The 455360-nt window shown below is 58.4% G+C and carries 430 protein-coding genes, 2 tRNA genes and 24 pseudogenes (2 of these 456 running past the window's edge); 150 read left to right on the top strand and 306 right to left on the bottom strand.

Annotation, left to right across the window (positions count from 1 at the left end):
• Both ACZ1HN_RS09470 and ACZ1HN_RS09465 read right to left on the bottom strand, forming a co-directional pair.
• Positions 1-709, bottom strand: partial view of an alpha/beta fold hydrolase gene (locus ACZ1HN_RS09470; protein ID WP_472727307.1) — the 5' portion only. Its footprint begins 89 nt before the window's first position; the window shows 709 of its 798 coding nt (coding positions 1-709); it begins with the start codon at positions 707-709; the stop codon falls past the left edge of the window.
• Positions 706-1305 carry a 2-hydroxychromene-2-carboxylate isomerase gene (locus ACZ1HN_RS09465; RefSeq protein ID WP_299604338.1) on the bottom strand — a complete coding sequence of 200 codons (600 nt, stop codon included), beginning with the start codon at positions 1303-1305 and terminating at the stop codon, positions 706-708. The genes ACZ1HN_RS09470 and ACZ1HN_RS09465 overlap by 4 nt, the downstream gene beginning before the upstream one ends.
• Positions 1306-1410: 105 nt before the next feature.
• On the opposite strand from ACZ1HN_RS09465, the gene ACZ1HN_RS09460 reads away from it, so the two are divergent.
• From ACZ1HN_RS09460 to ACZ1HN_RS09430, 7 genes are all read left to right on the top strand, one after another.
• Positions 1411-2430, top strand: a complete 1020-nt coding sequence (locus ACZ1HN_RS09460) for a ribose-phosphate pyrophosphokinase (protein WP_299210289.1) — start codon at positions 1411-1413, stop codon at positions 2428-2430.
• Positions 2427-2978, top strand: coding sequence for a hypothetical protein (locus ACZ1HN_RS09455; protein WP_472727306.1), 552 nt, complete (start codon positions 2427-2429; stop codon positions 2976-2978). The genes ACZ1HN_RS09460 and ACZ1HN_RS09455 overlap by 4 nt, the downstream gene beginning before the upstream one ends.
• Positions 2979-3091: 113 nt before the next feature.
• The gene (locus ACZ1HN_RS09450; protein WP_472727305.1) at positions 3092-3907 is read left to right on the top strand and encodes an ABC transporter substrate-binding protein; all 816 of its coding nucleotides are present in this window, start codon (positions 3092-3094) and stop codon (positions 3905-3907) included.
• A complete protein-coding gene (locus ACZ1HN_RS09445) occupies positions 3904-4713 on the top strand; it encodes an amino acid ABC transporter permease (protein ID WP_299210295.1) in 810 nt (269 codons plus the stop codon). Before ACZ1HN_RS09450 ends, ACZ1HN_RS09445 begins: the two co-directional genes overlap by 4 nt.
• Positions 4700-5428, top strand: a complete 729-nt coding sequence (locus ACZ1HN_RS09440; RefSeq protein WP_472727304.1) for an amino acid ABC transporter ATP-binding protein — start codon at positions 4700-4702, stop codon at positions 5426-5428. The genes ACZ1HN_RS09445 and ACZ1HN_RS09440 overlap by 14 nt, the downstream gene beginning before the upstream one ends.
• Before the next feature lie 433 nt (positions 5429-5861).
• Entirely contained in the window at positions 5862-6524 is a 663-nt protein-coding gene (locus tag ACZ1HN_RS09435; protein ID WP_472727303.1) for a DUF4332 domain-containing protein, read from the top strand.
• 121 nt (positions 6525-6645) lie between these two features.
• Positions 6646-7074, top strand: a complete 429-nt coding sequence (locus ACZ1HN_RS09430; RefSeq protein ID WP_472727302.1) for a VOC family protein — start codon at positions 6646-6648, stop codon at positions 7072-7074.
• Between the two features lie 99 nt (positions 7075-7173).
• On the opposite strand, the pseudogene ACZ1HN_RS09425 reads toward ACZ1HN_RS09430, so the two are convergent.
• The 6 genes and pseudogenes from ACZ1HN_RS09425 to ACZ1HN_RS09400 form a co-directional block, all read right to left on the bottom strand.
• Positions 7174-7441, bottom strand: a pseudogene (locus ACZ1HN_RS09425) (hypothetical protein); the annotation flags it as partial.
• 92 nt (positions 7442-7533) lie between these two features.
• The gene (locus ACZ1HN_RS09420) at positions 7534-8175 is read right to left on the bottom strand and encodes an aspartate/glutamate racemase family protein (RefSeq protein ID WP_472727301.1); all 642 of its coding nucleotides are present in this window, start codon (positions 8173-8175) and stop codon (positions 7534-7536) included.
• On the bottom strand, positions 8175-9014 hold the full coding sequence (locus tag ACZ1HN_RS09415) for an ABC transporter permease (protein WP_299705587.1): 840 nt from the start codon (positions 9012-9014) through the stop codon (positions 8175-8177). Before ACZ1HN_RS09415 ends, ACZ1HN_RS09420 begins: the two co-directional genes overlap by 1 nt.
• A 2-nt stretch (positions 9015-9016) precedes the next feature.
• Positions 9017-9784: an ABC transporter permease gene (locus ACZ1HN_RS09410; RefSeq protein WP_472729301.1), complete on the bottom strand. Its 768-nt coding sequence runs from the start codon at positions 9782-9784 to the stop codon at positions 9017-9019.
• A gap of 152 nt (positions 9785-9936) precedes the next feature.
• Positions 9937-11201, bottom strand: a pseudogene (locus ACZ1HN_RS09405) (ABC transporter substrate-binding protein).
• A 34-nt stretch (positions 11202-11235) separates the two neighbouring features.
• Positions 11236-12219, bottom strand: coding sequence for an ABC transporter ATP-binding protein (locus ACZ1HN_RS09400; protein WP_472727300.1), 984 nt, complete (start codon positions 12217-12219; stop codon positions 11236-11238).
• A gap of 223 nt (positions 12220-12442) precedes the next feature.
• On the opposite strand from ACZ1HN_RS09400, the gene ACZ1HN_RS09395 reads away from it, so the two are divergent.
• Both ACZ1HN_RS09395 and ACZ1HN_RS09390 read left to right on the top strand, forming a co-directional pair.
• Entirely contained in the window at positions 12443-13132 is a 690-nt protein-coding gene (locus tag ACZ1HN_RS09395) for a GntR family transcriptional regulator (protein WP_472727299.1), read from the top strand.
• Positions 13129-13959: a GNAT family N-acetyltransferase gene (locus ACZ1HN_RS09390; protein WP_472727298.1), complete on the top strand. Its 831-nt coding sequence runs from the start codon at positions 13129-13131 to the stop codon at positions 13957-13959. The genes ACZ1HN_RS09395 and ACZ1HN_RS09390 overlap by 4 nt, the downstream gene beginning before the upstream one ends.
• A gap of 336 nt (positions 13960-14295) precedes the next feature.
• Here ACZ1HN_RS09390 and ACZ1HN_RS09385 read toward each other — a convergent pair whose 3' ends face one another.
• Positions 14296-14595 carry a helix-turn-helix domain-containing protein gene (locus ACZ1HN_RS09385; RefSeq protein WP_472729300.1) on the bottom strand — a complete coding sequence of 100 codons (300 nt, stop codon included), beginning with the start codon at positions 14593-14595 and terminating at the stop codon, positions 14296-14298.
• Between the two features lie 66 nt (positions 14596-14661).
• A pseudogene (locus ACZ1HN_RS09380) lies at positions 14662-14880 on the bottom strand (Ada metal-binding domain-containing protein); the annotation flags it as partial.
• 128 nt (positions 14881-15008) lie between these two features.
• Here ACZ1HN_RS09380 and ACZ1HN_RS09375 point away from each other — a divergent pair.
• The 7 genes and pseudogenes from ACZ1HN_RS09375 (at position 15009) to ACZ1HN_RS09345 (ending at position 28470) form a co-directional block, all read left to right on the top strand.
• Entirely contained in the window at positions 15009-15923 is a 915-nt protein-coding gene (locus tag ACZ1HN_RS09375; protein WP_472727297.1) for a DMT family transporter, read from the top strand.
• 335 nt (positions 15924-16258) lie between these two features.
• Positions 16259-16445: pseudogene (locus ACZ1HN_RS09370) on the top strand (hypothetical protein); the annotation flags it as partial.
• Between the two features lie 536 nt (positions 16446-16981).
• The gene (locus ACZ1HN_RS09365) at positions 16982-17410 is read left to right on the top strand and encodes a hypothetical protein (RefSeq protein WP_472727296.1); all 429 of its coding nucleotides are present in this window, start codon (positions 16982-16984) and stop codon (positions 17408-17410) included.
• Positions 17411-17483: 73 nt separating this feature from the next.
• Entirely contained in the window at positions 17484-17831 is a 348-nt protein-coding gene (locus tag ACZ1HN_RS09360; RefSeq protein WP_472727295.1) for a hypothetical protein, read from the top strand.
• A 51-nt stretch (positions 17832-17882) separates the two neighbouring features.
• Positions 17883-18248, top strand: a complete 366-nt coding sequence (locus ACZ1HN_RS09355) for a hypothetical protein (protein WP_299772807.1) — start codon at positions 17883-17885, stop codon at positions 18246-18248.
• A gap of 119 nt (positions 18249-18367) precedes the next feature.
• A complete protein-coding gene (locus ACZ1HN_RS09350) occupies positions 18368-26458 on the top strand; it encodes a hypothetical protein (RefSeq protein WP_472727294.1) in 8091 nt (2696 codons plus the stop codon).
• An 11-nt stretch (positions 26459-26469) separates the two neighbouring features.
• Positions 26470-28470 carry a hypothetical protein gene (locus ACZ1HN_RS09345; protein ID WP_472727293.1) on the top strand — a complete coding sequence of 667 codons (2001 nt, stop codon included), beginning with the start codon at positions 26470-26472 and terminating at the stop codon, positions 28468-28470.
• Between the two features lie 255 nt (positions 28471-28725).
• Here the strand turns inward: ACZ1HN_RS09345 and ACZ1HN_RS09340 are convergent.
• The 7 genes and pseudogenes from ACZ1HN_RS09340 to ACZ1HN_RS09310 form a co-directional block, all read right to left on the bottom strand.
• Positions 28726-28872, bottom strand: a pseudogene (locus ACZ1HN_RS09340) (transposase); the annotation flags it as partial.
• Between the two features lie 612 nt (positions 28873-29484).
• Positions 29485-29835 carry an H-type lectin domain-containing protein gene (locus ACZ1HN_RS09335; RefSeq protein ID WP_299205032.1) on the bottom strand — a complete coding sequence of 117 codons (351 nt, stop codon included), beginning with the start codon at positions 29833-29835 and terminating at the stop codon, positions 29485-29487.
• A gap of 117 nt (positions 29836-29952) precedes the next feature.
• Positions 29953-30381 (bottom strand): F0F1 ATP synthase subunit epsilon, encoded by a 429-nt coding sequence (locus ACZ1HN_RS09330; protein ID WP_472727292.1) that lies wholly within the window; start codon positions 30379-30381, stop codon positions 29953-29955.
• 91 nt (positions 30382-30472) lie between these two features.
• Positions 30473-31897: a F0F1 ATP synthase subunit beta gene (gene atpD / locus ACZ1HN_RS09325; protein ID WP_299550135.1), complete on the bottom strand. Its 1425-nt coding sequence runs from the start codon at positions 31895-31897 to the stop codon at positions 30473-30475.
• Positions 31898-31915: 18 nt separating this feature from the next.
• The gene (locus tag ACZ1HN_RS09320; RefSeq protein WP_299205023.1) at positions 31916-32788 is read right to left on the bottom strand and encodes a F0F1 ATP synthase subunit gamma; all 873 of its coding nucleotides are present in this window, start codon (positions 32786-32788) and stop codon (positions 31916-31918) included.
• A 12-nt stretch (positions 32789-32800) separates the two neighbouring features.
• On the bottom strand, positions 32801-34342 hold the full coding sequence (gene atpA / locus ACZ1HN_RS09315; protein WP_299604382.1) for a F0F1 ATP synthase subunit alpha: 1542 nt from the start codon (positions 34340-34342) through the stop codon (positions 32801-32803).
• Positions 34343-34903, bottom strand: coding sequence for a F0F1 ATP synthase subunit delta (locus ACZ1HN_RS09310; RefSeq protein ID WP_472727291.1), 561 nt, complete (start codon positions 34901-34903; stop codon positions 34343-34345).
• Positions 34904-35297: 394 nt separating this feature from the next.
• Between ACZ1HN_RS09310 and ACZ1HN_RS09305 the strand changes: the two genes are divergently transcribed.
• Positions 35298-36821, top strand: coding sequence for a calcium-binding protein (locus tag ACZ1HN_RS09305; RefSeq protein WP_472727290.1), 1524 nt, complete (start codon positions 35298-35300; stop codon positions 36819-36821).
• A gap of 5 nt (positions 36822-36826) precedes the next feature.
• Here the strand turns inward: ACZ1HN_RS09305 and ACZ1HN_RS09300 are convergent, their stop codons facing one another.
• A complete protein-coding gene (locus ACZ1HN_RS09300; protein WP_472727289.1) occupies positions 36827-37570 on the bottom strand; it encodes a class I SAM-dependent methyltransferase in 744 nt (247 codons plus the stop codon).
• Between the two features lie 72 nt (positions 37571-37642).
• Here ACZ1HN_RS09300 and gloB point away from each other — a divergent pair, with 72 nt between their 5' ends.
• From gloB to ACZ1HN_RS09285, 3 genes are all read left to right on the top strand, one after another.
• The gene (gene gloB, locus ACZ1HN_RS09295; RefSeq protein ID WP_472727288.1) at positions 37643-38410 is read left to right on the top strand and encodes a hydroxyacylglutathione hydrolase; all 768 of its coding nucleotides are present in this window, start codon (positions 37643-37645) and stop codon (positions 38408-38410) included.
• Positions 38411-38605: 195 nt separating this feature from the next.
• Entirely contained in the window at positions 38606-40927 is a 2322-nt protein-coding gene (gene clpA, locus ACZ1HN_RS09290) for an ATP-dependent Clp protease ATP-binding subunit ClpA (protein ID WP_299205007.1), read from the top strand.
• 71 nt (positions 40928-40998) lie between these two features.
• Complete coding sequence (locus ACZ1HN_RS09285; RefSeq protein ID WP_472727287.1) at positions 40999-41898, top strand: M23 family metallopeptidase; 900 nt, start codon at positions 40999-41001, stop codon at positions 41896-41898.
• Positions 41899-41975: 77 nt separating this feature from the next.
• Here the strand turns inward: ACZ1HN_RS09285 and ACZ1HN_RS09280 are convergent, their stop codons facing one another.
• The 3 genes and pseudogenes from ACZ1HN_RS09280 to ACZ1HN_RS09270 form a co-directional block, all read right to left on the bottom strand.
• Positions 41976-44132, bottom strand: coding sequence for a peptidoglycan -binding protein (locus ACZ1HN_RS09280; protein WP_472727286.1), 2157 nt, complete (start codon positions 44130-44132; stop codon positions 41976-41978).
• A 2-nt stretch (positions 44133-44134) separates the two neighbouring features.
• Positions 44135-45342: pseudogene (locus ACZ1HN_RS09275) on the bottom strand (biopolymer transporter ExbB).
• Between the two features lie 74 nt (positions 45343-45416).
• Positions 45417-45947, bottom strand: coding sequence for a gamma-glutamylcyclotransferase (locus ACZ1HN_RS09270; protein WP_472727285.1), 531 nt, complete (start codon positions 45945-45947; stop codon positions 45417-45419).
• Positions 45948-46013: 66 nt separating this feature from the next.
• On the opposite strand from ACZ1HN_RS09270, the gene ACZ1HN_RS09265 reads away from it, so the two are divergent.
• Positions 46014-47012, top strand: coding sequence for a DUF2125 domain-containing protein (locus ACZ1HN_RS09265; protein WP_472727284.1), 999 nt, complete (start codon positions 46014-46016; stop codon positions 47010-47012).
• Positions 47013-47024: 12 nt separating this feature from the next.
• On the opposite strand, the gene ACZ1HN_RS09260 is transcribed toward ACZ1HN_RS09265, so the two are convergent.
• The 7 genes from ACZ1HN_RS09260 to ACZ1HN_RS09230 all read right to left on the bottom strand — a co-directional run bounded on the left by ACZ1HN_RS09260 (position 47025) and on the right by ACZ1HN_RS09230 (position 53765).
• On the bottom strand, positions 47025-47807 hold the full coding sequence (locus ACZ1HN_RS09260) for an extensin-like domain-containing protein (RefSeq protein ID WP_472727283.1): 783 nt from the start codon (positions 47805-47807) through the stop codon (positions 47025-47027).
• Positions 47804-48736 (bottom strand): prephenate/arogenate dehydrogenase family protein, encoded by a 933-nt coding sequence (locus ACZ1HN_RS09255; RefSeq protein WP_299705634.1) that lies wholly within the window; start codon positions 48734-48736, stop codon positions 47804-47806. The genes ACZ1HN_RS09260 and ACZ1HN_RS09255 overlap by 4 nt, the downstream gene beginning before the upstream one ends.
• Positions 48718-49800, bottom strand: a complete 1083-nt coding sequence (hisC, locus tag ACZ1HN_RS09250; protein ID WP_472727282.1) for a histidinol-phosphate transaminase — start codon at positions 49798-49800, stop codon at positions 48718-48720. Before hisC ends, ACZ1HN_RS09255 begins: the two co-directional genes overlap by 19 nt.
• Positions 49801-50047: 247 nt before the next feature.
• Positions 50048-51085, bottom strand: a complete 1038-nt coding sequence (locus tag ACZ1HN_RS09245) for an endonuclease/exonuclease/phosphatase family protein (RefSeq protein WP_472727281.1) — start codon at positions 51083-51085, stop codon at positions 50048-50050.
• Between the two features lie 176 nt (positions 51086-51261).
• Entirely contained in the window at positions 51262-52425 is a 1164-nt protein-coding gene (locus tag ACZ1HN_RS09240) for a flotillin family protein (RefSeq protein WP_472727280.1), read from the bottom strand.
• Positions 52409-52984: a flotillin family protein gene (locus tag ACZ1HN_RS09235; RefSeq protein WP_472727279.1), complete on the bottom strand. Its 576-nt coding sequence runs from the start codon at positions 52982-52984 to the stop codon at positions 52409-52411. The genes ACZ1HN_RS09240 and ACZ1HN_RS09235 overlap by 17 nt, the downstream gene beginning before the upstream one ends.
• A 67-nt stretch (positions 52985-53051) precedes the next feature.
• Positions 53052-53765, bottom strand: coding sequence for a YqiJ family protein (locus ACZ1HN_RS09230; protein WP_472727278.1), 714 nt, complete (start codon positions 53763-53765; stop codon positions 53052-53054).
• Positions 53766-53892: 127 nt separating this feature from the next.
• On the opposite strand from ACZ1HN_RS09230, the gene ACZ1HN_RS09225 reads away from it, so the two are divergent.
• Entirely contained in the window at positions 53893-54339 is a 447-nt protein-coding gene (locus tag ACZ1HN_RS09225) for a helix-turn-helix domain-containing protein (protein ID WP_299204981.1), read from the top strand.
• A gap of 9 nt (positions 54340-54348) precedes the next feature.
• Here ACZ1HN_RS09225 and ACZ1HN_RS09220 read toward each other — a convergent pair whose 3' ends face one another.
• Positions 54349-54834, bottom strand: coding sequence for a DUF2867 domain-containing protein (locus ACZ1HN_RS09220; RefSeq protein ID WP_299705652.1), 486 nt, complete (start codon positions 54832-54834; stop codon positions 54349-54351).
• 128 nt (positions 54835-54962) lie between these two features.
• Between ACZ1HN_RS09220 and ACZ1HN_RS09215 the strand changes: the two are divergent.
• Positions 54963-55421 (top strand): annotated as a pseudogene (locus tag ACZ1HN_RS09215) (phage tail protein).
• Between the two features lie 62 nt (positions 55422-55483).
• Here the strand turns inward: ACZ1HN_RS09215 and rpsD are convergent.
• Complete coding sequence (rpsD, locus tag ACZ1HN_RS09210) at positions 55484-56104, bottom strand: 30S ribosomal protein S4 (RefSeq protein ID WP_299204972.1); 621 nt, start codon at positions 56102-56104, stop codon at positions 55484-55486.
• A gap of 139 nt (positions 56105-56243) precedes the next feature.
• Positions 56244-56822, bottom strand: coding sequence for a DNA-3-methyladenine glycosylase I (locus ACZ1HN_RS09205; RefSeq protein ID WP_299204969.1), 579 nt, complete (start codon positions 56820-56822; stop codon positions 56244-56246).
• Positions 56823-56945: 123 nt separating this feature from the next.
• Between ACZ1HN_RS09205 and ACZ1HN_RS09200 the strand changes: the two genes are divergently transcribed.
• From ACZ1HN_RS09200 to yddG, 5 genes and pseudogenes are all read left to right on the top strand, one after another.
• Positions 56946-57794, top strand: a complete 849-nt coding sequence (locus ACZ1HN_RS09200) for an EAL domain-containing protein (RefSeq protein ID WP_299604424.1) — start codon at positions 56946-56948, stop codon at positions 57792-57794.
• Positions 57795-57926: 132 nt separating this feature from the next.
• A complete protein-coding gene (locus ACZ1HN_RS09195) occupies positions 57927-59102 on the top strand; it encodes an acetyl-CoA C-acetyltransferase (protein ID WP_472727277.1) in 1176 nt (391 codons plus the stop codon).
• Positions 59103-59246: 144 nt separating this feature from the next.
• Positions 59247-59970, top strand: a pseudogene (gene phbB, locus ACZ1HN_RS09190) (acetoacetyl-CoA reductase).
• Positions 59971-60284: 314 nt separating this feature from the next.
• A pseudogene (gene gcvA / locus ACZ1HN_RS09185) lies at positions 60285-61231 on the top strand (transcriptional regulator GcvA).
• Complete coding sequence (gene yddG / locus ACZ1HN_RS09180) at positions 61228-62097, top strand: aromatic amino acid exporter YddG (protein WP_472727276.1); 870 nt, start codon at positions 61228-61230, stop codon at positions 62095-62097. The pseudogene gcvA and the gene yddG overlap by 4 nt, the downstream one beginning before the upstream one ends.
• On the opposite strand, the gene ACZ1HN_RS09175 is transcribed toward yddG, so the two are convergent.
• The 3 genes from ACZ1HN_RS09175 to ACZ1HN_RS09165 all read right to left on the bottom strand — a co-directional run bounded on the left by ACZ1HN_RS09175 (position 62094) and on the right by ACZ1HN_RS09165 (position 63308).
• Positions 62094-62258 carry a YdcH family protein gene (locus ACZ1HN_RS09175; RefSeq protein ID WP_299204951.1) on the bottom strand — a complete coding sequence of 55 codons (165 nt, stop codon included), beginning with the start codon at positions 62256-62258 and terminating at the stop codon, positions 62094-62096. The genes yddG and ACZ1HN_RS09175 overlap by 4 nt on opposite strands.
• Before the next feature lie 113 nt (positions 62259-62371).
• Positions 62372-63115, bottom strand: coding sequence for a tRNA1(Val) (adenine(37)-N6)-methyltransferase (locus tag ACZ1HN_RS09170; RefSeq protein WP_472727275.1), 744 nt, complete (start codon positions 63113-63115; stop codon positions 62372-62374).
• Positions 63093-63308: a putative signal transducing protein gene (locus ACZ1HN_RS09165; RefSeq protein WP_299204945.1), complete on the bottom strand. Its 216-nt coding sequence runs from the start codon at positions 63306-63308 to the stop codon at positions 63093-63095. Before ACZ1HN_RS09165 ends, ACZ1HN_RS09170 begins: the two co-directional genes overlap by 23 nt.
• 56 nt (positions 63309-63364) lie before the next feature.
• Between ACZ1HN_RS09165 and ACZ1HN_RS09160 the strand changes: the two genes are divergently transcribed.
• Positions 63365-64363: a polyprenyl synthetase family protein gene (locus ACZ1HN_RS09160; protein WP_472727274.1), complete on the top strand. Its 999-nt coding sequence runs from the start codon at positions 63365-63367 to the stop codon at positions 64361-64363.
• 10 nt (positions 64364-64373) lie between these two features.
• On the opposite strand, the gene ACZ1HN_RS09155 is transcribed toward ACZ1HN_RS09160, so the two are convergent.
• The 3 genes from ACZ1HN_RS09155 to ACZ1HN_RS09145 all read right to left on the bottom strand — a co-directional run bounded on the left by ACZ1HN_RS09155 (position 64374) and on the right by ACZ1HN_RS09145 (position 68689).
• Positions 64374-65174 (bottom strand): 4-(cytidine 5'-diphospho)-2-C-methyl-D-erythritol kinase, encoded by an 801-nt coding sequence (locus ACZ1HN_RS09155; protein ID WP_472727273.1) that lies wholly within the window; start codon positions 65172-65174, stop codon positions 64374-64376.
• Positions 65164-66876 carry a tetratricopeptide repeat protein gene (locus ACZ1HN_RS09150; RefSeq protein WP_472727272.1) on the bottom strand — a complete coding sequence of 571 codons (1713 nt, stop codon included), beginning with the start codon at positions 66874-66876 and terminating at the stop codon, positions 65164-65166. Before ACZ1HN_RS09150 ends, ACZ1HN_RS09155 begins: the two co-directional genes overlap by 11 nt.
• Before the next feature lie 163 nt (positions 66877-67039).
• Positions 67040-68689, bottom strand: coding sequence for an electron transfer flavoprotein-ubiquinone oxidoreductase (locus ACZ1HN_RS09145; protein WP_472727271.1), 1650 nt, complete (start codon positions 68687-68689; stop codon positions 67040-67042).
• Positions 68690-68976: 287 nt separating this feature from the next.
• Here ACZ1HN_RS09145 and ACZ1HN_RS09140 point away from each other — a divergent pair, with 287 nt between their 5' ends.
• Positions 68977-69285, top strand: a complete 309-nt coding sequence (locus tag ACZ1HN_RS09140) for an EthD family reductase (protein ID WP_472727270.1) — start codon at positions 68977-68979, stop codon at positions 69283-69285.
• Here the strand turns inward: ACZ1HN_RS09140 and soxR are convergent.
• Positions 69282-69734, bottom strand: a complete 453-nt coding sequence (gene soxR, locus ACZ1HN_RS09135; RefSeq protein WP_299204927.1) for a redox-sensitive transcriptional activator SoxR — start codon at positions 69732-69734, stop codon at positions 69282-69284. The two genes, ACZ1HN_RS09140 and soxR, sit on opposite strands and share 4 nt — an antisense overlap.
• A 91-nt stretch (positions 69735-69825) precedes the next feature.
• Between soxR and ACZ1HN_RS09130 the strand changes: the two genes are divergently transcribed.
• The 3 genes from ACZ1HN_RS09130 to ACZ1HN_RS09120 all read left to right on the top strand — a co-directional run bounded on the left by ACZ1HN_RS09130 (position 69826) and on the right by ACZ1HN_RS09120 (position 71905).
• Entirely contained in the window at positions 69826-70206 is a 381-nt protein-coding gene (locus tag ACZ1HN_RS09130; protein WP_472727269.1) for a VOC family protein, read from the top strand.
• A 213-nt stretch (positions 70207-70419) separates the two neighbouring features.
• Entirely contained in the window at positions 70420-70890 is a 471-nt protein-coding gene (gene greA, locus ACZ1HN_RS09125) for a transcription elongation factor GreA (RefSeq protein ID WP_299747228.1), read from the top strand.
• A 4-nt stretch (positions 70891-70894) separates the two neighbouring features.
• Positions 70895-71905 carry a hypothetical protein gene (locus ACZ1HN_RS09120; RefSeq protein ID WP_299604450.1) on the top strand — a complete coding sequence of 337 codons (1011 nt, stop codon included), beginning with the start codon at positions 70895-70897 and terminating at the stop codon, positions 71903-71905.
• Here the strand turns inward: ACZ1HN_RS09120 and ACZ1HN_RS09115 are convergent.
• The 6 genes from ACZ1HN_RS09115 to ACZ1HN_RS09090 are packed head-to-tail and all read right to left on the bottom strand — an operon-like array spanning position 71902 to position 76527.
• Complete coding sequence (locus tag ACZ1HN_RS09115; protein ID WP_472727268.1) at positions 71902-73146, bottom strand: molybdopterin-binding protein; 1245 nt, start codon at positions 73144-73146, stop codon at positions 71902-71904. The two genes, ACZ1HN_RS09120 and ACZ1HN_RS09115, sit on opposite strands and share 4 nt — an antisense overlap.
• Positions 73133-74026, bottom strand: a complete 894-nt coding sequence (locus tag ACZ1HN_RS09110) for a hypothetical protein (protein WP_472727267.1) — start codon at positions 74024-74026, stop codon at positions 73133-73135. The genes ACZ1HN_RS09115 and ACZ1HN_RS09110 overlap by 14 nt, the downstream gene beginning before the upstream one ends.
• Complete coding sequence (gene mobB / locus ACZ1HN_RS09105; protein WP_472727266.1) at positions 74023-74514, bottom strand: molybdopterin-guanine dinucleotide biosynthesis protein B; 492 nt, start codon at positions 74512-74514, stop codon at positions 74023-74025. Before mobB ends, ACZ1HN_RS09110 begins: the two co-directional genes overlap by 4 nt.
• Entirely contained in the window at positions 74511-75113 is a 603-nt protein-coding gene (gene mobA, locus ACZ1HN_RS09100; protein ID WP_472727265.1) for a molybdenum cofactor guanylyltransferase MobA, read from the bottom strand. Before mobA ends, mobB begins: the two co-directional genes overlap by 4 nt.
• Positions 75110-75643, bottom strand: a complete 534-nt coding sequence (locus tag ACZ1HN_RS09095; RefSeq protein WP_472727264.1) for a hypothetical protein — start codon at positions 75641-75643, stop codon at positions 75110-75112. Before ACZ1HN_RS09095 ends, mobA begins: the two co-directional genes overlap by 4 nt.
• Positions 75640-76527 (bottom strand): formate dehydrogenase accessory sulfurtransferase FdhD, encoded by an 888-nt coding sequence (locus tag ACZ1HN_RS09090; RefSeq protein ID WP_472727263.1) that lies wholly within the window; start codon positions 76525-76527, stop codon positions 75640-75642. The genes ACZ1HN_RS09095 and ACZ1HN_RS09090 overlap by 4 nt, the downstream gene beginning before the upstream one ends.
• Positions 76528-76575: 48 nt before the next feature.
• On the opposite strand from ACZ1HN_RS09090, the gene ACZ1HN_RS09085 reads away from it, so the two are divergent.
• Together ACZ1HN_RS09085 and ACZ1HN_RS09080 are read left to right on the top strand one after the other, a co-directional pair.
• A complete protein-coding gene (locus ACZ1HN_RS09085) occupies positions 76576-77286 on the top strand; it encodes an AzlC family ABC transporter permease (protein ID WP_472727262.1) in 711 nt (236 codons plus the stop codon).
• Positions 77283-77603, top strand: a complete 321-nt coding sequence (locus ACZ1HN_RS09080) for an AzlD domain-containing protein (RefSeq protein WP_299204900.1) — start codon at positions 77283-77285, stop codon at positions 77601-77603. Before ACZ1HN_RS09085 ends, ACZ1HN_RS09080 begins: the two co-directional genes overlap by 4 nt.
• A 51-nt stretch (positions 77604-77654) precedes the next feature.
• Here the strand turns inward: ACZ1HN_RS09080 and ACZ1HN_RS09075 are convergent, their stop codons facing one another.
• From ACZ1HN_RS09075 to ACZ1HN_RS09055, 5 genes are all read right to left on the bottom strand, one after another.
• A complete protein-coding gene (locus ACZ1HN_RS09075; RefSeq protein ID WP_299747215.1) occupies positions 77655-78260 on the bottom strand; it encodes a hypothetical protein in 606 nt (201 codons plus the stop codon).
• A gap of 39 nt (positions 78261-78299) precedes the next feature.
• Positions 78300-78434, bottom strand: a complete 135-nt coding sequence (locus ACZ1HN_RS09070; protein WP_299604468.1) for an aa3-type cytochrome c oxidase subunit IV — start codon at positions 78432-78434, stop codon at positions 78300-78302.
• An 81-nt stretch (positions 78435-78515) separates the two neighbouring features.
• On the bottom strand, positions 78516-78974 hold the full coding sequence (locus tag ACZ1HN_RS09065) for a DUF6173 family protein (RefSeq protein WP_472727261.1): 459 nt from the start codon (positions 78972-78974) through the stop codon (positions 78516-78518).
• 12 nt (positions 78975-78986) lie between these two features.
• On the bottom strand, positions 78987-80033 hold the full coding sequence (locus ACZ1HN_RS09060; protein WP_472727260.1) for an MBL fold metallo-hydrolase: 1047 nt from the start codon (positions 80031-80033) through the stop codon (positions 78987-78989).
• Positions 80033-81739 carry an acyl-CoA dehydrogenase gene (locus tag ACZ1HN_RS09055; protein WP_472727259.1) on the bottom strand — a complete coding sequence of 569 codons (1707 nt, stop codon included), beginning with the start codon at positions 81737-81739 and terminating at the stop codon, positions 80033-80035. Before ACZ1HN_RS09055 ends, ACZ1HN_RS09060 begins: the two co-directional genes overlap by 1 nt.
• A gap of 134 nt (positions 81740-81873) precedes the next feature.
• On the opposite strand from ACZ1HN_RS09055, the gene ACZ1HN_RS09050 reads away from it, so the two are divergent.
• Positions 81874-82809 carry an L-threonylcarbamoyladenylate synthase gene (locus ACZ1HN_RS09050; protein WP_472727258.1) on the top strand — a complete coding sequence of 312 codons (936 nt, stop codon included), beginning with the start codon at positions 81874-81876 and terminating at the stop codon, positions 82807-82809.
• Here ACZ1HN_RS09050 and ACZ1HN_RS09045 read toward each other — a convergent pair.
• Positions 82806-83378, bottom strand: coding sequence for a YqgE/AlgH family protein (locus ACZ1HN_RS09045; protein WP_299604477.1), 573 nt, complete (start codon positions 83376-83378; stop codon positions 82806-82808). The genes ACZ1HN_RS09050 and ACZ1HN_RS09045 overlap by 4 nt on opposite strands.
• Before the next feature lie 156 nt (positions 83379-83534).
• On the opposite strand from ACZ1HN_RS09045, the gene ACZ1HN_RS09040 reads away from it, so the two are divergent.
• Complete coding sequence (locus ACZ1HN_RS09040; protein WP_472727257.1) at positions 83535-84347, top strand: protein-disulfide reductase DsbD domain-containing protein; 813 nt, start codon at positions 83535-83537, stop codon at positions 84345-84347.
• On the opposite strand, the gene ACZ1HN_RS09035 is transcribed toward ACZ1HN_RS09040, so the two are convergent.
• The 5 genes from ACZ1HN_RS09035 to ACZ1HN_RS09015 form a co-directional block, all read right to left on the bottom strand.
• A complete protein-coding gene (locus ACZ1HN_RS09035; protein ID WP_472729299.1) occupies positions 84344-87871 on the bottom strand; it encodes an efflux RND transporter permease subunit in 3528 nt (1175 codons plus the stop codon). The two genes, ACZ1HN_RS09040 and ACZ1HN_RS09035, sit on opposite strands and share 4 nt — an antisense overlap.
• 86 nt (positions 87872-87957) lie before the next feature.
• A complete protein-coding gene (locus ACZ1HN_RS09030; protein WP_299705716.1) occupies positions 87958-89415 on the bottom strand; it encodes an efflux RND transporter periplasmic adaptor subunit in 1458 nt (485 codons plus the stop codon).
• Between the two features lie 94 nt (positions 89416-89509).
• Positions 89510-90052 (bottom strand): molybdenum cofactor biosynthesis protein B, encoded by a 543-nt coding sequence (moaB, locus tag ACZ1HN_RS09025; RefSeq protein ID WP_472727256.1) that lies wholly within the window; start codon positions 90050-90052, stop codon positions 89510-89512.
• On the bottom strand, positions 90049-90669 hold the full coding sequence (locus ACZ1HN_RS09020) for a LysE family translocator (protein ID WP_299204864.1): 621 nt from the start codon (positions 90667-90669) through the stop codon (positions 90049-90051). The genes moaB and ACZ1HN_RS09020 overlap by 4 nt, the downstream gene beginning before the upstream one ends.
• Positions 90666-91439, bottom strand: a complete 774-nt coding sequence (locus ACZ1HN_RS09015; RefSeq protein ID WP_472727255.1) for a uracil-DNA glycosylase — start codon at positions 91437-91439, stop codon at positions 90666-90668. Before ACZ1HN_RS09015 ends, ACZ1HN_RS09020 begins: the two co-directional genes overlap by 4 nt.
• Positions 91440-91568: 129 nt before the next feature.
• On the opposite strand from ACZ1HN_RS09015, the gene ACZ1HN_RS09010 reads away from it, so the two are divergent.
• The 3 genes from ACZ1HN_RS09010 to ACZ1HN_RS09000 are packed head-to-tail and all read left to right on the top strand — an operon-like array spanning position 91569 to position 93556.
• Positions 91569-92519 (top strand): aspartate carbamoyltransferase catalytic subunit, encoded by a 951-nt coding sequence (locus tag ACZ1HN_RS09010; RefSeq protein WP_472729298.1) that lies wholly within the window; start codon positions 91569-91571, stop codon positions 92517-92519.
• A complete protein-coding gene (locus ACZ1HN_RS09005) occupies positions 92519-92974 on the top strand; it encodes a hypothetical protein (protein WP_472727254.1) in 456 nt (151 codons plus the stop codon). Before ACZ1HN_RS09010 ends, ACZ1HN_RS09005 begins: the two co-directional genes overlap by 1 nt.
• A gap of 39 nt (positions 92975-93013) precedes the next feature.
• A complete protein-coding gene (locus ACZ1HN_RS09000; protein ID WP_472727253.1) occupies positions 93014-93556 on the top strand; it encodes a hypothetical protein in 543 nt (180 codons plus the stop codon).
• A 36-nt stretch (positions 93557-93592) separates the two neighbouring features.
• On the opposite strand, the gene ACZ1HN_RS08995 is transcribed toward ACZ1HN_RS09000, so the two are convergent.
• The 5 genes from ACZ1HN_RS08995 to ACZ1HN_RS08975 all read right to left on the bottom strand — a co-directional run bounded on the left by ACZ1HN_RS08995 (position 93593) and on the right by ACZ1HN_RS08975 (position 96463).
• The gene (locus ACZ1HN_RS08995) at positions 93593-94327 is read right to left on the bottom strand and encodes a class I SAM-dependent DNA methyltransferase (protein WP_472727252.1); all 735 of its coding nucleotides are present in this window, start codon (positions 94325-94327) and stop codon (positions 93593-93595) included.
• 183 nt (positions 94328-94510) lie between these two features.
• Entirely contained in the window at positions 94511-94996 is a 486-nt protein-coding gene (locus ACZ1HN_RS08990; RefSeq protein ID WP_472727251.1) for a periplasmic heavy metal sensor, read from the bottom strand.
• A gap of 2 nt (positions 94997-94998) precedes the next feature.
• Positions 94999-95367, bottom strand: coding sequence for a hypothetical protein (locus ACZ1HN_RS08985; RefSeq protein ID WP_472727250.1), 369 nt, complete (start codon positions 95365-95367; stop codon positions 94999-95001).
• A gap of 5 nt (positions 95368-95372) precedes the next feature.
• On the bottom strand, positions 95373-95960 hold the full coding sequence (locus ACZ1HN_RS08980) for an RNA polymerase sigma factor (RefSeq protein ID WP_299204846.1): 588 nt from the start codon (positions 95958-95960) through the stop codon (positions 95373-95375).
• A 56-nt stretch (positions 95961-96016) separates the two neighbouring features.
• The gene (locus ACZ1HN_RS08975; RefSeq protein WP_472727249.1) at positions 96017-96463 is read right to left on the bottom strand and encodes an EF-hand domain-containing protein; all 447 of its coding nucleotides are present in this window, start codon (positions 96461-96463) and stop codon (positions 96017-96019) included.
• 217 nt (positions 96464-96680) lie between these two features.
• On the opposite strand from ACZ1HN_RS08975, the gene ACZ1HN_RS08970 reads away from it, so the two are divergent.
• Both ACZ1HN_RS08970 and ACZ1HN_RS08965 read left to right on the top strand, forming a co-directional pair.
• On the top strand, positions 96681-97079 hold the full coding sequence (locus tag ACZ1HN_RS08970; protein ID WP_299705739.1) for a DUF983 domain-containing protein: 399 nt from the start codon (positions 96681-96683) through the stop codon (positions 97077-97079).
• 39 nt (positions 97080-97118) lie between these two features.
• A complete protein-coding gene (locus ACZ1HN_RS08965) occupies positions 97119-97814 on the top strand; it encodes an NUDIX hydrolase (protein WP_472727248.1) in 696 nt (231 codons plus the stop codon).
• On the opposite strand, the gene ACZ1HN_RS08960 is transcribed toward ACZ1HN_RS08965, so the two are convergent.
• Both ACZ1HN_RS08960 and ACZ1HN_RS08955 read right to left on the bottom strand, forming a co-directional pair.
• On the bottom strand, positions 97811-98713 hold the full coding sequence (locus ACZ1HN_RS08960; RefSeq protein WP_472727247.1) for an EamA family transporter: 903 nt from the start codon (positions 98711-98713) through the stop codon (positions 97811-97813). The genes ACZ1HN_RS08965 and ACZ1HN_RS08960 overlap by 4 nt on opposite strands.
• A 16-nt stretch (positions 98714-98729) precedes the next feature.
• A complete protein-coding gene (locus ACZ1HN_RS08955) occupies positions 98730-99605 on the bottom strand; it encodes a fatty acid desaturase (protein ID WP_472727246.1) in 876 nt (291 codons plus the stop codon).
• 151 nt (positions 99606-99756) lie between these two features.
• Here ACZ1HN_RS08955 and ACZ1HN_RS08950 point away from each other — a divergent pair, with 151 nt between their 5' ends.
• The gene (locus tag ACZ1HN_RS08950) at positions 99757-100617 is read left to right on the top strand and encodes a helix-turn-helix domain-containing protein (protein ID WP_472727245.1); all 861 of its coding nucleotides are present in this window, start codon (positions 99757-99759) and stop codon (positions 100615-100617) included.
• A gap of 70 nt (positions 100618-100687) precedes the next feature.
• Here the strand turns inward: ACZ1HN_RS08950 and ACZ1HN_RS08945 are convergent, their stop codons facing one another.
• From ACZ1HN_RS08945 to bcoG, 3 genes are all read right to left on the bottom strand, one after another.
• A complete protein-coding gene (locus tag ACZ1HN_RS08945; protein ID WP_472727244.1) occupies positions 100688-102175 on the bottom strand; it encodes a carnitine 3-dehydrogenase in 1488 nt (495 codons plus the stop codon).
• Complete coding sequence (locus ACZ1HN_RS08940) at positions 102157-102570, bottom strand: lipocalin/fatty acid-binding family protein (protein ID WP_472727243.1); 414 nt, start codon at positions 102568-102570, stop codon at positions 102157-102159. The genes ACZ1HN_RS08945 and ACZ1HN_RS08940 overlap by 19 nt, the downstream gene beginning before the upstream one ends.
• A 137-nt stretch (positions 102571-102707) precedes the next feature.
• Complete coding sequence (gene bcoG, locus ACZ1HN_RS08935) at positions 102708-103622, bottom strand: 3-dehydrocarnitine:acetyl-CoA trimethylamine transferase BcoG (protein ID WP_472727242.1); 915 nt, start codon at positions 103620-103622, stop codon at positions 102708-102710.
• 70 nt (positions 103623-103692) lie between these two features.
• Between bcoG and ACZ1HN_RS08930 the strand changes: the two genes are divergently transcribed.
• Positions 103693-104634 (top strand): GlxA family transcriptional regulator, encoded by a 942-nt coding sequence (locus ACZ1HN_RS08930; RefSeq protein WP_472727241.1) that lies wholly within the window; start codon positions 103693-103695, stop codon positions 104632-104634.
• A 116-nt stretch (positions 104635-104750) separates the two neighbouring features.
• Here ACZ1HN_RS08930 and ACZ1HN_RS08925 read toward each other — a convergent pair whose 3' ends face one another.
• Positions 104751-105794 (bottom strand): aldo/keto reductase, encoded by a 1044-nt coding sequence (locus tag ACZ1HN_RS08925; RefSeq protein WP_472727240.1) that lies wholly within the window; start codon positions 105792-105794, stop codon positions 104751-104753.
• 123 nt (positions 105795-105917) lie between these two features.
• Here ACZ1HN_RS08925 and ACZ1HN_RS08920 point away from each other — a divergent pair, with 123 nt between their 5' ends.
• The 4 genes from ACZ1HN_RS08920 (at position 105918) to metG (ending at position 110274) form a co-directional block, all read left to right on the top strand.
• Positions 105918-106559, top strand: coding sequence for an ImuA family protein (locus ACZ1HN_RS08920; protein ID WP_472727239.1), 642 nt, complete (start codon positions 105918-105920; stop codon positions 106557-106559).
• 63 nt (positions 106560-106622) lie between these two features.
• Positions 106623-107210 carry a YceI family protein gene (locus tag ACZ1HN_RS08915; RefSeq protein ID WP_472727238.1) on the top strand — a complete coding sequence of 196 codons (588 nt, stop codon included), beginning with the start codon at positions 106623-106625 and terminating at the stop codon, positions 107208-107210.
• 67 nt (positions 107211-107277) lie between these two features.
• Positions 107278-108501 (top strand): MFS transporter, encoded by a 1224-nt coding sequence (locus tag ACZ1HN_RS08910; protein ID WP_472727237.1) that lies wholly within the window; start codon positions 107278-107280, stop codon positions 108499-108501.
• 60 nt (positions 108502-108561) lie between these two features.
• Entirely contained in the window at positions 108562-110274 is a 1713-nt protein-coding gene (metG, locus tag ACZ1HN_RS08905) for a methionine--tRNA ligase (RefSeq protein WP_472727236.1), read from the top strand.
• A 223-nt stretch (positions 110275-110497) separates the two neighbouring features.
• Here the strand turns inward: metG and ACZ1HN_RS08900 are convergent, their stop codons facing one another.
• The 3 genes from ACZ1HN_RS08900 to ACZ1HN_RS08890 form a co-directional block, all read right to left on the bottom strand.
• Positions 110498-113068 carry a methyl-accepting chemotaxis protein gene (locus ACZ1HN_RS08900; RefSeq protein ID WP_472727235.1) on the bottom strand — a complete coding sequence of 857 codons (2571 nt, stop codon included), beginning with the start codon at positions 113066-113068 and terminating at the stop codon, positions 110498-110500.
• Between the two features lie 731 nt (positions 113069-113799).
• Positions 113800-114354 carry a tetratricopeptide repeat protein gene (locus ACZ1HN_RS08895; RefSeq protein ID WP_472727234.1) on the bottom strand — a complete coding sequence of 185 codons (555 nt, stop codon included), beginning with the start codon at positions 114352-114354 and terminating at the stop codon, positions 113800-113802.
• A gap of 42 nt (positions 114355-114396) precedes the next feature.
• Positions 114397-114888 (bottom strand): Lrp/AsnC family transcriptional regulator, encoded by a 492-nt coding sequence (locus ACZ1HN_RS08890; protein ID WP_472727233.1) that lies wholly within the window; start codon positions 114886-114888, stop codon positions 114397-114399.
• 91 nt (positions 114889-114979) lie between these two features.
• Here ACZ1HN_RS08890 and putA point away from each other — a divergent pair.
• Positions 114980-118392: pseudogene (putA, locus tag ACZ1HN_RS08885) on the top strand (bifunctional proline dehydrogenase/L-glutamate gamma-semialdehyde dehydrogenase PutA).
• 91 nt (positions 118393-118483) lie between these two features.
• Here the strand turns inward: putA and plsY are convergent.
• The 7 genes from plsY to ACZ1HN_RS08850 form a co-directional block, all read right to left on the bottom strand.
• Positions 118484-119098: a glycerol-3-phosphate 1-O-acyltransferase PlsY gene (gene plsY / locus ACZ1HN_RS08880; protein ID WP_472727232.1), complete on the bottom strand. Its 615-nt coding sequence runs from the start codon at positions 119096-119098 to the stop codon at positions 118484-118486.
• Entirely contained in the window at positions 119099-120403 is a 1305-nt protein-coding gene (pyrC, locus tag ACZ1HN_RS08875) for a dihydroorotase (protein WP_472727231.1), read from the bottom strand.
• Between the two features lie 434 nt (positions 120404-120837).
• Positions 120838-121113 (bottom strand): amphi-Trp domain-containing protein, encoded by a 276-nt coding sequence (locus ACZ1HN_RS08870; protein ID WP_472727230.1) that lies wholly within the window; start codon positions 121111-121113, stop codon positions 120838-120840.
• A 477-nt stretch (positions 121114-121590) separates the two neighbouring features.
• A complete protein-coding gene (nusB, locus tag ACZ1HN_RS08865; RefSeq protein WP_472727229.1) occupies positions 121591-122058 on the bottom strand; it encodes a transcription antitermination factor NusB in 468 nt (155 codons plus the stop codon).
• The gene (locus ACZ1HN_RS08860) at positions 122055-122597 is read right to left on the bottom strand and encodes a 6,7-dimethyl-8-ribityllumazine synthase (RefSeq protein ID WP_472729297.1); all 543 of its coding nucleotides are present in this window, start codon (positions 122595-122597) and stop codon (positions 122055-122057) included. The genes nusB and ACZ1HN_RS08860 overlap by 4 nt, the downstream gene beginning before the upstream one ends.
• Positions 122597-123718 (bottom strand): 3,4-dihydroxy-2-butanone-4-phosphate synthase, encoded by a 1122-nt coding sequence (gene ribB, locus ACZ1HN_RS08855; RefSeq protein ID WP_299204778.1) that lies wholly within the window; start codon positions 123716-123718, stop codon positions 122597-122599. The genes ACZ1HN_RS08860 and ribB overlap by 1 nt, the downstream gene beginning before the upstream one ends.
• A 206-nt stretch (positions 123719-123924) precedes the next feature.
• Positions 123925-124512 (bottom strand): riboflavin synthase, encoded by a 588-nt coding sequence (locus ACZ1HN_RS08850; RefSeq protein WP_299204775.1) that lies wholly within the window; start codon positions 124510-124512, stop codon positions 123925-123927.
• A gap of 153 nt (positions 124513-124665) precedes the next feature.
• On the opposite strand from ACZ1HN_RS08850, the gene ACZ1HN_RS08845 reads away from it, so the two are divergent.
• The 3 genes from ACZ1HN_RS08845 to ACZ1HN_RS08835 all read left to right on the top strand — a co-directional run bounded on the left by ACZ1HN_RS08845 (position 124666) and on the right by ACZ1HN_RS08835 (position 129260).
• Complete coding sequence (locus ACZ1HN_RS08845; RefSeq protein WP_472727228.1) at positions 124666-125958, top strand: capsule biosynthesis protein; 1293 nt, start codon at positions 124666-124668, stop codon at positions 125956-125958.
• A 147-nt stretch (positions 125959-126105) separates the two neighbouring features.
• Positions 126106-127242, top strand: a complete 1137-nt coding sequence (locus ACZ1HN_RS08840) for a polysaccharide biosynthesis/export family protein (RefSeq protein WP_299204769.1) — start codon at positions 126106-126108, stop codon at positions 127240-127242.
• A 5-nt stretch (positions 127243-127247) separates the two neighbouring features.
• Positions 127248-129260 (top strand): capsular polysaccharide biosynthesis protein, encoded by a 2013-nt coding sequence (locus tag ACZ1HN_RS08835; RefSeq protein ID WP_472727227.1) that lies wholly within the window; start codon positions 127248-127250, stop codon positions 129258-129260.
• Here the strand turns inward: ACZ1HN_RS08835 and ribD are convergent.
• The 15 genes from ribD to ACZ1HN_RS08760 form a co-directional block, all read right to left on the bottom strand.
• Positions 129257-130354: a bifunctional diaminohydroxyphosphoribosylaminopyrimidine deaminase/5-amino-6-(5-phosphoribosylamino)uracil reductase RibD gene (gene ribD, locus ACZ1HN_RS08830; protein ID WP_472727226.1), complete on the bottom strand. Its 1098-nt coding sequence runs from the start codon at positions 130352-130354 to the stop codon at positions 129257-129259. The genes ACZ1HN_RS08835 and ribD overlap by 4 nt on opposite strands.
• Complete coding sequence (gene nrdR / locus ACZ1HN_RS08825; RefSeq protein WP_299043536.1) at positions 130351-130818, bottom strand: transcriptional regulator NrdR; 468 nt, start codon at positions 130816-130818, stop codon at positions 130351-130353. The genes ribD and nrdR overlap by 4 nt, the downstream gene beginning before the upstream one ends.
• Positions 130819-130941: 123 nt before the next feature.
• The gene (locus tag ACZ1HN_RS08820; RefSeq protein ID WP_472727225.1) at positions 130942-131370 is read right to left on the bottom strand and encodes a hypothetical protein; all 429 of its coding nucleotides are present in this window, start codon (positions 131368-131370) and stop codon (positions 130942-130944) included.
• A gap of 217 nt (positions 131371-131587) precedes the next feature.
• Entirely contained in the window at positions 131588-132013 is a 426-nt protein-coding gene (locus ACZ1HN_RS08815; protein ID WP_472727224.1) for a hypothetical protein, read from the bottom strand.
• A 64-nt stretch (positions 132014-132077) separates the two neighbouring features.
• Entirely contained in the window at positions 132078-132488 is a 411-nt protein-coding gene (locus ACZ1HN_RS08810) for a secondary thiamine-phosphate synthase enzyme YjbQ (protein WP_472727223.1), read from the bottom strand.
• A gap of 39 nt (positions 132489-132527) precedes the next feature.
• The gene (locus ACZ1HN_RS08805; RefSeq protein WP_472727222.1) at positions 132528-133076 is read right to left on the bottom strand and encodes a DUF4166 domain-containing protein; all 549 of its coding nucleotides are present in this window, start codon (positions 133074-133076) and stop codon (positions 132528-132530) included.
• 17 nt (positions 133077-133093) lie between these two features.
• Positions 133094-133549, bottom strand: a complete 456-nt coding sequence (locus ACZ1HN_RS08800; RefSeq protein ID WP_472727221.1) for a thiol-disulfide oxidoreductase DCC family protein — start codon at positions 133547-133549, stop codon at positions 133094-133096.
• A gap of 76 nt (positions 133550-133625) precedes the next feature.
• A complete protein-coding gene (locus tag ACZ1HN_RS08795) occupies positions 133626-134111 on the bottom strand; it encodes a hypothetical protein (RefSeq protein WP_472727220.1) in 486 nt (161 codons plus the stop codon).
• Positions 134108-136093, bottom strand: a complete 1986-nt coding sequence (gene rpoD / locus ACZ1HN_RS08790) for an RNA polymerase sigma factor RpoD (RefSeq protein ID WP_299204743.1) — start codon at positions 136091-136093, stop codon at positions 134108-134110. The genes ACZ1HN_RS08795 and rpoD overlap by 4 nt, the downstream gene beginning before the upstream one ends.
• A 129-nt stretch (positions 136094-136222) precedes the next feature.
• On the bottom strand, positions 136223-138178 hold the full coding sequence (gene dnaG / locus ACZ1HN_RS08785; RefSeq protein WP_472727219.1) for a DNA primase: 1956 nt from the start codon (positions 138176-138178) through the stop codon (positions 136223-136225).
• Between the two features lie 36 nt (positions 138179-138214).
• Complete coding sequence (locus ACZ1HN_RS08780) at positions 138215-138517, bottom strand: hypothetical protein (RefSeq protein ID WP_472727218.1); 303 nt, start codon at positions 138515-138517, stop codon at positions 138215-138217.
• Positions 138518-138554: 37 nt separating this feature from the next.
• Positions 138555-139094, bottom strand: a complete 540-nt coding sequence (locus tag ACZ1HN_RS08775; RefSeq protein WP_472727217.1) for a sarcosine oxidase subunit gamma — start codon at positions 139092-139094, stop codon at positions 138555-138557.
• Positions 139087-142020 carry a sarcosine oxidase subunit alpha family protein gene (locus ACZ1HN_RS08770; protein WP_472727216.1) on the bottom strand — a complete coding sequence of 978 codons (2934 nt, stop codon included), beginning with the start codon at positions 142018-142020 and terminating at the stop codon, positions 139087-139089. Before ACZ1HN_RS08770 ends, ACZ1HN_RS08775 begins: the two co-directional genes overlap by 8 nt.
• Positions 142017-142280, bottom strand: coding sequence for a sarcosine oxidase subunit delta (locus ACZ1HN_RS08765; RefSeq protein ID WP_299204730.1), 264 nt, complete (start codon positions 142278-142280; stop codon positions 142017-142019). The genes ACZ1HN_RS08770 and ACZ1HN_RS08765 overlap by 4 nt, the downstream gene beginning before the upstream one ends.
• Before the next feature lie 85 nt (positions 142281-142365).
• The gene (locus tag ACZ1HN_RS08760; RefSeq protein WP_472727215.1) at positions 142366-143619 is read right to left on the bottom strand and encodes a sarcosine oxidase subunit beta family protein; all 1254 of its coding nucleotides are present in this window, start codon (positions 143617-143619) and stop codon (positions 142366-142368) included.
• Between the two features lie 169 nt (positions 143620-143788).
• Between ACZ1HN_RS08760 and ACZ1HN_RS08755 the strand changes: the two genes are divergently transcribed.
• Positions 143789-144682: an SGNH/GDSL hydrolase family protein gene (locus tag ACZ1HN_RS08755; RefSeq protein ID WP_472727214.1), complete on the top strand. Its 894-nt coding sequence runs from the start codon at positions 143789-143791 to the stop codon at positions 144680-144682.
• A 128-nt stretch (positions 144683-144810) separates the two neighbouring features.
• On the opposite strand, the gene ACZ1HN_RS08750 is transcribed toward ACZ1HN_RS08755, so the two are convergent.
• Positions 144811-146241, bottom strand: coding sequence for a Glu/Leu/Phe/Val family dehydrogenase (locus ACZ1HN_RS08750; protein WP_299705835.1), 1431 nt, complete (start codon positions 146239-146241; stop codon positions 144811-144813).
• A gap of 386 nt (positions 146242-146627) precedes the next feature.
• Here ACZ1HN_RS08750 and ACZ1HN_RS08745 point away from each other — a divergent pair, with 386 nt between their 5' ends.
• From ACZ1HN_RS08745 to ACZ1HN_RS08735, 3 genes are read left to right on the top strand one after another with little or no spacing between them, the layout of a single operon-like run.
• Positions 146628-147956 carry a pilus assembly protein TadG-related protein gene (locus ACZ1HN_RS08745; RefSeq protein ID WP_472727213.1) on the top strand — a complete coding sequence of 443 codons (1329 nt, stop codon included), beginning with the start codon at positions 146628-146630 and terminating at the stop codon, positions 147954-147956.
• A complete protein-coding gene (locus ACZ1HN_RS08740) occupies positions 147953-148489 on the top strand; it encodes a TadE/TadG family type IV pilus assembly protein (protein ID WP_472727212.1) in 537 nt (178 codons plus the stop codon). The genes ACZ1HN_RS08745 and ACZ1HN_RS08740 overlap by 4 nt, the downstream gene beginning before the upstream one ends.
• Positions 148489-149040 (top strand): TadE/TadG family type IV pilus assembly protein, encoded by a 552-nt coding sequence (locus ACZ1HN_RS08735; protein WP_299204713.1) that lies wholly within the window; start codon positions 148489-148491, stop codon positions 149038-149040. The genes ACZ1HN_RS08740 and ACZ1HN_RS08735 overlap by 1 nt, the downstream gene beginning before the upstream one ends.
• Here the strand turns inward: ACZ1HN_RS08735 and ACZ1HN_RS08730 are convergent, their stop codons facing one another.
• From ACZ1HN_RS08730 to ACZ1HN_RS08715, 4 genes and pseudogenes are all read right to left on the bottom strand, one after another.
• Positions 149041-149535, bottom strand: a complete 495-nt coding sequence (locus ACZ1HN_RS08730) for a hypothetical protein (protein ID WP_472727211.1) — start codon at positions 149533-149535, stop codon at positions 149041-149043. It lies immediately after the preceding gene.
• Positions 149536-149575: 40 nt separating this feature from the next.
• Entirely contained in the window at positions 149576-150520 is a 945-nt protein-coding gene (locus ACZ1HN_RS08725; protein ID WP_472727210.1) for an NAD(P)-dependent oxidoreductase, read from the bottom strand.
• A gap of 63 nt (positions 150521-150583) precedes the next feature.
• Entirely contained in the window at positions 150584-151558 is a 975-nt protein-coding gene (locus ACZ1HN_RS08720) for a membrane dipeptidase (protein ID WP_472727209.1), read from the bottom strand.
• Positions 151559-151581: 23 nt separating this feature from the next.
• A pseudogene (locus tag ACZ1HN_RS08715) lies at positions 151582-152791 on the bottom strand (NAD(P)/FAD-dependent oxidoreductase).
• A gap of 203 nt (positions 152792-152994) precedes the next feature.
• Here ACZ1HN_RS08715 and ACZ1HN_RS08710 point away from each other — a divergent pair.
• The 9 genes and pseudogenes from ACZ1HN_RS08710 to cysG all read left to right on the top strand — a co-directional run bounded on the left by ACZ1HN_RS08710 (position 152995) and on the right by cysG (position 166141).
• Entirely contained in the window at positions 152995-153579 is a 585-nt protein-coding gene (locus tag ACZ1HN_RS08710) for an ANTAR domain-containing response regulator (RefSeq protein ID WP_299747492.1), read from the top strand.
• Positions 153576-154754 carry a CmpA/NrtA family ABC transporter substrate-binding protein gene (locus ACZ1HN_RS08705; RefSeq protein ID WP_472727208.1) on the top strand — a complete coding sequence of 393 codons (1179 nt, stop codon included), beginning with the start codon at positions 153576-153578 and terminating at the stop codon, positions 154752-154754. Before ACZ1HN_RS08710 ends, ACZ1HN_RS08705 begins: the two co-directional genes overlap by 4 nt.
• 233 nt (positions 154755-154987) lie before the next feature.
• Positions 154988-156358, top strand: a complete 1371-nt coding sequence (locus tag ACZ1HN_RS08700; protein ID WP_472727207.1) for a CmpA/NrtA family ABC transporter substrate-binding protein — start codon at positions 154988-154990, stop codon at positions 156356-156358.
• A 245-nt stretch (positions 156359-156603) separates the two neighbouring features.
• Positions 156604-157683: an ABC transporter permease gene (locus tag ACZ1HN_RS08695; RefSeq protein ID WP_299204690.1), complete on the top strand. Its 1080-nt coding sequence runs from the start codon at positions 156604-156606 to the stop codon at positions 157681-157683.
• Positions 157684-157688: 5 nt separating this feature from the next.
• Positions 157689-159365: an ABC transporter ATP-binding protein gene (locus tag ACZ1HN_RS08690; RefSeq protein WP_472727206.1), complete on the top strand. Its 1677-nt coding sequence runs from the start codon at positions 157689-157691 to the stop codon at positions 159363-159365.
• Positions 159366-159370: 5 nt separating this feature from the next.
• Positions 159371-161804: pseudogene (gene nirB / locus ACZ1HN_RS08685) on the top strand (nitrite reductase large subunit NirB).
• Positions 161801-162136, top strand: coding sequence for a nitrite reductase small subunit NirD (nirD, locus tag ACZ1HN_RS08680; protein WP_472727205.1), 336 nt, complete (start codon positions 161801-161803; stop codon positions 162134-162136). The pseudogene nirB and the gene nirD overlap by 4 nt, the downstream one beginning before the upstream one ends.
• Complete coding sequence (locus tag ACZ1HN_RS08675) at positions 162133-164733, top strand: nitrate reductase (protein ID WP_472727204.1); 2601 nt, start codon at positions 162133-162135, stop codon at positions 164731-164733. Before nirD ends, ACZ1HN_RS08675 begins: the two co-directional genes overlap by 4 nt.
• A gap of 10 nt (positions 164734-164743) precedes the next feature.
• Positions 164744-166141 carry a siroheme synthase CysG gene (cysG, locus tag ACZ1HN_RS08670; protein ID WP_472727203.1) on the top strand — a complete coding sequence of 466 codons (1398 nt, stop codon included), beginning with the start codon at positions 164744-164746 and terminating at the stop codon, positions 166139-166141.
• A 43-nt stretch (positions 166142-166184) separates the two neighbouring features.
• On the opposite strand, the gene ACZ1HN_RS08665 is transcribed toward cysG, so the two are convergent.
• Entirely contained in the window at positions 166185-166763 is a 579-nt protein-coding gene (locus ACZ1HN_RS08665; RefSeq protein ID WP_472727202.1) for a DUF2087 domain-containing protein, read from the bottom strand.
• A 309-nt stretch (positions 166764-167072) separates the two neighbouring features.
• On the opposite strand from ACZ1HN_RS08665, the gene ACZ1HN_RS08660 reads away from it, so the two are divergent.
• Both ACZ1HN_RS08660 and ACZ1HN_RS08655 read left to right on the top strand, forming a co-directional pair.
• Entirely contained in the window at positions 167073-168944 is a 1872-nt protein-coding gene (locus ACZ1HN_RS08660; RefSeq protein ID WP_472727201.1) for a serine hydrolase, read from the top strand.
• 105 nt (positions 168945-169049) lie between these two features.
• Positions 169050-170216, top strand: a complete 1167-nt coding sequence (locus ACZ1HN_RS08655; RefSeq protein ID WP_472727200.1) for a helix-turn-helix transcriptional regulator — start codon at positions 169050-169052, stop codon at positions 170214-170216.
• A gap of 94 nt (positions 170217-170310) precedes the next feature.
• Here the strand turns inward: ACZ1HN_RS08655 and ACZ1HN_RS08650 are convergent, their stop codons facing one another.
• The 9 genes from ACZ1HN_RS08650 to ACZ1HN_RS08610 form a co-directional block, all read right to left on the bottom strand.
• Positions 170311-171867 carry an alanine/glycine:cation symporter family protein gene (locus ACZ1HN_RS08650; RefSeq protein ID WP_299204663.1) on the bottom strand — a complete coding sequence of 519 codons (1557 nt, stop codon included), beginning with the start codon at positions 171865-171867 and terminating at the stop codon, positions 170311-170313.
• Between the two features lie 12 nt (positions 171868-171879).
• Positions 171880-172311 carry a universal stress protein gene (locus ACZ1HN_RS08645; protein ID WP_299705876.1) on the bottom strand — a complete coding sequence of 144 codons (432 nt, stop codon included), beginning with the start codon at positions 172309-172311 and terminating at the stop codon, positions 171880-171882.
• 363 nt (positions 172312-172674) lie between these two features.
• Positions 172675-173556: a DMT family transporter gene (locus ACZ1HN_RS08640; RefSeq protein WP_472727199.1), complete on the bottom strand. Its 882-nt coding sequence runs from the start codon at positions 173554-173556 to the stop codon at positions 172675-172677.
• Positions 173553-174347 carry an ABC transporter permease gene (locus ACZ1HN_RS08635; protein ID WP_472727198.1) on the bottom strand — a complete coding sequence of 265 codons (795 nt, stop codon included), beginning with the start codon at positions 174345-174347 and terminating at the stop codon, positions 173553-173555. Before ACZ1HN_RS08635 ends, ACZ1HN_RS08640 begins: the two co-directional genes overlap by 4 nt.
• Positions 174340-175278: an ABC transporter permease gene (locus tag ACZ1HN_RS08630; RefSeq protein WP_472727197.1), complete on the bottom strand. Its 939-nt coding sequence runs from the start codon at positions 175276-175278 to the stop codon at positions 174340-174342. The genes ACZ1HN_RS08635 and ACZ1HN_RS08630 overlap by 8 nt, the downstream gene beginning before the upstream one ends.
• A complete protein-coding gene (locus tag ACZ1HN_RS08625) occupies positions 175275-176000 on the bottom strand; it encodes an ABC transporter ATP-binding protein (protein WP_472727196.1) in 726 nt (241 codons plus the stop codon). Before ACZ1HN_RS08625 ends, ACZ1HN_RS08630 begins: the two co-directional genes overlap by 4 nt.
• Entirely contained in the window at positions 175994-176677 is a 684-nt protein-coding gene (locus ACZ1HN_RS08620; protein WP_472727195.1) for an ATP-binding cassette domain-containing protein, read from the bottom strand. The genes ACZ1HN_RS08625 and ACZ1HN_RS08620 overlap by 7 nt, the downstream gene beginning before the upstream one ends.
• The gene (locus ACZ1HN_RS08615; protein WP_472727194.1) at positions 176674-178197 is read right to left on the bottom strand and encodes an ABC transporter substrate-binding protein; all 1524 of its coding nucleotides are present in this window, start codon (positions 178195-178197) and stop codon (positions 176674-176676) included. The genes ACZ1HN_RS08620 and ACZ1HN_RS08615 overlap by 4 nt, the downstream gene beginning before the upstream one ends.
• A gap of 12 nt (positions 178198-178209) precedes the next feature.
• Positions 178210-178497: a DUF6525 family protein gene (locus ACZ1HN_RS08610; RefSeq protein ID WP_299204639.1), complete on the bottom strand. Its 288-nt coding sequence runs from the start codon at positions 178495-178497 to the stop codon at positions 178210-178212.
• A 108-nt stretch (positions 178498-178605) separates the two neighbouring features.
• Between ACZ1HN_RS08610 and ACZ1HN_RS08605 the strand changes: the two genes are divergently transcribed.
• Positions 178606-179010, top strand: a complete 405-nt coding sequence (locus ACZ1HN_RS08605; RefSeq protein WP_299604664.1) for an RrF2 family transcriptional regulator — start codon at positions 178606-178608, stop codon at positions 179008-179010.
• 161 nt (positions 179011-179171) lie between these two features.
• On the opposite strand, the gene ACZ1HN_RS08600 is transcribed toward ACZ1HN_RS08605, so the two are convergent.
• Together ACZ1HN_RS08600 and ACZ1HN_RS08595 are read right to left on the bottom strand one after the other, a co-directional pair.
• A complete protein-coding gene (locus ACZ1HN_RS08600; RefSeq protein ID WP_472727193.1) occupies positions 179172-180377 on the bottom strand; it encodes an acyl-CoA dehydrogenase family protein in 1206 nt (401 codons plus the stop codon).
• A gap of 183 nt (positions 180378-180560) precedes the next feature.
• Complete coding sequence (locus ACZ1HN_RS08595; RefSeq protein WP_472727192.1) at positions 180561-181580, bottom strand: helix-turn-helix domain-containing protein; 1020 nt, start codon at positions 181578-181580, stop codon at positions 180561-180563.
• A gap of 372 nt (positions 181581-181952) precedes the next feature.
• On the opposite strand from ACZ1HN_RS08595, the gene ACZ1HN_RS08590 reads away from it, so the two are divergent.
• From ACZ1HN_RS08590 to ACZ1HN_RS08580, 3 genes are read left to right on the top strand one after another with little or no spacing between them, the layout of a single operon-like run.
• A complete protein-coding gene (locus tag ACZ1HN_RS08590; RefSeq protein ID WP_472727191.1) occupies positions 181953-183326 on the top strand; it encodes an ATP-binding protein in 1374 nt (457 codons plus the stop codon).
• A gap of 38 nt (positions 183327-183364) precedes the next feature.
• Complete coding sequence (locus tag ACZ1HN_RS08585; RefSeq protein ID WP_472727190.1) at positions 183365-184423, top strand: isopenicillin N synthase family dioxygenase; 1059 nt, start codon at positions 183365-183367, stop codon at positions 184421-184423.
• Between the two features lie 3 nt (positions 184424-184426).
• Complete coding sequence (locus tag ACZ1HN_RS08580; protein WP_472727189.1) at positions 184427-185080, top strand: LysE family translocator; 654 nt, start codon at positions 184427-184429, stop codon at positions 185078-185080.
• A gap of 123 nt (positions 185081-185203) precedes the next feature.
• Here the strand turns inward: ACZ1HN_RS08580 and ACZ1HN_RS08575 are convergent, their stop codons facing one another.
• From ACZ1HN_RS08575 to ACZ1HN_RS08540, 8 genes and pseudogenes are all read right to left on the bottom strand, one after another.
• Positions 185204-185647 (bottom strand): GAF domain-containing protein, encoded by a 444-nt coding sequence (locus tag ACZ1HN_RS08575; protein WP_472727188.1) that lies wholly within the window; start codon positions 185645-185647, stop codon positions 185204-185206.
• On the bottom strand, positions 185644-187188 hold the full coding sequence (locus tag ACZ1HN_RS08570; RefSeq protein ID WP_472729296.1) for an ABC transporter substrate-binding protein: 1545 nt from the start codon (positions 187186-187188) through the stop codon (positions 185644-185646). Before ACZ1HN_RS08570 ends, ACZ1HN_RS08575 begins: the two co-directional genes overlap by 4 nt.
• 74 nt (positions 187189-187262) lie before the next feature.
• On the bottom strand, positions 187263-188003 hold the full coding sequence (locus tag ACZ1HN_RS08565; RefSeq protein WP_472727187.1) for an ABC transporter ATP-binding protein: 741 nt from the start codon (positions 188001-188003) through the stop codon (positions 187263-187265).
• Positions 188000-188857 (bottom strand): ABC transporter ATP-binding protein, encoded by an 858-nt coding sequence (locus ACZ1HN_RS08560; protein ID WP_472727186.1) that lies wholly within the window; start codon positions 188855-188857, stop codon positions 188000-188002. Before ACZ1HN_RS08560 ends, ACZ1HN_RS08565 begins: the two co-directional genes overlap by 4 nt.
• Positions 188857-189766 (bottom strand): annotated as a pseudogene (nikC, locus tag ACZ1HN_RS08555) (nickel transporter permease). The gene ACZ1HN_RS08560 and the pseudogene nikC overlap by 1 nt, the downstream one beginning before the upstream one ends.
• Complete coding sequence (locus ACZ1HN_RS08550; protein WP_472727185.1) at positions 189767-190825, bottom strand: ABC transporter permease; 1059 nt, start codon at positions 190823-190825, stop codon at positions 189767-189769.
• On the bottom strand, positions 190826-192421 hold the full coding sequence (locus ACZ1HN_RS08545) for an ABC transporter substrate-binding protein (protein WP_472727184.1): 1596 nt from the start codon (positions 192419-192421) through the stop codon (positions 190826-190828).
• A 47-nt stretch (positions 192422-192468) separates the two neighbouring features.
• Positions 192469-193530: a dipeptidase gene (locus tag ACZ1HN_RS08540; RefSeq protein ID WP_472727183.1), complete on the bottom strand. Its 1062-nt coding sequence runs from the start codon at positions 193528-193530 to the stop codon at positions 192469-192471.
• A gap of 114 nt (positions 193531-193644) precedes the next feature.
• On the opposite strand from ACZ1HN_RS08540, the gene ACZ1HN_RS08535 reads away from it, so the two are divergent.
• Positions 193645-194553, top strand: a complete 909-nt coding sequence (locus tag ACZ1HN_RS08535; RefSeq protein ID WP_472727182.1) for a LysR family transcriptional regulator — start codon at positions 193645-193647, stop codon at positions 194551-194553.
• A gap of 156 nt (positions 194554-194709) precedes the next feature.
• On the opposite strand, the gene ACZ1HN_RS08530 is transcribed toward ACZ1HN_RS08535, so the two are convergent.
• The 3 genes from ACZ1HN_RS08530 to ACZ1HN_RS08520 all read right to left on the bottom strand — a co-directional run bounded on the left by ACZ1HN_RS08530 (position 194710) and on the right by ACZ1HN_RS08520 (position 199616).
• Positions 194710-195720: a siderophore-interacting protein gene (locus ACZ1HN_RS08530; protein WP_472727181.1), complete on the bottom strand. Its 1011-nt coding sequence runs from the start codon at positions 195718-195720 to the stop codon at positions 194710-194712.
• A 990-nt stretch (positions 195721-196710) separates the two neighbouring features.
• Entirely contained in the window at positions 196711-197313 is a 603-nt protein-coding gene (locus tag ACZ1HN_RS08525; RefSeq protein WP_472727180.1) for a glutathione S-transferase family protein, read from the bottom strand.
• A gap of 731 nt (positions 197314-198044) precedes the next feature.
• Entirely contained in the window at positions 198045-199616 is a 1572-nt protein-coding gene (locus ACZ1HN_RS08520; RefSeq protein WP_472727179.1) for a bifunctional AfsR/SARP family transcriptional regulator/alpha/beta hydrolase, read from the bottom strand.
• A gap of 310 nt (positions 199617-199926) precedes the next feature.
• Here ACZ1HN_RS08520 and ACZ1HN_RS08515 point away from each other — a divergent pair, with 310 nt between their 5' ends.
• Positions 199927-200643, top strand: coding sequence for a hypothetical protein (locus ACZ1HN_RS08515; RefSeq protein WP_472727178.1), 717 nt, complete (start codon positions 199927-199929; stop codon positions 200641-200643).
• Positions 200644-200710: 67 nt separating this feature from the next.
• Here ACZ1HN_RS08515 and ACZ1HN_RS08510 read toward each other — a convergent pair whose 3' ends face one another.
• From ACZ1HN_RS08510 to ACZ1HN_RS08380, 27 genes are all read right to left on the bottom strand, one after another.
• Complete coding sequence (locus ACZ1HN_RS08510) at positions 200711-201745, bottom strand: hypothetical protein (protein WP_472727177.1); 1035 nt, start codon at positions 201743-201745, stop codon at positions 200711-200713.
• A gap of 13 nt (positions 201746-201758) precedes the next feature.
• Positions 201759-202247, bottom strand: coding sequence for a PP2C family protein-serine/threonine phosphatase (locus tag ACZ1HN_RS08505; protein ID WP_472727176.1), 489 nt, complete (start codon positions 202245-202247; stop codon positions 201759-201761).
• Between the two features lie 237 nt (positions 202248-202484).
• A complete protein-coding gene (gene tagF / locus ACZ1HN_RS08500) occupies positions 202485-203090 on the bottom strand; it encodes a type VI secretion system-associated protein TagF (protein WP_472727175.1) in 606 nt (201 codons plus the stop codon).
• A gap of 13 nt (positions 203091-203103) precedes the next feature.
• On the bottom strand, positions 203104-206694 hold the full coding sequence (gene tssM, locus ACZ1HN_RS08495; RefSeq protein ID WP_472727174.1) for a type VI secretion system membrane subunit TssM: 3591 nt from the start codon (positions 206692-206694) through the stop codon (positions 203104-203106).
• Positions 206695-206698: 4 nt separating this feature from the next.
• Positions 206699-208075 (bottom strand): type VI secretion system protein TssL, long form, encoded by a 1377-nt coding sequence (gene tssL, locus ACZ1HN_RS08490; RefSeq protein WP_472727173.1) that lies wholly within the window; start codon positions 208073-208075, stop codon positions 206699-206701.
• A 26-nt stretch (positions 208076-208101) separates the two neighbouring features.
• The gene (gene tssK / locus ACZ1HN_RS08485; protein ID WP_299204565.1) at positions 208102-209436 is read right to left on the bottom strand and encodes a type VI secretion system baseplate subunit TssK; all 1335 of its coding nucleotides are present in this window, start codon (positions 209434-209436) and stop codon (positions 208102-208104) included.
• A 24-nt stretch (positions 209437-209460) separates the two neighbouring features.
• Positions 209461-209898 carry a type VI secretion system lipoprotein TssJ gene (gene tssJ / locus ACZ1HN_RS08480; protein WP_472727172.1) on the bottom strand — a complete coding sequence of 146 codons (438 nt, stop codon included), beginning with the start codon at positions 209896-209898 and terminating at the stop codon, positions 209461-209463.
• Between the two features lie 10 nt (positions 209899-209908).
• The gene (gene tagH / locus ACZ1HN_RS08475) at positions 209909-211213 is read right to left on the bottom strand and encodes a type VI secretion system-associated FHA domain protein TagH (RefSeq protein ID WP_472727171.1); all 1305 of its coding nucleotides are present in this window, start codon (positions 211211-211213) and stop codon (positions 209909-209911) included.
• A gap of 5 nt (positions 211214-211218) precedes the next feature.
• The gene (locus tag ACZ1HN_RS08470) at positions 211219-211509 is read right to left on the bottom strand and encodes a PAAR domain-containing protein (RefSeq protein ID WP_472727170.1); all 291 of its coding nucleotides are present in this window, start codon (positions 211507-211509) and stop codon (positions 211219-211221) included.
• A 56-nt stretch (positions 211510-211565) separates the two neighbouring features.
• On the bottom strand, positions 211566-212162 hold the full coding sequence (locus ACZ1HN_RS08465) for a DUF6931 family protein (RefSeq protein ID WP_472727169.1): 597 nt from the start codon (positions 212160-212162) through the stop codon (positions 211566-211568).
• 11 nt (positions 212163-212173) lie between these two features.
• The gene (locus tag ACZ1HN_RS08460) at positions 212174-214174 is read right to left on the bottom strand and encodes a type VI secretion system Vgr family protein (protein WP_472727168.1); all 2001 of its coding nucleotides are present in this window, start codon (positions 214172-214174) and stop codon (positions 212174-212176) included.
• A gap of 53 nt (positions 214175-214227) precedes the next feature.
• The gene (gene tssB / locus ACZ1HN_RS08455) at positions 214228-217281 is read right to left on the bottom strand and encodes a type VI secretion system contractile sheath small subunit (protein WP_472727167.1); all 3054 of its coding nucleotides are present in this window, start codon (positions 217279-217281) and stop codon (positions 214228-214230) included.
• 102 nt (positions 217282-217383) lie between these two features.
• Positions 217384-220029: a type VI secretion system ATPase TssH gene (tssH, locus tag ACZ1HN_RS08450; protein ID WP_472727166.1), complete on the bottom strand. Its 2646-nt coding sequence runs from the start codon at positions 220027-220029 to the stop codon at positions 217384-217386.
• 57 nt (positions 220030-220086) lie between these two features.
• Complete coding sequence (tssG, locus tag ACZ1HN_RS08445) at positions 220087-221070, bottom strand: type VI secretion system baseplate subunit TssG (RefSeq protein WP_472727165.1); 984 nt, start codon at positions 221068-221070, stop codon at positions 220087-220089.
• Positions 221034-222908 (bottom strand): type VI secretion system baseplate subunit TssF, encoded by a 1875-nt coding sequence (tssF, locus tag ACZ1HN_RS08440; protein WP_472727164.1) that lies wholly within the window; start codon positions 222906-222908, stop codon positions 221034-221036. The genes tssG and tssF overlap by 37 nt, the downstream gene beginning before the upstream one ends.
• A 4-nt stretch (positions 222909-222912) precedes the next feature.
• Positions 222913-223410: a type VI secretion system baseplate subunit TssE gene (tssE, locus tag ACZ1HN_RS08435; protein WP_472727163.1), complete on the bottom strand. Its 498-nt coding sequence runs from the start codon at positions 223408-223410 to the stop codon at positions 222913-222915.
• Positions 223403-224236, bottom strand: coding sequence for a type VI secretion system accessory protein TagJ (locus ACZ1HN_RS08430; RefSeq protein WP_472727162.1), 834 nt, complete (start codon positions 224234-224236; stop codon positions 223403-223405). Before ACZ1HN_RS08430 ends, tssE begins: the two co-directional genes overlap by 8 nt.
• 75 nt (positions 224237-224311) lie before the next feature.
• Entirely contained in the window at positions 224312-224848 is a 537-nt protein-coding gene (locus tag ACZ1HN_RS08425) for an Hcp family type VI secretion system effector (protein ID WP_472727161.1), read from the bottom strand.
• A 44-nt stretch (positions 224849-224892) separates the two neighbouring features.
• Positions 224893-226386: a type VI secretion system contractile sheath large subunit gene (gene tssC, locus ACZ1HN_RS08420; RefSeq protein ID WP_299705980.1), complete on the bottom strand. Its 1494-nt coding sequence runs from the start codon at positions 226384-226386 to the stop codon at positions 224893-224895.
• Positions 226387-226389: 3 nt separating this feature from the next.
• On the bottom strand, positions 226390-226896 hold the full coding sequence (gene tssB / locus ACZ1HN_RS08415) for a type VI secretion system contractile sheath small subunit (protein ID WP_472727160.1): 507 nt from the start codon (positions 226894-226896) through the stop codon (positions 226390-226392).
• Positions 226897-226949: 53 nt separating this feature from the next.
• Entirely contained in the window at positions 226950-227984 is a 1035-nt protein-coding gene (gene tssA, locus ACZ1HN_RS08410; protein WP_472727159.1) for a type VI secretion system protein TssA, read from the bottom strand.
• On the bottom strand, positions 227977-229320 hold the full coding sequence (locus ACZ1HN_RS08405; RefSeq protein WP_472727158.1) for a serine/threonine-protein kinase: 1344 nt from the start codon (positions 229318-229320) through the stop codon (positions 227977-227979). Before ACZ1HN_RS08405 ends, tssA begins: the two co-directional genes overlap by 8 nt.
• Entirely contained in the window at positions 229313-230185 is an 873-nt protein-coding gene (locus ACZ1HN_RS08400) for a Tll0287-like domain-containing protein (RefSeq protein ID WP_299604751.1), read from the bottom strand. Before ACZ1HN_RS08400 ends, ACZ1HN_RS08405 begins: the two co-directional genes overlap by 8 nt.
• A gap of 53 nt (positions 230186-230238) precedes the next feature.
• Positions 230239-231219: a peptidoglycan-binding domain-containing protein gene (locus ACZ1HN_RS08395; RefSeq protein ID WP_472727157.1), complete on the bottom strand. Its 981-nt coding sequence runs from the start codon at positions 231217-231219 to the stop codon at positions 230239-230241.
• Positions 231216-232373, bottom strand: coding sequence for a S8 family serine peptidase (locus ACZ1HN_RS08390; RefSeq protein ID WP_299604757.1), 1158 nt, complete (start codon positions 232371-232373; stop codon positions 231216-231218). The genes ACZ1HN_RS08395 and ACZ1HN_RS08390 overlap by 4 nt, the downstream gene beginning before the upstream one ends.
• Complete coding sequence (locus ACZ1HN_RS08385) at positions 232370-233044, bottom strand: zf-HC2 domain-containing protein (protein WP_472727156.1); 675 nt, start codon at positions 233042-233044, stop codon at positions 232370-232372. Before ACZ1HN_RS08385 ends, ACZ1HN_RS08390 begins: the two co-directional genes overlap by 4 nt.
• On the bottom strand, positions 233007-233600 hold the full coding sequence (locus tag ACZ1HN_RS08380; RefSeq protein ID WP_472727155.1) for an RNA polymerase sigma factor: 594 nt from the start codon (positions 233598-233600) through the stop codon (positions 233007-233009). Before ACZ1HN_RS08380 ends, ACZ1HN_RS08385 begins: the two co-directional genes overlap by 38 nt.
• 145 nt (positions 233601-233745) lie before the next feature.
• On the opposite strand from ACZ1HN_RS08380, the gene ACZ1HN_RS08375 reads away from it, so the two are divergent.
• Entirely contained in the window at positions 233746-234633 is an 888-nt protein-coding gene (locus ACZ1HN_RS08375) for a hypothetical protein (RefSeq protein WP_472727154.1), read from the top strand.
• A gap of 63 nt (positions 234634-234696) precedes the next feature.
• On the opposite strand, the gene ACZ1HN_RS08370 is transcribed toward ACZ1HN_RS08375, so the two are convergent.
• On the bottom strand, positions 234697-235542 hold the full coding sequence (locus tag ACZ1HN_RS08370) for a M15 family metallopeptidase (RefSeq protein ID WP_472727153.1): 846 nt from the start codon (positions 235540-235542) through the stop codon (positions 234697-234699).
• A 233-nt stretch (positions 235543-235775) separates the two neighbouring features.
• On the opposite strand from ACZ1HN_RS08370, the gene ACZ1HN_RS08365 reads away from it, so the two are divergent.
• The 5 genes from ACZ1HN_RS08365 (at position 235776) to ACZ1HN_RS08345 (ending at position 242359) form a co-directional block, all read left to right on the top strand.
• Positions 235776-235922 carry a hypothetical protein gene (locus ACZ1HN_RS08365; RefSeq protein WP_472727152.1) on the top strand — a complete coding sequence of 49 codons (147 nt, stop codon included), beginning with the start codon at positions 235776-235778 and terminating at the stop codon, positions 235920-235922.
• 821 nt (positions 235923-236743) lie between these two features.
• A complete protein-coding gene (locus ACZ1HN_RS08360; RefSeq protein ID WP_472727151.1) occupies positions 236744-238624 on the top strand; it encodes a sensor domain-containing protein in 1881 nt (626 codons plus the stop codon).
• 1529 nt (positions 238625-240153) lie between these two features.
• Positions 240154-240420 (top strand): hypothetical protein, encoded by a 267-nt coding sequence (locus tag ACZ1HN_RS08355; protein ID WP_472727150.1) that lies wholly within the window; start codon positions 240154-240156, stop codon positions 240418-240420.
• Positions 240413-241618, top strand: coding sequence for an MFS transporter (locus ACZ1HN_RS08350; protein WP_472727149.1), 1206 nt, complete (start codon positions 240413-240415; stop codon positions 241616-241618). Before ACZ1HN_RS08355 ends, ACZ1HN_RS08350 begins: the two co-directional genes overlap by 8 nt.
• Before the next feature lie 447 nt (positions 241619-242065).
• Complete coding sequence (locus tag ACZ1HN_RS08345; RefSeq protein ID WP_472727148.1) at positions 242066-242359, top strand: type 2 periplasmic-binding domain-containing protein; 294 nt, start codon at positions 242066-242068, stop codon at positions 242357-242359.
• Positions 242360-242734: 375 nt separating this feature from the next.
• Here the strand turns inward: ACZ1HN_RS08345 and ACZ1HN_RS08340 are convergent.
• The 4 genes and pseudogenes from ACZ1HN_RS08340 to ACZ1HN_RS08325 all read right to left on the bottom strand — a co-directional run bounded on the left by ACZ1HN_RS08340 (position 242735) and on the right by ACZ1HN_RS08325 (position 246977).
• A pseudogene (locus ACZ1HN_RS08340) lies at positions 242735-243793 on the bottom strand (IS110 family RNA-guided transposase).
• Positions 243794-244244: 451 nt separating this feature from the next.
• Positions 244245-245378, bottom strand: coding sequence for an aldo/keto reductase (locus tag ACZ1HN_RS08335; RefSeq protein ID WP_472727147.1), 1134 nt, complete (start codon positions 245376-245378; stop codon positions 244245-244247).
• Positions 245379-245426: 48 nt separating this feature from the next.
• Positions 245427-245993, bottom strand: a complete 567-nt coding sequence (locus ACZ1HN_RS08330; protein ID WP_472727146.1) for a nuclear transport factor 2 family protein — start codon at positions 245991-245993, stop codon at positions 245427-245429.
• Between the two features lie 81 nt (positions 245994-246074).
• Entirely contained in the window at positions 246075-246977 is a 903-nt protein-coding gene (locus tag ACZ1HN_RS08325; RefSeq protein WP_472727145.1) for a LysR family transcriptional regulator, read from the bottom strand.
• A 601-nt stretch (positions 246978-247578) separates the two neighbouring features.
• Between ACZ1HN_RS08325 and ACZ1HN_RS08320 the strand changes: the two genes are divergently transcribed.
• On the top strand, positions 247579-247989 hold the full coding sequence (locus tag ACZ1HN_RS08320) for a hypothetical protein (protein ID WP_472727144.1): 411 nt from the start codon (positions 247579-247581) through the stop codon (positions 247987-247989).
• Positions 247990-248459: 470 nt separating this feature from the next.
• On the opposite strand, the gene ACZ1HN_RS08315 is transcribed toward ACZ1HN_RS08320, so the two are convergent.
• The 3 genes from ACZ1HN_RS08315 to ACZ1HN_RS08305 form a co-directional block, all read right to left on the bottom strand.
• A complete protein-coding gene (locus tag ACZ1HN_RS08315; protein WP_472727143.1) occupies positions 248460-249704 on the bottom strand; it encodes an ATP-binding protein in 1245 nt (414 codons plus the stop codon).
• 90 nt (positions 249705-249794) lie between these two features.
• On the bottom strand, positions 249795-250064 hold the full coding sequence (locus ACZ1HN_RS08310; RefSeq protein ID WP_472727142.1) for a winged helix-turn-helix domain-containing protein: 270 nt from the start codon (positions 250062-250064) through the stop codon (positions 249795-249797).
• Entirely contained in the window at positions 250031-250507 is a 477-nt protein-coding gene (locus tag ACZ1HN_RS08305) for a response regulator transcription factor (RefSeq protein ID WP_472727141.1), read from the bottom strand. Before ACZ1HN_RS08305 ends, ACZ1HN_RS08310 begins: the two co-directional genes overlap by 34 nt.
• 223 nt (positions 250508-250730) lie before the next feature.
• Between ACZ1HN_RS08305 and ACZ1HN_RS08300 the strand changes: the two genes are divergently transcribed.
• The 11 genes from ACZ1HN_RS08300 (at position 250731) to ACZ1HN_RS08250 (ending at position 263064) form a co-directional block, all read left to right on the top strand.
• Positions 250731-251261: an EF-hand domain-containing protein gene (locus ACZ1HN_RS08300; protein ID WP_472727140.1), complete on the top strand. Its 531-nt coding sequence runs from the start codon at positions 250731-250733 to the stop codon at positions 251259-251261.
• 98 nt (positions 251262-251359) lie between these two features.
• Positions 251360-252355, top strand: coding sequence for a YHYH protein (locus ACZ1HN_RS08295; protein WP_472727139.1), 996 nt, complete (start codon positions 251360-251362; stop codon positions 252353-252355).
• Between the two features lie 20 nt (positions 252356-252375).
• Positions 252376-252909 carry a YbhB/YbcL family Raf kinase inhibitor-like protein gene (locus ACZ1HN_RS08290; RefSeq protein WP_299604785.1) on the top strand — a complete coding sequence of 178 codons (534 nt, stop codon included), beginning with the start codon at positions 252376-252378 and terminating at the stop codon, positions 252907-252909.
• 20 nt (positions 252910-252929) lie between these two features.
• Positions 252930-253577 carry a PEBP family protein gene (locus ACZ1HN_RS08285; protein ID WP_472727138.1) on the top strand — a complete coding sequence of 216 codons (648 nt, stop codon included), beginning with the start codon at positions 252930-252932 and terminating at the stop codon, positions 253575-253577.
• Positions 253578-253772: 195 nt separating this feature from the next.
• On the top strand, positions 253773-254990 hold the full coding sequence (locus tag ACZ1HN_RS08280) for an efflux RND transporter periplasmic adaptor subunit (RefSeq protein ID WP_472727137.1): 1218 nt from the start codon (positions 253773-253775) through the stop codon (positions 254988-254990).
• A 4-nt stretch (positions 254991-254994) separates the two neighbouring features.
• Positions 254995-258108 carry an efflux RND transporter permease subunit gene (locus ACZ1HN_RS08275; protein WP_472727136.1) on the top strand — a complete coding sequence of 1038 codons (3114 nt, stop codon included), beginning with the start codon at positions 254995-254997 and terminating at the stop codon, positions 258106-258108.
• A gap of 41 nt (positions 258109-258149) precedes the next feature.
• Positions 258150-258716 (top strand): cytochrome b, encoded by a 567-nt coding sequence (locus tag ACZ1HN_RS08270; protein ID WP_472727135.1) that lies wholly within the window; start codon positions 258150-258152, stop codon positions 258714-258716.
• 85 nt (positions 258717-258801) lie between these two features.
• Entirely contained in the window at positions 258802-259689 is an 888-nt protein-coding gene (gene yghX / locus ACZ1HN_RS08265; RefSeq protein ID WP_472727134.1) for a YghX family hydrolase, read from the top strand.
• 675 nt (positions 259690-260364) lie between these two features.
• On the top strand, positions 260365-261573 hold the full coding sequence (locus tag ACZ1HN_RS08260) for a S8 family serine peptidase (RefSeq protein ID WP_472727133.1): 1209 nt from the start codon (positions 260365-260367) through the stop codon (positions 261571-261573).
• Between the two features lie 52 nt (positions 261574-261625).
• Entirely contained in the window at positions 261626-261868 is a 243-nt protein-coding gene (locus tag ACZ1HN_RS08255) for a hypothetical protein (RefSeq protein ID WP_299604802.1), read from the top strand.
• An 83-nt stretch (positions 261869-261951) separates the two neighbouring features.
• Entirely contained in the window at positions 261952-263064 is a 1113-nt protein-coding gene (locus ACZ1HN_RS08250; protein ID WP_472727132.1) for an amidohydrolase family protein, read from the top strand.
• Between the two features lie 11 nt (positions 263065-263075).
• On the opposite strand, the gene ACZ1HN_RS08245 is transcribed toward ACZ1HN_RS08250, so the two are convergent.
• From ACZ1HN_RS08245 to ACZ1HN_RS08215, 7 genes are all read right to left on the bottom strand, one after another.
• Positions 263076-263597 (bottom strand): DUF4760 domain-containing protein, encoded by a 522-nt coding sequence (locus ACZ1HN_RS08245; RefSeq protein WP_472727131.1) that lies wholly within the window; start codon positions 263595-263597, stop codon positions 263076-263078.
• On the bottom strand, positions 263597-264004 hold the full coding sequence (locus tag ACZ1HN_RS08240; RefSeq protein WP_472727130.1) for a hypothetical protein: 408 nt from the start codon (positions 264002-264004) through the stop codon (positions 263597-263599). The genes ACZ1HN_RS08245 and ACZ1HN_RS08240 overlap by 1 nt, the downstream gene beginning before the upstream one ends.
• A 14-nt stretch (positions 264005-264018) precedes the next feature.
• Positions 264019-265263 carry a S8 family serine peptidase gene (locus tag ACZ1HN_RS08235; protein ID WP_472727129.1) on the bottom strand — a complete coding sequence of 415 codons (1245 nt, stop codon included), beginning with the start codon at positions 265261-265263 and terminating at the stop codon, positions 264019-264021.
• A gap of 34 nt (positions 265264-265297) precedes the next feature.
• Complete coding sequence (locus ACZ1HN_RS08230; RefSeq protein ID WP_472727128.1) at positions 265298-266569, bottom strand: N-acetylmuramoyl-L-alanine amidase; 1272 nt, start codon at positions 266567-266569, stop codon at positions 265298-265300.
• A gap of 45 nt (positions 266570-266614) precedes the next feature.
• Positions 266615-268513, bottom strand: coding sequence for a DNA/RNA non-specific endonuclease (locus tag ACZ1HN_RS08225; protein WP_472727127.1), 1899 nt, complete (start codon positions 268511-268513; stop codon positions 266615-266617).
• A gap of 181 nt (positions 268514-268694) precedes the next feature.
• Positions 268695-269711: a hypothetical protein gene (locus ACZ1HN_RS08220; RefSeq protein ID WP_472727126.1), complete on the bottom strand. Its 1017-nt coding sequence runs from the start codon at positions 269709-269711 to the stop codon at positions 268695-268697.
• Positions 269712-270015: 304 nt separating this feature from the next.
• A complete protein-coding gene (locus ACZ1HN_RS08215) occupies positions 270016-271320 on the bottom strand; it encodes a S8 family serine peptidase (RefSeq protein WP_472727125.1) in 1305 nt (434 codons plus the stop codon).
• Positions 271321-271399: 79 nt separating this feature from the next.
• Here ACZ1HN_RS08215 and ACZ1HN_RS08210 point away from each other — a divergent pair, with 79 nt between their 5' ends.
• Both ACZ1HN_RS08210 and ACZ1HN_RS08205 read left to right on the top strand, forming a co-directional pair.
• Complete coding sequence (locus ACZ1HN_RS08210) at positions 271400-271948, top strand: RNA polymerase sigma factor (RefSeq protein WP_472727124.1); 549 nt, start codon at positions 271400-271402, stop codon at positions 271946-271948.
• Positions 271945-272673 carry a hypothetical protein gene (locus tag ACZ1HN_RS08205; RefSeq protein ID WP_472727123.1) on the top strand — a complete coding sequence of 243 codons (729 nt, stop codon included), beginning with the start codon at positions 271945-271947 and terminating at the stop codon, positions 272671-272673. Before ACZ1HN_RS08210 ends, ACZ1HN_RS08205 begins: the two co-directional genes overlap by 4 nt.
• Here ACZ1HN_RS08205 and ACZ1HN_RS08200 read toward each other — a convergent pair.
• Complete coding sequence (locus ACZ1HN_RS08200; RefSeq protein WP_299204418.1) at positions 272663-273040, bottom strand: DCC1-like thiol-disulfide oxidoreductase family protein; 378 nt, start codon at positions 273038-273040, stop codon at positions 272663-272665. The genes ACZ1HN_RS08205 and ACZ1HN_RS08200 overlap by 11 nt on opposite strands.
• Positions 273041-273163: 123 nt before the next feature.
• Between ACZ1HN_RS08200 and ACZ1HN_RS08195 the strand changes: the two genes are divergently transcribed.
• Positions 273164-274594 carry an HTTM domain-containing protein gene (locus ACZ1HN_RS08195; protein WP_472727122.1) on the top strand — a complete coding sequence of 477 codons (1431 nt, stop codon included), beginning with the start codon at positions 273164-273166 and terminating at the stop codon, positions 274592-274594.
• A gap of 75 nt (positions 274595-274669) precedes the next feature.
• Here ACZ1HN_RS08195 and ACZ1HN_RS08190 read toward each other — a convergent pair whose 3' ends face one another.
• The 3 genes from ACZ1HN_RS08190 to ACZ1HN_RS08180 form a co-directional block, all read right to left on the bottom strand.
• Complete coding sequence (locus ACZ1HN_RS08190; RefSeq protein ID WP_299604833.1) at positions 274670-274966, bottom strand: hypothetical protein; 297 nt, start codon at positions 274964-274966, stop codon at positions 274670-274672.
• A 214-nt stretch (positions 274967-275180) separates the two neighbouring features.
• Positions 275181-276524: a Hint domain-containing protein gene (locus ACZ1HN_RS08185; RefSeq protein ID WP_472727121.1), complete on the bottom strand. Its 1344-nt coding sequence runs from the start codon at positions 276522-276524 to the stop codon at positions 275181-275183.
• A 319-nt stretch (positions 276525-276843) separates the two neighbouring features.
• A complete protein-coding gene (locus tag ACZ1HN_RS08180; protein WP_472727120.1) occupies positions 276844-277698 on the bottom strand; it encodes a DMT family transporter in 855 nt (284 codons plus the stop codon).
• A gap of 115 nt (positions 277699-277813) precedes the next feature.
• On the opposite strand from ACZ1HN_RS08180, the gene ACZ1HN_RS08175 reads away from it, so the two are divergent.
• The 6 genes from ACZ1HN_RS08175 (at position 277814) to acmB (ending at position 283439) form a co-directional block, all read left to right on the top strand.
• Positions 277814-278200 (top strand): helix-turn-helix transcriptional regulator, encoded by a 387-nt coding sequence (locus tag ACZ1HN_RS08175; protein WP_472727119.1) that lies wholly within the window; start codon positions 277814-277816, stop codon positions 278198-278200.
• A gap of 2 nt (positions 278201-278202) precedes the next feature.
• A complete protein-coding gene (locus ACZ1HN_RS08170) occupies positions 278203-278487 on the top strand; it encodes a helix-turn-helix transcriptional regulator (protein ID WP_472727118.1) in 285 nt (94 codons plus the stop codon).
• Between the two features lie 581 nt (positions 278488-279068).
• Positions 279069-279203 (top strand): integrase core domain-containing protein, encoded by a 135-nt coding sequence (locus ACZ1HN_RS08165; protein ID WP_472729295.1) that lies wholly within the window; start codon positions 279069-279071, stop codon positions 279201-279203.
• 288 nt (positions 279204-279491) lie between these two features.
• Complete coding sequence (locus ACZ1HN_RS08160; protein WP_472727117.1) at positions 279492-280334, top strand: helix-turn-helix domain-containing protein; 843 nt, start codon at positions 279492-279494, stop codon at positions 280332-280334.
• 165 nt (positions 280335-280499) lie between these two features.
• Positions 280500-282173 (top strand): flavin-containing monooxygenase, encoded by a 1674-nt coding sequence (locus ACZ1HN_RS08155; RefSeq protein ID WP_472727116.1) that lies wholly within the window; start codon positions 280500-280502, stop codon positions 282171-282173.
• 78 nt (positions 282174-282251) lie between these two features.
• Entirely contained in the window at positions 282252-283439 is a 1188-nt protein-coding gene (gene acmB / locus ACZ1HN_RS08150) for a methyl acetate hydrolase AcmB (RefSeq protein ID WP_472727115.1), read from the top strand.
• Positions 283440-283748: 309 nt separating this feature from the next.
• Here acmB and ACZ1HN_RS08145 read toward each other — a convergent pair whose 3' ends face one another.
• The 9 genes and pseudogenes from ACZ1HN_RS08145 to ACZ1HN_RS08105 all read right to left on the bottom strand — a co-directional run bounded on the left by ACZ1HN_RS08145 (position 283749) and on the right by ACZ1HN_RS08105 (position 291593).
• Entirely contained in the window at positions 283749-284840 is a 1092-nt protein-coding gene (locus tag ACZ1HN_RS08145) for an alpha-hydroxy acid oxidase (RefSeq protein ID WP_472727114.1), read from the bottom strand.
• A complete protein-coding gene (gene comE, locus ACZ1HN_RS08140) occupies positions 284840-285394 on the bottom strand; it encodes a sulfopyruvate decarboxylase subunit beta (RefSeq protein WP_472727113.1) in 555 nt (184 codons plus the stop codon). The genes ACZ1HN_RS08145 and comE overlap by 1 nt, the downstream gene beginning before the upstream one ends.
• Complete coding sequence (gene comD, locus ACZ1HN_RS08135; RefSeq protein WP_472727112.1) at positions 285391-285897, bottom strand: sulfopyruvate decarboxylase subunit alpha; 507 nt, start codon at positions 285895-285897, stop codon at positions 285391-285393. Before comD ends, comE begins: the two co-directional genes overlap by 4 nt.
• A 19-nt stretch (positions 285898-285916) precedes the next feature.
• The gene (locus ACZ1HN_RS08130; RefSeq protein ID WP_472727111.1) at positions 285917-286891 is read right to left on the bottom strand and encodes a zinc-dependent alcohol dehydrogenase; all 975 of its coding nucleotides are present in this window, start codon (positions 286889-286891) and stop codon (positions 285917-285919) included.
• Positions 286892-286949: 58 nt separating this feature from the next.
• The gene (gene hisD / locus ACZ1HN_RS08125) at positions 286950-288257 is read right to left on the bottom strand and encodes a histidinol dehydrogenase (RefSeq protein ID WP_472727110.1); all 1308 of its coding nucleotides are present in this window, start codon (positions 288255-288257) and stop codon (positions 286950-286952) included.
• 12 nt (positions 288258-288269) lie between these two features.
• Positions 288270-289598 (bottom strand): TRAP transporter large permease, encoded by a 1329-nt coding sequence (locus ACZ1HN_RS08120; RefSeq protein WP_472727109.1) that lies wholly within the window; start codon positions 289596-289598, stop codon positions 288270-288272.
• A gap of 12 nt (positions 289599-289610) precedes the next feature.
• A pseudogene (locus tag ACZ1HN_RS08115) lies at positions 289611-290122 on the bottom strand (TRAP transporter small permease).
• Between the two features lie 114 nt (positions 290123-290236).
• On the bottom strand, positions 290237-291385 hold the full coding sequence (locus ACZ1HN_RS08110; protein ID WP_472727108.1) for a TRAP transporter substrate-binding protein: 1149 nt from the start codon (positions 291383-291385) through the stop codon (positions 290237-290239).
• Positions 291386-291407: 22 nt separating this feature from the next.
• On the bottom strand, positions 291408-291593 hold the full coding sequence (locus tag ACZ1HN_RS08105; RefSeq protein ID WP_299606182.1) for a hypothetical protein: 186 nt from the start codon (positions 291591-291593) through the stop codon (positions 291408-291410).
• 144 nt (positions 291594-291737) lie between these two features.
• Between ACZ1HN_RS08105 and ACZ1HN_RS08100 the strand changes: the two genes are divergently transcribed.
• Positions 291738-292757, top strand: coding sequence for a LacI family DNA-binding transcriptional regulator (locus ACZ1HN_RS08100; protein ID WP_472727107.1), 1020 nt, complete (start codon positions 291738-291740; stop codon positions 292755-292757).
• Between the two features lie 567 nt (positions 292758-293324).
• On the opposite strand, the gene ACZ1HN_RS08095 is transcribed toward ACZ1HN_RS08100, so the two are convergent.
• The 8 genes from ACZ1HN_RS08095 to ACZ1HN_RS08060 form a co-directional block, all read right to left on the bottom strand.
• The gene (locus ACZ1HN_RS08095; protein WP_472727106.1) at positions 293325-293951 is read right to left on the bottom strand and encodes a hypothetical protein; all 627 of its coding nucleotides are present in this window, start codon (positions 293949-293951) and stop codon (positions 293325-293327) included.
• A gap of 576 nt (positions 293952-294527) precedes the next feature.
• Positions 294528-294689, bottom strand: coding sequence for a hypothetical protein (locus ACZ1HN_RS08090; RefSeq protein WP_472727105.1), 162 nt, complete (start codon positions 294687-294689; stop codon positions 294528-294530).
• 160 nt (positions 294690-294849) lie between these two features.
• The gene (locus ACZ1HN_RS08085) at positions 294850-295122 is read right to left on the bottom strand and encodes a cyanase (RefSeq protein WP_472727104.1); all 273 of its coding nucleotides are present in this window, start codon (positions 295120-295122) and stop codon (positions 294850-294852) included.
• Between the two features lie 11 nt (positions 295123-295133).
• Positions 295134-295316: a hypothetical protein gene (locus tag ACZ1HN_RS08080; RefSeq protein WP_472727103.1), complete on the bottom strand. Its 183-nt coding sequence runs from the start codon at positions 295314-295316 to the stop codon at positions 295134-295136.
• A gap of 1 nt (position 295317) precedes the next feature.
• Positions 295318-295797, bottom strand: a complete 480-nt coding sequence (locus ACZ1HN_RS08075; RefSeq protein WP_472727102.1) for a nuclear transport factor 2 family protein — start codon at positions 295795-295797, stop codon at positions 295318-295320.
• 4 nt (positions 295798-295801) lie between these two features.
• A complete protein-coding gene (locus ACZ1HN_RS08070) occupies positions 295802-296713 on the bottom strand; it encodes an ABC transporter ATP-binding protein (protein ID WP_472727101.1) in 912 nt (303 codons plus the stop codon).
• 10 nt (positions 296714-296723) lie between these two features.
• Complete coding sequence (ntrB, locus tag ACZ1HN_RS08065; protein ID WP_299606170.1) at positions 296724-297557, bottom strand: nitrate ABC transporter permease; 834 nt, start codon at positions 297555-297557, stop codon at positions 296724-296726.
• Complete coding sequence (locus tag ACZ1HN_RS08060) at positions 297557-298945, bottom strand: CmpA/NrtA family ABC transporter substrate-binding protein (protein ID WP_299606168.1); 1389 nt, start codon at positions 298943-298945, stop codon at positions 297557-297559. The genes ntrB and ACZ1HN_RS08060 overlap by 1 nt, the downstream gene beginning before the upstream one ends.
• Positions 298946-299134: 189 nt before the next feature.
• On the opposite strand from ACZ1HN_RS08060, the gene ACZ1HN_RS08055 reads away from it, so the two are divergent.
• Positions 299135-300979 (top strand): sigma-54 interaction domain-containing protein, encoded by a 1845-nt coding sequence (locus ACZ1HN_RS08055; RefSeq protein ID WP_472727100.1) that lies wholly within the window; start codon positions 299135-299137, stop codon positions 300977-300979.
• 710 nt (positions 300980-301689) lie between these two features.
• Here ACZ1HN_RS08055 and ACZ1HN_RS08050 read toward each other — a convergent pair.
• The 4 genes and pseudogenes from ACZ1HN_RS08050 to ACZ1HN_RS08035 all read right to left on the bottom strand — a co-directional run bounded on the left by ACZ1HN_RS08050 (position 301690) and on the right by ACZ1HN_RS08035 (position 307196).
• Positions 301690-304070, bottom strand: a pseudogene (locus tag ACZ1HN_RS08050) (1-deoxy-D-xylulose-5-phosphate synthase N-terminal domain-containing protein).
• A 22-nt stretch (positions 304071-304092) separates the two neighbouring features.
• Positions 304093-304644, bottom strand: a complete 552-nt coding sequence (locus ACZ1HN_RS08045) for an OsmC family protein (RefSeq protein ID WP_472727099.1) — start codon at positions 304642-304644, stop codon at positions 304093-304095.
• Positions 304644-305960 (bottom strand): trans-sulfuration enzyme family protein, encoded by a 1317-nt coding sequence (locus tag ACZ1HN_RS08040; RefSeq protein ID WP_472727098.1) that lies wholly within the window; start codon positions 305958-305960, stop codon positions 304644-304646. The genes ACZ1HN_RS08045 and ACZ1HN_RS08040 overlap by 1 nt, the downstream gene beginning before the upstream one ends.
• A 30-nt stretch (positions 305961-305990) precedes the next feature.
• Positions 305991-307196: a methionine gamma-lyase gene (locus tag ACZ1HN_RS08035; protein WP_472727097.1), complete on the bottom strand. Its 1206-nt coding sequence runs from the start codon at positions 307194-307196 to the stop codon at positions 305991-305993.
• Between the two features lie 94 nt (positions 307197-307290).
• Here ACZ1HN_RS08035 and ACZ1HN_RS08030 point away from each other — a divergent pair, with 94 nt between their 5' ends.
• The gene (locus ACZ1HN_RS08030; RefSeq protein WP_472727096.1) at positions 307291-307770 is read left to right on the top strand and encodes an Lrp/AsnC family transcriptional regulator; all 480 of its coding nucleotides are present in this window, start codon (positions 307291-307293) and stop codon (positions 307768-307770) included.
• Here the strand turns inward: ACZ1HN_RS08030 and ACZ1HN_RS08025 are convergent.
• From ACZ1HN_RS08025 to ACZ1HN_RS07935, 19 genes and pseudogenes are all read right to left on the bottom strand, one after another.
• A complete protein-coding gene (locus ACZ1HN_RS08025; RefSeq protein ID WP_472727095.1) occupies positions 307767-308513 on the bottom strand; it encodes a TetR/AcrR family transcriptional regulator in 747 nt (248 codons plus the stop codon). The two genes, ACZ1HN_RS08030 and ACZ1HN_RS08025, sit on opposite strands and share 4 nt — an antisense overlap.
• Positions 308482-309090, bottom strand: a complete 609-nt coding sequence (locus tag ACZ1HN_RS08020; protein WP_472727094.1) for a hypothetical protein — start codon at positions 309088-309090, stop codon at positions 308482-308484. The genes ACZ1HN_RS08025 and ACZ1HN_RS08020 overlap by 32 nt, the downstream gene beginning before the upstream one ends.
• Positions 309083-311872 carry an FAD-dependent oxidoreductase gene (locus tag ACZ1HN_RS08015; RefSeq protein ID WP_472727093.1) on the bottom strand — a complete coding sequence of 930 codons (2790 nt, stop codon included), beginning with the start codon at positions 311870-311872 and terminating at the stop codon, positions 309083-309085. Before ACZ1HN_RS08015 ends, ACZ1HN_RS08020 begins: the two co-directional genes overlap by 8 nt.
• The gene (locus ACZ1HN_RS08010) at positions 311869-312135 is read right to left on the bottom strand and encodes a sarcosine oxidase subunit delta (RefSeq protein ID WP_299606147.1); all 267 of its coding nucleotides are present in this window, start codon (positions 312133-312135) and stop codon (positions 311869-311871) included. Before ACZ1HN_RS08010 ends, ACZ1HN_RS08015 begins: the two co-directional genes overlap by 4 nt.
• A 12-nt stretch (positions 312136-312147) precedes the next feature.
• Positions 312148-313401, bottom strand: a complete 1254-nt coding sequence (locus ACZ1HN_RS08005; protein ID WP_472727092.1) for a sarcosine oxidase subunit beta family protein — start codon at positions 313399-313401, stop codon at positions 312148-312150.
• A gap of 14 nt (positions 313402-313415) precedes the next feature.
• Positions 313416-314705: a TRAP transporter large permease gene (locus ACZ1HN_RS08000; protein WP_299751579.1), complete on the bottom strand. Its 1290-nt coding sequence runs from the start codon at positions 314703-314705 to the stop codon at positions 313416-313418.
• Complete coding sequence (locus ACZ1HN_RS07995; protein ID WP_472727091.1) at positions 314702-315283, bottom strand: TRAP transporter small permease; 582 nt, start codon at positions 315281-315283, stop codon at positions 314702-314704. The genes ACZ1HN_RS08000 and ACZ1HN_RS07995 overlap by 4 nt, the downstream gene beginning before the upstream one ends.
• Before the next feature lie 61 nt (positions 315284-315344).
• The gene (gene dctP / locus ACZ1HN_RS07990) at positions 315345-316337 is read right to left on the bottom strand and encodes a TRAP transporter substrate-binding protein DctP (RefSeq protein WP_299606139.1); all 993 of its coding nucleotides are present in this window, start codon (positions 316335-316337) and stop codon (positions 315345-315347) included.
• Between the two features lie 164 nt (positions 316338-316501).
• Complete coding sequence (locus tag ACZ1HN_RS07985) at positions 316502-316816, bottom strand: hypothetical protein (protein ID WP_472727090.1); 315 nt, start codon at positions 316814-316816, stop codon at positions 316502-316504.
• Positions 316817-317748: 932 nt separating this feature from the next.
• Positions 317749-318400, bottom strand: a pseudogene (locus tag ACZ1HN_RS07980) (hydroxypyruvate isomerase family protein); the annotation flags it as partial.
• Positions 318401-318443: 43 nt separating this feature from the next.
• Complete coding sequence (otnC, locus tag ACZ1HN_RS07975) at positions 318444-319028, bottom strand: 3-oxo-tetronate 4-phosphate decarboxylase (protein WP_472727089.1); 585 nt, start codon at positions 319026-319028, stop codon at positions 318444-318446.
• Positions 319025-319390 carry a nucleotide-binding domain containing protein gene (locus ACZ1HN_RS07970; RefSeq protein ID WP_472727088.1) on the bottom strand — a complete coding sequence of 122 codons (366 nt, stop codon included), beginning with the start codon at positions 319388-319390 and terminating at the stop codon, positions 319025-319027. Before ACZ1HN_RS07970 ends, otnC begins: the two co-directional genes overlap by 4 nt.
• 2 nt (positions 319391-319392) lie before the next feature.
• A complete protein-coding gene (gene otnK / locus ACZ1HN_RS07965; protein ID WP_472727087.1) occupies positions 319393-320256 on the bottom strand; it encodes a 3-oxo-tetronate kinase in 864 nt (287 codons plus the stop codon).
• Positions 320253-321152, bottom strand: coding sequence for an L-threonate dehydrogenase (ltnD, locus tag ACZ1HN_RS07960; protein WP_472727086.1), 900 nt, complete (start codon positions 321150-321152; stop codon positions 320253-320255). The genes otnK and ltnD overlap by 4 nt, the downstream gene beginning before the upstream one ends.
• Positions 321149-322105 carry an SMP-30/gluconolactonase/LRE family protein gene (locus ACZ1HN_RS07955; protein WP_472727085.1) on the bottom strand — a complete coding sequence of 319 codons (957 nt, stop codon included), beginning with the start codon at positions 322103-322105 and terminating at the stop codon, positions 321149-321151. The genes ltnD and ACZ1HN_RS07955 overlap by 4 nt, the downstream gene beginning before the upstream one ends.
• A complete protein-coding gene (locus ACZ1HN_RS07950; protein ID WP_472727084.1) occupies positions 322102-323046 on the bottom strand; it encodes an ABC transporter permease in 945 nt (314 codons plus the stop codon). The genes ACZ1HN_RS07955 and ACZ1HN_RS07950 overlap by 4 nt, the downstream gene beginning before the upstream one ends.
• On the bottom strand, positions 323046-324008 hold the full coding sequence (locus ACZ1HN_RS07945) for an ABC transporter permease (protein ID WP_472727083.1): 963 nt from the start codon (positions 324006-324008) through the stop codon (positions 323046-323048). The genes ACZ1HN_RS07950 and ACZ1HN_RS07945 overlap by 1 nt, the downstream gene beginning before the upstream one ends.
• A complete protein-coding gene (locus ACZ1HN_RS07940) occupies positions 324001-325518 on the bottom strand; it encodes a sugar ABC transporter ATP-binding protein (protein ID WP_472727082.1) in 1518 nt (505 codons plus the stop codon). The genes ACZ1HN_RS07945 and ACZ1HN_RS07940 overlap by 8 nt, the downstream gene beginning before the upstream one ends.
• 70 nt (positions 325519-325588) lie before the next feature.
• Entirely contained in the window at positions 325589-326668 is a 1080-nt protein-coding gene (locus ACZ1HN_RS07935; RefSeq protein WP_472727081.1) for a sugar ABC transporter substrate-binding protein, read from the bottom strand.
• Between the two features lie 180 nt (positions 326669-326848).
• Here ACZ1HN_RS07935 and ACZ1HN_RS07930 point away from each other — a divergent pair, with 180 nt between their 5' ends.
• The gene (locus tag ACZ1HN_RS07930; RefSeq protein ID WP_472727080.1) at positions 326849-327826 is read left to right on the top strand and encodes a LacI family DNA-binding transcriptional regulator; all 978 of its coding nucleotides are present in this window, start codon (positions 326849-326851) and stop codon (positions 327824-327826) included.
• A gap of 111 nt (positions 327827-327937) precedes the next feature.
• On the opposite strand, the pseudogene ACZ1HN_RS07925 reads toward ACZ1HN_RS07930, so the two are convergent.
• The 3 genes and pseudogenes from ACZ1HN_RS07925 to ACZ1HN_RS07915 form a co-directional block, all read right to left on the bottom strand.
• Positions 327938-328736: pseudogene (locus ACZ1HN_RS07925) on the bottom strand (IS5 family transposase).
• Positions 328737-329095: 359 nt separating this feature from the next.
• A pseudogene (locus ACZ1HN_RS07920) lies at positions 329096-330154 on the bottom strand (IS110 family RNA-guided transposase).
• A 390-nt stretch (positions 330155-330544) separates the two neighbouring features.
• A complete protein-coding gene (locus ACZ1HN_RS07915; RefSeq protein WP_299599958.1) occupies positions 330545-331156 on the bottom strand; it encodes a TetR/AcrR family transcriptional regulator in 612 nt (203 codons plus the stop codon).
• A gap of 418 nt (positions 331157-331574) precedes the next feature.
• On the opposite strand from ACZ1HN_RS07915, the gene ACZ1HN_RS07910 reads away from it, so the two are divergent.
• Entirely contained in the window at positions 331575-332642 is a 1068-nt protein-coding gene (locus tag ACZ1HN_RS07910; RefSeq protein WP_472727079.1) for a patatin-like phospholipase family protein, read from the top strand.
• 147 nt (positions 332643-332789) lie between these two features.
• On the opposite strand, the gene ccoS is transcribed toward ACZ1HN_RS07910, so the two are convergent.
• The 11 genes from ccoS to ACZ1HN_RS07855 all read right to left on the bottom strand — a co-directional run bounded on the left by ccoS (position 332790) and on the right by ACZ1HN_RS07855 (position 340103).
• Entirely contained in the window at positions 332790-332984 is a 195-nt protein-coding gene (gene ccoS, locus ACZ1HN_RS07905) for a cbb3-type cytochrome oxidase assembly protein CcoS (protein ID WP_299701239.1), read from the bottom strand.
• Positions 332981-333532: an HAD-IC family P-type ATPase gene (locus ACZ1HN_RS07900; protein ID WP_472729294.1), complete on the bottom strand. Its 552-nt coding sequence runs from the start codon at positions 333530-333532 to the stop codon at positions 332981-332983. Before ACZ1HN_RS07900 ends, ccoS begins: the two co-directional genes overlap by 4 nt.
• Before the next feature lie 41 nt (positions 333533-333573).
• Positions 333574-335064, bottom strand: coding sequence for a heavy metal translocating P-type ATPase (locus ACZ1HN_RS07895; RefSeq protein ID WP_472727078.1), 1491 nt, complete (start codon positions 335062-335064; stop codon positions 333574-333576).
• Positions 335061-335225: a hypothetical protein gene (locus ACZ1HN_RS07890; protein ID WP_299207699.1), complete on the bottom strand. Its 165-nt coding sequence runs from the start codon at positions 335223-335225 to the stop codon at positions 335061-335063. The genes ACZ1HN_RS07895 and ACZ1HN_RS07890 overlap by 4 nt, the downstream gene beginning before the upstream one ends.
• Positions 335212-336093 (bottom strand): cytochrome-c oxidase, cbb3-type subunit III, encoded by an 882-nt coding sequence (ccoP, locus tag ACZ1HN_RS07885; protein ID WP_472727077.1) that lies wholly within the window; start codon positions 336091-336093, stop codon positions 335212-335214. The genes ACZ1HN_RS07890 and ccoP overlap by 14 nt, the downstream gene beginning before the upstream one ends.
• The gene (locus tag ACZ1HN_RS07880) at positions 336090-336251 is read right to left on the bottom strand and encodes a cbb3-type cytochrome c oxidase subunit 3 (protein ID WP_299207705.1); all 162 of its coding nucleotides are present in this window, start codon (positions 336249-336251) and stop codon (positions 336090-336092) included. Before ACZ1HN_RS07880 ends, ccoP begins: the two co-directional genes overlap by 4 nt.
• A complete protein-coding gene (ccoO, locus tag ACZ1HN_RS07875) occupies positions 336248-336979 on the bottom strand; it encodes a cytochrome-c oxidase, cbb3-type subunit II (RefSeq protein ID WP_299599964.1) in 732 nt (243 codons plus the stop codon). Before ccoO ends, ACZ1HN_RS07880 begins: the two co-directional genes overlap by 4 nt.
• 4 nt (positions 336980-336983) lie before the next feature.
• On the bottom strand, positions 336984-338606 hold the full coding sequence (gene ccoN, locus ACZ1HN_RS07870) for a cytochrome-c oxidase, cbb3-type subunit I (protein WP_299207711.1): 1623 nt from the start codon (positions 338604-338606) through the stop codon (positions 336984-336986).
• Positions 338603-338923, bottom strand: a complete 321-nt coding sequence (locus tag ACZ1HN_RS07865) for a TehB-like domain-containing protein (protein ID WP_472727076.1) — start codon at positions 338921-338923, stop codon at positions 338603-338605. Before ACZ1HN_RS07865 ends, ccoN begins: the two co-directional genes overlap by 4 nt.
• Positions 338920-339621 (bottom strand): DUF2189 domain-containing protein, encoded by a 702-nt coding sequence (locus tag ACZ1HN_RS07860; RefSeq protein ID WP_472727075.1) that lies wholly within the window; start codon positions 339619-339621, stop codon positions 338920-338922. The genes ACZ1HN_RS07865 and ACZ1HN_RS07860 overlap by 4 nt, the downstream gene beginning before the upstream one ends.
• A 65-nt stretch (positions 339622-339686) precedes the next feature.
• The gene (locus ACZ1HN_RS07855) at positions 339687-340103 is read right to left on the bottom strand and encodes a hypothetical protein (protein WP_472727074.1); all 417 of its coding nucleotides are present in this window, start codon (positions 340101-340103) and stop codon (positions 339687-339689) included.
• Positions 340104-340640: 537 nt separating this feature from the next.
• Between ACZ1HN_RS07855 and ACZ1HN_RS07850 the strand changes: the two genes are divergently transcribed.
• Complete coding sequence (locus ACZ1HN_RS07850) at positions 340641-341039, top strand: group III truncated hemoglobin (RefSeq protein WP_472727073.1); 399 nt, start codon at positions 340641-340643, stop codon at positions 341037-341039.
• A gap of 219 nt (positions 341040-341258) precedes the next feature.
• Here the strand turns inward: ACZ1HN_RS07850 and ACZ1HN_RS07845 are convergent.
• Positions 341259-341673, bottom strand: a pseudogene (locus ACZ1HN_RS07845) (transposase); the annotation flags it as partial.
• A 119-nt stretch (positions 341674-341792) separates the two neighbouring features.
• On the opposite strand from ACZ1HN_RS07845, the gene ACZ1HN_RS07840 reads away from it, so the two are divergent.
• Together ACZ1HN_RS07840 and ACZ1HN_RS07835 are read left to right on the top strand one after the other, a co-directional pair.
• Complete coding sequence (locus tag ACZ1HN_RS07840; RefSeq protein ID WP_299207727.1) at positions 341793-342242, top strand: RrF2 family transcriptional regulator; 450 nt, start codon at positions 341793-341795, stop codon at positions 342240-342242.
• 168 nt (positions 342243-342410) lie between these two features.
• A protein-coding gene (locus tag ACZ1HN_RS07835; RefSeq protein WP_472726858.1) for an IS5 family transposase occupies positions 342411-343168 on the top strand; the annotation gives its coding sequence in 2 pieces (ribosomal slippage) (positions 342411-342735 and positions 342735-343168; 759 coding nt in all).
• Positions 343169-344000: 832 nt separating this feature from the next.
• On the opposite strand, the gene ACZ1HN_RS07830 is transcribed toward ACZ1HN_RS07835, so the two are convergent.
• The 9 genes from ACZ1HN_RS07830 to ACZ1HN_RS07790 all read right to left on the bottom strand — a co-directional run bounded on the left by ACZ1HN_RS07830 (position 344001) and on the right by ACZ1HN_RS07790 (position 351420).
• Positions 344001-344435 (bottom strand): sterol desaturase family protein, encoded by a 435-nt coding sequence (locus ACZ1HN_RS07830; protein ID WP_472727072.1) that lies wholly within the window; start codon positions 344433-344435, stop codon positions 344001-344003.
• Positions 344405-344650 (bottom strand): hypothetical protein, encoded by a 246-nt coding sequence (locus ACZ1HN_RS07825; RefSeq protein ID WP_472727071.1) that lies wholly within the window; start codon positions 344648-344650, stop codon positions 344405-344407. Before ACZ1HN_RS07825 ends, ACZ1HN_RS07830 begins: the two co-directional genes overlap by 31 nt.
• A 20-nt stretch (positions 344651-344670) precedes the next feature.
• A complete protein-coding gene (locus tag ACZ1HN_RS07820) occupies positions 344671-345006 on the bottom strand; it encodes a hypothetical protein (protein ID WP_472727070.1) in 336 nt (111 codons plus the stop codon).
• Between the two features lie 156 nt (positions 345007-345162).
• On the bottom strand, positions 345163-346515 hold the full coding sequence (locus ACZ1HN_RS07815; protein WP_472727069.1) for a sensor histidine kinase: 1353 nt from the start codon (positions 346513-346515) through the stop codon (positions 345163-345165).
• A complete protein-coding gene (locus tag ACZ1HN_RS07810) occupies positions 346512-347231 on the bottom strand; it encodes a response regulator (RefSeq protein WP_472727068.1) in 720 nt (239 codons plus the stop codon). Before ACZ1HN_RS07810 ends, ACZ1HN_RS07815 begins: the two co-directional genes overlap by 4 nt.
• A 95-nt stretch (positions 347232-347326) precedes the next feature.
• On the bottom strand, positions 347327-348469 hold the full coding sequence (locus ACZ1HN_RS07805) for a patatin-like phospholipase family protein (protein ID WP_472727067.1): 1143 nt from the start codon (positions 348467-348469) through the stop codon (positions 347327-347329).
• 4 nt (positions 348470-348473) lie between these two features.
• Positions 348474-349205, bottom strand: a complete 732-nt coding sequence (locus tag ACZ1HN_RS07800) for an ATP-binding cassette domain-containing protein (RefSeq protein ID WP_472727066.1) — start codon at positions 349203-349205, stop codon at positions 348474-348476.
• Positions 349205-350380 carry an ABC transporter permease DevC gene (gene devC / locus ACZ1HN_RS07795; protein ID WP_472727065.1) on the bottom strand — a complete coding sequence of 392 codons (1176 nt, stop codon included), beginning with the start codon at positions 350378-350380 and terminating at the stop codon, positions 349205-349207. Before devC ends, ACZ1HN_RS07800 begins: the two co-directional genes overlap by 1 nt.
• On the bottom strand, positions 350377-351420 hold the full coding sequence (locus ACZ1HN_RS07790; RefSeq protein ID WP_472727064.1) for a hypothetical protein: 1044 nt from the start codon (positions 351418-351420) through the stop codon (positions 350377-350379). Before ACZ1HN_RS07790 ends, devC begins: the two co-directional genes overlap by 4 nt.
• A gap of 250 nt (positions 351421-351670) precedes the next feature.
• Between ACZ1HN_RS07790 and ACZ1HN_RS07785 the strand changes: the two genes are divergently transcribed.
• Together ACZ1HN_RS07785 and ACZ1HN_RS07780 are read left to right on the top strand one after the other, a co-directional pair.
• Positions 351671-352294 carry a TetR/AcrR family transcriptional regulator gene (locus ACZ1HN_RS07785; RefSeq protein ID WP_472727063.1) on the top strand — a complete coding sequence of 208 codons (624 nt, stop codon included), beginning with the start codon at positions 351671-351673 and terminating at the stop codon, positions 352292-352294.
• 291 nt (positions 352295-352585) lie between these two features.
• Positions 352586-352888: a hypothetical protein gene (locus ACZ1HN_RS07780; protein ID WP_472727062.1), complete on the top strand. Its 303-nt coding sequence runs from the start codon at positions 352586-352588 to the stop codon at positions 352886-352888.
• A gap of 212 nt (positions 352889-353100) precedes the next feature.
• On the opposite strand, the gene ACZ1HN_RS07775 is transcribed toward ACZ1HN_RS07780, so the two are convergent.
• Positions 353101-354003 (bottom strand): LysR family transcriptional regulator, encoded by a 903-nt coding sequence (locus ACZ1HN_RS07775; RefSeq protein WP_472727061.1) that lies wholly within the window; start codon positions 354001-354003, stop codon positions 353101-353103.
• 118 nt (positions 354004-354121) lie between these two features.
• Between ACZ1HN_RS07775 and ACZ1HN_RS07770 the strand changes: the two genes are divergently transcribed.
• The 3 genes from ACZ1HN_RS07770 (at position 354122) to ACZ1HN_RS07760 (ending at position 356718) form a co-directional block, all read left to right on the top strand.
• Positions 354122-355126 (top strand): NmrA/HSCARG family protein, encoded by a 1005-nt coding sequence (locus ACZ1HN_RS07770; RefSeq protein ID WP_472727060.1) that lies wholly within the window; start codon positions 354122-354124, stop codon positions 355124-355126.
• A gap of 44 nt (positions 355127-355170) precedes the next feature.
• A complete protein-coding gene (locus ACZ1HN_RS07765; RefSeq protein WP_472727059.1) occupies positions 355171-356067 on the top strand; it encodes an NmrA family NAD(P)-binding protein in 897 nt (298 codons plus the stop codon).
• A gap of 63 nt (positions 356068-356130) precedes the next feature.
• Entirely contained in the window at positions 356131-356718 is a 588-nt protein-coding gene (locus ACZ1HN_RS07760; protein WP_472727058.1) for a cyclic nucleotide-binding domain-containing protein, read from the top strand.
• A gap of 750 nt (positions 356719-357468) precedes the next feature.
• Here ACZ1HN_RS07760 and ACZ1HN_RS07755 read toward each other — a convergent pair.
• From ACZ1HN_RS07755 to ACZ1HN_RS07740, 4 genes and pseudogenes are all read right to left on the bottom strand, one after another.
• Positions 357469-357545, bottom strand: a tRNA-Arg gene (locus tag ACZ1HN_RS07755).
• Positions 357546-357614: 69 nt separating this feature from the next.
• Positions 357615-358997 (bottom strand): sensor histidine kinase, encoded by a 1383-nt coding sequence (locus ACZ1HN_RS07750; RefSeq protein WP_472727057.1) that lies wholly within the window; start codon positions 358995-358997, stop codon positions 357615-357617.
• A gap of 12 nt (positions 358998-359009) precedes the next feature.
• Positions 359010-360428, bottom strand: a complete 1419-nt coding sequence (locus ACZ1HN_RS07745) for a dihydrolipoyl dehydrogenase family protein (protein WP_472727056.1) — start codon at positions 360426-360428, stop codon at positions 359010-359012.
• 4 nt (positions 360429-360432) lie between these two features.
• Positions 360433-361163, bottom strand: a pseudogene (locus ACZ1HN_RS07740) (TVP38/TMEM64 family protein).
• Positions 361164-361482: 319 nt separating this feature from the next.
• Here ACZ1HN_RS07740 and rpmH point away from each other — a divergent pair.
• Genes rpmH through yidD form a run of 3 tightly spaced genes read left to right on the top strand, consistent with a single transcriptional unit; the run spans position 361483 to position 362267 of the window.
• Entirely contained in the window at positions 361483-361617 is a 135-nt protein-coding gene (gene rpmH / locus ACZ1HN_RS07735; protein WP_005980833.1) for a 50S ribosomal protein L34, read from the top strand.
• 24 nt (positions 361618-361641) lie between these two features.
• Positions 361642-362037 (top strand): ribonuclease P protein component, encoded by a 396-nt coding sequence (gene rnpA, locus ACZ1HN_RS07730; protein WP_472727055.1) that lies wholly within the window; start codon positions 361642-361644, stop codon positions 362035-362037.
• A complete protein-coding gene (gene yidD, locus ACZ1HN_RS07725; RefSeq protein WP_299210951.1) occupies positions 362034-362267 on the top strand; it encodes a membrane protein insertion efficiency factor YidD in 234 nt (77 codons plus the stop codon). Before rnpA ends, yidD begins: the two co-directional genes overlap by 4 nt.
• 145 nt (positions 362268-362412) lie before the next feature.
• Here yidD and ACZ1HN_RS07720 read toward each other — a convergent pair whose 3' ends face one another.
• A complete protein-coding gene (locus tag ACZ1HN_RS07720) occupies positions 362413-362937 on the bottom strand; it encodes a DUF3833 domain-containing protein (RefSeq protein ID WP_472727054.1) in 525 nt (174 codons plus the stop codon).
• Between the two features lie 104 nt (positions 362938-363041).
• On the opposite strand from ACZ1HN_RS07720, the gene ttcA reads away from it, so the two are divergent.
• The 9 genes from ttcA (at position 363042) to ACZ1HN_RS07675 (ending at position 371810) form a co-directional block, all read left to right on the top strand.
• Positions 363042-363911: a tRNA 2-thiocytidine(32) synthetase TtcA gene (gene ttcA, locus ACZ1HN_RS07715; RefSeq protein ID WP_472727053.1), complete on the top strand. Its 870-nt coding sequence runs from the start codon at positions 363042-363044 to the stop codon at positions 363909-363911.
• 57 nt (positions 363912-363968) lie between these two features.
• On the top strand, positions 363969-365534 hold the full coding sequence (locus ACZ1HN_RS07710) for a putative bifunctional diguanylate cyclase/phosphodiesterase (protein ID WP_472727052.1): 1566 nt from the start codon (positions 363969-363971) through the stop codon (positions 365532-365534).
• A 177-nt stretch (positions 365535-365711) separates the two neighbouring features.
• Positions 365712-367526, top strand: a complete 1815-nt coding sequence (gene yidC, locus ACZ1HN_RS07705) for a membrane protein insertase YidC (protein WP_472727051.1) — start codon at positions 365712-365714, stop codon at positions 367524-367526.
• Positions 367523-368254: an MOSC domain-containing protein gene (locus ACZ1HN_RS07700; protein WP_472727050.1), complete on the top strand. Its 732-nt coding sequence runs from the start codon at positions 367523-367525 to the stop codon at positions 368252-368254. Before yidC ends, ACZ1HN_RS07700 begins: the two co-directional genes overlap by 4 nt.
• Complete coding sequence (gene yihA, locus ACZ1HN_RS07695; protein ID WP_472727049.1) at positions 368251-368904, top strand: ribosome biogenesis GTP-binding protein YihA/YsxC; 654 nt, start codon at positions 368251-368253, stop codon at positions 368902-368904. Before ACZ1HN_RS07700 ends, yihA begins: the two co-directional genes overlap by 4 nt.
• An 86-nt stretch (positions 368905-368990) precedes the next feature.
• Positions 368991-369854: an acetylglutamate kinase gene (argB, locus tag ACZ1HN_RS07690; RefSeq protein WP_472727048.1), complete on the top strand. Its 864-nt coding sequence runs from the start codon at positions 368991-368993 to the stop codon at positions 369852-369854.
• Positions 369855-369911: 57 nt separating this feature from the next.
• Positions 369912-370706, top strand: coding sequence for a sterol desaturase family protein (locus ACZ1HN_RS07685; RefSeq protein ID WP_472727047.1), 795 nt, complete (start codon positions 369912-369914; stop codon positions 370704-370706).
• Positions 370703-371218: a hypothetical protein gene (locus tag ACZ1HN_RS07680; protein WP_472727046.1), complete on the top strand. Its 516-nt coding sequence runs from the start codon at positions 370703-370705 to the stop codon at positions 371216-371218. The genes ACZ1HN_RS07685 and ACZ1HN_RS07680 overlap by 4 nt, the downstream gene beginning before the upstream one ends.
• 94 nt (positions 371219-371312) lie before the next feature.
• The gene (locus tag ACZ1HN_RS07675; RefSeq protein ID WP_472727045.1) at positions 371313-371810 is read left to right on the top strand and encodes a SixA phosphatase family protein; all 498 of its coding nucleotides are present in this window, start codon (positions 371313-371315) and stop codon (positions 371808-371810) included.
• A gap of 421 nt (positions 371811-372231) precedes the next feature.
• Here ACZ1HN_RS07675 and ACZ1HN_RS07670 read toward each other — a convergent pair whose 3' ends face one another.
• The 10 genes from ACZ1HN_RS07670 to ACZ1HN_RS07625 form a co-directional block, all read right to left on the bottom strand.
• Positions 372232-372999 (bottom strand): amino acid ABC transporter ATP-binding protein, encoded by a 768-nt coding sequence (locus ACZ1HN_RS07670; protein WP_299210922.1) that lies wholly within the window; start codon positions 372997-372999, stop codon positions 372232-372234.
• Positions 373000-373011: 12 nt separating this feature from the next.
• A complete protein-coding gene (locus ACZ1HN_RS07665) occupies positions 373012-374301 on the bottom strand; it encodes an amino acid ABC transporter permease (protein ID WP_299210919.1) in 1290 nt (429 codons plus the stop codon).
• A 3-nt stretch (positions 374302-374304) separates the two neighbouring features.
• Positions 374305-375519: an amino acid ABC transporter permease gene (locus tag ACZ1HN_RS07660; protein ID WP_299210916.1), complete on the bottom strand. Its 1215-nt coding sequence runs from the start codon at positions 375517-375519 to the stop codon at positions 374305-374307.
• A 167-nt stretch (positions 375520-375686) separates the two neighbouring features.
• Complete coding sequence (locus tag ACZ1HN_RS07655) at positions 375687-376703, bottom strand: amino acid ABC transporter substrate-binding protein (protein WP_299751095.1); 1017 nt, start codon at positions 376701-376703, stop codon at positions 375687-375689.
• A 212-nt stretch (positions 376704-376915) separates the two neighbouring features.
• A complete protein-coding gene (locus ACZ1HN_RS07650; protein ID WP_472727044.1) occupies positions 376916-377623 on the bottom strand; it encodes an ATP12 family chaperone protein in 708 nt (235 codons plus the stop codon).
• 1 nt (position 377624) lies between these two features.
• On the bottom strand, positions 377625-378278 hold the full coding sequence (locus ACZ1HN_RS07645; RefSeq protein WP_472727043.1) for an HAD-IA family hydrolase: 654 nt from the start codon (positions 378276-378278) through the stop codon (positions 377625-377627).
• Complete coding sequence (locus ACZ1HN_RS07640) at positions 378279-379316, bottom strand: RluA family pseudouridine synthase (protein WP_472727042.1); 1038 nt, start codon at positions 379314-379316, stop codon at positions 378279-378281.
• Positions 379313-379693 (bottom strand): fluoride efflux transporter CrcB, encoded by a 381-nt coding sequence (crcB, locus tag ACZ1HN_RS07635; RefSeq protein WP_299210900.1) that lies wholly within the window; start codon positions 379691-379693, stop codon positions 379313-379315. The genes ACZ1HN_RS07640 and crcB overlap by 4 nt, the downstream gene beginning before the upstream one ends.
• A 45-nt stretch (positions 379694-379738) precedes the next feature.
• Positions 379739-381046: a replication-associated recombination protein A gene (locus tag ACZ1HN_RS07630; protein WP_472727041.1), complete on the bottom strand. Its 1308-nt coding sequence runs from the start codon at positions 381044-381046 to the stop codon at positions 379739-379741.
• A 1-nt stretch (position 381047) separates the two neighbouring features.
• Positions 381048-382427, bottom strand: coding sequence for a trypsin-like peptidase domain-containing protein (locus ACZ1HN_RS07625; protein WP_472727040.1), 1380 nt, complete (start codon positions 382425-382427; stop codon positions 381048-381050).
• 145 nt (positions 382428-382572) lie between these two features.
• Between ACZ1HN_RS07625 and ACZ1HN_RS07620 the strand changes: the two genes are divergently transcribed.
• The gene (locus ACZ1HN_RS07620) at positions 382573-383028 is read left to right on the top strand and encodes a host attachment family protein (protein WP_299210891.1); all 456 of its coding nucleotides are present in this window, start codon (positions 382573-382575) and stop codon (positions 383026-383028) included.
• A gap of 59 nt (positions 383029-383087) precedes the next feature.
• Here the strand turns inward: ACZ1HN_RS07620 and rplQ are convergent, their stop codons facing one another.
• From rplQ to rplO, 8 genes are all read right to left on the bottom strand, one after another.
• A complete protein-coding gene (gene rplQ / locus ACZ1HN_RS07615; protein ID WP_299210888.1) occupies positions 383088-383507 on the bottom strand; it encodes a 50S ribosomal protein L17 in 420 nt (139 codons plus the stop codon).
• A 128-nt stretch (positions 383508-383635) separates the two neighbouring features.
• Positions 383636-384652, bottom strand: coding sequence for a DNA-directed RNA polymerase subunit alpha (locus tag ACZ1HN_RS07610; protein ID WP_039688716.1), 1017 nt, complete (start codon positions 384650-384652; stop codon positions 383636-383638).
• Between the two features lie 112 nt (positions 384653-384764).
• Positions 384765-385157 carry a 30S ribosomal protein S11 gene (gene rpsK, locus ACZ1HN_RS07605; protein WP_299210882.1) on the bottom strand — a complete coding sequence of 131 codons (393 nt, stop codon included), beginning with the start codon at positions 385155-385157 and terminating at the stop codon, positions 384765-384767.
• Between the two features lie 12 nt (positions 385158-385169).
• Entirely contained in the window at positions 385170-385538 is a 369-nt protein-coding gene (gene rpsM, locus ACZ1HN_RS07600) for a 30S ribosomal protein S13 (protein WP_299210879.1), read from the bottom strand.
• Between the two features lie 179 nt (positions 385539-385717).
• Positions 385718-386509: an alpha/beta fold hydrolase gene (locus tag ACZ1HN_RS07595; protein ID WP_472727039.1), complete on the bottom strand. Its 792-nt coding sequence runs from the start codon at positions 386507-386509 to the stop codon at positions 385718-385720.
• Positions 386499-387143 carry an adenylate kinase gene (locus tag ACZ1HN_RS07590; RefSeq protein WP_299707139.1) on the bottom strand — a complete coding sequence of 215 codons (645 nt, stop codon included), beginning with the start codon at positions 387141-387143 and terminating at the stop codon, positions 386499-386501. Before ACZ1HN_RS07590 ends, ACZ1HN_RS07595 begins: the two co-directional genes overlap by 11 nt.
• A gap of 24 nt (positions 387144-387167) precedes the next feature.
• Entirely contained in the window at positions 387168-388532 is a 1365-nt protein-coding gene (gene secY, locus ACZ1HN_RS07585; RefSeq protein ID WP_299210873.1) for a preprotein translocase subunit SecY, read from the bottom strand.
• A 116-nt stretch (positions 388533-388648) separates the two neighbouring features.
• The gene (rplO, locus tag ACZ1HN_RS07580; RefSeq protein WP_299210870.1) at positions 388649-389119 is read right to left on the bottom strand and encodes a 50S ribosomal protein L15; all 471 of its coding nucleotides are present in this window, start codon (positions 389117-389119) and stop codon (positions 388649-388651) included.
• A 324-nt stretch (positions 389120-389443) separates the two neighbouring features.
• On the opposite strand from rplO, the gene ACZ1HN_RS07575 reads away from it, so the two are divergent.
• Positions 389444-390139 carry a hypothetical protein gene (locus ACZ1HN_RS07575; protein ID WP_472727038.1) on the top strand — a complete coding sequence of 232 codons (696 nt, stop codon included), beginning with the start codon at positions 389444-389446 and terminating at the stop codon, positions 390137-390139.
• On the opposite strand, the gene ACZ1HN_RS07570 is transcribed toward ACZ1HN_RS07575, so the two are convergent.
• Entirely contained in the window at positions 390096-390740 is a 645-nt protein-coding gene (locus tag ACZ1HN_RS07570) for a DsbA family protein (RefSeq protein WP_472727037.1), read from the bottom strand. The two genes, ACZ1HN_RS07575 and ACZ1HN_RS07570, sit on opposite strands and share 44 nt — an antisense overlap.
• Positions 390741-390845: 105 nt before the next feature.
• On the opposite strand from ACZ1HN_RS07570, the gene ACZ1HN_RS07565 reads away from it, so the two are divergent.
• The gene (locus ACZ1HN_RS07565) at positions 390846-391589 is read left to right on the top strand and encodes a vWA domain-containing protein (protein ID WP_472727036.1); all 744 of its coding nucleotides are present in this window, start codon (positions 390846-390848) and stop codon (positions 391587-391589) included.
• Between the two features lie 252 nt (positions 391590-391841).
• Positions 391842-392504: a hypothetical protein gene (locus tag ACZ1HN_RS07560; RefSeq protein WP_472727035.1), complete on the top strand. Its 663-nt coding sequence runs from the start codon at positions 391842-391844 to the stop codon at positions 392502-392504.
• A gap of 33 nt (positions 392505-392537) precedes the next feature.
• On the opposite strand, the gene rpmD is transcribed toward ACZ1HN_RS07560, so the two are convergent.
• From rpmD to rpmC, 11 genes are all read right to left on the bottom strand, one after another.
• Positions 392538-392726 carry a 50S ribosomal protein L30 gene (rpmD, locus tag ACZ1HN_RS07555; protein ID WP_290557777.1) on the bottom strand — a complete coding sequence of 63 codons (189 nt, stop codon included), beginning with the start codon at positions 392724-392726 and terminating at the stop codon, positions 392538-392540.
• A gap of 5 nt (positions 392727-392731) precedes the next feature.
• Positions 392732-393307: a 30S ribosomal protein S5 gene (gene rpsE, locus ACZ1HN_RS07550; RefSeq protein ID WP_299210855.1), complete on the bottom strand. Its 576-nt coding sequence runs from the start codon at positions 393305-393307 to the stop codon at positions 392732-392734.
• 103 nt (positions 393308-393410) lie between these two features.
• Positions 393411-393770 (bottom strand): 50S ribosomal protein L18, encoded by a 360-nt coding sequence (rplR, locus tag ACZ1HN_RS07545; RefSeq protein ID WP_299210852.1) that lies wholly within the window; start codon positions 393768-393770, stop codon positions 393411-393413.
• Between the two features lie 11 nt (positions 393771-393781).
• Positions 393782-394315: a 50S ribosomal protein L6 gene (gene rplF, locus ACZ1HN_RS07540; protein WP_472727034.1), complete on the bottom strand. Its 534-nt coding sequence runs from the start codon at positions 394313-394315 to the stop codon at positions 393782-393784.
• Positions 394316-394327: 12 nt separating this feature from the next.
• The gene (gene rpsH / locus ACZ1HN_RS07535; protein WP_299606024.1) at positions 394328-394720 is read right to left on the bottom strand and encodes a 30S ribosomal protein S8; all 393 of its coding nucleotides are present in this window, start codon (positions 394718-394720) and stop codon (positions 394328-394330) included.
• A gap of 14 nt (positions 394721-394734) precedes the next feature.
• Positions 394735-395040, bottom strand: a complete 306-nt coding sequence (gene rpsN / locus ACZ1HN_RS07530; protein WP_299210843.1) for a 30S ribosomal protein S14 — start codon at positions 395038-395040, stop codon at positions 394735-394737.
• A gap of 17 nt (positions 395041-395057) precedes the next feature.
• Complete coding sequence (gene rplE / locus ACZ1HN_RS07525) at positions 395058-395621, bottom strand: 50S ribosomal protein L5 (RefSeq protein WP_299210840.1); 564 nt, start codon at positions 395619-395621, stop codon at positions 395058-395060.
• Complete coding sequence (rplX, locus tag ACZ1HN_RS07520; RefSeq protein WP_299210837.1) at positions 395621-395926, bottom strand: 50S ribosomal protein L24; 306 nt, start codon at positions 395924-395926, stop codon at positions 395621-395623. The genes rplE and rplX overlap by 1 nt, the downstream gene beginning before the upstream one ends.
• A complete protein-coding gene (gene rplN / locus ACZ1HN_RS07515; RefSeq protein WP_299210834.1) occupies positions 395926-396294 on the bottom strand; it encodes a 50S ribosomal protein L14 in 369 nt (122 codons plus the stop codon). The genes rplX and rplN overlap by 1 nt, the downstream gene beginning before the upstream one ends.
• Before the next feature lie 81 nt (positions 396295-396375).
• A complete protein-coding gene (rpsQ, locus tag ACZ1HN_RS07510) occupies positions 396376-396606 on the bottom strand; it encodes a 30S ribosomal protein S17 (protein ID WP_076628854.1) in 231 nt (76 codons plus the stop codon).
• A gap of 12 nt (positions 396607-396618) precedes the next feature.
• A complete protein-coding gene (rpmC, locus tag ACZ1HN_RS07505; RefSeq protein WP_076630311.1) occupies positions 396619-396819 on the bottom strand; it encodes a 50S ribosomal protein L29 in 201 nt (66 codons plus the stop codon).
• Positions 396820-397019: 200 nt separating this feature from the next.
• Here rpmC and ACZ1HN_RS07500 point away from each other — a divergent pair, with 200 nt between their 5' ends.
• The 3 genes from ACZ1HN_RS07500 to ACZ1HN_RS07490 all read left to right on the top strand — a co-directional run bounded on the left by ACZ1HN_RS07500 (position 397020) and on the right by ACZ1HN_RS07490 (position 399060).
• On the top strand, positions 397020-397433 hold the full coding sequence (locus ACZ1HN_RS07500; protein WP_299751059.1) for a DUF6636 domain-containing protein: 414 nt from the start codon (positions 397020-397022) through the stop codon (positions 397431-397433).
• 40 nt (positions 397434-397473) lie between these two features.
• Entirely contained in the window at positions 397474-398094 is a 621-nt protein-coding gene (locus tag ACZ1HN_RS07495) for a TIGR02466 family protein (RefSeq protein ID WP_472727033.1), read from the top strand.
• A 108-nt stretch (positions 398095-398202) separates the two neighbouring features.
• The gene (locus ACZ1HN_RS07490) at positions 398203-399060 is read left to right on the top strand and encodes a delta-class carbonic anhydrase (RefSeq protein ID WP_472727032.1); all 858 of its coding nucleotides are present in this window, start codon (positions 398203-398205) and stop codon (positions 399058-399060) included.
• Between the two features lie 200 nt (positions 399061-399260).
• On the opposite strand, the gene ACZ1HN_RS07485 is transcribed toward ACZ1HN_RS07490, so the two are convergent.
• Positions 399261-399449, bottom strand: coding sequence for a hypothetical protein (locus ACZ1HN_RS07485; protein WP_299210822.1), 189 nt, complete (start codon positions 399447-399449; stop codon positions 399261-399263).
• A gap of 685 nt (positions 399450-400134) precedes the next feature.
• Between ACZ1HN_RS07485 and ACZ1HN_RS07480 the strand changes: the two genes are divergently transcribed.
• Positions 400135-400704, top strand: coding sequence for a thermonuclease family protein (locus tag ACZ1HN_RS07480; protein WP_472727031.1), 570 nt, complete (start codon positions 400135-400137; stop codon positions 400702-400704).
• A 150-nt stretch (positions 400705-400854) separates the two neighbouring features.
• Here the strand turns inward: ACZ1HN_RS07480 and ACZ1HN_RS07475 are convergent, their stop codons facing one another.
• The 6 genes from ACZ1HN_RS07475 to rplB all read right to left on the bottom strand — a co-directional run bounded on the left by ACZ1HN_RS07475 (position 400855) and on the right by rplB (position 404189).
• Complete coding sequence (locus ACZ1HN_RS07475) at positions 400855-401436, bottom strand: hypothetical protein (protein ID WP_472727030.1); 582 nt, start codon at positions 401434-401436, stop codon at positions 400855-400857.
• 118 nt (positions 401437-401554) lie between these two features.
• A complete protein-coding gene (gene rplP / locus ACZ1HN_RS07470; protein WP_299210814.1) occupies positions 401555-401968 on the bottom strand; it encodes a 50S ribosomal protein L16 in 414 nt (137 codons plus the stop codon).
• Positions 401969-401980: 12 nt separating this feature from the next.
• On the bottom strand, positions 401981-402688 hold the full coding sequence (gene rpsC, locus ACZ1HN_RS07465) for a 30S ribosomal protein S3 (protein WP_299210811.1): 708 nt from the start codon (positions 402686-402688) through the stop codon (positions 401981-401983).
• Positions 402688-403068: a 50S ribosomal protein L22 gene (rplV, locus tag ACZ1HN_RS07460; RefSeq protein ID WP_299210808.1), complete on the bottom strand. Its 381-nt coding sequence runs from the start codon at positions 403066-403068 to the stop codon at positions 402688-402690. Before rplV ends, rpsC begins: the two co-directional genes overlap by 1 nt.
• Positions 403065-403343: a 30S ribosomal protein S19 gene (gene rpsS, locus ACZ1HN_RS07455; RefSeq protein ID WP_108838857.1), complete on the bottom strand. Its 279-nt coding sequence runs from the start codon at positions 403341-403343 to the stop codon at positions 403065-403067. Before rpsS ends, rplV begins: the two co-directional genes overlap by 4 nt.
• 3 nt (positions 403344-403346) lie before the next feature.
• Positions 403347-404189 (bottom strand): 50S ribosomal protein L2, encoded by an 843-nt coding sequence (rplB, locus tag ACZ1HN_RS07450; RefSeq protein ID WP_299210805.1) that lies wholly within the window; start codon positions 404187-404189, stop codon positions 403347-403349.
• 527 nt (positions 404190-404716) lie between these two features.
• Between rplB and ACZ1HN_RS07445 the strand changes: the two genes are divergently transcribed.
• On the top strand, positions 404717-404923 hold the full coding sequence (locus tag ACZ1HN_RS07445; protein ID WP_299751044.1) for a hypothetical protein: 207 nt from the start codon (positions 404717-404719) through the stop codon (positions 404921-404923).
• Positions 404924-405354: 431 nt separating this feature from the next.
• On the opposite strand, the pseudogene ACZ1HN_RS07440 reads toward ACZ1HN_RS07445, so the two are convergent.
• Positions 405355-405720 (bottom strand): annotated as a pseudogene (locus tag ACZ1HN_RS07440) (hypothetical protein); the annotation flags it as partial.
• 291 nt (positions 405721-406011) lie between these two features.
• Between ACZ1HN_RS07440 and ACZ1HN_RS07435 the strand changes: the two are divergent.
• Positions 406012-406353, top strand: coding sequence for a phasin family protein (locus ACZ1HN_RS07435; RefSeq protein ID WP_299210799.1), 342 nt, complete (start codon positions 406012-406014; stop codon positions 406351-406353).
• A 285-nt stretch (positions 406354-406638) separates the two neighbouring features.
• On the opposite strand, the gene ACZ1HN_RS07430 is transcribed toward ACZ1HN_RS07435, so the two are convergent.
• The 9 genes from ACZ1HN_RS07430 to rpsL form a co-directional block, all read right to left on the bottom strand.
• Entirely contained in the window at positions 406639-406935 is a 297-nt protein-coding gene (locus tag ACZ1HN_RS07430) for a 50S ribosomal protein L23 (RefSeq protein WP_299142461.1), read from the bottom strand.
• Positions 406932-407549 (bottom strand): 50S ribosomal protein L4, encoded by a 618-nt coding sequence (rplD, locus tag ACZ1HN_RS07425; RefSeq protein ID WP_299210793.1) that lies wholly within the window; start codon positions 407547-407549, stop codon positions 406932-406934. The genes ACZ1HN_RS07430 and rplD overlap by 4 nt, the downstream gene beginning before the upstream one ends.
• Positions 407546-408274, bottom strand: coding sequence for a 50S ribosomal protein L3 (gene rplC / locus ACZ1HN_RS07420; RefSeq protein ID WP_189371478.1), 729 nt, complete (start codon positions 408272-408274; stop codon positions 407546-407548). The genes rplD and rplC overlap by 4 nt, the downstream gene beginning before the upstream one ends.
• Positions 408275-408287: 13 nt before the next feature.
• Positions 408288-408602: a 30S ribosomal protein S10 gene (rpsJ, locus tag ACZ1HN_RS07415; protein WP_108838874.1), complete on the bottom strand. Its 315-nt coding sequence runs from the start codon at positions 408600-408602 to the stop codon at positions 408288-408290.
• A 154-nt stretch (positions 408603-408756) separates the two neighbouring features.
• Positions 408757-409932 carry an elongation factor Tu gene (gene tuf / locus ACZ1HN_RS07410; RefSeq protein WP_299212396.1) on the bottom strand — a complete coding sequence of 392 codons (1176 nt, stop codon included), beginning with the start codon at positions 409930-409932 and terminating at the stop codon, positions 408757-408759.
• A gap of 29 nt (positions 409933-409961) precedes the next feature.
• Complete coding sequence (locus ACZ1HN_RS07405; protein WP_299211490.1) at positions 409962-410627, bottom strand: sulfotransferase family 2 domain-containing protein; 666 nt, start codon at positions 410625-410627, stop codon at positions 409962-409964.
• Positions 410628-410655: 28 nt separating this feature from the next.
• A complete protein-coding gene (gene fusA, locus ACZ1HN_RS07400) occupies positions 410656-412773 on the bottom strand; it encodes an elongation factor G (protein ID WP_299211487.1) in 2118 nt (705 codons plus the stop codon).
• Between the two features lie 26 nt (positions 412774-412799).
• On the bottom strand, positions 412800-413270 hold the full coding sequence (rpsG, locus tag ACZ1HN_RS07395) for a 30S ribosomal protein S7 (RefSeq protein WP_189371941.1): 471 nt from the start codon (positions 413268-413270) through the stop codon (positions 412800-412802).
• A 12-nt stretch (positions 413271-413282) separates the two neighbouring features.
• On the bottom strand, positions 413283-413654 hold the full coding sequence (rpsL, locus tag ACZ1HN_RS07390; protein ID WP_109385713.1) for a 30S ribosomal protein S12: 372 nt from the start codon (positions 413652-413654) through the stop codon (positions 413283-413285).
• A gap of 379 nt (positions 413655-414033) precedes the next feature.
• Between rpsL and ACZ1HN_RS07385 the strand changes: the two genes are divergently transcribed.
• Both ACZ1HN_RS07385 and ACZ1HN_RS07380 read left to right on the top strand, forming a co-directional pair.
• A complete protein-coding gene (locus tag ACZ1HN_RS07385) occupies positions 414034-414843 on the top strand; it encodes a heparin lyase I family protein (RefSeq protein ID WP_472727029.1) in 810 nt (269 codons plus the stop codon).
• A gap of 21 nt (positions 414844-414864) precedes the next feature.
• Positions 414865-415671 carry a putative rhamnosyl transferase gene (locus tag ACZ1HN_RS07380; RefSeq protein ID WP_472727028.1) on the top strand — a complete coding sequence of 269 codons (807 nt, stop codon included), beginning with the start codon at positions 414865-414867 and terminating at the stop codon, positions 415669-415671.
• Here ACZ1HN_RS07380 and ACZ1HN_RS07375 read toward each other — a convergent pair.
• Positions 415660-416526, bottom strand: coding sequence for a DMT family transporter (locus ACZ1HN_RS07375; protein ID WP_472727027.1), 867 nt, complete (start codon positions 416524-416526; stop codon positions 415660-415662). The genes ACZ1HN_RS07380 and ACZ1HN_RS07375 overlap by 12 nt on opposite strands.
• 179 nt (positions 416527-416705) lie before the next feature.
• On the opposite strand from ACZ1HN_RS07375, the gene ACZ1HN_RS07370 reads away from it, so the two are divergent.
• Both ACZ1HN_RS07370 and ACZ1HN_RS07365 read left to right on the top strand, forming a co-directional pair.
• Positions 416706-417035: a hypothetical protein gene (locus ACZ1HN_RS07370; RefSeq protein ID WP_472727026.1), complete on the top strand. Its 330-nt coding sequence runs from the start codon at positions 416706-416708 to the stop codon at positions 417033-417035.
• 115 nt (positions 417036-417150) lie between these two features.
• Positions 417151-418416, top strand: coding sequence for an MFS transporter (locus ACZ1HN_RS07365; protein ID WP_472727025.1), 1266 nt, complete (start codon positions 417151-417153; stop codon positions 418414-418416).
• 70 nt (positions 418417-418486) lie between these two features.
• Here ACZ1HN_RS07365 and ACZ1HN_RS07360 read toward each other — a convergent pair whose 3' ends face one another.
• Complete coding sequence (locus ACZ1HN_RS07360) at positions 418487-419488, bottom strand: LacI family DNA-binding transcriptional regulator (protein ID WP_472727024.1); 1002 nt, start codon at positions 419486-419488, stop codon at positions 418487-418489.
• Between the two features lie 118 nt (positions 419489-419606).
• On the opposite strand from ACZ1HN_RS07360, the gene ACZ1HN_RS07355 reads away from it, so the two are divergent.
• Genes ACZ1HN_RS07355 through ACZ1HN_RS07340 form a run of 4 tightly spaced genes read left to right on the top strand, consistent with a single transcriptional unit; the run spans position 419607 to position 425555 of the window.
• Complete coding sequence (locus tag ACZ1HN_RS07355) at positions 419607-421931, top strand: DUF1989 domain-containing protein (RefSeq protein ID WP_472727023.1); 2325 nt, start codon at positions 419607-419609, stop codon at positions 421929-421931.
• Positions 421928-422986: a quaternary amine ABC transporter ATP-binding protein gene (locus ACZ1HN_RS07350; protein ID WP_472727022.1), complete on the top strand. Its 1059-nt coding sequence runs from the start codon at positions 421928-421930 to the stop codon at positions 422984-422986. Before ACZ1HN_RS07355 ends, ACZ1HN_RS07350 begins: the two co-directional genes overlap by 4 nt.
• A 1-nt stretch (position 422987) precedes the next feature.
• Entirely contained in the window at positions 422988-424574 is a 1587-nt protein-coding gene (locus ACZ1HN_RS07345; protein ID WP_472727021.1) for an ABC transporter permease, read from the top strand.
• Positions 424575-424604: 30 nt separating this feature from the next.
• Positions 424605-425555 carry an ABC transporter substrate-binding protein gene (locus ACZ1HN_RS07340; RefSeq protein WP_472727020.1) on the top strand — a complete coding sequence of 317 codons (951 nt, stop codon included), beginning with the start codon at positions 424605-424607 and terminating at the stop codon, positions 425553-425555.
• A 120-nt stretch (positions 425556-425675) separates the two neighbouring features.
• Here the strand turns inward: ACZ1HN_RS07340 and ACZ1HN_RS07335 are convergent, their stop codons facing one another.
• Entirely contained in the window at positions 425676-426710 is a 1035-nt protein-coding gene (locus ACZ1HN_RS07335) for a LacI family DNA-binding transcriptional regulator (RefSeq protein ID WP_472727019.1), read from the bottom strand.
• A 99-nt stretch (positions 426711-426809) separates the two neighbouring features.
• Here ACZ1HN_RS07335 and ACZ1HN_RS07330 point away from each other — a divergent pair, with 99 nt between their 5' ends.
• From ACZ1HN_RS07330 to ACZ1HN_RS07310, 5 genes and pseudogenes are all read left to right on the top strand, one after another.
• Complete coding sequence (locus ACZ1HN_RS07330) at positions 426810-428339, top strand: tripartite tricarboxylate transporter permease (RefSeq protein ID WP_472727018.1); 1530 nt, start codon at positions 426810-426812, stop codon at positions 428337-428339.
• Complete coding sequence (locus tag ACZ1HN_RS07325) at positions 428336-428800, top strand: tripartite tricarboxylate transporter TctB family protein (RefSeq protein ID WP_472727017.1); 465 nt, start codon at positions 428336-428338, stop codon at positions 428798-428800. Before ACZ1HN_RS07330 ends, ACZ1HN_RS07325 begins: the two co-directional genes overlap by 4 nt.
• 40 nt (positions 428801-428840) lie before the next feature.
• The gene (locus tag ACZ1HN_RS07320) at positions 428841-429812 is read left to right on the top strand and encodes a tripartite tricarboxylate transporter substrate binding protein (protein WP_299602759.1); all 972 of its coding nucleotides are present in this window, start codon (positions 428841-428843) and stop codon (positions 429810-429812) included.
• A 54-nt stretch (positions 429813-429866) separates the two neighbouring features.
• Positions 429867-431270: an acylating sulfoacetaldehyde dehydrogenase gene (gene sauS, locus ACZ1HN_RS07315; protein ID WP_472727016.1), complete on the top strand. Its 1404-nt coding sequence runs from the start codon at positions 429867-429869 to the stop codon at positions 431268-431270.
• Positions 431267-432752: pseudogene (locus ACZ1HN_RS07310) on the top strand (class I adenylate-forming enzyme family protein). Before sauS ends, ACZ1HN_RS07310 begins: the two are co-directional and overlap by 4 nt.
• 171 nt (positions 432753-432923) lie before the next feature.
• On the opposite strand, the gene rpoC reads toward ACZ1HN_RS07310, so the two are convergent.
• The 19 genes and pseudogenes from rpoC to ACZ1HN_RS07215 form a co-directional block, all read right to left on the bottom strand.
• Positions 432924-437168 (bottom strand): DNA-directed RNA polymerase subunit beta', encoded by a 4245-nt coding sequence (gene rpoC / locus ACZ1HN_RS07305; protein ID WP_472727015.1) that lies wholly within the window; start codon positions 437166-437168, stop codon positions 432924-432926.
• On the bottom strand, positions 437165-437527 hold the full coding sequence (locus tag ACZ1HN_RS07300; RefSeq protein ID WP_299211420.1) for a hypothetical protein: 363 nt from the start codon (positions 437525-437527) through the stop codon (positions 437165-437167). The genes rpoC and ACZ1HN_RS07300 overlap by 4 nt, the downstream gene beginning before the upstream one ends.
• Complete coding sequence (rpoB, locus tag ACZ1HN_RS07295) at positions 437520-441656, bottom strand: DNA-directed RNA polymerase subunit beta (RefSeq protein ID WP_472727014.1); 4137 nt, start codon at positions 441654-441656, stop codon at positions 437520-437522. Before rpoB ends, ACZ1HN_RS07300 begins: the two co-directional genes overlap by 8 nt.
• Positions 441657-441949: 293 nt before the next feature.
• Positions 441950-442327 carry a 50S ribosomal protein L7/L12 gene (gene rplL, locus ACZ1HN_RS07290; RefSeq protein WP_299211414.1) on the bottom strand — a complete coding sequence of 126 codons (378 nt, stop codon included), beginning with the start codon at positions 442325-442327 and terminating at the stop codon, positions 441950-441952.
• 69 nt (positions 442328-442396) lie between these two features.
• Positions 442397-442909, bottom strand: coding sequence for a 50S ribosomal protein L10 (rplJ, locus tag ACZ1HN_RS07285; protein WP_299211411.1), 513 nt, complete (start codon positions 442907-442909; stop codon positions 442397-442399).
• Between the two features lie 507 nt (positions 442910-443416).
• Positions 443417-444174, bottom strand: a protein-coding gene (locus ACZ1HN_RS07280; protein ID WP_472726858.1) for an IS5 family transposase whose coding sequence is annotated in 2 segments (ribosomal slippage) — positions 443417-443850 and positions 443850-444174 — 759 coding nt in all. Because the reading frame shifts where the segments join, the coding sequence is not laid out codon by codon here.
• A gap of 432 nt (positions 444175-444606) precedes the next feature.
• Positions 444607-445305 carry a 50S ribosomal protein L1 gene (gene rplA, locus ACZ1HN_RS07275; RefSeq protein WP_299212233.1) on the bottom strand — a complete coding sequence of 233 codons (699 nt, stop codon included), beginning with the start codon at positions 445303-445305 and terminating at the stop codon, positions 444607-444609.
• Position 445306: 1 nt separating this feature from the next.
• On the bottom strand, positions 445307-445732 hold the full coding sequence (rplK, locus tag ACZ1HN_RS07270; RefSeq protein WP_299212236.1) for a 50S ribosomal protein L11: 426 nt from the start codon (positions 445730-445732) through the stop codon (positions 445307-445309).
• 188 nt (positions 445733-445920) lie between these two features.
• Entirely contained in the window at positions 445921-446682 is a 762-nt protein-coding gene (locus ACZ1HN_RS07265; protein ID WP_472727013.1) for an OmpA family protein, read from the bottom strand.
• A complete protein-coding gene (locus ACZ1HN_RS07260) occupies positions 446619-447062 on the bottom strand; it encodes a hypothetical protein (RefSeq protein ID WP_472727012.1) in 444 nt (147 codons plus the stop codon). Before ACZ1HN_RS07260 ends, ACZ1HN_RS07265 begins: the two co-directional genes overlap by 64 nt.
• 204 nt (positions 447063-447266) lie before the next feature.
• Entirely contained in the window at positions 447267-447800 is a 534-nt protein-coding gene (nusG, locus tag ACZ1HN_RS07255; protein ID WP_039689781.1) for a transcription termination/antitermination protein NusG, read from the bottom strand.
• A 169-nt stretch (positions 447801-447969) separates the two neighbouring features.
• A complete protein-coding gene (gene secE, locus ACZ1HN_RS07250) occupies positions 447970-448167 on the bottom strand; it encodes a preprotein translocase subunit SecE (protein ID WP_299212244.1) in 198 nt (65 codons plus the stop codon).
• Positions 448168-448270: 103 nt separating this feature from the next.
• Complete coding sequence (locus ACZ1HN_RS07245) at positions 448271-448954, bottom strand: hypothetical protein (protein WP_472727011.1); 684 nt, start codon at positions 448952-448954, stop codon at positions 448271-448273.
• 491 nt (positions 448955-449445) lie between these two features.
• A tRNA-Phe gene (locus ACZ1HN_RS07240) sits at positions 449446-449520 on the bottom strand.
• Positions 449521-449601: 81 nt separating this feature from the next.
• Positions 449602-449772 carry a DNA gyrase inhibitor YacG gene (locus tag ACZ1HN_RS07235; RefSeq protein ID WP_472727010.1) on the bottom strand — a complete coding sequence of 57 codons (171 nt, stop codon included), beginning with the start codon at positions 449770-449772 and terminating at the stop codon, positions 449602-449604.
• Positions 449769-450790: pseudogene (locus ACZ1HN_RS07230) on the bottom strand (ribonuclease E/G). The gene ACZ1HN_RS07235 and the pseudogene ACZ1HN_RS07230 overlap by 4 nt, the downstream one beginning before the upstream one ends.
• Positions 450787-451356 (bottom strand): Maf family protein, encoded by a 570-nt coding sequence (locus ACZ1HN_RS07225; RefSeq protein WP_299602511.1) that lies wholly within the window; start codon positions 451354-451356, stop codon positions 450787-450789. The pseudogene ACZ1HN_RS07230 and the gene ACZ1HN_RS07225 overlap by 4 nt, the downstream one beginning before the upstream one ends.
• Before the next feature lie 9 nt (positions 451357-451365).
• On the bottom strand, positions 451366-451584 hold the full coding sequence (infA, locus tag ACZ1HN_RS07220) for a translation initiation factor IF-1 (protein ID WP_005978431.1): 219 nt from the start codon (positions 451582-451584) through the stop codon (positions 451366-451368).
• 81 nt (positions 451585-451665) lie between these two features.
• Positions 451666-452547 (bottom strand): carbon-nitrogen hydrolase family protein, encoded by an 882-nt coding sequence (locus tag ACZ1HN_RS07215; protein WP_472727009.1) that lies wholly within the window; start codon positions 452545-452547, stop codon positions 451666-451668.
• 146 nt (positions 452548-452693) lie between these two features.
• On the opposite strand from ACZ1HN_RS07215, the gene ACZ1HN_RS07210 reads away from it, so the two are divergent.
• A complete protein-coding gene (locus ACZ1HN_RS07210; protein ID WP_299703862.1) occupies positions 452694-453656 on the top strand; it encodes a LysR family transcriptional regulator in 963 nt (320 codons plus the stop codon).
• A gap of 60 nt (positions 453657-453716) precedes the next feature.
• Positions 453717-454415, top strand: a complete 699-nt coding sequence (locus ACZ1HN_RS07205) for an NAD-dependent deacylase (protein WP_472727008.1) — start codon at positions 453717-453719, stop codon at positions 454413-454415.
• A 97-nt stretch (positions 454416-454512) separates the two neighbouring features.
• Here ACZ1HN_RS07205 and ACZ1HN_RS07200 read toward each other — a convergent pair whose 3' ends face one another.
• Together ACZ1HN_RS07200 and ACZ1HN_RS07195 are read right to left on the bottom strand one after the other, a co-directional pair.
• Positions 454513-454986, bottom strand: a complete 474-nt coding sequence (locus ACZ1HN_RS07200; protein WP_472727007.1) for a copper chaperone PCu(A)C — start codon at positions 454984-454986, stop codon at positions 454513-454515.
• Positions 454987-455001: 15 nt separating this feature from the next.
• Positions 455002-455360, bottom strand: the 3' portion of a protein-coding gene (locus ACZ1HN_RS07195; RefSeq protein ID WP_472727006.1) for a hypothetical protein. The gene runs 10 nt beyond the window's last position; only the last 359 of its 369 coding nucleotides appear in the window; its start codon lies beyond the right edge, outside the window — the gene reads right to left on this strand; the stop codon is at positions 455002-455004.

The raw sequence follows: 455360 nt of genomic DNA, 5'->3' as shown, positions 1-455360 counted from the left end.
GTGATGTGACCCGTGGAAGACGTCGTGCAATGGCATTGTTGACCGGTGCTGCCCAGCGCGACGTGGCACCCCCCATCAGAAGCGCGGGCATGGTCGCCTGTTCGAAACAGCCCGGTGCAAGCAGGCCTGCGCTGTCTTCGATCAGGAACAGGGCGGAATGGCGAACGAAGTGGATGCGGTCCACCATATAGGCGCGGCTTTGGGCCGGGATGTCGTCCCATGCAGGCCCCTCGGCCCAAGCGCGGTTGAAGGCGCGCGCAGCGGCTTCGGTGTCGCCTGTGTCGATGGCCGCGTCGAAATCGGTGGTGTCGCGTTTGTAGTTGGGGCCAAAGTCGGGATCGTCCGCGATGACGGGTGCGAAATAGACGGGTTCATACATCGCCACGCTGCGCACACGCGGCGCATGTTCGATGGCAAGACGCAGCGCCACGGTCGCGCCAAAGCTGTGACCGATGATGTCGATGGGTTCGGTGCCAATATCGTCCATGACCTTGAGCGCCATGGCGGTGGCCGTGTCGTGCATGACCCCCTGCCCGTCCCAATCGCCAGACTTGCCATGGTTGGGCAGGTCATAGGCGTGGAGCGTCAAGCCGTCACCCATAGACTGGGCCACCCCACGCCAGACACCGGAATGTCCAAGCGAGCAGTGGATGGCAAGTGCGGGGCGTGGCCCGGACCCGAAGGTCCGGGCGTGGATATGTGGGATCACAATTTGCCGGAGAGGTGCAAATCGAGGTCTTCGAGCTTGTCCTGGCCCCAGAAGCGCTGGTCCCCGTCCACGATGTAGAAGGGTGCGCCGAAGACGCCCTTGTCCACCGCCTGTTCGAGGTTGGCCGCGTATGTTTCGGCCCCGCTGAGCAGCCCGCTGTCGGCCAGCGACGGATCGAACCCTGCCTCGGTCAGGCAGGCCTTGATCACGTCGTCTTGGGCGATGTCCTTTTCCTCGGCCCAGACGGCGCGCAGGATGGCGTGCACCAATGTCCCGAGGTCACCACCACCTGCATTTTGTGCAGCGATAATGGCGTAAGAGGATGGCGCCGCGTTGGTTGGCCAATGTGCGGGTTTGAGGTTGAACGGCATGTCGTATTTCTTGGCCTGCCGCACAAGTTCCTGTGCACGGTATTCGACCCGGTTGATGTGCCGATCCTTGGGAGGGGTGCCGCCGGTCCGCCCAAACAGAGCGATCACATCCAGCGGTTTGTAGGTCACGGTGGCCCCGTGTTGCTGTGCCAGCGCCTCGAACCGTTTCCCGGCCAGGTAGGTGTAGGGCGACAGCGTTGCAAAATAATAGTCGATATGGGCCATTTTGGTCTCCGATCGTGGGGTCACAGGTTTCGCGGGACGGTAAGCACGTGTTAAGCGGAGTCAACATCACGAATCTGTCACAATCGTGCTGCGCGGGGACACGTCATGCCGAACATCGAAGAGCCCAAGTTGATCTCGGGCAATGCCAATCTGCCATTGGCAAATGCAATTGCGCGGCGCATGTCGCTGCACCGCGGGGTCAACGTTGGGCTGGTGGACGCCCGCGTCGAACGTTTCAACGATGGCGAGATCTTCGTTGAGGTGTTCGAAAACGTGCGGGGCGAGGACATGTTCATCATCCAGCCCACGTCGAACCCGGCCAATGACAACCTGATGGAGCTTTTGATCATGTGTGATGCGCTGCGCCGGTCGTCGGCGGCCCGCATCACCGCCGTGATCCCCTATTTCGGCTATGCCCGTCAGGACCGGCGCACCAAGGCGCGCACGCCGATTTCATCGAAGCTGGTGGCCAACATGCTGGTTGGTGCAGGGATCGAGCGGGTTCTGACCATGGACCTGCACGCGGCCCAGATTCAGGGGTTCTTTGATATTCCGGTGGACAACTTGTACGCCTCGCCCATCTTCGCGCTCGACATCAAGACGCAGTTTGCGGGTCGCTTGGACGAATTGATGATCGTGTCACCCGACGTAGGTGGTGTGGCGCGGGCACGTGAGCTGGCGAAGCGGTTGAACGCGCCGCTGTCCATCGTCGACAAACGGCGCGAGAAGCCCGGCGAAGTGGCCGAGATGACCGTCATCGGCGATGTGACGGACAAGGTTTGCATCATTGTGGACGACATGTGCGACACCGCCGGGACGCTCTGCAAAGCGGCCGAGGTGTTGATCGAAAATGGTGCGAAAGAGGTCCATTCCTACATCTCGCATGGCGTGATGTCCGGCCCTGCCGTTGAGCGGGTCACCAATTCAGTGATGAAGTCGCTGGTGATCACCGACAGCATTCAGCCCACCGACGCGGTGAAAAACGCACCGAACATCCGGATTGTGCCAACGGCCCCAGTCTTTGCCCAAGCCATTCTGAACATCTGGCATGGTACGTCGGTGTCGTCGTTGTTCGAGGCCGAGACGCTGTCGCCGATCTATGACGGGATGTACGCGGCCGAGTGATCACGCGCGCAACAGCCGTGTATCATCTGCACCCCTCAGAGTTGCGGGGGGATGCTCTGGTGCCGCTGTCGACGTTGGAACGTACGCAGCCCGATCTGTATGAGCGCGCGATTGCGAAGTACCGTAACAGGTTGGGATCGCTGCGCCGTCCTCTGCCTGAATTGGGATGCCTTTGGGTTGACTGCGTGCAATTTTCGACCGTGCACCCCGAGGATTTGCGGGATGCGATGATCGCAGCGGGTTTTGGTTGGCCCGCCCGGGGACGTCAATTTCTGGTGTTTGATGCCGCGCGGTTGGAGGCCAGCGCGACCCGCATCTGGCTGCATCGCGACACGAGCCCCAGGGAAGACATGGCTGCAGCAATGACGGACATTGTTCCGTTTTCCACTGACCGTTTGCACCATTTGCGCGCCGTGGCGGATGGCACACGGGCCTATCTGACTGAGATGGCGCAGCTTGGGCGCAGGCCGCTCTTGTTCGTTGGCGTGCCGCACATCCTGCATCGGGGGCCAGTGTCCCTTGCTGGAAGTAAACTGTTAACCATCTGATCCTGCCCAGCAATGAAGCATGGTGTCTTTGCGGGGCCACGCTGCCTGCATGACATCTGGACAGCCCCGCCGCGTTGCCCGAATATCCCTGCAAAACAATGGGGAGATTTCACATGAAGACCTTTGTAACGGCCGCCATCCTATCAGTCGCAGCCACCGGTGCCTTTGCGGCGGGCCATTGTGCGGCTGGCAAGACGCTGACCGAGGGCACGTTGACCATCGCAACCGGAAACCCGGCCTACTACCCCTGGGTTCTGAATGATGCGCCCGAGGCGGGCGAAGGGTTCGAGGCTGCCGTGGCCTATGCGCTGGCCGAAGAGATGGGATTTGGCGCCGACCAGGTCACGTGGGTGCGCACATCCTTTGACGAGGCGATCCAGCCCGGCGCCAAGAATTTCGATCTGAACATGCAGCAATATTCGATCACGGCAGAACGCGACAAAGTCGTCGATTTCTCGGCCCCCTACTACACCGCGCCACAGGCCGTGATGACCACGACACCCGTTGTCGAGGGCGGCGCAGAGCCGACGCTGGAAAGCCTCAAGGGGCTGAAGTGGGGCGTTGTCGCCTCGACCACAGCGCTGCCCGTAGTGATGGAGCAGATCGCGCCCGATGCCAGCCCGCTGGTCTATGACGACAATGCCAACGTCACCGCCGCCATGAAGGCGGGCCAGATCGATGCGGCCCTGTTTGACCTGCCCACCGCCCTGTTCACCGCTGCGGTCCTGATGGACAATGGCGTGGTGCTGGGTCAGTTCGATCCATCGGCAGCCGAGAACCCTGACCAGTTCGGGATGCTGATGCCCGAAGGATCCGAGCTGAAAGCCTGTGTCGATGAGGCGCTGGCCGCGATGACCGAAAGCGGCAAGCTGGGCGAGATCGAGGCGCAGTGGCTGCAGGAAGCCACCGGGGTTCCGCTGATCAAGTGACAAGACGGGCCGCGTATGAGGCGCAACAGAAACGTCGCGCCAATCTGATTGCAGGGGTCAGCACGGCAATTGTGCTGGCCCTTGTCGTGTTCCTTGTGCCGCTGGCCCCGGGCTGGGAGGCGGTGCGCGCCTCGTTCTTCAATGGCGAGGTGTTTGTGCGGGTCTTTCCCGACCTGTTGCGCGCCTTCGTGCTGGACGTGGCCATTTTCGCGTGGTCGGTGCCCCTGATCTTTGGCCTGGGCCTTGCCATTGCATTGGCGCGAGGGAACACCAACCCGGCCCTGTTTCCCCTGCGCATCTTTGGTGCGGTTTATGTCGACCTGTTTCGTGGCATTCCGGTGGTTCTGCTGGTTTATCTGGTGGGCTTTGGCATCCCGGGTCTGGGCCTCGCCCGTCCGTGGAACTCCCCTTACATCTGGGGCACCGTGGCGCTGGTGCTAACCTATTCAGCCTATATTGCCGAGGTGTTGCGGTCCGGCATTGAGAGCATCCATGCCAGCCAGCGCAACGCCGCCATCTGTCTGGGCCTGAGCGAACGGGACACGATGCGCTATGTCATCCTGCCCCAAGCCATCCGTCGCGTGGTGCCTGCCAACATGAACATGCTGGTCGCCCTACAAAAGGACGTGGCACTCTTGTCGTTCATAGGCCCCGTGGAAATCCTGCGGCAGGCGGGCATATTCAAATCGCTGCTGGCAAACTTCACGCCCTATGTGGCAGCCGCCGTCATCTTTCTGTGTGTCACCGTGCCTGCCACGCGTTATGCCGACTACCTGATGAACAGGGACCGCGATGCCCGAACCTAGACTGTCGCTGCGTGGCGTGACCAAGAGCTTTGGCGATGTTCAGGTGCTCAAAGGCATCGATATGGACATCGCACCCGGTGAGATGGTGTGCCTGATCGGCGCGTCCGGGTCGGGCAAATCCACGCTGTTGCGCTGCATGAACGGGTTGGAGCCGGTGGATGACGGTGAAGTGCGCCTGGATGGCGTCGATATCGCCGAGCCGGGCTTTGACCTGACGCCCATCCGCCAGCGCATCGGGATCGTGTTCCAGAGCTTCAACCTGTTCCCGCACATGACGGCCTATGACAACGTCGCCCTCGCCCCTCGCCGCGTGCTGGGCGAGGATGCACGGGAGCGGATCGAGGCGTTGTTTGCGCGCTTTGGGTTGGCGGATCACATACGCAAATATCCCGACCAGCTGTCAGGTGGGCAGCAGCAGCGGGTGGCCGTAATTCGCGCGTTGGCGATGCGGCCGCAGACGATGCTGCTGGACGAGATCACCTCGGCCCTTGATCCGGAACTGGTGGGCGAGGTGCTGGATGTGCTGCGGAAACTGCGAGACGACGGCATGACGATGGTGCTGGCCACGCATGAGATGGCCTTTGCCCGCGACGTGGCAGACCGCGTGGTGTTCATGGATCAGGGTGTGGTGGCGGAGGAAGGGGCGCCGGAGCGGATATTCTCGGCCCCCGAGCGGGAGCGGACGCGGCGGTTTCTGGCGAGTGTGCCGCGGTAGCTGTTACAGCTTCGGATGTCCGGTCAGAGCCCAAAGTGTTTGATGCTGCGAACAGTTCGAATGTCTGGACATGCTTGCAGCACTGCTCTCGTGCCGTTCCAAATGGCATCGTTGAACCCGAGCGGCTTTGCAGGTCAATATACCGATTGATATGTATCAACGGCTGATTGCCTCACCATTGTTACCCTCGGTTTGCGAACAGGGAACTCAACGCACTGAACCGAGAGGCATATGATTATGTCACCGATGCTCTTTATCTGCCTCTTCTTCGCGGGTTTCGGAGTTTTCCTGATTGGAGCGGGTGTGATCTGGTGGGTTTCCTTACAGGCCAAAAAACTTGCCCACGAAAGCAGAGAGTAAAGCCGCGACCGCGGCTTCATTTTTGATTTCGTTCTTGGCTGTTGAATGCCGAAACGATCCTTAAGGCAAAACCGTGACACGTTATTACCTGGACGATAATGCAACCGATCTGACCGATTTGCAGAAACGGCTGGAAACGTCCGATCTGATTCCAAGCCATGAGCCTTTGCTTGATGAACTCGACGTCAAATTTGCCGCTCTTCGGACCGCAGGCATAGAGTCGCTCGCGGATCTTCGCACCGCGCTCAAGTCATCAACCTCGCTGGCATCCTTATCGACAGCATCCGGTGTCGACCCGGGTTACCTTCAGTTACTCAAGCGGACGCTTGGTGGCTTCTTCCCGAAACCAAGATCCCTGAATGAGATTGACTGGCTGGAAGGGAGTTTTGTCTCGCGTCTGAAAGAGGCGGGCCTCACAAACACCAAGGAGCTGTTCGATGCTGCGCAAGATGGTGTAGATTTGCTGGCGACCAAAGTCGACGTGGACGTCGCCGAATTGATGGAACTCGTCGCAATCTCTGATCTGTGCCGGGTTCAGTGGGTCAGCCCGAAATTCGCGAGAGCACTGCTGGCCAGCGGCCACATCAATGCCGCCTCCGTTGCCAAGGCCGATCCTGAGAGCCTGTGTGACGCGATCGTGGACGCGAACAAGTGCAGCAAATTCTACAAGGGCAAGGTGGGCTTGAGAGATGTCAGGCGACTAGTGGCGGCAGCGGCGTATGTTCCCAGGCACTGAATGACTGGTTTGATTGCGGACGCCCTGACGCATTCCTGGCTCGACTTGATCTTCGACTGTCATCGCCGCAACCAACGGTCAACGAGAGCGTTTCAAAGTTCGTCGCATATGGAGAAAGTCCTTGGAAACCAATGAACTGCATCGTGGTCGGCTTATCGACCACCTCCAGCTTGTTGTACGCGACCTGCAAGCAAGCCTTAACTTCTACACAGCCGTTCTGACGGTGTTGGACATCCCCATCGTGAGCACGGACAAGGACTATTTCTGGGCTGACGAACTCGTCGTATCCTCGGCTGAAAGCCCAACGGCTCTTGGTGTTCTAACCGGACGTCACCACCTTGCCTTCCAGGCAAAGAACCGTGCGACAGTGGATGCGTTTTATCGTGCAGCCATGGATCATGGTGGACGCGACAACGGTGCACCCAGCGAGCGCGCATATCACCCAGGCTACTATGCTGCTTTCGTGCTCGACCCCGACGGAAACAACATCGAGACGGTGTACCATGGTGAGGCACGGCGTAGCGCGCGGTCGGTTACGATCGCATTTTAGTGAGCCGACACGAACTCTTGCGGGCAGATGCCAGCTTTGTTCGCGATCTGTGAGTTTGGAACCTCCACGAGGTAGCAGACGCGGCGAATGTCCGGAATGGCGCGTTGAGATATGCAGGCGCTCATGGAAACGCCCTGGCCACAGATACTCAGATCCGACCATGAGGTCGTCTCCCATCCACGTTTCCACCGACGCTCGCCTTTTGATCTGACCAGACGCCATGACGTCGACGACTTTCATCTTCACCACGTCACAGCCTACTGTCGATTGCCACGTTAAAGAGCGCCAAGTCGCGATGGTCCTCCGAACCGCCATGCCCTTCTACAACGACAACCCGACGTTGACGGAACATTGTATCGCAGAACATAATTCGCATCCGGGTTCCGCAGCGAATATTTCTCACAACCAGCGAACGACTTTCGGCACGAGATGGAACGACAGCTATCAAGGGCCCAAACTTCAAGTCATCCATTTCAGACACTTCGCGGCGCACGCGACTGGATCAATGGTTTCGATTTTGAGTGCGTCACGCACCGCTGTGACCACTTGCACCATTCCTGCGCAGCCGAGAATGACTGCGGCGATGTCGTCGTCTTGCTCGGCCCGCAAGGCTTCTTCCTTGATCGTTCGCGCAGAGCACATCGGATCGGCTTCGAGTTCCAGAACTGGGACATTCGAAGCGCGTACCTTCGCCACAGCATGTCCGAGCCCCTGGTTTCGAATATTTGCTTCCAATACCGGGACAGACACCGCAAGCGTTGTCACAACACTGAACCGCCAACCCCGCATTGCAGCGTAGTGATAAGACGCTTGGCCAATCCCGATGACAGGGCAAGACACGCGTTGTGACGCCTCTTGGAGAGCCGTGTCGTCAAAACACCCGATGATGATCCCCTCCGCACCTTGGGCGGACGCGCGATCAACGAGATCGAGCAGATGCGGTGCGGCGGCCTCTCCATCTTCTGGCCCTTGTATCGAGGGTGATCCTTTTTCTGATGTCCAACCTTCGAACGTCAGATCGGGCGCGGCACTTTGGGCCACTGACACCATGGCCTCTGTCATGCTGGTGGTGGAGTTAGGGTTGATAATAACAATCGCCATCAAACCATGCCCTGGCCCGCATCAGACCCTTGTTGTGCGCGGCGACGGTTCAAAATCCAGACCACCAACAGGAAGGTCGCGATGACAAGCAACGAGAACACCGTCGTTAGAGTGCCAAGGGCAAAAAGCACGGGTGTTGTTACGTTCGTCGTCATCCCGAAGATTTCGAGCGGTAATGTGTTGTAGCTGCCTGAGGTCAGAAGCGTCCGCGCAAATTCGTCATAGCTCAGGGTGAAGCCGAAGAGCGCGACCCCGATGAGTGAAGGCGCGATGATGGGCAAGACCACGTGGCGGATGACTTGCCACGGGCTGGCCCCGAGGTCGCGCGCGGCTTCTTCATAGGAGCGGTCAAACCGGTTGAAGACTGCGAACATGATCAAAAGGCCGAACGGTAAGGTCCAGGTCAGTTGAGCGCCGAAACCAGAGGTCGACCAATGCACGGGCAAGCTTGACTGGGACCAGATGAGGCCGACGCCAAGGGAGATGAGGATCGACGGGATCACCAGTGATGTGATGATCAGGTAGAACAGGATCGCGGACCCGGCAAAGCGTTTGCGGAACGCCAATCCCCCCATGACTGAGACCACAACTGTGGTCACCATCACCATGAGCCCGAGGATGAAGGACCGGGAGAAGGATCCCCAAATGTCGCCCACCGCCTGTTGCTCGAAGAGGTCCCGGAACCAGTGAAGTGAGACCCCGCGCATCGGGAAAGTCAGCCCGCCACCTGCCCCTTGAAACGATAGGATGCCAATGGTCAGCGTGGGGCCGTAGAGAAAGATCAGAAACAGGACGAAGAAGGCGCTGAGAACGTAGAAGGATCTGGGGCGTGGCTCCATGCTCAAAGCTCCTTCCTGATATCGACGAACCGCAACAGGGTTCCGATGAGAAGCAGCACCGTGATCAGCAGGATCACAGCGGTGGCAGAGGCCGAGGGGTATTGCAGTAGGCCGATATCGTTCTGGATCATCCGGCCTACATTGGCCGACTGAGACCCGCTCATGAACCGCACGGTGATGAAGTCGCCCATTACCAGCGCCACGACGAAGATCGTCCCAATCATAATGCCCGGTTTGGTCAGGGGGATGGTCACGTGCCACAGCGTCTGCCAGCCGGTGGCCCCCGCATCCGCTGCAGCCTCGATCAGGGATTTGTCTATCCGCATCATCGTGTTGAAGATCGGGACCACCATGAACAGCGTGTATAGATGCACGAAGGCGAGGATCACGCTGAAATCACTGAAGAGCAGCCACTCAAGCGGCTCATCGATCACACCCATCGAGACCAGCGTTGAATTTGCGATCCCGTTGCGGCCCAGAAACGGGATCCAGGAAATCATGCGAATGATATTCGAGGTCAGGAAGGGGATCGTGCAGAGCAAGAACAGCACGATCTGCCATGTCAGGCTGCGGATATGGAAAGCAAGGTAGTAGGCGACGGTGAAGCCGATCAGCAAGGTGAAAACCCACGTCATGACCGCGTATTTGAACGTGTTCAGGAACACCCGATAGGTGACGTCAGAGGTAAGCAGAAACTGGTAATTGTCGAATTGGAATGCTGGATAGATCGACCATTCCGTCGCGCCCCAGAAGCTGACGACGATGATCATTGCAATGGGCGCGACCAGAAAGACGAGCAGCACAAGCGACAGCGGGGTCGCCAAAAGCCAACCTATGACCGAATTGTTGCGCAAACCTGCCTCTGTTGTCTTTATCGTTGCTCGGAGATGCCGGAGGGCCGCAGCTCTCCGGCAAGCATCGCCTAGGCTGCGATGAACTCGTTCCATTTGCGGACCATGTACTGGTTCTCGTCCATCACCGCGTTCCAGCAGGCCACGGCGCCCATGCGGTCGTAGAAAGACCCGCCGTCGCGCACGGCGCCGGCTTTTTCCATGACGTCACCGAATGGGTTGGCGATGTCGCCCTGGGCCGCTTTGCCCTCGAACCAGAAGCCCCATTCGTCGTTAGACATGAAGGTTTTGGAGGTTTCAGGCACAGCGGAATAGTAACCCTGACGCATCAGGAAGCCGCCAACCCAGCCGGAGAGGTACCAGTTGATGTATTCATAGGCCGCATCCAACTCCATGCCGGACAACGAGGCCGAAAGGCCAATACCACCCCCCAAGAGCGATAGCCCTCTTCCAGCGGCTGATAAACGCATGGGATGCCTTGGCTGCGCACTGCGGTGATGGCTGGCGACCACATGGATTGAATCACGACTTCGCCGGATGCCATCAGGTTCACGGATTCATCGAACGACTTCCAGAAGGCCCGGAATTGCCCGGCTTTCTTCGCTTCGGTGAAGATACCGAGTGTCATGTCGATCTCTTCTTTGGTCATGTTGCCTTTGTCAGGGTAGGTGTATTCACCCATCGACTCGACCACCATGGCCATGTCCATGATGCCGATGGAGGAAATGTCGAGGATCGAGGCCTTGCCTGCGAACTCTGGGTTCAGCAGTTCGGACCAGTTGTTGATCGGACGGCCAATCAGGTCGGGGCGGATGCCCAAGGTATCAGCGTTATAGATCGTTGGGATCAGGGTCATATAGCCTGACTCTTCGTCCACAAAGTCAGTGCCGTTGACGCCGGATGTGAAGCCAACGGTGTGCGGCGCGGTGCCCTGAGCAATCACGCTTTCCGGGGTCAGTTTCCCGTTGCGGAAGATACCCACGATCTTGTCGTAGTTGGCGATCTTGGACGTATCCATCGCCTGCAGGTTGCCTGTGGGCCAGACCTTTTTGCAGATCCAGTATTCGATGTCGGCAATGTCAAAGCTGTCAGGCTGCGTCGCCGCACGCTGGGTCACGCTGTCGGAATCCAGCGCTGTCATCTCCAGCGTAAAGCCCAGGTCTTCCTTGACCTTTTTGGCCACCTCATTCAGGTTCGACACCCCGGTGCCAAACTGACGCAAGGTGATGTTTTTCGTCTCTTGTCCCCATACCATTGGAGCCGGAAGCGCGGCGGCCGCCACCGCCGCGCCACCCGACTTCAAAAGCGAGCGACGCGAATAGCGTACTTTTGAAATTGTCGTCATGTCAGTTTCCCTGTTTTAGGTTTCGTTAACTTGCCAAGGCGTGTGCGGCCTCGGCTTCCCAGTCGAGGCCAATGGCCTCTCCCAAATCCTTCGGGTCACCGAAGAAATCCTTGTCTGAGAGAAGTGCAGTGACCTCTTGTTCGCCTCGAACGACGGCGGTCAGTGCGACATGCGTGCCCTGGTATTCGATATTGGTGATTGTGCCGGGCAGTTTGGCGGTATCCGCAGATGTGACCTGCAAAGCATCAGATCGAATGGCCACCATGCCGTCAGGCATGGACACAACATTGTGCGAGCCTAGGAATCGGGCGACAAACGCCGACTTGGGGGCTTCAAAGACAGACCGTGTTTTGCCAGCCTGTTCAATCTTTGCGTCGTTCATCACGACAATCTCGTCGGCAAGCGCCAAGGCTTCATCCTGGCCGTGGGTCACGTGAACAAAGGTGATCCCAAGTTCGCGCTGGAGTTTTTTCAATTCGGCCCGCATGCGAATACGTAAGAATGGATCAAGGGCCGATAGCGGCTCATCCAGCAGCAGTACATCTGGCTTCGTGATCAGCGCGCGTGCGAGAGCCGCGCGTTGTTGCTGCCCACCAGACAATTGTGCGGGAAGGCGGTCTGCCAAAGCAGTCATATCGACCAGTTCCAGCATCTCTTTCGCCCCGGCATGTCGCGCCGCGGTCTCGACGCCTTGCATGCGTAGGCTGAAGGCGACGTTGTCCAATACGCTGAGATGCGGGAACAGCGCGTAGTTTTGAAACATCATCGCAGTGCCGCGTTTGGCGGGTGGCAAGTGCGAAATGTCTCGCCCGCCGAGGGTGATTGACCCATCCGAGACGTTTTCGTGACCTGCGATCATCCGCAAGGTCGAGGATTTCCCGCAACCGGACGGCCCCAAAAGACAAGCATATGTGCCTGCGTTGAAGTGGTAACTGATCGCGTCAACGGCAACAGTCGCCCCATAGCGTTTTGTCAGGCTGATTAGTTCAAGGTCCAGCTTCTGGCTCATCGTACCCCCAAGGTCGTGAGACCACGCTGGCCGATGAAATTTGGTTCGACCAAGTTGAATCAGACCTTTGCCAAGCTCAGAAATGGCGAGTTGCCCGAAATCGACCAATTGGTGCGAGCATTGTGCAAAATTCAGGCAAAAATTGTATACAATCCGGATTCGTTTTGTGTGAGGTCTTGAGCACCCTCTGCCCGCTGTGCAGGTTGCGACAAGGGGGTGCTGAATGCCGCTTTTAACTGAGCCCAAGCCCGCAACCGTTGAGGAAATCGTTGGTCAATTGACTGAGGCCGTTCACGAACACCGCCTGCAACCCGGTGCGAAGCTGCGTGAAGATGAGGTCTGCGAGATATTTGGTGTCAGCCGTACCATTGTGCGGCAGGCCTTGCGCTCGATGGAATTCGAGGGCCTGCTCACAATTGAAAAGAACAGGGGCGCCTTTGTGTCGAAACCCACGCTGAAAGAAGCGCGAGAGGTCTTTCAAGCGCGTGCATTAATTGAACCAAGTACGGCGCGTGCCGCAGCGGATCGCGCCAATGCCGAAGATATCGTACTGCTTGAGCACCATGTCGAACAGGAGCACGCGGCGCTCGACCGTGGCGAGGCAGGGCTCGCGTTGAAGCTGTCTGGCGACTTTCATCTCGAGATCGCGCGCATGGCTGATCAGCAGACCATCGAACAATTCTTGCGACAGTTGGTGTCCCGCTCGTCTCTGGTCATTGCCTTGTATTGGCGGCGTCGGAATGCGCTTTGCGAAAGCAATGCGCACCACGCCCTTGTAGATGCTTTGCGCAAGGGTGACGGTGATAATGCCGAAGAGCTAATGAAGGGGCATTTGCTCGATATCTTCTCGCAACTTGATCTGCGCGAGCGTGAAGCAGCCACAACCTCGTTAAAGGACGCACTCCGGCGATGATTGAGTATCGCACAGCAACACTGCCAGAGTTGAAGCTGATCCTGGATTGGGCCGGGGATGAAGGCTGGAACCCCGGTCTGGATGATGCGGAGGCCTTTTTCGCAGCGGACCGGGATGGGTTTTTTGTGGCTGTTGACCGGGACGATACTCCGATTGCTGCAATCTCGGTCGTCAATCATACGCCCGATTTTGCATTTCTCGGTCTTTACATCGTACGTCCAGCCTATCGCGGGCGCGGCATCGGGTTTGGCCTTTGGGCGCATGCGATGCAGCATGCACAGCACCGGACGGTCGGACTGGACGGGGTAGAGGCACAGCAACAGAATTACCGCGCATCGGGATTTGTACATGCAGGCGGCACCACACGTTTTACAGGTCATTTACCTGGGCAGCACGATCCGGACATTCGCCGCATACGCTCTGATGACATCCCGGCCTTGATCCAGATGGAGGCCGAGGCCTCGGGCGTGGCAAAACCCACCTACCTGCAGGCATGGTTTTCCGGTGCCTCGACCCGAACCACTATTGTCCTTGAGGATAAAGGCGTTATCGGCGGCTTTTGCACGGTGCGTTCCTGCAGGTCGGGGGCAAAGATCGGTCCTTTGGTCGCCGCAGATACCGAGATGGGGTACAGGTTGATTGCGCACGCAGCGACAACGTTTGATGGGCCTGTGACCTTGGACGTTCCTGAGACATCAGCAGGCTTGGCTGACCTTTGCGAACGTTTCGGGTTGGAGGCCGGTTTCAAAACAGCGCGTATGTATCGCGGGTCTTCTCCAGCCAGGAACCACCCAACTTACGCGGTTACAAGCCTTGAGCTTGGCTGAGGCGTAACAAACCAGACATTGGAAAGCTGACCAGTCTTGGCGGTTTTCGTCCCGCACGACCATCTTGCCGCCTCGCTGTGCTTTTGAGAATGCGGTGATTGTCGGCTATGCAGGCTGCAAGTGCAGCATTCGATTAGACAGCCGAGTGACCACTTGGGGCCGTCCTCATCTGAGCGCTACGGGCTTCGCGGTCTGATGCTGCACATGCACAGAACCAGATGCCGCCTGGCAGCAAGAAATGCGGCCATTCGCGACGTTCGCAGCGAAGTTCACAGGGGCAATTTACAGGTCGCGGACTTTGCTGCCGTTGGACCAATGGCCGCAATGATGTGCGCTTCAGACCTTCGCTTTCCGACGCAACGAAGACGGCGACCGTCCATAGAGCGTCTTAAACACATCATTGAAGCGCCGGACGCTCTGGAAGCCCGCTGCAAATGCGATCTCTGAAAGAGCCAAGTCACCGGCGTCAATCATACGTTTTGCCCGCTGCACTCTGACGGTTGCTGCAAACTGCGATGGGCTGGCTCCCGCATGTTTGGTGAACAGACGCGATAGATGCCGGGAGCCGATTCCGAGAGATGCCGCCAGCTCGTCCACAGTTCGAGCGTCCAGAAAGCCATCTTCAATGAGCCGCATGGCACGGCCCACCGTTGTCGCGGTGCCTCTCCACGCAGGGCTGCCGGGTGCTGTTTCGGGGCGACAACGCAAGCAGGACCGAAATCCTGCGCGCTCTGCTGCCGCTGCGGTTGGATAGAAGGTGACATTGGCGGACTTCGCCGGACGCACCGGACAGACGGGGCGGCAATAGATTTTTGTTGACCTGACACCGGAGAAGAACAGCCCATCAAAAGATGGGTCGCGCGCCAGCCGTGCTTTGTCACATGTTTCAGGATCGGGAAACCGGGGTGAGAGGTCTTTCATATCCGATCTTCACCCAAACCCGTGATCTTGGTCTAGCTGGAATCGGACTCCATCGGGCGATGGCGTCCGATTCCAGCCAGCGGGTTTCGTCAGCACGAGCGATACGTTGGGAAATTCAAAGGTTTCTCATGTCTCAACCACGCCACAACATCTTTTTTGAATTTGCCCTTCTTGTTCTCTTGTCCTTTCTATGGGGCGCGTCATTCACCCTAGTTGAGGTCGCCATCGACACGATCCCGCCTGTGACCATCGTCTTTGGCAGGCTCGTCATAGGCGCCGCTTTGCTTGTGTTTTTCGCCGTTTGGAGTGGAGTTACTTTTCCGCGATCACTTTCACGATGGGGTGCGCTGCTCATTCAGGGAATTTTGCAAAGCGCACTTCCCTTCACGCTTATTAGCTGGGGCCAAAAGCATATCGACAGCGGCCTCGCGGGCTTGCTGAACACCACACCTCCACTGTTCGTCTTCCTGATCGGGTTCTTTCTGCTGAGAGATCGCAGCGCGGGCTTTCGACACATTACCGGCATTCTGTTGGGCTTTGCAGGCGTTATTGTGATCATGGGTCCGGCGGCTTTGGCGGGTGAAGGCAATTCGGTTCTGGGCCAGCTGGCCGTCACGGGTGCCAGTTTTAGCTACGCTGTCGCCGCCATCTACGCGAAACGGTTCTCGGATCAGCCGCCGGTTCTGACCGCCGCATGTTCTATGGCTTTCGCAGCGCTTCTGATGGGCCCGGTGTCTTTCTGGGCCAATGATCCCTTCAGACTTGCACCTACCGCCCCCGCAATCGCAGCGGTCGTTGCTATGGGCGTGTTTTCAACGGCTATCGCCATGACAATCTACTTCCGCTTGGTACGCACACTCGGACCACTGGGCGTCACGGCGGGCAGCTATATGCGGGCCGGCTTCAGCGTCGTTCTGGGCGTCGTTTTACTTGGCGAAGACCTCTCACCGACGCTGACCCTCGGCCTTGTGATGATCTTCGTAGGCGTCGCAATTGTGACAGGTCAGTTGAAGATTCCGATCCGGAAATCCACGGCTCCATAGGAGAAAAGCCATGTATTCTCACCTGTTATGGATGTTGAGACTGTCTTGTTCCGTTGGGCGGGTAGAAAGTGAAAACCTACACAAAACGACCAAGGCCTATAAAGTCATCACGACTGAGGACTTCGGCTATTGACTATCGCGGACAGAACCGATGGCGGATTTCCCGCGTCACCTATCGTTTGATGGGTTCTCAGTGAGAATTCGCTGCGTACCGCTCGAATGACCGGTTTCGAAGCATGGTGAGTTCCCCAATGAGGCTTGGCTGAAAACGCGCGAGGATTTCCCACCCTGGCTCAGGAGATTTGGGCAAGCCAAACGCCCTGAGCTGCTCGGGTGCCTTCGTCGGTCACTACAACCATCAGCGCTATCATGAGAGCTTGCGTAGCCTGACACCCGCCGACGTCTGCACAGGCCGCGGCCACGCAATACTGCTCGAACGCGAAGGACAAAAGGAAAACTATGAGACTGAGGCGCTTGCAGCACGCAAAATCAGCGGCTCAGCTGAAACTAGATGAGCGATGACTCATCAAAGTCAAACTGCCAACAGTCTCAATGTGCTTGATGACGGACAGGCAAGAAAGGTTGACCCGCCCATTCAAATCGGGCCGGTAGCGCAGCACATAGAGAAACCAGAATCGTGTAATCGACTATTCTGACCCGTACGCACTCAGCTCACACTCCATACGAGCTCAGATAGCCGTTTCGCCACATGATCGACTTATGGTGTATTTTTTCCCGCATAGAATTCACATGATTCTGGCTTCAAAACCACAGAGCAGCCATGCTTTCGAAGCTGAAGATTTCCTTTATTTTCAATGTGTCAAGAAATATATAGGCGCGTTGGTGAAATTGTTGGGAGTGACTTTTGATCAGCTTCATACTACCTTAACGGGAGTAACTATTGATTTTCCGTTTTGTTCACAAATTGCAGGTCTTTCAGAAGATGTATTCCCTGCCACCTAAATTCGATCGCTTTTCCGAAATGAGTGGTGGTGCATTGGTGTCCTCCTCCCATCTTACGCTTTCAACGTCGCGATCAAGCAGCTACGCAATAGGCTATGGCCAAGGCATATTTCATCAACGCGACGCCCCTCTCCATGACGGTCAACCTGAACGCAGCCCCGACAAACAATCCATTGGCCGGCTTCGAAATCGTCACAAAACGTCAAATGCCTGTAGTGAAATACAATTCATGGCCAGCCACGATTGCAGCCTATGCCGGGCGCAACATCTTTGGCGGAGAAAAACAGATCAATGCAATCACCGTGTTCATGGAATCACACACCGCTCCACTGGTGTTCAACGTACAATCAAGGGTGTCGATCGTGCTGGATTTGTATTTCTACATTCGAGACGGCGCGATCACCGGCGCGGACATGACCGGCGACAGTTCGGGCATTACCATCGTTCCATGGAACCAGGATTTGACGCGCAAGATGCGCATCCAATCGCTGAATGCATTCAGCTCCGACCAGTGGCGCACGTAACGGGCACACACTGCACGGCCAGAAAGGCGTCCCCCCCGAACTGCATTGATGCTGCCACGACAGGAGGGAGCAGATGGCTTCGAACCTGCGCACAATAAATTGGCAAGCGGACAAGATGACGTCCACGTTGAACACCAAGGCCTTGGCACCGCTCGCGCACAGCCAGGCCAAGTATAACTACATCCCGAATTCCCTGACGGTCCGTCGCGAACCGGCAAGCGAGCCTGCGCCCGGGGTCTGGGGGCGGCACAACACGTTGGTTGTGCAGTCCGAAGGAAGTTCGGGATCGCAATTGTACAACGACCTTACCGATCCGGCGGACGCAGCACCGAACATCGAAATGCTGTTATGGATATTCCCCGATTATGTGGTGTTTTCGCAGCTCGAAATACAACTGGGTCAAAAGATTTACCCGTCCTGAAGGAACCACTCACGCAGATCAGATTTTTTTCAACCAGGAGGAAGTCCAGAAATGGCAAAAGCGTATTTTATCAATGCAAGCCCCACTGATGTGAAGGTGACACTGAACACAGGTGCACAGAACCCGTTGGCAGCGGTTTCGGTGAATACCGACGGGACAGCGGTTTCAGGCCCCGCATGGGCGGCAAAAATCGAGGCCCGTCCCAGCCCAAACGTGTTTGGCGGGGATACACACGACAACGAGGTTTTGTTCGTGTCCGAGCAAAAAGCAAAGACCCGTCGCTACACCATTACATCCAAGGTCTCGACCGTGCTGGATCTGTATTTCTTCATGTTCGAGGACACGATCGTCGGTGAAGACGCCACCGGCGACAGTTCGGGCATCACGATCACCTTGGTCGACAAGCGAGACGGCTAACCTGTCAAGGCGGCGCTGCCGCCGCCTGACATGATCTACAATCATAAGATGTCCGACCGGCCGGTTTTCCGGTCGGGCGTTATCCCTATACCGCGCACACTTCTGGGGGGTGTTGAGCTATGGCGAACGCATATTTCCTGAATGGCTCGATCAGCGATATCGAACTGGTTCTGAACCAGGGCGGGAAACGCTCGATCAAGGGGTTGGACCTGCAGAACGCGCAACTGGATATGACCACCGAATACGGGTGGTCCGCAACCCCGGCGGCGGATGTTCTGGGCACCGGGTCCAACGAGTTGGTGGTCAATATCAAAAACGGCCCGACGATCAAATATGAAATCTATGTCGGCCACGAAGTCAAAACGGTTCTGGATGTCCAGATCATTGTTTTCGACAACGCTCTTCAGCCACGCAACACGGTGACAACGGACGGGTTTGAGATCAGCGTAATCCTGTTCGACGAGGAAAAAACGGTCGCGATGGCCGCGATGGAGGAGCACGAACCGGACGCTGCGCTGTTCACAACCCGCACGGCCCCAGCAGTTGTTCCGCATGAAAGTGGCGATGACATCAGTTTCGCGCGGGCCGCGGCCGATGACACAGCGACCTTGTATGTTGCCAGCAACAACGGGTCCGGCGGCGGCAATATCGCGTTGACCTATTACTATCTGTTCGAAGGCCAAAGCACGACGGATACGCTGACCTTACCCGAAAGCTATGACAGGACGGGTGCCTATGTCTTTTCTGACGAAGACGTTGACCCCAATGATCTGCTGGCCGAGTTGAACGGCGTTCTGACCAAGGAACCCACCACGTTTTCCCGCATCGCCTGGCGTCACGATGCAAACACTTATGACATTGTCGCGTCGTCGACCGCTTATGCAGTGCCGACAAACGCGACGTTGCAAATCGGGACATGGCAGCTGGACTTGCGGCGTAACACGCGCATTTCGCTCGATATCGATGCACCGGCCATCAAGTTCGACAAGGCATCAGGCGAAGAAAGCATTCAGGTGCAGATCGTCGAAAACGACTTACCCCAGCCTGTCGGCACACGTCCAACGCAAGTGGTGCTGCCCTTATCCGGCAATCACCGCGGCACGCTGACCTTTGCCTGGGATTGGAGTCATTACGAGTTGGGCCAGCAATACGCGGGTTTGCAGCGCGTGTTCTATGGCCCTGACGCGACAGGCGCTGACGCGGCGCAATACCCACTGTTCACGCCTGCATCTGATCCGGGGCCGATCAGAGTCAAAGATTTGTTTTTCAACGTTTATCTGCAACCGCTTTCACCACTGAACGACCTGCGCACACGCATGGCCCTTGATCTGGGCGAACCCAATGCGCTGACCTCGCAATATTTGTCCAGCACGACCAATGCGCCTGTTTCGATCTCTCCAGCGGCCCCCAAGACCCAAGATCTGACCGGCGGCTTCGCCTTTGCCAAGAACACCGGGACAGAAGAAAGCGACCGGTACCTTTGCCCGGTAGGTGAGTTCGAAGTAGCCCCCGGGGATGGTCTGACAGCAGAAGAACGCGTCCAGATCCGCAGCGGGCTGGCAGGAACCGAGTATGTTTTGGTCGAACCCGGTGACCGGTTGTTGTTTGAATCGGGCAAACCAGCCTTTGCCAAATCCTACGATCCGCAGGATGGCACGCCCACCACGTTGGACGGCGCGTTGACCACAAGCTGGATACGCGTACTCAAGCAATCCGCAGTCGAAGCTGCTGACGACGTCGAAGTGGTCAACACCAGCTATTGTGCGCAGGCGTCATCGTCGACTTACTTCGGACGTGAGTTGGACGCAGCCAAGGCGCGATACGAGTTTCCGATTGCGGTGGGGGCAAGCCTGCTGCAATTCGAACAGGCCAACGAAGACGTGGCCTTTCCCATGCTGCCCTATGGCGGGGTGTTCTACTCTGACGATGACGAAGGGATTGTGAACCCCAACGCAGACCTGTCCGCCGAAGAGCTTTCGGCGATTGAACGACAGGTGGTCTCGCCGGATCGGCGGGACACCTTGCAACCCTATTTCAGCGTCGATTACGGTCCGATCTTTTTTGATACGTCCACCAACCTGGCCTTTGACGGCGGCTTTGCGCGCACGCCATTGGGCCTGTTGGTGGAGCTGAACCCCGTCAACGGTGGCACGCCGCCCGCGGGAACAATAAAGAACCTGATCCTTGCACGCAGCCCGCAGAACCCGGACCAGTTCCTGCAACTGACCTCGAACGAGGGCAGCAATGGCGTGGTCAACCCGACCTTTTCAAACACTGTGCTGAACGACAGCCTTTTCATGGTGGCGACAGATCAGAGCGCGTTCGAACCGTTTCCCGACAAGAACATCAAGCTCGGGGATTTCACCTTTGATGTCCAAATGGGCAATGCCGACAATCAGGCTGTTGCGATCTTCAAGTTTGTGCCTGGTGTCTCGGCACGCGCCCTGATCGAGGATGACAACACCTGGACCACGTTGATCGCAGATGGTGCGACGAAATCAGATGTTCAGACCCGGCTGCTGACTTATTTGAAGGCAGCCGACGAAGGAGGCGACCTGTTCGCGGCCTTCCGCCAGACGATTGATGACCCCAATTGGAACGGCATCCTGATTTTCAACTGCCCGCTCAATTATGACGAGCTGCCGCTGGACATTCAGATCCTGCTGGGCGGGATCAAAGGGCAGCTGTTGGCGCATCACTTTGGCATCACGATCAACCGGGTCGAGGACAAGGACAGCGCCGCGTCGGTCGAACACAGCTCGCTGTTTTCGGTCATCAACTACGACGCCTCGAAGCTTAATCCGCCTTACACCATCCCCGCCTCGCCGCCGACCGAGTTCCCGGATTTCCGGGTGTTGCTGTTGAACGTGCAATACGCCAACAGCAAATTGGCGGTGTTCGACTCTCAGATTGCGTTCAGCATCAAGGAGTTGTTCGGGAGCAGCGTAACCCTGCAACCGGGGCCATCGCTGGATTATCCGGAATATGGCACCATTGTCATCGACGGCGTTTATACCTTGTTCGAGGATGGCACCGGATCGCTGTTGTTCTCGACCCAGGACGAGCGCAGTTTCGTCTATGACGACACGGGCGACAAATTCACCGCACTTGTGGCCCAATCGATAACCGAGGCGACTCTGGTCCCGGTCACACGGCGTGATGGGACCGGTGATTGCGAAGTGATCGCCGCGTCCGCCTTCCGGATCAGCGGACTGCTGGCATTCAAGGACGGGATCGCGGGCGATCTGTTCTCGTATGGCGAGGTTGCCGACAACGTTCCGACCAAAGGTTTGGCGATCACTGGTTACAGCTTTGACATGACGACCTGCATCAAGGCCGACAACACCGCCGATTTGATTGACGGAATCCCAACCAACCTGACCGGCGTCAAGGTTGACCAAATGCTCAGCGAGGCGCGGGATTACAGTTTCGAGCGCACGTTCCCCGGTATCATCGAGGCCGTTTTGCCATCCCCCGACGGACTGACCCCATCCGAAATTGGAGAGTGGCAGGTCAAGACGGGCAGCGGGACCAACACTGGCGCCCCGCGCTACAGCCTTCAATTCGAAGTGCCGCTGGGCACGTTCGGCATGTTGGCATCGTTCAAAACTGACCTGACCGCGACACTGTTGATCGGCTGGGACCCGGACGCCACGGACCCGGAAAAGCAGGTGGGCGTGATCCTGCGCCTGCCGCCAGAAATTTCTGGGCCCAAAGGGTTCATGTTCGAAGGCGTCATTGCTTCGGACTTTGAATACGTGCAACTCGACCGGTTCGAGTTTGGCGAGACGACTTATGTTTCAATGCTGCGGTTCATGCATTTTCAGTCGATGTTGCTGAATTTCTTCCTTAGCTATGGGGTTGGGCCCAAGGATCTTGGCATTTTTGGCGCGCCCGGCGATCCTGGCGGTCGCAACTCACTGTTCTGGATTGGTAAATCCACCGACACAGACTGGAACGGGCCAACGATCAGCGTGACGCTGGTGGATGTGCCGCAGGGGTATCTGGGCCGGTCGTTCGAGATCAAGACCGACCCGACCAATCCAAACGTGATCACCGACGTATTCAATCAGTTGAATCTGATGACCGACAAGACGGTCGAACAGGTGGCGCGTCTGATCTTTGCCAATCTCGATCTCTACAATTCGGACGCAGGCATCGCCTTTGCGCTTCAGTTCAAATACCAAAGCCTCAAACTGACAACGGTCCTGATCGATTCCAGCTTTTATGGATTGCAGATCAACATCACCCCGCCGGAAAAGAAAGAGCCTGACGGTGGCGGCGGCAAAAACGGCAACGGCAAGGGGCTGGTTGCCAGCGACGGCAACGCCGTGATGGCCGACGATGACAAGGACGGTGACGACAAGGACGAAGGTGGATTCCTAGGCAAGGTCAAAGGCTTTACCTTTACCATCATCTACCGAAAAGTGAGCGATGAAGTCGGTGTTTATTCCGCCGATATTTATCTGGATCTGGGCACCATCCCGCTGGGTCCCGTGATGCTGTCGCTTCCGAATTTCAGCATTTCGATCTGGACCAATGGCGATTGGCGGTTTGCCATCGGCTGGCCTTTCACCGGGACAACGGCACATCCGATCACGGTCCAGTTCCAGGCAGGCCCGTTGCCCCTGATCGTCAAGGCCGGGTTCTACCTGGGCAAACTCAGCAGCGCCGCCGCGCCTGACCAGTTCGGGACCGAATTCAATCTGATCTGGACCTTTGGTTTGGGGATTGCAGGAGGCGTCGGCAAGGAGTTCGAAAAAGGCCCGCTGAAGGCCGGAGCGAGCCTGATGCTGGGCTGCACAATCGAAGGGTTCCTTGCCTCGTTCGATGGCAAGATGACACAGACCGGTGTCGACTACTGGTGGTGGGGTGTCAGCCTGTCGCTGACCGGCAACGTGTTCGGCAAGGTCGATTTCAAGATCATCGCGGTGGACGTGTCGCTGACCATTTCATTGACCGTCGCATTCGCGATTGAGACCGCGCATTCGTCGCCATTGAAATTGACAGCCGAAGTGGTTGCCAAGGCGTCGATCAAGATCGTGTTCGTCAAGATATCGTTCTCGTTTACCGCCAAGCTGGACCTGATCGACACGGTGATCGGCAGCGGGTCTGCGGTTGCGAAACTCAGTGGACCAACGCCCACGGCCGTGAATTCTGGCCGACCGCTCGAGGCGGATATCCTCCTGGAGGCCATGGCAAGGCCAGCCAGCGCCCCATGGGCGCGGTCGTCCCACGGCATCCACACGCGGCTTGTCGAAGACAAGACCCCGATCACTGTGGGCTTTGTCCTGCAACCGACAGCCATTGCGACCGGGGATTCGACAGAAAACTGGGCGCCACAGGGCGTCGCCACTCTGGTCCTGGAATCCGGTACTCTGGGCAGTCCGTTTGGCGTTCTTGCGTCGGAATTGTCCAGCTGGCTGGTGCACAATTACAGCGGATCCGCGACCACGTTCCAGGAACAGTTGGCAGCAACCGAAGCAGCGTTGCAAAACGGTGAATTCGACCGCGAAGCCATTCTGAAGGCGCTGTCCGATACGTTCATCTTCAACATCGGGAAGACCACATTCACGGCTGACACCGCCGTTGTGTCGATGGCCATGCCCGACAGCCTTGGCCTCGAGTACAATGGCGGCAAGGTGATGAACGCCTCGCTGCGCAGCGCCATCGCCAGTTTCGGCCACCTGCGCTTGCCGTCGAACTACACCGACATTGTCGCGGCGTATTTTGGCGGTGGTGACAGTCTGCAAGCCGCTGAGATGGTGGAGGAATCGACTGCCGCGCTGGTATTCGACGAATATTTCAACCTGCTGGGTCAGCAGGTCATTGAATTGCTGATCGAGACCGGTGCGCCAGATCTCGACACCGCGTTGAGCGAAATCAGCATTGACGATCTGGGCGGCTTTGTGTCGCGTTTCCTGATGGGCGGTGTGCGTCTGCCTGATCCCAATGACACCAGCAAGCTGGAGGCGCTGTATGTCCTGACGGGGCAGCAATTCGCGCTGGTCAAAGCGGATGATGCGTGGGTGTTGGGGGCAAAGTTGACCACCACCGCCGACACGCCCGAGTGGATCAAGGTCGCGGATGATGCCACATCCAGCCTTGATCCATCCATGGTGCACAACACGGGCCCGGCCACGCCGCCGTGGACCGTGGGACCATTGCGCGCACTGGTCGAAAAACCGCTGATTTTCCCGATGAACAACATCAACAGCTGGTCCGACGGGGATGACGACTACATCATCAACACATTGTCCGAGGATGTTGTGCAAGCGGTGCGGGATTGGCGCAAGGACACGGGCGCAACCACAGGTCCGTGGCTGGTCAACCAGCTGTTTGGTGGTGAATCAGATGCCGATCAGCAGACTGACCTTTCAAGTGGCGGCACGCCCTGGGAGGCGGACAGCGCCCTGGTCCTGCCGATCCGATTGGCCTCGATCCCCGATCCGGATGCGGTTGAGCCGGGCGCAATCCTGACCGACACGTTCTCGTTGTTGGGTACGGACGAAGCCAACCGCGCGATGTTGCAGGCCCTGCTGGACGAGATTGACGCAGGCAACGAGTCGGTGAACTCTATCGACTTGTTGGTGAGCGAAAGCCGGGGCAACTGGGCGTCTTCCAAGACACCCCGCGTATTGGTGCGCACCGATCTGTCGACCGTCAGCACACCTGCGGGGGTGGCCGCCGCCAACGCGGTGGCCGAAGCCAATGCGGGCACGGATGCCGAACCGACCCCCAGCCTAAACTGGGCGAAACCAGGTGAAGGTGGTGTGCAACTTGCCCGGTTCCTGCGCCTGACATGGGAAGTGTCCGTCGTGCATTCGTCGGGTTTCTACCTGCAAGTCGAAGGGCTTGATCTGAACATATTCCAGAACGGTCCGGCTGATCTGGCGTTGGTGGTGCAATTCGGCACCAAAGGGTCGATCACACGTGCAGCACCCTACCAAAACGCGTTGATCGGATCGGCGCCCGACAAGGGCAAGGCGATCTTCAGCACGTTGGCCGAAGACTCGGACGGCACTCCAGTCCAGGGATATGCTGCTGCCTATGCTGGCGGTTCAGTCGGGTGGTCGATCACTTGGGACAACGCACCAGACGAGGCAGATGCAGGCAGCGGTGACTTTCTGCAGGGGCTGTACCAGATGGTCAGCTACCGCATCGAAAAGATCAATGGCACTGATCAGCCCAATGAGAACTGGAGCCGTCCGATCAATGCCAATGACGAAAGCGGTGCCGGTGCCGACGCCGTCACGTGGATCTATTCCAAGGCGTTCGAAACGGCGACGCCGGTGGGAAGCGACAACCGCTATGGCGCGATCAACGATACGTTCACAGTGCGCATCTCGATCGAGGACGTGTTCGGAAATTCGGTCCCTGCATCGCTGATGGCCACCACGGATCTGAAGGTCGTTTACAACGACGATCTGATGGGGTTGGCCGATTGGTCGGGCACGCAGGTGTATTACGCGGTCGAAGACAAGGGTGGCGTACAGTTGGAACTGCGCATGTCGTTCGATCCGTCGACGATCCAGGATGCCGAAGGCAAGGTGAATGCAGATCAATTGCAGGTCACAACCGACCAATATGCCAAGATCTACGAACAATTGACCGATCAGCCAAACACCAGCGCTGCGGTGGATACCGGCGGTACGCTGGCGGATGCACCTTTGGGCGTGCTGACGTCAGGAGGCAGCGTGATCTCGGGCCTCGTGGGTTACATAACGCCTCTGCTGGACTGGCTACGGGCAGGCGGTATCGGTGAGGCACCTGCGGCCATTACGTTGGCCATGCCGCTCGACAAATCACAGCCTGCAAACTGGGCGGGTGACTTGCAGGAGCTGGTGGTCAGCCTGGTGCTTCAACGGGCCGATGTGCCTGATGACATTGCCGACAAAGCACCTGAGGTCCGCATGGTCACCTCTCCGATGCAGCCGGTGGAGGACACGGGCGAAAAGAACGATCCCTCGGGCCTGACGACGTTCGCCGACAAGTTCGAGACGGCGTATTATCCGTTCGATGACAAGGTTGGCGTGGTCAAGGTTGCCACGGGACAGAACAGCGATATCACCAGCCAACGCTTTGGCCGCCGCAGCATTTGGTTGCAGCGCTGGGGCAAGGGCGTGGGCACAGAGGTCGAGATCGTCAAAGGCGAAGATGGCAAACCCGAGCCGATCTTCTATGCACCGCCCCCCTCAGCCGTCAGCTGATCACGCGGGACGTGCCGGACCTGAAGGATTACGGCAATCCCAGCGGCTCGGACAAAGGCTATGATCTGGTCAATCGCATTTTCAACAGTACGGATATGGACCAATGGGGCGCACTGTTCCTGACCACGGTCGAAACGATCTTTAGCCCGATCATGGCCCCGGCGGTTGCGGATCATTCCAGCATCGAGGACGAACTGTACGATCCCTTTGTCGAGAACAAGGAAACGTTGGCCGGGTCGATTTCGGACAAGATCACCTATGTCTACGACGAACCGGACGGCACGGGTGATCCGAAGTCTGCCAAAGAGACGTGGCGGCAGGCCTTGCTGCGCACGTTGGCCAATGACTATGGCTTCTCGACGCTGACGCAGCTGGAGGCGATTGTGAACCTCAACGGTCCGATCGAACCCAGCGGGGACCCTTCGTTGCCGCCACAACTCTATGGTGCCATGCAGGTCCCCGGACAGGGTGACCCCGACAAGCTGCCCTATTCGCTGACGCCATCGACCCTACCGCTGGTGCAAACCACAGACGACCAAAAGAACTGGCTGAACTTCCTGGTTTCGGCCAGTGACCCAGAGGCACAGCGCGCTTTCAATCTGGATCTGAACTATGAGGTCAACCAGTTGGAGCATCAGCGCGATGGTCAGGCATCGGATCGTGGATATGTCCCGTCCAGCTGGCTGACCTTTGTCCTGCAACAGAACCCCGGCGATCTGCCGCAGGAACAGGACAACACGCTGACACAGCCGATTGGAGAAACACGGATTCCGATCCCGTTGCGCAGCTATCCGCCCTTGCCCAAACTGCTGTCGACCAAGGCGCAGGCCAAAACGACGGTCAGCACCATTCAGGATGCGCTGGTCTGGAGCTACGAGTTGCAGGTCGAACGCTCGGCCGCCGATCAGGACACCCTGAACCTGTCGCTGACGTTCAACCAGCTGCAAACGAACATGGGTCCCACATCGGTCTCTACCGGGGCCTTGTTGGCCATCGACGACGGGCGCGACCCGCCCAAGGATTTGTTCGATGCGCTGGCGCGGTTTGTCTTTGAATATCCACAGCTCGAACCCAAAATCGAACAACTGCCCGCCGATGGTGGCGCAGAGTCGATCAATGCGCTCAAGGATTTCAGCGCGATCATCGCAGGCGTTGCGGCAACATGGAGCAGCTGGCAACCGCCGGAGCCACCGCGCGGTGGGCTGGACCGGGTCACGGCAGATGACGACACCGAAGTCTGGCACTTTAATATCCAGAATGTCGAAAACAGTACGGATTTACAGGTGAAAGGCACTTGGTCACGCTCAAGCGGCACGCCGCCATGGCCAACGATCACTGGTTACACGTTCAAATCAGCCAGCGGTGATACAGCGATCTATTCGCCCGACAACGGCAAGTCGGAACGTGTTCTGACGCTGACATGGGAGAACCTTTACGTCCTTGACTACCAGAATGTGCTGCCAAGCGCGTTCACCGAGCGGAACCGAAACCTCGCCATCCCACCCCAGCAGACCAACCCCGACTTTGTCTATCGCACTGAAACGGTCGCGTGGCCCACGCCTATCGTGCCTCTGATTGGTGCACCAGACCAGATAGACCTCGAGTCAAAGGTGACGCTGGCAGAAGCCATTGAGGCGATGTTGATCGACCTGACCACCCCGCCGAAGGATTCGGTTCAGAACGGCACCAACCCACCGTTGGAAACTGAAAGCTCGATTTCCTACCGGTATGAGGTCATGGCGAATAAGGGCAACAGCGCCTATAGCGTGCTACCGGTCTTCCTGGTCGCAGGTAAAGTTGATCCGGGTGATGAAAGGACGCTGGCTGCTCAGATCGCGTCAAATCTGGCCAATTGGCAAGCGACCACGAGCGCACAATCCCCCGACAGCAGTCTAAAGTTCCTGCTGACGGTATTTGCGACCACGATTGTCACCGACAATGACCGGCTGCCGCTGGTGCAGTTCCAGGAGCTGGTGATCCCTGTGCCGAAGGATAGTTCAGGTTGGTGGTGATCCCACCAACCTGAGGGCTGCGCCTGGGTAGGTCCAGTATGTCTACCTGTGTAACCCCGTCAGGGCCTTTGAGACAGACTGGATTGTTTTTGCTAAGCGAGAGTTGTGAGCTCATCATGATCCTTGAGAGGATACGAGATGAGATCAAGTACTGGGCCGAATGGATAGCTGACAAACTTGTAAAAAAGATCAAGCGCAAGACGCGGTAGAAATTTTCTGCCGAAGAGAAGATCCGAATTGTTCTAGGGTCATGAATCATAGCCAATAGATGACGATTGCAGCGAGGGCGATTGCCGAGAGGAACACCTTTGGGCAGCGATCATACCGCGTTGCGGCGCGCCGCCAGTCCTTGAACCTGCCGAACATGATCTCGGTGCGGTTACGCCGTTTGTCGTATTTGACGCCTATACTGGTCGCTGTCCCGACCACCATCTGAGTACGCCGGGGCAGACAGCACGATGCTGCGTTTGCTCTGAAATGATTTACTCAAACAACATGTCCCAATAGTCGCAACAAAACTGAGAACATCGCGATGTCCAAGCCTAGAAGTACGGGAACAATAGCGCCTGATGATCTGTCGAAAACCTTGGAAATATGTGCGAGATCACCTCTATCGAAAGCGATTGGACGAAAAAAATGGCGTACAGATGCTTGGTCCGAAGTCATTGAGTTTTTTGGGGAAACGAGGGCAGATCTTATCCTAGAGACCCACAAGAAAATGACGAGCACGTTCTTCTGATAAAGCCAACACATACCGCCGGCGCGAACTTGATGCATGACGCCAAGACTGTTCGAAACGACTTTCTTGCAGCATATCCATCAGTTCCCAACCAGCTGGTTCAGAGTTTGGTGGATGAATACGTCTGGCTAAATCGATAGAGTATCGATTGTACTCGCAACAACGACTGTCCGCTATTCGTCTCGCACATTGGAATTGGAACCGTCGGCGGCAGCTCCGTCCCGCACAGCCACCAATCGCCGAGTGTCAAAACATCGCTGACGAAAAAACCGGAGTTAGTACAAATCCCAATCGTCCGCCTGTCGCAACTCGCCCATGGCCATCCACGCCAGCCGCACGCGTGCAATGCGCGTGTCGCCCCAGGTGCGGAACACGAGGTCAAACCCATCTTTTGTGATGGTTTCGGCCATGGCATCGGCGCGCAAGGCGGAGGCGGTATCAACGTCCCACATGGAAATCGACACATGAACAGACGGCTCTGTCCGGAACGGTTCGGAAAAGCTCACTCTACGGCGGCGTTCGCGTTGCCCACGGCCAGTCCACATCTCGCCCCCGTCCTCGAAATCGGAGAACAGGACGGTGTCGCCTTGGTCGATGCCTATCAGGTGGTTGCGCAGTCGTTTCATCAGATCGTTCTTATTGGGCTTTGGTTTCGTACCACGTCAGACCGGTAATTTAAGGCCCCAAAATCGAAAAAAGGCCCCGCGATATGCGAGGCCTTTCACACATCTCTTGAAAGAGTGTTACAGGCTGGGCTGCTTGGTGCTCAGCCCGATCTCGGACCCCATGGCTGCCATGTCGGCCAGCAGCTTGGCCGCGTCGTCCACGGGGCCAGTGTCGCCCTGTGCCGCATCCTTGGCGCGGTTGTAGACATCCTGTACCTCGTCGAACATCGCGTCCAACTGGTCCTGCGTCATATCACCCTTCGCAACCGCACGTTCCGCCAGAACGGACACGCCCTGCGTGCCGATCTCGGCAAAGCCACCGGTCACAACGTATTCATGGGTGTCGTTGCCCGCCTCGACCTTGAGCACGCCGGGGCGCAGGGTCGTGATCGTGGGGGCATGGTCGGCCATCACGGTCATATCGCCATCGGCACCGGGGATCTGTACGGCTGTCGCGTCCATGGATGCGAGGCTGCGCTCGGGCGATACCAAATCAAATTGCATCATCTTCTCCTTCAATGGGCGGTGGGGTTAAACCCCACCTTACGCCCGGAGTTCGTTCGGAGATGTAGGGCGGGGTTTCACCCCGCCATGCACCTTAAGCTGCGTCGGCCGCCATCTTCTCGGCTTTGGCGATCACTTCGTCGATGCCGCCAACCATGTAGAACGCACCTTCGGGCAGGTGGTCATACTCACCGGCCACAACCGCCTTGAACGAGGCAATCGTGTCTTCCAGCGGAACCTGAACACCGTCCGAGCCGGTGAACACTTTGGCCACATCGAAGGGCTGCGACAGGAAGCGCTGGATTTTCCGGGCGCGGGCCACGGTCAGCTTGTCCTCTTCCGACAGTTCGTCCATCCCGAGGATGGCGATGATGTCCTGGAGCGACTTGTAGCGCTGCAGGATCTGCTGCACGTCCGAGGCCACCTTGTAGTGCTCTTCACCCACGATCTGCGGGTCCATCAGGCGCGAGGAGCTGTCGAGCGGGTCCACGGCGGGGTAGATGCCGAGTTCCGAGATCGCGCGGTTCAGAACAGTGGTCGCATCGAGGTGCGCAAAGGTTGTCGCAGGCGCGGGGTCGGTCAAGTCATCCGCAGGCACGTAAACGGCCTGAATGGATGTGATCGAACCGGATTTGGTCGAGGTGATCCGTTCCTGCATCGCACCCATGTCGGTGGCCAGTGTTGGCTGGTAGCCCACCGCCGAAGGAATACGGCCGAGCAGAGCGGACACTTCGGAACCCGCTTGGGTGAAGCGGAAGATGTTGTCGACGAAGAACAGAACGTCGGTCCCGGAGGCATCACGGAACTGTTCCGCCAGCGTCAGACCGGTCAGGGCCACACGGGCACGCGCACCGGGAGGTTCGTTCATCTGGCCGTAGACCAGCGCCACTTGGCTTTCTTCGAGGTTGTCGGGCTTGATCACGTTCGACTCGATCATCTCGTGATAAAGGTCGTTGCCTTCACGTGTCCGTTCACCCACACCTGCGAACACGGAGTAGCCCGAGTGCACTTTGGCGATGTTGTTGATCAGTTCCATGATCAGAACGGTTTTGCCCACGCCAGCACCGCCAAAGAGGCCGATTTTGCCGCCCTTGGCGTAGGGGGCCAGCAAGTCAACGACCTTGATGCCGGTCACGAGAACTTCGGATTCTGTCGACTGCTCTGAAAAGGCGGGCGCGTCCTGGTGAATGGCGCGTTTTTCTTCCGCTTCAACCGGGCCACCTTCGTCAACGGGTTCGCCCACGACGTTGAGGATACGACCCAGTGTTTTCGGGCCAACCGGCACCATGATCGGGCCGTCAGTGTCAGTCACTTCCTGACCGCGTACCAGACCTTCGGAGCTGTCCATCGCGATGCAGCGCACGGTGTTTTCACCAAGGTGCTGCGCGACCTCAAGGATCAGGCGGTTGCCGTGGTTGTCGGTTTCCAGAGCGTTCAGAATCTCTGGCAGGTGGTCATCGAATTGCACGTCGCAGACGGCCCCGATGACTTGTGTGATTTTGCCTTTAGCGTTTGCCATTTTTCGTCTCCGGGTGTCTTACAGCGCTTCCGCGCCGGAAATGATTTCAATCAGCTCGTTCGTGATCACAGCCTGACGCGAGCGGTTGAACTCGATGGTCAGCTTGTCGATCATGTCGCCAGCGTTGCGCGTCGCGTTGTCCATGGCGCTCATCCGGGCGCCCTGTTCGGACGCGCCGTTTTCCAGCAGGCCGGAAAAGATCGCCGTGGCCACGCCGCGCGGCAGAAGGTCGGCCAGAATGGCCTCTTCGTCCGGCTCGTAATCATAGAGCGTGTCGCTGCCCTCGTAATCCTCGGGGATCGCGAAGGGGATGATCTGTTGCGCTGTGGGGATCTGGGTCACGACGTTCTGGAACTTCGAGAAGAAGATCGTCGCCACGTCATATTCGCCCGCATCAAAGCGGCCCAGCACGTCCTTGGCCACGCCTTGGGCATCCGCATAGCTCATGCGCTTGACCTCGGTCATGTCCACGTGACCGACAAACATGTTGCCAAAGTCGCGTTTCAGCTGATCGCGGCCTTTCTTGCCAACGGTCAGGATCTTGACCGTCTTGCCTGCGGCTTGCAGTTCCGTCGCCTTGGCCCGCGCCAGTTTGGCGATGTTGGTGTTAAAACCACCGCACAAACCACGTTCCGATGTCATCACCACCAAGAGATGCGTCTGATCCGAGCCCGTACCGCTGAGCAGTTTGGGTGCGCTGTCAGAGCCCGCCGCCGCCGACGCCAACCCCGCCATCACGGCGGTGAACCGTTCGGCATAGGGACGCGACATTTCGGCAGCTTCCTGTGCCCGCCGCAGTTTCGCGGCGGCCACCATCTGCATGGCCTTGGTGATCTTCCGCGTCGACTTGACGCTTTCGATCCTGTTTTTCAGGTCCTTGAGATTTGGCATTGCCCGATCTCCTTATGCGAAGGTCGAAGCGAACTCGTCGAGGACCGCCTTCATCTTGTCGACGTTCTCGCCGCTCTTGAACTTGGGATCTTCGTCAGCGATCCACTTCAGGAAGTCGGCTTTCTGCGACCGCAGGAAGTTGAGCAGGCCCGCTTCGAATTTGCCAACTGCGCTGACGTCGATGTTGTCGAGGTAGCCATTGGTGCCTGCAAAGATCACGCAGACGATTTCCGCGTTGGTCAGGGGCGAATACTGCGATTGCTTCATAAGTTCGGTCAGGCGCGCACCACGGTTCAGCAGCTGCTGCGTGGCGGCATCAAGGTCAGAGCCGAACTGGGCAAAGGCGGCCATTTCGCGGTACTGGGCCAGCGACAGTTTCACCGGACCCGCAACCGACGACATCGCGTCTGTTTGCGCCGAGGAACCCACGCGGCTCACCGAAAGACCGGTGTTCACGGCGGGGCGGATGCCCTGGTAGAACAGTTCGGTTTCAAGGAAGATCTGGCCGTCGGTGATCGAGATCACGTTGGTCGGAATAAAGGCCGACACGTCACCACCTTGGGTTTCGATGATCGGCAGGGCCGTCAGCGAACCGGCACCGTTGTCTTCGTTCAGCTTGGCCGAACGTTCCAGCAGGCGCGAGTGAAGGTAGAAAACGTCGCCAGGGTAAGCTTCGCGGCCCGGTGGGCGGCGCAGCAGCAACGACATCTGGCGATAGGACACAGCCTGCTTCGACAGGTCATCATAGATGATCAGCGCGTGGCGGCCATTGTCACGGAAAAACTCGGCCATGGCGGTCGCGGCGTAGGGTGCCAGGAACTGCATGGGGGCCGGGTCGGATGCGGTTGCAGCCACGACGATCGAGTAGTCGATCGCACCGGATTCTTCGAGCTTCTTCACCAGCTGCGCCACGGTCGAACGCTTTTGGCCGACGGCCACGTAGATGCAGTAGAGCTTCTTGCTCTCATCATCGCCCGCAGCGTCGTTGTAGGATTTCTGGTTCAGGATCGCGTCCAGAGCAACGGCGGTCTTGCCGGTCTGACGGTCACCAATGATCAGTTCGCGCTGGCCACGGCCAATCGGGATCATCGCGTCAACGGCTTTGAGGCCGGTCGCCATCGGCTCGTGCACCGATTTACGGGGGATGATGCCGGGGGCTTTGACGTCAGCGACGCGGCGCTCGGACGAGGCGATGGGGCCTTTGCCGTCCAGCGGGTTGCCCAGACCGTCTACAACGCGGCCCAGCAGTTCGTTCCCGGCAGGCACGTCCACGATGGAGTTGGTGCGCTTGACGGTGTCGCCTTCTTTGATGTCACGGTCGGACCCGAAGATAACAACACCGACGTTGTCGTTCTCGAGGTTCAGGGCCATACCCTGAATGCCACCGGGGAATTCGACCATCTCACCGGCTTGCACGTTGTCGAGGCCGTAGACGCGGGCAATCCCGTCCCCTACCGACAAAACGCGGCCCACTTCGGCCACTTCTGCTTCCTGACCAAAGTTCTTGATCTGGTCTTTCAGGATCGCAGAAATCTCTGCTGCTTGGATACCCATTTATCCGACCTCTTTCATTGCATTCTGGAGGGAAGAGAGCTTGGAGCGGATCGACGTATCGATCATCTTCGAGCCCACTTTTACGATCAAACCGCCGATAAGGCTTTCATCGACGGTTGCATTGATGGTGACGTCCTTGCCCATGCGGGCCTTGAGCGTCTTGGCAAGCTTGTCGCTTTGCGTTTTTGTCAGCGCCTTGGCGGACGTCACGTCTGCGGTCACTTCGCCTTTGTCCTCGGCGATCACCTCGCGCAGCGCCTGCACCAATTGCGGCAGCACGAACAGGCGGCGCTTTTCGGCCATCAGGGCCAGCGTGTTCGACATCAGGTCGGTCAGCTTGGCTTTCTTGGCGATCGCAGTGATGGCGGCGGCCTGCTCTTCCCGGCTGTAAACGGGCGATTGGATCAGGGCATTGAAGTCGCCGCTGTCAGCCATGGCGGCTGTCAGGGTTTCAATATCACCTTTGAGTTTTTTGACGGCTTTGCCTTCTTTGGCAAGTTCGTAGACAGCAGTGGCATAGCGCGCGGCGATACCTGTGGAGATCGAAGCTGGTTCGGACACGTCCACCCTTTCGATGTCTTGGCCCGGATTGCTGCACACGGATGCGTGGCCCGGGGTGTTGGACCGCCCTGATTTTGGCCAAGGCGTGAAAATCAGGGGGGATGTAGCAGAGGGTTTGCCACCCCGCAACATGTGTTCGTGAACGGGCGTTAGGGCGGTTATTTCGCGATTTCAAGGGGTTAACAAAACTGCGACCGTTTGGCCCGCAGGAATTGCAAAATTTCCGTCACAAAACGTGGGCGTTTGGGGGCGATTCCGGGTCTAACGGGGCGATATGTGGTTCAATCGCAACGGGTCATTGAGCGCGACAGCACGTGCAAGATCGATTTGTTGACTCGCATTGGCGTCAGATACAACTTCCGGGCGTTCGGGGGCGAACGGGAAAGGAATTGGTATGGGCGCGTTGATGCTTTTGGCGTTGATGACAGGTGCGCTGTCATTCGGCATGTTGGACGATGGCGAAAACGGTGAGGATGCAGTTCCGCCACAGGACGGGCCGGACGAACCCGACACTCCAACAGACCCCGGCGATCAGGACATCGGTGCAGCGTTCGACTTCGATGCGGCGGCTAATGAAGTAATGATCGACGTAGGCGCTGATGAGACCCGCAACGTGGCCAGTGTTATCTATGTTAACAGTGAGGACAGCCCCGGCGATTTCTACCGGACCTATGAGGCACGCTTTTATCTCGTACCGGAAGGTGTGGACCTGTCTGATAACGATTTCGAGGACCGTTGGGACATCCCTGGGCAACAGAACTTTGGCGGCGATCCCTACGATTATCAGTTGGCAGATTTTGAGAACCATTTCGGGCTAGAGCTGTTGGGAACGGTTGCGCTGGATTTGCCAGAGGATGGAAACCCGCTGCCCGATCCAGGCGCGATGCGGGATGTTTTGCCCGACATCACCTCCAATGTTGACATCGATGTCCACTATTTGGAGGCCACAACCGATGGCGATGAACTGATCACCTTTCTGAACGAAGACTATGTTGTGACCCGTGGTGGCATTACCGAGCAGGTGGTGACCGAAGATACGACCGGCACCAGCGAAGCAGACTGGCTGACGACCGGAACAGAGGGGATTGCCCTCGAGGGCGGCAACGGGAACGACATCTTGATCGCAGATCATGGGGAAACCACTCTCTCCGGTGGCGCAGGTGACGACACGATCGAAGGTGTTTTTAGCATTCGAGACATATCGTTCTGGCGGATCGACGGTACAGAACCTGCTGTCGTCATCGACGGAGGTGACGGCGACGACTTGATACGGACCTCGAATGCAACCGTGGATGCTGGCGCAGGGAACGACACCGTTAGCATATACGGGGGTGAAGCCCGCGGAGGCGATGGGAATGACCAACTGAACGCACGAAGCGACGGGGTGGTGACGCTTTTCGGAGACGCTGGCGACGACCGGCTGGTTGTGGGCGGCATCGGGTCAGAAGCGTTCGGTGGATTGGGGAACGATTCCCTTAATGTGGACATGGGCGCAACCGGCTATGGGGGAGCGGGCAACGATACGTTGCAACTTGCAGAGGGGAGCACTGCATTTGGCGGTGAAGGCGATGACCTGTTCACCCTTGTCAGTTCCTACAACGATGAGGATGGTCCGGCCACCATCACCGGAGGCGAGGGTGCCGACACCATCAGTGCCCGGGTCCGAGATCCCTATGGCGACCCCGAGGCCGTTTTTCTTCAAGTAACGGATTTCGACCCAAGCGAAGACCTGCTGCAGATCGGTTCTTTCAATGGTGCCACGGTCGACAACGTCGAAGTCGTTCAGAACCTGGAAGATGGCGTTACTGATGTGCGTTTGACCTACGCACCCAACGGTACTTTAGACCCGGGTACAGCAATTATCCGCATCAACGGCATATCGGATATCACAACGGATCAAATTGTGATCGTCGACTAACGTCACTAGACCCGCCCCGCGACAGGTGCCGTGACCCCTTGCGGCACCTTTTGCCGCTTGGCCTTGGACCGCACGGCCTTGCCCTTGGGCGGGTAGACCAGTTTCGATGCTTCGACCATGAACGCCCCACCTGCCACCATACCCGGCATCAATCGCCCCACCTTTTCGAACATTGGGGCTGATTTCATCCACAGCCTTTTGGTGGACGGAAACTGGTAGAGCGCACCCACATGCCGTTCGGGCAGGAACTGGTGTTTGCGCAGCTGTGTTTCGAGTTGGCTGGCCGAATAGGGCCGTCCATAGCCAAAGGGCGTGCGATCCCGACGCGACCACAGCCCGGCGCGGTTCGGCACGATGAACAGCGCCTTGCCGCCCGGCCCCAGCACACGCCACGCCTCTTCCAGCAGGTCATAGGCGCGCTCTGACGTCTCGAGCCCGTGCAGGACGACCAGCTTGTCCACGTGCCCCGTTTCAATGGGCCACAGGGTTTCTTCGGTCAGCACGGACACATTCGGCTTATCAGGCGGCCACGGCATCACCCCCTGGGGGCCGGGCATAAGCGCCACGACACGTCGCGCTTCTTTCAGATAGGGGCGCAAGAGAGGTGCGGCAAAGCCGAAGCCTGCAACGGTCTGGCCTTTGGCTTCGGGCCACAATTCGACAAGCCGTCGCCGCAGCGATGCCTGCGCGGCGCGCCCCAGCGCGCTGCGGTAATAGAAATTGCGCAGGTCCTGCACATCAAGATGCATGATCGTCTCTTGTTCATCCGGCCCGTTCGGACCACCTTGGTTCTAACACTAAGCACAAAGAGCCGAATTGCCATGCCTCTCGACATTCGCACGATCCCCTGCCTCGCCGACAACTATGCGTTTCTGGCCCATGACCCGGACACTGGAGACACCGCATTAATTGACGCGCCCGAGGCCGCGCCAATTCTTGCAGCATTGGCCGAGACGGGATGGAAGCTGACGGATGTTCTGATCACGCATCACCATTATGATCACGTGGACGGTTTGCAGGATCTGCTTGCCCAGCACCCTGCCCGCGTCACGGGCGCCAGCGCCGATGTGCACCGCCTGCCTGCGCTTGATGTACAGGTGGCCGAAGGTGACGCGGTCACCATCGGGTCAGAAACAGGGACTGTCATCGACGTGTCGGGCCACACCGTTGGTCACATCGCGTTCCACTTTCCCGCCTCCAGGGCGGTGTTTACCGCCGATAGCCTGATGGCGTTAGGCTGCGGGCGGGTGTTCGAGGGCACCAAGCCGCAAATGCATGACAGCCTGCAAAAGCTGGCCGCCCTGCCCGGTGATACCCATGTTTACTCCGGCCATGAATACACAACGGCCAACGGGAAATTCGCCCTCACCATTGATCCTGAGAATACGGACCTTATATCGCGAATCCGCGAGGTGGCCGAGAAACGCGCATCGGGCACCCCGACTGTTCCATCGCTTTTGTCCGAGGAACGGGCGACAAACCCATTTCTGCGCGCCCACGACCCCGCCATTCAGGCCCATCTGGGAATGAAAGGTGCCAACGCCACCGACGTATTCACGGAAATCCGCACCCGGAAGGACAACTTCTGAGACGGATCAGTCCACCAATGCGCCCAAAGTGACACCATCGTAACGTTTCTCACGCATATTGTGAGGGTCAAGGTGCAAAAAGCCTTGAAGCTGCGCGATCTTCAACCAAACTTAAACACATGAGGCCATGGTTGGTACGGGGCCTCGACATACCTTGGCGCCCCCACCCGACCCCGATCGAAAGGAGCACGAGCCGTGCCTTCATTCTCGACGACACTCGAAAAAGCCATTCATCAGGCGCTTGCGCTGGCCAACGAACGCCGGCACGAATTCGCAACGCTGGAGCATTTGCTGCTGTCGCTGGTCGACGAACCTGATGCACGCCGTGTCATGCAGGCGTGTTCAGTCGATATCGACGAGTTGCGCGGCACGCTTGAGGAGTTCGTGGACGACGACCTGTCGAACCTGGTGACTGATATTGACGGCTCCGAAGCCGTGCCCACAGCCGCCTTCCAGCGCGTTATCCAACGCGCGGCCATTCACGTGCAGTCATCGGGCCGCACGGAAGTGACCGGTGCCAATGTTCTGGTCGCCATCTTTGCCGAGCGCGAATCGAACGCAGCCTATTTCCTGCAAGAGCAGGACATGACACGCTATGACGCGGTGAACTTTATCGCGCACGGTGTGGCCAAGGACCCCGCCTTTGGCGAAGCGCGACCTGTCTCCGGTGCGCCGGAAGCCGAAGAAGAGCCGCAAGGCGTGACCGAAGGCGAGAAGAAGGAAAGCGCACTTGCCAAGTATTGCGTGGACCTGAACGAAAAGTCGCGCGAGGGTGATATCGATCCGCTGATCGGCCGATCGGCCGAAGTGGAGCGCTGCATTCAGGTGCTGTGCCGCCGCCGCAAGAACAACCCACTTCTTGTGGGTGATCCAGGCGTGGGCAAGACCGCCATCGCCGAAGGTCTTGCGCGCAAGATCGTGGCTGGTGAAACGCCCGAAGTGCTGTCTGGTACAACCATCTATTCGCTCGACATGGGCGCGTTGCTGGCCGGTACGCGGTATCGCGGTGATTTTGAAGAGCGTCTGAAGGCAGTTGTCACCGAGTTGGAAGAGCACAAGGATGCTGTTCTGTTCATCGACGAAATCCACACTGTAATCGGCGCCGGCGCCACGTCCGGTGGTGCCATGGACGCGTCCAACCTGCTGAAACCTGCCTTGCAGGGCGGCAAGCTGCGCACCATGGGCTCGACCACCTACAAAGAGTTCCGCCAGCATTTTGAAAAGGACCGCGCGCTGAGCCGCCGGTTCCAGAAAATTGACGTCAACGAGCCCTCGGTTGAAGACGCCACGAAAATCCTCAAGGGCCTCAAGCCCTATTTCGAGGATCACCACGGGGTCAAATACACGTCGGATGCGATCAAGACATCCGTTGAGCTGGCGAGCCGCTACATCAACGACCGCAAGCTGCCTGACAGCGCCATCGACGTGATCGACGAGGCGGGCGCGGCCCAGCACCTGGTCACGGCCGCCAAGCGCCGCAAGACCATCGGCACCAAGGAGATTGAGAATGTCGTGGCGAAGATTGCCCGTATTCCTCCGAAAAACGTGTCCAAGGACGATGCAGAGACCCTCAAGGACCTCGAAGTGTCTCTCAAACGCGTGGTGTTTGGTCAGGACCCTGCGATCGAGGCCCTCGCCTCGGCCATCAAGCTGGCGCGGGCCGGTCTGCGCGAGCCTGAAAAGCCCATCGGCAACTACCTGTTTGCCGGTCCTACGGGCGTGGGCAAAACCGAGGTGGCCAAGCAACTGGCGGACACGCTGGGTGTGGAAATGCTGCGCTTCGACATGTCGGAATACATGGAGAAACACGCCGTCAGCCGCCTGATCGGTGCCCCTCCGGGATATGTCGGGTTCGATCAGGGTGGCATGCTCACCGATGGCGTTGACCAGCATCCGCATTGCGTTCTGTTGTTGGACGAGATGGAAAAGGCGCACCCGGATGTCTACAATATCCTGCTGCAGGTGATGGACCACGGCAAACTGACCGACCACAACGGTCGGACGGTGGATTTCCGTAACGTGATCCTGATCATGACGTCGAATGCCGGTGCGGCTGACATGGCGAAGGCCGCAATCGGCTTTGGCCGCGAGCGGCGCGAGGGCGAGGATACGGCAGCGATCGAACGTACATTCACGCCGGAATTCCGTAACCGCCTGGATGCTGTGATCAGCTTTGCACCGCTGGGCAAAGACACGATCCTGTCCGTGGTCGAGAAATTCGTGCTGCAACTGGAAGCGCAGCTCATGGATCGTAACGTGACCATCGAGTTGACGAAGCCTGCCGCCGAGTGGCTGGCCGACAAGGGCTACGACGACAAGATGGGCGCGCGCCCGTTGGGCCGTGTGATCCAGGAGCATATCAAGAAACCGCTGGCCGAGGAGTTGCTCTTTGGCAAGCTGATGAAAGGCGGCGTTGTCCGCGTGGGTGTCAAGAATGGCGAGCTGGATCTGAAGCTCTCTGGCCCTGACAAACCACGCATCTCGGGCGACAAGCCACCGCTTCTGACCGCAGACTGATGCGGGCGGCAGCGTTTGCCGCATTGATATCGACCCTCGCTGCGACCCCGCTCGCGGCGAGGGAGATTTTGTTGAACCTGCCCATTGATTGCGATCTGGGTACCGAATGCTTCATCCAGCAATATGTGGATCATGATCCGTCGCCCGAGGCCATGGATTTCCGCTGCTCCACACTCAGCTACGATACGCATCAGGGCACGGATTTCGCCCTTCGGTCCCTGGACCAGATGCGGCGCGGTGTGACTGTCATTGCCGCAGCCCCCGGCACGGTCCAGGGCACACGCGACGGGATGGAAGACAGGCTTTTCCGTGCGGACGAAAGCAGCCAGATCAACGGACGCGAATGCGGCAATGGTGTACTGATCGATCACGGCGATGGGTGGAGCACCCAATATTGCCACCTCAAACGCGAAAGTGTCACCGTCAAAACGGGCGACCGCGTGGATGAGGGCACTGTTCTGGGAGAGGTGGGCCTGTCAGGCCGGACCCAGTTTCCACATGTCCATATGACCCTTCGCAAAGATGGACAGGTCGTCGACCCGTTTGATCCGGACGGAAAGGTTCAATGCGGGGCCCCCAGCGCCAACACGCTATGGCAAACGCCCCCGCCCTATCGCCCGGGCGCCGTGCTGGAGGTGGGCTTTTCCGACAGGGTGCCCGAGTTCGACGACATAAAGGCGGGCCGCGCGACGGCCGCGCACATGCCGGTAGATGCCCCTGCGATCGTGGTTTTTGGCTATGCGTTTGGCGGAAAGGCGGGGGACAAGATGCAACTGCGCATCGATGGCCCTGATGGAACGCTGATCGACGACATGGTCGATATAGATCGCGATCAAGCGCAGTTTTTCCGCGCCCTTGGCAAGAAACGAACAACGGCCAGTTGGCCCAGCGGACGCTACACCGGCACCGTGGTTCTGCGCAGGGGAGAACAGGAAATCAGCCGCGTTCAAGGCACCACCGTCATCCAGTAAGGCGCAGTTGTACTGCGCTGTCCCAACGGTGCTTCTGCCGTCCGGACACGACTGTAAGGCGCACGTATTCGTGCGCCCTATTTCTCGGTGAATTTGAGCTCGATCCGACGGTTTTGCGCCCGCGCTTCAACGGTGTCCACAGGATTGATCGGCTGATATTGTCCGAACCCGTTGGCGGACAGCCGATCCGGCGGCAGGCCGAGGAAATTAACCATGTACCGCACAACCGACAGTGCGCGCGCCTGGCTCAGTTCCCAATTGTCCGCAAACTCGCCCTGCCCCGACAGCGGCACATTGTCCGTATGCCCGTCCACCTGCAGCACCCAGTCAATGCCAGCGGGAATGTCATCTGCAACACCGCGCAGGATACCCGCGATATTCCCGATCTCTCCCCGGCCTGCCACCGACAATTCAGCGCCACCGGGCGGGAACAAGACTTCCGAGGAAAAGACAAACCGGTCCCCGACGATCCGCACACCTTCCTGAGCGCCCAACACATCCCGCAACTGGCCGAAGAATTCAGACCGGTAGCGTTCCAGGTCCTGCGCCTCTGCCTCAAGCCGCTTGCGCTCTTCCTCTTCCAGCTCGCGCCGCCGGCGTTCCTCCAGCGCCGCACGTGCCAGCGCAGTGTTCAGATCGCGGCCCAGTGTGCTCAATTGCACGTCTTTGGCTGCGTCACGCACGACAGCGTCATCCAGAAGTGCCTGAAGCTGTCCCAATTGCGTCCGAAGTTGTGAAACCTGTTGGTTCAACAACTCTGTCTGACGCTGCGCCTCAAGCGTGGCCGCTTCCTCGGCATTCAGAGCCTCACGTGCCGCAGCCAAAAGGGCTGCACGCTGCTCTGCCTCGGACATCTGCGTGGTCAGCGCCTCTTCTGCCGTCAGCTTGGCGGCCAGCGCCGCAGCCAGTTGTTCGCGGACGTCCGAATTGCTGCTGCCTGCGGCCTGCGCGTCAGCCAGTGCCGCCTCACGCGCGGCCAATGCGGTGGCCAGCTGCGTGCGCAACTCTGCCAGATCAGCATCCTGTGCAGCCACCTGCCCCTCTGCGGTCACCTTCTCGGCCACCGCTGCCGCCAACCGCTCGCGCAGATCATCCCGTTCAAGGTCCAGCGCGGCGAGGCGTTCTTCGATCACAGCCATCTGAGCCTCAACATCGGCAAGGGCCCGGGACGCCTCCGTTCCGGCCTCTGCGTCGATCAGCGCCGTGGCAAGGCGCGCTTCAAGGCTTGCTTGTGCTTCGGACAGTGCGGTCTTTTCCGCGTTTGACGTATCAAGTGCAGCGAGGGCGGCGGCCAATTCGGCTTCCAGATCTTCGATGCGGATCTGCGCCGCCGACGCCGAACTGCCGGATTCCTGCACAGACAGCAGCGCCGCCGCCAGACGGTCGTTCAAATCCTTCTCCACGGCCCGGGCAGCAGCCAAGAGGGTGAGCGTATCCTCGGCCTCCTTCCGCTGCGCTTCGAGCGCGAGGGTCATAGCCGTCAGCTCGGTGTCGGCATTTTCGAGCCGTTCGCGCAACGCTTCGGCGGCTGCGGCTTCGACCAGCCGCGCGGCTTCTTCTGCGCTCAACGCCTCTTGCGCCGCATCAAGATCGGCTTGCAAGGCGGCGGCCTGATCCGCGCTGTCCGCATTCCTGTTGCGTAGATCCGCGATCAGGGCCTGCAATGCGTCGGTCCGTGCAGCGGCCAGACGGGCCTCTTCGGCTTGTGCGTCCACCTCGTCCCGGGCCGCAGCAAGGGCCAGGTTCAGCGCCTCCTGCTCGGACAACAAGCGTGTTTGTTCTTCTTCAAGCCCCGCTACCGTCTCAAGCGCCGTATCGCGGTCCGCAATCAGCGCAGCCACTTGCGCCTCAAAGCTGGTGATGCGGGTTTCGGCCTGTGCAAGCGCAGTTGCTTGTGCATCGCGTTCCGCCGTGAGGGCGGCAATCGTCGCGGCCTGCGTGTCCACTTGCGTCTGTGCATCGGTCAATGTCGCGCTCAGCGCGGACAGGCGGGAATCCAACTGGTTCGCGCGGCGTTCTTCCAAGCCAAGTGCCTGCGCCAGGGCTGCCACCTCACCGGCCAGTTGATCCAGTTCGTTTTCCTGACCCGAGATCGTTTCGCGCAGAACAAATTGCACGATCATGAAGATCGTCAGAACAAACATCAGAACCAGCAGCAGGCCGGTCATCGCATCCACGAAGCCCGGCCAGATGGACGCCTGGAACCGTTGCCCTGTGCGTCGCGACAGCGCCATGGTCAGCTATCCCCTGCGGAGTGGCCCTGGCGGTTGCGAGTGTTGCCGCCCGGCTTGCGCCCTTGGCCCCGCGGCTGGCTTAGCGCCGTGGCAAGGGCGGAAATATCGGTGCGCAGTTCCGCCATCGTTTCCTGTCGACCCGCGCTGATTTCTTCGAGAATACGCAGCATCTGAACGTCGATCGACCGCAAGCGCATCCGGCTTTCAGCGTCGATCCCGTCGCCCGTGCCCTGCCGTTCGATCACGTCGATCAGACGTTCCTGCCCATCGGCCATCCGCGCCAGCGTCTCGTTTCCACTGCCTTGCGCTTCAAGCCGCGCGGTCATGCGATCAACGGAATCCGCCAGCAGGCCCAGTTTCTCATCCACCATCGATCGGCTGATATCCGACTGCGTGAACATAGTTTGCAGGCTTTCCATCTGCTCGGCCAGATGGTCGATCACACCTGCCATTGCACTCTGGTCGCCTCCCCCTCGCCATCGGACAAGCCAACACGGGTGATGGAGCTTAGCCATTCCTCAAGTTCACGGTAAAAGCGGTTTTGCCCGCGCCCCGCGAAGAGCTCAAGCAGGCCGACCACCAGCGATCCAGCCAAGCCCAGGAGAGATGAGGCAAAGGCAACACCCATGCCGCCCAATTGCGCCTCAAGACCCGTCATCAGCCGGTTGAACACCGCGACCCCGCCTTCGCCCTCTTGCGGGGCAAGGCTGCGGATCGTGTCGACCACCGCCGGGACAGTCGTTGCCAGCCCGTAGAACGTGCCCAGAAGGCCAAGGAAAATCAGCATGTTGACGATGTAGCGCGTGATATCGCGCACTTCGTCGATCCGTGTGGCAACCGGATCCAGAATGGAGCGTGTCGAGGATGCTGAAAGCTGCATCCGCGCGCCCCGCGACCGCAGCAGCGACGCGAGCGACCCCAGAAGCTGCGGCGCCTTTGTCTGCGCATCCGCCCGGTCGCTTGCAAATTCTTCGATCCAGCGCACCGATGAGATCAGCGAAAACACCTGCCAGAAACAGGCGATGACCCCGATGGCAAAGACCATAAGGATAAAGCCGTTCAGATAGGGGTTCGCCTGAAACACTGGCAGCACGCGCGGCAGTGCGAGTACCGCACCAAACAGCGACATGCCCAGTACAAAGACCATGGCGAAAATCTGTTGAACCGGCTGCGAGAAATGCGGCTGTGCCTTGGGTGTGGTCTGTGCCATAGCGTGGCTCCTGACCCCTGCTCTGTTCTGCTTTTGCGGCAGACTATCGGCTTTTGTACCCAAGCGCCAAGGATTTATGCCAGTATCGCTGCGACGCGGCGTGACAGCCAATCCAGGTCGGGATCGGCCACGCCCATCTCGGCCAAATGTTGGGCCGTGTTGTACAGATATTCACTGTTTGGGCCCCGCCCGCCATGCGCGTGGGCAATGATCTGCGCCTGCTCTTCAAGCGGCAAACCACCGCAATACTGCACATGCCCGGGATCGATGACATAGGTCACGGCCTCGACCCGCGTACCACTGAGCAGATCCACATGCAGGTTCTTTTCCAGATAGGCGGATGAGATCAACTCGCGCTCTCTGAGATAGGCAAGCGTTTTGTCTTCGGTCCCCGGCTTCACACGCAGTGCCACCCCATCACAAGACGCGTCGGCAGCGGCATCAAGGGCCAGAACAAGGCCCGGTTCTGCTTTGGACCCGCGGTGGTGGATCGACCGCATGCAAAACGACCGCGCCCAGCCCGGCAAGGTACCGCGCGCGGCTTCGGCCACATCGAAGCCGGGGTTCCAAAGCAGGCTGCCATAGCCGAAAACCCACATGGTCATTGTCACTGGTCCTTTTGTTCCGCCGTGGGGTAGACCCGATTTGGAAGAAAAGGAAAAGGGGCACCCATGCGCAAAGTGATGTGGATCGTTGCACTGGCTGTGCTGGCATGGTGCGGCTGGTGGTGGGTTGCCTCTGCTGGATTGCGCGGTGGCGTACAGACATGGTTCGACGCACGGCAGACCGATGGATGGCAGGCCGAGTTGCGTGACGTTGAGAGCGGCGGTTTCCCTTTTGCCTTGCAGGCTGGGTTGCGCGACATCGCTTTGGCCGACCCGCAGGCAGGGCTGGCCATCGAAACGCAAGCACTGGATATCACGGCCCCGGCATGGTGGCCCGGCGACGTGGCCGTCACGCTGGATGACGGCCCGATCCTGATCGCGTCACCCCTTGGTCGGTCCACGTTGACCATGGCGGACGGGGTGATGGCCCTAAACCTGCATCCCGGCACAGCGCTTGAGCTTGAGGCATTTGGATGGACCGCCGGACCGTGGCAGGTCAGCGACCCAGAGGGAGTGCAAATGCAGGCCGACGACCTCACCCTGACCATGACGCAAGTTGAGGGTGCACAATATGGGCTGGTCGCCACCGCAGGCACGTTCACCCCCGGCACTGCGACCCGGCGCGGCCTGCGCCTGCCCGACAACTTCCCGCGCGCCTTCGACAGCCTGCAACTGCGCGCCGACGTGACCTTTGACCAACCTTGGGATCGGCGCGCGCTGGATCAGCGCCGCCCGCAGCCCCGTGTTGTTGACCTGCATCTGGTCGAGGCGATCTGGGGCGACATGAAATTCAACCTTTCGGCCGACCTGACCGTCGATGCACAAGGTGTCCCCACGGGGACAGTCGCCATTCAGGCCGAGAACTGGCGCGAGATGCTGGATATGTCCGAAACCGCAGGGCTGTTGCCGACCCAATTGCGCGGTCAGGCGGAGGGTGTTTTGCAGGCACTGGCCGGAGCGTCGGGCAATGAAAACACGCTGGATGTCGAACTTTCAGTCAGGGACGGCGCGATCCGCCTTGGCTTTATCCCGTTGGCTCCGGCACCGCGTTTGATCCTGCGCTGACGCAAGCCAGCCTTATCGGCAGTAGGTTCCACCACGATAGCGGGCCGTATCGAAATGGAAGTGATCCCGGTGAAACCGGTCCGAGTTTGGGCCCAGCACCGTGCCAAACGGCCCGCACGCGGCCTTGTGCATGGACCGCAGCGCGCGGCGATGGCGCGAGTTCCAGTCGTTCAACACTGTCAGCGTGGTTCCGTCCTGCAGCTGGAAGCCCGAGATGTCGATGGCCCGTCCCTTGCCATGTTCCGAGATGCGCGCGCCCGGCTGGTTGTTGCGCGTCCGGCAGGCGTAATGTGCGGCCACGCGGTAGCTCGCCAGCCCACCCCCTGTGCCGCGCAACGCGGGTTTGGCGCCCCGTTCTGTCCAGCTTTTGAGCGCCTTGGCCGTTGTGCAATCCATCAGGGCCGATTGGCTGAGCGTCACGCCCGACACCGAGCGCAGCCGCACAGCCTCGGATATGCCGCAGCCATTGATACGGCCCGGCACGAAACCCACGAAATCCCCTTGCAAGTCAGGATCACCACAGACCTGTCCGCGACGACGTTCAGCCCGGCGCGCCATGGCTTTTTCGACAATCGCATTGGGGCGCAATGCCGGGCGCAGGGACGTGGCACTTTCGGGCAAGATCGCGGCTGATGGCACGGCGGACGCCACGGTTGGCACCACCAGAGCCACGGCCACATCACGCACGACATTCCGAGCGTCCGTACCTGCCCGCGCGACCGGGCGCTTTGACGCTTCGGGGGCCGCAACCGCAAAACCAGCGGCCAGCATCAGTCCAAGCACCAGCGCCTTCATCGTTGCGCACCCCGGCCAAAGTCAGGCGCATCCGTGTCTTGCCCGGCCTCGATGATCCCCCGGCGGATGGCGCGGGTGCGCGTGAAATAATCGAACAGGTGATCCCCATCGCCCGTACGGATGGCGCGTTGCAAAGCAAACAGCTCTTCGGTGAAGCGCCCGAGGATTTCCAGCGTTGCATCCTTGTTCGTCAGGAACACATCGCGCCACATGGTGGGATCACTTGCCGCAATGCGGGTGAAGTCCCGGAAACCGGCGGCCGAGAACTTGATCACCTCGCTGTCGGTCACGCGCCGCAGATCATCGGCCACGCCCACCATGGTGTAGGCAATCAGGTGCGGGATGTGGCTGACGACCGCGCAGACCCGGTCATGGTGCTGCACATTCATCCGGTCCGTCATCGCGCCCAGTGCCGCCCAGTAGCGTTCAACCGTCGCCACAACCTCGGCGTCCGCATCATCCGGCGTGACGATCAGTGTCCAGCGGTTGTCATAAAGCTCGGCAAAGCCGGCCTCCGGTCCGCTGTGTTCCGTCCCGGCCATGGGGTGGGTGCCTACAAAGTGCACGCCATCCGGCAGGTGGGGCTGAACCGCGTCGAACACGGCCTGTTTCACCGATCCCACGTCGATCACGGTGGCACCGGGTTTCAGCGCCTCCTTGATCTCGGCCATCACAGGACCCATCGCGCCGATGGGGACGGCCAGAACGACAAGGTCGGCGTCCCGCACTGCGTCAGCCGCAGTGTCGGTCACGATGTCACAAAAACCCAGCCGCCGTGTCGTGTCGCGCGTCGCCTCGGACCGGGCGTACCCGCTGATTGTCTTGGCCGCGCCTGCGCGCTGTGTGGCCCACGCCATGGACCCTGCAATCAATCCCAAGCCGATAAAGGCAATCTTGTTGTAGATCACGCTCACGATGCGCTCCGCCATTCTGTCAGGGCCGAGATTACGCGGCCCGTCTGTTCGGCGTTGCCCACGGTGATACGCAGACCCTCGGGAAATCCGTAGCCGCCCACGCGGCGTACAAGGATGCCATCGGCGTTCAAGGCAGCCTCGGCCGCATCCGCCTCGGGCACCGAAGCCGCGCGGGCCAGTACGAAATTCGTATCGCTGCCATCGCAGGCCAGGCCAAGTTGGCGCAAAGCCCCCGTCAAACGCGCCCGTTGATCCGCATTCAGCGCAGCGCACTCCTCGACCCATTTGGTGTCCCGCACCGCTGCCTCTGCCGCCGCCAATGCGACGGTGGACAGGTTGAACGGTTGGCGGATGCGGGTCATCACGTCAATCATGTTCTTGGGTCCATACCCCCAGCCAACACGCAAGCCGCCGAGCCCGTAGATCTTGGAAAAAGTGCGTGTCATCAGGACGTTGGGTCGTGCCTCGGCCAAGGTAAGGCCGCCATCATACCCATCGGCGTATTCAGTATAGGCCCCGTCGATCACAAGGATCACGTGTTCGGGCAGATCATTGGCCAACCGCACCAGTTCTGTGTCCGATAAACGTGTGCCCGTAGGGTTGCCGGGGTTGGTCAGCAGCACGATACGCGTGCGTTCGGTGACCGCGTTCAAAATGGCATCCACATCGACAACCCGGTCCCGTTCGGGCACGGAAACAGGCGTCGCACCCGCCATGTTGGCAAGGATCGGATACATGGAAAATCCGTGCGCGGTGTGGATGATCTCATCCCCCAGCCCGGAGAACGCCTGGGTTACGAATTGCAACACCTCGTCGCTACCCACACCGCAGATCACGCGATCTGCGTCCACGTTCCAGACCTCGGCAATAGCGGTGCGCAGCGCCGCGTGGTCGGTCGAGGGATAGAGGTGCATACGGGTGGCGGCGTTGGTCAACGCCTCGATCGCCGCCGGGGGCGGGCCCGCCGGGTTCTCGTTCGAGGACAGCTTGAGAACGTTCTCCACACCGGCCAGATGCGACGCCCCGCCCTGGTACAGCGAGATGTCCATGATTCCGGGTTGCGGTGTTATTTCGGCCATAGTGTCCTCTCCGTCCATTGGAGAAGTTTTAGGGCTGCGAGGCCGGAGTGGCTAGGGGCAAAAGCGCGCGGAGCACCAGCCGGTCCGGCGGCGGATCGTGGGCTGCCGCACTGGCGTATGAAAAACGCGATTTATGTGGATCATTTGCCTTTGTGGTTGATGTTCCGCGATTGTCGGCGATGTAGCGGCAGACCGACGGGACGGTCCGCCGCTGGACCGGCGCCTTCGGCTTGATTCCGGTCCAGTCTTAACTGGTTACATCCGGTGCGGGCTTCCACTTGAACACCACCCGGATCACCCCGTGGTCGTTGGTCCCACTTTCCTTGTGATCGTCGTAGTTCAGGTGGTCGTTCTGCACCACCATCTCGTCAAAGGCCCATTTGCGGCGCTTGGAGTTGTCATAGAACTCCTGACTGAACATGATGTGGTCCAGGCTTTCCCGCTGACCCTTGTAGACGTGGGTGTAGTAGACATCGCGCACGGACCGGTATTCCTGTATCGTCTGCGCCGTGTACAGGGCATTGTCCCCGCCCCCCGCTGACAGGGGCGACAGATAGGTGGGCTGTTCGGACAGGATGTTCAGCGTGTTGCTCACCTTGCCGTCGTTCATGTCGCCAATGACAACAACGGGCGTGTCCGTCTTCTTGAGCAGCTTCGTGATGATGACCCGCAGGGCGGCCGCTTCGGCCGTGCGGCGGACAGTGGAAATGGCATAACCCAACGCGTTTGTATGATCCCCATGCACATCCTTGTCGTACCAGCTGCGCTCGCGCCAGATCTGCGTGGGACGGCGGGATTTGAAGTGGCAGACAAAGACATGGATCACCGGGGTCCGCGGATCGGGCTGCACCTGGAAATGCAGGACCGGGCGGGAAAAGGTGCTCAGGTTGACCTCAAGATAGTCCTGTTGCGGGTCATCGCCGCCAGACTTCAGCACGTACTCGTCCGGGAAATCCACGATCCATTCCGGATCGCCAACAAGCACGTCGGTGCGGACGGCAGCGGCGCAGACAATCTTGTCCCCCGCGTGATCCGGGGGTGTCAGGGCGGTGTAGTCGCTGTTCATACCGGCGTCAGCCAACACCTGATCCAGCGCAGCGGGGGCCCAGAGTTCCTGCAGGCCCACGACATCGGCGTTCAAACGCGCCATGGTCGCAGCGGTAAAATCGATCTTGCGCTGGTAGATGTCTGGGTCCCACCCGTCCGTGTCGCCATAAATGGCGTCGCCAGGGGTCTGAAGGTTCAAGAGGTTGAAGCTCGCAAAGGAAATGTCGCGGGCGCCCATGGTCGTCTCCAATTCACGTCAATCAATGCCCGAACGCTACCACAGGTTACACAACGTGGGTGTGAAAAACGCAAAACCCGGTGCAAGGCACGGACGTGGCCGAACGCCCGCGCATAAAACGAAAAAGGGGCGCTGCATCAGCGCCCCCAAAGGTTCGGGTGAAGTTGGACAGGTGCCTACGCTTTGTTGCTTGCAGGCTCCTGGATGCTGTTTGCATCTGACGGTTTGGCTGCTGCACCTTCGATCGACTTCGGCTGGGCGGGTTGATCAACCGCAGTCACCGTTTTGCCCACAGCTGCATCCGCGATGCCGGCCATCCCGTCTTCCATGCTGATCCCAAGCTCTTTGCCAAGGGCCTGCATCGCGGGCATCTGGAGTGCCATACCCAGCACGGAATCCAAGGCCTGATTGACCGGCGTGCCAACGTTCGGCGCACCGTCTGCACCACCACTGGCGGGGGTCATGCCCGTCACCTGGTGGATCTTGATCGAGTCGATCTTTTCAGCCGGTTTGACCATTTCCGCGATGATGGCAGGCATGGCCTCAAGCTGGGCAAGACGGATCTTCATCGCCACGATCTCGGCACTCAGCTCGTTCTCGGAGTTCGCGATGGCCTTTTGACCTTCGGCTGTTGCCAGCATGTCGGTCCTTTTTGCCTCGGCACGCACGGTCAACGCATTTGCATCGGCCTGCGCCTCTTCCAGTTGGGCCGCAGCACGGTCGCTTGCAGCGTCCTTTTCCGCCTCGGCCGTCACGCGAATACCCGTTGCCTGACGCTCCGCCTCTTTCTGCGCCTCGATGATGGCGATCCGCTTGATCCGCTCCGCCTCGGCCACGGCACGTGCCGTTTCAATGGCTTCCGCCGCTTTCTTGGCCTCTGCCCTCGCGGTGTCAGCCGATGCGCGCGCCTGGCTTTCTTCCTCGGACTTGCGGGCCACGATGATCTGGCGTTCCTGATCCGCCACTTCCAGCTCGCGTTCCTTGGCGATCTCGGCCTCGCGGATACTGCGTTCACGTGCGATCTCGGCGGAACGTACCGCCTTCTCGCGTTCGATCCGTGCTTCTTCCTTGGCGCGGTCCGACGCTTCCTGGTTGCGCGCGATCTGTGCCTCCTGTTCCGCCTGCAGCGTCTGGATTTCCTCGATCTGGGCGATCTCGGCCTGCTTCTGTTCGCGCTCGATCTGATACTTGCGCTTTTCGGCTTCCATCTCGGATTGGGCGACGGACACATCGGCCTCTGCCGAAATCTCGGCCCGCTGTTTGCGCGAGGTGGCAATGACGGCTGCCAGCTTCTGCATACCAACCGCGTTGAGCGCGTTGTTTTCATCGAGCGAGATCAAACGGTGTCTGGTCCAGCGCGGTCAGCGACACGGCCTCAAGCTCCAAACCGTTCTTCAGCAGGTCTTCGGAGATCGCATTCTGCACCTCTTGCACAAAGCTGGCGCGGTTTTCGTGCAATTCATCCATCGTCATCTGTGCGGCCACGGCACGCAGACCATCGACCAGCTTACCCTCGATCATCTCGCGCAACTGTTCGACGTGGAATGTCCGGTCGCCCAGCGTTTGGGCCGCGCGCGAAATGCCGTCTTCGGTCGCGTTGACCGAGACGTAGAATTCAACACCCACATCAACACGCATCCGGTCCTTGGTGATCAGCGACTGTTCAGCCACCCGCGCCACTTCCAGGCGAAGCGTCTTCATGTTGACCTTGGATATCTCGTGCAGGAACGGGACAACAATGGTGCCGCCATCCATGATGACCTTGCGCCCGCCGGACCCGGTTTTGACCAGGCTGGTTTCGCGTGTCGCACGTTTGTAAAGGCGCGCCATGATCAAGCCGATCAGAACAAGCAAACCAAGAATGATGGCGGCAATCGTCAGAATTGCAGTGAGTTGCATATGAATACTCCTACATGAACAAAGGTAAGGTTAGACAGACAGCGTGTATGATGAGCCGCAAGGCTGGTCAGATCACGAAGAACTTGTCACCGCGTTTGCGAATGAGCGTGACATCGCTGCCCTTGGGGAAAACATCTTCATCGTGAAGCGGCTCAACCCGAAGATAGTGGATGTTGTTGTGCCGATCCTTGATCTTGACCTCAGCCGGGCGACCGCGTGCAGCGGTGCCTTGGGTGATCGTGCCGTGATAGCCGCCAAGAAACCGGGCGCGCGTGGCGCTTGTTTCGGTCTTGGGCATGATCAGGGCCACCCAGTTGGCGATCACGCGGGTCACGGCCAGCGCCGGGACAGCCGCAACAGCCGAGGCGATGAGGGCAGGCAGCCCCTGCCCGAACAAACCCGCGACAAAGGACTGAAGGATCAGGCCAAACAGGCCGAACATGGTCAGGAATGACGCAAGCCAGATCAGGAACGGCACGTCGCGCGCACCGATCCAGGTGAACAGCCCGGAGGACTGAGCACCGGCATCAATGTCAGGCATCTCTGCCGCATCCACGGCATCGACGGCATCCACACCGGGATCAATGTCAGCCGCGAATTCAGCCGACAGGTCAAAGTCCGCATCCACGTCAATATCTGGCGCGTCGCTGCCAAGGCCCATGAGTGTGCCGCCCAAGACGGCGCTCAATATCTCAAGGACAAACAAGCCAGCCACCACTGCCAGTGCGATGGCAAACGGAGCGCTCTCGGGCGATAGGAAAAGTGCAATCATGTCTTTCATTTCCATATCCATATAGTCGTTGATAAAAAAATTGTTAGGTATTTATGTGCAGAAATTGTATTTTTTTTATTCATACCTATCTAACATCTATACCAGCCACGGTTTCACACGGGATTGAGCGCACACCATGCCGGACTTTCTCCACCGCCGCCGCCTTGCGCGGATGATTGATCGTACGGCCAGCCAAGTGTCCGATGTTGCCGTGCCTGACAAAGGTTGGATCGCTTCGGTCCGCCATGCTTTGGGCATGTCTGCAGAACAGGTGGCACGACGCAAGGGTGTAAGTCGAAACGCGGTGTATCAGGCGGAACGCAGCGAACAGGACGGAGCCGTTTCGATCAAGCAGATGGAACAGCTGGCCGCCGCCATGGGCGCGCGGTTTGTCTATGCCATCGTGCCTGAGGCACGGATCGAAGACCTGAAATACGCGCAAGCCATGAAACTCGCACACGCGCTTATCGCAGATGAACCGGATGCTGGCACGTGGTCAACAGATGCTCGGCAGGACTGGATCGAGGACAAGGCCGCAGAATTGCTGCACGACATGCCCCCCACCTTCTGGGACGACAAGTAGCTGGTCGGCCTAAGCCGGGTGCGGCGGTGTCGCAGGGGCGCGGGCCACGCGGGCAAGCGCATCCCGTGCGATCAGAACGTGGAAGGGCATGATCGCGGCCAAGTAAAGCCGCCCGCCCATATTGTGCGTATGCACCCAGGTTGCCAGCGAAACGACACCATCCTCGGACCGAACGCTGACCCGGAAATCCAGATGTCTGTCGTTGAACCCGGCGATTAGTTCGGTCCCCGTCTCGCTCTCCACAGGAAATGGCCCAAGCTTGTCAGCGGCGTCTGGCCCATCCTGCGACAAGCCAAACGGGGTTGTGATCAAGCCACGCAGTCTGACCAATATCTGCGCCCAACCCGGAAAGGCCGTGATGATCTCGGCTGCCGCGCGCGGGCTGGTCGTGCTCGAAACCGAGTAGCAATCCAGAAAATCACCCCGCTTCATATGCCCGTGCAAGGCACTGTCGGCGGGCAATGGGGTGGCGGTGACGCGCGGTGCGAAAAACATGTGACACTCCTTTGGCTGTCCATGGTCACTCTATTGACGCACGCCAGCCCTTACCCTGTGACATGAAACCACAACGGAACTGAAAGCTTGCTACAGTAGCGCCACCTCCATCCGACAGGAACCGCGCCATGACCGATGATGACAGCCCACAATCACAAAGCATCTGGCCTCTACCAGCCTTCTATTTCCAAGTTACGATGGCCGGCGAGGACATGACATTTCAGGAGGTGAGCGGCCTCGATGTCGAGAGCCAGCCCATTGAATATCGCGTAGGCAACAGCAAGGTCTTTTCCACGATCAAGATGCCCGGCCTCCGCAAGACCGGTAACCTGACCCTCAAAAAGGGTGTCTTCACACGGGGTCAAATGTTTTGAGACTGGTTCAGCGGCATCAAGATGAACACGATCAAGCGTCAGGACCTGACCATTTCACTGCGTGATGGAAGCGGTACGCCGACCATGGTCTGGCGGGTGATGAACGCCTTTCCCACCAAGATCACAGGCACCGACCTCAAGGCAGAGGGCAACGAAATCGCCGTCGACAGAATCGAGATCGCGCACGAAGGGATCACCACCGAAAACGCATGAAAAAGGGCCGCCCAATGCAGGCGACCCTTTGAAATCTGACGACGGGATAGTCCCGCAGCGTCTTAGTTCTTGGCGTAGAATTCGACGACCAGGTTTGGTTCCATCATCACCGGGTACGGCACGTCGCCCAGAGTGGGGGTGCGGGTGAAGGTGGCGGTCATTTTCGAGTGATCTGCATCGATATAGTCGGGCACGTCACGCTCGGGCAGTTGAGTGGCTTCCAGAAGGACGGCCAGTTGCTTTGAACGGTCACGCACCTCGATCACGTCACCCTCTTTCACGCGGTAGGAGGGGATGTTGACCTTGCGGCCGTTCACGCGCACGTGGCCGTGATTCACGAACTGACGGGCGGCAAAGACGGTTGCCACGAATTTCGCGCGGTAAACAACCGCGTCGAGGCGGCGTTCCAGCAGACCGATCAGGTTTTCACCGGTGTCACCGCCCACACGGACCGCTTCGGCATAGATGCGGCGGAACTGTTTCTCGGTCAGGTCGCCATAGTAGCCTTTCAGCTTCTGCTTGGCACGCAGCTGGATACCAAAGTCGGACAGCTTGCCCTTGCGGCGCTGACCGTGCTGGCCGGGGCCATATTCACGACGGTTGACGGGGGATTTGGGGCGACCCCAAATGTTTTCGCCCATGCGGCGATCGATCTTGTACTTGGCAGACGTGCGTTTTGTCACGGCTGATCTCCTTCGGTTCAGGTTTCCAAAGGGCGTTGTCCTCTCCCCGGATTTGGCCGGGACGACAGGGATCTTCTTGCGAAGGCCACCAACACCAATGAAGCCGCGCTTATACGACCAGAATTGACAGAGTCAACGGCTACTTCGGTCCACCCATGGCAGCGCATTCGGCATGGCGGAAACACGGGGTGATGTGATCATTGACCAACCCGGTTGCTTCCATGAAAGCATAGACGATCGTGGGCCCCACGAACTTGAAGCCACGGGCCCGCAAATCCTTGGACACCTGCTCGCTCAGTTTCGTCTTGGGCGGTACCTGATCACGGCTGGCAAAGTTGGTCTGAAGCGGCGCACCATCCACATAATTCCATAGAAATTTATCGAAGCCGACGGTGGCATTAACCTCGAGATAGGCGCGGGCGTTGGTAATCGTTGCTTCGATCTTGCCACGGTGACGGATGATGCCGGGATTGGCCAACAGACGTTGCACATCATCTTCGCCCCACTCGGCGACGACAGCCGGGTCAAAATCAGCAAAGGCTTCGCGGAAGGCATCGCGCTTACGCAGGATGGTGATCCAGCTCAGTCCAGCTTGGAATCCATCAAGGATCAGCTTTTCCCACAGGGCCTGCGCATCATGTTCAGGTACCCCCCATTCGGTGTCATGATAGGCGACGTAGTCGGGGGCTTCCCCCTCCCACCCACAGCGGTGCACCATGCCAAATCCCCCTTGTTTTGATTAACAACTAAAATTGGAACAAAATGCAAACATTAAGACAGTTTTTACAGCTTGGGCACAATGTTGGCAGCAGTTTTCAAGCACAAGGGTCGCTGCCAGCCCATGACGAAACACCGGTTCTCAAACGTGCCCGTTGGCGCGGACAATCCGCTGAATGCCGCCGTATCGTCGCGTGACCGCAGCACGCTGGCGATGGTCGAACAAGCGGTCGAACATCAGCAGACCCTGCTTGCGTTCCAACCGGTCGTGATCGCCAACGATCCGTCCCGCGTCGGCTTTTACGAAGGGCTGATCCGGGTCATGGACGACACCGGACGCATCATCCCGGCCAAGGATTTCATGCCCGTTGTTGAGCGTACCGAACTTGGGCGCGAGATTGACGTGGTGGCGCTGAACATGGGGCTGCGCACGCTGAATGAAAATCCATCGATACGGTTGTCTATCAACATGTCTGCCCGCTCTATCGGCTACCAGCGTTGGATGCAGACGCTGAACCGGTGGCTTAAAAAGGATCCCTCGGTCGGTGAACGGCTGATTCTGGAAATAACCGAAGGGTCGGCCATGGACCAACCTGAACTGGTCGTGGATTTCATGGATCGGCTCAGTACCAAGGGGATCTGCTTTGCGCTTGACGATTTCGGTGCGGGCTATACCGCATTGCGCTACTTCAAGGACTTCTTTTTTGACGTGCTCAAGATCGACATGCAGTTCTGCAATGGCATTGCCAACGATCCGGACACGCAGGCACTGACCGCTGCAATCATCCAGATCGGACATCATTTTGACATGTTAGTTGTGGCCGAAGGGGTCGAACAGCAAGAAGACGTCGAAGTGCTGACACAGATGGGTGTCGACTGTTTGCAGGGCTTCTATTTCCAGGCGCCCCAGGTTCGCCCCGACTGGCTCTTTGGTCAGGGCGTGGGAGCACAGAAGGCTGGCATGCGCGCCTGAGACATAACGTCAGTTGTCGCGTCATAGCGAGATCCGATACTGCACACGCAGCGCGGGACCATTCTGAGGCCCGCACCGGCGTGCAAAGTCTCGGATTGGTCCTCAAGGAAACTGACAGAGGACCCCGACCCTATGACCAACATCGTCATCGCTTCGGCCGCCCGGACTGCCGTTGGCAGCTTTGGTGGCTCATTTGCCAACACCCCCGCCCATGATCTTGGCGCAACCGTTCTCGAAGCGATCGTGGACCGCGCAGGTATCGAAAAATCCGAGGTTTCCGAAACCATTCTCGGCCAGGTGCTGACCGCCGCTCAGGGTCAGAACCCTGCCCGTCAGGCACATGTCAACGCCGGCCTGCCCAAGGAAAGCGCCGCCTGGTCTATCAACCAGGTTTGCGGTTCGGGTCTGCGCGCCGTCGCTCTCGGCGCACAGCACATCGCATTGGGTGACGCTGATATCATCGCTGCCGGCGGCCAGGAAAACATGACACTCAGTCCCCACGCCGCAGCCCTGCGCGCCGGTCACAAGATGGGCGACATGAAGTACATCGACACCATGATCCGCGACGGTCTGTGGGATGCCTTCAACGGCTACCATATGGGCCAAACGGCAGAGAATGTTGCCGACCAATGGCAGATCACTCGTGATATGCAGGACGAATTCGCCGTTGCCTCGCAAAACAAGGCCGAAGCCGCGCAGAAGGCTGGCAAGTTCGGCGATGAAATCACCGCCTTCACCGTGAAGACCCGCAAGGGCGACATCGTGGTCGATGCCGACGAATACATCCGCCACGGCGCAACCATGGAAGCCATGCAGAAACTGCGCCCCGCTTTCACCAAGGATGGGTCGGTCACAGCCGCCAACGCCTCCGGGTTGAACGACGGTGCCGCCGCCGCCCTGTTGATGAGCGCAGAGAATGCCGAAAAGCGCGGGATCGAGCCTCTGGCACGCATCGCCAGCTATGCGACCGTGGGCCTTGACCCGTCGATCATGGGTGTCGGCCCGATCTACGCCTCGCGCAAAGCGCTGGAGAAAGCAGGCTGGAAGCCCGAGGATCTCGACCTCGTGGAAGCCAACGAAGCCTTTGCCGCCCAAGCCTGCGCCGTGAACAAGGACATGGGCTGGGATCCGTCGATCGTGAACGTGAACGGTGGCGCGATCGCCATCGGCCACCCTATCGGTGCCTCGGGCGCGCGCATCCTCAACACCCTGCTGTTCGAAATGAAGCGCCGCGACGCCAAGAAGGGCCTTGCCACGCTGTGCATTGGCGGCGGCATGGGCGTTGCTATGTGCCTCGAACGCGACTGATCCAGATCAAGGCGGTGCCGCACGGCGCCGCCTACCCCTTCCCCATCAAAATTCGCTCAAGGCCAAAGTAGGTGCGTAATATTGTTGCGCCCAGACCGCATTTGAGCGAAACAATGCGAAACGCACCCAAAAGGAGTTCTCCCCATGTCCCGTGTAGCACTTGTCACCGGCGGTTCCCGCGGTATCGGCGAGGCCATTTCGAAAGCCCTGAAAGACGCAGGATACACCGTCGCCGCCACCTATGCGGGCAACGACGAGGCAGCTGCCAAGTTCACGGACGAAACCGGCATCAAAACCTACAAGTGGAACGTGGCCGACTACGACGAGATCGAAAGCGGGCCTCGCGCAAGTCGAAGCTGACCTCGGCCCCATCGACATCGTCGTTGCGAACGCGGGTATCACGCGCGACGCCCCCTTCCACAAGATGACCCCGGAACAATGGCACCAGGTCATCGACACGAACCTCACAGGCGTGTTCAACACTGTTCACCCGATCTGGCCGGGTATGCGTGAGCGCAAGTTTGGCCGCGTCATCGTGATCTCTTCCATCAACGGTCAGAAAGGCCAGTTCGCACAAGTGAACTATGCCGCCACCAAGGCTGGCGATCTGGGCATCGTGAAGTCTCTGGCCCAGGAAGGCGCCCGTGCAGGCATCACCGCCAACGCGATCTGCCCCGGCTACATCGCCACGGAAATGGTCATGGCAGTGCCTGAGAAAGTGCGTGACAGTATCGTTGCCCAGATCCCGGCGGGCCGCTTGGGTGAACCGGAAGAAATCGCGCGCTGCGTTGTCTTCCTCGCCTCGGACGATTCGGGCTTTATCAACGGCTCGACCATCTCGGCAAACGGCGCGCAGTTCTTCGTCTGACGTCAGGCCATTCCGACATAAAAAGGGCCGGTGCAGCGATGCACCGGCCCTTCTTTATCCCGTAAGATGCCGCGCGCGCATCAGCGGGAAGTCTTGCCCCCAAACAACCAGTTCCAGGCGTCTGCAAGGGCTGCGCCACGCTCAGCATGGGCGCGTTCCAAACCTTGGCGGATGGCGGGGTGTGCGGATGTCTCTAACATGGGCGGTATCCTTTGATGGATCAGCGTTTCTGAATTGGGATCAATATGCGCCCTTTTATGAAAGCCCACAAACGAGACTTTCCATAACTTCACTTAAGCTGTACTTAAGTGAATATGCCTGACCGCCTTCCCCTTTGACCGCCTTGCGTGCCTTTGATGCCGCTGCCCGCCACATGTCCTTTGCCAAGGCCGCGGAAGAGCTGCATGTCACGCCCGCCGCCCTCAGCTTTCAAATCAAATCGCTTGAGGAATATCTGGGCACCCAAGTGTTTCATAGGCTGAACCGCGCTGTGGAGCTGACGGAAGCCGGTCGGGCCATGGCACCCGGCATGGCTGATGGATTCCAGACCCTGGCAGCCGCCTGGCGCGCTGCCGAGAGGACATTGGACACAGGAACGCTAACCGTCACCGCGGGACCAGCGTTCACCGCCAAATGGCTTGCTCCAAGGCTCTATGATTTTGCGCAAGCCCATCCCGAGATCGAACTGCACTTTTCGGCATCCCTAAAGATGGTCGACCTGAACCGCGACGGGGTCGATGTTGCCATCCGCTTTGGAACCGGCAAGGACGAGGACATGTTCAGCAAACTGCTGGCGATGGAATGGGTCTGTCCGGTGATGACACCCGAACTCGCCGCGCAATACCGGACGCCAGAAAGCCTCAAGGACGCGCCGCTGATCTTTGACGACAGCATCGTCAATCTGCGTCCAAGCGCGGACTGGAGCACATGGTTTCGGATGATGGGGATCGACTTTGCCCCAACCCACGGTGCCCGGTTCAGCCAGGCCGACCACGCGGTTGATGCCGCACTGGCAGGAATGGGTGTGACGTTGGGTCGGCGGTCACTGGTGGTTAAGGACATGCATGACGGTCGCCTTGTGGCTCCTTGGCCGAACGCGCTGGACACCGGCGTGCGTTTCCGGTTTCTCTGCGCCGAAGGAGCCGAAACCCGGCCCCACATCGCAGCCTTCCTCGATTGGATGATCGTCGAGATCGACAAGACAAGCTACATCACCGACCGCATGATCCGTAAACCTTCATCCGATTTTCAAGCTGCATGACACGCGGCACCGCCACCATGATCGGCTTCGTGGCTGTGCTGCTTTGGGGCGTCTTGGCCCTACTCACTGTTGGCTCGGCGCCGACGCCGCCATTCCTGTTGAACGCGCTGTGCTTTGCCATCGGCGGAACACTTGGGTTGATCTGGACCGCCGTCAGTGGCGGTCTGAGCCAATTGCGGACCGTGCCCTTGCATATCTACGTCATGGGCACATTGGGGTTGTTCGGCTATCACGCACTTTACTTTTCCGCTCTCCGCCTTGCCCCTGCGGCAGAGGCCAGCCTGATCGCCTATCTCTGGCCCCTGCTGATTGTTCTGCTTTCCGGTCTTCTGCCGGGCGAAACACTTCGCGCTGGTCATGTGCTTGGGGCACTGATCGGCTTTGCGGGGGCGGCGCTGATTGTCACGGGCGGGGCTGCCGGGTTTGATGCGGCGGCCCTGCCCGGCTACCTGCTTGCCATGGCCTGCGCAGTCACATGGTCCAGCTATTCCGTCCTGTCACGCCGTTTTGGCACTGTGCCGACAGCATCCGTTGCCGTGTTTTGCGTGGCGAGCGCCATTCTTTCGGCGCCGCTACACCTGATGCTGGAAGAAACGGTATGGCCATTGGGTGGCTTGGGATGGGCAAGCGCCATATTGCTGGGCCTTGGCCCAGTGGGACTAGCCTTTTATGTCTGGGATATCGGCGTGAAACGCGGCGATATCCAGATGCTCGGCACCGCATCCTACGCGGCGCCGCTCTTGTCGACTGTCGTCCTGATATTGGCTGGCGTTGCTGCGCCCAGTTGGTCACTGGCCCTTGCGGCCATCCTGATCACTGGCGGAGCGCTCTTGGCAGCCCGCGCCAGCCTGAAGGGGGTGCCCTAACTCGAAAGTCGGGTAATTTCCTCTTTCAGTTTCAGCTTCTGCTTTTTCATGGTGGCCACTTCGATCTGATCCACGCCCGGCGATCGTTGGGCCGTCTCAACCTGATCACTCAGGGTCTGGTGCTTCTTTTTCAACTCCTCGAGATGGGCGATCACGCTCATGCAGTCCTCCTTGCTGATAAAGTTGCCTCCACAGCCAAGCACAGCTTTGCTCATAAGTCACGCCGCAGGCGCAGCATGTGGATCTACAAAATGTATGTATGGTCAACGCCGGATTAAAGGTGCAGCGCAGCGCCTTCACGTAAAACCGACTGAATTTCATGGGTATAGCTTTCGCCATCCCTCTCATGCCGTGCGCCTTGGTGCAAAATGACCGGAAAATGCAGGCGAAAATCTGCGCGCCCGTTCTTGCGCGCCCGGAAAATCACCAGTTCCGCCGCTTTTCCGACCCGCGGGCAAAGCGGCCAGATCTCGGGGCTGCCCAACCGCCCAGCAGCACCAGCCAATAGGTCCGGCAGCCGCTCGGCCCGGTGAATCATGTGCAGGTAGCCCTTGTGCCGCAGCCGTCGCGCCGCCACATCGATCCATGCCGCAACAGGTGTCTCAACACCGCGCCCCGCCTCGCGCCCCGAATCATCGGCCACGTGCCCCGCCGCACGATTAAAATAGGGGGGATTGGCCAGAACATGATCAAAGCTGCGATCTCGCAGCTCTTCGGGCATATCCGTCAGATCGGCGGCATGGGCTTTCAGTCCATTCCGCTCCGCCAATGCAGCGTACGCAGCCTGCCGCTCGACACCAACGAGTTCCAGTCCCGGCACCCGCGCGCCAAGACACAGGGCCACAGCCCCAACGCCACACCCAAGATCCAACACCGATTGCCCCGCGCGCGCAGGCACCGAGGCAGCCAGCAACACCGGATCAACGCCCGCCCGATACCCGTCGCGCGGTTGCCACAAATGCAGCCGCCCACCCAGAAAGGCATCGTGGGTCAGGTCAGCGTCCAAGGTCGATGTCATTGTCGGTCACAACCCGCAAAGCGGCATCATAATCATCGTCCCGCACCATCAGGCGCCGTGGGAAAATTCCGATCCCACCTTCGAGGATGCTCATATTTACGTCCATCTGAAAGCAGTCTATATCCTCGCCCTCAAGAAGGGCGGAGGCAAAGGCGATGATCGTCGGGTCGGTGCTGCGCAAAAGTTCCTTCATATCATGGATGTAGGGGCACACCGGCCTAACTGTCGAGGGGTGCTATGGGGAAAGTGATGGACGCGTCCACAATCGCAAAGCCGCATGACCGGCTTGCCACCTATCTTGCGGCGGACCTGGAGGGTGTGAACGACCTGATCCGCGACCGCATGGCATCGGAACACGCGCCCCGAATCCCCGAGGTAACACGCCATCTGGTCGAAGCCGGTGGCAAGCGGCTGCGGCCCATGCTCACGCTCGCCTCAGCGCATCTGTGCGGCTATCCGGGGCCCTACCATGTGCATCTGGCCGCCACAGTTGAATTCATCCACACCGCCACGCTGCTGCATGACGATGTCGTTGACGAAAGCGCACAGCGGCGCGGACGGCCCACGGCCAACCTGCTATGGGACAATAAATCTTCGGTCCTTGTCGGCGACTACCTGTTCGCCCGCAGCTTCCAGCTGATGACCGAAACCGGCAACATCTCCGTCCTGCGCATCCTGTCAGACGCCGCCGCCACCATCGCCGAGGGCGAAGTGCTGCAAATGACGGCGGCCCAGGACCTTGCCACGGACGAAGCCATTTATCTGCAAGTGGTGCGGGGCAAGACCGCGGCCCTGTTCTCGGCTGCCATGGAAGTGGGCGGCGTGATCGCGGGCAAGGACGAGGCAACAACGCAGGCCCTGTTCGACTATGGCGACGCACTTGGTATCGCGTTCCAGATTGTCGATGACCTGCTGGACTATCAGGGCCAGTCGTCCGCCACTGGCAAGAATGTGGGCGACGATTTCCGCGAACGCAAACTGACACTGCCGGTGATCAAGGCTGTCGCAAAGGCGGATTCGGAAGAACGGGCGTTCTGGTCGCGCACCATCGAAAAGGGGCAGCAAGACGAGGGCGACCTCGACCACGCACTCGACCTTTTGCATGCGCACAACGCGTTGGAAGAGACAAAGCGCGACGCTATCGCATGGGCCGACAAGGCCAAGGCGTCACTCGGCGCCCTGCCCGCGCATGACCTGCGCGATATGCTGATCGATCTTGCCGACTACGTGGTCGAACGGATCAACTGACCGCCCCTGTCTAAGACCCCACCGTTTTCACGGCCCGGACCCACCACCGGGGCTGCTTCTCGGCAATTTCGGCAGCCGCATCACGGGCCGCCTCGGCGTCGGAATAGACGCCGAAACAGGTCGATCCCGACCCGGACATGCGCGCCAGCTCGGCCCCCTTCAGCGTCTTCAATGCGGCCAGTATCGCCGGATTGCCGGACGCAGCGGGCGCTTGCAGATCGTTCCTCTGTTCGGCCAACCAAGCCAGAAACGTGGCGCGGTCTTGCCAGCGCAATCGCGCGTCCATCGGCGGATTGTTCTTGGACCTCAAACGCTTGAACACATCTGGCGTGGGCACGTGAATGCCCGGATTGACCAGCACCAGATCCAGAGAGGGCACGCCGCCAACGGGCGCCACCACCTCTCCAATGCCACGCATCCGCTGCGGGGCATCCAACAGGCATACCGGAACATCCGCACCCAATGCCAACGCGTGCGCCTCGGCCCCGAGGGCGCGCAGGGTCGCGGCCGCGTCGGATGATCCACCACCGATACCCGCCCCATGGGGCGGATTCTTTTCCAAAGAAATCCGCACGGCCGTGCCAGCCAGCTCGGCTGCGCGCCAAACAAGGTTCCGTTCGTCGGTCGGCACGCCAACAGAGAACGGCCCCGACACATCCAGACGCATTTGGGGGGCGGGGTCGATGGTCAGCCGATCACCGACATCGGCAAAAACCACAAGGGAATCAATTAGGTGGTAGCCATCTGCGCGTTGGCCGGTCACATGCAGTGTCAGGTTGATCTTGGCAGGTGCAAAGACCTCAGTCGCCATTCGCCACCTGCAGTGGCTCCGCGCCCTCTTCGGCCAGCACCGCGTCGAGGCCCACATCCAGCTTGCGACGCATCCGCGCCGGGTCCGCCTCAGCATCCGTGTCCGCTGGATCGACAAAACTCAAGGCGCGCATCCATTGGAACCGCGCTTCGCGTTCACGTCCCACGGCCCAGTACACATCGCCCAAATGGTCATTGACCACCGGATCGACTGGCATCAGCTCGACCGCGCGCTCCATATGACCAACCGCTTCTTCGTAGCGGCCCAGACGGTACAGCACCCAGCCAAGGCTATCGACGATATACCCGCTGTCCGGGCTTGCCTCGACAGCCTGTTCGATCATCTCAAGCGCTTCGTCCAGCTTGATCTGTTTTTCGACCAGCGAATAACCAAGGTAGTTCAGCACCTGTGGCTGCCCGGGGTTCAGCTCCAGCGCGCGCCGAAAGTCAGCCTCGGCCTCGGGCCATTCCTCGAGCCGTTCATGCGAAATGGCGCGGGCATAATGCAGGAACCACGCACGGCGATCATCCGGGTCGGTCAGGTCCAGCGCGCGGTCATAGGCTGCCACGGCGGCCTCGAACCGGTTTTGCTGGCGCAGCACATCGCCCAAGGTCGAATGAACCAATGGCAGGTCACCAAAGCGTTTGGCCAACTGCTCAAGCACTTCGATTGCCGCGTCAGGCTTGCCAGATTCCCGCAAAGCCGCAGCCCGGCCCAGTTCAGCCGCGTGGAAGGCAGGGTGATCGGCCGGCACCTGCTTGTAGACCGCGTTGGCCAGATCGAACTGTTCCAGCGTTTCCAGCAGATCAGCGTTCAGCAGCAGTGCGTCGACGTGATCGGGCCGCAAGTGCCGCGCAATCCGGCCATAAAGCAGGGTGTAGTCCGCCCCTGCGTCCTGTCGCAGAGCACCTGCCAGCGAATAAAACACCTCGGCCATCCCGTCACGGGCAGAGGTGATGTGGGTAAAGGCCAGCGTCTCCCCCGCCTTGAGCGCCAGTATCATCGCATCGAGCTCCGGGTCACTCACAGTGCCAAAAGCCACTTCAAGCGATGCAATGGCCTCGTCGTTGCGCCCCAGTTGCGACAGCACCTCGGCGCGCGCCATGGCACCGCGGCGGGTCTGTTGCAGGGGGCCAGAACCTTCGGCCTCGAAAATCTCTCCGGCGGCTTCGAACTGGCCCAGACCGGCCAGCGCCATCGCCTTGTGATACATGGCAAAACCGCGCACGCCCCGCTGTTCAGACACGGCGTCAAAGGCGGCCAATGCCCCTTCGATATCTTCGGCCCCGACAAGGGCCCAGGCGTTCAGCAACCCGTCGACAAGCGGGCCGATGCCCTGCGTCTCCACGTCACGCTCCAGGTAGCCAGCATAGTCTTCCCGCGCCAACATGTCGGCGATGATGACCATATGCGCGGCCTGGCTCCGCACGTCCTGTTCTTCGACAAGGCGCGCGATGGGCAGGGCACGATCCACACGGCCCAACGCCAGCTGCGAAACGATGGCGTTTTCCATCAGTTCCACGTTGCCCGGATCTCGGGCCAGAGCAGCCTGGTAGTACCGGGCCGCCGCTTCAAAATCGCTTGTGATCGCAGCATGCCGTCCGGCCAGATACGATCCGGCCACGGATTGCGCGGGGGCGATATGCGGGGTGGTCGCCAGCACGGTGGCCAAAGCGACACTGGAAAGAAGCGATCGGATCACGGAATACACTGCCTTTTGCCTGTTATTGGCCGTTAGGCTAGCACGTCTGCGCACATGTGCAACGGAACCTCGCGAAATGGTCAGCGGTTGCGTGCCAAAAAAAACGCCGGGCACAGGACCCGGCGTCGTTTTTATTCACATTTCGCGCGAGATCGCGAACCGATCACATATTCGGATAGTTCGGTCCGTCCCCACCCTGCGGTGTGGTCCAGGTGATGTTCTGCGCCGGGTCCTTGATGTCACAGGTCTTGCAGTGCACGCAGTTCTGGAAGTTGATGACAAAGCGCGTGTCCTTGCCCTCTTCCTCAACGAACTCATAAACGCCTGCCGGACAGTACCGGGCCGACGGACCGGCATATTTTGCAAGGTTCACGTTCACTGGCACATCCGCATCGGTCAGCTTGAGGTGCGCAGGCTGGCTTTCCTCGTGGTTGGTGAAGCTGAAAGACACGTTGGTCAGACGGTCAAAGGACAGCGTGCCATCGGGCTTTGGATAGTCGATGGGTTTGTGCTTGCTCGCCTCTTCGGTGGCGTCCGCGTCGTTCTTGCCATGGCCAATTGTACCAAACAGCGAAAAGCCCAGCGTGTTGGTCCACATGTCAAAGCCGCCCAGCACAAGGCTGGCCGTGAGGCCGTACTTGGACCACAGCGGCTTTACGTTGCGCACCTTCTTGAGGTCACTGCCGACAACGCCATTGCGTACTTCGGTCTCGTACGCCGTCAATTCGTCACCGGATCGATCCACCTTGATCGCTTCAAACGCCGCATCGGCTGCGTGAATACCCGAATGCATCGCGTTGTGGTTGCCTTTGATGCGCGGCACGTTGACCATGCCCACCGAACAGCCCAGCAGCGCGACGCCGGGTGCCACCATCTTGGGCATCGACTGGTATCCGCCTTCGGAGATTGCCCGCGCGCCATAGGCCACGCGCTTCCCGCCCTTGAGCAGCTCTGCCACCATCGGATGATGCTTAAAGCGTTGGAACTCCATGTAGGGGAACAGGTGCGGGTTCTTGTAGTTCAGGTGAACGACGAAACCGACATAAACCTGATTGTTCTCAAGGTGGTAGATGAAAGATCCGCCGCCCGCGTTCGATCCAAGGGGCCAGCCCATCGTGTGGGTGACAGACCCTTCCTTGTGCTTTGCTGGATCAATCTCCCAGATCTCTTTCATGCCCAGGCCGTATTTCTGCGGTTCCTTGCCCTTCGACAGGTCATACTTGGCGATGACTTCTTTCGACAATGACCCACGCACACCTTCGGACAGGAACACGTACTTGCCGTGCAGCTCCATGCCCGGCTCAGTGTTCTCGCCGATGGACCCGTCTTCTTCCAGACCGAACACACCGGCCACAACACCCTTCACCTCGCCATTGTCGCCATAGACAAGCTCGGAACAGGCCATGCCGGGGAAGATTTCGACGCCCATTTCCTCGGCCTGCTCGGCCATCCAGCGACATACATTGCCCATCGAGACAATGTAGTTGCCGTGGTTGTTCATCAGGGGCGGCATCGGGAAGTTGGGGATACGGACCTGACCCGCCTCGCCCAGCATATAGAAATTGTCGTCCTTGACCGGCACGTTCAGCGGCGCGCCCTTTTCCTTCCAATCAGGGATCAACGCGTCCAGACCGCTGGGGTCCAGCACAGCGCCGGACAGGATGTGGGCACCCACTTCGGACCCCTTTTCCAGCACAACCACGTTCAGGTCGGCGTCCAGCTGCTTGAGACGAATGGCTGCTGACAGGCCCGCCGGGCCAGCCCCAACGATCACCACGTCATATTCCATCGCTTCGCGTTCAATCTCTGCCATCTGGCGGCTCCCCTATTCTCCCGCGCCCTTGCGCAAATTTCCGTTTCGCTAGCCTACAGATAGGCTTTGCGCAACGTGGTGTACTGTCTTCGTGAAAAAATCCATCAAAAATTCACGAAACGACGACACGTTATGGCAAATGACGTGGCGGCGCATCACGTCAAGCAAACCGAAGCCGCAATTTCATGCACATTAATCCAACACGTTTCCGTCACCAACAGACACCACGGTTTGCCGAATCTGCGCGTCCGCGCATGGTGGTCACACGCAACACAAGGACCCGGACAATGCCCATGACCCTGCAAGTGCTCTATCCTGTCAGCGACGACACCACATTTGACGACGCCTATTACCAATCCAGCCACATGGATCTCGTGTCCGAACACATGGGCGCGCATATTCAAAGCCAAGTGGTGACCAAAGGGCTTGCAGGCGGACCAGACACACCGCCAGGCTTTCACGCCATTGCCACCTTTGTCTTTGCGGATCAGGCCGCGCTTGATACGACGCTGGCAAGCGCGGGGCCCGTACTGGCCGATTTGCCCAACTTTACCAACATCACCCCAACGATGCTGATCGGACAAACCTACGACTAGGGCGGCGTGTCCCCCATCAGATAGCGTGGCCCCTGCCCCTTGTCTGCTGCCGTATCCTTCGGATTGTACAGCGCACAAACCTCAAGGCTCAAACAGCCACAACCGATGCACCCATCCAATGTATCGCGCAGTTTTTCCAGCCGCGCGATACGCTCGTCCAGACCTTCCCGAAATTCCACGCTGATGCGCGCCCAGTCCCGCTTGTTCGGGGCGCGGTGGCGGGGCAGCAGGTCCAGTTCTGCCTTTATCTGGGCCAGCGTGAAGCCAAATTGCTGCGCCACCATGATGAAGCTCAACCGCCGGATGTCTGCACGCTGAAACCGCCTCTGCCCACCGGCATTGCGCCACGGGGCCACCAGTCCCTCGTCCTCATAGTAACGAATGGCCGACACGGCCAACCCTGTCCGTGACGCGATTTCGCCAATGCTCAAACCCTCGGATACAGCCATGAAAAAAATCCTTGACCTCAAGTTAACTTGAGGTCGCAGGATGCCCTCATCGACCTGAAAAGGAAAGACCACATGACGAAAGGACCAGATCATGCCCGCAATGCTCGAACACACCAATCTCACCGTTTCCAACCCGGATGCGACCGCAGCATGGATGTGCGACCTCTTTGGCTGGCATATCCGGTGGGCCGGCAACGCGATGGAGGTCGGGCGCACCGTCCACGTCGGGACCGACAAACACTATCTCGCGCTGTACACGCAGGACGCGGCGGGCAAGGCCACCGATAACTCCTATGCGACCATCGGCGGGCTCAACCACATTGCCATCGTGACGGACGACCTCGAAGGGATCGAGAACGCCGCACGCGAACAGGGGTTCCGTGTGGGCCAGCACCACGACTATGAACCGGGCCGCCACTTCTATTTTCATGACAAGGACAATATCGAGTTCGAGGTGGTGCAATACGACTAGGGCTCCGCCCATTCACAGGCGAAACGGTCCCCCAGACCGTTTCCGGGACGCCTGTTCATTCTTCTGACCGAAAATATCATGGGAGAGGCGCGCCGCGCCGGGGGCAAAGCCCCAAACCCTCTTGCATTCCCCCGCCCCATTGGGTCAGGTATCTCTTATCGCAAACAACGGCGGCTCCATCGCGGGCCGCCGCCTGTTATTAGGACGACGCCAATGGAAAAGATCCCAATGACCCGCGCCGGTGCGACCGCACTGGAAACGGAATTGAAGCACCTCAAGTCCGAGGAACGCCCCGCAATCATCAAGGCGATTGCCGAGGCGCGCGAACATGGTGACCTGTCCGAGAACGCGGAATACCATTCGGCCAAGGAAAAGCAGTCCTTTATCGAGGGGCGGATCAAAGAACTTGAAAGCGTGATCTCGCTGGCTGAAGTGATCGATCCTTCCAAGCTTTCAGGGGCCATCAAGTTCGGCGCGACCGTGACGCTGGTGGACGAGGACACGGACGAGGAAAAGACTTACCAGATCGTTGGCGAATACGAAGCCAACATCGAAAAGGGCCTTTTGAACATAAAATCGCCCATCGCCCGTGCCCTGATCGGCAAGGAAGAGGGCGACAGCGTCGAAGTGCGCACGCCGGGCGGCGAAAAGTCCTATGAAGTCCTGAAAATCAGCTATAGCTGAGGCCATGGCCGAAAAGCCCGAACCACAAACGCGCCCGACACCCCTGGGTATCTATGACAAACCCAATGAAGGGGGTGTCACAGGGATCGAAGTTGCCGCGCTGATCCTGACCGCCATCTGGCTGGTCGGGGCGGCGGCCTATTTCCTGCTGGCTGGTGATGACCCTGCGGGGACAGGCGAAGGTCTGCGGTTTCTGATCACGATGCTCGCCATCTTCATGCCGATCGCGATGATCTGGGTTGCCGCGACGGCGGCACGGTCCAGCAAGGTGATGCGCGAAGAAAGCCAGCGCTTGCAGACCGCCATAGACGCGATCCGGCACGCCTATATCGCCCAGAATCAGGGGCGCAACGTGGCGGATGAGCCGTCCGTGGCCCGCAAACTGGACGAGATCGCCGCCGCCACCCGCAAGACAGAATCGGCGCTTGCAACTTTCCAAAGCCGCCGCGAGCAAGCCCCGGCACAGCAACCCGCAGCCCAGCCGGAACCCAGCGGTGACCAACCCACCCTTGCGCTCGGCACCAGTGCCGAAGACATAGCTCCGCCGCTTGCGACCGAGGATTTCATCCGCGCCCTGAACTTCCCCGAAACGGCAGAAGACGAAGAAGGCTTTGCCGCACTCCGCAAGGCCATGCGCGACCGAGAGACCTCGAAACTCGTCCAGGCCGCGCAGGACATCCTGACTCTGCTCAGCCAGGACGGTATCTACATGGACGACCTGCGCCCCGACCGCGCCCGGCCCGAAGTGTGGCGCCAGTTTGCCCAAGGTGCGCGCGGACGTGCCGTCGCTCCGTTGGGCGGCGTGCGGGACCGTTCGTCGCTGGCGCTGTCTGCTGGCCGCATGAAACAGGACCCGATCTTCCGCGACGCGGCGCACCACTTCCTGCGCCGCTTCGACCAGACGGTGTCCACTTTTACCGAGACGGCCACGGATGCCGAACTCTCAGCCCTGAGTGACACCCGCACCGCCCGCGCTTTCATGTTGCTGGGCCGCGTGGCGGGAACGTTCGACTAGGCGCCAAACCCCGCCCAGGGGATGAAGCGTACAAGGTCGCCTTGGCGAACCGACATCGCCTCGTCCGGCAACTCGACCAGCCCCTCGGCCCAGCTCAGCCCACTGATCCGTCCGGACCCTTCGGAGGCAAAAACCTCGACCTGACCGCCGCGGATCCGAGCCCGAGAAAACTCACGCCGCCCGGCCTTCTTGGTCTTGGCAAATCCCGCGGGGACCATGAACCCCTGCGGGCTTTTCCAGTCCGCTCCGGCCAACAACGACAGCGCAGGCGCACCAAACACAAGCGTGCAGACCATCGCAGCCACAGGGTTCCCCGGCAGTCCAAAGACGGGTTTGCCCTGCCACATTCCCAGGGCCAAGGGTCGCCCGGGCTTGATCGCCACACGCCACAGCGCCATCGCCCCCGCCTCGTTCAACAAGGCCGATACGTGGTCCGCGTCCCCCGCGGACGCGCCGCCGCTGGTAAAGGTGACATCCGCTTGCTCTGCACCCTGATCAAGACGCGCGCGCAAAGCTGCCCGATCATCAACCACATGGCCCAGATCGACGGGCACATGACCGAGACGCGCAATCAGCCCCCGCAACATGGGCCGGTTCGCATCATAGATCTGCCCCGGTCCAGCATCATCGTCCGGTTGGACCAATTCATCCCCGGTGGACAGGATACCGACACGCAACGAGCGACGAACACGCACCTCAGCCACACCCACGGCAGAGAGCAAGGCAAGGTCCGCAGGCGTCAATCTACGCCCTGCTTGGGCGATCACATCGCCCGCTTCGACATCTTCGCCCGCCTTGCGGGTGTTTGCCCCTTGCTTGATGGGTCCGGTGAAGTGGATGGCATCATCCTCGACTGTCACATCCTCTTGCAGAATGACGGTGTCAACGCCGGGCGGAAGCGCGGCGCCCGTGAGGATCTGAATGGCTGTCCCCGCGGGGACACTTGCGTCGGGGGTCGCACCGGCTGGCATATGTTGGGCGACAAGCGGGATATGGTGGTCCCCCTCCCCACGTCCGTTAAGAAACCCGTAACCATCTACGGCCGTATTTGGCAGCGGAGGATGCGCGCGCGGGGCGGTGATGTCGGTCGCGAGGATGCGATCCAGAGCATCGGCAACCGGCACTATCTCCTGTTCGACGACGCAGGAAAGACGGGTCCGCAGGTCGGCCAAAGCCTCGTCCACCGGTGTCCAGTGGACACCGGGCGGCAGAGCGAAACAGTCGTTCTTAAGCGGCGGCATCTGTGTCCTCGGCATATGAAACGAGTTCTGCATTGTGGCCCGCACCGAGGATCCACGCCTCTTCGCGCGCGACATCCGGCAGGTCGGTCATCCAAGTCTGCAATGTGGCCGCTGGCAAGCGCGATAGGGCCGCCGCCAGCAGGCGCACCTGCACAGCATCGCGGATATCGTCGGTTTGCGTGGCCTTGACGGCGGGTTCGATGAGGCCGGGCCAGATTTCTGCCAACACGACCGACGCATCGTTCCAGTCCTCGAACGGCCAAACCGCGACACCGTTGCGCGCGCGCAGGCGGTTGAGCGTTGGCAAGCCCATGAGGACTTGGCCACCGACCGTGGGCGGGAAAGCCAGTTGGAAACAGCTCGAGGCGGCCTTGGCCGCCAAGTCACAGGTGCGGCGTTCGGGCACTGTGTCGTACACTATACCTGCCTTGCGATAGGGAACCGCGGGCCAGTCGCGGTCGTTTGGCTTACCCCAGAAGGGACCGGACCCCTCGAAAAGCGCATTCATCTCTTCGGCGACGGCGTAACGGTTATTGGTGCCGTCGGCTGCATCGGTGATCCGTGCACTGATCCAATCCCAGAGCGCGAAAGGATCATCCTGACCTGTGATATGGCGGGCAAAGCCACGCGGGTATCCAAAGGGGAAGTCGAACGACAAAAGCATCCGGTGCCCAGCCGCGGTTTCATCGTCGATGATCTGGTTGATCCGGTTTTCAGCATCTTGTCGGGACCGGCAGTAGATCGGTGTCTCAGCCACGCCATCGCGGGCGATGCCGAGCCAGATGGAGTCTTTGCTGGGCCTTGCGGGTCGCCTTTTGCCCGCCGACCAATCCGCGACAAGTATGGTGTCGAACACCGCGCCTGTGTCGCCGACACTCACAAACCAACCTCGGACAGGATGAAATCGGCAATCGCCTTTGTGTCATTCAGATCGAAGACCGGGCGATCCATCGTCAGGGCCGTATCGCTGGCAATGGCCCGAATGGTAGGATCGTCGGGGGCGATCAGCGCGTTGCCCGTCTCGGCCCTATGCGCCTCGACCTTGGGATGCGCGTCGCGTTTGTAGCCCTCGACCAGCACCAGATCGACTGGGCTGAGCCGGGTCAGAAGTTGATCGAGCGTCGGTTCATCCTGACCGCGCAACTCCTGCATCAAGGCGACCCGGTTGCGTGACGCGAGCAGCACCTCGGACGCGCCAGCAACGCGGTGACGGTGGCTGTCCTTGCCTGGGTGATCCACGTCGAAGGTGTGGTGCGCGTGCTTGACGGTTGAGACAGTGTGGCCGCGCCCCGTGATCTCGGTCACAAGCCGTTCCATCAGGCCCGTTTTGCCCGCATTTTTCCAGCCGACGACGCCGTAAAGTCTCATGCCATATCCTTTGCACGCGCGAGGTCTTCGGGCGTGTTGACGTTGAAGAATGCCGCCTCGTCCGGAAAAAGCGCGGTACGGCCATCATGTTTGTCGGTCCAGAGGACCACCTTGCGCAGCCCGTCCTGAAGGGCCGCGCGCAGGTCATCGCGCAGGGCCACGGGCCAGAGGCCAAAGGTGGGGTGCCGCGCCTGCCCCCGCTTGGGATCAGGGGTGGCAGCAAGGGCCAGAGGGTGCTGCATCCCTTCGGTTGCAAGTTGCAAGCGCGGGACGAGATCACAGGGAAAGAACGGTGTGTCGGCGGCGGCGGTCACGATGGCGTCGGCACCCTGCTCCGCCGCCCAGTCGAGGCCCGCGAGGACGCCCGCGAGGGGACCTGCGAAGCCTTCAATGCTGTCTGGAATCACCGGCAGGTTCAGGTCTGCAAAACGGGCCGGGTCGCCGTTTGCGTTGAGCGCCAGGTCTGCCACTTGGGGGCTGAGTCGGTCGATCACGTGGTCGATCAGGCGTTTGTCGCCGGCCAGCAGCAGTCCCTTGTCGCCACCGCCCATGCGCGTGGCCAACCCGCCAGCGAGGATCACACCGAGGGGTGGGGTCATTTGTTGGCCGTCCATAGATTGGTGATTTTATCAGCCGCGCCGCTGGGCGCATCCTGCAAGGCAACTTGAGGAATAACGAAGCCGATCAGCCCGGACATGATCACGATGCCCTTGTTCGAGCTTTGGATTTCCGTCACCCCGGCCCAGCCGGTGTGCCAGGACTGGAACCACGTGGTCAGCTGGATACCTTTGGTATCAAAGGTGTAGGTGACGGCCGTCCCGGGCCGCAGAAGATCGATTTGCAACTGGTGCGCCTTGGTGTTGACCCGGCGGGACCAGCCATAACAGCCGAGGACGCAAGCGATACCGACGGCAAAGGGAAGGATGGACAGTGCCATACCGCCGAGGTTCAACCACAGGGACAGGGCGAACCCTGCGCACATGCCGATGATCATGGCGAGCGCCGACAGGGCGATACCCGCCACTTGCCCCAGTCGTTTGATAAACTGAGGGGCGGGCATGATCCCTTCGGTGAGTGCACGGGCGGTGTCGTGGTCCATCGTGTATTCAAGTCGGAGCGTTTCGCTCATGCCGCCCCCTTGCGACCTGCGCCCTTGGGTTCATCCTTGACGCTGGCCGGATCGGTGTCCCGGATCAGACGCTCTTCCCCGCTCAGGCAGACGAAACGCTGTCCCCGCATCCGTCCGATCAGCGTCAGGCCGACTTCGCGTGCGATCTCGACGCCCCAGGCCGTGAAACCCGAGCGGGACGCAAGGACGGGAATGCCCATGAGTGCCGTCTTGATCACCATTTCAGAGGTGAGGCGACCGGTGGTATAGAGGATTTTGTCCGCCGGATCGGCGCCCGTTTGCAGCATCCAACCCGCCACCTTGTCCACCGCGTTGTGGCGGCCCACGTCCTCCATATAGACCAGCGGTTGGTCCTGCTGGCACAGCACCGTGCCATGGATCGCCCCGGCTTCAAGGTAAAGCGACGGCGTGCGGTTGATGGCGGCGCTGAGGGCGTAGAGCCATGAGGTGCGGACCTGGGCCTGCGGCAGCGTCACATCCTCCAGCCCCTCCATCATGTCGCCAAAGACGGTGCCCACAGCGCAACCGCTGGTGCGCGTCTTTTTCCTTAGCTTGTCTTCGTGGTTGGTAGGGACTGCGGTGCGGACAACAACCGTCTCCAATTCCTCGTCATAGTCGACGCGCGTCACGGTGTCCGCATCCGTGAGCATCCGCTGGTTGCGCAAGAAGCCAAGCGCCAGGTAATCGGGGTAGTCGCCGATGGTCATGGCGGTGACAATTTCCTGCCCGTTCAGATAGATGGTCAAGGGCCGTTCCTCGACCACGGAGATTTCCGTTTCGGCCCCGGTATGGTCGAACCCTGTGACGGCGCGTGTCAGCCGCGGCGCGGACGGATCGGGTGCAATCAGGTATCCGCTTTGATCGCTGTCACGTGCCAATTGCATCCCCCCTTGGTAGCTCTTAAGTCTTGGCGGATAGTCTAAGGCCCCCTCATGCCCATCACCACCACCAAATCCGCTTTTTGGGCGGGTGTGCGCGACGGCGCACCGTTTATCTTCGTCGCTGGCCCGTTTGCCATGCTGTTTGGCGTGCTCGCGACCGAAGCGGGGCTGAACGTGTTCGAGGTGATGACCTTTTCGCTGGCCGTCATTGCGGGTGCCGCCCAGTTCACCGCGTTGCAGGTGATGGAAAACGATGCGCCGACAGTCGTGGTCATCCTGTCAGCACTGGCCGTGAACCTGCGCGTGGCGATGTATTCGGCGGCGCTGACCCCCTATCTGGGCCGTGCCCCGCTGTGGCAGCGTGTGTTCGCCGCCTATCTGCTGGTCGATCAAAGCTATGCCTTGAGCCACGCAAAGTTCGAGGCGGTCCCGGATCTGACCATACCGCAGCGCATGGCCTACTATTTTGGCACCTGCCTGCTTGTTCTGATCGTCTGGTTCGGAATGAGCTACGCTGGTGCGGCCTTGGGCACGCAACTGCCTGCGGATCTGCCCCTCGATTTTGCTCTGCCGATCGCGTTCTTGTCCATGGTCGCGCCCATGGTGCGCACCTTGCCACATCTGATCGCCGCCACGGTGGCTGTGATCGTCGGGTTGCTGGCGGTGTCAGTCCCCTACTCGCTTGGTCTGATCATCGCAGGGGCGGCGGGGATGATGGCGGGGGCGCAGGCCGAGCTTTGGCTAAAGGGGCGTACACCATGACAGACACCGCGACCTTGTGGACCGTGATCATCTGCCTTGGCGTGGGCAGCTTCCTGTTGCGCTTTACATTTCTGGGTTTTGTTGGCGACCGCCCCCTGCCTGCGTGGTTGCTGCGTCACCTGCGCTATACAGCCGTCGCAATCCTGCCTGCCTTGGTTGCACCGCTGGTCGTCTACTCCGGTGAAGGCGGCAGCACGGACATCACGCGCGTCGGGGCTGCCATTGCAACGCTCGCGGTGGGGATGTGGACGCGGAACGTGTTTGCCGCCATCGGCGCGGGGGCCGCAACGCTGTTTCTGTTGATCTATGTGCTCTGACGGGACGGCGGGCGGGGCGACTTTGACACAGTCAAAGAGCGTCCGGCCCCGTCACTCGGCAATGACAAGGTTTTCGACGCCGTCGACAATCGTGCCTTCGTCGTCTTCGTAATACTTCTCTTCCATCACGCCGACGCGCGCGGCCATCTGTTCCATCAGGTTGGTCGGAAAGAAGGTGGTGCGGATGTCTTGGAAACCCGGCACCTGGCGCAGCAGCGTCGTGTTGGCATTGGTGCAGAACGCACGGGCCACCGCACCATTCTGCCGGGCCAGCCGCAACGCAATCTCGGCCTGTTCGGGGGTCACTTCCACGGTCTGACTGACAACGTGATAGGTGCTGCGCGCGTGTGCGCTTTTGTATCCCGCCAGAACAGCAGGCGACACGCCATAAAGCACGTCCTGCTGCTCCGGCACACGGTCATTCACGAAGGACCCCGCCGGGTCAAAGATCACGCGCTGGCTGCCGTTGATCATCAGGGCCGAATGCCCGCCCGACCCGTCGCGGTTGCTGACCATGGTCAGCACCGTAATGGTGGCCGGACCCGGTTCGCGATAGGCGACGGACGCCACACGTTCATTTGACGCGTAAGACACAGTGGGAGGCGGCGCGCATCCGGCAAGCGTGACACACACTGCGAGGGCTGCAATCAAACGCATACCCGTACTCCCCAATCAATCGTCAAGATGCAAAAGGCTTTATGAAATGAAGATCGCCATACCGATAAGAAGGACGAGGATCACGATCACCGACCATGTGACCCAAGACATGAACCCGTCAAAGGTTTTTTCCTGGACCTCAATGTCCATCTCGCCCGCTTTGTGATCTGCCATATCCGGTTCCCTTGTCCAAATAGCTGCGCTGCGCTTTAGCGCATCCGCGGTGTCGTGTCACTGCGTCTTTGCGGCACGGTTCTATTCCTCTTCGAGGTCCTGGGCCAAACGAAAACCGATCCGGTTCGGTTCCGCCTGTTCTACTGCCTTCGGCAACGCGCGCAGCATGACATTCAACTGGCTGACGTGCTGGATCAACTGCGTTTTCGACCCTGTCGGATCCGAACCATAAAACGTGACCACGTCAGGCGGGAAATATCCCATCCCCTCGATCTGCAGCACACCGGCATCGCCACCGGTGAACCCCATGGCCACCTCGTGTTCGTTATCCAGGTTTTCCTCGAAATTCTTGAGGTACATGATGATGCGCTCATAGGCCCATTGGGCCGGGCTTTTGTTCTCGGTCGGGGTTTTACTTACGCCCTTGGGCACCGGCTGATCCGCGGCATTGCGCGCGTCGGGGTCACAATGCACCTCATACGCACGCGGCAACGCATCGGCTTCCACCGCTTCGGCTGCCGTTTTGATCTCGTCATTCATGACCTGCTCCTGTCACTCGGCGCGCTGGTAAACCCACGCGCCATCCTCCCGTCGGGTGCGGCTCGCCCGCCCTTCTTGGTGAAGGTGCGACAGATGCGCGACAGCTTCAACCAGTGCGAGGCCATATTCGCCTTCGCCAATCTTGCGCTTGAAGAGCGGTGCAAAACACTCGGAGGCTGCCTTAGGGGTGTCAATATACTCCATCAGCCGCTTGAGTGCGCCATGGTGGTTGTCGATCAGTTGCCGCATCCGTGTGGGCAAACCGGTGAACGGCAACTTATGTCCGCCCAGCACAAGGTGGTCATCGCGCGCCAGCAGTTTGAGCCGTTCGCAGGCTTCCAGCCAATCACCAATAGGGTCGGCCATGGGTTCCGTCGCATAGACGCCGATATTGGGGCTGATGGACGGTAGTATCTGATCTCCGGAGAGGACGAGGTTGTCGTCCCGGCTCCAGAACGTGGCGTGTTCAGGGGCGTGGCCATTGCCAATGTGGATGTCCCATGTTCGTCCACCCATGGTGATCGTGTCACCCTGCTTGATCCGCGTGTAGCCCAGCGGCATGGCTGCCACGATGTCCCCGAAGTTGAAGGGGCGTTCATCGGCGCGCTGATCGTAGATCGCCTTGTCCATGCCTGCGCTGCGGTAGAAGTCCAGTGTCTCTTGCGTCGGAGTTTCCTGCACATCCAGCGTCAGCATGCGTGCAAACAACCACGCGGTGCGTGTCGTGATCAGTTCGGCCCCAAAATCGGATTGAAGCCATCCTGCCAATCCAACGTGATCCGGGTGGTGGTGGGTGACGATCGCGCGCGCAATTGGTTTTCCGCCCAACGGGCCTTCCATCAGCGATTGCCAGATGGCTTTCGTTTTCTTGGACGCAAAGCCCGTGTCGATCACGGTCCAGCTGTCGCCATCGTCCAGCGCGTAGACGTTCACGTGATCCAACTTCATCGGCAGAGGCAACCGCATCCAGAGGACACCGGGGGCCACTTCGATGGTAGCCCCGTGCTCTGGCGCTTCCGCCCACGGATATCTCAGTCCAGCGGGCGGTGTGTCTTTCATCAGGCGGCGAACTCTTCTGGTGTCAGTGCATAGACGTCGTAGTCGCCTGCCTGTGCTTGTGCAAGCAGGCTGTCATGTTCGGGCAGCAACCGCTGGATGTAGAAGCGCGCCACTTTTTCATGCGCGCCGCCCTGATCATTGAGGGCGGATTGCAGGTGGATATGGCCACCCAGCACGCGGGCAAAGGCGCGCAGGTACGGCACAGCCCCCGCAAACCGGACGCGGTGGTTCTGCGCGATCATCCATTCCGTCGTCTCGCGGAGCGTCTCGCTTGCCTGCCAGACCGCTTCCGCCATCTTCGGGAAGGTGGCGCGGGCCGCTTCGGCAGCCGTTTCGATTTCGTCGAAGATGCGGGCCGCGGCCTCGCCCCCGTCCATCATCTTGCGCGCCACAAGATCCATGGCCTGGATGCCGTTGGTCCCTTCGTAGATGGTGGTGACACGTACATCGCGGGCGTATTGGGCTGCCCCCGTTTCCTCGACAAAGCCCATGCCGCCGTGGACTTGGATGCCCATGCCCGCCACTTCGTTGCCGATGTCCGTACCAAAGGCTTTGGCAATTGGCGTTAGCAAAGCCGCGCGGGATTTCCAGGTTTCGTCATCGGTGGCGGTGGTCATGTCAATCGCCTTGGCGCACAGAAGTGCGATACCCCGCGCCGCGTATGTTTCGGCGCGCATCGTCATCAGCATGCGGCGCACATCCGCGTGGTCGATGATGGTGCCGGTGTCCCCTTCGGTTTTGCCCTGCTTGCGGTCCAGCGCATAGCCCAGAGCATGCTGGTACGCCCCTTCGGCTGCGCCTACGCCCTGCCCGCCAACGCCAAGCCGCGCGTTGTTCATCATGGTGAACATCGCCGCCATGCCGCCGCCTTCGGGGCCGACCATCCAGCCCTTGGCGCCGTCGTATTGCATGACGCAGGTGGGCGAGCCGTGCAGGCCCATCTTGTGTTCGAGGCTGACCACCTTGAGCGTGTTGGCGACACCGGGATTGCCGTTTTCATCCGGGATATTGCGCGGGACGAGGAACAGGGAAATCCCCTTGGTCCCGGCAGGCGCGCCCGGCAGGCGGGCCAGCACAAGGTGGCAGACATTTTCGGTAAAGTCGTTGTCGCCCCAGGAGATGTAGATTTTCTGGCCCGAGATGCTGTAGGTACCGTCGCCGTTGTCCTCGGCCTTGGACGAAAGGGCACCAACATCCGATCCGGCCTGGGGCTCGGTAAGGTTCATGGTGCCCGTCCACTCGCCCGAGATCAGCTTGGGCAGGTACAGCGCTTTGATCTCATCCGAAGCGTGGTGTTCCAGCGCTTCGATCTGACCCTGCGTCATCAGGGGTGCCAGTTGCAGCGACAGGCAGGCCGCCGACATCATCTCGTTCACCGCAGTGGTCACCGTCATCGGCAGGCCCATGCCGCCATATTCAGGGTCCGCCGCGATACCGACCCAGCCGCCTTCGGCGATGGCCTGGTACCCATCGGCATAGCCGGGCGAGGTCCTGACGACACCGTTTTCCAGCTTTGCTGGGTGCAAGTCACCGGCACGTTGTAGAGGGGCGATAATGTCTTCGCAGAGCTTGCCCGCTTCGGTGAGGATCGCGGTTGTGACATCGGACGTCGCATCTGCAAAACGGTCGGTGGCGGCGACCTGATCCAGTCCAACGATATGATCGAAGAGGAAGGTATAGTCGTCCACGGGGGCGCGATATGGCATGTGTCAGCTCCGGTATCAAAGTCTTGGCAAGCGCAGCAACCGCGCTTAAAGGGGCATGTTTGAAATCATAGATGCGTTTCTGATGGGCGTACCGCAACTCAAACGCGGCGTCACGAGAAAGCGGACAAGGTCGGATGACACAAAGCGAGACAGCCCTGTTGCCCGCGGATGCGAGCGGGATCGCCGAGGCCGCGCGGCTCTTGGCGGCGGGCGGGTTGGTGTCATTTCCAACCGAAACGGTCTATGGTCTGGGCGCGGACGCCCGGAACAGCCACGCGGTGGCGCGCATCTTTGACGCAAAGGGACGTCCGCGCTTCAATCCGCTGATCGTGCATGTGCCGGATCTGAATATGGCGCGTCGATATGCCGACATCACTGGCGTGCTGGCCGACCTTGCCCAAAGCTTCTGGCCCGGGCCGCTGACACTGGTTGCACCGCTCGTGGATGGGCACGGTCTGTCGCCGCTGGTCACGGCGGGTCTCGACACGCTCGCGCTGCGGGTGCCAGCACATCCGGCGGCACAGGACGTGCTGCGCGTCTTTGACGGGCCTGTCGCGGCCCCATCCGCCAACCCATCGGGGCGTATCAGCCCGACAACGGCGATGCACGTCATGGAAGGATTGGGCGGTCGGATTGATGCCGTTGTGGATGCCGGTCCTTGCCCGGTGGGGCTTGAGTCGACCATCGTCGGGGGCAACCCCCTCGCCCTGCTGCGGCCTGGCGGGCTGGCGCAGGAAGACATCGAGCGCGCTATCGGCCCCCTTGCACAGGCGGGAGAGGCGATCACAGCGCCGGGTCAGTTGGCATCACATTATGCCCCCGGTGCAACCGTCCGCCTGAATGCCAATGCGGCACATCCGGGCGAGGTGTTATTGGGGTTTGGCCCCATGGCGTCAGACCTGAACCTATCGCTGTCAGGTGATCTGATCGAAGCGGCTGCAAACCTGTTTGACCACCTGCATGCGCTGGATGCCCTGGGCCGACCCATCGCTGTGGCTCCTATCCCGGAATGCGGTCTTGGTCGGGCCATAAATGATCGCTTGCGGCGTGCAGCGGCCCCACGGCCCTAGGCCCGGCCGGCCTCACCCGACAATCCCAAGGGATCGATGCCCAGCGCATTCAGCGCCTTCATCCATTTCGATGTATTGCCGGTGCCGAAAACCACTTGTGGTGTAGCCGGGACTGTCAACCAGCCATTGCGGGCGATCTCGTCCTCAAGCTGGCCAGGTCCCCATCCGGCATAGCCAAGCATGACCAACGCCCGTTCCGGCCCATCACCAATGGCAATATCTTCAAGCACGTCTTGCGTGGCCGTCATGCCAAAGGCGGTGCCGACCTTGAGTGTCTGAAGGCGCGATGTGTAGTCAGGGCCATGCAGGACAAACCCGCGCGAGGTTTCAACAGGCCCCCCAAAATGCACCGGCTTGCGTCGTTCAGGCGACGTGCAGGCAATCTCGATCTGGTCCAGCAACTCGCCCAGCATCATGTCCGTGGCAGGCTTGTTCACGATCAGTCCCATGGCGCCTTCGTCCGAATGCGCGCAGACAAACACAACCGAGCGGTCAAAGCGCGGGTCGCCCATGCCCGGCATTGCGACCAGGAGTTGCCCTGTCAGATCCAGTTTGGAGGCGACTGTCATTGCCTGTTCCGTTGTTTCTGGTGGCAGAATGCCGCCGGTCCGCGCGCGGAGCAACCGAAAGACGTGCCACAGGCAAGCCACCGCGCACTGGATCGTTACAGGAAGTTGACCGGGACGTGACTTGGCTTTGATCGTCCGGCGTTGCATCTAGAAACCATGAAACAGAGCGCCCTGCCCCTTGCCGCCTTGCTGGCTGCCGTGACCGCTGTGCCGACCCTGGCCCAGGGTCGGTATGACAACATCGTTCAAACCGAAGTGCTGCAGGGTTGGGATTTGCCCGATGGCCGTCGTTTGGCAGCGGTGCGCCTGGTTCTGGCACCAGGTTGGAAAACCTATTGGCGGGCGCCGGGCGATGCCGGCATTCCGCCGCATTTCGACTGGTCACGTGCCCGCAACATCAGTGCCGTTGGTCTGAACTGGCCAACCCCGGATGTGCATGTCCAGAACGGAATGCGGTCCATTGGCTATACCGAGCAGGTGGTGATCCCCATGCACATCACCCCCGCGAAGCCGGGCAAACCAATACGCCTGCGCACCAAGCTGTCCATGGGCGTCTGTGCCGATGTCTGCATTCCCCACGAGGTATCCATCGATGCGCTGCTCGACAGCCCGGACCTGAGCCCGACCCCGGCCATTGTCGCCGCGTTGGCTGACATGCCCTATTCTGCGGATGAGGCCGAAGTGCAATCCGCCACCTGCCGCTTGCGGCCGACCAACCATGGGATGCAGATCGAGGCCCGTATCGACCTGCCGCACACCGGCGGAACCGAGGTCGCAGTGATTGAATCCGGCGTGCCGGATGTATGGGTGAGCGAGGCCGCGACAACCCGCAGCGGCAACACCGTCGTCGCAGTAAGCGAGATGATACATACCGAGGGCGGCGCTTTTGCCATTGATCGGTCAAACGTGCGCATCACCATTCTGGGCGGAAGCTATGCCGTGGACGTGCGCGGCTGCACGGCTGGTTAGACCGCGCGGCGGCGCATGATCTGGAAGGTCAGCGCCGCCAGCACATAGGCCACAAGCCCCAAAACCATCACCCCAGCCGCAAACAGGGCAAATGCCATTGGCACTGCGTCGTTCTCCGCCAGTTGCGGCAACATATCTGTCAGGTAAGGCGGCAATGCGCCCGTGACGAAAGCATAACCCATCGTCGTACCGAACCACCCCAAAACCGCTGCCCAAAGCACCATGAAACCCCAGCGGACCGACGCGGCTGGTGATCCCAGCCCACGCCGCATCGCTTGAATCTGTCGTGCCACGTCGTGTTGCACGGCAACCAGCGCCGGCACCACGAGCAGCACCAGCACCATGCCAAAGCCAAGCCCGTAGACCAGCGTGACAACGGTTGGCTTCAGGAACTGCGCCTGTTGCGATGTTTCGTAGAGCAGTGGTGTCATGCCTAGAACCGTTGTCAGCGTTGTGAGCATGACGGGGCGCAACCGGTCTGCCGCGCCGTCGATGATCGACGGAAACAGGCCGCGATCCTTGGCATAGTCGTCAATGGTTGTGACCAGCACGATGCTGTCATTGATGATGATGCCCGTCATTCCAAGCAGGCCCACCACCGTGAACATGCTTAATGGTATGTCCCACACGCTGTGGCCATAGATCGTGCCAACGAGGCCAAAGGGAATAATTGCCATCACGACAACTGGTCGCGTCCAGCTTGCAAACACCCAGGCCAAAACAAGATAGATACCGGTCAGGCACAGGATCAGGCCCGTCAGGCTGTCATTGAGAAATTCGTCTTCCTGTTCGCTGAGCCCCGCCTTGCGGAAATCCACCTGACGTTCGGCGGCGATGTTGGGCAGAATCTCTTCCTCAAGGGCCCGGTTGATCTCGGTCGCGCGGGCGGGGTCATCTTCCGAGATGTCGCCCGTGACGGAAATGAGCCGAACACCGTTCTCGCGCCGGACGGTCGAGAAACCGGTGCGGCGTTCGACACTGACAATGTCCGCCAGTGGGACGTATCCGCCATCGGGCGTGCGCATCTGGGTGCGATCCAGGAAATCGGCGGTCAGCTCGTTCTCTGGCAGCTCTACGCGGATCTCGGCGCTGCGGGGGCCATCGGGAAAGGTTGCCGCTTCGATCCCGTTCAGCCGGTCGCGCAGGGCGCTGCCGAGCGTATCGATGGTAAAGCCAAGGGCCTGCCCCTGTGCCGTGAGGTCGAGGATCAGTTCTTCCTTGTCATAGGCGAGGTTGTCTTCGACCGCACTTACCTCGGGATACTGCAACAGCGCGCGTTTGAGGTCTTCGGATGCCGCCTTGAGCGTGTCGGTGTCGTTGCCAAAGAACTGCACATCCAGCGCATCCCCACCCGGTCCCGACCTCCAGCCTCGGAAACTGACGGTTTCGGCCAGGGGGTGATGCACAACTGCATCCTGCAAATCGGCCACGAACGCGAATGAGGAATAGGGGCGCAGGTCGGCGTCGATCAGTTCGATCGAGATGCCGCCAAGCAGATCGGTGTCTTTGGACTCTGTTCCCGACAGCCCGCGGCCCGCGTTGCCGCCGATCTCTGCAATGACGTAGTCGATAGGGTTGCGGCCATAGCGTTCTTCATATTCGGCGCCGAGCGCTTCGGTTGCGCGCTGCATTTCCTGCATCATGGCACGGGTATCGTCGCGGGCGGCACTTTCGAGCATTGCAAAGTTGCCAGTGACGGACCCGCGTTCGGGCGCGTTGAAAAACCGCCATTGCACGTCGCCTTGGATGAACAGCGCCACCTGGCTTGCCAGCACCACGCAAACACCCGCCAGCACCACATAGCGGGCGGCAATCACACCAGCCATCATGGGGCGGAACAGCTTTTCGCGCATCCACTCAAACCCGTGGTTGACGATGACCGACGGCGTGTCGAGCCCCTTCGCCCCCATGCCCGCGACCCAATCCACCTTGAGGCGGCGAGGGGACAGCAGGAAGATGATCGCAAGCACAGTCGGGCCAGCCAGCAGGTAGGGCCAGACATCCCAAGCCGTTGCGATGCTGCCGGACCAGATCACATATCCCGCGGCACCGGAGATCACAGCAGACAGCACAGCAACGCTCAGCACCGCCACGCCAAGTTTGATCCGGCTAAAGCGCGGTTTGTCCGATGCGGCCAGCGCATGCCCCATGTGATGCGGCAGGATCAGGAAACATTCAACAAGCGAGGCCAGCAACACGGCAATCACAGTCAGGGGAATGTCGCGGATCAGATCGCCAAAGCGTCCGCCGACGGCGACCAATCCGAAAAAGGCGATAACAGTCGTCAGCGTTGCTGCAAAGACCGGCATTGCCATACGGCGAGCCGCGTTTTCAGCTGCAGCCATGGGCGCTTCACCAAGCGCCCTGTGGCGATGATCGGCATGCTCACCCACCACGATGGCGTCATCGACGACAATCCCCAGGGTGATGATCAACCCAAAGAGTGACACCATGTTGAGTGTCAGGCCACCAAGGAACATCAAGGCGATGGCTGCAAACAGGGCCGCCGGAATGCCTGCCGCCACCCAAAACGCCGTGCGTGCATTCAGGAAAAGAAACAGCAGGCAGATTACGAGACCCAGTCCAACAATAGCGTTATCGACAAGGATATTGAGACGAGCTGAGATGGCCTCGGCCCGGGTGCGGATCAAATCTACGGTCACCGAAGGAGGTAATGTGGATTGTAGTTCAGCCGCCACCTTTTCCACCTGCGCCTGCATGCCAATGGCATCGCCATTGTTGGTTCGGTCCACACGGATCGACACGGCGGGGTTGGTTCCCACGAAATAGCTGCGGTTGCGCGCCGCACCCAGCTGCGTGACGGTTGCAACGTCACGCACACGCAGCTTGGATCCATCCGGGTTGGACCGCAGCACGATGCCTGCAATCTCTTCCGGTGTGCGTTTTTGCGTGCCGGTGCGCACGCGAGCATTGGCGCCTGACACGTCGCCTGCCGGGTCAGTATCAACCTCTGCGTTGATCGCTTGGGCGATCTCGGACATCGTGACTTCGTTCGCGATCAGAGACAGCGACGGCACTTCGACCAGAACTTGGGGCGCGGCAACGCCGCGGATCGTGGTGCGCGTGATCCCTTCAGCAAAGAGGCGCACAATGAATTCATCGGCAAACAGCCCGAGCTGCTGAGGGTTCACTGGCCCGGTAATCACCACATCGGTCACACGGTCGCGCCAAGCGCCACGGCGCACCGTGGGTTCATCTGCCTCATCCGGCAAGGTTGTGACGCCATCAACCGCCGTTTGCACATCGTCCGCGGCGCGGCCCATATCCCAATTCGGTTCGAACTCTAGCGTTACGGTGGCTGACCCTTCGCGCGACCGGGACTCTGTGCTTTCAACACCTTCAACTGCCAGCAGTACAGGCTCGAGAACCTGAACGATGCCTGCATCGACATCTTCGGCCCCAGCCCCGTCCCAAGCCACGCTGACCGTGACATTGTCGATGATCACATCGGGAAAGAACTGGGCCCGCATGTTGGGCATGGAAGCCACACCGGCCACGAGCATCATCAGAAGCAGCAGATTGGCAACGGTGCGGTGGCGAACAAAGTAGCTGAGGATCCCCCCGCCGCCTTGGGGATGTCGCGCACCATCTACCCGCCCATCCGGCTTTCGAGCCGCGCAACCATCTGTGCAGGCACACGCGCTTCACTCAGGCTGGCCAACGCACGCTCCTTGGCCGCTGCTGGCATGCGTTCGTTCGCCTCCACAAAAGCAACAAGCCGGGCGCGGCGTTCATCGGTCAGCTCAAGCATCTCAGGTTCAACCGATACTTCAGCCTGATCAGCACGTAAGGGCCGCACCGAGATTCCGGACCCCAGCAAGGGCGAGCGGGCTTCGACCACGTCACGACCAACAATGTCAGGGCTGCGCACCAACACATCGTCGCCCTGACGGCGCAAAAGCTCGACTTCAACGGATTCAAGCCGGTTGTCTTCACCCAGTACCAAAACTGTGTTCGCCGCATCAATGGCAGAGGCCGGTAGGCGCACCACCTCATCCAGCGGCGGTTCAGACACCACAACAGTCACAAAGTCACCGGGCTTGAATCCCACCGCACTGTCGAGGCGAGCAAAGATCAGGCGCCCGGTCTGCATGTCACCACCACCTGCGCTGGCGCGGCTGACGGTTCCGGTGGCTGTCAGATCAATACCAACGACATTCAGTGTCGCCGTCATCGGTGCAGACATCACGCTGCCATTGTCCCCAAGCAGTCGAATATATTGCGCGGTTGAGAGGCGAAACGCCACCTCCAGCGCGTTTGGATCAATCAGCGCCGCAAGCTTTTCATTGCTTGACACAAGGCGGCCCGCAACAAGATCGGTTTCGTTCAGCGTGCCATCAAACGGAGCCATAACCGTTGTATCGTCCACCGTGCGCTGTGCTTCGTCCAATGCGATGCGGGCGCGGGCAAGGCGTGTACGACCCTGGTCGATCCGTGCCTCGGTCGAGGTGACAACCTGCCTGCGGGCCAGCACCGCCTGACGGGCGGATGATGCGGCCAGCTCGGCCTCTTCCACAGCCGCCGCCGTGCCCACGCCACGTTCGGCCAGATCAACCTGCCGCTGGAAGGCCCTTTGGCGCAGGTCGGCCTGATCTTGCGCTGCCCGCTCTTCGTCCCGCGCCAGGACAAGGGCCCGGTCGGCATCACGCAATTCGGCTTCGGCATCCATCAGATCCGCATCGGCACGTGCCAATGCCGCCTCGGCATTTGCAGGGTCGATACGCACAAGGACCTGGCCCTGCTCGACCTCCCCGCCGTCTTCGAACACGTCTGCCAGTTCGATCACCCGGCCCGACGCAGCGGCGCGCAATTCCAGCGTGCGGCGGCTTTGAACCTCTCCGAACGCCTCAAGCACCGGGGTTTCGGTACCAGCCTCGGCCCGCACGACCCCAACGGCAAAAACCCGTTCGCGGGCCGGTGGCGTGTTTGCTTCGCGCGCCAGCCGTTCCTGCACAGCCCCACTTACGATGGACCCTGCATAGGCGAGCAAACCAAGGGTAAGTGCCGCAAGCACAAGTCCGATCAGGCTTTGCCTTAAAAATCTCATTCTTTCACGCCATTAACCGCCCCGATGGGATCATATCACAATTTAGTGGCGCCCGGGAAATGTCCAAGCAACAAAGCTGTTACGTAAGCGACGGCTATTTCCGTCGCTGATGTTCGTCGAGGCGCGTCAGTATTTCGACAAAGTTGCAGGGGCGGTGCCGATAGTCGAGCTGCCGACCCAGGATTTCGTCCCATGCATCCTTGCACGCCCCCGGGCTGCCGGGCAGTGCAAACAGGTAAGTTCCGTTGCAGACGCCACCCGTGGCGCGGCTTTGCACAGCGGATGTCCCGATCTTTTGCATCGACACGATGGTAAACACGGTGCCAAAGGCGTCGATCTCTTTTTCGTAGACATCCCTGTGTGCTTCGACAGTCACATCGCGGCCGGTCAGGCCCGTGCCACCGGTCGACAATACAACGTCAATCTCAGGTTCATTACACCATCTACGGAGCTGATCGGCGATCTGCGCGCGCTCATCAGGCAGTATCTTGCGGTCAGCCAGCGTATGACCGGCATCGGTCAGTCGCCCCACCAGCACGTCGCCCGAACGGTCTTCGTCCAGGCTGCGCGTGTCGCTGACCGTCAGCACGGCGATGCGGATCGGAATAAAGTCGATGTCGTCGTCAATGCGGCTCATGGGCGGGCTCCGGCAAGGGCAACTCGGGCGGCCAGGGCTCCAAAGACACCGGCAGTGATCCACCGCAGCACACGTTCGATGATGGGATTGCGCGCGAGCGCACGGCCAAGCCCACCGGCAGTAAGCCCGACGCCAGATTTCACGGCAAAGCCCAGAACGGCAATCGTCCCGCCATAGATCAGAAACTGCGGTAGGATGGCACGCGCCGGATCCACGAATTGCGGAATGAAGGCAAGGATGAAGAGGATCACTGACGGGTTCGACAGGTTCACCACCAGCCCGTCCCGAAACGCCCGCGAAGGGCGCACGGGCCGGGTGTTTTCACCGACAAGCGGCGACATCAGCGTCTTGATCGCAAGATAGAGCAGGTAGGCGACCCCAACCCAGCGCACCACGCCAAAGACCCAAGGGGCTGCAGCCACCAGCGCGCCAAGACCCAGGCCAGCAAGACCCGCATTGATGAAAGCCCCCGACGCGATCCCGGCAGAGGCTGCAACCGCTGGCCCCTTCCCGCCCCGCAAACCCTGCGCCATGGCGAACAGCATGTCCGGCCCCGGTGTCAAAACCAGCGCAAAGGCCGCAGGCAGAAAGGTCAGGTAAATGATGGGGTCGATCATTTGGTGTCTCTCAAATGCGCTTGCAGGCTGAGCAGATCGGCCCATGCCTCACGCTTGGCAGCCGGGTTGCGCAACAGGTACGCCGGGTGGAACATGGGCAGCGCAGGCTTGCCGCGCGCCTCGGTCCAATTGCCCCGCAGGCGGGTGATGCCGCGTTTGCCCAGAAGCGCCTGACAGGAATGGTTGCCCACGACAACCAACACGTCAGGGTTCGCCAGCTCAATGTGCCGGTGCAGGAAGGGCTGCATCATTGCCACCTCTTCCGGCTTTGGATCGCGGTTCTGCGGCGGACGCCAGGGCAAGACATTGGTGATGTAGACACTCTCGTCCCGGCTGAGATTGATTGCGGCGAGCATTTTATCAAGCAACTGACCCGCCCGCCCAACAAAAGGTTTGCCCTGAATATCCTCATCGCGGCCCGGCGCCTCACCCACGATCATCACGCGGGCGCCCGCGACACCATCTGAAAACACAAGGTTGCGGGCGCCACGCTTCAGTTCGCAGTGATCATAGGCGGCAAGCCCCGTACGCAGGCTATCCAGATCCGTCGCCGCTGATGCAACCTGCTGCGCGACTACAACCGGGTCGACCGTGTTTTGATGGATCGGCACCGCAGGCGTTTGTGCGGCAGCCGGGACCTTTGCCACCTTCGGCACTGTTGCGGGCACGTCGTAGCGGTTGACCGGCGCATCGGCGATGCACTCGTCCGCGCCCAGCTCAATCTGCCACGCCAGCGCCGCGAGGGCACCATGATATTCCGCCGATTCCATGGCGCGATCCTACGCGCGCCGCACACGAACCGGAATGCCTATTCCGTGTTCCACAAATATGCCAACCCAACCGCTTGCCGCGCCGCATGGTGGGCGCATATAAGCGCGGGGACACGCCAAGGGATCGCCATGACCTTCACCCACCGCCACCTTCTGGGGATCGAACACCTGCGCCCCGAAGAAATCGTCACCCTGCTCGATCTTGCCGAAGAATATGTGGACCTTAACCGCGCCGCCAAAAAGCACAGCGATGCGCTGGCCGGTCTGACCCAGATCAACATGTTCTTCGAAAACTCCACCCGCACGCAGGCCAGTTTCGAACTGGCGGGCAAGCGGCTGGGTGCGGACGTGATGAACATGGCGATGCAGGCCTCGTCCATCTCGAAAGGCGAGACACTGATCGACACCGCCATGACGCTGAACGCGATGCATCCTGACCTGTTGGTGGTGCGGCACCCGCATTCGGGTGCTGTGGACCTTCTGGCACAGAAGGTGAATTGCGCGGTTTTGAACGCGGGCGATGGGCGGCACGAACACCCGACCCAGGCACTGCTGGACGCATTGACGATCCGCCGGGCCAAGGGACGGCTGCACCGGTTGAACATCGCGATTTGCGGCGACATCGCCCACAGCCGCGTCGCCCGGTCGAACATCATCCTGCTGGGCAAGATGGAGAATCGCATTCGCCTGATCGGCCCACCCACGCTGATGCCCGCAGGCATCGCCGAGTTCGGTGTCGAGGTCTATGACGACATGGCCGAAGGGCTGAAAGATGTCGATGTGGTGATGATGCTCCGCTTGCAGAAAGAACGCATGGACGGCGGATTTATCCCCAGCGAGCGCGAGTATTACCACCGTTTTGGCCTGGATGCGGACAAGTTATCCCATGCCAAACCCGACGCCATTGTCATGCACCCCGGCCCCATGAACCGCGGGGTTGAGATTGACGGAACACTGGCCGACGATATCAACCGTTCAGTCATTCAGGATCAGGTCGAAATGGGTGTCGCCGTGCGCATGGCCGCCATGGACCTTCTGGCCCGCAATCTGCGCACCGTTCAGGGAATGGGGGTCGTTTGATGGAAATAGTCGCCGGCCTTCAAGCCATTTCTGAAACGCTGAAGATCACAAAGGAACTGCGAACAATCGACGACAAGATGGCCGTCGCCGATCTCAAACTTCGCCTTTCTGATGTCGTGGACGGCTTGTTGGAAGCCAAGGAAGCCTTGCAGAAGGCCCGAGAGAAAGAGCGTGAACTCCAAGAGTGTATTAGACAATTGCGGGAAGAGCTTGATCTAAAGGCGAGATTGGAAGACGACGACGGATGCCTTTTTGAAATTGGCAATGACGGAAATCGCTTGGGAATGCCTTACTGCAATCTCTGCTTTGTCAGGGAAGAAAAATTGTTCCGTCTTATTCACGTCCCGTATTCGCCGGGATCACCTCCCGATGCAATGGTGATCTTTCCCGAGACCCGAGAACACTTCCGCTGCCAAAACTGCGGAAAAGACTTCGGTTATGCCCTCAAAAAATGAAACGCTTGCGCCACTGATGTTACCTTTTGTTGCAATTCGATGACCAACGAGTTTCAGGTATCACCCAATGAACGTGGCGTGATCCGCGTCTTTGCGCTGTCCATGACGAACAAGGAGGCGCAGGCGCTCAAGGACGATCCGGAGGCGATTGATGCCGCACTTGGGGCATCGGTTGACGCCGAGCAGGTCGAGGTGTTCCCCGTCTCCGACCTCGAAGGGGTTGGCCTTGTTGGCTATCTGGTTGAGGGCAACGCGGTGCCGCCCGAGCAACTGTCGCCCGACCGGACCAAGCTGGAAAAACTGGGTGGCTGGGTGATGATTGTCTTTTCGCTTGCATTCGGCGATCGCGAAACGGTGTTGGAGCCGGCCCCGACGCTAACGCTGATTGGCACATACGGCGAGGTCCGCACCGACTGGCGTGCGACTGAAACGGTCGAAGCGGACAGTGCCAAACCCTACTCGGCCCCGTCCGAAACCGTGAAGAAAAAGCCATCCGACGCCGCCATGTCCGGCCGGATCGCCATGATTGCCTTGCTTGTTCTGGGCCTTCTGACCTGGCTGATGATCCGGATCGGCGGATAGCTTACGCACTGCGGCAGCGCTACCGGGATTTTGCAATCACCCTTCGGGCTTTCTCCAAACTGAGATGTGGCTTTTGCTCAGATGCGTGAAGGGCGTCTTGTCCCAATCGGCCCACCGATGCTCCAGCTCCAAACCCGCCAATTGCGCCATAAGGTCCAACTCGGACGGCCAGACATAGCGAAACGGGATCGACAAATGTTGATGCTGATCGCCTTTCATCCAGACATGATTGGATGTGTAGCGCTGCGTGGCCAGATCGTAGTCATCCACACCAAAATGATCGCTGCTGCAGGCAAAGGCCATCTTGGTCTCACCAAATGGAATACGCTGCAAGGGCGGCACGCGGGTTTCAATCAGGAACCGCCCGCCTTTGTCCAAATGCCGTGCGGCGTTCTTGAAACACGCGATCTGCGCCTGTTGTGTGACAAGGTTGTCGATCGTGTTGAACACAAGGAAGACAAGCGAAAAATGCCCGGGCACCTGGGCGGAGGTCATATCACCAATCACCACATCCATCGGCGGTTCGGTTTCTTTTTTGCGAAGCTCGGCCACCATGGCCTTCGACAGCTCGATGCCCTTCACGTCGTGGCCCGATGCCAGCAAGGGCAAAGCGATGCGCCCCGTTCCGACGGCAAATTCAAGCACGCTGCCCAACCCCGCCAGACCCTTGAGGCACTCAACCGTCCGCTCAATCAACGTTGGATCGTCACCGCCATGATCACGGTCATAGCTTTCCGCTACGGTGTCACCAAAGTAGCCATCTTCGTCCATTCTGATCCTTCACCCCGCAACCCGCGCGCGCCGTTCCTGTGCACTGCATGTTAGCAGGTCAACGCACAGAACGCAGGGCATCTTTCCTCGAAACGCGTTGAGAGTGAGCCGAGCATCACACCGCGCAGGATTGGACTGAACCCGCCGTCTGAACATCAAGGCTCAAAAGGCGTGCGGCTCTCCTCAATCCCCTTTGCGCGGTTTGCGAGGGCCCCCTTTTGCAACCACCTCCTCAACACGCTCGGCATAAGCGCGGCGTTCCTCGTCGGACATGGCAGCGACCCTGTCCAACCATTCGTCCTGCGCAACACTCTGAACTTGTTCAACGCCACGCGCCTGCCGTTCAAGAATGGCTGTAACGGCCGCCCGGTCAAACGTGTCTGCCTTCAGCAAGGCCACCATCTCGCCATAGACTGCACGGCGTACGCCACGACCAGGCAGGTCCCGGTTGCCCCGTACAACACCGAACACAGCGCGCCGGTCTTCTTGTGGAAGTGCAAGTACATAAGGCATCGCATAGCCCATGCCCGGCCCTTTGCCGCCCAACGGTCCGCCGCTTAGGAAGACACCTCCGACAAGGCCCGCGATGCCGAGGTTGATCGCAAGGGACAGGCCCAGCAGGATTTTCACCCAGACCGGGCAGCGGCGCTCAATTTGTGTGTCTGCCATGCTTAGCCCTCCTCCAATGCCCAGCCAAAGGCATCAAGGCCCAGGTCGGTGTCGTAGTAGGCCTCGTCATAGCCAAGGGTCCAAAATGCATCGACACCCGTGTCGCCAACCGCGCCAAGGCCAATGACAAAGCCGGTCGCGGTTGCAGCAACCAGCCCGCTTACAGCCCCCCACCCCCCGATGCCGCGAACAATCTGCTGCCACCTGGGGGTCACCGCCACGCGACCGCCGGGGGCTGGCAAATGCAACTCGGCGTCGGCCAGCACCCGGGCCACCAGATCGCCCGAGGGATCGGGCACCGGCAGTGCCGCAAGCTCGTCCAGCATCTGGTCGATCCCGTTGGGATCAGGCTTGTCTGGTACCACTGTCATATCCATCATCCTTCATATCCAAGGGCGGCCACCCGCCCCTTCAAGGCCGTTGCAAGGGCGCGCTTTGCCCGTGCTGTCAGGCTTTCCACCGCCTCTACGCTGACACCCAACTGCTCCGCAATCTCGGGGTTCGATACCCCTTCGAAATGGCGCAGTGTCAGGGCCAGACGCTGGCGTTCTGGCAAATCTGCAATCGCGACCCGCAGCGCGGTATGACGCGCATTGTCCTGCAACGTTGCCTCCACACCCGGTGCAGGATCTTCCGGCTCGGCCACATCATCCAGCGCAACACCGCCCCGGCGGCGTCTTCGCAACCGATCCGTGCACAGGTTGGACACGACGCGGTACAACCAGGTCGACACCTGCGCCTCTCCGGTCCGCCACTCCGGCGCAATGCGCCACAATCGCAACATCGCGTCCTGGACCACATCCTCTGCCTCTGACCTGTCGCCCAGCATACGAAAGGCCTGCGCGTGCGCGCGCGGTGCCAACCGAACGGTCAAGGCGCGGGCCGCACCTGCATCTCCGCGCGCATAGCGGGCGAGCAAGGCGGCGTCATCCTCCTCCGGGCGTGCGTCAAGCGGCATCGTCATAACTCCGGCAACCTGCCCGGCCCTGCCCCCATGAACAAGGGGCAGGGCCTGCGCCCTTAGTTATTGTCGCGCGGCTTGCGGCCACCCTTGCGCATCTCTGCACGGGCCTGTTCGAACTCTTCGTGCGAAATCCCGCCGCTGTTGTCGGCATCAAGACGTTCAAACATGCGGGCCGGATCACGGCGATTGTTCTGCATTTCCTCAGGCGACAGCTTGCCATCCTCATTGGCGTCCATACGGGACAGGATACGCTCCGCCCGGGACTTTGCGCGCTCGTTGGCGCTTGCTTCCAGCTCGGACACCGAAAAGAACCCATCGCCATCTGTGTCAGCCGCGGCAAAGCGTGCCTGGCCGATTGCCTGCATTTCCTGCAAGGTCACTTCGCCACTGCCATCTGCATCCAGAGCGGAAAAGTCAGGGCCACGATCGCGGGCCATGGCCGACAATGTGGTAAGCCCAACCGCCGCTGCGGCGATGGCTGCAATGAATGTGCTGCGTTGCATAAGGTATACTCCGTTTTTTGCCTCAGGTCCGGCCGGTTGATCCCGCCGTCCTATGCAACCTCAAACGGCACGTTCCGCACATTCCGTCGAAAAAAAATAACAACTGCCGAGTCGCACCTGACGTGGAACGCGACATCGGGACGCAAGGACAGATTGCGGCATTCCGTTTTGTGTGATGCGCCCCCATGTTCCGCAAGCTTCTAGAAAGGCAGATGCCATGCAGACCGAGCAAGCAACGATTGCAAATGAAGTCCAGCGGCCCGTGCGGCCGGCGCTGATGCGTGGCTGGAAACGCAAATGCCCGCGCTGCGGCAACGGAAGGCTGTTGAAGGGTTACCTGAAACTCGCCGACACCTGCCCGGTGTGCAAGCTTGACTACACCCATGCGCGGGCTGACGACGGCCCTGCGTACCTGACAATCCTGCTGGTCGGACACTTGATGGCGCCCCTCTTGCACATAGTGTTTGTCCATTGGCGACCCGAGCCGCTGGTGCTGTTCACGATTTTTGCAGTTGGCTGTGTCGGCTTGTCCCTCTACCTTTTGCCAAGGCTCAAGGGGGCCATCGTCGGGTTTCAGTGGGCACGGTCGATGGGCGGCTTCGGCCGCGCCGGGTAGCACCTGCACCCTGGCGCCGACATCGGCCAAAGGGGTAATATGACCACAATCGACAAGACCCAAATTCGGAATGCATCTACAGTCATCGTGCTGCGTGACAGGATGACAACGCCCCGTATCCTCATGGGACAGCGCGGGGCCAATGCAGCGTTCATGCCCAACAAATTCGTCTTTCCGGGTGGTGCGGTCGACGCAGGGGACCACGCCATACCGCTCGCGTCGACGCTCTTGTCGCCGAATGACACGCGTCTCGCAGAAGATGGTGAACCGCATCTCGGCCCAGCCCTCGCCACAGCGGCGATACGCGAACTGTTCGAAGAAACCGGGCAGATCCTCGGACAACAGGGCAACTGGCCGGATGCGCCCCCTGATTGGGCACAATTTGCATCCACCGGGCACCGCCCCCACGCCGCCCCGCTACAGTTCGTCTTTCGCGCCCTGACCCCGCCCGGCCGCCCGCGTCGCTTTGATGCCCGGTTCTTTCTGATCGACGCGCAGGACATAGCCTCCGACCTAGACGACTTCAGCCGCGCTTCGGACGAGCTGTCGCATTTGCAGTGGATCGCCCTCGACGATGTCCGTGGTTTTGACATGCCGTTCATCACCGAAGTGGTTTTGGCCGAAATCGCGGCTCGTGTGACGGACCCCACTCCACCGGCAAGTGTGCCATACTTCAAGAACAATGATGAAGAGAGCCTGTTCCTTCGCCTGCGCGGCCATCCCACGGCGGACTAGATCGCAAGCACCAGCAACAGGATGGACCCGAGCAGAACGGCCATGCCAATCCACTCCCGAGACGTAATCGCCTCTCGGAATAGCAGCACACTGACCAGCGCACTCATCACCAGTTCGATCTGCCCGACCGCTTTGACGTAGGCCGCACTTTGTAGCGTGAAGGCGAAGAACCAGCAAAACGATCCGGCCATCGACATCAAGCCGACCCAGACCGCAACCTTGCGCGCGTTCCAAACTGCCCGGACCTGACCCGGATCACGCCACCGCAACCAAAGAACCATGGCAACCGTTTGCATCGCGGTCACGGCGGCCAGCGTCAAACCTGCCCGCGCAATGGGGTCATCCAGCCCGAGGCTGAGCGACGCCCCCCGGTAGCTGACCCCGGACACGGCAAACAGCAGACCTGCCGCCAGTCCCAGCCCGGTCGCCCGGTTTGCCATGTCTCGCCAGTCCCAACGCACAGGCTCGGGCGGGGCGGACAGCAGCAGAACTCCGACAAGACCCAGGCCGATGGCCGCGAAGCCCAGCCAGCTGACCGCGTCCCCCAACACGATCCAGCCCACCAGGACGGCTTGGATAACCTCTGTTTTCTTGAAGGTGATGCCGACTGCGAAGTTGCGTGCCTTGAACAGGCTGACCGTGGCCACCGTCGCAAGGATCTGCGCCAGCCCCCCGACGACTGCGAACATCCAGAACAGCGGTCCAAACGTTGGCCACACCCCGTCCGTGCTGCGCATGTACAGCATGATCAGAACGGCAATGAGCGGAGCGGAATAAAGAAACCGGGCAAGCGTCGCGCCCGACGCGCTCAGGGTGCCAAGGGACAGTTGCCGCTGCAACATGAACCGCAGCGTCTGAAACATCGCCGCGGCGACAGAAATGGGGATCCAAAGGGCCATGGCCCTCTATGGCGGCTCAGCGGTCCGAGGACCAGAGCGGATGCGGCACCGGATCTTTTGCACGCAGGAAGTGCCGGACAAACACGTCCCTGTACGAGGCATAGCGATACCCCTCGTTACAGGCCAAATACCGGTCGCGGTTGGCCCGGTAAAGCGCGGGCAACCGGTACCACGGCACGCGCGGGTGCATGTGGTGAACAACATGGAAGTTGTTGTTCAGGAATAGAAAAGCCAGCAGTCCGCGATCTTCAACAATCACCGTGCGGCCCCGTGCGCGCTCATGCGCCTGATGCTCAAGAAAGGTCCGGATTTTCAACACGGACACTGCCGCGTAGCAGGCCGTCAAATAGACCCAGATCGGCATGGGGCTCAACCAAACGATGCATAGAACTGCGAAAACGCCCGGCAGATGCACCAACCACCCACGCAACACCTGCGCATCACCAGCCCGGATCGCCCGCCAATCCTCTCGCATGAAACTGACCTGCGCCAAGACTGGCCCCAACAGCATGCGCCCCGCAAGCGTATTGTTCAGCGCCAACAAGCCGCGCAACGGGCGTGCCATCTGCCGCCACAAAACCGGGTCAACATAATTCGTCTCGGGATCATCATACGGATCGGTCAGGTTCGCATCCTGATGGTGGGCCAGATGCGTGTCACAAAAACGGAGGTACGGGATAAACAGCCCCGGATTGACGATCACAAGGGCCTCGCTTGCAACCCGGGACGGAAACGGATGGCCGTGCAGCACCTCATGGGTCAGCGATGCATGCAGAACAAGGGCGAACACCAGTACACTCCACGCCCACCCCACCGGCAACACCAGGAGGGCCAGACTCCACAGCGCAACACACACCAGCCACAGTCCCAAGGTGATCCACTCGACTTGCATCGGGCGATCAAAAGGCAAGCGTCGGGACGACCGGCGTGAGGGCATTGGCAAAGGCTCCGGGAAGGGATGCCCGAACGCTATCGCGATCCCGTACCGCTGCGAATTCCGAATTGAGTTAACAATTTTGCCAATTGTTGATATTTATCACAACATGCCTGAAATTCTCGACAAACGCCTTCGAGCATCCCAATTCCGCAACCGCTTGGCCCGCGCCATGCAGGACCAGAACATGTCGCAAAGCGCGCTGGCCCGTCACATCGGCACCGACCGATCCACCATTAGCCAGGCCCTCGGTGATGATGGCGCGCGGCTGCCCGGCGCCCAGGTGGTCGGCGCCTGCGCCCAGGCGCTCGGGGTCTCCGCCGACTGGTTACTCGGCCTCTCCGATCGCCCCGAAAGCGCAGCAGCGTTAACCGCGGCCGCGCTTACGTGGACTGAAGCCCCCCGCGCCCTGATCGACGAACGCATCTTCTCATGGCACCAGGAAGCGGCGGGTTACAAGATCCGGCACGTCCCTGCGGGCCTGCCGGACATGCTTAAGACCCAAGAGATGTTAGAATGGGAATACGGCCCCCACCTCGGGCGCACCACCACGCAAGCCATCAACGCCTCCCGTGATCGGCTGAACTGGATGCGCGCGGCACAATCAGACTACGAAATCGCGCTGCCTCTGTATGAACTGCACAGCTTTGCCGCAGGGACCGGCTACTACGCAGACCTGCCGACAGACACACGACACAGCCAGCTCGACCAGCTGCTCGACCTCAGCACCCAGCTCTACCCAAGGCTGCGCATCTACCTCTTTGACCAGCGCATGCTCTACTCGGCCCCGATCACCATCTTCGGCCCTCTGCTCGCAGTGATCTACACCGGCGGCCACTACATGGCCTTCCGCGACCGTGAGCGGATCGAAACACTGTCCCTGCACTTCGACACGCTGATCAGGCAAGCCGCCATGACGGCCCGCGCCCTGCCCGATCACCTAGAAAGCCTGCGCAGCTTGATCCGCTAGCGCGGCACCCCCGGGTCGGCGGGCGGGCGCCTTTGCCAAAGGCAAACAGAGCCGCCCGACGATCACCCCGTCAGGGCCGTTGGCCCACCGCGCGCCCTGCCCCCTCCGGCACAGGCAAATCCGCATGAGCCGCAGCCACCCGCTCCAGTGCCGAAACAATCGCAGTGGCAGGTTCGGACGGGCGGCGGGTCTCAAGGCTCACATGCAGCAGGAAATGCTCTCCCGTCGCCAAAAGCCGCTCGCCCTCATACATCTCGTGGAACAGATGCAGCTTCTTGCCAGCGCCTGCCAAAACCTGTGTGCGCACCTCGATCACCTTGCCCGCATGCACCTCATCCACATGACGAATATGCGTCTCGGCCGTGAAGTAGCTGCCGCCTGTCGCAATGTACTCCGCATCGCAGCCAATCATCTCCATGAAACGGTCCGTCGCATCGCCAAAGGCCTGCAGATACCGCGCCTCGTTCATGTGACCGTTATAGTCGGTCCAATCCAACGGCACGGCCCTATGCACGGTCAGGATAGGTGCGGACACATCCTCCAGATCGTCGGCATGCGCCACCAGAACAGTGCCCTCGCGCAACAGCGCCTCGTGGGCGTTCATCACGGCACCCGCGCCCCAATCATTGACCTTAAGCGCGCGCATCATGCCCACAAGGTTGTCATCCCGCACCTTCAACATCTCGGCAATCGTCATATGCCCCGATTGCGCATCCGATTGACCAGCAATCAGATCCACCAATTCGTCGGTGAATTCCGGCACGTCCATCAACTTGGTCCAGGGCCATTGCAGGGCCGGTCCGAACTGCGCCATGAAATGGCGCATCCCAGCATCGCCGCCCGCAGTGCGATAGGTGTCGAACAGCCCCATCTGCGCCCAGCGAATGCCAAAGCCCATGCGGATCGCCTCATCAATCTCCTCGGTTGTGGCAACACCATCCTTGACCAGCCACAGCGCCTCGCGCCAGACCGCCTCAAGGAACCGATCCGCAATATGAGCGTCGATCTCCTTGCGCACACGCAGGGGGAAGTGGCCCAACGACCGCAGAATACCCTCGGCCTTCTCAACCAGCGCCATGTCCGTCGCCCGCGACGGCACAACCTCGATCAACGGCATCAGGTAAACAGGGTTGAACGGGTGACAGACCATGATCTGCGCGGGCCGTGCCGCGCCTTCCTGCAACTCGCTGGGTTTAAAACCACTGGTCGACGAGCCGATGATCGCATCCGCAGGGCACGCCGCTTGCAGATCCGCCAGCACCTTGTGCTTGATGTCCAGCCGTTCCGGCACGCTTTCCTGTATCCACGTCACGTCAGCGACCGCCTCGGCCAGATCAGCGTGAAAGGTCAGCCGCCCCTCTGCGGGCAAGGCTACATCCGTGAGGCTCGGCAACGCCCGCCGTGACTGCGCCAACACCGGGGCCAGCTTCGCCTCGGCGTCCGGGTCTGGGTCAAACACCCGCACATCCCACCCGTTCAGCAGAAACCGCGCGGCCCAGCCGCCACCAATCACACCGCCGCCGATGATCGCCGCTGTTCTTACTGCACCGTTGCCCATGTTTCTGTCCGATATCCGTTGAAGTCCAAAACCTGTTCTGCCGCGCGGATCTGATCTGCCCGCCGCTTTCCAACGCGCGTCACAACAAAACCGAACCGGCCGTCGGGATCTCCCAATGCCGCCGTGTTGTGATCGGGGTCGATCCATAAGACCCACAGATCGCGCGTGGTCGTGTCTTCGTAGGTGACCTCTAAAATACCGCGCCCAAGTGGCTTCACCCGTCCGTCACGCGTTGCCCCCGTCTCGCTCAACTCCTGCCATAGACCGTCGGCAACTTCGAACCCTGCCAGCGCCCACTCCCCAGCGCCCGCCCTTTCGACCTGCCACCGCCCGTCAAACCGCGCCTCTTCGAACCGGCTGATGGCGCCGATTGGCACGGTCGGGTTGCGCAGCAATTGAGGATCATTCGAAGGCGCAGGCGAACAAGCAGCCAGCCATGCTATTGCGCAAAGGTTAATGATCAGGAGCCGAAGCGTCCGTTGGGGGTGCACAGGGGGTGCACGCCTGGTGCATGGGGGGTGACACCCTGTCATCACCCTTTCGGCGCCCGTTTTGTCAGCCCCAATTTCTCGCGCACCTCCGCCGGTCCGATGACCCGCGCACCCATGTTTTCAATGATAGTGCCCGCCCGTTCGACCAACTGCCAATTCTGCGCCAATTCGCCCTTTCCAAGCCACAGATTGTCCTCAAGACCCACGCGCACATTGCCGCCCGCCAGTACCGCCGCCGCGACATAGGCCATCTGATTCCGCCCAAGCGAGAAAGCGGAAAACGTCCAGTCATCCGGCACGTTGTTGACCATCGCCATAAAGGTATTCAGATCATCCGGCGCGCCCCAAGGCACGCCCATACACAGCTGCACCAACGCGGGCGCATCCAGAACACCATCCTTAACCAGTTGTTTTGCATACCATAAATGGCCTGTGTCAAAGGCTTCGATCTCGGGCTTCACGCCCAGTTCCGTCATCATCCGACCCATGGCGGTCAGCATGCCGGGCGTGTTGGTCATCACATAATCGGCCTCGGCAAAGTTCATGGTACCGCAATCCAGAGTGCAAATCTCCGGCAGGCATTCCGCCACATGCGCCACCCGTTCAGAGGCCCCGATCATGTCGGTTCCGTTGTCTTTCAGCGGCAACGGGGCCTCGGTATCCCCGAACACCATATCTCCGCCCATTCCGGCCGTCAGGTTCAGGACAACATCAACATCCGCACCCCTGATACGATCCGTAACCTCCCGATAATACTCAAGCTTCCGGCTCGGCGCCCCGGTCTCGGGATCGCGCACATGGCAATGCACAACGGCCGCTCCCGCCTTGGCGGCCGCGATCGCACTGTTCGCAATCTCTTCAGGACTGCGCGGTACATGTGGGCTGCGATCCTGCGTGCCACCCGATCCGGTCACGGCACAGGTGATGAAAACCTCACGATTCATGGTCAGCGGCATGTGTCCCTCCTTGCATTCAACGGCACTCTGCCATCCATTGCGATCAAAACTTGTCAAAAAGCGAAGTGGAATGACAAAAACCGCAATCCTCGTTCTGCAAGATACGAACACCCTTTCGCTTGCAGCCGCCGTTGACCCCCTGCGCGCCGCCAACCGACAGTCCGAACGCAAACTCTACGATTGGAGCTTTGCAACACCGACGAACGAGGACGTTCGACTGACCAGCGGTCTGACCGTGCCCACCGCACCGCTGCAACGCGTCGTATCCTGCAACCTTCTGATCCTTGTGGCCGGGTTCAACGTGATCCCGCAAGCCACACCAGCCCTGTTGTCGAGCATCCGGCGCCTCACCGCACCTGACACCGTGCTCATGACCATTGATGGCGGCGCATGGCTCGCCGCGAAGGCCGGCCTGCTGAATGGACACGCCGCCACCACGCATTGGGAGGACCTGGCCGAATTCTCTGCGAGTTTCCCGGACATCATGCTGCAAAATGCAAGGTTCGTGATATCCGGCAGACGATGGACCAGCAGCGGCGCAGCACCGACCCTCGACATGATGCTGCAGCTGATCGAGGTCCAACACAGCACATCATTGTCCGCGCGTGTCGCCGCTGGCTTTATCCATACACGCGCCCCATCGTCCACTGACCCGCAGATCCGGCACCCGGACGCGCGTCAACACAGTGCACTGACACACAAGGCTCATGCCATAATGGAAAGCGCGCTGGACGCCCCTGTTCCCATCCCAGCCATCGCGAAGCGGCTCGGGCTCAGCACCCGCAGCCTGCAGCTCCACTTCCAGCAAGTACTTGGTATTACGCCGAAAACGCATTACCTGACCCTTCGGCTGGCGGAAGCACACAGGCTGATCAAGCATACAGAAACACCGCTGCACGGTATCGCTCTCGCCACAGGTTTCGGATCTCAATCCAGTCTCGCACGGGCACATACGGAAAAATACGGCGAAAGCCCGCGTGCGACCCGCGCCGCACATCGCTTTGACCTGTAGTCGGGCCAAGATTGCCCGGTCATATGCAACTGGGTCGGCCTGCCGTCACGTTCCCCTCCCCCGAGGGGAGGGCCAGGGTGGGGGTCCCGAGTGTCGCATGCGTCAGCGCTTTTGGATCAATAGGGCATTGGATGCGCGCGATGCGCAGTGTTAAGATCGGCCAACACTTCATCGCTCAGCTGCAAATCAGCCGCGCCGATGGCCACCTCCAACTGCTCCATCGTGGTGGCCCCGAAGATGACAGAGCACATGAAAGGTCGCGTCATACACCACGCCAAAGCCATTTGGCTTGGATCAAGACCATGCTTACGCGCGACAGCCAGATAAGCATCGACAGTTTCAAAGGCCCTCTCAGTCTTGCGCCCACCCAAATCGGCATTCAGGGTCAAGCGTGACCCGGCGGGTACAGCACCGTCTTGGTATTTGCCGGTCAAAAGGCCTGTTGCCAAAGGTGAAAATGACAAAAGCCCGACATCTTCGTTCATACTGAGTTCAGCCATGTCGGTGTCGTACAGACGGCACATGAGGGAGTATTCATTCTGCACAGACGCCACACGTGGCCCACCTGCTTGCTCTGCAGCGGCAAGCCACGCAGCAGTCCCCCAAGCGCTTTCATTCGACAAGCCAAAGGCTCGAATGGTGCCGCGATCCACTTCGCGCTGCAACGCGCCAAGGCAATCGGCCATATTCTGACGAACGGCTGCCGGGTCCTGACCGGACGGGTCGTACGTCCAGTTCTGCCGGAACATGTAACTGCCACGGTTTGGCCAATGAAACTGATATAGATCGATGTAGTCCGTCTGCAGGCGGCGCAGTGACCCTTCAATGGCTTGGGGAATAGTGGCACCGCTGATATCTGCGCCGTCCCGTACGTGGCGCATGCCTGAACCCGAATGTTTCGTGGCAAGGATCATGTCTTTGCGCGCACCACCGCTTGCGAACCACAGGCCGATGATTTCCTCGGTCCTGCCCACGGTTTCCGCGCTGATGGGGTTCACCGGATACATCTCTGCCGTGTCGACAAAGTCTATGCCTGCGGCAAGCGCACGGTCGATCTGAGCGTGGCCTTCGTCGACGGTGTTCTGTGTGCCCCAGGTCATTGACCCCAGACACAAGGCCGACACATCGATCCCCGTGCGGCCCAACTTGCGTCGCTCCATGTCAAACCCTCCTGTTGCGTCTGGGTGACCCTAGCGGCCAGCCCCTTGGGGACAAGCCAAAAATCTACCCGTTTCGCGCAAATCGGAATTGAGAACACATCAAGAACACGCTACTGTATAGACATGCCATTGCCAACGTCACTTGCTCACCACGCCCAATCACGCGTACGCGCTTGCCTGCCCTTGCTGTCCGAAGGAGTGCAGCATGGGCTTGGGCATGGGCTGGCAATGGGCCGGGTGCACGAGGCTTGCGGCTCTGCCCGCCACCGGCTTGCCATGTGGCTGGTGGCACAAACCAAGGGGCCAGTGATCTGGATTACCCCGGATTGGAACACAAAACACCTGAATCCTTGTGGCATGATGCCGTCAATCGACCCAGCACGGCTGATCATAGTCCATGCAAAGCGGGCGGATGACGTGTTGTGGAGTATGGAAGAAGTTTTGCGCAGCGGCACCGTGCCCCTTGCCATTGCCGATATGCCCGGTCTACCAGGCCTGACCCCGGTCCGCCGCATGCATCTGGCGGCCGAAAACAGAGGAGCAGGCAAAGGCGACGCCCCGCTGGGCCTGTTGCTGACGCCTGGAATGGGCGGTGCACAGGGTGTTGAAAGCCGTTGGCATCTGGCCCCCGATCACCGAGGCGACCAAGGCCGTTGGCGACTGACACGGCTGCGTGCACGTGCCGCCCCTGAACAGACATGGGAAATCAGCCGTCATCCAGATCACGTGCTTCCCCGCATCTCCGGATCAATCAAGGCTGCGTGACCTGCGACTAAATCCAAGGCTGGCGTGTTACCTCTGCAGAACAGACCTGCAAAGGACATCGTCATGAACCGCCGCCACTTGCTCCTATGTGCCCTCGCCACACTCACGCCGCGTACAGGTTGGGCTGTCCCCACCCCCTATCGCCTTGGTACCGGTGGCGCGACGATCACCTATACATTCATGCTGAACGGCGCGCCGGTGAAAGGAACGGTGCCTGTAAACCAAGCCGACCTGACCGTTGACCCCAACAATCTGGACAAGTCCACCGCCCTCGTCAGCGCCGATGTGCGCCGTGCACGCACCGGTCTGATCTTTGCGACAGAAGCGCTGAAATCACCTTCGGTTCTTGATGCACAAAACCATCCCACCGCCCGCTTCCGATCAACGCGTGTAAAGCTGGGGGCCGGTGGGCGTCTTTCCGATGGCGCCACGCTCGAAGGGGATCTGACATTGCGCGGTGTCACCCGCCGCATTCGCTTCAATGCGGGTCTGTTTCGCGCCCGCGGCAGTGCCGCAGAGGACTTCAGCACTCTTACCGTCATGCTGAAAGGCCGTATCGACCGGCGCAAATTCGGCGCAACAGGCTATGCCAATCTGGTGGACGACACTGTCGGCATCGACATCGTTGCCGAAATCACGGCAGCTGGCTAAAAAACGACGCAGGCCCGTCGAATACCCGCTAGGCAAGTCACCCGACTCGCGCCACAAGGAGCCTGCCATGCGCATGCTTATCTCCTTCGCGGCCCTTTTTCTGTCGGTCATTCTGCTGCAACTCAGTTCAGGCGCGCTGGGTCCGCTGGACGCGTTGTCGGGTCTGGCGCTCGACTTCACACGGCAAGAGATCGGATTGCTGGGATCCGCCCATTTTCTGGGATTCTTCATCGGATGCTGGTGGGCACCACGTCTGATGGGCAGCGTTGGGCACAGCCGCGCCTTTGCTGCCTTTACCGCGGCCGGGGCCATCGGATTGATCGCCCATATGATGATCGTGGACCCGATGGCCTGGGCAGTCATGCGTATCGCATCCGGCATGTGCGTTGCGGGCTGCTACACCGTGATCGAAGCCTGGCTACAATCCAAGGTCACGAATGCCACACGCGGACGGACCATGGGTGTGTACCGATTGATGGACATGGGTGCGTCCCTGGCCGCACAGCTTGTGATCGGGGTGCTCGAACCGGCAAGCTATGTCAGCTACAACTTGCTGGCTATCGTATGTTGTGCTGCTCTGTTGCCTTTGACCTTGACCAAGGTCAAGCAACCCGAAACACCCAGCGCGCCACGTCTGCGCCCCACGCTCGCAATCGAACGTTCCCCACTTGCCGCTGCAGGGGTGATCGTAGCGGCCCTGTCCAGCGCGTCCTTCCGTATGGTCGGCCCCATCTATGGTCAGGAAGTGGGACTGACGGCACAGCAAATCGCATGGTTCATGGCCGCCTTCGTGCTGGGAGGGGCGCTGGCGCAATATCCCGTGGGGTGGCTGGCTGACAAGTTTGACCGCCGCTGGGTGCTGATCTGGCTGTCGGCGGCGGCGATGGGCAGCTGTGCGATCACAGCCCTTGCAACCGACCTTGATACAACTGGCATAATGCTGACCGCCGGACTATTCGGTCTGACAACTTTTCCCATCTATTCGGTGGCCGCGGCACACGCCCATGACTTTGCCGATGCTTCGGAGCGGGTAGAACTGTCAGCAGCTTTGATGTTCTATTTCGCCCTCGGTGCCATCGCAGCCCCGATTACAGCCTCGGCCCTGATCGACGCCTTTGGCCCGCCTGCGCTATTCGCCATGATCGCGGTAGGGCATGCTATTCTGATCGTCTTTGGTTTAGCTCGGATGCGCGCCCGTGCCACGCCGACCGAGCGTACGCGTTACATCTACGCCCCACGGACATCCTTCCTGATTGGGCGTTTGACGGGCCGCAGTCGCGACAACAAGTAACAGGTCTTTTCCACCGGGCATCCCGCTGATACATGGGCCGCAATCATTCAAAGGCCCATCATGCAGCGTCATCTGATCACGTCCGCCATTCCCTACATCAACGGGATCAAGCATCTAGGCAACCTTGTTGGCAGCCAGTTGCCAGCCGACCTTTATGCCCGCTACCAGCGTGCGCGGGGAAACGAGGTCTTGTTTTTGTGCGCCACCGATGAACACGGAACGCCAGCTGAGCTTGCAGCAGCCAACGCTGGCAAACCAGTGGCTGAATACTGCGCGGAGATGCACAAGATCCAGGCCGAGATTGCCAAGGGTTTTCGTCTGTCCTTTGACCATTTCGGACGGTCGTCATCGCCTCAGAACCACGCTTTGACCCAGCACTTTGCCGGTCGGTTGGCCGATGCGGATTTGATCCGTGAGGTGACAGAGAAACAAGTCTATTCCAACGCGGATGGCCGCTTCCTCCCTGACCGATACATCGAGGGCACCTGCCCAAATTGCGGCTATGATAAGGCGCGCGGCGACCAGTGCGAGAATTGCACCAAGCAACTGGACCCAACCGATCTGATCGAGCCGCGGAGTGCAGTGTCCGGCTCAACCGATCTCGAGGTGCGTGAAACCAAGCACCTTTATCTGCGTCAATCCGCGCTAAAGGATGACTTGAATGCCTGGATCGATAGCAAGACCGATTGGCCTTTGCTGACCACGTCGATTGCCAAGAAGTGGTTGCACGATGGTGACGGCTTGCAGGACCGCGGGATCACAAGGGATCTGGACTGGGGCATTCCCGTGCGCCGTGGCGACGCTGACTGGCCCGGTATGGAGGGCAAGGTATTCTACGTCTGGTTCGATGCGCCAATCGAATACATAGCCTGCGCTGGCGAGTGGTCAGATGCGCACGGCGGCGCAGATTGGGAACGTTGGTGGCGGACCGACAAGGGCGCAGATGACGTGCGCTATACCCAGTTCATGGGTAAAGACAACGTGCCGTTCCACACGCTCAGTTTTCCGGCCACCATCCTTGGTTCTGGAGAGCCGTGGAAAATGGTCGATCACCTCAAGTCTTTCAACTACCTGAACTACGATGGCGGTCAGTTCTCGACCAGCCAGGGGCGGGGTGTGTTCATGGACCAGGCGCTGGAGATCTTGCCCGCCGACTATTGGCGCTGGTGGTTGTTGTCCAATTGTCCCGAGACATCGGATTCAGAGTTCACGTGGGAACTCTTCCAGCAAGGTGTGAACAAGGACCTCGCAGACGTCCTTGGCAATTTCGTAAGCCGCGTCACAAAATTCTGCCGTTCTAAGTTCGGAGAGATCGTTCCGAAAGGCGGAGTGTATGGAGACCGAGAAGAAACGCTGATTGCAGAACTGGACGCCCGCCTCACACGTTACGCACAGATGATGGACGCCATGGAAGTGCGTAAATCAGCGCAAGAGCTTCGCGCTATCTGGGTCGCAGGGAACGAGTATCTCCAGGCCGCCGCTCCGTGGGCAACCATCAAGGAGGACCCCGAGACGGCGGCCATGCAGATCCGTCTTGGTCTGAACTTGATCTCGTTCTATGCCACCTTGTCCGCGCCTTTCATCCCGGATGCGGCCCAAAAGATGAACACCGCGCTGCAGATCGAAAAGGCACAGTGGCCAAGCAACGCATCAGATGCCCTCGACAGCTTGCCTGCCGGACAAAGTTTTGCCGTGCCTGAAAATCTTTTTGCTAAGATCAGCGACGAAGACAGAAAGGACTGGCAAGATCGTTTCGCCGGAGGCCGTGCTTGAGGGCAGCCCGTCCAGCGGGCATGCGCCGAAAATATGAGTAACGCCGCCTCTTTTCGTTTTGTGAGTGAAGCGTTCGTGTAGGGCTGATGAGCACTATATGAACGCTTGTTCATACCGGAGACTTTTGGTGCCGCAGGCCCTGTCATTCCGGTATCACGCACCGACGGCATCGTCATGAATTCCGTCGATATGGTTTTGCGCAAGCCAAAGTTGATCAAATGGGCTAAAACTCTTCCCATCCTGTGGGCTCCGCCGTGTCATCATCCGAAAGGGCAAGGGCACCATTCACTTCCAGCAACTGTGTTACATCTGGCAGTACGGTACTGGTTACGGACGCTCCAGTATCTTCAAATCGGACCAAGCCAATCTTGAATTGCGCGACAGCGTCTGCAAGTGCATCCGCCTCACCCGTCAATGCATGGCTTGCTGCTGTGGTCTCTTCAAACATTGCCGCATTCTGTTGGGTGACATGATCCAGTTCATTCACTGCGGCGTTGATCTCGTTCAAGCCCGCTGATTGTTGGCGTGTTGATGTCGCGATTTCGACCATTCGTTCGGAAATATCGGTAACAGAAGATACGATTGCTGACAGCGCGCGCCCTGTCCGATCGACCAGTTCAACGCCGTGCTGGACTTGCTCAGCGCTCGTGGAAATGAGCGTATTGATTTCCCGGGCCGCGTCAGAGGATCTTTGTGCCAACGCGCGCACCTCGGTTGCAACAACGGCAAAACCACGACCAGCCTCACCAGCACGGGCCGCTTCAACCCCTGCATTGAGCGCCAGCAAATTGGTTTGGAACGCGATGTCATCAATCACGGATGTGATCTTGGAAATCTCGTGAGACGACGCCTTGATACCGTCCATTGCACTCACCGCTTGACGTGCAATGTCCCCGCCCTGCTCAGCATTGCGTTTTGCATCTTCAGAGGTTTTGCTCGCCGCATCGGCGCCTTCAGCAGCAGAACGCACAGAAGATGTGAGCTCATCCAATGCGGCTGCCGTTTCTTCGAGAGTGGCTGCCTGTCGTTCCGTCCGACGTGACAAATCATCCGCAGCGCTGGTGATTTCGGTTGTTTCACTCCGAATGGAGTTCACATTATGCGTCACAGTGGCCATTGCATCGCGCAGACTGGTGAGTGCCCCGTTAAAATCCAGCCGGAGTTTCTCGTATTCGTCGGGAAACGGATCTTTCAACTCGAGCGTCAAATTGCCTTCGGACAGGTCTTGCAGGCCCTGCCCCAAGGCGGCAACAACGGTGGCCTGATCGCGAGCAATCTGTGCCTGATGATCCCGCGCATCCAGTACTTCCAACTCGGCCTCGGTCACATCGGTTCCGATAAGGATATAGCGCTCAATCGCCGCGTCTTCGGTGCGAACGCAGACAAAACCACCATCAATGACCCGCCTTTCCCCACCGACAGACTTGAGATGTATTTTGCCGTGCAGCCTTTCTCCTTGCTGCAAGGCAAATAGAACATCGTGCGGAATCTTCGGATCAGGCTGGTCAGCAGCAAACAGGGTGCCCAAAGTTACGTCCGCGAGATCGCCTGGTTCTATACGCAAGCGCTTTGCGGCAACTCCATTCACCCCAGAACACCGTCCGACATCATCGAACTCTATGCGCATCTGCGTGTTATCTATTCCGGCCAATACGGCTGCGTCTCGTTGTGCCGTCGTCTGATCCGACCATTCAACAACCGCACCAATCGTTCGACCCATATAGTCCTTTGTCTGGCTCAGATTAATGCGCACATGCCGTTCGCCAACCCGTAGCACCATGCTGTTGTCGCGCGGACTGCCGGAATCACTCAGGACATCGAGCAGATCTGCAACATCTTTCATCTCATCAAGATTGGTACCAATCCATGCATCACACTGAACACCAGGCCATAATGCACTCAGGTCGGGCAAAAGGCTGTTCAGGAGCGCCGTGCAGGCGGGGTTGACGAAAATGATCTGATTGGTTTCATCAACCATCATCATTGGTGCGGTCGACCCTTCGAATGCGGCACCTTTGAATGCGCTTTCCCGCTGTCCCTTCGTTGCCTTGGCCAATGCCAATCTGAAGCCATCCAAACGGCGGGACATGTTACCGATTTCGTCACCACGCTTTGTGCCCGGAACATCGATCTGATATTCCTTCCGCGCGATTGCGGACATAGCTTCAGTAAGCCCATTTATTGGGCGCGACACGTCGTACCACGCGTAAGTGATGATCAGGGCCATAGCGAGAACGAAGACGGCCGCAGCAACAGCCATCGCCATCATCTGATTGCGTGCAAGAAAGGCGATGACCTGCGCATCGTCCCAAGCCGTGACAACCGCCCCTGCAACAACTGCTTCCGGCCCGAACTTCACCGGATATGCAACCACCAACCCATTCTCTGACGCCGACACCTGACCAGTCTTGATCGCGGTGATGGCAAGAGACGCCGCATCCGGTGCAAGTACATCCATCTCAGGACTACCAAACATCTGCAAGCCAGCTGAATCGACAACCAGCGCTCCCTGCACTTCGGGTTCAGCCGCAGCAATCACACTTTCGGTTATTTCTGTAACGGCAACCTGGTTTGCAAATTTGATGGAACCACCCATCTGCATGGCCAGAAGCTCGGTCACGTTTTGCGCACGCGACACCAGTTCGGAGTGCAAGAGCTTGCGTTGCGCCGAATAGTCAAACGATACCATCGCTGCAAGAACTGAGAGCGTGACCAGCGCAGTCATCAGTACTGCTTTCGCCATTAGTGAGTTCAAGCGAGGCAGAACAAGCAGGTTTCGACCTGTGAATTGCATGGCATGATCCTTGGCATTGCGCGCGACAACACCTGTTGCAGCGACGTGAACTGAACCACGTCCTTAGGTCACCGCACTTACTTCCGCCTTAATGCAACCGCGGAACTCCATTTCCAAATTGCAGAGAATTTTATCAAGTTACAAAGAACTACGGCCAATTCTGGTTGTTTGGCAGATCCACACGCTCATACGACGCCACGCTTCACTAAGGACGTTGGCAGATTGCAGGGTGACCACATTCTTGGTTGCTGGTGCGGACGGCGGGACTCGAACCCGCACGATCATACGATCGAGAGATTTTCTTACCCGCTACGGCTTTCGCCGCCGACGCATCGCGTCGTTTGTGGTCTGGACTATCCCTTCACCATCCCCGGTCGCCCGGCCTTAGGTGCTGCCCGTCTAGTCTCTACACCTTCCGATCAGGACAAGTATCCAACCGGCTTGGCTCGGGATTGGCATGGGCTAGGTATGGCCGTTAGCTTTCCCCGAATTTGAGCAGTTCTACTCCCGAGGTTTCCCCCGAGGCACTCAAAACATGGCTTAAGTCTCTTGTGTCTACCGATTCCACCACGTCCGCATCTGCGTCGGACGTTGCCATAGATTTTTGATGTTGACCACGGGGGTTTCGCGCAAAACTGCCATACATGTTTTGCGGAACACAACTGCGATGGAATGCCTGCATCTGACTGAAACTAAGCGTCATTCTTCGCACGCTGGCTCTGACAACAGGACTACAATTCCTGACCTTCCGGACCAAGCGGCGCCCCATCCGCCAACAAATGACGTTCGGACAGCCACGGGTTGTTTGCCAGTGCCTTTTCAAGCTGCGCGCGCGCGTCGTCCCGTCGGCCAAGGTTCATGAGTGTGAGCGCTCTTCCAGACTGCGCACCTACATGATCGGGGGACAGGTCCAACGCCCGGTCCAGATCACCCAGTGCGGCTGAAAAATCCTCGCGCAGGAAACTGATGAATGCGCGCTGGTTGTACCCTTCCGCGTAGTCTGGACAGTAACTCACCAACGTATCAAAGCTGTCATAGGCACCGGCAAAGTCGAAACTGCTCCGTTGACGCATCCCACGATCCAGAACTTCCTGTGCAGCGGCATCGGGCGCGCGCAACCACAATTGCCACATCTGGTTAGATGCGACCTGCCCGTTGCGTTCGTCCGGCGCAGCATTCGCATCGGCGATCAATGCCTGCAACTCGACAGAAATGTCTGGCGCAGTCGGACATGTTTCCGCCAATGCTGGGCTGGACAACAACAGGGCGACAATAGCGTATCTCATGCTCGAAAGAATGATGCTCAGACTTCCCCGGTCAAATCACATTTACTCAAGACCGGGCAGCATAACTTCTTTGACGGCTTCCATAGCCACATAGGTCGATGTTGACGCTACATGGGGAAGGCTTGAAATCACATCTCCGAGAAATTGACGATACTGCGCCATACTCCGAGTGCGGACCTTCAAGAGATAGTCGAAATGGCTCGCAATCATATGGGCTTGCTCAATCTCTGGGATTTGCTGAACAGCCGTATTGAATCCACGCAGAGCCGCCTCACGGGTATCACTCAGGCGCACTTCCACAAAGGCCACATGATCAAGCCCCAGCGAAATCGGATCAAGCAGTGCGCGATACCCCATTATGATCCCGGCTTTCTCCAACCGCCGCAGCCGCGCCTGTGTCGGGGACTTGGACAGACCAATGCGCGTCGCAAGATCGGTGATGCTGATCCGACCATCCTCGGCAAGGGCCGTCAGAATCGATTGATCCAGCTTGTCCAATGCATTCGGTTTCTTCGCTTTCGTATCCTGCCTCAAGCTATTCATTTGTTCTGCTGTTTCCGTCAAATTCAATCATTTTACCTACTCAACCGATGATACACTTAGCTAAATGGAAAAGGAAAGCGCCATGGTACGAGAAATGAACCGTGAACTGGCTACCCAGCTTGACAACGGCATGTATGCTGAACCCGACGCCGTTCTGGCGGACCTGATCCAAACCGCCAATCTGTCTGCCATGGACCGGAATGCGATCTGCGAACGCGCCGCTCATTTGGTCACTGCCATCCGCACCCAAGCCGCACCGGGTCTGATGGAGACCTTCCTGGCTGAATATGGTCTATCGACGGATGAGGGGATCGCTCTCATGTGCTTGGCAGAGGCTCTTTTGCGTGTGCCGGATGCCGATACCATCGACGCGCTGATCGAAGACAAGATTGCCCCGTCGAACTGGGGCAAGCATTTGGGCCATTCGACGTCGTCACTGGTGAATGCATCCACATGGGCGCTGATGTTGACCGGGCGCGTACTGGATGACGATCAACCTGGTCCCATTGGCCACCTGCGTGGGGCGATCAAACGATTGGGCGAGCCCGTGATCCGGGCCGCCGTCTCCCGTGCAATGAAAGAGATGGGGCGACAATTCGTACTAGGCGAGAGCATCGACAGCGCCATGGAGCGCGCTGCGGGAATGGAAGCCAAGGGTTTCACCTATTCCTACGACATGCTCGGAGAGGCCGCGATGACCGACGCCGACGCGCGGCGCTATCATCTGAGCTATTCGCGCGCCATCTCTGCCATAGCGCGGGCCTGCACCAGCGTGGATATCCGCGAAAACCCCGGCATCTCTGTCAAGTTGTCCGCCCTGCATCCCCGCTATGAACGCGCACAAGAGGCCGCGGTGATGCGCGATCTTGTGCCCCGCCTGCGGTCGCTCGCCCTGCTTGCCGCATCGGCGGGAATGGGTCTGAATGTGGATGCGGAAGAAGCCGACCGTCTGTCACTGTCCCTGCAGGTGATTGATGCGGTCCTGCGGGAAAAAGCGCTTGCCGGTTGGGACGGGTTCGGCATCGTGGTTCAGGCTTACGGTCCGCGCGCAGGCACCGCTATCGATGCGATCCACGATATGGCCGCACGGTATGATCGCAAGGTGATGGTGCGGCTGGTCAAGGGCGCATATTGGGACACTGAAATCAAGCGTGCACAGGTCGAAGGTGTTTCAGGCTTTCCCGTCTTCACTCGCAAGGCCGCAACCGACGTGTCCTATATTTCGAATGCGCGCAAATTGCTGGGTCTGACCGACCGCATCTATCCGCAATTCGCAACCCACAATGCCCACACCGTCGCGGCGATCCTGCATATGGCCAATGGGCAACCCTTTGAATTTCAACGACTGCACGGGATGGGCGAGGCGCTGCACAGCATGGTACTGCGCGACAATGGAACACGGTGCCGGATCTATGCGCCCGTGGGCGCGCATCGCGATCTGTTAGCTTATCTGGTGCGGCGGCTTCTGGAAAACGGCGCCAATTCCAGCTTCGTGAACCAGATCGTCGACGAGGATGTGCCGCCAGAGGTGGTGGCTGCCGATCCGTTCGCAGCGCTGGAAGACAGCGCAATCACCATCCCAGACGGCCCTGCGCTGTTCGCGCCCAAGCGCCGCAATTCGCAAGGATTTGACCTGACTCACACACCCACCTTTTCACGGATTGAAAAGGCACGCCAGGGCTTTGCCGCACATCAGTGGAACGCACAATCGCTCACGATCAGAACGGGTGATGGTTTTCAAAAGCCTGTCTTGAACCCAGCCGATCCGGAGGATGTCGTGGGCACCGCCCTTTGGGCCACATCGGACGTGGTGAACAAAGCCGTCGCAGACGCCAGGGAATGGTCCGCCTCTGCCGAAGAGCGCGCGCGCATCCTGAACGCTGCTGCCGACCTATACGAGGCGGCTTTTGGCGAGCTCTTTGCTCTTCTCGCTCGCGAGGCGGGCAAAACGCTGCCGGATGCCGTGTCCGAACTGCGCGAAGCCGTGGATTTCCTCCGATACTACGCGACCCACGCGGACGGCAGCGCTCCTGCAGGCATTTTTGTCTGTATCTCACCATGGAACTTTCCTTTGGCGATCTTCACGGGGCAGATTGCGGCAGCGCTGGCCGCCGGCAATGCAGTTCTGGCCAAACCAGCCGAACAGACATCGCTGATCGCGTTCAGGGCCATAGAGTTGTTGCACCAAGCTGGCGTACCGCGCGACGCCCTGCAACTGCTTTTGGGCGCGGGCGATATTGGTGCGGCACTGACCAGCCACCCTGATGTCAACGGCGTCGCCTTCACCGGCTCAACAGACACCGCGCTGCGCATCCGGGCCAATCTGGCCGACCATGCGGCACCTGGCACACCTCTGATCGCCGAAACCGGCGGACTGAACGCGATGATCGTCGACAGCACCGCTTTGCCCGAACAAGTGGTGCGCAGCATCGTTGAAAGCGCATTTCAATCCGCCGGGCAACGCTGCTCCGCCCTGCGCTGCCTCTATGTGCAAGAGGATATCGCGCCGCACCTGACCGAAATGTTGATCGGGGCCATGGACGCCCTAAACGTCGGCACCCCTTGGCAGCTTGCAACCGACATAGGCCCCGTCATCAATCCTGAAGCGCAGGCCGACATAAATGCGCATATTGCCACCGCTCGCACAGAGGGGCGACTGCTGCACCAGCTCGAAACCCCGCCCCATGGGTACTTTGTTGCACCCACCCTGATCCGTGTGGATGGCATCGGAGATATCGAGCGGGAAGTGTTTGGTCCGGTGCTACATATTGCGACTTACAAGGCCGCTGACCTCGATGCCGTGATCGACGCCATCAATGACACGGGGTACGGTCTGACTTTCGGCCTTCACACCCGCATTGATGATAGGGTGCAACATGTGACGGACCGCATTGCGGCAGGCAATGTCTATGTTAACCGCAATCAGATCGGAGCCATCGTGGGCAGTCAGCCTTTTGGCGGACAGGGGCTGTCGGGAACGGGACCCAAGGCGGGCGGGCCGGACTATCTGTTGCGTTTCAGGGCACAAACACCCGAAGCGTCATCAGGAACGTGGACCGGCCCCACAGCGCTCCCCCGCTGCCGCCGAATTCGGATACGGTTCAGGACAGCATCACTCTGCCCGGTCCCACAGGCGAGTCAAACGTACACAGCCGCTCCCCACGTCCTGCATTGCTTTGTGCCGGACCGGGCCCCGAGACAGCGACAGCCCAGATGGCGGCCGTGACAGCATTGGGAGGTAACGCTGTTATGGCCAGCGGCGAGATTGACCCCAAGACGCTGACAGACGGCCCCGCGTATGGCGGCGTGCTTTGGTGGGGCGCAGCTGGACCAACGGGCTCTGCCTTGGAAAAGGCACTCGCTAAACGAAGTGGGCCGATCATCCCTTTGATTACCGGGCAGCCGGACAGAGCGCATGTCTTCGTCGAGCGGCACGTTTGCGTGGACACCACCGCTTCTGGCGGGAACGCTGCATTGCTTGGCGCGACAAGTTGAGCAAAGGGTAAGCGTGCTCGGCGAACCCAAATTCGCGTTCAGTTCGACATAACCATACCACCCGAACGAACGGACAGCACTGCAAAGCCGTCTACGCGTTCTTTTGACCGATCTTTGGCTCAGTACCGGCCTTGATGCGACGAATGTTTTCGCGGTGCCGCCAGAAGATCAGAAGCGTAAGGATGATCCCCAGGAGCAGTCCATCTGGCGCGCCGAGAAACATCATCAGGAATGTACATGAAGCGGCCGCGACCAGCGCACCCATCGACGAAATGCGCGACAGTCCCGCACCGATAAGCCACGCAATGCAGGCCCCTAACCCGACGGGCCAGTGTAGTGCTGTCAGCAGACCAAGAAAGGTCGCAACACCTTTGCCGCCTTTGAAGCTCAGCCAGACTGGATAACAGTGGCCCAGCATCGCAGCGAGCCCAGCTATCTGTGCTGCGTCTTCTGCTCCCGCAATCATTCGAGCCAGCAGCAACGCTGCGGCCCCCTTTCCGGCGTCCAACACCAAAGTCAGCGCAGCTGCCAGTTTGTTACCGGTCCGTAAGACATTGGTGGCGCCGATGTTGCCAGATCCGATCTCGCGCAGGTTTCCGAGGTTCATAACCCGCGCCAAAACCATGCCAAAAGGGATCGACCCAAGGAGGTAGCCAATCACTGCCCACAGGGCCAGTGTCGCTTGTGTGCTTTCAAGAAGGGGCATTTAGTCTCTTTTGTATACGGATCGTCCAGCGACAAAGGTTTCCAAAACCTTACCCTGCATCCGTGCCCCGTCAAATGGGGTGTTGCGCGATTTCGAATGCAGTGTGGCACGATCCATCACAAACGGCGCATGCGGGTCAAAAAGAACAAGGTCCGCCGGAGCGCCCACAGCCAGCCGCCCGGTTTCAAGCCCAAGGCGTTTGGCGGGATTCAGCGACATGGCACGCCACAATGTAGGCAGGTCGATTTGGTCGGCGTGAAACAGGCGCATTGCAGCGGGCAGTAACGTCTCAAGCGCGACTGCACCAGACGCGGCCGCTTCGAAGGGCAGACGTTTGCTCTCTTCATCCTGCGGCGTGTGCATTGAGCTGATGACATCGATAAGGCCGGTCCGAACTGCTTCGGCTATCGCCACGCGATCCTCCTCGTCTCGCAGAGGCGGCTTGATCTTGAAAAATGTGCGGTAGTCGGACACATCCAGCGCATTCAGTGCGAGATGATGGATGGACGTCCCCGCGGTGATGTCAAACCCATTGTTTTTCGCCCTCTCCAGCGGCGGCAGTGCACGCGCGACAGTGATCTGATCAGCGTGGTAGCGTGCTCCAGTCATCTCGACCATCGCGATATCCCGATCAAGTCCCATGCGCTCGGCCATGGGTGACACAGCAGGAAGGCCGCGAAGCGACGCAAACTTGCCCGACGTGGCCGCTGCGCCTGTGCTCAACCCGGGATCCTGCGGGTGCCCGAGCACCAATGCACCCAGCGAACGGGCATAGGTCAAGGCGCGGGCAAAGACCTTGCTATCAGCGATCACCTGATCGCAGTCGGTGAAGGCGACAGCGCCGGCATCCAACAGAAAGCCGATCTCGGTCATCTCGCGTCCCTGCCGCCCCTTTGTCAGGGCAGCCATGGGCAGAACATTAACTGGTGCCGCCTCACGGGCACGGCGGATCACGAACTCCAAGGTCTCGGGATTGTCGATGACCGGGTCGGTATCGGGACGGGTGACCATTGTAGTAACCCCGCCAGCTGCCGCCGCGAGCCCTGCAGACCCAAAGCTTTCTTTGTGCCTTTCCCCAGGCTCGCACACCTTCACACCGACATCCACGATGCCCGGCGCCAGGTATTTGCGCTGGCAGTCGACAACCTGTGAGAAGTTTGCAGTTGCAGTTTTTTCAGCATTCAATTCAGCGTCTTGCGTAAGCCGTCCCGCAATCCTTCCAGCGCGCACGACAAGCGCGCCCGTGGTCACTGTGCCCGCTTCGGGATCCACCAATTTGGCGTTTTTAAACAGGATATCTGTCATGCTGGGCCCCGCGTCAGTGTGGCTTGATCCCGGTTCAGCAGTCGGAGAAGGCAATCACTACCTCTTGTAAACAAGGCAATGATGCCCGCTTTGACACAGAGAAAGACTGGCATGATGCTCCGAAACCGAGACCCCGGTCGCCTTGTCGGACAAAGCAACCATTTTGTCCAGCGAACTGCGCAAGAGCGGCCTCAAATGGTGGGTGTCATAAGGGCGGACTACCCTCAGCAGCTCATTTGACGGTACGGTTGGATCGAGCTTGGAACACCAGTCAGACCTCGGAAAGCAACGCACGGCGTTTTGCCAAAGGTCTCAGGGACCCTGCGGCAGAGCAGTCCGTATCGCACTTACTCGTCCAAGTGATTGGCGGTAATTACCGAGCAGCTATTGAGCCATGAAGTGAACAAATGCGCGCTTCCGGTTGCTGGCCAGTCTTAACCCAACTCAACAGGGCCGGTTAGCGCGTCACCGTCATACCACTTCATCTCGACTTCAAGGCTGTGTTGAATGCCTTTGTGTCGCTTCTCCTCGTCCTCGACTTTCAACTCCAGCATCATTCGATCGGGCAAGCTCAGCACGATTTCATCCTGACCTTTCCGCAGGATCACCTCGGCCGCATCAAGGCGGTCTGCGAGGCCGCGCAAGAAAGTCGCGATTTCGACACGGCTCTTTGCTTCCTTGCTGCTGAACAGAGTGATTTCACGTCCCATTTCTGACTCCTCAATTATTTCGTGGGATGGTTGAGAGACGACAAATTCCCCCGCCTAAATGCGTCGCAACGCGGGAGGTTATTCAACTCAGTTATGAATTGGGGTTTGGAATGACGTGGTTCAAGCAATGCTTGGTGCGGCACGTGAGCCACGCGACCAATACGGCCCAGACGCGCCACCGGAACCTAGCTGAAGTGACCCCACTGATACCTCAGGTGTGTGGGCGTGCAGCAACGCACAGTAGAAGCGCCCGCTATGAGACCATCTCGCATCCGCAAGACGACTTGGTCTCGTCTCATCCACGCCCCATTGGAGGATCGACGCTGCACAACAATCTGGCAAATCAAAACGACAAACAAACGAGGGATGACGTAGGCAAAACCTTCTCGCGCGTTTGCAATTTTAGCGCAAAGCAGGGTGTTATCCGGCAATGGCCAACCCGCGTTCATCTCAAGCGCAAGCGTTCGAAAACTTGCGTCAAAACGCTTCCGGTCGCGCCTCCCGCGCCATGTGGTCCAGCACCGCGTTCACGAATTTCGGCTCTTTCCCTTCCGGAAAAAATGCCCGCGCCACATCCACATATTCCACGATCACCACCTTGGGCGGCGTCGCGGTATCGCGAAACTCAGCCCCTGCCGCCCGGAACAGCGCCCGCAATGTCGGGTCAATCCGCGCAATCGGCCATTTCGCCACCAGCGCCCGGTCCGTCATCTGGTCGATCGGCGCCTGGTAGTTCACCGCGTCGTCCATGACCCGTGCGAAGTGATTAGGATCGCCCTCGGCCATCTCATCACCCTCGTAGGACGCGCCAAAGCGGTGGTCCATGAACTCGACCTTGATCTGATCAACGGTCTGCGCCGTCTGTTCCATCTGGAACAGGGCCTGCACGGCATAGAGACGCGCGGCCGAGCGCATCTTGCGTTTCTGGTTGCCCGAAAGGGTCATGCGGTCGTGGATCCTGTCTTGGATGCCAGCTGGTATTCGGTGGCCGGTTTGAACCCGACCCCCTTGCTGGAGCGGCCCCACTTACGGCTGAGCGCGATCAGGTGCAAGGCCGCAGCGGCGGCCCCGCCGCCTTTATTTTGGCCTGAGGGATCGGCGCGCACTTCGGCCTGCTCGGTATTCTCGACCGTCAGAATGCCGTTGCCGATGCACAGGCCCTGAAGACCCAGAAGCTGGATGGCGCGGGACGAGTCGTTGCAGACCGTCTCGTAATGCGTCGTCTCGCCCCGGATCACGCAGCCCAGCGCCACGTAACCGTCAAAGTTCGACAGGCGTTCGGCGATGCCGATGGCGGTGGGGATCTCAAGCGCGCCCGGCATTTCCACAAGATCCCAGGTAGCGCCTGCGGCCTCGATCTCGGCCTTAGCGCCGGACACGAGGTTGTCTGCGATCTGTTTGTAATAGGGCGACACGACGATCAGGAGCTTGGTCGGATCATCAAAGCTGGGGCGGTCCAGCACGTGGTGGTCTATGGATGCCATCATTTCTCTCCGAGGATGGGGCGGGTGCCGACGATCTCAAGCCCGTAGGCGTCGATGCCCATATAGGTGGTGCGAGGGCTATCGGTCAGAAGGATCAGGCGCGACAGTCCCATGTTCGAGAGCATCTGGGCGCCAAGGCCCGTATTCTTGACGATGCGCGGGCCCGCCTCTTCATCAGTGAAGAGTGACTTGCGCGGCTCGCGGAAGAGGCAGACAACGCCGCGCCCTTCGGCGGCGATCAACTCCATCGCGCGGGGCAGCTCGCCCACGGGCTTGTCGCTGAGACCCAGAATATCCGTCACTTCGGTCAGTGCATGCGTGCGGACCAGCACCGGTTCATCCGTTGTCAGATCTCCCTTCGACAGGGTCACGTGCTCGATACCATAGGTTTGGTCGGTGAAAATCCGCATGTCCCAGTCGCCACCATGCTGAGAGGTTACCATGCGGCGGTCCGTCTCGACCACGAGGTTGTCGTGGCGGCGGCGATAGGCGATGAGGTCGGAAATCGTGCCGATCTTGAGCTTGTGCTTGGCGGCATAATCCACGAGATCGGGCAACCGGGCCATGGTGCCGTCTTCGTTCATGATCTCGCAGATGACGCTGGATGGGTAATGCCCGGCCAGCCGCGACACGTCACAGCCCGCCTCCGTATGACCCGCGCGGACCAGGACGCCGCCCTTGCGAGCGCGCAGTGGGAACACGTGCCCGGGCGTTGCCAGTTCGGCGGACGTGGCTTGCGGGTTCACAAGCGTCGAAATTGTCAGGGCGCGATCGCCTGCCGAAATGCCTGTGCTTACGCCCTCGCGTGCTTCCACGGACACGGTAAAGGCCGTCTCGTGGCGCGAGGAATTGTGCATTGCCATCATGGGCAGGCCCAGATCGTCGATCCGCTCGGCGGGCAAGGTCACACAGATCAGCCCGCGCCCGTGGGTCGCCATGAAATTCACGGCAGCCGCATCGGCAAAATTGGCGGGGATCACCAGGTCCCCTTCGTTCTCGCGGTCCTCGTGGTCGACCAGGATGAACATCCGGCCGTACTTCGCCTCTTCGATGATCTCTTCGATGGGCGAAATGGCAGCGGCGAGGTCAGTCTCGACCGGCCCGGGGGTCTCAAAGCTCATGGGTCACCTGTGGCAGCATTGTCCGCGACATAGAGGATCGCGCATATCAATACCAGTGCTACGGCGCGCGCAGGGTCTGCGTCCTTCCCCTGCTCCAAAACATCCTCCCCGAAGGCCCGATCCGCCGCTGCGCCCTCGCCTCCCATGATGCGAGCACGAAGGAAAGGAGCGCCAGGAATGACGTCGGGCGCAGCCTGTTCTTTGGATTAACCCGCCTCTGCCAGCCGCGCGACATAACGGGCGAGTGTGTCGATCTCGAGATTGACCGCATCCCCGACTGCAACGTCGCCCCATGTTGTCACCTCTTTGGTATGCGGGATGAAGTTAATGCCAAAGATAGCGTCCTGCACCTCGTTCACCGTCAGGGACGTGCCATTCAGCGCGACGGATCCCTTAGGCGCAATGAAACGCGCCAGATCATCCGGGGCACGCAACTGTACCCGCGTGCTGTCGCCTTCGTCGACAACGGACACCACCTCTGCCACGCCGTCTACATGGCCTGATACGATATGCCCGCCCAGTTCATCGCCGACGCGCAGCGCACGTTCCAGATTCACCCGGCGCCCAACGGCCCAGGCCGACAGGTTGGTTTTTGAGACCGTCTCGGCGCTCACCTGCACGTCGTACCAGTCCGGACCAAGGTCGACTACAGTTAGGCAAACCCCGTCAGAGGCAATGGATGCCCCCATATCGATTCCCGACGTGTCGTACCCAGTCTGGATGCGCACACGCAGGTCGCCCTCTTGCTTCAGATCCGTGATGGTACCGATATCGGTGACGATGCCCGTAAACATGATTGCGCTCCTTGCCGTTCTGACCCGAGGTAACTGTGCATATCACCAAGGGCAAGTGTCACAGACGTTGCAGATTATTACCACTTGAGCCATAAATCCGCCCCAGTCAGGTGTTCATCATGGGTCAAGACATTGCCGAGTATCAGGGACCAGATGACACTGCACGCCCCCGAAGACAGGGTGTTCCTGTTTCTGCAGGGACCCCATGGCCCATTTTTCAACCGCCTTGGCGCGATGTTGCGCCGTGCGGGGACAACCGTGTGGCGTGTCGGGTTCAACGCGGGGGATCGCGCGTTCTGGTTTCATCGCAGCAGCTACATCCCCTTCACCGGCACTACCGCCGAGTGGCCCTCCACGTTTTACCAACTGCTAAACGACAAGGGCGTGACCGACGTCGTTCTTTACGGTGATGTGCGCCCCATCCACGCGCAAGCTGTGGCCGAGGCCAAGCGGCGCGGCATCACCGTACACGTCTTCGAGGAAGGCTACATGCGTCCCTACTGGGTCACCTACGAACGCGGCGGCTCCAATGGCCATTCACGCCTAATGGACATGTCAGTAACCCAGATGCAGGAAGCGCTGGCCCTGTCGGACATGGAGGCGCCGCTGCCTCCCAGCACTTGGGGCGACATGCGTCAGCACATATTTTACGGCGCGCTGTACCACTGGTTTGTGATGTTCCGAAATGGCAGTTATCGCAACTTTCAACCGCATCGTGCATTAAGCGTCTCGCGTGAATTTCAGCTGTATCTCAAGCGCTTGTTTCTGATGCCGATCCAAACCATGGATAGGGTGCAAGCCACGTTGCGTATCCGGTACGGTGGGTTCCCGTATCACCTCGCGTTACTTCAGCTGGAACATGACAGCAGCTTTCAGGAACACTCGCCCTTCAAAACCATGCAAGAGTTCCTGGACCTTGTGATCCGCGGCTTTGCCGAAGGCGCCCTGGCCCATCATCACCTTGTCATCAAAGCGCACCCCCTGGAAGACGGGCGTGCGCCGATCCGCAAAACCATTCGAACATTGGCCCGGGAACTGGGCCTGCAGGGGCGAATTCATTACGTGCGTGGCGGCAAGCTGGCGCAGCTTCTGAATGATGCCCGCAGCGCGGTCACCGTGAATTCTACGGCTGCACAACAGGTGTTGTGGCGCGGTATTCCGCTCAAGGTCTTTGGAAAAGCCGTTTTCGCAAAGCCGGAATTTGTAAGTGATCAACCCCTGCCAGCCTTCTTTACCGGGGCGGGCCGTCCCGACAACCGCGCATACAGGGACTATCGCCGCTATCTGCTGGAAACCAGTCAAATCGCTGGCGGTTTCTATTCAGCCCGTGGCCGGCGCCAGTTGTTGCGCCAAGTTGTCGACATGATGCTTTCGCCGGACGATCCCTACGATGCGCTGGCATCAGGCACCGCGGCCCCAAGGCAACAGTTGCGGTTGGTAACCTGACCACCACAACCCCTATGGCTAGATTTTATTGCGGTACTCCGGTAGCTTGACGACAAATCAGCGTCGGAAAACCGTCGCAAATACAAAAATGGGTGTGGATCAACCTGCACTCGAGGCAGAACAAAAACAGGTCGAGGAGACCGAGCAGTGATTTTCCAACCGTTCCGCTGGGCGCGCGTGGGTGCGTCGTTGGCCCTTCTAGGGATTCTGGCTTCTTGCGGCTTGCCGCAGATCGGCCCGAACAAACGTCAGATTTTCTCGGGCTCGGTACAGCGCGAGGGCGATGCGTTCATCGTATCGGTCAATGACCGAGTGACCGAAGCCACCGCTGTTACCCCGGCTCTTGGTTTTTCAGACGCGTTTCGGAATGCAGGCGTACTGGGATCAGACACCATCCAACCGGGCGACGTTCTGGGCCTGACCATCTGGGAAAACGTTGACGATGGTCTGCTGGCTGGAGAATCTCTGAATTCGACCATCCTGGAAGAGGTGCAGGTTGACGGCGCCGGTTTCATCTTTGTCCCGTATGCGGGCCGAATCCGCGCTGCTGGCAACACACCGGACGCCATTCGCCGGATCATCACCACGAAACTCGATGACCAGACGCCCGACCCGCAGGTGCAGGTGCGCCGGGTGGCCGGGGACGGATCGACCGTGTCGCTGATCGGTTCTGTGGGCGCGCAGGGCGTCTATGCCATTGAGCGCCCAACGCGCACCTTGTCGACCATGCTTGCCCGCGCTGGTGGCGTAACCATCGTGCCCGAGATTGCACGTGTCACCGTAATCCGTGGTGATGTGCGCAGCCAGGTGTGGTTCCAGGATATCTATGATCACCCCGAGCTGGACATCGCCCTACGTGGCGGAGATCGCGTGCTGGTCGAGGAAGACACCCGCGCCTTTACAGCATTGGGTGCCACTGGCGGACAGGCCCGCGTACCCTTTGAAAGTCAAACCCTGAGCGCGCTTGAAGCTCTTGCCCAAGTGGGTGGGCTGCAAACCAATACGTCGGACCCGACTGGGATTTTCGTGTTCCGAAACGAGCCTGCCGCAGTGGCCAATGTCGTATTGGGACGCGATGACCTGATTGGCGCCCAGCGTCTGGTCTATGTTCTGGACCTCACACAGCCCAACGGCATGTTCCAGGCCCGTGATTTCGTGATCCGCGACGGTGACACGCTTTATGTAACTGAAGCGCCGTACACCCAGTTCGCCAAGATCATTACGTCGATCACGACACCGATCACAGGCGTCAACACGCTTGCCAATGGTGTGACTGGCAACTGACACCGATGAAACGGTCAAACGACTCCGCCGCCGGACCCGAAAAGGCCCGGCGGCTTTACGTTTACAATGGCGGTTTTCTGGCCCGGGGGCGTGTGCGGCGTATTGTCGAGCTTTCGGGCTACGACATCTCGCTTGGTCTGCCCGGCCCAGACGGGATGGTGGGTGTCTGGGGCAATTCACCCACAGCTTACCGGGGCGAAACCGTTGCGGGTCGGCGTGACGCCAACCTAGTGCGGGTCGAGGATGCGTTCTTGCGCTCTGTTCTGCCCGGACGTGCAGGCAGCCCACCGATGGGCCTTCTGATCGATCACAAGGGGGTGCATTTCGATCCTGCCACCCCGTCCGACCTGGAAGAGATCCTGGCCACCGATCCGTTGGACGACACGGCCATCCTGAACATGGCGCGCGGGTCAATGGCACGGATGCAGGAGGCGCATCTGAGCAAGTACACGGGCTTTGACCCCGATCGCCCCGTACCTGACCCGGGTTATGTTCTGGTGATTGACCAAACACGGGGTGACGCGTCGGTGACGGCTTGCGCCGCGGACCGGAACCGGTTTCTTGAAATGCTGTTTGTTGCGCAGGATGAGCATCCCGGCGCCCGCATCCTGATCAAGACGCATCCTGAAACCGCACAGGGTTTTCGCGAGGGATATTTCGGCCCCGATGACTGCAATGATCGCGCGTCACTTTTTTCTCACCCGGTTAGCCCTTGGACGCTGATGGAAGGTGCCGTGGCCGTCTACACTGTTTCGTCCGGGCTGGGGTTCGAGGCTATCATCGCAGGCCACAAGCCGCGCGTATTTGGTCAGCCTTTCTATGCGGGATGGGGGCTGACCGCGGACGAATTCCCGGTGCAGCGCCGTCAACGCAAGTTGACCCGCGCGCAACTGTTCGCCGGGGCGATGATCTTGTACCCGACATGGTACGATCCGCATCGTGACTGTTTGTGTGACCTTTCCACAGCGATGGAAGCGCTGGCCGCAGAGACCCGCGCATGGCGTGCCGATCACAAGGGATGGGTCGCCAGTGGTATGCGGTTGTGGAAGCGACAGCCGCTACAGAAAGCCTTTGGCCGCTATGCTCCGGTGCGCTTTCAGGATGACCCCGGTCGGGCCCGTTCAATGCAACGTCCGTGGATGGTCTGGGCGGGCAAAGCGGATGTGGGCCACGAGGACGCCGTCCGGATCGAGGACGGGTTCCTACGCTCGCGCGGGCTGGGTGCCGAATTGATCCCGCCGCTGTCCTTGGTTACGGATGATCTGGGGATCTACTATGACCCTGCCCGTCCCAGCCGTTTGGAGCAAATGATCCGCGCGCGCCGCAGCTTGCGACCGGACCAGACCCTGCGTGTGGAACGGTTGATACATACGCTGACCGAAGATGGTCTGAGCAAGTACAATTTATCTGGCGATGTGCCTGATCTTCCCGATGGACGGCGCGTTCTGGTCATCGGACAGGTTGAAGATGACGCGTCGATCCGCCTGGGTGCCGGTCAGATATCTACGAACGTTGCGCTTATTGAGGCGGCGCGGGTTGCGCGGCCCAACGATATCCTGATCTACAAGCCGCACCCAGATGTAGAAGCGGGCCTGCGTGAGGGCGCGTGTGATGCCGATCACCTCGCTGACGTTGTTGCCATAAACACCGACATCGCTGCCCTGTTGGGGCGGGTGGATGAGCTTTGGACCATGACATCGCTGACCGGATTCGAAGCGCTGTTGCGCGGCATGCACGTGGTCACGACCGGTGCGCCATTCTATGCCGGCTGGGGACTGACGGAGGACAGAGGCGATGTACCGCCGCGACGCCGCGAGGACATCCCGTTGAACGGCTTGGTCCATGCCGCGCTGATCGACTATCCCCGCTACTTTGACCCGGTGACCGGGGCGGCCTGCCCGGTTGAGGTTGTTGTTGATCGGCTGCGCGATGGCCCTTTGCCACAACCCGGGCTTGCAAACAGGATGCTATCAAAATTGCAAGGTTTGTTGGCCAGTCGCGCGCATTTGTGGCGCTAGACACGCGCCCAATGATGGCACACATCGCCCCCAACACGGGACACTGATTTCAGCGCATATCGCTGTGCGGCGCTCAACGCGTCCAGTCCAAGCGCCCCGATACTGGGTAGACCTTCGGCCCCGATGGCAAGGCCAGCGGTAAACCCGACAAGTTCATCCACCAGGTCCGCTTCGACCAGCGACGCGGCAAGCGCTCCGCCCCCTTCGCAGAACACCCGCGTGAAGCCATGGCTGCCCAGCTGTTGCAATACATCCCGAGGGTCAAGCTGGCTGCCCGATGTGCCGCAGGGCAGCAGGGTTGCGCCCAAATCGCACCATGTGTCCTGAAGCATCGGGTCGGCGTCGCGACCGTGGCATAGGATGACTGGAACGTCCTTGGCCGTTCGGGCAAGTGTGGACATAAGCGGCAGGTCCAGCCTGCGGGACACCACCACGCGGGCGGGTTGTGGCACATCGCCAAAGCCGCGCACGGTCAGGGACGGGTCGTCGTGCCGTGCCGTACCGCCACCCACCATCACGGCATCGTGCCGCGCGCGCATGGCGTGAACGTGCCTGCGCGCCTGTGGCCCGGTGATCCACTGGCTTTCGCCTGTCCCGGTCGCGATACGGCCGTCAAAGCTGCTGGCGAGTTTGAGGGTGATGAACGGGCGTCCCTGTTCGGTCCGCAAGAAGAACCCGATATGGTCCGCCTGCGCCTGCGCTTCGCATATGCCTGTGATCACGTCGATGCCTGCGTCACGCAGGATCGCGATACCCGCGCCATCCACGCGCGCATCACTGTCTTGTGTTGCGATCACTGTGCGGGCAATGCCCGCTGAAACCAAAGCATTCGCGCACGGAGGCGTTTGACCATGGTGGGCGCAGGGTTCAAGCGTCACATATGCCGTCGCACCACGCGCAGCTTCGCCCGCTTGCGCCAAAGCTTCGGTTTCCGCGTGGGGCCGCCCGCTGGGTTGAGTCCAGCCGCGCCCGACGACGCGACCGCCCTTTACAATGACGCAGCCCACGGCCGGGTTCGGGGCTGTGTGTCCCATTCCACGCCGCCCAAGCGACAGCGCCAGTGACATAAAGCGGATATCCTCCGCTTCGCTCACTCGTCTGAAGGGGTGTCTGGTCGCAGCTCTGCCACGAACTTGTCGAAGTCGTCCGCAGCCTGGAAGTTCTTGTAAACGCTGGCAAACCGGACATAAGCCACCGTATCGATACGGTTTAGCGCTTCCATCACGATCTCGCCAATCTGCTTGGACTGGATGTCGGTTTCGCCCATGCTTTCAAGCCGCCGCACGATGCCCGAGATCATCTGATCGATGCGTTCGGGATCGATGGGTCGCTTCTGCATCGAGATGCGGATGGAGCGTTCGAGCTTGTCGCGGTCGAAATCCTCGCGCTTGCCATTGGACTTGATGACCACCAGGTCGCGCAGTTGCACACGTTCATATGTGGTAAACCGCCCACCACACGCCGGACAGAAGCGCCTGCGCCGGATCGAAACGTGATCCTCTGCCGGTCGGCTGTCTTTTACCTGTGTGTCAATATTGCCGCAAAACGGACAGCGCATCGCCCATCCCCTTGTTTCAGTCCCGCCTGTAGTGGGGGTTTTCCCCCGTTCCACGAAACTATAGGCGGTTGTCCAAGTTTTGGGTAGAGGGGAAATGACACCGCTACATAAGCGGTGCCAACCTTAGCGCCGTACAAGTTGGTTGTTTGAGGTGCGGACCCTCAGGAACGGCAGGTTACGGCACAACGCATAGGCATGGGTCATGGAAAACACCTTGCCCGTGCGACGCACCCCTTGGCTAACGGAGGAGAATGCGCTTGGCACGGGTTGCGTGCTGAACGTCACCCCCTTACGACCCGGCGCTGTCCGCGCGTCGCCGCGTCCTTGCGCGATGTAAAGGTCACCGCCCCGCACGCCGAGGACATGGCGGGCATAGATACCCGCCGCGCACCAAATCTGCGTGCCGCCTGCCCCGTCGGCCTCGATGACTTCGAACGTGGTGCCGTCGATTTGGTTGACCGGAATCGTGAACCTTTCTCGGCTAGCGAAATCCTGAGCATATCCCAAGGTCGGCAACGTTAAGGCAATGGCAAGGGCAATAGGTTTGAACATCGGGTATCTCCTTTGTTCAAAGGGTGTAGGAAACTTGCGCTGAAATGAAAATCACCTTGCGGCGAAATGGATTTCAACCGGTCAAAGGCGATTGCACTAAAGCCCCCATGCGCAGGGTGGCCGCCTTGGGGACCGAGGTGATGAAAACGCCGCGCAGAAACGCGCTTTGTCACGATGCGGACCCTTGCATGTGGGCCGCAAGCCTTGACCTTTCGGGTCAGGGTACGAGTACGCGCACCTTGATGTACAATTCGTAGCGGGACCGGCAAAGCGCATTTGCATGGGTCGTGCTGAACGTCTGGCCCGCTGTGCGCACGCCCTGCGAGGTCGAGCTGATGCTGTTTTCGACGGGCTTGGTGGTGAACATCACGCTTTTGCGCCCGGGATAGGCGACCGAGGACGCCCGCGGGGTGAGGACAGTGATGCTGCCTCCGCGTTGCCGCTGGTAATCGCGCACGTACTTTCCTGCGGCACACCACATCTGTGTACCGCCTGCGCCATCATTCTCGATCACTTCGAATGTGTCGGTGTCGATAGGACGCACAGGAATGATCATGATTTCGCGCAGGAAAAACCGTTGTGCCAGCACCGTGGTGGGCAGCAGGATGGCGAGGAAGATCAGGATCAGGGTGCGTGGGCGCATGGGGCTTCTCCGCTTTGTAAGGCCAGCATAGACCAGCGACGACGTGGCCCCAAATCACCTTTGGTCACGTGAGGCCCAGATGCGCAACAACCCGGCGATGGTGAGGTGCATCGCGATGTTCGAACAGGTAGATCCCCTGCCAGGTGCCCAACTGTGGTCGTCCGTGCTGCACCGGAATTTGCAGGCTGACGGGCAGCAGCGCCGCCTTGATATGCGCTGGCATGTCGTCCGGTCCCTCGTAGGTGTGGGTGAGGTAGGACATGGACGGGTCCGTGGTGGGTGGCACGAGGCGCGCAAAGAAGTTTTTCAGGTCCGCCTGCACCTCCGGGTCCGCGTTTTCCTGGATCAGCAGGGAACAGGAGGTGTGTTGAACAAAGAGCGTCAGCAGGCCGTCGCCCGTGCACCAGTTCGTCACGTCGCGGGTGAATTCGTAGAGCCCCTGCCCGGCTGTGGTGATCTGAAAGGTCGTTTGCATGGCTTGATCCTGCGCCGGATGCAGATGGGTTGCAAACCGTCACATGTCGCCTTGAGCGCTACCCCTCAAGCTCATCGTATCGGATGCCCGCATTAGGGTGCCGTTGTAGTCGATAACGCACCCAAGCCCCATGACCCTGGATGACACATGAAAGGTGATCTGCCCGTCCTTGTCCACCGCTTCACGCCCGCCGCTCCCGCGGAACAGGCGGCGCGGCAAGGGCACGCCAAACATGCGTATTCCCGTGACCGGCATGTTAAGGCCAGCCTGCGTGACGGACGGACACATATGCACCTCGAAGGGGCCGAACCGTTCTGCGGCCTGTATGGGCGACACCTGCCGCATGGTTGAGGACAGGATATGCCCGTCGAAGTCACGGTTCCACCGTTCGCCCTTTGATCCGCAAGCAATCGACATGCGCATGGGTCGTTTGGTCATTGGCGCAGGGAAATCACCCAACCGGCACAGGAGCCGAACCAATGCGTTGCCCTGCCGAACCGTGACAGTCCCGATATAGGCGGCGTCACATTCACCCCTGTGAAAGGCCAGCAAGGCAGCAGGCAGGTCCCGCGCCCGATCCCCCAACACGCTGAGGACCGCACCGGTCAGGTCCAGCCCCCTGCAATGAACCGCGACCGCAGACCCGCATCGGGCATCATGCCGGTGTCGTAGCGACCGAAGATGGCATACCTGTTACGCGCGATAAGATGGTAGAGTGGGTTCTTGATGACGCCGGGTAGAAACCGGCAGACTGACAACGCTTTCCACGGCCATCCGAGGCAGCGCATAGCGGCGGCAAAGGCGTCGAGCCGTTGATGTACCTGCCCCTCAACGATGACGAGGTTGGTTTCGAAATCGTCCGTTGGCAGGTCCAGCGCCCTGTAAAGGTCGGCCCCAAGCCGCGATTGCGCCAGAACGAAATCAAACCGCTGGCGACAATCATGGTGCAGCATGAACTTGAAAAACCCCGAACACAGTACGCATTCGCCATCAAACACGATTATATCGCGCTGGTTCAGCCGGTCCATCAGGTCAGGCGACAACGGGATCGGGCGTGGCATGAATTTTCCCTTCATGCCGGAAAGCTAATGGGGTTCGTATGTATTGGCACCGCTGTCAGGTGACGCAAGTTCAACGTCAATCCGGGCAGTTTTGCGTATACGTGCCCTTGACCCGATCCACGCAATAGCCTGCCGCTTGCATGGCGTCCGCGATGGCAAAGACACCAACCTCTGCCGTTCCCGTTTTGCAGTCCAGATCGGCCAGTTTCTGTTCGCCCTGCGCCACGATCACGCCGCCTCTGGTCGGCAAGTCCTCGGCCATGCGGTCCACCGAAATCCAGGCGGTGTAGCGCGTGCCGACATTTTCAAAGGTGATGTCCTCCCAGATCGAACGGCTGACGCCCGGCCAAGGCGTGGCTTGCACCTGACCCAAGGGGCGGGTCAGGGACAATTCCGGTGATCCGGCAGGACCGAAGGCATAGCTCGCCTGCCCTTCACCCACGCAGACAGTGAGGGTTTTGCTTCCGATCTGGCAATTCAGGACAACGTCCAGACTGCCGCATTGCGCCGCTGCCAACCCGGGGGTCAGCGCCAGCGCAAGGGCGACAGACAGCCCCCTCACTGATCGAGGAAGCTGCGCAGTTTGCGGCTGCGGCTGGGGTGCTTGAGTTTGCGCAGAGCCTTGGCTTCGATCTGGCGGATCCGTTCGCGGGTCACGCTGAACTGCTGGCCCACCTCTTCGAGCGTGTGGTCCGTGTTCATGCCGATACCAAAGCGCATGCGCAACACACGTTCCTCGCGGGGGGTGAGCGAGGCCAGAACCCGCGTAGTAGTTTCCTTGAGGTTTTCCTGAATGGCGCTGTCCAAAGGCAGCACGGCATTCTTGTCCTCGATGAAATCGCCAAGCTGGCTGTCTTCCTCGTCCCCGATGGGGGTTTCGAGCGAAATCGGCTCCTTGGCGATTTTCATCACCTTGCGGACCTTTTCGAGCGGCATTTGCAGCTTTTCAGCCAGTTCCTCGGGCGTGGGTTCGCGCCCGATCTCGTGCAGCATCTGGCGGCCAGTTCGGACCAGTTTGTTGATCGTTTCGATCATGTGCACGGGGATACGGATGGTGCGCGCTTGGTCCGCGATGGACCGGGTGATCGCCTGACGGATCCACCATGTCGCGTAGGTCGAGAACTTGTAGCCGCGGCGGTATTCGAACTTGTCGACCGCTTTCATCAGGCCGATGTTGCCTTCCTGGATCAGGTCGAGGAATTGCAGGCCGCGATTGGTATACTTCTTGGCGATCGAGATCACGAGGCGGAGGTTGGCTTCGACCATCTCTTTCTTGGCCTGACGGGCTTCTTTCTCGCCCTTCTGAACCTGCTGCACGATGCGACGGAATTCAGAGATGTCGAGGCCGACATATTGGCCAACCTGTGCCATGTCCGCGCGCAGTTCTTCGACCTTCTCGGCCGAGCGTTCGATGAACATCTGCCAGCCGCGCCCGGACTTTTCGCCCATCTCGTCCAGCCAGTTCGGGTCCAGTTCGCGCCCGCGATAGGAGTCGACAAACTCCCTGCGGTTGATCCGCGCCTGGTCTGCCAGCTTCACGATAGAGCTGTCGATCTGCATGATCCGGCGGTTGATGCCATAAAGCTGGTCAATCAGTGCCTCGATCCGATTGTTGTGCAGATGCAGTTCGTTGACCAACAGCACAATCTCGGCCCGCAGCTTCTGATAGGTCTCCTCATCGCCTTTGCTGAACGAACCGTCTTCATTCAGCGTTGCCGAGATCCGGCTATCCTGCATTTCGGACAGCAGGGAATAATCGTGTGCGATGACTTCCAGCGCTTCGAGCACTTGCGGCTTAAGCGCAGCTTCCATCGCGGCGAGCGACATGTTCGCCTGTTCGTCTTCGTCGTCGTCATCATCTTTGGCGATGGGGTTGCCATCTGCATCAAGCTCGGGACCGGCATCCGCCTTATCCTCGGGTTTGGCACTGGTATCGACAACCGGTTCAGACACCTCTTCGCCGTCTTCGCCCATCTGGTTGCCAAAGGTAGCTTCGAGGTCGATGACGTCGCGCAGCAAAATCTCTTCGCTGAGAAGTTCATCCCGCCAGATGGTGATCGCCTGGAAGGTCAGCGGGCTTTCGCACAGGCCCGCGATCATGGTGTTGCGGCCAGCTTCGATCCGCTTGGCAATGGCGATCTCGCCTTCGCGGGACAGCAGTTCGACGCTGCCCATCTCGCGCAGGTACATGCGTACCGGGTCGTCGGTGCGGTCGAGTTTTTCCTGGCCCGTCGCGCCCAGCGTCAGGTCCCGGGTGCCTTCGGTGGTCGTGACCTCGGTCGAGCCCTTTTGCTCTTCCTCTTCGGCCTCTTCGTCTTCGATGATATTGATGCCCATTTCGGACAACATCGACATCACGTCTTCGATCTGCTCAGAGCTGACCTGATCGGGCGGCAGCACAGTATTGAGCTGATCATAGGTGATGTAGCCCTTGTCACGGGCTTCCGAGATCATCTTTTTGACGGCTGCCTGGCTCATGTCCAGCGAGTGGGCGCTGTCCTGATCTTCGGTCTTAGCGTCTTCGTTCGTGTCTTTTGCGGCCATACTGGGCTCCTTTACCGGGGCTCCTTGGTGATCTCGTCCCCACGAATCACTCCCAGAAACATTTAGTGCTTTGGGTGATTCGGCCACCCATGTACGTGCATTTTCTTTATGTTTTGAGACCAAATCGCATCAGTTGCGGCGTTTTGAGAAGCTGATCTGGTCCATGAGCGCTGCAAAAGCATCTCGCTCACTGCGACTGATTCGGGCGCCGTTGTCGCCCGTATCGTATTCAGAATCATCTTCTTTCCCGCTGCGGCTGGCCTGAGCTGCGGCTTGAGCCGCTTGGCTGAGGCGCCATGTCACGCCTTCATCAGCCACACCTTCGAGGTCCTGCACCGCATCCGCGATCTCGGCATCCAGTCCCTTCGCCGCGCTGAGTTTTGCGAGCTCTTCGGCCACGGTCATGCGGGCCATATCGGCATCGCCGGGTGTGCGGATACACGGGACAATTGCCACATGGCGTGAAGAGAGCAGGTTATCAAGGGCATCCGGCCCCAGCGCGCTGAAAATCTTTTCGCGCAACACCTCCGCACCGGCATTCCCATGGTGCAGAATCAGGTCGCGCAAGACGGCATGGTCCGGATCAGCACAAACCAGACTTTCAAGCCCAGTTTCAAAGTCTTCGGCCACCTCGGGCGTGCAGATCAGCGCCGCAAGGATCACCCTTTCCCGCAAGTGGTCGGTCACCTGCGCATCGCCCGAAGCCAGTGCGGATGTCTTGGTGCTGGGCATAGGCACCGGTGGGGCCTGCCAGCCGCGCCCCGGTTGCCAGTTGCGCTTTGGTCCCCCGCCCCCGCGCTGCGGGCGGAAAAGTTGCCAGCGCATGTCTTTGACCGCCTGCCCATAGTGCTGGCGGATCGACGGGTCCTGGATCAGCTTGATCTTGTCACGCAGCACCTTGTCGAGCGCCGCCTTGCGTTCGGGACTGTCGAACGTTTTCCCTTCCGTCTCGCGTTGCCAGAGCAGTTGGACCATTGGCATCGCGGCATCGAGCAGCTTTTGTAGGGCTGGCGCGCCTTGCGCTTTGAGCAGATCGTCCGGGTCCTGCCCTTCGGGCATCAGCGCAAAGCGCAGGGATTTGCCTGCCTCCAACATCGGCAGCGCAAGGTCGATCAGACGCATGGCGGCGCGCAGGCCCGCCTTGTCCCCATCCAGTGCGATGATGGGTTCATCTGCGATGCGCCAGAGCATCGCGAGCTGGTTCTCGGTCACGGCAGTGCCCAAGGGCGCGACGGACGCGCCAAAGCCGTGTTCGGTCAGCGCGATGACGTCCATGTACCCCTCAGCCACGATTAGAGGCTGACCCTTGCCCGCCGCCGTCCGCGCCGGTCCGTGGTTGTAGAGGCTGCGGCCCTTGTCAAAGAGCTCAGTCTCGGGAGAGTTCAAATACTTGGCGTTGTCGTTCGGGTCCATCGCCCGCCCACCAAAGGCGATGCAGCGCCCGCGCGCGTCACGGATCGGGAACATGATGCGACCGCGGAAGGTATCATAAGGCTTGCCACCTTTCTGGCTGGGTTTGGCAAGGCCCGCGTCAAGGATCAGGTCATCTTCGACCCCCTTGCCCTTGAGAGAGTCCCACAAGCCCTGCCACGCGCCGGGCGCGAAGCCGATCTCCCACCTGTCTTGTGCTGCCGGATCAAGGCCGCGTCGTTCGAGATAGTCACGCGCTGGACCGGCCACGCCGGTTTTGAGTTGCAGTCGGAAGTGCTGGACGGCCATTTCCATGACGTCAGCAAGCTGTGTCCGTTTGTCAGCCTTTTCCTGCGCGCGCGGGTCGCGTTCCGGCATCGGCATACCGGCCTCACCCGCGAGGATTTCGACGGCCTCCATGAAGCCCACATTCTCGGTCTCGCGAACAAAGGAGATCGCGTCGCCCTTGGCGTGGCAACCGAAGCAGTAATAGTAGCCCTTGCGATCATCGACGTGAAAGCTGGCCGTCTTTTCGTGGTGGAACGGGCATGGCGCCCACAGATCGCCCTTGCCCTGGTTAGATTTGCGCGCGTCCCACATGACCTTGCGCCCAACCACCTGCCCAAGGGACAGACGCGTGCGCAATTCATCAAGAAATCCGGGGGGCAGGCTCATGCCCTTAATATTGGTTCTGTGGCTCTGGGAGTCGAGTCACTGCTGCAAGCAAAGCTCGCTCCAGGCATCCGACAGGCTTTCATTGCGCAGCACGCGACGCTTTTGTTCATAGACCCACGGGGTGATCAGCGGGATGGCGTTGTTGTATTGCGCAGGCCATTCGGGGTTCTGAGCAACGATGTGATCCTGCACATCACGCTCTTTGACACGATCAAGGCGGGCTTGCTGGATCGCACCAACCACCTGCGCTTGGTAGCCACAGCTTTCTTCTTTGCTGTCTTGGGCAAAGGCGGGGGCGGTAGACATTGCGATGGCGGCGATAACGGCAAAACGGATCATGGATGGCTCCAGTCACTAGGGAATCAGTTTTACCGTTTTATCGCCGTGTCGCGACGCTTGCCATGGCCCTTTCCAGATCGTGTAACAGCGTGCCCGCCATGGATCGGAAGACCATGAGAAGGAATGTGTCACTGCCGATGCGGGTAATCGATCCGGCCATGTGCTGGATTTGGCTATGCGCTGTATGCCCGCGCTTGAAGTGTGCGGCTGACAGATCCAGGGGGACGAGGCGGGCCAAGACGTCCTCGGCATCGTCACCGGACAGGGTAACCGCCGTCCATGCGTCAGACTGATCTGTCAGCGCGGCGTGTTCGGCAAGTGTCGGATCGGGCTTTGGACCGGCCAAAAGCACCATCTCGCGTCCGAACCAGATGGCGCGTGCACCTGCCTTGCCCGTAGCGCGGTTAGGGGCAGGCCAAGCCATGCCATGCGTGGCCTTGAACGGTTCGGCGATCTTGACCTGTGCGTAGGGCGCGATCGAGGTCAGGATGCCCAGATCAACCTCGGCCAGTGTAAGGGTGCCGATGGTGAGCGGCGCCATGTCATCCAGCGGTGTTTTTGCAATCAGTTCAGCCACGTGTGCGCTCTCCGTCCGGGTCAAAGAACACAGGATCATAAAGTTCCACCCGCGTCTGGATGCCCCTGACGTGATCTACCATGTTCAGCACTTCGCCATGCCGAGCCAGCCCGTCCCGCACAAAGCCAAGACCAATGAAATGCCCGAGGGTCGGGGAGAAGCCGACAGAGGTGACGTAGCCCTGATCATGCGCCCGCACGGGTTCCTCCCCGTCGGTGTAGATGTGCGCGCCCGCGGTCAGCTGTTTGACAGGTCCCACCGGCTTCATGCCAACAAGCTGTTCGCGCCCCTCTTTGGTCAGGCCGGGCCGCTGCGCCATCGTTGCTCCGATGAAATCCTTTTTCTTGGACAGCATACGTTCCATCCCAACATCTTGCGCCGTCACGCGGCCATCGATCTCGGCGTGAGTAATGAATCCTTTTTCGATGCGCAGGACGTTCAGCGCCTCCATGCCGTAAGCGCCGCCGCCCAATGCCTCGGCCCTCGCCACCAGCAGTCGGAAGAGGCTGTCGCCATAGCGGGATGGCACCGCAACTTCATAGGCATGCTCGCCAGAGAAAGAGATGCGGAAGAGCCGCCCCTTGACCCCCTGTACATCCACCGAACCACAGGACATGAACGGCCATGTATCATTGTCGATAGGTTGATCGAGCAAGCCGTTCAGCAACTCACACGCCTTCGGCCCGGCAACAGCAAACTGCGCCCATTGTTCGGTGACCGACATGATGCGCACGTCCCACTCGGGGTGTAGGACCTGCGTCACGAATTCAAGGTGCCGCATCACCTGCCCAGCCGCGGCGGTGGTCGTTGTCATGACATAGTGGTTCAGACCTAGCCGGGCGGTCGTCCCATCATCCAGAACGAACCCGTCTTCGCGCAGCATGAGCCCGTAGCGCACTCGGTTCTCTTTCAAAGTCGAGAACATGTTGGTGTAGACGAAATCGAGGAGCCGTGAAGCGTCTGGCCCCTGGATGTCGATCTTTCCCAAGGTGCTGACATCGCAGACGCCGACCCTGTGTCGCACCCAACCAACTTCACGGTCGCAGGACTGGCGCCATGTCTTTTCATCCGGCAGCGGATAGTAGGACGGGCGATACCAAAGCCCTGCCTCGATCATCGGAGCACCCGCAGCAATGGTGGCTGCGTGGCTGGTGGTCTTGCGTTCCGGCGCGAACCCTTTGCCCTGCGCCCCGGCGCCCAGCGCCGCGAGCGCCACCGGGCTGTACGGTGGGCGGAATGTTGTCGTGCCAGTTTCCGGGATGCCACGGCCCGTTGCGTCCGCCAGGAGGGCCAGCGCCGCGACGTTCGAATTCTTGCCCTGATCGGTCGCCATGCCTTGGGTCGTGTAGCGCTTCATGTGCTCGACGGATCTGAAGTTCTCTTGCGCAGCCTGCTTGACGTCCTTCACGCTCACATCGTTCTGGAAATCGAGCCACGCGCGGCCTTTGCCCGGCACGGCCCAGAGCGGGTCAATGGCATAAACGCTGTCATCAGCATCGGGCAGATCAACCTCAGCGGGCTTGAGGCCAAGTGCTTCAAGGCTCCTTTTGGCCGCCTCAACACCCTCGGCCAGGCAGCCCGTTGTCGAAAAGGTCCCGTTGCACGCCCCGGCCGTTTCCATCCCCGGGATTGCACCGGGTGTTGGTACGAAACTGGCGATGTCGTCATGCCAAGTGGGCCGCCCGTTCATATGGCAGGTGAGGTGCATGGTCGGGTTCCACCCGCCCGACACAGCAAGACAATCAGTGGCAATCTTTTGTGTACCTGAGGCTGTCTGGACGTTGATGGCCTCCAGACCACGGCGCCCATAACCGCCCGAGACCATTGCACCGCTCATCAGGCGGTAATCCCCCAAGGCCGCCGCATCTGCACGGCTGTCAATAACAGCGGCGATGTGCACGCCCGCCTCCTGCAGGTCCATGGCCGTGCGATGCGCGTCGTCATTGTTGGCAAAGACGGTTACTGCCTTGCCCGGACTGACGCCAAACCGGTTGAGATAGGCGCGCACGGCACCTGCGGCCATGATGCCGGGACGGTCATTGTTCTGAAACGCGATGTGACGCTCAATGGCCCCTGCCGCCAGAACCGAGCGTTTGGCGACGATGCGCCAGAAGGTTTCCTTGACCCCGCCACGCGGCACGTCCTTCACGTGATGCGAGACCCGCTCGAGGGCGCCAAATGTGCCGCCGTCATGCGCACCGGTGATCGTTGTTCGCGGCATGAGCCGGACATTGTCCATCGCTGAGAGTTTTGTGACCATGTGCGCCGCCCAGTCCGCAGCCGACATGCCGTCCACAGTCAAGGTTTCCGCATTCAAACGACCGCCCATCAAACTGTCTTCGTCCGCCAAAATGACTCTGACACCGGACTGCGCGGCCACCCACGCGGCCATCAAGCCAGCGGGCCCTGAGCCGATCACCAACACATCACAGAACGCGTAGGCCTTTTCGTAGTGATCGGCGTCTTGCGCACCGCTCAGAGCACCCAGGCCCGCCGCACGTCGGATGAAAGGTTCATAAACCCTTTCCCAGAAAGCCCTCGGCCACATGAAGGTCTTGTAGTAGAAGCCTGCACCCAGAAATGGCGCAGCGAGATCATTCACACTGAGCAGATCAAAAGCCAGCGATGGCCACGCATTCTGGCTGCGCGCCTCTAGCCCATCATAGAGCTCCTGCACCGTTGCGCGGACGTTCGGATCGGTTGCCGCCCCCTGCCCAATGGCCATCAAGGCATTGGGTTCTTCCGACCCGGCGGTGAGAATACCGCGCGGGCGGTGATACTTGAACGACCGCGCCACGTGCCGCACGTCATTGGCCAACAGGGCCGACGCCAGCGTATCCCCTGCAAACCCACGATAGGTGTTGCCGTCAAAGCGGAAGGAGACCGGCTGCGATCGGTCGATCAACCCCTTGCCATCAATCCTCATCGTTTGACATCCCGCGCCAGCACCGCAGCTTTGATCTCGTGGGTCGACACGTTCCGGGTCACCCTGAGCCATGCACCGCAGCCCGCGTCATGGCTCCACAGTTCATCCAGATCACCTGCCGGGTTCTCGCGTAGGTGCAGATAGTCATCCCACGCCGCCTCACCTGCATCCGGTGCAGGCCGGTCCAGCATGACCGCAGCCCCCTGATAGTAGAACTCGCGCCGGTCGCGCTCTCCGCAAATCGGACATGGCAGCCGCATCAGACCTCTCTATCAGGGTGCACGGTATACCCCTTCCCTGTTTCAAAAAAATCCCCGCCGGAGGCTCCCGTCATCTCAACCATTCCTAGTGCAGATTGTGCTGAGACCCGGTCGCCTCTTCATCCATGATGCCGCGGCCTGTGCGGAACCGGTCCAAACGGTGGTGCACGGTGGTGGGATGTGGATTACCCGTAGCAAGCAGGTGGGCAAAGGTGTGGCCCGAGGCCGGCGTCGCCTTGAAACCGCCGTAGCACCAACCCGTGTTGACAAACAGGCCTTCGATATCCGTCTTGTCGATGATGAAGGACCCGTCGGGCGACATGTCCATGACACCGCCCCAGCTGCGCAGTATCTTGGCCTTGCCGATCACCGGCATCAGGGTCATCGCAGCCTCTGCTACATGCTCAACCAGCGGCAGGTTCCCGCGCGCAGCATAGCTTGCGTACATATCCAGATCACCCCCGAACACGAGGCCCCCCTTGTCGGATTGACTGATATAGAAGTGTCCCATCCCGTAGGTAACAACGCGATCCAGGCAAGGTTTCAGCCCTTCTGTGACAAAAGCCTGCAGCACATGGCTTTCGATAGGAAGACGTAGCCCGGCCATGGCGGCAACCTGGCTGGATCGTCCAGCCGCGACCATGCCGACCTTCCTGGCGCGGATCGGCCCCTTTGTGGTCTGCACACCCTTTACGACACCATTTACAACATCGATGCCCGTGACTTCGCATTGCTGGATCAGATCGACGCCGCGATCGCTAGCCGAACGGGCAAAGCCCCATGCCACCGCATCATGTCGAGCTGTACCGCCGCGTTTGTGATAGAGACCACCATAAATCGGAAAGCGGGTCTGGTCGAAATCTAGGAACGGCAGTAGCTTCTTTACCCCTGCACGGTCCAGCATCGCACCGTCATCCCCCTGCCCGCACATCGAATTGGCCCGGCGTACAAAGGCGTCGCGCTGGCCGTCCGAATGGACGAGGTTGATAATGCCACGCTGCGAGTGCATGACGTTGTAGTTCAGGTCTTCTTCCAAACCCTCCCACAGCTTCAGCGAATGGGAATAGAATTCGGAGTTGCCGGGCAGCATGTAATTGGCACGAACAATCGTAGTGTTCCGGCCGATATTCCCGCCGCCAAGATACCCTTTTTCGAGTACTGCAATGTTGGTCAAGCCATGCACCTTGGCCAAATAATGAGCCGTGGCCAGACCGTGACCACCACCACCAATCAGTACAATATCGTATTCGGACTTTGGTTCCGGACTGCGCCAATGCGGACCCCAGCCTTTGTTACCGGTTAGTCCTTCGGCCAACACTTTCAGCCCTGAAAAGCGCATGCGCACCTCCGCCCTTTCATGGCACCACCATCACCATCCTGACAGGTCTAGCAAGAGCAGTATTTTACCTCGTGGCGCTTTTCGACACCGGCAGGTCTGCCAGCGACGAATTGCAAAGCTCACGTAGTATTTTGTTTGATGAAACATCACTTTGGCGTTCAATGCCTCTATGACCTTGCTTCGCACACTTGCCTTCGCCCTCAGTGCAGTTCTGCCGGCCCAAATTTCTGCCCAGTCTTCGGACTTTGTTTCACCGTCGATTGTCATCCTCGGCGACAGTCAAATTCCGTTTGGCTCCGGCCCCGCCTTTCTCGAGTTCTTCGAAAACATCAAATCCCACTGCCCACCGACGCCTAAGCAGGCCGCTAACGTGGAAGTGCTGGCGGATATGAAGGTTGCGGTCATCGGTGTTCGTTCGACGTCGCTGCACTCATGGACAGCCAAGATGGGCAAGGCCAAAGGGGCGATCTGTGACGTTGATCCCAAATGGAAGGTCAACGCGGGCACCTACGGCTTCATCAACACGACGGGAAACAAGTACAAGCAAATTGGTAAGGGGGATGCCTACCAGTTTTGCAAGATGGACATGTCTGCCTTTCAGACCATGTTTCGCCCCGGTTACTACGAACCGAAGTTGATACTTCTATCGTTCTTGGGAAATTCGGCGAAACGCTGGGCGAGCAGTTACGATCAGGCAATAAAAGATGTCGAGACGATGAATGCGCAATTGCCTGCGGGCGTTCCTTGCATTTTCATGACAACGGCCCCGAGCTACTCAAAGAAGATCACCGATTTGCGCCTGAAGGCGCAAGCGAATGTGAAACGCGCATTTGCAGAAACGGGCAGCCAGTGCAGTTTTGTTGAGGGGGCAACCCCCGAGACGGTCGCCGCAAACCAGGGGAACAAGACGTACTTTCGTCTTTCGAAATCTGGCAAGGTCAAGGATCCGTATCACCCAAATGAAAAAGCGGCCAAAACCTTCTTCATGATCGCAATGGACGATATTTGTACTGCGGTTTACGAACAGATCGAAGCCGCCATGCCGGAATTGGCCGCCCGTTAGACAAGCATGGACGATGCAGCGAATACTTTCGCGCCTTTGAAAACGTCGGCGTATGTAGGGAGCTGACGTAAATCCTCGTAAGGTATGCCAGCGCCGTTTTTTGTTCGCGCTGGCATACCATCTCAGAACTACAGTCCTTTGGCGCGATAGCTTTCAGCCACCTTCCCAATCGAAACAAGATACGCTGCCGTACGCAAATCATCAACATCGCCACGGTCATGCCAAACTGACGCCATGGACTGATAAGCCGCCCGCATCGTGTCATCGAGACCAGAGCGAACCAATTCCAACTCATCCGCGCCCCGCAGATACTTGTCCTTGAAATCCGGGGTCATGGACCAAGAATCGCCCAAGTGGCGGCTGAGTCGCTCCAGTTCATCCACCACCAATTGGTGCCGTGCCTCTTCCTGGCGGCGTTGCATGCGACCGAACCGAATATGGCTAAGGTTCTTGACCCATTCGAAATAGGAAACAGTAACACCGCCAGCGTTGGCATACATGTCCGGGATGATGACGGTGCCCTTCTCACGCAATACAGAGTCCGCACCCGCTGTGACCGGCCCGTTCGCCGCCTCGATGATCAACGGTGCCGTTATCCGCGCCGCGTTGGACAGGTTGATCACACCTTCAAGTGCAGCGGGCACAAGGATGTCACAATCCTTTTCCAGAACTGAACTGCCGTTTTCCACATATGTGCCATCAGGATACCCGGAAACACCGCCGTGGCCGCCAATCCAGCTGCGTACGGCGTCCACGTCCAACCCCCGGTCATCCACAAGCGCACCATCGCGTTCAATGATGCCAACAATCTTGCATCCGTCCTCATCCGCAAGGAACTTCGCTGCGTGGTAACCCACATTGCCCAGCCCCTGCACAACGATACGTTTGCCGTCCAGAGTACCGGACATGCCCGCTTTCTCAACGCCGGTTGCATCGCGGAAAAACTCACGCAGAGCATACTGGACGCCGCGTCCCGTGGCCTCGGTCCTACCTTGAATACCACCTGCGTTGGTCGGTTTGCCAGTAACACAGGCCACCCCGTTGATGTCAGTCGTGTTCATCCGCTTATACTGGTCCGCGATCCAGGCCATCTCGCGCTCACCGGTTCCCATGTCGGGGGCAGGCACGTTCTGAGCCGGGTTGATCATATCGCGCTTGATTAGTTCGTATGCAAAACGGCGGGTGATCAACTCCATCTCGTGCTCATCATATTCACGCGGATCAACATGCAATCCGCCCTTCGAGCCACCGAATGGAGCTTCGACCAGTGCGCACTTGTATGTCATGAGCGCAGCAAGAGCCTCGACTTCATCCTGATTGACGCCCAGCGCAAAGCGAATACCGCCCTTCACAGGTTCCATATGCTCCGAATGTACGGAACGGTATCCCGTGAAGGTCTGGATTTGCCCGCGCAACCGCACACCGAACCGAACAGTGTAGGTTGCGTTGCACACCCTGATCTTCTCTTCCAAGCCCGGTGGAAGGTCCATCAGTGCAACAGCACGGTTGAACATAATGTCCACACTCTCACGGAAACTGGGCTCATTGGGGGTGCTCATCCGGGATCTCCTTTTTCCGGCACGACTCATTTGGGTCCGAGTCTGTGAGGCCAGCCTATGACGGTTCCGTTAATCAGTGCGAATTTTTTGTGCGCGTTGAAAACATCACGCGCTTTCGCGCCATTTCTTAATGAATCGTAAACAGTAAGGCATACGCGCACGGATTGACGACAATTGGATCGAAATCACCCCAGAGGTTTCCCCCTTTTGCCCGATTTCAGCCACATTCAGAGCCCACACCCAACGTTGGACAAAAGGCTGTCAAAGCCTGTGATGACCAAAAAACAATAAGGTGCATTATGTTAATGATGTGGACACGGAAATTGACGACGAAGGCAGGGCTGAAAAGCAGCGTTGCCGGATTTGCGCGCGACGACTCGGGGTCCATGACCATTTTCGCCGTCGCGATGTTTTTCATGATGATTTTAGTTGGCGGTATCGGCGTCGACCTCATGCGCAACGAAATGGAACGTACGCGCATGCAAGCAACGGTCGACCGCGCCGTTCTGGCGGCTGCGGACTTGGATCAGCCACTTGAGCCCGAAGCAGTCGTACGCGACTACTTTAATAAAGCCGGGATGAGCGACTACCTGTCCTCGGTTACCGTTGATCAGGGTCTGAACTATCGGACAGTGACAGCATCTGCCAACATGTCGACGAGCACGCAGTTTATGCACCTGATGGGTGTTAGCGAGTTGCCTGTACCTGCGTTGGGCCAGGCGGAAGAGCGCGTGTCGAACGTAGAGATTTCGATGGTTCTCGATATTTCCGGTTCCATGGGCTGGAACAACAAGATGGCCAACCTTCAGGATGCGGCAAAAACCTTTGTCGACACTGTTGTCCGCGCTGAAAACGAAGATCTCATCTCGATTTCGTTGATCCCCTACACCGCGCAGGTGAATGCCGGCTACGACATCTTCTCGCGGATGGAGACAAACCATCTGCACAACTACTCGTATTGTGTCGACTTCGAAATCGACGACTTCTCGTCAAGCGGGTTAGATCTGGATTCACCTTATGAACAGATGCAACACTTTGACGAAGGGTCGAACTACTCCAACCCCATCAGCAACCCGGGCTGCCCCAAACGCGATTTTGAAGAGATTGTGCCGTTCAGCCAGAACGCAACGAAACTCAAGAACACGATCGACGATTATCGCGCCCGCGCGAATACCTCCATCCACCTTGGGATGAAGTGGGGTGTCGCGCTGCTTGACCCGACATTCCGCCCGATCGTTCAGGAATTGGCCGGACCCGGCGAGAATATCGTGGATGATGCGTTTGCAAGCCGCCCGGCCGCCTACTCAGATGTTGAAACGCTCAAGACAGTCGTTCTCATGACAGACGGCCAGAACGTGGACACCACTCGTATCCAGCCGTGGTACTATGCCAATTCTTCACACTATGCGCACTGGAGCCGTTACCCGCTGCACTGGTACCTGAACAACTACGTTCGCGGCAGCTGGTCCAACTGGCGCTACACTAAATACACCTCGGCTCAAGCTGACTCCATGCTCGCAAACATCTGTAGCGCGGCCAAGGACCAGGGCATTGTGGTTTGGTCTGTCGGCTTCGAGGTCACTGACTACTCGGCTGGTGTGATGGAAAGCTGTGCTTCCTCTCCAAGCCATTTCTTCCGGGTGGAAGGCGTCGAAATCACCGAAGCCTTCGAGGCAATTGCCAAGCAAATCAACCAACTGAGGCTGACCCAATGACCTTTAATCCCAAATCATTCCTGCGTCGTTTCCGGCGTGAAGAGGATGGCCAGATGGTGGTGGAATTCGCCCTTGCAATCCCCCTCATTTTCACCCTCTTCATGACCTCGGTTGAACTCGGCATCTACTCTGTGCGCCAGGGATTTCTGGACCGGGGCCTGGATATGGCGGTCCGCAATGTCCGCTTGAACACCGGAGCCAACTATACCCACGGCGACATCAAGACGATGGTGTGTGAGTATTCAGGCTTCCTCGAAGACTGCGACTCGGCCCTGAAGCTGGAAATGAAACCAGTGTCGGCACGCAATTTCGCAGGTTTCCCAGACTCACCTGACTGTGCTGACGTGTCACTGGCCGTTACACCTTCGACCACTTTCGTACATGGAGCGGAGCACCAGCTCATGATGCTACGCGCATGTTACTCGTTCCAACCGGTATTCCCGATGACAGGCCTCGGCGCTTCGTTCTCGAAGGATGGTGCGGGCCGCGTCAAGATGGTCTCGATGTCCGGATTTGTGCAGGAGCCAAGCTGATGAAACGTCTTATCGCAACACTACAGTCCTTCCGCGACGACGAGCGTGGCAGCCTTGCGGTCGAAACCGTGCTGATCATTCCCGTCCTGTTTTGGGCCTACCTGTCGATGTTCGCCATCTTTGATGCGTATCGCCAGCACTCGATCAACCAAAAGGCGGCATATACGATCGGCGACATCATATCGCGTGAGACGACGCCGCTGGACAATGACTACCTGAATGGCACGCGCGATATTCTTGCCTACCTGACGGCCAACACCGAAAGTGACGTGGCGGTGCGTGTGACCAGCGTGAAGTATGACGGTAATAATGACGTCTACAAACGCGACTGGTCCCAGGCCAAAGGGTGGAAACCTGCGCTGAGCAACAGTGACGTCGGCAAGCTGAAGGACCTGCTGCCTGTCATGCCCCACAATGAGCGGGTGATGGTGGTGGAAACGTTCGTGAAGTACGACCCACCATTCGCAACCGGCCTGCAAGACCGCGAGATTGAGAACTTCGTGTTCACACGTCCTCGCTACGCACCCCGCGTGCTTTGGTTGAGCCAATAATCAGTCGGGCAATCGCTTCGCAATCATGGCCGAGAGTATCTCGGCCATGAATTTTGCTTGGTAACCGGGTGTCATTCCACCAACGCCAACCCGATTTCCAAGCCGCCACCAAAGACCGGGACGCCACGCGCGTCCCTTCGAGGTGTTCAGCCGCACAAGAAACCCATTTGATGGTTTGAAGGCGAACATGCCGCGATCCAGCGATTGAATGTCACAGGTCCGTGCGACAATCTCGCCTGAGCTGTCTCGCAACACTTCTGGCGTCAACTCCAGTGTCAGGGCTGTCGCGCGTCGCATCTTTTCGGCAATCCAGATTGAGCCGCCGCCCAACGCGAACAGGAACAATTGCCAGCCAATCTCGGGTGGGCGCACGATGCCGACGTAAATCACCAACAATGACAGCACCCAAAGCGAACCAATGCCCAAGATGCGTCGCCCTGGCGATGCCGTGATCGTTGCGATCACTTCGCCTTCTTTGAAATCCAGACCTTGCATGGTCCGCCCTTAGCTTGGCCGATGCGTGCGGACAAGGGGATCAACGTCGAACGATGACCTCGGCGCCCTGCTCTTCCGGTTCATTATCGGTCATTTCCGCCGGGAAGCCGGGGGCAGTTACATCCAGGCCCGTCGCCTCTTCCAGCCGCTTGATGATATTGGGCGACAGCTCACGTGGGCCAAAGCGGTCAATGGCATCGTTGAACAGCCGGATCAGTAACGGGTTGAGGTCCAGCGGCACCTCCGCCCGGTCCGCCACGTCCTGAAACAGGCCAATGTCCTTGGCCACCAGGTCCATTGTGAAAGAGATGTCGCGGCTGCCATTCAAGATCACCTGGCTTTCGGTTTCATGGACAAAAGACGTGCCCGAACTGATCGCCATGGCTTCGTAAGCGACGCCAAGGTCCATGCCCGCCCCCTTGGCGACCGTGAGTGCCTCGGCACAACTGACAAGGTTTGCAGTAGCAAGGTAGTTGGTCAGCACTTTGAGCACAGACGCCGAACCCAGATCGCCGGTGTGCAGCACGCGGCGTCCCATCGTTGTGAGCAGCGGCAGTATACGCTCAAATGTGGCGCGATCGCAGCCAGCAAAAATACTGATGTTGCCGGTATCCGCCCGGTGGCATCCTCCCGACACGGGGCAATCTACTGCTGCACCCCCAGCTTCGATAACCTGCGCGCCGATCCGTTTGACCTCGGCCTCGTCCGTCGTCGACATCTCCATCCAGATTTTGCCAGGACCGACATAGGGCAGCATCTCTTCCATCACCGCAGCAGAGGCCGCGGGGCTCGGAAGACAAGTGATAACCGCGTCACAGGCCTGCATCATCTCAGTGGGGCTTTCTCCGTTCTGGGCGCCTACTGCGACCTTATCCGCCACAAAATCTGCATTCAGATCATGCACAAACACGTTATGCCCATTGCGGATAAGGCTGCCTGACAGCTTTCCACCGACATTGCCCAGACCGATAAATCCGATTTTCATGGCCGTCTTCCCTTGCGTCGTTGCCCCACAGGGACAGGGGTGAGCCGACACTGTCCGTCCTGTTTACGACTCCGGGCCAAAATTCCCGGCGTAAAACCGATACCAGTTGCCGCCCATGATCCCAGCGACCTCGTCCTCCGACATTCCAGTGGCGCGCAGACCGTTTTCGATGTTTCCGAAATCGCGATTATCGCGGAACCAATCGGGTTGTGGCGGAAAGCCCGGATCGGCGGCGGATCCTTCTCCATAGTCTACGTCTTTCGACCAGCGGCCCACGCGCATCCATTCCACCACGCTGTCGGGCTGGTCCTGGCACAGGTCAGAGCCAATGCCGATTGTGTCCGTGCCGTAGCGGTCTGCCGTGCGGGCCACCGCCTCACAAAACGATTGCAGCGTGCACTTTGACCCATCCTTGAGGTGGTGCGGGTAGAGCGAAAACCCAAGCATCCCGCCATTCGACGTCACCGCCCGGATCACGTCTTCACGTTTGTTGCGCAGGGCCGGGTGCCAGTCATGCGGGTTGGCGTGGGTGATCGCGATGGGCCGTTCCGAGATATCTGCCGCCTCAATGGTGGAGCGATCCGCCGAATGGCTCATGTCCACCACCAGGCCCACGCGGTTCATTTCCTTGATCACCTGCCGCCCCATCCGAGTGATGCCGGTGTCGTTATCCTCGTAGCACCCTGTCGCGAGCAGGGACTGGTTATTGTAAGTCAGCTGCATGAAGCGTGCGCCGAGCGTATGTACGATTTCAACCAACCCAATATCATCCTCGATGGGACTGGGGTTTTGGAAACCAAAGAAGATTGCGGTCCTGCCATCAGCTTTGGCCCGATCAATATCGCTGACCGAAGACCCCTTGATGATCAAGTCAGGATAAAGCTCGAACCAGCGGTTCCATGCCTCGAAATTCAGCACTGTTTCACGAAAATTCTCGTGGTAGGCGACGGTGACATGCACAGCATCCACACCGCCCTCACGCATCTGACGAAAGATCTTTTCGGACCAGTTGCAGTATTGAAGGTTGTCGATACGCATGGTGCGGCCCTTTTCCCGATCTATCAGATCACTGCTTTTTCGATGATGGGACGGCCCGCAACAATCCTGTCATATCTGAATGGAGAGAGATCAAGACTGCGGAACGCCCCATAAGTCACCCATTCGGCGGTGCCACGCCCCATCGCCGGTGATTGTTGCAGTCCGTGGCCGGAAAAACCGTTCAGAAAGATGAAGTTTTCGACCTCACTGTGTGGACCGACGATCGCGTTATGGTCAAATGTGTTCATAGCATAGTGGCCTGCCCATTCACTGGTAACCTTGATTGCCTCGAACTGCGGGATGCGCGTGGCAAGGATTGGCCAGACATGGCTTGCCCAGATGCTGTGATCCATTGCGAAATCGTCATAATCGACTGCCGGATCAACGTCCGAGTGTCCACCCGCCTGGTAAGTGCCGCCCCCGTTTTCACGAACATGAACTCCGGATGGATCGATTGTCAGTGGTAAATCGCGCTCAAGCGGTTGTTCGGCTTTAAACACCCACGAATAGCGTTTGCGGGGTTCCACCGGCACATCGATCCCCGCCATACGTGCTGTGCGCGCAGCACGCGGGCCTGACGCGTTGACAACCTGACCGCAAGAAATGACCTCCCCGCTGGCCAGCGTGACACTTTCCACACGTGTACCTGCAGCGTTGCGTGCCATCGCCACAACTTCGTTTTCAACGTATTCAACACCGCGCTCGCGACTTTGCCTCCGCCACCAGTCAAAGACAGCAGCACCATCCCAATACCCTTCATCCACCGTGTTGATGGACCCCAACACGATATCATCGACATTGTAGAACGGATAAGCCGCCTTGATTTGATCCGGTGTCATCAATTGCGTTGCCGCACCAGCCGCACGCTGTACTTCGATATTTTCACGCAGCGTGTCGGCAAACCCCACGGTATCGGCCAAGTACATGTAGCCAAAGCTGCGGATTCCCAACTCGGGCACCCGGTCGTCACCCCCCATGTACTGGCGAATATTCTTTACGAAATCAGCAGCGAACTGGCTGATATGAACATTCAGTTCGCTGGAAAATTGCTGCCGCATGCAGCTGTTTGTGTGGGTAGTCGAGCATGCGGAATATGTCAGAATCCCGTTCAACCACGAGAACACGACCGTCGAAGTCAGCGTTGTCTGTCAGGAACCAAGCCGTTGATGCGCCCATTATAGCGCCTCCGACGACCACCACATCGTATGTGCTGTATTCCGGTGCATTTGCCATCTGGCCTATTTCCGTCTTTTTAGTTTACCGGCAGTGACTGTGCGGCGGAATTGAATAGCGCACCAGACCTTTGTTTGACGGTCGCACATTTTTTGATCGCCTCGCCCAACTATTGGGATGGCGCCTTGATGTGCTGCGACATCGCGCTGCGTCTGAGCGCGCAGTCGATGGATCAAAGCTGTGACTTGACCCACCACAGTTCAGTGACCAAGACCATGAAGATAGCCGTCATTGAATCTGACCCCGACCGCGCCCGCGATATCATCGACGCGCTGATGGAGGGCGGCTGGACTGATGTGGTTGTGTTGGGCGATGTCACAGCGCTTGCCCGCAAACTGGCAGCCCTCGACCCGGACCTTGTCTTGATCGATCTGGCCAACCCCAGCAGGGATGCATTGGAGCAGGTCAGCGTTGCATCCGAAGCACAAAGTCGCCCCGTGGCAATGTTTGTCGATCGCTCTGACGACGAGATGACCCAAGCGGCAGTGGCCGCCGGACTGTCGGCTTATGTCGTGGGCGAATTGCAGCCCGAACGTATCAAGCCCGTTTTGCAAACGGCCATTGCCCGGTTCCAGATGATGAGCCAGATGCGCAACGAGCTTGAAGCCGCCAAGCAGGCGCTGGCAGACCGCAAAACCGTTGATCGCGCCAAGGGCATGATCATGCGCGCTCGCGGTGTGAGCGAGGAAGAGGCCTATGCCCTTCTACGTAAGACCGCGATGTCGCAGAACCGCAAGGTGATCGACGTGGCCCAGGCCCTGTTGACGGCATCGGATCTCCTGACATGAGCGTTTCACGCCTCAATCTGGGGTACGTGCCTTTGGTCGACAGTGCGCCGCTGATTGTCGCTCAAGAGCTCAACTTTGCGGCGGATGAAGGCCTGTCGCTCAACCTTCTGCGCCAACCCTCGTGGGCCGCGTTGCGCGACCTGCTGGCTCTCGGTCATCTTGACGCCGCGCATATGCTGGCCCCGATGCCGACCGCTATGTCGCTTGGCTTGAGCGGACCGATCGCGCGGATCGACGCACTGATGGTGTTATCCGTCAACGGCACTGTCATCGGAGTGTCGAACGCCATGGCGGCGGCCATGCGAGACCGCGGATGGCCCGGTGGCTTTGGAACACCGTATGACACCGTGATACCGCTTTTGAAGGCGCTTGATGGACCGCTGCGGGTCGGGGTGCCGTTCCCCTACTCAATGCATCGACTGCTATTCGAATACTGGATTGCGCACACCGGCGCATTGCAATCAGCAGACATCAGGATCATCACAACACCGCCCCCGTTGATGGCCAACGCCGTCGCCATAGGCGAGATCGACGTATTTTGTGTTGGCGAACCGTGGGGATCGGTCGCCGTAGCGGACAACGTGGGCGAACTGATCATGCCCGGGGCCGCGATATGGGCGCATGCCCCGGAAAAGGTACTGGCCGCCCGACACGAATGGATAGAAGAGAACACGCCTGCCGTTGGCGCGTTGATGCGCGCGGTGGCGCGCGCAGCTGCATGGCTGGACACGCCCAAAAACCGTCCCCTCGCCATCGAAATCCTGGCCCGCAGTGCACATCTGGACCTTCCACATGCCGCGTTGGATCATGCGTTGATGGGCCGGTTCGCGACGCAGTTTGGTGCGGCGCCAGTGGATGTACCGGGCTTTCTGCGCTTTCATGACCGCGCGGCAAATTTCCCCTGGCGCAGCCAAGCTGCATGGATCGGGGCAGAGATCGCCCGCCTCACCGGTATTGATCGCAAGCACGCCATTGCAGTGGCGCAAGGCACGATGCGGCCAGACTGCTATCGTCAGCACCTTGGTCCAATTGGCGTCGATATGCCCGGCGCATCCGCCAAGATCGAAGGCGCTCTGACCCATCCAATGGCTGTTGCATCGACACGGGGCCAGATGATTCTTGGGCCAGATGCTTTTTTTGATGGCGAAACTTTTGATTTCACCCTGTCTGAGTGACCAATTTTTGAGCAGTTGCTGCATTGCAGCGAATTTCATCAGAATAACGGAGTTTCTTGTTAGACGCTGAACAAGGCGGCCGCTAGGTTCATGCCAACGAAGCAAAGAAGCTTCCCTCTGCTCCCAGCGATGGGGGCTCACTGAAGAGCAAAGCCGCTCGTTCTGCCTGCGTACACCTCCTCCCGTGCGCATTGTGGAACGGGCGGTTTTTTTATAAAAAAAGGACCGACAGGATGACCCGTCTCTCTACATTTGCAGGTGCCATGGCTGCCCTGCTTGGCACGGCGGCCCACGCCGAGCTGCTGGATCTGGAAAAGGATGAATTGAAGTTCGGCTTCATCAAGCTGACCGACATGGCACCGCTCGCCATCGCCTACGAGAATGGCTACTTCGAGGACGAAGGCCTGTTCGTCACGCTGGAAGCGCAAGCGAACTGGAAAGTGCTGCTGGACGGCGTGATCGACGGACAACTGGACGGCGCGCACATGCTGGCCGGCCAGCCGCTGGCCGCTACCATCGGCTACGGCACCGAGGCGCATATCATCACGCCCTTTTCCATGGACCTGAACGGCAACGGCATCACAGTTTCCAACGAAATCTGGGAAGAGATGAAGCCCCACGTGCCGCTGATGGACGATGGTCGCCCGCAACATCCGATTAGCGCCGAAGCGCTCGCGCCGGTCGTCGAGGACTATAAAGACCAAGGCCTGCCATTCAACATGGGCATGGTATTCCCCGTCTCGACCCACAACTACGAAATTCGCTACTGGCTGGCTGCTGGTGGTCTGGAACCCGGCTATTACAGCCCGGACAACATCACCGGCCAGATCGGCGCGGACGTGCTGTTAAGCGTGACTCCACCCCCACAGATGCCAGCAACGATGGAAGCAGGCACCATATATGGCTACGCCGTGGGTGAGCCGTGGAACCAGCAGGCCGTGTTCAAAGGCATCGGTGTACCGGTCATCACTGACTATGACATGTGGAAAAACAACCCGGAAAAGGTCTTTGGCATCACCAACGAGTTCGCCGAAGAGTACCCCAACACAACCAAGGCCATCACCAAGGCGCTGATCCGTGCCGCCATCTGGCTGGACGAGAACGACAACGCCAACCGCGAGGAAGCGGTCGAGATCCTGAGCCGCTCGGAATATGTGGGCGCGGATTACGATGTGATCGCCAACTCGATGACCGGTTTCTTTGAATTCGAGAAGGGCGACCGCCGTCCGGCCCCCGACTTCAACGTGTTCTTCCGCTACAACGCGACCTACCCGTTCTACTCTGATGCGATCTGGTACCTGACCCAGATGCGCCGCTGGGGTCAGATTTCCGAAGCGAAGTCCGACCAGTGGTACTTCGACATGGCCGCCAAGGTCTACAAGCCGGAGATTTACCTCGAAGCGGCCCGCCTGCTGGTGGACGAAGGCCTGGCGGATGAGGCCGACTTCCCTTGGGACAGCGACGGCTTCAAGGCACCGACGCCTGCCGCCGACATCATCGACGGTATCGCCTATGACGGGAAGGCACCGAACGCCTATATCGACAGCCTGCCTATCGGTCTGAAGGGTGACCAGAAGGTCGTCGGCAACGCGGTCGAAGGTTGAAAGCCATGAGGGGGTGGGCAGCATTGCCCACCCGACGCTGCCCCGCAGCAAAGTGGCCCCAACGGCGGGGCATCTGCTCAAAATTCAGGCACGCTGCTGTGCCGCAAGAGCCCCCAACACCCCGGTGTCACCGCACGTGCACCCCCCGTACACCCCCTATGCACCGCCGCAGTGCAGCATAGCCCGCCACACACAAGATATGGGGTTTTGACCGCCCCGCCCGATCCCGCCGAGGAGGCCCTGACATGACCGCCATCGACCCATCCGATCTGGACGCCACAGCGCGCGAAGAGCGCAAACAGCGGACCTTTACCCGCATCAATGCTGCCGACAAATGGTTTCAGGTTCTGGGCCTGGCCTGGCTGACTCCGGTGCTGAAGGCCGCCGCGGGTGACAACCCCAAAGCGCAGGGGCGCGAAATCTGGCGTCTGCTGGGTGTGCCGCTATTGGCGATTGGTTTGTTTCTGGCCGCGTGGGCGTCGCTGGCACCGACAGTGCAAACATCGCTGGGCGCCATCCCCGGACCGGCACAGGTCTGGGAGCAGGTTGGCAAACTGCACCAAGACGCACAGCGCGAGAAGGAAAAGGAAGCCGCTTTTTACGTCCGTCAGGACGAGCGCAACGCCAAGCTAATCACGGACGGACAAGCCGACCGCGTGAAAGAGCGGGTCTATACCGGCAAGCCGACCTACTACGACCAAATCTGGACGTCGATCCTGACCGTGTTCTTTGGCTTTCTGATCGCATCCGCCGTGGCCATCCCGCTGGGCATCGCCGCTGGTCTGAGCCCGACAGTGAATGCAGCCATCAACCCGCTGATCCAGATCTTCAAACCGGTGTCACCGCTGGCGTGGTTGCCCATTGTGACCATGATCGTGTCGGCCACTTATGCGTCAGACGGCTGGTTCGCCAAATCGTTCCTGACCTCGGCCATCACCGTAACCCTGTGTTCGCTTTGGCCCACGCTGATCAACACGGCCCTTGGTGTGGCCAGCATCGACAAGGATCTGGTGAGCGTGTCGAAGGTTCTGAAAATGAATACTTGGACCAAGATCACCAAGCTGGTCCTGCCCTCGGCCCTGCCGCTGATCTTTACCGGTCTGCGCCTGTCCCTTGGGGTTGGCTGGATGGTGCTGATCGCCGCCGAGATGCTGGCGCAGAACCCCGGTCTGGGCAAATTCGTGTGGGATGAGTTCCAGAATGGGTCCTCCCAATCCCTCGCCAAGATCATGGTGGCTGTGTTCACCATCGGCATCATCGGCTTCCTGCTGGATCGGTTGATGTATGCGATCCAGTCCATGTTCACCTTCACGAACAACCGGTGATCGCCATGAGCATGATCGAGTTCAAGAACGTATCGAAGCACTTTGAGGCAGGCACCGAACGGACGGAGGTTTTGAAAGACATCTCTTTGTCCGTGGAAGAGGGGGAGTTTCTGGTTCTCCTTGGCTTTTCAGGCACGGGCAAGACCACTCTGATCAACCTGATGGCGGGTTTGGAGATGCCATCATCGGGCGAGGTGCTGTTCAAGGGTGCGCCGGTGGCGGGTCCGGGACCCGAGCGCGGGGTGATCTTTCAGAGCTATTCGCTGATGCCGTGGCTGACGGTGAACGGGAATGTGGGCCTGGCGGTCGATACCATCTTTCCCAACCTGTCGAAGGCGGAGCGGGCCGAGAAGGTGGATCACTATGTCAAGATGGTGGGTCTTGGTCATGCCACGGGCCGTCGTCCGGCGGAGTTGTCGGGAGGGATGCGTCAGCGGGTGAATGTCGCCCGTGCGTTGGCGATGAACCCCGAAGTGTTGCTGCTGGATGAGCCTTTGTCTGCGCTGGATGCACTGACCCGCGCCAATCTGGCCGACGAGATTGAGCATATCTGGGAGGCCGACAAGAAGACCTGTGTGCTGATCACCAATGACGTGGATGAGGCTATTATCTTGGCCGATCGCATCATTGCGCTGAACCCGGATGGGACGTTGGGTAACGAGTTCGCTGTTTCCATTCCCCGTCCGCGCGACCGGATGGAGATGAACCATAACGATCAGTTCAAGCGGTTGCGTGCGGATGTAACCAAATACCTGATGGATGTGGGGATCGAGGCGAAGGTCGAGGGTACGAAATCCCTGCCCGACGTGACCCCCATTCACGGTGTGCCATCGGCAGTGGCAGATGCCCAGAAGGGCATGATCGAGAACCGCTTCCTGGATTTCTCGCAGCTGCACAAGGTGTATCCGACGCCAAAAGGGCCGCTTACGGTCGTCGAGGATTTCGATCTGAAGATCAACAAGGGCGAGTTTATCTCGCTGATCGGGCACTCGGGCTGCGGCAAGTCGACTGTGCTGACCATGGCGGCTGGGCTGAATGAGATTTCGAAGGGTGCGATTAAGCTGGATGGGCGCCATGTGGAGGGCGCGGATCCCGAGCGGGCCGTGGTGTTTCAGTCCCCCAACCTGTTCCCGTGGCTGAGCGCCAAGGAAAACGTGGCGATCGGGGTGGACAAGGTTTACCCGCGTGCGTCGCGCGAGGAACGGCAGGATGTGATCGAGTACTACCTTGAACGCGCCGGTCTGGCCGATGCGATGGACAAACAAGCGGCGTCCCTATCGAACGGTATGAAACAGCGGGTGGGGATCGCGCGGGCCTTTGCATTGTCTCCGAAGCTGCTGCTGCTGGATGAACCGTTCGGGATGCTGGACAGCCTGACACGGTGGGAGTTGCAGGAAGTACTGATGGAGGTGTGGTCGCGCACGAAGGTGACCGCCATCTGTGTGACCCACGATGTGGACGAGGCGATTTTGCTGGCGGATCGCGTTGTGATGATGACCAACGGGCCGCAGGCAACCATCGGCAAGATCGTGGATGTGGATCTGCCCCGCCCGCGCACCCGCAAGGCGCTGCTCGAACACCCCGATTACTACAATTACCGGCAGGACGTGCTCGATTTCCTTGAGGAATACGAACACGGCGCCAAACCGAAACCGAAGCCAAAAGCCATCGCGGCGGAGTGAAAGAGATGACCCAGGAAATCATCGTCATAGGTGCTGGCATGGCCTCGGGCCGCGCGCTGGAACACCTGTTTGATGGGGGCGCGGACGTGAACGTCACTTTGTTCAACGCCGAGCCGCGCGGGAACTACAACCGTATCATGCTGTCGCCTGTTCTAGCGGGCGACAAGACGTACGAAGAGATCGTGACCCACGATGCCGCTTGGTACGAGGCCAACGGCGTTACGTGCCGCTTTGGTGAGCGGGTGGCGTCGGTGGATCGGACGGCAAAGACGGTCACGGCGGAAAACGGCGACGTTCTCTCTTACGACAAGCTGATCTTCGGGACCGGCTCCAACCCTTTCATGATCCCTCTGCCCGGCCATGATCTTGATGGCGTGATTGCCTATCGCGATCTCGAAGACACCGAGTTGATGATGTCGATGGGACCGCAGAGCAAGGTGGTTGTCATCGGTGGCGGTCTGTTGGGTCTGGAAGCGGCGGCAGGTATGGCGGCGCGCGGCGTGGACGTAACGGTTGTTCACATCATGGGGCACCTGATGGAGCGTCAACTGGACGAGGCCGCGGGATATCTGCTGCGCAAGGCGCTGGTGGGCAAGGGCATTACAGTGCTGTGTCAGGCAAACTCTAAGGAAATTCTTGGGGAAGACGGTAGGGTCAAGGCACTGCTCTTGGACGATGGCACCGAACTGCCTTGCGACTTGCTGGTGATGGCCGTGGGCATCCGCCCCAATGTGGCGCTGGCGCAAGAGGCTGGGCTGGCCGTTGGCAAGGGCATTCATGTGGACGACCAGATGGTCACGTCCGATGAAAGCATCCTCGCCGTGGGAGAGTGCGTTGAGCACAACGGCGCGATCTTCGGCCTTGTTGCGCCGCTTTACGATCAGGCGAAAGTGGCGGCGCAGACGATCCTTGGGGACGAGGCTGCGTTTGTTCAAAAAAAACTGAGCACCAAGCTGAAGGTTACAGGCTGTGACTTGTTCTCCGCTGGCGATTTTGCGGATGGGGAGGGCTGCGAGGATATCGTGTTCCGGGACCCCGGGCGCGGGGTCTATCGAAGGCTTGTGATCGAGGACAATGTGGTTGTCGGGACTGTCATGTATGGTGATACCGCAGACAGCAATTGGTTCTTTGGCCTGATCCGCGACAAGACCGACATCGCCGAGATGCGCGATACCGTTATCTTCGGGCCAGCTTACCAAGGGGGTGCCCCCGTGGACCCTTTAGCAGCCGTTGCAGCCTTACCGCGTGATGCGGAAATCTGTGGCTGCAACGGCATTTGCAAAGGCACTATCGTAGACGCCATCGAGGGCGGCGCGACCGATCTGACCGCGGTGCGCGCGGTGACGAAGGCGTCGGGGTCCTGCGGGACCTGTACCGGGTTGGTCGAACAGGTTTTGGCGGTGACATTGGGCGACGATTTCGTATTGTCCGGTGCGCAACCGATCTGTGGCTGCACCGACATGACGCATGAAGATGTGCGGCGCATGATCAAATCCCAGGAACTCAAGTCCATGGCCGCCGTCTGGCAGGAATGCGCGTGGAAGACGGTGGATGGCTGCCACGTGTGCCGCCCTGCCCTGAACTACTACCTGATTGCGGATTGGCCGCTGGAATATCTGGACGACCCACAAAGTCGTTTCATCAACGAACGTAAGCACGCGAACATTCAGAAGGACGGGACATTTTCGGTGGTGCCGCGCATGTGGGGTGGGATCACAACCCCGGATGAGCTGCGCGCGATTGCCGATGCCGCCGACAAATACGACGTGCCGACCGTGAAAGTGACGGGCGGGCAGCGCATCGACCTGTTGGGCGTGAAAGGTGAGGACCTACCGAGCATCTGGGCCGATCTGAACGACGCCGGGATGGTGTCGGGACATGCCTATTCCAAAGGTTTGCGCACGGTGAAGACCTGCGTGGGCACGGACCACTGCCGGTTTGGCACGCAGGATCTCGACTGGCCTTGGTATCAAGCTGGAAAAGGCGCTGTGGGGATCATGGACGCCGCACAAGCTGAAGCTGGGTGTGTCGGGCTGCCCGCGCAACTGTGCGGAAGCGACCTGCAAGGACATCGGGGTTGTCTGTGTCGACAGCGGCTTTCAGATCGGCATCGGCGGGGCAGCAGGCATGGATGTGCGCGAGGTTGAGCGGCTGATCGATGTCGAGACCGAAGAGGAAACCATCATCGCGATCAAGGCGATGACGCAGCTCTATCGTGAAAACGCCAAGTACCTCGACCGCATCTACAAATGGATGAACAAGGTGGGGCTGGATTGGATACGCGAGCGTATTGCAGACCCGGCGGCACGGGAGGCCTTATCCGCGCGCTTTGATCTGTCCCAAACCGTCTATCAGAAAGACCCCTGGGCCGAGCATGCACAGAAAAAGGCAGCGATTTATCGGCCTGTTGCAAACCTGAGCCTGGAGGCAGCGGAATGACCGACTGGATTGACATTGCATCTCTCGATGACATTCCGCAGCGTGGTGCCCGCGTAGTCAAGACGCGGGCAGGCTGTGTGGCTGTGTTTCGGACGGCAGCGGACGAGGTCTTTGCTCTCGACAACGCATGCCCGCACAAGCAGGGGCCGCTGGCCGAGGGGATCGTGCATGGCAGCGCCGTGACATGCCCGCTGCACAACTGGGTGATCTCGCTTGAGACCGGGTTGGTGCAGGGCAATGATGAAGGGCAGGTTGCGACCTATTCGGCGCGGGTCGAGGGCGGGCGCATCCTGTTGGATACAACGTTCCTGCAAGCCCGGTCAGCGGCATGAGCACCTGCACCACCTGCCCTTATTGTGGCGTAGGGTGCGGGATCATTGCATCGCCAGATGGCAGCATCAAGGGCGATCCGACGCATCCCGCAAACCTCGGGCGGCTGTGTTCCAAAGGCTCGGCCCTGGGAGAGACAATTGATCTTGAGGGACGTTTGCTGACGCCCATGGTCGATGGGGTCGAGACGGATTGGGACGAGGCGACCGCTCTGGTTGCGCGGAAGTTCTCGGAGACCATTCGGGATCATAGTCGGGACTCGGTCGCGTTTTATGTGTCGGGTCAATTGCTGACCGAGGACTACTACGTCGCTAACAAGCTGATGAAAGGGTTCATCGGGTCCGCGAATATCGACACGAATTCACGGCTGTGCATGGCGTCATCGGTGGCGGGCCACAAACGTGCCCTTGGTGCGGATACGGTGCCCGGAACATACGAAGATCTGGAAGAGGCCGACCTGATCGTGCTGGTGGGCTCGAACCTGGCGTGGTGTCACCCGGTCCTGCACCAGCGCATTGCCGCCGCGAAAGAAGCGCGGCCCGAGATGCGGATCGTCAATATTGATCCCCGCCGCACCGCGACATCTCATTTGGCTGATCTGCATCTGAGCATTGCGCCTGATGGCGATGTGGCCCTGTTCAATGGGCTCTTGGCGCATCTGAACGCGACAGGCCGCGTGAACAGGGCTTATGTGAATGCCCATGTGACCGGGTTCGACATTGCGGTTGAGGCCGCGCGCGCAACCGACCCCGCAGCCAGCGGGCTGTCGGCGGATGATCTGGCTGTGTTCTATTCCATGTGGGCAAGCACCGGGAAAGTTGTGACCGTCTATTCCCAAGGGGTGAACCAATCGGCCTGCGGTACCGACAAGGTCAACGCTATCCTAAACTGCCATCTGGCCACGGGCCGCATTGGCCGTCCGGGCATGGGCCCGTTTTCGGTCACCGGTCAGCCCAATGCCATGGGTGGGCGCGAGGTTGGTGGTCTGGCCAATATGCTGGCCAACCATCTGGACATCGAAAACGCAGATCATCGGGATGCGGTACAGGGGTTCTGGGCCAGTCCCACCATGTGCACTGCACCGGGGTTGAAAGCCGTCGATCTGTTCCAGGCCTGTGCCGATGGGCGCATCAAGGCCCTGTGGGTGATGTCGACCAACCCCGCCGTAAGCCTGCCCGATGCTCAAGGCGTGGCCGACGCCATTGCCAACGTGCCCTTTACCGTTGTGTCTGACATCATGGCCCGCACAGATACGGGCGATCTGGCCGACGTATTGCTGCCCGCCGCCGCATGGGGTGAAAAAAGCGGAACCGTCACCAACTCGGAACGCCGCATTTCGCGTCAGCGCCCGTTCCTGCCCATGCCGGGACAGGCGCGACCCGATTGGCAAATCATCAGCGAGGTGGCACGGGCAATGGGATGGGAGAAAGCGTTTGATTATACCTCCCCTGCAGCGGTGTTTCGGGAACATGCGCAGTTGTCGGCCGCGATGCGACCCTTTGGACGCGACTTTGACATCAGCGGCCTCGCCAGCCTGACCGACACCGAATACAACGCGCTTGAACCCGTTCAGTGGCCCGTGCCGGAGACTGGGAAGGGGCAACGCCGTTTCTTTGCCGATGGTGGTTTCTTCCACGCGGACGGCAAAGCGCGCATGCTGCCCCTGACCGCTCCGAACGCACTTGAGGACGGCACGTTCCACCTGAACACGGGGCGCAATCGCGATCAGTGGCACACGATGACACGCACGGGCAAGTCGCCCCGGCTGGGTGCACATCTGGCGGAACCCTATGTCGAGATTCACCCCGAAGATGCAAAAAAGGTGGGGCTGGGCACTGCCGAGCTGTGCATTCTGAGCGATGGGCACAACACGACAATCCTGCGTACTCTGCCCACGGATCGCGTTGCGCGCGGCACTCTCTTTGCCCCGATGCACTGGACGCGGCAAGTGTCGGCCAGCGGGCCGGTGAACGCCGTTGTTCAGGCTGGTACCGATCCAGTATCCGGCCAACCCGCCCTGAAGTTCGGCCGCGTGAGTGCACAGCGCTTTGCCGCCCGCTGGTACGGGTTTGCAACCTCTGCGACAGAGATGCATCTGCACGGCGATTATTGCGCGGTCGCTCGGACCGAGACGGGATGGCAGGCCGAGCTGGCAGGCCTGACAGATATTGAAGAACCACAAGACCTGTTGTCGAAGCTTGTCGGACCACTTGCCGGGTCCATTAGTGTAGTGAGTGACGGCGCCACCGGGATGCAGCGTGTAGCGCATCACGCGGATGGGCGCTTGACCGCCCTGCTGTTCCTTGCGCCTGAACCCGTACAACTGTCGCGCGCCCACGCCGTCGCAGCCATCGGGCAAGCAAGCCCCGCTGGGGCTGCCTTGGCCGGGCGTGCAGCGGGCGGTCAAGCGGATTCCGGCCCCACGGTCTGCGCCTGCATGAGCGTCGGTCTGCATGATCTGAAACGCGCCATCGCCGATGGTGCGGCAAGTGTCGACGCGCTGGGGCAATGCACCGGCGCAGGTACGAACTGCGGCGCTTGCAAGCCCGAGCTTGCGGCCTTGCTGCCTGCCCACCCCACCACCGTTGCGGCGGAATAGGAGGATTGCCATGAAAACCTTTCCCATGTTCCTGACCATGACAGGCCGACGGGTGGTCATCCTTGGCGGCGGTGAACAGGCAACCCAGAAGTGCCGCCTGATGCTCAAGACCGAAGCCGCGATTGAAGTCTTCGCACCTGCTTTGGATGTCGAATTGCAATCGCTGGCCGATGCTGGCCGGATCACGCACCGGACGGACCGGATCACTGCGGATGCGCTACGCGGCGCACCACTGGTGTTGGTCGGCACGGGCTGCCCGGGCATCGACGCGGCACTACACGCCGTCGCCACGGACGCAGGCGGGCTGGTGAACGTGGTGGACCAACCCGATCTGTGCGATGCGATCACACCCGCCATCGTGGATCGGGATCCGGTTGTGGTTGCCATAGGCACCGAGGGTACGGCACCGGTGCTGGCGCGACAGATCAAGACCGCACTTGAGCGGATGCTGGATCCGGGTTTGGGTGATCTGGCTGCATTGGCCGGACGTTTACGTGACTTTGCCGCGCAGCGTCTTGCGCCCCGGCAGCGGCGCGACCTGTGGCGCTGGGTATTCAACGGCCCCTTGCGGGCCCGGCACGCGCGTGAAGGAGATGTGCCGGTGGCCCGCGCGATCAAGCAGGTTATTCGCACGGGCACTGTGCCTGCCGCCGCCCCTACCCCCGTCGCACTGGTTGGGGCTGGGCCGGGTGCAACCGACCTGATCACTCTGCGCGGTGTGCAGCGGTTGCAGGAGGCAGACATCATCTTTTACGACCGCTTGGTCGATCCTGATGTATTGGAATTGGCGCGCCGCGATGCAGAACGTGTGTTCGTGGGCAAGGAGCCCGGCTGTCATGCGTGGCCGCAGGACAAGATCAACGCGGTCATCGTCGCTGCGGCCCAGCGCGGTCAGCGCGTTGTGCGTCTGAAATGCGGTGATCCGGGTGTGTTTGCCCGCGGCGCAGAAGAGGCAGACGCGTTGCGCGCGGCGGGACTTGAATACGAAGTCGTGCCGGGCGTGACTGCAGCCAGCGGGGCGGCTGCCGCCGTCGGGGGCTTCCTGACCGAGCGGGGCAAGAGCGACACGCTGATTCTGACCACAGGCCGCTGTGCGGATGGCAACGGTACACCGGACTGGGTCACGCATCTGACCCAGCGCAGCAATGTCGCCGTCTACATGGGGGTGGCAGCGGCCCCCAAAATCGCTGACTGCCTCGCGCGCGCTGATCTGCTGGATCAGGTACAGGTGACAGCCGTCAGCAACGCCCAGCGCGCGGATCAAAAAGTCTTGCGCTGTGGCGGTCAGGATATGGTGTCCAAACTGGCAATCGCAGGCATTGAAAGCCCAGCAATACTGTTCCTGTCACGGCCAGACGCGGCAGAGACAGAGGTACAGGCGCCAGCGCCCCGACTTGTGGCAGTGTGATCCCGCCTTGGTCCGGCGTCATCGCCGGTTCCAAAGCGCCGGTTCATCTGCCTTGGGCGCGCTGAGGTTCTGTTGCTAACTCCACACGTGCCTTTCGGCGGGAACTTAGGGCACGGATCAGCGCTTTGGCTTCGGCGGGCGGTTCCTGCTCAATTCTGCAATAGTTCGTTCCGTCCTTGTCTCGGGTCAACAAACCGCATGAAATCATCGTCCGTCGCAATGTCGCCGGGTCCCTGAAAAGATGTTCGTCTGCCAGATGCGTGCTCACCGCGCGCTCGTCCAATGCCTGATTGGTGGGCAGCGTGGCCCACATCGCCCAAAGCGCGAGGGTTTGCGTGGCGCGTTTGGATGGCCATCGAAGGAGCCGTCCGAACGCATCGAATTGATGCAGCGCACGTTCAACCGCACGCGCGTCTACTGTGGCGGGTTCGGTCTGATTATCCAACCGCTTTGCCGCCGCGGACACCGCGCGCAAATGCTGAACGTTCTGAAACCCGGCAGACCGGGCGACCATGTTCATCAGGGTCAAATGTTTGGGACTTGTGTCCCCCAGTTGTCGGGACAGCGCGCGTGTGAAAGCTGTCATATCGTCCACGCGCAATGGGACAGGTGTTTTGGTCATGATGCATCCAAGTCGGGTGTTTTGCTCACTCGTCGGTCGCTGGCTTGACGAAAGACGCCCTACTTCATGCGTTTTCGTTTTGGTTCGCTGGCAGGTTTAGCACTCTGGTAAGAGCAGCGACGCCTCGGTGTCTGCCGACCGTGCCTGACGGGTATCAAACGCGGGGTCTTTTGCCAAGTTGCGGATGTCCGTATCTCTTGTTTTGTCCGGCCCGACCGATCCGGACGCATCGACCAGTCAAATCAACCAAGTGAAGCGCAACGGGCCACTTGGTCCGTTCTGATTTTGACCTCGACAAGGATTGACACCATGTCCCTATTTGACCCTGACGCCCTGAACTCCGGCCCTGCAGAAGCCTTGGAGGAATTTGCAAACAGCAACGAAGCGCCTGCGGTGCTACTTGAAATCGTGCGCGACGGCTTGTCCATTCGTAATGCGACCGGAACGACTGAGCGTTTCGGTGACCAAGCCGCCAGCACTGACAATACATTTGAGGTCGGGTCACAGACCAAAATGATGACATCAGTGATCGTGCAACAACTGGTCGGCGAAGGCGCGATCGATTTCGACGCGCCCCTGGCAGAGCAGATGGACATCACTGGCCTCGAAGACATTCCCAACATTGGTGAAGTCACGGTGCGCGAATTGCTGGCAAATCGGTCCGGTATCCCAGATTTCGACACGATCCCCGGTCAGGGTGAGTTGCCGGCTTTCATCGAACAACTGTTGGCCAATCCAACTCAACCCTTTGGGCCCGACGACATGTTGGCGCTTGTTGCAGAGCAACCGGCTGACTTTGCGCCGGGCGAAGCCTACGCATATTCAAATACAAACTACCTGCTTTTGCAAAAGCTGATCGAACAAAAGACTGGTGATAGTTTTGCAGAAGTGATGTCCGACCGTATTTTCTCGGTTGCTGGCATGGATGACAGCTCAATGAAATCTGAAGGCCAAACAGACGGTATGCTGCGGTCCTATGCGGAGCTTTTCCCTGACAATATCATGGATGTCACAGATGCACCCATAGATTTTGGTGCGGCTGGCGGTGCTGTATCAACCACTTCAGACATGATCCGTTTCATGGACGCGTTGCTGGTCTCTCGTACGCTGCTGCCACCCGATCAACTGGAAGAGATGCTGGACTTCCGTGCACCGGATGGCACCCCAAGTCTGGATGGAGAAAGCCTTGGTCTGTCGTCGGGCATCGCGTATGGGCAACAGTTCATTGGGTTCGCGGGCGGTACCCTGGGGACAAACACAGCGACTTTCCTGCATGTCGAATCCGGTACAATCTTCTCGATTGCAGCGACGCTTTCCGAAGTCGAACCAACCTATCTTTTGCTTCAGGCGTTTTCCGCAATTTACAACGACGATAGCTGGGCCAACTTCGACCCATCGGACGAAAGTTTTACCATCGCCGGTACAGCGGCCGAGATTTCGCTGACGGAGGATGAAGATGCACCGGGCGGACCAGAAACTGTGTTGGAACTGGGTAACGCCAGCCTGACCTTTGAAGGCCGACTGGGTGATCTGGATACGGGTCGCTTCACCTTTTCGGACGGCTCGACCCTGTCGATCGGCACCGATGGTAGGGACTTCATTGACGTTCTTCGCCAAACACCAGATGCAGCGCACAGCGACAACCAACTGATTGGCGGCGCCGGCAATGATCATCTGCGTGGTGGCCATGGCGACGACAAGATCGACGGAGGTGACGGACGCGATTTCATCCGAGGGCGCGATGGTGATGACAGCATTTCCGGTGGCGAGGGAAATGACTTTCTGCGCGGAGATCACGGTGATGACAAAATCGACGGTGGCGGCGGGCGCGATCACGTCCGTGGCGGTCACGGCGACGACACGCTGTCTGGCGGGGATGGCGATGACATGATCCGTGGTGGCGAGGGTGACGACATTCTGAACGGTGGTGACGGACGTGATTTGATGTGGGGCGGCGAAGGAGCAGACACCTTTGTCTTCCAGGACAATTCCGGTCAGGATCGCGTCTTTGGTTTCGACGCAGACGAAGACCGCCTGGATTTCTCGGAGACCGGACTGAGTTTCGAAGACCTGGAGATCGACAGCTATGGATCATACACGCGCGTCAGCTATGGCGACAACGAGGTTGCCATCTTCTCAACCTCTTGCGAGCCCTTGACGGAAGACAGTTTTATCTTCTGAACACACCAAGGAAAAAGCGGGGGCACGCAAGTCATGTGTGCCCCCCTCTTCGTGGATGGCGAACACCTCATGGACCCCACTCAGTTGAATTTTGACATTGAAAGTATGCGGCTCGCTGCAGGGATTGGTTTACTCGTTCTGTCAGCGTTTTGCGGACACCTGCTCTTGCTGCAAGATGGTCATCGGCACGTGCGCGTGCCACTTGCCCTGTTCTTTTGGGCCAATGCGATTGAGTTGCTGGCGCTGCCAGTCAGTATTCTCAGCCTTGGGAGCACCCTGCCCCTTCTCAACCTCGCACTTGAATTGGCGGAAGTGCCGTTGACGATGGCAAAGCCCTTTTTGCTCTGGCTTTATGTGCATCGGCTGACCTGTGATCCGACCCAACACTCTGAACAACCGCGCTGGCGATGGCATGCCATGCCTATCGTGTTCGCCTGCATCGTCTATCTGTATGTTCTGGTCCTGCCCGCCGAACTAAAGGCCAGCCTGTATCCAGACGCGCCCGACCACCTTGTCTGGCAAACCATTGCCTTTGCTGGACTGTATGCTGCGACGGCCTTGTTCTATGTGCTGGTACCGATCTACGCGATATTGATCATGCTGCGGTTGCGGCAATACCGAACCCGCCTGAAGGATTTGTTTGCCAGCACGGAAGGCAGGGAGATGGCCTGGGCCCGGTGGTTGGCGGCTGCAGTCATCGTCTTCTGGTGCTTTAACCTGATCCCGATTGTCGCCTCTTTGGCTGAGTTCTCATTTCCCGGGGCGGCGGTGTTTGACTCACTTGTTGCCATGATCATCGTGCAGTACGCGCTCATATGGAGCATTGCGCTTTGGGGCACGCGGCAGCGGCCGGGCATCACGCCGTCACCCAAACCGGATACGCCTGTGCCCGAGGAAACAGAGCCGCAACGAAAATACGGCAAAAGCGGGCTGAGCGAGATGCGCCTCGATAGGATTGCAAACAAGATCGAAGCGCTGATGTCCGAACAGAAGCTCTATCTCGAACCTGATCTATCGCTGTGGGATCTGGCGGGGCGGATTGGCGTGACCACCCATTATGCGTCTCAGGCCCTGAACGAAAAGATCGGTGAACGTTTCTTTGACTACGTAAACCGTTGGCGAATTCGAGATGCGGCAGAGCGGCTGCGTACCACCGATGCGACCATTCTGGTCATTGCCTATGACGTCGGCTTCAACTCGCGATCCTCTTTCTACACGGCGTTCAAACGCGAGCTTGGGGTGACCCCATCGCAGTATCGCGCGAGTGGATAGGGACAGCCGATGTCCGACAGTCTGACCATTCTGTTTATCTCAAAAAAGGAGGCCGCTCTGAACCGAGCGGCCTCTCAAACACATCTCCGATGGTTTAGTGCGCGAACTTCTTAATCTCGCCTGACTTCAGACGATCACTGTAAGAGTTCAGCTCTGCCCGCACCACTTTCATCAGGAAGTAGAGGCAAAAGATATTGACCACAGCCATCGCAAAGATCGCCGCATCCGAGAAGTCGATGACTGGCCCAAGACTTGCCGCCGCTCCGATGACGATGAAGATGCAGAAGATGATCTTGAACACAAGTTCCGTCGTTTTGCCTTCGCCAAACAGATAGGTCCATGCCTTCAGCCCGTAGTAGGACCACGATATCATCGTCGAGAAGGCAAACAGGATCACTGCAATCGCAAGGACAAACGGGAACCAGCCGATCGCGGATCCGAACGCCGCCGACGTCAACGCCACACCGGAATTGCCGTCTACTGTCGCAATTGCACTGCCCGCTTCATTCAGCATGTAGTTGCCTGTTGCCTGATCAACGATCAGTTGTTGCGAGATGATGATAACCAGGGCCGTCATCGTGCAGATCACAACCGTGTCGATCAACGGCTCAAGCAAGGACACGAACCCCTCGGTAATCGGCTCTTTGGTTTTCACCGCAGAGTGCGCGATCGCTGCAGAACCCACGCCCGCCTCGTTCGAGAAGGCCGCACGTTTGAAGCCCTGGATCAACGCACCGACAAGTCCGCCTGCCACGCCAAGCCCGGTGAACGCGCCGACAAATATCTGGCTGATGGCCCAGCCGATCATGTCATAGTTGACGATCAGAACGATCAGCGCCGCGCCGACATACATGATGCCCATGAACGGCACGACCTTCTCGGTCACTTTCGCGATGGACTTGATCCCACCTACGATCACCGCAAAGACAACGGCTGCAAAGATGACGCCTGTGATCCAGCCCGGATAATCGCCGGTGATCACAGTGATCTGCACATGTGCTTGGTTGGCCTGGAACATGTTCCCGCCGCCAAGGGCCCCAAGGATACAGAACACCGAAAACAGCACGGCGAGGATCTTGCCACCCGGCAGGCCCAGTTCATCAAATCCTTTGGATATGTAGTACATCGGACCACCGGACACGGTGCCATCCGGGTATTCATTGCGGTACTTCACACCCAAGGTGCATTCGGTGAACTTGGACGCCATGCCCAAGAGACCTGCAAGGATCATCCAGAATGTTGCCCCTGGCCCGCCGATCCCGACCGCCACGGCAACACCCGCGATGTTGCCAAGGCCAACTGTCCCTGAAAGTGCAGTTGCAAGCGCCTGAAAGTGGCTGACTTCGCCCGCGTCATCCGGGTCGGAATAATCGCCTTTGACCAAGCCGATAGCGTGTCCGAAAAACCGGAATTGGACGGCAGCAAAGTAGATCGTGAAAACCGTTGCACCAATGACCAGCCACATCACGATCCATGGAAAGGACGTGCCGGGGATCGGGGCAAAGATGAAATTCACGAAGGGGCCTGTGAAATTGGCGAAGGCTTCGTTCACACGCGCATCCAGCGACGGTGCCGCATCCTGCGCCTGCGCAGGTATGGTGACAGCAACAAGTGCCGACAGCGCGAGGAGTATCGAATAAATCTTTTTCATTTTCTGCAATCCTTATGCGACGACAGTGACAGGAACGCGGGCGTTCATGACAAGATTTGCGGTCGAGCTGCCGAAGAGGCGGGACGTCAATCCACCGGCACTGCTGCGGGCGACGATGATCTGGCTCGCACCCTCTTTGTGGGCAATGTCGTCTATGGTGTCAGCCACATCCCCGTGCCGTACAATTGCCCGTGCCGACAATCCGGCCTCAGTCAACGACGCCACCGCGGGATTAACGACCCTTTCTGTTGCAACGGCAATCTCTTCCTCGCGCCGTTTGTGCCGTTCTGCGTTTTCCTCTGCGGTCTGGAAAGAAAACGGCGACCATTCGATCACGTAGACAATGATCAACTCGCAAGCAGTCGTTTTGGCTGCCAAATCCTTGGCAAAGTCGAGGGCTTTGTCCCCCGAGCTTTGCCCGTCTAGGCCGATAACTAACTTCATGAGGCTGTCCCTATTTTGTAAGTTCTTATGATCTATTCACGAGAGTGGCGTGGCACCTCCGTATGCCTGCATTATTCTGCTGCTCTGACGGTAGGCTATGGGATAGATGCCAACCGGTCCACCACATTGACGGGAATCTTGATTGGGTCACACTTCCGGACTGCACAATTGCTCGAATGGCGGGCGCACGAACACCCGTCTGCAGACCTCGCAGAGTTCCGACCTTACACGGCGCGTATCAACTGATCTTGCACCCCAACCCTGGAAGCGAGGATGCCGCGTAGGGAATAGAAAAGCACCCTGCAACAGTGTGCTGGCCCTGAGGCAGTTCCTCATCTTGGGTATCGACACTGAGGCATTTCATTAGTTCTTTTTCTTCTCGGCTGCTGCGAACAAAGCGCCCGCCAAAAACAAAGGAACCGCGAAAATGAATGCCGTCGACAGCTGTAGTCCGAAAATGAACAGGTCCGCCAAAAACGGCCATAGAAGCGCCACGTATTCGAATGGCGCCAGACGCGAGGCCTCGGCGTAACGAAACGCAAGTGTCATCGCTATATGGGCAAATCCACCGAACACACCTGCAGCGATCAACAGGAGCAGTGTCTGAATGTCTGGGATGACCCAGCCCCAAGGCAGCGTAAACAACGCACCGATCATGGAGGCCAAGACAAAATAGAGTGCTATGGCGCCCGGGCTTTCAGTTTTGTTGAGGCTGCGCACCATGATAAGTGCCAGAGCTGACAAGACCGCAGACACCAGGCCAATTGCGTATCCGAGCAACCTTGCACTGCTATTGGATCCGCCATCCAATTCCGGCCAGACCAGTACAACGACGCCGGAAAACCCCAGAACCAGCCCGCCTAGCCGCCATTGGGTTATCCTTTCCGAGAGCAGGAATACTGCAGCCACAGAAACCAGTACCGGGGTCAACTGCGCAATCAGGATGGCCTCGGCCAAGTTCAGACGATCAATCGCGGCAAAGGATGTAAAAAGTGCCAGTGCGCCGAAACCGGACCGGATGAAATGAGCGCCGGGTCGTCTTGTTACCAAGCCACCGGGAAACTCATTCCTGATCCAAAGAAACATCACCAAAGGTACAAGCGCAAAGAAGGAGCGGAAAAAGACGATCTCGCCCAATGGAACCTTGTCGCTGACGGCCTTTACACTGACGAACATTCCCGCACCCAGAAGGCCAGACAGCAGGCGCAATGTGATACCGAAAGTTGGGCGATCCGTGCCGCTCATTGCTCGGCGTCTTTTTCCGTCAAAGCATCCCGGAGCGCGTCCCCGGCAAGGTTGATGGCAAGAACACTGGTTACCACAGCCAAACCGGGCCAGATCATTTGCAGCGGCGTCGACCGCATGTGGATACGGGCATCCAAAAGCATCGTTCCCCATTCCGGCATCGGTGGTTGGACACCGAAACCAAGGAACCCAAGCGCGGAGATGCCCAGAATGGCGCGAGCAAACATCCCGGTCCACACTACTGTGAGCGAGGGTAAGAGAGACGGTAAATAGTGCCAGCGTGCGATCGCCCAAGGAGGCACTCCAGCGAGTTTCGCTTGAATCACATAGCCTCGGGTTTTGAGCGAAAGCCCAACGCCTCTGGCAACCCGTGCGTATCTCATCCATCCAGTCGCGCTAAGGGCGAAGATCAAGCTCCATGTGCCAGCGCCCATTAGCCCGGCAATCACGACGGCCGCCACCAGATCGGGAAAGGCAAGGAATGTATCGGTTGTTCGCATAACGGCCCAATCTGCCAACTTGCCGCCCAGCGTGGCGGCCAGGCCGATTGCCGTGCCGACACAAAGGCCAATGACCGAAATCAGGAACGCCAGCCCCAGGGACCACCGCGCTCCATGAAGCAGGCGGGACAGGATATCGCGACCAAGAGCATCGGTTCCAAGCAAAAACTCCATGCTGGGTGGACTGAGACGGTTGCGGATGTCGATCATTGTCGGCTCATACGGAGCAAAGACGGGTCCAAACACGACGAGTAGTGCAATGATCCCTGCAAGCGCGACAACGCTACGCATCTTGCTCTCCAATGCGCGGGTCAAGTGCGCGGTAGATGACATCAATGACCAGATTGACGGTGACAAATAGCAGTGCTGTCAGGATGACCACGGCCTGCACTTGTGGAAAGTCACGTGCTTCGATGGCCGTCACCAGAAAGGTTCCCAGACCTGGACGGCCGAAGATGATTTCGACCATGACCGCCCCTTCGAGGAGGAAGGCCATTTCTAAGCCCAATACAGTAAGTACCGGGATCGCAGCATGGGGGACCACGTGATCTCTGCCAATCGCCTTCGATGAAACGCCCCGGCGTTTGATGGCTGGCAAAAATGGCTGGGCGCGTGCCTCAAGGATGCCTGAACGGATAATGCGGGTTAGCGATGCAGCAACGCCAAGACCGAGAGTAAGGGCTGGTAACACGACATGGGCCGGTGTGCGCGCGCCCATGGCAGGCAGCCAGGCGAGATGGACAGCAAAGATTAGGATAAGCAAAAGTCCAAGCCAGTAGGCCGGAACGGCGGCCCCAAGAGATGCGATGGCAACCGCCAACCGATCGAGCCAGCCGCCCGGCCGTTTGGTGGCAACAAATGCCAATGGTATTGAGACAGCGAGGCCGATGGCAAGACCAGCCAATGCGAGCGGAACAGTATAGGAAATTGCCGTCAACAGGTCTGGCAATACCTCCCGGCCTGTGACCGACGAGTTTCCAAAATCGAATACAAGCAGAGGGCGGACCCAAGACTGGAATGCAGACCAAAAACCAACATCGAGCCCGACCTCTTCCCGGACTAGGGCGATCACTTCGTCGGTTACAAGAGCATCAAATCGCGCCATGGCGATTGACTGAGCGGGATCGCCAGGGGCATGCCACAACAACGCAAAAGTTGCCAGTGCCGTGCCCGCGAGAACGATCAATGCACGCAGAACGAGGTCAACAATACTTGCGATCATACCGGCGTCTCCAATGCTCCAAGCGCCACGGCTGCATCTCGTAAGGTTCGGCTATATTCAGATTTCGGTGACGCCATGAATACTTGCGGCGTCGAGATTTCGTCGATCCGACCAGATTTTAAAACGGCGATTTCATCGGCATGGGCAACGGCATATCCCAAATCATGTGTCACGATCAAAGCGGCGAAACCTTCTTCGTCCTGCAAGTCCGCAATCAGCTTCGCCGTGTGCTTTTGCGTTACCGCATCCAGAGCCGACAACGGTTCGTCGAAGAGAACGAATGGCGGTGCGGCGATCAACGCCCTAAGGATGCCAACACGCTGCGCCTGTCCGATTGAAACCGCGCTGGGGCGTCTGTCCAAAAGGCCGGGGTGTAATTCGAGACCGCGGCATAGACGTTCCAAGCGGTCGTCTTGCACCTTGAGCTTACCAGAAGTGACCGGCTCCAAAACGGAATGGCGCAAGGATAAGGCTGGATTGAAAGAAGAGCGGGGTTCTTGCATGACCAGCGCAGGTTTGCAGGATCGGACAGGTGCGCCAGCCCATGTGATCGAACCAAGCGAAGGTTTTAAAAGGCCAAGGATCGTTGCAATCAGCGTCGATTTTCCCGCACCACTTTCGCCGACAACAGCCAGAGTTTTTCCAGGGTCCAGCGAAAGTGAGATGCCCTTGAGCGCGACAGAAGCACCGCGTTTGACCGAGACGTGATCGACCTTCAACATGGCAGGGCAAACCAGTTTCGATGAGCCGCGAGCACTTTAGAGGGTTCCGATTGGGGGCGTTCAAGAATGTCTTTTGTAAACGCGCGCTCCACGATCTGCCCTTCGTGCATCACCATCAATTGTGAAACGCGTCGCGCAACCAATCCGAGGTCATGAGTGATAAGCATCATTGCAGTTTTGCTGCCCCGAAGATGTCGATCAAGCAAGCCCATGGTCGCAGCCGCGATCACAGGGTCCAGTGCCGATGTTGGTTCATCAAGAACGATGAGATCAGGTACCCCCATAAGTGCCATTGCAATGACGAACCTTTGCTGCATGCCTCGGCTCCACGCCCAAGGCCGCTTGCGCAGATCGCCGCCTTCGATTTTCAGCGATGAAAAGAGGGCCTTCTGATCGGCGGCACCCGGCTGTAAACCCAAAGCCTGTTCTGCCTCACGCCAATGGAATGCCATGCTACGCAGCGGGTCCAGCGCCTCGTCCGGGCTTTGGGGAACATGCGCCACGGTATGGCTTTGGGCCCTCAACGCATCAACCAATGCGTGCCCTAGCGTCGACTTACCCGATCCCGACGCTCCGACCAGTCCGATCCTGTCACCGGGTGAAATTGCAAGTGAGGTTGAACAAAGAATGGTCTGACCTGAGCGCATCGCACTCAGGCCGGAAACGGAAAGCGTCATTCAACAAACTTCGTTTCATACGTGATCCAGTAGGTCTCGGTTGGATGCACGGCATAGCCAGTGAGGCCGGGTTTGGCGACATTGACTTGGTTGACATGGAAGACAGGAATGATGGCGGTATCTGCTGCGATGATATGCTGCGCTTCGTCATAGATCGCTTCTCGCTCTTCATGGTCAAACGTCAGGCGGCCCTTTTCGAGCAACTTGTCCAAGGCGGCGTTCGCATAGTTCCCGGAGTTCGAAGCGCCGTCGGATTTCAACAGTGTTTCAAGAACCGCACCTGGATCGCCTTGTGGCGTAGTCACCCAGGCTTGCAGGAAAAGATCAGCTGAGCCGTCCGCGATAGCGTCGCTGCTCGCCCCCCATTCGCCGATTTTGACATTCGCTATGATCCCGATGGCCGAAAGAAATGCCTGTGTCAGTTCGGCCGTCGGTGACAGGGCCGCGCGCGAAGAATAGGTCACGATGTCAATCTCAAGCGGCTCACCATCCAGCATCCAGCGCCCGCCTTCTTTGACGGCACCAGCTTCTGACAACAGTTCTTCAGCCTTTGCCGGATCGTACACTGCCTGAACATCCGCAGCCCAGCCCTTCCCGTCAGGATACACAGTCCCGGCAGCAGAGCCACCAACCCCAGAGAGAACAGCATCGACGATGCCCTGACGGTCAATTGCCAAAGATACAGCGCGGCGCACCGGCGGGTTGGCCATCGGCCCGCTGGCAGCATTCACTGTGTAGAAATAGAGGCGGGCCGTTGGCTCAGAAAAGCCAAGTGCACCAGTGCTCTTGATCCGCTCAAAATCACTCTCCGGGTAATTGATAACCATATCGACCTCGCCCGCCTCGAAGGCCAGTGCCGCCGTGGCCGGATCGCCAGACACAACCGCACGAACCTCTTCCAAGCCGGGAGGGCCAAGCCGATAGTTCGGGTTCGCTTCAACACGATAAAACTGGTTCGGTACAGCCTCTGCAAAAGAATACGGGCCAGTCGCATTGATCGGAAACGCATCCGACCGCGGGCCTAGAATCGCGATGCCGGGTTCAGACAGCGTCCAAGGGAAGGCCGCGTTCGGGCTGTTGGTCTCGAACACCACGACGCTATCGCCGTCGGCTGACATTCCCGCCAGATCCAGCAGGTTCATCACCCGAGCGTTGTGCCCCGGGTGGTTCTGATCCGAAATCGGCGCAATCGCATCAATCACGGCCTGTGCCGTCAGCGGCGTACCATCGTGGAACTGTACTCCGTCCCGCAACGTAACACGCCATTTTGTCGGTGAAGACTGTTCAATGCTTTCAGCCAGACGCGGATAAAGCTTCAGATCATAATCGATCCCCATCAGCGTCTCGGTGACGCCGGTCTGGTTGGATAGCCATCCATTGTAACCAGCCCGGGGGTCTGGCACCTCAGCGCTCGGACCCGAGCCGGTCGATATGTTGAGACTGCCCTCTTGGGCAAATGTCGGCAACGCGTGGCTCAGCGTCACGATTGCAGCAAAGACAAGTCTGGTGACGATAGACATCGGGAAGCTCCTTTAGGCTTGAGAATTGGTAATGGCGTGTTGAGCGGCATATTTGTCGCGCGTCAGCATGCGAGCCTCGACCTGCGAGAGTGAATACAGCGTCTCTTCAACACTGTGCCCTCTTGCATGAGCTTTGTTCCAGATGCGACGCGCTGATGTGGGGGACCATGGAAGAACTGCCTGTGAAAGCCACTGCCGAAGGGGTGCCGGCAGAGAGTCATATGTTCGCATCGGATCGCTGAGACGACGCTTGCCACGAAGGCTTGTTTGTCCGAGATTGCGAGTGAGTTGCGCAGACATCTTGAATGGTCAAAGCTTGAAAAAAAGGGTATTCATGCAACTAGCGGAGCTACATAAGGCACGCAACACCGTTTGTTACGTGAGCGTCAAAATAAGCGGAACTACGCTTTGAAGCGAAACAGTCGCCTGTCACTTGCCCTGCACACGCTAAGCCATATGGCGGGCGATCCGAGCCGCATGCGTACATCCGCAGATATCGCCGAACACGCTGGTACCAATCCCGTGGTCGTACGCCGTGTCCTGGGCCGACTTCGAAAAGCCGGGCTATTGACCTCGGAAAAGGGGCATTCAGGTGGCTGGCGTTTGGCACAGGCACCGGAAGACATTACACTTGCCGATGTCTACCTTGCACTCGATGAGCGTTTGGTCACCGGTGGTGACAGTGATGAAGCGCCTGCATGTTCTGTAGAAAAAGCTTTGCATAAACGGGTCACTGGCGTTCTGGAAGATGTCGAACAAAGGCTGATCCAAAGACTGAGTGAAACCTCAATCTCCGAAGTTCGCGGCAACTGATCGCAACATCGCCACCCCGAGGACATCCTTGCTGGTGGAATTTTTGCCTCGTTCGTGGGTGCGCAGCGTGCACAATTTTGGTCTTCAATGCAGCAAACCGGCTGCATTTGTGCGACCGGTTTGCCGGGCATCATGTCGTCGTAGTGCGTCCTCTTCGTTTTCTATTGCGCCGCAATCTCATCACCTTTTTCGCGCTCCTCGCCAAACCCTATTGGAACCGGGAGGTCCGGCAGCGCCGCCGCCCTTTTTTGCAACGCGCGCCCGATCACAACGCGACTGATTTCTGTGGTTCCGTCTACAATCCGAAGCATTTGAGCAAGGCGGGACAGACGATCCAGACCGTAAGGCTGCAAAAGCCCCATACCGCCCAGAACTTGAGTGCAGGTGTTTGCAGCATTTACCGCAGCATCCGGCACAAATCGTTTTGCATGGGCAGCCATCAAAGGACCTTCCGGCGCTCCAAGCGTTTCGGCCGCCTTGCGATAGAGCAGCCTTGACGCTTCAAGATCAGTCGCAACTTCTCCCAGCATCCATTGAATGCCGTCGAGATCCAGGTTCTTGCCACCAAACATCTTGCGGTTCTTGGAATATGACAGCGCGGTATCAAGGGCTGACTGCATCAGCCCACAACATCCAGATGCGATAGAGACTCGTGCGATGTCGATCGCCATAAGTGAACCCTGCAGGCCCTGGCCAATGGGCAGGATAATGTTGTCTTCGCTGACGACCACCTTGTCGAAATACATCTCGGACATGGGCAGGAAATTATAGGACGGGGTATCATAGAGCGGGCCGAAGCTGATCCCCGGCACGTCAGCGGGAATGGCGATCATTGCCATATCTTTGTGCCCCGGTGCATCGCTTGTCTTGACGACCGTGAAGTAGATATCGGCTTCTGTCGCAAGGCTGACCCACGCTTTAGATCCACTGATCGTCCATGTCCCATCGTCGTTTATTGTGGCCCGGGTGTACATTTGCATCGGGTCTGAACCGGACTGTGGTTCGGTGAGCGCGAAGTTCGCCAACTTGTGACCGGACGTCAGATCGCGGGCCCAGTGCTGTTTGAAGGCGTCAGTGCCGTAGCTGCATCCCGCAAATGTACAAATATTGTGCATGGATAGGGCAAAAGCATATGCCCCATCACCAAGGCCCAACTGCTCGTAAACCTGGATACCTTCGGACAAGGGCAACCCCTGCCCGCCAAACTCTTCAGGTGCATAAAGGCCGGTCAGACCAGCAGCCCCGGCCTTGTCCGATGCATCACGGGGCCACATCTTGGCGGCATTCCATGCATCCACATTCGGCAAGATCACCTGCTCGGCGTGGTCACGAGCAGCATTTAGGATGGCAGCGAGTTTATCAGTCACTGGTGTCTTCCTTTCAGAAACCGGCATGTCAGAACATGCCACATCACTCTGCATTGCCTTGAGGCAACAAAAGCCGACGCTGGCTAGTTTGCGTGTGAATTACCCTTAAAATAAGGATGTCCAGCAACGATTAACCATCTCTTGGGGTGACAAGATATTGTCCAAAAGTGACAAAGTGAGTTCTTAGTTTGGCGCGCTGCGATAGTGGCTAGGCGTACTTCCTGTCCACCGCTGAAAGGCCCGATGGAAATTGGCCGCCGACGAAAAGCCGACATCCTGAGCAATCTCCTCAATGCTTTTAAGACCCGCACGCAAACTGCGAATGGCAATGTCGCGGCGCAGTCCATCCTTGATCGCCTGAAAGGAGGTACCGTCGTCCTTCAACCTTCGAATAAGCGTCCGTGGCGTAATATTCATTGCATCCGCCGCACCGGCCAGATTGGCACTCTCCCACCCTGTCTGACTGAGGTATGTGCGCACGCGTAAGGATTGCGTATGCTCCCGCGACCTAGTGAATATCCAGTCCCTCGGTGCATTCTGCAAAAATTCATCGAGGTCTGCTCTGCTGCGCACTTGTACGCGGCTGATCTTGTTCACCCGCAAAGTCAGCGACGTTTCTTTCCGACCGAATGACACAGGGGCAGGGAAAATGATCGCATAGTCCTGATCGAAGTTGGGTCGCGCGAAAGCAAACCCTACATGTTTTACGGGCACTTCATGCCCAGCCATCCAGGATATCAGCCCATGTGCCAATTTCAGGATTAGCATATGACCGAACCGTTGTATTTGAGCGCCGCCCTGGGGATGCAACGTCAGCGTTAGAAGGTCATCTGTTTCGGTCAGATCGAGTTGGTAGTCGTCCAGCAGCAGATTCCAGAACGTTGAAAACCGGTACAGTACTGACGACAGCGACGTCGCTTCGCGTACGGATGTCAAAAGGTGTTGAAGCGCCCGCGGACGGACCGGGCGGCTCCACAGCCCCATCATCTCATCCCCCGTCTCAACGGCAGCCCTTTGGTAAAGGCCAACAATCTGATCCAGAGTAACCCTATCGTTTGATTGACCCTGACCCATTGAGAGATGGGACCGTTCCAGTAGCGACGCCAGTTGTTCATCGGTGCAAAGCGCGCGCAGTGCGACAAGCCAGTCGCTGATAAACGGATAGGATACGGTCGAGAGGGTTGTTAGAGAGGCGGCTGTCATACTCGCACGCTAGCTAGGTTCGGGTTATATGACCAATAGATGACGACTGGTGCGACTAAGATTGCAGATGGGAAAATCTTGACCGCGGTTGAACAACCGTACTGACAATCATGAGCCAGTTTGATTTCGTTACCACAAGCATTTCTTAAATCACGTGACTTTGGGAACGAAACGATTTTGATCTGCCAGGCCAGACCAACTCCATTAATTAGGCAAATTCAATGGGCTATAAATTGATCCGATTGGGTCGGTCATTGCCGGTGTCAAAACAATTGGGAAAGAAGTTTTTCCGAAAAACACACCAAAAAGACTATACCTAAGGCGAAACACAACTTAAAGTAGTTTGGCTAGCCTGTTCAGGGAATTGAAGTCATGCTCCAGCCTGTGCCAATGAGCCTCAGCCAGAGAAACCGAGCCAGCGAAGCACAAACGCTTCGCACACTTAACACTTTTGCGGTCGACCTGATGTCGATCCCAAGTGTCGAAGATCTGTTCTGGTATGTCGCCCAAAATGTGGTTGGCAAGCTGGGGTTTATCGACTGTGTCATCTACCAGGCCAATGAAGCGCAAACAGAACTGACACAGGCCGCGGCATGGGGTGAGAAAAATCCCTTTGGGCGGAACATCATCAACCCACTGGTTATCCCCTTCGGGCGTGGCATCACCGGGCAGGTTGCACAAAGCGCCAAGCCGATCATCGTGGATGATCTTTTTGGGGACGAAAATTACATCGCCGACACGCAACCCGCACGCTCGGAGATTTGCGTGCCACTGACCTCGGCTGGCCGTGTGGTCGGCGTCATCGACAGCGAACACCCGGACGTTGCCGTATTCGGCGAACCGGAACTGGAAATACTAAGCACGGTTGCTGCGATGACAAGCGCAAAGCTGGAGTTGCTTGCGGAGGCCCAGAGGTCCCACGAGCGATACGAAGACCTCGTCGCTGCACACTCTCAACTCACTTTGGAAACGCGCAGCAGAAAAGCTTTGGAAGCCAAGCTGTTCGAGGCGCGTAAGCTGGAAGCGATCGGGTGGTTGACCGGCCGGTTCGCACATGAATTCAACAATCTGTTGACCGTAGTTTCGGGAAACATCGAACTGCTGGAACTGGACGGATTGGGTGTCGAGAAGAAAGAAACACTTCAGAGCATTAAGACTGCATCAGGGCGGGGCGCCAAGCTGATCCAAGACATGCTAGCCTTCGCGCAAAGGACACGTTTGGCGCCTGAGGTTCTAGATCTGAACACACTTGTGTCGACCTTCTGCGAGAACTTTGAACAGTCGCTGGCACAACATGTCATGCAGAGCCTGGCTGGTGACCTTTGGTCGGTATCAGTCGATCCCATGGCAATGGAGAACATGCTTCTCAATCTTGTACTGAACGGTATTGACGCGATGCCGAACGGCGGCACGCTCAAGATCACAACCGAAAACATCTTCCATACTCTGCCAGAAGGACGACACTTCCCTTCCGAGCTCCAGCCAGGACGCTATGTGAGGTTAAGTGTTTCAGATCAAGGAGCAGGCATTTCCGAGGATCGTTTGCCACAAGTCTTTGATCCGTTTTTTACCACGAAAGCCGTTGGCGAAGGCACCGGGTTGGGGCTTTCTATGGTGCTCGGGGTCATGCGCCAATCGGGTGGCACCGTAGCGGTGCACAGCCGTGTCGACGAAGGTTCGACCTTCGAACTCTACTTCCCAGCCGGTTCGTCTGGCGGCAATAACGTGCCATTCATCAATAGCTGATAAGGGTTTTGCACTTGGGTGCTTCGACTGCAGAACAGATGAAAGACATTCCGGGCGCGTTCGACAGCCTACCTCTCATCGACATCGGGGCACTAGCTTCCGCAAACGCAACGATACAAGGAAAAATCGCCGATGAAATCGGCCTTGCGGCGCGCGAGATCGGCTTTTTCAGGATCATGGGTCACGGAATTGACCTCGCACTTGTCGAGCGAGCCTATCAAATGGCCGAGCAATTCTTTGCTCTGCCGGACCCCATAAAGCGACGTTACTACATTGGACTAAGCACAAACCACCGTGGCTACGTGCCATTCACAGAAAAGGGCGACTATCCGGACGAGATGAACCGAAGTTACGAAGCTTTCGATCTCGGCTTGGACTTGCCACCTGACGATCCCGACTTTCTGGCCGGTAACCGCCTGCTGGGGCCAAATGTCTGGCCCTGCATCTCAGGATTCCAGAACACAATATCAGAGTACTACAGGCAGATTTCTGCTCTCGGTCGGTTGATTTGCTCAACGCTCGAGCTGCATCTGGGACTGGTCCCCGGAACAATGACAGATCGCATGACCAAGCCTATATCCCAGCTTCGGTTATTGCATTATGTGCGCCAGAACAATGAGATCGACGTCAAGTCGGTCAACATGGGTGCGCACACAGACTATGAATGCCTGACACTTCTGCACACCCGAAACGCGGGGCTTCAGGTTATGAACACTGATGATCGTTGGATCGATGTGCCGGTGGATCCACGTGTCTTCGTGGTGAACATCGGAGACATGCTCGAAGCGTGGACCAATGGCCTGTTGCGTTCAACACCGCACCGGGTTCTGAACCTCAGTCCCGAGCGGTTCTCGATGCCATATTTTGTTGCGGCAAACTACGACACCATGATCAGTCCTTTTCCTGAACTCATAGGTCGGGGTGAACAATCCAGATATGAACCTTTCAAAGCCGGGGTTCATCTGGAACGAATGCTGGTGCGGGACTTTCCGTACTTGAGAAACCAAACCCAATGCGAAACAACTGCCGGTAAATCAGACCAGGCGACATCGATCAAGAATCCATTCGAAACCCGAATGAACCGGAGTGCGCGTTAAATCATGCCAAGTGTGGATGCGATGATCGCCGTGGCGCTGGCCGGTCTGGCACTCAGCGCGACACCCGGCCCTTCGATGCTCTACGTGCTGTCGCGAACCGTTGGTCAGAGCCGTATGGCTGGCCTCGCCTCAGCCCTTGGATTGTGCCTGGGGGGTATCGTTCTTGCGGTTGCAACAGCATTGGGGTTGGCCACGGTTTTCCAGACATCCGACTGGCTGGTGACTGCCTTGCGCTATGTCGGATCAATCTACCTGGTCTGGCTTGGCGTTGACATGATCCGTGGGGCCAAGGTCGAGGCCCAGGTGACCTTCGACGTTAAGAAGGTGCGACAGAAACCGCTTCCCGCGATCATTTGGCAGGGCGTGATCGTGGAAGTTCTAAATCCGAAAACCGTTCTTTTCTTTGCGCTCTTTCTGCCACCCTTCATCAACACCGGCCACATTCAATCGGCCGACGTCAGTGTTCAGGTCCAGCTCTTGGTGCTGGGCATATTGGTGCCGTTGACGGCGATCCCGTCCGACCTGGTCGTGGCCTACATGGGAGGCACAATGACGAAAATCATCAACCGAGAAAGGGCGATGCGTGAACGAATGGCCTGGATCGGAGGATTCATACTGATTGGAATCGCGCTGAACCTGCATTTGCAAATCCTTTGACGACCTTGTCGATAGAGAAGATGTGCCATTGATTGCTTAGCATGATCGCGTCACCTGTTTCCCAAGCCTTGTGTCTGTTTGGCTCCATGACAGCCAAACAGACACACAGTACCCCGGCATCCTTCAACTGACAAAACGTTGCAGAGCAGCGACCAGTTCTTCACGTCGATTCAGAATTGCTGACTTACAGCGCTCCACCTTATCTGGCGAAAAATAGTGTTCCTGGTCTAGGACATTGACGGTCCCAACAACCCGATCATCGACGACCGGAATGTTAAGAGCTGACTGACAACCAAGGCTTTCGATCAACGCGTGGTCTGCAAAATAGATGGCAAATTCCGCAACCGTGTTTGCCACAAATGTCTCACCTCGTTCGATAACCATCTCGGTCCACGCGCCTTGCGACATCGGTTTGGTGCCCGAGACCGGGTAGGTCTCGGGGTGCGAGGTGTAAACGCGCTGCGCGAGTCCAGCCTTGTGGTCAAGGACTGTCACGGTGAACAAGCGCCCTCCGACTTCCTTATGCAAATCGGCAAAGAACGCATCGGGTGAAGGCGTGTCACTCATTCCTTTTCGACAAGACGATAGAAGACGTAGTCAGAGGTTGCGCCGTTCACGAACCCCTTAACGTTATCGCGCATCGCAACCTGCTTGATCGCCTGGAACATGATGACGAATGGTGCCTCGGCCTGAGTTTCCTTCTGCAACTCCAGATACATCTCCAGCCGTTTGTTGGCGTCCTGTTCGGCAAGAGCAGCCATGGTTTTCTCGTTCATCTCAGCTGGCGGCATCCACGCGTTGCGCCAGGTCGTCGTCGAAGCATATTTGTCGTCCGAATTGTCAGCATTGAACGCAAACGCCTTGGCGTTCGAATGCGGATCCATGAAGTCCGGGCCCCAGTAAAGCAACATCGCCTCATGGGTCCGCGCGCGGTACTTGGTAATCACCTGCGCGCCAGTTCCCGCAACAATCTCAAGGTTGATACCCCCTTCGGCAAAGGAGGCCTGCAATGCCTGCGCCATTTCGACAAAGGTCGGGGCCGAGATGACATCCATCGTCACATTGATTGGTGTTTCCACACCGGCATCTGTGAGGATCTGCTTGGCCTTCTCCGGGTCATAGCTGAACGGTGTGTCAGTCAGCGCGCCGGGAAAGCCGTCAGGCCAGAATGCCTGATGGACCTTCATCTGCCCTTCAAGCATGCCATCGGCCATGCCCTGATAGTCGACGAGATAACGTGCCGCTTCCCACACTGCGGGGTCGGTGAGGTTTTCGGTTTTCTGGTTGAACGACACCCAGTGCACGGCCGCCTGCGGGTATGTTTCGACCCGCACGCTGTCGGCCCCGTCAAGACCCGCGATCTGCCCAGGGTCGAGGTTCTTTGCCATGTCGATATCGCCCGCCTCAAGCTGCAAGCGTTGTGTGGCGCCTTCAGGATTGTGCTGAATGACGACGCGGTCCATCGCCGGACCGCCCTGATAGTAATCCGGATTGGCATCGAGCGAGAGAATGTCAGCAGGCCGGTACGTGCCAAGGCTGAAAGGTCCGGTGCCAGCGGAGTTCTTGTTCATCCACGCATGGCCCATGTCACCATCTACCTCGTTGGACATGACAGTTTCCATATCCACAATAGACGCGGGCCGTGCAGCCAGCACGTTCAGCACAAAGGATGGTGCGAAATCACCTTCGTAGCGCACGGTAACGGTATCTCCGCTTGTCGCAACCATCTGTTCGATGTTGTCAGCTGTCCAGCCAAGCTGCGTCAGGATAAAGGCCGGGGCTTTGTCCAGTGTCACAACACGTTTCCACGACCCAACAACGTCTTCCCCGCGCAGTGGATTGCCGGAGTGGAACGTCACACCGTCGCGCAGCGTGAACGTAACGGTCTTGTTCTCTGCATCGATTTGCCAGTCTGTTGCCAGAGCCGGGGCAAGAACAGTGGTATCTGCCGCATCATATCGGACCAGTGTATCATATGTATTGGCCACATATTCGCCCGAGCTGAATTCATACGCGGACGCAGGATCGATGGTCACAATGTCATCGATGTTCTGCGCAACGACGAGAATGTTGTCGGGCGTTTCAGCGTAGAGCGGCATAACAGCCATCAAGCTGGCGGTGACACCAACCAACAAAGATTTTCTGAAATGGTACATGTATTCCCCCGTTTCTGGAGTTCGCCTCAAACCGAGGCCTGAAGTAGGTGCTGCGAATAGGGATGCGTGGCCTTCATGGCGCGCAGGGCCACCACATCCATGATCTCGACAATCTCGCCGTCTTTCATCACCGCAAGCCGATCGCACATGTGGCCGACAACGCTGAGGTCGTGGGAAACCATCAGATAAGTCAGTCCGTGTTCTTGGCGCAGGTCAGCAAGCAGGTTCAGAATTTCGGCCTGCACAGAAACATCTAGCGCAGAGGTCGGCTCGTCCAGAAGCAAAAGCTCAGGTTCTGGGGCCAAGGCGCGGGCAATCGCCACGCGCTGCCGCTGGCCACCCGACAGCTGGTGGGGATAGCGGAAGCGGAATTTCTGACCCAACCCAACATCATCGAGCAACCTGGCAACACGGGCATCGATGTCCTTGAACCCATGCAATTGCAGCGTTTCGCCAAGGACTGCATCAACTGAATGGCGCGGGTGAAGTGACGCGTAAGGGTCCTGAAACACCATCTGGACCTGTTTGTAGAAGTCTTTGGGGCGCCTTATTTCGATCTGCCTGCCGGCGACGGCAATCTTGCCCGACCAAGAGGGGGCAAGGCCTGTGATCGCGCGCAGGATCGTTGATTTTCCAGATCCACTTTCGCCAACCAGGCCAAAGCTCTCCCCTGCCCCAACTTCAAAGGCAGCGTTTCTGACGGCATCGACCCGGTCTCGGCCACTTCCGAACCAAACGTTCAGCCCATCTATTTCCAGCATCTTCATAGGCGCCCGCTCACGCTTGGGGCTTCCGACCACGCAGGATCGCGCTTCAACACGTCCAGACGGTCACGTGGCGTGTCGAGACGCGGCAGCGAATTCAACAGGCCCCGCGTATAAGGGTGCTGCGCCTCGTGCAGCTTGTTGGCATCGCAAACCTCTACAATCCGGCCAGCATACATGATGAGGACCCTGTCACAGAAATCGGCCACCAGGTTGAGATCGTGACTGATGAAAATCAGCCCCATGCCCCGCTCCTTGACCAGCTTGTCCATGATGTCGAGCACTTGCCGCTGAACCGAGACATCCAATGCCGAGGTCGGTTCGTCCGCAATCAGAATTTCGGGGTTCGGGATGAGCATCATGGCGATCATGATGCGCTGTCCCATACCGCCGGACATCTCGTGCGGGTATGCACGCATGACGCGCTCGGGATTGCGGATGGACACCGCCTCAAGCATCTCAAGCGCTTTGACCCACGCCTCGGATTTTGTCGTCTTGTTGTGCAGCCGGTAAGATTCGATGATCTGGTCACCAATGGTCATTACCGGGTTCAGTGAAAACTTTGGGTCCTGCATCACCATCGAAATGCGCTCGCCACGCACATCGCGCATGCCCTTTTCGGATTTCTGCAGCAGGTCCACGCCGTCCAACTTGATGTGATCAGCTTCGACGATCCCGGGCGGTCGAATAAGGCGCAGAATGGCGCGGCCAGTCATCGACTTGCCAGAGCCGCTTTCCCCCACGATGCCAAGACGTTCGCGCCCGAGCGTGAAAGACACACCGCGCACTGCATCAAAGACACCTTGGCGCGTGGGGAACCTGACCCACAGGTTTTCTATATCAAGAAGAGTGTCCATCACTCACCTGCTTTCGGATCAAGTACGTCGCGCAAGCCATCACCCATAAGGTTGAAGGCCAAGGACACAATAAAGATTGCAAGCCCCGGCATGGTGGCAACCCACCAATGGTCGAGAATAAATCGACGCCCCTCTGAAATCATCGCACCCCATTCCGGGCTGGGCGGTTGTGCCCCAAGACCAAGAAAGCCAAGGCCCGCTGCCGCGAGGATGATACCCGCCATATCAAGCGTTACGCGCACAATGAGGGACGACACGCAAAGCGGCCAGATATGTTTCTGTGATGATCCGGAGGCCTCCGGCACCCTGAAGCTTGATCGCCGAGATGTAGTCGGAGGAGCGGATGGTCAGTGTCTCGGCCCGCGCGATGCGGGCATAGGGCGGCCATGCGGTCAGGGAAATCGCAATCACCGCATTTTCGATCCCGGCCCCGAGCGCCGCGACAAAGGCCAAAGCAAGCACCAGGCGCGGAAAGGCCAGAAAGATGTCGGTGATCCGCATCAGGACGATATCTACCCACCCGCCGACATAGCCCGAGACAGTTCCAACCAAGAGACCGACGATTGGCGCAATCATGGCCACCAAGGCGACGATATAGAGCGTGATCCGCGCACCGTAGATCAGTCGCGACAATATATCCCGGCCCAGACTGTCGGTGCCAAGGATGTGCCCTTCCGACCCCAAGGGCGCGAGCCGATTGCCAAGGTTCTGAACAAAGGGATCATGCGGTGCCAGCAGCGGCGCGGCAGCAGCAATCAGCACCAGTGACAGCAGAATGCCAAGTCCGATCATCGCCATGGTGTTCGCGCGAAACGCAAGCCAGCCCTGATACAGCGCCGACAGTTTCGCATGGCGGCGCGAGGTGGGCGTATCCGTCAGAAGCCAAGCCCTGAGTGTCTGTTCCGTCATCTACTTGGCCCTCGGATCAAAGACCTTGTAGAGCAGGTCCGAGAAGATATTGAGCAGGATGAAAATCAGTCCGACGACAACCGTGCCGCCAAGGACGGCATTCATATCTGCACTCAGAAGAGCTGTGGTAATGTAGCTGCCAATCCCCGGCCAGGAAAAGATGATCTCGGTCAACACAGACCCTTCCAGCAGGTTGGCATAACTGAGTGCGATCACCGTGATCAGCTGCACCCGTATGTTCTTGAACGCATGTTTCCAGATGACGTCCCATTCGGACATGCCCTTGACCCGCGCGGTGGTGATGTATTCGGCACTGAGCTGCTCAAGCATGAATGAGCGCGTCATTCTGCTGATATAGGCCAGCGAAAAGTATCCCAGGAGCGAAGCAGGCAGGATGATGTGGCTGAAGGCATCTTTGAAGACGTCCCAGTTGCGATCGAGAGCTGCATCCACAAGGATCAAGCCCGTAACGCTTGGCACCACATCCACATAGAATATGCCGACGCGTCCCGGCCCGCCGACCCATCCCAGAATGCCGTAGAAGATTAGCAGGCCCATGAGGCCAAGCCAAAAAATCGGCATCGAATATCCAACAAGCGCAAGCACGCGGGCGAGTTGATCAATCCACGAACCCTTGCGGGCGGCGGCAACAACACCCAGCGGCACGCCAATGACGATCCCGATAAAAATGCCCAAGGTCGCAAGCTCGAGCGTTGCAGGGAAAACGCGCGCGATGTCTTCGGAAACGGGTCTCGCGTTCAAAAGCGAAGTGCCGAAATCAAGGTGCAACACGTCCCAAATATAATACCCGAACTGCACGACCAACGGTTTGTCGAGACCTAACTCGAGAAACACGGCATCATAGGTAGATTGCGATGCGCGCTCGCCGACGATGGCCAGCACCGGATCGATGGGCATCACGCGACCGATAATGAAAGTAACGAATAAGAGCCCAAGCATCGTGACGGCAATCGAGCCGATCGTCAGAGCAGTTGTCTTTATCCATGCAGGAAGAGACGCGTGCACGCGTCTCTTCCCATTGTCCTCTGTGAGGGCCATTTACTTTGTGACCTGCCAATAGGCGGCAGAGGTCACGGCCTGGCCGGTGGACCAGTCAGTCACGTTGTCCCGAAGCGCCGATTGCTCGATCTGCTGGAACATCACGACGAAAGGCGAAGTCTCGCGGAACTCGGCCTGAATGTCCTGATACATCTGGACACGGGCATCGCGGTCATTCTCGATCACAGCCGCTTCGACTTTTTCCGTCAAACCATCAGTATCCCAGCTGTTGCGCCAGGCCAGCAGACCGGTGGCCTGAGCCGCGTCCGAGTTGTCCGGATTGTAGGCAAACGTACCCGCATTTGTCTGCGGATCAGGATAATCAGGACCCCATGCGCCCAGATACACGTCGAGTTCACGCGCGCGATACCGTGCCAGGATTTGCTTGGCGGTGCCCACGGTTATGTTCACCTTGATGCCAGCCTGTGCAGCAGCATTCTGGAAGCTCTGCCCGATCTCGATGCGTTCCTGTGCTTCACGTACGCCAATCTCGACCTCAAGGTTTTCGACCCCTGCGGCAGCCAGCAGTTCCTTGGCCTTTTCGATGTTGTAGGAGAATGGGTTCTCCTCTGACGCGCCAAGATAGGTCGCCGGCAGGAAGTTCTGATGGATCGTGTATTGGCCCTTCAGAAAGCTATCCCGCATGCCTTCGTAGTCGATCAGATATTTGAAGGCCTGCCGCACCTCCGGTTTGGACAGCTCTGGGTGTTTCTGATTCAGTGCGATGTACATCAGACGGCCCTTCAGCTCGTCCTCGATCTTCACGCCCTCGACTTGGGACGCGCCAGCGATGTCTTCCGGGTTCAGGTTGCGGGCGATGTCCACATCACCGCGTTCCAACAAAAGCCGTTGCGACGCACTTTCGATGACATGGCGCACAATGACCCGCTCCATCGCAGGTGCACCTCCGTAGTAATCGGGGTTGGATGACAGGGTGACACTTTCATTTGGCTTCCAGCTGTCCAGTTTATAGGGGCCTGAACCTGCAGAGTTGGTCTTCAGCCACTCGTTGCCCATGTCGCCATCGACCTCGTTGGCCATGACGGTTTCCTTGTCCACAATTGCCCCGATGGTGGCAGTCAGGCAGTTGAGCACGAAGGATGTCGCATAGCGCTTGTCCGTTGTTATCATCAGTTTGTTGCCTTCGGCGCGGATTGTCTCGGCAGCGTTTTCGGCTGTGAAACCAAACTGTGTCAGAATGAATGCGGGTGTCTTGTTCAGTATGACCGCCCGCTGCAGCGAGAAGGCTGCATCTTCAGCAGTGACCGGATTGCCGGAGTGGAACGTCACCCCTTCCCGCATGGTGAAGGTGATCGTCTTTCCATCTTCCGAGACTTCCCAGCTCTCGGCCAGATCCGGTTTATATCCTGCAGCCAAATCGTTCGGATCAAGACTGACGAGGCGGCTATACACATTTCGGCTGATGTCAGAGCCAGCAAATTCGAAGCTTTCAGCAGGGTCAATCGTGGTGACATCGTCAATCCGGTGCGCAATCACCAACATGTTCGCTGGCGTCTCGGCCACCGCCGAAAAGGATGTTACGCTGACCGCAAGGCCTATCGCGACCCCGGTGAGCAATTTTGCAAAAGTATTCATTTGGTGTTTCTCTCCTTTGTCAGAATTTGGCGTGTTTTGTGCCCAGGCTATGCTCCCCAGGTTTCCTCAAGAACTCTAAGCCAGTTTTCATGGCAGAGCTTCGTCATCAAAGCATCGTCGTAGCCGTGCTGCCGCATGGCTGCCCGCAATTTCGGCAATCCGGCACTGGATTTAAGCGCTTCCGGTACAACCGCACCGTCGTAGTCCGATCCAAACCCGACACGATCTTCGCCAAGTGCCTCAATCAGATGGTCAAGGTGGCGGATCATTTCTTCCAGCGGGACATCAGACAGCATCTTACCATCCGGGCGCAAAAACGCCGCCGCATAGTTCAGGCCCACCATACCATTGCTTTCGGCAATCGCCGCAAGCTGTTTGTCGGTCAGATTCCGGGAATGTGGGCAAATTGCGTGAACGTTGGAATGCGTCGCAACCAAAGGCTTGGTTGAATACCGCGCCACATCCCAGAAACCCGCCTCATTGAGATGCGAAAGGTCCACCATGATGCCAAGCTCATTGCATCGTTTGACGAGGCGCAGTCCGTGATCCGTAAGGCCGGATCCCGTGTCGGGAGTACTGGGGTATCGAAAGGGTACGCCGTGACCAAACATGGTCTCCCGGCTCCAAACCGGTCCCAGGGACCGCAACCCCGCCTGAAAAAGCACTTCAAGAGTGTTCAGATCAGGGTCAATCGCTTCTGCGCCTTCTATATGAAAAACCGCTGCCAGCTTTCCTGAATCAAGGCAACGCCTGATCTCCTTGGCCGAGCGGCAAACAGTCAAGGCGTCCTGCTTTTCCAACTCGAACAGGATCGCGGCTTGGGACATGACTATGGGAAAGGCATCTTCCCAATTGATTGGATCGGGCAACGGAAGATCATAGGCATCCTTCGTCATCTCCGCGAACGTTTTATCGGCATCCATCGGCGACGGTACAAAGACCGCAAAGAAACCACCGCCGAAACCGCCCGATTTAGCCGAGGGCAGATCGATCGCACCTTCATCTCCCGTCAAGAAGCGTTCGGCGGCTGTCGCTTGGCCAGCTGTGAAGAGTTTCAGAAGCACATCATTGTGCCCGTCGAAAATGGCTGGGTTGGTTGTGTGTCCCAAAGGTGGCAGTCCCGAGCAATGACAACCTGTGCATCTTATTCCATAAAATCTCATGAACCAGATTTCAAAGAATGAATAAATATCATAGGATGATGATGTTATCAAAGGGGTCTCATGGCAGGACGAACTTGGCACAGCCTTCCAGAGTATGAGGCGCTACGCGCGCTCATGGAAAGCGGCACGACATCGAAAGCGGCTCTTCGACTGGGGCTATCGCAATCTGCGATCAGCCGGTCCATCGCGAGCCTCGAGGCCCGCCTTGGCCGGATCTTGTTCGAGCGGGATGGAGGACGCTTGCGTCCAACCACTGAGGCCGCCCAGTTGAACAAGCGACTGGACCCGTTGTTCGAAGCGCTTGATCGCATTGATGGCCCGACCGAACCCGCACAGGAAACCTTGCGTCTGACCGCCCCACCCACCTTTGCCCATCGATTTCTTATCGGGCACATCGCGAGTTTCTTACGCGCAAATCCCCACTTCTTCGTAAGCCTTGAGGTTGCGTCCTCGGAAGATGTGATCAGGAGGATTCAGGAGGATCGGTCGGACCTGGGATTGTCCGGCGTGGACCTCACCCGAGAAGGGATCAAGCTGACGCCTTATCGAAACTCCGAAGCAGCATGCGCGATGCCCAAAGACCACGAGCTGGCCGGATTCGATGTGATCAAACCTGAAGATCTGCATGGTCACCCGCTGATCGCTCTGAGCCACCGGCATTCGCGACGGGCGCAGCTGGAGAAAGTCCTGACCAATCGCCGAAGCATCCCGCACATCGTCGCTGAGGTTTCCACTTCCTTTGCTGCAGTGGATCTCGCCCGGACCGGTCTCGGTGTCACGGTCATCAATCCGTTCCCTGTCGCGCAATATCGTTCCGATGACGTCATCTTTCGCAAATTCGCGTCACCGATCGAATACCGTACATATTTTGTGACTTCGGATCACAAGCCGACGCCCGCGATAGCCCGCGCTTTCATCCGACACCTGAGGCTTCACACCGCGCAGACCCCGTTTACTCAAGCAACTTAGGCATGCGTGGGTCACTTGATGGCGTAGGAGCCAGCGGTCCTTGCGTGGTTTGGTGGCAACGGGTTAACGGTGTAACTCTCTGAAATGGACAGAGCCCTTCACTCCACTTCACGAAAAGTGGCAGTCCTTGTATGGTGCCGCGCTTGCTGTAAGCAACTATGTCCGTTTCCAGTAGGTGGCGACATAGCGTTGTGCCTTTGGATGGTGCGCGATCTCATCACAGTTGCGCAGCGCATTGATTTGTCCCGCATCAGCAGCGGCCCATACATATCCGCCCATGCAGTCGGATGCAGCAGACGACACCGCTCTCACGAAATCATCCGGACCGACCCAAGCCGGTGTCAGACCGACGTGATGTGGCACCGGATAGTCTTGCTGTTTCGCGTAGCTTAACAGGATGACCTTACCGCGTGTCTGTCCTGGCAAGCTTTCGATGATGCGCGAAATTGCCGGATAGGCGGTTTCGTCCCCAGCCAACACAACCCGAGCAGCATCCAGAACGCCGCCACCGCCCGGTCCAATAAGCGCAACCGAAGTACCAGAAGCCACACCCACAGCCCACTCCGACGCTTGCCCGCCTTCGTGTAAAAATACATCTACGTCAATCTCGGCCTGACGTTGAGCGCGCACTGTATAAACAGGTCGGTGCAATGCTTTGTCACCTTCTGGCCAGCGGGTCGATCCATTGGCCGCCAGCGTTGGCCATTCTGGTGCTGGGTTATCTGGGCGGGGCAGGACAAAACGAAAATGAATGGCCCGATCACCAAAACTGTCTGGTTTTGACAAGACCAGAGTCAGGCGTTGAAACGAAGCAGACAACCGCGTTGCAGCCTTGACTTTGGCAAACTGAAAATTGGGCGGTCTAAGCCCATCCTGCACCGCATCCGACCACGCGATCTGTGCTGCCACATCCGGTTGGAAATCGGCTATGTGTGCAACCAGACTGTCCCGCAGAACATGCAGATTGCCCGCACCATCCGCTTCGATCTCAATCCGGAAGCCGTTTGCACTACGGTCAATGATGCCAAACGCACCATAATCTGACTTGATCCTAAGACGATTTTCTCCTTGTTCCAGAACTGGAAGCCCATGTTCCGTTGCTTCGTTCAGCATCAGTTTCCGCATGGTGGAAAAACCCAAACCATCGATGTCAGAATACACTTTCATAGCGTTCTCTCAGAGTGGGATGACATGTGGCGCACCATCTGCCGGTCCGGCGATCATGTGCGGCCGGACGTCATGGATTGCGAATAGGCAGGCCCCGGTTACGTGGTCCTGCGGCCCGTTGTGACGGGCAATACCATCACCAAGATGGGCTACGGCAAGGTCCGCGAAACGCGCTATCCTCATCGCTCCGGCCTCGATCTCTTGTCTCGGCAGAACAAACTGTCCTGCGATATTTGAGAACACCGCCGACGCAGCCCGACAACGGGCTCCCTACGCGCCGGGTGGCTTGCGTTACCCTGTGCAACCGACCGGACAAGATATGGCTCGCGAAACCTTGGCTCGAAGACCCAGGGCAGAACAAAAGCAGTCAACAAAGTTGTAGAGTGCAACTCCACCGCAGCGCACCTCTTCTCATTGGCATTGAGATTATGTGGCTGGCGAACATCGCGGGCTTGCTCCGAAGATATGCCTGCCCCGGGAGCGCTTGACTAGAGTGAATCGAATGTCATTGGACAGACAACCAACAAGACAAACTGGAACCCGGCTGCCATCTCCACGTTGAACTGCGTGAGATCGCAGCGGGTCTCTGCCGACTTGGGATGAACCTGTGTCGCTCATACATTTTGTGGCTGCAGTGGACGTGTCTAGCCAGGGTCGATTAGTTCTCATGCCGCGTTAGCGAAGAGGTCGGCAGGTCTAGCGGCGACTGCCTCCCTGCCGCACTTGCCTTGTGCGGCGCGCCCCGCAATCCGCGTGCTCGATGAGACCGTCAGTGGCGACGGCCCCACGTCTTCTTCATGGAAAAAGAGGTGCGAATATTCTGCTCTCACTACAGAAGTCACCTATGTGTTCTAGCGCTACGTCCCAGAGACACTCTTTACTCAAAACTGCAAAACTCTTCTCGGTGCGATCGTTCGGCGCAGATGCTTGAAGGCTCGCTCGTCCAGTTCCACTTTGACAAAGGATCGGGCCCAAGCGCGTGGGACTGATTTAGATCCGCGCTTGCTCCCGCTCAACGATAGCTTTCAACTTCGGCCGGTTGGCACAGCGTTCTGACCAAGATTGAACCAAGGGCCGGTCCGACAAAGCTTCCGGGAGCCATTGAAATGGGCTCGATAGCAGCAAGTCGATCGCAGAGTAGTTTTCTCCCAGCAAGTAGGGTTGACCGTTCAAGGCATCAGTCAGGCGGTCCATCATTGTATCGAGATCGCGGAAGGTGGCTTGCATGGCAGGATGCTCGATCTTTGCCCAGTCGAGAACCAACACCGGTTCCATTACGCCTTGATAGTAGAACAGCCAGCTCAAGAATGCCCCGCGTTGTGGGTGTCCAGCCGGACGGCCAAGGCCCGACTTTGGGAACATATCCGTTAGGAAGGCGACGATTGCGCCACGCTCCCGAACGTGGTCATCGCCGTGAACCAGGTAAGGGACCTTCTTTTCGGGATGGGGGTTGCGCGAGTCCGGGCCTCCTCCACCGTCTTGTCGGGGGATATTGACCTCAACCACTTTGACGCGGTCGGAGACACCCATCTCCTCAATTAAGGCGACGATGGATGTCGAACGAGAGTTTGGAGCGTGATAGAGTGCCGGCATGAGAATATCCTAAAATTGGTTTCTGCCTCGCAATACCAACGCCCTGTTGCCATCCTCCGACAATAGGGACAGAGCCCACCGTTTCTGGCGCGTCGCTGCCTCGCCGTGCCAGCCGTTTGGTCCGATGACGACAGCACGTTCAAAGAAGGAAACGAACCTGCCGAAGCGACAACTGTGTTTGGGCACGGCCATACTGTACATCTGTCGTGCATTGATAGACGCTGGCGCAGACTAAGGGCTGTGTGACTTACCCTGCACACCGGCGGCAAACGGCTCGGCCGTGACCGCAACGGCGGGAACGCCAAGAGAGCGGCTAAGGCTTTGATGGAATACAGGCACAATCTTTAGGGTTGCATCCTCCCCTAAATGCTGTCGGCCCTGATTTCTGTCGGGGTGTAGGCGGCACCATTTAAACGACCAACTGAAAATCTGAACCCTGAAAGGAGTGTCAAAATGGCTTTTGGCATAACGAACACTGTTGCCCTGATCACAGATGCAAATCGCGGCATCGGCAAGGCCGTCACCTAAGGCTTGCTGGACGCCGACACTAAGAAGGTTTACGCCGCCGTACGCAGCCTCGGATCCGCTAACGGCCGTATCGAAAAGTGTGGCGCGGATCAGTCGGCTCGGGAACCGTTCGGGGAACGAAGACTGTGTTTGCGACCTGCCGCGTGGGCAGAATGCAAGATGTAGACCATTGTTAAAAAAGAAGTTGTGTTCCAGAGCCTGGTTCAGCGACGACCTTTGCGACCTTCTGGTACATGCTTCGCCAGAAAGCGCGAGATTTCGCTCATGCACACCTGCCAGGCCGGCTCATCGCCAAGAATGATGTGGCTTTGGCTGTCCAAAGTCACCAGCTCTGCGTTTGGAATGTTGGCCGCCAGTTCGCGGCCACACCTCAAGGGAATACGCTGATCGTCACGGGCATGTAGGACCAGTGTGGGTGTCTGAACCTTGGGCAACAGATGACGGATGTCGATGTCGCCGAACGCCTCCTGAAAGCGCACAGCGTTTTCTGGCGATGTCGTTCGGCGCTGGAAATCATCGAACCACGCCAGACGTTCAGAATCTGCGTTCGGCATGAAAGTCTGCGAAAAGATGTGGCGATAAGCGGGGTTCGATGTACCCCACCCGTGCCGAGTCAGCGTTAGAACAGCCTCACGTTGTTCACGTTCCTCAGGCGACAGGCCAACGCGCCAGCCAGCAGCATAACCACCAATCAGGATCATAGCAGAGACTTTCTCCGGATGGCGGATCGAATATTCAATCGATACAGCGCACCCCTGCGACAAGCCCAACAACGGAAACCGGGTCAGGCCCAAATGGTCCACAACCGTCTCGAGGTCTTCCAAGAAAGCCGGAAAGCTGATCTCCGGGACATCCCAGTCCGACAAGCCATTGCCGCGTTCGTCATACCGGACGAATGTGTGGTCCGCAGCCAGAGCGTGAAACATGTCTGCCCAGATCGGGCTTTCCCAGTCCAGCTCCAGATGGTTGAGCCAATTGGCTGTTTTCACAAGAGGTGGGCCGTTGCCGACTTTGGCATAGGCAATTTTGACCCCATCGGATGCTTTGCAAAAGCCGATGGACTGACGGGTGCGCACAGGCTCTAGCGGATCGCGTCGTGGTTCGATCACAGCACTGTCGCCCATCAGGGCCGTGTAGTCGCGGGCCACGATTGCTGCTTCATCCTGAAGCCCCAGATCAGTCAGCTTTTGCGACAAGAGGCGAGGAGCCTCGTGCGAATAAGGGTCGAGCCGCTGCCATCGGCGTAGCCATTTCACCGCGTCCTGATCACTCACATCCTCGGCCGTGACCATGCGCTGAAAGATACGGGGCCGCAGGCTATGAAGTTGTTCGCGCTCGCCCATCAACCACAACGCGTAGTCATCGTTGCGTGACAGTTCCAGCCCCATGAACGGCCTGTGGGACAACAACTCGGCGACCTCCACCAAGTCAGCGCTGGAGGGGTCAGCGGCATCATGCACAGCCTGGACATGGTGCACATCAAGATTGATTAGATCGGCATCAATCAGCACAGAGGTGCCAGGGGTTTGCAAACACGTTGCATGTGTGTTGAGTGCCTGGCGCAGCTTAGTCAGCGACCAACGCAGCGATCCTTTGGGGTCGTTGGTGTCGGGAAAGAACAGCTCGCACAGATGTTCTCGGCGGTGCGGTTGGCCGGTCACGGCCAGATAGGCCATGAGCGCAACGGTCTTGCGGGACTGCACGAGCGGCACCACTTGGCCCGATATTCTGACGGACACCTCGTTTATCAGGTCGATCTGCAAACGCTCAGACATACAGCATCATACGCCTACGGACCAACGCCGCGGCGATCAGGCGCGCACTCGCGCCCCCCGGTCAGAGAATTCTGTTTCATCGCCCTCACCCAATCGTTCGCTGCGATGGCCTTGCTGTCTTGCCCCAAGACCCGAGGCGCCCACTCTCTCTGGAAAGCGAGCATCCCGGCTTTGTGCAATCGTTGCAAGACTTTAAGCGCGGCGCCTGCGTCCATGGTGCGCTGGGTGTCCCAAAAACCCGCACTGAAATCAGACCATTTGCCCCGTTTTGGGGACTAACAACTACTAGCACCCTTTAGGAAAGGAGCCAGTGATAGCCGCAGGTGACCAAACACTGATCAAGGCTTTTTTGAAGGAGTATCAGCTGACTGACACTGTGCTGGGGCCGGCCAAGTTGGCCATCTACAACGCGTTCGAGGAAGCACTTGATGCGCGGCGGGCCGGCCGCAAAGCCGATACCAAGAAGTGGTTCGCGAAGGTCATCACCGAAGTGGACGGTCTGGGTGTCTACGGCGATAAGAAAATGGCGGCCTTTACCCTCCTTGCCAAGAATTTCCTAAAGAAGCACGGATACTTCAGCTATTCAGCCGCGTTCAAGAAGCGCAAAGCGGAACTGGCCAAGCTGACGAGTATTTTCAAGAAGAAAGGTGGACCGGCAGCCAAGAAAGCCAGTGAAACACTGCACAGTTCGATGATGCGCTCGGGCGAGATCCCGGCGGGCACAGCATTTGCCGACTTCGAGGATCACCTGACAAAGTCGTACAAGGACATCCCAAAGTTCTCGAACGCGAACGAGAAAGCGGTGAACGCGGTGAAATGGCCGGGCGTCATGCGGGAATTCGCATTGCCCAAGGGGGCCGAGAAAGACCTCAAGGAATTGGGCGCTTCCATTGTCAAGAACGGCGCCGTGAACAAAAAGACCATAACAATGGCAAAGGCCATCCTTGCAGAAGCAGGGAACACCGACAAAGCCGGTATTGAACTGGTCATGGCGGTTTCCGACAAGGTCGTCATGGAATTGATGTAAGCGCTGCAAAGGTGCACGAATGAAGGTCCGGCGCTTCGCGCGGGGCCTTTTTGTTTTGCTTGCAGTCTCAGGAAAACGGGCAAAGGGCACATGGATCCAGCGGATCCATGTCGAGCACAAGTTGCAAGGAGGCGCTGAGACCCAGCATCAAGTTGGCGACCGGCAAGAACCCGATCTGTGGCATCGAAAACCCCATCAGCGGCGCGAGTATCGACGGCGACACCATCCCCTCACCCAGCTGTATCGACTCGAGCGACGGCAACGCGTCAAGCTGAGCATTCAGCGCCAGAGCGGGCATTGGCGGCATCGGAAAAGGAAGCGCTCCCCAGAACCGCATCATCGCGCGAATAGGCGCGAGCCCGGCCCCCATCAGTCCAGGATCGCCAAAGGCCATCTTGATCGTTGCCAACGCATTCAAGACCAGAGCCAGCTTGGTGAGTTGAGGGAGCGTGATACCCAGTTGAGGCGGCCGGACGCTGGCCAGACGGTGCAGCGCACTAAACAACCCCGGGAAGGATCCATCATCGCCCAAGGTCGGCAACTGAAATGTCTCGGTCAGCGAAAACAGGCTCGGTAGCCCTAACAGGAGGCGCGCCATGTGCAACTGCGGCATAGGCATGGACATCCGGAAATGATGGCCCGGATAACTGACCCGCGGCATGGTATAGGACATATCGAACGGATCGATGCCAAGGGCCCGCAAATCCAGCACCAGCCGGGCCGCAAGGGCAAAGTTCAAGAGCGGCCCGATCTTGAGCGAGGTGAGCCATCCTAGGTGCGGCCAGACATGCGTCATCATCGTGTCGCCCATCTGTTGTAGCGACAGTTCCAAGGCGGGCAAATCCATCAGTGGAAATGTCCCCGCCACAAGTGCCAGCATCGGGGCGATCTGGAAGAGCCCGGAATTCGGCATGGATATGGTGGGCAGATTGAGGTTGCCCAGATAAGCTCCAATCTGCATGTCCAGCCGGTTCTCAGGCGTGATCGCAGGCAGAGCGACGGCCAATTGCATCTGCAGCGGAACCTGCGGCAAGGCCATGGAAAAACTGGGCCGGATAAACGTTGGGATCGCGGCGGCAGGTTGTTTACAGAAACAGACCATTTTGAATCTCTCCTCAGATATCGACCACGATGACGGAAATGTTGTCGGCAGCCCCGCCTTCGAGCGCGACGCGCATCAGTTCGTCGGCCAGGGTCTCAAGCGCTCCCTCTTGCATGAACCGCTTCAGTGTTGCTTCGTCGGCATACTTCGTCAGCCCGTCAGAGCAGAGTAAGAACCGGTCGCCAGAGGCAATCTCACCGCGGCGCTTTTCGATCCCGGGCTCAGATCCCACACCCACCGCGCGGGTAATCTGATTGCTCTGGGCATGATGTTCGGCCTGGTCCCAACTTAGCTGACCAGCGGCCACCAACTCGCCGACGACAGAGTGGTCCACGCTGATCATTTCCAGCGTTTCGCCGCGTAAGCGGTAAAGACGACTGTCGCCTGCCCAAAGGCACAGAAAGTGATCACCCGCCAGAACCAGCAACACCACGGTCGTGCCGATGATGGAATTCCCGCGCCGTGCAGCTTCCGCTTGGATGTCGTCGTGTGCTTGATGCAAGGCCTGACGGATAGCGCTCGGCAAAGCTTCTGGCGGAAGCCCCCGTGCAAAGCGGTCAGAGCGTCGATGACTGTTTGGCTGGCAAAGTCGCCGCCCTGATGGCCGCCCATCCCGTCCGCCACAGCCCACAGTCCAAGATGCGGCAACGCCAGAATTGCATCTTCGTTGACCGGTCTGACCAGGCCCATGTGGGTCTTGGCGCTATACTTTCGGGTCGGAGCTTTGGATTGGGACATATCAGGCCTCCGACCCCGCCAAGGCAGCTTGGGTCCAATAAGATGCGTCGGGATCAAACAGAGCGGCGGCCTCGTCCGGGCGTGTCGGCACCTGTGGAGTAATCATGACGCGGGCTTGATCCATGACGGTCGTGATCCAGAGCGACCCGACACCTTGTCCAAGGCCCGCCGCATGCGGCAATGGGCTGAGGCTGGGCAATTGCGCAAGGCGCGCGTCAAGGGTGGAAGGGCCGCCCTCCCCCTCAATCATATCGAGCGCAATCGCCTCCAACCGTTCGGCCACCGGTTGCAGAGCGAGGTAGGCAGCGACAGGCGGCAAATCCGTAGCCGCCGCAATGCAAAACGGAAATCGGCGCCCAACCCGGTCAAGGCTTGGCATCAAGACGCCCGTGGCCCCATGCGATGCCAATAGCCCCGGTGCAATGCTGAACCGCCAGATCGGAGCGCACAGATACGCGCTTTGCCAGTGGGTTTCGCCCACCATCTCGCTGGCCACAATCAGCATCCTTTGCATCCAGGCATCCCAACCCGATACGAAGGCAGCAGACAGCCCCTGGCGTAGGAAATCGCCAGCAAAGGGCAGTTTGCCGTAGTAGCCAAAAGTCATATCCGTGCCCCCACTACAAAGAGGTTGGGCAGCTGAACGTGCTGAGAGCGTCCAGTGTAAACGGGTTCAACACAGACCCGGCGCGCAGCTGAAAGATCGCGATCCGCCCGCCGACATTGAACACCACACGGTTGCGGTCGCTCACATTCGTACGCCGCACCTCCGCTGCATCCAACAGTCGAAAGAGCGCCCAAGGTCCGTCATGAGTGACATCGTTGCGCACGTCCGAACGCGTAGGCGTGAATGCCACACGGGTCCGCGTACCTTGTTCCCCGGGCCACCGCAGCGCACTCGCCTGGGGCGGGCCATGGGCATAGCTCACAGTCTGACCGCCTGTTTCCAACGTCACGCGCTCAACGTTTGGATCAAGTGCGGAGGGCGTAATTTCCAGCGTGATGTCTGGCAAGCCGGGGGCAACAAAAAAGCTGTTCTTGATCTCGTCGGCGCGCTGGAACTGCTGCACAACCGAGTTCGAAACGCCCACATCAATCCCGTTGACCCGACGCACCTGCCAGGGGTTTTGTGATGTGTCCACAAAGCGGGCGAGGTTTTCGTTAAAGAACGTTTCCATCAGTCCACTGGGGCCAAATAGGCGACCGAAGTCCTGCAAAGCGACATCTGCCGGCGCCTGTCTATTGAACGGATAGCGGTCATTGATGGCGCGCGTGCAGAACGGCAGAACCTCGGACTGCCACTTGGCGTTGATCTCGGACCGTGCGCCACCGATTGCGGCCCCTGCAGACGACTGAACCACCTGTGTTGCCCAGCGCTCCATCGGAGCTGGCATCCGCCCGATCTCAGCCTGAAGACGGGCGGGTGCGTTCTGGCTGTCCCCAAGGAGTGCTGTGCCAAGGTTCTGGCCCAGCGACAGCCGGTTCAATTCATTATAGACATCCGTCATCAGTTGGATAATGCGGTCAAGTTCGGATGGTCCTTCGGTGCGGTCTGTCAGGCGGTGGATTTCCTGAAACCGATCCTCGACGAATTGACCCGGCGCAACAGGCTCGGCATCCGGGATCTGTTCAAGCGTGCCGCGCACAGCGTTAAAAAAGTCTTCTGCATCGACGCTGATGCTACGGACCACTTCCCCGATCGCAAATTCCTGCGCTTCAGCTGCGGCTACGCCTGTGACCGCAGCAACCGAGGGTAGGACCGTCAATCGTGTCTGCTCGGTCACGCCCTCAAGCAAGTTGCGCAAGGGCGAGATGGGGCCGGACAGGATGTTGATGACGTCAGTGGCCTGACCAAGGTTGGTCATTGGCAGAACATCAATATCCGCCAACAGTTCGTCATAGCGTGCAACAAAGTCCGTCTCGTAAAGGGCCAGCACATCCCGGCTGATCAGCGCAAGCGCTTGGGGGCTGTTTTCGATCTGGCCGCCGGGCCCAAGGATCAGGCTGTCACGTTGAATACGCTCGGCGGCGACGAGGATCTGAGGCAGGAAAAAATCATAAAAGCCCGCGCGGGTGTACACGCCCTCGATTCCGCTGGTGAGCGGTCTTCCCGACGGGCGCACCAGTACACGCGATGCAGCAGGTCCGCCCACTTCCGTGATCCGGAACGGCGCCAAAGCCTGTGCTTCAGGCGAGGTGACGATACTGACATAGACGCGCTCGGAAATAGGGGTTTCGGACAGGATCGCCTGCACTTGCGCGACCAGCGGGCCGTTCAGGGCGATTTCCTGCATGGGTTGGCCAAGCAGTTCGGCCAGATGTCCTTGCAGGTCCGCTTGAAGGCTGGGCTGACCGGGAAACAGGTTTTCCCAATCATCGGCCAACCATGCTGAGACATGATCCGCGTCCATCGGCACTTGCAGGCCAAGCATCATGTAGGTTTTCAGAGCCTCGAACAGGCCAGCACTGTCGTTGAGGTTGGACTGCATCATGTCCTCGAGCCGAACCAGCAAGCGCGGCAGCATCAGGGAGTTGAGAGCCGCGCGGTAGCTTTGCGCGGTCTCCGTGCCGATCAAATCGCCCTGATACAGGCCATAGGTCAGCGCGCGTGGCGGCTCGGGATCCGTGGCAGCCGGATTGCCGGGCATATCGCGCAGAATATTCAGCGCGGGCGCAACCGGTGCCAGATCACTATCAGAAATAGGACTTTGCGGGATGTCGGCGGCAAGGACCTGGAAGGTCGAAATCTGCTCGCTGGTCTGCGCAATCAAGCTCCGATTGCCCATAAAACTGTTCAGAAGAACACCGAAAACCAAGGCAAAGGCCGCCAAACCCGTCGCGATTGAACCGCGCGTGACCCACCGCGTACGCCGCTCAACCGCATCATCTCGCGAAACAAGCCCCGCCTCGCCAAAGATCACGTCCGTCATCAGCCGGGTCAGGAAAAAGCTGCGCCCCTGCCCCTGGCCGGTCCCGATGGCTTGCCGCCCGATGCCAAAGTTGCGCGACATCCCGGCCATGAGCCGATCGATGGGCATACCCTCTTGTGTGCCAGAAGTGAAATAGACTCCACGCAACAGCAGCGGATCACTGTAGCGGCTTTCCTGGAAAATCTCGCCCAGAAACGTTTCTGCGGCATCGCGCAGGCTAGCCATCTGGGTAGCAAAACCTGCGATCAAAGTGCGGCGCTGAAAGTCTGTCTCAGCCTGTATACGTTCCAGACTGTGATCGCTGAGCCGCGCCACCAACCCGTCGAATTCCGTGCGAAAGCTCTCGGCAACGGGCGCAGCTGCGACCTTGTCGGTGGCCAGCGGCAAGGTGATGCCCCAGACCTGTTCACGCTCCTTGCTGCCCAACCCATCAAAGAATTCCTGGAAGCCTGCCACCAGATCGGCCTTGGTCAAGATGACATAGACCGGAAAGCTGACACCAAGCCTATCGCGCAACTCTTGCAACCGGACGCGGATCGCCTGAGCGTGGGTTGCGGCGGTGACCTCATTCATTTCCGACAGGTCCGACACACTGATCGCAACCATTGCACCGTTGATCGGCTGACGACTGCGGTACTTCTTCAACATCTCAAGAAATCCGGCCCAGGCACGGCTGTCCGCTGAGGCGTTGCTATCCTGTGTGGTGTACCGGCCAGCCGTATCAAGAAGAACGGCGTCATTGGTGAACCACCAATCGCAATTCCGGGTGCCACCGACGCCTCCGACCGCTTCTTTGCCGAGGCTGTCGGCCAGCGGGAACTTGAGGCCCGAATTGACGATGGCCGTGGTTTTGCCCGCGCCTGGTGGACCAATCATGATGTACCATGGCAATTGATAGAGATGTCTCTTACCGAACCATCCGCCCGTCCTGCTTTTGCGAAGGGTATGCAAAGCCGTTTTGAGCCGCGCACCGATCTCGGCCAGCTCGGAGCGCACTGCCTCGTCTTCGGCGGTGTCCTCGGCCGCTTGTTTGGCGATCTCTTCCGATATCTGGGTTTCGCGTGACCGGCGGCTCAGGAGGATGATCAACACAAAGATCGTTGTGGCGGCGAGGATCGACAGCGTGGCCGCCACCCGGTCAAGGACCGTATCGAAAGGTCGCACACCCACAATCTCAACCAACGGGCCGAGGTACCACAAGGGTCCCAGAAGCAAGGCAGCGGTGATGGCCACGATGCCAATGGGCGAAAGGATGACGTTCACGAAAAAATTGCGGATCATGGCTCTAGCCTGCCTTTACAAGAATGACGTCAATGCGACGGTTCCGGGCGCGCCCTTCAGGCGTATCGTTGGTTGCGATGGGGTCGTTATCCGCGCGCCCCTCAGCGGTGATCCGGTCCGGGTCGCTAAGGGTCGTGACGATCTTTTCCATCACCGCCTCGGCTCTGGCGAGAGACAAGGCCAGGTTCGACGGAAAGCGTGCGGTGTTGATCGGGATATTGTCAGAGTGCCCTGCCACGATTATCCGACCGTCCTCAGGCTCCAGCGCGGCGGCGACGCGGTCGATCAGCGGGCGAACCTCTTCGCGCAAGACATCAGAGCCTGAACCGAACATGCCCTGACCGTTGATCCGAACCAGAACTGTATTGCCGTCGCGTGTGACCGTCACCAGGGACGCGGCGATTTCAGGGGCCAGAAAGGTGCGGATGCGGTCGAGATCGCTAACCTGCTCGGGTGCGGGCAGCGGCGGTGGAGGTGGCGGCGGTGCTGGCCGCGCAAGCGCAACAGGTCCGCTAAGGTCTAGTGCGAGGATCTGGCCACGAACCCGCTCTGTATCAAGGCTCAGCAGGAAGGACAGGACAAAGAACGCGAGCGCCGCAAGCGCAGTCGTTAATCCGGCCAGCAACCACACCGGCATCCAGATCGACAGCACGTGATGCGCCACTTTAAGGCCCCGCCACTGCGGCGAAAGATCGGGCTCTGCCCGGCCCCGCTGTGTCCGGATAGTCCGCGCCAGCCCATCGCGCACGGCCAGATGCTTTTCCGTACCCCGCGCAGCGACCCGTAAACGTCCTTCGAACCCGAGGCTGAGGCACATATAGAGAAACTCGAGCAAATCCCGATTGCTGCCAGGATCGGTCTGCAACCGATCAAGAAGATCATAAAATCGCTCGCCGCCATGGGTCTCCTTGTGAAAGGTGCCGACCATGCTTTGCTGAGCCCAGATGCTGTTGCCGCCCCACGGCGTGTTCAGAACCACGTCATCGACCGTTGCACAGATGGCGTAGCGCGCCACTTTGACGATCTGACCAGGCACGCCCGCTTGTGACGCGCGATCTTCGAAGGCGCGAATTTCTGAAACAACGCTCTGGCGCAGCTGGGCTGGATTGGCATGTTGCGCGCGGTTGCGGATGCGTCCGACGAGCTGAAACAGATGCGAGGCTGCGGCGCAAAGCGGATTGAAACCGGCAAGAACATCTTGCGACTGAGGCATCTGCGCAACAGGTCGTGCCGCAGTGGTCATCGCCGGAGTTCCGACATTGGGCGCAGGTGCAGTCTGGGGCGGAGAGGGCATAGGCTCGGGAAGCCGCCCGCCCGGATTAAGTCGGATCACCGTTTTGTCGGTATCTGTGGCTTCCGCGAAAGGGTCATCCTTGGTCATCTTCATCTCTCCTGCACGGGTCCGCATCAACGGATCGCCCACAGCTCCATCTCAAGATCCGGGAACTCGCCCGCCACATGAATCGCCAGCCCACCGGAGTCGCGCATCTGCTTCCAGTACGGATTCGTACGGTCGAGCTCGAAGTAGACAACGCCAGCGTGATAAGGCACCTGACGCGGCGCCACGGGCAAGGCGCGCAGATCAACACCGGGCAATGCGGAGTTCACCAACTGGCGGATTTCCTCCACCGGTCCCAGTTTGGCCTGCGAAGCGAAGTGCCGACGCACGCTTTCAGGCGGCACACTGGCCTTGGCGGCCAACACGAAATTAGCGCTGGTCAAAAGCGACTTGTCCTCGACCATCGCCACAGAAACACCGTAGCTGCGTTCCTGAAGCGGAATTGCGACGGCATTTTGCTCAAGAACCATGCTGAGATTTTCGCGCAAGGCCCGGATCACAGGTTGGAACACACCGGTCAGGTCGGAGTGGCGATAGATTGGAAACTCCGGCGCAATCTTGTCTGCCGTCATGAATGTTGCCAACTGACCGGCAAGCCCCACGAGCTGCTGATAAATCTGCGCGGGGTGGGCATTTTCAATACTCAGCAGATGGCGGATCTGGGGCAGCGCCGCATTGACTGCGATCAGGAGGAGGAAATCAGAGATTTCAGCCACGCCCTTGGCCCCACCCGTTTGGCTGAGCCGACCAGACAGCGCATGTGCACGGTGGCTGACCAACCCCTCAAGCTCCTGAAGGAAGTCATGAAGCGGAGGTGCGGCGCGGGCATCTAGACATGACGCCATGAACCCTTTGTCGAGGACAACCTCGCCATCGGCCCGAACCTCGATGATGCGGGCAATCGGGATGGCAAGCCGATCCGTCAGTTCGTCCAAGTCCAACGCCAGCATCATCCGCAGTTTGCCAACGGCAAGGTCGACAGCTCGACGGTCGCGACCGGTGCTATCGGCGATCTCAACTTCGCTTGGCATATAGCGCGAGCGCGCTGCCGGATCATCCGTGAGGTCCACTTCGGTTGCGCCCTGGCGTCGTGTCGGTACCGTCAGAAAGACGACCGCGTCCTTCACCGTTTCCGGAACGTCAAGAGCCGCAGGATGGGCATCTACCTCGGGGATACGAAACAAGGCACCATCAGGGGTCAGGCCAGAGGCCGATGTCACAGCGATCTTGCCCAACCGCAACAGTTCGGTGTCGAGGGTCAGTTTCTGCACGCCCCAGGCATAGGGAGCGACAGAGCCGGCCACGCCGGCCACCAGGGCTTCCAAATAGCGATCTTGCTGTTGGAAATGGTGTGGCTGAAGGAACAGGCCTTCTTGCCACACGACTTTGTTTTGCCAGGACATCTTGGGGGGCTCCTTCGGGGCGCGTCAGCGAATAGCGATGCGATTGCCAGTCAGCGTCACCTGGACCGGGTTCGGTGCGTTTGGAACGAGGGGACGGACTGCAAGGAACGTGCCGTTGATATCGCGAAAGGCGGCTACTACCCCCACCGCAGCGGGTGCGTTGGTAAAGCTCTGGGCATCATTCACCGTTCGCCCTGGTGCAAGGCTGAATGGGCTTACTGCCACCAGATCACTGCCAAGCGCCGCTTCCGGTTCTTCAAAAACCGCGAAGAAGTCTGCGGAGCCGAAAGCTGCCGTGTCATTCAAGTAGTAGACTTTGACCTGCGCAGGTGCGCCACCGTTCATGTCCTCAGCCCCAATGATCGACAGGGCCACGGTCGTTGGTGCAGGGCCGCGCTCGGCACAGCCTGCAAGGGTCGCTAGTGCCATCGCGATTACGAGAAGTGTGGTTCGGTTGAACATGTCTTTCCCCTCAAAGCTTGGTGATCTGTTGTTCGTAGGCACGTGAAAACGCCTTGCCGAACGTGGACTGAAAGTCGTCTTCGGTCTGGCGGATCAGTCCTGAATGGTGACGCACGTAAGCGTCCCAGAGCTGCGCTTTTCGGCTGCTCAGAAACCCTCGCTTCTTTTCGATCCGTGCCGACACTTGTTCAGGTGCAAGCTGCGTCAGAAGGTCTGCCAGCGCTGCTTGCGTGCCGGTCATTGTGGCAACCTCGTGGGTTTTAATATCGTGCAGCACCTCGGCTGCGGCAGTTTCGGGGTCCTGATAACCGCGCCCGGCAGGTTTGAGCATCGCCTCGATGGCTTGCTCGACGCTGACAGAAAACTTCAACGGGTTGTTCTGATCCGGCTCGATCATCGTACGCGCCACCCGCATTTCGCTCTTGAGAGCGGCACGGGTCATCATGATCTCTCGCATGCCAGCGATCATTGAAGCCATCACCCGCCCCATCCGGCCCATCATCTCTTCGGTCTGTTCCGGTGCGATCTGCAGGCCTGTCACCCCAAGGCCTTCGAAAAAGGCCTGCACCGCAGCATCTGCGTCGGTGTTTTGTGATTGCGTTGGGGGCAATGGAGTTGGATCAGGCGCTGACTCGAGCGGCGACGTTTGTTCGGGGTCAACCTGAGGCGGTTCCTCGGCAGGCGGTGACACCATACTGTCATCCCAGTCGTCAGGAATGACCGCATTCATGGCTCGAGGCGGCACAAAATGGTCTTGCGCCGCAGGCGTGTGGTCAGGTGCACTCGCCCCCATCTGGGGTCCATCGTGTAGCAGCGCATCAACGGGATCACTGATCACGGACTGCGCAGCAGGGTTGGGCACACTCAGCAACGCGTCCAGAAACGCATTGTCATCATCGTGGCCCGCGCCCAACGGGTCCAGCTCGAGCTGGTTTTCATCATTGGTCGAAGCACCCGGCAGATCGGGCTCAGGATTGGTCGAGGCCGCATCCGCGGGCCCCTCGCTGATACTCACGACAAGCTCGAACTCACCAACAAGGATCACATCGCCCGCATTCACCGGCGCGGGTCCAGCCTCAAGTCGGTCGTCCTGGTAATTGAGGAACGTGCCATTGGTCGACATATCCCTCACGACAAAGCTGTCACCGCTCCGCTCAACGACACAGTGTTGTTTGGAAAGGTGGCGATCCGGATCAGGCAGAACGAGGTCGTTATCCTCGCCGCGCCCGACGGTGATCGTGTTGGCGATCATCGTTACTTCGAGAGTGACGTCATTCGGCAGGTTGGGATGATGTGCTTTCAAGGATAGGGACATGGTCATCACCCCCCGACCAGCACAGTCATGCAACCCATTACGATCGCCCCGCCATGGGCGCATGTATCCCCCATGCGAGCCTGTGGTTTCTTGCCGGTCAAAACGGTCATTGAACCTTTGGCCACGACGTCCGGCGGGCCGACGCAAACCGCCATGGCAGTGGCCGTGGCTGCGGGCATCATTCCAATCAGGACCGTCGGGGTCGGTGTCACGATAGGCCCGCCTACATGCGGCACCACACCGGTCAGCATCGGGCAGACGTGCATGTCTGCAACACGGGCGGCGGGCAACGTCATGACTGTACCTCGTTCGGGTTGGCGGTTGCACCAGTGCGTAGCGCGCTGGCGGTTCGTTAAGTTAGTGCCGCCTTGTCCGAATTTGGTTCAATCTGACCATTGCCGCCGCGCGCAATATCCAAACCGCGCTTCAAAAAGAGGGAGCCGCGCGTGGCCACGGCGGTCTCATCCGCAAAAAGCGCGATCAAAAGCATCCCATAGACCGCCGCGCCCACAGCGCCAGGCGGGGCCGGGTGATCATCGAATTCGCCAGGCCCCATCGTGCCATCGGCAAAGCAGGCTGCCATGGCGCAAAAGGCGGTATCGTCGTCTTGCTTTGCGGAGTCCAATGCTTCGCGGGCCGCAAGCCTTGTGTCAAAATCAGGTTGGCGCACCCAACCTTCAGCCACACTGACAGCACGGGTCTCTGCCCCCATTTCGCGCGCGGCAAGACAGGCCCACCAAGTCGCCTCGCGCGGCGGAAGAGTATGGGCCAGCACCTGCATCATGTCGAGCTGAGCGCCCTTGCCATGAAGCTCTTCCAAGATCGCGGCAGCGGTCGCACCCGCCGGGGTATCCAGTTCAGTCTGCAAAGTCACATTGTGCTGCGCAAGGATACGGGCTGCGGGTCCCTGGGACAGTTTGCGCAGATCATCAAATGAAGGCTTAGACATCGCGCGCGCCTCTAGTTGATCATGGTCAAGCTGCCCTTGACCATCAAAATGCCGGAGGACTTCAACTGGGTCATGCCGCCGCCTTCGAGCTTGAGCATGCCTTTGCCCTCCAGTGCCAGCTGACCACCAGCGTTGATCTTGGCCGTGGCTGCAGCCTTCACTTCGACCTGCGGTGCAGAAATCGTGATCCCGGACGGCGTCATCTCAATCTGCGCACCACCGCATTTAAAAGTGATCTTGGATTTCGCCGTCAGGCTCAGCGCCGCACCCACATCAATCTCTGCGCTCTTGGCGACTGTCAGGCCGTGTGCCCCGTCGATCTGCGTGTTGTCGTCGCCGCCAATCGTTTCCGTTTTGTCGCCATGGATCGTCTGTTTGAGCCACCCCTTGTCTTTGTGGGACAACCCAACCTCGATCTCGGCGTTGTTCTTGATGATCTGTTTGAAATCCCGCTCGGATTGCAAACGAACGAACTCGGCACCCTTCTTGTCCTCAAACACCAGCTCGCTAAAACCAACCCCACCCTTGGAGCTATTGGTCTTGATGCCCATCTGCGTCGCATTGCCCGGGAGCGGGAAAGGGGGATTGGTGTCTCCGTTGTAAACCATCCCGGTGATGATCGGGCGGTCTGGGTCGCCCTGTTCGAACTGGACAACAACCTCCTGACCGATGCGCGGGACAGCCATCATTCCCCATCCCTTGCCGCTACAGGGCATAGCCGCCCGAACCCAGCACGACGATTTTTCATCCCGTTTGCCGTCCCGATCCCAATGGAATTGGATCTTCACCCGACCGAATGTGTCGGTCCAAACCTCTTCACCGGCTTTGCCCACGACAACGGCGGTTTGCACGCCAGGGTTTTCTGGAGGTGGCGTTTGCTGCCCTGAGCGGTAGGGTTCGCGGGCGGGCTGCACTTCGATGTTGCAACGGTAGAGATCAGGGTTGGTATCGGCGTCGAAGCCCAACACCGGGCCCAGAATGGCCTCGACGATATCGCGGTCTTCCACCATCACATCGAGCTGGATTTGATGTCGGGCGCGAACAACGAGGTATGCACTGTTCTCTGCCTTGCGAGGGTGCTTGTTCAACCGGAATTTTGCGCCCACAGCCATCTGCCGGACACTGCCTACGGCTCGAGCCCTTTGGGTCTGGGCTGCAATTCCTTCAATTCTCACACGGGCCTGATACTCACCTGTCCCAGCGCTGTCATAGCGACCCGGGTAGTCATATATTTCATAGGATTTGTGCACGTGGCGCCCCTTGGACACCGACTTAACGCATGCCAGGTCTGTCTTGGGCTTTTCAAAATCATAGCTTTGCAACGACACTTTTCCGGGCCGTATCTGCTCTGAACCGCGCCATTCGTAGATATGATCCTCGTCCCGAAACATGTCGGCGGCGCGCACATAGTAATTGAGCTGTCCGTGGTCTGTCAGCGGCTCGTGGCTGCTGGAGTCGTCAGCGAGGATCAACGTTTCGCGGGCCTGATCATACTGGTGAAAGTGGTAAATGCCCTCCTCTTCCATCAGACGTGAGATGAAGGCGAAATCGCTTTCCCGGTACTGAACGCAGTAGGTTCGCTTTTCGAAAGGATGCTTGGTCTTGTCCTTGAAGTCCGAAAACCCGTGCGCACCAAAAACATCCTTAATGATCTCGATCACCGTTTTGTCCTGAAATATGCGGCAGTTCGTGGCTTGCGTCAGAAACCACAGCCACGGGCGCAGTTCGGCGCGGAAATACCCCTGGCTGCCCGATGCACCCAGAAATTCAGCTGACACACATCGCCCCTGAAAATAGCGGGTTTTCTTGTTCGGCGCATCCAAGTCGATCCGCAGTCGTTCGCCAACCAGTTTTTGAAGATCGAGGTCGAGGTCCGTGGACATGAATTCCACCGTCATCAGGGGGATTTCGCCCAAGGCCTCATCAATCTGCGCGCGTACCAGGTAGCCCTTGATGCGGTTGGGCAGGATCAGAGTCGCTGGGCGGTTTTCCAGAAGAATATCCTTGGACATTCAGCATACCTCCCGGCTGCATGGATACGCATGCGGGGTGAGGCTCACGCGCATCACAGATCCTCCATCAACGCGGCAAGCGCGGGATCCATGTCGTCGTCGTTGTCGTCCTCAGCGCCATCATCGTCGCCGAACCCGGCAAGCAACGCATCAAGGTCGTCGTCCGAGCCATCGTCGGCATCGTCAGCGTCACTTAGATCAATGCCACTCAGATCGCCGTCATCATCGTCATCGAAGCCCGCAAGCAACGCATCAAGATCATCGCCCGGGTCATCGTCGGCGTCACTTAGGTCAAGGCCGTCCAGATCATCGTCATCATCGCCACCGAAACCCATGTCATCGGCGTCTTCCAAGTCATCATCATCTTCATCTTGGGTAAATTGATCGTCATAGTCTTCTCCCGCTCCACCAGGGCGGGATGGGCTAAAGTCAATGCCGTCTTCGGGGTGATCCGATGCCTCCCGCGTGACATCGAGTGTGGATTTGACGCCGCCGAGACCAGTCTCGGCTCCCGCGCTTTGTCCCCACGGACCTGCCAACATACCAGGACCCAGACCCTGAAACGACCCTTGGCGAACCTCGGTGCGGCCTTTGATCGACAAGAGCGGGATGTAGCCTCGGGCGACCACGTCCGCCATCGTGCGCGTATTCAGCAGCCGCCGGGTGCACGGCAGGGCGATCTGATCGCCGTGCTGATCAGTGATGTGATGCAGCGGCAGATCGCCCACCGACATCACGTCGCCCAATTGCATCGCCTTGCCCTTTTGGTTCACCGTTTCGCAAAGCAGGATGGCCGACAGGACGACGGGGTTGGCCCATAGCATACCCTTGAGACCGTCGCGCAGGGTGAATTCCTCGAAATCAAAAGGATCCACAGGTTCGGTCTTCGCACCATAGGGCAAGCGAAGCAAAAACTGTGGTGCAACCAGGCCGATATATGACGCTTCGGGCATCGCGCGCAGCCCATCCCAGGATCGGGCCACGAGCGGATGGCGCTCGTGTTTGGGTGTATCCAGGAAGTTCTCGGACATTGCTGTCAGGAAAGGCGCATTCATCCAGTCACTGATCTTGGCCATGCGCGCCAACAGATCTGCGTGGGGTGGCGTCTCTTCCAGAGTATAGAGCCCGAAAATCGCCGACAGTGGGCCTTGGGCATCATCGAGGCGCGGCTCTTCAGCGAGCATTTGAAAGAGGCCGGTTTGAGCCAGATCTTCTTGGGATGCCAGATCCGCTGCCCACTCCTCTGCCGACATATCATAAAGAACGATCTCAAGCCCGGCACCCGTCGTGATCCGGCGGGCCAAAAGTTCCAGCGAACGCCAAGTGCTCTCTACCGCCTGAAAGTCTGGATGATGCAGGATCGCACGCATCGCACCGGACAAAGCCTCATCAACGGCGGCCAGCATCGCGGGCTGGTCCGGGTCGGGGGCCGCTTGCACGTAGGGACCGACAATACGGCCAATCAAATCCTCGGCAGGCGATGGCGTGCAAAGGTCGTTGGTATTGTCTCCGATCAGCGACTGAAACGCGCTCAGCTTGAGGTTGGCAGGCACACCGGCCCCGCCGGCGCGGGCGCGGCTAACCGGCTTGGTATCACCGAACTCTGTCGCCCATTCCTGCATCTGCGCGATGTCCTGGGTGCTGTTTCCAGAGACCAGACGATCACGCAGGTTGGACAGCGCTTCGAACAGCTCAACATTTTCGTAGAGCGTGTCGGGGTGCAGGTCTTCCAGGTCAGACAATGTCACCTCTACACCCGCACCATCCTTGCCGATTGGAAGAACAAGCTTGGTGGCGAAACGCGCGATGACATCATCCAGCGTGTCGACATCAAATTTGATGGGTTTGCGACGGGCAAGGTCTGCACCAATCTCCACCGCACCCTTGCTGGACCGACCCGTAAAATCACCAAGGATCGCGATGCGAAACTTGGGCCGGGCAGCATCGCGATCCTCGGGTTTGGGCAGATCAAGTCGGCCGTGAGGTGAAATCTCCTCTGCCGCGGGCTCATCACCCTCCGGTGCAACGTCATCGACCGACACTTCATCTTCCGTTTCGTCCGACATGTCTTGAACAAGCATGTCGAGATCGTCCGCAGTCGATTCAGCCCCTTCGTCTGTATCCACCGCCTTAAATTCAGAGGGTTCATCCATTTCATCGAAATGAGGAGTATCTGCCAAGTCATCAGTCACGGCATCAGGATCTGTCGCAGTGAAATCCAATACCTCAAGATCATCCCCTGCATCGACATCATCGTCGCTTGCGTCCCGTGCATCATCTTCCGACACAATCGCCGACACATTTGTATCAACTGTGTCATCGTCATCAGAGAGGCCGACAGGCTCTGAGGTCGATGCGTCCTGATCAGCCGCAGGCTCAATCTCAGTTGGTCTTTCCTGAGATGTCGGACCATCGGCCGCATCCTCTGTGCCAATGCTAGATTGCATCAGATCGGGAAGCGCACGGTCAGTGCTTGTATCCGCTTCGGGTTCGCTCATCGGGTCGGGAGCCTGCAGCGCCATGGCAGCAAGGACAGCGTCTGTATCATCGCCGGGATCGTCCGGCACATGGGTTGCCGCATTCCGCATGGACTCCAGTGCGGCATCGGCTTGGCTCGTCTCCTTGGCGGAACCTGCCAGCGCAGCAAGGGCAACGGGGTCATGGATCAACCGCGTCATCAGATCCTCTGCCTCTGATTTACCGTCCATATACGTGCGCAGGTGCTCCAATCGGGTGCGGGCCTCAAGCAAGGTGTTCAGCGGCTCCACATTGCGGGCGACAGCCGCAGGCGAAAAATCGTCCATCCGCTCAAACGTCAGATCGACGGCGATATTGCCCTCGCCCGTCAGCGTGTTGGGTACAGAAAAAGCGGCACGTGGCTTGATCGACTTCATCCGGTCGTCAAAGTTGTCGACATCGATTTCCAGGAACTTGCGGTCTGCCACGGCGGGCAGTGGATCCTCGGACTTGCCTGACAGATCAGCCATCACACCCATCACAAAGGGCAGCTGGATCGTCTTTTCAGCGCCGTAAAGCTCCACATCATATTCGATCTGGACACGGGGCGCGCGGTTGCGGGCGATGAATTTCTGGCTGCTTTTGGACATCGGACAGGCTTCCTTACGGACGTTCAATCAATAAGTGCCGACCGCGCAGCGCAGGGTTCATGCTGAAAGCAGAAAAAGAACGCTGCCCGGACGAAACCCATCCTAGTCGAAGGCATATTTGAATTGGCCGTCAGCGACGTCGATGGCCATCTTCGACACGTGGTTTCCGTCAAGTTGACGAGTCAGGACTTCGGTCGACAGTGCGGGCAACATTGTGTTGGTGACAATCGCGTCAATCATACGCCCACCGCTCTCGACCTCGCGGCAGCGCGACACAATCGCGTCGACAACAGCATCCGAATAGCAAAACGGCACGTCATAGGCTGCTTCCACACGGGCACCGATCCGATCCAGTTGCAGCCGCGTGATCTGGCCGATCATCTCGGGGCTCAGCGGATAGTACGGGATGGTTACGATCCGGCCCAGAAGGGCGGGCGGAAACACCTCCAGCAACGGCGCGCGCAATGCTTTGGCGATGCCGTCAGGATCAGGCATCAGTTCCGGGTCGGCGCACAAATCTATGATCACGTCAGAGCCAATATTCGACGTCATAAGGATCAGAGTGTTGCGAAAGTCGATCCGACGACCTTCGCCGTCCTCCATCACCCCCTTGTCAAAGACCTGGAAAAAAATCTCGTGTACATCCGGATGCGCCTTTTCAACCTCATCCAGCAGCACAACGGAATAGGGTTTGCGCCGCACAGCTTCCGTCAACACGCCCCCTTCGCCATAGCCGACATAACCGGGGGGCGCCCCTTTGAGGCTGCTGACGGTATGGGCCTCCTGATACTCGCTCATGTTGATCGTGATGACATTCTGTTCACCGCCGTAGAGCGTTTCGGCGATCGCCAGCGCCGTTTCGGTCTTACCCACGCCCGACGTTCCTGCGAGCATGAAAACCCCGATGGGCTTGGACGGATTGTCTAGACCTGCGCGTGAAGACTTCACACGCTTGGCGATCATCTCCATTGCGTGATCCTGGCCGATGACACGTTTCGAAAGGTGATCCGCCAGATTCAGAACGGTGCGCATCTCGTCCCGCAACATCCGGCCCACAGGTATCCCGGTCCAGTCGGCGACCACCGATCCGATGGCGGCGGCATCCACGATGGGCAACATCATGGGCGTCTCGCCTTGCAGCTCGTCCAGCGCGGCTTGGGTCTTGCGCAGGGTTTCAAGCGCGGATGCCACCTCATCTCGACATTCGGTTGATTTGGCCTGAGCGCGCAGGTCCATAATCTGGACCACCAGTGCCTTTTCAGCCTCCCACTGCTCAGTCAAGGTGGTCAGCCGCGCAGTTTCGGCGTCCAGCTCTGCCTGTGCCTTGCTGCGGCGTGTACCGATCTCGGCCCCAGCGGCTTCGTCACGGTCTATGATGTCCAACTCGGTCTCCAAACCGGCAATGCGGCGTTGGCAATCGTCCACAGGCGCCGGTGTCGCGTGCAGGCTGATGCCCACGCGCGCGCAAGCCATATCTAGAACGCTGACCGATTTATCAGGCAGTTGCCTTGCCGGGATGTAGCGAGAAGACAGGCGCACGCTGGCCTCCAATGCCTCATCGAGGATTTGGACATTGTGGTGACGCTCAAGCGTTTCTGAAACCCCGCGCATCATCAGCAGGGCGGTCGCGTCATCGGGTTCGGCGACTTGAACCACTTGAAACCGGCGGGTCAGGGCTGGGTCCTTTTCAATGTGCTTTTTGTATTCCGCCCAAGTCGTGGCCCCGATGGTGCGCAACGTCCCACGGGCCAGAGCGGGCTTAAGAAGATTGGCAGCATCGCCGGTGCCCGCAGCCCCACCTGCACCCACCAACGTGTGGGTTTCATCGACAAACAGAACAATCGGAACTGCGCTGGCCTGCACCTCATCGATAACACCGCGCAGGCGGTTTTCGAACTCGCCCTTCATCGAGGCCCCTGCCTGCAAAAGACCAATATCCAGAGACAAAAGACGCGCCTCTGCCAAAGCAGGCGGCACATCACCACGTGCGATGCGCAGGGCCAATCCCTCGACCACGGCCGTCTTTCCGACGCCAGCCTCTCCTGTCAGAATCGGATTGTTCTGACGACGACGGATCAGCACGTCGATGATCTCGCGGATTTCCGGGTCCCGACCAACAATTGGATCGATCTGTCCCTCGCGTGCGCGCGCCGTCAGATCGGTGCAAAACTGCGCCAAGGCCGACCCGTCCTGAGGAGTGGAGGCCATGGCTGACGACGCGTCCCCTGGCTCTGACCCCACATGCGACCCGTCCTGCGCAGGCAATCCAGCCTCGGGCGATCCTTCCACCGCAGCCTCAAAGTCACGTGCAAGTTTCTGTGGATCCACTCTTTCCAGTTCAGCAGACATTGACCGCAGAACGTTTTTCAATCCCGGCGTGGTTACCAGTCCCAGCAAGAGGTGCCCCGTGCTTACCCGGGACGCCCCATAACCCAGTGACGCATGGATCCATGCCCGTTCCACAGCCTCCTCCAGATGCGGCGACAGGTCCGAGATGGCCGTTGCCCCGCGCGGTAAAGCATCCAAAGCACGCTGCAGTTCGGTCGCGATACGCCCTTCGTCCAGATCAAAGAAGCGAATGATCCGGTGTAGATCGCTGTCATGTGCATTCAGGATCTGATGGATAAAATGGGCCAGCTCCACATAGGGGTTTCCGCGTATCTTACAAAAGACTGTTGCACTTTCAATGGCTTGGAACGCACTTGTGTTGAGCTTTCCAAAAAGGGCGACACGGCTGATCTCGGACATTTGCATTGCTTTCCTGTGGGGGCCGTCAAAGGGAGTGTTGGCAAGGTTGAGAGAGGATCAAATCATCCGCATCGCGGGCCGGGCGTCGTCCGATCCAACTGGTTCGGCCGAGCGTTGCAGCCTGCCCAAGTACCGAAGGGGGATCTCATCGGCCTTGAGGATTAGATTGGCGGTCCATTCCAGGGTGTCGCCAACATATGTTCGAATGATCGCTGCAAGCCGTTTGAAACCGGGCGCTCCGGGAAAGAGCCGCTTGTACTCCTCCAGCGACAGGGGACCGATGCGCAGTCGAAAACAGGCGGAACGGGACCAGGTCTTTTCTCCCAGACTGGCACCATCGCCCAACACAGCGTTTCCAAGCTGTCCGCGGTCGCCCGGCTCAAGATGCAGCCAACTGCCCACAAAGCTTTCGACTTCGACAGGAGTATCAAAAAGCTGGGTTACTATGGCTGTCAGACCCACCTCGCTACGCGGGCTGGCGGCCAGAAGGCCAGCGAAATGCTTCTTTGCCACGTCAGGCATGGCATCGCGCCCCTCCAGCGCGCCGCATCCGAAACCTGCCAGCGCTCCGACCTTTTGGCCAAATGCGTCATCCTCCGACCGATCGAACGAGGCGGCAGGTTGCCCGCTTGCCCAGGCCCGATAGAGCAGCGACAGCATCCGATGATGAAACATGTCCGCAAAGGCGACCATCGTGGGATCATCCATGTTGCGTTGACGGTCGCGCGCAAATTCAGTCATGTGCAGTGGCAAAGGACCGTTTGGACCAAAAAGGCCAAAGGCCAGCTGCGTCAGCTTCGGCACACCAGCCTCATCCTCGGTGAAGGATTTGATGGTAGAGGGTGGAAACGCAAGGTCCGCCGCCTGCGCCAAGCGCACTGGGTCTTCGGACGGGCGACTAGACATGCCTAGGCGCGGACCGTCCTGATGCACCGCCTCGATCAGCCGCAGTGCCTGGAAGAAGTTGAATTTCTCGGGAGCCTCGATCAGCGCGGCAAGTCGCGTCAGATCAGGACCCGCCGTCCGCTCTTGGCTGGCCATCTGGCGATATCCCCGCGCTGTGATGAATGGATACAAGTCTCGGTAAAGCTGTTGAGACTCACGTATTTGGCAAAGAAGGTTTCCAGCACCGAACCCAGAAGGTAACAGCCGGTCCCCTCGAAGCAGCTTTCGTCAAAGCCGACCCTGATCTCCAGACCTCGCACCGCGCTGCTTAGAACACCATCGGCAAGCCGTCTGACAATGGGGCGGGACGATACGGTTGACAGACCTTCGACCTGCTTGGCCAACGCGGGCTCCCCCAGCGTGGCATACAGCCCGATAATCTCGCGCAGGGCGGCTGCCCCGCTGCCGCGGTCGGCGTCAACCAAGGACAGGTAATTGAGGCTGAGATGAGAGATAAGCTGCCAAGCCTGCTTGCCTTCGGCAAGACTGGACCTTGGGCGCGTCGGCGGAACAATCGCTCGCACGCGCTTGACCGAGCCGCCCTCTGGCAGTGTGAAATCCGTCTCGCCCAGACCCACTGGCGTCAGCAGCGGTAGATCCCTGTTGGTACAAAGTGCCTTTATTGCAAGCTGATTGACGGCAGCAGGATAAGGTGCCTGCGTTTGGTCCGTGAGGGTCAGATAAAGCTCCGACCCCAGGTAGGATGTGCGCGATCCAGCCATTCGCTGACGCTCGGAAGGCTGGCGCAGCCGACGGCGCTGACTGTAGTAGGCAGCATGTTTTTCGCCTGATGGCCCGAAATCCTCAGTACTGTAGAACGGTCGAAACTGCACATCCGCGTCGCGATCACCCCCGATACCCGTAACGGATTCAAGCTGATAGACCTCGAAATCCATGGGCGCGGTTCGGTCCACTGTCACGAGGTGCTCTACCTGCGTATCCGCGACATGCACGCGATCACATCGCTTGCGAAAGAGGTTGATCGCGGGCACCGCATGAAGGTCGAAATTGGCATGGGTGACAGATGCAAGCTCGGGCAGGCCTTCGCGCAGAAGTATATATAGATCCAGATCGGCTTCGGTCGTTCTTTGCACCGCTTGCAGCAGCCCCCCAAACTCAGCGAAAAAGAACCGCTGCGGCATCGCAAAATACTCCTGCAGCAACCGATAGCCATCAAAGGAAGGGCCCGGCATCGGAAGCAGGGCTTCTTCCGAGCCAAATCCACACGCAGAGATTTCGGCACCCAGATACTCATTCCAATCGTCACGGCGGTCGGTCGACCGGCCCGCGATCCCGATTCCTTGCCCTAGGATCGCCTCGTACAGCCGCCAGGGTTCCGCCGCAGCACCCATCAGAAACATCCGCAGACGATCTAACGGCAACTCCGCCAGAGGGGCGCCATCCGTGCGGCGCAAGCGTAGGCGCAATGCAGCCTTGGCCGGGGCGTGGCGGCCAAGGCCCGCCGCAACAAGGTCGCCGCGCGCATCGATGTATTCCACCTCGGTGACTTCCAAAGGCCAGAGTGTGACATCTTGGGACGTGGTGTAGATGATTCCGGTTTGGACGGAATCGCGCACCCGACCGCGCAATTCGGTGCCGCGCGGCACGGTGACGCCGGCCGCGAGATTGCCCTGTCCCGGATCAGGTTCCAGTCTTGCAATCATCATGGACGGAATCGGCGCCAAGTAGTGGGGATAGACCGTCTCGAGCAGGCTCTGAGTCAGGTTTGCATTTTGCTGCTCCAGCTCCAGCTGGACGCGCGCCGCCATAAAAGCAAACCCTTCCATCAATCGCTCGACATAGGGGTCCATCACTTCCAACTGCCCCATGCCCAGTCGCCCGGCAACCTTTGGGTAGGCCGCCGCGAATTCGTCGCCCATTTCCCGAATGAAGGTCAGCTCTTGCTCGTAGTGATTCAAAAGGCGCTTATCCATGACGCTATCCTTGGCGATGGACGGTCACTTCACCCGTCGTCACATCAAGTTGCGTGCGCAAATAGAGATCAAGCGGCACGGGCTCCGCCCACAGCTCGGCCCGGATATCGAAAGAGAACAACCCGCCGCGCACATCCTTCTGTTCATGGATCACCACCTCAAGCGTGTTGGGCAGAAGGCGCGGTTCAAACTGTTCGATCGCCACGCGGATCGCCTGCTGGATCTCTATGGCGCGTGTATTGGTGGCTGTAATTCCAGACACATCGGCGATGCCGAAGTTCAACACGGAGCGCGCAGCCTCCGGGAACGGTCCAAGATCGGTGTCAGCCTGCAGATTTGTGGTGTTCAGCAACCAATGCAGGTCGCGTTGGATTATGTCGCGTAACCGGTTGATGTCGATGATCCAGGCCGCGTTGGTCTCGATGCGCTGATCCGGCGCATCGTCGATAAGCCGGTCAAGCAGTGCAGGCTGCAAACGCTCAAGTCGCGCACGATCAACCATGACTGACCTGCTTCAGCGATTGATTGGCGGGTGTATCGGCATGGTGAAACGTGACCTCGCGCAACTCCATCAGAGGCAGGTTGTCGGCCTCGGTGCAAAACATCCTTTGACCAAGGCCCCGAGGGGTGATGCCGTCGGGGTCGGACCAGTCGGTGGCACGGGCCAACTTCTGTACAGGCGTGCCGTGTTCATGCGTATTTGGATAGCGCGTCGGTATCAGCCCTATACTTTCCGTACCGTTCACAAGGGTCAGGGTGACAGGCGTCCAGACGACATCGCGCAGATCGCGGGGTGGATGCACCTTTAGCCGACGCAATTCCGCAAAGGGCAGCCAAAGGTATTTGCCATCCACGATGAGCTCCAGAACCGGGCCAAAGCGCGGATCTGCGTCCGCGATCCAGTCAAAGCTGGCGCCATTCGCACTGCCCTCCGTGGCGGGCGCCGCGCGCAGGGACATGGACCGTAGCCGCTCGGCGCCCTCGGCATCACCGTCGAGTTCCTTTTTCAAAGCATCCCAAAGCACCGAAAGCCAGGACGGCGCGTCCTCGTCAAAGGGTGGCGGAGTTTGCCCGCGCAGAACCTTTTCGCGGTAAACCTCGCAAACGATTGCTTCGCGGTACATTTGGGCCATGGGCACGGCCACCGGATCGAGCGTTGCGCACGTCTTGAGCTGCTGCACAGCACGAGACCATTCGCCTTCGACACACAACAACTGAAACAGGAACACCCGCCGCCGCGCATCAGCAGGATTGGCCCGCACCTCAGCCTGAAGCGCGGACAGTGCACCAGGCAGGTCGCCGGATTTGAGCAGGGTTTGCGCAGACATGGTTCAAGCCTCGATAATTGGAGGAGTTGGTCCCGGGCGCTGAGGGGAGGAGGTGCCCGGGACGCGAAGTCCGGGTTATGCCCTCTGGACCTCGTATTTTTCTTTGTTGAGCACCTTGCTCCACTCGGCCTCGCCCTGGCCGCCGGACGGTTTGATCATCTTGCCGTCCTTGCCTTGGCGTCGGTATTCGATCTGCTTGGCACCGTAAGCCAGAGTTACTTCCTCAGACAGTTCGTCACCGGAGCCCTTCCATGTCACCGACTTCACGATGACAGTCTTGAAGCGCACAATGAAGAAGTGCCTGCCTCCGACCGTGCTGGCGGCACCTTGGCGGCGGCATTCCATAATGGCCTCATCAATGTGATCGCCGGTCGCGCAGGCCCGGTAGAGACCAGCAGATGCCGTGTCGGTCAGTTTGGTAAAGGTGAAATCCTGAAAGTCCGTCTTGCCGACACCGCCACCGCTTGATTGCGAGTCGATGATCGAGCTGTTTTCAGCGCCAAAGCCGAAGTCCGTGATCTGAAATGCGCCTTCCTTGGCCATTTCTTCGTCGAGTGTTTCCCCGCGGATAATGTTGTTCTTGGGGAAGCGTAGGAATGAGTCAAATGACATATTACGGTCCTTTCTTCAGGTTTTAAGACGTTGATAGAGAGAGGTTATTCGACCTCAGAAGGTAATCTGGACACGAGGCGGAGTGAGACCGACAGGCCTTCCAGCTGATAGTGAGGACGAAGGAAAAACTTACTGTCGTAGTAGCCGGGGTTGCCCTCGACCTCTTCGACCACGACCTCGGCTGCAGCGAGCGGTTTGCGCGACTTCACTTCCTCGGTTGAGGTCTCTTCGTTGTAATCGACATATTTGCTGATCCAGTCCTGCAGCCACTGCTCCATGTCCGAGCGGCTGGCAAAAGAGCCGACTTTATCGCGCACGATACACTTGAGGTAATGCGCAAACCGGCAGGTCGCGAAAAGATATGGCAGCCGGGCCGCGAGGTTCGCGTTAGCAGTAGCATTACTGTCGTCGTATTCGGTTGGCTTTTGCAGGGACTGCGCCCCGATAAAGGCCGCCGTATCGGTGTTCTTGCGATGGATCAAAGGCATCAGACCATTGTTGCCCAACTCAGCTTCGCGCCGGTCGGAAATGGCAATTTCGGTCGGGCACTTCATATCAACACCGCCGTCATCAGACGGAAACGTATGGGTGGGAAGCCCATCCACAGTGCCGCCGGATTCCACTCCGCGAATTCGGGAACACCAGCCATATTCCTTGAAGGATCGGTTGATATTCCGCGCCATCGCGTAGGATGCATTCACCCAGCAATACTTGTTTGAATGTGCACCTTCGGTGTCTTCCTCAAAGGCGAACTCCTCAACCGGATCGGTCTTCGCTCCGTAAGGATGACGTCCCAAAAAACGCGGCATAGCGAGACCCAGATAACGGGCATCCTCACTCTCGCGCAGAGAGCGCCACGCGGCGTATTCCGGGGTTTGGAAAATCTTGGTCAGATCCCGAGGATTGGCCAACTCGTCCCAACCGTCCATCTGTAACAGCGTGGGATCAGCGCCAGCCAGAAATGGCGCGTGGGCAGAGGCCGCGATCTTGGACATCTCGCCCAGGATCTCAACGTCCCGTGGGCTGTGGTCGAAGTGGTAATCACCCACAAGGCAGGCATAGGGTTCGCCGCCAAACTGCCCGTATTCCTCTTCATAGATCTTCTTGAAAATCGGGGATTGATCCCATGCGGTGCCTTTGAATTTGCGCAAGGTCTTGGACAGGTCCTTTTTGGACAGATCCATGAACCGGATCTTCAGCATCTCGTCAGTTTCGGTGTTGTTCACAAGGAAATGCAAACCGCGCCAAGAGCTTTCCAGCTTCTGATAATCCGCGTGGTGCAGGATGTGATTGATCTGTTGGGTCAGCTTCGTGTCGATCTCGGCGACAAGCGCATCGATCGAACGCAATGCGTCATCAGACACCAGTGCCTCGTTTTCCAGTACCTGTTCAGCGAGTGTTTTCACCGCTTCTTCAACTGCGGTTTTCGCCTGCTCGGATTTGGGGCGGAACTCCTTTTGCAAAAGCTCAGCAAAGTCGGACGACGCAAAAATCGTTTGTGTTTGCGTCTCTGTTGTGGTCTCGGTTGCGTCGGTCATGGCCTATTCCTCATCCTCGGAAGCCGCGGCAGGCGCCGAAGTCAGGGCCTTTAGCAAAGCAGGGTCGTTGATGACTTTGGCCATCAGGTCTTCTGCGCCGGTCTTTCCGTCCATGTAAGTGCCCAGATTCGACAAATGGGTTCGCGCCTCGAGCAATTTTTTCAGCGGCTCGACCTTGTTTGCGATTGCTGCAGGAGAAAAATCGTCCATCCGCTCAAACGTCAGATCGACGGCGATATTGCCCTCGCCCGTGAGCGTATTGGGAACTGAAAAGGCAGCACGTGGCTTGATCGACTTCATCCGGTCGTCAAAGTTATCAACGTCGATTTCGAGGAACTTGCGGTCTGCCACGGCGGGCAACGGTTCCTCAGACTTGCCTGACAGATCGGCCATCACGCCCATGACAAAGGGCAACTGGATGGTCTTTTCCGCGCCATACAGCTCCACATCGTATTCTATCTGGACTCGGGGCGCGCGGTTGCGGGCGATGAATTTCTGGCTACTGGCCATGCTGTTTTCCTTTTCTGTCGCGGCTGAAAACACCCGTCGAGGGCTCAGTCCCGTTAGTATGTGCCCTCATCCCCCTCATCGGGTTCAAATCCGCCGATCAAAGCGACATTCCCCACCCCCTCGGGTGCCATATCCTTCATGATCGTCACGAAATCGGCCGAAACGAGACGCCTGGCGCGGGTCAAAAGAACAGGCAGCGGACTTGAGGGCTCGAACTGAGCGTAATAGGCCATGATCCGGTCCAGAGCCGCTTTGACATCCTGAGGTGAGGTGATTGCTGCGTTGTGAAGGACGCTCGATTGCTGCACGGCAGCAGGAGCTTCACTCGCCTGCTCGAGCGTTTCGAGTACGGCGCCGTCATCCGCAAAAACGCCGAGCCTGCGACAGATGTCGTCCAGCATTTTCTGCAAGGGGTCTAGGTCCGGCCCCGCCGCACCGACATTTGCATCAAAGACGTCACATATAGCCCGAACCGCTTCGAGCGCATCGGCCGCCGCCTCAAGCGTTTGACCGACATCCTCGCGGCCCGCATCCTGGAACGCGGCGGCAATGGTCTGGGTATCAATCACCTTGGTCGCGTTTGCAAGAGGGCTGGCTTCACCGCCAGCCACCTCCATATCGCGCAATGAAAAGGCCCCAAAGGTCGGACTATCGACCAGCGGCGCCTGGCGCAGCGACCGCAACAGCACGTCACGGCTCGACAGCGCAAGCATCGCGTTTACCCGCATCGTGGGGTCGCCATCATCTTCATCCAACTGGGGATGCATACTGTCCCAGTGGGTTTTCAGACATTGCTCGACATAGCGCAGCACGTCACGAAACCCGGGCAAGCCGATTGTGCGCAGTTGCGCATTGGCCAGGATCGCCGCGACACGCAGATCTTGCGTACGCTCCAGCAGGGCCACAGCTTTGGAAGAAACGTCATCGTAATCGGGATCTTCGGCTGGGATCACGTTATCGCCGATCACCCGCTCTTCGGACGGTTTGCTGGCCATCTCAAGAGCGATGAAATCGTCGTCATATTCCAGATCATCCCCACCGGGCGCGTCGTCACGGATGGGTTCCATCAGCGCGTTCAGGTCAAGCATGGCGGGGTCCTTTTGCAATTTGGGTTTGGGCGACTTCTAGAAAGGCGGCCCTGTCGCTGGTGTCGGGGATCGCTTCGGTCATGGTGTCCAACAGTTGCGACAGCGAGGGCGAGCGCGCCGCTTGGCGTCGCACCAACGTCCCAGCGATGGGACCCAGATGAGGGGTCAAAGCCGCGATAACGGACTTCAGATCATCCTCGTTCAACTTGCCTTGCGCACGCCCTGGGTCAGCGGTCATCAGGCTGGCCACCGTATGACGCAGAACCTCGCGTTCGGACGGATCGCTGATTTCACCGAGTATCTGTTGCAGCAGGTCTTCTTGCGTCACAGCCGTTTCAGCCGCGCGACGGGCTAGTAGCTTGCCGATGGGCCCAATGCGCGCCACCAGGCTTTCCTCCACCCGCAGCATCGTCGTGAGGGACAACCGGCCAATCATCGTTTCTAACGAACGTGGTGTACCGGCCTCGGGGGATGCGGTCAGCGTAGCTCCATGCGTGCTGACCGCCGCCAAAAGGGCTGTGCGCATCTCTGTCGCACTGGCGTACCGCCCCTTGGGATCAGGGCAGATCGCCGTCATCACCACCGTGTCAAGAGCGGCAGGCAGGTCCGGCGCAAGGGTCGAAGGTGGCGGTACGCTTTCGCCCTTGCTTGCAAGCATGACCGCCGTGATCCCGCCGCCGCGATAGGGCTGCCGCCCTGTTAGTATCTCGTAAAGAATGATGCCGGTCGCATAGATATCGGATCTGGCGCAGACCTCGTCACCCGAGAATTGCTCGGGCGCCATATAGGCAGGCGTCCCGATCATGCCAGCGCTGGTGCGGTCCATCTTGGTAAAGCGGGCAATACCGAAATCGGTCAGCTTTACCCCGCCCTTAGCCGTCAACATGATGTTGGCGGGCTTCATGTCGCGGTGCACGATCGCTGCTTCGTGTATGGCGGACAGACCATCCAAAATCTGCCCAAAGATCGCGGCCACCTCTGTCAGGGTCAAAGACTGAGGTTCGGACATGCGGTCTTCCAGGGTTTTGGCCTCGAGCCGCTCCATCACCAGATAGGGTCGGCCGTCCTGTTCGAGATAGTCAAAGATCGTTACCAGATTGGGGTGAAGCACCCTGCCCGCAGCCTGCGCTTCGCGGGAAAAGCGGGTCAGCCAGTCTTCTTCGCCCGCCGCATCAATCAGGTGCTTGTGCACGGTCTTGATCGCGACAAAGCGGTCAATGTCCTGGTCATGGGCATCATAAACCACGCCCATTGCCCCCTCGCCCAGCTTGGCCCGGATGCAGTATTTTCCGATCTTCTGGGGGCCTTGCGGCGCTATAACGGTATGATCAGTCATCGATCATCCCCATCGCGCGATCAAGGCTGCGGCGCATCCGGTTGAACGACTGCGCAAGCGAGCTGATTTCGTCGCGCGAATTGCGGCTGTATTCCGGCACAGAGAAGTCGCCCATACTGACCCGCTCGGCCATTTTTGTCAGGTATGAGACCGGGCGAATGACCACCCGGCTCAGAAGGATGTTGGTCCATACGAAAACCAGCGTGAATGCAGCGCCCAGGGCCACGGTAACCATCAGGGCCGTTTCCTTGGCCCGTTCGACAATCAGCGACCGCGGCACGGTTATGATCTGTGCCCCCACGGTTTCGCCCATTTCCCAGCCAAACCCGTTGACCGACCCATACAGGTCCACCATAGCGGGTGGCGCCACGTCAGGGCTGGAATGACAATTGAGGCAGCCGGGATTGTTGATCGTGATCGGCGCGGCCATCATCAACAGCTGCCCTGCGTCGGTCTCGATCCGTGCAGAAAGCTGGGTGAGGTCAGGATTTTCGCGAAACTGCTCAATGATGTCGGCTTCGGCAGGTGTGGGCAGATCCTCGGGGTTCGTCGGATTAAGGGCCGCCTCCTTGTAATAGTATTGCGGGAACTCCGCCGTGACGGCTTCGAAAACCGTGCGGGCCGCAAAAGATGTCACCGCTTCGGGCTGAAACAGGATGTCGCCGTCATCGGTCAAAAGAGGTTCGATATGCGCGAGGGTGTAATTGCGGACCGCAGTCGCATTGGCGCGCATCAGTTGCGCCTCGCGCTCGACGTCTCGCAGCGCACTTTCCCGCACCAGAGTGTAGCTGGCACCGGCGGCTGCCACGATACCAAGCACGCTGGCCGAGACCAGAACCAGATTGTATTTGAACCGAAGCCCCATGTGTTCTCACCATTGTTGTCTCTCTGGTGAGTCCCCTCAAAGGGGCACAAGGTTCATTTCCGTGCCAAAAGTTCCAAAAGCTGTGTTGGGGTCAGCAGACCGGTATCGGCCTCCGAGCGTGCAACCTGAAAACCCTTGATCGCCTCACGGGTCTGAACCCCGATGATTCCGTCAATCAGACCGCGGTAATGACCGGAAGCGCGAAGCGCGCGCTGAAGGTCGCGCTTGACGGGAGGTGACAGGGATTGTTCGAGGATCGCAAGTTCAGCCTCTGTCGTCGGGGTCACGGTTTCGGCGTCCTCGATGATCTCGGGCACTGGAATGACAACCGGCTCGATTGGTACGCGCGCAATGACCGGCGGCGAACGCAGTACGATTGGATCAGCAGGCACAGCAGAAAGCGTAGCACCCGGCACCAGCGACATGTCCTCAAGCACAGCGCGCAAATCCACGCTGGGGGTGATGTCGGTCTTTTCGTTCAGAACATCAAGAACCCCGCTTGCCTGTTGTGCCGGGACAACCAAGATCTCGCTGGACCCGACCAGAGGAGCCGAGGCCACGTCGGCATGTTCCACCCCCTCCGGCAAGTCAGACGGCGCTTCCGAGGACAAGATCACCGCCCCGCCCCTCTCGGCCAGAACAGTCATCCGCGCGAAGGCACGCAGCGGGACAGCCTCGGTAAAGATGTCAGTCGACCGGTTCAGCCGCGCGCCGCCCGGCAGTACGAAAATCCGCTCTTCGAAACGCACCGCGGGCATGTCCAGAAAAACCACCGCCGCATCTGCTTGCGCCGCTTCCTGCGAGAACCGCCGCATCATCGCACGGAGTTCTGCATTGCTCGGTGCGCTGACCTGTAGGACTTCAGCATTTAAGGCATTGAGACTGCGCAGCGCGCTTTCGGCCCGCGTAGCATCCGCGCCTGAGGAGACGACCATCCCAACGACCCGTACGGCATCTTGCGCGGCAGCGGGTGCCACCGCCAACAGCGTAACGGACGCGAGCGTCCACAAAGCACGAAGACCGGCGCGCCTCATAGCGCACACGCCTCGCTTGGACCCAGAATAGCGGTACAGGCATTCAGCATAGGCAGCGTTTCAACGTCACTGATCGATCCATTCAGCCGCTCCGAAATCGCGGCGGATGTAAGGGTCGGGTCCTGGGAGAGCATGAGCGCGACCACGCCGGACACGTGGGCGGTGGCGATGGAGGATCCTGATACATAGCGATGGGCTGACCCCGGCGCCGTTGTCAGTACGTCGACCATCGGGGCAGGCACGCTGCGCCCGGCCACCTGCCCCGCAGCGATCACGCCGTCCAAAGAGGCAGGATAGACCAATTCTTGCCCCTCGCCCGAGGCTGCAACCACCACGATACCGGCTTCCAGCGCGACATTGATCAGCTCCGTCAAAAGTGGATCTTCAGGTCCGCCGATGCTGAGGTTCAAAACGTCGATGTCATTGAGAATGGCAAAGTTGATCGCGCGCGCGAGCGAAAAACTGTTGCAAACGCCCGGCGCCCCATCTTGCTGCCAACAGGCGCGCAAGCCCACCATGTCGGCCGAAGGCGCCACGCCGACGATCCCTTCGTTGGTGGCTGCTGCACCAATGATGCCTGCGACCGCAGTACCATGCGCTTCGGCCAGCGGAACAGGATCAGCGGCAACGAAATCAAACAGATCAACCATTTGGTCGGCCAGATCGGGGTGGTGATTGTCGATCGCACTGTCAACGATACCGACCCGCACCCCTTCGCCCAAGGATGAGGCATGGATCGGCAAGACCCGCATCGACTGCAGCGCCCATTGCAGTGGCAAAAGGGGATCGGAGTGGAACATTTCGGTCAGGCTGAAGCTGCGAAGGCGCTGGACCGTGCGTATACGGGCATCCGTTTCCATCGCAGTAATCAGCCCGTCCACGTCAGACACATTGCGGGCGTCAAAGACAAAACAATGCACTTCAAGCGCATTGAGCGACCATTCCGCAGCCAACGACACGCCAAAATCAGCCGCCAGCGTATCAGCGAGGGCTGCCAGTGCTTGCGGCTCATCCTGAGGGATAGTGAGAATGAGATAGTTGGCCGGAGCAAATGTGTTCGCGTCCGTCAGTTGCCAGTCCTGTGAAGCAGCGGATCGTGGCAAGGCAAACCCGATCAACCCCACGAGAGCAAAGAAGGCGATGAACCGGCTCATTGGCCAGCCTCCGGTGCTGCAAAGATGATCTGGTCCTGCGCCATCATGGCCGCAGATACGGCCGCCACATCGGCATCCTCAGCCAAGGTGGCCGAATAGATCCCAGCCGCCGAAGGGCCAGTCACAGCCACAACACCCAACGGTGTCAAAAGCTCGGCCAACTGGGCTTGTGTCAGATCAGGTGCAGGCTGAAACTGAATGGTTGGTGCGTCGGATGCGGGCTCGCTTGTCAGGGTGACGAAATCGTCCTGCCCGGGGCCGCCAAACTGGACCGCCACCAACACCAGGGCAAGGCACGCGATGGCCAATCCGCCCAACATGCCCCTGCCGCGCCCCTGCACCACCTCTAGCCAGCCACGCTTGGGCGTGATCGGCGTCCGCGCCCGCAAATCTGCTTCGACCTGCGCGCGCAAAGTGTCCCAACTGCGCTGCAAGGGCACATCAAAAGGGTCTGTCTTGACCACTTTCTGAGCCAGCACAGTCTGTCGCCCGATCTCTTCCGAACAAGCAATGCACGTCTTGGCATGGGCCTCAACCATCGCGATATCCGTGTTTGGCAACGTGCCATTCACATACCACGGGATCAGATCCCACACTTCCTCATGGTCGTTTTGCGGACCGTTTGAATTATTGTCACGCAACTGCATGTTCTCCGCCTGTTTGTTCGTCATCAGATAGGATACCGCGCAATCGTCGCCTTGCGGTCATCATGCGCGTTTTCACAGTGCCCACCGGGCAACCAAGGATTTCGGCGATCTCAGTATAAAGATAACCATTATAGTAGGTCAGTTCGACGACCGCGCGAAGCTCTGGCTTAAGCTGGTCCAGCGCATTCTTCAGGTCAGTGCCGCGGATGACAGTTTCGGCAGTGTCGTCTTTGGCGGCAATCATGCCCTCATCAAGTTCCACGTCGCCTGCGCGACGCTCTAGCTTTTTACGCTGCTTCATTGCAACGCGGTAGGCGATGCCGAAAATCCAAGTCGACGGTTTTGAGCGGCCTTCAAACCGATCTGCCGTGCGCCAGACTGTCATCAACACATCATTGGCCACCTCTTCGGCAGCCTCAGCATTGCCGGTGATCCGGCGGGCGAAATGCATCAGTTTCGGGAAATACTTTTTATGAATTTGTTCGAACGCTGCGACGTCACTTTGGGCCACAGCCGCGATCAGAGCATCATCGCTCAGCGCTGCGGGCGATTTCGCAGTGGTCTTAATAGATTTCAACATCCACATGAAGCTCATTTCCCTAACTGTGATCGTTAGTCCCCGGGCAGCGCCGAAAGGTTCACGATTGAAGAAGATTTTTGCGCGCCCTGGATCACGCCCAGTGCTGTCGCCGGTTCACGCTAGGGTGGAACCGTTGAGTACAACGATGGATGAACCGTTGGAAAAAGCGTGGAAATTGCATCCTTGCATGGATAAAACGCTCTTTTCTTCGGGCGCTCAGACCGCAATGCGTAACCAAGGTCGCGGCGGCATAAAACTGCCGTTCCAGCACCTTATGGGCCACTGGCACCATGGATCACCGGTCAGAACTGAACCTTTTCCGCTGTGCGCCGGACTAACGGACCGTTGCACGGTTCATCTAAGGAGCGCACGAATGCCGAACCCAAAACTCACCAAGCTTATGAAAGACAAGTCGAAGATGATCTTCTTCGCGGGCTATTTGAAGCAGCAAAAGATGGAAAACTTTCTGGATTTCATAACGGCCAAACCAAAGCCCGAAGCCATCTACGACCTGTACATGTCCAAGAAACCGAAGGTAAAGCTACCCGGTCTTGATACCTACCGCAAGAATGCGCAAAGGGCGTACATTCAAGCGGTTCAAGCAGAGTTGGAAACGGCACAGGAGCGCGGCGAGCAACTGTCACGCGATGATGCGCACTACGCCGGATCACGAAGCCCGGGCATTATGGATGCGTTTAATAAGGCGCAGGCATACGCTGAAAACTATGTGACCAATCAGGCCATTCCGAACTGGAAAAAATCGCACAGCTACGAGAATCACGTCGGCACCCAAGTCGACGGCTCTTCGCTGGCATCCAAGCTGAAGTACCCCCCGACAGCGGGTCAACATCTGGCCGATGCCAAGGTCAACCTGATGCTTGGAAAGGCCGGTCTGGCCAAGTCCTTTGTGGATCTCGCGATCAAGGCCAAGATAGACAAAGAGATGAAGGGCAAGAACCCGCGCCACGCTGTGGCCTTCCCCAAGACCGCAGACGTGATCAAAGAGTTGGATAAAGTCCGGATCGCCGTCTGAGTGGAACACGTAATGGGCCGACCTTTTGCGAGGTCGGTCCGTTCATTTGCAGCAAAGGGCCAATCACAAAAGCCCCTGACGCTGCCACTCCTCGATCTTTTGGCGGCTCACTTCGAAATGCATTGAGTCTTCGCGGGAAAAACCAGCCCCCCAGATCCAACCTTCCTTCTTGAAAAAATCCGCCAACAGGATCAGGCCGAGTTGGGTACGCCCGTCGGCAAAATTGTCCAGCTGCCCATCGATGTTAAGGTCCACCGCCAAACCGTAAGCATGGGCTGACGCCGACGCCGCCGACCCGCGGATCAGTCGCACGCACAACGACCCGGACGACGCGATGCGCTTATAAAGCTCGGGCTCTAGCGCCTCAACCTCTGCAAAGACCTTGCGCAGCGAAGCCACGGCCGGTGCTAGCAACTGGACACGTATCGGCCCCACGGGCTCGTTCGCGATCAAGTCGCGGAGGCGTGGGTTCGTCAACCTTTGGCAGTCGTCGTTCAGATCGTTGTGCGGCAAACCAAAAGTTTGGCGCAGGAAACTTGGTGTCGCGAGCGACAACCCGTCGTTGACTGACCTCCGATCCGCGATCAGAACCACCTGCGCATAGTTGTCGCGCGGCCTGTCAGCTACGGGTTCTGAACGTTCCAGTGGCAAATCGGGGGTGGCCGTCAATGCGGGCCGCTGCAACGCGGTAATCCCGATGGAAGTCCGCGAGTCGAGCCCATCCACACGTGCGCGCAATGCTTCAAGCTCTTGCCGAAGGGCCCGTGTCTCTGCTTGCAGCGCTGCAAGCAAACCTATTTCCGAATCCGTCTCACGCGGGACGTCGGCAATCTGCCAGAGAACAGGAGCCGCCAAAATGGTGAGTGCTGCTAAGGACCCCGTAGCAACAGTCTTCCATCGATTGTTCATCGGGCAACCTCCTGTGCAACAAACACCCTGCACGGACGTTGCGCATTGGTAGGTACGAATTCCCGACGAAAAGGTTCGCTCCGTTGCCTGTAAAATGCTGAAAGCGCCTAGATCGAAAGGGCTTATCTTTGGAAGCTTCGACATCCTATCCGATGGCATAGACCAACAGTTTCAGCGGTTAGCTCGCAACGTCTCGCGGCAGGTTCGTGGATGCCGATGTTCATGGTGCGGTAATGAAGAAGATTACTCAGAAATCAACACGAAGCGTCGAAGTCCCTGAGGCGCTCGAACTAAGCGCTGCACAGAAAGCGACAAGGCAGTTTGAAACGTCGCGAGACCAGCGCCAGCGCAACTATGTGAATTTTGTCGAGAAGACCTGACGCACAGACTCAGTTGCCGCAGATCAGTTGCAACATGCTCTCGCGCAAAACGATCTGCTCACGGTTGCGGAAGACCCGTTCAAAGAGCTTGATTTCGGTATGAACAACGTTGCTGATGCTTATGCCATGTGGCTGGTGACCACATGGCTTGCCAGTGAGGGGCGCAAGGACCCACCACCAGTTGCTACACTGGGTGTGGCACGAGATCAGGTCAAAGAAGCCATCGCCACACTGCCCGTGTTTCTCTCATCAGACAATCGACTCAACAGGAGATGGCCAAAGCACACTATCTGCAGCCCACCTTGGTCAGTGTTACGCTAGCTTCTGCCATGTCGGATCCAACCTATCTGGAGCAGGTATAGGTAGCGGTTCGGCAGGGAGCTGTGATCTCCGGCATTGATCTGGAAGCATTTGATCTGACGGAAGCGGGTTTCGTTCTTAGGCAGTGATCTGCCCGGCTCAATCGCCGCGGCGTTCAAGAGCAATCTCGGGGTGCATCATAGCCACACAAAAAGCCTTGTTTTTCCCGTGCTGGTTCGGCCGATGTTGCGAACAAATCTTCTATCTCCTCACGTAGAAGACGGCCCCATAGTCGATATTCAGGGGGTTAGACCATCAGTTCGCCGGTTGCGAAGCGGAGCGCAAAAGCAGCCGTTATTTTATGCATATTGTTGCTGCAAAGCGCTGTGCCAAAAAGACCTCAGGTCTTGGGTTGTGGTGCACGCATTGAGCTTGAGGCCCCGCGACTTAATGCAATAATTTTTCGACAAAAAAAGATATTTTGTATTGCCGTATTAACGGTTTCTGTCAGCAAAACGACTATGAAAACTGCGTTTGCAAGCAGGAAAAACATGATACCGCCTGAGATCTTCAATCAAGTCGATGACAAGTGTAACGAAGGTCTCGCTCTTGCATCAGCCGACGCCGATGACGGAGCCGTCATGATATTGCGGTGGTGCAACAAGGCATTTTCCAAGATCACAGGGTATCGCGCCGCTGAAGCGTTAGGGCAACGCGGCACGATCTTGATCGGCGCTGACCTTGAGCAGGGCGTACACCTCCACATCATTGAAAAACTGATGGGATGGGAAAACTTTTCGACTGAAGCAACGAATAATCGCAAGAATGGTGAAACGTATTGGCAGCGAATGAGTTGGACCCACTTGTCCGACCCCGCAACGGGCGATCATTGGTGGCTATGCTCTATCATTGATTTGGGGAAACGACCCTCTGGTCTCTCTAAAGAAGCTCAGCCGCTGGCTGGCCCTGTTGAGGTGGGAAGCTACGCCAAGACGCTCGATAAAGTACATCGCTTGGAGAAAGAGAACACGCGCCTACACGAACTGGCCAAATCTGTGGCCAAGGACGCTAATGAAGACGCGCTCACCGGGCTTTCAAATCGCAGGCATTTTGAAGTTGAGGTGAAGACTTGGATCGAAGAGTTGAAGCAGCATGGGAAAGAGTTTGCTGTCCTTTATATCGACCTGGATCGCTTCAAGTTCGTGAATGACACACTCGGACATGATGCCGGCGACAGGTTGCTTGTTTCTGTCGCAGATATGCTACGCGAGCTCACGGACGAGTACGATTTGGTCGCGCGGTTGGGGGGTGACGAATTCGCAATTCTGCGCCCGCTCGGACACAGCGCCTTGGAAATCAGCAGTCTCGCCGACGAAATTGTGTCGCGGATGCAAACCCCCTTCCTGTGTGAAGGGAAATCGACGGCATGTGGCGCCAGTATCGGGGTCGCGATCGCCAAAACAAACATGCATGATCCCGACAGGATCGTCGCTGATGCCGATGAAGCTTTGTATCACTCAAAGGAACACGGCAAGGGACGATGGTCCTTTTTCACCGAAAAGATGCACGCCAAGTCAATCGCCACCAAGCAACTGGCGTCGGACTTGTTGCTGGCCTGTGAACGGCAAGAGTTCATCCCATACTTCCAGCCCCTTATTGATGCAGAAACCGGAATGATCGCCTCCGCCGAGACATTGGTACGATGGGCTCATCCGACCAGAGGCGTTCTGGCACCCGGAGCCTTTTTGGATACAGCGCGAAACATTGGTATTTTGAAGAGAATCGATGAAATCATGTTTGCGTGCTTGAAAGACGCGTTATCGCGTTTGGACAAAGCCGGCGTCCACCTTCCGCGGTTCGCAGTAAATGTATCTGCCGCTCGGTTGGCCGATCCAACATTTATTCATGACATTCGTAGTTCCGGTATCGCCCCCGAACGATTGACCATCGAAATCCTTGAGTCAGTCTATCTTGATCGCATAGGCGAAGTTGTTCGATGGACGATAGATGAGCTGGACGAATTGGGCGTAACCATCGCGCTTGATGATTTTGGCACCGGGCACGCCTCCGTTCGGGGGTTGCTGGAAATCCGACCGTCCATACTGAAGATCGATCGTCAATTCATTCAGCCGGTGGTGGAAGAAGCAAGCACGCGCCCGCTGGTCGCCTCGATTGTCGGCATTGGTAAGAGCCTTGGGATGCGTATTGTCGCAGAAGGTGTCGAAACCGAAGAGCATGCGCGTATCGTCAGCGACATGGGCTGCGACTACCTGCAGGGTTTTCATTTCGGTAAGCCCATGAGCTTGGAAGACCTTCGCAACCGACTGTTTGAAAATGGCGGTCTGTTCTGGCCGGACGCGATGTCAATTGAACCGGATCGGGCGCGGTACATCACCGGTTAACCGGCTTTGCGATTACTGAAACGCAGACAGTTTTTTCGGCGGTCATCTGTTCCCTAGCCATATCGACAACGCCCATGATCGTCTGCAACAGCGTCAGTTTGACGATTATCAAATGCGGTAAAGATCGCGCCTATGCTGAAGCCGTCACGGCAAGCTCCATTGCACGAGAAAAAGCCTCATCTTCCGACGGGAAGGTAACACTGGCCCCACATACCTGCCTGCGGCCTGGTCCGACCTCATAGACACAGGGAAGATAAACTCCTTCAGCAACCGCTGATGCGCATGGAACCCATCGCCCGCCTGGACCTTCTACGGCTGCGCCTTTGCGGACGTTCACCGCGCCAAATGGCAGTAAAGAAACGTCATCAAGCGCGTTTAAAACCTGGTGGATACTCATAACAGACCTCATTTTAGAGGCAGTATTCTGGTGTGTTTTGGCCAAAATGGGGCACATGTTCAGCACTTGCCCTGAAGGTGCCGTAGTTTGGCGGCTCTGAAGGAATTGAATGCACATTGCGGAGAATCGTCGCATGAATTTCTGTGGAAGAGATCACAAAAAATCTTTTCTTTGAATGACTTAGCTGGAGCACAGCGCCTCGGAAATCCTGTCCAATTCAACACATTCGCCCAAGATTTGTCTGATTTGAAAGGCTTTCAACCTGCGTACACTAGCGGCTACGGGGTATAGGGTGGAAACCTGAGACCTGTTTCGACCGAGCTCGAGTAGAATTCATACTTCCTTGCGGATCTCCCTGCGCTCAGGGCTTTGCAGTTTATACTCAACTGGCCGAAACATCATTGATCACGCCGATTGAAACCCTTGATCTTCCGTTACAGCCGATCAGCAGAAATCCAATCCACGGGGAGCGCACGGAAAATCGATTAACGTCAGCAACGGGCAGCAAGGCTGCGGTAACACTTCATTAACCAATAAGTGATCTAGCCACTACTACGTAGATCCAACCACTACTACGTATTTGTTTAAAGTTGTAACAGAAAGCCATCAACATGGGCCTCCGACCAAGTCGTCTATTTGAAGTTATCACACGTTTTTCTAGGGTTCTGCGCGATCTTGAAGAGATGGGGATTCGAGTCAAAATCTGTGACGATTTTCAAGAGTACCGCGCCCTTCGCAACCGGCAGATTGATCGCGGACCGATCTATCCGATGTTCGACGTTGCGAGCTCTTATGTTGATCACAACAATGGCTTTTGGATATGCGGTTTCGACCCGGATGGCGAATTGGTCCATACCCAAGCTGTGCGAATTCTTGACTTGTCCGGAGTATCATTGGCGACACATTTGGAACTCCACCGCCAAAAATACATCACCCCTGACTCAACGCCTGACCCTGATCAGACCTTTTTTCGGGACCTGAGGCACTCAATACGATTACAGGCAAGGTCGGCTACCAAGGGGACTTTTGGCTGCGTGCCAAGGGGCTTGCCGGTCCACGCAGCCAAGGCGCGACGGCGCTCCTCTCGCGTCTCCTGCTTGAGTTAACCGTAATCGCTTGGGATCCCTCGTTTGTGTTTGCGTTTGTCCCGAAACCTTTGGCTGCCAAGGGGGCGCATCTTCGCTACGGCTACATGCACTGCGAAGCGGGGCGTTGGATTGGCCCGGACCAACAGGTAACAGACGAAGACTACCTGATCTGGATGAGCGCCAAGGACTTGGCCAGTTCTTTCGCTCAAGCGACCAAAAGTCTGCAACGCCCGGATAGTCTTATAACCAAGCCAGCCGAACCGAAACCCGCCATTCAAATGGCGGATCTGAGTTCGGTAGCGAATGCCTGACCCCCATCATTCGACCATGAGAGCCAGCGGACCAAATCATGGCGCACCCTATGCTGCGAGCGCCATGGCCCAAGCAGCAATATACGGCCCCGTCGCGGCTCACGTCGCTTTCGTGATGGAACTGACATTGGTGCCTCTATTGCTGCCATCAATGCGTTCCCAGTTTGGCTTGTCACTTGGCGAATTGGCATGGGTATTCAATTCCTACAGCGTTGCAGTCGCAGTAGGCGTTCTAGTCGGCGGACTGTTCGGCGACGCATTTAAGACGACTAGGGTTTTCGGGTGTGGCGTATTCGCTTTTCTCACCGGCTCCATTTTACTCGCCGCATCAATCAATGCCGAGATGCTGATCGTTGGACGTATATTTCAGGGATTTGGTGCCGGCGTGTTTTCACCTCTGGTCCCGGTCTTGCTCACACGGAACGCGCCTGAAAAACCCGGTCGAATACTCATACTATGGGGAAGCCTTGCCGGTTACGTAGCTGCTTTCGCACCGCTGGTCTATAGCGGCATACTCGGTGTAGGAAACTGGAATCTCGCGTTCGGTTTTATAGCGGCCATTGCAGCCCTCGCATTGCTTTTCCATGTGTCGGCGCCCACTGCAGATGAACCGGAAGAGCTGCAAACTGAAACACCAGAGTACTTTGCGATTTTTCGTGCCAGACACCTGTGGTTGACGCTCGCCTACGTTTTCTTCACTTATGGAGCGATTACCTATTTTTTGTTCCGACTTCCGCTATGGCTTTCAGAAACGGGTGCCGAGACGACAATAATTGGTTTCATGCTTTCGACGTTGTGGCTGACTTTCTCAGCTTTAAGCGCCCTCTTGCGGAACAAAGTCGATCAAGATCACGTCCAAACAATCATGCTTGCAGCTCCTCTTCTGATCGCAACTGGTCTGTTGCTATCTTATAGTGAGAACATTTTTCTACTTATGGGCTCAACGATCCTCGTCGGAGCCGGTTTGGCTTGCAGCAACGCCCCTTCAACGCAGCTAATCTTACGACACGCGCCCAAGGGCTTGAGTGCGATTTCTGCCAGTTTGGATATAACCCTTGCACGGTTGGGCGGAATTATTGCGGTCGTATCCCTCGCCGGAACGGGAGTTTCCGTTGCAGGCCCGGTAATTTGCGCATGTTGTTTCGCTGCTGCGATTTGTACAGTCACGGTATTCAGGTTACCAACTGATCACACATGAAAATCTTGCTGAAGCCGCTGATAAACGCATGGGCTTCATTAAGCAAAGTTTCTACCATTGTTAGCAGCGGTACAAAACGTAGATCAAATCAATAGTGTAACGGTCAAAGGAAACATCCAACGACTACCTCCCCAACTGCGCTGCGGCCGTCATACCGGTCATTGGTCGCAACCTGACGCGTGTGATGTGGCTTCCTCGGACTGGGCATCGTACAGAATTTCAGTAAACCAGAAGATTGCAACGCGGGGCGGAGCGGTTGGCCGTCGCGGGCTTGAACGGTCCGCTGTGCGCCACCCGCAGTGCTTCAAAACCGTTCCAAGCCCGTCTGATAGCATGCAATCCCACAGTTAAGATCATGACAGATCGCAACACCGCCGTTCCAGCAAATGTTACGGAAAACCAGGGTCTGGAAGTCTTGAATCTAAGACTTATCGCAAAATTGCGAATATGATGATCGACGCCAAACAGCCCCAAGCTGCAAAGCCCGCAATCCATGCACCAGGCCGCGATTACAGCGTGGCGTTTGAGTGCAGCGGCATTATGAGCCAGAAAGCAGCTATTCGGGCCGGCTTCGCCGTCGGCATCCTGTATGAAAACAACGTTGAGCCTGGCATGAAAATTCTGACCAAGAAGGATAGTTTTCCGCCCCTTCCAAAGTTCAAACGTTCCATCGTGATCGCGACAAATGCACCGCAAGATCTCGCCCAGGCGATGTCCCGCGCCATCAAACAAGCGGTTTGAGGTTGAGATAAGCCGATGTGAGTTCTCAGAAGCGGTGCCCCATTTGTTTCATGCGGCACCGCTTATTAGCAACGCTGCCGAGAAAACCGGACGTGTGCTGTGCCCTATGCCTGTGAAAACATGTCGTAGTTATCGGCCCCAATGTATGTACCGGCTGCTGTTGGCAAATGATTTCTCGCATGTTCTCGGAAGTGGCTCATATGTATCCAGCCTACTGATCGACACGCGGGTCGTGGCCGTGTTGGGGTTACGCACGCGCCGTGGTCTCATTAGCGGCAAGGTCCAAATTGACCGAATGGGCCGTCAGCCTCTGGGGGCGTAATTGTTCCGCTCCATGCTTTCTTTCAGTCGCGAACTCCTCTGGGTCGATCCGACTTACACGCCGATGGCGATCTCGTCTCTGGGCGCGTCAAACGCCGTTTTATATCTCAAGATGCTCCACGCCATTCGTGCCAGCTTATTGGCCAAGGCGACAGCAAGCTTGTTGCGGTTCATCCGTTCTGCGGCTCGCGTCAGCCAATCTCCAAAGCTAAAGTCCGGCCAACGGTTGGTTCGCATCAAGATAACCTTGGCGGCCTGAACGAAGAGCATTCGCAGGTATCGGCTGCCACGCTTTGGTATCCGGCCAAGCACTGTGCGACCGCCTGTACTGTATTGTCGCGGTACGAGGCCAACCCAGGCCGCAAAATCGCGTCCTCGACCAAAGGCCTCGCCCGTTCCAATTGCTGCTACCATCGCGGTCGAGATCATTGGGCCGGTGCCAGGGATCGTCATGACGTTGATGCAGTTCTCTTCGGTGCGACTGATCTGTTCGATCTCCTTCGAGACGGTTTCGATCCGACCATCAAGCCAGAGCCAATCGCCATAGAGACCAATCAAGATCGTCCGCATGCGAGGTGATATCTCGTCCTTACGCTCTTCCAGGATCGTCTCGAATGAGTTCTTCAGAGCTCGCAAACCTTTGCGCACCGTGATCCCCTGTTCGATTAGGAAGGCGCGGATCTGGTTGATCGTGGCCGTCCGGCGCAACACCAGCCGTGACCGAACGCGATGCAGTGCCTGCAAGTCGAGCTGTTCCTGGCTCTTCTCCGGGACAACCGGCAGATTGGGTCGCAATGCCGCTTCAGCTATCGCCTCCGCGTCGTTGTAATCATTCTTCTGTCCTTTGATGAATGGCTTCACATAGATTGCGGGTATGATCCGAGGCTCGAAGCCCATCTTGCGGAGAGTCCGGCTCACAAAATGAGCGCTCAGACAAGCCTCCATGCCGACCACGCACCGGGGCAGCTTCTCAAACGTCTGAACCAGCGCCAGCCGTTTGATCTATTTGCGCATCACCAACTGCCCATCAGGGTCGAATGCCACGATATGGAATGTGTCTTTGCCGATATCGATGCCAATCGACATCAACTCATCAAAATCGTTCTCCGCCATGCTACTTCTCCTATTTGCAGGTGAAATAGGCCAAGCCTAACCGGCTGGGTGAAGCAGCCAGTACATCCCATTACCAGCCATTTGGTTCAGCTCGCACTCGCAACACCGGTTCCCAAAACCAGACGTTCGTGCCTTGTGCGAGATTTTGGGGCAACTAACGACTGCAGGCTCGGAATAAAACGCCATTTAACTGCGCTTGCGAGCTCGGACGTCGTTCGAACCAAAAGAACGCGGACAAAGCTGTTTTTGCTACATCCGCACCAATAGCTACCCTTGCAAACCAACTGCTGTCTTAGAGGCGGCTAGGATTGCGATCAATTGGTGCAACTTGAAACTCCATTGAAAGTGTTCATTTGTATTAGCCTGCAAGCGGCGGGGACTGCGCAGACAAAAACCGGATGTCACCGCTCAGAAGCTATGACATCCGTCTGAATCAAGTCGTCTTCGACACTCAGCTTCGTGCCGGAGCCTCCACGTTTGACCACTCCGCGACCATAGGTGGCATCCGCGCACCCTGAACTTTGATTGCGGACACCTGGCTGTTAAGCTCCGCCAGTTCAGTGGGTGTGAAGGTGACGTCGGCCGCCCCGATGTTCTCCAGCAAATGTGGCATTTGGGTTGTGCCTGGGATGGGTACGATCGACGGTCCCTGGGCCATCAGCCAGGCCAAGCCGATCTGACCAGGCGCCGCATGTTTGCGCGCACCCCAAGTCTTCACAAGATCAACCAGCGCGAGGTTCACCTCGCGGTTCTCGGCGTCCATGCGGGTGGTATTGGCTCTGAAATCACCAGGGGCAAAGCTGGTGCCCATGTCAATCGCCCCGGTCAGGAACCCATAGCCAAGCGGACTAAATGGGACAAAGCCGATGCCCAATTCTTTGCACAGGGCCAGCAAACCGTTTTCCGGCCCGCGCCATAGCATCGAGTATTCGTTCTGCACCGCGGCCACCGGCAGTTCGGCGTGGGCGCGTCGCAGCGTGTTCGGCCCCATCTCTGACAGGCCCCAGTGCAAAACCTTACCCTCATCCATGAGGTCGCGCACTGCGCCTGCCACGTCCTCAATCGGTACGGTCGGGTCGACGCGGTGCTGATAGAGGAGGTCGATCCGGTCCGTGCGCAGACGGCGCAAAGATCCCTCGACCGCCTCTTTGATGTGGGACGGATCGCTGATCAGACCGGGCGCCCATTGTCCTGTTTCAATGTCGACATTAAAGCCGAACTTGGTCGCGATCTGAATCTGGTCACGAATGCTGCCGGACGCTTCACCAAGGATCCGCTCCGATTCATGTGGACCATAGACTTCGGCGGTGTCGATGAATGTCACGCCGTCATCAACTGCGCGGCGGATGATCTTGTTCATCTCTGCTCGGTTCGGGATGGTTGTATGGAAGGTGCGGCTGTGGTTCTGCACGCCAAGCCCGATGGCCGATACTTCGAGTAGTCCGAGCATACGGCGGCCTTGCGACGCAGTGGCCGTCGCGGTCGTCTGTGCGGCGGTGCGCGTGGAGGCCAGACCGCCCAAAGCGAACGCGGCGGCCCCTGCGGCCAGAATGGAACGGCGGGTTGGGTTGATAGGTTTGGTCATTGCGGGTTTCCTCGGGTTCAGATGTTTGGATCAGAACTAGTTGCTGGCTCAGCTGCCGGGCGTGTCGCGAACGAAGGTGTTGCCGCGCTGTGCCGTGGCGGTGAACGTCATGGCATCGACCTTCCAGCCCGCTTCTGTTTCGACAAATCCATGCACATAAGTGCCCCAGACCTCCCAAAGCGCGCCGCCGCCATTCTCGGGCAGTGCGCCCCGCTCCATCCGGTTCCAGGCATATCCGTGGGACAGCATCGTGGTCGTCCCATCGGCTTCAAAGGTGACGCGGTGATTGCCACGCAGATGGAAAGACGCCTTTTCGTCGGTGAGGTTGCCGGACCAGCCTGTGATCAAGGCATCTGCTGGGATCGTGGCGGGCTCGCCCCCGACCAGTGACGTGAAATCCACGTCAATCGTCTCGGTAAAGAACGAGCGTGCCAGCGCCCAATCCTTGGCATCGACGGCTGCATCCAAAGCGTCGGCGATGCGGATCATTTCAGCCTGCGCAACGAGCGTGTCCAATGTGACAGGCGTACCGGCCAAGGGCTCCGCGTTGGCAAATGCAGGCAACGCCGCCGCGAGTACGGTAGCAAAGAGAGGGGCATTAAGAGCGCGTTTCATTATGTGTCTCCATCGCTTCGTGTGATGGGGCTAATCTGGAGCACGCTTCACATAATGAAAAATTCTATAAAAATATTTCATTCATGCCTTTTGGGCATTTATATCTTCCACGATTACTCGAAGCCTTTGCGTCAGATCTCCGGCGTTTTGCCGGGCGACAAAAAGAAACTCTATCGGAACCGATAGGCCCTTTACCTCATGAAAACGCACATGCTCGGGAGGGCGGTGCTTGTTGGCCGAGTTTACAATGGCGCAGCCGACCCCTGCCGAAACGAGGCTGAGCATCGTTGTTTCATTCTCGGCTTCCTGCACGATGGTCGGATCAAATCCGATGCGAGCCAGAGCAGCGTTCAACGCATCATGGTAAGCGGGCGCTACAGCGCGTGGGAAGGACACGATGGGTAACCCGTCGATGTCTCCAAGGTCGAGTGCCCCTTCCTTTTCGAAGTCGAGGTCGACCGAGGCGGCCAACATGACATTGTCGACGCGCAGCGGCAGGATCGACAAGGCCTCATCAACAAGGTTTTCCTGCCGGTATACAAAGGCCGCGTCCAGATCTTCTGCCAGGACCGCATTGATCTGTTCTACCGATCCCATGGGTACAACATCCATGCGCACATCCGGATAGGTGCGGGCAAATCGGCTTAGCGCTTGTGGCAGATGCCCAGACCAGGACGCACTTTCCAGCAAGCCAATGCGCAGGTGGCCCGCTTCCCCTCTGGCGATGCGTCGCGCTTCCTCTGCGGCATCGTTCGATGCCGCCAGGACCGCCCGTGCGCGTTCGGCAAAGGCACGCCCGGCATCGCTTAGGATCACGCGGCGTCCTTCGCGGACAAGCAGCTCAACACCTAGCTCAGCCTCAAGGTCCCGGATCTGACGGGACACTGCCGGTTGGGCAATGTTAAGGCGTTCGGCTGCATGAGTGATCCCCCCATGATCAGCGACGGCCACAAAGTATCTCAGATGTCGCAACTCCATTTCCATGCCTCGAAGCTATCATTTGCTACACTATTTAGCATTGGAAGGTATCTCTACGAAGGGCCATTCTCGTCCCAACTCGTGATGGAGGCGAAAATGCTAACAAAACGGAACACCGGACCACTCTTTGGCTTCCTGACGGTCCTGTGCTGGTCGGGATACAATGTTGCCACCAAACACGGCATCGACACAGGCCATCACCCCACGCGCTGGCCTTCATGCGCTTTGCAGTGCCTGGGCTCATCGTGATACCGATACTTACAGTCCTGCACATGTGCGGCAAGGCAGTTGTCATTCCGGTACGACGGCTAATGGTCCTGATCCTGCTGGGCGGCCCGTTGTTTGGACTGTTCGCCGCTAGCGGTTATGTTCATGCCCCCATGTCACACAGGTTGCTCTTTACGCCGGTCGCCGTGTTCGTCACAGGAAGTGTTTTGGGGCACCTGCTGCTTCGGGAAAATATCACTTCCGACCGCCTGATTAGGGCTACGATCATGTGCGCAGGTCTTGCCATAATGGTCGGGCTTGACCTCAAAGGACTAGGCGGGACCTGGGCGCGGGGTGCGGCGCTGTTCGTGCTGGCTGGCGCAATGTGGGGGGCTAAACCGTGCTGCTCCGCCTGTGGCAAATCCCCATAGTCGAAGGTACCCTGGCAGTCACCGGCGGCTCCGCCATCATCGCAGTGCCGTTGCCGGCCATTACAGCCTCCGAGACGCTGCTAGTGACGCCTTCATCAGCAATTGCCCTACAAGTCTTCATGCAGGGACTTGTCGGTGGCTTTATCAGCGTCGTGACCCTAATCGGCGCTGCCCGATCGCTGCCGGTGCATGTTTCGGCGCTGTTGCCCGTCTTCACCCCCATCGTTGCACTTGGAATTGCAAGTGTCGTGTTGGGCGCAGTTCCGAACGCAGCCGAGATGGCGGGGACGCTCATCATTGCCACTGCGTTCATGATAAACCTTGGTATTTTGAAGCGCAAAAAGTGGCTAACGGCAAGAACTGCCACAGGTCACTCATAAAATCGCGCCCGATTAGGCCTCGTGCAATTTTGCCTCTTCTTCTTAATTGGTGCTTTGCTGATTACAGGCTTTGAGGTGTTCGGACCGTTTGTGATGCTCTCGTTTGAGATGGTATCTTGGATGTGACTACTTGCCACCGCACGCCAAGATGCAGTGCAGTCGGCGCGTGGTGTTTGCATGAAATCCGCAAGAGAAACGACAACGTGTCAGGACGAACTGCGTAGGTACATCGCCTAAGCCCGTCGCCTTACATCATGATGCCATGTTGCTTTTCGCCGTAGCTTGCCGCACGAACAAGTTGGACTCATCGACAGTCATTCACCCTAACGATCACGTGTGTCCACTTTCATCAGGAACCGGGTCCACCGATGCTTGAGGGCGCTTCGCATCTCCACCATTCCTCGTCTTCGCGCCGGAGCTTTGCACAACTGAATCTTTAGCTGGTGGCTCCTCAGCCATCTTTGCTGGCTTTAATTTGCGAGTGGTAGCCTTACAGTTGCGCGCAGGCCAACAGTTGGCAGGTTGGTGAGCGTCACCGTTCCGCCATGGGCCGCGATGACGTCGCGAACGATGGCCAGCCCGAGCCCAGCGCCCCCCGTATTGCTGTTGCGACTGTCGTCGCCCCGCACGAAGGGGTCGAAAACGTCAGCAAGTTTGTCTTCGCTGATGCCCGGGCCGTCGTCATCGATCGTTATGACAGCCATGTCTGCATCGCGGGTCACCGTCGCGCGGGCGGTATTTCCATATTGCGAAGCGTTGTCGAGGAGATTGCCGATTGCGCGCACAAGTGCGACCAGACGGCCACGAACAGTGACTGGGTCATCACATTCGAAAGAGGCCCCCCGCTCCGCACAGGCCCGTTCAACCAGCGCGCCGAGGTCTAGGTCGCGCATCGCCTCGCTCTCTCCGCTTCCGCGGGCATAGGCTACGAGCCCGTCAGCCATCACCGTCATCTCTTCGAGTGTACGGATCATCGCGTCGCTGTCCTCGGGCTCAAGCATCTCGGCCCGGATGCGCAAGCTGGTAATCGGTGTGCGCAGATCATGGCCCACGGCGGCGAGCATGCGCATGCGTTCTGCGTCGAAGCGGGCGATGCGCACCTGCATATCGTTAAAGGCCGCCGCGGCGTCTCGCATCTCGCGCGGCCCCTCTGTCTTGATTAGAACCGTGCGATCCCCACGGCCTGCACCGCGGGCGGCGGTGGCAAGTTCGGTCAACGGTTGAGTCAAGCGGTGCACGAAGATCAGACCGACCCCCAATATGGCGGCCAGTGACAGTCCAAGGATTAAAAGGAATGCACCTTCTTCGATCCATGGCGGCGGCGGGCGCTTGCCGCGTGACCGAATGTTCAGCCATTGCGCTTCCCCATCCTCGGCGACAACCAGGCGCACGGATGCCGCGACGGCCACCCTCCTGCCGCCTTTGTCATCATCTGGCTGGACTCTGATTGCAGTTCTCACGTCCCGCCCGCCAAGCGCTTCGGTCAGCGCCTCGGAGAGGGCGCGGGCACGCTGCGTATCAAGTTGAGCTCTCACAAAGGGCGTCGGATCGACTGTCACTCTGGACGATCGGGTCGAAGCTGAGTTGGCCAGCCCAGGTCGGGCCTGCGGCACAGCCGCTTCCAACGCAGGCACCAGTGAGACAATGCGTTCCTGTTCGCGCGCGATCAGCGCCGCGCGATCCAGGCGGATCTCGCTCGTAGGACAGGACCGCAAGCGCCAGCAGATTTGCACTGACAAGCGATACGGTCAGAAGAAGCGCAAAGCGCCCCGCGATGCCGTCAGGCAGAAATCGTTGCAACCTGTTCAAACGTGTTCCACATCTGCGGTGAGCCGGTAGCCCCCGCCCCATTCGGTGACGATCAGGCGCGGAGATGACGCATCCACTTCAATCTTTCTCCGCAATCGGCTCACGCTGTTGTCGATGGCCCGGTCATATGCCTTGGCGTCACGACCGAGTGTCAGGTCCAGCAAGCTGCTGCGGGACATCACGGTTTGTGGATGATCAAGCAGGACACCCAGCAAACGGCTTTCCCCGGATGTCAGGGCAACGGCGCGCCCATCCGTGTGCCGCACTTCCTGCGCATCGGGGTCGTGCGTCCAGGAGCCGAACCTTCTGCGCCCCTTGGCCACCTGCGGCGCGGGGGTGGTCTGCGACGCAGTACAGCGCGGATGCGCGCCACAAGTTCGCGGGGGTTGAACGGCTTGACCACGTAATCGTCGGCGCCAAGCTCCAAACCCACGATGCGGTCAGTCTCATCCGCCATCGCGGTCAGCAGGATTACAGGTGGGCCACCGCGAGCCACCAGCCATCGACACAGGCTTAGCCCGTCTTCGCCCGGCATCATCACGTCCAGCACGATCAGGGCCGGATCACTCTCTTCCAACAGGCTGCGGGCTTCCATCGCATTGGCGGCCATCTGTGTGCGCAGGCCCTGCTTCCGCAGATACTTGTCCAGCGGTTCGCGGATGTCGCGGGCATCGTCCACGATCATCACCTGAGGGGCCGTCTGCTCCATTTCGTCTCCTGTAACGGTCCGGTTTGTGCCTGTTCTAGCGGCATGTGGCCCGCGCTCCGAGTCTGAGCGCCATTTCATTTGTCGCAATTTGTGTCAGCGCTGGCCATTGCGACAGATCGCGACAAACAAGATCCCCGCCCGACAAACCTTTCTGGCACGACATGTCCATATGGAAATCAGACGAGGCGAAACGGCGCCTCGATTTCCAAGGAAAGGACAACCGATGAACCGACCGAAAATACTGGCTGTGACCGCAATTGCCCTAAGCATATCTGGCATTGGCGCCGTCATCGCCAATGCGCAAGACAGCGCCGCCCCAACCCCGCCCCCGGCCACCGAAGGCAAGATGACCAAAGCCGACATGCGCGATGACCACGGTGGAAAGCGCATGCGTGGCCACGGCGGCAAGATGCGCGGTGGCGAGATGCTGCGCGATATCTTTGACGCAGCCGATGCAGACAGCGATGGCGCCGTCACGCCAGAGGAGATCGAAACCTACCGCAACGCGCTGGTGGCAGAGGTGGACGCATCTGGCGATGGCGCCCTGTCCATCGAAGAGTTCGATACGCTGTACCGCAGCCTCACGCGCTCGCGGATGGTCGACGCCTTCCAAAGGCTTGATGCAGACGGCGACGGCCAAATCGCGCCGGAAGAGATGGAGCGCAGCGTTGCGCGCTTTGTCGAACGGATGGACCGCGATGGCGATGGAACGCTGACCCTGCAGCGGCCCGGGCGACCCGCACCGCAAGAGTAACTGGCTGACGGCGACCTGTGCCGCCCCTGTTTTACATCAAAGGTGTCGCTATGCTCTTTGTGATCAGGCGGCACCTCTCAGACCGAAGAGGGACACAGATGCAAACGGGCTTCTCGATCAAACAACCGTTTTTGACCTTTGCTCTTCTCTCGACCTCTGTAGGCATCATGTCAGGCGCGGCACTCGCCCACAGCGCGGAAGAGCACTGCGCCGCCGTCATCGCGTCGGTGGAAGAGGCGGGGTTTTCCGACGATGTGACCGTCACCTGCGAGAACGGCGCAGCCGTGATTTCGTCAAACACATATCCCGACCACGAGATGATGACAGGCATCACCGGGACCAATGAACAAGTGCCAGTGCCCGCCCCGGGCTATGACGCGTCGATCCCATTAGTGGCCGTGTTGGGCGATACACCACAAACACGCGACGCGGCGCTCGGCGTGGCCGTGAACGGTGTGCCGATCTTTGACTACACGGGCGGTGGTGAGATGACGGAGGAGGACCTTTACCACCACCAGACCCAGCATGATACGTTGCAAACCCAGCAACTTGATGTGTGCGGCGGCCATGCCGGGCGCGGGGATGACTACCACTATCACGTCAAGCCTGTTTGCATGATTGCCCAGATGGAAAACGCCGGGAACACCGCGATCATCGGATGGGCGTTCGACGGTTTCCCGATCTACGGCGACAACAACCCGGACGGCAGTGCAATTCCGGACGGGGTGCTTGATGTTTGCAACGGGCAGCCGGACGCAACTTTTGGCTACAGGTACCACACGTCCGAGGGTGCGCCGTATATCGTGCAGTGTCTCATGGGCGAGGTTGCAGACATCCGCGCGTTGCCCCACGTCTCTCCGCTTGTTGATGCCGAAACGGGCCGTGGTACGGAACCGGGCCGGCCACCGCGCGGCGGCGTCGAAAACCTTGTTTTCACCGAGGGTACCGACGGCACCCGCAGCATGGATTACAGTTACGAGGGCGAGGATTACTACATCCGCTACAGCCCTTCGGACACGCCTGACTGCTATTTGTTCGAAACCCGCACCGTGACCAATGGTGGCGAGGTCGTTACCGGTGAGTATTGCCGATGAAAGGTGTCGCTGCATCGTTTGTGATAGCTTACCTGCGTTGCGTCGGATTCGAAGGCCAAGCACTGGCAGAGGACGCCTTCACGCTGTCGAGTCCGGCGCTGACCGAGGACAGCTTTTTACCTGCATATCTGAAATGCGTCCGCGATGGCGGCGACGGCGCGTCACCGCCCCTGGAGTGGCACGGTGTGCCCGATGGGACCAAGAGCCTTGCCCTGACCATGCATCACTATCCGCGCGGCACGACCGAAGGCGTGGACGCCCCCAGTCACTATTGGCTGCTGTGGAACATACCTGCCGATGTCACCGTGATCGAGCGTGGCAATCCCACATCGATCGGTGACGAAGGCGCGGACAAGGATCGGACCCACACCGGCTATACTCCGCCATGCTCGCCCGGTGATCGGCAGCACGAATACACCATCACGATCTACGCCCTGAACGCGCCCATGGACGATCTGCCCGGATATGACGACCGACAGGTCGACTGGCAGATGCTGACCGGCGCCATGGAGGGCAAGGTCATCTCATCCGCCCAGCTTTCGTTTCTGAACTGACACCCAAGAAGGAAAAGACCATGATGCGCACCATCCTTGCAGCACCCCTTATCCTGACGGTCGCGCCAGCCTTTGCAGAGCCTCTCACTATCACCGCGGACATATGGGCGGACAATTGGTTCGAGATGTCGGTGAACGGCACCAAGGTGCTGGAGGACAGTGTTCCCATCACGACCGAGCGGTCTTTCAACGCCGAAACCGTCACATTCGCCGTTGAGTTGCCAATGACCATTGCGATCAAGGCAATGGATTTCAAGGAGAACGACACTGGCCTGGAATATATCGGGTCACGGCGGCAGCAGATGGGAGATGGGGGCCTGATCGCGCAGTTCGTGGATGTGGACACTGGAGAAACCGTTGCCGTGACGGATGACAACATGCGTTGCCTTGTCGTGCACCACGCCCCGGTCGATCGGTCATGCGAGGCGTCCAGCAATCCGGTTGCAGGCAAAGGTGCATGTGCATTTGAGTTGACCGAAGAGCCAGCGGACTGGACCGCCCCGGGCTTTGATGCATCGGACTGGCCCAAAGCCACGCTTCATACGGCCCGTGCTGTCGATCCGAAGGATGGCTACGACACCGTAAGTTGGTCCGAGGACGCCCAGTTCATCTGGGGCCCCGACCTAGAGCGGGACAACACCATCCTTTGCCGTGTCACCATCGAGTAAATGTTCGATCCCCGCACACCCAGCGACGGAGGCTGACGTGCAAACTGGAAAACGCATGACGGGACTATTGATCACCACACCGCTGTGGGCGCGCGCAAAGCGGGTCGGAAGTATCCGACGTTCTGGAACCAGGCCGTTTAAGCAGCACTATTCGATATGCTTGATGGGATCGTCCCGGGCACGATGGGGGCAGTTATGAACCTGGCAAAGCAAGTCCTCGCAACACTTGGGTTGGTTTCATGCGCAACGCTGGTTGCGTCACATTACTCTCCGGATTTCAACACTGCCCTGGGCGGGTTGGGTGTTCCGTCTAACCTTCTTGAAGCGATTTCCAGATCAGACGATCAAACAGTGGATGCAAGCGAGGTCAGAGCTCCGCGTGGGCAACGTGGCAGGTCAGCGGCGATCGTGACCACCGCAGCGGTGTCCACGGAGACGATCAGCGAAACGGCACAAGCAATAGGCTCTGCTGAGGCATTGCGCTCTGTTTCGGTCGTTCCGTTCGAGAGCGGTATGCTGACCCATGTGGCAGTCGCTTCCGGAGATATCGTTGCCGTGGGTGACTTGCTGGCCCGGCTGGATGCAGACACTGAGCAAATCGCACGGGACCGGGCGGCTGTGACCCTTCGTTTGGCCGAAGCCGAGTATGCGCGGTACGAACGTCTGGCTCAGTCCAATGTGGCCTCGCAGACGGAACTCGACACGCTGCAGGCAGAGCGGGATGACGCGGAACTCGCCTTGCGCGAGGCAGAGGTTACGCTAGAGCGGCGTTCGATCTTTTCGCCTATTGGTGGCGTTGTGGGCATCGTTCCGGTCGAGATTGGTGACTATGTCTCCACCTCGACCGAGATCGCCATGGTCGACGACAGATCACAAGTCATGGTCGATTTCTGGTTACCTGAAAGGTTTGTGGGCTTGCTTGCGCTCGGCCAGCAGGTCACGGCAACGCCACTGGCCCTGTCCGGCATGCAGCTCGACGGGCAAATCAGTGCGATCGGCAGCCGGGTGCAGGTCGACAGTCGAACGATCCAGGTGCGCGCGTTGATCGACAACCCGGACGACCTGATCCGCCCCGGCATGTCGTTCAGCGTCACGACGGCTTTTGACGGCGATACCTATCCCGCCGTCGACCCGCTGGCGGTGAATTGGGACGCCGAGGGCTCCTATATCTGGGTCGTGGAAGACGGTGTTGCCACGCGCACGAGTGCCGAGATTATTCAGCGCAATGTCGAATACATCCTGATCGCCTCGGACATCGGGATCGACGCAGAAGTGGTCACCGAAGGCGGGTTGAACGTGCGCAATGGCGCCCGGGTCGTCGTGCAGGGCGCTGCTGTGCCGGACGTGGACGCCCGACCCGGCAAGGACCGCGCCGACCTGTCCCCGCCGTCCACCTCTGAAACGGAGGGGTAGGCGGATGGCTCAAGAGGCGCCTGCGACGGCCCCGTCCACCCTGTCTGACATGACAGCCCTTTTTGTGCGGCGACCCGTTCTCGCGATTGTCGTCAACATGCTGATCCTTGTCGGTGGCCTTGCCGCGCTTTCGGGGGTTGCCGTTCGTGAGCTGCCGGAGGTGGACAGCCCGACGATCACGATCAGGACCTCCTATTCCGGCGCATCGTCAGAGACCATGGATCAGGAAGTGACCGGCATCGTGGAATCCGCAGCCGCGCAGGTGTCGGGTGTCAAATCGATGTCTTCGTCATCGTCCTACGAGGAAAGCCGCGTCACCGTCGAGTTCACGACGAGCACTGATCTGAACGTCGCGGCCTCAGATATGCGGGACGAGATCGGCCGGATCGGCAACAGCCTGCCTGACGATATCGACGATGACCCGACGATTGTGAAGGCGGACGCGGATGCGGAACCAATCATGCGATTGGCCGTAACGTCAGAGACAATGGAAATCGACGCGCTGACAGACCTTGTCGATGAAGAGGTGGTGGATCGCCTATCTGCCGTCGAAGGTGTGGCCGAAGTCTCGGTATTTGGCGAACGCGAACAGACTTTCCTGATCGATATCGATCAGGCGCAGCTTGCCACGCGCGGCCTGACGGTCGCTGATTTGATAGATGCCTTGGATGATGTGGCGCTGGACGTGCCTGCCGGATCTCTGGAAAGCAGCGCGCAGGATTTCACGGTTCGCGCGACAGCCTCGTTGCGCACACCGGAGGATTTCAATCGCCTGATCATCGCCGATGATGTCCGACTGGCCGATATCGCTGTCGTGACCCTTGGACCAGATGCAGAATCCTCGGTGCTGCTGGCCAACGGTCATTCGGGGCTTGGGCTCAACATCATCCGGCAGGCCGGTTCGAACACGCTGAGCATCTCCAACAGCGTGCGTGATGTCGTTGCGGCGATGCAGGACGCATTGCCCGAGGGCGTCGATATCGCGGTGACCAGCGACGACGCTACATTCATCAATGGCTCAATTGTAGAAGTGTTGAAATCGCTCGGGCTGGCCATCACGATTGTGGTCGGGGTGATTTATGTATTCCTGCGGAATGTGCGGGCGACGCTCATCCCTGCGCTGACGCTGCCTGTGGCCTTGATCGGGACCATTGGTGGCATCTGGTTGGCGGGTTTCTCGATCAACATCATCACGCTGCTGGCGCTGGTTCTGGCGACCGGCATGGTCGTGGATGACGCCATTGTCGTTTTGGAAAACATCGTCAAAAAGCGGGATGCGGGTATGCCGGTCCGGGCCGCCGCGGTGCGGGGCACACGCGAGGTGTTCTTTGCGGTCATCACGACAACGGCCACGCTGGCGGCCGTCTTCATTCCGCTGTCCTTCCTACCCGGCACGTCGGGCGGCCTGTTCCGCGAGTTTGGGTACGTCCTTGCCATTGCGGTTACCATTTCTTCTTTCGTCGCGCTGTCGCTTTGTCCGATGCTCGCCTCGCGCCTGCTGTCGCGCCGCGTGCCCGAAGAGGCCAAAGTCCCAACCGGCCTTGTCGGGCATGTCGGTGCATGGGGCAGCCGCAGATACGCAGCCATTTTGCGTTACTGCCTGTCAGCCCCGCTTGTCGTAATAACTGCCGCAGCCATTTGCTCGGGCTCAGCCTGGATCACATACGGCACGTTGGAAGAGGAATTGACCCCGCCGGAGGACCGTGCTGTCGCGCTGTTGCGGATCAGTGCGCCCCAGGGCGTCAGTCTGGACTACACCGAAAGCCAACAACGCCAGATCGAAGCGCTTTTTCAACCGTTTCGAGACAGTGGAGAAGTCGAATACATCTTCTCCATCGTTGGGCGCGGCAGCAGCAACGAGGGACGTATGGTCATGACCTTGGCGCCCTGGGATGAACGCACGCGCAGCCAGAGCGAGATCGTGGCCGAGATGAACCAGCTTATCGCGTCGGTGAACGGGGTGCGTGCCTTTGTCATCCAACCCAATTCGCTGGGCATCAGGGGCGGTGGGCAAGGGCTGCGCATGGCCATTACCGGCAGCGACTATGACGTGCTTGCGACGGCTGCTGACGCATTGATGGCCGAGTTGGAGCAAGACCCGGACATGGGCCGCATCCAGCTGTCCTACGAGACCACGCAACCGCAGATCCTGATCGACGTCGACCGCGAGAGGGCGGAAGATCTGGGCATTGATATCGGCGGTCTTTCCGACGCCATGCGCGCCCTCTTGGATGGCGACGAGGTTGGAGAGGTGTTTGTTGATGGCGATGCGATCCCGGTCAAACTGATCTCGACCACCCACCCGGTCGACGATCCCACCGACCTCGAAAACATCTTTCTCAAAGCATCGGACGACCGGATCGTCCCGATGTCGTCCATTGTGTCGGTTCAGGAAATGGCCGTAGCTCCGTCGCTGGACCGCGAGGAACAGCTGCGCGCGATCACCATTTCGGCAGAGCTTTCTGATGACGTGGCCTTGCGCGACGGGATCGAGCGGATCGAGGCGGCAGCGACCAGCATCCTGCCGCCCGATGTCGGACTGATCCCGTTGTCCGAAGCGGCAACGCTGGACGAGACATCCAGCGGCCTTGGCATGGTGTTCGGCTTTGCCATCGTGATCGTCATCCTCGTCCTGGCCGCACAGTTCGAGAGTTTTCTGTCCAGCCTCATCATCGTAGGAACCATTCCGCTTGGCCTTGCCTGCGCCGTGTTTGCGCTGGCCTTCACGAGCATCAGCCTGAATGTCTACAGCCAGATCGGTCTGGTTCTGCTGGTGGGGATCATGGCCAAGAACGGCATCCTGATCGTAGAATTTGCAAACCAGTTGCGGGACACCGGCTTGAACGTCCGTGATGCAATCGAGGGCGCGGCCCTGCAACGCCTGCGCCCGGTCATGATGACGATGGTCTCAACCGTGCTGGGCGGCGTGCCGCTGGTGGTGTCGACAGGTGCCGGGGCAGAGGCGCGCGTGTCGCTGGGGTGGGTGATTGTTGGTGGGCTGGGTCTGGCCACATTGGCCACTCTGTTTGTCACACCCGTGGTCTATCGGCTGCTGGCCGGTTTCTCAAAGCCGCAGGCGGAAGAGATGAGGCGGCTTGAAGCCGAGCTTGCGTCGTGACCGTCAACCGCTGTTCTGCATCACGTTTGAGGAACTAACATATGCACTATGATTTCATCTCGCGCCTGAATCACTGGATCATTGCAATCGCGATCATCGGGATGCTGCTGTTTGGGCTTTACCTTGAATATGGCGGGTTGGAGCGTGAAGCGCGCCGACCTTTGATCGGAGTCCACCGCTCAGTCGGTGTCCTTGTTCTTATCTACGGCGCTTGGCGTATGGCCTGGCGAGTCATGCGGGGCTTTCCCGAACCGGTCTCGACCATGCCACGCTGGCAGCACCGGCTTTCGAAATGGGTGCATTGGAGCCTGTTGTCAGGTATCCTGATCATGCCGCTTTCCGGCATAGGATTTACCATCTTTCGCGGGCGAGACGTGAGCGTGTTTGGCTGGTTCTCGATCCCGGGCGTGGCAGAAGTACCTTGGATCGTGGCTATGTCATCTGCAATTCACCAATATGTTGGCCTTGGCCTGTGCACGATTGTGGTGCTGCACATCGCGGCTGCGCTCAAACATCATCTGATAGACCGGGACCCGACACTGACGCGTATGATTTCGGGCCGAGCTGTCCCAGCCTCGGACGGCTCAGTGTCCTCTGACAATCAATGAGCCTCTTTCGAGAGACCCGGGACGCGCCGATCCCGCCCAAGCTAACACTGCTCCACCACACCATTCACCACAAGGGAGACTTTCAATGAACCGCATGACAGCCAAGGACTTCGATCAAGAGCTTCTTGATCTGTACGACTTTTACGCGCACGGAAAGATCACGAAACGCGAGTTTCTGGACCGTGCGGCCAGGTTTGCCGTCGGTGGTCTGACGGCAGTGGCGCTGCTGGACATGCTCAGCCCCAACTACGCGATGGCACAGCAAGTGTCGTTCAATGATGCTGACATACGCGCCGATTACATTATGTATCCTTCACCGAATGGCACGGGGGATGTGCGTGGCTATCTGGTGCGGCCGGCCGCGGCGGACGGGCCACTGCCTGCGGTTCTGGTGATCCATGAAAACCGCGGCCTCAACCCGTACATCGAAGACGTTGCGCGCCGTTTGGCAAAGGCGGGGTTCATGGCGTTGGCGCCGGATGGCCTGACATCGGTTGGCGGCTATCCGGGAAATGACGCCGACGGTCGCGAACTTCAACGAACCGTTGATGGGGTCGCGTTGATGAATGACTTCTTCGCCGGTTTCGAACATCTGCTTTCACGTGACGACAGCACTGGCAGCGTCGGCGCTGTCGGTTTTTGCTATGGCGGCGGTGTGGTCGGCGCGATTGCCGTGGCATACCCGGAACTAGCCGCCGGGGTCCCCTTTTATGGGCGGCAACCCGCGTCAGGTGACGTCCCGAAAATCGAAGCCCCGTTATTGATCCAGATGGGAGAGCTGGACGAGCGCATCAACGCGGGGTGGCCCGACTTCGAAGCGGCCCTGAAAGCGAATGACAAGGTGTACGAGGCCTACATCTACGAAGGCGCAAACCATGGTTTCCACAACGACAGCACGCCGCGCTACGATGAGGCCATGGCTGAATTGGCGTGGGAACGGACAATCGGGTGGTTCAACACTTATCTGTCTTAGTGTTCGATGCGATTGGGCCCGCAGATAAGCCACCGCCCCAACACTCCTGCGCCCTGCAGCTTGGGTTGATCCGCTGATTGATATTTCGCTCGCCAAAGCCGGCCACACACCACTCACGGAACTACGGCTTTTGCATGCGGATGTGGAATGTTTGGCGGATCCGTTGAGACATGCCCGCCGCGTGCTTCGCTCAAAAAGCCGTCCTTCCACTTTTTCGCCAAAACGCATTGCTGTAGAGAAGTCGGCGCTGGTTGCGCGCAGGACGCCGCGCGAGCCTCGCACATGGCTGAACCAGTGTTTTGCTCGACCCCCTCCTCGCCGGATTGAATGCCTGCCGCTGTAGAGCCGACAATTTTATCACCCGCTGGCGAAATCTGATTTTTTAACAGAATCAATCATTTCGTCGCCATTCGCCTCTCAGAAGTAGTTCGGCAGGTCAGGATCCTTTTGAGTAGTTCGTGGCTGTCAGACCCAAAGTTCTGTTGTCGAGCGTACCCTGCCAAAGAAATGAAATTATCCTTAGCTTCGCCTAATCCAATGTTCATCTTGTGTTCATTCGACCTTCAGGATCACCAAGATGGCTTCAGCTACGTTTGTGTTGCAAACATCGCGGCCGAGTTGCCGCCACGTCACTATATCGCTCGCCAAATGACCTAAACTGATCAAGAGGCCGCAATGTCAAAGACAACCTTCGAGATACAATCACCACGTGAAACCGGGGGCAGCATTGTCCTGTTTAAGCCGGATGTCGATCTGTCCACACAACAAAGTATACTTGCTAGCCTGTCTGGTGCAGATGTCCAGACTTTCGCATCACGTGCCGGGCGACTGCCAGAAAGCGCTGACGAGGCCCCAGCAATTGTCCTTGAGAACGTGAACATAGGTTTCATTTCCGCCCAAGTTGGTGCCGCGCAATCCGAGAGCATTCGGGCAAACCTGATGGACGATGATCGCGTGCTTTCCGTGCGGCCCGAACTTTATCTCTTTGCCCTTAAGACGATTCAGGATGACGATCAAAAGACATGGGGCGTTGACGCAGTTGGCGCTTGGGCCAGCCGTTACACTGGCGCTGGTATCAAGGTGGCCGTTCTGGATACCGGGCTTGACCTGCAGCATCCTGACTTTGCAGATCGCACGATCGTGTCTGAAAGCTTTGTCACCGGCGAAGACGTACAAGACGGGCAAGGTCACGGAACCCATTGCGCTGGAACAGCGGTGGGCGGGCGAACATCGGACCGCGATTTCCGATATGGCGTCGCATCAGATGCCGAACTTTATGTTGGCAAAGTCCTAGCAAACAGCGGCAGCGGACGAGAGCGTGATGTTCTGACCGGTATGGCTTGGGCGATTGAGCAAGGCTGCGAGGTGATTTCCATGTCGCTCGGCTCCGATGTGCGTGAAGGCGATACCTATTCGCCGGAATACGAAGCTTTGGGGCGCCAGGCGCTCGACCGTGGCAGTCTGATCATCGCGGCAGCTGGCAACAGCAGTTCGCGCCGGTTGGGGTTTGTCGCACCTGTCGGCAGCCCGGCCAACGCACCATCAATTATGGCCGTTGCTGCGGTTGATGAGGCACTCAGCGTTGCTGACTTTTCAAGCGGTGGTATCAACCCTGACGGCGGCGAAGTAAATGTGGCCGGTCCTGGGGTTGATGTATTCTCATCCGTTCCAGCACCACGTCTGTACAGATCCCTCTCTGGAACAAGTATGGCGTGCCCGCATGTGGCGGGTGTCGCGGCGCATTGGGCCGAATCCGATCAAAACCTGAGAGGACAGGCGCTTTGGGATAAGATCATCGAAACAGCCGCACCTGTTTCCGAAGATGCACGCGATGTCGGTGCGGGCCTAGTTCAATCGCCGCCTGCTGCCGCTGGTGTGGCTTAGCCGGCGCCCCTATGTTTACTGTGAGAGTTCATACTGAACGCGGACCGACGAGATGGCACAGATATCAGTGAAAGTTGTCTTTGACGCCAAAGGCGGCGCAGACGCTGAGACGATTTGCGAAAAAGCGTCAGAACACGGGCTGACAGTAGAACAGGTCCAGCGTGCCATGGGTGTCATTTTCGGGCAGTGTGACGACAGTGTTGTGGATCAGCTTGAAGCGCTGGACGGTGTCCTGCGCGTGTCGCCTGAAGGTACATTCCAGCTTCCACCGCTGTCACCGGACAAGCCTCAGTAGCTGATTAGCACGTGCACCTGAACTGCGCCTGCTGATCTGGCTTTTACCCGCCAATCTTGAAATGTGCAGATCGCAGGTTCAGCATGCCCAAGAATGTCGATTACGTCATCACCAACTGTCACACTCACACGTTCCTTCTGGATCATGTTCCGCGTGGTTTTCTACCTTTCGGGCTGACAAAGGCGCTGGCTTCTCTGCCCTTTCAACGTCCACTTGTACGGCTGCTGAGGTTGGCAAACCCATTTAGTGACCGGGATCGTCTTAGTCGTTATGCAAACTTTCTGGAGATTGGCGGCCGAAGCACACAAGCTGAAACATTCGAAATCATCCAAAGCTATTATCCGGACAACACAAGGTTCGTCGTCCTTCCGATGGACATGGCGTTCATGGGTGCGGGAATGCCCCCAGTCGATATTGACGAGCAACATGACGAGCTTGAAGTCATTGCCAAACAGACAAATGGGCGCGTCCTGCCATTTATTGCTATCGATCCGCGGCGTTATGATGGTCCAGAGGGAAAGGAGAAACTGATTGCGGAACTCCAGCGCCGCTTTCCCGCTGAGCTATCTCCAATGCGACGGGTGTTCCGGGGCATCAAGCTTTACCCGCCTCTTGGCTATTTCCCACAGGATGAACGGCTTGATCCGATGTGGGCTTATTGCGAAGCGCATGATGTGCCAGTGATGACCCATTGCTCAAAGGGCGGTGTCTATTCGCGGCGGGAACGCCGCAAGAACACTACACGCTATTCGGATCCGGACAACTATCGCGACATCCTCAACACCTATCCGGGAGTGCGGGTTTGCCTTGCGCATTTTGGCGGTTTGCAGGACTGGACAACCTATTTTGAGGGCTCAGAAAGCCGACAGCTTGTTCCACATGATGCACCAATTGCAGAGCGTGGTCATATCAATTGGCTGTCAAAGATCATGCAGCTGATCGGCTGTGGCGCTTATCCCGGGCTCTATACAGATATCTCCTACACGGTTTTCGCGACCCAGCGGTTCCTGCCCGCACTTGCGGTCATACTTCGAGCAAATCCAAAAGTGCGCGCCCGTGTCTTGTTCGGGTCGGACTACTACATGACCCAAACCGAAAAATTCGATGAGCGTTACCTGTCCATGCAGTTGCGCTACGTCTTGGGCGAAAACATCTTCCATGAGATTGCCAATGTGAACCCGGACCATTTCCTGTAGCAGTGCAGGCGTCAGCGCGTCGTGCAAGACACTCGAAAATCACTCAGTGAACTACCAAAGCTCTCGTATCCCGAGCGGCTTCCCAGCTCATCCAGAAAGGGCTGATATGCAGCGGCTTGCAGTGTGACGCGGTCGCAAAAATATTCGTCGAGCATACCCGGGTCGCACAGATCGGCGGTTCTGCAATGCCAGACCTGTTCGTAGAAGTTTACCAGCCGATAAATCGCCGTTTGAAAGGCCTCGGTGTCGGGGTGCTCGTCAATCGTGACACTGGCAAACAAGGCATACGTCCGCTCGGACACAAGTTCGGCCCGCATATAATCGACGAACGTGTCGTTCTCTTTCCAGAAGTTAAAAAGAACGTTCCGCGTCTCGATCATTTCAGCGCTTCCATAGGCTTCAATGTAGGACAACGCCGTCGCGCGCCTTTCGGCTTCAACGGCAAGTGCGCGGTCGGAAAAGAACTTCCACACGCCAAAGACCGCAATTGCTGCCGCCAGTATTTTCAGTGCAAGTTCAATATTCTGTCGCATCACGCATCCGGCGCAAAGTGACAGGTGTCAGGATAAAAGCGCCAGATGTCCTGTGCGCCTGCCGTTTCACTCGCAAGAACAGAAAGATCAGCGAAACAGGCAAGCTGCGCACGGCTTAGGAAGATCAAGGCGTCGACATCAAGCGCTTCGTCCGTTTGAAGCAGCCTCACGTCCGGAGCTTCAGCCGGGGCATAGCTAGGCACATCCTCTGTCACATCGGTCAGGCATTCTTGCGGCTTGATGAAGACGACGGAACTGTCCTGAAGAGCGAGCTGAGCCTGATTGGCTGCAATGCACTCAGCAACTTCGCTTGTCAGAAGAAAGTAGCCCTCATCGTCCTGACTGCTCCCAGCTGCTGTCGTTACAAGTATGAAAGCCAGGGCGCTGCGAATGATTAGACTTGTCATGAAACACCTCCTTTTCAGTTGCCGCTGACGCACCAGCGTCCGATCTGGACAAGGCCGGCACCAAACACCTCATCGCGCCCCTCCTCCCCAAGATCGAGTGCGGTGCTTTCGAGCCGTTGGATCACTTCATCCGGCTTCAGATGCGGCTCGGCAGACAGGACAAGCGCTGCGGCGGACGAAACGAACGGTGCAGCATATGACGTCCCGCTTTTTAATCGCCCGCCCGATACAGACGCCGCGGTCCACACGTCCACCCCCGGTGCCGCGAGGTCGATATGCGTGCCGTGTTGCGCCATCGCGAAGATGTTGTTGCTTGCATCGACAGCAGTGACCGAGATCACGCCGGAATAAGCTGCGGGAAAGGCAGGTGGCGCTGTAGGTCCTTTGTTGCCCGCTGCGGCCACGACAACGATCCCTGCCCTGCTCACGCGGTCGATGGCGGCCGCGAGAGCCGTGTTGTCAGGTCCGGCGAGGCTCATATTGATAATCTCGACGCCTTGCTGTTCAAGCCAGTCAAGTCCGACGACAAGTGCGAATGCATCGGTGCGCTCATCACCACCTTCACGGGTGAAGGCGTCGACTGCCAGAAGGTGGCTCGCCGGGACAAGGCCGGGCACGCGGCTTTCCGGATCTCCAACGATGATCGCCGCAACAGCGGTGCCATGCAGTGCCCTTGATGCTGGATGAGCGTTTTTGTGTACGCGGTAGACAGTCACCTGACGATCAGCGAAGACTTCGTGCTCGACATTGATACCCGTGTCGATGATCCCGATGGCTACATCGCGATGAGAGCAGGTATGGGACTGAAAGGCGATTTGTTCCAAAGCCCGGCATTGTGGGCCACTGCAGGTCGACTGCTCTGTCCTGTAGTAATGGTTGAAATCTGCGTCCTGCCCTGTCGGCAAAGCACGCACATCGCTGCGGGATTGTTCAAGGGTCCGACCTGTTGGAATGCGGAGCCGATGAATTGGTGCATCGTCACGTCCGCCCTGTTGAACAATTGTGAAGCCCTGGGTCAGCAAGGTCGCCAGGTCATCGTCAGACAAAGATGTCACCGTGATTTCGTCTGGAGCCTGATCTAACAACGGCTCTGGTTCTGCTACATCGTCATCATCGTCGTCGTCATCGTTGCCGCTGTCATCACCGTTATCATCACCGTTGCCGTTATCATCATCATTATCGTCTTGTGCGTATGCTTTTGAGATCAGCCAGGATCTGTCGGGCGACCCAAGGCTGACGCCCAAAAGAAGACCAAGCATCAAACCTGTCTTCAGGCATCGGGAGGTCATCGCGTTAAGGTCTGGTCCAGTCACTGTTCTGCCCCCGCGTATCGATGTGAACGAAGTTGCTGGAGATGTACTTGCCAATACCGCCTGCATATCGCGCGTCACTCGCCCGAATGCGCGCCGCGATACGCCGCCAGATCTCGGGGGTTCCGGCGGCAGCTGTAAAATCCATCGCCATGAACTGCTTGTGGTAACTGTTGGCCGCGCCAGAGATGCAACTGTTGTAGGCATCGTTGCGATATCCCGACAACACGCGGATCGGCGCCCCAAGCTGATGGCGAATTTCATCCAGCATCAGAACTGTTGAAACGACGTTGTTCCATAAGGTCTTTGGGGGCAGACTGTTCAGTCCCCCGCAGCGTCCGGACCCACCATGGGAATTTCCAAGGAACAAGACCTCACTCGGTTTGAAGTATCGCAAACCGAGCGGAGCCAAAAAGGTGGTGAACTCCGCCATGTAGTCTTGATCAAGCGCTATAAGCTGGCGCGTCTCGTCTTCGTGAAATGAACCGCTCAGAAAGTCAGCCCCAAACAAGTCTTTCGGGCTGCTTTCACGTTCAACTTGTTCGGCATCATCACCCTGATCCGGGCCCGCAATATCCAGATTCAGATAGGTGACGGTCGTCAGGTCTTGCTGGCGCGCCACAACACCGATTGCATCCTCGCTTTCCATTCTTACCGGCATCATGCTTGCAGTCGGTGATTGCAGGAACGCTTTGACCCCCAGTCCAATCGCGCCCGCAATATCCTCAAGATAGGCGGGATCCTGTAACCTTTGTTCTTCTTCAGCCTGATCCAGAAAACTGACCTCGGCCAAGCACGTCGCTGTACCGAAGTGGTGGCGGGATGGGTTCAGAACGCCAAGCGGCATAGGTTTGATCCGAGATGGGTCAAAGCTCGCATTCCGATCGCGCAACCCAGTAACCTGCAGAAGATTATCCTGCACCAAAAGGCTAAGCTGCGCGGACGTACTGGAGTAGTTTGTATGGACGAGTGTCTCTGTCCCTTGCGCGGTACCGTCGCGTGACGCATTGAAATGGACCGACACGAACGCTTTTGCCTTTGCAGATTTCGCAACACGCGCCCGCGCGGCGAGGCTGATATTCACGTCGGTTGTTCGGGTCAGCTCGGCATCAGGCAATTGAGCGGCCAACAGCGTCGCGACCTTCAGTGTCAGGGTCTTCTCAAGCGTCCCGTTGGGCCCGACAGCGTTGTTCCAACTGGAGCCGCCAACATTGCGAAACCCACCGTGTCCTGCATCTATGACAACGTCTGCCATGTTAGATCCTCTTCATTGATTTGCGTTGTGCCCCTTCGTGATTGTCTAGAACGCGATCTCCTTGTGCTTCGTGATTTCCCGCACCGCGGCTTCGACATTGATTTCACTCGCCAGTGCCGCACCGACCTTGCTTAGCCGTGCCGGATTTTGGGTGATGTCAGCCGGGACATAGGTGTCAAACCCAAGCCCTGTGCGATCGGCGAGTGTCGGAACCGACACCTGAAACAGCCGAAACGGATCAAAGTCGATGCTTTCGATGTCAGTCAGCAAGTCACTTTGCGACAAGACAAAACAAGCGGCGCGCAAGTCCTCATCCATGCCGCGATATGCAATCAGCTTCCAGAAACTGCGGGGGATCAGTGCCCCTCGGTACCTCGGGTCGTCGTCCGCAAAGACGGGGCCAGCAAGAACTGAAATCCGGATATCCTGAGCATCAGCGTTTTCCAGAACCAAGTCTTCGAGTTTTCCCCACAGGCCGCCTCTACTGGATTGGTTGTAGCTCTCGTGTTGCGGCGCAATGTTGGTGAAACAAAAGGAGTCATCATTGGCCTTCCGCGCTTCTTCAACCGTACCCCAAGCAACATCTGCCCGTCGGGCGATGTGACCTCGGTCGAGCCTGTTGTTCGCGTAAATCGTGTCGTCCAGTTGAAATTCCGCGCCGACGCGATCATCCAGACGAAACCCCGTGCGTCCAAGCTGCACCTTTTGCGCGCCGTCCGTATTCCAAGCGACAAAGCGGGCCAGCCGTCGCTTTGCGCTCTGGCACACTGAAAAATGCGTATAGGGGATCGTTTGGGCCTTACCAAAGTTCACCGCATCACGCTTGTACGCCAATGAAAGCTCCGGCATTGGCGCCGGAACGCCCAAGAAGTCGGCGTCATATCCAGAGGCGATCTTGGTGATTGTTGTCCCTTCTTCAACGACAAGGCCCTGGGGTGGCGTCAGCGAGAAGTTTAATTTGCTCTGGATAGAACGGGGATAGCATGCAAGCGCGTGATCATCCGTGCTTCCGGCCCCCTCCCCTGCAAAGTGCAGGCCGGCGAAGATCTCTGTTGCGCGGTCCTTTTCGGAGATGATCCAGACTGCGCCAGAATCTCCACCCATGCTGATTTGATCACCCTCCGCTGGATATTCGGGATGTGGCCCAATCTCAAAACAACCAATGTTTTTGCTGCCCAAAGCTGCGCCAAAGTCGATCTTTACGATGACGTCAGTGCGACGGACCTTTCCATGTGTCGTCTCTGTCGTGCGGCCCGTCTTGACGACCGTATCGCCCAAGGCGATCTCCGCCATCTGCGTCAAGACTGCTCCAAGCCTATGGACGGCACGATCGAAACCACGCCCTTGGATCCGCGCAATCGCGCAATCGCCAGCGACACCCAAATGGCTTCGCAACAGAACACCGCAGCTATTGGCGGCTACGTTGTTGTCATCAAATGGACCGGGTTGGACGATTTTGTCACCGATTTTGCCTGTCTCACCGTGCAAGACATGCCAGTTGGACAGCATACAAGGGTCGCCCGTGGCAGGATCAAAAACAATTGCACCAAGCGTTCCGGCAGTGCCGGTCGGATGGCTGACACTCGCGCCCGGCACCAAAGGATCAAGACGCGTTTTCAACACAGAACTCTGAGCGTTCTCCACAATCATGTAGGACGGCTGATACTCGCGCTGAACGACGTCCGTTGGAACGGTAACCCCGTCAGCCTCGATCACCTCTGGCAGCGGTTTTGACCCGATGCCTTCAAGTGCAGAGACCTCGACCTTCTCGCGGACGGTAAAGACGATGCTTACTTCGCCATCACCATTCTTGCGACCAACGCCAATAGATGTAACGTTCGGGTCCACGAGGTATGCAGACCCCTTGGCACGCACGAAACGACGCAGGCATGTCATCAGCGCAGCGTCATCTTTTCCTTCCGATGTTTTCGGTCTTTTGACCATTTTGGTTCCTTCTCTGGGGCGTTGGATTAATGCGCGGGCTACGGGCCTTCCGGACCGACTTGCAGCATCAGTGATTTTGCAATCCGCCCAAGTTCATGGTCGGGGACCGAGCCGTTCTTTTGAGCAGCGCGCATCACGCGCTGATAAAGCCGCCGCTGATCCACATTCCGAGGGCGCATATTCATCCTGTCGAGCTGATCCAAATACCGACAATGCCGCTATGGCGCCCGATCGCTAATTCCGTGCTTCGCCCAATCGTTTCTGGGGCGAACACGTCCTGCATGATCTTGGGCGGGATCGCTTGGTGAATGCCGGTCTCAACCAGAAAGCTGATGTCTCCAACAAGCGGCTTGTTCGGTGAAAACTGCATGCCGGTGTAGTCTTTGAATGCCTGCACAACCTCGGCCGTTTTTTCGGTGTCGCATCCATTTGCGAAGCGTGGATCGTTTTGTTCAAAGTAGGCCGCGTATGCCAGCATTTGCTCCAAGGCTGTATTGCCGCCGCCATCGCCGGTGTTTCCAATCGTCACCTCGACCTGCGACGCACCCGCTCTGACCCCAGCAATGGAATTCGCAAGGCTGAGGCCCAACAAGTTGTGACAGTGGACGCCCAAAGTGACCTCTGGAGGCAACGCGGACTTGATACGGCTGACAAGTTCACCAAAGCCACGTGGCTCTGTTGTGCTAAGTGTATCGGCGACGACTATATGCGTGGCGCCCGCGCAGGCCGCAGACGCACTCAGATCCATCAAAAACGAGATGTCGCGATTGCCTGCACAAATCAGATAGTACTGTGCTTCGGGAAAGTAGGTGCGGGCCTCTGTCATCAAATCACAGGACCGTTCTATGGTCTTTTGTCGGGCACGACCCTCTGAGCTTTCCGAAATTGACAGAAGATCGAACGGGCGCGCCGATGTCGCAATCCGGGACCGATGCTCGGCACCTTTCAATGCTTGATATGCACGTCTGATGTCTTTCTTGATCGGCCTAGTCAGGACGCTCAGCTTGACCGTATCGGTCTCATTGGCGATCTCGATCACGCCGTCCCTGTCCACGTCCGAAGCCGCTGGAAAACCAGCGTCGATGACATCCACGCCAAGCTGTTCCAATAAAACGGCAAGCTCGCCCTTCTGCTTTGCCGAAAAATGGAGGAACGCCTGCTGCTCTCCATCGCGTAAGGTGGTCTCAAAGATTTCCATCTCTTGGCCTTCCTTCGTTGATCGATTGCGAGACAGTTCAAAACTCACGGGCTGCAGCGACAGAAAGGCAATTGAGGTGTTTAGCGGATAAGCGATGCGATTGCTGCTTTAGTCATGCCTGCAGCCGGAAGTGTGACCAAGTTCCGAGCTCAAACTGTCTGTTCCTGCAACTTGCATAGAACGGGAAATCCACTCACAGAAGGGCAAAATTTTCCCTTAATGCGGGATTTATTTCCCGTTCATAAGCAATTCAGTTGTGCTTCATGTGGCCTCCACAATCCGCGTTACGCCCTTGGTCAAGTCATCACCCTTCGGTCTTAGCCACGCCGCCGCAAGTCTCTCCCATGTTCAGAAGTCCGGCTCCGAACACCTCGTCCCGGCCGGGAGCGCCAAGATCACGCGCAGAGCCCATCAGTTGCTCCCGAATTTCTGCGGCAGTGCTGTCAGGTTGTGCATCCCGTGATAATGCTGCCGCCGCTGTGACAAAGGGAGCCGCAAAGGATGTACCGGTTTTCCAGCGCGCGCCGGATACGGATGCGGCCGTCCAGACGTCGACCCCGGGAGCCGCAAGATCGATATGCGTCCCTTGATTTGCGCGGCGATAAACGGAGCCGCGTACATCCACTGCGGTGACGGCAACGGTAGTGTCATAGGCTGCGGGAAAGGCGGGCGCACTGCGCGGGCCATTGTTTCCAGCAGCTGCGATGACCAGGACATCTTCGATCACGATGCGGTCGATGGCTTCTTTCAGAACGATGTTCTCGGAGCCGGAAAGAGAAAGATTGAGAACACCAATGTCACGGACGCGGAGCCAGTCGATGCCGGCAGCTACTGAAAACGCATCTGCCCTTTCATCCGCCCCAGCGCGGTAGAAGGCGTCGACCGCAAGTAGACTGGCATCAGGCAGAAGCCCGGGCGACCGGCTTTCTGGCGCGCCTATCAGGATGGCCGCGACCGAGGTACCATGGATTGCACGCGATGGGTCGAGCCGCTCGTCGGAGATGCGGTGAACGATCAAGTCACTGCCATTGAACACCTCATGTCCAGTATTGATCCCCGTATCGACCATCCCGATCCGCACATCGTTCAGCGCGCATATCCCTTCTCTGGGATATCCAACAAGTTCAAGGGCCAGACATTCTGGACCATCACACGTGCCTTGCGATCCACGGTAGTAGTGATTGAAGTCAGCGGACATGCCCGTGGGCAATGCGCGAACACGAACGCGCGCGGCGTCCAATGTCAGGGCTTGCGGGATGCGCAGGCGGACGAGTGTCGGTGTAGCCTCGATTTGCTGTAACAGCTCGAACCCTTCCTCAAGAAGTTGGGTGAGATCGGCATCCGAGAGATCGGCAGCAATGATTTCGTCGGGCGCGCGGTCCGGGGTGGACGTCGCTGCGGGTGCAACGCCTCCATCATCATCATCGTCGTCGTCATCTGAAACGAAACGGCGGCCCCCGTCATCATCGTCGTCATCATCATCGTCGTCGTCGTCGCTGTCTGCGTAAGCCACGTCGGGCCAACCGGGTAGCAAATACGAAAGGGGAGACAGGCCAAGAATTGCGGCCAACAGGAGGGCTCGGATCGGCAGGTATACGCTGTATGACATGGTTTTCCCTTTATGCTTCACCTAGATTACGCAAGGCACGCAGTCTTATTCCGAACATTCCTTCGAATTAGGTTTTTTGATGCAAGACCGTTTCATCAACGAGGTTATAGATCTCCTCCCAAACCTGCGGAGGTACGCGATTTCGCTGACAAGGCAGCCAGATCTTGCCGATGATCTGGTGCAGATCACGGTCGAGAAGGCTTTAAAGCAAAGCCAACAATATGACCCTACCAAGAAGCTTACGCCGTGGCTTTTGCGCATTCTGCGAAACGCCTGGATTGATGAGATGCGCAGACAAAGTGCGCGCGGTGCGCATGTCCACGTTGATGATACGACGGCAGATGCCATCTCTGACAATGCGGCCAGTCCAGAGCTCAGACTGGAGGTCCGACAGACGCTAGAGGCGATCCAAACGTTGCCAGAGGGGCAGCGTGACGTGATCGTTCTGGTCTGTGTTGAGGGTTTGACCTACCGCGAAGCCGCCGACGTTCTGGACATCGCGATTGGTACGGTCATGTCACGTCTGGCGCGTGGCCGTCTGGCACTTGCTGCGGCAGTTGGAATAACCCCCACAGCTGCTACGTATGCCGACCATACGAATGGTAAGACGGAGACACCTTCGCAATGACAGTCTCGGACAAAGATCTGATGGCCTATGCCGATGGTGCTTTGACGGGCACTGAACATGCACGCGTGGCCGCAGCTGTTATGAAGGACCCAGACCTGAGGGCGCGGTTGGATGTATTTAAGCGCAGTACGGCGCTTGCGCAGAGCGCCATGCCCTTAGAGGATGTGCCAGAAGCTTTGAAAGAGCGTATTATGGCAACTGTTGAGGCATCGGAAAACGCAGCAACAGATGCGGGTGACAACACGATAGCTCCGATAAAGCCAGCGGTTTGGACGGGACAATTTGCTTGGCTGGGCGCTATCGCTGCAAGCCTTTTGGTGGGTATCGGTCTGGGCGCGTTCTTGCTCAACCCGAACGAAAATGATCCCACCGCCTTTGATCTTGCCCCTGTAGTTACAATTCTGGAAACTGCGGCATCTGGAACAAGCATCGCGCACGATGGTGTCGACACACGGCTTATCGCATCGTTCGAGGCGGGTGATGGTGCCTTTTGCCGGGAGTTCGAAGCGAGACTTGAAGACAGGTCAGATCTGATTGGCGTCGGATGTCGCACCGATACCGGGTGGGAGTTGCGTTTCGCTGCGGCAGTTGAGCTGACCGATGACACGCAGTTCGCTCCTGCAAGCGCGCTTGAAGTTCTCGAAGCCTGGATGCGCAACACAGAAGCCGGTCCCGTTATGTCGGTCGAAGAAGAAGCCAAGCGCCTGTCTGATGCTAATGATTGATCTTGCGGCGCCCCAATAAACGCAGGGTCAGCGCCCGCCCCGCAACCAGCGGCGGGTAAAGAATGCGGGCGATTGCCGGTCGGGAAAACATCAACCGCATGATCCGATTAAACACCCCACTTTGAGTGGTCATCATCGCCAGCGTGGTCATCGCCGCATCTCCATGCTGCAGTTGCCCTCCCATTTCGACAACCATTCCACGATCAAGGTCCAGGCCGGCCGCATTGATCCGGTCGATGACTTCATGATCTGAACGGGCATCAATCAGTTCGATGGTGCCCACGACTTCACGCAGACGCACCAGTTTCACATAAGCAGAGCAAAACGGGCAGTCGCCATCATAAATGATCCGGATTTGGTCAGGCATGGTCATCTTCCTTAGATACGGGCAAACTTGCGCTCGGCAAGACGAGATGCGTGCGCGATATGATGGAATACGAAGCTGTTTCGTTCCGTATTCCCTCTGAATCGCATTTCGATGGAGGGTTAGATGACCAGGTTTTCAGCGGCGCGGCCAAGCCTCCGCAGCTATCTTGAAACGCCGATCAGTATCCAATCGCTTGTTGTCATCCGGATCGCGTTCGGCTTGATCCTGGCTTGGGATTGGTGGCGATATGTCAAATATGACCGGATCACACGCTATTACGTTGAGCCGGATTTCAACTTCCCTTTCTTTGATTTTGTTCGAACCTTGCCAGAGCCCTGGATTCACATCCTGTGGGGTGGAGTTGGGGTTTTCGGTTTGTTGGTTGCACTCGGCGCATTCTACCGCGTGTCGATCATCGCGCTCACGAGTATCTTTGCCTATTTCTTTCTGCTGGATCGCACCCAGTACCTTAATCACAACTACATGGTCATCCTGTTTGGGATGCTGCTCTGCTTTATGCCTGCAAACCGCGCATTCTCGGTTGATGCATGGCTCTGGCCGCAACTGCGCAGCATTGTGATCCCACGTTGGCCGGTCACCGCGCTCAAGCTCCAGCTTGAGATCATCTTGATCTATGCCGGTATTGTTAAGATCACCGATGACTGGCTGCGGGGCGAGCCCTTACGAACATGGCTCACGGGAAAGGAAGACGAGGTGTTCTTCGGAGCACTCTTCCAATACGATGTATCCTTCGTTTTGGCATCATGGGGCGTGATTGTCCTGCATGTTGTCGGCGCACCTCTATTGCTTTGGCACCGCACGCGGCTAGCCGTCTTTATCGTGTATGCCTTTTTCCATTGGTCGAACGCACAGCTGTTCAACATCGGTATCTTCCCTTGGATCACGCTGGCGCTTTCGACGATATTCTTCGCCCCGGACTGGCCGCAACGCCTTTTGCGTGCGCTCCTTGGACAGTTCGAAACGCTCCCTGCACTACCGTCACTTCCAACAAGAAAGTTCCGGCTTGCACCTGTCGGTCTTGCCGCATTGGCCGTGTGGTTTGCTGTGCAGATTGTCGCGCCCCAACGCCAAATTTTCTTCGATAACCTCGTGGGTTGGAGCGGTGATGGTCATCGGTTCTCGTGGCGGATGCGGATCTATGATCGGAAAAGCGAAGGCATGTTCCGCGTCGTCGCCGCCGATGGTAGCGAAACATGGGAGATCGATCCCTATGATGTCATGAGTTCCCGTCAGGCAAGAAACGTACTGGGCAGACCTGATATCATCTACGACTTTGCCCAAGTCCTTGAGGACGCATGGGCCGAACGCGGTTATCCGGACGTTGCTGTCTATGCAGATGTTCAAAAGTCGCTAAATGGACGGGCAATGCAGCAATTCACGGATCCAGAGCAGGACTTAACAGCGATCAGGTGGGAATGGGCACGGCCAAACCCATGGATCATGCCCAACCAACTTCGTGCACCACGGGGCCAGATGCCGGAAGCTTACCCGTTTCTTCCCTTGCAGGGGCATAGTTTGTCCGAAACCGACTAGGGCCACCTTGGCTTCTTCAAAAAGAAAGGGCCCGGATCGATAAGCCGGGCCCTTTTGACGTCTCTGGTCGTTGGGTCAGTCGTCATCGTCGCCCCAGCGGCCTCCATCATCATCATCGTCGTCGTACCCACGCCAATGACCGTCGTCGTCATCATAGTCTTTGTAGACAGTATGGCCTCGGCGGACGTAATAGCATCTGCGCCCGCCATCATCGTCATCATCATCGCAGACAAGAACGCGGTTCCGGTGATGCACTGTGAAGATATTTTGGATGATGCGAACGGCATCATCAAGATCGTCCGCCATGGCAGGAGCCGAGAACATGCCCAAGGCGATACTTGCGCTGCAGGCAACAAAAACGGTCTTCATCATGATCTTCTCCTTTCGGTTTTGCGAACAGAGCAAATGCTGTTCTCGAAAGGTCTACGAAGCGTGATGAGCGTTTATTCCAGCCTGTTTGATTGCTCCGTCAATCTGTGTGGTGTTGAGCTGCAAAGCGCCCTGCCCCACGCGCGGCATCCCGGATGCTATTATTCCTCAAACGAACGAATACTTTCAAAATGCAACAAGCAGTTTCAGTTTCCGGTCAGAAACCATGCAAGATGACGGCTTCATGTCGTTTGAGGCTGCGCCTTGCCGCAGCACCGTAATTTCTGGTCCCAACCCGCAGTTCCGGAAAAATCGCGAAGATCTCTTCCTGAACCCGTCGACTAAAGCTTTCCATTCCAACGACCCCAGGGTGAAAGCTCTCACTTGCCGCGCCTTCCGAGAAAACAATCTCATGTTGGTCAAACAGCATATGAAAATATTGGACGTTGTCGCATGGATCACTACGGATAGAAGCTTTGCCGATAAGATGTTTGGCAGGCACCAATACCTCCGGCGTTTCGAAAAGAAGCTGCGCACGTGGGTGTTTGATCAGCATTCGATGTTGCGGTGACACACGAAGGTCACGCGTGTTTGCCAGAGTATTTTTGGGGATCAGGATCGGTGCCAGGTCCTCCCAACCGCTCACGACGGATGATCCAATCCATCGAATAGGCTGCAATCCGTGGTCCGCAGTCACAACCAGGTCACCTTCGCGAAGGTGTTCTATACAGACTTCGCCACGGTCCGTTTTTATTCGCGTCCCCCGGACGAAACAGACCACATTTATGGTTTCGATGTTTTTGTTATCGATGCCAGGAGACTGGGTATTGAGAACATCGTTCCCCTTTCCACCGTCGATCTCGTCAAGATTTGCATTCGCGCCAACGTGGATACTGTCGTCTCCATCGGCCGTTTTGATCTTCTCGCCGACAAAGTCGTCTCCGATCGTGATGTCGTCATTGCCCTTGCCCGTCTCGATATCTTCGACCGCTGCGCGATCACCGATGGTGATCCGGTCTGCGCCGTCACCGGTTTTGATCTTCTTGCTTACAAAATCGTCCCCGATTGCGATGGTGTCGTTGCCGTCGCCCGTTTCGATGTCTTCGATGTCGGCGCGGTCACCTATCGTGATCTGGTTGTCGCCATCACCTGTCTTCAACTCCGATGGCGTCGTGAAGTCATTGCCGATGTCGATGACATCATTACCGTCGTTCGATCCCTTGAATTCTTGGAGTGTTACACCGTCGCCGATGGAAAGATTGGCCGCGTCGGCCTTGTCCGCATCAATTTTTATATCTGACAGATCGGCATTGTCGGCGATGGAAATAGAAGGCGTGAGCCCTTCCTCTATCTTGATTTCCAGGTTGTTCGAGTTGCTTTCACCGAACTCGACGGTGAAGTTGGTGCTTGCGCCACCCGGGCTCTCGAAAGTTACATCCTCATCTGCTGCCGGGGAGATGACAAAGATATCTCCCTCATTAACCCGAACGTCATCGCCTGCGTTGATCTCCCCAGGGCCAAGCGGGTCTTTGTCTTCTGATACGATGATAAACGTAGCCATTGCACCGGTGGCTCCCGTCGAAACGTCGGTTCAATCGGCGGTGTAACTACTACCTAAAGTAGTAGAGCCGTCTTTGCGTTTAAAGATCTTGTGCCGCGGTTTTGGATTAACGTAGCGACTTCATGCAGTAGATCATATCAGGTACTGCAATCGTGGAACAACATGCGACATCAAGCCAGCATAGCTGTGTGATAGTCATTGTCTTGAAGTTTTGTTGATCACACCAACCTAGTTGACCCAACTTGTCATTGGCGCACCGCGCCGTGAATGGCCCCTTACGGGGCTTTGCTGCCATTTACAGATGGTGGAGGAATGTCCGCTATTGCAAGAACCGATGTTTTTCTTGTCGATGGTCAAGCGAAGCGTGCCACAATACCGCTGACATGATCACAGCCCCGCCCATTATTGCCGCAAGAGGTGGAAGCTCACTCAAAACGATCCAGGCGAGCAGCGTGGCACAGGGGATCTCGACCGTGCCAAGTAGCGCAGATTGCGCCGATGGAATGAGGCGAGTCCCTTCCGTCCATAAAATAACCGCGCTGGCAAATGCGCCACCAAAGAAGATCAGCAAAACTGCATCCTTGGCTGTTACTTCAAGCGGCGCCCCCATGAATGCCCCGACAACGAATAGCTGCAAGGCAGATGCGCCACCCGCCCAGACAACTGGCACGTCTGAGAACTTGCGGATCAGAACGATGTAAGCCGCGTTTCCCAATGTCATCGCAACCGCCAACACATCACCGGGCAGTTTCCCGGTGCCCAAACCGCCAGACACGATGATGACGACACCAGCGAAGGACAACACCCCTGCGATCAGGGTTCGGCCTTTCACCGTCTCACGCATCGCCAACCATGCCAGACCTGCTGCAAAGAACGGGGCCGTCGCGTAGATTACGGCAACATTCGCTACGTATGTCAGCTTAAACGCATAGATAAACGTGACGCTGGCAACGCTTCCGACACTGGCCAGGAACCAACCACGCGGACCCAGCCGGAACGCTTTGCTGCGGGGCGTGTCACCGCGACGGGCTTCGACATAAGCAATAACGGCCAATCCACCGATCACCCCGCGCCAGCAGGCGATGGTCCATCCATCAGCCTCAATCATCTTGGTCAGAACGCCGGACATGCTGAATATGACAGCCGACAGCACCACCAAGGCGACGCCTTTCATATGTTGTGAGTGCTCCATCGTTCGGACTTTCGATTTCTCGCGCAAGCATATACCGGCCCTGTTGCCAACTGAGTGTCAGCAGTCTTTGATTGCGGTGCATTATTCAGGGGTGCTGATGGCCAAAACCAGCCGCTTTTTCGAAATCATTCAAATCCTTCGCGCGGCGGATACGCCCGTTATGGCAAAAGAAATTGCGCGGGAACTCGAAGTCTCCAAGCGCACGATCTATCGCGATATTGCCACCTTGCAGGCGATGCGAACGCCGATCCACGGAGAAGCCGGCGTCGGGTACATCATTCGCGGAGGATATGACCTACCCCCGATCAACTTCGATCAGGAAGAGGCTGAAGCGATCACCGTAGGTCTGAGCATGGTTGCAAGAACCGGCGATACCGATCTGTTGAAGGCTGCAAAGCGCGCCGCCCGCAAGCTACACGATGCGGCCCCTGCGGTCGATCATCTGCTCACGTCATCTTGGGGGTGCAGCCTTCGGATGCAGTGAACATGAAGGCGTTGCGCCTCGCGATCCGGGAAGAGCAAAAGCTGGACATCCGCTACCGAGCCAAGACCGGGGTGGACAGCACAAGAATTGTTCTGCCCCTCGCGCTGATCTTCTATTTTGACAACGTACTACTGGTCGCATGGTGCGAGTTGCGCAGGGCATTCCGGCATTTTCGCATTGATCGTATGACGAGTTGTCGTGCGACCGGCGATACTTTTGTTGGAGAGGGCAAAGCTCTTCGAGAAGAATGGGATGTCACCCAGCGATCATCGACAGTCGAGACATGATGGCCTTTGCTGAGCGATCCTAAAGCCGCCGTTCATTCACATCGCGGGTTCGGTCACTATGGGCTCGAAGCTGACATTTTCTGCAGCGCGTCGTTAGGCCAAAGAAAACTGCTGTTCGAGTATGAAAAAGTTCGGCCGGGACCCTTTTAGGATCAGTTTTTGATGCAAAGGTCAAATTTGTCTGACGTACTACAGATGTGGAACGACGCATGGTTTTTCCATTCACGCGCTCACAAGCCGTCGAAATGGTCGCAGCTTGGTTTTTCGCAACGCAGTAGGTCTCTTTTCCGGCTCACAGCCTTTCCTCCATCCGCCGCTTCACTCAAAGCAGCAGCTGGTCGAGCTTGCAACAAACGTCGTGAAGGAGCCCCCAGTACCGGAAGCTGTACCTTAAGCGAACGGCCGGTTTCAGACTGGGAGCAGTTCGCCATGAGGCTGCGTCGGTTGTCTCATCCACGGTATTCCAAAGTTGCTATGACTTAGAGCTCATCGTGGCAGTACAGCCGATCCAGACCTGCCCGGGGCCGCCTAGGTAGAGAGGCCATGATAAGCGCACCAACGGCAAACTTGGCCGCGAATTCATTAATGCCGAATGGCTTCACACCGCCCAAAAAGCTCAGTTTGTCATCGATATCTGGCTCGGACAATACAATCATGTCCAACCACATCAGGCTTTGGGTATGAGCCCGCAATTCCAGAAACACTACTCAGGATAGCCCATGGATGTGGTGCCGGACCCTCACCGGGTGCACGGGTCGGCGTCTACTGCTTTGGTCTATCTCATCAGGGGGTTGAATTGACTCCACTGACGAGAAATTTGTATCTTTATTGCGCAGTTCTAAGTAATTCAGCAACTATGGTTCGTTCGCGCTTCGAATAGAGGCCTACTGAAGTCGCAATTTTGTCATCTTGCGAGGCGTCAGCGGATACCGGCGAGGCTCGCCATGACTGGGACAATGCAAAAAGACGCACAACTTATTGAACCCGATGACTTATCCATTTGGGTGCCTGGGAAAGTTCTGTGCGAAAGCACGGGTCTCGGCTGGAAGGACGTGTCGCAGCGGACCTATCGCTATAACGGGCAGGATGTACACATTCCGCCAATGAACACATTCATGATCGTGCAGTACCGCAACGGCAACACGCCGATGGATCGGCAGTTTGACGGGCGTTGGACGCGTACGCAATGCGGGCCGGGGCATTTCTCGCTCTTGTCGCATGCAATGCAGTCGCACTGGAACTGGACTGAAGGGCTGGTGGTGTCGCATCTCTATCTGACCGACGCGCTGATGACCCGCGTAGCGCGCGATATTCGGGCAAGGGATGTCAAACAGGTCAGGCTGCACGATGTACTGCAAGGCAGCGATCCTGTGATCAACCATATCGCCGACCAACTCACCATAGAGGCAGCCAAAGAAGGCCCCGGAGGACAGCTTTATGCTGAGGCTCTGTCGGTGCAACTTGCGGTCCACCTGCTTCGCAACTACGCGCCGGTCGACAGCCGCTCGACATCGGGGCAGTCGGGCTTGTCGCAAAGACAGCTGGCCATGTTGGAAGAATATATAGACGCGCATTTGCACGAACCGCTCTCTCTGAACGAACTTGCAGGGGTGCTGCATCTGGGCGTGTGGACCTTTAATCGCCAGCTTCGCAAAAGCGTGGGCCTGCCCGGCTACGCCTTCGTTCAGCACAAGCGGATGGAACGGGCTTGCGCCATGCTGCGCGAACCGGGGCGCGCGATGAAGGACATCGCCGCTGCATGCGGATTTTCGGATCAATCGCATATGAGCCGCAGCTTCCGCAAAGCCAAGGGCGTAACACCTGGTCAGTACCGCTCAGGGCACTGAACGGCATCGCACGGTCTGCCCAGATCGTTCAAAATTTACCCCCCGATCTTACAAGACCGCCCCTGCCGCCTAGAGCCAGACTTGGAGCGCGGTGGATTCGGACCTGCAATCCGAACCCGGAGGAGGCTGCCGGAAAAACCGACTGCCGCCGCAGTGGAGGACAATATGCTAGACGCACAAGAAAAGACCGTTTCGACGGCTCGCAACCCCGTGCCTGCGCAATTGGATGCGCTGGTGATCGGAGCCGGGGTCGCCGGACTTTACCAACTGCACCAGCTACGTCAGATGGGTCTCAAGGCGCATGCCTGCGACACTGCCACCGACGTGGGCGGGACGTGGTACTGGAACCGCTATCCCGGTGCCAAATTCGACAGCGAAGCCTATATCTACCAGTATCTGTTCGATGAGAACCTCTACAAGGGTTGGACCTGGAGCGAGCGTTTCCCCGGACAGCCCGAGATCGAACGCTGGCTGCACTACGTCACCGATACGCTGGATCTGCGAAATGACATGTCGTTTTCGACCACGATCACCAAAGCGACCTTCAACGAAGAGACAGGACGCTGGCGGGTCGAGACGGATCAGGGCGATGTCATCGACACTCAGTTCCTGATCGGCTGCACCGGAATGCTCTCGGCCCCGCTGGAGGACCGGTTTCCGGGCCAGTCCAGCTTCAAAGGCCAGATCGTCCACACCGGGCGCTATCCCAAGGGCGGGCTTGATATTGAAGGCAAGCGAGTGGGCGTGATCGGAGTGGGTGCAACAGGAATTCAGGTCATACAGACCATTGCATCTCAGGTCGGCCAACTCACCGTCTTTGCCCGCACGCCACAATACGTGCTGCCGATGAAGAACCCGAAATACGGCCCGGACGAGGAAGCTTGGTACAAAAGCCGCTTCGACGAGTTCAGGTCGAACCTGCCGCATACATTCACCGGCTTTGAGTATGACTTCGAAAACACATGGGCCGATTTGACCCCAGAGAAACGATTGGAGGTGCTCGAGGAAGTTTATGCGGACGGCTCGTTGAAGCTGTGGCTCGCCTCTTTCGCAGAAATGTTCTTCGAGGAGGAGGTCAGCGCCGAGATATCGGAGTTTGTTCGCCAAAAGATGATCGCTCGGCTCAAGGATCCCAAGCTGATCGACACGCTTGTGCCCAAGCCAGGCGATTATGGGTTTGGCACGCATCGTGTGCCTTTGGAGACCGACTATCTCGAAGCGTTTCACCACGACAATGTCGAGGCCGTCAATGTCCGCGACAACCCAATTGCCGAAATCGTGCCCGAAGGCGTCAAGCTGGAGGATGGAACAGTCTATGAGCTTGACGCGATCATCATGGCGGTCGGCTTTGATGCGGGCTCCGGCGCGTTGGCACGCATTGACATCAACGGGCGCGACGGCCTCAACCTTGCCGAGGAATGGCGCAAGGATATGCGCACCACAATGGGACTGCAGAAATTCGGCTTCCCAAACCTGTTCATGACCGGTGCCCCCCTCGCGCCTGCGGCGGCCCTTTGCAACATGACCACTTGCCTGCAACAACAGACCGAGTGGATCACGCGTTGTATCGGTGATCTGAGTAAGAGCGGCAATGACGTGATGGAGCCCACCGAAGAGGGTGAAGCTGCCTGGGTCGCGCATCACGACGAAACCGCCAATGCGACCCTGATCGCAAAGACCACATCGTGGTACACTGGCTCCAATGTTGAGGGCAAACCGCGCAGGGTGCTGTCTTACACCGGCGGGGTCGGGACCTATCGCACCAAGTGTGACGAAGAGGCCAAAGGCGGCTATCCGCACTTTGCGATGAGCAAGTCAAAGGCGCCGCAAGACGCCTGATCTCCAACCAAACAACGCCCTGTGCCGGCTGAAAGTCCCGGTCGCAGGGCAAACATCAATCAATGGGAGGACATTATCATGAGTCATGAATTCAACGCCGACGCCATCCTAAATGGCGTCGTAGACTCCAGCCCACGCGCCCCTGGCGTCGTCGCCATGGTCACGGATCGTGACAAAAATATCTATGAGGGTGCTGCAGGCGTGCGCAGGATGGATGGCGACACGCCTATATCAACCGATGACGCCTTCGCCATATTCTCAACCACCAAGGCGATCACCGGTACGGCAGTTCTGCAATTGGTCGAAGAGGGCAAGCTTGACCTGAACGCACCCGCGAAAAACTATGCGCCGGACATCGGCAAATTGCAGGTGATCGAGGGGTTCGACGCCAATGGGGAGCCGCGGCTGCGCGCACCCAAGCGGGACATCACAACACGAATGCTGATGCTGCACACTGCGGGCCTCGGTTATGACTTCTTCAACGAGACCTACAATCGCCTAGCCGAAGAGAAAGGCCAGCCCAGCGTCATCACCGCCTCGAAAGCTTGCCTGATGACCCCGCTTCTGTTCGACCCGGACGAAAGCTGGGAATATGGCACCAATATCGACTGGTGCGGGCAGGTCGTCGAAGGCATCACCGGGCAGCGTTTGGGCGAAGTCTTCCAGTCGCGCATCTTCAAGCCACTGGGTATGACAGATACCACTTTCGAGCTCAACGATACGCTCCGCAAGAAGCTGGCCGGGATGCATGCGCGCGGCGACGATGGCAGCCTGACGCCGATGGATTTCGAGCTGCCCGACAAGCCAGAAGTCCATATGGGTGGCCACGGCCTTTATGGCACGGTCGGCGACTACATGCGCTTTATCCGCATGTGGTTGAACGATGGTGCGGGGGAATACGGACGCGTGCTCAAGCCCGAAACGGTTGAGATGGCGGCGCAGAACCATCTGGGCCAGCGTAAGATCACGCCTTTCAAAGGGGTCATCCCGTCGCTTTCCAACGATGCAGAGTTCTTCCCCGGCCAATCCAAATCATGGTCCTACACCTTCATGGTCAATGATGATCAGGCGCCCACGGGCCGGCCCGCTGGGGCAATTGGCTGGGCAGGACTTGCCAATCTGTTCTACTGGATTGACCGGCAGAACGGTTTTGGCGGTTTTTGGGCCACTCAGATCCTGCCTTTTGGCGATGCGGTGTCCTTTACCGGATACATGGAGCTCGAAAGCGCCTTCTACGCCTCGATCAACAAGGCTAAGGCCGCCTGACCCAAAAACCCCATCGACCGCCACCGCTCGGCGGTCGATCCTCAGAAGCCGCTGCGCTTACTCTCTGTTATTCTCAGAAACGCCGCATTCCACTCGCAAATCACGCGATATGCCACGAAACCCGGCGGTGTTATTGCTTGGTTGGATCCGGGATTGACCGCAATGACAGCCGGATCCACTCAGTCCATTGAGAACCATGACATATGCCAACTTGGCACATGCTTCTTTTTTGGTCACTTCAGTTGGAGGTTGACGCTGTCAGGATATAAGGTTCCATTTCGTTGAACCATTCAAGTTTGTCCAATTTCTTCAGGTCAGTTTATCCCGACCAACTTGTGCAAGTGCGCTGGACAACTCTCCGCTAAGGATGCTCCACAGCCTAAGCAAGCCTTCTTCACCAGCCGCGGCGATTGCGAACTGCAATATGCGGCCAAAAAACGCATAATTTGCGCCCTGATCAAGGACCTTCAAAACGTCTTCGCCAGACCGCAAACCACTGTCATAAAACAGCGGAAATTCTGGTCCAACCCTGTCGCGTATCCGGCCAAGTGCTTGAACGGCAGCAGGTGCGCTTTCAAGCTGCCGCGCACCATGGTTTGACACTTGAATGGCGTCGACGCCTTCGGATTTCAGCTTCAGCGCATCATCGGCGTTGGTCACGCCCTTCACGACCAAGTGGCCTTGCCACAAATCGCGCAAGGCCTTCAGCGTTGTCCAATTCGCCTTGGCCCGGCTTTCGGTGCGGTCGAATTCAAAGCCCGGCATCTCGAAATTCGCCATCTGAGGACGACCTGCAGCAAGTGACGTGAGCGACCAATGCGGGTGTAGGGCGAAATCCAGAAATTGGCGCGGACCGATACGGAACGGCATTGTAAATCCGTGGCGCAACTCACGTGGCCTGCGACCAACCTCAGGGACGTCAACGGTAACGATCAAAGTCTCGTAACCGGCATCCTGCGCACGTTTTGCCAGCTTGAACGAACCCGTTCCGTCTCCGCTGAAATAGAGCTGGAACCACGCGTGCCCTTCGGCAACCTCAATCATCTTCTCCAGCGGAGTTGATGCAACGGTTGATACGCCCACTGGCACCGAGTCTCGCGCGGCCAGTCGCGCCAGCATCAGATCGGCGCCGGGTCCAGACAGGTTGCACATGCCCATGGGCGCAATACCAAAGGGGCGCTTGGCCGTCTTGCCAAACAGCGGCATGTCCAACGAACGATTGCTGACGTCCCTCAAGACCCGAGGTTCGAGGCATATTGCATCAAGAGCTGCACGGTTGCGCACAGCCCCGGTTTCTGATCCCGCAGCCCCGTCGATATAGTCAAACACCATCCATGGTAGACGGGCCTTGGCCAAACGCCGCGCATCTTCGCTGGAATGAATACGCGCGGCGCGTGTCATCAGTTTGCGACCGCTTTCATAAACCGGTCCTTGATCACGACGGGATCCATGGTGATCACCGGCATTTTGGCGTTGCCGCTGTCGCATTTGACAACCATCACGGTCATCTTGCGCTCCGCAATCGCCTTCTCAAGCGCAGGGCCGGTGTCGACATCCATCACCTCGACCACATTCTCGCAACCCGCAGCGCGGGCCATTCCCGCAAGTGACGTTTTCTTGCCGGTGTAGGTTGGCTGGTCACCAGTGGAGCCATAGGACCCGTTGTCGATGATCATCAGGATGTAGTTGTCGGCCACATTGTTGGCGATCGTCGGCAGCGTGCACAGGTTGGTCAGAACTGACCCGTCCCCGTCGATCGAGATCACCGTCTTGTCCTGCGCCAGCGCAAGACCCAGCCCGATGGACGACGAAAGGCCCATCGTGCCCAGCATGTAGAAGTTGGTGGGCTGGTCGTCGATGGCGTGCAGCTCCTGGCTGGGGATGCCGATGTTACACACCACCAGTTGGTCGCGCAGAATGGGTGCAATTTCCTTCAGAATTTCAGAACGGATCATTGGTCGCCATAGCCTCCCCAGAAGTTGGCGTCCGTCAGGATCGCCACGGGTTTGTTGCACATGAAAGTGTATTTCAGGATCATATCCAGCTCTTCCACGTCTTTCTGGTGATGGAAGTGGTAGGTCGGGATGTTCATCTGCGCGAGCAGCGCCTTGGTGTGCACGGCCATCTCGACCTGGCAGGCCACAGGCTCGCGCAACTCACCCCGGTAGCTGATCAGCATCGGCAGCGGCATCCGGTAGTATTGGATCAACGTTGCCAGCGTGTTGATGGTGACCCCGATGGCCGTGTTCTGCATAATGATGGCCGGGCGCTTTCCACCCATCCATGCGCCGGCACACAGGCCCATCCCCTCGTCTTCCTTGTTTGACGGGATGTGGAAGATGTCGGGGTGCTGGTCGATCTCGTCGATGACACCTGCAAGCTGTTTGCAAGGCACCGTTGTCACGAACGAGATGTCGTTCGCAACCAAATCATCAGTGATTTTCTTGTCTATGTTCATTTATGTGCTGTCTCCGGCATCAGGGGTGGAGGATAATTTTGGGCGCTGCAACGGCTCCGCTGCGCAAGTCGGCGAAAGCGCGGGCGCCCTCCGACAAGGGACGTTCTTCGATCCAGTCGAGCGGACCTAGCCGGCCATCGAAAATAGCAGCGCACGTGTCGCGGAAATCCTGCGGCGTGTACGTGTAGGTGCCGATGAATGTGATTTCCTGCAAGGTCATGCGCCGAATATCGAGGCCGCCCGTGTCTTCGCCAAGCCCGATATGAACGATCACGCCGCCAGGTTCCGTGAGTGATGAGGCTGAAGCCCGAGTGGCGGCGTATCCCACGGCATCTACAGTCACTCCGTAGCTGCCTGTCCCCGCGGGGACACATGGAATGTCACACCGTTTTTTAAGAAAGCTGCGCCTTGCCTCATTCGGCTCGGCGATGGTGACATTGGACAGGCCCTGCGCTTTCAGTGCCAATGCTGCGGCAAGGCCAATTGCACCGCCGCCCAAAACAAGCGCGGAGCAGCTGGCCGCTGAATTCAATGCCGCCAGCCCAAGACGAACGGCATGCCAACTGACCGCCAGCGGTTCCGCCAAAGCAGCCTTGTCCAGAGACACGTCGTCTGGCACGTCAACCAGATTTGCGGGGCGCATCGCCACAAATTCAGCAAAGGCACCTTCGCGCGGCGGCATGGAAATGATCTTGCGGTCTGCGCACAAGTTATCGCGGCCAGAGGTGCAAGCGGCACAGATCCCGCAGCCCACCAGCGGGTTGATCGTGACCCTTGTGCCGTCGCGGTCCCCACCTACGATCACACCAGCCGCCTCGTGCCCAAGGATCAGTGGCGCGGGTCGTCGGTCATCATGTCCCAAGTAGGCGTGCATGTCTGATCCGCAGATGCCAGAAGCGACCACGCGCACAAGTTCCTGCTCTGGGTCTGGCACTGCATCCGGCACATCGCGAAACGTCAGAGTTTCAACGCCATCATAAACAAGTGCTTTCATTTGCCGGCTCCTCTCCCCCGCCACCGCATCAGCAACAGCCTTGCCGATGCCAACCGGCTCAGCCCTCGGCACTCAGATCAAAGTTCTCACCCGGGAAGTACTTTGCCAGTCGCACGTCCGCCGCGCGGGCGTGCCCCTCCATCCCCTCAAGGCGCGAGATACGAGCTGTCGCCTCTGCCACTGGTTTCGACCCTTCGCGGGTCGCACGCTGCCATGTCACGATCTTCATGTACTTATGTACGGACAGGCCGCCTGTGTAGTTCGCCGCGCCAGATGTCGGCAACACGTGGTTCGTGCCAGACGCCTTGTCGCCATACGAAACGGTTGTCTCTTCCCCAAGGAACAGCGAACCGTAGCATGTCAGCCGCTCCAACCACCAATCCAGGTCTTCCGCCTGAACCGTAAGGTGCTCCGGTGCGTAATCATCCGAACAGGCGGCCATTTCTTCACGGTCCGCACACAGGATGACCTCGGCATAGTCGCGCCAGGCCGCGGTCGCGTTCTCACGGTTTACATCAGGCAGATCATCGATCAACTGGGGCACCATTTCCATCACGCGCTCGGCCAGATCGCGGTTGTCCGTGACCAGCCAAACGGGTGAGTTATAGCCATGTTCGGCTTGGCTCACGAGGTCGGTCGCAACGATATGCGCGTCGGCCTTTCCATCGGCTAGGATCAGGCTGTCAGTCGGGCCCGCAATCATATCAATGCCCACGCGACCAAAGAGAATACGCTTGGCTTCTGCGACAAACTGATTGCCGGGACCAACAAGAATGTTCGCCTTGGGCAAGCCAAACAAGCCGAATGTCATGGCCGCGACGCCCTGTACGCCGCCCATGGCCATGATCTTGTCCGCACCACAGATATGAGCGGCATAGACAATGGCCGGCGCGACACCTACGCCCGGACGCGGCGGCGAACACGCGGTGATGTGTTTACAACCAGCAACCTTGGCCGTTGTGACCGTCATGATGGCGCTGGCAATATGACTGTATCGACCGCCCGGCACATAACAACCGGCCGCATCGACGGGGATCGCCTTCTGCCCGGCGATCAGGCCCGGCACAACCTCAAGCTCAACATTCGCTACCGTTGCTTTCTGTGTCTCTGCAAACCGGCGCACATTGTCATGGGCAAACCGAATATCCGCTTTCAGCTTGTCAGGTACTTGGGCGACAGCCGCTTCGATCTCGTCAGCAGTCAAAAGCACGTTGCCTTCATACTTGTCGAACTTGGCCGCATACTCCAATGCCTTGGCATCACCGCCAGTTTCGATATCGGCCAAAATATCGCTCACAATCTGGTTGACGTCAGACGCCCCTGATGTTGCGGTCAGCGTTGCTTTCTTGAGGTATTCTCGTTTCATTATAACGGGGTCCTACTTGTAGATTTCAGGCAGGAACGTGGTCGAGATCGCCGGCACGTAGGCAATCAGCAACACGACCAAGAACATGCAAAGAACGAAGGGAACGGCCCGGGCAGCGATCTTGAGGATGGATTCCCCGGTGATGCCCGCCACCACGAAAAGGTTGAGGCCCAAGGGAGGCGTGATGAAGCCCACGCCAAGGGCGGTGATCATCATGATACAGAACTGGATTTCGTTCATGCCGATGTTGTCCGCGAGCGGTTTGAGGATCGGTGCGAGGATCACGATGTTCGGCGTTGTTTCCATCACACAGCCGGCGGCGATCAGGATCCCGATCATTAGCAGGATCAGCAGCCATGGTTCGTCCGTCAAACCCGTCACCGATGTCACGAAACCTTGCGGCACGCCCATGATCGCAAGGGCTTCGGCCAATGGCGCTGAAAAGGCGATGATAGGCAGGATCACACCGTTCACTTTTGCCGAGCTGACCAGCATGGCCGGGAAATCGGCCAGTGTGAGCGTGCGGAGGATGAAACCCATGATGATCGTCACAACGACCGCTGTGGCACCCGCCTCGGTCGGTGTCAGGCGGCCTGAGAAGATGCCGTAGAAGATGATGCCGGGTACGATGAACGCGTACCAGCCGGATTTCAGGGCGCGGCCCAAGTTGCCCAGCCATTCGGCCATGGTCATCTGGCCGCCGCCTTCATAGGCGTAGATACGGTTCACGATCAGGTTCGTAATCAGGATCGACAACAGGATTGCGATGCCCGGGATCAAGGCCGCGAGGAACAGGGTCGACGCGGATATCCCCAGCACGAGGCCGATGATAATATAGGCAATGGACGGTGGGATCAGGATGCCGGTACACGCACCTGCCGCCACCAGTGCGCAGGCGTATGGGCGCGGATACCCGCTTTCCACCAAGCGCGCGATGGTCATGCGCCCAACCGCCGCCGCTCCCGCAGCGTCAGAGCCGGAAATGGCCGCGAACATACCGCAGACGAGGACCGTGGCAGACCCGAACCCGCCCTTGGTAAAGCAGGTCAGTGCCTCGGCCACATCAAGGAATTTTCGACTGAGCCCGGTTCGGACCAGTACGTCACCCGTCAGAATGAACAGAGGCACGGCCGTCAGGGCAAAAGCGTCAATACCGGTGAACAGTTTTTCGCCGACAAGGCTCAGGGGCAGATCGCCGGACATCACCAGCATCAGGATGGCTGATGTTCCAATCGCCGCCCACACAGGCACCGCCAGCGCAATCAGCGAGACGAATATGATGACGGGCAGGTAAAAGTCCCAGCCCAACTCAACAGTTTGATCAAAGGTTTGCCAAAGCATTCAAGTCATCCCTCAATCAAAGAGCGTGTCGCCCTCGAAAACGGGTTTGCCCGTTCTGAGGGAATGGATGTCGCGCAGCAGGGATTGGATCAGCCGCCATATGATCAGGGCGAACCCCAGCGGAACCGCCATCAGAAACCACACTTTGGAGATGCGCAGGCCGTCCGTGACCGAACCGAATTTGGCGGACACATGCACAGCCTCGTAGGACCAGTAGAGGGCAATCACGGCGACACCGAACATCACCAGATCGCCAAAGATGTACAGCAGGGCCTTGGGCCGCGGCCCAAGATAGTGCATCAGCACGTCGATGCGGATGTGCGCGCGTTCTTTTACGGCTGCGGCGGCACCAATCCATGCAAGATAGATGAAGGAGTACCGCACGATCTCTTCCCCCAGATCGAAGAGAACGAGAAGATTTCGCGGCGCAGCACTTCGATCGCCATGGTGATGACGAGCATCACGTAGAAGACCAGAAGCAACCAGCGCTCGGCATCGCGATCAATTCGGCGCAAAAAATCCATGTGAGAACCTGCTGACTTGCCGAGCAAAACGCACCGCGCTGACGCGTTTGGGCCTTGCTAAGGCGGGAAAGAAAGTATCACCGGGTGCGCAGAGCGGCACGCCCGGCGCGGCAGTTACGCGTCGTGGACGTAGTATTTGCCTTGGGTGCCTGCGGCTTCTTCCATCTTGGCAAAGTTGTCCATGGAACCGGCCAGATCGACCTTGAACTCGTCCCATTCGGACCGCTGGTAGCCACCTGCGGCTTTCCACTCGGCCAGTTGATCTTCGTTCAGCGAATGGAACTCAACCCCTGCCTTGACCAATTCGGCCATGGCATAGGCGCGGGCCGATGGCACTTTGGCCAGGTTCTGGTGCGCGGTCATCTCGGAACCCCACATAATGCCTTCCTGCACGTCGACTGGCATCGAGTTGAACCATTCGAGGTTGCACGAATAGACTTGGCTGTCCGGCACGGCCTGGGTGAAGGTGACGTGGCTGAGGATGTCCTTGAAGCCAAACACCTCCAGAGCGCCGACCGACGGATCCAGCGCGTCTGCAACGCCTTGCTTGATGGCCGAAGGTGTTTCGCCCCATGCCACTGGCGTTGGGTTGGCACCGACCATGCGGTAATACTGTTGCAGCATTTTGGAACCGGGCACGCGGAACTTGACGCCTTCCAGATCGGATGGCGTGATCACCGCACCAGCGCCGCCTTTGCGGACCGCAACAACGCGCGGGTCGATGTTGACGTAGAACAGCGCCTTGAAGCCGTTTTCCTCGACCTTTGGCTCGACCGTGTCCTTCCAGAACTGTGAGTTGACGAGGTTCGTGAAGCGCTGGTTGGACCCGCACAGATACGGCATGTTGATCAGGTCAACGGTCGATGCAAACGGCGCAAAGTTGGACAATGAATGCTGTGCTGCCTGGATCGTGCCGCCTTGCACGGCCTGCACCAGCGCACCGCCTGCTCCCAACTGACCGCCCGGCGCGAGTTTGACATAGACCTTGCCATTGGTGGCGTTCTGAATGTTTTCTTTCAGGTCCAGCTGCATGATCGGGTAACCGCGCGATGCGCCCACGGGATAGGCTGTCGCCAGAACCATCACATGATCGGCTGCCGCTTCGCGTGCGCGCTCTTCGCTGGCACTTTGCGCTGCGGCTTCAGTCGACCACAGCGTCCCCGCGGCACCTGCGACCATGGCCGCCGTAAAGCCGCCCGTTGCCGTCAATTTCAGAAAATTCCGGCGTGCAGCCGACGCAAGGCCCTTGCAGTCTTTGTCCATGATGTGTCCTCCCAGAAGGTCGTTAGCTGCCGTTCTTGTTGTTTCGGTCAGCCTCTTTTTGAAGAATGGCGACGACAAACAATATCGACGCAGCAAACAGAACCAGCATTTCGCCCACGTCCCCCAGGAATGCGCTTGCCGCAAAGGCCCCCAGTGCGACATTGACGAAGTAGACGACAAAGACGATCAGCGAGGCGGCAAGGAACATAAAACAGGATCCGTTAAAGTTGCGGTTCTGAACGATATTGTAAGCGCTTACATTTGATTCTTGCAAGCGCTTACAATTGAAATGAACTTTTTGACTTTCTGGAAGTTTGCGTTCAAGAAATTCGAAACAAGACACAGGCTGGCGATGTCCCGAATTCGAATGGTTCCAACACTTGAAGACGTTGCAAGACAGGCAGGGGTTTCAACGGCGACGGTATCGCGCTGCCTGAACTCTCCTGAGCGGGTTGTGGAACAGAAACGGGTCAAGGTCATGCAAGCCGTCGAAGAGCTAGGCTATACGCCGAATTTCGGCGCACGTGCCATGGCGGCGAAAAACACGTTCACAATCGGCGCTATCATTCCGACAATGGACAATGCGATCTTTGCCCGAGGGCTTCAGGCCTTTCAGGAAGAGTTGCACACGCAAGGATACACGCTGCTTGTCGCGAGCAGCTCGTACCGCCCCGAGATCGAGGCAGAGCAAATCCGCTCCCTTGTTGCACGTGGGGCGGATGGATTGCTTTTGATCGGTTACACCCGCGATCCCGAAATCTATAGCTATCTACGGCAACGTGAGATACCCACCCTGATTGCGTGGGCCTACCGGAATGATGCAGAACAAGCCTGCATCGGGTTTGACAACCGAAAATCCATGCGAATGCTGGCAAACAAGGTCATCTCGATGGGTCACCGGGACATTGCTGTCATTTCCGGTGTAGTCGAGGGGAACGATAGGGCTGAAGGACGCCTGCAAGGCATCTTGGACGGGTTGCGGGAGAATGGGCTCGACCCGAAGAAAACACCGATTATCGAAACACCCTACGAGATCGAAAATGGCGCCATGGCTTTTGAACAGTTTATGCAGAACAACACGCGTCCAACGGTTGTCATGTGCGGCAACGACGTTTTGGCTGCGGGTGCCTTGCGTCGCGCTCAAGAGATGAACTTATCAGTGCCGGAGGACATTTCGATAACCGGCTTCGACGACATCGAACTCGCGCGAATTCTTACGCCTTCCCTGACGACGGTGCATGTCCCGCACCGCGAAATGGGACGACGCGCAGCTGTTGAATTGGTAAAAATGGTGAAGATGGACAGCCCAGGCGTGTCCGAACAATTGGAAAGCTCGCTGAAAGTGCGCGGGTCTCTCAAAGTCCTTGGTTGACGCTGCGGGCCGGCGAAAAGTTCGGCTCTGATTTCACTAGGCAACCCGTTCGACATCTCTTTGCTTCATCCAGAGCGGCAGTATTCAAACAGTCTTTTTGGTTTGGTTTGCAAATTGCCAGGCAATGGTCACATCAGACAAATATCTGTGACTTAAGGTACGACTGAGCCTTCACTCCGACCTACCCTCGACGGGAGTAGACTGTATAGACAAGCGCCTTGACACCAGATGCACACAATAGCTGTGATTGAGGGGCGCTCTGTCGCCTCTGCGGAAACAAACCTGGAGGCGTTGGCAGATCTCAGTCGCTCACGATTGGGAAGCTGGTAAAACACTGTCACAAGAAGAAACTCAAAAAGTGGTTGGCACGGGCCGCACCAATCGTGATCAACGAGGATCCGATCCCACTTCAACGGACGAGCACACTGAACCGCGGGCGGCACAAGTGTTCCCGGATCCGCCGAAACGCCGCCGTGCAAAGCTGCATCGAACCCAATCAGCTGACTAATTGCAGCGGACGTTAGATCCACATCGCGACATCGGCATCGAAACGCAGCCGCCACTCGGTCACCTTGCCCCGGCTGTGACCAACTCATCCGCGACCAGCGACACGAAACCATGGACCCCGTGTCTCGCTGCCTTGGAGTCGCCGCTGACGGCCAGGATGTCGCTGGCCATCGCCTGCACGACCTGATGCTTCGAGCCTTTCTTGTAAATCGTCATACCGAGTTTCTTGAGATCTTTCTTCGCGCCGTTCTTCAGCTTGAAGCCCTTGATGATCGAATTCCAATTCGCCTTGCCTATGGCTTGCTCATTGAAGTTGTAGTATCTGATGGCGTGAACGTCGTAATACTCCATTGCGGCTTCGAAATCGGCCATGCTCGCTCCCGCCGGGATCTCTCCGGCATCGACCATGACCTTGTAGAGTCTTTCGCCTTCCTTTTTGGCGGCAAGGACACCTTTGCTGTAAAACATCGTCGTGATGCCCCTCAGTTTACTGGCGTTCTTTGCCAGGACCTTCCCAAAATCGAAATGCCCGTACTTGGAGATGAACTTGGCAAGTGCCTTGGAGAAATCGGCAACACGTTCTTCCTTGAGCACATGAACGACCCTGAGACTGCTGACGATGCTTCGGATCTGATGACGGACGGCGGTTTTATTACCCATTCGGTTGTCGTCAAGCGCCTGTTTCATCGCCTCTTAGAATTTAGGCTTGTATGCCCCTAGTTTGCGTTCGTTTATCTTCTGTGAATCTAGAAACGCATCAATACGTGCTTGGTCTTTCTTGCTCATGCGAAAATCCTCTGACGTAGGGTGATTGTTTCTGTAGGTGCCGGCGAAAGCCCAAACGGTTCATTGAAGGTCTTGTTCAGGCCTTTTCTTGCCCCGATAAAACGGTTCTCTAGCGAAAAGGCGGCCTACACCAATGTTCGCAATTACTCATTTGGGTATCGTCGGGGCGGGCCTAGATCGCGAAAACGTTCATTGGTCGGCAGCGCACCATCTCGCACTCCGGACTCGAAGCACGAATTCGCTGCGATCCGCATAACGGTCAACTTTCCGGCTTTTTAAAAATTTGGGTCAGTTTATGACGCGAAGGTCAAATTTGTATGACGTTCCACAGTGGGGAGCGACACATGGTTTTGCCATTTTCGGGAAGGTGAGCGACTGATTTTAAACAAGAATTTTGAGAAACTAAGCAGCAAATTTACCTTTTGCGGCTTATAGATCTTCCACTCAGCACATCGGTCTAAATTTCTAAACCCGCCACTATTCTTTCGTTTGATCGCCCTCAACAGCGCGTATCGCATCCAAAGTCCTCAGAATGTCCGCCAGATCTTTCTTAATTCGCTTGAGGTATTCATTCGTCATAGCCTCGTTGCATCCAGCACCTTCCAAGGCGACGGCAAGCACCTTGTCTAAATGCCTCATCAGTTCGATCAGATGTTCGGCCGTTGATCCGCAAGAGCCAGATAGCCAGCTCATAGCCGTTCGTTGGCTGGCTCTAGTCCATCGCATAGTTGCCTTTGCTGCCCGGCCAGCGCCGCCAACTGTATTCTGGGTTGACGGCGCACTGGGAGCGATCACAGGATTACCAGCTATTGTAGCCTAGGTATTTACCCGACATTTCAACCTTGACCCGGTCACCTTTGGGGTTCGCGACGCGGGTGACAGACATGTCAAAGTCGATAGCCGACATGATGCCGTCACCGAATTTCTCCTGGATCAGCGCTTTGAGCGTGGGGCCATAGACACCGACGATTTCGTAAAAACGGTAGATGCAGGGATCGGTCGGTACGGCCTGTTCCCAGATTTTGGTAGGACTCTCGGCTAGAATGCTGGCGGCTTCTTGTGGCAGCCCCATCACGGACACCATCAGCTCGGCTTTTTCCGGGGGAAGGCGTTCATGCCCATGGCGGCGGAATGTGTCCACACAGGAGACATGTCAATCCTTTCGGCGATCTCTTCCCATGTCAGACCAGCCTGCTTTTTGGCGGACAGGATCATCGCGGTCACATCCTCTTTGGTCATTTCGGTCATTTCAACTGTATCCCTCATCTTACAATCCTAACTCTGTCAGTCCGGGGTGATCGTCTGGCCGGAACGTGCCCTCAGGCCAATGAAACAAGCGGTCTTCATCCGCGATGGGCACATCATTGATCGAGGCATGGCGCACGGCCATGTACCCCAGATCATCGAATTCCCAATTCTCGTTGCCATGTGCGCGAAACCACTGCCCGCTGGCATCATGCCATTCATAGCAAAAGCGCACGGCGATCCTGTGGCTATCATGAGCCCAGATTTCCTTGATCAGGCGGTAGCCTGTTTCGGTCGCCCATTTGCGGGTCAAAAACTCCTGCACTTCGGCGCGTCCCTTGGGGAATTCGGAGCGGTTGCGCCATCTGGTGTCCACCATATAGGCTTGGGCGACCTTAACTGGGTCACGCGTGTTCCAGGCATTTTCGGCCATTCGGACCTTTTGCACCGCCTCATCGTAGGAAAATGGCGGCAGTGGCGTGCGCGGAGGGGTGTCGCTCATCCCCCTACCCTTCGACAGCGCGCAAGATCGGAGCGGCGGGTTCGGGGTCTTCGCTATCGGTGTCCTCGATCAGGTCGATGCGAACGGTTTCTGGGCTGCTGGGGCCCGCGTCGCCGGGCTGTCCCGCCAACTCGGCTGAGCGTTGGCCAAGGAACTGCACCAGATGGTTGCGGATGGCATAGTAGTTCGGGTGCTCCACAATGCTGGTGCGATTACGCGGGCGTGGGATCGTGATCTCAACACTCTCGGCCACCTGTGCCATTGGCCCGTTGGTCATCAACAGGATGCGATCCGCCAACAAAATCGCCTCGTCAATGTCGTGAGTGATCATGAACACGGTCTGGTCCGTGTCACTCCAAACCTTGATCAACTCGTCCTGAATGGTGCCCCGTGTCAGCGCGTCCAGCGCGCCAAAGGGTTCATCCAGAAGCAGCAGTTTCGGCTCGTTGGCAAAGGCACGCGCGATGGACACGCGCTGGCGCATGCCCCCCGACAACTGGCTAGGTTTGCGGTGGATCGTGTCGCCGGTCAGGCCCACCTTAGCCAGAAAGGCGGTCGAATGCTCGATCACCTTGTCCTTGCTCCACTGCGGAAAGCGGGCGGCAACGCCAAAGGTCACGTTCTTCAGGGCGCTCAGCCACGGCAGAAGCGAATAGTTCTGGAACACCACACCCCGGTCCAGGCTGGGGCCGGACACATGTGCTCCGTCCATCTTGACGACGCCCGAGGTGGGATCGGCCAGCCCTGCAAGGATGTTCATGATGGTTGACTTGCCGCAGCCCGAATGCCCGAGGATGCATACAAACTCGCCCTTTTCGATGCCAAAGGTGGCATTCTCGAAAACGGTGAACTCGCCCCCCATCCCGTCCGGGTATGTCTGGGTCAGCTGTTCGATACTGAGAAAGGGTTTAACCACGAAACCGCTCCTATTCGGTGTAGGCGACGGTGCGCTGCAAAAGGCCGAACATCGAGTCCAGCAGCATGCCCACCACGCCAATCATGAGGATTGAGAAGATGACGGAGGTCAGATCGAGGTTGTTCCACTCGTTCCAGACATAGTAGCCGATGCCGGTGCCCCCAACGAGCATCTCCGCTGCCACAATTACCAGCCAGGCGATGCCGATGGAGATGCGCATGCCGGTCACAATTGTCGGCGCGGCCGCAGGCAGGATCACGGTAAAGGCGGTTTTGACTGCGCCCAGTTCATGTGTGCGGGCCACGTTCACCCAGTCCTCGCGCACACCTGCCACGCCGAAGGCCGTGTTGATCAACATTGGCCAGATCGAACAAATGAAGATCACGAAGATTGCTGATGCTTCGCTGTCTTGGATTATAAATAATGCGAGCGGCATCCACGCCAGTGGAGAGATCGGACGCAGCACCTGAATAAACGGGTTTAGCGCCTTGTGAGCTACAGACGACATACCGATCAGAAAGCCCAATGGGATTGCGATTACAGCGGCCAGAAGGTAGCCGGTGAGCACACGGTAGATCGAATACCCGATCTGTATGCCGATCCCCTTGTCGTTCGGGCCTGCATCATAGAACGGGTTCGACAGTTGCTCCCATGCTTTGCCCAGCACCTGACTGGGCGGGGGTACACCAGCTTTGGGCTGACCTCCCCCTGTAAGCATTTCATATTCGGTCAACTCCCCAGCCACCTTCTGGGCGGGGATCGACATTTCCCAAATCAGGCAGCCGATCAACAGGATCAAGATCGACAGGACGGCGGCCTTCTTGTTTTCGGTTAGTGTTTGCATCAGTTCGCCTTAATCGCAAAGCTGTCGACATAGGCCTCTGGCTGGGCCGGATCGAAGGTCTTGCCCATGATCGAGTGAGACTTGTAGGTGACATCGGGCGCATCATAGCCAAGGTCGGTCATGACCTTCTTGGCATCCGCAGCGAGGTAGACTTGTTCGGCCACCGCTTTGTAGTCCACGTCGCCCTCGATATAGCCCCAACGCTTCATCTGAGTCAGGATCCATACGCCCATCGAATGCCAGGGGAAGGGATCAAAATCGATCCGATCAGGCACGCGCTGTACCTCACCCAGACCATCTGCATAGGTGCCTGTCAGCACTTGCTGCACCACTGTCACAGGCTGGTTGAGGTAATTGGTGGGTGAGATCGCTTCCGCAATTTCGACCCGGTTTTCCGGGTTCGATGCGTATTGCGTGGCGTCGATGATGGACTTCAAGAGGGCTCCATAGGTGTTGGGCAACTCCTGCGCAAAGCTCAACGGTGCGGCAAAGGCACAGCAGGGGTGTCCCTCCCAGATTTCCTTGGTCAAGATGTGGATGAAGCCGATGCCTTCAAACACGGCGCGTTGGTTGAACGGGTCGGGCGACAGATAACCGTCGAGGTTCCCGGCGCGCAGGTTGGCCACCATCTCTGGCGGTGGCACCACGCGAATCTGAATATCGACATCGGGGTCCAGGCCGAACTCGGCCACGTAGTAGCGCAGCAGGAAGTTGTGCATCGAATATTCGAACGGCACGCCGAAGGTGAAACCCTTCCATTGTTTGGGGTCTCGCTTGTCCAGATGCTCGTTTGACAACACGATAGCCTGGCCATTTATGTTTTCTACGGCGGGCATGATGTAGGGTTCAGCAACGGACCCCGCGCCCAGCGTCATGGCGAGCGGCATCGGTGTCAGCATGTGGCTGGCGTCATATTCACCCGACAAAGACTTGTCGCGCGCCACAGCCCAGCCTGCAGTCTTGATGACCTGTGCATTCAATCCATAACGCTCATAGAAGCCCAGAGGCTGGGCCATGATGATCGGCGTCGCACAGGTGATCGGCACAAACCCGATATTGAGATCGGTTTTTTCTGGTGGTCCCAGATTGTCGAGGATCGCCGCCTTGGCTTGTTCCAATGGAAAGACCGATGCCAGCGCCGCCGCCGCGGTTGTGCCCCCGATCATGCCCATGAACGAGCGGCGTCCAATGTCGTTTTGACCAAAAACAGAACGGACAATTGCGCTTTCGACCGCACGTTCCATCATTTGCTCGGATGACATATTCTGCGGTTCGATGTGGTCCAAGTCGTGTCCGTGGCCCGAAAGGCAGCTGTCGCAACCACAATCGGCACCGTGTCTCAGGTCCGTCTTATCCGAGAACGGATTGCCCAAGCTTTTGATTGTCATGTCCATCTCCTGTCAGCGATTAGCCAATCGTCCCACGTCGAAATTGGCTGGGAAAGACAGTCCGCCTAGCGCCCACAATCTGGCACTTATCTGAAATTATTGATGAAATTCCGTGCAGCAGTTACGAGTTTTCGTGAATTACGAAAATTCGTAAATCGACTACTCCCGTAAGCTGCGATCCTACAGAGCATGTCTGATGTATCTGATTCTGAACGAATGGTTGCTCATAACCCCTTACCGACGGTTCTGTTGAACACACGGACCGACGGCGTAGTGGCGTTCAACACTGCCGCCTTGAACATGTTTGATAAAGGGGCGCTTGGCGCATCTTTTTCGGGACTCTTGCACAACGATGTTTCAACAGCAGCGGTGTTTTTCGATGCTGTGTCCCATTTCGGATCATATGTAGATCGCGCGCTCGTTTTTACGGGACAAGACGGATCAGTACTGCAATTGCAAACCTATGGCGTCCAAGTTGTGCCTGGCCTCGTTCTGCTCAGCTTTCTTGATCTGGAGGAGCATAGTCGTCGGAACCGCATTGCTGATCAGCAAGCTCACCAAACGGCAGGATTGCATCAGTGGAAGAATATCTACGGCTTTTTTCGCGAAGTCGAAGCACAAAACCACCTGATCCTCGAGGCCGCCGGTGAAGGCATCTATGGCATCAACGGAAAGGGTCAGGCGACATTTGTCAATCGCGCGGCGCAAGAGATGCTAGGCTGGTCCGCAGACGACTTGATTGGGCGCGACCTGCACGCCACCATCCACCACAAGCACCTGAACGGAGAGCATTTTCCGGCCCATCAATGCCCGATATATGCATCTTTCCGTCGGGATGAGACCGTACGCGTAGACGACGATGTCTTCTGGCGCAAGGATGGCAAGCCCATTTTGGTCGAATACGTGTCCACGCCAATCTATGATCACGGCATCCTAGCCGGCGCAGTGGTGATCTTTCGTGACGTGACCGAGCGGAAAGAGAACGAACGCAAGCTGCGTGAGGCGTTGGCACAGGTTGAAGACCTGAAGGTAAAGCTAGAGCAGGAAAACGATTATCTGCTTACAGAAATCCGTTCCGCGCGCTCTCACACCGGGGTGGTGGGCGTTTCTCCCGCCATCAAGTCGCTAAATGTTCAGATTGATTTGTCCGCGAAAAGCGATGCGCATGCTCTCGTGGCGGGCCCAACAGGGTCCGGAAAAAGCCTCACTGTATCCGCCATCCATGAAGCCAGCGACCGCCGCCACCGTCCACTGGTTCGGATCAGCTGTGACCACATGTCTGCACCGGAGTTGGAAGCAGAGCTTTTTGGCTACCGTCGCGGTGCCTTCTCGGGTGCGACACGGGACAATACTGGCAAACTAATCATGGCGCATAATGGCACCCTACATCTTGACGAGATCGCGGAGTTGCCGGGGAGCGTACAAGCAAAGTTGCATGATGTGTTACAGCACGGCCATTTCCAACGGCTGGGTGACCGTGCACAGACACCGGTATCCCTGACGGTGATTGGAACCACCTCTCGCGACCTTATGGCCGAGGTCCGCGCGGGCCGTTTCCGTCAGGATCTATACTTTGCGCTCAACCTGTTTTCCATTCGTTGCGAGCCGTTGTGTCATCGGCCCGAGGACATTCCGTATCTGGCAAAACACTTTCTTGATCGTACAACACGACGGCTCAGACTGCCGCAGACCCGGCTATCGCGATCCAACATCGAAGCCCTGGAACAGTATTCCTGGCCAGGCAATATTCGTGAGTTGGAAAATGTTATCGAACGGGCTGCAATCTTGGCACAAGGTGGGCGATTAAAATTTGATTTCCAGCTCTCGGACACTGTTTCACCACAAAAATCGGACGTTGTACTCACCGGCGAAGAGTTGCGCACATTCGAGCGCAAAAACCTCGAGAACGCGCTAAGACGTGCCAAAGGAAAAGTATCGGGTAAGCAAGGAGCAGCAGCTATGCTCGGGATCGCTCCGACGACCGTTTACTCAAAACTCAAATCATTTTGCGTCGACCCAGAACGTTTCAAATAATCGAAACTCAAGAAAGCAACTCTTGGCTCCGCCGGACCAGAAGTCAGTTTTGTCCCGCCATTGCGACCGTAAGCCTTCACGGAATTCTGCACAGACCATCAAGGTCTGCTTTGAGCGGCCGCACCACAGCCAAAACGTCCATCGACGAAAGACAACTTTGGGCCGTCCCTTGCGCAAGGACACTCGGCCCCTGCAACACGTCGCTGCGCTGCTCCTTTGGACAGTTTCGAACTCAAAATCATCGAAGCCGTGCAACAGAAAAGGCAACTTCCCGCAGATTGTCAGACGACATATCGCCATCGCCTAGTTTCGCTTGAGGAAAGAAAACTTATTCCGTCAAGCACCGCAAGACAATCGTCAAAGCCTGCAAGAAGCTCTACAAATGACATGTCCGAAGAACGATGAGCAGCTTCTCTGAGGTGAGTGTTTTCGTGTTGGGTGATCCGGATTCGCCGTACGAACAACAAAAAAGCATATTCAAGGCGCTGGTTTCGCCTGCCGATTTTTTAGTTTTTTACACTTAGAGAACTAGTTTCTGAAAACTTGGCAATCCCATCCACGCATGGCTATCCACCTTTACACCAACATTTCGTTTTTCTGACCGTGTGTAAATGCGCCATTTACGTAACTCTAGCCAGTGTTACACGCCATCGAAGGGCAGAGTTTTAAGCATCACGGTCTTGGGCGCGCGATGCTGACATATGAGCCATTCACATGGAAACTGGCAGGCGAATACAACGTCCATCAGTCAATCCTTGCACCTTTTTGACAATCGACGCGGCATCAAGCCCGTGATGCCGATATAGATCGCCGATCGTCCCGGTTTGTCCGAAATGCTCCACCCCAAGAGAGATGGTCTGGTGTCCTTTCACGCCCCCTAGCCAGGCCAGTGTTGCGGGATGGCCGTCGATGGTGGTGACAATCTTGCAATGTGGCGGCAAAGCCTTCATCAGTGTCTCGATATGCGATTGCGCGTGTTTGGCGCCGCGGGACCGTGCCCGTTGAGCTGCGGTCCAACCCGCGTTGAGCCTATCGGCGGACGTCACCGCCAATACGCCCACATCGCGACGACCTTCGCCAATAATACCAGCGGCACGTATGGCTTCGGTGGCCACAGCGCCTTGATAAGCGATCACCACATCGCAATTCGGTCCCGGTTCCCGCAACCAATATGCCCCATCGATGGCTCCTTGGCGAAACGCGTCATCGCGACGTTTGCCCGGTTGTTCGATTGGGTTCGTGGTCAGGCGGAGATAAACGCTGCCCCCGGTTTCATCCCTCAACCAGGTACGCTCATCGGGATCACCCTCGCCATCGCGCTGCATGTAGTCGAAGGCCCACTCCATGATCACCGCCAGCTCATCCGCAAAAGCGGGTTCGAAAGCAGCCAAGCCGTCCTGGCTTATCCCGATGAGAGGGGTGCCGATGGATTGGTGCGCGCCGCCTTCGGGGGCGAGCGTGACACCCGATGGCGTGCCCACGATCATGAACCGTGCATCTTGATAGCAGGCGTAGTTCAGCGCATCGAGGCCCCGGCAGACGAACGGGTCATAAACCGTTCCGATGGGCAGCAACCGCTTGCCAAAGAGCGAATGGGACAGGCCGGCTGCGCCGAGAAGCAGGAACAGGTTCATCTCTGCAATGCCCAGTTCGATATGCTGCCCTTCGGGGGTAAAGGCCCATTTTGCCGTGGATGGAATGCGATGTTCGATAAAGGCATCCGCCTGTTCGGACCGTGCAAAAAGCTTGCGCCGGTTTACCCAAGACGCCAGACCCGTGGTGCCTGTTACATCCGGTGAGGTGGTCACAATCCGCGCGGCGAGATCGCTGTCACCCTTGGACAGATCATCAAGGATCTTGCCAAACGCGGCTTGGGTCGAGATTTCACGGTCGGTGCTGAAATTGACCGCGGGCACCGGCACCTTGGCGTCGGCAAAACGGCGCGGTCCTGCGGCAAAGAAGGCTACGCGTTTCAAGAAGCCTTCGAGACTCGCAACGTCGTCGTCGCCTGCGAAACGGTCCCACTCCTGCCCCTTGGGCACACCCATATGCTTTTGCCATTCAGCAAATTGGGCCTTGTTCATCAGGCCGCCATGGTTGTCCTTGTGGCCCGCAATCGGCGTACCCCAGCCCTTGATTGTGTAAGCAAGGAAACAGGTGGGACGGTCATGATCGATGGAGGCGAATGTATCGGCCATCGTCTGCACGCAGTTGCCGCCCAAGTTCTCCATCAGGGTCGCCAACTCGTCATCGCTGCGCCGGTCGATAAGGGCCGAGACCGCGCCCTGATCCCCCAGATCATCCATCAACCGCTTGCGCCAGACTGCCCCCCCATGAAGGTGAGCGCCGAATATTCCTGGTTCGGGCAGGTGTCGATCCAGTCACGCAGCTTGTCACCACCCTGTTCTTCGAACGCCGCCCGTTGCAGGGCACCGTGTTTGATGCGCACAACGTCCCAACCAAAGGCGTCAAATATCTTCTCGATACGTTCGAATAGCCCTTCGCGCACGATTCCGTCGAGCGATTGGCGGTTGTAATCGATGATCCACCATGTGTTGCGCAGGTCGTTTTTCCACCCTTCCTGCAGTGCCTCGTAAATGTTGCCTTCGTCTAGTTCGGCATCACCGACCAAAGCCACCATGCGTCCCATCGGCGCGCCCGTGCCCCAAGACTTGGTCGCGATATAGTCCTGAATGATCGATGCAAATGAGGTGATCGCAACCCCTAGTCCCACAGAGCCGGTTGAGAAATCGACATCATCGATGTCCTTGGTCCGGCTTGGATAGCTTTGCACCCCACCAAGGCCGCGGAAATCTTCCATCTTTTCGCGTGTCTGGTTGCCCATCAGATATTGTGCTGCGTGAAACACTGGAGAGGCGTGCGGTTTGACGGCCACCCGGTCCTGTGGCTTCAGCGCCGAGAAATAGAGCGCCGTCATGATCGACACCATCGATGCCGAACTGGCCTGGTGCCCGCCAATCTTGATCCCGTCAACCTTGGGGCGGATATGGTTCGCGTGGTGGATCATCCAATGCGAATGCCACAGCAGCAGTTGCTCGACGGTCTTGAGATGGGCGAGCTCGGTCGTCATGGTGCGTCTCCGGTCAGCGGTGTTAATCTTCGATTTGTGTGGTCACGATATCGCCGGTCAGCGATACCGGGTTCATGATCGTTTGCGCATTGGGACTGTGCTTGACCGCTTTCTTGTGCAGATCTTCGAACTGCTCGGGTGTGCCATCACCGGTCACGTAGATCGTGTAGTTGATCTCGGGGAAGCCCACGGGCGCGTTGGAGGCAAGTCCCATGAAACCGCGCAGATCAAGGGTGCCGTCAAAGTCGATTTTGACCGATTCAAGCTGGATGCCCTCCGCCGTGGCCCCGGCGACAAAGGCCACCATCATGCAGGACCCAAGGCCTGACAGCAGCAGTTCCTGCGGGTTGGGTCCATGATTGTTTCCCATCAGTTGCCGCGGCTCATCCGCTTTCCATGTGAAAGAGCGGCTGATCTTATGCGGACCGACAAGCATCGGCTTGGTCGAGGTTCGGGCGCGGGTTCCACTTTCCCAATCGATCTCGATCCCATAGCTCATCAGACCCTCTTCGGGATCACCGGCAACTTCGTTGACAAATTCACTCAGGGCGGCGGTGGGGATAGAGTTGCGCATTATGCAGCACCTTTCATAGCGGAGATGGCGTTGAGAGCTTGGTCAAAATCAGCAATCAGGTCGTCGGCATCCTCGATACCCACCGACAGGCGGACGCAGCCCGGGTGAATGCCGATCTCGGCGCGTTGGCGCGCTGTCATTGTGGCCTGTGACGAATTGAATGGAAGGCTGATCAGGCTTTCGATCCCACCAAGGCTGGTGGCCTGTTTCGGCAGCTTGAGATGGTCAAGCAGTGCCAGCGCCGCCTGGTCCCCACCTTTGACAAAGAAGGTCACACTGCCGGTGCCCATCTTCATCAGTTCCTTGACACGGGCGTGGTCGGGGTGGCTGGGCAGCATGGGATAGAGGACGTTTTCCACCGCCGGGTGCGTTTCCAGGAACGTGGCCAGCGCCGTCGCGCTTGCCTCGTGCGCCTTCATGCGGATGTCGAGCGTCTTCAGCCCCCGCTCCAGCAGGAAACAGGCATGCGGATCCAGTGACCCGCCGTAGTTCAACAGGCGGGGCCAGACCATATCGACCAACTTACGCGACCCGCAGACGACGCCAGCGATCAGGTCGGAGTGCCCGTTGAGGTATTTGGAAGCCGAGTGCACCACTAGATCCACCCCGAGTTCCAGGGGTTTCATCACCGGCGGCGGGGCGAAGGTGCTGTCGACAATCAGGCGCAGATTGTGACGCTTGGCGATATCCACAAGAGCGGGGATATCGACGACTTTGAGCACCGGATTGGTGATCACTTCGAAGTAAAGTATCTGGGTGTCGGGCTGGATCGCTGCCTCAATCGCTTCGAGGTCATAGCTGTCCACAAGTGTGGCGGACATGCCGAGCGACGGAAACTCCTGATTGAAGAGATTGTACGTGCCGCCATAAAGGTCGCTGGCGGCCACCACATGCGCGCCCTTATCTACCAGCGCCATCACCGCGGCGGTGATCGCCGCCATACCTGAGCTGAATACAATGGCGCTTTCTGCTCCTTCGAGTGTCGCAAGCTTTTCTTGCACAGCCCATTGCGAAGGGTTGCCATAGCGCGTGTAGATGAACCGGTCGCGTCCGAAGCCTTCTTCGATCGACCCATAGGTTTCCTCGTGCAGGATGAAGGTCGACGTCTGGTAGATCGGCGTGCCCACCGCGCCGGTGCGCGGGTCGTCATGGGTGCCCGCATGCACCGCCTTGGTCGACATGCCCATACCGTCCATCGGATGCGCGCTCAGGAACGGGCCGGAGCGGCGGTTGCGATCCAACTCGTTGATCCACATGCCCGGATTGCGCGTAGCGGCTTGGCTGGTGGTGTCACCGAATAGAGGTTTCTTGGTCATGGATATGTCTCCGGTCGGGGCGTGCGGATGTCATTCCGCGGCAATTGCGTTGTGTTGGGACAAAGCGGTCATCAGGTCGTCAATGATATCATCGACTGTCTCCAGACCGACGGACAGACGCACGAGCCCTTCGGCAATGCCGTGTTCGGCGCGTTCTTCGGGCGTGTAGGTGGAATGGGTCATACTGGCCGGGTGCTGGATCAGGCTTTCCGCGTCGCCCAGGCTGACCGCACGTTGGATCAACTTCAGTCGGTTCATCATGGTCATGCCGCCTTGTTTTCCGCCCGCGACCTCGAACGGGATCATGCCGCCGGATTGCGCCATCTGCCGCTTGGCCAGCTCTGCCTGAGGAAAGCTGTCAAGGCCTGGGTAGTGCACGCGCGCAACCGCCGGGTGGCTTTCGAGCGCTTGCGCGACCTTCATCGCGGATTGAGAATGGCGTTCGACCCTTAGTTCCAGCGTTTTGAGCCCGCGCAGGACAAGCATCGCAGTAAAGGGTGACATGACCGCGCCGGTCATATCTTTGAGGCCCACCAGACGGACCTGTTTGATATCCTCGGTCGAACCTGCCACCAGCCCGGCCACCAGATCGCCATGACCTCCCAGATATTTGGTGGCCGAATGCAATACAATGTCCGCACCATGTTCCAGCGGGCGGGTCACCACGGGCGTGGCATAGGTGTTGTCGACGACCACCTTGGCCCCCACACCATGCGCGAGCTTGGAGACGGCGGCGATGTCTACCAGCCGGTTGTTTGGATTTGCTGGGGTTTCGAAATAGACGACCTTGGTGCGGGGCGTCAGCACGGCCTCAAGATTGGCCGGATCACTCATGTCGACGGGAGTGACCTTGACGTCAAACTTGGTCAGCCCGTGGCTGAGGAAGGCAAAGGTGCAACCATAGAGCGTCTTGTCGATGATCACTTCATCGCCTGCCGCGACGAAGGTCCAGAAAACCGACGTGATCGCTCCCATGCCAGACGCCGTTGCCAACCCGGCCGCCGCACCTTCGAGATTGGCAATACGGTCTTCCAACTGTTCGAGAGTGGGGTTTGAGATGCGGCTGTAGAAATGTCCGGCCTGCTCGCCCGCGAACATCGCGCCACCTGCTTCCGCGGTTTCGAAGGTGAAAGTCGATGTCAGGTACAATGGGGGGTTCAGCGCCCCCTGATGCGTGGCCGCATCATAACCGTGGTGGATCGCGCGTGTTGAAAAGCCGGCTGATTTGGTTTTCATCGTAGATACCCCTGCAGAATACAAGGATATTAGGGTGGATCATCGAGCATTAGGTGGCTATTTTAACTCCAAATGGAACCGATATTAGCAAATAATGCCAAAAACTCCAAAAATAGACCCAACGGATCGTAAGATAATTCAGGCCCTGCAAAGGAATGGCAGGATGACGAATCTTGACTTGGCGGAGGCGGTCAATTTGTCCCCGTCACCCTGCCTGCGGCGGCTGAGAAACCTCGAGCAAAAGGGGGTGATCCGGGGGTACAGTGTGGATGTCGATGCAAAGGCGTATGGGTTGCCTGTGACGGTGTTCGTACGTGTTACACTCAATGGGCATACCGGCGACATAGTTGCGCAGTTCGAAGATGAAGTGCGCAGAATCCCTGAGGTGCTGGAGTGCTATGTCATGACCGGCGCGGCAGATTACCTTTTGCGCGTCGTTGCGGAAGACCTGGAGGATTACGAACGTTTTGTCCGCAAGCGTTTGCATGAGATCGGATGCATCAACTCAATCGACACCAGCTTTGTCTACGGCGTGGTCAAGCAGGCCCACGTCTTTCCGGATGTTCCTGGCTAGCGTCGACCTGATACCCGTCCGCGCGCGATGCGATCGGCCAGCGTTTCCCGCCGCGGATAGTTCACGAGGGCAGACTTGATATCTTCGGCTGATTTCAGGTCTCTCAGCCACGTGTCCCCAGCAATTATTTCGGCGTAGTGTGGGATTTGCAGCAGGCGCCTTTCCGGATCTTCCTGCACACGCATCGCGTAGTACCCGATCTGATGGAAATACATCGTGCGAGCCCTGACTAAGGCTGAAAGACCGTCATGCCCGAAACCTTCGAACACCCACTGATAGAGAGAGATCCTCTTGTGATCGACAAAGCGCATAGTGCGCGCGGCCAGCTTTGACGTTTTGCCCCACTCGCGGATTGCAACATCCAAAGGGGCATCGAATTGCGGGTTCAATACCCACACATATGCAAGTGCGAGGTACTGTGCACGTGGTTCATCAGCGGCGTCATCCAACGCTTCGAAAAAGGGCCGAACATTTGTGGCCAACCAGTCTTTCAATAACGCTCGGTAGAGCGCGTCCCGGTTCTTGAAGTGCCAGTAGAAGCTCCCCGGCGTCACCCCAAGTTGCTTTGCCAACGGCTCAACCTTCACCGCAGAAATGCCACGCTTGATGAGAACCGCGCGCGAGGCATCAATCCAATCCTGAGCGGAAATCGACCCTGACTTTGGCGCTCTTTTTTTGGTGCTCAAGGTTTCCAATACAGGTGCCTGTCCTTTAGATGGCTTTATTGTATGGCAAAATAGCATCGTCACCTGCGAGCGCCAGTTGATCAGTCGCCGCATGTTCCGGAATGACGCCACGCAGGGCCGTCATCTGACGGTCCAACATCTCCCACACGGCTTCAAACTGCGCTGATCTGACATGCATACGGTAAGCGTCATCTGGTCCATGACGATACAGCAGGTTGCCGAAACCGTGCCACAACCGCGAAACAGAGGCCGAGAGCTGGTCAGGGACAAACTCTGTGCCTGTTGCAATGACGTGCACCGCATTTTCCCCTGAGAGTTCAACTAAGGCATAGGCCGATGACATGTCCGAAACGGCAACTCCATGTGTCGCGTGCCATCCATCCTCAAGCGCTGGCCCATTGACAGCCAGCACGCGGTCGCGGCGCTGCCGAAGGGCGTATGTGTTGCCCACTGCTTGATCCTCTCCACCCGCGACTGCAGATGTTGCATTGATCAACTGCAGGCAATTGTCCAAGGCACCGCTCAAAACGGTCTGACGTTGGACTTGAATCCTGTGCGCCTGCACACCGCAACCGATAAGGGGCTCACGCTCCCCATTTCTGACCGGAGGCCATTTGTTGCGATCGTCACGCATCGATGCGCGCTCCTTCAGGGTCAAAGGCGCAAGGGGATGCAATCTCAGCAAAACGGGTCTGTCCCATGTGCCAGATATCCACACGTTTTCCCATCGCCTCCGCTCCACCGCTGACAAGGGCGAGCGCCACAGGCTGTCCCAGTATCGGGCTGTGGTGGCTGGATGTGACATAGCCAATGGATTTGAGGCCGCCGTCACTGCCAGAGGTTTCGACGACATGTGCACCGATTGGTAGCGGATCCTCTGAGGGACCAACTGTAAGGCCGACAAGAGACTTGCGATCTGCCCGGTTGGCCGTGTCAGAATGCAAGCTCCGATCACCCACAAATGCAGCTGTCTTGCGCAAGCGTGGCGCGGCAAAGCCCAAGTCATGCGGCATAGTTTCACCGTCTGTATCTTTACCCACCAGGATATAACCCTTTTCGGCTCTCAGGACCGTCAGCGCCTCGGCGCCCACGGGTCCGGCACCCAGCGGCGCACCGATAGCGATAGCTTTGTTCCACAAGGCCGATGCGGATATGTTTTGGACAGAAACTTCGAAACTGGTGTCACCGGTAAAACTGACCCGTGCAACGCGGGTGGGAGCACCTTCGAAGGTGCCAAGGCGCAGCGACATGTGCTGAAAATCATCCAAACTGTCCAAGACACCAAGTCCGGCTACGATGGCCTTAGCCTTTGGGCCCGCAATAGTGACGGTCGACCAGTTTTGTGTGGTGTCGTGAATGTGAACTCGCATCGGATCGAAACTGTCCTGCCGCCAATGTTCCAGATGCGCCATCACCGCGTCCGCGTGAGACGATGAGCACGAAATGACGAACCGGTTGTCATCGATACAGGCCAAAACGCCGTCATCGAAAACCAGTCCGGCTTCCGTCAGCATGAATCCATAACGAATGCGCCCTGATTTCAGGTTCGAAATGGTGTTGTAGTAGATGAAATTGACGAATGTACGAGCGTCCGGCCCGATCACTTCGATCGCGCCAAGGGCCGAACCGTCCATGATGGCAGCGGCCTCACGTGCCATGCGGCATTCCCGCTCAACGGCTGCACGCTCGCCATCTCCACCGTACCAGGCAGGGCGCAGCCAGCCACCGTATTCACCAAGGGCCGCGTCCAGCGCGCGGTGCTCGGGCTCCAGTGTAAGGCGCTTGAGCGGTGCCATTTGCCGATCACGTCGCGCGCCCCTATAAGCTTCAAGCGGGATTGGCACGAATGGCGGGCGAAATGTCGTTGTGCCTGTTTCTGGGATGGTTTCCCCCTTGAGATGCGCCATGGCGGAAAGACCGGAAATGCTTGATGTCTTTCCTTGATCGCCAGCCATGCCAAGCGTCGTGTAGCGCTTCAGATGTTCAACCGAGACCATGTTTTCGCGATGCGCCAACACCACGTCCTTGAGTGTCACGTCATGTTGCAGGTCAATCCATTGACGCCCCCTGGACGTTGGATCGGGCAGTGAGGGTAGCAGGTGATAAACACTGCGTGTCGGAACCGGTTGGTCGAGTGCCGCATGACGCGCTTCGGTCATCGCGACCTCCTGAGAAAAGGTGCCATTCGCCGCCCCCACGACACGCATCCAGTCCGGTCCATCCGCTGGCACGAAGGTCTGCCGCCCATTGTCCCATTCCAACTTGCCGCCCGCGTGTCGCCATAGATGGATCAACGGTGTCAGGCCCGCCGAAGTCAGGATCGTGTCGCAAGCATATGTCCGACCGTCTAACTTTATAGCTTTGACCACGCGCCCACCTATTGCGGTTGCTGCGCTGGTCGGGTCGAAACGCGCCACCGCGGCCCCGGCAGCGCGCAGATCTTCTATAGCTGTGTATGTCTCAGGTCGGTTGCTGAGAACGACGATTTCTTGCCCTGCCAACACGCCGTAACGCCCGAGGAACTCCGTTGCCGCCCCAAGCGACATGACACCAGGACGATCGTTGTTGGCAAAGGTGACGGGGCGATCGATCGCTCCAGTGGCCAAAATGATCCTCGCTGGGCGCAATTTGCGGACAATTGGTGCATGTCCTATCCCCCGGTCGGTCGCGACCGAAACGAATTGGTGGTCGTAGACCCCGACTGCGGTCGTATTGCACAGGATACGTCCGCCAGCTGTCCTGATTGCAGCAATTTGCGCTTTGACCCAAAGCTGACTGTCATTCCCATGTTGGTTGCAATACAAACTCTCGCCCGGTGCCGGATGGTCATCGACCAGCAAAACGGATCTCCCCGCCTCTGCCGCAGCGCGCGCCGCCGTCAACCCTGCGACACCACCGCCAATAACCAGGGTGTCGCAATGATCGTGCAGGATCGCCGATTGGAACCCGTCTTGCACATCCGGGCTCAGAATACCAAGTCCTGCCATCTTGCGAATGGTCGGTTCGAACAAGTGCCAGTCGGGCCACATGAACATCTTGTAGTAAAACCCGGCGGGCAGGAAACGGTGTGCGAGGTCCAGCACACCCTTCACATCTCGGCGGGCATCTGGCCATGCGTTGACGGCGCGCACCTGCATACCCTCTGTCAGGCGTGTCGTGGCAGCTTGGCAATTGGGATAGTCTATGCCGCCCAGGCGGATATCGACGATAGCGTTAGGATCATCGAACCATGCGCCCCAAAGGCCGCGAGGCCGGTGATACTTGAAGCTGCGACCCAGGATGCGCACGCCCGCAGCCAACAGGGCCGAGGCGATAGTGTCCCCTTCAAACCCTTGATACGTCATGCCGTCAAAACTGAACGACAGCGCGCGGGTCCGGTCGATCAGCCCACCTTGTTCAACGCGGCACCCGGTCATGCAGTGTCCCTGCGCATCTGCTGTGTGCCGATCACGGCCATGGTCACCGTGTCTCGCTCCATCATAAAGTATTCCTGGCAGGTGGTATGCACCCAGATTTCGCGCGAAACGCCCTTGGGGTTTTCGTGCGTGTAAAGGTAGTCGCGCCAATCTGCGTCACTGACAGGCTGCGTGGTATCGGGCCGGATATTTCCCGCTTCGCCCGAGAAATGAAATTCCCGTTCGTCACGCAGGCCGCAAAAAGGACAGGGAAACTGTTGCATGAACCTCTCTTTTCAGTGTGCGATGCCAGACCCGGCTGCTTCGTCGATCAAGGCGCCGGTGCCGAAGCGATTGAGGTCGAAGGGCCGGCTGATCTCATGGTGCGCCCCGTTGGCCAGAAGATGAGCGAATAGATAGCCACCGGCCGGGATGGCCTTGAAACCACCCGTTCCCCAACCGCAGTTGACGAAGATGCCATCTGTGCCGGAGGGCCCGATCAGTGGTGAGCTGTCAGGACTGACGTCCACGATCCCGGCCCAGTGGCGCAGCAGTTTGACCTTGGCCAATGCCGGGGCCATGTCGATGATGCCCGACAGCACGTTTTCCTGCTCTGGGGTGTTGCCGCGTTGGGCATATGACGGAATGCGGTCAAGCCCACCCCCGATCACCAGGCCGCCCTTGTCGGATTGGCTGAAATAGCTGCCTGTCATGGGGGAAAAGGCGACCGTATCCATCACTGGCTTGATCGCCTCGGTCACGAATGCCTGCAGTGCGTAGGAATGCAGCGGCAGCTTGTATCCCCCCATCTGTGCGAGCACCGAGGAATGCCCGGCAGTCGCAACACCGACGCGGCCCGCGCGGATCACACCCTGCGTTGTCTCGACACCCTTGCAGGTGCCACCCTCGATCAGGAAACCGGTGACTTCGCAATTCTGGATAATGTCCACGCCCAGCTGGTCCGCTGCGCGCGCATAGCCCCACGCCACCGCGTCATGGCGACCTGTGCCACCGCGACCTTGCCAGATTGCGCCATGGATCGGGTAACGCGCGTCATCGCGATAATTCAGGATGGGGGCTTTTTTCTGTACGTCCCTTGCGTCCAGCAGCTCGGCATCTGCGCCATTCAGCTTCATGGCGTTCACGGTGCGTGCCGCGATCTCCATCTCGGACTCGGAATGGGACAGCACCATCATGCCGCGCTGCGAGAACATGACATTGTAGTTGATATCGCGCGACAGCCCCTCATATAGGCGCACCGAAAGATCGTAGAGCGCGGTGCTTTCGGGATAAAAGTAGTTCGACCGAATGACGGTGGTGTTGCGGCCTGTGTTCCCGCCGCCCAACCAGCCCTTTTCAACAACAGCGATGCGAGACATGCCATGGTTCTTGGCAAGGTAGTAGGCAGTAGCGAGCCCGTGGCCACCACCGCCAACGATCACGACGTCATATTTCAGCTTGGGGGCCGGGCTACGCCACATGGGCGCCCAGCCTTTGTGCCCCCGCAGGCCTTCTCGAAAAACACCAAATGCAGAAAAGTGACGTGTCATCTTCGCACCCCTCGTTAACCAAGCAACAGTTCAGGCAACCAGAGTGCCACTTCGGGGATGAACGTGGTCAGCGCCAGTGTGGGCATCCAGGCGAACAGGATAAAGATCATGGTCGGCCACAACATGCGTTCGACCGGTGCTCCGGTCACGCGTGCACCCAGGAACAACAGCGGTGCCGTGGGTGGCGTGATGTTGCCCATGCCCAAGTTGACCCCCAGAATGGCGGCAAAGTGGATCGGGTCGATGCCCACACTTTTGGCAATGGGCAAGAGCAATGTCGCGCTGAGGATCAGGCCGCTGAAATCATCCATGATCATGCCGATCAGGATCATTGTCAGGTTGATCATCAGCAACACGACAATCGGGTTGTCGGAGATTGAGAAGATCAACTCTTCGGCCATGCCGGGTATGTCTTCGAAGATCAGGAAGCGGCTGACGATCAGCACCATAAAAATCATCACCATGACGACGCCAATGGTGACACCGGATTCCTTGAGCGTGTCCAAGAACACGTTCCATGTCAGGCCCCGGTAGACGAAGAAGCCAATCGGAATTGCATAAAGGACGGCGACACCTGCTGCTTCGGTCGGGGTCATGATCCCGCCGTATATGCCACCGAGGATGATGACCGGCATCATCAAGGCTGGCATGGCGATGAACGTCTTGCGGCTGAAGGCGCGCACGAACTGTTCCTTGTCCTCGGGTAAGATGATGTCGGTTTGCTTGCGCATCATGATCAGGTTGATGATCACCAGCAGGGACGCGACGATGATGCCCGGCACCACGGTAGCGAGAAAGCATTTCAGGACCGATTGCTGCGTAATCCAAGCATAGATAAGCTGCGCCGAACTTGGCGGGATCAGTAGGCCGAGGGGACTTGCCGCAACCAACAATGCGGCCGAGAAACCGTCTGGATAGTTGGCCTTGCGCAGATGCGGCATCATCACCGAACCGATGCAGGTCAGTGTTGCCGCCCCGCTGCCCGAGATCGCTCCGAACATCGCGCTTGCAACGACGGACGCGCCGGATAGTCCACCACGAATGCGCCCCAAGAGCATCTCGGCCAGATCCACAATAGGTGACGCAATGCGGCCGTTTTTCATGATGTCACCGGCAAGGATGAACAGCGGTATCACCAGGATCACAACGGTGTTCATCTTCCAGTGACCGGTGGGCATGAACCCCGACACGTCATGCCCGCCTGTGTAGGCGAGAAATAACAACACGCCACCGAATGCGATAGGGACCGCAACGCCTGCAAAGAGCAAAACGCAAATGAGGAGAACAGAAATTCCGATAATCATTGTGCCTGTTCCCTTTCGGATGTGGGCGAAAGGTCCTCAGGGGCCATGCGTTTCACTACGCCTTCAGTCCCCAGTCGCAACAGGACGTAGAGGTGCAGTGCACTGTAGAGGGCCATGAAAACAAAGCCGGCAAATATGCCAAACCGCGGCACAAAGAACGGAATGCGCAAAGCAATGGTCGTCTGCCATTGCGGGTATGATGCGATCTCATCCCGTAGCATCAAAGCTGCCCAGTAGACCAGGAATACAGTCACCAACAGCTCGACCGACGTTAGAATTGTGCGCCGCCACCAGATGAAAACAGGGTTCTTGAACCAGCTTTCCAGAATGTCAGCCTTGATCTGGCTGTCTTCGTAGGTGCCAACTGCGCTGCCTAGGAAGAATAGCCAGAAGCACATCGGCATCAGCCACTCTTCATAAGCAAACAGATCACTCTGAAGGACGTATCTGAGCAATACGACTAGAAAGAAAGTCAGTGCGAGGATGAAAGTTGAAATGATCAGGAAGGCTGACTTGAGTTTCAGCAGCCGCCTGACCGTGGCTCCCAGCCTAGGGGGAAGTTGATCAGCGAGTTTCACCACGTGTGCACCTCCAATTGGGCGAAGTGGACCGGGGAGAGATGGCCCACTTCGCAAGGGTTCAGTTCGCGGTCAGGCGGTCCAGGATATCTTGGCCAACGACATCGGCGACGTTCGGCCAGACAGTGGTCTGAATGTGTGCTTTAATGGCGTCGCGCTCATCTTGCGTGAACTCGACAACTTCCCAATTCGCATCCTTGAGCTGATCGACGAAGCCTTGGCTGCGCTCCCAGGCCAGCTGGCTGATCTCAGCCGCCGCTTCTGCCGTCTCCTTGTCAACGACAGCGCGCTGTTCGTCATTCAACTCGTTGTAGAAGTCCTGATTGGCGTAAATCATCGTGCTTTCGATGAAGGCATTGTAGGGTACATAGGTGTTGCCAACATCACTTGCTGCAAAGGTGGTGTAGGCCCATTCGGGCGTGCAGCAGATCGCACCATCGATGGTGCCAGCCTGTACTGCCGGAAACACTTCGGCCCAGTTCAGTGTCGTGACCTGATACCCCAGCTCTTCCATTGTTTGTTTTGCGATCTGCGAGGACCAGGCACGCACGTTCATGCCCTGATTGTCGATTGCAGTCGGGTTTTCCGGACGTTCGGTGGCAATCATGCCAATCAGGCCTTCGCCTATTGTACCCAGAGGCTGGATGCCAAAGGATGTCAGGATCTCTTCTAGGATCTTGTTGTACTCAGAGTTCGGGTCACCGTAGACCGCGTCTAACTCTTCTTTCGTCGTCACAAGGAAAGGCAGGCTGTTGATTTCCAGCCGTGGATCCTTTTGTGCATAGACCGTGGCATGGACCATATCCACATTGCCCCTGATCGCGCTCTCCAGAAGTTCCTCGCCCGAACCAAGTTGACCAGCGGGGAAGTATTTCACTTTCAGGCCAACATCTGCATCCTCCATGTCCTGTGCCATTTGTTCCAGAACAGCGTTTCCGAAATGCTCTGCCGGCACAGTCCCGGCAATGCGCAAGCGTACATCCTGCGCCGCTGCAGTGGATGTGATCAATGCGACTGCCGCAGTCATCATGGTGAGGCGAGTGTTGAATGACATTTTGTCCTCCTGTTGGTTTTTGAGTTGGTGAGCTGGCGGCAACTCTTAAACATAGGTTACCCTACGGATAACCATAGGGTGCTAGTTTATTAGCTGGCAAGAGAATGTTTTGCGTTGCTGAGCAGGAGTGGATTTCGGGCGTAATTGTGTTACCCAAGAGCGCTTCAATGCATTGTTTCTAAGATGATTTCTTGATGCTCACATTTTTGAACCGACGAAATCAGAGGCGCTGGCTTTCCCAAAAATTTAATCTTGTGCGGGCTTGGCAAACCATCAGATAGCGCGAAGAATCGGGTGCGCTCGGCTGTCATCGGCGCGGCGGAAGGAGCACGCTGCAGAGCAGTTTCAAGGGCGGACTGAGGTTTGCTATCGCTCGTTTGAAACGCCACGGATGTCGACTGACGCGGGTCCAAGGCAAGAGTAGCGGCTGTAATCAAATGTAAAAAAACCGCACCAGTTTTTGGCGCGGTTCTCTGCATGTGCACATCGCGACCGCGTTGGTGGAACGAGGCAAGTGTGCAACGTATTCAGTTCAGCTTTACATCATCAACAGCGCCACGTTCCCCGCAACGGCGAGGACTGTGACTGCAATGAGAAGGGATGCATCTCTTACAATTTTGAAAGTGCTGTTCATCTTGCCATACTCACAGGTTCAGGTTGTTTCTGAGCGGCAGTTAAACCAAAATCCTGCCCTTTAGAAGCGTGGTTTCGACAACCCTGCCATGCAGTTTTTGGGAGCAGGTTTGCACAGCCAGAACTGAGGCTTTACGGTTCAGCAAGCCAAGAGACCTGAGCTTGGTCAGCAAAGTCAGCGAATTCCATGATGATTGAGGGCAATGGATTGCGATTGCCCATCCATGCGGAGGGTGGAGCTTGCGGTCCCACTCAGACATCAGACATGCTTATCGAAGATCGACGTCACTCCTGGAACTTAGTCGACATTTCCGCCTTGGGAGCCTCCTTACGCGGAAGCTCCTACGGCTCGCGGCGATTGACTATGTGTCTGATCTATATCGTCAATACCAGCGTCAGCAAAACTGTAAAGCGGTGGCAAAGATTAATGGTCTCACTTTCTTAACGCTCCGAAGGCTGTTCAAGTCTATGGGGCTAACGGTATATCGCGGACGCCCTAGGCGCATGCTTTCCCAGAAAGAACTGGCCGATGCCGTCCTAGCATCACAAACGGTCAATCAGGTCGCAACATATCTCGACTTGCACTGGCACACCACGCTCAGGCTTTTGGTCCGTGTCGGGTTTGTGAGTGCAAATTTGTCAGTGGAATATGTAGCCACGCTGCCTGAGTGACCGCTTGCCGGGTGGTGTGGGAATCGGAGGTGGTAGGATTGGGTGGAGAGACCTGTCGAACCCCCAAGGCAGTTCTGGTGATCTGAGTGACGCAGCAGTTATGCGCGAAGATGGCCTTATAGCTCAGCTCGCCATGATCCGGAGCACCTCTGTCCGGCACGGACGCGAATTGGATATGGCCGATCACAGGCAACAGGTCGGTCAACCGGGTCATCACATCACCCTCTGTCCTGCCGATGTGATAACAATTGAACATAAGCCTGAGGTTCGGCGCGTTGACACGTTCGATGATGGCGCGCCTGATCGGTGGTGCCTAGAAAATAGCCTGACGCATCATGCCGGTTCAAAGGTTCGATCAGCACCATGCGGTCCGTCTGCCCTGTGGCATAGGTCAGGTTGCGCTCGAATGTCTGGCGCGCCTCGTCTCCGTCGGAGTACCCGGCCATGATGTGGATGGCACGCGCGTCAATCGCATCAGCATACGAAATCGCCTCATCGATGGTGGCGCGTGCCTCGGCCTCGCGACCGGGAAGTGCCGCAAGGCCGTTTTCGCCGGGCTTGCCGCGAGGCGTGGTCAGGCCAAGCATCGGAAGGCCTGTCTCGTACAGGGCGGCCCGCACCTCCTTCGCTGGCGTGTCATAGGGCCAGTGGCACTCGACCGCCTCGAACCCGGCCGCATGCGCCGCGTAGATCGCCTCCGGCAGCGCGCGGTCCGCCCACAGAAAGCCGAGAATTGGATCACGTGTCCCACTCCACATCGAATTTGGTGACCACTTGCGAGACCTGATCGGCAGACAGGGCCTATGAAGGAAGCCCCCGCATCATCAACGCAAGGCGTGCCGTCGCTTCGAGCTCTTCGATGGCATTGCTGGCCGCCTCCACCGTCTTGCCCGCAACCACCGGGCCGTGATTGGCCAGCATCACCGCCGCGCGCTTTCCCGCAAGTCCGCGCACGGCCTCGCCCATCGCGGAATCGCCGGGCATGAAAAAGGGCAGAAGCTTCACGCGGCCCAGTTGCATGATGGCATACGGTGTCGGCGGCGGCAGGAAGCAATCTTCGTCCGCGTCGAGCAGGAGCGACAAGGCCACGGAATGGCATGAATGAAGATGGACCACCGCGCCCGCCGTGCTGCGGGTGTCGTAGAATGCGGTATGCAGTGGCATCTCCTTTGTGGGCGATGCCCCGCTGGTCTGCCGCCTGTTTGCGTCGAACCGGCTCAGCCGTGCGGGATCTAGACGACCAAAGCTGGTGCCGGTAGGCGACACCAATAGACCGCCATCTTCGGTACGGGCCGAGATATTGCCCGTCGATCCATGGGTCAGGCAACGGTCGTAGAGCGATTTAGCTATCATGCAGATCGTCTCGCGCAGCCTCGCATCACTCATGCGCTAAGCACCCCGGCCGCCTTCTGGAAGAAATCTTCTGCTCCGAAGTTGCCCGACTTAAGCGCCACGACAAGCTCAGGAGCAGCGCGCAAAGCCGGCACGCCCGGATCAATCTCGGGCCCGATGCGAAGCTCGCCAAGGTCCAGCGCCTCGATCACGGCCCCCGATGTCTCGCCCCCTGCGGTGATGATCCGGGTAACCCCGGCGGCAACCGCCAACTTGGCCAGCTCGGCAAAGAAGCCGTCGATTGCGTCAGCAGCCACTTCGCGTCCAAAGCGGCCCTGCACGGACGTCACGGCGTCCGGATCTGCGCTGCTGTAGACCAGTGGGATACCCGTTTGCTCCATTGCCCAATCGCGCATGGCTACCGGTGTGACGCACCTTCGATGATCTCTTCCGCCAGAACCTCACGCACCGGGTTGCGCGCGGCATGCTGTGCCACTTGCGCCCGTGTAGCAGAAGAGCAGGAGCCAGAGATTGCAAGCACGGGACCGGACTGTCCTTCCCAGTCCGGTGTGCCCGGCGTGCACCCGAAATTCGCAGGCAGCTCAAGGGCGACGCCTGAGCCGCCTGTCACCAGCTTCAGGTTGGCCGCTGCGCGACCGATCTGCATCAAGTCTTCGTCGCGGATTGCATCGACCACGATGTGCCTTTTGCCTGCCGCATGCTCGGCTTTGAGCCTTTCGGCAATCGCGTCTGCACCAACAAAGACCGCCTGCGCCGAAACATGCCCGATCGCATATTTGCTCTGGGGTGCCATCCACCTATGTAGATCGGCATCTGTCATGGGCGTCAGCGGATGGTTCTCCATTCCGCTTTCATGGAGCGGCGTGTCGTTCACAAACAGATACCCCTGATAGACGGACCGCCCGGTACCGGGAAAGGCGGGGCAAATAATGACACGGTCGGCATCGAGAGCGTCGGCCAAAGCATCCGCCACCGGGCCAATGTTCCCCTTAGGCGTTGAATCGAATGTGGAGCAGTATTTGAAGAAGAACTGCGTGCATCTCTGATCCTGAAGCCACTCCAGCGCAGCAAGCGATTGCGCAATCGCGCCCGCAGGGTCGATCGAGCGGGATTTGAGCGCGACCACCCCAGCCTCGACGTCTGCCGTAGCAGGTTTCGCCGGGATGCCCGAATACTGCACCACGCGCATGCCCTGCTTGGCCAGCGTGTTTGCGAGATCGCTTGAGCCGGTGAAATCGTCGCCGATGCACCCGAGTCTCATGAGCGCGCTTTCGGCAAGACCAGCCCCGCCTTTTCCGCATAGACCTTGGCAACGGCAGCGTCATCCTGGTGTCCAAGCCCCATGTCCACCGCGCGGGCATACTGCGCCAGCGCTGTTTCGGTGATGGGCGCGTCAAAGCCGACTGACTTTGCGGCTTCCAGCACGATCCCGAGATCTTTGGGCCAGATATTGATCTGGCTGTGGGGCGTGTAGTCGCCCGCTACCACATGGGGTGCGCGGTTCTCCAGCATCCACGAATTGCCTGCACATTTTGTGATGACCTCAACGAAAGTCCCGGGGTCGATATCTTGGGTCATCCCGAAGGTGAGAGCTTCGGCCATGGTCGCGATGTGGACGCCCGCCAGCAGCTGGTTCACCGCCTTCATTGCGGATCCGGCGCCTGCGGCATCGCCTAGGCGGAAGACCGTCTCGGCGGTGGCTTCAAGAATCGGATCGGCGGCAGCGAATGCCGCGGCAGTACCAGACGCCATAACGCTGAGCCGTCCCTCGGTCGCCTTGACGGACCCGCCCGAGATCGGCGCATCGAGGTAGTGGACCTCGCGCGCTGCACAGCACTCTTCCATATCCCTTGCGAAGTCCGGCGGCATCGTGGCGCAAGCCATGACAAGCGCACCGGGACGCAGATGCGCGACAAGACCGTCCTCTCCGAAAAGCACGCTTTCGACCTGTGCGGCATTCAGTACCACGACAACCACTGCATCCAGCGAGGGCAACACGCCTGCGAGCGGGGTATCCTCGCCCCCCTCCGCCACAAAGCGCGCGGTGGTTTCAGGCACCACATCGACCCCATGCACAGAGCACCCAGCCCGCAGGCATGACATAGCGATGCCGTAGCCCATCGATCCCAATCCCACGACGGCGATATTGAGGCTCATGACAGGCTCCCTTTCCGTCGGGCCAGAACATGGGCCGCATCGCGCCGCGTGGTGTGGACGCGGTAAACCTTGTCTGACGAGGTGATGAACATGGTTTGGCCGTCCGCTCCGCCAAAGCAAAGGTTGGACGTTTGTTGCGGCAGCCAGATCTTTCCAATGAGCGCGCCCTCGGGCGACAGGCAATGAACTCCGTCAAGCGCCGACGTCCAGACATAGCCCTCGTGATCCACCCGAAAACCGTCCGGTACACCGGGGGCGATCACGGCAAAGACACGTGCGTTGGACAGCGTCACACCGTCCACGTCGAACACCCGGATGTGGTGGGGCAGATCATAGTCGATGCCGGGAAAGCTCGCGCCCCGGATTGCGCCGGAATCGGCAACGTAAAGACGGCTCTCATCGGGAGAAAACGCAAGACCGTTGGGCTTGTCGAAATCCGTCTCAACCGCATGAAGCGTCCCGTCCGCTGCCGCGCAGAACACGTAGCAGCCGCCAATTTCGCTGTCTGCCGGATAGCCTTCAATGTCGGAGTTGATGCCATAGGGCGGATCTGTGAACCACACGGAACCATCCGAGCGAACCACCACGTCGTTGGGCGAGTTCAGCCGCTTGCCGTCGAAATGCGCGGCAATCACGTCCACATCGCCGACATCCATCGGATCATGCCGCCGGATCACACGCCGCCCGCCATGCTCGCACGACACCATGCGCCCGGACTGATCCAGCGTGTTGCCATTGGCAAATTCGCTGTTCTCCAGTGCCATCTGCGCACCACTGGCTTCGCTCCAGCGCATCATGCGCTTGTTCGGGATGTCGTTGAAAAATAACTGAGCATCAAGCCAGACCGGCCCTTCCGTCCAGATGCAGCCTTGGACAATTTGCTCAGGCGGGCGGGACGTGTCGACGAAGGTGTCGAACGTCGGATCAACGGCGACGAAGCGGGGCGCTGTCATAGGGCGGCTCCTTTTCGCAATGTCTGAAACAGCAGCATGACAAGAATGATGGTGCCAAAGATGATGTTGCGCCATGCATCCTCGATCTGCATCACCGACAGGATCGACGTCAGCAGAGTGATGAACAAGGCGCCGCCGATGGTGCCAAAAAGCCCGCCGCGTCCGCCAAGGATGGACGTGCCGCCGATCACCACGGCCGCGATGGTGGGCAGCAGGAACGGATCGCCCATGCTCTGGTAGGCCTGATTGGCGTAGCCTGCCAGCATCACACCACCCAGGGCCGAGCACATGCCCGCAATGGCGAAGGCGGCGGACACCACGGAAGGTGTGGAAACACCGGACAGGAAGGTGGCTTTTTCGTTGAATCCGATGGAACGCAGATAGCGCCCGAACGGAGTGCGCGTCAGAAACCACGCCAAAGCGATAGACAGGGCGATCCAGATCAGAAAACTGATCGGCAGGCCAAGGAGATTGCCGGACGCCATGGCGATCATCAGCGGGCTCGACTCTCCGCGTGGGTTGAAACCTCCAGTGTTCAGAACCGCAAGGCCCAGCAGCATCGAATTGACGGCCAGCGTCCAGACCATCGAGGGGATGCGAAGGATCGCCACACCAAGGCCGTTGACGATGCCGATCAGCGCCCCGAAGGCCAGGGCCGCCGGCACTGCAAGCGCGCTCATGACCGGGTTGCCGGACCCGACCAGTGCCGTCGACAGAATGGCCGCTCCGGTCAGAACCCATGGCACGGACAGATCGATATGGCCGAGCAGGATAACGATGGTGGCCCCAGTGGCCAGAAGGCCAAGAAACGCCGCGATCTGCAACTGCTGTGACAGGTAATCTGCGCTCAGCACCTGCGGGAAGAAGAAACTGCCGCCGATGATCAGGAGCACGACCCCGGCATAGGGCATGAGGCTGTCGATCGAGAGGGTGCGCAGCATCAGGAAAACACCTCCAGCTTGTTGCGAGCGCGCAGCACGTCTGCCCCTCCGATGGCGATCGCAGCCGCAAGGATCATACCCTCGAACAGCGGCTGCGCGAGAGAGGGGATGCCGGAAAAGAACATCAGCGAGGCGATGGTCTTCAGAATGAAAGCCCCCGCGAGTGCCCCGATCAACGACCCTACACCGCCGCGCAGCAGAACCCCGCCCAGCACCACGGCAGCAATGGAATTCAATGTGAAGCCTGCCGCAATCCCGGCATCGCCCGTGGTCGTCACAAAGCTGTAGAACAGCCCGGCCAGACCGCCGAAGATACCTGCGAGGGTGAAGGCAGCCAGACGGGTGAGCTTGGTATTGATCCCCGATTGAAACGCCGCCTGTTCCGATGAGCCAAGAGCGTAAAGCCCCAGGCCCAGCCCTGTGCGTCTGAACGGCAGCCAGAACCCGACCACGGCGACGAATGTGATGATCAGGGCCGTGGGTATGCCCAACACATCAAGCGTTACGGCATCCGCCAGATCGTAATTTACTGCGCCACCCGGTGTCGGCCGTAACAGGAGCGCAGCGCCGACAAAAATGGAAGCCGTCGCCAGTGTCACGACGATGGGCTGAATGCGGCCATAGACGATGATCACCCCATTCAACAAACCGCAGAGCGCCCCGACAGCGACAACGGCGACCATGCCGAATGCGATACCCAAGACAGAACCATCAAGCAGGTAGGACGCAACACAATTGGTCAGTGTCATAACGGCCCCAACTGACAAGTCGATCCCCCGAACAACGACAGCAAAGAACTGGGCACAGGCGGCGAGACCGAGGATCAGGCACTGATTGGCCCAGATGGTCATCACATAGGTCGATGCGCCGCGCGGATGCGTGCCAAGATAGGTGGCCAGAAGCGCGATCAGGACGACACCCGCGATCATCTCGCGCCGGTTCGATTTCATGTAGTCAAGCATGGGCCGCCCGCGATTTGGACGCCACGTTGAGCGTGGCAGCAATGATATTCTCCGGCGTCAGGTCATCGTCGGTCAGCGAGGCAACTATCTCGCCTTCAAAGAAAACATGGGTCTCGTCGCAAAGCTGGATCAGCTCTTCATAATCCGTACTCAGAAGGACAATGGCCGTGCCTTGATCGGCCAGCTTGCGCAAGATGGCGTAGATCTGGGTCTTAGTCTTCACATCGATACCACGTGTCGGATCGGCAAGCAGCAGACAGCGCGGTTTCAAGGCCAACCACTTTGCCAGAACGACTTTCTGCTGATTTCCTCCCGAAAGCGACGACACCGGCAAGTCGAGCCCGCCATGTTTCAGCGCCAGTTGATCCAGCGACCCAGCATAGAGCGCCATGTCCCCGGCATCCAGATCCGAGCGGCCAAGGGCGGCGAGCTCGAGGTTCTCGCGAATGCTCTGATCTAGGATCAGCCCTTCGGTTTTGCGATCCTCAGGGATATAGGCTAAGGAAATGTCTTGCCTCTTGGCCTGCTTGGGGCTGTTGATGTCCGTCGACGCGCCGCCGATGGCGGTCGTGCCCTCGGTCTTGCGCAGCAGCCCGAACAGCCCCATCAGGAACGCGCTTTGCCCCTGCCCGTCCAGCCCGCCCAGACCCACGATCTGGCCGCGGCGGACGCTGAGGTTGATATCGTGCACCCGGCCGTCCCAAGAAAAATTGCGAACGTCCAGCACGATTTCGGCATCACTATCGGCCGGGATCTTTGCCGGGAACAGTTCCTCAATCTTCTGACCGACCATCATGTTGATGATCTCCGCGTAGTCATACGCGCCTTTCATGAAGGTCTCCACGCGTTGACCGTTGCGAAAAACCGACACCCGGTCCGCCAAGGCCTCGATTTCGTGGAAGCGATGGGAAATGAACAGAATGGCGGTGCCATTGTCGCGTTCTTCGCGCACAAGCTCGAACACACGGTCCACGACCGAGGCGCTCAGCGCAGAGGTCGCCTCGTCAAGGATCAGCAGGCGGGGACGCTTCATGATCGCCTTTGCGATCTCGACCTGTTGGCGTTGCGGCAGGGTCAGGTCCGCTACCCGCATGCCCATCTTGATCTGCGCGCCATCTATGCGGGCAAGAATGTCCTGCGTCCTACCCAGCCTGTCGCCACTGAGCCACCCGATCCCGGCACCCGGAGAACCGAGAAGCAAATTCTCCCGAACCGTCAGATCCGGCACCAGAGACAGCTCCTGAAACATGCACACGAGCCCATGTTTCAAAGCCGCCTGGGGACTGTTCAGAGAAACGTTCTGCCCGTCCACACACAGCTGGCCTTGCGTGGGCTGCAATACGCCTGCAATAAGCTTCATCAGTGTGGATTTTCCGGCTCCGTTTTCCCCCAGAATGGCATGGACTTCCCCGGCGTTGCAGACGAAGTCGACCTTTTCGAGGGCCTTTGTGGCGCCGAAGTGCTTGGAGATATAATGCATCTCGAGCAGTGGTGAGACGTTTTCTGACATGGAATTCAAAATGGTAGGGGTTGCGGCACGCGCCATGACGCGTGCCGCACGTGAGTGGTTGGGCGGGATTTTAGGTGTTGTCAGGCGACTGGCCCAGCAGTTCTTCGGGTGTAAATGGCGCGAAACACTCCGCATAGCCTGTTCCGGTGTTGAAAGACTTCGGCAGATCGGGGAAGAAGTTCGCGCCCGCTTCAAGATCGCCAGCATTCACCTGCGGGATCGGCAGGAAAACCGTTTGCGGCAATTCATTGCCTTCCAAAAGGGCAACTGCCGCTTCCAACGCAATGGCCGACATGGCCGGTGCCTGGCTGGCAGAAACACCCGGAATGTCCAACTCACTCATCAGCATGCGCACGCCGTTCTCGCCGTCGACGCCCATGGGGACAATCGGATGGCCCGCGGCCTGCATCGCGTTGATCGAACCCGCCGATCCGTGCTGTGAAACAACGGCGTCGAATTCACCATGCGTTGCAAGTGCATCCGCGACGACTTTCTGGCTCGTCCCGGTATCCCAGTTGCCGACAACTTCCACGATCTCCAGGCCGTCGACCTGTTCCAGAACACTCATCATGCCAAGACGGCGATCACGGTCGGTCGCGTTGCCGGGCAACCCGTTGACCATCAATATCTTGTCAGCCTCACCGCCAAGGATATCTACGACCGTCTGCGCCTTCAGCGCGCCCAGATCCATCTGGCTTTCGTTGATCTGAACGACCTTGTCGGTATCCAGCACGTTATCAAAGGGTACAAGAACCGTGCCTGCGCGTTCGGCACGGCGGATGACCGGCTCAAAGGCGGTGGGGTTTACGGCAATAAACGTAATCGCATCGTAACCGGCGGCGATGAAGTTATCGATAGCGGCGATCTGCGCAGCGCTGTCATTGCCGACCGACACCACGGTGAATTCGTCGATCTTGCCGGCATTCTCTGACCGCGCGGCCCACGCCTTGGCCGACTGGATTGCCTGAATACGCCAGTCATTACCAGCAAAACCGTTTACGAAAGCGAGCTTATATGGACCGTCCTTTGCCTCATACGAAATCGTCGATGTGTCCGGAGCTGGTGCAAAGCACTCCGGGCGGTAGGTATCGGCAAATGCGACGCCCGCCGACGCCACGGCGATGGCCGAGCTGAGTAGCAGTTTCTTCATTTTTCCTCCCTGGCGGCCACACCGCCGCCTTTCTAATCCGTTTGCTGCATCACGCATGTTTACGTAAACACATTGCACTCAACGTAGATGTTTACGTAAACATACGTCAAGCAATGAATCGAAAGACACACCCAAATGGCCAAGCGGCGATCATCAGACTCGAAAAAGGCTCTACCGACCATGCATGACGTCGCGCGAGAGGCAGGCGTCAGTCAGATGACGGTTTCGCGGGTGATGCGCAGCGCAGGCTACATTTCAAAAGACGTAAGAAAAGAGGTAGTTACCGCAGCACGAAAGATCGGATACGTGCACAACCGACTGGCCGGTGGCAATGCGTCATATGACAACCCGATAGTAGGCGTCGTGGTGCCAACGATGCAAAACCGCGTCTTCACCGAAGTACTGTCAGGGATCAATGACGCGCTCGACAAAAGCGGTCTCAGACCAGTTTTTGGCGTGTCCGAATACTCGCTGGAGGCGGAAGAGGACCTTGTTTTCGACCTGTTGTCCTGGCGCCCGCGTGGCCTGATTCTCCCCGGTCTGGAACACACGGATTCACTGCGAAAAATCATTGCTCAGACTGGTGTGCGTGTCGCGGAAATCATGGACACGGACGGCGATCCGGTCTCCGCTTGTTTTGGATTTTCGCAAATCAAGGCCGGTGAAGATATGGCAAAGCATTTGATTGAACGCGGGCATCGAACCTTCGCCTACGTGGGCAGTCAGGGCGGGCTCGATTTGCGGGCAACAAAACGCTTTGAGGCATTCGCAAAGGTCATCAAGGAGGCGGGCGCGCAGATACTGGCAATCGAGACAACCGAAGATGCCTCATCCATGGAGGTTGGACGCGCGATCACGAACCGGATCATGCAGCGGGAAAACCCGCCGCATGCGATCTACTTTGCGAACGACGATATGGCCGCCGGTGGTCTGATGCACTGCCTTGCCGAAGACATTTCCATGCCAAACGAAATCGCTTTAGCGGGCTTCAACGGTCTTGGGTTTTTGTCTGCATTGCCAAAATTGATCACGACAACAGTGACACCGCGTTACGACATCGGTCGTGCCGCTGCACGTTGGTTAATGGAACCGGAGGATGGTCTGGGCGAGCACAGGGTCGAGCTTCCAGCCAGATTGCGGATCGGACAGACTACGTGAGGAGAAAGTATACATGCCAGTCAAGAACTGGAGTGGAGTTTGCGTTCTTACACTGGGAAAGTACCTAGCGTTTTCTTGAAATTCTCGCCGAGCGGAGTTTAGGGTCAGGACTCATAGCCAATAGATCACGGTTGCAGCGAGTGCGATTACGGAGAGGAAAACCTTTGGGCACCTGTCGTAGCGGGTTGCCACGCGGCGCCAATCCTTGAGCCTGCCAAACATGATCTCGATCGCTGCCCGGCAGTGCATTGCGAAGCAATGTCACGAGAGGGGCGATTGCGCCGTTTGTACCGGCGCTTGTCGTATTTGACGGTCTTCTTGCGTTGCTTCCGACCGGGGATACAAGCGCGTATCCCTTTGTCTTTCAACGCTTCTCTGAACCAGTCGGCATTGTAGCCGCGATCCCCGAGAAGCCGGTCGACATTCGGCAGGCTGCCGAGCAGTGCCCGCGCGCCGATATAATCGCTGACTTGCCCCGCTGTGACGAACAAGTCGAGTGGGCGGCCCTGGCTGTCGCAGATGGCATGCAACTTTGTGTTCATACCGCCCTTGGTGCGGCCAATCAGGCGAGCACGCCCCCTTTTTTCAAGCCCATGCTGGTCGCTGTCCGATGGGTTCTGAGATAGGTTGCATCGATCATCACCGTCTTCTGTTCGCCGTGCTCAGCCGTCAATCCTACCATCATTCGGGCGAGGACACCCTTATCGCTCCACCGCTTCCAACGGTTGTAAAGCGTCTTGTGAGGCCCGTATTCCCTCGGCGCATCCCGCCAACGCAACCCATTGCGATTGATGAAGATAATGCCGCTCAGAACACGCCTGTCGTCAACGCGTGGTTTGCCATGGGACTTCGGGAAGTACGGTGCAAGACGCGCCATCTGCCCATCGCTCAACCAGTGTAAATCAGACATGTTCACCGCTCGGTTTTCTAACCGTAAAGCACGCTCACCAAAGGGAATCAATGGGTCCTCCTGACCCTAGAAACAACAACGCTGCGCAGTCGGCAAAAATGAACTCAAGCACACTATCGGCCCCAATGTATGTACCGGCTGCTGTTGGCAAATGATTTCTCGCATGTTCTCGGAAGTGGCTCATATGTATCCAGCCTACTGATCGACACGCGGGTCGTGGCCGTGTTGGGGTTACGCACGCGCCGTGGTCTCATTAGCGGCAAGGTCCAAATTGACCGAATGGGCCGTCAGCCTCTGGGGGCGTAATTGTTCCGCTCCATGCTTTCTTTCAGTCGCGAACTCCTCTGGGTCGATCCGACTTACACGCCGATGGCGATCTCGTCTCTGGGCGCGTCAAACGCCGTTTTATATCTCAAGATGCTCCACGCCATTCGTGCCAGCTTATTGGCCAAGGCGACAGCAAGCTTGTTGCGGTTCATCCGTTCTGCGGCTCGCGTCAGCCAATCTCCAAAGCTAAAGTCCGGCCAACGGTTGGTTCGCATCAAGATAACCTTGGCGGCCTGAACGAAGAGCATTCGCAGGTATCGGCTGCCACGCTTTGGTATCCGGCCAAGCACTGTGCGACCGCCTGTACTGTATTGTCGCGGTACGAGGCCAACCCAGGCCGCAAAATCGCGTCCTCGACCAAAGGCCTCGCCCGTTCCAATTGCTGCTACCATCGCGGTCGAGATCATTGGGCCGGTGCCAGGGATCGTCATGACGTTGATGCAGTTCTCTTCGGTGCGACTGATCTGTTCGATCTCCTTCGAGACGGTTTCGATCCGATCATCAAGCCAGAGCCAATCGCCATAGAGACCAATCAAGATCGTCCGCATGCGAGGTGATATCTCGTCCTTACGCTCTTCCAGGATCGTCTCGAATGAGTTCTTCAGAGCTCGCAAACCTTTGCGCACCGTGATCCCCTGTTCGATTAGGAAGGCGCGGATCTGGTTGATCGTGGCCGTCCGGCGCAACACCAGCCGTGACCGAACGCGATGCAGTGCCTGCAAGTCGAGCTGTTCCTGGCTCTTCTCCGGGACAACCGGCAGATTGGGTCGCAATGCCGCTTCAGCTATCGCCTCCGCGTCGTTGTAATCATTCTTCTGTCCTTTGATGAATGGCTTCACATAGATTGCGGGTATGATCCGAGGCTCGAAGCCCATCTTGCGGAGAGTCCGGCTCACAAAATGAGCGCTCAGACAAGCCTCCATGCCGACCACGCACCGGGGCAGCTTCTCAAACGTCTGAACCAGCGCCAGCCGTTTGATCTATTTGCGCATCACCAACTGCCCATCAGGGTCGAATGCCACGATATGGAATGTGTCTTTGCCGATATCGATGCCAATCGACATCAACTCATCAAAATCGTTCTCCGCCATGCTACTTCTCCTATTTGCAGGTGAAATAGGCCAAGCCTAACCGGCTGGGTGAAGCAGCCAGTACATCCCATTACCAGCCATTTGGTTCAGCTCGCACTCGCAACACCGGTTCCCAAAACCAGACGTTCGTGCCTTGTGCGAGATTTTGGGGCAACTAACGACTGCAGGCTCGGAATAAAACGCCATTTAACTGCACACCCATCAATGACGGTTTCTGGGATAGCACTGAGGAAGCTAATAATCGCTATCCAAGCCAGATGAATAGGTGGATTTGGGCAACTGGACGGCGCAGCTGCGTCGCGTTGTCCAGGCAAATCTCGGGGCTGCAAGGGGTGACCAATATCACCGCCAAACCATGCTTGCGCGCTCGTCAGACACGGTTTCCGCAATTCATTTTGTCAGCAAGAAATGCATGACTTCGGCAGTGTCCTGGATCATGGCAGCCTCGTCCATGCCGGGATTTTCCACCACCATTTCCACCACTGAATTGCCGATTTCGATCAGCAGACGTACCCTTCTACGAAGTTCGGGTTCCGCGAAGCCAAGGTCCAGATTCATGAGCGAGGACGTCAGCCCGTCCGTAAGCTCTTCGTGAGACTTCAGTCGAACCTCAACGAGCTGCGGTGTCGCATACATCGTTTTCAACACGGCAACGCCGCCAGGGAAGTCGCGTGTGATTTGAACTTGTCCAGACAGGGTCCTGACGGTTCGGTCTACATTGAGGCCATCGTGTTTCATATCAACCGAACTCTCTGCCACCGCCGTGTTCTGCAAGTGCATCAGTTGCTTGGCCAGCTCAGACACAATGGCGTATTTGTTCGGAAAATATCGATAAAGAGCGGGAGGGGTCAGCTCTGCCGCTTTGCAGATCTTGTTGGTTGTCAGCTCTTCAAAGCCAATTTCTTCTAGCAGCTTAGCCGCTGTTTCCAAGATCAGTCCAACAGTCTTGTTCGCCCGCGTCTGCAAAGGCGTGGTTCGTCTCTCGAGCCGTTTCGACGTCATAGCAATCTCCTGTCAGCTGCGGGTCCGGAAGCACCAACCCAGACAGGTGGATGTATAGTATTTACTATATATTTTTGGGGTGCTACCAAAGCTCGTAAATTCGTTATGCCCTAAGCCTGAACATTCTGTTCCAAACTTGATCAGATGCCAAGCAGGGACATTTGCAATCATGAGACCAAATGAGCCACCGCTGTTGCGGTTCTCATCCAACGTGATCGCCTTTTGGGACCATTGACTATAAACAAAAGGTAGCGGTTCAGCGAGACATCTCACGCAAAAATTGGACAGAACGTGGCGGCGAGCTCGATTTCTCGGCGGTCTTTTCCTGATCGCGATTCTGGCTGCAGGGTGCGCGACGCATGATCGGGCGTCTGTTGCGCCGTCCGGGGATGACTATGAAAGCTTCGCGCCCCTGGGTGTGCCGTCAGATGTTCGAACTTTTGGCGACATTTCAGAGATCGATGAAGAGTCCATTGTCACTGAGTTCAAATCCGTTTTTGCAAGGCCGGGAAAACAGGGCAGCGTAAACATCCTCGCGCTTTCCGGTGGCGGGCCTGACGGTGCGTATGGCGCAGGGGTTCTGAACGGATGGACCGAGACAGGACAAAGGCCTCAGTTCGATGTTGTGACAGGAATTTCCACCGGCGCGATTATAGCGCCCTTCGCGTTCCTGGGGCCGGAGTATGACGCAGCCATTCGTCGGTTCTATACGACAACAGACACGACACGCGTTGCCAGGTTCAGAGTCGTTGGTGCACTAGTCGGAGGGGGCGCGCTTGCTGACAACAAGCCATTGGCTGATGCCATCGCCGAAGAACTGACGGATGCCATTATCCGGAAAATCGGTCAGGAGCATCAGAAGGGCCGCCGCCTTATCGTTGGCACCACCAATATCGACGCTGAACGTCCGATCCTCTGGGATATCGGGGCACTTGCCAGCGCAGACACACCAGAGAGCTTTGCATTGGTCCGAAAGGTCATTCTTGCCTCCGCAGCAATACCCGTGCTCTTCAAGCCGGTTCGAATTCCTGTAACCGACGGGCTCACAACCAAAGAAGAACTTCACGTCGACGGGGCATTGACCCAACAGATTTTCGTATACCCGGCCAACTTGCCGATGAAACGCACCCTTGCAGAGGTCGGTTTGGCAAACGCAGAGAACACAATCTGGCTCATCCACAACAAACGCTTGGAGCCCCGCTTTGAAGCTCAAAGTACACGTTTGGCAAGCATGGCAGGTCGGACATTGTCCACTCTGATCCGGTCGCAAAGCTATGGTGACATCGCGTTCATCATTGCGCTGGCCAAGCGCGACGGGCTGCGTGTGAACGGACTGGCCGTCCCAAAGCGATTTAGCGAAAAACCGACCCAAGCCTTTGATCCGGCCTATATGAAGAAGCTTTATGAGCTGGGTGTTGAAGACGGTCGCCAAGCCAAATCGTGGCGTCCTGATCTGCAAGAGGAACTTTTTGCCATCGGCAATTAAAGTGGCATGAGGTCATCGCCAAAATCCTGAGAGCGTTGCGCGGGTTATTGGAGGCTCAGGCTCTTTTGGGTTTGTTGGCGTTTTTCGTCCGAGAGAACTTTTCCAAAGCGGATCGGTGCCGCGTCAGAGAATAACGGACCGAGAACTTTAAGAGTCTCCACTCAACCCGTTAAGGGCACGGCGCTGAGCGTCGCTCATCGGCTTGTCTTCGGCCTCGAGAATGCGATGCGCATCACTCTCCATGTTATCGTATTGGCTCGCACGCACGGACCAGAAGAACCCGAGAAGGGCGCAAAGCCCGAGGCCAATAGAGATCGGGATGAGATAAATGATAGCGGTCATTCGGGCACCCTGAGGCGGAGGCCGTTCGCAAGAACTACAATGGAGGAAGACGACATCAGGATCGCGGCGACAAGCGGGCTGAGATAGCCGGCAAGGGCAAGTGGCACCGTCACGATGTTGTAAACGGCTGAGAACGTCAGGTTCTGGCCAATCAGGTCGCGGGCGGCCCGGGCAACCTGAATTGTCCGCGGTACCAATGTGAGGTCAGGTTTGACGAGGACGACGTCTGCCGCAACCTGGGCGACCTCTGTGGCACCAGCGAATGAGATCGAGACATATGCAGCCTTTAGCGCAGGCGCATCATTGATCCCATCCCCCAGCATCAAAGGTTTTTTGTCAGCTTCCATCGCCGTTCTCAGAAATGACAGCTTGTCATGTGGTGCAGCACCGCCACGGTGCGACGGGATTGCATTGCTGTGAGCGAAGGCTGCGACCGAGGGCTGCGCGTCACCGGATAAAAGAGTCAGTGGCATGTCCAGAGCGTCCAACGCCCCGAGCATATCTGGCAATCCAGCGCGGGCGGTTTCGCGAAAGCGGAAACCATGTATTTGACCTGCAGGAGAGCGATACCACAGGGTCGGAAACTCCGTTATCTCCGCCCCCCAACGAATTGTGCAGAGCCGAGCCGCGCGCCATCGGGCGCTTCAATTCCCTGCCCTGGAATCTCTCGCAGATCAGGCAACGGCATCACGTCCAGCCCGTCGCACAACATCTTGGCCAATGGATGCGCGCTGCCAGCTGCAAGCCTTGCGGCGGCGTGACGTATGGCGGCATCGGGCACCTGCAGCACCGGAAGCGGCTCGGACAGCGTGCCAGTCTTATCAGCAACCACGACGTTCGCGTCACTCAGCCGTTCCAATGCATCACTTGATTTCACGACGATGCCTGCGCGCATCAACATGTTGACGGCCCGCGCAGAAACCGCAGGGGTCGCGAGCCCGGCAGCGCAGGGGCAGGTTACCACCAGCACGGCAACGGCGATCATCAACGCGTCGGCAAAACTGGCGCCCAAAAGAAAGTACCACAGAGCAAAACCAGCAACACCGCCGCCCAGCACCAGCGGAATATACCCGCGCGCGAATTGGTCGGCCCGTTGTTGCGCTGCACTCTTGTTTGCAACGACATCCGTGATCATTTGGGAAATCTTGCCGATCTGCGCATCCTCACCGATATGGGTGACCTGCAGTCTTGCCGGACCGGTATGCACGATGGCCCCGGCCACAACGGCTTGGGATTTGGTGACCTCCCGTGGAAGGGTTTCGCCCGTTATGACGCTTTCATCCACCTGTGCATGGTCCGACAACAGCGCCCCATCGGCAGGCACCCGCTCGCCACTCCCAACAAGGATTACATCGCCTGGAAGCAGATCACCCGCGGCAACAGTTTCTATGCGCCCATCCGCCCCTTCGCGCCTTGCATCAATCTGCATGAGGTTGCGCAGGTTCTCTGCCGCATCCCCTGAGCGTCGTTTCAACGCACGCTCAATCACGCGGCCGATCAACAGGAAGAAGACCAAAGTCGTAACAGCGTCAAAATAGACGTGTTCGGTGCCGCGCAGGGTTTCAAACAAGCTGGCCAGATAGGTGATCGCGATGGCGATGGAGATCGGCGTGTCCATCGTCATCGAGCCATGGCGCAAAGCGCGCAGCGAGGGCGCGTAAAAGACCGCACCGGAATATAAGACGACAGGGGTGGCAAGGCCGGCTGAAATCCAATGCAGAAACTGCATACTGCCCGACCCCATATCAGTGGCGACACCCGCCCAGACCGCAAAGGAAATTGCCATGATGTTCATCATCGCAAAACTGGCCAATCCCAGTTGCGGCAGCAAGGAAGGCTCGACCGGTGCTGCGTCTCCTATCTGAAACGGCAGGGCGTCGTAGCCAATCGCGCGGATTTGGTCGATCAGCGTATCTGCGGTTTGCAGGGCGGGGTCCCAGACCAGCCGAATGCGTTTGACGGTGGCATTGCCGCGGGCGAGCACAACCCCCTGCTGCGCGCCCAAATGGCGTTCGATCTTGGCAATGCAGCCTGCGCAATTCACGCCATCCAGGGCAAAGGTCAGGCTTGCCTGTGTCACTTCGCGGCCCCCTTGATGCTGCGTTCCAGAACCTGCCCTTGGTAGGCGTCAATTGAGATATAGATGTGCCAGGACTTGATCCCGATATAGCCCAGCAACAGCAGTCCGATCATTGCGAACATCTTGTTGCGGAACTGCGGCTCTTTTTCAGTTCGAGGCATCGTCCTTTTCCTCATCCTGACCAGCCCACAGCACATACATTGTCAGCTTCTTGATCTCTTCTTCGGTCAACCGTCCCGACCAGCCCGGCATGACACCTCGGCGTCCGTATTTGAGGGTCTGGGTCAGCACCTCGCGCGACCCGCCATATATCCATGCGTCGTCCACGAGGCTAGGCGCTCCGCTTTCCATGCCGCCAATGCCACCCTCCTCGTGGCAGCTGGAGCAATTGTCCTCGAAAACAGTTACGCCGGTTTTCGCCAGTTCTGTGTTATGCTTAGAGCCGGAAATCTGGAGGACATATTCCACCACAGCTTTCAGATCAGAGCTTTCGATCATACCATCACCAAAGGCTGGCATTTCCGCCCAACGGGTATCGTCATCAAGGTGGTTGATCCCAACTTGCAGCGTGTATTCAATTTCCTCGGGCGTGCCGGACCAAAGCCAATGATCATCTGTCAGATTGGGAAAGTTTGTCTGCCCTTTCAGGTCGCGCCCATGGCATGCCGCGCAATTGTCGCGATAAAGCACGCCAATGGCCTCGCCATACTTGGCCTCAAGCGTTGTATCCTCAGCCAATGCGGCAACATCGAGTTCGGCAAATTCTGGCATTTGCATCAGGCGGAGATCCTGGCGCGCGTCCACAGCAACGGCAACCCTGTCACGCGACGAATATCCCGCAATACCCTTCACATATCCCGAGATGCCAGGCCACGAGGGATAGAGCACCCAAATGATGACTGAGACAATGACTGTCAGCCACAGCGAGATCCGAAAGACCAGTGGCACAGGCGTGTTCAGTTCCTTCAGCCCATCCCATTCATGGCCGGTGGTTTCCTGTCCGCTCGTCTCGTCCAGCTCAGGTTTCATCGTTTGATTTCCTCGTCGCTGAGAGGGGATTGTGCTGCCTTGTCGTAGGTTTTCTTATGTGACGGCCAATAGACCCAGAGAGCGGCCAACAAGAACACGACCAGCAGGTAAACTGCGCCCCAGGTCTTGGAGAAAACAAGAACTGTATCATGGGTCATCTGTTGTTTGCCTCCGCATCGAAGCTGTCAAAATCAACGAGTGTCCCCAGCATTTGCAGATATGCCACAACCGCGTCCATTTCGGTCAACTGGTCGGGCTGGCCATCAAAATCGCGGACCTGCACATTCTCGCCATAGCTTTCGCGCAGATCATCCTCGTAATCCGCAAGTGGGTCGGCCTGCCGCAAGGCGTCTCTTGCCGCATGGTTGATCTGGTCATCCGAATAGGGCACGCCAACGCGCCGCAATGCAGTCAAGGCGCCGCTCAGCTGCTGCGTATCAAGCCTGTTTTCCAGCAGAAAGCTGTAACCTGGCATCACCGACCCTTCGACAAAATCACGCGGATTGGTCAGATGTGCCACATGCCAGATGTCGGAGTATTTCGCACCCACACGGGAGAGATCCGGCCCGGTGCGCTTTGATCCCCATTGGTGCGGGTGATCGTACATGCTTTCGGCGGCAAGGCTGTAATGACCATACCGGTCCACATCCGAGCGAAGTGTGCGGATCATCTGGCTGTGGCAGGCGTAGCACCCTTCGCGCACATAGATATCGCGCCCGGCGCTTTCCAACGGCGTGTAGGGGCGCATCCCATCGACCTTCTCCACGGTGTTTTCAATGGTGAACAGAGGGGCAATCTCAAAAAGGCCACCCAGTGAGGCCACGAACAGGATCATCAGCGCGAACCCGATGCCGTTACGTTCCAACCGTTGGTGTGGTGTGCTCATTGCTTTATTCCCCCGGCTGCAGAATTGGACGGTTTGCATCAGATACGGGTGCCATGCGGGGCCCGTTGACGGTCATGTAGATATTGTAGGCTCCGAGACAGGCCCCGATCAGATAGAGCAGCCCGCCGATGGCCCGGGCAAAGTAGTAGGGGCGCATTGCATCCACCGTATCAATGAAGGCGTAGACAAAATTGCCGTCTGCATCATAGGTCTGCCACATCAGCGCTTGGGTGATGCCGCTGTTCCACATCGCGCCGACGTAGATCAGCGTGCCGGACAGGGCGAGCCAGAAGTGCCAGGCCTCAAGGCGCAGTGAATAGGTGCCTTCCCGCTTCCAGATCCATGGCACCATCTTGTACATCGCCCCAAAGCTGATGAAGGCGACCCAACCCAGCGCGCCCGCGTGCACATGACCCACAGTCCAATCTGTGTAGTGGCTGAGCGTGTTTACGGGACGAATGGCGAGGAAGGAGCCCTCGAATGTCGCCAGCCCATAAAACAGGATCGCGACCATCATGAAGCGTACGGCGGGATCTGTGCGCACCTTGTCCCAAGCACCGTTGATGGTCAGGATTCCATTGAACACCGACCCCCAGCTGGGCACCAGCAGGATGACTGACATGGTCATACCCAGATACTGCACCCAATCGGGCAGGGCAGTGTAATGCAGGTGGTGAGACCCCGCCCAGAGGTACAGGAAGGTGATGCCCCAGAACCCGATGATCGACAGGCGGTAGGAATAAATCGGCCGGTTCACCGCCTTGGGCAGGAAGTAGTACATCATCCCGAGGAATCCGGCGGTCAGCAGGAAACCCACGGCGTTATGACCATACCACCATTGCGTCATGGCATCCTGAACGCCGGAAAACAGTGAATAGCTTTTGGGATAGGCAATGCTGACCGGCATTGCGAGGTTGTTGACCACGTGCAGCATCGCGATCACCACGATAAAACCCATGTAGTACCAGTTTGCGACGTAGATGTGTGGCTCTGCCCGGTTGGCAAGCGTGCGCATGTAAATCCACAGGTAACCTACCCATGCAAAGGTCAGAACCAGATCGGCGTACCACTCCGGTTCGGCATATTCCTTAGATTGGGTGATGCCCATCGGGTAGCCTGTGACCGCCAACAGGACGAACAGATTGTAGCCGAAGAAGACAAACCATGGAGAGACTTCACTGGCCAGCCGGGCCCGCGATGTCCGCTGCACAACATAGAATGATGTGGCCATCAGAGCGTTACCACCAAAGCCGAATATAACGGCAGTGGTGTGCATGGGTCGTATACGTCCAAAGTTGGACCATGACATGTCGCCGTTCCAGGACGGGATCGCCAGTTGCCACGCCAAGATGTCACCGATGGTGAAGCCGATCACGCCCCAGATAAAGGTCGCCCCAACACCCCATTTGATAACTGTGTCACTGTATTCATGGGGGATATCGGGTCGCGTGTCGTTCAGCCGGTTGATCAGGTTCATTAACCCCCAGCCGGCCACAATCGCGATCAGCCAGCCGTGAAAGACATATCCAGCCTCCCGGCCAAACCCCAGGATCGCAACGCCGAGGAGGAACACCAAGAATGTGACAGCGAAGATTACACCGATTTCGACGCGTTCAGAGTTGGTCATAGCGCAACCTCCTCGTTGTCACGGTCCGCGTCCTTGGTCGCGGGATCATGGTAGAACTCAATGTGGAAACGGACCGACCCATCCGGCGCAATCTTGTGCAGTTCTCCGGGCAGGACCACGCCCGGGTTTTCGGGAGCCAAAAGCTGCGGCTCCCGGTCAATGCGCGTGTACAGCAGCTGGCCACTTTCGATCACGATCAATCCCCAAGAGTTAGGCTTGGTACTGTGATTGCTCAGAAGTGGCTGGGGAATGGTCGTCTCATCAAAGGTTTTGGTCTGCGCATACTTAATTGCGTCGTGAGGCAAAGAAACAGTCATGCGCGTTCTCCTTTGAAGAGGTCGCAATAGGCATGCCATGTGGCAAACCCGAGAAGCGGGAAAATGAAGATGAGGCCCAGAAGACCAGTGAGCAGGCCGATCAGAATGCCTGCACAGACAACAACCGCCCAGCTGATCATCAGGCGGAAGTTATGTGTGGTTGCGTTGAAGCTGAGGCCCATGGCAGAGAAACAATCGATCTTGCGATCCACCAACATTGGAATAGAGAAAACGGAGATCGCAAAGCCAAGCGCCGCAAACAGCCCGCCAAACACACTGCCAACCACAATCGTGGCAATCCCTTGAGGGCTCGACAGCAGTGTCGTCATCGTCTCGACAAACCCCGCGAAGGGCAGAAGGCCGAAGAAGATCGCAAAAATGAGTGTTGCGGCGCGAATCCAGGCCAGAGCGAAAACCATCAAGATGATGCCGATCAGGATGACCTGATCAGGGGACGCCACATCAGTTGCCCCCCCGTCCTGACCGCGACGGCTCATGCTATAAAGCCCGACGGTCGCCAGTGGCCCTACCAACATGCCGCCCGCCAGAATGGGCAGCAGCGCCCATTCGAGGTCGAAATACCAAAGCAGCAGTATTGTCACCCATCCGGCGGCACAAAGAGCGATGCCGTAACAGACCGCCGTAGTTGGGTGCCGCTTCAGATCTGATACTGCCAACTGCAGCCAGCGCTTGATCACCGTGGCGATTGGTTCCTCAACCCGGCGCGCTTTCCAGGGGGGTGCGGGCTGCCGCAATATCCATATCAAATCCGTCCTGTCTGAAGTGTGGGAGGGAACAATGCCATCGCTGCGGCCAGCAACAAGGCAAGTAGTTTTGTGCACTCCAGCGCAATGAAAACCAGATGCAGCTTTGAGCCGCTCAATGCGGTGCCGGCGATCACTTGATCTGTGAGCTCTGACAGCTGTGGCAGAACGACAAAGCGTTGGACGACAAAGACTGACAGGGCGACAAGGACCCATGTTTGCACACGGCGCGTTTCGATCGCGATGGCAAGCGCGGCAAATGCAGCGAGGACCATCTCCAGATACCCCACCCATAAGAACTGCACGCGCCCGACTTGCAGGGCAACTGGCCGCGTCAAGTCGGCCACCTGAAACTTCGCAGGCGCCGCAATCATATTGGCTGAAATTGATGCTCCGGCCCAAATGAGCAGAGACATTACGATTAACAGTCGCGCGGCAATCAGCATGTGCAAATCCCTGTTGCCCACTGACAAGCAAGGGGCATGAGGCCGGAGAGGCATTTCTTTGATCTCAAGCAGATTTTTGGGCGATGGCCGCCTGGAAAGTGGATGGCGACCGCGCGCGGTGATGGCCAAATGTGCATTGATCCCTGACTGCGGCTATTCCAGTTAGGGCTGCCGCAAACTCATCGCCCTATCGGATGCCTGACGCAGAGAGGTCAGGCAAAACACTGTTTTTGTCGCTTCACTCCTTAGCTGCCCCGACCACGAATTCTGTGAAAGTGTTTTAGGGCTTTTAAATGGTATTTACAATGCCTATTTTAAGCGTACGATTTAAAGCATGAAAAACCAGAAGTATGTGCCGGCACTTTGGATATGCTCACTTGATCTCAGCTCGGGTGCTTCGCGCTTGTCAGAATCATCTACATCAAAAAAATAGTTTTAACTAGCTTCTTGAGTGATACACCAAAAAAATAGCTTCATCCTGCCTGCGATCGAATGGAGACTTGCCAAGTGACCCCACCCCGCATTGATGTTGATCGGAAGGCTATCGCAGACGTGGTGGCGGTATTTTACCAGCGCGTCCGGAAGGACAGAACGCTCGCCCCGATTTTTGCTGAGCGTGTCAAAAACTGGCCAGAGCATGAGGAAAAGATCACCCGTTTCTGGGCGAATGCACTGCTGTTTGAGCGGTCTTATTCCGGCAATCCGATGCGCGCGCACATGGATGCAGGAAACGTTCGACCGGAACATTTTGAGGGGTGGTTGACCCTTTTTGACGAGGTCCTGAAAGAACACATCAGCTCGCCGCAACGTGAGCAATGGTCCACGTTAGTGCACAGGATTGGTCGCGGGTTGTCCTTTGGTTTGACCGAATTCCAGAAAGCACCGGGTGATCCGCCAAAACTCTGACACAGGATCATAGCCCCAAAAGCAGTACGATCCTGCTGTCGTGGTCATTCGGTCAGGGCAATCGCAGTTTCCATAGGGAAATGATCAGCCCCATCTGAATGGTCCGGTTTGATTCTTGGTTCATAATTGGCCGGGCTTCCTCCGGAACAATGGTTTCCAGGGTTGATGGGCGGTAGCCCAGAGCCCTGTGGGGTCGTTCGGTGTTGTAGTGCCTCCTTCCACTGTTCTATCAGGGTTTCTGCCGCACGGACCCCGCGACAGCTTGCCTTGTGTCGAGCGATGCTGGCGCAGTACCCGGCAGGCACGCCGCCCCGAAGCACCCACGAGGTCGATGCAGGCTCGACGGCCGGCGGGGCTCAGAAGTTTCCCATGGCGGCCTCGGTCAGGATCAACTTGTCGAACGTCAGGTCACGTATCGTTTTCCTTAGCCGCTCATTCTCCTTCTGCACTCCTTTGAGTTCCTTAAGTTGGTGGTTCCCATCCCGCCATACTGCTTGCGCAAGCGATAGTATGTCTGCTCGATGATGCGCACTTCACGGATCGCGTCGACCCGCAGCATTCCTTGCCCTACAAGCATCTCAACCTGCCGAAACTTCGTGAAAATTCCGTCTCGCCCGTGCGTCTTCGTAGCCATCTTGATCCTTTGTTTTTCTAAACATAACAGCGGACCACTTCCGGGGGAGGATCAGAAATACTGTGATGAAACTTATATTTTGCATTTGAGTTACCAATAAAATGCAATAGGTATCAGATATGCAGCTTTCAACATTCTCTGACTACGCGATCCGCACGCTCATGCATCTGGCGGTGGCGGATAGACACATGCTGACAACGCGTCAGATTGCAGTCATTCACGGGGCAAAATACAATCATCTTGCAAAGGTCACCCAGTGGCTTGTGCGGGAAGGCTATGTCGTTTCGATGCGCGGCAGAGCGGGTGGACTGAAACTTGCCGTGGATACGAAAGACATTAATGTGGGTCTTGTTTTGCGAGACCTTGAACGTCAAAGCGTACTTGTTGAATGCATGAGGGCCGATGGCGGATCCTGCATTTTGTCGCCGTTGTGTCCGCTTACAGCGGCTTTGAAGGCTGCACAGACAGCTTTCTTTGACTCCCTTTCCCAACTCACACTCCACGACCTGACAAATGAGAACCGCCCAATTGGCCATTTGCTGTCGCGACTTAATGATGACGTAGCCTAGAGATACAAAGCGAACGTGGACCTTAACCTCAACTCGCTGAGCCGGACCGTTTTGGTATAGAACCCATTCCTGTTTTTTTCTGTTTATTGGCTTGCGGTCACCTAGGGTCAGGATGCATTGATTTTCAGTGCGCTGCATGATTCACGGCTTGGAAAACGGAGCGGTGACATGAGCGACCTTTTCTGGCTGAGCGACGAGCAGATGACCAAGCTTTCCCCTTTCTTCCCGAAGTCGCACGGCAGGCCACGGGTCGATGACAAAAGGGTGTTGAGCGGGATTATCTTCATCAACCGCAATGGGTTACGATGGCGAGATGCGCCTGAGGCCTCCGGGCCGCACAAGACGCTCTACAGCCGGTGGAAACGTTGGAGCGAGAAAGGTATCTTCGCCCAGATGATGGTCGGCCTGGCTGCCGAACACGGCGAGGAAAAGACCGTGATGATTGATGCGACCTATCTGAAAGCACACCGTACCGCGACCAGCATGGCCGCGAAAAAGGGGGGCGTGGCCGCCTGATTGGTCGAACCAAGGGCGGCATGAACACCAAACTGCATGCTATCTGTGACAGCCAAGGGCGGCCGCTCAGCCTTTTTGTCACCGCTGGTCAAGTCAGTGACTACATCGGCGCGCGAGCGCTACTGAACAGCGTACCAAATGTGGACTGGCTGCTCGGTGATCGCGGCTATGACGCCGACTGGTTCCGAGATGCGTTAAAAGACAAAGGCATACGCGCCTGCATCCCGGGTCGAAAGCAACGCAAGACTACCGTGAAGTACGACAAACGCCGATACAAACGGCGTAACCGGATTGAGATCATGTTCGGCAGGCTCAAGGACTGGCGGCGGGTGGCGACACGCTACGACAGGTGCCCCAAGGTCTTCCTGTCCGCAATCGCTCTCGCAGCGACCGTAATCTATTGGTTATGAATCCTGACCCTAGGAATTTGCAGGCATGCACGGGCAAACCGTCGAATGTCCGCTTCTGTCGGTAGCTCATGGTCACCTCGCACCCGCAGCGAACTTCCGCTTCCCGCCCACTTTTTTGAAGAAGAGCTAGGGGATTTCGTCCCCACGCGCCTGCTCCTTGACGGTCGTCGTTATCATTTGGCAATGGCTGTTTCCGTGAATTGAACCGCACTGCAGCGATTGCTACGCCGCAATTGCGAAGGCTTTCTGCGTAAGCGAAAGCTGTACGGCAAAAGATGGCAAATCCCGCGGAGCGTCGGTTTGATGAGGCGCTGACTGTGCTCTCGCGGCGAATGGCCGCTATTCGGGCTGCGAGCGCGGCATCCAAAGACCTTGCCCAATGTCGCCAATGGGCCGAAATGACGGTGGCCTGATCGTCTAGGGACGAAATTGCGGCACCGCCTCCAATGTCCGCAGCGAGCCCATTTTACCGAATGCTGTGGTACAGACGAATGACTGCTTTCGGGTGCAGTCAGAACTAAAATGGCTACCCCACTACTGGCAGCCCCGAGGGCGATGCCGACGTTGAAGGGAGAGATATTCAAGGTCAATGCCATTGAACCATTGGGAGCCGCGGCTTCCAGTATACGGGTCTGAACAGTAGTCGCGAAGTTCCAGCCGGACAGTGCCCAAATTGCCGACAGGACCATTGTTGCGATGAAGGAACCATCGAACAACCACAGCAAGGTCATGGATGACCCCATCACGGCAATGCTGGCCAACAATGGGTGTGTAGCGAGGAGTCTCTGATTGGTACTTGGCGACCTAAAAAGCCTAGGCAGGACAATCGTGTTCAGCTTCGCCTGGTGATCTGGATTTCGCCATAACGCGTCTCGTAGTCATCAAGTTCGGTTCCCATCATGCGGTCCCGGAATCGGAAGTGAACCCCGTAATTTCCTTTGAATTTAGTGTGGTGCAAATTGTGATAGGTGCTTGAAGTCAGAAACCGCAGAGGGCTTGTATTCAAGCGTCTTGGATAGATTTCATACCCAAGGTGGGATTTCAGATTGTCCAAAAACCCATAGATCTGCAGGATCCTCAAAGCCAGCGCGTAAAGCGGGAAGATCAGCGAAACGGGGACAATCCAAAGAGTCTGAAAAACAGGTTCCGCCCAGTGAAAGGACAGCAAGGCAACCAGCCAGTGATGCTCCGAGATGCCAAGGTAAATCCGCGTGTATTCCATGGTGCCGAGATACGTCAGCACAGCGGGAATCTCGCGTTCACGCACAGGACGTAAAAGCTGTTCTTCAGCTCGCGCCGAAACTGGAGGGTGTCGGCACGGCGCACGATCTGGATGCGCCAGTTTTTCAGCCGATCTGCCAGCAGATACCAGAACACGTAATAGGCCAATGCAACCAACGGCACATTGATGGTCGCCGCCAACAAAAAGCTGTGCGGGACATGTGCGGCCACGTCCATAAGCGCGTCGATGATGGGCAGCATTGGCCTGTCTTTCGCTTGGCTCAGCGGGTCAGGATCAGAACGGTTCCGTCGCTTGCCTCGGCCCGGTATCCACCCTGGACGGGTTGCAAGGCCATGCAGCGTTCACCACCGCCCGGCAATCCGTTCAGGCACAGCGCGCCATCGGCATCGCGCCACGCAACCTTGCGCGACATGATCCCCATTTTCATTCGGCCGGTCCCATCCGGTGCAAGGGTCATGGTCATGGACCGGCCTTCGCCATTATCAGCGTTCCAGGGCTGGCCATCTGCCAGCCTAGCGACATCGGCGTGGGCAAATGTGACCAGTGACAGTACCGCGAGCGTCAAGGGAAGTATAAAAAGTGTCGTGCGTTTCATCTCTGGGTCCTTTCGGTTGCAGTGGAAGGAACAGCTCGCATCAAAACACCAAGACACGTGCTGCGTAGGTGCCCGATAGGGCTGCGATGATCAGAAGCGCGACGATGATCCACACCCCGGGTCTGCCCATTCGGGGTCTTGGGGGTGGTTCATCGGTCATGCGCCATCGCGTCGCGTTTTGAGGGTCAGGGTTGCCCTGAGCCCACGTGGTGTGTTTGCCGCGAGCTCCAATGCGCCGGATTGGCGCGCCATCAGATCACTTGCGATGGCAAGGCCAAGTCCAAAGCCAGTTTTGTCGCCCGTGTCCCCTGCTGCCACGGTCGGCAGCCGGTTAAAGGGTTGCTGTACGAATGAGATAAGGTGGTCAGGGATGCCAGGGCCAGTGTCCGTGACAACGATCTGCGCAGTGGAAGACGTTGGATTACTTTCCACCGCAACCTCGGCAGCTTCTGCATGCGTCACTGCATTGTTCAGAATGTTGTCTAGCGCCCGTATCGTCAGTTTCAGATCACCGACTGCGACAACGCGAGCCCTGCTGGACATAATAACGTCGTGACCCTGATCCCGCATAGCATCGACTGCCGTCTGGCAAAGCGCTGTCAGATCAATGTTTTGCAGGTCAACCTGTTGTTGATCGTCGCGCATGAACCGCAAGGCATCGTCGATCATATTTTCCAGCACCGATAAGTCCCGATCCACCGGCGCTTTCGCTGCGCCTAAGTTGGCTGTTTCAAGGCGTAGACGCAGGCGGGTCAGCGGTGTGCGCATGTCATGCCCAATAGAGGCGAGCGTGTTAGCGCGGTCGTCAATTAGCCTGCGCAGCTTGTTCTGCATGCGATTGAAGGCGACGATGGCCCGCCGCACTTCCAGTGCGCCTTCCACCGCCATGTCAGGCGCTTGAATATCGCGAGCAAAGGCGTTCGTAGCCGCGGACAGGCGGGCAATGGGAGCCACCAACCATGCCCCAACCCATACCGACAGGAGCATCAGCGGCAGAGCGAGTAAGCTGAGCGCCAAAATCGTGGCGACACGTGGAATTGTGCGCGTGATAACATTTGGGCGCGGCGTAAAGATCAACCACCGCCCGTCAGGGGCCATACTCGCAAGGCCAAAGGGCTGAACGCGCGGTGCCGGCGGCCACTCTGCATGCGTTGGGAGGGCAAAGGCCACGACACCCGGGATAGAACCCTGTCCAATCGTTTCGGCCAGCACGGCATCAACTTTCGGTAGGGTGGCGTCACGCGGTGCCCGGTCAACAAGGGTAAAGCGGTGATCCTGATCGACCAATACATCCAGCTTGTCGGGGTCGTCGCCCAATACACGCAATACGCTCAGCATCGGATCGGACAGATCCAGAATGACTTCGGACTTACGACCAAGTTCACTGGACAGAAACAGCATGAAACCAAAGGTCACGGTATGGGCAAGAAGTTGCGTGCCAACCAACAGCGCGCCGATCTGCGCTCTGATTCCAAACGTTCCGATCCAATGGCGCAGTCGTTCGATCACGGCATGATCTCCTGTACCTTGGGGGCAAAGACATATCCGCCATTGCGCACCGTCTTGATGATGGCCGGATGCGTGGGGTCGGTTTCAGTTTTCTGCCGGATGCGGCTGATCAGCGTATCGACGCTGCGATCATAGGGTTCGACCTGACGCTGCTGGGTCATGAGAACCAGTTTGTCGCGGCTCAGGACTTGACCGGCGTGCTCGCACAGGACGCGCAGCAGATCGAACTCGGCGCTGGTCAGCAAGACCAGCGATCCATCCGGTGCCCGAAAGTCGCGCGACCGGGTGTCGAGCCGCCAGCCGTCAAACTCCAGATATACGTCGCGCGCTAGTTTTGGTGACGCCGCAGCCCGGCGCAACACCGCTTCGATCCGGGCCAGAAGTTCCTGAGAATTGAACGGCTTTGATACGTAATCATCCGCGCCAAGGCGCAGGGCGTTGACCTTGTCCCCGGTTTCGCTCAGGGCCGTCAGCATGATCACGGGCGTGGTGCGGTTGAGGCGGATTTGGCGTATGATATCAATACCGTCGTCCCCGGGCAGCATGATGTCGAGCAGCACCAGATCGGGCGGGTCATGCGCAAAGGTGATGTGTACTTCGTCCGAGGTCATGACAGCAGACACATGATATCCGGCATGACCAAGGGCTTTGCCGACCATGTCTGCAATCTCGGCATCGTCCTCTACAATCAGGATATGTTTTTGATCTTGTGCCATGGCCTGTCATTTCAGTGTTTTCTTGAACTGGACCACGTTTTGCTGCGTGTTTCACCGTCGGCTCTGTGACGATTTGTGGCCCGCATGGGTGTCGGTTAGATCGTTTTGGGAAGATTGCCCCACAAAGCGCCGCGCGCCGCCCGGTCGTACCCATGTGCAAAGAGCTGTTGCATGTATTGCTGGTTGAACCGTGCGCTTGGATCGAACGTGATGCCGGAATCCTGAGCGATGGACGCCACCGAAAGATCAAGGTCACTTTGCTTGGAAAACAGGCGCGCGGATCGCACTGTTTCAGCCGCACTTGAGCGGATCATCGTGGTGAGTGCGCGTTGAGAAATTGACATGACGTTGCGCGCAACGGGTTGGGGGGATGGATCAAGCGTGTTGTTGATCACGACGTATAGATGGCCGCCATCTCCGCGACGCGCGGGACCTGAAAACGCGGCGGGCGGCACTGCCAACAGCTGCATGTTCACGCCGCCGTCGATATGGGTTTCGCGGACAGTACGGCCTTCGGTTGTGTATTGAAGCGTGACCGGCGGAAACAGGCCGGGCAGCGCGGACGAGGCGCGCATCACCTCGCGAAACAACTCATGCTGCCCATCAGATGCGAGTGCGCCCATGTTCCAGACCGTGCCTTTCCCCGTGTCCAGATTGGATGTGACCACAAACAGGCGTGCCCCATCTGCGTGACGCGCGGCGACGACGTTCAACACATCGGCTGAGGTGTACTTGGCAATCAGGTTTGCCATCGGTTTTACATCATAAAGCGAGTCGTTCAGCAGTCCATGCAACCCCCGCAAGCGCAAGATGTCATCGGGGCCGTGCTGGGTAAAAATCTGTTTCAACGCCGCGTCGTGTTCCGGTCCAGCAAAGGCAAAGGGCGCGATCAGGGCGCCGGTCGAAATGCCCGTAACAAGGTCAAATTCGGGCCTGCTGTCATGCGAGGTCCAGCCATTCAGGGCACCAGCGCCAAATGCGCCATCCTCTCCGCCGCCAGACAGCGCAAGCATGTCGGGTCCCCCGCGCATCCGGGATGGGTCGAGGTGGCGCACCCAAGTCTCCGCATCGTCTGACGTTGAAAACCGATAGCGAGCGAGCGGATCAGGCGTGTTTGGGTCGGGCAATTCGTCGAGGCTTGGCACCTGGCCGGCGCAGGCTGTCACTGAAAGCGCTGATGCACCAAGGATCAGCGTGCGACGATCCATCAATGACACGGCGCGGTCGGGTTCGATCATCGCGTCAACTCTTGGTCAATTCGACAAGTTGCAGGGGTTTGGTGGGCTGGACGACGTCCTTCACCACGCGGCCTTCCTCTAGCGTTATGATCCTGTCCGCCATCTCAAGGATGCGGTTATCATGCGTGACCATGACCGTGGTTGTGTTGCGTTGTACGCCAAGCGCCTTGAGCATTTCGACGACGGTACGGCCCGACACCTTGTCCAGTGCCGCGGTGGGTTCGTCGGCAAAGACGACCTTTGGATTCGAGACCAGCGCCCGCGCAATAGCGACCCGCTGCTTTTGCCCGCCGGACAGGTTGCCCGGCAGATAGTCACGGCGATCTGCCAGACCAACCAGCCCCAGTATGTGATGTGCCGCGGCCAGTTGTTTGATCGGATCACCGCGCCCGTGCACTTGTAGCCCCATCATGACGTTTTGGGTCGCTGTCAGGCTTTCGTGCAGATTGTGTGCCTGAAAGATGAACCCCAGCTTGCGTCGCAATGCGACCAGTTGTTTTTCGGGCGCGCCGTTGAGCTCCGTGCCCAACAGTTTGACGCTGCCATCCTTGACGTCCCGCAAGCACCCCATCAGCGTAAGTAGGGTGGTCTTGCCGGATCCGGACGGCCCCATCAGAACAGTCAGCTTGCCCAGCGCTATTTCCAGGTTCACGTCCCAGATGGCCTGTTTGCGCGCCTCACCCGTACCGAAGAAGTGGTCAAGGCCAGAGGTGATGATGGGGGACGCGTCCGTCATCAGAACAGGTCCGCCGGATCAGCGCCTGCCAGCCGCCGGGTTGCAATCGCGCCCGAGAGGCAGCACGCGACAAGGGTTCCGACAAAGACGGATACGATGCGGGCAATTTCCATTTCCACGGGAAGCCCCGTGGCGGCACTCATCCCCATGTAAAGGAGCATGGAGATGAATAGGCCTGGGATGAACCCGAAGACGGCCAGCACAAGCGCCTCCTCGAATACGATCCCAAGGAAAAACGGCTGTCCATAGCCCATCGCTTTGAACGTGGCATATTCGCTTAAGTGATCCGCAACGTCGGTCGACAACACCTGATAGACAATCACGATACCCACGATGATCCCGATCAGAACGCCAAAGCCAAAGATGATGCCAGTGGGACGCTCTGTCGTTTGGTAGGCCAGATCGGCATTGGCCGCTTCTTCGAGGGTTTGCACTTTGACCGCTTCCGCAGGCAGAACCGCGCGGAGACGGGCTACAACCTCGTCAGGTGTCGCGCCATCTGTCACTTTGAGCAGGATGTGATTGGGCGCGCCGCTGCTGCGCCCGCTGAAGAACCGCAGAAATGTCTGGTCGGACACAAACAAGGTGCCGTCAGCGGTGAACCCGCCGCCCATTGTCAACGTCCCCACGGCTGTCAGGGTCTTGCCGTTGATCTCGAACGCGAAGGGTTGGCCCGCGCGTAATCCGTCAAACGCGCTTGTCGGCACGCCGCGCATGGCCGTGTCGATCAACGCGGTGTTTTCAGGGATCAGCCGATTGAGCTGTTCGGCAATGGTGCGAGTGACAAAGGTCTGTCCCTGAGTGTCGAGGGCGTAGGTTTGCAAGCTGGCCGTGCTGCCGCCATCCAATTGGAAGTCGAGAGAGCCGATATAGAGCGGCGTGCCGGACGCGACCCCAGCCACACCCAACGCCTGAAACAGGCGGCTGCGCGCGACGTTGCTGCCATCGGTAAGGGTGTTGGCGTCTTCGGCAGAAATGATGATGTCCGCGTCAAAGAAGCTGTAGGGGGCTATCGTTGAGCTGTTAAGCGCGCCCAAGATTCCCAACTGCATGAACACCAGAAGCGTGGCAAAGGCGACGCCTGCAAGTGCCGCCGCAAACCGGGCCTTGCTGTGCGTCAGCTGCAACCACCCGATCGGAAGGCGCCCAAACATTCGTTGCAACAGCCTGCTCATGCGGGTTGCGCCGTATCAATGCGCACGATTGTTTCAAGGTTGGTGTAGCGCTTGGCCTTGTCCGAAGAGGCCGGGTCAAGCTTTATAATCACATCAACCACCCGCGCATCCGTATTGGCTGCAGGATCATCCGAGGTGATCGACTGGCGACCAATCTCCAGCCCAATCGCCTGTACGGTGCCAGTCAATACGTCACCCAAGGCCGCCGCAGTCACTGTCACCGGATCACCAATAGACACGCGCCCGATCAGGGTCTGGTACACCTCAGCCTCGACCGTCATCTGCCCGATGTCGCCAAGATTCAGGATGCCGTCGGTATCCGGGCGTTCCCCCACCTGCACATTTATGTCGAGAACGGTGCCATCTTGCGGCGCGCGGACAATGCTGCGCTCAAGCTCCCGTTCAGCGCGGCGCAGATCGACGCGCGCAGCCTCAAGATTGGCTTCGGCCACGGCAATGTCGGCCTGCACCGAACCGGACAACGTATTGTACCGCGACAGCGTGGCGCGATTTCGTTCCACGTCGCGCGCGGCTTCGGTGGCCCGCGCAACCACCTCGTCAAAGTCAGCCCGGGTGGTGACGCCGCGATCCAGCAAGGACGTGGCCCGTGCCAGTTCGGACTCCGCCTGTTTCGCCGTTACCTCGGCACGCTCCAGATTGGCAGCCGCTTCCTCGCGGCTGGCGCGCACGGTCTCGCGGGATTGCATGAGGGTCGCTTGGCGGACCTTGACTGTGGCTGCGGCCATTTCAATGCCGCTCTCCAAATCGAGCCTGTTGTCGAGGATTGCCAACGTATCGCCTTGTGCGACGGTATCCCCCACCGCCACTTTTAGCGCATGAATGCGGGCGTCGCTGGCGCCGAATGGCGTGGCAATCCGGGTCACATCGCCTGCGGGCAGGATACGACCCAAAGCGACGATATCCCCTTCGCTGACAACGGCCACTTCTTCTTGTGTGCTGACTTTGGCAACGGCGACGGCAATAGGAGTGTCCGTCCCTGCGCCCGGTGTCAGTCCCGTGGTTTCAAAGAACGCACGCAAGGCGGGGGTTGGAAATACATGCCGATCACCCCGCCAGCAAACATTGACGCCAGCACCAGAGGCACCATCCGAAGCACAGGTTTACGTGGCTGTGCCCGGGTGGCGCGTTCTGGTGCTGACGCCTCAAGCCCATTATCCGTGAGTGGTAAATCAGGGGCTTGGGATCGATCAGGATTGGCCATTTCTCGTCCTTGAGAATACTAATGACACATATGTCATTAACGAATGGCGTTTCAACAAGAGACATAAAATGACACAAACCAAACGCAGGCGGCGCAAGGACATGCGCCCGACCGACATCATTGATGCAGCCGTGCAGGAATTCGGGATCAAGGGATACTCGGCGACGACAATCGGTTCGATAGCAGCGCGGGCACAGATCGCGAGGTCCACGGTGTACCTGTATTTCGAAGACAAGGAGGCGCTGATTCAAGAAGCGTTTCGCGTGCGTGTCGGTGCCGTTATGACCGACGCACGGCCCTCAGGCGACGCGGCCGATCAGCCATTTTCCGAGGTGTTGTCCCAAATGCTCAACACGATGTACGCGCGACTTGTCGACAAGGACACAATCGTGTTGCTGCGTGTCCTGATCGCCGAAGGGCGCCAGTTTCCAGAGCTTACGCGCTTTTACCACGACACGATATTGTCGGCCGCACAGGACATGATGTCCCAGATGCTGGCCCATGGTGTCGCACGAGGAGAGGTCCGCCCCGAAGCGCTGGATTACGATCCGAAACTGATCATGGCCCCCGTTGTTATGGCCGCGATCTGGAGGCTGACCTTTGAAGACATCGCCCCCTTGGACATGCAGCACCTTGTTAAAAACCACGTGGACCTTCTGACGTCGGGCCTGTTTGTGCGCGGATCTGCGTGATCGTGCAAACAGAGGCTAAAGCCTGCTCAACGGTTGAACAGCACCATGTGTCCTTGGTCGGTGTATCCAGCATACCCGGTACCGTAGGCCTGCAGGCTCAGGCACTGTCTTTGCTGGACGCTCGGCGCATGCTGCGCTCTGGGCGCAATTTTGGGACCGGGGCCTGGGCGGATTTTCGGGCCCGGTCCGGGTCGTATCTTGGGGCCTGGTCTGGGGACAGGGTGCATCGCGGCGGCGCCGAAGGTCGGTGCCCCGGAGATGCACAGAACATTGCCATTTCTGACCCATCTCATGGCTGATGACCCGTACACAGCCGATGCCACCACAACGCCGTTCGGCATGAACGTCATTGCGATGGCACGTCCATCGGGCAATGTGACGGACCACGGACGCCCGTCTATCAAGGGTGAAGTAACGTTCTGTGCAATTGTTGAGCCGCCTAGCAAAATGCTGGCGCAAAACATGCAGATCGCGGCCTTGATCGAAGCCATTTTGAAAGCTCCCTTTTCCAGTCGTTTGTGTCGAGGCCGAACCCGTACAATGCAGCGACCCAGTGAAAGTTCAGCGGACGTCTGTCCTGCCGACACTGAGTGACGTAGTGAACCTGTCCCCCAAATGCTCGACACGTTTCATTGCTGGGTCCCACCAAGGGGGCTTTCGATCATGGTGTGGCGAAGCTGTGGCCCACGCACTGAAAGAGTGGACTTTGAAATTTCTGGCGTTGGACGCTCGTCCCAACCAACAAACGGCAATAAAGCTTCCATAAAGATGGCATCAGCGCTGCTGATAGCTCATGGTGCTCCGTCTCAGGCACCTGCGATTGCAGTTTTGATAATCTGCCGCAACCACTTATGCGCTGGATGATTGTCCACCCGTGGATGCCACAGCATCTCGTGCCTTGTGCGGTGGCTCTCGAACGGCAGTTCGCGCGCAATCAGGCCGTGTTGGGCAGAAAACCGGTCTGACAGCCGTTTCGGCAATGTCGCGATTAGATCCGAGTGAGCGAGAACACTTGGTGCGGCGGCGAAATGTGGGATCGTCATAGCGACGCGGCGCTCAAGACCACGTTCGGCCAAAAGGTCGTCGATTATGCCGCTGGTATCGCCGACCAGTGTCACCAGAAGATGGGATGCTGAGGCGAAGTCCTCCAGTTTGAGCAGGTTCCCGGCGAGCCGATGCCCTCGGCGCATCACGCAGACGAAGCTTTCCTCGAGCAACAGTTCCGTATGGAGCCGCTGGGGCGCGCGGGGAAACCAGCCAAGGGCTGCATCAACCTCGGCCGTGTCGACCTGCGCCACGGCGTCTACGTTGATGTGTGGCAGAATCCGCAGGTCGATCCCGGAGGCTTCTTTCGAAAGACGCTGCGCCAGACGCGGCACGTGAAGCGCCACGTCATAATCGCTCGCGCTGACGGTAAAGGTGCGTTCGGCCGTCAACGGATCGAATGTGCCGCCGTCCAAAGCCGAGCGCACATCTCGCAGCGCGCGGCGCAGGGGTTCAGCCAGCTCCAGCGCGCGTGGCGTCGGGATCATACCATCGGCGGTGCGGACGAACAGATCGTCCTGCAGCGCCTCACGCAGACGCCGCAGCGCGCTGCTGGTCGCGGACTGGCTGAGATTGAGACGACGACCGGCGCGCGTCACATGCCTCTCCGTCAAGAGGGCTTCGAAGACGAGCAGAAGGTTGAGGTCAAACCGGCTTAAATTCATGTCATGGATATTACTTATCCACACAATGCGTTTCAATAGATGATGAGTGTCACCTATCTCTCTTTTCGAAGCTGGTTTTCATGCAGACACACCAGCGATCTGAAAAGGGAACGAAGCCATGACCAAGACAATCGCATTAATCGGCGGCACCGGGGCCATGGGCCGCGCGGTCGTCAACACGCTGTTGAATGACGAGACCGAAGACTGGAACGTTCGCCTTCTGACACGCGATCCAAAAAGTGAGCGCGCGCTGGCCATGAAGGCGGCGGGTGGTGACCGGGTCGCGTTCGTCATCGGCGATCTTTACGACGGAACCGGCCTCGATGCGGTGATGAAGGACGCTTACGGGGCCTTCTCAAACACCAATTTCTGGACAGCAGGTGAGAAGTCTGTTGCCAGGGAGCGGGCATATGGTCTGAAAGTTCTTGAAGCTGCGGAGCGTGCCGGTGTCACGTTGTTCATACACTCTTCACTAGACGCGGCGGCGAACCGGTCTGACGGTGCTGTTCCAGTTCCGCACTATGACGCGAAGGCTTCTGTCGAGCACGAGATGGATTGGCGCAGGTCAGATGAGTTCTTCCGGCAAGACCATGACGGTTGGTACACCAATAACACCGCTATTCTGGTGACCGAACCCTATATCGAAAACTTCCAGAGCATCTTTCTGCCTGAGAAAAGCACTCTCAGTGATGGCCGCGAAGGTTTGATCTTCCGCGGGCCACTGGCAGGAGATGCGCCATGGCCGATGGTCGCGCTCGACGATATCGGCGCGTTCGCCCGGATTATGTTCGCTGATCCCGACCAGTGGGGCGGCAAGACGCTGCGTATTGGTTCAGACGCGCCAACGATTTCAGAGGCCGCCGCAACCTTCGAGAAAGTCACAGGTGTCCCTGCTGAATTTGCACCGCCGAGTGACGAGGCGTTTCTCGCGTCAGACCTGCCCAACGCGCACGACGTGCTCAACAACTTCATCTTCTACCGGAAAGGCCATTCGGCACCGCGCGATTATGATGCTTTGCGCGCAATCTACCCTGGCCTGCGCAGCTTCGAAAGCTGGCTGCGCGAGACCGGTTGGCGCGGCGGTGCGGGCGACGTCCAGAAGGACGCGATCAGCGGCGAATGACACCAACAATCCAAAATTGACAAAGACTTACGAAAGGAAAAACCATGACTACTCTCAAACAACGCCGCCTTCTTGTTATCGGAGCCACAGGGCAGGTCGGCAGGGACGTCGTTCGCGCACTGACCAAGGCGCCCAGTGTCGAAACGCTCGCGGCTGTCCGCCGCGACGATCAGGCCGAAGCCATGCAAAAGCTTGGCGCAAAGCACGTGCATCTTGACCTAGATGACATGCAGACGGTTGAGAAAGCTGTCGTCGATGTCGATGGCATTCTCTTGATGGGGGGATACTCCGTCGACCTTATCAAGCAATCGAAGCGGGTCATTGACGCGGCCAAGCGGGCCGGTGTCGATCATATCGTCCATATCGGTGCGTCAGGTGCCGACACGGCCGAGGTCGCGCATTGGGGCTGGCATCGGATGATTGAAGCCTACGTTGAGGATCAGGGCTTCCGCTTCACCCATATCCGCCCGGAAGCCTTCATGCAGAACGTTCTGACTTTCGGGTGGCTGCAAAGCGGCGCGCTGACCAATCTGATTGGTGATGCGCGCTGGAGCTGGGTCGACGCACAAGACGTCGCGGCGATTGCAGCCGCGGCTCTGAAGGACCCAGATGCGTTTGCAGGTCAGGTCTGGCGGCTCGGTTATGATGCGGCAACGATCTCGGATGTAGCACGCAAGATCGGCGAACATACCGGGCGCCCGATCGAGATAGCCCCGCTTGATCCTCAGGTCTTCTATGATGGTGCTGTCGGGGCTGGCGCAGATCCCGCCTATATGGCCTGTATCCGCGACCAGTTCCGGCTCAATGCTGCAGGCGCGATCCCCAATGCAGATGCGACGTTCGATATCTCAGCCTTTGAGCGCGCGGTTGGCAGGCCGCCAGCGACTTGGGCAGATTACATCGTCCGTGACGGCAAAAGCCTCACCGCCGCTGTAGCGTAATACCCGAAGGCGTGGTGGGTGGCAGACCGACCACTTCTTTCCGTAAAAAAACAGCATAGACCCATGAATATGACTGAACAAAAGCTGAGCCGAATCGACCACTTCTCAAAACTTGAACACGCCGCACTTACAAAGCTTACCGAAGAAGCGGATTTTACGACATATGATGCCGGTGAGGTCATCCTTGATCCGGCAACCCCACGAGCCGACTTCACCTTCCTCATTGAGGGGCGTTGGTGGATGTCACGCCACATCGTCGGCGCGGCAACGCCCTTCGAATGGGTCGATGACCGACCGGGAAACTGGCATGGCGACGTCGCCTTGTTCGATGCAGTCGCGCCGGCCCATGTGAAGGCGGAAACAAAATGCGACGTCGTCTTCGTGCCGGCGCCGCTCTTGGCAGAACTTGCCGCTGGCAATTCGCACCTGGCCCTGTCCATGCTCCGTGGCATCCAAGGTAGCGCGGCAGTCTTGTTCGAGGACGCAACACTGGGTAGCGCCGAAAACGCGCCTTCGGGGCCAGCGACCGGCTTTACAGTCAAAGAATTGCTATCGCGCTGTCCCGAGCTGATGGGCCTCTGTTTTGAATCGAACGCTCATCAGAATTTCAGCTTTGTCCGCGGTGCCGTCGTCAAATCACGTTACAGTTGATTTCTGAAGCGAGCCCAATGTATCGATGCTCGTCATCGGCACGAACGTTGGCTCTATTCAGATAAGCTTTGCACCCGCTTCAGACTGAAACGCTACACTTAAGCCAGTCGAGCACAACTCCGACACGTCGGAATCTGTGACGCCGTTCGGGAGTTAATGCTTGTACGTTGATGGCCGCCCCACGCCAATCACTCAGCATCTCAACGAGTTCTTCCACTAGCCAAGTGTCGTCCCACCCGGAATGACAGCACACAGATCGGCCCAAGTCCTGCGCGCCCTGCTTCTACATAGGTGTCGAGATCGTCGAAACAGATGGCGGCGCGTGGATCATCGGCCACAACATGCTTGTAAACGGTGGCGCGGCGATCTGAAATCAAGTTGGATGAGTTGTACTTCCAATTTCCTCGATTTTCTGAAGCGGACATTCCAGCAGTTCGGTCCAATGTTCGTTTCGTCCGCGTATGGTGAGTTCGAGCAACCTCGAAAGTTGCATGCGCAGCGAATGTCCGGCAAGCGGGCTGCAACCGCAGCATCCCGAACAGGCGCTGGATGTCGGCTCTGGGCCGTCAGCGACTAGAACGCGAGCGGTTACCGACAAAACGACAGCTTGCGGTTCGGTCCATCAACCAGGTGCGGGAGGTACGAACCGGACGTCTGCGACCGAGCTACAAACGTCCGGTTCGCGGTGATTGGGTCAGTTTATGACGCAAAAGCCAATTTCGTCTGACGTTCGACAACAAAGAAAATAAGTGGCGGACCGAGGAGGATTCGAACCCCCGACCCCTTGATTCGTAGTCAAGTACTCTATCCAGCTGAGCTATCGGTCCACTGTCGGGCGGTTTAGTCCCGTGGTTCGGGGTTTGCAAGAGCTTATCTCGGCAAAAGTGCACCGCAGGTCAGATGTCATCACCTTTCGGCAATCGGATAGAAAAAACTGTCCCCTTTGGCCCCGTTCGGTCCAACTCAAGTGCACCGCCATGCCCGCGCACCAACTCTTGGGCAATGGCTAGACCAAGCCCTGTACCACCCTTTGCAACACCGCCCTGAAATGGCTGAAACAGATGCTCTTGGGCTTTGGGAGGTAGGCCGGGGCCCGTGTCAGAGATCTCGATCCACCAATTGTCAGCATCCTCGTAGGCGGACACATTAATCTCGCCCGGTTTTCCTGTGGCAATGATGGCTTGTCGCGCGTTGCGCACAAGGTTTGATACTACGCGGAACAACTGTTCCGGATCTGCACGAAGCGAGAACAGCGGAGGGATGTTTTCACTCAGCGACAGGTCGTGATCACCGACCGCAAGGCGTTCGCTGTCCAATACGTCCGCCACCAGATCATCGAGAGTGAAGATCATAAGCGTGGGGCTGGGTTCCTCGGCCTTCCCAAACGCCAGCGTACTTTCGCACAGGTGCACAGCTCTTGTCATGGAGTTGACCAGCTTTGGCGCCATGCGCCGCACAAGCGGATCTTCAGACGCCTCGATACGGTCTGTAAAGAGCTGCGCAGAGGTCAGGATATTGCGCAGGTCATGGCTGATCTTGGACACGGCACTGCCAAGTTGCGCGAGACGATCCTTTTGGCGCAGGGCCGATATGAGTTCCGTCTGCAGGCTGCGCAGGGCTTCCTCGGCCTCGCGCAGTTCAGTCACACCAGCATTCGGCGTAATGATGCGCCGCGCATCCTCAGGTGCCGCCGCATAGCGCTGCATGTGACCGACGACACCGCGGATCGGCTTCACAAGGATCGCACGGACTGCAACGAACAAAAGCCCCGCGGTGACAATCGAGATGACAGCGGAAAGAACAAGGATGCGGATACCATAATCAATCATGGAAGCGCGCAGCGGCGCCGTTTCCATTGTAACTTCGATCAGAAGCCCGGCTTCGCGAGTTGGCGCCCCTATCACACGGATGACTTCGTTGTCGGGTTCAAGGATGCGCATCAATGCATCGCGTATCAGAACCGGGGCGGTGCCATCCCGCAGGTCGAACGTGTCATCGATGGGTTGTGGCATCGGTGATGCCAACATCAATTGCCGCACTTCGTCCCGCCGCAGAACGACATTGAAAACACCCGCGTTCTCCAACAGCTCTTTTTCGAGATCGCTGTCGATCATGTCGTCCGCCAGGAGGGCAAGCGAGGCAATCTGGGCGCGTTCGAGGCGGTTCTGCAGATACTCTTCCCTGAACCGCGCAATAGACGGCACAAAGATCAAAACCTCGGCCAGCATCACGAAGATCGTGGTCAGGATAAGGAAGCGGCCAGAGAGAGAGTTCATCATCGTGCTATGTGCTCAGGGAATAAGGCGTTGTACAAGACCTACCACCCGCTTAACCGCGTTGCTTTCAAAAAGGCGCGGACTAAAATAGGCACCTGCAGCGCGTTTGTTTACCTCGCCAATCGTTGGGTAAGGCGACACCATGGCGGCGATCTGGCTCATCTTCATATTGTTTGCGATCACCAGTGACCACAGGTTGATCAACTCACCTGCCTGATGACCGGCGATTGAGGCGCCAACGGGTCGTCCCTTGACCACCATAACCTTGATCAAGCCTTCGGTCTTGCGTTCCGCGATCGCCCGGTCGTTGTGATTGTAGTGAAACCGGACAACTTCCAGCCGGTCACCGTGCGCCTCGCGCGCTTGCGCCTCGGTCAAACCGACCTGTGCCAGTTCAGGGTCGGTGTATGTTGCCCACGGGATGTGAGCTGTCTTGGCTTTGGAGGGCAGCGCGAACAGCAATGACCGGATGATGACCCCAGCATGGTAGCCCGCCACATGTGTAAACTGCAGGCCACCAGCGACGTCACCAATGGCATAGACGCGGCGGTTGGTCGTGCGCAAGCTATCGTCAACCTTGATCCCTGCGTGGGTGGTTTCGATCCCGGCGGCCTCAAGGTTCAGCTTGTCGGTGTTCGACTTGCGGCCAACGGCCACCAACACATGCGACCCGGCAAACCTGCGACCATCCTTGGAGTGCACCGTTACAGTGCCATCTCCACCTTCGATCTTCTCGACCAAGGCACCTTCGGCAATCTCAATCCCTTCACCGCGCAGCTTGGTGAGAACCACGCCGGCCATCTCAGGGTCATCCTTGCCCAGCGCCTTGTCACCTTCGATTACGGTCACCTTGGACCCGAGACGGCAATGCGCTTGCGCCATTTCCATCCCGATGGGGCCACCGCCGATGATCAGCAGGTGTTCAGGGCGTTCGCGCAGTTCCCACAAGGTTTCATTTGTCAGATACGGAACCGTATCAATGCCATCAATCGGCGGCACGAACGGGCTCGAACCCGTGGCAATGACGATACGACGTGCCGTGATGACCGTGTCGCCCGCCTGCACCTCTTTGCCCGAGATGAAGTGACCAAACTCGCGGATGACATGCACGCCAAGACCTTCGAAACGTTCCTGGCTATCAACCGGCTCGATCTGCGCGATAACCTGGTTCACATGGTCCTTGGCGGAAGCATAATCGATCTGCGGGACGGCATTGGCGACGCCGTATTCGGCGCCCTGCGTCTGGCCGTATGCCATCTTGCCGCTTGCAATCAGTGCTTTCGACGGGACGCAGCCATAGTTCAGGCAATCGCCCCCCATCTTGTGTCCTTCGAGCAGGACAACCTTCGCCCCCATCTGCACCGCACCGGCTGCAACGGACAACCCGCCTGACCCGGCCCCGATCACCAGGAGATCAGTCTTGATACGTTTCATCGGTTCAAAGACCTTTCTTGCCTGTAACGGCCTTGACCACGACCGGCAGCAGCGATAGCGCCGCGAGCCCAAGGATAGGCAACAGGACATGCGGTTCAAATATGATGCCAAAGTTCGGCGTCTCTCCGCGAGCGAACACTTCGCCCAGACCGGCCCCAACCGATGTGTAAACGACCGATCCGGGGATGATGCCTAAAAAGGTCGAGATGACATACCGGTGCAACGGAACCTGCATGAAAGCCGGGATCAGGTTGGCAACAAAGAACGGAACAACCGGCACCAAGCGGATCACAAACAGCATGGACCACTGGTTTTCATCAATGCCGTCCTTGATCTTTTTGATGGTCCCTTTGGACGCTTCCATGCGTTGACCCAAGGTTTCTCCGAAGCCGTGGCGCGCCGCCAGAAAGATGATCGACGCTCCAATTGTGGCAGCCGTCACAGTGAATATCGATCCAAAGACCGTCCCAAAAGAAAACCGCCCGTCAGTGTCGCGATACTTGCACCGGGCAGTGAAAACCCCACAATCAGGATATAGATTGCAACATACACCAACGCCGTCATCAGGTAGTTGCCGTCGCGAAACGCAATCAGCGCCTCACGATTGTCTGCTAGGGTCTGGAAGCTAAGGTAGTCGCGCAAGGTAAAAGCGCCAATCGCAGCAACGATCAGAATGCCGATCAGCGGGAGGTTCCGCATCAGGCTGGATTTGCGTGGTTGGCTCGTGTCGGTCATACCAATTCCTCTGAGGCGCTCTTTGCCTTGCGCCATGCGTTGCGGTGGTTGTGACCTGAAAATGCGCCCGTCGCACCTGTCAAAACAGGGTGTTCACGGCCCGTTGAACGGATATGTCCAATTCCGTGAGGTTTTTTGCCGCTCTTGTGCGTCATTGAAACATAGATCGGCCTGCCCGGACCCTTTTGTTGCAATGATGACGAAATTAGGTGTCCAAAGGGTTTACTTGCCCCCCTCGCCGCTTTAGAGGACGGGCTTCGAATACAGCCCCTCCCAGAATCCGCGGGACCCGAGGGCCAACAGACCCGGAGCCAATGCGATGAAACGCACCTACCAACCTTCGAATCTCGTGCGCAAGCGGCGCCACGGTTTCCGTGCCCGCATGGCGACCAAAGCTGGCCGCAAAATCCTCAACGCCCGCCGCGCCCGCGGTCGGAAGTCGCTGAGCGCATAAAGCACGCACCCGAAAGGGATGATCATGACCCCGCCGGAGGCCTTTTCGCCCAGCTTTGACGCTGGCGAAGATATGCCGCCGGCGGGGCCATTGCGTTTGGAGACAATGAAAAAGCGGGCAGATTTTCTGCGCGCTGCCCGAGCCAAGCGCGTCGTGATGCCCGGCTTTATTCTTCAGGTGCGCCCGCGGCATGACGATGGCCCAATCCGAATTGGCTTCACGTGCTCAAAGAAGGTTGGCAATGCGATCGCGCGGAACAGGGCCAAGCGCCGCTTGCGCGAAGTGGCGCGGCACGTGCTCAGCCACCGGGGGGCACCTGCAACAGACTATGTGTTTGTTGGACGCGCCACAGAAACAGCCACACGACCTTTTGCTGCGCTTATCGACGACTGCAATGCAGCATTGGACAAGCTGCAATGAGCCCCCTTGCCTTTTGCGTCTCCCTACCCGTCCGTGCCTATCGCCTGCTCTTTTCCCCGTGGGTTGGCTTCAATTGCCGCTACCAGCCCACGTGCAGCGCCTATGCAATGGAAGCGTTGGAAAAACATGGCGCGATCAAAGGAACCTGGATGGCAGCGCGGCGCATCGGGCGGTGCCATCCCTGGGGCGGCGACGGTTACGATCCGGTGCCAGAACGGGACGATCCGTAGGAAAGTGGCCGCTCCGCTGTCCTGGGGGGCGAGGCGGGAGCGGCCTATTTTCCGCCGCGCAATTCGCAGCGGGGTATGCACGCCACAAGTTTTGATCTTGAGCGCATCAGTTAGATAGTAACGCCCAGAATGAGTTCCAATACTGTCACTGCTTTTCGAAGGTGATGATGACATCGCCGATGTCGATTCCTGCGCGCTTGATGTACGCACGGTTCAACAAGCGGTCCTCACTCAACAGCCACATCCAGTCATCAAATGTCACACGCAGCGTACCATCCGGAACGGGCAGATCAATCGTGTACTGCCAGCTGAAGGTATCGCCCTTCTCTTGCCCCGTCGCCGTTCCAATCACACCCGGTGCGGTGCCTTCCCAACTGTCCGGTCCTGTTTTTCGCAGCGTCCAAACACGCTGTTCGGTGCTGTTGTCTTCATAGACAAAATCCTCGACCAGAGTGAGCGTCTGTCCATCCCAAGTCCCGTTGATTTCAACGGTGAATCGACGGCGAACAGTGCCGAGAACATCTTGAAACTGGCCGTATGCCGTGACGCGCCCATCAAAGAACTCTTCGAGGTTCAGCTTCCGCTCAGACAAAGCCGCATCATCTATCGACGGCTTACCAGTACAGGCCCCAAGAACCATCAATCCCAAGGCCAAGATTGCCCATCGCATGACCACATCCCTTTTACATTTTGATATGGATACGCTGCGCAGGCTCTTTTGGTTCACGGTCTGCTTGGTATATGAGGACGCAATCGCAGCCCAAAGGTGGCCCTATGCTTGACGACAGCGACGACATTCACCCTCTTTTTGCCGGGGCGCCCGCAACAACCGAATTCAAGAAGCTGCGCAAACGGCTCGTGCGGTACGCGCGCGAGGCGATCGAGCAATACGGCATGATCGAACCGGGTGGCAAATGGCTGGTCTGCCTGTCCGGTGGCAAAGACAGCTACACATTGCTGGCCGTTCTCCACGAACTGAAATGGCGCGGGCTTTTGCCTGTCGAATTGCTGGCCTGCAATCTGGATCAGGGTCAGCCCGGCTTTCCTGCAACTGTTCTTCCGGAGTTTCTGCAGCGCATGCAGGTGCCCAATCGGATCGAGTATCAGGACACTTATTCCATCGTTGTCGACAAAGTGCCTCAGGGCCGCACCTTTTGCGCCCTGTGTTCACGGCTGCGGCGTGGCAACCTATATCGCATCGCGCGCGAGGAAGGCTGCACCGCAGTTGTGCTGGGCCATCACCGCGACGACATTCTGGAAACCTTTTTCATGAACCTGTTTCACGGCGGGCGCCTTGCCACGATGCCGCCTAAACTTGTGAATGAAGAGGGGGATTTGTTCGTTTACCGCCCCCTCGCCCACGTTGCCGAGGCAGATTGCGAGAAGTTCGCGAAGGCAATGAACTACCCCATCATCCCCTGCGATCTGTGCGGTAGCCAGGACGGGCTGCAAAGACAGCAAGTCAAACAGATCCTCGACGGCTGGGAAGCCAATAGCCCGGGGCGCCGTCAGGTCATGTTCCGGGCGTTGATGAATGCGCGGCCGTCCCATCTGCTGGATCCCAAGCTTTTTGACTTCGCAGGCCTCTTGCGCAGTTCCGAAAAATTTGAAGAAAAAAACGTGAACATTCCCGATCTGCGTTAAGCGCTGACTTACCCCGTTCTCTTATTGCTTGACCAACGTGCGGCCGACGCCGTGGTTATGAACAAGGGGTCAAACATGCAGTTCCGCACGCCAGACAAGCTGAAATTATTGCGCGAACACGCAACGACGATGCTGACTGGTCCCCAGATGCTTGCATTCCTTCCTGCAATGATGCTGGCGGCATTCTGGATTTGGGGTGAAGTCGCATTGATTGCCGTCGCCATCGCATTGCCGGTTGCGTGGTTTGTCTTCGGCGGGATCGAGGATCTGTTGCGCAAACGCATTGCCCGAAACCTGCAGCCGGGTCTCGTCTCGCAGGATGACTTTGCCGACAAGGTCGATGTGATGCGTGCAGACGCGCCACGCGCCGACCGGAACAGCGCCATCTTCTCGATTGAGCTGGACGACCACACCGCCCTCAGCGAACGGTTCGAACCTGCTGCAACGGACCGTATCCTAAAAGCGGTGGCAGACCGCCTGGTCGCCACTATGAGAGATACAGACATAGTCTGTCGCACCGGCGATTTTCGGTTTTCTCTCTGCCTTGGCGCGGTGCAGCATCTCGATCTGGAAAGCTGTATCCAGATGTGCAGCCGCTACCAGCAGGCCATTGAAGAGCCCATCGCCATCGATGGCACCACGATCTATGTGTCCGTCAGTATCGGCTTCTGCCTGCTGAACCGTGCGCCAGGTGCTACAGGACATGACTGGAGCAATGGTGCGCTCGCGGCCCTGACCGAAGCACAGCGCCGCGGCCCATCTTCCGTGCGCGCCTACTCGACCGAATTGCACTCGCGCCTCAAAAGCCGGGCACATTTGCGCGACGAAGTGGCCGCAGCATTGGAACAAGGGCACATCCAACCCTGGTTTCAGCCACAAATCTCCACGGATACCGGGAAGGTCGCCGGGTTCGAAGCGCTGGCCCGCTGGATACACCCAGACAAGGGCGCAATTTCTCCGGCTGAATTCCTGCCCGCAATCGAAGATGCAGGGTTATTGGAACGTTTGGCTGAAATCATGATTTATCACAGCTTCACGGCGCTTAAGGCATGGGACTCTGCAGGTCTGAATGTCCCTCACGTTGGGGTTAACTTCAGCGGCTCGGAACTCAACAATCCAAAGCTGGTGGACAAAGTGCGTTGGGAACTCGACCGCTTCGACCTGACGTCGGACCGGCTTACGGTCGAGATTCTCGAAACCGTGGTCACAGACAATACGGACGACACGATAACGCGCAACATCAACGCATTAACGAAACTCGGGTGCCGGGTCGACTTGGACGACTTTGGTACAGGTCACGCGTCCATTTCATCCATTCGCCGTTTTGGCGTGGGACGGATCAAGATTGACCGCTCCTTCGTCATGAAGGCTGATCGCGATCCGGAACAACAAAGGATGATCAGTGCTGTTCTGACAATGGCAGAACGCCTGAACATCGAAACGCTGGCTGAAGGTGTTGAAACGGTTGGCGAACACGCCCTTCTCGCACAGCTGGGCTGCGACTATGTGCAGGGCTTTGGCATTGCACGCCCAATGCCGTTTGAAAAAACACTGGATTGGGTGCGCGCCCATGAAAGCAAGGTGCAGGATGCGCCATCGTTGCCCGTGCGCCGGACGAACTGAGGCGCAAACCGGATCCAACGAGCAATGCACGCATAGAGGGTGCTGGGGTCTTGAAGACGTCGGGCCCGCGCCACGCTTGCTGCGCCACGCCGTACCCAGCGCCCGAATCCGCTTGACCTTTGGCCCTGCACTCTGTTGAACCCGTGCAACGTTTCAGACAGCAGGTGGCAGTCCCCGATGGACGATCAGAACAAGAACCTCATTCTTGCAACGGCGCTCAGTTTCCTTGTCATTCTCGTATGGTTTGTGCTGTTTCCCCCGCCAGAACCGGAGGTTCCGCTTAATACGGCTGCACCAACCACAGCGCAGCCGGAAGATGCCAGCACGGTGCCAACGGCACCGGCAATAGGCGACGCGGCCGAACCGGCAACGGAGGTCGCGACAGAGACGGCTGACGCACCGCGCATCGACATCGAAACACCACGTGTCTCGGGCTCTATCTCCCTGCTGGGTGGCCGTATCGACGATCTGCGTCTGAAAGACTACCGGACAAGCCTTCAGCCAGATGCCGACATCGTTCGGATGCTGTCGCCTGTTGGCACGGCGGACGCATATTATGCCGTCTATGGCTGGGCACCCGGCGGCGGGCTCGACGCTGACGCAGTACCGGGTCCCAACACAACCTGGTCCCTGGCCGCAGGCGACACGTTGTCTGTTGGTGAACCAGTTACTCTGACGTGGAATAACGGGGATGGCCTGGTTTTTGAACGGATCATCAGCATTGATGACCAGTACATGTTCGACATCACCCAATCGGTAACAAATACCAGCGGGGCAGCGGTTCGGGTTGCACCTTATGGCATGTTGACCCGGCATGGAGAACCATCCGATCTCAAGAACTTCTTCATCTTGCACGAAGGTGCAGTGGCCATGGCGGACGGAGAACTTGCGGAAATCGATTGGGATGAAATCCCCGACGCTGACGTGGATCCGTCCTGGGGTCGTCCGGCAATCGTGACCGAAGGCGTGACGGATGGCTGGGTTGGCTTTACCGACCATTACTGGCAGTCGATCCTGATCCCCACAGGCGTTCAAAGCTTTGACCAAGCACTGACCTACGCCCCCCGCAGTGATGTCTACCGGGCTGTTACCCGACTGCCGACGCAGGATGTAGCAGATGGTGCAACGGTCGCGGTTCAAACACAACTTTTTGCAGGGGCGAAAGAGTGGGAAACCATTCGCGAATACCAGTCCGGTGGTGTCCAAGGGTTCATCGACAGCATCGACTGGGGTTGGTTCTTTTTCCTGACCAAGCCGATCTTCTGGCTGCTGCACGAGTTGAACAAACTGATCGGCAACATGGGCTGGGCAATCATCGGCCTGACCCTGATCATCAAGGCCGTTTTGGTTCCGCTTGCATATAAATCGTACGTTTCGATGGCGAAGATGAAAGAACTTCAGCCGCAAATGGAGAAACTGAAAGAACAGGCCGGCGACGACAAGCAGAAGCTTCAGCAAGGTATGATGGAGCTATACAAGAAGGAAAAGGTAAACCCGGCCGCTGGTTGCCTGCCGATCCTTTTACAAATCCCGATCTTCTTCTCGCTCTACAAAGTGATCTTCGTCACGATCGAATTGCGGCATGCGCCCTTCTTTGGACCATTCCAGGACCTCAGCGCACCTGACCCGACGTCTATCATCAACCTGTTTGGCCTGCTGCCCAACGCAGCACCCGATCCCAACAGCCTGATGGCCCTGGTCTTTATCGGCATCCTGCCGCTTCTACTGGGTATTTCGATGTGGCTACAACAGAAGCTGAATCCGGCACCTACCGACCCCACCCAACAGATGATCTTTGCCTGGATGCCATGGGTCTTCATGTTCATGCTGGGCAGCTTTGCCAGCGGGCTGGTCGTGTACTGGATCGCCAACAACGTGATCACCTTCACCCAGCAATATCTGATCATGCGCAGTCAGGGGTACAAACCCGATCTGCTGAGCAACATCACCGGCAGCTTCAAGAAGAAAGCAGCCGAGGAACCCAAGAAGTGACAGGCACGCTCGCCCATATTTGGCGGCATCCGATCAAGGGGATCGGTTGCGAAGCCTGTGAGCAGATCGACCTGACCCGGGAAGAGGCAGTTGTTGGTGATCGGGCCTGGGCACTTCTGAATGCCGAGGCCGAGGACACGGATGATTGGCAACCACGACGCAACTTCTTGCAGGTTGCGTCCGGTCCTGCCTTGGCCGCGGTGGGTGCTGTCAGCACACAGACGGGCGTCGTCCTGACCCACCCCTCTCGCGACCCACTTGATTTTAATCCATCCACCGAGCCCGCTACGCTTGGTGCTTGGATCGGGGATTTGTGGCCCGACAACCGGCCCGGTCCCGCAAGGCTGGTCAAGGCTCCACAGCAGGGTATGACAGACGTGCCCTTTGCCTCAGTCTCGATCGGAAACCTGTCTTCGCTGCGCGCCCTCAGTCAGAAGGCCGGTATGCATGTTGATATGAGGCGGTTCCGGATCAATCTGTGGCTGGACGACCTGGCGCCATGGGAAGAGATTGACCTGCTTGCAGGCGATATCACCCTCGGGGGTGCAACACTTTCTCCGGTTGAGCCAATTGAACGGTGCAGGGCACCGGACGCCAATCCGCAAACTGGCACGCGGGATATCGGCATGCTACGCGCGCTTGAAGATGGCTGGAACACGCGAAACTTCGGTGTCTATTTCAAGGTCAAATCGGGCGGAACCGTAGCAATCGGCGACCGATTGTCATGACAGCCCTGCCCTTCCCCATCGCCGAAGACCCCGATCCGCAAACTGCTGAACGCGGCAGACTGCTGTTCGCTGGCGAAACCGAGTTTGTAAAAGGCGTCGTGGCCATGTCCGGCCTGCCCCCGGCGGACCGGATGGAGGTGTGCTTTGCCGGGCGGTCAAATGTCGGAAAATCATCTCTGATCAACGCACTGACGGGCCGTAAAGGGTTGGCACGTGCATCGAACACACCCGGCCGGACGCAGGAGATCAACTACTTCACGGCCGGTGACGATCATTATCTGGTCGACCTGCCCGGCTATGGCTATGCCAACGCCCCCCTGCCCGTGGTCGAGAAATGGCAGCGCCTGCTCAAACAGTATCTTTCAGGTCGTCAGACCCTGCGCCGCGCCTTTGTCCTGATTGATGCGCGGCACGGGATCAAGAAGGTGGACGAAGAGATTCTGAAACTGCTGGATACATCCGCCGTCACGTTTCAATGCGTGCTGACCAAAACGGATAAGGTGAAGGCTAAGGACCGGGATGCCGTTCTGACGCAGGTCCGGTGCGCACTGTCAAAACACCCCGCCGCCTTTCCCGAGATCGTGCTGACCAGCAGCGAAAAGGGTGACGGCATCGCAACCCTGCGCGCCATCATCGCAACGCTCTTCTGACGCGGAAGATTTTTCGTACGAAAAATCTTGGCCCCGCTCCAAGGCTGGGGCAAGACAGTGAACAGCGCAATCATCATAGACCCAAGATGAAGACCCAAGATATGAACCGCGACTGGATCGCCACTGCCCGCACCCTCAGCCAAGCGTTGCCTTACATGCAGCGCTACACCGGGGCCACCGTCGTCATCAAGCTGGGCGGCCACGCCATGGGATCGGACGAGGCAATGGAAAGCTTTGCCAATGACGTGGTTCTGATGCGACAGGTCGGCATAAACCCGGTGATCGTGCATGGCGGCGGGCCGATGATCAACGACATGCTCAAGCGTCTCGATATTCAATCGGAGTTCGTGAACGGCAAGCGTGTAACAGACGCCGCGACCATGGAAGTGGTCGAGATGGTGCTGTCCGGGGTCGTCAACAAGCGCATCGTGCAAGCCATCAACCGGGCGGGGGGCAAGGCCGTGGGCCTGTCGGGCAAGGACGCGAACCTGATCAGCTGCGATCAGACGGACGCCGCGCTTGGCCTCGTCGGTACGCCCGCGCAGATGGACCCAACGATCCTTTCGACGCTGTTCGAACAGTCAATGATACCGGTGATCGCGCCTCTTGGCTCCGGCCAAGGCGGAGAGACCTTCAATATAAACGGTGACACGGCCGCAGGCGCCATCGCGGGCGCGCTCAAGGCGGACCGCCTTTTGCTGCTGACTGATGTATCCGGAGTTAAAAACGCGGAGGGCGAGGTTGTGACCGAACTCACCGCTGACCAGATCCGTGACATGACAGCGGATGGCACCATAGCGGGCGGCATGATCCCCAAGACAGAAACCGCTCTCGACGCCATTGCCAGCGGCGTGCGCGCGGTCGTTATCCTCGACGGACGTGCCCCAAATGCCTGCCTGCTTGAGCTTTTTACCGACCACGGCGCCGGGTCCATCATTCGCCCGCGCTGACGCAAACGTGTCTGCACGCCGCATTGCGCAACGGCAACCCGGCGGTAGATATGGGGCATGGAAAACGAAACGCTCATTCGCTTTGGTGTCTTCCTCGGTCTGTTTACGCTCTTTGCATTGACCGAAGCCGTGCTGCCGCGCCGGGCACGCACTCAAAGCCGGTCGCGGCGCTGGGTCACCAACTGGGGCATCACTATCGCGAATACGCTGTTCATCCGCGTCATGACGTTCGTACTGCCCGTGCTGGCTGTTGGCGCGGCGGTTGATGCGGCCAACCAGGGGTGGGGATTGTTCAATGCCCTTTCCCTGCCCACTTGGATCGAGGTTGTCGCGGCCATCCTGATCCTCGACTTCATCATCTGGGCCCAGCATCTCATCACGCACAAGGTGCCAATCCTGTGGCGCTTGCACCGCGTGCACCATGCCGATGTGGACATGGATGTGACCACGGCTATCCGCTTTCATCCGATTGAGATCGGCCTGTCCATGCTGATCAAGATTGGCGCTGTATATCTGCTTGGCCCCGCTGCCGTCGCGGTGATCCTGTTCGAGATCATCCTGAACGGCACTGCCATGTTCAATCATGCCAACATCCGCCTGCCCCTGTGGCTCGACGCCATCGTCCGGCGCTTGCTTGTGACGCCTGACATGCACCGTGTGCACCATTCAGTGCACCGGCACGAACATGACAGCAATTATGGTTTTTCGCTGTCGATCTGGGATCGCATGTTCGGCACCTATATTGCCCAACCCGAAGCCGGGCATGACGACATGCAAGTGGGCCTGGAATGGCAAGATGACCGCCCCTCGAGGCTTGGTTGGTCCCTGTCCTTGCCCTTTGCCCGGAAATGATCCTCAAGGCTGTTTCAGCCGCAGTTGATCCACATGGCTTGGTGGTCATGGGGCACACATCGAACAAGGTTCTCGTCGGCACAGACGCGCATTGGTGGTCTGTCTTCACCCAAAGTGCCGAGTATATCGACGCGGCTGAAAACCCTGTCGACACCTGGTCCAAACGCGTTCTGAACGGGATAGCAGACCGTCTTGGGGCAACGGCGCATTTTCCATCTGACGGGCCACCCTACGCCCCCTTCATAGCGTGGGCATTGGACACGGGGCGGTTCTGGCAAAGCCCAACAGGCATGATGATCCATGACCGCGCCGGTCTGATGATTTCGATCCGGGGGTACTGGAATTCACGCATGAATTCAAAGATGCATCCGAAGGGTCGCGTCCTTGCGATGCATGCACAGATCGGCCCTGTGTTACTGCCTGTCCGGTGGGTGCATTGTCTGCCGAAACGGCCTATGATGTGCCTGCCTGTAAGGCGTATCTTGATACGCCTGCCGGTGTTCAATGCATGACCCGGGGCTGCCATGTGCGGCGGGCTTGCCCGGTCAGTCAGAGCTTTGACCGGCCCGATGCCCAAACCGCGTTTCACATGAAAGCCTTTCACCGATGACCCGCACTCTGATCTTGATGCGCCATGCCAAATCAAGCTGGGATCATCCTGCATTGATGGATCACGACCGGCCATTGAACGCGCGGGGCAAGGCCTCTGCACAGGCCATGGGCGATTGGTTGCGGCGGAAGGGCCATGTCCCCCAAGCGGCTGTCAGTTCGACCAGTGAGCGGACCGGGCAGACCTTTCTGGGGTTGGCGTTTGATATACCGGTGAAGTTTTCGCGCGCCCTGTATCACACCGGGGCCGAGACAATGATGACGGTGCTGAAAGAGCAAACGGAACAGGCCGTTCTAGTGCTGGGCCACAACCCCGGCATTGCCGATTTTGCAGAACGGGTCGTGGAGCAACCGCCAGAACACCCGCGCTTTCTGGACTACCCGACCTGCGCAACCGCCATCATCCGCTTTGACGTGGACAGCTGGGCCGAGATTGATTGGCGTGTCGGGCAAGTGGTCGACTTTGCTGTGCCACGTGAGGTGATTGCGGAGTGAGTCGCCCCGTGTATTCACCTTGTTTTCATTGAGATTGACGGCTTGAGACAGGGTGTCACCCCCCGTGCAGCATCCGTACACCCCCTGTACACCCCCACCGGGCGGATGTTGGGCGGTTAACGCAACGTGCGGTGATCTCGGATGTTTCCGAAATCACCTTAAAACCTCTGATCGAGAATGTCCCGAGAGCGCGTAAGCGCGGCAGGGTATTTTCGGTTCCAGACTTTCGGAAACATCCAATGGCCGCCTGACGGCGACGCGATGCAGTTTTTGATGGGGCTTTGCCCCAAACCCCAAGGTATTTTTAGCCAGAAGAAGGAAGTTGGTTATGCCTCATAACCATCATTTAGGGATGAGGTCAGGCCGCTTCAGGTTTGCCCGGGCGGCCTTGTAAGGCGGGGGTGTCCCCCGCCCCGCTTGATCAGTGGCCGAGAATCTGGCTGAGGAACAGCTGGGTCCGGGGACTCTGCGGGTTGTTGAAGAACTCTTCGGGTTCGTTCTGTTCCACGATCTGCCCTTCGTCCATGAAGATCACCCGGTTCGCCACCTGACGGGCAAAGCCCATCTCGTGCGTCACGCAGAGCATGGTCATGCCCTCTTCGGCCAGCTCGACCATGGTGTCGAGCACCTCTTTGATCATCTCCGGATCGAGCGCCGAGGTTGGTTCGTCGAACAGCATGATCCTTGGACGCATGCAGAGCGAGCGGGCAATCGCCACGCGCTGTTGCTGACCACCAGACAACTGACCGGGATACTTGTCGGCCTGATCGGGGATCTTCACCTTTTCCAGGAAGTGCATCGCGATCTCTTCGGCTTCCTTCTTGGGCGTTTTGCGCACCCAGATCGGGGCCAACGTGCAGTTTTCAAGGATCGACAGGTGCGGGAACAGGTTAAAGTGCTGGAAGCACATGCCAACCTCGGACCGGATCTTGTCGATATTCTTGACGTCCGAGGACAGCACGGTGCCGTCCACCGTGATCGTACCCTGCTGGTGTTCCTCGAGCGCGTTGATGCAGCGGATCAGGGTCGATTTGCCAGAGCCCGAAGGCCCGGCGATCACGATCCGTTCGCCTTGATACACCGTCAGGTCGATGTCGCGCAGCACGTGGAATGTCCCGTACCACTTGTTCATCTTGTCGATTGAAATCGCGACTTCGTTTGAGACGTTCATTGCAACTTGTTCAGTCATATCAGCCACTCCTTAGCGGTGATCGGTCGCAAGCTGGCGTTCCAGCCACTGCGAGTATTGAGAGATGCCGTAGCAGACGACAAAGAAGAGAAGCGAGGCAAAGCCCAGAAGTTCCCAATAGACCCCGTTCCATTCGGTGGAGGCGAGGATGGGACCGCGGATCATGCCCAACAGGTCAAACATCGAGATGACCGAGACCAGCACGGTGTCCTTGAACAGACCCACCGCCACGTTCACGATGCCCGGAATCGAGATCTTGAGCGCCTGTGGCAGGATGATCAGCCGCATGGCCTGGGGGTAGTCGAGGCCGAGGCTGTCCGCCGCTTCGTACTGGCCGCGTGGCAGGGCGGCGAGGCCACCCCGGATCACCTCGGCGATGTAGGCCGCCGAGAACATCGTGATCATGATCACAACCCGCAGGAATAGGTCGGTCGTTGTGCCCGGCGGGAAGAAATACGCCAGCATCACGCTTGCCACGAACAGCAGGGTGATCAGCGGCACGCCACGAATGAACTCGATAAAGACCACGCAGATCCATTTGATCAGCGGCATGTCCGATTGCCGGCCCAGCGCCAGTGCGATGCCCAGAGGCACCGATAGCGACACACAGGTCACGCCCAGCATCATGTTGAGCATGAAGCCCCCCAGATCGCGGCTGGGCACGGTGCTGAGCAACGCGCCTTCGTTCGCGTTTGCAGGGATCAGCATCCCGCCGATGATCCAGACGACAAAGGCCGTCGCGATCCCGCCAAAGAAACCGGCGGCAAAGCTGCCCGCCACAAAGTGTTGGTAGACAAAGTAGCCCGCCACGAACCCGACCAGCGCCAGGATCGGAGTGAGGATCGTGCCCCCCCAGATCAGGTAGAAGGCGATGAACGGAAAGAGCGCCGTAAACAATAACAATTGGCGCGGCAATTTGAAGAACAGCACCGGTGCGGCGGCTGCAAAGAACAGCAGGAAGGTCAACGCGGGGCGCCAGTACTGATCCGCCGGGTATTTGAACCCGAACAGCAGCTGGTTCCACCGCTCGGTCAGGACCGAGAAGCAGCCCCCCGACACGCCGTTCAGCGCTTCGCGGCATTCTGCCAGGCTGGACGTGCCCCAGACGCCGTTGGCGATCCACGGCAGTGTGTTGGCGAGGATCAGGTAGATGAAATAGAATGCGGCAATCGTCAGCAGACTATAGAGCGGTGTCGAGAACAGGTTGTCCTTGGCCCATTTGACAGGTCCCGTTGCCGAGGCCGGCGGTGGTGAAGGTGGCACTTGTTCGGTGCGCACAAAGGCAGCAGATGTATCTGACATGGCTCAGCGCTCCTTCAACTTAACGGAATTGTTGTAGACGTTCATGATCGCCGAGATGCACAGCGAGATCGTGAGATAGAACAGCATCAGCAACAGAACGCATTCGATGGCACGCCCGGTCTGGTTCAGGGTGATCCCACCCAGTGTGGCCGTGACATCGGCGTAGCCTACGGCGATGGCCAGCGATGAGTTCTTGGTGATGTTGAGGTATTGCGAGATGAGCGGCGGGATGATGACCCGCAGCGCCTGTGGCAGCACCACAAGGTTCATGATCCGGCCCTGGCGCAGACCCAGCGCGCCTGCGGCTTCAGACTGCCCTTTGGAAATGGCCTGAATACCCGCTCGGACGTTTTCCGCGATGAAGGCGCCTGTATAGATTGACAGGGCGAACCACAGGGCGATCAACGGTCCACCGACCTTGATCCCACCGGAAAAGTTGAAACCCTTGAGCACCGGATAATCGAGCCCGATCGGCATTCCCATGATGAAATAGACCAGCAGCGTTGGCACAAACAGAATGGCCAGGCTGGGCCAACCCATGGGCAGCAAACGGCCCGTATCGTAGAGCAGTTTGGTGGCATAGCGGCGGTAGGCAATCACGCCAACGATTGACAGCAGGAACGTGGCCACAACCAACAGTGATCCTGCGCCCCACACGGGTGCGGGGATGTAAACGCCGCGGTTGGTAAAGGCGATGGCATCGAACACCATGCTTGCCGCCGGTTCGTCCCCGCGGAACGCCCTTGGCCCCGGCAGGACCGCGATCATGATGGTGAAGATGATGATGATCCAGATCAGCACAGGGATGTTCCGGAAGATCTCCACGTAGAAGGACATCAGCTTGCTGACCAGCCAGTTGTTGGACAGGCGCAGAACCCCGGCGATCACGCCAAAGATGGTCGCCGTCACACAGGCCAGAAAGGCCACAAGCAGCGTGTTCAGGATGCCCACCAGTGCGGCGCGCGCATTGGTCGACTGGCTGCTGTAGTCAATCAGAGTTTGGTTTATGTCATAGCCCGCTGGGGTGCCCAGGAATTGATAGGAGATGTTCAAACCCGCGGCAGCCAGATTGCTGAACAGGTTGCTCATCAAAAAGGCGGCAGACGCGATCAGTACGATCAGGGCAATGAATTGGAATGTGTATGATCTGTACCGCGTGTCGTTCAAAAGCATCGACAGGCGGAACGACTCCTGTGGAGGGTCGGTCATCGTTGTCATGAGGTTTTCCCCGTGGTTCCGGCCTTGGTTTTTGCGCGTCAGTGACGCGGGGCCGGGTTTTCATAACTGTCTGTATTTTCAGGCAGCTGCGCCGCTGTTTTCAGCGATCTTGTGCCCCAGATGCGCAAGGGGCGCAGGGTTTAACCTGCGCCCCTCGGCTTGGTATCTTAGCGGAAGGGCGGGCTGTAAAGCAGGCCGCCATCGGTCCACTGAGCGTTCAGGCCACGGGCCAGACCGATCGGAGTGGCTTCACCGATGTTCTTCTCGAAGATTTCGCCATAGTTGCCGCCGGCGTTGATCGCTTTCATCGCCCAGTCAGCGTCCAGACCCAGCATCTCGCCCAGGGTACCTTCGGTGCCCAGGATACGGTTGATTTCCGGGTTGTCGGTGCCACCGGACATTTCAGAGATATTGGTCGACGTGATACCCAGCTCTTCTGCCGAGATCAGCGCGTTCAGGGTCCAGCGGACCACATCGCCCCACTCGTTGTCGCCGTGACGGACCAGCGGGCCCAGCGGCTCTTTCGAGATGATTTCGGGCAGCAGAACGTGATCACCGGGGGCTTCGAACGTGGCGCGTGTTGCGGCCAGGCCCGATGCGTCGGTGGTGTACACGTCACAGGCACCTGCAAGGTACTGCTGTTGCGCTTCGGCATTGGTTTCGATCGGAACCGGCTCATAGCTGATGTTGTTCGAGCGGAAGAAGTCCGCCAGGTTCAGCTCGGTCGTGGTGCCGGTCTGGATGCAGACGGTTGCGCCGTCCAGATCCTTGGCCGAGGACACGCCCAGATCCTTGGGAACCATGAAGCCTTGGCCGTCGTAGTAGTTCACGCCAACAAAGGTGAACTTGAGGTCCACATCGCGGCTGAACGTCCACGTGGTGTTGCGGGCCAACATGTCGATTTCGCCCGAAGCCAGCGCGGTGAAGCGCGTCTTGCCGGTTGTGGGCACGAATTCAACTGCGGTGGGATCACCCAGCACAGCAGCAGCCACAGCGCGGCACACAGCCACGTCGAAGCCGTCCCATTCGCCGTTTGCGTCAGGTGCGGCGAAGCCGACCAGACCGGTTGTCACGCCGCAGTTCAGCGTGCCACGTGCTTTCACGTCATCGAGCGTGCCAGCAGCCGCAGCGCCGGCAGCCATGCCAGCGGCGGTCAGCGCGCCAAAGATTACGGTTTTTTTCATTTTTACCTCTTCCTGATTTTCCGCCGTATTTTGGCGGTTCGATCAGCGCAGCCTGAGTGTCCATGCTCCGCCGAAGGCTATCCAGCCGGAGTTGTCCCCAACCAGTGGGCCATAGTTTGGAAGGATTCATCGCAGAACGTCAAGGGCTGCGTCACCAAAAACGATGCATTATTGTGCGGTTTTACAGGCCGTAACATGCCCTAGCGTCAACCTCATTTTGCAACATCAAAAAAGGCTTTCGCGTGCAAAAACGACGCTTGCTTGATCTGCGCGACCTCTCGGGCCTCTTCATCCTCGCCCCATTGCTCTTCCTGCCAGATTTCATCAAGCCGCGACGCCGCCCAAATTGTGGGCGCCGGGTGCAGGTCTTGGGCGGCGGCAAAACCCAGGATCAGCGATCCAGAGAGGCTGACAAGGTCATGAAAGGCCGCAAGTTCAAACTCAGATAGAACATGGACCCGTTGAGACAACGATGCGAGCGCTTGCGCATCCTGTGATTCGTGCATCAAACCCGTCCGTGGCTGAAGCCGCGCCCCCAAGGTATCAGCGGCCCAATCCAGGTAGGGATCCCATTCTGTCACTTGCCTGTCGATCAGCTCCTGTGGCCCATCCGCCCGGTAACACAGCAGGTCCGCATCGCCATAGGCTGCAAGCATATCCGCCACTTCGCTGCGCTGCACGGCAACCTTGTCGATGGCCGCATTTGCGCTGCGGGTGAACGGCATGGACAGCGGGTTCACCACTTCATCCTGCGCATTCCATTCGGCCGCGACGGCATCGGCCATCCTTTGCGTCGGCAGGATCAATCCCGCCTTGGCCGGTGTTTTCACGGCCCGTCCATCCAGCGTAACGGTCCAACCCGTATCCGTCTGTTCAGCTGTCGCCGTTTTCCAGAACCGTTTTTGCTTCCATTCGCTCATGTCAGTCGGCCCATAGCGCGTTCAGCGCATCATCGAGTTCAGAAAAGTCGTTCAAAATGGCGCGTGCACCATCGAGCTGGCTGGGAACATGGTAGCCCCAGCCGACGCCCAGGAACGGCATGCCTGCCGCATGCGCCATCTGCGCATCAAAGCTGGTGTCGCCGATCATCACGGCGTCTGCCGTTTCCACCCCGGATTCCTCCAGCGCGGCGCGCAGCATCGATGGATGCGGCTTGGACGGATGGAAATCCGCGACCTGCCGGGTCACAAACATGCCGTTAAGCCCGTGGGCTTCGATCAGCCCGTCGAGACCGCGCTTGGATTTCCCGGTCGCCACACCCAGCAGGATGTCGTCCTGCGCCTGCAACCGATCAAGTGCCGCCCGTGCACCCGGATAGAGCGGAGAGGATGAAGCCCCCTTTGACAGCCGCAGCTTGGCATAGCTGTCCTTGTAGGCCTCGACCATCCGCGCGTGATCGGCATCCGCGACCAGCGCCTCCATCGCCACGGGCAAAGACAGGCCAACAATGCCCAAGATGTCTTGTCGGGCCGGTGCGTCCAGCCCCACGGCATCAAAGGCTTCAGCCATGCTGGCCACGATGTCGGCCTGACTGTCGACCAGCGTGCCGTCCACGTCAAAGACTACCAGACGCATCTACAGCGCCTCGAACGGGTCTTCTGCTGCCAGGTCCTCGGTCCAGCCGAAGGTGTCCCAGCTTTGCGCCATGTGGTCTGGCAGGGGGGCGGTCACCGTGATGACCTTGCGCGTTTCGGGCTGTTCAAACCGCATCATGCGCGCGTGCAGGTGCAGTTTTTGCGAGATGATGCCACCGACCTTGGCGCCCCAGCCGTCGCCCATGTTTTCCTGGCTCGACCCGCCATATTTGCCGTCGCCGACGATGGGATGCCCAATCTCGGCCATATGCGCGCGCAGCTGGTGGGTGCGCCCGGTGATCGGCTCCATCGCGACCCACGCCGCACGAGAGGCAACGCGGTAGAGCGTGGCGTACATCGTATGTGCCCGCTTGGCGCCGCGCGTATCGTCGATATCACGCGGGTGCACGGCGATCATTTTTTCGCCCTCACCGCTGCGGCCATGGCCCGGCGCCTTGACCAACCCGTACTTGATTTCACCCAAGTAAGGCGTGGGCACACCGGCGACGAGCGCCCAGTAGATCTTGCGCGTTTCGTGATGCCGCATGGCGGCTGTCAGGGACTTGGCTGCCGCCCGCGTGCGCGCCAACAGCAGGACACCCGATGTGTCCTTGTCCAACCGGTGCACGAGGCGTGGTTTTTCGTCGAGGTCAAACATCAGCGCCTCGGCCAGCCCGTCCACGTGCTTGGTCTGCCCCGATCCCCCTTGGGTCGGAAGGCCGGACGGTTTGTTGATCGCGATGATCTGGTCATCCTTGTAGATCACGCAATCGCGGATCATCTTGGCGTCTTTGTCCGAGATACGGGTTTTCTGGATCACGGGTGCTGGGCGATCCGGTAGCGGCGGGATGCGCACTCGCTGTCCTTCCTCGACGCGCGTTGAGGATTTGACCCGGCCCCCATCCACACGGCATTCGCCCTTGCGACACATCTTTTCGATCATGCCCTGGCTCACCTGCGGAAAGCGCCGCTTCATCCAGCGATCCAGGCGTTGATCGCCTTCGCCCGCTTCGACAATGACTGTTTGGACGCCGCTCATGCAAAAACTCCTCGGGCCAGGATGAGGCCAAGGGCCAATGCGCCAACTGACAGGCCGACCGACAGCAGGATATAGAGGCTGGCCGACGCCACCTGTCCGCGTTCGATCAGCGTCATGGTTTCAAGAGAAAAGGCGCTGAACGTGGTGAACCCGCCCAGCACACCGGTCATCACGAAGGGGCTGAGATGGGTCAGCCCGCGATGGGCGGCGGCCACGACAAAGACCCCCATCAGGAAGGAGCCGATGACGTTGACCGTGATGATGGCCAGCGGGAAGTCGGACGGACCCAGTGCGCGCAGCACGGCCACGCCCGTCAGCCAGCGCAGGGACGCGCCGATCGCCCCGCCAAGGGCCACAAGGGAAAGGGTTGAAAACATGCGCGGTCTGTCGTCGGTTCGCCGCAAAGAGTCAAGGTCGGCGGCCTAGCTGTTCCGCTTGGTTCTGAGCCGTGCGAAGTAGTCGAGCCGTTTTTTCAGGTCGCGTTCGAAGCCGCGTTCTACCGGTTGGTAGAGGTCTGGGCGTTCCATCCCGTCGGGAAAGTAGTTCGCCCCGGAAAATCCGTCTTCGGCATCGTGGTCATAGGCATAGTCCTTGCCATGGCCCTGATCCTTCATCAGCGATGTCGGCGCATTCAGGATGTGTTTGGGCGGCGGGTGCGATCCGGTCTGTTTCGCCGCCCGGCGCGCGCCTTTGTAGGCGACGTAGGCCGCGTTCGACTTGGGCGCGAGCGCGAGGTAGACAAGCGCCTGTGCCAGTGCCAGCTCACCCTCCGGGCTGCCGAGGCGTTCATAGGTTTCCCAGCTTTGCAGGCAGACCGCCTGCGCTTGCGGGTCAGCAAGGCCAATATCTTCGACCGCCATACGGGTGATGCGCCGGGCGAGGTAGCGGGGGTCTTCTCCGCCCTCCAGCATCCGGGCGAACCAGTACAGTGATGCATCGGGGTCTGAGCCGCGCACCGATTTGTGCAGGGCCGAGATGAGGTTGTAATGCGCATCGCCCGACTTGTCGTATTGGGCGGCACGGCGCATCAGGCGGGCAGCAAGGGCGGTCTTGTCGAGCTTGCTGTCCACCGTCCAGGCCGTGACCTGTTCGATCAGGTTCAAAAGCGCGCGCCCGTCCCCATCGGCCATTTCAAGTAACGCTTCGCGAGCAGGCCCGTCGAGCGGGAGTGGCTTGTCCAACTCCTGTTCGGCCCGTTGGGCCAGCAATTCGAGATCCTTGAGATCAAGCCGTTCCAGCACCAGCACTTGCGCACGGGACAGCACAGCGGCGTTCAACTCGAAACTAGGGTTTTCGGTGGTTGCGCCCACCAGCAGGATCGTTCCGTCCTCCATATGCGGCAGGAACCCATCCTGCTGCGCCTTGTTGAAGCGGTGGATTTCGTCGACGAAGAGCAGCGTCCCCTGCCCGTTCTGGCGACGGATCTTGGCCGCCTCGAACACTTTCTTGAGGTCCGGGACACCTGTGAAAATCGCCGAGATTTGGACGAAATGCAGATCCGTCTCATGCGCAAGCAGCCGGGCGATGGTCGTTTTGCCGACGCCGGGTGGGCCCCAGAACACCAGCGAACTCAGCGCGCCCGAGGACAGCATGACGGTCAGCGGCGCCTCTGGTCCCAGCACCTGCGCCTGACCAATAACGTCGGACAGTTTTTGCGGGCGCAAACGATCGGCCAGCGGTCGCGGTCCGGTGTCCGGCACGGAAGGGGAGGAACCAAAAAGGTCGCCCATTCTAGAACCGCAACACGATGCGGCTGTTGCCGCGCACCGCGCGTACGGTGGTGCCACGGCGCGCTTCGGACAGGATAGTCGCCGCCTGTGCCGGAGTTTCAATGTCCTGCCGGTCGATCCGTTGCAGCACATCGCCACGACGCAATCCGACACGACGGCCTATCGGACCTTCGTCCAGAACCACCACGCCGTCCGCCGCGATGGGCAAGTTCAGTTCGGCCAGAACAGCCGGATTGATGCGCGCCAAGGTGAGGCCCGGCAGGCTTGCATCTTCGGAGAGTGTCGTCTCTTCACGCGGCGGGTTGTCTGGCGGTGGGATGAGGGCGACGGTCAACACGTCTTCCTCACCATCGCGCAGGCGGGTCATTGTGGCACTGTCCTGATCGCTGGCGACACTCATGCGGAACAGCATTTCGCCAGGGCTGCCCACGGTCGCGCCATCAACAGCCAATACGACATCGCCCACTTCGAACCCGGCCTTGGCCAGCGGGCTGGCCGGGTGGAGACCGGCCAGCATGATGCCACCGGGGCGGTCACGGCCCAGTGACTCGGCCAGATCAGCATCCACCGCCTGGCCCGTAGCCCCGGCCCATGGCCGAATGAAACGGTCATTGCCGTCCCGCGCCTGTTTAACGAACGCCGCCACAAGATCGGCGGGAATGGCAAAGCCGATCCCGTTCGACCCGCCCGAACGGCTGAGAATGCGGGTGTTGATGCCCAGAAGTTGGCCGCGCATGTCGATCAGCGCACCGCCAGAGTTGCCCGGGTTGATCGGTGCGTCGGTCTGAATGAAATATCCCGCCCCGCGCCCATTGCTGCCGCCGGACCGCGCAAGGCCCGACACAATGCCCGACGACACGGTCTGCCCCACGCCAAAAGGGTTGCCGATGGCGAGGGTCAATTCGCCCACCTCAACCGTTTCACTGTCGCGTAAGGATAGAAACGGAAGGTCCTTTGCATCGTCGATCTTGAGGATCGCCAGATCGCTTTCCTGATCCCCGAGCAGCACGCGGGCATCATATTCACGCCCGTCATTCAGCACGACCCGGATATCGGTCGCTTGCCCCACCACGTGGTAGTTCGACACGACAATCCCATCCTCACCAAGGATGACGCCGGACCCGAGCGAGTTCTGCACGCGCGGTTGAGGTTGCCCGAACCCTTCGAACAAACGTTCGAAGAACGGATCGTCCATGAAGGGCGTGCGCGCACGCGCCTGGGTGACAAAGCGCACATAGATATTCACGACCGCCGGGGCTGTTTCGCGCACCAGCGGTGCAAAACTGAGGGTGATTTCCGACTGATTTTGCGGCACGCGCGTTTCTGCCTGCGCACCTTGGGCAAACAGGCCAAGCAAAATGATCAAAAACAGGTGTTTCATGGCCGTCCTCGTCTGCGTCTGGATATGCGCCCTGCCCCGGACAAATGCAACAGAACTGACCGAACGCAATTCCGGCCCCCAGCTGAGAGATACAATGAGGGCATGCATATATTGCTCGGAGACAGAGCAAAGGAGAACCAAAGAAATGGCAAAACTAGATCGGGGCACCTTGGTCGTCGTGGCTGACGGTGAAAAGGCGCTGTTCCTGCGCAATCTGACAGATCGGCGAAACCCCAAATTCGAAGTGACGGACGTGGAAGCGCAAGAGAACCCTCCGTCCCGCGCGCAATCGACCGACCGGCCCGGGCGCATGAAGGATGGTGGACCGGGTCAATCGTCCGCCCTGGAGGATACGGATTGGCACACCTTGGCCAAGGATCGGTTCGCCAAGGAATTGTCCAACATGTTGTACGCTGAAGCGCACAAGGGCGCATTCGACAAGCTGGTTCTGGTGGCGTCACCGCAGGTGCTCGGCGTGCTCCGCGCCGACATGCACATCGAGGTCACGGCCAAGATCGTTGCCGATATCCCCAAGACGCTGACCAATCACCCGGTGCACGAGATCGAGAAAATCGTGAAGGCCGAACTTGGTCTCTTTTGAAACGCAAAACGCCGCCCCGGATCAGGGGGCGGCGTTTCCGCTTCGCTGTGCGCAAAGCCTTATTCTTCGGCAGCGTCTTCTGCTGCGACGCGGGCCTTGTCAGCGGCGCCCTTGGCGTCGCGGTCGCGGTCCACGAATTCGATGATCGCCATGGGCGCCATGTCGCCATAGCGGAAGCCAGCCTTCAGAACACGAATGTAGCCGCCTTGGCGCTCGGCGTAGCGCGGGCCAAGGACGTCAAACAGCTTGGCAACGTATTGCTCTTCTTTCAACTTGGACGCGGCCTGACGACGGGCGTGCAGATCACCGCGCTTGGCAAGCGTGATCAGCTTTTCAACGATAGGCTTCAGTTCCTTGGCCTTGGGCAGTGTTGTCTTGATTTGCTCATGTTCGATGAGCGAGCCTGCCATGTTTGCGAACAGAGCCTTGCGGTGCTCATGTGTCCGGTTCAGGCGGCGGTAACCACGTGCGTGACGCATTTTTCTTCTCCAAATCGTGCCCTCTACGGGCGGTTTTGCTTTGTCTGGCCCGCGATGCGTGTCTTGGGCTCTCCTTGGGGCGTTATGCCCGGTCGTCGGGTGGGCGTGACCGCCCACCCTAATGGCTATTAGAAGTTGTCTTCGAACTTCTTGGCCAGATCTTCGATGTTGTCCGGCGGCCAGTCCTCGACATCCATGCCAAGGTGCAGCCCCATGCCCGACAGCACTTCCTTGATCTCGTTCAAGGACTTGCGGCCAAAGTTCGGCGTGCGCAACATCTCTGCTTCGGTCTTCTGGATGAGATCGCCGATATAGACGATGTTGTCGTTCTTCAGGCAGTTTGCCGAACGCACGGACAGTTCCAGCTCGTCCACTTTCTTCAGCAGAAGCGGGTTGAACTCGAGGCCATCGTCATCGTCTTGACGCGATGCACTTTCCGGCTCGTCGAAGTTGACGAAGATGCCCAGCTGATCCTGCAGGATGCGCGCAGCAAAGGCCACGGCATCGTCAGGGCTGATGGAGCCATCGGTTTCGACCTTCATGGTCAGCTTGTCATAGTCCAGCACCTGGCCCTCGCGGGTGGGCTGCACGTCATAGCTGACCTTCTTGACGGGCGAATAGATCGCGTCGATCGGGATCAGACCGATAGGCGCGTCTTCCGGCTTGTTCTTGTCCGCCGACACATAGCCCTTACCGGTATTCACGGTCAGTTCCATGTATACATCTGCACCATCGTCGAGGTGACAGATGACCAGATCGCGGTTCAGGATCTCGATCCCGGCGCTTTCAGAGATGTCACCAGCCGTCACAACGCCCGGACCCTTGGCAGAAATCGACAGACGCTTGGGCCCTTCGACTTCCATGCGCAGGCTGACCTGCTTGAGGTTCAGGATGATGTCGGTGACGTCTTCGCGCACACCGGCGACGGACGAAAACTCGTGCAATACGTTGTCGATCTGCACAGACGTGATGGCCGCGCCTTGCAGCGACGACATCAGCACGCGGCGCAGCGCGTTGCCCATGGTCAGGCCAAAACCGCGCTCCAGCGGTTCGGCAACAACGGTGGCCTGTCGCGCGGGTTCATTGCCCGGCTTGACGTCAAGCTGCTGCGGCTTGATCAGTTCGGCCCAGTTCTTATGGATCATGCGTCCCTCCATTCCTGTCGACGCGCCATGTCCCAACGCGCGACTCCCGAGGTTTCAAAAAGCAGATTGGGGCCGTGCGAAACACGCGGCCCCAAAAGGTGTTGGATGTCGCTTAGACGCGGCGACGCTTGGGTGGGCGGCAGCCATTGTGAGCAATCGGCGTCACGTCGCGGATCGACGTGATGTTGAAGCCAACAGCAGCCAACGCGCGCAAAGCCGATTCACGACCCGAACCCGGGCCCTGCACTTCGACTTCCAGCGTTTTGACGCCGTGATCCTGAGCTTTCTTGCCTGCATCCTCTGCCGCCATCTGGGCCGCATAGGGTGTCGACTTGCGCGAGCCTTTGAAACCCATGGTGCCAGCAGACGACCATGCGATCGCGTTGCCTTGCACGTCCGAGATCAGGATCTTGGTGTTGTTGAACGAAGAGTTCACATGCGCCACGCCTGCGGCGATGTTCTTGGAGACCTTTTTCTTGGCTCCACGGCGGGTATCACGTGCCATTGGTGCGTCTCCTTATTTCTTCTTGCCGGCAATGGCCTTTGCGGGGCCTTTGCGGGTGCGAGCGTTGGTGTGTGTGCGCTGACCACGGACGGGCAGGTTGCGACGGTGGCGCAGGCCACGGTAGCAGCCCAGGTCCATTAGGCGCTTGATGTTCATCTGTGTCTCACGACGCAGGTCACCCTCGACGGTAAAGTTCTCGTCGATGTGCTCGCGGATTTTCAGAACTTCAGCATCGCTGAGTTCGTTCACACGGCGGCTGGCATCGATACCAACTGCTTCGCAGATTTTCTGAGCTGAGGTGTTGCCGATACCCGTGATATAGGTCAGGGCGATCGGAACGCGTTTGGCTGTGGGGATGTTGACCCCTGCAATACGTGCCACGTGGGCTTTCCTTTCGTTGCGAGCCCGTCATTCCAGGCCCTTTTTCACAACATAAGGCCCAAGGATTTTGCCCCCGGGCCTGCAGCTGATCAGGTGATCCGACCGGACGCGTTCCGGTCTTTGATTCTCGTTAGAGATGGCGTGAAATAGGCCTTGTTTTGTGGGACGTCAAGAGTGGTTTAAGCAATCTGCTCTGCATGGGCTGGTTCGATCCCTTCCGGCCAGTCTGCCTCATCGGCATGTGCGCGCAAAAGGGCAGCAAACCGGGCCGTGTCCTGCGCGGGCCAGCCATGCCCCAGGCCGGTTGCGCGGCAGGCTTGGGCATGTGGCAGTGCCGCGCAGATCGCCGATTGCCCGTCCAGGATCAGGCGGTGTTCCTTGCTGCCGGCTGCAACCAGCACGCGCGTCGACACCCGGTCCAGACCGGCAGGCGGCGTGAACGCAACAACATCACAGGTGGCGCGTGCAAAGGCACGGGGCCGGGTTTGGACAGCACCCGCCACATATGGTTCCATCAGATCGGGCGACACACCCATGGCCGTCGCATTGCGCCTTGCCAGAAAGGGCCGCGTGATGAACGGGGCCATGGCCCAACTTATCACCCGCATCATCCGCGGGTTCGGCATGTCACCCTGATGAATGCCGCTGAGCAACGCGTGTTGAAACCGGTCGGGCGCGAGCGCAAGCATCGTCAGGCCCACATAGGCCCCCAGCGACACGGCCGCGATGCCGGTCACGGAGTCTGGCAATGTATCAAGCACGGCCTGCGCAGTATCCGTGATGCTGCGCCAGGGTACATCGCGGCTGCCGCCATGGCCGGGCAGGTCCACCAGGAGGGACCGGGTGTCGGGCAGGTGCGCAGCGACCGGCGCAAACACGTCTGCCGACATTGCGACGCCGGGCAGAAACGCAAAGGCCGGCGCATGCGCCGGCCCCATCGCAGTAACGTTCAGCGCCACGCTATTTGACAACGGCAGCGATCGCCGCCTTCACATCGTCAATCTCGCCAAGCCCATCGATCTTGGTCAACTGGCCCTTGGCATAGTAATAGCCGATCAGCGGAGAGGTCTTCTTGTAGTATTCCATAAGGCGGGTCTTGAGGCTTTCCTCGTTGTCGTCCGCCCGGCGCTTGAACTGGTTTTCGGCGCCGCAGTTGGTGCACTTGCCGTCCGACGGGATCGGCTTGGTATTGTCGTTATAGACCTCACCGCATGCGCCACATGTCGAACGCGCAACGATGCGGGCGACAAGCGCCTCGTCATCCACTTCCATCTCGATCACAGCGTCCAGGGTCTCGCCCTTCTCCGCCAGCAGATCGGCCAACGCATCGGCCTGCGCCAAGGTGCGGGGGAAACCGTCAAAGATGAAGCCATTGGCCTTCACTGTCTCAAGCTGTTCACGGATCAGACCAATGACGATTTCGTCCGTGACAAGCGCACCGCGGGCCATAACATCGGCCACGATCTGGCCCATCTCGGTCCCACTGTCCTTGGCGGCGCGCAACATGTCGCCTGTCGACAATTGCACCATGCCCCGTTCTTCAACCAGAAAACGCGCCTGCGTTCCCTTGCCCGCGCCCGGCGGGCCCAAGAGAATAATGTTCATCAGCTGTCCCCTCCCTGGACCGCCTTAGCGACGGACAGGGCTCCTTTTGCGGCGGGTCTTGTTGCCCTTACCGCGCAGTTGCGATTTCTCGATCAAGCCTTCGTACTGGTGGGCCAACAGGTGGCTTTGTACTTGCTGGATCGTGTCCATGGTCACAGATACCACAATCAGCACGGATGTCCCGCCAAAGTAGAACGGAATGGCGAACTCACCGCGCAGAATTTCGGGCAGCAGACAGACCAGCGCCAGGTAGGCCGAGCCCAGAACCAGCACGCGGTTGACCACGTATTCGAGGTATTCAGCGGTTTTCTTACCGGGGCGAATACCAGGGACAAAGCCGTTCTGGTTCTTGAGGTTGTCGGCCACGTCATCGGGTTTGAAGCTGACGTTGAACGTATAGAAATAGGCAAAGAAGACGATCATCGCTGCAAAGAACAGCAGGTACAGCGGCTGACCGGGGCCAAAGTTGGCCAAGAGCCACGACATGATCGGGCTGGTCGAGTTGCCAGAGAAGGTCGAGATCGTCACGGGCAGCAGCAGCAGCGACGAGGCAAAGATCGCAGGGATCACGCCCGCAGGGTTCACCTTGACCGGCAGGTGCGAGGACCCACCGTCATAAACCTTCATCCCCACCTGACGGCGCGGATACTGGATGTGGATCTTGCGCAGCGCGCGCTCCATGAACACCACGAAGGTGATGGTCACCACGACCATCAATATCACACCCACGATGATCGCAGGGCTCAACGCGCCCGAGCGACCACTCGCAAAGAACTGCGCCAGCGCCGCAGGCACCTCGGCAATGATGCCGACAAAGATGATCAGTGAAATACCGTTGCCGATGCCGCGTGCGGTGATCTGCTCACCCAGCCACATCAGGAACATGGTGCCACCCACCAGCGTGATCAGGCACGACATGCGGAAGAACATGCCCGGATCTGTCACCAGATCGCCGGATTCCAGCGATACAGCAAGGCCATAGGCCTGCAAGGTCGCCAGTGCCACCGTGCCGTAGCGGGTGTATTGGTTGATCTTCTTGCGCCCCTGTTCGCCCTCTTTCTTGAGCTGTTCGAGCTTGGGCACCATCGAGGTCAGAAGCTGCACGATGATCGAGGCCGAGATGTAAGGCATGATGCCAAGGGCAAAGATGCCCATCCGGCCCAGCGCACCACCGGTGAACATGCTGACCATGCCGCCAATGCCTTGGCCTGCACTTTCCATGAACTCCCGCAGGGCAGCCCCGTCGATGCCGGGCACCGGGATAAAGGTGCCAAGGCGGTAGACGATCAGCAGACCGAGGGTGAACAGGATGCGGTTGCGCAGGTCGGTGGCCTTACCAAGAGCGCTCCAGCTCGTGTTGGCGGCCATATTCTCGACGGCAGATACCATGCGGGTGTGTTCCTTTATGGCGAAACGCCGCCCAAACCGTTTTCCGGCGGGCGGCGTAGGAAAAACTAGAGACTATGTAAGCCGCATATTCGCGGCTCACAAGGCGTCAAACTGGCTTACTCGGCGGCCGCCGCGGCTGTGGTCAACGACCCACCCGCTTTTTCAACGGCTTCGACGGCCGATTTGGACGCGCCGGTCACAGCAAGTTCAACTTTCGAGGTGATTTCACCTTTGGCCAGAACGCGGATACCGTCCAGCTTGCGACGCACAAGGCCCGAAGCGATCAGCGCATCTTCGTCGATGGCTTTTTTCGCGTCGATCTTGCCGGCGTCGATGAATTTCTGGATCAGGCCCAGGTTCACAACGGCAAATGCCTTGCGGTTCGGCTTGTTGAAGCCGCGCTTGGGCAGACGTTGGTAGAGGGGCATTTGCCCGCCTTCGTAGCCGTTGATGGCCACACCCGAACGGGATTTCTGACCTTTGATACCACGGCCACCCATCTTACCGGTGCCGGAGCCAGGACCACGGCCCACGCGCTTGCGTGGCTTGGTTGCGCCAGGATTGTCGCGCAGTTCATGCAGTTTCATATCGCTTCTCCTTGCCGGATGTGTCCCACGAAGCGTGAACGGGACAACCACGGCGTTTCTTGGTTTTGATTCTCGTGGCGCAAGACGCCACCGGGGGCGTATAGACCCAGCACCCGGACGGATCAAGCCCCGTCCACCTCATCCATGGGCCGTATATCTGTGGCGCAAAGCCTCTACACCTCGCCGCGACAGCCCGTTTTGCACGCGGCACCGCAAGATTTTGATTCACAGACCAGAATTTGGCCGATAGAGGTGAAAATCACATAACAAAAACAGCCCTCGCAATGGGGGCGCGCAGTCAACAGGCCATCGGGGACGCACAAAGTGCTCCAAGACTTTCTTCAGCATCCCGGTGTTCTGCACCGCGCGGGCATCGCCTCGGCGGTCCTGAGCGTTTATGCGTTCTGGCCTTACATCCGTGACATACTGACAAACCGGACCCGGCCCGAACGCGCGTCCTGGCTGATCTGGGCCGTGCTGAGTGCCGTGTCCCTTCTAAGCCAAGCCTATGAAGGGGCTGACGGATCACTGGGTTTTGCCATCGCGCAAACGGCGGGCACGGTCATCATCTGTGGCCTGACCTTCTGGAAAACCACCGGCCTGCGGTTCAAGACCGACGACAGCCAGGTGCTGACCGCCACCGCCGTGGGCATCTGGCTGTGGGCGGAAATGGAAAGTGCCGCCTATTCGCTGTTTGTCACGATAACCATGTCGATGATGGGTGGGCTTCTGACCATGCAAAAGGCTTTCCTTGATCCCAAATCCGAAACATGGGCAACATGGGCCGCCTTCTTCGTGTCGGCAGCGCTGGCCGTTGTGGCGATTGGCGGGGCGGACTGGCTGCTCTTGGCGTATCCGCTTTATGTCATGGTCCTGTCAGGTGGCATCATGCTGTGCATGGGCGCGGGTCACGTATGGGCGGCGCGGCGTGCCCCCACCCTGCCCGACACCCCTCACCAGCAGCTGACCCTGTCTGTCATGTCGTTTCAACGGAGGGGTTCACCCAGCGTGTCGGAGTAAACGGCCGCGCAATAGCGCCCTCCAGAAGCTCAAGCCGGTCCTGCCCATAGAACACCTCGCCCTCCAGAACATAAGTTGGCGATCCGAAAACACTGGTCGCAAGGGCCGCCTGGCTGTTGGCTGCATATTGGGCCGCAACCTCTTCGGATCGTGCCCGCGCAAGCAACTCATCGGCGTCATGCCCCAGACCCTTGGCAAGCGCACGCAGCGTCGGCACATCTGACAGGTCCGCATCGTCGCGCCAATGGGCCTCAAGGATCGCATGGGCCATGGCATCCACCTGGTCCCCACGGTCACCAAGGGCAAGGATCATGCCACTGGCCAATGTGTAGTCTGCGTCATGATAAGTCGGGCGGAACGACACCACCGGCACATTGCGCAATTCGGCCCACCGCTCGATCTCGCGGCCAAAGAAGTAATCCACATGCGCCTGCGTGCGCCCCCGGAAGGGCAGACTGCCCTGCGCCTCGACCACCGGGGACAAGGCAATGGGGCGGTGCACAAGGGTCAGGCCATGGGTGGCACAGATCTGCATGATCTTGGCGGAGCCAAGATAGGCAAAGGCTGAATGGGCGGAGTAGTAGTAGATGAGGTCTGTCATGGGACGCAGGCTAGGCGTCAAATCCATGTTCCACAACGCTTGCGACATTGCTTTTGGTTCGCGGGTGGTGCCATCCTGCTGGCGATGATTGCCCTCCGTCCCCTGATGATGGCCACTGCACTTGCGGCCACCCTGCCCACGATGCTGTCCGCGACGGGATGCGCCCGGGATGCAATGCTGGTGTTTGACGGCTCGGCATCCATGGATGAGCTCAGCTTCGATGTCTCGCGCAAGACCCGGATCGTGGATGCCCGCACGGCGCTGCGGGATGCCCTGCCCGACATCACACCGTTTCGCCGGGTTGGTCTGCTGACCTACGGGCCCGGTGCAAGTGCCGACAGTTGCGCCAATATCGACCTGCGCTTTGGTCCACGGGCCGATGCGGCAGCCGCCATTGTGGATCAGATCGACACCCTGCAACCCAAAGGGCTGACAGCGCTGGCCGCGTCCGTCCGGGCCGCCGCCGATGCGCTCGATCACCGCAACCGGTCGGGTATCGTCGTGTTGGTCACGGACGGCAACGAAACCTGCGGCGGGCGCCCCTGCGCCCTGGGCACCGCGCTCGCCCAAGAGGCAACGGACCTGACCGTGCATGTCATCGGGTTCCAGGTGGTCGTGGACTTCTTCAGCTGGGACAACCCCGAGCAGGTGGATGTGGGCGCAGGCAACACGGTCGCCAAATGCCTCGCGGATCGGACCGGCGGGCTCTATGTCTCAACGGATACGGTGGACGAGTTGGCGGACGCACTGCGCGCAACATTGGGCTGTGCATTGATTGGGGCTGCAACTCCGACACCTGCTCCGTTCAGTCTCTTGGAAACATCACCCGTCTCACGCCGTCAGACATGAACCGCCTCTAACGGGCAACCTGCCCTCAAGCGACGGAACTATAGGGGTGATGCCCTTCCAGTAAATCGCACGTCCCTGCGCCTACTCCACCCAAACGGGAAGGTATGGAAAACCGGACTGGCACAAAATGCGCGGGTCGGGCCTACTCCCCCCATAACACTTCAGCCGAACCACATTATCGGCATCCGCAATTTATTTTTTAAGGAGCCGCGCCCGGTCAAACCGGGCGCGCATTTCAGGACACCTACGGTATTGTTTGACGTCATCTTTCAGGATCCCAACCTGCTATGGCTGATCGGGATCGCATCCGCATTGCTCAGCACCTATGCCTATCTGCCCTATGTCTTCGACACCCTGTCGGGTCGGACACGGCCGCAACGCGCGTCATGGATGATCTGGTCTGTTTTGGGCAGCATCGCGCTGGCGTCCCAGATCTACGAGGGGGCCAGCGCATCGCTGTGGTTCGCAGCCATACAGGTGGGCGGCACGGTCCTGATTTTCCTTCTGTCGCTCAAGCACGGAACGGGTGGCTTCCTGAACCGCTCAGATGCCTGCGTGCTGGCCGCAGCCGCCGTGGGCGTGCTGGCCTGGGCGCTGACCGAAACAGCTGTCTACGCCTTGGCCATCACGATCACGATTTCCATGATGGGCGGGGCCATCACGGTGGCCAAGGCCTTTCGCACCCCCGAGACCGAAACACTGACCACGTGGTCGGCGTCCTTTATTGCGGCCACGCTCGCCATTGTCGCCGTGGGTGGTCTGGACTGGGTGCTGCTGGCCTATCCGCTGTACCTTTGGGTCCTGAACGGGGCCATTGTCCTGGCCATCCTGCTGGGGCGTGCCCATCAGGCGCGTGCACCAATCTTTGTCCCACGCCATACGAAAAACGCCGCGCAGGTCCTGCGCGGCGTCTAAGTTCAGTAGGATCTTGCGATCCGTCCGGGGCGTTTAGCCCTTCTCTTCGATGATCTCGACCATGTGAGGGATCGAGTTGATCATGCCGCGCACGGAAGGTGTGTCTTCCAACTCGCGGGTTTTGTGCATCTTGTTCAAGCCCAGGCCGATCAGGGTCGCGCGTTGTTTCGCGGGACGACGGATGGGGGAGCCGATCTGCTTGACGACGATTGTCTTAGCCATGGAACTCAGGCCTCCTCGGTTGCCGCTTCGGCAGCGGGTGCTTCATCGCGCTTGGGCAGGATGTCCGAGACTTTCTTGCCACGACGCTGCGCAACACCACGGGGCGACTGCTCTTTGCGCAGGCCGTCCATTGTGGCGCGGATCATGTTGTAGGGGTTCTGCGAGCCGATGGATTTGGACACAACGTCCTTCACACCCAGCATTTCAAACACGGCACGCATCGGACCACCGGCGATGATACCAGTACCCTCAGGGGCGGTGCGCATGACGACCTTGCCGGCGCCGTGGCGACCTTCCATGTCGTGGTGCAGCGTCCGACCTTCGCGCAGTTGCACGCGGATCATCTGGCGCTTGGCTTGCTCGGTGGCTTTGCGAATGGCCTCGGGGACCTCTTTCGCTTTACCTTTGCCGAAGCCGACGCGGCCCTTCTGGTCGCCAACAACGACGAGTGCGGCGAAACCAAAGCGCTTACCACCCTTCACGGTTTTCGACACACGGTTGATCGCAACCAGGCGATCTGCAAATTCCGGTGCCTCGTCGCGGTCGCGACGGTTGCCCCGGCGGTTATCACGTTCTGCCATCAGAACATCCTTTGAATTGGTGGCTTGCGCCAGTTTACTCAATCCTGGTGGACCGGAATGGTCCCCGGATCATCGGAGGGGCGTCGCCGCCCCTCTCAGGGTCTTAGATCTTCAGACCGCCTTCACGCGCAGCGTCGGCCAGAGCCTTCACCTTGCCATGAAAGAGGAAACCACCGCGGTCGAAATATGCTTCGTCCACGCCAGCTTTCTTCGCGCGCTCGGCAATCGCGGTGCCCACCTTGGTGGCGGCTTCCACGTTGTTCTTGCCCACGACGCCCAGATCCTTTTCCAGGGTCGAAGCCGAGGCCAGGGTCACGCCGTTCACATCGTCGATCAGCTGCACGCTGATGTTCTTGTTGGAACGGTGCACGCTCAGGCGGGGACGCCCGGCGTTGACCTTGCGAAGTTTGTTCCGGACGCGCAGGCGGCGCTTGAGGAACAGGGTCCGTTTGCTGTTTGCCATCTGTCTGGTCCTTACTTCTTCTTGCCTTCCTTGCGGAAGATGAACTCGCCCTTGTAGCGGATGCCTTTGCCCTTGTAGGGCTCGGGCTTGCGCCACTCGCGGATTTTCGCGGCCACTTCGCCGACCTGCTGCTGGTCGATACCTTCGACAACAATCTCGGTCTGCTTGGGCGCGGTCACTGTGACACCCTCGGGTGCTACGAAATCCACATCGTGGGACAGACCAAGGTTCAGTTTCAGGGTGTTGCCCTGCATCTGCGCCCGGTAACCCACACCTTGGATCTCCAGCTCTTTCTTGAACCCGTCGGTCACCCCGGTCACGCAGTTCTGCACCTGCGTGCGGGACATGCCCCACTGCTGGCGCGCGCGCTTGGACTTGCCGCGGGGCACGATGGTAACGACGTTGTCCTCAACATTGAGGGTCACGTCGTCGGTTGCGGTGAAGCTGCGGGTCCCCTTGGGGCCTTTCACTTCGATCGTCTGACCGGAGACGGATGCGGAAACACCCGAGGGCAGATCGACCGGTTTTTTACCAATACGAGACATCTGCTGTTCTCCTTAGAAGATCGTGCAAAGCACTTCGCCGCCAACATTCTGGCTGCGTGCGTTTGCATCCGACATCACGCCCTTGGAGGTGGAGACAATCGACACACCCAGACCCTGACGGACCTGCGGGATGTCGCCCACACCCATGTACACACGACGGCCGGGCTTGGACACGCGCTTAAGCTCGCGGATCACAGGCTCGCCTTCATAGTACTTGAGGCTGATTTCGATGGCCGGGTGGCCGTTGGCACCGGTGGTTTCTTCGAAGCCACGGATGTAACCCTCGTCCGCCAGCACTTCCAGCACGCGCACACGCAGTTTGGACGCAGGCGTCTCAACCACGGATTTGCCACGCATTTGGCTGTTACGGATGCGGGTGAGCATATCGCCGATAGGATCGTTCATAACTTATCTCTCCCTTACCAGCTCGATTTCACCATGCCGGGGATCTGGCCTTGCGAGCCAAGGTCCCGCAGCGCGATCCGGCTGATCTTCAGCTTGCGATAATACGCATGCGGACGACCGGTCAGCTGGCAGCGGTTGTGAAGGCGCGTGGCCGAGCTGTTGCGGGGCAGTTTTGCCAGCTTCAGCGAGGCGCGGAAACGCTCTTCCATCGGTTTGGTTTCGTCGCTGATGATTGCTTTGAGCTCGGCACGCTTTGCGGCGTACTTTTTCACCAGCTTCTCGCGCTTCACTTCGCGCGCGATCATGGATTTTTTAGCCATATCTTTTTCCTCTGCGCTTACGAGTTGAAGGGCATGTTGAAATGCTTCAGCAAGGATTTTGCCTCGGCATCGGTTTCGGCAGTCGTGGTGATCACGATGTCCATCCCCCAAGTTTCGTCGACCTTGTCGAAGTCGATCTCGGGGAAGACGATGTGCTCTTTCATGCCCATGGCATAGTTGCCACGGCCATCAAAGGAGCTACCGGACACGCCGCGGAAGTCGCGGACGCGGGGCAGCGCGATGGTGACCAGACGGTCCAGGAATTCATACATGCGGTCGCCGCGCAGGGTGACTTTGGCACCCAAGGGCATGTCCTCACGCACCCGGAAACCCGCGATGGATTTCTTGGCTTTCGTGGTCAATGCCTTTTGACCGGCGATGGCGGTCAGGTCTTCCTGTGCGGATTTGGCTTTCTTGCTGTCACGGACAGCTTCAGCACCGCAACCGATGTTCAGAACGATCTTGTCCAGACGCGGGATCTGCATGTCGTTCTTGTAGCCGAATTCCTCTTTCATGGCAGCGCGGATGCTGTCCTTGAACTGGGCCTTCAGGCGCGGGGTGTAGTTTGCTGTGTCAAGCATCAGATCACGTCCCCTGTTGTCTTGGCAAAGCGCACTTTCTTGTCGCCGTCCATTTTGAAACCAACGCGGGTGGGTTTGCCATTCGCGTCCAGCAGGGCCAGGTTGCTCAGGTCGACAGGCATCGCTTTGGGGATGCGGCCGCCTTGGCTTTCCTGGCTTTGACGTGTGGCGCGGATCGCGATGTTCACACCATCAACGACTGCTTTGTTGGCAGATGGGTTCACGGAAGAAATGGTGCCTTCCTTGCCCTTGTCCTTGCCCGTAAGCACGACGACCTTGTCGCCTTTTTTCAGTTTCGCAGCCATCAGAGCACCTCCGGAGCAAGCGAGATGATTTTCATGAAGTTCTTGCCGCGCAGCTCACGAACGACGGGCCCAAAGATACGGGTGCCGACGGGCTCGTTGTTGTTATTCAGAATAACAGCTGCGTTGCGGTCGAAGCGGATGGCGGTGCCATCTTCACGACGCACTTCTTTGGCGGTGCGTACGACGACGGCCTTGCGGACGTCACCTTTCTTTACGCGACCACGTGGGATGGCTTCCTTGACCGACACGACAATGACGTCGCCGACGGATGCGTATTTACGCTTGGAACCACCCAGAACCTTGATGCACTGAACGCGGCGCGCGCCGCTGTTGTCAGCAACATCCAGGTTTGTCTGCATCTGGATCATTTGGTGTCTCCCGACCTTTGGGGGGCTGATGCGTTCGCCTGATCCCCAGGGTTTCGATTAATGCGCGAAAGCGCTGGGGGCTTAGGCCTCCAGCACCTCCCAGCGTTTTGTCTTCGATTTCGGCGCGCATTCAATGATGCGAACGGTGTCACCGACCTTGAAGGCATTCTGTTCATCGTGCGCCCGGTACTTCTTGGACTTACGAATGGTCTTTTTCAGAACCGGGTGCGTAAAGCGGCGCTCGACGGACACGGTGACTGTTTGTGCGTTTGCGTCGGAGGTCACGACGCCAGACAGGATACGCTTAGGCATTTCGTGCTCTCCTTATTCGGCCGCTTTGGCGGCTTGTTCGTTGAGGATCGTCTTGACGCGCGCAGCGTCACGACGGACCGATCGCAGACGCGCCGGGTTCTCAAGCTGACCTGTGGCCTGCTGGAAACGCAGGTTAAAGGCTTCTTTCTTCAGATTTGCCAGCTCATCACGCAGCTGGTCCGGGGTTTTATCCCGAAGTTCCTGGGCGTTCATCGCCATTTTCCTTTTCAACATCACGAGGGTGCCGCCAAAGACGTGACACCGATTCCCGTGGAGTGGGTGAATAGAGAGGCCGTATAGGACCATTGATCAACGCTGGCAAGCGCCTGACGAAGGATTTTCCGGAGTATTGACCGTTGATCCATTCTCGTCATGGTGTTTACGTTGACACACATCACGTCAAGGAGCGGGCCTTGTCCAGTCGTATTGCATTTGTACTTTTGATTTTGAGCACCTTACCAGCCCATGCCGATGTCTGGTCTTTTGAAACACCGTCCGAGAATATTCAGTGTTCGGTCGGGCAGGAAGTGAACTTTTCCGACATCTATTGCACCATCATCGAACGCGGCGGCCCCTTGGCGCACCCACGCCCGTCTGGCTGCACCGCGTCAGGGTGGGGACACATCTTCCTGATGGGCAATCGCGGACCGGTATCGATGGATTGTCGCCCTCTGGATCGAAACAGAGACGCACAGTCACAGGCCGACTACGGTGTAACGGGAACGTTCGGCGGCATCACCTGCACCTCCGAACGGACGGGCCTGACCTGCCGCAACGAGGACGGGCACGGATTTTTCCTGTCACGCAGGTCGCAACAGGTCTTTTGAGCCTCTCGCGTTCATGCCTTGGCCGCGGTAGAAGCCGGGCATGAGCACAATCACATCCCTCTTCACCACCCGTCTCTATCACGCGCGCCTCTCCGAATTTGACCCCAAGGTCGACCCGGACGAGCTGGAACAACACTGCTACGCCATCGCCGAGGATGACGAGGCAGGCCACGACTGGTGTGAGGCCGAAGGCTATCCCGGCTACACCTCCTATGCCTCGCTCGACGACCTGCCCTGGCGCTTCCCAATCTTCGCCGATCTGGTCAAGGCGCTCGACGCACACGTCGCGGCGTTCGCCAAGGAACTGGCCTTCGATCTGGGCGACAAGGCCCTGAAGCTCGACAGCATCTGGATCAACATCCTGCCCGAGGGCGGCATCCACACCGGTCACATCCACCCCCACTCCGTCATCTCCGGCACGACCTACGTGGCGATGCCCGACGGCACCAGCGCGCTGAAACTCGAAGACCCGCGCCTGCCAATGATGATGGCCTCACCGGGCCGCACCAAGGACGCGCCCGAGGATTTGCAGCAGTTCCACTACGCCAAACCATCCGTGGGCGATGTGCTGCTCTGGGAAAGCTGGCTGCGGCACGAGGTGCCCATGAATATGGCCGAGGACGAACGCGTGTCGGTCAGCTTCAACTACGGCTGGGAATAGGATCACGAAACTGTCAGCCCAAATCCCGCACATGCGCTGGCCGCAACCGTAGGTCGAGCATATCCTCCGACAAGCAACACATTACATTGTTTTCGAAGGACGACCTTTATGCCCCTATCGCGCTTTGCCCTGTCAACAACAGCCCTGCTTGTTTCACCCGCCCTGCTTCTCGCAGAAGATGCTCCCGTCAGCGATGACGTGATCGCCGCCCAACGCGCAGCCCTGGCAGCCGAGACTGCGGGCAAGGGGTACGGCCCACAGGCACCGCGCGACCTCAACACGCTGACCGGCAACAATGCCCGCACATTCGAGACCGCGCCCGCACACACACAAATGAACCTGTGCAACATCCACTTCCACGAAGGGGCCGAGCATTCGGGCGGTGAATTCACCACCTATATCGGCAACGGCGATGGCAAGGGCTACAACACCGGCTTTGCTTATGACGGCGAACTGACCGAGGCCGAACTGGCCCCCGTCGACTACCCCGTCGGACCGGTGGGCAAGAACGGCGCGCTGGAACCGGGCGACACGATCGAAGTCCACTACGTCCACACCACGGCGCTGGTCGAACCCGGCCCCACCCTCGCCTCCTGCCTGAGCGAGGCGATCATCAACCCGCAGCTGCGCGTGGAAACGCAGGTGTTCGTGCTGGTGAATGACGAAACCGCCGCCGATTTCGTGGACCTGACCGAGGTCGGCATGGTGGACGGCTACCATCAGGCGCTGAACATCCCCTCCGATACCGGCACGCCCATCACCTATGCCGGGTCAACCACCGGCCCCAGCTACAACGAGAAAGGCTCGCCCATCCAGGTGTCCTGGAGCATCCGACCCCAAGTGCAAAAGGTCCATATCGGCAGCATCGCGGCATGGTTTGCGGACAATATCTTTGATGAGCGCAAAGGGCACGGCGTGCGCAATCTGGTGATCAACCCGGACCTGATCTCGAACATCGACAGTTAAGGTTGGGATGGCGGACCACAGGTCCGCCTTACTTTCTGTAGCGCGGTTTTGGGATAACCTGTCCTGCAATGCGCATGCGGTCCATACTGGCAGCACGGCCGCACGTTGCAGAGAAAAACGATCCGTACCGTCGAACCTTGGATGGAAGTGATCGGCGAACCGGAATGCATCCATGGCCGATGCTGAATCCCGTAAGTGCCCTATTTCGGCGTCTCGGCTGCCTTCTTGGCCGCCTTTTCCTCTTTCGTCAGTTTGTTGCCCCACTGATTGTTGGACAGGCCCAGCCCGTCCGGCATCGGCTTGGTCTTGCCCTTTTTGACCTCCCCGCCCTTGTCGAGGAACGCTTTGATCAGGTCTTCGTCGGTGGTCGGCTTGGGGACGTGTTTCATGGTCTGAGCCTCTCGATGCTGTTGAGAACACCTTAACGGCATCGCGGCGGATAGCTACCGCCAGACTGAGGAAACATTTTCTGTTCACATAGCGATGCGACGAACGCCAAAGGGAAGGTGGATTTAAGAGCCGACCAAGTGACAGTTTCAGCCGAGCATGTGCAGAAACCGAGGGATGATCGGCCACAATGTACCAAGCCGCGCCACCGACAGGCCACGGTCTGTCGATCCCAGTGATGCGCTGTCGTTTCCACGTTTTCAGACATGTATGCGAAAAACTCTATTCATCGCAGCACCAAGCCCCGCCATCGGCAGGCCACGGTCTGTCGACCCAACCTCTGTTCTGCAACGCTTTATGGCAGCCAAGCACATCTTCGATCCGAGCGACGCGCTGACATCACCCAATCGACAGGCCCGGGCGTGGCCTGTCCCTTCTCGGCAGATTTGGCGCTGCCAAATCACCTGTCAGGCTATGGATGGCGCGGCGGCCTTGATTCCGCGCTGGGATGAAGGCGCAAATGTGGCATTAAGGCAGTAGCGATTACGATAAGGATCAATCGCTGTTGCACTCTTTTCTCTTTCTGCTCACGTTAGGCGTAGACATCGTATTTAGATTTGAATGTATTTGTATTTTGCGTTTCAGTCAGTAAATGCGTCAGCATCTAATTAATGAAGGAAATATTTTTTGGAAGTTTTATTGATCATTCCTGTTTTAGGTGCGCTCTTTTGGGGTACACTTAGATTATATCGTCAAGGGCAGGTCGATGATACACCTTCAGCGCCGGCACCGACGAAACGTGCCCACATTTCAGCGAAACCAACCAAACAGAAACCTTCTCGCCCAATACGCGTAACATCGGGCGTTGAACATAATCCTCCTCCAGAAATCCCTGCATCTCGTCAGCTTAATGGCAAAGCTTACGTCATCGACGGTGACACAATTGTCGTTCAAAAAATCAAGGTGCGTTTAGCAGGTATTGACGCACCCGAGCTTGATCAGCCTTGGGGGCAAAAATCAAAGTGGGAAATGGTCAAGATTTGCAAAGGTCAAAATATCCGCGTCGAGTTGACCGGAGACACGTCTTATGACCGGCTGATTGGCACATGTTACTTGCCAGATGGCCGAGATATCGGTGCGGAAATCATCAAGGCCGGTTTGGCTTTGGACGGTGGTCATTTTTCTAAAGGTAAGTACCGCCACTTAGAGCCGGACGGCATCCGCAAAAAACTACGCAACTATGGAAGATGGCGCTAAATCTCCCAAAGAACAAAAACCCGACGCTCTCACCCTGGGCTCTGAATTCTCACCGTAGAGCGGGCTTCATCCCGCCACCACGTCACAAAACGTCCGGAGCAATTACGAGCGCCTTGATCGGCAGCTTCAAACGAACAACCCAAGCTCAGGTCAATCCAGCCACAACCAGTTTTCGTTGGACCTTATCCGCTTCTCCAGCTCGTCCCAACGCGCGGTGTACTCGCCCTCCAAATCAATTCGCCGCGCAAAACAAACGTCCTCCAGAAGCTCACTCTTTTTATCAATCGTGGCTATCAACCCTGAGGGCCATTCATGATCCAACAGGTCAAAATCCTCCAACATGAACTTCAGCAAAAATCGACGAATGTCTTCGTCCTTTGGCGCAAGCCTGAAACTCTCCTTCAGAAAGTCCGTTCTATGGGTCTCCGGATCGCCCACGTGCAACAGGTTCTGGTACAGTCGCCCCAGCCAAAACGCTCCCCTGGGATTGCCAGCACTGCGCCAACGAACAAGTGTCGGATAAACGAGCTCAGCAAAAATCTCGTGTCGGATCCTGTCGCAATCCACCGGAAGCCGCGTCAAATACGCATGAACCCAACGGCCAATTTCGTCCGATGACTGAAAGCTATCGATGAACAGGCCAATGCTGGTCTTTGCACGATCCTTGAAACCGGCTTCCAGATTTTGCGAATACTCATGCCAGTGGCGAAGTTCTATATCCAGATAAAACATCGCTGAACACAAAAAGAAAACCCCCGACACTCTCGTGCTGGGGGTTCTCAATTTCTAACGTGTGCCACCCTCATGCATTTGCCTTTGGCAAATACCCTGCCGCGCACTCAGAGAAGATTTACCAATCTTCTCTGACAATCACGCGTGTCTTGATCGGCAGCTTCATCGCCGCCAGACGCAACGCTTCGCGGGCCACATCATCATTCACACCGTCGATCTCGAACATCACGCGGCCGGGTTTGACCTTGGCCGCCCAACGGTCGACCGAGCCCTTACCTTTACCCATCCGCACTTCGATCGGCTTGGCGGTCACTGGCACATCAGGGAATATCCGGATCCAGACCCGGCCCTGACGTTTCATGTGACGCGTCATCGCACGACGTGCAGCTTCGATCTGACGGGCGGTGACCCGCTCGGGCTGCAGCGCCTTCAGGCCGTAGGTGCCAAAGTTCAGGTCGGACCCGCCCTTTGCCTTGCCCTTGATCGAGCCTTTGAACTGCTTACGGAACTTCGTACGCTTTGGTTGAAGCATCTCTACTCTCCTTTAGCGACGGCCACCGGCACCACGTGGGGCCGGACCGTCCTGGAGTTCTTGTGCCTTGCGGTCACGCGCAGCGGGGTCGTGTTCCATGATCTCGCCTTTGAAGATCCAGGTCTTGATCCCGATGATGCCATAGGCGGTTTCGGCCTCGACATGTGCGTAATCGATGTCGGCACGCAGGGTGTGAAGGGGCACACGGCCCTCACGGTACCACTCGGTGCGGGCAATCTCTGCCCCACCCAGACGACCAGCAACGTTCACGCGGATGCCCAGGGCACCCATACGCATGGCGTTCTGCACGGCGCGCTTCATGGCACGACGGAAGGACACACGACGTTCCAGCTGCTGCGCGATGGACTCGCCCACGAGGGCTGCGTCCAGCTCGGGCTTGCGCACTTCAACGATGTTGAGGTGCAACTCGCTGTCGGTCAGCTTGGCCAGCTTCTTGCGCAGGCCTTCGATGTCCGCACCTTTCTTGCCGATGATGACACCAGGACGTGCTGTGTGGATCGTCACGCGGCACTTCTTGTGTGGACGCTCGATGATCACGCGAGCCACACCGGCCTGCTTGCACTCGGTCTTGATGAACTCACGGATTTTCAGATCTTCCAGCAGAAGATCACCGTAATCCTTGGTGTCGGCATACCAGCGGCTGTCCCAGGTGCGGTTCACCTGCAGGCGCATGCCAATCGGATTGACTTTGTTACCCATCAGGCTTGCTCCTCGACTTGACGCACTTTGATCGTGATTTCAGCGAACGGCTTCATGATCTTGCCGAAACGGCCGCGCGCCCGGGGGCGCCCACGCTTCATGGTCAGGTTCTTGCCAACCCAGGCTTCCGCGACGATCAGCTCGTCAACGTCCAGGTTGTGGTTGTTTTCAGCATTGGCGATGGCCGATTGCAGGCACTTCTTGACGTCCTGCGCGATCCGCTTTTTCGAGAAGGTCAGGTCCGTCAGGGCCTTGTCGACTTTCTTGCCACGGATCATCTGGGCAACCAGGTTCAGCTTCTGCGGAGACGTGCGCAACATGCGCGTCTTCGCCATCGCCTCGTTGTCCGCCACGCGGCGTGGATTCTTATCCTTGCTCATTTGCGTTTCGCCTTTTTGTCAGCGGCGTGACCGTAATAGGTCCGCGTGGGCGAATATTCCCCGAACTTCTGGCCGATCATCTCTTCGGACACGTTCACGGGAATATGCTTGTGGCCGTTATACACACCAAAGGTCAGACCCACGAACTGGGGCAGAATGGTGGACCGACGGGACCAGATCTTGATGACTTCGTTGCGACCGCTCTCGCGTGCCGCTTCCGCTTTCTTCAGCACATAGCTGTCGACAAACGGGCCTTTCCAGACTGAACGAGACATATCTTAACGCCCCTTCTTCTTGGCGTGACGCGAGCGGATGATCAGCTTTTGCGACGCTTTGTTCTTGTTGCGGGTACGGGCACCCTTGGTCGGCTTGCCCCATGGGGACACAGGGTGACGACCACCCGAGGTCCGGCCTTCACCACCACCATGGGGGTGATCGATCGGGTTCATAACGACACCACGCACAGACGGGCGAATGCCCTTGTGACGCATGCGGCCCGCTTTACCGTAGTTCTGGTTGCTGTTGTCGGGGTTCGACACGGCACCCACGGTGGCCTTGCACTCCTGGCGGACCAGACGCAGCTCGCCCGAGGACAGGCGGATCTGAGCATAACCACCATCGCGACCCACGAACTGGGCGTAAGTACCAGCGGCACGCGCGATCTGACCACCCTTGCCGGGCTTCAGTTCGATGTTGTGTACGATTGTCCCGATGGGCATCCCCGAGAACGGCATGGTGTTGCCGGGCTTGATGTCTGCCTTCATGCTCGAGATGATCTTGTCCCCGACGGCCAGACGCTGCGGAGCGAGAACATATGCCTGCTCGCCGTCTTCGTATTTCACCAGCGCGATAAACGCGGTCCGGTTGGGGTCATATTCGATGCGTTCGACCGTGGCCGCCACATCCATCTTGTTCCGACGAAAATCGACGATCCGATACAGACGCTTTGCGCCCCCGCCTTTGCGGCGCATCGTGATCCGTCCGGTGTTGTTGCGGCCACCATTCTTGGTGAGACCTTCGGTCAGCGCCTTGACGGGGCGCCCCTTCCACAGCTCCGAACGGTCGATCAGAACCAGCCCACGCTGGCCCGGCGTCGTCGGCTTATACGACTTGAGTGCCATGTTACTGTCTTCCGTTTTGCTAAACGACGGTCGGCTCAAAGCCACCGCCTATGGTTATAGGCCCCCGAAGGTGCCCGGATAGTCTGCCCGCAGGGTGGGCTTCAGCCCGCCAAACGAACAACAGCAAAGCCCCGGACGAATCCGGGGCCTTGCGGATGGGGTCTGTTACGGCAGGCAATGGGTGGGGTCAACCCGTAGGGTGGGCATTCTGCCCACCATCCAACGCACACAACTGGGCGAACCCGGAGCCGGACGCGCGCCTGCCCCCTCTCGGCAGATTGTCCACAGGACAATCGCCTGCCGGGCAATGGTGGGCTGGCGCAACACCATCTGAACGACACACTTTATGGCAGCCAAGCACATCCCCAGATGTCCACGGGCAGCGCACGGGTGACATAGCGCCAGCCCGCCAGGACGGTCAGGCGCTCGCCCGGCGCCTGCGGCTTGATTCCGGGCGGGTGCGATCATTCAGAAACGTCCGCACTGCGGGACTTTTGTACCAACAACAGTTTGACTATGATCCCACTATGAAGATGCTTTACTACTCTGCAATCTTGTTCGCCATAATTTGTCTTTCTTTGGCGGCATTGAACACTTACGACTTCTTGTATCGCGATGATTTACCTTGGAAAGAGGGTGATTTCAAAGCGGTCATGTTGCTTTGCATTGGAGGCGTAACCGTCTTCAGTTTGATCGCATTGCTGTTGCGCCATGCGGTAGAAATCAAAAACTGAGCAAGTATAGGTAAGGGCTCGAAGCGGTAATCAACGCGCCCCCTATAGCTGGCCCGAAACAAAAAAAACGACTGTTTACGCGGCCAGAGCTTTCAATTTTCGTTGTAGCGTGGGACCAACCCCGCTGCGAGTCACAGCCCGGTCGTCATGTCGATTGTGTTGCCTACTTCCAGTGTTACCTAGGTCTTCTTCACGTCCTTCCGCTTGCCCACCTTACCGCGGAAACGCTGCGCCCCCAAACGGTCCAGATCAATTCCCTCCCTCCACAAACCCGCTACTCTGCCCGCAGACCTCCCACTAAAGGACACCCCATGACCGCCGCCCTAGCGGCCTGCAACTCTGTCGCCGCCCAAGCGTGGATGGAGATCACAACCGAATGCACGCGCTTTGCCATGAACCGGGTGCAAAAGGACTTCGCCGCGCAGCCCTTCAAAATGCGCCTTGGCTTCGTCCGGTTTACCCGCTGCAATAGCCAGCAAACCACCCACGGCACAAAACCCGATCGGGAACATCGTGAAGACACCAAATCCAAAGGCGTGATACATCAATCCTGCTGCTGCCAGCAGAAACAATCCCCCCCACAATGCCCTGATCTTCGCCATGGCACCTCCGGCGATGGCCAGCAATGGGGCGACAAAGCTGCTGATGCGCACCAGTTGTTCATTGTCAAAGGTGCCAAACACCTCCCCGACCTCACCGTGGGCACGCACAACCTCGCTATAGCCATAGCCGAAAAAGCCGACGACCATCGCGATCAATCCACCAATGATCCCAAGCACAAGCGCTGCATTCCGCATAGTGTTCCCATCTCCAAACTGTACCGGAGTGATATATACTTCCGTCAGGCAAACAAAAGCCACGGCCGCATACCCTGCTTGCGCCTTCCCAACGCCGGCCGTGCGCGGTTGGACACCTGCACCCATCAGTGACCAGCTTTGAATTGGGCTTGGTTGGCGGCTTGCGAACCGACCGAGGCCGTGAGCTTGCCCCCTCGCACAGCCAACAGATCGCGCCAAAACGATCCAGATCAATGCGCCCCCCCACAAACCCGCTACACTGTGCCCATACCTTGCAGCAAAGGACACCCCATGCCCAAATCCACACCGCCCAAGATCAGCCCCGCCCCCATGGCCGCCGCCTTGACGGCCTTCAACCCGGCCACCGCGCAAGCGTGGATGGAGATCACAACCGAATGCACCCGCTTTGCCATGGACCGGGTGCAAAAGGACTTCGCCGCGCAGCGCGCCATGATGGCCTGCACGTCTCCCACCGAACTGATGACGCTGCAATCCAGCTATTGCCGGGACGCGGCACAGGAATACGCGGATCAGGCCACCCGAATGGTCGAAATGATGACCAAAGCCACCGCACAGGTGACCGAAGGCATCGCCTCCCCCACCTCTCGCAAATATGACGACATCCCGCTCTGAGATCAGGCCCCCGCCTGTCCCAAGGCCCGCGCGTTCCCCTGCGCCATAGGGCGGGGTTCACCCCGCCTCGCCCGGGCCAATGCTCCATCGGACGTCAATCACCGAGGTGTCCGCAGCCCCCTGCGTCCAGCCCCAAACCGTTAAAACTCCCCTAACCCGCCGCTGTAACCCATTGATTTCGCGTCACCCACTTTCTGTCCCAGCATGGGACACGAAAAAACCCCGACCGCTCACGCAGCCGGGGTTCCCATTTTTCCGTAGGGTGGGCAATCTGCCCACCACCGATCAAAGACCGGTCGATACGTCGATCGTGTTGCCTTCTTCCAGCGTCACATAGGCCTTTTTCACGTCCTTCCGCTTGCCCAACTGGCCGCGGAAACGCTTGACCTTACCCTTGGTGATGGTCGTGTTCACGGCCTTCACCTTCACACCAAAGAGCGCCTCAACGGCCTCCTTGATCATGGGCTTGTTGCTGTCCATCGCCACTTCAAAGACCACCGCGCCGTTCTCGGACGTCATGGTCGCCTTTTCCGTGATGATCGGCTTGCGGATCACGTCGTAATGTTCTGCCTTGGCACTCATTTCAAACGAGCCTCCAGTGCTTCGACACCCGCTTTCGTGATCACCAGGATGTCACGCTTCAGGATGTCATATACGTTTGCACCCATCGTCGGCAGGATATCCAGACCTTCGATGTTGCGCGATGCTTTCAGGAAGTCTTCGTTGACCGAAGCCCCGTCAATCACCAGCGCACGCTTCCAGCCCAGGTCCTTGACCTGCTTGGCCAGAGCGGCGGTTTTGCCAGCCGATGCTGCATCCTCGATGATCACCAGCTCGCCTGCCTTGGCCTTCGCCGACAGAGCGTGCTTGAGACCAAGCTTGCGGAACTTCTTGGGCAGGTCGTGGCCGTGCGAACGTGGCGTTGGACCCTTGTAGATACCACCCTTGCGGAAGATCGGCGCATTGCGGTCACCATGGCGTGCGCCGCCGGTGCCCTTCTGGCGATAGATCTTCTTGGTCGAGTAGCTGGTTTCCGAGCGCGTCTTGACCTTGTGGGTGCCAGCTTGCGCGTTGTTGCGCTGCCAGCGGACCATGCGGTGCAGAATATCGGCGCGGGGCTCAAGACCGAACAGGTCCTCGCTCAGCTCGACAGATCCGGCTTTGCCGCCGTCCAGTTTGATCACGTCAAGTTTCATGCTTCACCACCTTCCGCGGGAGCTTCTTCCGCCGGTGCTTCGGTTACAGCCGCCGATTTCAGCGCAGCCGGAAACGGCACGCCATCGGGCAGTTTCTTCTTCACGGCATCCTTGACCGTCACCCAGCCGCCTTTGGAGCCAGGTACAGCGCCCTTGATCATGATCAGGCCGCGATCTGCGTCCGTCTTCACGACTTCCAGGTTCTGAGTGGTCACGCGGGCCGCACCCATGTGGCCAGCCATCTTCTTGCCTTTGAACACCTTGCCGGGGTCCTGACATTGGCCGGTCGAGCCGTGCGAACGGTGGCTGATCGACACGCCGTGCGAGGCGCGCAGACCACCGAAGTTGTGGCGTTTCATGGCACCGGCAAAGCCTTTACCGATGGATGTGCCGGATACGTCGACCTTCTGACCTTCCAGGAAATGCTCGGCCGAGATTTCCTCGCCCACACCAATCAGGTTGTCTTCAGTGACGCGAAACTCAACGAGCTTTCGCTTGGGTTCGACCTTCTGGGCTGCAAAGTGACCGCGCATCGCCTTCGAGACGCGCTTTACTTTGGGGCTGCCGGCACCAAGGGTCACGGCCGTGTAGCCATCCTTGTCCGAGGTCCGGTTGCCCACAACCTGCAGACCGTCCAGTTGAAGAACGGTCACAGGGATCTGCTTGCCGTCTTCCATGAACAGCCGGGTCATACCGACTTTTTTTGCGAGAATTCCAGAGCGCATATTCATACCCTCCTTACGATTGCAGCTTGATCTCGACATCCACACCAGCGGCAAGGTCGAGCTTCATCAGCGCGTCCACGGTCTGGGGGGTCGGATCAACGATGTCGAGCAGACGCTTGTGCGTGCGGATCTCGAACTGGTCACGGGATTTCTTGTCAACGTGCGGACCGCGCAGAACAGTGAACTTTTCGATCTTGTTCGGCAACGGGATTGGGCCGCGCACGGACGCACCGGTACGTTTGGCGGTGTTGACGATTTCCTGTGTGGACGCATCCAGCACACGATAGTCAAACGCCTTCAGCCGAATGCGAATGTTTTGGCTTTGAATGGCCATTTTCGTGTTCCCTTACTCGGGCTTCCAACGGAGAGGAGGAGCATCGACCACCGACACCCCTCGTCGCGTCTTGTTTTTCTGTGTGGGCGGGGGTCTGACCCCGCCTCACGGGTGGCATGGCGGGATCAAACCCCGCCCTACCGCACGATTAGTCAGTGATTTTGGACACGACGCCGGCGCCGACGGTGCGGCCGCCTTCGCGGATCGCGAAGCGCAGGCCCTGCTCCATCGCGATTGGCGCGATCAGCTCAACACCAAACGATACGTTGTCGCCAGGCATCACCATCTCGGTGCCCTCAGCCAGCTGAACCGTGCCCGTCACGTCCGTTGTACGGAAGTAGAACTGCGGACGGTAGTTGGCGAAGAACGGCGTGTGACGGCCACCCTCTTCCTTGGTCAGGATGTAGGCTTCGGCCTCGAACTTCGTGTGCGGGTTCACCGAACCGGGCTTACACAGCACCTGGCCGCGCTCAACCGCTTCACGGTCGATCCCGCGCAGCAGCGCACCAATGTTGTCGCCCGCTTCACCACGGTCCAGCAGCTTGCGGAACATTTCCACGCCTGTGCAGGTCGTTTTCTGGGTGTCCTTGATGCCGACGATTTCGATCTCGTCGCCAACATTGATCACGCCACGCTCAACACGACCGGTCACAACCGTACCACGGCCAGAGATCGAGAACACGTCTTCAACCGGCATCAGGAAGGGCTGGTCAATCGCACGTTCAGGCGTCGGGATGTATTCATCCACAGCCGCCATCAGCTCACGGATCTTGTCTTCGCCGATGTTGGCGTCACGGCCTTCCATCGCCGCCAGCGCGGAACCCGCGATGATGGGCGTGTCGTCGCCGGGGTATTCATAGGTGTCCAGCAGTTCGCGGACTTCCATTTCAACCAGTTCCAGCAGCTCTTCGTCGTCGACCTGGTCCACTTTGTTCATGAACACGACGATCTTCGGGATGCCAACCTGGCGGCCCAGCAGAATGTGCTCGCGGGTCTGGGGCATCGGGCCGTCAGCCGCGTTCACAACCAGGATCGCGCCATCCATTTGCGCCGCACCGGTGATCATGTTCTTGACGTAGTCGGCGTGGCCGGGGCAGTCGACGTGGGCGTAGTGGCGCGCGTCGGTCTCGTATTCCACGTGCGCGGTCGAGATCGTGATCCCGCGCGCTTTCTCTTCCGGCGCGCCGTCAATCTGGTCGTACGCCTGGAAGTCACCAAAATACTTCGTGATCGCCGCCGTCAGCGTCGTCTTGCCATGGTCAACGTGGCCAATCGTGCCAATGTTAACGTGCGGCTTCGTACGTTCAAACTTTTCCTTTGCCATGATGGCCTCCTTTTACTTTCCCGATGCAGTCAGCTGACTGCAAATGTGTTTTCTTTCGCGGTCAAAAAATCCCCGAAAATATCGTAGTCCCGTGCGTAGATCTGCTTGATCCGATCAAGGGTCTGTCCAGAAATACTGCGTTCCTTCAGGTCCCGCCCGCCGGTTTGCTCATGCGGGATTTCAGGCAACGTCCCGATCCGTTCACGGAGCATCGTCCAAAATTCCGACAGATCAGCAGAGTCGAAAATGCGGGTGTAACGGTCAGCACGCCCGCCCAGGAAACGTTCCATCGGCAGGCTGTGATGCTTGATCTTGTCAGACAGCTCCCGATACCGGTGCAAATGCGCCACGAACGTTCCAAACGAAGGCCGCATTGTTACGCCCTTCTCATGATCTTCGTCCGTGAGGGGCAGTTTATCCAGCTCTCCCAAGTGCAGAACACGATTGGAATGGCACGACAAAAGCCGTTCGACGGGGTCACGAATGACGGCGAACACGGCATTTTTCCAGTTCACCATATCGCGGTCAAACTTGAACATGCGGGACTGATACAGGTGATGGATCTGTCGACGGCGGCTGTTGGTGAAAAAGGGTTTGAACGGGTACCCGTTCTCAATCTCGAACGCCACGTGCTTAATCGTCGTGCTGGCCCCTTTCGGGACCAACATGATCGATAATTTATATTTGTTAAGCACGACAGCCACCAAACCGTTCCCTAGCTGATCAAGCGTATTTCGCCTGGATCTCGTCGCTGATGTTCTGCGGCACGGGATCGTAGTGGTCGAATTGCATGGTAAACTGGGCGCGGCCTGACGACATCGAACGCAGTGTGTTGATGTAGCCGAACATGTTGGCCAGCGGCACCATCGCATCGATAGCGATGGCGTTGCCGCGGTTCTCCTGGCCCGACACCTGGCCCCGACGCGATGTCAGGTCACCGATGATACCACCGGTGTATTCTTCAGGCGTGATGACCTCGACCTTCATGATCGGTTCCAGCAGCTTGGCGCCAGCCTTCTTCATGCCTTCGCGCATACCCATGCGGGCCGCGATTTCAAAGGCCAGAACGCTGGAGTCAACGTCGTGGAACTTACCGTCGATCAGGGCAACCTTGAAGTCGATGACGGGGAAGCCCGCCAACGGACCACTGTCCATGACCGAGTTGATGCCTTTTTCAACACCGGGGATGTATTCCTTCGGCACGGCACCGCCAACGATACGGCTCTCGAACGAGTAACCTTCGCCGGGCTCTGTCGGGGTGATGATCATTTTCACCTCGGCAAACTGACCGGACCCACCCGACTGTTTCTTGTGGGTGTAGGTGTGCTCGACCTCGTGACCGATGGTCTCGCGATACGCCACCTGCGGTGCACCGATGTTCGCCTCAACCTTGAATTCGCGCTTCAGACGATCAACGAGGATGTCGAGGTGAAGTTCGCCCATACCCTTCATGATGGTCTGACCGCTTTCGAGGTCAGTTTCCACGCGGAAGGACGGATCTTCGGCGGCCAGACGGGCCAGCCCCTGAGACATCTTCTCCTGGTCACCCTTGGTTTTGGGCTCAACCGCGATTTCGATCACCGGATCGGGGAAGTTCATCGTTTCCAGAATGACGGGGTCATTCTTGTCGCACAGCGTGTCACCGGTTGTGGTGTTCTTCAGACCACCCAGCGCGATGATGTCACCCGCAAAGGCTTCGGTGATCTCGTCCCGGTCGTTCGAGTGCATCATCATCATACGACCAACGCGCTCGTTGTTGCCCTTGGTCGAGTTCAGCATCGAGTCGCCCTTCGACAGGGTGCCCGAATAAACGCGAACGAAGGTCAAAGAGCCCACAAAGGGGTCGTTCATGATTTTGAACGCGAGACCCGAGAACGCCATGTCATCGTCCGCACGGCGGGCAATGTTACGCTCTTCGGTTTCGTCACCGGGTTTGAAGCCCATGTAATCAACAACGTCCAGCGGGCTGGGCAGATAATCGATCACGGCGTTCAGCAGCGGTTGCACACCTTTGTTTTTAAAGGCCGAGCCACCCAGAACTGGAACAAAGTCCAGCGCCAGCGTGCCCTTGCGCAGCAGTTTGCGCAGCGTGGGAACGTCGGGTTCGTTGCCTTCAAGGTAGGCTTCCATCGCGTCGTCGTCTTGCTCGACGGCGGCTTCGATCATCTTCTCGCGCCATTCGGCGGCCATGTCAGCCAAGTCAGCGCGGATGGGCGCTTTGATCCAGGACGCGCCCAGGTCTTCACCCTGCCACAGCCACTCTTCCATGGTCACGAGGTCGATCAGACCTTCCAGCTCGGTCTCTGCACCGATCGGGATACCGACGGGCACCGCACGTGCACCAGTGCGGTCTTCGATCATGTTCACGCAGTTGAAGAAGTCAGCGCCGATCTTGTCCATCTTGTTGACGAAGACCATGCGCGGCACCTTGTAGCGGTCAGCCTGACGCCACACGGTTTCGGTCTGCGGCTCAACGCCAGCATTGGCGTCCAGAACACAGACAGCGCCGTCGAGGACCGCCAGCGAACGCTCAACTTCAATTGTGAAGTCCACGTGGCCGGGGGTGTCGATGATGTTCAGGCGGTGCTTTTCAGTTTCGGCGGTCTGGCCGTCCTCGGTGCGTTCCCAGAACGTGGTGGTCGCAGCCGACGTGATGGTGATGCCGCGTTCCTGCTCTTGCTCCATCCAGTCCATGGTGGCCGCACCATCGTGCACCTCACCGATGTTGTGGGACTTGCCTGTGTAGTACAGGATGCGTTCCGAACATGTGGTCTTGCCGGCATCGATGTGAGCCATGATGCCGAAGTTGCGGTAGCGGTCGAGCGGATATTCGCGTGCCATGGGGCTGCTTCCTCAGGGTGTCTGGATTACCAACGGTAGTGGCTGAACGCTTTGTTGGCGTCGGCCATCTTGTGCGTGTCTTCACGCTTCTTCACGGCAGTACCGCGCGACTGTACAGCGTCGAGCAGTTCACCGGCGAGGCGTTCTTCCATCGTGTTTTCGTTGCGGCCGCGGCTGGCTGTGATCAGCCAACGGATAGCCAACGCTTCGCGGCGCTCGGGACGAACTTCAACAGGCACCTGGTAGGTGGCACCACCGACGCGGCGCGAACGCACTTCGACGGACGGCTTGATGTTGTCCAGCGCTTCGTGGAACACTTCCACGGGTGCGCGCTTGATTTTGCTCTCAACGCGATCAAGCGCGTTGTAAACAATACGCTCGGCAGTCGATTTCTTTCCGTCCAGCATCATGTTGTTCATGAATTTGGTCAGCACCTTATCACCATACTTGGCGTCGGGCAGGACTTCGCGTTTCTCGGCGGCGTGACGACGTGACATCTGCTGCTCTCCTTATTTGGGGCGCTTGGCGCCGTATTTCGAACGACGTTGCTTACGATCTTTGACGCCCTGGGTATCCAGAACACCGCGCAGGATGTGGTAACGCACACCAGGAAGGTCTTTGACACGACCGCCGCGGATCAACACAACCGAGTGCTCTTGCAGGTTGTGGCTCTCGCCGGGGATGTAGCTGATGACCTCGTAACCATTGGTCAGGCGCACCTTGGCAACCTTCCGCATGGCCGAGTTCGGCTTCTTAGGTGTGGTGGTGTACACACGGGTGCACACGCCGCGCTTCTGAGGGTTGCCCTCAAGGTGCAGCGACTTCGAGCGTTTTACTTTGGGCTGCCGCGGCTTGCGGATCAGCTGTTGGATCGTTGGCATTGCAGGTTCTTTCCCCGTCTCATCAACACATGTGTCATGCGGGTCCAACCCGCGGTTTCAATTCCATCGCTGCCTGTGCGTCCACAACAGCGCAAAAACCGCAATCGCTCCTGTCGAAGGGGCGACGCGGTGGGTTTCCAGAGGATCGGGCCAATGCAGGGGCCGGATCGTGTCCACTTAAGTTTTGATTTCGGTGCCGGGGCGACCCCCTTGCCGAGATAGCGCGCGTATATGGCGAGTCTCTGAGGGTGTCAACAGGGCGGCCGACCGTGAGATAGGGCACATTGCCGAATTCCAACTCTCACGGATCGGCCCCTTTCACTGGACAGGTCCGCGAGATGGCCGCTAGACCTTGAGGCAATAGTATTTCGGACGAAAAATGAAACTCTTATCGCTTTTTGGGCTGCTCTGCCTCACCCTCACCGCTTTCACCCTACCCGCCCCGGTCGACGCCCAGCGTCTGCCCGTCGAACGCAGCATGAAACAGAACACCACCAAGCACGGCTTTGCAAAGGTCAAAGGTAATGCACGGTTGGGCAAACGCGCGCAGCGTTTCGAAGTGCGAGCAGGTGATTGTGGTTGGGACGATGGCTGGAGCGATTGCGACAATGACCGGGAACGATCCGAGCTTTACGTCAAGAAGGACTGGCGTGCGGGCACGGACCAATGGATTGGATTCTCCATCTATCTGCCGCCGGATTTCAAGACCAGTTCACGCGTCCGCACAACAGTGGGTCAGGTCAAGATGAAGGGCGGCCCGACCGGCTTTACCGGCGGCTTCCCGTCCGAGCCGGGCGTGTTCCAGATGGAGATGCTGGGCGACCGCTACTTCCTGCGTGTGCACGTGCTGTCCGGCCCGTTCGACAACGTGCGCAATGACATCAAGGACTACAACCTTGCCTCCATCCGTGAGTTGCGCGGCAAATGGACAGACTTGGTTGTGCGCGTGAACACCAAGACGGCACCCGGCACCATCGAAGTGTACAAGAACGGAACGCGTGTGGCGGCGCATAATTACAATCAGAACTATGCGCCCAAGGCGTATTACTTCAAATATGGCATCTACCGGTCTTTCGTCAGTCAGCACCGTGGACCCATGCCAACACAAGTGGTGTATTTTGACGAGGTGCGAATGGGGCGCAATTATGAAAAGGTCGCTGTCGACGCTCAACGCCGAGCAGTCGACTGAGCAAAGAGGCACAACCAGACCATGCAGATCATCGGGCTCTGCCGCTTTTCCTACCCCGCCATTGGCGGGTTCCAGGTAGGCCATGAAACGATCGAAGATCGTATGGCCTATCTCTGGGCGCGCGACCGGCTCGAAGAACGGTTCCGCCTTCTTGAAACGATGGCCCTGCCCTGCTTGCGCGCACAAACAGATCAGGATTTTGACCTTCTGATCCTGATCGGTGATCAGTTTCCCAAGGAACATCGCGACCGGTTGCATGATCTGACGTCAGACATAAAACAGGTACAGATCATAGCCGAGCCACCCCATCCCAGCCGCGAGATGTCCAAGGCATTGCTGAACAATGCCCGCCGCAACCCCTCGAACCCGTGCATCCAGTTCCGGCACGATGATGATGACGCATGTGCCGTCGACTTTATCGAGAAGCTGCGCGAGGCGGCCAAGGACGCGCGCCCCCTGACAAAGAAACACAAGACCATCGGATTGGACTGGAACCAGGGATATGTCGCCGAGGTTGGAGCAGATGGCATTTCAGCGACGCAGATCTACCGCGCGTTCTATGTGTCGGCCCTGGGGATGTACATTCAGGGGGACTGCAAGTTGACGATCCACAACTTCATGCATGAACGGATCCCGCAATTCATGCCGTGTATCACCTATGCCGACCCGGACATGTTTGTTCGCACGCACAACGGATACAATGACAGCCGTCAGAAAAAGGTCAAACCGGTGCCGGTCGACCCGCTGACACCACAGCAGGAACAACTGTTCCGAGATCGTTTTGCCGTGGATATTGACCACGTGCGCAACGTGTTCTCAGCGCGCTGACAGCTTACGCTCGCGATAAAGGGTGAACAGACCAGTCGCCACCACAATGGCGGCCCCCACCAAGGTCAGAGACGACGGCCAGTCACCAAATACCAACCAACCAAGAACCAAGGCCCACACAAGGCCGGTATACCTGAACGGTGCGATAAAGCTGATTTCGCCCACACGCATCACCTGTACGGAAAAGAAGTAGCCGCCGATGATAAAGACCGATGCGCCACAGATCAGCAGGCCAAGGCGCATATCGATGGGCACCCATTCCGTAGTGGTCGAGGCAACACCGGCAAAGGCAGTAACGGTCAGTGCGGCCACCCAAGTTACCGTCATAGACGGCACATGCACCGACAATCGACGCGCCGCCAAGTCGCGCACCGTGATACACAGCACCGCGATCAGGGCATAAACTGACCACAGTGAAAAACCTTCCGCCCCCGGTCGCACGATCAAGAGCATCCCCATAAAGCCCAGAAGGATGGCCGACATACGGCGCCAACCCAATGGTTCTCGAAAAAACAGGGCTGCCCCAACTGCGACCGTCAAAGGCAAGACCTGCAGGATCGCGGTCACATTCGCCAGCGGCATATTCAGAAGCGCCGTTATGAAGAAGTAGGCGGCGCCCACCTCTGCCACCGATCGCACCGCGATCAATGCCCAGTCCTGCGCCCCAATGCGAAAGTGGATCCTTCCCAGCCACCGGGCCATACACAGGATCAACAATGACGACAGTACACCCCGGATGACCAACAGCTGCATCAGCGGCACCGCGCCATCCGTTAGCTTGATCAACGTATCATTGATCGTGAACGACGCCATGGACGCCATCATCAAGAGCGCGCCGATTGTGTTGGGGGACATCAGGACCTGCCGGATCAATTCTTCGACACGCTAGCGTTCAGCCACGGTGAAGACCAGAGCGAAACCAGACAGACAACGGGCCGCCGGTCGGCGTCCTGTTGCGTATCTCATGTCTAGCTGACTTGTGAAACACCCAAATCATACTAAATCAATCAGGTATTTAGCAACATGAGGATCATATGCGTCTCTTTCTGTCTTTGGCGATCGCCATCGGCATCGCAACTCCGGCACTGTCCGACGTTGTACCCATCGCCAGTATGCAACGTGGCCAGACCGCCACTGTCGAAGGCTTTGTAGACAAGTTTTTTGACAGCGATGAAATCCGGCTGCGCGATGAATCTGGCACGGTGCGTGTGTACCTTGGGCCGCAAATGATTGACCTGAAAAGCGGCGAACGTATCCGTGTGTCGGGTGTCCTCGACAATGATCTTTTTCTGAACGAATTTTACGCGCGCGAGATCACGCGCGAGAACGGGGAAAACATAACCATTCGTCACGAGTACGAGTGATTTCCGAGCGGTTTCTGCTTCACAGCCGCAAGCAAAAACAAGGCACCCATTTGGGGCTTGACCTCAAGTTCACTTAAACCCTTACACATGGTCCATCGCTTGTAACGAGGTGACCATGTCCAAGCCCAACCGTCTGCCCCGTTTCATTGCCGCGAGCGGCATGACAAATCTGGCAGATGGCATTGCCGTGGTTGTATGGGCGTGGATCGCTTCGCTGCTCAGCCGCGATCCGCTTTTGATTGCGCTCATGCCCATTGCACTGCGACTGCCGTGGTTCCTGTTTGCCCTGCCTGCCGGAGTGGTGACGGACCGCGTGGATCGCAGGAAGCTTATTCTGGGCATGGACGTTCTGCGCGCAGTTGCCTTTGCATCCGCCACGATCCTGGTCTGGACCGCGTCCCCACTGGCACCAGCGCCGAACGACGGAACATCGGACCCATTTCTTTTTTATGCTCTCCTCGCCTGTGCGCTGCTTGTGGGCACGGCCGAGGTCTTTCGGGATAATGCCGCTCAAACCATGCTGCCGGCCCTTGTGCCGCACGATCAACTTGAAAAGGCTAACGGTCGGCTCTGGAGTGTTGAACTGGTTGGCAATTCGCTGCTTGGCCCCGCGCTCGGCGCCTTTCTGATCGCCGCCGTGGTCTGGGCGCCTTTTTCAATGAATGCCGTCATGTTTGCGCTCGCCGCACTGCTCATCCTGACGCTGCCGGGCAGCTTCAGACCATCACGCACACATCAGAGTTCGCTGCGCGCTGATCTGGCGGAAGGTGTGGGCTTTCTCCGGGCGGCGCCTTTTCTTCAGGTGCTTGCTGTGATCACCGGTGTTTGGAACCTCCTGCATCAGATGGTCGTGATCGCACTCATTCTGCACGTGCAAGAGAACCTGGGGATCGGGGCCCAAGGCTACGGGCTCATCCTTGCCGCAGGCGCAGTCGGCGGAATTGCCGGAGGCGTGGTGGCGGACCGGGTGGTGAAAGTCATTGGTCAGAACAAGGCCGCCCAGTGGATGACACTGGCGTCGGCAGTGGCCTTTGCCATCATCCCATTTGCACCGAACGGCTATGTGCTGGCTCTGGTACTGGCCCTGTTCGAATTCACCGGCTTGATTTGGAATACGGTGTCTGTCTCTTACCGCCAGCGGTACATTCCTGATGCTTTGCTTGGACGTGTAAACAGCATCTATCGCCTGCTGGCCTGGGGCATGATGCCCATCGGCTTGCTGCTGTCCGGGCTGGTCGTGGGCATGGCTGAAGAGACAATACCGCGTTCACTTGCACTGATATCACCCTTTGTTTTGGCAGCAGCCGGGGCGGCTCTCTTGACGGTGTGCGCATGGAGACCGTTGGGGCGTGGCTTTCAACCGATGAACCAGTCCGACTAGACGGGTAGTATGCGTCGCTGCACAGCACTCAGCGATACGCGCAAAACGGTCGGTTACCGATGCAGGACCGTTAAGTCAGCAGCGCCACTGACCCACGCTCGATGATGCGCGCGGTCAGGTGTTGGCTTTGCATCGGCGCGTCGGTTTCAAGGCATTCCACGATGTGGGTGCCCACAGCTTCCCCCATGCCAGACGCAGGCAGGTCGATGGTCGTGAGCGGCGGCACAACGGCCTCCGCCCAATCGAGGTTGTCAAACCCCATAACCGACACGTCTTGCGGGATTTGTTTGCCTACGTCTGCGCAAGCAAAGTAAGCGCCTAACGCAAGCACGTCGGAAAAACACAGATATGCGGAGTACCCTCCACCATCCGCCAACCGGTCACCAACGCAGGCTTTGCCCCCCGCCACACTCAATGGCGTTTCGAAGAAATCCAGCGTATCGAAAAGGCCGCGCAATGCCCGCGCACCATCCCGGCGCGCCACTGTCCTGTCGCTTTCAGCAAGCGGCCCATGGACGACTGCCACATTTCTGTGCCCATTGGCGTGCAGATGCCGCAAAGCTTGGGCTGCCAAATCGGCATTGTCATATCCCACGGTAGGTTGCTCACAAAGCGGATCCCAGACGGACGTATAGACGTAAGGCACTTGTCGCTTGGCCAACATATCCAGGAGTAATTTGGAATGCGTCTGACCGCTGAGAATGAAAGCATCCGCGCCCATCCCCAACAGCTTGCGGGCTGCCGCCAATTCCTCTGCCTCATCGGCATTCGAGATCGCAAGAACCAGGGAATAGCCATGCAGGCCGAGCGTCCGTTCGATGGCTGAAATGAACTTGGCAAAGACCGAATGCTCAATTGTTGGGATAATGGCGGCCACCACTCTGCTCCGGCGCGTTGACAGCGCGCGAGCCGCCGGATTGGGTAGATAGTCAAGACGGCTACACGCATCTAGCACAAGCTGCCGGGTCTTTTCGCTGACCTTCGTGTCACCATTCACGACACGGGAGATCGTCGCCGTGGATAACCCGGTGTCCCGTGCCACATCTCTGATACTTGCCGCGATTTTTGCCACGATAATCCCCCTCCTCCGCACCAGATGCTTGACCAAAGCGATTCTGCAAGTGTTCAAATGTAACCGGTTACACAGCGCACCTATCAATTGACGCTTGAACCAAACAGGGAATAGCCACGTGCTAAAACGAAGCGATACCTACACGCCTGCTCGCGCGCGGTATCAGGGCCTGAGGGACGCCGCTGCACTCCGCCGCGACATACGTTACGGCGAAATGGGCAGGATACGCGTTCGCGCAGGCTCGGTGATATCGATCACCAATGTGGACGGCGGATGTGACGTCTGGTTGACCGCGCTGACGGACAATACCCGCGATTTTGACCTCTCGGCGTTTGCGCAAGTCGGCGACGCTGGTCAACCGTTGCCTGTCGACGGGTTCGACAAGCGACAAATGGACATGCTCGCACATGGACGCGACAGTGATCTTGCCCGGGGCCGCGGCCTGCGCATCTTTGGCGCATCAGACGCACCGGGTGACATCCACATTGCGAAGATGACCGAGGACGCTGACCTGTTTTGCATCGTCCCCGTGTCGCGGGAATATCTCAGTATCGGTGGCGGCGGTTTTGTCGCTCTGTCCGTCCAACCTCCAACTGGATCGATCCGTGACGCATCGCTGCCCGAACCGATGGGCCGTGTTGTTGACGAATGGCGTGTCAGCCGCGGTACGGCACACGCTTACACATTAAAAAAGGGGCAATTCGTCCAGATTATTGATGTCGACGGGCAGCAGTGCTCGGATTTCATGGCGATGCGCAGCGACGCACTGGACCAAGGAACCGAACGGTACATCGACAGTGCCGTTTCCCGCACACTGGCACGCGGCGCCTATCCCCTGCCCGGCTTGCACGACAAGTTCTTTGATCAGGACATGAAACCGCTGCTGGCGGTGCGCCAGGATACCGTCGGACGGCACGACACCTTTGCGCTTGCCTGCACCGCACGCGGGTACGAGGAACGCGGATTTCCCGGCCACATCAACTGTTCCGACAACATAAGCGGAGCATTTGACCCCTACGGCATTCAATCGCGGCGCGCCTGGCCGGCGATCAACTTCTTTTTCAACTCGTGGATCGATTGGCAAGACCACCACATCGCAACAGACGAGGCATGGTCACGACCCGGAGATTACGTGGCCCTTCAGGCGCTGACGGATCTGGTCTGCGTGTCCACCGCGTGCCCCGACGATGTCGATCCCATCAATGGCTGGAACCCAACGGATATTCACGTGCGTATTTACGAAGAAAACAGCGATATCCAACACGCGGTGTCGTGGCGGTCAAATCCTGGAGATGCTGCACAGATGACGGCCCATTCGGCCTTCCACCCACGCATCTCGAAACTGACAAGCAGCCACCAGGTCGCCCGGCAACTCTGGATGCCGACACAGTATGACGCAACCGGCGCGGTTGCCGAATATTGGGCATGCAAGAACGCCGCCACCCTGCAGGACATGTCTGGGCTCAGGAAGTTCGACATCGTGGGACCGGATGCCGAAGAGCTTTTGCAGCTTTGCATGACACGCAATGTGGCCAAGCTGTCTGTCCATCGCGGCTTGTATGCCTTGCTGTGCGATCAGCGCGGATCCGTGCTGGACGACGGGACCCTGTTCCGGCTGGAAGACACCGCATTCCGCTGGTGCTGTGGATCGGATAATTCCGGTTTGCATTTGCGCGAACAGGCAGAGGCGCATGGCCTGAACGTGCGGGTCCTCAGCCATAGCAGCAAGATGCAGAACCTTGCGCTGCAGGGGCCGAAATCACGGGACATCCTGCGCAAGCTGGTCTTTACCCAACCGTCCCGTCCCACACTTGATAACCTTAAGTGGTTCGGCTTCACCATTGCCCGGCTTCACGACCGGGAGGGGCCGATGTTCATGCTGTGTCGCACTGGTTTCACAGGTGAACTGGGATACGAAATTTTTTGCGACAGCAACGACGCCGTTGCCATTTGGGACGCGCTGATCGACGCGGGAACCCCGCTTGGCTTGGTGCCGATGGGCGGTGACGCGCTCGAAATGCTGCGGATCGAAGCAGGCTTGATGATCGCCGGCGCAGAATTCGGCCCCGACATGGATGCGTTTGAATCCGGGCTGGGCTTTGCAGTCGATCTGAAGAAACCCGACTTCATCGGACGCGCCGCGCTTGAGCGTAATAACATTGCCCCGCGACGCAAACTCGTGGGGCTATCCATGGTCGGAAACGAGGTGCCAAGCCACGGCGATGGCATCTTTGTCGGCCGCGAACAGGTGGGCACGATCACCAGCGCCTGCCACTCTCCTGCGCTCGGCCATGCCATATGCATGGCGCGGGTCGCCATCGAAAACGCCGCACCCGGCACGGAACTGGAAGTGGGCAAACTGGACGGACATATGAAGCGCCTTGGCGCAACGCTTGTCGACCTGCCCTTCCTGGACCCAAAAAGAGAAAAGGCACGCGCGTGACCGAAAATACAGAAGAAGGGGTGGTCGTCACCCGCAACGTTTGGAAGATATTTGGCAACCGGGCTGACGAAGCCATGGAAGCCGTCCGCAGGGACAACCTGTCAAAGGCGGACGTGCTGGAAGAATTCGGCGCCGTTGTCGGGGTCAAGGACGTGTCGATCTCGGTCGGTGAAGGAGACATCTTCTGCATCATGGGCCTGTCGGGCTCAGGCAAATCCACCCTTGTTCGCCATATCAACCGTCTGATCGAACCCACGGGCGGAGAGATCCTGATCAACGGCGCCAATGTCGGCCAACTGAATGCCGAAGAATTGCGGGCCATGCGCGCCGACAAGATCGGGATGGTGTTCCAGAACATGGCCCTGCTGCCGCACCGCACGGTGCGTGACAACGTCGCCCTGTCTCTGGAGCTGCGCAATGTCGACGCCTACACGCGGGCGCAAGTCGCGGACCGTGTGATCGAACTGGTCAGCCTGCAAGGCTACGGCGACCGCCTGCCCTCCGAACTGTCGGGCGGGATGCAGCAGCGTGTGGGCCTTGCCCGCGCAATGGCCGCCGACCCGGATATCCTGCTGATGGACGAACCCTTCTCGGCCCTCGACCCGCTCATCAGGCGCGTCTTGCAGGACGAGTTCCTCGAACTGTCAAAGTCAATGAACAAGACGACGCTGTTCATCACCCACGATCTGGATGAAGCGATCCGCATGGGCAGCCGCATCGCCATCATGAAGGATGGTGAGATCGTGCAGGTCGGCACGCCCGAAGACATCGTGACCAATCCGGCGGACGCCTATGTGGCCGACTTCGTGGCGGGTATCTCGAAGCTGAAATTGCTCTACGCCCACACGGTTATGGAGCCACTAGCCGCCTACGAGGCGCGTAAAGGGCCTGTGGCACAGGCCGAGGCACCCGTGGCGGAACCGGATGACGACCTCGACAAACTGATCGCGCTCAGCGTCAACCAAGACCATCCGGTCCTGATCAAGGATGACGGCAACGTTGTGGGCGTCGTGTCCAAGGATGCAATCCTGCATGGCGTTCAGGGGGAGGCATAAAATGACCGATACAACACCCGATCAAATGGGCGGTGCGCCAGCGGCAGCAACGGATGAAACCAAGCCCTTTGCCGATTTCGCCGACAAGTCTGGCGGCTATTTCGCCCAGACGTTCCTATCCATCCAAAAGGCCAAGCTGCCTTCCACCCACGTCAACTGGTTGGCTGCCATTGCTGGCTTTCCCTGGGCCGCGATCCGCGCCAACAAAATGCTGTTCTGGATCGGCTTCCTGATCGACCTCGTGGCAGCCGTCTACCTGATGCAGGTCTGGAAATTCTCCCGTGCTGCGGAACAGGCGGTGATCGACGGCAAGGACTTCCTCGTGGTTCGCTACGAAGACTGGACGATGTCCAGCCTCTGGGCGGCTGTGATCATCTTTGTCCTGGGTCGTGTGCTGTTTGGATGGCTCGCCGACCGCATCTATTTCCGGCAATACAATGTCTGGCGGGTGGATCACAGCAAACCCTCGGGATGGGACATGAAACGGCTGATTTGGGCTGCGGTCATCGTCGCCATGATCGCACCACTGATGCTGTATCGCGCCTCGCAATTCCCACCCGAAGAACGGACTTGCATCAAACAGGCACGATCCATTGCAGCAGGCGAAGAGGTGGCGTTCAAGGATCAATTCGACTGCATGATCATCGGGGAATTTCCCACCATTGTCTGGCTCGAACGGCGCGACACCGTCACCTATCCCCGGAACGATGACGGCAACCGCTTTGTGCGCCGTGAAGCACCGCGCGACGGTCTGCCGCCGGTCAACCTGAACAGCTACACAGCGCAATTGATCGATGACGGCATCGGCTACCTCACAGCCTTCTACGGCTTCTTCTTTGACGGGATCACGACCTTCCTTCGATCAATGCTGTCAGCCATCACCGCCGTCTTCGTAGGCACGCCGTGGATCATCGCCATGGGGGCCATCATGGCCATCAGTTACACGATGGCCGGGGCGCGAATAACCATATTCGTAGCCGCCTCTCTCGTGTACCTCGCCCTCTTCGGCTTCTGGCAAACGGCCATGGACACGATGAGCCTCGTGGTCGCGGCATCGATCATCTGCGTGGTCTTCGGCCTGCCGCTGGGCATATGGGTGGGCAAGTCGACACGCGGACAGGCGATCATTACGCCCATCCTCGACATCATGCAGACGATCCCGTCGTTCGTGTACCTGCTGCCTGCGGTCGCCTTCTTCTCAATAGGCAAGCCGCCGGGCATCCTCGCCACTGTGATCTTCGCCATGCCACCCATGGTCCGCCTGACAGCGCTCGGGATCAAACACGTGCCTGAAAACACCAAGGAAGCGGCGCTCGCCTTTGGCGCCAACCCCCGTCAGCTGCTGACAAAGGTGGAACTGCCCCAGGCGCTGCCCTCAATCATGGCCGGTGTGAACCAGGTTGTGATGATGGCACTGTCGATGGTCGTCGTAGCCGCACTAATCGGCGCGGGCGGCATGGGCTTTATCGTGACCGAAGCGCTCGCAAACACCCGCACAGGAGCTGGCATTTTGGCCGGGATCGGCATCGCGCTTCTGGCGATGATGATCGACCGCGTCGTCCAGAAGGCCAACGCCGTCAAACACTAACCAAGAATGAGTTCAATAAGGGAGACACATATGAAACTCATCACAACCCTCACCGCTGCAGGGGCCCTGTCGGTTGCCGCAGTCGGTGCCTCGGCCCAGGAGAAAGTGGCCATTTCGGACCTGAACTGGACCGGTGCCAAAGCCATCGCGCACGTCATCAAGACGGTCATCGAAGGGCCGCTCGGTTCTGAGGCCGAAATCGTCGAAGGTCTGTCCGATCAGGCGATCATTGCCACAGGCATGGACAAGGGCGACGGCTCGGCCGACGTCTGGACCGATATGTGGATGCCCAACCAGCAAGGTCCATGGGACCGCTTCATCGAAGATGCAGGCACAGTGGCACACAACCAGCCCTATGCCGGTACACAGCAAATGTACGTGCCCAGCTACATGTCCGACCAGATCAGCTCGTTCGAGGATCTGAAGGACCCGGCGGTTGCGGCCATGTTCGACAAGGACGGCAACGGCAAGGGTGAATACTGGGCCGGTGACGCGCCGTGGAAATCCACGAAGATCTGGCAGGTCAAGATGAAGTCCTATGGCCTCTCCGAACTGTGGGAGCCCGAGATCATCTCGGACGCGACCTTCAAGGCACAGCTGAAATCGTCCTACGGCAACCAGAAACCGATCCTGTTCTACTACTGGACGCCTGAATGGATCCACGCCGCCTATGACATCGCGCCACTGGCAGAGCCCGAGCACTCAGAAGGCTGCCTGAACCTGCAGCTGGATGGTGAGGACTGGCTGGAAGTGTCCGAAGCAGGCTGCAAAACGCCGGACGCTCAGATCTTTGTCAGCTACTCCAAGTCGCTGGAAGAGCGGAACCCACCCGCGGCCAAGTTCCTGAGCCAAATCCAACTGGATCCTGCGGTCGTGAACGGCTGGATCCTGGCAATCGGTCGGGACGAGATGGATCCGCAAGATGTGGCCGAAGAATGGGTGGCCGAAAACATGGACGTCGTGAACGGCTGGATCAACTAAGCCGCTGACAGTTCAGGAAACCCGGCGTGAGGACTACCTCGCGCCGGGTTTTCTTTTTTATGGCCCCCAAAACGGCTATTTCCGGTCGGGCCAACTTCAAGGAAAGAAGCGCTTTCGCCATTACCCAACTGACACCGCCCGCGCAGAATGACGAAGCATGAGCGTAGGTTCGCAGTGTAAACTGCGCTGGTCCCAGGTCTCTTGGTCGATGATTGCAGCGGCCAGTGCCTTGCCGGCCTCGTGACCAATACGCTTTGCCGGAAGCCGCACTGTCGTCAACGCAGGTTCGATGTCCGACGACCCTTTGAAGTCGCCAATCCCAACGATCGAGATATCGTCCGGGACCGACAGCCCAGCCGCCTTGGCACCATAAAGTGCCCCGGTTGCAAGGATGTCGTTGCCACAGATCAGAGCGGTGGGCCGGTTGAGACCAGAAAACAGTTTCCGAGCGTCCGTTTTCGACTCAGAGATGCTGTAAACGGTGGTGAGAGACCAAGCATCGGGAACGGATACACCTGCGTTTTTCAAAGTCTGTAACACGATGTCGCGCCGGGCAAGCGCCCGGTCATTGCCGTCAGTGGGTGGAAACATGCAGGCGATCTTTCGGTGCCCCAGTGACAAGACATGCTCCGCGATCATGCGCCCTGCCTGTTCATTGTCTGCACCGATACAGGGGAAGCGCGATCCTGCCGCGTGGTTCCACATCAGCACGCAAGGGATCTCCTGCTGATCAAGAAGTTGAAACACAGCGTCATCATGATCCAGACCCGTCAGAACGACCCCATCTACGCGATGTTCAAGGAACTTGCGCAAGATCGCGTATTCGCGCTGCAAGTCATACCCGTGCGAGGCGAGAAGAATAGTAAAACCCTTTTCGGCCACGGTGTCGGAAAAGGCCTGCACAACTTCGGCAAAGATCGCATGGTCCAATGTCGGGATAAGCACACCAATCGTTCCCGAACGAATGCCGTGGATGGTTTGGGCCGCACGATTTCGAATGTATCCCGTCCTACGCACCGCGGAATCGATGCGCTTGCGCGTCGCGGGCTTAAGCAAGTCGGGATGATTGAAGTAGCGTGAAACCGTCGACGCTGACACGCGCGCGGCTTTTGCCACGGTCAAGATATCCACTTTTTTTGTTTTTGTTTCAGACACCTAAACACCCAAACTCGGAAATTTATGAAAACATTTGCAAAACTATTTTCATTGCTTAGCGTTACGGGTCAAGCCTGAGTTTGGGAGGAGTTGGGCCTGATGGACTTTCTGTTCTACATGGGCGATGTCTTCACCCCGATCAATTTCGGGCTGTTGTTGCTCGGCACAATTGGCGGCCTGATCCTTGGGGCGACACCCGGGCTCTCGCCGACAATGGCCGTGGCGCTGTTGATCCCCTTCACCTTTCAACTGGAACCGCAACAGGGGCTGATCCTGCTTGGGGCCGCCTACACATCGACCGTGGCAGGCGGCGCGGTAAGTGCAATCCTGCTGAAAATCCCAGGCGCACCTGCCAATATCGCCACAACGCTGGATGGCCACACCATGGCCACGAAAGGCGAAGGCGCGAAAGCCCTGCAGCTTTCCTTCCTCGCCTCCGCAGTGGGAGGATTGTTCGGCGTCTTCCTTTTGATTTTCCTCACACCCGTTCTTGCGCAGTGGGCACTGGCATTTGGCCCATCCCACCTGTTCTGGCTGGCAATCCTCGGCGTGACCGTGATCGGAACCCTCGATTCCAGCTCGGTCGTGAAGGGTTTGCTGTCCGGGTGCATCGGCCTTTGGCTCGCGACAATTGGTTTTGACGACATCATGGGGGCGCAGCGCTTCATATTCCATCCGTCGGTCAGCGGGGGGATCAACGTAATCCCCGCGCTTATTGGCCTCTTCGCCATCCCGCAGGTGATCACCATGTTCACCAAGGGACGCTCGAGCGATGATGCTGAGGTGATCAGCGTCAAGCGGCATCCGATCCGGCTCGCCGTCGTCGAAGTGATCAAACGCAAGACAGCGCTGACAATAGGAACTTTGACAGGCTCCATCATTGGGCTGATCCCCGGGGTCGGTGGCCAGATCGCAGGGTTGGTGGCCTATGACCAATCCAAGAAATTCAGCAAGGAAAGCCAGAAATTCGGAACCGGCCATAGCGAAGGCATCATCGCGGCGGAAAGTGCCAACAACGCAATGGTCGGACCCTCTCTTGTACCACTGCTCACGCTTTCAATTCCCGGCTCACCCACGGCGGCGGTGCTGCTTGGCGGACTTTTGATCCACGGGATCTTCCCGGGTCCTGATCTCTTCATGAACTACCCGCAAGTCGCCTGGACATTCATCGACTCCATGCTGATCGGGCAAATCCTCATGTGTGTCTTCGGGCTTTATATCGCTGGGCTGGCGGCCAGCGTTGCACGGGTGCCGCATGCGGTGATGGCCGCAATTGTGCTGGGCCTGGCCGTTTTCGGAAGCTACTCGGTTCAGAACTCCATGGGCGATGTCTATGTGATGGCAACACTGGGAATGGCCATGTACTTTCTTGAACGCTTCGGCTTCTCGGCAGCCCCGCTTGTCCTTGGTCTGATCCTGGGACCCATCGCCGAAGCGAATTTCATACAAGGCTCCATGATCGCCAACGCGACGGTTGGAACGGGCACCTATTTCTTCACGGGCTGGCTCAACTGGTTGCTGATCCTGATCGTACTGGCGTCCATCAGCTACTCGATCTGGATGGAGATCGCCTCGCGTCGCTACACCACCAAGGACGACGCCGTCGCCAAGGAAGAGGCCATGTCATGAGCGATCTGCCTCGCAGCCAGCACATCATCGCCTCGGGTCTTATCGCCGGGGTTGGCCTGAGCGTCGCCTATATCAGTTTCACACAGGAACCCGCAGACGCATTTGTCTTTCCCAGGCTGATCTCATCGGTATTTGCGGTTCTCGCCATCTGGACGTTCGTCAAGGCTGTCCTTGGACGGACAAAAGTCGGTAACGGGATCAGTGCAGATGCGATGCGTAAGATGCTGCCGGGGCTGATCATTGCAATCATCTATGTCTTCTGGGCGGCGAAGGGGTTGGGGTTCTACACGGCAACCACCATCGCCTTTTTTGTCCTCGTATCGCTCTACGATCCAGCCCCGCATTCAGACATCAAAAGCTGGATCAAACGGATACTCATCACCGCCGGTTTTATGGCGGTCATGTACGGTCTCTTCGCGGCATTGCTGAATGTCTTCACACCGCGAGAGATTTTTTTCTGAACCGCAAAAGCGGCAGATTTAACCCCAAGGGAGGAATAAAATGAAAAAATGGATCACAGGGGCGGCGCTTGCACTCGCCGCAATGGCGGGGTCGGCGCATGCCGATGGCCATGAAGCTTATCCGGAACGGCCCATCCTGATGATGGTCAGTTACGGTGCCGGTGGTGCGACGGATTTCCAGGCGCGCATCGTGACAATGACCGCCGGGAATGAAGATGCGCTTGGCATGCCCATCGCCATCGTCAACCGTCCCGGCGCGGGTGGCCGCGTTGGCTGGAACTGGTTCGCCTCCGAAGCCGAGGCTGACGGCTACACGCTGGGTGCTTACAACATCCCGCACTTCATCGCGCAGTCGATCGAAGGCGGCGTATCCTACTCTGCCGACAGCTTTGAACCGATTGCGAACTGGGGTGCAGACCCTGCGGTCTTTGTTGTTGGTGCGGACAGCGCATTCAACTCGATGGAAGACGTCGTCAACTATGCCAAGGAAAACCCGGGCGGCTTGACGTTCTCTGGTGCCGGTTTGTTCGTGGGTCACCACATTGCCGCGCTCCAGCTCGAAAAGGCAGCAGGCGTGAAACTCGCCTACATCCCCAACAACAAAGGGGGCGCAGGTGCGATGCGTGCCGTCATCGCAGGCGAAGTGCTGGGCGGAGTGAACAACCTTTCCGACGCATTCCGCGCGCGTGAAGCGGGCAACGTAAAAATCCTCGGTGTCTTCGATCTGGAGCGGAATGAAGAGTTCCTGCCAGATGTCCCCACCATGAAGGAACAGGGCTTTGAGATCGACAACGCGTCGGTCAACTTCCGCGGCGTGATGGTGCCCAAGGGTACGCCACAGCCGATCATCGACAAGCTGGCGACAACCGTGCCCGCCATGTTCGAAAACGGTCGGGTGCAAAGCCGGATGGCTGCGGGCGGCTCGCCCATGAACATCATGACGCGCGACGAAGTGCTCAAAATGTGGGCAGCGCGCCAGGCAACACTCGAAGAACTGCTTGCCGGTCTCTAAATCACAGGTGCAGCGCCCGATTCGCGGGCGCTGCACACTAATCAGGACACACCCATGAACACCATTGATCCCATTGCAGCCGTGGAAGCCATCGTAGCCCGCGCGCGGGCGGCCCAAAGCGCCTTTGAACGCAATGGATCGCAACAAGCATACGACCGGGCTGCGCAGGCCGCCGCCTGGGCGATCATGGAGCCCGCCCGCAACCGCCATTTGGCGGAGCTCGCGGTTGAGACCACGGGCCTGGGAAACGTGCCTGACAAGATCACCAAGAACCATCGCAAGACCCTTGGCCTGATGCGCGACATCAAAGAGGTGCGGACATATGGGGTCATCGCCGACGACCCAGCCACAGGCATCACCGAGGTGGCCCGGCCCATTGGTGTCATCGGAGCGGTGGTGCCCTCGACCAATCCGGGCGCGACCCCTGCAAACAACATCATCAACGCATTGAAATGCGGCAACGCCATCGTCGTATCGCCCTCCCCCAAAGGCGTGCCAACCTGCGAAGCGCTTTTGGGTTATATCCACGCCGAATTCGACAAGCTGGGCATCGACAAGGATCTTGTCCAGATGATTCCCGGACGTGGCTCCAAGGAGACGACGCAGCGCCTACTTGAGATCACCGATCTGATCGTCGTCACCGGCAGCCAGAACAACGTGAAACGGGCCTATACGTCGGGCACACCCGCACTCGCCGTTGGGGCAGGCAACGTGGCGGTGATCGTTGACGAAACAGCAGATCTGGCAGCGGCAGCAGAGAAAATAAAAACATCGAAAACGTTCGACAATGCCACCTCATGCTCATCCGAGAACGCAGTCGTTGTGGTGGATGCGGTCTATGACGACTTTGCCGCCGAAATGGCCCGCACGGGCGGCGCACTGATTCGGGACGAAACCAAGGTCACGTCCAAGCTGTGGGTAAAAGGCCACTTGAACCCAAGGGCCATCGCGCAGGACGCAGACAAGATGATCGCCGCACTCGGGCTGACAGATGAGGTGCCGGCCGACACATCCTATCTGGCCGTCGAAACATCAGGCATCGGGCCCGATCATCCGCTGTCGGGCGAGAAACTCAGCCGGGTGCTGACAGTCTATCGTGCAAAGGATTTCGAGGATGCGGTGTGCATCACCCGCGAGATTGAATTGCACCAGGGGGCTGGTCATTCCGTCGGGCTGCATACGCAAATGAAAGACCGGCCATTGATCCTCGCACAGGCAATCCCCACCAGCCGGGTGATCGTCAACCAGGCGCATACCTTTGCAACGGGCGGATCGTTCACCAATGGCATGCCCTTTTCGCTGTCGATGGGGTGCGGGTCTTGGGGTGGCAATTCGATTGATACCAACCTGCATTGGCGCCACTTCATGCAAACCACCAAGATCGTGCGGGAAATCCCGGCCAATGAACCCGCACTCGATGAGATTTTTGGCGACTACTGGAACGAAGCCGGACAATGATCCTTGACCGGAACACGCCGCCCAAAGGCACCGTGAAGGACTGGCTTGATGCCAGGGCAGACACGGGTGGCGTCGCGATTGTGTTCCCCGAAACAGGGGATACGCTTGATTGGCGAACCCTGCGCGATGAGGCCCGAGCAGCGGCCGAAGGACTGGCGGGGCAAGGTGTCGCCCCCGGCGAAAGCGTAGCCATCGTTCATCCCAACGGTCGTGCCGGTGTCGTGGCGCTCTATGCCGCTCTTTATGGTGGGTTTCGGGCAACCATGATCAATCTGGCGGCGGGCCCTGATGCAATCGCTTATGCCCTCGATCACAGCGGTGCGCGCTACGCCTTTGTCCACGACAGTCAGAGGGACGTGATTGCTCGGGTTGCACCAACCCGACTGACAATCCTTGAACCAGACATGCTGGCGCAGCGGGCGTCGTTGGCAACTTTCGATGCCGCGCAGCATGCATTGCTGATGTACACGTCCGGCACAACCGGTCAGCCAAAAGGTGTCGTGCATGCACACGCCAGCCTGCTCGCGGGCGGATGGACGACTGCCATCGCACATGACCTGTCGGCAAAGGATCGCGGCTTTTGCGTTTTGCCAATCTACCACATCAACGGGCTTTGCGTCACCTTGATGGGATCACTCGTCTCTGGCGGATCGCTGGCGATGACCGCCAAGTTTTCAGCCAGCCAGTTCTGGGAACAGGCCGACCGTGCCGAGGTAACCTGGTTCTCGGTCGTGCCGACAATCATCAGCCATCTTCTGCACAGCGAAACCAACCCGAACACAGATGTTTCCGCCCGGCTGAGATTTGGGCGCTCTGCCTCCTCCGCCCTGGCGGTCGAGACTCAATCCGCCTTTGAAGAGCGTTTCAAGGTTCCGATCATCGAGACAATGGGACTGACCGAAACCGCAGCGCAAATTCTTTCAAACCCACTCCCCCCGGCACACGCAAAATCGGATCCCCCGGCATCGCCTTTGGCAACAAGGTGCGCATCCTGACCGCCGATCTTGAGGATGCACCGCCCCTGCAAGAGGGTGAAATCGCCATTCGCGGCCCGAACGTGATGGTCGAATACCTGCACAACCCGGAGGCCACAGCCAAAACCTTTGCCGGAGAATGGCTCCGCACCGGGGATCTCGGGCACATAGACGAAGACGGCTATGTTTTCGTGACCGGTCGCCTGAAAGAGCTGATCATCAAGGGGGTGAAAACATCGCCCCCCGCGAGATTGACGAGGTTCTCTATTCCGAGCCGGATATCATCGAAGCGGCTGCCTTCGCTCGCCCTTGCAAAAGCTATGGTGAACGGGTCGAAGCTGCCGTCAGCGTCAAACCCGGGTCACAGCTCTCAGAGGCTGCCTTGATCGACCTGTGCCACCAACGGCTTGGCGCATTCAAATCCCCGGAAAGCATCCACTTTCTCAAGGAGTTACCGAAAGGACCATCCGGGAAAATCCAAAGGCTCAAGTTGGCATCCTTGATCTGAACGACCTTCAACGGGCCTCTTCTCACCATCGGCAACCAAAGAAACCTGCCTCGGGACCAGCGATGACCCAATTGCGGGCGAACGGGCGGCTCGCACTCTTCCACAGCGCACAAAAACAAAAAAACCCCCGCCATCTCTGGCGGGGGTTTGATTTTCAAACTGCGACCCAAATCAGTCGCGGCTGTCTTCCGAATGGTCGATGACCGTGTCGAACACATCGCCACCCACCACATCTTCGGCAGCCGGTGCAGCCAGGGCAGCAGCCGCTTCGGCCTCTTCCCGACGGGCTTCGATGACGACGTTGTCGCGGTCCGATGCGATCTTGCGCACGGACTGTGTTGCACCACCGGTCCCGGCAGGGATCAGACGGCCCACGATCACGTTCTCTTTCAGACCGACCAGCTTGTCTTTCTTGCCCTGCACCGACGCTTCGGTCAGCACGCGGGTTGTTTCCTGGAAGGACGCAGCCGAGATGAACGACCGGGTCTGCAGTGACGCCTTGGTGATACCCAACAGGATCGGACCACCCTGAGCTGGCCGTCCGCCTTTCGACAGCGCCTTCTCGTTGGCGGCATCGAACTCCTGCTTGTCCACGTGCTCACCTTTCAGCAGCGTGGTGTCGCCCGAGTCCTCGATCTCCCATTTCTGGAGCATTTGCCGGACGATGACCTCGATGTGCTTGTCGTTGATCTTCACGCCCTGCAGACGATAGACCTCCTGCACCTCGTTGATCATGTAGTCGGCCAAGGCCTCGACACCCATGATGGCAAGGATGTCATGGGGGGCGGGATTGCCATCCATGATGTAGTCACCCTTCTGGATGAAGTCGCCCTCAGCCACCGGGATGTGCTTGCCCTTGGGCACCATGTACTCGACCTTGTCCATGGTCTCGTCGGCGGGCTCAATCGCAATGCGGCGCTTGTTCTTGTAGTCCTTGCCAAAGCGCACGTAACCATCGATTTCGGCGATGATCGCGTGATCCTTGGGACGACGGGCTTCGAACAGTTCAGCCACACGTGGCAGACCACCGGTGATGTCCTTGGTCTTGGCGCCTTCACGCGGAATACGTGCCACGACGTCACCAGCGGCGACCTCCTGACCGTCTTCCACCGACAGAACCGCGTCCACGGACATCGCGTAAGTGATCGGGTTGCCCGCATCGTTGCGCACGGGCTCACCGTCTTCACCCACAAGGATGATTTCCGGCTTCAGCTCGTTGCCTTTCGGTGCGGTCCGCCAGTCGATCACGATCTTCTGGGTCATGCCGGTTGCTTCGTCAGTCTCGTCGCGAACCGCAAGGCCCGAAACCAGGTCGACATATTTCGCAGTACCGGCTTTCTCCGCGATGATCGGCAGAGTGTATGGATCCCACTCAAACAGCTTTTCGCCACGCTTTACATCCTGACCATCGGTGACGAACAATGCCGTACCGTAGCCCAGTTTGTGATTGGCGCGCTCGTCGCCGTTCTCGTCCTGGATGATCAGTTTCATGTTCCGGCCCATGACCAGAACCTGACCTGCTGCGTTGGTCAGCGTCTGCGCGTTCTCAAAGACGATCTTGCCTTCCTGACTTGCTTCCAGGAACGACTGCTGGCCACCTTGCGCAACGCCGCCGATGTGGAAGGTCCGCATCGTCAGCTGCGTGCCCGGTTCACCGATGGACTGGGCGGCAATGATGCCGACCGCTTCACCGGTGTTGACCATGGTGCCGCGCGCCAGGTCACGACCATAGCACATCGTACACACGCCTTCTTCGGCCTCACAGGTCAGCGGTGACCGGATGCGCATCGACTGCACGCCCATCTCTTCGATGGCGTCCGACATACGCTCGTCGATCAACGTGCCGGCTGCCAGGATCACCTCGTCGGTGCCGGGCTTGAGCACGTCATCGGCGGCAACACGGCCCAGCACACGCTCGGCCAGCGATGCAACCACCTCACCGTCATTCACGGCCGCTTCGGCAGTGATGGCGTTTTCGGTGCCACAGTCCAGATCGCGCACGATGCAGTCCTGTGCGACGTCCACCAGACGACGGGTCAAGTAACCCGAGTTCGCCGTCTTCAGAGCGGTGTCCGACAGACCTTTCCGCGCACCGTGGGTCGAGTTGAAGTATTCAAGAACGGTCAGACCTTCCTTGAAGTTCGAGATTACGGGCGTTTCGATGATGTCGCCGTTCGGACGGGCCATCAGGCCGCGCATCCCGCCCAGCTGCTTCATCTGCGTGACCGAGCCACGGGCACCGGAGTGCGCCATCATGTAGACCGAGTTCGGCTCCATTTCAGCGCCACTCTCATCCCGACGATCCGCCGAGATCGAGCCCATCATCGCGTCGGTGACCTTATCGTTACACTTCGACCAGGCATCGACCACCTTGTTGTACTTTTCGCCCTGGGTGATCAGACCGTCCATGTACTGCTGTTCAAAGTCCTTCACCTGATCGCGGGTTTCATCCACGATGGTCCACTTGGTGTCGGGGATCAGCATGTCGTCCTTGCCGAACGAAATGCCCGCCTTGAACGCGTGACGGAAGCCCATGGTCATGATCTGGTCACAGAAGATGACCGACTCTTTCTGACCACAATAGCGGTAGACGGTGTCGATCACCTGCTGCACTTCCTTCTTCCGCAGAAGACGGTTCACCAGTGCAAACGGTGCCTTGTTGTTGAGCGGCAGAAGCGCACCCAAAAGGACACGACCCGGGGTCGTTTCGAACCGTTCCATCACCTCAAGCCCTTCGGGGTTGATTTGCGGAACACGAGCGGTGATCTTTGAGTGCAGGTGCACAACACCAGCGTCGAGGGCGTGTTGCACTTCCTCGATCGAACCAAAGACCATGCCTTCGCCCTTCATGCCTTCGCGTTCCAGGGTCACATAGTAGAGACCCAGGATCATATCCTGCGAAGGAACGATGATCGGCGCGCCGTTTGCAGGCGACAGAACGTTGTTCGTCGACATCATCAGCACGCGCGCTTCCAGCTGGGCCTCAAGGCTCAGCGGCACGTGCACAGCCATCTGGTCACCGTCGAAGTCGGCGTTAAAAGCCGAACAAACGAGCGGGTGCAACTGGATGGCTTTGCCTTCGATCAGCACGGGCTCGAACGCCTGAATGCCAAGACGGTGCAGCGTGGGCGCACGGTTCAGCATGACAGGGTGTTCGCGGATCACCTCGTCAAGGATATCCCAAACTTCGGGACGCTCTTTCTCGACCAGTTTCTTGGCTTGCTTAACGGTGGACGACAGCCCCTTCGCCTCAAGCCGCGAATAGATGAACGGCTTGAACAGCTCCAGCGCCATCTTCTTCGGAAGACCACATTGATGCAGCTTCAGTTCCGGCCCGGTCACGATGACCGAACGGCCCGAGAAGTCGACCCGCTTACCCAGAAGGTTCTGACGGAAGCGACCCTGCTTACCTTTCAGCATGTCCGACAGCGATTTCAGCGGGCGCTTGTTGGCACCCGTGATGACACGGCCACGACGGCCGTTGTCGAACAATGCGTCGACAGATTCCTGCAGCATCCGCTTTTCGTTGCGAACGATGATGTCAGGCGCGCGCAGTTCGATCAGACGCTTCAGACGGTTGTTCCGGTTGATGACCCGGCGATACAGATCGTTCAGGTCGGACGTCGCGAAACGACCCCCATCCAGCGGCACCAGAGGGCGCAGTTCCGGCGGGATCACGGGGATCACGGTCAGAACCATCCACTCCGGGCGGTTGCCGGACTCGAGGAACGACTCCACAACTTTCAGGCGCTTGATGATCTTCTTGGGCTTCAGCTCGCCTGTCGCCTCTTTCAGATCGGCGCGCAGGGTCTCTGCCTCTTGCTCAAGGTCGATCTGGGACAGCATCTCGCGGATCGCTTCGGCACCGATATTGGCGGTGAAGGCGTCCATGCCGAGCGCGTCCTGCGCGTCCATGAACTCTTCTTCCGACAGCATCTGGCCATAGGACAGGTCGGTCAGACCCGGCTCGGTCACCACGTAGTTCTCGAAATACAGCACACGCTCCAGATCGCGCAGCGTCATGTCCAGCATCAGACCGATGCGGGAGGGCAGCGATTTCAAAAACCAGATGTGCGCGACGGGAGCCGCCAGTTCGATGTGGCCCATCCGCTCGCGGCGGACCTTTTGCAGCGTGACTTCGACACCGCATTTCTCGCAGACAACGCCGCGATACTTCATGCGCTTGTATTTGCCGCACAGGCATTCGTAATCCTTGATCGGGCCAAAGATACGCGCACAGAACAGGCCGTCACGTTCGGGCTTGAACGTCCGGTAGTTGATGGTCTCGGGTTTCTTGATCTCGCCAAACGACCACGAGAGGATGCGTTCGGGCGACGCCAGGCTCACCTTGATCTCATCAAAGACCTTCGGCGGCGTCAGCGGGTTGAACGGGTTGTTTGTCAGTTCCTGGTTCATGACTTGTCCTTTCCAGGCGGCACGCATTCGAACGAATGTGTCATAAATAGTTGATCGGCGGCGGGGCCGAATTCAGCGACGTCGAAAAACCTAACGGCTCGCGTAGACGGAACGATGCGATTTGAAACGGGAACGAACGCGCAATGATCCGATACCCGCTTCTGGCAAACGTTTTGGCTCACAAATGCCGAAGGGCAGTAAATCCCCGCAAGCTCTGCGCCACCTTCCAACTCTACGTCGATGACGAAGGGCCGGAAGGTGTTTTCCCAAGTAGCAAAAGCAGCGATCGCAATTAAGGGCACTGCAATCGCGCTTCCAACTACCCGAGCGAGCAAGCGTAAGTCCTTCACGTTACTCATCTTCCTCCGCATCCAGGAGTTCCATGTTGAGGCCCAGACCGCGGACCTCTTTGACCAGAACGTTGAACGATTCCGGCACGCCGGCCTCAAAATTGTCCTCGCCCTTGACGATGCTCTCATAGACCTTGGTCCGGCCTGCCACGTCGTCCGACTTCACCGTCAGCATCTCCTGTAGGGTGTAGGCGGCGCCATAGGCTTCCAGGGCCCAGACCTCCATCTCACCAAAGCGCTGACCACCGAACTGCGCCTTACCACCCAGCGGCTGCTGCGTGACGAGGGAGTACGGACCGGTCGAACGGGCGTGGATCTTGTCGTCCACAAGGTGGTGCAGCTTCAGCAGGTACTTGATGCCGACGGTCACAGGGCGGGCAAATTGCTCGCCTGTACGACCATCGAACAGCACCGACTGACCCGATGTCGAGAAGCCTGCACGCTCCAGCGCGTCGTTCACGTCCGCCTCTTTCGCACCGTCAAAGACGGGCGTGGCGATCGGAACACCGCGTGTGACGTTGCCAGCGGCTTCGATCATCCGCTCTTCGTCCATGCCCGAGATGCCCTCTTCATAGACATCACCGCCATAGGCGAGTTGCATCGCTTCGCGCACCGGCGTCAGGTCACCCGAACGACGGTACTCTTGCAGCGCCTCGTCCACGTTCACACCCAGACCGCGTGCGGCCCAGCCCATGTGTGTCTCAAGAATCTGACCGACGTTCATACGCGACGGAACACCCAGCGGGTTCAGACAGAAGTCGACAGGCGTACCATCCGCGAGGAACGGCATGTCCTCCATCGGCACCACCTTCGAAATCACACCCTTGTTGCCGTGACGACCAGCCATCTTGTCGCCCGGTTGCAGCTTGCGCTTCACCGCCACGAACACTTTGACCATCTTCATCACGCCCGGGGGCAGATCGTCACCACGGCGCACCTTCTCGACCTTGTCTTCAAAACGGGCATCCAGGGCACGCTTCTGCGCCTCGTATTGCTCGTTTAGGGCCTCGACCACTTGCGCCGATTGCTCGTCCTTCAGGGCAATCTGCCACCATACGGACCGCGGGAAGGCTTCCAGCAGGTCCGCATCAACGTTCGAGCCTGCCTTGACGCCTTTCGGCCCCTTGGCAATCTCTTTGCCCAACAGCATATCGCCCAGACGGGCATAGATGTTGCGGTCCAGAATGGTCAGCTCGTCGTCGCGGTCACGGGCAAGGCGTTCAACTTCCTCACGCTCGATCTGCAGAGCACGCTCGTCTTTTTCCACACCGTGGCGGTTAAAGACGCGCACCTCAACGACCGTGCCGAAATCACCCGGCTTCACACGCAGCGACGTGTCGCGCACGTCCGAGGCTTTCTCACCAAAGATGGCGCGCAGAAGCTTCTCTTCCGGCGTCATCGGGCTTTCGCCCTTCGGTGTGATCTTGCCCACCAGGATATCGCCCGGCTCAACGTCCGCACCGATATAAACGATGCCCGCTTCGTCGAGGTTGCGCAGGGCTTCCTCACCGACGTTCGGGATATCGCGGGTGATCTCTTCCGGCCCCAGCTTGGTGTCACGGGCGGCGACTTCGAATTCCTCGATGTGGATCGAGGTAAAGACGTCATCGCGCGACACACGTTCCGAGATCAGGATCGAGTCTTCGTAGTTATAGCCGTTCCACGGCATGAATGCGACAACCACGTTCTTGCCCAGCGCCAGTTCACCCATATCGGTGGACGGACCATCGGCAATCACTTCGCCCTTCTGAACCGTGTCACCCACCTTCACCAGCGGACGCTGGTTGATGCAGGTGTTCTGGTTCGAGCGCTGGAACTTGCGCATGCGGTAGATGTCCACGCCCGCGTCGCCCAGCTCAAGGTCGTGCGTGGCACGGATCACGATCCGGGTGGCATCCACCTGGTCGATGATACCAGCACGTTTCGCCATGATGGCCGCACCTGGATCGCGCGCCACAACCTCTTCGATACCGGTGCCGACCAGCGGCGCCTCGGCTTGCAGAAGCGGAACCGCCTGACGTTGCATGTTCGACCCCATCAGGGCGCGGTTGGCGTCGTCGTTCTCAAGGAACGGGATCAGCGAGGCCGCGACCGAGACCAACTGCTTTGGCGACACGTCGATCAGGTCCACCTGATCCACGGGCGCCAGCGTGTAGTCCCCGGATTGACGGGTGTTCACCATCTCGTTGTTGAAGCGACCTTCGGCATCCAACGAGGCGTTGGCCTGCGCCACGGTGTGCCGCATCTCTTCGGTGGCGGACATGTAGTGCACTTCGTCCGTCACCTGGCCGTCATTCACGACGCGGTAAGGGGTTTCGATGAAACCATACTTGTTCACGCGGGCAAAGGTGGCGAGGCTGTTGATCAGACCAATGTTCGGCCCTTCCGGCGTCTCAATCGGGCACATCCGGCCATAGTGGGTCGGGTGCACGTCGCGCACCTCAAAACCAGCACGCTCACGGGTCAAACCACCTGGCCCAAGCGCCGACAGGCGGCGTTTGTGCGTCACTTCGGACAACGGGTTGGTTTGGTCCATGAACTGCGACAGCTGGGACGAGCCAAAGAACTCGCGCACAGCGGCGGCAGCAGGTTTCGCGTTGATCAGGTCTTGCGGCATGACGGTGTCGATCTCAACGGACGACATGCGTTCTTTGATGGCACGCTCCATACGCAGCAGACCCACGCGGTACTGGTTCTCCATCAGCTCACCCACAGAACGCACACGACGGTTCCCAAGGTGGTCGATATCGTCGATATCGCCCTTGCCGTCGCGCAGTTCCACAAGTGCCTTGATGCAGGCCACAATGTCTTCGCGGCGCAGGGTGCGCTGCGTGTCTTCGGCATCCAATGCCAGACGCATGTTCATCTTCACACGGCCAACGGCGGACAGGTCATAGCGTTCGCTATCGAAGAACAGCGTGTCGAACAGGGCGCTTGCCGCATCAACGGTGGGCGGCTCGCCCGGGCGCATGACGCGGTAGATGTCCATGAGCGCGGTTTCGCGGTTCATGTTCTTGTCCTGCGCCATGGTGTTGCGCATGTACGGACCGACATTGACGTTATCGATGTCCAGAACCGGAATGTCGGTGGTGCCCGCATCCACCAGTTCCTTGACCGTGCCGCCGATCAGATCGCCATCCTTGTCATATTCAAGGGTCAGCTCATCACCGGCTTCGACATAGATCGCGCCGTTTTCTTCGTTGATGATGTCCTTGGCGACGAATTTGCCGACGATGTGCTCGTAAGGCACCAGCAACTCGGTGACATTGCCCTCGTCGATCAGCTTCTTGACGGCGCGTGGCGTGATTTTCTTGCCCGCTTCGGCAATCACTTCACCGGTTTTCGCATCAACCAGATCGTATGTCGGACGGGTGCCGCGCACACGCTCGGGGAAGAACGGCGTGACCCAGCCTTTGTTCTTCTTAAGCTTGTAGCTGACGGTGTTGTAGTAGGCGTCCATGATCGCTTCTTGGTCGAGACCAAGAGCGTACAGGAGCGTGGTCACCGGCAGTTTGCGGCGACGGTCGATCCGGGCAAACACGATGTCCTTGGCGTCGAACTCGAAGTCCAGCCAGCTGCCGCGATAGGGAATGATGCGGCAGGCGAACAGCAGTTTACCGGACGAGTGTGTCTTGCCCTTGTCATGGTCAAAGAACACACCGGGCGAACGGTGCATCTGGGACACGATCACACGCTCGGTGCCGTTCACGATGAACGTCCCGTTCGGTGTCATCAGGGGCATATCGCCCATGAACACGTCCTGTTCCTTGATGTCCTTGACGGACTTCGCGCCGGTGTCTTCATCGATATCAAACACGATCAGACGCAGGGTGACCTTCAGCGGGGCCGAGTAGGTCATGTCGCGTTGCTGACATTCTTCAACGTCGTACTTGGGCTTTTCCAGCTCGTACTTGACGTATTCCAGGACGGAGGTTTCGTTGAAGTCCTTGATGGGGAAGACCGACTGGAACACACCCATGATGCCTTCGCCGTCCATGGGCGTGGGCTCATCACCGGAATTCAGGAACAGGTCGTAGGAAGACTTTTGAACCTCGATGAGGTTGGGCATATCCAAAACTTCACGGATTTTGCCATAATATTTACGAAGACGTTTCTGGCCAAGGAACGTTTGCGCCATACTGGTGTCACCTTTCAGCGTTTCTCTGGACACTGCAATGCCGTCGGGCCCCGGCACGCTGCACCCGTGAGACGATGGGTTTCAGGTCAATTCATGGCCACCGTCCCACCGGCGGCCTCCCGACCTTTCAAACCGCATCTTGGAAAAGACTTTTCAGGAAAGCCCTTACCAAGACGGGTCGGGCCGGACGCGCGATATGCGCATCCAGCCCATCGTTTTCAAGTGGGGGTGTGGAATTCGGCAAGAACCCCTGTCGCCCTTGATGCACAAAGGCGCCCCCGTCCCAGCGGGACTTAGGCCAGTTCGACCTCGGCGCCAGCTGCTTCCAGCTTGCCTTTGATCTCTTCGGCTTCGTCTTTGCCGCAGCCTTCTTTGATCTTGCCACCGGCTTCGACCAGGTCCTTGGCTTCTTTCAGGCCCAGGCCTGTGATGCCGCGGACTTCCTTGATCACGTTGATCTTGGAGGCGCCAGCGTTTTTCAGGACGACGTCGAATTCCGACTTCTCTTCCTCGGCCGCGGCGCCGGCGCCGTCAGCAGGACCAGCCATCATCACAGCGCCGCCAGCGGCGGGCTCGATGCCGTACTCGTCCTTGAGGATGGTTTTCAGTTCTTGTGCTTCCAGCAGGGTCAGACCAACGATCTCTTCTGCCAGTTTCTTCAGATCAGCCATTTTATCAGCTCTTTCCGTTTACAGTGTGTTCCAACGTGCGCGATGTCCGCACGCCAATCAGACAATGCCTTAGGCCGCCTTTTCCTCGATGGTCGAGAGAACGGAGGCGATGTTGCTTGCAGGTGCGCCAATGGCCCCGGCGATGTTCGATGCAGGTGCGCCAAGCATGCCCGCGATGGTGCTGATAAGCTCCTCGCGCGAAGGCATCTTCGACACAGCCGTCACACCGGCCCGGTCCAACGCGTTCTCACCCATGGCCCCGCCCAGGATCACGAACTTGTCGTTTTCCTTGGCAAAGTCCTCGGACACCTTGGCTGCGGCCACGGGGTCTTCGGAAAAGGTCAGAACGGTCATGCCCGTCAGGTAATCACCGATGCTTTCGCATGGCTTCCCATCCAGGGCGATCTTGGCGAGCCTGTTTTTTGCAACCCGAACAGAAGCTTCCGCGTCACGGGCACGTGCGCGCAGGTCCTGCATTTCGGCAACTGTCAGACCGGCGTAGTGGGCAACCACGACGACGCCAGAGCTTTCAAAGATCTGGCCGAGTTCCTCGACCACTTTCTCTTTCTGGGCTCTATCCACAGTTTTCTCCAAATTTGGGGGCCTTGATGGTCCCCGGCTCAGTTTGCACCGGATCACTCCGGCGGTTTGGTCCTCGAAATACACGGGTCCAAAGCCGCCCGAGGCTCGACAGAGCATCTGAGCTTAACGTGGCCTGTTCCCGCCTCGGGCAGGAATTATGACTGGCAAATCCCAGTCACCCACCGTCTCGGACGAAATGAGGGCTTGCCGAATCACACGGAAGCCCTCGCAGGTTGGTTAGTCGGTTTGGGGCGGAATGCCAAGGGGGTAAGGCTGTGAGGGGCGGTTTAAGCGGGGTGTGGCTGGGGGCGAAAGTAACTTCCGCTCGGCACGTTAGCACGGCTTACGCAAGCAACCAGTCTTGCGACTCAAAATCGTGACTGACCCGCAGCTATCTATATTTATTCAGGCCGAAAGCACTTTTACAAAGCGTTACTGAAGCGCACAAAAATCGTCGGCACGGCCTCGTTTCTCTGAGTTGAGCGGCACGGTGACTAGGGTCAGGATTCATAACCAATAGATTACGGTCGCTGCGAGAGCGATTGCGGACAGGAAGACCTTGGGGCACCTGTCGTAGCGTGTCGCCACCCGCCGCCAGTCCTTGAGCCTGCCGAACATGATCTCAATCCGGTTACGCCGTTTGTATCGGCGTTTGTCGTACTTCACGGTAGTCTTGCGTTGCTTTCGACCCGGGATGCAGGCGCGTATGCCTTTGTCTTTTAACGCATCTCGGAACCAGTCGGCGTCATAGCCGCGATCACCGAGCAGCCAGTCCACATTTGGTACGCTGTTCAGTAGCGCTCGCGCGCCGATGTAGTCACTGACTTGACCAGCGGTGACAAAAAGGCTGAGCGGCCGCCCTTGGCTGTCACAGATAGCATGCAGTTTGGTGTTCATGCCGCCCTTGGTTCGACCAATCAGGCGGCCACGCCCCCCTTTTTCGCGGCCATGCTGGTCGCGGTACGGTGTGCTTTCAGATAGGTCGCATCAATCATCACGGTCTTTTCCTCGCCGTGTTCGGCAGCCAGGCCGACCATCATCTGGGCGAAGATACCTTTCTCGCTCCAACGTTTCCACCGGCTGTAGAGCGTCTTGTGCGGCCCGGAGGCCTCAGGCGCATCTCGCCATCGTAACCCATTGCGGTTGATGAAGATAATCCCGCTCAACACCCTTTTGTCATCGACCCGTGGCCTGCCGTGCGACTTCGGGAAGAAAGGGGAAAGCTTGGTCATCTGCTCGTCGCTCAGCCAGAAAAGGTCGCTCATGTCACCGCTCCGTTTTCCAAGCCGTGAATCATGCAGCGCACTGAAAATCAATGCATCCTGACCCTAGAGGCAGGAGTTGCCACCTTACAAAACGAACGGCCGGTTTGGGCTGCGAGTTGCCGAATGCAGATGCGTCATCTCGGAGCGATGACCTGGTATCTCTGGGCTCTTTGCGGACGCTCCAAACCACGCTTCGCAGACACGGAATACTCTGCAAGGTAAAGGGGCACCTTTCACTACTGGCTGCCTGACTTTTGGATGACTTTGAAACGATGAGATCAGAATAGTCCTGCTGCACGGGCCATCATGCCAGACCGTTGACCTATTTGACGGAGATCTTGGCGCTCGATATGCCCGCTCAGCTCCACACCACAAAAAAAGGCGCGCATCCTTTCGGATACACGCCATTTCAATCAACTTGTTTAGCCCCGATTACTCGGTGACAGCGTTTTCCACGTCAACGCTCACGCCCGGACCCATGGTCGAGCTTAACGACACCTTCTTCATGTAGGTGCCTTTGGCGCCAGCGGGCCTCGCCTTGGCCACGGCGCCCACGAAGGCGCGGATGTTTTCGACCAATTTGGCTTCGTCAAAGGACGCTTTGCCAACACCTGCGTGCACGACGCCAGCCTTCTCGGCCTTGAACTGAACTTCGCCACCTTTGGCCGCTTTCACGGCGTCTGCGACGTCCATGGTCACGGTGCCAACCTTGGGGTTCGGCATCAGGTTACGGGGGCCCAGCACTTTACCCAGACGACCCACGATGGGCATCATGTCAGGGGTGGCGATGCAGCGGTCAAAGTCGATGGTGCCGCCTTGAACGGTTTCCATCAGGTCCTCTGCGCCGACGATGTCCGCACCGGCTGCTTGCGCTTCTTCGGCCTTGGGGCCACGAGCAAAAACAGCGACGCGCACGTCTTTGCCTGTGCCGTTGGGCAGGCCAATTACGCCGCGCACCATCTGGTCCGCGTGGCGGGGATCGACGCCCAGGTTCATCGAGATTTCGATCGTCTCGTCGAACTTGGCGTTGGCATTTCCTTTGACCAGGGCCACCGCGTCTTCGACGGTCAGGTTTTCTTTGCCGGCGAAGGCTTCGCGGGCCGCTGTTGTGCGTTTTCCAAGCTTTGCCATCTTACTTCACCTCGATGCCCATGGAGCGGGCGGAGCCCAGGATGATCTGCATTGCGCCTTCGATGTCGTTGGCGTTCAGATCTTTCATTTTCGCTTCGGCGATTTCCTTGACCTGGGCCGCTGTCACGGTGCCCACGGTTTCACGCGACGGGTTGTTCGCGCCGGATTTCACCTTGGCCGCCTTTTTCAGATAGTAGGACGCGGGGGGCGTCTTGATATCCATGGCAAAGGATTTGTCCTGGTAGTAAGTGATCACGGTGGGGCACGGCGCACCGGGCTCCAGATCTGCGGTCTTGGCGTTGAACGCCTTGCAGAATTCCATGATGTTGATGCCACGCTGACCCAGCGCCGGACCAACCGGCGGGGATGGGTTTGCCTGACCGGCGGGCACCTGCAATTTCATGGTGCCGGCAAGTTTCTTGGCCATGTGCCAATCTCCTTTTCAAACAGCCGCGGAGCGCGTTCCCTGGCCTATGTTGATGTGGTCTGGTCTGGCGGTCGCGACCGCCGCGCCTCCCACATGGGATGCTGCAAATGCAACAAGAGCGCCGATTACAGCGCTCCTGTCCAAATTACAAGCCTGTTTTGAAGCTTTGTCCCTGCGGGGGCGGGTTATCAGCCCTCTTCTAGGATCACGTCAAAGCGCACGCGGCTGCCCGGCAGGCCCGCATCGTTCAAGGGGCGTGAGGGGGCGGCAATGATGATCTCTTCGGCTTTCACGCCGCGACCGACAAGCATCGCCATCAGCGCCTTGGCGCGCAGCAGACCCGTCGACACATTCTCACCCGATTGCAGGTCGCCCGCGTGATGGCCAATCACGCGAAGCCGCGCGTGCGGGCACTCCATCGCCAGAGTGGCAAGTGTCATCGCGGTATCGACGTCGCTGGACCCCAGAGACACCGAGCGCGGCGCATAGAACAGCATAGTGGTATCGACAGCCTGTTGGAGCGCCGTGACACAAGTGGCATTGGCCCAGGGCTTGGGTGCCGCCGCCGGTGCCCCGACGGCCACGCGGGTCACTTCTTCGACAATCGAGAACTCAACCCGGCGATCATAGTACGACGCAGGCTCTGGCCCGATGAGGCCGGAAGGCTGGCGATCACCAAGACCTTCGGCAAAGAACATGGCCGTATTGATACCAGACGCCCCGATGCGCTTGATGACCTCCTCTGCGCGGGCCTGGCTTAGGCGCAGGTTTGCCGCGGGATCCCCAGAGGGGTCTGAATACCCTTCCACCCGGATCTGCACATCCGGGCAGGTTTGCGCGATCAGACCGAGCAGGCGACCCTGTTCGATGCCCCCCTGATCCGCATTCAGACCACCGCTTGGGAAATAGCGCGTGCTTGACCAGCCACGGTGCGCAGATCTTCGAGGCATTGCTGCTGCGCCGCTGCGCCAAAGGTGTTTGTGTCGAAGAACGGGGCCGCTGGCGTTGTCGCCAAGGCCGCGGTGCGTTGCGGTGCGGGTTGCGGCAGCGCGGCCGCGGCCAGCGGCTGAGCCCGGGTATTTGATGTGCCCACCGTTGTCAGTGTGGTTTCGGGTCCAGCCTGACGCGCGACGACCTCTTCTTCGACGGTCTCGGCGGGTGTCGGTTGAACCGCTACGGCTTGTGGCGCTGTTGCGTTTGAAAATGTCTGTTCGCTTGCAGGTGCGGCGTCTTCTTCGCCCCCAAGCTCAAGAAACCCGGATGCGGCAAATACAATTGCGGCAGATGGGACCAGCCACGGAAGGCTGTCCCGCAAATACTTCAATGCCATAGAATATCCCCCAGATACGCTGCTCGGCTTTCCGTCGCACATCTACATCGTGTGCCTGTGTCAACCAGTAGGCGGTAATCCGCTTTATTCGTCAACAGGGCTTGTGGATTATTCTGTGGATAATTTCCGGTTCCTGAATTCCCGATGCATAGAATCAAAAAGGGCGCACATGCGTACGCCCCTTCGCTCGCAATGGAAATTCGATCAGATCTGTTTGGTGACCTGCGTGTATTCCAGTTCGACCGGTGTTTCGCGGCCAAAGATCGATACGGTCACTTTCAGGCGCTGGTTGTCCTCGTCGACCTCTTCGACCATGCCGTCGAAATCCTCGAAGGGGCCATCGTTGACCTTGACCTTTTCGCCAACCTCGAAGCTGATCATCAGCTTCGGTGCTTCCTCACCTTCCTGAACGCGGTTCAGGATCTGGTTCACTTCGGCATCGCGCATCGGCATCGGACGGCCCTGTGGGCCAAGGAAACCAGTGACGCGGTTGATCGAGTTGATCAGGTGATAGCCCTGGTCGGACATTTCCATGTGCACCAGCACATAACCGGGCATGAAGCGGCGTTCGGTTGTCACTTTCTTGCCGCGACGGACCTCGATCACCTCTTCGGTCGGGACCAGCACTTCGTCGATCTGATCCTCAAGACCGTTTTCCTCGACCGAGGTTCGGATTTGCTCGGCAATCTTCTTTTCGAAATTCGAAAGAACGCTGACCGAATACCACCGTTTCGCCATGTTGTTTCTGGCCCCTCGCCCGATTTGTTACGCCTTGTGCAGCAGCCCGTGCCACCGCCCTGAATAAAAAGTGGCGCGGGGCTCGAGATCGCCGCGCGCCTGTTTCAGATCAGGATCGGGAAATACTCTGCACCATATCAAAGTGCAAGAGGCTCGCGCCCGCTGGGCGTTACCCGAAGGTCGTCAACACCATCTCGAGCCCACCACGGATCAAGATATCGACCAGGGCGAAAAACACGGCTGTCAGCGCGGCAAGGATAAAGACCATGACAGTGGTCAGGAATACCTCGCGCCGCGTCGGCCACACCACTTTCGCGACTTCCGAGCGCACCTGCTGGATGAATTGAAGTGGGTTGGTTGTGGCCATGGATCATGTCCTTTGCTGCGGATGGATCGCATGTAACGGCAGTCAAGAACGAATTCAAGGCGGGATTACGCCCGCCTTGCACGTCTACAGGTGTGGATGCTGATCAGGTTTCCTGCGCCATCCTGCTCAGGCGTTCCGCCACAACCTGTTGATGTTCGGCTTCGGCCTGCTGCAGCGATTGGAAATCCGGCATGTAGAGGCTGTCGACCATGCCATCGGGGAACATGTCCAGCACGCTGTCCCACCGATAGGCAAACGTGTCGAGTTTGGCGCGCAGATCTTCGGCGCGGCCATGGTCTTTCATCTCGATCCGGTCCAACCGGCCCAGAACGGACGTCCAGATCCGATCTGCACCCAACGTCAGGAAGGTCGCGACGAGAAGCACAACAGCAATGACCGCAGCGATTACAAACCAATGTGGGCGCACGACAAACAGCAATGCGGCACTGGCCAGCGCCAGATGGCGCGTTTTGGGTTCAAACCGGCGGACACGCGAGATCATGCTTGTCAATGGACGGAAGAGGCCGGTGCGTTTCTGCGCATACGTATCTTTTTCAAGTTCCGGCAGGTCTGTTGCGCGACGGCGTGGCGCTGGCGGAGGCGTACGTTCGATAAAGGCGCGGGCCGCAACGTCTTGAGAACCAGGTGCGTCCATGTCCGTCACATCGATATTGCGAGGCTGAGACTTGGAGGTATCCGCCTCATCCGTCAGGACCGAACGGATCATTGACATCGTTTCTTCCTCACTTGCGGTGTGAGGCTGACCTGGGATCAACGTGTATTTCATCGACAGCTTCCTTGCCCCGATACCGGCCGGAGCTCTAATTACCAGCCCGGGCAGATCGGGCGTTCTTGTTAATTCGCGCATGGCGGATAAGGCGAAGCTAGGGCCGGAATGTGTGGCGTAGGTGTCATGAATATGGCGAAAATGAGGCACTGGAAACCGTGCCGAGACAAAATACGGTTCTTGCCTGCAAATGTTTCGCAATTCAGGTGATCAGTTCGGATGTTTTCAGAATACGACCACAGTTTGGGCGCAATTTAGTGAGTCGGGTTTGGTGTGGGCACACGCCTTGCTTTCCTCAATGCGTGCGAACCGGCCAGTAGTGCCGTCCACGGCTCCGGTCGCATATTCGCGGTCTGAGAACCTTGCCAACAAGAAGCGGAAGACCTTGGCCACGCTGGAAGTAGTGAACCGCAGGCGGGCCAAAAGCATCAAACCTGACCAAAACAGCGATCAATTACACGCAAAAAATGCAGTCATGTCAGTTTGTTAAATGGTGCCCGGGGGCGGAATCGAACCACCGACACGAGGATTTTCAATCCACTGCTCTACCCCTGAGCTACCCGGGCACGGGTGAAGCCTGACGCTTCGGGTGGGCGCGTGATAAGCGTATCGTCAGGCACTGTCCATAGCAAAATCACACCAAATTCCTAGTGTGGCAAAGGACCATCGTCATCAGCGACATCAGCCTGTTCCTCACGCTGGGAAGGAACAGAATAGGCGCCCTTCATCCACCGCGCGAGGTCGATGTCAGCGCAGCGTCGTGAACAGAAAGGGCGGTACTTCTGAGCGGTTTCTTCATTGCAGATTGGGCAGGTCACGATAGCACCTCGGACAGTGGCAACCTCGCGCGTTTGCGTTGCAATTCGAAGTGACCAAGCGGCGTCCAGCCAGCCATCACGGTGTCTACGTCATCCTTACGCAAGGCTGCACGCAACACCGCTTCAAACGTCTTGCGTTCCTTTTTGGGCATGGGCGCGAGATCGATTGTGATCTGTCCCCCCAAGCCGCGCACACGAAGGGCTGACGGTAACATACGCGCGCAGGCCAGGTTCGCCTTCAATCCCGCGGCAAAGGAGCCATCAGCCCCTGTATTCACATCCACGGCGACCAGCGCCCGTGTCGCTTCGACAAACATGCTGGTATCTGCGCCCAAACTCACGCGTGCCGCCTTCGCACCGTCCAGCGCATCCAGGATACCATATTCTTCGAAGCATCCCGGTTCTGTCACAACCGTTGCCGGATCGGTCCAGTCTCGCCACGCCAAGACATGGGGGCCATCGCCTTCGGTCAGAACCTCGGGACCGGCACCCTGATCACCCATAATCGTTTCTGCCAGATCGCGCATTGCGGCAATGTCATCCGACACTGCTTCGGCATCTGCACCAGCTGCCGCGGACCTCAGGATCAGACCCATCCGGCTCCCGTCCATTCCATCATGCGCAAGCGCCATCAGCTCATCCCGAATGTCATCATCCCGAATGCTGCGGGAGAGGTTGAGGCCAGGAGCATCTGGGGTGACGATGGCATAGCGGCTTTTGAACAGAAGCTTGTGACTGACGGGGATGGCCTTGCCCGGCTCGGCGTAGCCGGTGACCTGCACCAAAAGTGTCTCGCCTTGCCCGATCCCTTTAACACCGCGCAGATACGCCGCGCCATCTGGAGTTTTCAGGAAAAGCCCCCCTGCCCTTTGACAGGTCTGTCTGTGATCGCGCGGTAAACGGTGCCCGGGCGCGGAGCATCAGAGTCAATCAGCAGATCATCCAGGTGCCCGTCCACGACAAGGGCGGCCGCCTCGCGACCGTTCAGATGATCCAAACATATCTGGTGACCCTTCATGCCCAAACCTTCATGCCTGCGGCTTGCAAAAGCCCTGCGGTCTCAGAAAGAGGTAAACCGACAATGGCTGAAAACGACCCTGAGATCCAAGGGATCAAAGCACCGGCTGGACCTTGTATGCCATAGCCCCCTGCCTTGCCCTGCCAATCGTTCATCGCCAGATAGCTGGTGATTTCATCTGCAGACAGAGCTTTCATGCGCACCGTACTGACAACATCGCGTTCCCAGACCCTGTCACCCTTTTTTACCGCGACTGCGGTGATAACCCGGTGGCGACGACCCGACATCTGGTTCAGGAATGCGCGCGCTTCGGCTGCATCTTCGGGTTTGCCCAGAATGCGACGCCCCAGTGCAACGGTCGTGTCCGCACACAAAACGACATCATCGGAAGCGGCAACCACTGCAGTCACTTTCTCGCGGGCAATACGCGCGCAATAGCTGCGCGGCAATTCCCCGTTTCGCGGGGTTTCGTCGATGTCGGGCGGGCGCACATCATCGGGCACGACACCAAGTTGCCCGAGCAGCTCAAGCCGCCTCGGACTTCCGGATCCCAGAACAAATGCCACGAAAGTGGTTTATTTAAAGCGGTAGTTGATCCGACCCTTGGTCAGATCATAGGGGGTCATCTCGACCTGTACCTTGTCGCCAGCCAGAACGCGGATGCGGTTCTTGCGCATTTTTCCTGCCGTGTGTGCGATGATCTCATGGCCATTCTCAAGCTCGACCCGAAACGTCGCATTGGGCAGGAGTTCCTTCACGACACCGGGAAATTCGAGCGTATCTTCCTTGGCCATGGTCTCTCCTTCATTGCATTGCCCGCCAATGTGCGGACGCGCCACTAAATGCGCCTCTGCGCCCCATAATTCAAGGGTTAATCAGGCGAGTGTCACGACTTTGACAGGATCGGCACGACCGCTTTGTGCATCCCAGTCCCTGCGGTTCAAGACCGTGCCGTTTGCCCGCACACTTGCGACGCGGGCCAAATCAATCTCGCCATACACCCATCCCGGCTCGTTTAGCGTGCCCGTTGCAATCACTCCGGTCTCGGGAAACCCCTGATCCGGTGGCCCGAAAATGCCACCCGCCCCTGTCGAGATGTCGACGGCCTCGGACCAGGACGCTTCCCCAACAACGGACGACATCACGGTAACGCATTGATTTTCCAACGCACGCGCCTGCGCACCGATCCGAACGCGGGAATAGCCTGACAAGGCTTCAGTCACGGATGGTACCAAAATGATATCGGCATCGGCAAGGGCCCGCCCCAGAAGTGGGAACTCGCTGTCGTAGCATATCAGGATGCCAATCCGCCCCAGCGCCGTATCAAACAATTGCAAGGGATCGCCCGGAACGACGTTCCATGTCTCCGCCTCGAAACGGGTCATGATCTGTTTGTCTTGCACGCCAACCGCCCCGCCGGGGGCAAACAGGCGGACGCGGTTCACAGGGCGGGCAATTTTATCGTGTCGCGCAGGGCCAGAGGCGGCAAGGATATGCACACCGAACTGAGCAGCAAGGTGAGTATGCAACGCATCCGCGTCGGGCAAGCGATCCGCCACGGCAAAAAGCGAAGCCTCCAGATCGCCAGCGATATCCTGCCCCGCAAGCGTGGCCAACTCCATCGCGCCATACTCGGGGAAAACCAGCAAATCCGCGCCGGCCTCAGCCGCTTCAGACACCCACGCCGTCAACTTGTCCTCATAGGCCGCCCAATCGGGCAATACATCAAGCGGGTAAGAGGCTGTCGCAATCTTCATACCCTTTTGTGCCTTACTCTGCTCGCCTGACGCAAGGCGGGGCATTTCTTTCGAAAAACCAAAAGCAACGCGACATCAAAGCTGATTTTTCTTGACCGCTCTACGCCTAAACATTCAAAGAATGCAAAACTGTGTAAGGGTATTCCATGTTAAGCAAGGGCGTCACCCTGCGTGGCCTTGAAGTGTTCGAGGCACTCGCCGCAACCGGTTCCGTTGCCCAAGCCGCGACAGTGACCGGTCTTAGCCAACCGGCCGTCAGCCAGCAATTACGGAACCTTGAAACGGCATTGGCCACTGATCTGGTCGATCACGGCAAACGTCCCATGCGGTTGACGCCTGCTGGCACCAGCTTTCTGGCAAGGGCGGAAGCAGCGTTGTCGCAACTGCGCCTTGCGCAATCCGAATTGACGGTAATGGACCTGGCCCATTTGTCGGCCCTGTCCATTGGGGTCATCGATGACTTCGAGAATGACCTGACCCCGCGGTTGGTGACGATCCTGGCTGACAGCCTGACGCGCTGCAAATTCACGCTTGCCACGGCCCCCAGCCACGAAATCCTGCAAGCCATTGCCGACAAGAGCCTTCACATTGCCATTTCGGCCAGTGATGGCACGATGCGCGATGGCGTTCTTGAATATCCCTTGGCCCGAGATCCATTCATTCTGGTTGCCCCACGCGGTGTGGTCCGCGATGGCGATCCCATGTCCATCCTGCCCGACCTGCCATTTCTGCGTTACGAGCGCCAACAATTGATTTCGCGCCAGATTGAAGCGCACCTGGCGCGTCAAAAGCTGGATTTCGCGGACCGCTTCGAGATCGGCAGCCACTTGGCCTTGATGGCAATGGTGGCACGACGCATCGGGTGGTCGGTTACGACGCCGCTGGGCTACATGCGAGCCGGGCGATTTCATGATCAGGTTGATGCGTTCCCGCTGCCATTCAAGCCCTTCTCACGCACGATATCGCTGTATGCGAGCGCGGATTGGGCGGGCGAAGTACCGACCGATGTGGCCAACACAATGCGGCGTCTGATCAAAACGCACATGATGGACCCCGCCCTGATACAGTTGCCATGGCTCGCGGGTGAGTTGCGTTTGCTTGATGGTTGATCGCTTGCACTTCTTGCTTGGATCGGTCCACATCAGCGCAAAACACCAAGGAGATATACAATGTCTGCCCCTTCCATCGTGATCCTGACTGGCGCCGGGATTTCAGCCGAAAGCGGTCTTGGGACGTTTCGGGATGAAGGTGGGCTATGGGCACAGCACCGGATCGAGGATGTTGCCACTCCCGAGGGCTTTGCGCGCAATCCGCAGCTTGTTGTTGATTTCTACAACGCGCGCCGTGCTCAAGCAGCGGACGCCAACCCGAATGCGGCACACATGGCCCTGGCGCGGCTGCAAGCCGAGCATGCGGGTTCCGTCACTTTGGTGACGCAGAACGTCGACGATCTGCACGAAAAAGGTGGCAGCGTGGACGTGATCCACATGCACGGTGCATTGAATTCTGCCCTGTGCGCCACATGTGAGCATCGCTGGCCCGCACCGCTTGCGATGTCAGTCGGACAGGATTGCCCCTACTGCACAGGACCAACGGCCCGACCGGATATCGTTTGGTTTGGCGAAATACCCTATCATATGGAACGGATCGAACGTGCGTTGGCAAACGCCGACGTGTTTGTCGCTATCGGCACATCGGGCAACGTGTATCCGGCGGCCGGGTTTGTGCAGATGGCCCGACATGTCGGCGCAGAAACGATCGAGATAAACCTGGAACCGGGCGAGAATGTAGGTCTGTTCGACGACGTTCGCGCAGGCAAAGCATCAGAAACAGTGCCGAACTGGGTGGCCGAGGTTCTGGCCGGGTAAGGCGGATCAAGATCCGCCTTACGACGTTTCCAGCGATGTCCCATCCGGGTTTCAAACAGGCGGGGCACATGTAAGGCGGATCTTGATCCGCAAGCTTTCAGTGCGAGTGGCTGCCGTGCGCACCGGCTTCGGGCTTGCGCGCATTGTCGACCGGTATGGTCACGGCAACCTCGCCCGCTTTTTCGAACGTCAAGGTAACTGCGATGGTCGCGTCCTGCTCCAGCGGGCCGGTCAGCCCCATGAGCATGACATGGTCACCGCCCCGCATCATGTGGTGCGTGCCGCCGGCGGGCAGTGGAATGCCGCCTTCGATTTCCGTCATCTGCATTACGCCGTCGCTCACCTCGATATGGGTGTGCAATTCAACCCGTGCCGCGGCGTCTGTGCTGGCTGAAATCAGAGTGTCGTCTTGCCCTGTATCATTGCGGATCATCATGAAGGCAGCGCCCGACTTTGCAGCTGGGCTTGCCGCGCGGGCATACGGGTCCATGACCATGATGCCGTCAGCAAATGCAGGCACAGAAAGAAGTGTGGCCGCGATACCTGCGGCAAGAGTAGTACGAAGGGACATGGTGTCCTCCTGAAGTTAAGTCGTCTCTGATTGGAAAGTCCGGATCAGATCGACAGGAGGGGCCCGCGCAGACGCTCGCGGTTGGCACGTAACGGACTGCTGCTCAAACGGCGGCGTGGCTCGAAGCATCGTCGCGTTGTCCAGCCACTTTGGAATGGCTTCGAAAGGCGCTACAGCCGCAAACAGGTGTAACGCGCAGTCGGGGCACAGATGAGGAGCTGTCGTTGGCTGTCCATCCGTATCGATAAAGACGATGGCCACCGTAGTCCCTGAGCAGATCACCATTTGATCGACAGCTTGCGGCGCACCACGTGCCACCGCGGCACTGTAGCTTGTCGCCAACAGCACGAGGCTCAGGACTATGGACACAAACG

This window comes from Tateyamaria sp. GN1-10, assembly GCF_055693845.1.
Note: the sequence above shows the minus strand (reverse complement) of the source record. Positions and strands in the feature narration are given on the sequence as shown.

What these genes read in the sequence shown, in the direction of transcription:
- ACZ1HN_RS09465 (WP_299604338.1), bottom strand. Translation starts at nt 1,305, where the DNA reads ATGGCCCATATCGACTATTATTTTGCAACGCTGTCGCCCTACACCTAC.
- ACZ1HN_RS09460 (WP_299210289.1), top strand. Translation starts at nt 1,411, where the DNA reads ATGCCGAACATCGAAGAGCCCAAGTTGATCTCGGGCAATGCCAATCTG.
- ACZ1HN_RS09450 (WP_472727305.1), top strand. Translation starts at nt 3,092, where the DNA reads ATGAAGACCTTTGTAACGGCCGCCATCCTATCAGTCGCAGCCACCGGT.
- ACZ1HN_RS09440 (WP_472727304.1), top strand. Translation starts at nt 4,700, where the DNA reads ATGCCCGAACCTAGACTGTCGCTGCGTGGCGTGACCAAGAGCTTTGGC.
- ACZ1HN_RS09420 (WP_472727301.1), bottom strand. Translation starts at nt 8,175, where the DNA reads ATGGCGATTGTTATTATCAACCCTAACTCCACCACCAGCATGACAGAG.
- ACZ1HN_RS09415 (WP_299705587.1), bottom strand. Translation starts at nt 9,014, where the DNA reads ATGGAGCCACGCCCCAGATCCTTCTACGTTCTCAGCGCCTTCTTCGTC.
- ACZ1HN_RS09410 (WP_472729301.1), bottom strand. Translation starts at nt 9,784, where the DNA reads ATGATCATCGTCGTCAGCTTCTGGGGCGCGACGGAATGGTCGATCTAT.
- ACZ1HN_RS09400 (WP_472727300.1), bottom strand. Translation starts at nt 12,219, where the DNA reads ATGAGCCAGAAGCTGGACCTTGAACTAATCAGCCTGACAAAACGCTAT.
- ACZ1HN_RS09395 (WP_472727299.1), top strand. Translation starts at nt 12,443, where the DNA reads ATGCCGCTTTTAACTGAGCCCAAGCCCGCAACCGTTGAGGAAATCGTT.
- ACZ1HN_RS09390 (WP_472727298.1), top strand. Translation starts at nt 13,129, where the DNA reads ATGATTGAGTATCGCACAGCAACACTGCCAGAGTTGAAGCTGATCCTG.
- ACZ1HN_RS09385 (WP_472729300.1), bottom strand. Translation starts at nt 14,595, where the DNA reads ATGCGGCTCATTGAAGATGGCTTTCTGGACGCTCGAACTGTGGACGAG.
- ACZ1HN_RS09375 (WP_472727297.1), top strand. Translation starts at nt 15,009, where the DNA reads ATGTCTCAACCACGCCACAACATCTTTTTTGAATTTGCCCTTCTTGTT.
- ACZ1HN_RS09365 (WP_472727296.1), top strand. Translation starts at nt 16,982, where the DNA reads ATGGCCAAGGCATATTTCATCAACGCGACGCCCCTCTCCATGACGGTC.
- ACZ1HN_RS09360 (WP_472727295.1), top strand. Translation starts at nt 17,484, where the DNA reads ATGGCTTCGAACCTGCGCACAATAAATTGGCAAGCGGACAAGATGACG.
- ACZ1HN_RS09355 (WP_299772807.1), top strand. Translation starts at nt 17,883, where the DNA reads ATGGCAAAAGCGTATTTTATCAATGCAAGCCCCACTGATGTGAAGGTG.
- ACZ1HN_RS09350 (WP_472727294.1), top strand. Translation starts at nt 18,368, where the DNA reads ATGGCGAACGCATATTTCCTGAATGGCTCGATCAGCGATATCGAACTG.
- ACZ1HN_RS09335 (WP_299205032.1), bottom strand. Translation starts at nt 29,835, where the DNA reads ATGAAACGACTGCGCAACCACCTGATAGGCATCGACCAAGGCGACACC.
- ACZ1HN_RS09330 (WP_472727292.1), bottom strand. Translation starts at nt 30,381, where the DNA reads ATGATGCAATTTGATTTGGTATCGCCCGAGCGCAGCCTCGCATCCATG.
- atpD (WP_299550135.1), bottom strand. Translation starts at nt 31,897, where the DNA reads ATGGCAAACGCTAAAGGCAAAATCACACAAGTCATCGGGGCCGTCTGC.
- ACZ1HN_RS09320 (WP_299205023.1), bottom strand. Translation starts at nt 32,788, where the DNA reads ATGCCAAATCTCAAGGACCTGAAAAACAGGATCGAAAGCGTCAAGTCG.
- atpA (WP_299604382.1), bottom strand. Translation starts at nt 34,342, where the DNA reads ATGGGTATCCAAGCAGCAGAGATTTCTGCGATCCTGAAAGACCAGATC.
- ACZ1HN_RS09305 (WP_472727290.1), top strand. Translation starts at nt 35,298, where the DNA reads ATGGGCGCGTTGATGCTTTTGGCGTTGATGACAGGTGCGCTGTCATTC.
- ACZ1HN_RS09300 (WP_472727289.1), bottom strand. Translation starts at nt 37,570, where the DNA reads ATGCATCTTGATGTGCAGGACCTGCGCAATTTCTATTACCGCAGCGCG.
- gloB (WP_472727288.1), top strand. Translation starts at nt 37,643, where the DNA reads ATGCCTCTCGACATTCGCACGATCCCCTGCCTCGCCGACAACTATGCG.
- ACZ1HN_RS09280 (WP_472727286.1), bottom strand. Translation starts at nt 44,132, where the DNA reads ATGGCGCTGTCGCGACGCACAGGGCAACGGTTCCAGGCGTCCATCTGG.
- ACZ1HN_RS09270 (WP_472727285.1), bottom strand. Translation starts at nt 45,947, where the DNA reads ATGACCATGTGGGTTTTCGGCTATGGCAGCCTGCTTTGGAACCCCGGC.
- ACZ1HN_RS09265 (WP_472727284.1), top strand. Translation starts at nt 46,014, where the DNA reads ATGCGCAAAGTGATGTGGATCGTTGCACTGGCTGTGCTGGCATGGTGC.
- ACZ1HN_RS09260 (WP_472727283.1), bottom strand. Translation starts at nt 47,807, where the DNA reads ATGAAGGCGCTGGTGCTTGGACTGATGCTGGCCGCTGGTTTTGCGGTT.
- ACZ1HN_RS09255 (WP_299705634.1), bottom strand. Translation starts at nt 48,736, where the DNA reads ATGGCGGAGCGCATCGTGAGCGTGATCTACAACAAGATTGCCTTTATC.
- hisC (WP_472727282.1), bottom strand. Translation starts at nt 49,800, where the DNA reads ATGGCCGAAATAACACCGCAACCCGGAATCATGGACATCTCGCTGTAC.
- ACZ1HN_RS09245 (WP_472727281.1), bottom strand. Translation starts at nt 51,085, where the DNA reads ATGGGCGCCCGCGACATTTCCTTTGCGAGCTTCAACCTCTTGAACCTT.
- ACZ1HN_RS09235 (WP_472727279.1), bottom strand. Translation starts at nt 52,984, where the DNA reads ATGCAACTCACTGCAATTCTGACGATTGCCGCCATCATTCTTGGTTTG.
- ACZ1HN_RS09230 (WP_472727278.1), bottom strand. Translation starts at nt 53,765, where the DNA reads ATGAAAGACATGATTGCACTTTTCCTATCGCCCGAGAGCGCTCCGTTT.
- ACZ1HN_RS09225 (WP_299204981.1), top strand. Translation starts at nt 53,893, where the DNA reads ATGCCGGACTTTCTCCACCGCCGCCGCCTTGCGCGGATGATTGATCGT.
- ACZ1HN_RS09220 (WP_299705652.1), bottom strand. Translation starts at nt 54,834, where the DNA reads ATGTTTTTCGCACCGCGCGTCACCGCCACCCCATTGCCCGCCGACAGT.
- ACZ1HN_RS09205 (WP_299204969.1), bottom strand. Translation starts at nt 56,822, where the DNA reads ATGGTGCACCGCTGTGGGTGGGAGGGGGAAGCCCCCGACTACGTCGCC.
- ACZ1HN_RS09200 (WP_299604424.1), top strand. Translation starts at nt 56,946, where the DNA reads ATGACGAAACACCGGTTCTCAAACGTGCCCGTTGGCGCGGACAATCCG.
- ACZ1HN_RS09195 (WP_472727277.1), top strand. Translation starts at nt 57,927, where the DNA reads ATGACCAACATCGTCATCGCTTCGGCCGCCCGGACTGCCGTTGGCAGC.
- yddG (WP_472727276.1), top strand. Translation starts at nt 61,228, where the DNA reads ATGACACGCGGCACCGCCACCATGATCGGCTTCGTGGCTGTGCTGCTT.
- ACZ1HN_RS09175 (WP_299204951.1), bottom strand. Translation starts at nt 62,258, where the DNA reads ATGAGCGTGATCGCCCATCTCGAGGAGTTGAAAAAGAAGCACCAGACC.
- ACZ1HN_RS09170 (WP_472727275.1), bottom strand. Translation starts at nt 63,115, where the DNA reads ATGACATCGACCTTGGACGCTGACCTGACCCACGATGCCTTTCTGGGT.
- ACZ1HN_RS09165 (WP_299204945.1), bottom strand. Translation starts at nt 63,308, where the DNA reads ATGAAGGAACTTTTGCGCAGCACCGACCCGACGATCATCGCCTTTGCC.
- ACZ1HN_RS09160 (WP_472727274.1), top strand. Translation starts at nt 63,365, where the DNA reads ATGGACGCGTCCACAATCGCAAAGCCGCATGACCGGCTTGCCACCTAT.
- ACZ1HN_RS09155 (WP_472727273.1), bottom strand. Translation starts at nt 65,174, where the DNA reads ATGGCGACTGAGGTCTTTGCACCTGCCAAGATCAACCTGACACTGCAT.
- ACZ1HN_RS09145 (WP_472727271.1), bottom strand. Translation starts at nt 68,689, where the DNA reads ATGGCAGAGATTGAACGCGAAGCGATGGAATATGACGTGGTGATCGTT.
- ACZ1HN_RS09140 (WP_472727270.1), top strand. Translation starts at nt 68,977, where the DNA reads ATGCCCATGACCCTGCAAGTGCTCTATCCTGTCAGCGACGACACCACA.
- soxR (WP_299204927.1), bottom strand. Translation starts at nt 69,734, where the DNA reads ATGGCTGTATCCGAGGGTTTGAGCATTGGCGAAATCGCGTCACGGACA.
- ACZ1HN_RS09130 (WP_472727269.1), top strand. Translation starts at nt 69,826, where the DNA reads ATGCCCGCAATGCTCGAACACACCAATCTCACCGTTTCCAACCCGGAT.
- greA (WP_299747228.1), top strand. Translation starts at nt 70,420, where the DNA reads ATGGAAAAGATCCCAATGACCCGCGCCGGTGCGACCGCACTGGAAACG.
- ACZ1HN_RS09120 (WP_299604450.1), top strand. Translation starts at nt 70,895, where the DNA reads ATGGCCGAAAAGCCCGAACCACAAACGCGCCCGACACCCCTGGGTATC.
- ACZ1HN_RS09115 (WP_472727268.1), bottom strand. Translation starts at nt 73,146, where the DNA reads ATGCCGCCGCTTAAGAACGACTGTTTCGCTCTGCCGCCCGGTGTCCAC.
- mobB (WP_472727266.1), bottom strand. Translation starts at nt 74,514, where the DNA reads ATGAGACTTTACGGCGTCGTCGGCTGGAAAAATGCGGGCAAAACGGGC.
- mobA (WP_472727265.1), bottom strand. Translation starts at nt 75,113, where the DNA reads ATGACCCCACCCCTCGGTGTGATCCTCGCTGGCGGGTTGGCCACGCGC.
- ACZ1HN_RS09095 (WP_472727264.1), bottom strand. Translation starts at nt 75,643, where the DNA reads ATGAGCGAAACGCTCCGACTTGAATACACGATGGACCACGACACCGCC.
- ACZ1HN_RS09090 (WP_472727263.1), bottom strand. Translation starts at nt 76,527, where the DNA reads ATGCAATTGGCACGTGACAGCGATCAAAGCGGATACCTGATTGCACCC.
- ACZ1HN_RS09085 (WP_472727262.1), top strand. Translation starts at nt 76,576, where the DNA reads ATGCCCATCACCACCACCAAATCCGCTTTTTGGGCGGGTGTGCGCGAC.
- ACZ1HN_RS09080 (WP_299204900.1), top strand. Translation starts at nt 77,283, where the DNA reads ATGACAGACACCGCGACCTTGTGGACCGTGATCATCTGCCTTGGCGTG.
- ACZ1HN_RS09075 (WP_299747215.1), bottom strand. Translation starts at nt 78,260, where the DNA reads ATGCGTTTGATTGCAGCCCTCGCAGTGTGTGTCACGCTTGCCGGATGC.
- ACZ1HN_RS09070 (WP_299604468.1), bottom strand. Translation starts at nt 78,434, where the DNA reads ATGGCAGATCACAAAGCGGGCGAGATGGACATTGAGGTCCAGGAAAAA.
- ACZ1HN_RS09065 (WP_472727261.1), bottom strand. Translation starts at nt 78,974, where the DNA reads ATGAATGACGAGATCAAAACGGCAGCCGAAGCGGTGGAAGCCGATGCG.
- ACZ1HN_RS09060 (WP_472727260.1), bottom strand. Translation starts at nt 80,033, where the DNA reads ATGAAAGACACACCGCCCGCTGGACTGAGATATCCGTGGGCGGAAGCG.
- ACZ1HN_RS09055 (WP_472727259.1), bottom strand. Translation starts at nt 81,739, where the DNA reads ATGCCATATCGCGCCCCCGTGGACGACTATACCTTCCTCTTCGATCAT.
- ACZ1HN_RS09050 (WP_472727258.1), top strand. Translation starts at nt 81,874, where the DNA reads ATGACACAAAGCGAGACAGCCCTGTTGCCCGCGGATGCGAGCGGGATC.
- ACZ1HN_RS09045 (WP_299604477.1), bottom strand. Translation starts at nt 83,378, where the DNA reads ATGACAGTCGCCTCCAAACTGGATCTGACAGGGCAACTCCTGGTCGCA.
- ACZ1HN_RS09040 (WP_472727257.1), top strand. Translation starts at nt 83,535, where the DNA reads ATGAAACAGAGCGCCCTGCCCCTTGCCGCCTTGCTGGCTGCCGTGACC.
- ACZ1HN_RS09035 (WP_472729299.1), bottom strand. Translation starts at nt 87,871, where the DNA reads ATGCTCGTGGCCGGTGTGGCTTCCATGCCCAACATGCGGGCCCAGTTC.
- ACZ1HN_RS09030 (WP_299705716.1), bottom strand. Translation starts at nt 89,415, where the DNA reads ATGAGATTTTTAAGGCAAAGCCTGATCGGACTTGTGCTTGCGGCACTT.
- moaB (WP_472727256.1), bottom strand. Translation starts at nt 90,052, where the DNA reads ATGAGCCGCATTGACGACGACATCGACTTTATTCCGATCCGCATCGCC.
- ACZ1HN_RS09020 (WP_299204864.1), bottom strand. Translation starts at nt 90,669, where the DNA reads ATGATCGACCCCATCATTTACCTGACCTTTCTGCCTGCGGCCTTTGCG.
- ACZ1HN_RS09015 (WP_472727255.1), bottom strand. Translation starts at nt 91,439, where the DNA reads ATGGAATCGGCGGAATATCATGGTGCCCTCGCGGCGCTGGCGTGGCAG.
- ACZ1HN_RS09010 (WP_472729298.1), top strand. Translation starts at nt 91,569, where the DNA reads ATGACCTTCACCCACCGCCACCTTCTGGGGATCGAACACCTGCGCCCC.
- ACZ1HN_RS09005 (WP_472727254.1), top strand. Translation starts at nt 92,519, where the DNA reads ATGGAAATAGTCGCCGGCCTTCAAGCCATTTCTGAAACGCTGAAGATC.
- ACZ1HN_RS09000 (WP_472727253.1), top strand. Translation starts at nt 93,014, where the DNA reads ATGACCAACGAGTTTCAGGTATCACCCAATGAACGTGGCGTGATCCGC.
- ACZ1HN_RS08995 (WP_472727252.1), bottom strand. Translation starts at nt 94,327, where the DNA reads ATGGACGAAGATGGCTACTTTGGTGACACCGTAGCGGAAAGCTATGAC.
- ACZ1HN_RS08990 (WP_472727251.1), bottom strand. Translation starts at nt 94,996, where the DNA reads ATGGCAGACACACAAATTGAGCGCCGCTGCCCGGTCTGGGTGAAAATC.
- ACZ1HN_RS08985 (WP_472727250.1), bottom strand. Translation starts at nt 95,367, where the DNA reads ATGACAGTGGTACCAGACAAGCCTGATCCCAACGGGATCGACCAGATG.
- ACZ1HN_RS08980 (WP_299204846.1), bottom strand. Translation starts at nt 95,960, where the DNA reads ATGACGATGCCGCTTGACGCACGCCCGGAGGAGGATGACGCCGCCTTG.
- ACZ1HN_RS08975 (WP_472727249.1), bottom strand. Translation starts at nt 96,463, where the DNA reads ATGCAACGCAGCACATTCATTGCAGCCATCGCCGCAGCGGCGGTTGGG.
- ACZ1HN_RS08970 (WP_299705739.1), top strand. Translation starts at nt 96,681, where the DNA reads ATGCAGACCGAGCAAGCAACGATTGCAAATGAAGTCCAGCGGCCCGTG.
- ACZ1HN_RS08965 (WP_472727248.1), top strand. Translation starts at nt 97,119, where the DNA reads ATGACCACAATCGACAAGACCCAAATTCGGAATGCATCTACAGTCATC.
- ACZ1HN_RS08960 (WP_472727247.1), bottom strand. Translation starts at nt 98,713, where the DNA reads ATGGCCCTTTGGATCCCCATTTCTGTCGCCGCGGCGATGTTTCAGACG.
- ACZ1HN_RS08955 (WP_472727246.1), bottom strand. Translation starts at nt 99,605, where the DNA reads ATGCAAGTCGAGTGGATCACCTTGGGACTGTGGCTGGTGTGTGTTGCG.
- ACZ1HN_RS08950 (WP_472727245.1), top strand. Translation starts at nt 99,757, where the DNA reads ATGCCTGAAATTCTCGACAAACGCCTTCGAGCATCCCAATTCCGCAAC.
- ACZ1HN_RS08945 (WP_472727244.1), bottom strand. Translation starts at nt 102,175, where the DNA reads ATGGGCAACGGTGCAGTAAGAACAGCGGCGATCATCGGCGGCGGTGTG.
- bcoG (WP_472727242.1), bottom strand. Translation starts at nt 103,622, where the DNA reads ATGCCGCTGACCATGAATCGTGAGGTTTTCATCACCTGTGCCGTGACC.
- ACZ1HN_RS08930 (WP_472727241.1), top strand. Translation starts at nt 103,693, where the DNA reads ATGACAAAAACCGCAATCCTCGTTCTGCAAGATACGAACACCCTTTCG.
- ACZ1HN_RS08925 (WP_472727240.1), bottom strand. Translation starts at nt 105,794, where the DNA reads ATGGAGCGACGCAAGTTGGGCCGCACGGGGATCGATGTGTCGGCCTTG.
- ACZ1HN_RS08920 (WP_472727239.1), top strand. Translation starts at nt 105,918, where the DNA reads ATGCCATTGCCAACGTCACTTGCTCACCACGCCCAATCACGCGTACGC.
- ACZ1HN_RS08915 (WP_472727238.1), top strand. Translation starts at nt 106,623, where the DNA reads ATGAACCGCCGCCACTTGCTCCTATGTGCCCTCGCCACACTCACGCCG.
- ACZ1HN_RS08910 (WP_472727237.1), top strand. Translation starts at nt 107,278, where the DNA reads ATGCGCATGCTTATCTCCTTCGCGGCCCTTTTTCTGTCGGTCATTCTG.
- metG (WP_472727236.1), top strand. Translation starts at nt 108,562, where the DNA reads ATGCAGCGTCATCTGATCACGTCCGCCATTCCCTACATCAACGGGATC.
- ACZ1HN_RS08900 (WP_472727235.1), bottom strand. Translation starts at nt 113,068, where the DNA reads ATGCAATTCACAGGTCGAAACCTGCTTGTTCTGCCTCGCTTGAACTCA.
- ACZ1HN_RS08895 (WP_472727234.1), bottom strand. Translation starts at nt 114,354, where the DNA reads ATGAGATACGCTATTGTCGCCCTGTTGTTGTCCAGCCCAGCATTGGCG.
- plsY (WP_472727232.1), bottom strand. Translation starts at nt 119,098, where the DNA reads ATGCCCCTTCTTGAAAGCACACAAGCGACACTGGCCCTGTGGGCAGTG.
- pyrC (WP_472727231.1), bottom strand. Translation starts at nt 120,403, where the DNA reads ATGACAGATATCCTGTTTAAAAACGCCAAATTGGTGGATCCCGAAGCG.
- ACZ1HN_RS08870 (WP_472727230.1), bottom strand. Translation starts at nt 121,113, where the DNA reads ATGGGACGTGAAATCACTCTGTTCAGCAGCAAGGAAGCAAAGAGCCGT.
- nusB (WP_472727229.1), bottom strand. Translation starts at nt 122,058, where the DNA reads ATGACCCTTTCGGGCAACCAGAAACGCAAGATGCGCTCGGCCGCGCGT.
- ACZ1HN_RS08860 (WP_472729297.1), bottom strand. Translation starts at nt 122,597, where the DNA reads ATGGCATCCATAGACCACCACGTGCTGGACCGCCCCAGCTTTGATGAT.
- ribB (WP_299204778.1), bottom strand. Translation starts at nt 123,718, where the DNA reads ATGAGCTTTGAGACCCCCGGGCCGGTCGAGACTGACCTCGCCGCTGCC.
- ACZ1HN_RS08850 (WP_299204775.1), bottom strand. Translation starts at nt 124,512, where the DNA reads ATGTTTACGGGCATCGTCACCGATATCGGTACCATCACGGATCTGAAG.
- ACZ1HN_RS08845 (WP_472727228.1), top strand. Translation starts at nt 124,666, where the DNA reads ATGACACTGCACGCCCCCGAAGACAGGGTGTTCCTGTTTCTGCAGGGA.
- ACZ1HN_RS08835 (WP_472727227.1), top strand. Translation starts at nt 127,248, where the DNA reads ATGAAACGGTCAAACGACTCCGCCGCCGGACCCGAAAAGGCCCGGCGG.
- nrdR (WP_299043536.1), bottom strand. Translation starts at nt 130,818, where the DNA reads ATGCGCTGTCCGTTTTGCGGCAATATTGACACACAGGTAAAAGACAGC.
- ACZ1HN_RS08820 (WP_472727225.1), bottom strand. Translation starts at nt 131,370, where the DNA reads ATGTTCAAACCTATTGCCCTTGCCATTGCCTTAACGTTGCCGACCTTG.
- ACZ1HN_RS08815 (WP_472727224.1), bottom strand. Translation starts at nt 132,013, where the DNA reads ATGCGCCCACGCACCCTGATCCTGATCTTCCTCGCCATCCTGCTGCCC.
- ACZ1HN_RS08810 (WP_472727223.1), bottom strand. Translation starts at nt 132,488, where the DNA reads ATGCAAACGACCTTTCAGATCACCACAGCCGGGCAGGGGCTCTACGAA.
- ACZ1HN_RS08800 (WP_472727221.1), bottom strand. Translation starts at nt 133,549, where the DNA reads ATGCCACGCCCGATCCCGTTGTCGCCTGACCTGATGGACCGGCTGAAC.
- rpoD (WP_299204743.1), bottom strand. Translation starts at nt 136,093, where the DNA reads ATGGCCGCAAAAGACACGAACGAAGACGCTAAGACCGAAGATCAGGAC.
- dnaG (WP_472727219.1), bottom strand. Translation starts at nt 138,178, where the DNA reads ATGAGCCTGCCCCCCGGATTTCTTGATGAATTGCGCACGCGTCTGTCC.
- ACZ1HN_RS08780 (WP_472727218.1), bottom strand. Translation starts at nt 138,517, where the DNA reads ATGATCCGTTTTGCCGTTATCGCCGCCATCGCAATGTCTACCGCCCCC.
- ACZ1HN_RS08770 (WP_472727216.1), bottom strand. Translation starts at nt 142,020, where the DNA reads ATGAGGATTGATGGCAAGGGGTTGATCGACCGATCGCAGCCGGTCTCC.
- ACZ1HN_RS08765 (WP_299204730.1), bottom strand. Translation starts at nt 142,280, where the DNA reads ATGCGGCTGCCATGTCCGATTTGCGGAGAGCGCGACCGGCGCGAGTTC.
- ACZ1HN_RS08760 (WP_472727215.1), bottom strand. Translation starts at nt 143,619, where the DNA reads ATGCGCTTTTCAGGGCTGAAAGTGTTGGCCGAAGGACTAACCGGTAAC.
- ACZ1HN_RS08755 (WP_472727214.1), top strand. Translation starts at nt 143,789, where the DNA reads ATGACCTTGCTTCGCACACTTGCCTTCGCCCTCAGTGCAGTTCTGCCG.
- ACZ1HN_RS08750 (WP_299705835.1), bottom strand. Translation starts at nt 146,241, where the DNA reads ATGAGCACCCCCAATGAGCCCAGTTTCCGTGAGAGTGTGGACATTATG.
- ACZ1HN_RS08745 (WP_472727213.1), top strand. Translation starts at nt 146,628, where the DNA reads ATGACCATTTTCGCCGTCGCGATGTTTTTCATGATGATTTTAGTTGGC.
- ACZ1HN_RS08740 (WP_472727212.1), top strand. Translation starts at nt 147,953, where the DNA reads ATGACCTTTAATCCCAAATCATTCCTGCGTCGTTTCCGGCGTGAAGAG.
- ACZ1HN_RS08735 (WP_299204713.1), top strand. Translation starts at nt 148,489, where the DNA reads ATGAAACGTCTTATCGCAACACTACAGTCCTTCCGCGACGACGAGCGT.
- ACZ1HN_RS08730 (WP_472727211.1), bottom strand. Translation starts at nt 149,535, where the DNA reads ATGCAAGGTCTGGATTTCAAAGAAGGCGAAGTGATCGCAACGATCACG.
- ACZ1HN_RS08725 (WP_472727210.1), bottom strand. Translation starts at nt 150,520, where the DNA reads ATGAAAATCGGATTTATCGGTCTGGGCAATGTCGGTGGAAAGCTGTCA.
- ACZ1HN_RS08720 (WP_472727209.1), bottom strand. Translation starts at nt 151,558, where the DNA reads ATGCGTATCGACAACCTTCAATACTGCAACTGGTCCGAAAAGATCTTT.
- ACZ1HN_RS08705 (WP_472727208.1), top strand. Translation starts at nt 153,576, where the DNA reads ATGAGCGTTTCACGCCTCAATCTGGGGTACGTGCCTTTGGTCGACAGT.
- ACZ1HN_RS08700 (WP_472727207.1), top strand. Translation starts at nt 154,988, where the DNA reads ATGACCCGTCTCTCTACATTTGCAGGTGCCATGGCTGCCCTGCTTGGC.
- ACZ1HN_RS08695 (WP_299204690.1), top strand. Translation starts at nt 156,604, where the DNA reads ATGACCGCCATCGACCCATCCGATCTGGACGCCACAGCGCGCGAAGAG.
- ACZ1HN_RS08690 (WP_472727206.1), top strand. Translation starts at nt 157,689, where the DNA reads ATGAGCATGATCGAGTTCAAGAACGTATCGAAGCACTTTGAGGCAGGC.
- nirD (WP_472727205.1), top strand. Translation starts at nt 161,801, where the DNA reads ATGACCGACTGGATTGACATTGCATCTCTCGATGACATTCCGCAGCGT.
- ACZ1HN_RS08675 (WP_472727204.1), top strand. Translation starts at nt 162,133, where the DNA reads ATGAGCACCTGCACCACCTGCCCTTATTGTGGCGTAGGGTGCGGGATC.
- cysG (WP_472727203.1), top strand. Translation starts at nt 164,744, where the DNA reads ATGAAAACCTTTCCCATGTTCCTGACCATGACAGGCCGACGGGTGGTC.
- ACZ1HN_RS08665 (WP_472727202.1), bottom strand. Translation starts at nt 166,763, where the DNA reads ATGACCAAAACACCTGTCCCATTGCGCGTGGACGATATGACAGCTTTC.
- ACZ1HN_RS08660 (WP_472727201.1), top strand. Translation starts at nt 167,073, where the DNA reads ATGTCCCTATTTGACCCTGACGCCCTGAACTCCGGCCCTGCAGAAGCC.
- ACZ1HN_RS08655 (WP_472727200.1), top strand. Translation starts at nt 169,050, where the DNA reads ATGCGGCTCGCTGCAGGGATTGGTTTACTCGTTCTGTCAGCGTTTTGC.
- ACZ1HN_RS08650 (WP_299204663.1), bottom strand. Translation starts at nt 171,867, where the DNA reads ATGAAAAAGATTTATTCGATACTCCTCGCGCTGTCGGCACTTGTTGCT.
- ACZ1HN_RS08645 (WP_299705876.1), bottom strand. Translation starts at nt 172,311, where the DNA reads ATGAAGTTAGTTATCGGCCTAGACGGGCAAAGCTCGGGGGACAAAGCC.
- ACZ1HN_RS08640 (WP_472727199.1), bottom strand. Translation starts at nt 173,556, where the DNA reads ATGAGCGGCACGGATCGCCCAACTTTCGGTATCACATTGCGCCTGCTG.
- ACZ1HN_RS08635 (WP_472727198.1), bottom strand. Translation starts at nt 174,347, where the DNA reads ATGCGTAGCGTTGTCGCGCTTGCAGGGATCATTGCACTACTCGTCGTG.
- ACZ1HN_RS08630 (WP_472727197.1), bottom strand. Translation starts at nt 175,278, where the DNA reads ATGATCGCAAGTATTGTTGACCTCGTTCTGCGTGCATTGATCGTTCTC.
- ACZ1HN_RS08625 (WP_472727196.1), bottom strand. Translation starts at nt 176,000, where the DNA reads ATGTTGAAGGTCGATCACGTCTCGGTCAAACGCGGTGCTTCTGTCGCG.
- ACZ1HN_RS08620 (WP_472727195.1), bottom strand. Translation starts at nt 176,677, where the DNA reads ATGACGCTTTCCGTTTCCGGCCTGAGTGCGATGCGCTCAGGTCAGACC.
- ACZ1HN_RS08615 (WP_472727194.1), bottom strand. Translation starts at nt 178,197, where the DNA reads ATGTCTATCGTCACCAGACTTGTCTTTGCTGCAATCGTGACGCTGAGC.
- ACZ1HN_RS08610 (WP_299204639.1), bottom strand. Translation starts at nt 178,497, where the DNA reads ATGTCTGCGCAACTCACTCGCAATCTCGGACAAACAAGCCTTCGTGGC.
- ACZ1HN_RS08595 (WP_472727192.1), bottom strand. Translation starts at nt 181,580, where the DNA reads ATGACAGCCGCCTCTCTAACAACCCTCTCGACCGTATCCTATCCGTTT.
- ACZ1HN_RS08590 (WP_472727191.1), top strand. Translation starts at nt 181,953, where the DNA reads ATGCTCCAGCCTGTGCCAATGAGCCTCAGCCAGAGAAACCGAGCCAGC.
- ACZ1HN_RS08585 (WP_472727190.1), top strand. Translation starts at nt 183,365, where the DNA reads ATGAAAGACATTCCGGGCGCGTTCGACAGCCTACCTCTCATCGACATC.
- ACZ1HN_RS08580 (WP_472727189.1), top strand. Translation starts at nt 184,427, where the DNA reads ATGCCAAGTGTGGATGCGATGATCGCCGTGGCGCTGGCCGGTCTGGCA.
- ACZ1HN_RS08575 (WP_472727188.1), bottom strand. Translation starts at nt 185,647, where the DNA reads ATGAGTGACACGCCTTCACCCGATGCGTTCTTTGCCGATTTGCATAAG.
- ACZ1HN_RS08570 (WP_472729296.1), bottom strand. Translation starts at nt 187,188, where the DNA reads ATGGCTGTTATGCCGCTCTACGCTGAAACGCCCGACAACATTCTCGTC.
- ACZ1HN_RS08565 (WP_472727187.1), bottom strand. Translation starts at nt 188,003, where the DNA reads ATGAAGATGCTGGAAATAGATGGGCTGAACGTTTGGTTCGGAAGTGGC.
- ACZ1HN_RS08560 (WP_472727186.1), bottom strand. Translation starts at nt 188,857, where the DNA reads ATGGACACTCTTCTTGATATAGAAAACCTGTGGGTCAGGTTCCCCACG.
- ACZ1HN_RS08550 (WP_472727185.1), bottom strand. Translation starts at nt 190,825, where the DNA reads ATGGCCCTCACAGAGGACAATGGGAAGAGACGCGTGCACGCGTCTCTT.
- ACZ1HN_RS08545 (WP_472727184.1), bottom strand. Translation starts at nt 192,421, where the DNA reads ATGAATACTTTTGCAAAATTGCTCACCGGGGTCGCGATAGGCCTTGCG.
- ACZ1HN_RS08535 (WP_472727182.1), top strand. Translation starts at nt 193,645, where the DNA reads ATGGCAGGACGAACTTGGCACAGCCTTCCAGAGTATGAGGCGCTACGC.
- ACZ1HN_RS08530 (WP_472727181.1), bottom strand. Translation starts at nt 195,720, where the DNA reads ATGAAAGTGTATTCTGACATCGATGGTTTGGGTTTTTCCACCATGCGG.
- ACZ1HN_RS08525 (WP_472727180.1), bottom strand. Translation starts at nt 197,313, where the DNA reads ATGCCGGCACTCTATCACGCTCCAAACTCTCGTTCGACATCCATCGTC.
- ACZ1HN_RS08520 (WP_472727179.1), bottom strand. Translation starts at nt 199,616, where the DNA reads ATGTCTGAGCGTTTGCAGATCGACCTGATAAACGAGGTGTCCGTCAGA.
- ACZ1HN_RS08510 (WP_472727177.1), bottom strand. Translation starts at nt 201,745, where the DNA reads ATGGTCTGTTTCTGTAAACAACCTGCCGCCGCGATCCCAACGTTTATC.
- tagF (WP_472727175.1), bottom strand. Translation starts at nt 203,090, where the DNA reads ATGACTTTTGGCTACTACGGCAAACTGCCCTTTGCTGGCGATTTCCTA.
- tssM (WP_472727174.1), bottom strand. Translation starts at nt 206,694, where the DNA reads ATGATCCGCAATTTTTTCGTGAACGTCATCCTTTCGCCCATTGGCATC.
- tssL (WP_472727173.1), bottom strand. Translation starts at nt 208,075, where the DNA reads ATGACCAAGGATGACCCTTTCGCGGAAGCCACAGATACCGACAAAACG.
- tssK (WP_299204565.1), bottom strand. Translation starts at nt 209,436, where the DNA reads ATGTCCTGGCAAAACAAAGTCGTGTGGCAAGAAGGCCTGTTCCTTCAG.
- tssJ (WP_472727172.1), bottom strand. Translation starts at nt 209,898, where the DNA reads ATGTTCAACCGAACCACACTTCTCGTAATCGCGATGGCACTAGCGACC.
- tagH (WP_472727171.1), bottom strand. Translation starts at nt 211,213, where the DNA reads ATGTCCCTATCCTTGAAAGCACATCATCCCAACCTGCCGAATGACGTC.
- ACZ1HN_RS08470 (WP_472727170.1), bottom strand. Translation starts at nt 211,509, where the DNA reads ATGACGTTGCCCGCCGCCCGTGTTGCAGACATGCACGTCTGCCCGATG.
- ACZ1HN_RS08465 (WP_472727169.1), bottom strand. Translation starts at nt 212,162, where the DNA reads ATGTCTAAGCCTTCATTTGATGATCTGCGCAAACTGTCCCAGGGACCC.
- ACZ1HN_RS08460 (WP_472727168.1), bottom strand. Translation starts at nt 214,174, where the DNA reads ATGTCCAAGGATATTCTTCTGGAAAACCGCCCAGCGACTCTGATCCTG.
- tssB (WP_472727167.1), bottom strand. Translation starts at nt 217,281, where the DNA reads ATGTCCAAAAGCAGCCAGAAATTCATCGCCCGCAACCGCGCGCCCCGT.
- tssH (WP_472727166.1), bottom strand. Translation starts at nt 220,029, where the DNA reads ATGTCCGAGATCAGCCGTGTCGCCCTTTTTGGAAAGCTCAACACAAGT.
- tssG (WP_472727165.1), bottom strand. Translation starts at nt 221,070, where the DNA reads ATGGCCAGCCAAGAGCGGACGGCGGGTCCTGATCTGACGCGACTTGCC.
- tssF (WP_472727164.1), bottom strand. Translation starts at nt 222,908, where the DNA reads ATGGATAAGCGCCTTTTGAATCACTACGAGCAAGAGCTGACCTTCATT.
- tssE (WP_472727163.1), bottom strand. Translation starts at nt 223,410, where the DNA reads ATGGTTGATCGTGCGCGACTTGAGCGTTTGCAGCCTGCACTGCTTGAC.
- ACZ1HN_RS08430 (WP_472727162.1), bottom strand. Translation starts at nt 224,236, where the DNA reads ATGTCTGCGCAAACCCTGCTCAAATCCGGCGACCTGCCTGGTGCACTG.
- ACZ1HN_RS08425 (WP_472727161.1), bottom strand. Translation starts at nt 224,848, where the DNA reads ATGTCATTTGACTCATTCCTACGCTTCCCCAAGAACAACATTATCCGC.
- tssC (WP_299705980.1), bottom strand. Translation starts at nt 226,386, where the DNA reads ATGACCGACGCAACCGAGACCACAACAGAGACGCAAACACAAACGATT.
- tssB (WP_472727160.1), bottom strand. Translation starts at nt 226,896, where the DNA reads ATGGCCAGTAGCCAGAAATTCATCGCCCGCAACCGCGCGCCCCGAGTC.
- tssA (WP_472727159.1), bottom strand. Translation starts at nt 227,984, where the DNA reads ATGCTTGACCTGAACGCGCTGATGGAACCCATCCGTGACGACGCGCCC.
- ACZ1HN_RS08405 (WP_472727158.1), bottom strand. Translation starts at nt 229,320, where the DNA reads ATGACTGATCATACCGTTATAGCGCCGCAAGGCCCCCAGAAGATCGGA.
- ACZ1HN_RS08400 (WP_299604751.1), bottom strand. Translation starts at nt 230,185, where the DNA reads ATGGGGCTTCGGTTCAAATACAATCTGGTTCTGGTCTCGGCCAGCGTG.
- ACZ1HN_RS08395 (WP_472727157.1), bottom strand. Translation starts at nt 231,219, where the DNA reads ATGAGGCGCGCCGGTCTTCGTGCTTTGTGGACGCTCGCGTCCGTTACG.
- ACZ1HN_RS08390 (WP_299604757.1), bottom strand. Translation starts at nt 232,373, where the DNA reads ATGAGCCGGTTCATCGCCTTCTTTGCTCTCGTGGGGTTGATCGGGTTT.
- ACZ1HN_RS08385 (WP_472727156.1), bottom strand. Translation starts at nt 233,044, where the DNA reads ATGACGAACAAACAGGCGGAGAACATGCAGTTGCGTGACAATAATTCA.
- ACZ1HN_RS08380 (WP_472727155.1), bottom strand. Translation starts at nt 233,600, where the DNA reads ATGTTGAAATCTATTAAGACCACTGCGAAATCGCCCGCAGCGCTGAGC.
- ACZ1HN_RS08375 (WP_472727154.1), top strand. Translation starts at nt 233,746, where the DNA reads ATGGATGAACCGTTGGAAAAAGCGTGGAAATTGCATCCTTGCATGGAT.
- ACZ1HN_RS08370 (WP_472727153.1), bottom strand. Translation starts at nt 235,542, where the DNA reads ATGAACAATCGATGGAAGACTGTTGCTACGGGGTCCTTAGCAGCACTC.
- ACZ1HN_RS08365 (WP_472727152.1), top strand. Translation starts at nt 235,776, where the DNA reads ATGAAGAAGATTACTCAGAAATCAACACGAAGCGTCGAAGTCCCTGAG.
- ACZ1HN_RS08360 (WP_472727151.1), top strand. Translation starts at nt 236,744, where the DNA reads ATGAAAACTGCGTTTGCAAGCAGGAAAAACATGATACCGCCTGAGATC.
- ACZ1HN_RS08350 (WP_472727149.1), top strand. Translation starts at nt 240,413, where the DNA reads ATGCCTGACCCCCATCATTCGACCATGAGAGCCAGCGGACCAAATCAT.
- ACZ1HN_RS08345 (WP_472727148.1), top strand. Translation starts at nt 242,066, where the DNA reads ATGATGATCGACGCCAAACAGCCCCAAGCTGCAAAGCCCGCAATCCAT.
- ACZ1HN_RS08335 (WP_472727147.1), bottom strand. Translation starts at nt 245,378, where the DNA reads ATGACCAAACCTATCAACCCAACCCGCCGTTCCATTCTGGCCGCAGGG.
- ACZ1HN_RS08330 (WP_472727146.1), bottom strand. Translation starts at nt 245,993, where the DNA reads ATGAAACGCGCTCTTAATGCCCCTCTCTTTGCTACCGTACTCGCGGCG.
- ACZ1HN_RS08325 (WP_472727145.1), bottom strand. Translation starts at nt 246,977, where the DNA reads ATGGAAATGGAGTTGCGACATCTGAGATACTTTGTGGCCGTCGCTGAT.
- ACZ1HN_RS08305 (WP_472727141.1), bottom strand. Translation starts at nt 250,507, where the DNA reads ATGGAGCAGACGGCCCCTCAGGTGATGATCGTGGACGATGCCCGCGAC.
- ACZ1HN_RS08300 (WP_472727140.1), top strand. Translation starts at nt 250,731, where the DNA reads ATGAACCGACCGAAAATACTGGCTGTGACCGCAATTGCCCTAAGCATA.
- ACZ1HN_RS08295 (WP_472727139.1), top strand. Translation starts at nt 251,360, where the DNA reads ATGCAAACGGGCTTCTCGATCAAACAACCGTTTTTGACCTTTGCTCTT.
- ACZ1HN_RS08285 (WP_472727138.1), top strand. Translation starts at nt 252,930, where the DNA reads ATGATGCGCACCATCCTTGCAGCACCCCTTATCCTGACGGTCGCGCCA.
- ACZ1HN_RS08280 (WP_472727137.1), top strand. Translation starts at nt 253,773, where the DNA reads ATGAACCTGGCAAAGCAAGTCCTCGCAACACTTGGGTTGGTTTCATGC.
- ACZ1HN_RS08275 (WP_472727136.1), top strand. Translation starts at nt 254,995, where the DNA reads ATGGCTCAAGAGGCGCCTGCGACGGCCCCGTCCACCCTGTCTGACATG.
- ACZ1HN_RS08270 (WP_472727135.1), top strand. Translation starts at nt 258,150, where the DNA reads ATGCACTATGATTTCATCTCGCGCCTGAATCACTGGATCATTGCAATC.
- yghX (WP_472727134.1), top strand. Translation starts at nt 258,802, where the DNA reads ATGAACCGCATGACAGCCAAGGACTTCGATCAAGAGCTTCTTGATCTG.
- ACZ1HN_RS08260 (WP_472727133.1), top strand. Translation starts at nt 260,365, where the DNA reads ATGTCAAAGACAACCTTCGAGATACAATCACCACGTGAAACCGGGGGC.
- ACZ1HN_RS08255 (WP_299604802.1), top strand. Translation starts at nt 261,626, where the DNA reads ATGGCACAGATATCAGTGAAAGTTGTCTTTGACGCCAAAGGCGGCGCA.
- ACZ1HN_RS08250 (WP_472727132.1), top strand. Translation starts at nt 261,952, where the DNA reads ATGCCCAAGAATGTCGATTACGTCATCACCAACTGTCACACTCACACG.
- ACZ1HN_RS08245 (WP_472727131.1), bottom strand. Translation starts at nt 263,597, where the DNA reads ATGCGACAGAATATTGAACTTGCACTGAAAATACTGGCGGCAGCAATT.
- ACZ1HN_RS08240 (WP_472727130.1), bottom strand. Translation starts at nt 264,004, where the DNA reads ATGACAAGTCTAATCATTCGCAGCGCCCTGGCTTTCATACTTGTAACG.
- ACZ1HN_RS08235 (WP_472727129.1), bottom strand. Translation starts at nt 265,263, where the DNA reads ATGCTTGGTCTTCTTTTGGGCGTCAGCCTTGGGTCGCCCGACAGATCC.
- ACZ1HN_RS08230 (WP_472727128.1), bottom strand. Translation starts at nt 266,569, where the DNA reads ATGGCAGACGTTGTCATAGATGCAGGACACGGTGGGTTTCGCAATGTT.
- ACZ1HN_RS08225 (WP_472727127.1), bottom strand. Translation starts at nt 268,513, where the DNA reads ATGGTCAAAAGACCGAAAACATCGGAAGGAAAAGATGACGCTGCGCTG.
- ACZ1HN_RS08220 (WP_472727126.1), bottom strand. Translation starts at nt 269,711, where the DNA reads ATGGAAATCTTTGAGACCACCTTACGCGATGGAGAGCAGCAGGCGTTC.
- ACZ1HN_RS08215 (WP_472727125.1), bottom strand. Translation starts at nt 271,320, where the DNA reads ATGTCATACAGCGTATACCTGCCGATCCGAGCCCTCCTGTTGGCCGCA.
- ACZ1HN_RS08210 (WP_472727124.1), top strand. Translation starts at nt 271,400, where the DNA reads ATGCAAGACCGTTTCATCAACGAGGTTATAGATCTCCTCCCAAACCTG.
- ACZ1HN_RS08205 (WP_472727123.1), top strand. Translation starts at nt 271,945, where the DNA reads ATGACAGTCTCGGACAAAGATCTGATGGCCTATGCCGATGGTGCTTTG.
- ACZ1HN_RS08200 (WP_299204418.1), bottom strand. Translation starts at nt 273,040, where the DNA reads ATGCCTGACCAAATCCGGATCATTTATGATGGCGACTGCCCGTTTTGC.
- ACZ1HN_RS08195 (WP_472727122.1), top strand. Translation starts at nt 273,164, where the DNA reads ATGACCAGGTTTTCAGCGGCGCGGCCAAGCCTCCGCAGCTATCTTGAA.
- ACZ1HN_RS08190 (WP_299604833.1), bottom strand. Translation starts at nt 274,966, where the DNA reads ATGATGAAGACCGTTTTTGTTGCCTGCAGCGCAAGTATCGCCTTGGGC.
- ACZ1HN_RS08185 (WP_472727121.1), bottom strand. Translation starts at nt 276,524, where the DNA reads ATGGCTACGTTTATCATCGTATCAGAAGACAAAGACCCGCTTGGCCCT.
- ACZ1HN_RS08180 (WP_472727120.1), bottom strand. Translation starts at nt 277,698, where the DNA reads ATGAAAGGCGTCGCCTTGGTGGTGCTGTCGGCTGTCATATTCAGCATG.
- ACZ1HN_RS08175 (WP_472727119.1), top strand. Translation starts at nt 277,814, where the DNA reads ATGGCCAAAACCAGCCGCTTTTTCGAAATCATTCAAATCCTTCGCGCG.
- ACZ1HN_RS08170 (WP_472727118.1), top strand. Translation starts at nt 278,203, where the DNA reads ATGAAGGCGTTGCGCCTCGCGATCCGGGAAGAGCAAAAGCTGGACATC.
- ACZ1HN_RS08155 (WP_472727116.1), top strand. Translation starts at nt 280,500, where the DNA reads ATGCTAGACGCACAAGAAAAGACCGTTTCGACGGCTCGCAACCCCGTG.
- acmB (WP_472727115.1), top strand. Translation starts at nt 282,252, where the DNA reads ATGAGTCATGAATTCAACGCCGACGCCATCCTAAATGGCGTCGTAGAC.
- ACZ1HN_RS08145 (WP_472727114.1), bottom strand. Translation starts at nt 284,840, where the DNA reads ATGACACGCGCCGCGCGTATTCATTCCAGCGAAGATGCGCGGCGTTTG.
- comE (WP_472727113.1), bottom strand. Translation starts at nt 285,394, where the DNA reads ATGATCCGTTCTGAAATTCTGAAGGAAATTGCACCCATTCTGCGCGAC.
- comD (WP_472727112.1), bottom strand. Translation starts at nt 285,897, where the DNA reads ATGAACATAGACAAGAAAATCACTGATGATTTGGTTGCGAACGACATC.
- ACZ1HN_RS08130 (WP_472727111.1), bottom strand. Translation starts at nt 286,891, where the DNA reads ATGAAAGCACTTGTTTATGATGGCGTTGAAACTCTGACGTTTCGCGAT.
- hisD (WP_472727110.1), bottom strand. Translation starts at nt 288,257, where the DNA reads ATGAAACGAGAATACCTCAAGAAAGCAACGCTGACCGCAACATCAGGG.
- ACZ1HN_RS08120 (WP_472727109.1), bottom strand. Translation starts at nt 289,598, where the DNA reads ATGCTTTGGCAAACCTTTGATCAAACTGTTGAGTTGGGCTGGGACTTT.
- ACZ1HN_RS08110 (WP_472727108.1), bottom strand. Translation starts at nt 291,385, where the DNA reads ATGGACAAAGACTGCAAGGGCCTTGCGTCGGCTGCACGCCGGAATTTT.
- ACZ1HN_RS08105 (WP_299606182.1), bottom strand. Translation starts at nt 291,593, where the DNA reads ATGTTCCTTGCCGCCTCGCTGATCGTCTTTGTCGTCTACTTCGTCAAT.
- ACZ1HN_RS08100 (WP_472727107.1), top strand. Translation starts at nt 291,738, where the DNA reads ATGTCCCGAATTCGAATGGTTCCAACACTTGAAGACGTTGCAAGACAG.
- ACZ1HN_RS08095 (WP_472727106.1), bottom strand. Translation starts at nt 293,951, where the DNA reads ATGAAACAGGCGCTTGACGACAACCGAATGGGTAATAAAACCGCCGTC.
- ACZ1HN_RS08090 (WP_472727105.1), bottom strand. Translation starts at nt 294,689, where the DNA reads ATGAGGCATTTAGACAAGGTGCTTGCCGTCGCCTTGGAAGGTGCTGGA.
- ACZ1HN_RS08085 (WP_472727104.1), bottom strand. Translation starts at nt 295,122, where the DNA reads ATGGGGCTGCCACAAGAAGCCGCCAGCATTCTAGCCGAGAGTCCTACC.
- ACZ1HN_RS08080 (WP_472727103.1), bottom strand. Translation starts at nt 295,316, where the DNA reads ATGAGGGATACAGTTGAAATGACCGAAATGACCAAAGAGGATGTGACC.
- ACZ1HN_RS08075 (WP_472727102.1), bottom strand. Translation starts at nt 295,797, where the DNA reads ATGAGCGACACCCCTCCGCGCACGCCACTGCCGCCATTTTCCTACGAT.
- ntrB (WP_299606170.1), bottom strand. Translation starts at nt 297,557, where the DNA reads ATGCAAACACTAACCGAAAACAAGAAGGCCGCCGTCCTGTCGATCTTG.
- ACZ1HN_RS08060 (WP_299606168.1), bottom strand. Translation starts at nt 298,945, where the DNA reads ATGACAATCAAAAGCTTGGGCAATCCGTTCTCGGATAAGACGGACCTG.
- ACZ1HN_RS08055 (WP_472727100.1), top strand. Translation starts at nt 299,135, where the DNA reads ATGTCTGATGTATCTGATTCTGAACGAATGGTTGCTCATAACCCCTTA.
- ACZ1HN_RS08045 (WP_472727099.1), bottom strand. Translation starts at nt 304,644, where the DNA reads ATGCGCAACTCTATCCCCACCGCCGCCCTGAGTGAATTTGTCAACGAA.
- ACZ1HN_RS08040 (WP_472727098.1), bottom strand. Translation starts at nt 305,960, where the DNA reads ATGACCAAGAAACCTCTATTCGGTGACACCACCAGCCAAGCCGCTACG.
- ACZ1HN_RS08035 (WP_472727097.1), bottom strand. Translation starts at nt 307,196, where the DNA reads ATGAAAACCAAATCAGCCGGCTTTTCAACACGCGCGATCCACCACGGT.
- ACZ1HN_RS08030 (WP_472727096.1), top strand. Translation starts at nt 307,291, where the DNA reads ATGCCAAAAACTCCAAAAATAGACCCAACGGATCGTAAGATAATTCAG.
- ACZ1HN_RS08025 (WP_472727095.1), bottom strand. Translation starts at nt 308,513, where the DNA reads ATGCTATTTTGCCATACAATAAAGCCATCTAAAGGACAGGCACCTGTA.
- ACZ1HN_RS08020 (WP_472727094.1), bottom strand. Translation starts at nt 309,090, where the DNA reads ATGCGTGACGATCGCAACAAATGGCCTCCGGTCAGAAATGGGGAGCGT.
- ACZ1HN_RS08015 (WP_472727093.1), bottom strand. Translation starts at nt 311,872, where the DNA reads ATGACCGGGTGCCGCGTTGAACAAGGTGGGCTGATCGACCGGACCCGC.
- ACZ1HN_RS08010 (WP_299606147.1), bottom strand. Translation starts at nt 312,135, where the DNA reads ATGCAACAGTTTCCCTGTCCTTTTTGCGGCCTGCGTGACGAACGGGAA.
- ACZ1HN_RS08005 (WP_472727092.1), bottom strand. Translation starts at nt 313,401, where the DNA reads ATGACACGTCACTTTTCTGCATTTGGTGTTTTTCGAGAAGGCCTGCGG.
- ACZ1HN_RS08000 (WP_299751579.1), bottom strand. Translation starts at nt 314,705, where the DNA reads ATGATTATCGGAATTTCTGTTCTCCTCATTTGCGTTTTGCTCTTTGCA.
- dctP (WP_299606139.1), bottom strand. Translation starts at nt 316,337, where the DNA reads ATGTCATTCAACACTCGCCTCACCATGATGACTGCGGCAGTCGCATTG.
- ACZ1HN_RS07985 (WP_472727090.1), bottom strand. Translation starts at nt 316,816, where the DNA reads ATGCAGAGAACCGCGCCAAAAACTGGTGCGGTTTTTTTACATTTGATT.
- otnC (WP_472727089.1), bottom strand. Translation starts at nt 319,028, where the DNA reads ATGAGTGATGCGAGGCTGCGCGAGACGATCTGCATGATAGCTAAATCG.
- ACZ1HN_RS07970 (WP_472727088.1), bottom strand. Translation starts at nt 319,390, where the DNA reads ATGCGCGATTGGGCAATGGAGCAAACGGGTATCCCACTGGTCTACAGC.
- otnK (WP_472727087.1), bottom strand. Translation starts at nt 320,256, where the DNA reads ATGAGACTCGGGTGCATCGGCGACGATTTCACCGGCTCAAGCGATCTC.
- ltnD (WP_472727086.1), bottom strand. Translation starts at nt 321,152, where the DNA reads ATGAGCCTCAATATCGCCGTCGTGGGATTGGGATCGATGGGCTACGGC.
- ACZ1HN_RS07955 (WP_472727085.1), bottom strand. Translation starts at nt 322,105, where the DNA reads ATGACAGCGCCCCGCTTCGTCGCCGTTGATCCGACGTTCGACACCTTC.
- ACZ1HN_RS07950 (WP_472727084.1), bottom strand. Translation starts at nt 323,046, where the DNA reads ATGCTGCGCACCCTCTCGATCGACAGCCTCATGCCCTATGCCGGGGTC.
- ACZ1HN_RS07945 (WP_472727083.1), bottom strand. Translation starts at nt 324,008, where the DNA reads ATGCTTGACTACATGAAATCGAACCGGCGCGAGATGATCGCGGGTGTC.
- ACZ1HN_RS07940 (WP_472727082.1), bottom strand. Translation starts at nt 325,518, where the DNA reads ATGTCAGAAAACGTCTCACCACTGCTCGAGATGCATTATATCTCCAAG.
- ACZ1HN_RS07935 (WP_472727081.1), bottom strand. Translation starts at nt 326,668, where the DNA reads ATGAAGAAACTGCTACTCAGCTCGGCCATCGCCGTGGCGTCGGCGGGC.
- ACZ1HN_RS07930 (WP_472727080.1), top strand. Translation starts at nt 326,849, where the DNA reads ATGCATGACGTCGCGCGAGAGGCAGGCGTCAGTCAGATGACGGTTTCG.
- ACZ1HN_RS07915 (WP_299599958.1), bottom strand. Translation starts at nt 331,156, where the DNA reads ATGACGTCGAAACGGCTCGAGAGACGAACCACGCCTTTGCAGACGCGG.
- ccoS (WP_299701239.1), bottom strand. Translation starts at nt 332,984, where the DNA reads ATGACCGCTATCATTTATCTCATCCCGATCTCTATTGGCCTCGGGCTT.
- ACZ1HN_RS07890 (WP_299207699.1), bottom strand. Translation starts at nt 335,225, where the DNA reads ATGCCTCGAACTGAAAAAGAGCCGCAGTTCCGCAACAAGATGTTCGCA.
- ccoP (WP_472727077.1), bottom strand. Translation starts at nt 336,093, where the DNA reads ATGAAACCTGAGCTGGACGAGACGAGCGGACAGGAAACCACCGGCCAT.
- ACZ1HN_RS07880 (WP_299207705.1), bottom strand. Translation starts at nt 336,251, where the DNA reads ATGACCCATGATACAGTTCTTGTTTTCTCCAAGACCTGGGGCGCAGTT.
- ccoO (WP_299599964.1), bottom strand. Translation starts at nt 336,979, where the DNA reads ATGAGCACACCACACCAACGGTTGGAACGTAACGGCATCGGGTTCGCG.
- ccoN (WP_299207711.1), bottom strand. Translation starts at nt 338,606, where the DNA reads ATGACCAACTCTGAACGCGTCGAAATCGGTGTAATCTTCGCTGTCACA.
- ACZ1HN_RS07865 (WP_472727076.1), bottom strand. Translation starts at nt 338,923, where the DNA reads ATGACTGTTTCTTTGCCTCACGACGCAATTAAGTATGCGCAGACCAAA.
- ACZ1HN_RS07855 (WP_472727074.1), bottom strand. Translation starts at nt 340,103, where the DNA reads ATGTCTCTGCTCATTTGGGCCGGAGCATCAATTTCAGCCAATATGATT.
- ACZ1HN_RS07840 (WP_299207727.1), top strand. Translation starts at nt 341,793, where the DNA reads ATGCAGCTTTCAACATTCTCTGACTACGCGATCCGCACGCTCATGCAT.
- ACZ1HN_RS07825 (WP_472727071.1), bottom strand. Translation starts at nt 344,650, where the DNA reads ATGCTGCCCATCATCGACGCGCTTATGGACGTGGCCGCACATGTCCCG.
- ACZ1HN_RS07820 (WP_472727070.1), bottom strand. Translation starts at nt 345,006, where the DNA reads ATGAAACGCACGACACTTTTTATACTTCCCTTGACGCTCGCGGTACTG.
- ACZ1HN_RS07810 (WP_472727068.1), bottom strand. Translation starts at nt 347,231, where the DNA reads ATGGCACAAGATCAAAAACATATCCTGATTGTAGAGGACGATGCCGAG.
- ACZ1HN_RS07805 (WP_472727067.1), bottom strand. Translation starts at nt 348,469, where the DNA reads ATGATCGAACCCGACCGCGCCGTGTCATTGATGGATCGTCGCACGCTG.
- ACZ1HN_RS07800 (WP_472727066.1), bottom strand. Translation starts at nt 349,205, where the DNA reads ATGACGGACGCGTCCCCCATCATCACCTCTGGCCTTGACCACTTCTTC.
- devC (WP_472727065.1), bottom strand. Translation starts at nt 350,380, where the DNA reads ATGAGCAGGCTGTTGCAACGAATGTTTGGGCGCCTTCCGATCGGGTGG.
- ACZ1HN_RS07785 (WP_472727063.1), top strand. Translation starts at nt 351,671, where the DNA reads ATGACACAAACCAAACGCAGGCGGCGCAAGGACATGCGCCCGACCGAC.
- ACZ1HN_RS07780 (WP_472727062.1), top strand. Translation starts at nt 352,586, where the DNA reads ATGGCTGATGACCCGTACACAGCCGATGCCACCACAACGCCGTTCGGC.
- ACZ1HN_RS07775 (WP_472727061.1), bottom strand. Translation starts at nt 354,003, where the DNA reads ATGAATTTAAGCCGGTTTGACCTCAACCTTCTGCTCGTCTTCGAAGCC.
- ACZ1HN_RS07770 (WP_472727060.1), top strand. Translation starts at nt 354,122, where the DNA reads ATGACCAAGACAATCGCATTAATCGGCGGCACCGGGGCCATGGGCCGC.
- ACZ1HN_RS07765 (WP_472727059.1), top strand. Translation starts at nt 355,171, where the DNA reads ATGACTACTCTCAAACAACGCCGCCTTCTTGTTATCGGAGCCACAGGG.
- ACZ1HN_RS07760 (WP_472727058.1), top strand. Translation starts at nt 356,131, where the DNA reads ATGAATATGACTGAACAAAAGCTGAGCCGAATCGACCACTTCTCAAAA.
- ACZ1HN_RS07750 (WP_472727057.1), bottom strand. Translation starts at nt 358,997, where the DNA reads ATGATGAACTCTCTCTCTGGCCGCTTCCTTATCCTGACCACGATCTTC.
- ACZ1HN_RS07745 (WP_472727056.1), bottom strand. Translation starts at nt 360,428, where the DNA reads ATGAAACGTATCAAGACTGATCTCCTGGTGATCGGGGCCGGGTCAGGC.
- rpmH (WP_005980833.1), top strand. Translation starts at nt 361,483, where the DNA reads ATGAAACGCACCTACCAACCTTCGAATCTCGTGCGCAAGCGGCGCCAC.
- rnpA (WP_472727055.1), top strand. Translation starts at nt 361,642, where the DNA reads ATGACCCCGCCGGAGGCCTTTTCGCCCAGCTTTGACGCTGGCGAAGAT.
- yidD (WP_299210951.1), top strand. Translation starts at nt 362,034, where the DNA reads ATGAGCCCCCTTGCCTTTTGCGTCTCCCTACCCGTCCGTGCCTATCGC.
- ACZ1HN_RS07720 (WP_472727054.1), bottom strand. Translation starts at nt 362,937, where the DNA reads ATGCGATGGGCAATCTTGGCCTTGGGATTGATGGTTCTTGGGGCCTGT.
- ttcA (WP_472727053.1), top strand. Translation starts at nt 363,042, where the DNA reads ATGCTTGACGACAGCGACGACATTCACCCTCTTTTTGCCGGGGCGCCC.
- ACZ1HN_RS07710 (WP_472727052.1), top strand. Translation starts at nt 363,969, where the DNA reads ATGAACAAGGGGTCAAACATGCAGTTCCGCACGCCAGACAAGCTGAAA.
- yidC (WP_472727051.1), top strand. Translation starts at nt 365,712, where the DNA reads ATGGACGATCAGAACAAGAACCTCATTCTTGCAACGGCGCTCAGTTTC.
- yihA (WP_472727049.1), top strand. Translation starts at nt 368,251, where the DNA reads ATGACAGCCCTGCCCTTCCCCATCGCCGAAGACCCCGATCCGCAAACT.
- argB (WP_472727048.1), top strand. Translation starts at nt 368,991, where the DNA reads ATGAAGACCCAAGATATGAACCGCGACTGGATCGCCACTGCCCGCACC.
- ACZ1HN_RS07685 (WP_472727047.1), top strand. Translation starts at nt 369,912, where the DNA reads ATGGAAAACGAAACGCTCATTCGCTTTGGTGTCTTCCTCGGTCTGTTT.
- ACZ1HN_RS07680 (WP_472727046.1), top strand. Translation starts at nt 370,703, where the DNA reads ATGATCCTCAAGGCTGTTTCAGCCGCAGTTGATCCACATGGCTTGGTG.
- ACZ1HN_RS07675 (WP_472727045.1), top strand. Translation starts at nt 371,313, where the DNA reads ATGACCCGCACTCTGATCTTGATGCGCCATGCCAAATCAAGCTGGGAT.
- ACZ1HN_RS07670 (WP_299210922.1), bottom strand. Translation starts at nt 372,999, where the DNA reads ATGACTGAACAAGTTGCAATGAACGTCTCAAACGAAGTCGCGATTTCA.
- ACZ1HN_RS07665 (WP_299210919.1), bottom strand. Translation starts at nt 374,301, where the DNA reads ATGTCAGATACATCTGCTGCCTTTGTGCGCACCGAACAAGTGCCACCT.
- ACZ1HN_RS07660 (WP_299210916.1), bottom strand. Translation starts at nt 375,519, where the DNA reads ATGACAACGATGACCGACCCTCCACAGGAGTCGTTCCGCCTGTCGATG.
- ACZ1HN_RS07655 (WP_299751095.1), bottom strand. Translation starts at nt 376,703, where the DNA reads ATGAAAAAAACCGTAATCTTTGGCGCGCTGACCGCCGCTGGCATGGCT.
- ACZ1HN_RS07650 (WP_472727044.1), bottom strand. Translation starts at nt 377,623, where the DNA reads ATGAGCGAATGGAAGCAAAAACGGTTCTGGAAAACGGCGACAGCTGAA.
- ACZ1HN_RS07645 (WP_472727043.1), bottom strand. Translation starts at nt 378,278, where the DNA reads ATGCGTCTGGTAGTCTTTGACGTGGACGGCACGCTGGTCGACAGTCAG.
- ACZ1HN_RS07640 (WP_472727042.1), bottom strand. Translation starts at nt 379,316, where the DNA reads ATGAGCGGCGTCCAAACAGTCATTGTCGAAGCGGGCGAAGGCGATCAA.
- crcB (WP_299210900.1), bottom strand. Translation starts at nt 379,693, where the DNA reads ATGTTTTCAACCCTTTCCCTTGTGGCCCTTGGCGGGGCGATCGGCGCG.
- ACZ1HN_RS07630 (WP_472727041.1), bottom strand. Translation starts at nt 381,046, where the DNA reads ATGGGCGACCTTTTTGGTTCCTCCCCTTCCGTGCCGGACACCGGACCG.
- ACZ1HN_RS07625 (WP_472727040.1), bottom strand. Translation starts at nt 382,427, where the DNA reads ATGAAACACCTGTTTTTGATCATTTTGCTTGGCCTGTTTGCCCAAGGT.
- ACZ1HN_RS07620 (WP_299210891.1), top strand. Translation starts at nt 382,573, where the DNA reads ATGGCAAAACTAGATCGGGGCACCTTGGTCGTCGTGGCTGACGGTGAA.
- rplQ (WP_299210888.1), bottom strand. Translation starts at nt 383,507, where the DNA reads ATGCGTCACGCACGTGGTTACCGCCGCCTGAACCGGACACATGAGCAC.
- ACZ1HN_RS07610 (WP_039688716.1), bottom strand. Translation starts at nt 384,652, where the DNA reads ATGATCCATAAGAACTGGGCCGAACTGATCAAGCCGCAGCAGCTTGAC.
- rpsK (WP_299210882.1), bottom strand. Translation starts at nt 385,157, where the DNA reads ATGGCACGTGATACCCGCCGTGGAGCCAAGAAAAAGGTCTCCAAGAAC.
- ACZ1HN_RS07590 (WP_299707139.1), bottom strand. Translation starts at nt 387,143, where the DNA reads ATGAACATTATTCTCTTGGGCCCGCCGGGCGCGGGCAAGGGAACGCAG.
- secY (WP_299210873.1), bottom strand. Translation starts at nt 388,532, where the DNA reads ATGGTATCTGCCGTCGAGAATATGGCCGCCAACACGAGCTGGAGCGCT.
- rplO (WP_299210870.1), bottom strand. Translation starts at nt 389,119, where the DNA reads ATGAAACTGCATGAACTGCGCGACAATCCTGGCGCAACCAAGCCACGC.
- ACZ1HN_RS07570 (WP_472727037.1), bottom strand. Translation starts at nt 390,740, where the DNA reads ATGACAGACCTCATCTACTACTACTCCGCCCATTCAGCCTTTGCCTAT.
- ACZ1HN_RS07565 (WP_472727036.1), top strand. Translation starts at nt 390,846, where the DNA reads ATGATGGCCACTGCACTTGCGGCCACCCTGCCCACGATGCTGTCCGCG.
- rpmD (WP_290557777.1), bottom strand. Translation starts at nt 392,726, where the DNA reads ATGGCTAAGACAATCGTCGTCAAGCAGATCGGCTCCCCCATCCGTCGT.
- rpsE (WP_299210855.1), bottom strand. Translation starts at nt 393,307, where the DNA reads ATGGCAGAACGTGATAACCGCCGGGGCAACCGTCGCGACCGCGACGAG.
- rplR (WP_299210852.1), bottom strand. Translation starts at nt 393,770, where the DNA reads ATGGCAAACAGCAAACGGACCCTGTTCCTCAAGCGCCGCCTGCGCGTC.
- rplF (WP_472727034.1), bottom strand. Translation starts at nt 394,315, where the DNA reads ATGTCTCGTATTGGTAAAAAACCGGTCGATCTGCCCTCGGGTGTTTCC.
- rpsH (WP_299606024.1), bottom strand. Translation starts at nt 394,720, where the DNA reads ATGAACGATCCTATCGGCGATATGCTCACCCGCATCCGTAACAGCCAA.
- rpsN (WP_299210843.1), bottom strand. Translation starts at nt 395,040, where the DNA reads ATGGCTAAAAAATCCATGATCGCGCGCGAAGTGAAGCGCGAGAAGCTG.
- rplE (WP_299210840.1), bottom strand. Translation starts at nt 395,621, where the DNA reads ATGCTTGACACAGCAAACTACACCCCGCGCCTGAAGGCCCAGTTCAAG.
- rplX (WP_299210837.1), bottom strand. Translation starts at nt 395,926, where the DNA reads ATGGCTGCGAAACTGAAAAAAGGCGACAAGGTCGTCGTGCTTACGGGC.
- rplN (WP_299210834.1), bottom strand. Translation starts at nt 396,294, where the DNA reads ATGATCCAGATGCAGACAAACCTGGATGTTGCTGACAACAGCGGCGCG.
- rpsQ (WP_076628854.1), bottom strand. Translation starts at nt 396,606, where the DNA reads ATGCCTAAGCGTATCCTGTCTGGCGTCGTGACCTCCGACGCAAACGCA.
- rpmC (WP_076630311.1), bottom strand. Translation starts at nt 396,819, where the DNA reads ATGAACGCCCAGGAACTTCGGGATAAAACCCCGGACCAGCTGCGTGAT.
- ACZ1HN_RS07495 (WP_472727033.1), top strand. Translation starts at nt 397,474, where the DNA reads ATGAGCACAATCACATCCCTCTTCACCACCCGTCTCTATCACGCGCGC.
- ACZ1HN_RS07490 (WP_472727032.1), top strand. Translation starts at nt 398,203, where the DNA reads ATGCCCCTATCGCGCTTTGCCCTGTCAACAACAGCCCTGCTTGTTTCA.
- ACZ1HN_RS07485 (WP_299210822.1), bottom strand. Translation starts at nt 399,449, where the DNA reads ATGAAACACGTCCCCAAGCCGACCACCGACGAAGACCTGATCAAAGCG.
- ACZ1HN_RS07475 (WP_472727030.1), bottom strand. Translation starts at nt 401,436, where the DNA reads ATGTTTTATCTGGATATAGAACTTCGCCACTGGCATGAGTATTCGCAA.
- rplP (WP_299210814.1), bottom strand. Translation starts at nt 401,968, where the DNA reads ATGCTTCAACCAAAGCGTACGAAGTTCCGTAAGCAGTTCAAAGGCTCG.
- rpsC (WP_299210811.1), bottom strand. Translation starts at nt 402,688, where the DNA reads ATGGGTAACAAAGTCAATCCGATTGGCATGCGCCTGCAGGTGAACCGC.
- rplV (WP_299210808.1), bottom strand. Translation starts at nt 403,068, where the DNA reads ATGAGCAAGGATAAGAATCCACGCCGCGTGGCGGACAACGAGGCGATG.
- rpsS (WP_108838857.1), bottom strand. Translation starts at nt 403,343, where the DNA reads ATGTCTCGTTCAGTCTGGAAAGGCCCGTTTGTCGACAGCTATGTGCTG.
- rplB (WP_299210805.1), bottom strand. Translation starts at nt 404,189, where the DNA reads ATGGCACTCAAGTCGTATAAGCCGACGACGCCGGGCCAGCGTGGGCTG.
- ACZ1HN_RS07445 (WP_299751044.1), top strand. Translation starts at nt 404,717, where the DNA reads ATGAAGATGCTTTACTACTCTGCAATCTTGTTCGCCATAATTTGTCTT.
- ACZ1HN_RS07435 (WP_299210799.1), top strand. Translation starts at nt 406,012, where the DNA reads ATGCCCAAATCCACACCGCCCAAGATCAGCCCCGCCCCCATGGCCGCC.
- ACZ1HN_RS07430 (WP_299142461.1), bottom strand. Translation starts at nt 406,935, where the DNA reads ATGAGTGCCAAGGCAGAACATTACGACGTGATCCGCAAGCCGATCATC.
- rplD (WP_299210793.1), bottom strand. Translation starts at nt 407,549, where the DNA reads ATGAAACTTGACGTGATCAAACTGGACGGCGGCAAAGCCGGATCTGTC.
- rplC (WP_189371478.1), bottom strand. Translation starts at nt 408,274, where the DNA reads ATGCGCTCTGGAATTCTCGCAAAAAAAGTCGGTATGACCCGGCTGTTC.
- tuf (WP_299212396.1), bottom strand. Translation starts at nt 409,932, where the DNA reads ATGGCAAAGGAAAAGTTTGAACGTACGAAGCCGCACGTTAACATTGGC.
- fusA (WP_299211487.1), bottom strand. Translation starts at nt 412,773, where the DNA reads ATGGCACGCGAATATCCGCTCGACCGCTACCGCAACTTCGGCATCATG.
- rpsG (WP_189371941.1), bottom strand. Translation starts at nt 413,270, where the DNA reads ATGTCACGTCGTCACGCCGCCGAGAAACGCGAAGTCCTGCCCGACGCC.
- rpsL (WP_109385713.1), bottom strand. Translation starts at nt 413,654, where the DNA reads ATGCCAACGATCCAACAGCTGATCCGCAAGCCGCGGCAGCCCAAAGTA.
- ACZ1HN_RS07385 (WP_472727029.1), top strand. Translation starts at nt 414,034, where the DNA reads ATGAAACTCTTATCGCTTTTTGGGCTGCTCTGCCTCACCCTCACCGCT.
- ACZ1HN_RS07380 (WP_472727028.1), top strand. Translation starts at nt 414,865, where the DNA reads ATGCAGATCATCGGGCTCTGCCGCTTTTCCTACCCCGCCATTGGCGGG.
- ACZ1HN_RS07375 (WP_472727027.1), bottom strand. Translation starts at nt 416,526, where the DNA reads ATGTCCCCCAACACAATCGGCGCGCTCTTGATGATGGCGTCCATGGCG.
- ACZ1HN_RS07370 (WP_472727026.1), top strand. Translation starts at nt 416,706, where the DNA reads ATGCGTCTCTTTCTGTCTTTGGCGATCGCCATCGGCATCGCAACTCCG.
- ACZ1HN_RS07365 (WP_472727025.1), top strand. Translation starts at nt 417,151, where the DNA reads ATGTCCAAGCCCAACCGTCTGCCCCGTTTCATTGCCGCGAGCGGCATG.
- ACZ1HN_RS07345 (WP_472727021.1), top strand. Translation starts at nt 422,988, where the DNA reads ATGACCGATACAACACCCGATCAAATGGGCGGTGCGCCAGCGGCAGCA.
- ACZ1HN_RS07340 (WP_472727020.1), top strand. Translation starts at nt 424,605, where the DNA reads ATGAAACTCATCACAACCCTCACCGCTGCAGGGGCCCTGTCGGTTGCC.
- ACZ1HN_RS07330 (WP_472727018.1), top strand. Translation starts at nt 426,810, where the DNA reads ATGGACTTTCTGTTCTACATGGGCGATGTCTTCACCCCGATCAATTTC.
- ACZ1HN_RS07325 (WP_472727017.1), top strand. Translation starts at nt 428,336, where the DNA reads ATGAGCGATCTGCCTCGCAGCCAGCACATCATCGCCTCGGGTCTTATC.
- ACZ1HN_RS07320 (WP_299602759.1), top strand. Translation starts at nt 428,841, where the DNA reads ATGAAAAAATGGATCACAGGGGCGGCGCTTGCACTCGCCGCAATGGCG.
- sauS (WP_472727016.1), top strand. Translation starts at nt 429,867, where the DNA reads ATGAACACCATTGATCCCATTGCAGCCGTGGAAGCCATCGTAGCCCGC.
- rpoC (WP_472727015.1), bottom strand. Translation starts at nt 437,168, where the DNA reads ATGAACCAGGAACTGACAAACAACCCGTTCAACCCGCTGACGCCGCCG.
- ACZ1HN_RS07300 (WP_299211420.1), bottom strand. Translation starts at nt 437,527, where the DNA reads ATGAGTAACGTGAAGGACTTACGCTTGCTCGCTCGGGTAGTTGGAAGC.
- rpoB (WP_472727014.1), bottom strand. Translation starts at nt 441,656, where the DNA reads ATGGCGCAAACGTTCCTTGGCCAGAAACGTCTTCGTAAATATTATGGC.
- rplL (WP_299211414.1), bottom strand. Translation starts at nt 442,327, where the DNA reads ATGGCTGATCTGAAGAAACTGGCAGAAGAGATCGTTGGTCTGACCCTG.
- rplA (WP_299212233.1), bottom strand. Translation starts at nt 445,305, where the DNA reads ATGGCAAAGCTTGGAAAACGCACAACAGCGGCCCGCGAAGCCTTCGCC.
- rplK (WP_299212236.1), bottom strand. Translation starts at nt 445,732, where the DNA reads ATGGCCAAGAAACTTGCCGGCACCATGAAATTGCAGGTGCCCGCCGGT.
- ACZ1HN_RS07265 (WP_472727013.1), bottom strand. Translation starts at nt 446,682, where the DNA reads ATGCCTCGAAGATCTGCGCACCGTGGCTGGTCAAGCACGCGCTATTTC.
- ACZ1HN_RS07260 (WP_472727012.1), bottom strand. Translation starts at nt 447,062, where the DNA reads ATGGCATTGAAGTATTTGCGGGACAGCCTTCCGTGGCTGGTCCCATCT.
- nusG (WP_039689781.1), bottom strand. Translation starts at nt 447,800, where the DNA reads ATGGCGAAACGGTGGTATTCGGTCAGCGTTCTTTCGAATTTCGAAAAG.
- secE (WP_299212244.1), bottom strand. Translation starts at nt 448,167, where the DNA reads ATGGCCACAACCAACCCACTTCAATTCATCCAGCAGGTGCGCTCGGAA.
- ACZ1HN_RS07245 (WP_472727011.1), bottom strand. Translation starts at nt 448,954, where the DNA reads ATGAAATACACGTTGATCCCAGGTCAGCCTCACACCGCAAGTGAGGAA.
- infA (WP_005978431.1), bottom strand. Translation starts at nt 451,584, where the DNA reads ATGGCCAAGGAAGATACGCTCGAATTTCCCGGTGTCGTGAAGGAACTC.
- ACZ1HN_RS07215 (WP_472727009.1), bottom strand. Translation starts at nt 452,547, where the DNA reads ATGAAGATTGCGACAGCCTCTTACCCGCTTGATGTATTGCCCGATTGG.
- ACZ1HN_RS07210 (WP_299703862.1), top strand. Translation starts at nt 452,694, where the DNA reads ATGTTAAGCAAGGGCGTCACCCTGCGTGGCCTTGAAGTGTTCGAGGCA.
- ACZ1HN_RS07205 (WP_472727008.1), top strand. Translation starts at nt 453,717, where the DNA reads ATGTCTGCCCCTTCCATCGTGATCCTGACTGGCGCCGGGATTTCAGCC.
- ACZ1HN_RS07200 (WP_472727007.1), bottom strand. Translation starts at nt 454,986, where the DNA reads ATGTCCCTTCGTACTACTCTTGCCGCAGGTATCGCGGCCACACTTCTT.